The following is a 461,373-nucleotide window of genomic DNA, read 5'->3' as shown; positions in this document are numbered from 1 at the left end:
CCGCCGGGGTTCGGCTCTGTGGTGCGGTATGGCGCACAGCTCGCAGGCTCGCTCTGCTGCGAGCATCAGAGAACTTCCCTGGCTTCTACGGTGTGGCCGCCATCCCTGGCGGCGCTGGCTCCGGCGTCATCCTTCAGCAAACATCAACGTCAACATCAAAGCAGAAGCCGTTCCTTCGTCACGGCGCTGAAGGGCTTTACCTCGCCCCCGCCCCAACCCTGCTGCACTGGCTGCGCCCGGCTCGCAGTCGCCGGCTCCTTGCTCGTTCCCGTGCTCGCCATCTCCGCCCCGTGCGGCCCCCGCCGGGCTGACGAATCCCCAGAAAACGAGACAGGCATAGAGTTTTATGATCTACTGATTTTCGCCAAAAAACTCAATGAGATCACCTCTATGCCTGCCCGTAAAGTATGCCAGACTTTTTTCCGTCACGCTTTAGCCTCAACGCACCAATATCGGCAAAATGCCATTATCGATTCCACCGTTGCCCTGATGAACGGCGCGACACTTTCCCTTACCAGCATTGGACGTCACCTGCCGGGGACCGCTCGCGTCAAGGATAAAATAAAACGCATTGACCGTCTTCTCGGCAACACATCGCTTCATCGTGATATCCCTCTGATATTTAATAATATTGTTTCTATGATGACGAAACCTATGTCGTGGTGCGTCATCGCCGTTGACTGGAGCGGCTATCCCTGTAAGGAATATCATGTTCTCCGTGCCAGCCTTATCTGTGATGGGCGCGCCATCCCCTTAATGAGTCAGGTTGTCCCGTTAAAAAAACAAAATAATGTACTGATACAAAATACCTTTCTTGACGCCCTTGCGGAAGCTGTCGCGCCGAATACCCGAGTCACCGTCATTACCGATGCAGGTTTTCAAAGCGCGTGGTTCCGGCATATCAAATTTCTGGGATGGAGTTTTATTGGTCGAATCAGAGGGACGGTTAAATTTAGCCTTCATCATGACAAAGAGAACTGGATGACCGTAAAAGACTGCGAGGGAACAGCGCAGGCAAAATATCTGGGAGCGGGCACACTGGCACGCGCTAAATATGCGCAATGCGATGGACATTTTTTCCTTCACAAGAAAGCGTCAAAAGGGCGAAAAAGCAAACGAGCCAGAGGGAAACCGGGCTATCCGACCGTGGAAAAAGAGCAACGTGCGTCAGCCAAAGAGCCGTGGCTGATATTTACCAGCACAGATGAATTTAAGCCCCGTGAAATCATGAAGCTCTACAGCAGGAGAATGCAGATTGAACAAAACTTTCGAGATGAAAAAAGCGAGCGATTTGGCTTTGGACTACGAGCCAGTGGAAGCAAAAGCGGGGAGCGACTGTGGGTGCTAAGCCTGCTGGCAACACTGGCATCGATAGTCCTCTGGTTATTGGGCTATCACTTTGAGAATAAAGGACTTCACCTCCACTATCAGGCAAACAGCGTCAAAAAGCGTAGAGTGATATCGTTTCTGACGTTGGCAGAAAATGTGTTGCGACATTCAGAGCGAATATTAAGGCGTGTAAAACTGGAGAGTATCTTAGTTCAACTCGCCAGCACCTACCGAAGTATGGTGCTGGTTTATTAATGGTAATTTTGTGGGGATCCCTCAGCCCGCCGGGGGCCTCCCCGCTAAGGCGTTGACTTGCGGGCTTCGCCAGCCCGCACCCGGCAGACGCTTCGCCGTCCCACAGGCAAGCTGCGGAACGTCTCGCGCCGCGCTAACCCCGGTTCAACAACAAAACGGGTAATGGCAGCGGCTGACGCCGCTGCTATGATGTGGCAGTTGCAGGCGGAAGCCATGGCGGGGCGGTAGCGTGCCGGGTTGAAAAAGTGCGTATCGGGGCTTCGGCGTTCGGTTATCGAAACGCTTCAGGAAAAACTGGCTTTAACCGGCTGACTGTACAGGGAAAAGTGGTGTTCGCTGGCTGAGTCTGCACCGGAAAACGTTGTTGTTGAGAATAACTTCTTCAGTCCGGATAGTATACCTAAAGGGTTGCAGGATTACGGGCAATCAGTGACGTCTTGGACACAGTACGCCGTTGATAACAATCTGACACCGGAACAGACTCAAGAAGGATTGAATCGTATTGCTATTGGTGAAGGGCCATCATTGGGTACTGAATATAAGGTTAAACCTAATGGAAAGGCTGAGGTTTCAGGTGGCGTGGGACTTGCTCTGAAAGGTGGTGCTGAGATTAATAATGATTACTTCTCTGTTTCTACAGGATATACGAAGGAGTTCGGTGTTAAGGCTGGGGCGTCGGTGGGTATTGATTTTGGTCCATACGCACCCGGAATGTTTGGTGACTTAAGCCGTGATTATTCAACTAGTCTCGGTTTTGGTCCTGGTTCCGTTGGATTGTCTGCTGGGAAAGATGGTATTGGCTTTTCTTTCTCTATTGGACCAAGTATTGGTTTTACAGGATCTTCAACTGGATCTCATAATGAAAAAATAGATATGAACGGTGATTCTACTAAGGAAATATACCACCATGATTTCAAATGATATTATTCTTAATTTGTCATCGTTTATGATGTTGTTCTTTTTATCATCATGGGGAGTATGTTTTTTTATTTTTGTGTATAGAAACCTTGGTGGTCCTAAGGTAGGTAAGGATTCTTTACTTTATTTTAACTTTATGTTTTTCAAACATAACACTTTGTCAAACTGCGCATTAATTTTTCTTGTCCTTGGTTATATCGCAGCAGCAATAGCTGAATATCGAAGGGATCTTAGTAGTTTACTATTAATGTCTAACTTGGCTGGAGGGGGAGCATTCTTTCTCTTTGCACTATATGGGAAATGTTTTTACCAAGGATTAATTGATGATGAAAAATCGTTTTTTTTTATTAAGATTTTTTTAACAAAATTAGATCTATCCTTCGGGGCGATTTTTCTTTGGCTATCAAGGTTCGCATATATAACATGGCTGATTGTATTCATTAGTAATTAAACTTCGTGACTTAGAAAATCCCGGCCCTTAAAAAGGCCGGGATTTTTGTTGCCTGTCATTCAGCCACAATACGTATCAGCAGTTGACCGTGTTCAACGGTGACGACGACCGGTGTATCGGTCCCAAATCCTGCGGCTTCGAGCCAGTTGCCAGTAAGGTGCAGGCTGGGGCTGCGGTTGTAATAGCGCGTCATATCGTTGCGGTCTGCGTGGCGGCGGCTGACGTAGCCGACCTTCAGGTGTCGTAATGCTTGGGGTGTGGCGGGTTCTGACTTATGATGCTGCCTAGCCATAGTAACTACCTCTTTAGTTGCCAGTGGTTAGCGGGTTGTTGGTGTTGGTAGCACCTTCAGCCCGCGTCTGTTAACTCTCTTCTTTAGCTGTTCCCTGAGTCACACGAGCCATAGCCCCGGCGACCTGGTTCTTGATAATCATGGCGTCGAGCAGTTCCCGTATAACGTCCTGTTCATGCTGAGGCATACGCGAAATCGTCTCGAACTGGTAACGTAACTGCTCACCGGGTCCTCGCTCCTGCTCATCGAAAACTAACATATCAGCACTGGCACCCAGTGCAATTGCCAGTCGGCGAATAACATCCAGCGTGGGCTGTGAATTACCGCCTTCGTAGCGGCGTATCTGTAATACCGCGACGCCAGCCATCTCAGCCAGCGCTTGTTGAGTGAGTCCGCGTGCCTTGCGCAACATGGTAAGACGTTCAGGGAACTGCATATTAAGAAACCAGATTGTTGAACTTGGCATCACTATACGTCCCCCTTCTGAATGGCTTGTTTTTAAATATCATATCAGATATCTTTAAGATATCAATATGGCATCTTGACAGGTTTTTACAGGAGCAGCGGAATGGGACGAATGACACCGGCAGAACTGGCGCGACTCAAGCGTGAGGTCTCGTTGCTGACCGTGGCGCAAAGTCAGGGGTATGTGCTGAAAAAGCAGGGTGACGACAGCCATGTGTGCCTGTGTCCGTTCCATCGGGAGAAAACCCCGTCCTGCGTCATTACGCCGTCAAAGAACCTGTATCACTGCTTTGGCTGCGGGGCATCGGGGTCGGTGCTGGACTGGCTGCAACAGACTGAGCGGCTGACCTACCCGCAGACTCTGGTGCGGCTGCGTGAGCTGGGCGGTTCTGCGTCTTCTTTAGCCGCCGTCCCTGTACCGGCATCTCCACCAGTGGTGCGGACGCCGCTGTCTGACCTGGATGATGACGGTCAGGCGTTGCTGCATCAGGTTATCGACTTCTATCACCACAATCTGCTGACCAGCCCGGAGGCACAGCAATGGCTGGTCAGTCGCGGGCTGAACCATCCTGAGCTGGTTAGTCATTTTAAGCTGGGGTTCGCCGGTCATCACGGTATCGGCGGCAGCGCGGGAGTGTTGCCATCCAGTGCGAGCGGTGAGGGAAAACGGCTGCGTGAGCGGCTGGCCGGGCTGGGGGTGTTGCGGTCGACGACGCGGCAAGACCACTTCCGGGGCTGCGTGGTGATGCCGGTCGTGGGCTGGTCCGAATCGGCGAACGTGGCGCAGCGCGGACGGGTGTTGCAGTTGTACGGACGCCGAACCACAGCGGACTACGCGGTGAAGAAAGGGGCGGCGAAGCACCTGTATCTGCCGTCACCGCTGGCCGGGGTGTGGAACGAGGAAGCGCTGAAGGCGTCGTCAGAGGTCATCCTGTGTGAAGCGTTAATCGATGCCATGACGTTCTGGTGTGCCGGGTTCCGCAACGTGACCACGGCTTACGGGGCGAACGGTTTTACCGCTGAGCATCTGGCCGCGTTGCAGTACCACGGGGTAAAGCGGGTGTTAATCGCCTATGACCGGGATGAGGCAGGCGACCGGGGTGCGGAAAGCGTGGCGGCAGACCTGCTGGAAGCGGGTATCGAAGCGTGGCGGGTGCAGTTCCCGCAAGGGCTGGATGCGAATGCGTTCGCGCTGAAGAGTGGCAATCCTGAAGCGGCGTTAGGGCTGGCGCTGGAGCAGGCACAATGGATGGGTAAAGGCACGGTTCCCGGTGTGGTGTTCTCCCATGAAACGCCGGTATCTGGCGTGAGTGAAACCCCTCCTTTTTTAGCTGCCCAACCGAATGAACCAGCAACACCACCGGTTCAGGCACTTATCCCGTGCGAACAGACGGATGCGGGCGAACTGCTGTTACGAGCCGGTCCACGGGTGTGGCGGGTGCGGGGCTGGCAGAAGAACAGCGTGGCCGAGGTGATGAAAGTCAACGTACAAGTGCGGGATGACGCAACCGGTGCGTTCCATGTGGACAGTCTGGACATGTACAGTTCACGTCATCGTCAGGGCTATATCAGCGCGGCGGCGGCGGAGTTGGGCTGTGAGGCCTTGGTCATCAAGCGCGAATGCGGTCGGGTCTTGCTGATGCTGGAGCAAAAGCAGGATGAAGCGCGACAATCTACGGCGCAGTCGGACGCTACAGCGGCGGTGACGGTCAGCGCGGAAGACGAAGCGGCAGCGCTGGCGTTACTCAAATCCCCCGACCTGGCCGAGCGTATCATCAATGACCTGGCGGCCTGTGGCGTGGTGGGGGAAAGCACCAACCTGCTGACCGGGTATCTGGCGGCGACGTCGCGCAAGCTGGATAAACCGCTGGCCGTGCTTATCCAGTCCTCATCGGCGGCGGGGAAATCCTCGCTGATGGATGCGGTGCTGGGGCTGATGCCGGAAGAAGAGCGCATCCAGTACAGCGCGATGACCGGGCAGAGCCTGTACTACCTTGGCGAGACCTCGCTGCAACACAAGATACTGGCTATCGCGGAAGAGGAAGGGGTACGGCAGGCGGCGTATGCGCTGAAGCTGTTGCAGTCGGACGGGGAGCTGAAAATCGCCAGTACCGGCAAGAACGAGCAGAGCGGGGAACTGGTCACACGGGAATACAAGGTGCAGGGACCGGTAATGCTGATGCTGACCACCACGGCCATCGATGTGGACGAAGAGCTGCTGAACCGTTGTCTTGTTCTCACTGTGAATGAGAGCCGTGAACAGACACAGGCGATACACGCGATGCAGCGTCACGGGCAGACACTGGAAGGGCTTCTGGCCGTGAGTGAGAAAGGGTATCTGACTAAGCTACACCAGAACGCGCAGCGGCTGCTGCGGCCACTGAAGGTGGTGAACCCGTATGCTGATCGGCTGACGTTCCTGAGTGATAAAACCCGTACCCGGCGCGACCATATGAAGTACCTCACCTTAATCCAGTCCATCGCGCTGCTGCACCAGTGCCAGCGGGCAGTGAAACGGGTTGAACACCGGGGCGCGGTTATCGAGTATATCGAGGTAGAGCAGAGCGATATCGCGCTGGCGAACCGGCTGGCGCATGAGGTGCTGGGGCGGACGTTGGACGAGATGCCGCCGCAGACGCGGAAGCTGTTGTTGCTGATACAGACGATGGTGAGCGAGATAGCGCAGCGTCAGGGCTGTCAGCTGGGTGAGGTGCGGTTCACGCGGAGAGATATCCGGGGTTACACCAACTGGAGTGACAGCCAGCTCAAGAATCACTGTTTACGGTTGGCTGAAATGGAGTACCTGCTGCTGCACGGCGGCAGCCGGGGTCATCTGTTGCAGTATGAGCTGCTGTGGGATGGTGGCAGCGGTGATGAAAGTCACCTGTGCGGTCTGCTTTATGTGGCTGAACACGATGGCGGTGAGTGCAAGTCTGGTCAGGGTGAAGACAAGTCTGGTTCAAGTCTGCCTCAAGTTCGGGTCAAGTCTGGTATGGAAAAAGCGGCATCAGGTCAGACAGTGCAAGGGCTGGACGCCGAAGTGGTCGGGGTTACTGAAAACGCAGTAATAAAGGGAAAAAAGAAAGCGGGTAAAACCTCGCTGCCCGTGAATGCGGAAACGGAGGCGCAGCATGGCCAACCGTAAACCGCGAGCGGGTGCGCTGCTGACTGTGGATGAGGTGTACAGAAAGCCCATCGGTCCGGCCAGCGACCCGAAGAGCCTGTACGCGCTGCTGCTGCGGTTCGTGGTGTGGCGTCGGGAGCGCAACGGGTCGGAAGCGACGCTGAAGGTGCAGACACATCACCAGTACCGGTTTATCCAGTGGGCAGCGGAGCGGGGAGTCCACTACGGCGCAGAGGTGACGCGGCCTATCCTTGAGCGTTACCAGCGGTATCTGTACCAGTACCGCAAAAGCAACGGGGAGCCACTCAGCACCCGAACCCAGCGCACGGCGTTACAGCCGTTGCAGGTGTGGTTCAGTTGGCTGACGAAACAGCATCTGATACTGGCGAACACGGCGGCAGACCTGGAGCTGCCGAAGCTGGAGAAGCGACTGCCGCGCACGATACTGAGCGTGGAAGACGTGGAGCAGGTGCTGGCGTTGCCCGACCTGACGACGCTTCAGGGCGTCCGTGACCGGGCGCTGATGGAGCTGCTGTGGTCAACGGGGCTGCGCAGAGGTGAGGTGGCAAAGCTGGATGTCTACAGCGTGGACGGGAGCCGTAAAACGGTAACGGTGAGACAGGGCAAGGGACGGAAAGACCGGGTTATCCCGATAGGAAGCCGGGCGCTGCGCTGGCTACGTTATTACCAGCAACAGGTGAGGCCACAACTGCTGGTCAGTCAGGACATCACGGCGCTGTTCGTGGCGCTGGATGGTGTCGCGGGACTGACGGCGAACGGCATCACCCATCTGGTCGGCCACTACATCCGGGCGTCGGGACTTGCTCAATGGGGAAGCTGCCACCTGTTCCGGCATGCGATGGCGACGCAGATGCTGGAGAACGGCGCAGACCTGCGGTGGATACAGGCGATGCTGGGTCATGCGAGCGTGGAGAGCACGCAAATCTATACGCAGGTCTCCATCAAGGCGTTATCCGCAGTCCATGCGAGTACGCACCCGGCGGAGCGAGAGGCTGAGGAAGAAACCGGGCTGCTGGCTGACTTGACGGCGGACACAGCGGAGCCGGACGAGATGCCGGTGCCGCCAGACATGGCCACGTTGCCGGACAGCGACAAAAGTTAGCTCGTTCTCTTCAGGGCCGCAGGGTGCGGCGTCGGGCAAACGCTGCGCCGTCCGTGGCGCAGCGCTTGCCTTGTTCAGGTAAGGCGCTCCGGCAGTAAATGTCGCCCGGCCAGCGTTAACCCACGCCGTTCTCTGCAAGAAACGTTGCTGGCCTGTCGTCATTCAACATAATGTGGCATTCTGCGAAAGATGCTGGACGGGTAATCCCCCGTCCTGTGCCATTACGCCGTCAAAGAACCTGTATCACTGCTTCGGCTGCGGCGCATCGGGGTCGGTGCTGGACTGGCTGCAACAGACCGAGAAACTGACCTACCCGCAGACTCTGCTGCGGCTGCGTGAGCTGGCCGGGGAATCTTCTTCTTTCGCCGCCCTGCCGGTGCCAGCTTCACCACCGGTGGTCCGTACTCCGATGTCCGACCTGGATGATGACGGTCAGGCACTGCTGCATCAGGTTATCGACTTCTATCACCACAATCTGCTGGGATATCTGACCCGGTTACACCAGAACATGCAGCGGTTGCTGCGGCCACTGAACGTGGTGAGTCCGTATGCCGACCGGCTAACGTTTCTGAGTGATAAAACCCTTACTTGGCGTGACCATATGAAGTACCGCGAATGCGTATTTTGCGAATGATTTCACAGTTATTTCGTTACGATTTTAGTAGTGAGGCTACGGTTCGAAGAGATAACAATAGATAAATGTTATCGTTGAGGCAGGTGACAATTCCTTCCCAAATGCTAGAGTAGTCTTCAGCTTTACCTTTTAACTAGCGTTTTATTCCATTAAATAAGCATTTTTCCAGTAGATTAGACGGTCAAGGAAAGGGAGTGCGGTAGCATGCGGGTTGTGATTCTGGGAAGTGGCGTAGTTGGCGTGAGTACCGCCTGGTATCTTGCGCAGGCAGGGCATGATGTCACCGTTATCGACAGGCAACCGGAACCCGCGTTGGAAACCAGCGCCGGGAATGCCGGGCAGATCTCCCCCGGCTATGCCGCACCGTGGGCTGCGCCGGGAATACCGCTGAAAGCAATAAAATGGATGTTTCAGCGCCATGCGCCGTTGGCGATCCGGCCTGACTTCACGGCCACACAGTTGTGCTGGATGTGGCAAATGTTGCTCAACTGTGATGCTCGCCACTATAAAACCAACAAAGCGCGGATGGTGCGGCTGGCGGAATACAGCCGTGACTGTCTGCAACGGCTGCGACAGGACACGGGTATTCAGTACGAAGGTCGGCAGGGCGGAACGCTGCAACTGTTCCGTACCGAACAGCAATATGATAATGCGACACGGGATATTACCGTGCTGAAAGAGGCTGGCGTTCCGTATCAACTACTGTCCCGTCATGAACTGGCCTCCGTTGAACCCGCGCTGGCGAATGTGGCGGAGCAACTGACGGGGGGGCTGCGCTTGCCGCATGATGAAACCGGCGATTGTCAGTTATTCACTCGCCAACTGGCGACGATGGCTGCCGATGCCGGTGTCACCTTCAAACTGGGACGTCACGTACGCCAACTGCGGGTGGAAGAGCAACACGTGACGGGCGTACAGTGCGACGATGAAATGATCGTGGCGGACGCCTATGTGATGGCCTGCGGCTCCTATTCCACGGGGTTGTTACGGCAGTGGTTCGATATTCCGGTGTATCCGTTGAAAGGTTATTCACTGACGATTCCGCTGGCGGATGATGCCTCAGCACCGGTTTCTACCGTGCTGGATGAAACCTATAAAGTGGCAATCACTCGGTTTGATCGCCGCATCCGGGTTGGAGGAATGGCAGAGGTTGTCGGCTTTAATACCGATCTACACCCTAAACGGCGTGAGACGCTGGAGAGGGTAGTGCGCGACCTGTATCCCCATTGCGGCCCGATTGAACAAGCGACATTCTGGACGGGGCTGCGTCCGATGACGCCAGACGGCACGCCGCTGGTAGGGCGTTCACCGCTGAGAAATCTGTACCTGAACACCGGGCATGGTACGTTAGGCTGGACGATGGCCTGCGGTTCAGGGAAATTGCTGGCGGATATTCTGTCGGACAAATCACCGGAGATTGAAGCCGATGATTTGTCTGTGTCTCGCTATACTCGTTAGCCTTTCTGTATTGCGAATTAACCATGGGGCAGCGGTGTAATGCTGCCCTTGTGGTGACGAGTGAGCAGACGGGCGCGTATTGCCAGCAGAGCGGCACAGAGCATGACCAGCGCCAGTGATATTTTTGACGGCAGAGGGAGCGCCATCGCGATCAGCCCCAGTGCCGCTCCTCCCGCCATTTGTACAAACCCTACCATCGCCGACGCAATTCCCGCTTCATTGGAATAAGGCTCCAGCGCGTAGCTGGTGGAGGGGCCGATCAAAAATGCCAGACCGCCACAGGCCAGCGCGACGGGCAGCATGTAGGTCGGCCAGGTGTTTTGCATCGTATCGGGTAAAAGAACGACGCCACCAAGCAGTGAGAGGAAACCCGCGCCCATCAGCAGGCTGCCAACGGACAGACAACGCGGGCGACCGACTTTGCGGATAATCCGATTCGCAAAGAAGCTAACCAGCATGATCCAAAAACCGTTTGCGCCGAAGGCAAGCGAAAATTCAAGCGGCGTGAGCCGCGCCTGGTTCATTAATACCACGGGGGAGAAGGTGACGTAGGTTAGCGCCATCCCCATTGCGCCTGCGTTTACGGACGCGAATCCCAGAAAATGGCGATTGGATAATAGACGTGCGTATTGACGCAGCGGTAAACCGTGCACGGGCAAGGTTGAATCGGGGCGTGTTTCGGGTAAAAAGCGGAGAACGAGTGCCAATACCAGAATGCTGTAGACAGCGAGGAACCAGAAAGGGGAGCGCCAGCCGAAGGCCTCGGCCAACAGTCCACCGAAGAGCGGAGCCAGCGCAGGCACAATATTCAGCGTGCCGTTAAGAAAGCCATAGGTTCTGGCGGCATCGTCACCGTTCAGCTTGTCACGTACGCTGCTGAAAATGGCAACGGCAGTACAGCAGACGGCCATACCCTGAAAAAGGCGTGAAAGAACGAATAGCGTGGCGTTGGTCGCCAGCGCCGCCATGATGGCACCGATGATATAGATTATCACACCAGTCAGCGCCATAGGGCGGCGGCCATATTTATCGACCAGCGGCCCGGCCAGAAGCTGGCCTAATCCCATGATTAGAATAAAAAGTGCGACGGTGGATTGAATCAGCGATTCAGGACTGTTCAGCGCCACGGCAATAGCAGGAATCAGCGGTAAATAGATGTCGATACCCAGAGGGCCGAGTAGAACCAGAGTGAGTAAGATGAGGATAAATCGTTGCATAACAAAAACAGAAATCTACGTTTTATGGGGTCGACAGGGTAATGTGCACACTGGCAAAAAGAAAGTGTTATCTTTGTGACAATGTCACGATGAAAGGAGCCCGCTGTGGAGGAGGATATCAGCCAGCTAACCATTGGCGACTAGCTGGCTGGCTAAGGTGTGGTTAATGTCCTACGGTTTGTTTACGGAAAAGTTCACGGAAGACAGGGTAGATATCATCCTGATCGCGAATATGCTGCATAGCGAAATTATCGAACGTATCGCGCAGCGTTTCATATTCACGCCAGAGCGTCTGGTGTGAACGTCGTGTGATCTCGATATAGCTGTAATAACGCACCATTGGCAGAAGCTGATTCGCCAGGATCTGGTGGCACAGCGGTGAATCGTCAGCCCAGTTATCGCCATCCGACGCCTGTGCCGCATAGATATTCCACTGTGACGGATCGTAGCGCTCACGTACGACTTCTTCCATTAGCTTTAACGCACTGGAGACAATGGTGCCGCCGGTTTCCTGAGAGTAGAAGAATTCTTGTTCATCGACCTCTTTTGCCTGCGTGTGATGGCGAATATAGACAACGTCCACGTTTTTGTAATTTCTGCTGAGGAACAGATACAGCAGAATATAAAAGCGCTTCGCCATGTCTTTTGTCGCCTGATCCATGGAGCCGGATACGTCCATCAAACAAAACATCACGGCCTGGCTCGATGGTTCGGCCCGGCGCTCGTAGTTCTTGTAGCGAAGGTCAAACGTATCGATAAACGGCACGCGTGCAATTTTCTGGCGCAGTTCGGTAATTTCCTGCCGCAGCCGTTCCTCTTCCAGCAATTGTGCGGGCTCGGTATGCGCCAGCTGTTCCAGCGTTTCTTCCAGTTCATGCAGCGTGCGGCGTTTACCTGCCGTCATCGCCATGCGGCGTGCCAGCGAGTTTTGCAACGACCGCACCACGCTGATATTGGCCGGAACGCCGTTCGCGGTGTAGCCAGCGCGGTGCGTTTTGTACTCGGTCATCTGCCGATGCTGGGTCTTCTTCAGGTTCGGCAGCGCCAGATCTTCAAACAGCAGGTCCAGATATTCGTCTTTGGAGATCTGAAAGACAAATTCATCCTCGCCTTCACCATCTTTACTGGCGTCCCCCTGACCGGAACCACCGCCACCACCTCCTTGTGGCCGCTCGATTTTGTCGTTCTGTACGAAGTGATCGTTACCCGGGTGGACGCGATGGCGGCGTCCTCCACGGCCCTGATGGAACATCGGTTCGTTGATGTCTGCATTGGGGATCGACACCGACTCCCCGCTTTCGATGTCGGTCACCGAACGCTTATTAATGGCCTCGGAAATCGACTGTTTTATTTGCGACTTATAGCGACGTAAAAAGCGTTGGCGGTTCACCGTGCTTTTGTTTTTGCCGTTTAGCCGTCGATCAATAAAATAGGCCATGTTTCCCCCAAACGCGGTTGCCAGCATCGTGCGTCATTATGATGATTTCCTCACCCGCAGATACCATTCGCACAGCAAACGCACCTGCTTCCGGGTGTAGCCTTTCTCCATCATACGATCGACGAAGTCATCATGTTTTTTCTGTTCATCCGTTGAAGTCTTGGTATTAAACGAAATCACAGGCAACAGCTCTTCCGTGTTGGAGAACATCTTCTTCTCGATAACCGTTCGCAGTTTCTCGTAACTGGTCCAGTTTGGATTCCGGCCGCTATTATTGGCGCGGGCGCGCAGTACGAAGTTGACGATCTCGTTACGGAAGTCTTTAGGGTTGCTGATGCCCGCAGGCTTCTCGATTTTTTCCAGCTCGGCGTTGAGCGATTCACGGTCAAACAGTTGGCCGGTATCCGGGTCACGGTACTCCTGATCCTGAATCCAGAAATCCGCATAGGTAACATAACGGTCGAAAATGTTCTGGCCGTATTCGGAATAGGATTCGAGATAGGCGGTCTGGATCTCTTTGCCGATAAACTCCGCGTATTTCGGCGTCAGATAGCCTTTCAGGTGCTCCAGATACTTCTCTGCCTGCTCCTGCGGGAATTGTTCGCGCTCGATCTGTTGTTCCAGTACGTAGAACAGGTGTACCGGGTTAGCCGCGACTTCGCTGTGATCGAAGTTAAAGACGCGTGAGAGAATTTTGAACGCGAAGCGGGTCGACAGACCGTTCATCCCTTCATCTACGCCCGCGTAATCGCGGTACTCCTGATAGGATTTCGCCTTCGGATCGGTATCTTTCAGGCTTTCTCCGTCGTAAACCCGCATCTTGGAGTAGATGCTGGAGTTTTCGGGGTCTTTCAGGCGCGACAGAATGGAGAAGCGAGCCAGCGTTTCCAGCGTGCCGGGCGCGCAAGGCGCATGCGTCAGCTCGCTGTGATCCAGCAGTTTGTCGTAGATTTTGACCTCTTCGGATACGCGCAGGCAGTACGGCACCTTCACGATATACACGCGGTCAAGAAACGCTTCATTGTTCTTGTTGTTACGGAATTGCACCCACTCGGATTCATTGGAGTGCGCCAGAATAATCCCGTTGAACGGCAGGGCGGCAATGCCTTCCGTCCCGTTGTAGTTGCCTTCCTGTGTTGCGGTCAGCAGCGGGTGGAGCACCTTGATCGGCGCTTTGAACATCTCGACGAACTCCATAATGCCCTGGTGCGCGCGGCACAGTGCGCCGGAATAGCCGTAGGCATCGGGATCGTTCTGGGCAAAATGCTCCAGCTTGCGGATGTCGACTTTACCGACCAGCGCTGAGATGTCCTGATTGTTCTCATCACCGGGCTCGGTTTTCGCAATCCCGATTTGCGCCAGAATTGATGGCCACACTTTGACGACTTTGAATTTGGTAATGTCGCCGCCAAATTCCTGGAGGCGTTTGGCTGCCCACGGCGACATGATGGTGCCGAGGTAGCGCCGTGGAATGGCGTACTCTTTTTCGAGTATTGCGGCATCTTCCTGCGGGTTGAACAGGCAGAGCGGGTGGTCATTCACTGGGCTACGTTCGCCATTGGCGCTGAGGATGTAAATCGGTACGCGCTGCATCAGCGCTTTCAGGCGTTCGGCCAGAGAGGATTTCCCGCCGCCGACCGGCCCTAACAGATACAGAATCTGTTTCTTCTCTTCCAATCCCTGCGCGGCATGTTTCAGGTAAGAGACAATCTGTTCGATGGCCTCTTCCATACCGTAAAATTCCTCAAAAGCCGGGTAGCGAGCAATCACCCGGTTCGAGAATAGGCGCGACATTCGTGATTCTTGGGCGGTATCCACCATTACAGGCTCACCGATAGCCGTTAACAATCGTTCAGCCGCGTTCGCATAAGCATTGCGATCCTGCTGACAGATAGTAAGGAATTCCTGCAGAGTGAACTCTTCATCCTTGGCAGCGTCGTAGCGCTGGCGGTAGTGATCAAATATGTTCATAGCGATGCCCGTCCTTCGTCGATTAGCACAGATTAAGAGAGCGCGTGGAATATATGCCTATTAATGTATTGCCCCCCGAAAGAAGAAATCTTCTGAGTCCAGCAACCCTTATGCCAACTTGCTGCATCAGGGCGTCGTGATTTTATTCATACCTGCTGGTCAGGAAGACGTCACCTTCTGTATTAAAGCGTAGTTTGCATCCGTAAAATTTCCTCTAGTCCACAGACGTATTTTTAAGATATTTCAAGGACTCACTTTCAGGAAAATCCGTGTAACCTTATAGAGAATAGGCGCTCAGCCTTAAGGGCACTGCCTATTACCGACGTTAGCGCACGTAAAACCTATCGAATAGTTAGGTTATTCGTTAATGTTATTTTTATATAACCTGAACGCTAACGTGTGTAATTGGCCTATCATTTTTCATGATATTTATCTGTAATAGGAAATAGAAAACTGTGAAAAAACCTCAACTATGTATGCTGGCCGCACTGGTTTCTGGTGCCGTGCTCCTGCCTTCAGCCTATGCCGCAGATGTCTCCCTGGGCCTTGGCGCTGCGGGTTCAACGTCCGTGTACCGTGGTGTTGATAATGACGTTTATCCGCTTCCTGTACTGAATTATGAAAGTGAAAATTTTTATTTCCGCGGGCTGGGTGGTGGATACTACCTGTGGAATGACGGCGCAAATCGTCTCTCTTTAACGGCTTACTACCTGCCTTTAGGGTTTAAACCGGGAGATAGCGACGATCTGCGTATGAAGCAGTTAGATAAACGCCGCGGCACGCTGATGGCGGGTGCGGCCTACCGTCATATCGCCGATTGGGGCGAAATTCGTACTGTGCTGGCAGGGGATACGCTGGATTACAGCAACGGTTTTGCATGGGATACCGCCTATCTTTACCGCTTCTCAATGGGCGATCTGAGCATCACTCCGGGTATCGGCGCCACCTGGTTTAGTGAAAACATGAACCAGTATTACTACGGCGTTAGCGCACAGGAGTCCGCGCGTTCCGGCTTTAACCAGTATAGTCCTGGCGATGGCTGGGCCCCGTATCTTGAACTGAGCGCCGGTTATCAGATTAACGAAAGCTGGAGCGCCTGGGCCGTAGGGCGTTACACACGTTTGTCTGACGAAATGAAGGACAGCCCGATTGTCGATAGTAGCCACAGCATCTTAATGAGCGCAGGCGTCAGCTACCGCTTCTGATGCTCTTCGTGAGCATGGTGCATTTGCCGTACAATAATGGGGTGATATCACCCCATTTATAGCGGTGGTTATTTCTTGATGCGGATAACCGTCGCCAGACGCGCCGGAGCCTTGGCGGAGGCGACAAACGGTTGATTAATCCGCGCGGTTTCCACACACACGAACGTTTTATATCCCTCATCTGGCATATCGCTAATCGTACGAGAGAGCTCAGCACCGGGGTTCCACGACACGACATCACTGTGGTGTGAATGGTGTACTTCGATAGCCCGTTTCAGTGCCTCATCATGTACCACGCTGGTGTCTTGCGGCTGGGTATAAATACGGTCTGTACGGTCGGTAAAGACCAGATCGCCTTGCTGCGTAGCCAGCTTGCCTTGATCCACCTTATCAATAAATGATTCACCCAGACCGGCAATGCGAATATCGCTGATGTCGCCGATGTTGAAATAGGTGTGCAGCGCGCTGGTGATGCTGTAATCGCCATGCGCTTCCAGCTCAATACCGCACTCTTTGCCCAGCTTGAAGCGGGCGATGAGCGTGAACGCATGCGGCCAGCTCTTACGCGTTTCTTCATTGTCCTGCAGCGTGAATGTGAGCTGCACACCGTGCTCATCTTCGCTGTGAGCGGTAAATTCCCACGGCAGCAGACGGGCAAAACCGTGGTTAGGATCGGCGAAAGGGCCAAACCAAGGGAAACAGATCGGTACACCGCCGCGAATCGCAACGTGATGAGTAAAAGGCGTATTGTCGCTCAGCCAGAGCACCGGCTCTTCATTAGTTGGCTGCCAACTGAGTAAGTGTGCCCCTTGTAATGCCACTGCCGCGCGCACTTCAGGATGGTTAACGACGACGATGGGGAGTTGGTCCAGCTGACGCTCGCTGAGGGTGGCGCTAATTTGCTTAGTGACGGGGAGTGAGAAAATTGTGTTATGCATGATAGTGCCTTTTTTTGATTGTTTTTCGTGGTAAAAAGAAATCTGCAATTAACAATAAAAAAGGGCGACATCACGTCGCCCTTTTTTCACAGAATCATCGCTGACGCTTATTTAGAGATGTGAGCGATCAGATCCAGAACTTTGTTTGAGTAACCTGTTTCGTTGTCGTACCAGGAAACCAGTTTCACAAAGTTATCGCTCAGTGCGATACCGGCTTTAGCATCGAATACAGAAGTCAGTTTTTCACCGTTGAAATCGGTAGAAACCACTTCGTCTTCGGTGTAACCCAGAACGCCTTTCAGCTCGCCTTCAGAAGCGGCTTTGATGGCTGCACAGATTTCTTTGTAAGACGCTGGTTTTTCCAGACGTGCAGTCAGGTCAACAACAGAAACGTTAGGGGTAGGGACGCGGAACGCCATACCAGTCAGTTTGCCGTTCAGCTCAGGAATCACTTTACCTACTGCTTTAGCAGCACCGGTAGAAGATGGGATGATGTTCTGTGCTGCGCCGCGGCCGCCGCGCCAGTCTTTGTGAGACGGGCCATCAACCGTTTTCTGCGTTGCAGTGGTTGCGTGAACAGTGGTCATCAGTGCTTCAACAATACCGAAGTTGTCGTTGATGACTTTTGCCAGTGGTGCTAGGCAGTTGGTGGTGCAAGATGCGTTAGAAACGATTTCCTGACCCGCGTAAGTTTTGTGGTTTACGCCCATAACGAACATCGGGGTGTCATCTTTAGATGGACCCGTCAGAACGACTTTCTTTGCACCAGCAGCGATGTGCTTACGTGCCGTTTCGTCAGTCAGGAACAGGCCAGTTGCTTCAGCAACGACATCAACGTTAACTTCGTTCCACTTCAGGTTTGCAGGATCGCGCTCGGCGGTAACACGAATGGTTTTGCCGTTAACAACCAGGTGGCCATCTTTAACTTCAACGGTGCCGTTGAAACGACCATGAGTTGAGTCGTACTTCAGCATGTACGCCATGTAATCAGCGTCCAACAGGTCGTTGATTGCAACGATCTCGATGTCAGAACGTTCTTGTGCAGCGCGGAAAACAATACGGCCGATACGGCCAAAACCGTTGATACCTACTTTGATAGTCATATATTCCACCAGCTATTGGTTTGTGAATAAAAGGTTGGTTGTAAAATTACAAAAACCTTGCTGAGCGTCAAGCGGAATCGTGTCAATAGTTGCTGTAAGTCAAACCTATGACCAATCTTTGTGCAAAAACCGCTCGAGTCTGTAACTAAGTAACATCTAAGGCTGATATGAGGGCGGAATGCATCATATAAAGCCTGCGTTATCTCAATATGTGATATGTGTCACAATTAAATGTTCATGCTGATAACATTCCTAATATTAAGCCAGAACGGTCTGTTGGGTTGTTAATTTTTTGTTATAATCAATGATTAATTGAATTGATAACACCCGCTGTGAGACTCCCATGACTAACGACTCTGCTTCGCGTACCCCATCCGATAATACTGAACTGACAGAGATGCAGCGCTATGTCACCCAGCAACGCGGTACGGAGCCTGCGTTTTCAGGCAAACTGCTGCATAACAAGCGCACCGGCGTTTATCACTGCCTGTGCTGTCAGGCCCCGCTGTTTTACTCTGACCGCAAATATGACTCCGGTTGTGGCTGGCCAAGCTTTGATCAGCCTGTTTCCTCAGAAGCGATTCGCTATCTGGAAGATGATTCACACAATATGCGCCGTATTGAGATCCGCTGTGGGCAGTGTGATGCGCATCTGGGCCACGTTTTCCCTGATGGCCCGAAAACCACGGGCGAACGCTACTGCGTGAATTCTGCTTCGCTGAGCTTTATCGACGACGTTGATGGCGAACGCGTTGACGGGTAATCTGTGTGTGATGAAAATAGGGCAGATGGCAGGCTGGCACTGTATAGCTTTAAACGATTCAGCTACTAAGTGCTCCTCTGTGCTCCTCTCAATATAGGTGTCCCTGTCAATAACAGAACTCAGTAAGCATAACGCTGACTTTTCTCGGAGCAGAAACCGGATATGGAACTCAATGATCTGATCGACGCCATGACGCCAGAAATTTACCAACGGCTGGTCACGGCGGTAGAGCTGGGCAAATGGCCAGACGGTGTCGCGTTGACAGCCGAACAGAAAGAAAACAGCCTGCAAATGGTGATGATGTGGCAGGCTCGCCATAACGAACAGGCTGAGCACATGACGATTGGCACCAATGGCGAAATTGTGATGAAGAGTAAGCAGGAACTGAAGCGCGAATTTAACATCGCTGATGCCATTGTTACGCTGAAACCCAACGCCTAACGCGTAAGCTGGCAGCCTCATCGGCTGCCGCTGTTTTGTGCTGTCGCTCATTAACGTGCTGAAGGTAGCGTGGCAAGAAATTGTGTCATATCCATAAGTATTGCCCCACGGCGTGCCATTTCCTGTAATGCAAATTCACCGTCGGTGGGGGAAAGGTTAAGGGCACGACAGCCATCCACCAAGACTTCCGTGTGATACCCCAGAGCAATGGCATCCCATACGCTGAATTTGACGCAATAATCGGTTGCCAGGCCCATAATCGTTAAATGGGTTATGTGGTTGGCGTGTAACCACTCATCCAACCCGGTTTTAAGCCGATGTCCGTTATCGAAAAAAGTGCTATAGCTATCAATCTCGGGCTGAGTCCCTTTTTGCACGACCCACTGAATGGCCGACTGATTAAGTGCTGGATGAAAATCAGCCCCTGCTGTTCCTTGCACGCAGTGAACTGGCCACCAGATCTGTGGCCATCCGTTTAGTTCGCCGATCTCTCCGACGCGGGTATTCGCATGAGTGACAAAGCAGCCGTGATTTTCCGGGTGCCAATCCTGACTGGCGATCACGGTAACACCAGCGGCCACGCAGGCTTCAATCGCACGGTTGGCAACCGCAATGACGTGGTCGCCTTCGTTAACGGCCAATGCGCCATCGGGACAAAAATCGTTTTGCAAATCAATTAATAGCAACGCTTTTTTCATTATCTGCTCCGTAATTGACTCAATCTTTATCGCTCAATTCCCCATGCAGGTTTTGCTGCATCAAATGGCGAATTTCATCGGCGCTTAACGCTTGTTGGCTCAATAAGTAATGCAGTTTAGTCAATGCAGCTTCAACGGTCATGTCAAAGCCACTGATCACGCCGGCATGCGCCAGCGCATTACCTGTCGCATAGCCGCCCATATTCACACGTCCAGAAATGCACTGCGTCAGATTGACGACCACAATACCGCGTGTGGTGGCTTCACGTAATTCGTGCAGTAGGCCGGGGCTTTGTGGTGCGTTGCCCACGCCGTAAGATCGCAGAATAAGCGCTTTCACCGGCTGGCGGAGGAAATTACTAATAACATCGGCAGAAATGCCGGGATAAATCGTAATCACCCCGATAGGCTGTGGCGTAATGTGGTGCACTTTTAGCGGCGGACAGTTGTTGCATTCCACGGTGGGCGCCAGCCGACGAATATGAATACCGGCTTCCAGCAGTGGCGGATAATTGGGGGAGGCAAAAGCATCAAAACCATCTGCATGGGCTTTGGTGGTGCGATTGCCGCGTAGCAGCTGTTATTGAAGAAGAGGGCGACTTCATTAATCGGATGATTAGCCGCAACGTATAGCGCATTCAGCAGGTTGGTCTGGCCGTCCGAGCGCAATTCCGCCAACGGAATTTGTGACCCTGTCACGATAAGCGGCTTGGCAAGATTTTCCAGCATAAACGAGAGTGCGGAAGCGGTGAACGCCATCGTGTCAGTACCATGCAGAATCACGAAACCGTCGTAATCATCGTAGTGATCTTGAATATCGTCCGCGATGGATTGCCAATCCGCTGGCGTCATGTCGGACGAATCGATCAGCGGATCATATTCATGAATCGTGAACGAGGGCATCTCTTCGCGGTGGAATTCAGGCATGTTTGCCAACTGCTGCTGTAAATGACCAGATACCGGTACATAACCATTAGCAGAGCGCTGCATGCCGATGGTGCCGCCCGTATAGGCGACATAAATGGATTTCTTTCGCATGGTGGTGTGAGTAAGGAGTAAACCGAGAATTATAGAGGGAAAAACAGCCCGATAATACTATCATAAGCAATGACTATTACCGGGCTTTTCGGGTGCATATTGGGCGGTCTCGGTAAATATTACCGGACTTCTCCGCAGTTGAGGCAAAATGCGTACCGGTTCTGCGGGTCGTTTAGGTTATTCATGATAGACTGCTGTGACCGCACGGCCTCCGCCAGCTGTGCGACCGGTGCTGGCAACATAGACTGAACGGCAACGGGCAGCAGGGCGTAAACGGAAGCGTTCACCTGATTCAGCATCGTGTCGAGCAGGCCAGGCTGTTCCGCATACCAGTTCAATTGATATTGTCCCAGTTTGGCCAGCTCCGCGGCTTTCTTCACGGCATCATCAAAATCACCGATCTGATCGACCAGACCATTTTCTTTCGCGTCGCTACCGACCCAGACGTGACCTTGCGCGATCTGATCGATTTGCTCCGGCGTTTTCTTACGTGCCTGTGCCACGATATCGATGAAGTTTTTATAGCCGCGTTCAATACTCAACTGCATCATCTGCGAGAATTCAGGCGGCAGCGACTTCGTAATCGACAAATCGGCCAGCGGGGAAGTGGCAACGCCATCCGTGTGGACGCCAAGGCTTTCCAGCGAGTTTTCGAATGTGGTAATCACGCCAAAAATGCCGATGGAACCTGTCAGCGTACTGGCGCTGGAGATGATCGCGTTTGCTGGCGTTGAGATCCAGTAGCCGCCCGATGCCGCCATACCGCCCATGGAGACCACGATCGGTTTGCCCGCCAGACGGAGCGCCATCAGTTCCGAACGGATCAATTCCGACGCGGTGACGCTACCGCCGGGGCTATTGACGCGCAGTACCAGCGCTTTGACTTTAGGGTCGAGGCGTGCGGCACGAATTTGTGCTGCCGTGGTATCGCCACCGACCATTCCCGGTGTTTCCGGCCCATCAATAATTGCGCCATTGGCAAACACAACCGCAATCTGGTTGTTATTTTGCACCGGTGGTTTGATGGTGTAGTCGTAGATGCTGATAAAATTAAAATTGTTCTTCTGGCTATTCCAACCGAATGCTTTAACCAGCGATTGTTCGGTCACGGAACGTGATGCCACTTCATCAACCAGCTTGTTATCTAGCGCATAGCGTGCGGTGTCGCCTTGAACGGCCTGCAAGCCCGCAATGATGCCTGCTGCGCCAGGGAAAAGCTGTTGAGGTGTAATCTGGCGGTTAGCGGAAACGGTATTTAAATACTGCTGCCACAGCGCGTTGATCCAGCGTCCATCGGCATCGCGCGCAGCAGGAGACATATCGTCACGCAAATACGGTTCAACGGCTGACTTATAGGTTCCCACACGGAAGATATTGGTGGTCACTTTCAGCTTGTCGAGCATGGATTTGAAGTAGAGGTTGTTGGTCGCAAAACCGTGCAGATCGACACTGCCTTGTGGCGTCAACGACACCGTATTGGCAAAACTGGCCAAATAATATTGAGACTGATTGTAGCTGTCGCCGACGGCATAAATGGGTTTACCACTATCACGGAATTCGCGCAGCGCCTTGCCGATATATTGTAGAGATGGCTGATCGGCACCGGTAAAGTCGCTGAGATCCAGCACCATTCCCGTGATGTTGTCGTCGCTCTTTGCCTGACGAATACTGTCAACGATATCGAACAGTGAGTTTTCCTGACGACGATTGTTCGATGCACCGAAGAATTCGCGTCCTAATTGACGCAATTTGTTATTGACGGTGGGTTGATCAACGACCACGCCCGTCAGATCGACCAGCAGCGCACCCTTTGTGGCTACTTCCGGTGTTGTTTTTACCTGTGAGTAGATTCCAACGCCAACCAGAATCAAGGCGATAAGAAAAATATTGAGAATAAATTCTCTGATAAAATTAAGCAGACGCCATGTCCACTTAAAAAATCCGCTAAAAATTCGCCACAATGTGCGCATGATATCTCCATGAACGGGTAAACAACGTGTGCTCTACGTCCTTCAACTTGCCCTCTGGCAAGTGATGAAGCACAAGGAGTGATAGTATCCTAATGAGCGGACAGTAAAAAGTCAGCATTAAATCGCCGCGGAAGCGCGCCCTGTCGGGGTTATCTTGTAACAAAACTTCTACTTGTGCTAACGTGGCGCGCAACGTTGCCGTGCAGCCGTTTCTTCCGTAGAAATGGGGTGTACAGTAGAAATTATATTGCCAGACAGGAGATGTGCGATGGATGCTCTTGAATTGCTATTGAATCGTCGTTCGGCCTCGCGCCTGACCGCGCCGGCACCCACGGGTGACGCATTGAATAACATTATCCACGCGGGTATGCGTGCGCCGGATCATGGTGCCATGCAGCCGTGGCGCTTTTTTATGATCGAAAATGACGGCCTGGATCGTTTTAGTACGCTGCTGACCCGTGCGGCGCAGCAGGAAGGCTTGGACGACGCCGGTATCGATAAAGCGCGGCAGGCACCTTATCGCGCTCCGCTGATTATCACCGTTGTCGCGCATTGCGAAGAGAACCCGAAAGTTCCGCTGTGGGAGCAAATTGTCTCCGCCGGTTGTGCGGTTCAGGCCATGCAGATGGCGGCACTGGCGCAGGGCTTTAACGGTATTTGGCGCAGCGGCACCTGGACGCACAATGCGCTGGTGCGCGAAGCATTCAACTGTCGGGAACAGGATGAAATTGTTGGTTTCCTCTATCTGGGGACGCCGCAGCTCAAAGCCTCAACGACGGTCACGCCGCTTGATACCGACACGTTTGTTCACTACTTCTGATCGTCATCTTTTGAAGAATACCGACTTCCCACCCGTTTTACCGTGTGCTTTCCCGCGAATGACGCGGGAAATGCCAGCCTGTGTGCGATAGGGTGAATAATGCGACTTTTTATTGCCGAAAAGCCCAGCCTGGCGCGGGCGATTGCAGACGTGTTACCCAAACCGCATCGACGCGGCGATGGTTTTATTGCCTGCGGTCAGAATGATGTCGTGACGTGGTGCGTGGGGCACCTGCTGGAGCAGGCGCAGCCAGATGTTTATGATGCGCGCTACGCACGGTGGTCGCTTGCCGATTTACCTATCATCCCACAGAAATGGTTGCTGCAACCGCGTCCTTCGGTCAGCAAGCAGTTGAACATCATTAAAAAGCTCCTGAATGATGCCAGCGAAGTGATTCATGCGGGAGACCCCGATCGTGAAGGGCAACTGCTGGTGGATGAAGTGCTGGAATACCTGGCTTTGCCGGAAGAAAAGCGTCAGCAAGTACGTCGCTGTTTGATCAACGATCTCAACCCACAGGCGGTAGAGCGTGCCGTTTCTCGCTTGCGAGAAAACAGGGAGTTTATTCCCCTATGTGTTTCTGCTCTCGCGCGTTCCCGGGCAGATTGGCTCTACGGCATTAATATGACCCGCGCCTATACGATATTAGGACGCAATGCCGGCTATGACGGCGTGCTGTCGGTTGGCCGCGTGCAAACGCCGGTGCTGGGGCTGGTGGTGCGGCGAGATGAAGAGATAGAAAACTTCGTTTCCAAAGATTATTTTGAAGTGAAAGCGCATATCGTGACGCCTGCCGATGAGCGTTTTGTTGCGCTTTGGCAGCCCAGTGAATCCTGTGAACCGTATCAGGATGAAGAAGGGCGTTTATTGCACCGTTCTCTGGCGGAACATGTCGTCAAACGTATCGAAGGCCAGCCCGCGTTTGTCACCAGCTATAATGATAAACGGGAATCGGAAACTGCACCGCTGCCTTATTCGCTCTCGACGCTACAGATTGAGGCCGCAAAGCGTTTTGGGCTCAGTGCGCAACAGGTGTTGGACGTGTGCCAGAAGCTCTATGAAACCCATAAGCTGATTACGTACCCGCGTTCTGACTGTCGCTATCTGCCAGAAGAGCATTTTGCCGGGCGTCATGCCGTCTTAAACGCGATATCCGTACACCACCCCGACCTGTTGCCACCGCCAGTTATGGATGTGGATCGGCGTAACCGCTGCTGGGACGATGGTAAGGTCGATGCTCACCACGCGATTATTCCTACTGCCCGCACTGCAAGCGCCTCGCTGACGGAGAATGAGCGCAAGGTATATGGCTTAGTCGCACGGCAGTACATCATGCAGTTCTGCCCGGATGCCGTATTTCGCAAATGCGTCATTGAACTGGATATCGAGGGGGGTAAATTTATTGCCAAAGCGCGGTTTCTGGCCGAAGCGGGGTGGCGCACGCTGCTGGGCGGTAAAGAACGTGACGAAGAAAACGAAGGCATGCCGTTACCCGTGGTGGCCAAAGGTGATGAGTTACTGTGTGAACGCGGTGAAGTGGTTGAGCGCCAAACTCAGCCGCCGCGGCCGTTTACCGATGCCACGTTGTTATCGGCGATGACAGGCATCGCGCGTTTTGTGCAGGATAAAGAACTGAAGAAAATCCTGCGGGCAACCGATGGGTTAGGCACCGAGGCGACGCGTGCGGGTATTATCGAATTACTGTTTAAACGGACGTTTCTGTTTAAGAAAGCGCGCTATATTCACGCAAGCGAAGCGGGGCGGGCGTTGATTCACTCACTGCCTGACAGCGCGGCACACCCCGATATGACCGCACATTGGGAAGCCACGTTGACGCAAATCAGCGAGAAGAAATGTCGCTATCAAGATTTTATGCAGCCGTTGACTCATTCCTTGCAGGCGTTGATTCAGCAAGCTAAACAAAACGGTGCGGTGAGAGCATTTAAAGGGCTTTCCGCGCCGCAGTCGGGTGCCGCAAAACGGCGCAAGCCTCAGACTAGAAAAGCGAAGGAGCAGGAGCAATGAAATCGTTAGTGTCTTTGTGTTTCGCCAGTGTGATGCTGGTGCTGCCCACGCTGGCGCAGGCGAATCGCGGCGGGACGGATATTGTCGTTCCCGTACCACCGGAAGTGTGGGGTGCCGGGACGACGGTGCGTGAGCAAAGTAACAACTGCCTGCGCTGCTGTGTGTATGAAAATCGGAACTATTCCGAAGGCGCGGTGCTGAAGGTCGAAGGTGTGATTCTGCAATGCGTGCGGGACAAGCAAACGTTGGGAACGAATAACCTGATATGGCAGTTGATTAAGCAATAACGGCGCGTTAAGGAAGCATGACGTTTACTGCTTCCGCTGCTTTTCATCCCCGCGTGCTTCGATGCACTGCGGGGATAGCATTTTTACCGCGTATTATTTTTACCAGGTACTATTTTTACCAAGTACTATTTTTTACTACGCACTGTCTTTACAACGCATTCTCTCTACAGCGCGATCTATTCCTACAGCGCAAATTGTGCCCAAATTGGCGCATGGTCGGACGGCTTCTCCATTCCACGGATCTCGTAGTCAATGCCGGTAGCAACGCAGCGTTCGGCCAGAAACGTGCTGGCGAGAATCAGGTCGATACGCAGGCCACGGTTGTCATCAAACCCGGCTGAGCGGTAATCAAACCACGAAAAACGATCGTTGCTCTCGGGGTTGGCGGCACGGAAGGTGTCAATCAATCCCCAGCCTTGCAAACGCGCCATCCATTCACGCTCTTCCGGCAGGAAAGAGCATTTCCCGGTGCGTAGCCAGCGCTTGCGATTCTCCTCGCCAATACCGATATCCAGATCGGTGGGGCTGATATTGACATCACCCATTACGATCAGCGGTTGCGTGGCGCTGTGGTGCTGATCCAGATAGGTTTGCAGATCCTGATAGAAACGTGTCTTAGCGGGGAATTTCACCGGATGGTCGCGGCTTTCTCCCTGCGGAAAATACCCGTTAACGATTGTGAAGGTGCCGTGCTCGGTGGCGAAATCCGCCATGATGATCCGGCGCTGCGCATCGTCTTCATCCGTTGGGAAACCGCGACGTACCGCAATCGGCTGCGATTTACACAGCAGGGCGACGCCGTAGTGCCCTTTTTGCCCATGATAATAAACGTGGTAGCCGTACTGGCTGACATCCTCTAACGGAAACATGTCATCGTGGACTTTGGTTTCCTGCAACCCGATCACATCCGGCTGGTGTTGTTCGATAATGGCGGCCAACTGATGAGGGCGCGCCCGCAGGCCATTGATATTAAAAGATACAACTTTCATGTTCGCTGCCATTCGCTGAAAAATGTGACCAGATGGTAGCAGAAAATGAGGTATGGCGTCATGGTGAGGAGGGGCTTTCGGTACGCGCGAATGAAGATATTGCCGTGATGTTAGAAGCGGTTAACGCAGATGAGCATCCGTGAAAATAAGATTCACTTATATTCAGTTGAATCTAAGGCTTGTCGACCGTTATACTCCGCACCTCGCAGGAGAGAGGGCGTATACCCTAGGGTATATATAACGCTCCGCCGAAGGCGCAAACTCCCATAATCGCTCAGGCTACCCTAACTGCGAATTCCATTGAAGCCAACTGGAGAGAGGTTGCGATGCAACCCACCGAAGGGGCAAGCAGCACGGCTGCGTAAACTCTCAGGTAAAGCGGACAGAGGGAGTGGCACATTTCACAGGATAACTTGTGTGCTGACTTACATCTATCTGATCGCGATTACGGCAGAGGGGATGTCCGGGGCGCTAGCCGCTGGACGTCGTAATATGGACATTTTTGGCGTAGGCATGATTGCCTTTATCACCGCACTTGGTGGTGGCACCGTTCGCGATATTCTCCTCGGTAATTATCCCATCGGCTGGACGCAGCATCCCGGCTATATCTACCTCACTATTGGTGCGGGTCTTTTCACGATTATTGTTGCGCGCTTTATGCACCATTTGCACCGCCTCTTTCTGGTACTGGATGCGATGGGACTCATTGCCTTCACCATCATTGGTTGCAATGTGGCACTGAAGCTGAATTATTCGATGACGGTGGTGGTCATGGCGGGTATCGTGACCGGCATTTTTGGTGGAATATTGCGTGATATCTTCTGCAACCGTACACCAATGGTATTGAAGAAAGAGTTGTACGCCAGCGTCTCGCTTTTAGTCGCGCTTTTATATCTGGGGCTCAAGTCACTTAACGTCAACCACGATATTAACCTGCTGACGTCATTCACTATTGGTTTGGCCGTGCGTCTGGCGGCAATTCGCTGGTCATGGCAACTTCCCGTTTTCTCTTATGTTCCAGGGCGCTGGAAAGGAAAAGCGTAAGGTAGATTTTTGCCCCATCGCCTATGTCGTGCTGATTATCGGTATGGGAGGTGGGGAAGGATAACTCGTCGCTTCGCTCCTCGCCCTGCGGGTCAACGCTGGGCGTTGCTCAAAACCGTGCCGGTTTTGTCGAACCTTGGTCGAAGGTTCTCACCTTCCCCTAATGGGAATCTGATGTTTTGGCGTTGGGATGTTATTCAGAGGAACTACTTTGAAATGGTGGTGGGGGAAGGATGACTCGTCGCTTCGCTCCTCGCCCTGCGGGTCAACGCTGGCGCGTTGCTCAAAACCGTTCCGGTTTTGTCGAACCTTGGTCGAAGGTTCTCACCTTCCCCTAATGGGAATCTGATGCTTTGGTGCTGGGGTGTAATTCAGAGGAGCTGCTTTGAAATGGTGGTGGGGGAAGGATTCGAACCTTCGAAGTCTGTGACGGCAGATTTACAGTCTGCTCCCTTTGGCCGCTCGGGAACCCCACCACTGGCCTTGCTACAAGAGGCTTTCGCTTCAAGTGGGGCGCATCATAGCAAATGACGCGCCTCTGTAAAGCGGTATATATCAAAAATAAATGCGGTTGCCGTTTTTTTATTCCGTTCGGCGCATCCTTATACAAAAAGATGTCCGATCAACCAATTACAGGATAATGGTGCGGTTACCGTAGACAAAAACACGCTGTGCCAGCACGCGATATAATGCACGGCTAAGGACATTTTTCTCAACGTCACGGCCCGCGCGCATCATGTCATCTGCCGAGTAAGTATGGTCGACGTGAATAACGTCCTGCATGATGATGGGACCTTCATCCAGGTTATCGTTGACGTAGTGTGCCGTCGCGCCAATGATTTTCACACCACGTTCGTAAGCCTGATGGTACGGGCGAGCACCGATAAAGGCAGGTAAGAACGAGTGGTGAATATTGATCACCTGATTCGGGTAGTGCTGAACAAATGCCGGCGTCAGCACTCGCATATATTTCGCCAGCACGACGTAATCAGGTTTGTATTGATCGATCTGCGCGATCATCTTTTGATCGTGCTCTTCGCGAGTCAATCCTTCATGGCTGACCAGATGGAAAGGAATATCAAACCGCTCGACCAACGTCTGTAGGGTATCGTGGTTGCCGATGACGGCAGCAATTTCGACATCCAGACCGCCATAGGCGCTTTTCATCAACAGATCGCCCAGGCAGTGGGCTTCTTTTGTCACCAGAACGACGATGCGACGACGGCCAGCTGTGGTTAATTCGCGAGACGACCCTTCGGGAAGTGCGCTATCCAGATCGGCTAACAGCGTGGTGTCATTGAAAATCCCTTCCAACTCGGTCCGCATGAAAAAGCGGCCAGTGCGATGATCGACAAACTCATTGTTTTGTACGATGTTCAGTTCGTGCTTGTAACAAATATTCGTAATTTTCGCGATGAGCCCTTTTGCGTCGGGGCAAATGGTTCGTAATACTTTTCTTTGTATATTTTGGGATTGCATGAGCGTGTGGATCCTGTCCAAAAACTAAAATAACGATCTGATGGTACCGCAGCGGTAACGCCGCGCGGGCGACTGCCTGTGTTCTATTGTCCGCAGCACTTTTTGTATTTTTTGCCGGAATCGCACGGGCAAGGTTCATTTCTGCCTGTCTGCACATGAACGCCGTCTATATAGTACCAGCGATTATGCTGGCGAAGGAAGCGTGAGCGTTCTCGCATTACTTCTGTTCGCTGGCTGTCCGTTTCCGATATATAACGTGCGGCGAATTCCACATAACCCTCATCGGGCGTTTTCCCGGGAGACGTTGCCAGTATAGTAAGGCCGAGCCACTGGGAATTCTGGCAGCTTTCAGCGAGAGACGCGCGCCATTTCTCGGGCTGGAGATCGGGATGCCAGGTGGCGATAAGGTAATCGACATCGTGTTTGACGTAGGCGGTATAGCGCGATCGCATTAATATTACTGGCTCAGCCGCTGTTGCGGCATGCGTGAGATAGGGTTGGCAGCATGCGTTATATTGCAATCCACTGCAACAGGGGCAAGGTTCTGACACAACGTCTCCTGAAGAAAATTTAAGATAAAAACTGATAGATAATAAACAGATCCCTATGCAGGATGCCGATATGTTACCTAAGAAACTCTACGTGTAGCAATGTGCGCTAAAATGAAGTCGGGTGGTTCGATGATGCAGCGGAAAAAGATAGGCGTCGCTTTGGGGTCCGGGGCTGCGAAGGGATGGGCGCATATTGGAGTATTTAATGCGTTAACAGAAATGGGGATCGCGGTTGACGTTGTAGCTGGGTGCTCTATCGGTGCGCTGGTAGGGGCGGCGTATGCCACCAACAATTTAACGTCAATGGATCGCTGGGTGAGGGCGTTTGGCTACTGGGACGTGATTCGACTGATGGATCTCTCTTGGCAGCGCGGTAGTTTATTGCGTGGCGATCGTGTATTCAATAGCGTGAAGCATTTGCTCCAGACAACGCGGATTGAAGACTGTGATATCAAATATGGCGTGGTGACGACAAACCTGAGTACAGGTCGTGAGCTCTGGCTGACAGAAGGCGATTTACATCAGGCTATGCGTGCGTCTTGCAGCATGCCTGGCCTGCTATCCCCCGTTCGATTTAACGATTACTGGCTGGTGGATGGTGCAGTGGTTAATCCTGTTCCCGTTTCTCTGGCACGGGCAATGGGGGCTGACATTGTGATTGCGGTTGATCTTCAGCACGATGCCAGCCTGAACCACCAGGATTTGCTATCTATCAAACCGACGGCGTCAGACATTGATGCGGAAAATGTTCCGCAAGATTGGCGTAGCAGAATTCGCGAACGTTTATTGCGAGGACGGCGTCAGCCAACAGAAAGTTCACCAAGGGCGATGGAGATCATGAGCACATCGATCCAAATTCTGGAAAATCGGTTGAAGATGACGCGGATGGCGGGTGATCCGCCCGACGTGCTGCTGCAACCGTATTGCCCTCAGATCGCAACACTAGATTTTCATCGGGCGCAGGAGGCGATTGAGGCCGGTTATAAGGCGGTAGAAAAGATGCGTGATGATTTGTTGCCGCTAGCGAAAGAGCCGTAACGAAGAACGTAGGGTATGAAGAGCGCATGCTGTTGAGCGCGTGTGCAGTTAAGAACGCATGTAGCCAAAACACATGTCGTTAGAAATGCGTAAGTATGCTGTCTATCCGGCATGTCGGCGCTAAAGCAGGTGTGATTATTCGGTGTTTGAAGTAAGGGGTACTGATGGAACAACCACTGGCGGGTAAGCATATTTTAGTCATTGATGACGAGGCCGTTTTTCGATCTGTGCTCGCTGGTTATCTGACTTCTCTTGGGGCTGCCGTTCAGGAGGCAATTAATGGATTAGATGCGCTAAGTATTCTTGAAAACTACCAACCCGATTTAATGATTTGCGATCTGAAAATGCCGACGATGGGAGGCATTGAGTTCCTTGAACGCCTGCGTTTGAAGGGCAACGATACGCCAATACTGATCATTTCTGCAACCAGCCAGATGGCGGATATTGCCACAGTCTTGCGTCTTGGCGTTCAGGATGTGCTGCTGAAACCGATTCGAGATTATGTTCGCTTTCGTGAAGCGGTGATGTCCTGTCTGTATCCAGATATGTTTACTTCACAGTTGAATGAGATGGATCAACTGATGCAGGACATGGATTCCCTCAATCAATCTCCAGAGTCTGTAACCAAGCTGCTTGCCCAGCTACAGCCTCCCGTTCAGCAAACGCTTGCTCGTTGCCGTGTTAATTACCGTCAGTTGACAGCGGCGGAACAACCGGGGCTGGTGTTGGATATTGCCGCGCTTTCGGATACCGAGTTAGCGTTCTATTGCCTGGATGTTACTCAGGGGGTCAATAACAACGGGACACTGGCAGCGTTACTACTTCGCACGTTGTTCAATGGGTTGCTTCAGGAGCATTTGGCTGATCAACAACATCGTTTGCCGTATTTGCCGACACTATTAAAGCAGGTAAACCAACTGTTGCGCCAGGCAAGTCTGGACGGCCGTTTTCCTTTGCTGGTGGGGTATTACCATCGACAGCTAAAGCAGTTGATACTGATTTCTGCCGGATTAAACGCGACGCTGAATGTTAACGAACAACAAATCGCACTGAATAGCGGCGTCCCTTTAGGCACACTTGAAGGTGCTTATCTCAACCAACTGAATTATCAGTGTGAGGCATGGCAATGTCAGATATGGGGTGGTGGCGGTCGTTTACGGCTCATGTTGACGACAGAGTAGTCTGATAACGCAAGACGGTACGGGTTTCTGGCCGTACCCATCTTTCGGTATTATTTCTTATTCCCAACTATGTAGGGAGTTATCTTATTTTTATTGAACAGTAATGTTGGGGCAAGCGTGATCTTGTTAAAATCGTTATACTATTTCGGTTATGTTGATTAGATAAATAAAGTTCATTATTTGAACGGTATATAAGAGGCTGTTTATGTCTATTGTGAATAAAAAAGTAAAAAAAGCGGTCATACCGGTTGCTGGATTAGGTACGCGTATGCTTCCTGCCACCAAAGCCATTCCTAAAGAAATGTTGCCGTTGGTAGATAAACCGCTGATCCAATATGTTGTTAATGAGTGTATCGCGGCAGGGATTAATGAAATTATTCTGGTTACACACTCTTCTAAGAATTCTATCGAGAACCATTTCGATACCAGTTTTGAGTTGGAAGCCATTCTGGAAAAACGTGTTAAACGTCAGTTGCTGGAAGAAGTCCAATCTATCTGTCCTAAACACGTCACCATTATGCAAGTGCGTCAGGGATTAGCTAAAGGGCTGGGCCATGCGGTATTGTGCGCGCACCCGTTAGTGGGAGATGAGCCTGTTGCGGTTATTCTGCCGGATGTGATTATTGATGAATATGCGTCCGATCTGAAGAAAGATAACCTGAGTGAAATGTTGCAACGTTTTTCTACTACCGGCCACAGCCAGATTATGGTTGAGCCCGTTGAAAATGTAAGCAGCTATGGCGTGGTTGATTGCAAAGGCGTGGAATTAAAAGCAGGGGATAGCGCACCGATGGTGGGCGTGGTTGAAAAACCGAAAGCTTCCGAAGCGCCATCTAATTTAGCTGTCGTTGGTCGTTATGTACTCTCTGCGGATATTTGGTCTCTGCTGGAGAAAACGCCACCGGGTGCAGGCAATGAAATTCAGTTAACCGATGCCATCGCAATGTTGATGGAAAAAGAAACGGTAGAGGCGTATCACCTGAAAGGTGTGAGTCATGACTGCGGTAATAAATTAGGCTATATGCAAGCATTCGTGGAATATGGTTTGCGCCATGACAGTTTAGGTCAGGAATTTGCGCAATGGTTGCAGGAAACGATTGAAGCAGAAGAAAAATAACAGAGTGTAATGATTGCTCTCTGTGTTACAAACAAAAAACAGAGAGCCTCTAAAAGCGGTTTTTGCATAACGCGTTACCAAAGAAAAACCCCCAATAAGTATCGGGGGTTTTTTAGTATTCAATACTGATAAATAATTACAGCAGGAAATCGTCTAAAGATTTACCTTGTTCTTCGATTGCTTTTTTGATTACTGCCGGTGTACGACCCTGGCCAGTCCAGGTTTTAACTTCGCCGTTTTCGTCAGTATATTGATATTTTGCTGGGCGGGCTGCGCGTTTGCTTTTACCTGCAACTTTAACTGAACCCAAAGATTGCAATAATTCGTTAGGGTCAATACCGTCTGCAATCAGCATATCACGATATTGCTGCAATTTACGCGCACGTTCTTCAACTTCAGCCTGAACCTGACTATCTTCTTCGCGGCGTTCATTAACCACGACTTCCAGTTTTTCCAGCATTTCTTCCAAAGTATCCAGGGTACATTCTCTTGCCTGGGCACGCAGAGTACGGATGTTGTTAAGAATCTTTAGTGCTTCGCTCATTGTGATAATCTCAAATTAATATTATTGGTGGCGTGTAGTGTGATAATAGAGTGCTATTTTCCTTTCTGCAATAGTCAAATTTGTAAGTTTGTTAAAAAATATCATTTTTAAAACAGATCTCACATCGTATGTTACATAAATATAAATACTTTCCTGTTATCAAAAAATACATTTGGCATACCGTTTTCTCCCTAAAACGGCAAAAAATGGCTTATTGATACCACCACGTTGTTATAAGGAATGTTTATATCTTTTATCGTAACAGGCTGCCGCTGGCGGGCATATGGACAAAATGTGGTCGAGGAATAGCCCATTGCCTAGCATGAAGGCGAGTTGTTACAATAAGTTTTTACTACACGAAGATCATATACACTAAATAATTCAAGTTTCAGGACAAACGTCAACGTTTGAACAATGCATAGCGTTGATCCGTTAGGGCAAGGCTTATTTATAAGCCTTGTAACGTGGCAAGAGAGGGACAAATTCGTCGGGAACGAATTTGATCAGCCAACGGCTGGCCTTCGGTGAGAGACAGGATGTCTCTCCCTCATCCCGATGCACTTACATAGGTAAGTGATTCGGGTGGCTGACAAATCGGCCAGAGGCAGGTTTGAACGCTGCTTGCAGCGGCCCCAGTGGGCCGAGTAACGTAGCCAACGTACATGCAACCTGAAGTATAACGAGTATATGGCCTCCTTTTGGAGTAGCTAAGTGGCCCAGCTTTATTTTTATTATTCTGCAATGAATGCAGGTAAATCTACTGCATTATTGCAGTCGTCATATAACTACCAGGAGCGCGGGATGCGTACGCTGGTGTTCACCGCAGAAATAGATAATCGGCATGGTGTGGGGATTGTAAGTTCACGGATTGGGCTTTCTTCTCCGGCATTATTGTTTAATCCGCAGACATCCTTATTTGGATTGCTGGAGAAAGAGCATCGTTCTCAGCCCGTAGATTGTGTATTAATTGATGAATGTCAATTTTTAACCCGCGAGCAGGTGAGTGAGCTTTCCGATGTCGTGGACCAATTAGATATCCCTGTATTGTGCTACGGGTTGCGTACTGATTTTCGTGGTGATTTGTTTTCTGGGAGTCACTATTTATTAGCGTGGGCGGATAAGCTGATTGAGTTAAAAACGGTCTGCCATTGCGGCCGTAAAGCCAACTGTGTATTGCGATTAGATGCACAAGGTAATGCCGTCCACGAAGGGGAACAGGTCGTTATTGGCGGCAACGAGAGCTATGTTTCCGTGTGTCGTAAACATTATAAGATTGCGCTGGGATTAACCCGTAAGGAAAGCGAGTAAGGCAGTTAAATATCCGGCTGACGAGCAATCAATAAATAGCGTGTTAATGCGTGCGTGAGTAATAAAAATGCCCAACCCTAAACGGGTTGGGCAGAGCAGAGAGACACACCGCCTTAGCCTAAAGGCGGTACAGACAGCACGTTAATGTGCGGCTTTCTTACCGGTTTTAGCGGCTTTTGCCACAGGTTCAACCGCTTCTGTTTTTGCCTCTTCAGAGAACTTACGGCCATAGTAAGTATCCAGCAGAATCTGTTTCAGTTCGGAAATCAGTGGGTAGCGTGGGTTCGCCCCAGTACACTGATCGTCGAATGCATCTTCTGACAGGTTATCTACCTTCGCCAAGAAGTCGGCTTCCTGTACGCCTGCTTCACGAATCGAGGTTGGGATCCCCAGCTCGGTCTTCATGTCTTCCAGCCAGTTCAACAATTTCTCGATTTTCTGCGCGGTACGATCGCTTGGCGCGGTTAAACGCAGATGGTCGGCTATTTCCGCGTAGCGACGGCGTGCCTGTGGACGGTCATACTGGCTGAACGTCGTCTGCTTGGTCGGGTTGTCGTTCGCGTTATAGCGAATGACGTTTGAGATCAGCAGGGCGTTAGCCAGGCCGTGCGGGATATGAAATTCCGAACCCAGCTTATGTGCCATAGAGTGACAGACGCCGAGGAAGGCATTGGCAAACGCGATACCTGCAATCGTCGCGGCGTTATGTACGCGCTCACGGGCCACCGGGTTTTTCGCGCCATCGCGGTAGCTGTCTGGCAGGTTCTCTTTCAGTAGTTTCAGCGCTTGTAACGCCTGTCCGTCTGAATATTCGTTTGCCAGCACGGAAACATAGGCTTCCAGCGAGTGTGTTACCGCATCGAGCCCACCAAACGCACAGAGTGATTTCGGCATATTCATCACCAGATTGGCGTCAACAATCGCCATATCTGGCGTCAGTGCATAGTCCGCTAATGGGTATTTCTGCCCGGTGGCATCGTCGGTGACGACGGCAAACGGCGTCACTTCAGAACCGGTACCGGAGGTGGTGGTAATCGCCACCATTTTGGCTTTGACGCCCATCTTCGGGAACTTGTAGATACGTTTGCGGATGTCCATGAAACGCAGCGCCAGTTCTTCGAAGTGTGTCGTAGGGTGTTCATACATCACCCACATGATTTTCGCCGCATCCATTGGCGAACCGCCGCCCAGCGCAATGATCACATCCGGTTTGAAGGAGTGCATTTGCTCGGCGCCTTTACGCACGATGCTCAGCGTGGGGTCAGCTTCAACTTCAAAGAAGACTTCGGTTTCCAACCCGTGCTGTTTCAAGACGGACGTCACCTGATCGACATAACCATTGTTGAACAGGAAGCGGTCAGTTACGATAAAGGCGCGTTTTGCACCATCGGAGGCCACTTCTTCAAGCGCGATTGGCAGTGAGCCGCGACGGAAATAAATGGATTTAGGAAGTTTATGCCACAACATATTCTCTGCTCGCTTGGCTACCGTTTTCTTGTTGATCAAATGCTTCGGACCGACGTTTTCGGAGATGGAGTTTCCGCCCCAGGAGCCACAGCCCAGCGTCAGAGACGGAGCGAGTTTGAAGTTGTAGAGATCGCCGATACCACCCTGAGAAGCCGGTGTGTTAATCAGAATGCGCGCGGTTTTCATCATATTGCCGAAATGATTCACGCGCTCAGGCTGATTGTCCTGATCGGTATACAGGCAGGATGTGTGACCGATGCCACCCATTGCGACCAGTTTTTCCGCTTTAATAACGGCGTCGTTGAAGTCTTTCGCACGGTACATCGCCAGCGTCGGAGACAGTTTTTCATGAGCAAATGGTTCGGACTCATCGACCGCGGTGACTTCACCGATCAGCACTTTGGTGTTGGCTGGAACGGTGATTCCTGCCATTTCTGCGATCTTCGGTGCAGGTTGACCTACGATGTCGGCATTCAGTGAACCGTTCTTCAGCAAAATGCCCTGTACGGCATGAAGCTCTTTGCCTTTTAGCATGTAGCCGCCGTGGGTAGCAAAACGCTCACGCACGGCATCATAGACGCTGTCTACGACGATGACTGACTGTTCTGACGCACAAATGACGCCGTTATCGAAGGTTTTCGACATCAGAATAGACGCTACGGCACGTTTGATATCCGCAGTTTCGTCAACGACGACAGGCGTGTTACCCGCACCGACGCCGATTGCCGGTTTACCGGAGCTGTAGGCGGCCTTCACCATACCTGGGCCACCGGTAGCCAGAATCAGGTTGATATCCGGATGGTGCATAAGTTGGTTAGACAGCTCAACAGAAGGTTGATCGATCCAACCGATAATATCTTTCGGTGCACCTGCTGCAATCGCCGCTTGCAGAACAATGTCTGCGGCTTTATTGGTCGCATTTTTTGCACGTGGATGCGGAGAGAAGATAATCCCGTTACGGGTTTTCAGACTGATCAGCGCTTTAAAAATCGCAGTAGAAGTGGGGTTGGTGGTGGGAACAATACCGCAAATCAGGCCAATAGGCTCTGCAATGGTAATCGTACCAAAAGTGTCATCAGTAGAGAGGACGCCGCAGGTTTTTTCATCCTGATAGGCGTTATAAATGTATTCAGAGGCGAAGTGGTTTTTGATGACTTTATCTTCCACGATCCCCATACCGGATTCGGCAACCGCCATTTTTGCCAGCGGAATACGCGCATCCGATGCAGCGAGTGCAGCAGCGCGGAAGATCTTGTCCACTTGTTCCTGAGTATAAGTGGCAAATTCCTGCTGTGCCTTTCTCACTCTTTCGACCAGTGCGTTAAGTTCAGCAACGTTGGTTACGGCCATAATGCTCTCCTGATAAATGTTAAACTCTTTCAGTCAATTGTTCGCCGAATAGAACAGTATAGATAAACGAGCGGGGGACGTTTCCGTTACCTGGCTATTCTTTTCTGCCTATTTCGCATTAATTGACTCAAAGAGCTTGTCAGTCACCGTTGTGGCGCGATTTCTGCTTTTTAAAATACTGTAACCGCCGATATCGTAAATTTTTGAAATATTGTTTTGAAAACACATCAAAATTAAGAGGATTTACGTGCTTGTTACGGTATGGAATGAGCATACCTATTTGTGGGTGCCTTTTTTGTGATCAATATCTATTTTTATTGATGCTGACACCATTCAGCAGGCTGTAGATGATAACGAATATCATTAACCAAATAAAATCAACGGTTTCTCTACCTAAAATGGATCGGTAAAGGATGGCGCGCGGACGTTGAAGTGAAGCTTTGGCGGGAGGAATTCCGGTAGTGACTGCCCCTATTATGGGAATGGGCTGTTCGTATGAAATGTGTTCGTATAAACAGTGCTTATATCTTAATCGGGTTAGTTATTTTGCTCGTCTTCTATCGCAGGGAGGTTTCACGCGCTTGTCGCGCAAAGCGAGTAACAAAGTTGTTAAAATAATAACATTTTGGTCAGATAATGACGCGGACAGGTAAGCATGCATCATCATTTTTGTGCTGTGAAAATGATGAAACCCACTACGATGTTTTTTTGTTCAAAATCTATAAATTGCTGAATATTTAAAAAATAGTTGCAATTAAAAGGAAAAAACATTGTTTATCATGGGGTTAATTACAAGATCGCGCTGTTGAGATAAAATGCTTGCCGGGCTGTAGTAAAGAAAATTAAGCAACATCAATGTAAAAATATTGGCGAATGTGTCCGCTTTTGATAGCTTCGAGTTTCGGCCTGTTATTCGTTATTCACCCATAAATTAATTTTATGATTTATTTGGATAATGGGCGATCTTTTCTGCTCTATGTGACGGCAATTTTTATGCATAGAGTCCGGTATGGCGTGTATCAAGACAGGGGTGTTTATAAAGTGAAAATTCGCAACACAAAACGATGCTTTGTTACCAGTATGATTGCCGCCGCAGTGATGGCGTCATGCGTGAATGTTCAGGCTGCTAATGTACCTGCTGGTGTTGAGCTGGCGAAAGAACAGGTTCTGGTGAGAAACAATGGCGCTGAGGTGTCATCACTGGATCCACATAAAATAGAAGGTGTACCGGAATCCAACGTTGCGCGCGATTTATATGAAGGGCTGGTGATTTCCGATCCTGACGGACACCCGATTCCCGGCGTGGCGGAGCGGTGGGAAAGCAGCGATTTTAAAGTCTGGACATTCCATTTACGCAAAGATGCTAAGTGGTCAAATGGCGAACCGGTTACCGCGCAAGATTTCGTCTATAGCTGGCAGCGTCTGGCCGATCCGAAAACCGTTTCTCCTTACGCCAGCTATCTGCAATATGGTCATCTGCTGAATATCGATGACATTATCGCCAGCAAAAAATCTCCCGATACGCTGGGCGTAAAAGCACTCGACGACCATACGCTGGAAATCACATTAAGCGAACCGATCCCATATTTTTATAAATTACTGAATCACTCGTCCATGTCCCCGGTCAATAAAACGGTAGTAGAGAAATTTGGTGATAAATGGACTCAGCCGGAAAATTGGGTGGGGAATGGCGCCTATCGGCTTAAATCCTGGGTCGTGAATGAGCGGCTTGTGCTGGAGCGTAATACCCAGTATTGGGATAACGCCAAGACCGTGATTAATCAGGTCACCTATCTGCCGATTGCTTCTGAAGTGACGGATGTTAACCGTTACCGCGCGGGGGAAATTGATGTTACTAATAATAAATTACCCATTGAGCTATTTCAGAAGCTGAAAAAAGAAATCCCACAAGAAGTTAAAGTTAATCCCTTCCTCTGTACGTATTATTACGAAATCAACAACCAGAAACCGCCGTTTAACGATGTCCGGGTGCGAACGGCGCTGCGCATGGGGCTTGATCAAGACATATTGACCAATAAAGTGAAAAACCAGGGTGATATTCCTGCCTATGGCTATATTCCTCCGTTTACGGATGGCCTGAAAGCGCATACGCCAGAGTGGTTTACCTGGTCACAGGCGAAACGTAACGAAGAAGCGAAAAAGCTGCTGGCGGAAGCGGGCTATACCGCAGAAAAACCGCTGACGTTTAATTTGCTCTATAACTCGTCAGATCTGCATAAAAAGCTGGCAATTGCGGCGGCCTCGGTCTGGAAACAGAATCTGGGCGTTGACGCGAAATTGGAAAACCAGGAGTGGAAAACCTATCTCAGCACGCGTCATCAGGGCAATTATGACGTTGCGCGTGCCGGATGGTGTGCGGACTATAACGAACCGACATCGTTCCTGAATAGTATGCTGTCAGACAGCAGCAATAACACGACGCATTATAAGAGTGCGGTGTTTGACAAGCTGATGGCGCAAGCTGTTCAGGCGAAAACGGACGATGAACGCGCACAGATTTATCAGCAGGCTGAATCACAGTTGGATAAAGATGCGGCGATCGTTCCAGTCTATTACTACGCGAATACCCGGCTGGTAAAACCTTATGTCGGCGGCATTACCGGCAAAGACCCGTTGGATAATCTGCGGGTGAAGGATCTCTACATCATTAAGCATTAATCTGCCGCGATGGCATTTACGGTTTGATGCAAATGCAGTGAGCGAGCAGCGATTAATTTGGTATTTACTCTCTGCTTACCCATTCATTTAGTGTGGGAATGGGTGGCTGGAACCGATTAATCGTTTCTCACAGGGTGCTAATTCAGGAATTGTGCTGGGATAATTAGCACAACAACATTACAGGAGAAAATAATGACACACATCACAACTAAAAAAAGAGTAGTTGCCGCTATTATCGCGGCGTTGAGTAGCACGATGGCTGTTTCTGCCTTTGCCGCGACCGTTCCCTCCGGCGTTCAGTTAGCAGAAAAACAGGAATTGGTTCGTAACAACGGCGCGGAAGTGTCCTCCCTCGATCCGCATAAAATTGAAGGCGTACCGGAATCCAACGTGTCGCGCGATCTGCTGGAAGGTCTGGTCATTTCCGACGTTAACGGTAAAACCATTCCCGGCGTAGCGGAAAGCTGGGATAACAAAGATTTTAAAGTCTGGACGTTCCATCTGCGTAAAGATGCTAAATGGTCAGATGGTTCGCCGGTTACCGCACACGATTTCGTCTATAGTTGGCAGCGTCTGGCCGACCCGAAAACAGCATCGCCTTATGCTAGCTATCTGCAATACGGTCATCTGCTGAATATCGATGACATCATCGCCGGTAAAAAATCCCCCGATACGCTGGGCGTGAAAGCGTTGGACGATCATACCTTTGAGGTCACGCTTTCTGAAGCGGTGCCTTACTTCTATAAACTGCCTGTTTACCCAGCCATGTCTCCTGTCAATAAAACGGCAATCGAGAAATTTGGTGATAAATGGACGCAGCCGCAAAACTGGATCGGCAATGGCGCTTATAAGCTGAAAGACTGGGTAGTGAATGAAAAAATTGTGCTGGAGCGCAACCCGCAATATTGGGATAACGCCCATACGGTGATCAATAAAGTGACCTATCTGCCGATTTCGTCGGAAGTGACGGACGTTAACCGCTATCGTAGCGGTGAAATTGATATGACCTATAACCAACTGCCGATTGAATTATTCCAAAAGCTGAAGAAAGAAATTCCTGATGAAGTGAAAGTCAATCCGTACCTGTGTACTTACTATTACGAGATCAATAATCAGAAACCACCGTTTAACGATGTTCGAGTGCGTGATGCGCTGCGCATGGGGCTGAATCAGGATATTCTGACTAACAAGGTGAAGAACCAGGGCGATATTCCGGCCTATGGTTTTGTTCCGCCATATATTGATGGCTTCAACGCGCAGACCCCAGAGTGGTTTACCTGGTCACAGGAAAAACGTAATGAAGAAGCGAAGAAACTGCTGGCGGAAGCCGGTTATACGGCACAGAAACCGTTGACGCTAAATCTGCTATACAACACCTCCGATCTCCATAAGAAAATTGCTATCGCCGCGGCCTCTATCTGGAAACAGAATATCGGCGTGGATGTTAAGCTGGAAAATCAGGAGTGGAAAACCTTCCTCAATTCCCGTCATCAGGGGACTTATGACCTTGCGCGTGGCGGGTGGTGTGCGGACTATAACGAACCTTCAACCTTCCTGAACAGCATGCTGTCAGACAGCAGCAGTAACACAGCACATTATAAGAGCAAGGAATTTGATGCGCTGGTGGCGAAATCCTTGCAGGTGAAAACCGATGAGGAACGTGCAGAGGTTTATCAGCAGGCCGAAGCATTGCTGAATAAAGACGCGGTAATTGCCCCGGTTTATTACTATGCGAATACCCGATTGGTGAAACCTTATGTTGGTGGATTAACCGGTAAAGATCCGCAGGATAATGTTTACGTGAAAGATCTTTATATCATCAAGCACTAATAATAATGGCTGGCGCATGCGACTGTGCTGCCAGCCTTTTATAGGTACGAGCAATGTTAAAATTTATTCTTCGCCGCTGTTTGGAGGCGATTCCGACACTATTCATCCTGATCACCATTTCGTTTTTCATGATGCGACTGGCACCCGGCAGCCCTTTTACCGGTGAGCGTAATTTGCCGCCGGAAGTGATGGCGAATATCGAGGCCAAATATCATCTGAACGACCCCATGATGACGCAGTACGGTAATTATCTACTGCAACTGGTGCAGGGTGATTTCGGTCCTTCTTTTAAATACAAAGACTATTCCGTGAACGATTTGGTGGCGACTTCTTTCCCCGTTTCTGCAAAGTTGGGGGCCGCAGCATTCATTCTGGCGATTGTTTTTGGTGTAAGTGCAGGCGTGATCGCTGCACTGAATCAGAACACGAAATGGGATTATACCGTGATGGGCTTTGCCATGACGGGGGTGGTGATTCCCAGCTTTGTCGTCGCACCGCTACTGGTGCTGATTTTCGCCATTACGCTGCGTTGGCTACCCGGCGGGGGCTGGAACGGTGGGGCACCCAAATACATGATTTTACCGATGGTGGCGCTGTCTTTGTCTTATATCGCCAGTATCGCGCGTATCACCCGAGGGTCGATGATCGAGGTTTTACACTCTAACTTCATTCGCACCGCGCGTGCCAAAGGGCTGCCGATGCGTCGCATCGTCCTGCGCCATGCACTGAAGCCTGCGCTGCTGCCCGTGCTCTCCTATATGGGGCCGGCGTTTGTGGGCATTATTACCGGTTCAATGGTCATTGAAACCATTTTTGGCTTACCCGGTATTGGACAACTGTTCGTAAACGGCGCGCTGAACCGCGACTATTCACTGGTACTGAGCCTGACGATTCTGGTCGGTGGCTTAACCATTCTCTTTAATGCGATCATTGACGTGCTCTACGCTGTTATCGATCCGAAAATTCGCTATTAATTGGGGGCGCTATGTTTTGGAATCGAAAAAACGTTGAAGCGTTAGAGAACTTCACCGAGCAGACAGAAATTGAAGGGCGCAGCCTGTGGCAGGATGCGCGCCTGCGCTTTATCCATAACCGTGCAGCGCTGGCCAGCCTGTTTGTGCTGGCGGTGATTACCGTGTTTGTCATTTTTGCTCCGATGCTGTCTGCATTTGATTATGCCGATACGGACTGGGGCATGATGTCAGCCGCGCCGGATATGACCTCTGGACACTATTTCGGTACGGATTCTTCAGGCCGCGATCTGCTGGTTCGCGTGGCTATCGGCGGTCGCGTGTCGCTGATGGTCGGCGTGGCGGCAGCGCTGGTTGCCGTGATCGTCGGGACGCTGTATGGCGCGATGTCCGGCTATCTGGGCGGGAAAGTGGATTCCGTGATGATGCGTCTGCTGGAGATCCTCAACTCATTCCCATTCATGTTCTTCGTGATTCTGCTGGTAACGTTCTTTGGGCAGAACATGCTGTTGATCTTTGTGGCTATCGGCATGGTGTCCTGGCTCGATATGGCGCGTATCGTGCGTGGCCAGACGCTGAGCCTGAAGCGTAAAGAGTTTATTGAAGCGGCAATGGTGTCCGGTGTTTCCACACGCGGTATCGTGTTACGTCACGTGGTGCCGAACGTACTGGGTGTGGTGGTGGTCTATGCCTCTCTGCTGGTGCCAAGCATGATTCTGTTCGAATCTTTCCTGAGCTTCCTGGGGCTGGGAACGCAGGAACCGTTAAGCAGCTGGGGTGCCTTGCTGAATGATGGTGCGAACTCAATGGAAGTGTCGCCGTGGTTGCTGTTCTATCCGGCGGCGTTTCTGGTCGTTACGCTGTTTTGTTTTAACTTTATCGGCGATGGCCTGCGTGATGCCCTCGACCCGAAAGATCGCTGAGGAGCATCAACATGAGCAAGATTGAGTTAACGGGCGCGCACGACGCGCTGCTACATGTTCAGGATCTCCGGGTAACGTTCAAAACGCAGGACGGAGACGTGACGGCGGTTAATGATTTGAACTTCACGCTCAACGCCGGTGAAACGCTGGGGATTGTTGGGGAATCTGGCTCCGGTAAATCACAAACCGCGTTTGCGTTGATGGGGCTGCTGGCGCGTAATGGTCGTATTGGCGGCTCGGCACGTTTTCGTGGCAAAGAGATTCTCAATTTGCCGGAAAGCCAGCTGAATAAGCTGCGTGCTGAAGAAATCAGTATGATTTTCCAGGATCCGATGACCTCGCTGAACCCGTACATGCGCGTCGGCGAACAGCTGATGGAAGTGCTGATGTTGCACAAACGCCTGAGCAAAAGCGAAGCGTTTGAAGAGTCGGTCAAAATGCTGGATGCGGTCAAAATGCCGGAAGCGCGTAAGCGTATGAAGATGTATCCGCATGAGTTTTCCGGCGGGATGCGTCAGCGCGTGATGATCGCGATGGCGCTGCTGTGTCGACCAAAACTGCTGATTGCCGATGAACCGACCACGGCATTGGATGTAACGGTTCAGGCGCAAATTATGACGCTGCTGAACGAGCTGAAGCGCGAGTTTAATACCGCCATCATCATGATTACCCATGATCTGGGCGTGGTCGCCGGTATTTGTGACAAAGTGCTGGTGATGTATGCCGGACGCACGATGGAATACGGCGTTGCACGCGATGTCTTTTATCATCCAAGCCACCCGTATTCCGTCGGCTTGCTCAATGCCGTGCCGCGTCTGGATGCGGAAGATGAGGTGCTGGCGACTATTCCGGGTAATCCGCCTAACTTATTACGTTTGCCGAAAGGGTGTCCGTTCCAACCACGCTGCCCGTATTCAATGGATGTCTGCCACAGCGCACCTGCGCTCGAGTCTTTTGGTGATGGCCGCTTGCGCGCCTGCTTTAGAGCGATTGAGGAGGTGGTATGAACAACGCGGACGAGAAAAAGGTGTTGTTAGAAGTGGACGACCTGAAAGTCCACTTTGAGGTCAGAGATGATAAGCAGTGGTTCTGGCAACCGCCGAAAAAACTGAAAGCGGTCGATGGCGTGACGTTGCGTTTATATGAAGGTGAAACGCTGGGCGTGGTGGGGGAATCCGGCTGCGGTAAGTCCACACTGGCGCGTGCCATTATCGGACTGGTAAAAGCGACCGACGGACGCGTCACCTGGCTGGGCAAAGACCTGCTGGGCATGAGCGACGAGCAATGGCGTGCAGCACGTAGCGATATTCAGATGATATTCCAGGACCCGCTGGCGTCGCTGAATCCGCGCATGACTATTGGTGAGATTATTGCCGAGCCGTTAAAGGTTTATCATCCCGAATTGGATCGGCAGGCGGTAAAAGATCGCGTGAAAGCGATGATGTTAAAGGTTGGGCTACTGCCGAACCTGATCAACCGCTATCCGCATGAATTCTCTGGCGGCCAGTGTCAGCGTATTGGGATCGCGCGCGCGCTGATTCTGGAACCGAAGCTGATTATCTGTGATGAACCGGTTTCCGCGCTGGATGTGTCGATTCAGGCGCAGGTGGTGAATCTGTTGCGTCAACTACAGCGTGAAATGCGCCTGTCGCTGATTTTTATCGCGCATGACTTATCGGTAGTGAAGCACATTTCCGATCGCGTATTGGTGATGTATCTGGGTCATGCGGTAGAGCTGGGAACGTACGATCAGGTCTATCAAAATCCGCAGCATCCCTATACCCGCGCGCTGATGTCTGCGGTGCCGATTCCCGATCCCGATCAGGAACGAAACAAGAAGATACAACTGCTGGAAGGAGATTTGCCTTCACCGATCAATCCGCCATCGGGCTGCGTGTTCTGCACCCGTTGTCCGGTTGTCGGCCCTGAGTGCTCGAAAACCCGTCCATTGCTGGAAGGCAGCTTTACGCATGCGGTGTCGTGTCTGAAAGTCGATCCTCAGGCGCTGTTGCCGGTGGAAGAAGTCGAAGCTCAGTAAGCGGTTTTATCGGCTAGCGATGTAAAAAAGGCGTCTCCTACGGGAGTAATGCCAGTCAGTTAAGCAACTGACTGGCATTTTTTCTCAGCTTTTCGATATTTATAAGGTCTCTCTTTCACCACTCTCGGAAAGGCTCTTTCCCTTCTTATCGGCAGCTTCACCATCTGCCCCATACTTTCCAGATCTCGCAGTAGCTCAGGGATACGACCCGGCGATGCGCCCTGAAGCGTCATCAACATTCTCATGACCAGCCCGCAGGATTCTGAGAAGCTCAGCTGATTTGGCCAGTAACCTTTCAGTTGACTGGCCATTTTAATCATCTGATAACGCACCAGATTATACGCCAGCAGCACACCCCATAACTCCTGCTCCACAAGTTCCGGTTTTTTGCTTCTCAGTGTCAGTCTGCTCAGTTGCATTGTCTGTTTGATTTCACGGTAACCCAACTCGATTTCCCAACGGTGACTGTAAAGCTCAACCATTTCACCTCCCGGATAACGCATGCCATCGGTCATCGAGGTCAGTAACTGATAGGTTTTGCCTTTACGGCTATAGGTCAGTAATCGGGCTGTCACTTCTGTACTCAGTCCCGGCCATTTTTTGCGGGATTGTGGCGTCGTTTTCAACTGTACCAGATGATCGCCTTTTCCCAGTTTCCGGACCTCCTCGTAACGGGTACCTTTCTTAAGCGGTATCATCCAGTGTCGGTGTTCTCCCGCACGCTTCCAGGCATTCAGTAACCCTAATGAGTAATACCCTTTATCGAGCAGCGTCAGCGTATTATCTGCGGTCTGGTCTATCAGTTGCTCAGCCAGGGTATATTCGCTGTCTTTCATCGTACCGAAGGCTGCGGCGGTTATCAGATGGCTGGTCAGCTCCATCTGACAGACCATTTTGACCTGCGGGTAGGGGCCAGGTTGGCCGCAGTAAGTCTGGCGCGGGAAGGCGGCATCATTTTCAGGTGTTTCCTGTGTGCGCCAGACGACGCCATCCATCGCCAGTAACGTCAATCCACACCAGTGAGGATGTGCCACAGCGTTGTGCCACAAGTGAGCAGTGTGCGTGAACACCCGTCGAACGGCATCACTTCCGAGTCGCTGGCGGGCCTGGATAACCGCGCTGGGAGCAACAAAGGGACGGTTACCGGGCAGCATAATATCCAGCCGATTGACAATCTGATGAAGCGGCTCCTTACGTTCAAGCGCCATGCCGACAATGCACCAGACCATCATTTCGAGAGGAAGACGGCGTTTACGCAGGGTGACCACGCCGGACTCAGCAAGGCAACGAGCAATAAGTTCTGGGTCAAGAAAGTCGCCAAGAGAAGTCAAAGGGTTACGGGTCGAGTCGTAACGTGAAACGAGGTCGATGGCCTGAGAAATACGCATAAAAAATCCGGAAATGAAGAACATTTCCGGATTCTTACACAGCTATTGGATCGTTCAACTGATCCTTAACTGATCAGCATTACTCCTGCGGGAGATGCCTTACGTTGCTGACAATGTACGTTGAGCGTTGATAATGGATAGATCGTAAAGACGCTGTGAATACATCCTTGTACGCTCGAGCCGCGTAGATATGAATCTCATCCCTGAGATTCACCCTTGCAGGGCCGTCGCAAGCGACGTTCAAAGGCGTTCCTGACGCCTTTGTCCCTGTGTCGCGGACGCTTTACTCTTCTATTCCATTATCACCGTTTTCGTTTCGCAAATAGAATTACCCACGTTTTCAGTCACTTTGCATTGAGGCGAAACGAATTATTCTTTCCACAGAATGTGGCAAAGTTTGTGGTCTTTTTCCCGGCAAATCAGCACGCGGGCAAAAATATCCGTGATCTCTTCGCCTTCCTCTTCGGCCAGCCCAATGACGACTTCAGCAAAGAAGTCAGGGTTCAGATCGAAATCAACGTGCTCGGCCCAGTCTTCCGCGGGGTCGAATAACTCTGCACCGCCGCGCTCTTCGAATTGCAGGTTGAACAGTAAAATATCTGCCGGATCGAGGTTATCCGCCGCAAGCTCCAGAAAGATGTCGTAAGCCTGTTCCAATGCTTCGTCTTCGGTCAGGCGATTATTCAAATCCATAACGTAATTCCTGTTAATTCCCAATGACCCTATTAGAACACGGGAAAACGGGTATGCCCTAAATAATTTGAGTGATGGGGGAATAGCTATAGCAGGGGGCTGAAAAAGTAGAACAGCCGCTCGACGATGCGTTGCCAGTAAGGGCGGTTTTGCCACTGTGTCGCGTTTAACAGGCGTGAGCGGGCGATATAGTCTTCCTGTACGCAGGCTAAATCGCTGCCGAACCCGGCATCGTCAATCACCAGCGTGATTTCAAAATTCAGCCACAGGCTGCGCATATCAAGATTTACCGTACCGACCAGGCTAAGCTGTCCGTCGACCAGTACGCTTTTGGTGTGCAGCAGTCCGTCCTTGAATTGATAAATCTTTACGCCAGCGGCCAGCAGTTCTGTGAAGAAGGCGCGGCTGGCCCAGCCGACCAGTACGGAGTCATTCTTGTGCGGTACAATGATACTCACATCGACCCCGCGCTGGGCGGCGGTGCAGATGGCGTGCAGCAGGTCATCGCTGGGCACGAAGTAGGGGGTTGTCATGATCAACTGCTTACGTGCTGAATAGACGGATGTGAGCAGCGCCTGATGAATCATCTCCTCTGGGTAACCGGGGCCGGAAGCAATCACCTGAATGGTGTGGCCGCTTTCCTGTTCGAACGGCATGACGTTAACATCCGGCGGCGGCGGAAGCAGGCGCTTGCCCGTCTCCATTTCCCAGTCGCAGCAGTAAATAATCCCCAGCGTGGTCGCTACCGGCCCTTCAATGCGCGCCATCAGGTCAATCCACTGCCCGACGCCGGCATCTTGTTTGAAAAGACGGGGATCGACCATATTCATGCTGCCGGTATAGGCAATGCGGTTATCGATCAGGATAATTTTACGGTGTTGCCGTAAGTCCATACGGCGCAGGAAGGCACGAAACAGATTTACTTTCAGGGCTTCGACCAGTTCTATGCCAGCGGTGCGCATTAGCTCGGGGTGATGCTGGCGGAAAAATTGTACACTGCCAGCAGAGTCCAGCAGGATGCGGCAATGCACCCCACGGCGTGCCGCCTCGATAAGCGAAGAGGTGACTTGCTCGACCAGACCGCCAGGTTGCCAGATATAAAACACCATCTCGATGTTGCTACGGGCAAGTTCGATATCACGTAAGAGCGCTTTAATGGTGTCATCAAATGTGGTAATCAGTTGCAACTGATTACCTTTGACGCCGCCAACGCCCTGTCGACGTTCGCAAAGCTGAAATAACGCGCTGGCAACTTCGCTGTTTTCCGTCGCGAAAATACGGCGATACTCTTTTAATTCGCGCAGCCATTTTGCCGTTGATGGCCACATTTTGCTGGCGCGTTCAGCCCGGCGTTTGCCAAGATGGAGCTCGCCAAACGAAAGATAAGCGACAATACCGACAAGTGGCAGAATATAAATCACCAGTAACCAAGCCATTGCAGAAGGCACCGCCCGACGTTTCATCAGAATACGCAATGTCACACCTGCAATCAGCAACCAGTAGCTAAAAACCAGTAACCAACTTATTACGGTATAAAATGTCGACATAAAAGCAGCATAGTTCCCTTCTGCAAAGAATTAACAAAGTGTACGCATAGATTTATAAAAGGGGAAATGCCTTTCCTCTGAATAAAATAGCGTAGCTGGCTAAGAAGAGAAGAGCGGAGAGGGCAATTCACCGATTGTCGTCACGTATTAGGGGGGTATAATGCCCCGCGCGAGTGTATTAATAAGAGCCGCATCATGAAACGCAGTCGAAATGAAGTGGGGCGCTGGCGGATGTTGCGTCAGGTCCAGCGTAGAAGAAGTCGCTGGTTGGAAGCTCAATCACGTACGTATCGCCATATTCGCTCTGCCCGTTATTTGCAGCAAAAGCACAAACGGCGGGCACTGCTCTATGCGGTAACCTACGACTGGTAAGCCAGTGAGGAAAATAGCGACCCGAGGTATGGTCGCTATTTTTTATCACATTCCGGATCGCGTCCTGCTCCGGTTCATCCCATAACCGGAATGCGCTGCGCTATTTCTCTCTGATCGATCATCGGGTTACTGTCATCCTCCGTCGAGGGCAGGATAAACAGCGACACTGACGTATTTAAGCGTTCCGTTTGTTCCAGCAGCGAGGAGAAGGTGCGAGCGGAGGCTTCAACCTGTCCCGCATTTTCTCTGACCGTGTCATTCAGCGTACTGAGACGGGTGGTCACTTCATGAATGCTTTCGGTTTGCTGGTGCGATATTTCCGATATCTCGCTCAGAAATGTGCCGGTGCCTTTCGCCGTCTGAATGATGTTTTGCAGGCTATCATTCAGTTTGTTCACCAGCCGCGTTCCTGCGCTTACGCTGTTATCTGAATCACGAATCAGCACATTAATATTTTGTGCTGAATGACTGCTTTGCGACGCCAGCGTACCGACTTCCCGTGCGACAACGGCAAAGCCGCGTCCCATCGTCCCGGCTCGTGCGGCTTCTATTGCGGCATTCAGGGACAAAATATGTGTCTGAAATGCCACGTTTTCAATCATTCCAATGGCTTCTGTCATTTCGCGCGTTCTGCCTGCAATGTCTGACATCGCGGCTTTGACGTCATTCATCATGGTTTCGCCCTGTGCCGCGATCTTGCTGGTGTCTTCCGCATGCAGGTTGGCCTGCTGAGTATGCAGCGCATTTTGCTCGAGATGCTGGCTAAGCTGAATAATGTGCTCGGTAGTGGCTTTGAGTTCATGGGATTGGCGGTTAGCCTGCTCGGAAAGCTGGAGGTTATCCGCTGCAACCCGATCAACCTGCATCACCATGTGGTCAACGCCCTGGCGAACCTGATTGACTAACGTCACCAGACCTTCCTGCATTTGAATGACGCTGGTATTAAGCTGCCTAATTTCGCGTGTACCGCGTATCTCGGTATCTACCGAATGAGAAAGGTCGCCTGCGGCGATCAGCTTTAAATGGGCAATGATGTGCGTCAGTGGGCGAATAATCACTCGGCTCACACCGATCCAAACTGCGAGGGCGATCGCCAGTAAGAGCCCAAGAACCGTGATGAAAATCGTTTTAGCCTGATCGAGGGCGGATAAAAATTGTTGCCCGTGCTGCTTTTGCCGTGCATCAGTGTCTTGCAGGTAGTGTGAATATTTCTGGGTGAAATCGCTTTGATAGGCCTGAACAGGAACGGCAAAGAAAATGTCGATCTGGTTGGTGGTTTTTATTCCCTGAGCGAGTTCGACAAGCCCGGAATAGAGCTGGCTGTAACTCTTCTTCAAATCGACGAAAGCCGCAGTGTCGGCTTCCATCGTGGTGACCGTCCCCAGTTGTTGGTAGTGCTCCTGCGCCTGTTTGAGAGACACTTCTGCCTCATCCATCAGGCTGTGCCAACTGCCCTCAGACCCCGTTTCTTTGTCTACCAGTAGATAAATACCCGCGCGATTGAGTTTATCGCTGGCGTTCATCACTTCCATCCGCGCTTTATCCATTAACGCTTGTTGCTGGCGTAGGCTCTCGTTAGCCGAAATATCCTGTCGCACTTGCGTCATCGTTTGAGAAATGACGCCGACGGAAGCCAATTGCAGTAAAGAAAATAACCCAATGATCACTAACAATCCGGAGAGAATACTGAGGCGATGACGGCGGCGGATAGTGGCAATTCCGTTTCGCAAAATCGCTGGCATTAACATGATTGTTGACCCCCGCTATATGAATAGCGGTCAAACTATCACTGTTAAATGACTAAAATATTTCAGCTTTTAGCGGTGAGGTGATAGGCCATGATTTTCTGGTACAACCATGACCTATATCAATAGACTCGTCATACTTCAAGTTGCATGTACGTTGGCTGCGCTACTCGGCCCACTTACGTGCACTTCTCCCCGTAGGGGGCGCTGCAAGCAGCGTTCAAACCTGCCTCTGGCAGATTTGTCAGTCACCCGAATCACTTACTTCAGTAAGCTCATCGGGATGAAATGAGAGACATCCTGAAACTCGAATTATTTAGAGTATGACCCTTAAAACACTTTTTTGAATGGCTTCACGCTGACGTGTTTGTAGACATCTGCCGCGATGTAGGGGTCGGCGTCAGCCCATGCTGTTGCTTCATCCAGTGACGCGAATTCGGCGATAATGACGGAGCCGCTAAAACCAGCCTGACCGGGATCGTCGCTGTCGATAGCAGGTAAAGGACCCGCGGTAATCAGTCGACCCTGATCGCGCAATGCCTGTAGGCGGGCAAGGTGATCGGGTCTTGCCGACAGGCGTTTTGCTAATGAATCAACATTATCTTCAGCATAAATGACATAGAGCATAGTGGCCTCACAGGTAGGAAGGTACCCTTTTTCGTTTGGGATGCCGGGTTAGCGCCCTGTCGCCAAACGCTATCGGGTAAGAGACTCGTGTTTCTACCATCATACGTGATGTTGTTAGAAGACAATAGGTTGAAGACAATAGTTCGAGGACAATAGGTTGATTTGCCAGAGTAATCCCCCCACGATTTCTGTTTTTTTGCCAATTCCACGGGTTGTTATTGAATATGATTGCTATTTGCATTTAAACTTGGGCGGCATAAGAGGATAAAGACAGACTATGCCGCAAAAAAAGTTTTTTTTGACCCGCCGTTACTCATGGCCATTCATACTTTCAGTTGGTTTTCACGGTTCACTGATTGCAGGTTTGCTGTACGCATCGTTTAATAATTCAATCGAATTACCGCAGGAATCCAAACCCATCAGCGTCGTGATGGTGAACCCTGCGGCCTATGAAGCGGCCCCTGTTGCCAAATCTGCCCCCGAGCCGGAGCCGGTGAAACAACCAGAACCGGAGTCAGAACCCATTCCTGAACCGGAGCCATTGCCGCAGCCGGTTCCTATGCCATTGCCGGAACCCAAGCCGAAACCTAAACCGGAGCCCAAGCCCGTGAAGAAGGTTGAGCAGCCGAAACCAGTTAAACGTGAGCCGACCGTTGAAAAACAGCCGCCTTCGCCGTTTACCAGCGAAGAACCGACGCGTAATGTGAATAATGCGCCGGTGAAGCAGGCACCTGCGCCCGCTGCAAGCGCGCAGTCAAGTGGGCCACGTCCGTTGAGCCGTGCGCAACCTCAGTATCCTGCTCGCGCGTTTTCCCTGCGCGTTGAGGGGCGGGTAAAAATGCAGTTTGATGTGGACGAGTCTGGGCGTGTTGACAACGTTCGCGTGCTTTCTGCCGAACCGCGTAATATGTTCGAGCGCGACATCAAACAGGCGATGCGTAAGTGGCGTTATGAAGCCAGTAAGCCCGGTAAAGATTTGGTTGTGACCATCGTCTTTAAAATTGACGGTGGGGCGGCAGTCGAATAATTCATGTCAGAATAAAGAAACGGGGCATCATCTTTGGCAGATGACGCCCCGTTTTCGTATCGATCGCTATTCAAAGGGCTTACACCGATGAACGCTAAACGTTACTCACTTGGCGTGAAGTGGCTTTTGCCGGTAGGGAGTTCACGTGGATGACCTTCTTCATCGACCGCGACGTAGGTGAATAACGCTTCGGTAGCCCGATAGCGTTGGCCAATCGGTTCAGACGACACTTTCTTTACCCAAACTTCAACGTTAACGTTAATAGAACTCCGGCCAGTGCGTAAACAACGCGCATAGCAGCAAACCACATCGCCGACGGCGACAGGTTTTAAGAATGACATCCCATCAACCCGTACGGTAACAACACGCCCTTCGGCAATTTCTTTCGCCAAAATTGCGCCACCGATGTCCATTTGCGACATCAGCCAGCCACCAAAAATATCCCCGTTCGCATTGGTATCGGCTGGCATTGCCAGCGTGCGGAGAACCAGTTCGCCCTGTGGTAACACGTTTTGTGTGCTCATTGTGTATGCCTCGATTTAGCGATTACGGTTGCTCGCTTTTTTCTTCTTCTGATTTTTCCTGGTCGTCAGGCAAGTGACGGTAGATATAAACACCACAAAGCAGCGTAAACAGCAGCGTCACACCCGTCAGACCAAAGACTTTAAAATTGACCCACACACTTTGCGGTAGCCAGAAAGCAATATAGATGTTAACTAGCCCGCATACCAGAAAGAATACCGCCCAGGCTATATTCAATTTTCCCCAGACGGATTGCGGCAAAGTTAGCTCTTTACCCAGCATTTTCTGAATCAGGGTTTGCTTCATGACAAACTGGCTAACCAGCAGAGCGGCGGCAAACAACGCATAGATAATGGTAACTTTCCACTTGATAAACAGATCGTTATGAAACACCAGCGTTAGCGAACCGAAAACGACGACCATCACAAAGGTGACCAGCGTCATTTTCTCTATTTTACGATACATCACCCAGGTGACCGCGAGTGACAGCGCCGTTGCTGCAATTAATGCGCCCGATGCGATGTAGATGTCATAGAGTTTATAAGCTGCAAAAAACACGACCAACGGTATAAAATCAAGAAGTTGCTTCATTATGTCAATCCATCACTCAACAGTGTCGTAATGATAACCCACAAGAGTTATCCGGTAGCTCATGCCATTATCCTTCATTGTGGAACACCATTCCCGAGATATTGTAATAATTTGCAGAAAATTACGATTGGGCAAGTCGTGAACGAGGGAACGGGCGAAGCCTATGCCGCCAGAACGGCGGCATAGGTGAAGAGCAGCAATTACGCGCGCAGCAGCATATAAAGGCGGAACAGATAAATCAGCAGAATCGCGGAGATCAGGTTGCTTAACCCGTTCAAAACCACACCGAGCACGGTTGGTGAGGAAATGGGTAACTTTGACACCACCAGCAAAATAGCGATTTTAGCCAATAACCACATCACGATGGCAGGCGCGGTTGCGCGTAAGTTGCCATAGGCTAGTTTGGTACTTGCTTTAATCGCGCTGAAAATCCCGCTTTTTTCAGTGACGACTATCACGGGCGACAAACTCAGGGCGATAGCCAGCAGCACGCCAGGAATGACCAGCAGCATCATACCAAGCTGGATAAGCAGCGTGCACAGCAGGATCAGGAAAAGCAGGCGCAGTAAAAAAGGGGTGGAGGCGCCGATTGCACGTAGTGCGCTGGTGCGATGTCCGTCGGACACCAGTTGGATTAACATCAGAATCCCGCCCGTCAGCAGTACATTGCCGACTAACGCCGCAAAGGTGCCTGCCGCTGACATTTTTAGCAACACGGCTTGTTGTTCCGGCGTCATCTGCTGAATCAAGTCCATCAAACCGGATTCGACAGACGATGACAGATCGCTGCCGGAGGTGCTCAGAATCCGTAACTCGTCTACAGAAGGTGATAGCGCATGATTCAGTATGACAGTAATGAATGCCGTCAACAGTGACATCATTAAGATGCTGATGAACTGGTTGCGGGTAAAATTCATTGTGTCACGGTACAACGTGTTAGCCGTGATAGGCATGCAGGCTCCTTGAAAAAGATAAATCAACGGATAGAACTTAACTCACGATTGTAACCTGTTAATCCGTACTGTGGCACCCTGTCAACGATGTAATGCTGCTTTTCCCTTCAGTTATGAGAGACGGGGATGAAAATGTTACCAAAGGTGGCAGGCCATATTTTTCCCGAGCCCGGTTGCAGGCATCGTTGATCTGTCCATTTTCGCCGGATTGCATAAATTCTCGACAGGGTGAAGGGCGATTAACATAAATAGAACAACTAACGGTATCCCCGACGGTGCCTTCCAATGCCTGGCAGCGAGGCGTCTTGCTGTTCGTACCCGTCATACAGCGTAAAAAAGGGGAAACGGGTTCGGTGAATTGTGAAGGTACTGCACCACCGCCGTCATCGGCTTCAGCCCAATAGAAAGATACTCTGAAATAAGCGCAGCACGCGCCACAGTGCATACAGGTATTATCGCTCATTGGATGACTAACTGCCCCCATCCAGCGTGAATCACGTTAATGGAAATAAAAATCTACCGTTGAATGTGTTCGCGCGGTAATGCAATTTGCGGGCAGAGCACGTTATGTATTCTTTGTCATTTATTGATTTGGATCAATTCCATGATTTTTAATCAGTTAGCGATAAATGATATGGTTCAACTTGCGTGTAAAATCTTTAAAAGATGTGATCTGGCTTAAAACAAGAATACCTAGTTAGGGTTATATTTCGCTCGAAATTTAAACCCTATAAATGGAGTGGGTAATGAAAAAAGCATCTTTCTTATTATTGGCAGCGGCGCTTATGCCTACATTGGCACAGGCTCATCAAGCGGGTGATTTTATTGTTCGCGCGGGTACAGCAACCGTGCATCCACGTGAAAGCTCGGACAATGTGTTGGGTTTGGGAGAGTTTCAGGTAAATAGCAATACTCAGTTGGGTCTGACTTTTAGCTACCTGGTGACGGACAATATCGGTGTTGAATTGCTGGCGGCTACCCCGTTCAGCCACAAAGTCGGTTTGCAGAGCACGGGAACGATTGCAGAAGTGAAACACCTGCCGCCTTCACTGGTCGCACAATACTATTTTGGTGATGCGCAAGATAAATTACGTCCTTACCTGGGCGTTGGTCTGAATTACACGATGTTCTTCGATGAGAAATTTAATGATACAGGGAAGGGCGCAGGGCTGAGCGATCTGAGCCTGAAAAATTCCTGGGGCCTTGCTGCGCAGGCGGGGTTGGATTACAACCTGGACAAGAATTGGTTAGTCAACATGTCCGTATGGTGGATGGATATTGATACCGATGTGAAATTTAAAGCCGGTAATAATCAACAAAGTATCCATACTAAACTTGATCCATGGGCCTTTATGTTTGGCGTAGGTTATCGCTTCTGATTGTTAATTTAAGTTGATGTGAAGAATAAAAAATTTCTGGGAGAAATTTTTAACGAATGGCCTGTAAGGATGGCACGCCATAACAAAACGGCGACGTGAATAGCGTCGCCGTTTTTACAGACACAAAATAACTAACCAATAAGGATAACGCTATTTTTATTACAGCAATTATCTATAGGGGGAACCATTAGAAACTGTATTGTACACCAACGCGGTAGCGAGTTTGACGCTCATCGGTGGTTTTGTCTGGACCAACGACATTGCCAACGGCAACGTAAGGTTTCCAGTTTTTATCCAGTTTATAAGACAGGCTAACATCATGCTCAATCTTATAGTCCTTGTTATTCGTTAAAATGACTTTGTCATTATTGACTTTCTGATAGTCTAACTCGTAAGCAATCTGGAAATCTTTCAGGAATTTATAGCTAACAGCGGTCGTCAGGTTATAACCGTTTTCAGAGGTGTTTTTAGTTGTGCCGATGCTGTCACTATTACGTTTGTAGTACGGGCGATAGCGGAGTGATAATGCGAGATCGTCAGTAACGTTATAGGCACCACGCAAGTATGGACGATAGTTGTTATACGTTGAACTAGAGTCTAAAGAAAAACCGGGTTCCAGGGAGAAGGATTTGTCAAATTTATACAGATAACTGGCAACAACCTCAGTGCCATTGCTTACTGTCTCGTTATAGGGTTTGTTCGGCGTAGTATCTTTATCAGACTGTTTCCATTTGGCTTCTACAGAGAGGCCAAAACCGTTGTCAAAACGGTGAGACATTAGCAGACGATCTTTATGATCGTTCTTTGCTGTATCCTGCATTTCATGGCGATAGTCAATCGTCACCGCCATGGAGCTTAAGCTGATTAAGGAAGTTACCACCATCGTCAATATTTTAGCTTTCATTTTATTATCCCAAGTCAAAAAGAATTATTATCTAAAAACGCGCTGCCACTTTTGTCCAGCGGTTTTATTTTATTTATTATTTCTTACAGTAATGTGAACAAGATCGTTAAAAAGGAAAAATTTTGAATGTTCTTATTTATGTGATTTTCTTCGTATTTTATTGGCGGGATTTATGCGTTATTAAAAATAGCGATGACTGGAATATTTACCCGGTAGAAATTAAATAATTATTTCAATTTGAAAACATTTTTTACAATTATAATGATTTGGACATTCAATAATAATTGAAAATAATTTACTGCAATCAAATATGAAATAATTTGAAACATTATTTGGCGCGCAATAGTTATTGCATTAAGCATGAATTGCGCGCCAGAAAAGTGCTATGAACGCGTAGCGGCTTTCATTTCACTCACAAAGGTGTGTAACTCTGACAGCATGACGTCGGGCTGGTTCAGATTTTTTTCGATAATCCGTACGATCGCCGAGCCGGAAATGGCACCCGCAGCGCCTGATGCTAACGTTTCTCGCACCTGAGCCGGATCGGAAATGCCAAATCCTTGTAGCGGAGGAGCGGCATGATACTCGTTCAGTTTGGCTACCAGATGATTCAGCGGCAGTTGGGCGCGTTTTTCTGTCCCGGTTACGCCCGCACGTGACACCAGATAGGTGTAGCCACGGCCATAGGACGCGAGCTCGCGCAGTAACTCATCGTCAGCATTGGGCGGACAGATAAAAATAGGGGCGATGCCATGCCGCAGCGCAGCCGTACGGAAAGGGGTCGACTCCTCCACCGGAACATCCGCGACTAACACCGAGTCAACGCCAACCTGTGCGCAGCGCTGATAGAATTCATCAATGCCGTTGCTGAAGACCAAATTGGCATACATCAGCAGGCCAATCGGGATTTCCGGATATTTCTGGCGAATCGTCGCCAGCATTTCGAAGCACTGGCCGGGCGTGACGCCGGCGGCAAAGGCGCGCAGGTTGGCATCCTGAATGGTTGGACCATCCGCCAGCGGGTCAGAGAAGGGCACACCCAGCTCCAACGCGTCGGCACCCGCGGCAATTAGCGTGTCGATAATTTTCAGGGATTGCTCGGGAGACGGATCGCCCAGCGTCACAAACGGAACGAATGCGCCTTCCTTTTTCTCCGACAGGCGAGTAAACAGTTGTTGATAACGCTCCATTACATTTCTCCCCGATCTTTCAAAATATCGTGCACGGTAAAGATATCTTTATCACCACGGCCGGACAGGTTGACCACCAGTAGTTGCTCTTTTTCCGGTTCCGCTTTAATCATTTTCAAGGCGTGTGCCAGCGCGTGGGAGGATTCCAGTGCGGGAATAATACCTTCACCACGGCAGAGTGCTTTGAAGGCATCCAGCGCTTCGTCATCGGTAATCGAGACATAGTCAGCGCGGCCGATGCTGTTCAGGTAGGCGTGCTGTGGTCCTACGGACGGGAAATCCAGCCCAGCGGAAATCGAGTAGGACTCTTCAATTTGCCCGTCAGACGTTTGCATCATCGGAGACTTCATGCCGAAATAGATACCGAGGCGACCATGTTTTAACGGCGCACCGTGCTGCCCGGATTCAATGCCCAGGCCGCCAGGCTCAATGCCGATCAGGCGGACGTCAGTATCATCGATGAAATCAGCAAACATCCCGATCGCGTTAGAGCCACCGCCGACGCAGGCGAGTACCGCATCCGGCAAGCGACCTTCTTTTTCCAGAATCTGCGCTTTGGTTTCCTCACCAATCATGCGTTGAAACTCGCGCACGATAGTCGGGTAAGGGTGTGGGCCTGCTGCCGTTCCCAGCAGATAGTGTGCGTTTTCATAACTCCCAGACCAGTCGCGCAGCGCTTCGTTACAGGCATCTTTCAACGTGGAGGAACCGCTGTGAACCGGAATGACTTCTGCCCCCATCAGACGCATACGGAAGACATTCGGCGACTGGCGTTCAACGTCTTTCGCGCCCATATAAACGCGGCATTTCAGGCCGAGTAGAGCGCAAGCCAGTGCGGTCGCGACACCGTGCTGGCCCGCACCGGTTTCGGCGATAATTTCGCTTTTACCCATGCGCTTAGCCAATAGCGCCTGTCCGAGTACCTGATTGGTTTTGTGCGCGCCGCCGTGCAGCAGGTCTTCACGTTTCAGGTACAGTTTGGTTTTTGTCCCCGCGGTCAGGTTTTGACACAGGGTTAATGCCGTCGGGCGACCCGCGTAGTTTTTCAGCAGATCGGTAAATTCGGCCTGAAAGTCAGGATCTTTTTGTGCGCTGACGAAAGCCTCTTCCAGCTGGCGTAACGCTGGGATGAGGATCTGCGGAACAAATTGTCCGCCGAATTCACCGAAGTAAGGGTTGAGTAATGTCATAATTTTCCCGTCTGTTTTAGTGTTGCGGCTGACGTAGCGTCGCAAAAACCGCAGCAATTTTCTGTGAGTCTTTTTTTCCCGGCTCGCTTTCGACCCCGGAATTGAAATCCAGCCCTGCGCAACCCTGCTGTGCTGCCAGCGCGCAGTTATCACTATTCAGGCCGCCGGCCAACAGCACGTTATCCAGTGACTGGTTTGCCAGCAGCGACCAGTTGAAGGTTTTCCCGCTGCCGCCCTGACCGTTGTCGAACACGTAGCGATCGACGTGGGTGAGATTACGCGCTGGCAGCGTATCTGCGATGCTCAGTGCTTTCCAAATCTGGCAAGCCGCAGGTAATTGCTGACGTAGCTGGTCGATCGTCTGTTGATCCTCATCACCGTGCAGTTGAACGGCCGCTAACCCTAACTGCGTCGTGATAGCAACAATGTGTTCGACGGGCGCATTGCGGAAAACACCGACATAGCGCAGTGGGGCGCCAGTCATCACGTCAGTGGCTTGTTTGGCGTCAACATAGCGTGGAGAACTAGCGACGAAGATTAATCCGCCGTAGAGCGCACCCGCTTGATAGGCTGCTTGTGCGTCTGCGGCGCGCGTCAGGCCGCAGACTTTGTTCTCACCTAGAATAACGCGGCGTACCGCGCCGTTCAGATCCGGCTCGGACATCAGTGAGCTGCCGATCAGGAAGCCCTGAGCAAACTCGCTGAGTTCACGAATTTGCGCCTGGCAGTTGATACCGGATTCACTGATCACGGTGACGCCTGCGGGCAGGCGCGGTGCGAGCGTTCGGGTGCGATTGAGATCAATGGAGAGGTCGCGCAGGTCGCGGTTGTTGATCCCGACGACGCGCGCTTCAAGCTGAATGGCGCGCTGTAATTCTTCTTCATTACTGACTTCCGTCAACACGCCTAGCTTCAGGCTGTGCGCCACGTCGGCCAGTTGCTGATATTGCTCGTTGTCCAGCACAGACAGCATCAGCAAAATGGCATCGGCCTGATAGTAGCGGGCCAGGTAAATCTGGTAAGGCGAAATAATAAAGTCTTTGCACAACACCGGTTGATGTACTGCCGCACTCACCTGCGGCAGAAAGGCAAAGTCGCCCTGAAAATATTTCTCGTCGGTCAAAACAGAAATAGCAGACGCGTAGTCTTTATAGACCTGAGCAATGGCTACCGGGTCGAAATCGTCGCGAATCAATCCTTTTGATGGTGACGCTTTTTTGCATTCCAGAATAAACGCGGGCTTATCCTGTTTCAGCGCCTGATAAAAGTCGCGCTGGCTGGGAACAATTTCATGCTGAAAAGAGGCCAGTGGCTGTGCTTTCTCTCTCTCCGCAACCCAAAGCGCCTTATCGCGCACAATTTTATGTAATACGGTTTCCTGCATGATTCCCTTATCCTCTCGCGGACAGTGCGATAACGCGCTGATAAGCCTGTCCGCTATGAATGACTTCAAGCGCCTGTTGTGCATTCTGGCGCAAATCTTCCTGTCCGAACAATCTCAGGAGCAGCGCAACATTGGCGGCAACCGCCGCGGCGTGCGCGCGTTCACCTTTACCTTGTAGCAGTGACGCGAGAATGTCACGGTTTTCTTCTGGCGTACCGCCTTGTAAAGCGGACAGCGGATACGCATCCAGACCAAAATCGCGGTGCGTCAGTTCGTAGGTTTTAATCTCGCCATTGTGTAATTCGGCAACCTGTGTCGGCGCATGAATAGCGACTTCATCCATCCCGCCGCCATGCACAACGGCGGCACGCTGGTAGCCCAGCACCTTCAATGTTTCGGCGATAGGCCGAACCAATTCAGGGCTATACACGCCAATCAGCGCCAGCGGCGGACGAGCGGGGTTAACCAGTGGCCCCAGCACGTTGAAGACGGTGCGGGTTTTGAGCTGCTGGCGCACTGGCATAGCATGGCGGAAACCCAGATGATATTGCGGAGCAAACAGGAAACACACGCCCAAATCGTCCAGCGCCTGACGTGAATCCTGCGCGCTCATGTCCAGCTTAATACCGAAAGCAGAAAGCAAATCGGAGGAACCGGAACGGCTGGAGACGCTGCGGTTGCCGTGCTTGGCGATTTTCAGGCCGCAACTGGCGGCGACGAAAGCGCTGGCAGTTGAAATGTTAATGCTGTTCGTGCCGTCACCGCCAGTACCGACGATATCGGCAAATAAATAGTCAGGGCGGGGGAATGGTTGCGCATCGGCCAGCAATGCCGTGGCGGCACCGGCGATCTCATCGGGGTGCTCGCCGCGCACTTTCATGCTAATCAGCGCGGCTGCCAGTTGGCTGGCTTCCAGTTCACCGCGGATAATGGCACCAAACAGCGCCTGGCTTTCCTGACGGTTGATGCTTTCTGCACGGTATAATTTTTCCAGTATGTGTTGCATGGTAGCGACATCCTGATCAGAAAACGGTTGTGTAGAAGACAGTTGCATCATCGTATCCCTCGTTAAGCCAGCGCCCAGTCCAACGTTTGTTCCAGCAGTCGTGCGCCGTGTGTGGTCAGGATCGACTCGGGGTGGAATTGGAAACCGCAGACGCGATCGGCGTCGTTACGCACGGCCATCACCATCGTGTTGAAGTGGGCGTTGACGGTCAGCGTAGAAGGAATACGGCTGCCGACCAGCGAGTGGTAACGAGCGACCGGTAACGGATGTGGCAAACCGCTAAACATACCGCTGGCATCATGGTCGATGGCCGATGCTTTACCGTGCAGGATTTCACCTGCCTGACCAACATGGCCACCATAGGCTTCCACAATGGCCTGATGACCAAGGCAAATACCAATAATCGGCAACTGACCGCGCAGACGTTGCAGCAGTTCCGGCATACAGCCGGCTTCAGCCGGTGTACCGGGGCCGGGGGAAAGCATCAGAATCGGTTTTTCCATTTGCTGTAACCGTGCGATGATCACATCGGCAGGCAGATGGTTACGGTAAATCACGACCTGATGACCGCTGGCACGCAGTTGATCCACCAGGTTGTAGGTGAATGAGTCGATATTATCGAGCAGCAGAATGTCGGCCATCAGAAGATCTCCTTTGCATGGTGCGCACTGGCAATAGCTCGCAGTACGGCCCGGGCTTTATTACGCGTTTCGTCGGCTTCAGCCTGAGGATTGGAATCCAACACCACGCCGGCACCTGCCTGAACGGTGGCAATACCGTCTTCGACATACGCAGAGCGAATAACGATGCAGGTATCCAGATCGCCGTGTGCGGTGAAGTAGCCGACTGCGCCGCCGTAGCTGCCGCGCCGGGTTTTCTCACTTTCGGCAATCAACTGCATTGCCCGAACTTTCGGTGCGCCGCTCAGCGTGCCCATATTCATACAGGCGCGGTAGGCGTGCAGCACATCTAAATCTTCACGCAATGTGCCCACTACGCGGGAGACCAGATGCATCACAAAGGAATAGCGGTCAACTTTGGTCAGGTCTGCAACGTAACGGCTGCCCGGCTGACAGATTCGTGCCAGATCGTTACGGGCTAAATCTACCAGCATCAAATGCTCAGCCAGCTCTTTATGGTCGGTACGCATTTCCAACTCAATGCGGCTATCGAGATCGCGATCCAGCGAGCCATCGGCACGGCGACCGCGCGGGCGGGTACCGGCAATCGGGTAGATTTCGATTTGGCGGCTGTCGGCATCGTATTTCAGCGAGCTTTCCGGCGAGGCGCCAAACAATGTGAAATCCTGATCCTGCATGTAAAACATGTAAGGGCTGGGATTGCTATCTTTCAGCGTTTGGTAGGCCGCCAGCGGTGACGGGCACGGCAGAGAGAAGCGGCGTGACGGCACAACCTGAAAAATTTCACCGATGCGGATGGCTTCCTGCATTTGGCTAACGACCTCGCCGAAGGCCTCATCGCTCTGATTACAGCTCAGCGCCATATTCTCAATGGACTGGCGCGGCAGCGCGGGCGCGGGCTGAGTAAGCTGAAATTGCAGTTGTTCCAGACGTTGTTGCAGACGCTGCTTTTCGCTGTGGTTCGGCGTAAACAGGCTGGCTTGCAGCGCGGTCACGCGTTTTTGGTGATCGAGTACCAGCAGCGTTTCTGCCAGATAGAAACAAAAGTCCGGACAGCGCTGTTGCTGGCTCAGCGCGGGTAATGCTTCAAATCCGGCAACCAGATCGTAGGCGAACAGGCCACCGAGGAACATGGCTTCACGTTCGTCTGCCGGGCAGGCAACCAGCGTCAGAATCTGACGTAAGGCATCAAAGACCGACAGCGAACGCAGACGAGCGTCTTCATCCTGCATGACGTCTGCTTGTGGGAAGGTGAGTTCACGACCGTTTGGACGCGGCTGATTAATAATCTCTGCCGGCAGTGCGGCATCCAGAAGCGGCAGGAGGCTGGCACCGTTTGCCGTTAACGCCTGAATGGAAACGAGCGGGCCCAGTGCCGTGATACGCAGCGCGCTATCAACGATTAACAGGCTTTTCAGGTTTTCCTTGCTGTCGATTTCAGCCGACTCTAACAGCAACGTGGCAGGTCTGGCACCGCAGAGCTGATGGAAAATGGCGCTAGGGTCGTTACGGTAAACGGCCTCGGTACGCAGCAGTTCCAGTGTAGGTTGTGTTGTTTGCATTCTTGCTACCCGTTTTAATGTTGTGCCCATCAAATAAAAAGCCCGCTGAGTTAAGCGGGCCTGGGAATATCTGCATGTGTGATAACAGCGATGCGTGATTAGTCCACCCGCGAGAGGGAAGAGCGCCACCAACCATGCTTCATCATTTTCTGCGTTACCATTATCATCATCTCGCGGTTTGGGTTCGGATTACTGCACTGAGCTTGTGTACTAGTTAACTGGTTCAGTGGTGAAATGTCAACACCTTCAATAGGATTATTTTATTACTCAGTAAACGGTGGACATTACCATTTGCTTGCTATTAATGGCATCATGCGGCTTTCGTATGATTTTTGTTAATGGATAGGCTTGTGCCAGAAGATTCCCAACTGATAGCGTCATTCCCACTTTACGATCTGCATAGCCACACCACGGCGTCTGATGGCGTTTTAACGCCAACAGCGCTTGTTCAGCGGGCGGTAGACATGCGGGTGAGCGTGCTGGCTATAACCGATCACGACACGACCAGCGGGCTTGAAGAGGCACAGCATGCGATTGCCCTGCAGGGATTACCGCTGAGGCTGATTCCCGGCGTGGAGATTTCCACCCTGTGGGAAAATCATGAGATTCATATCGTCGGACTCGGGATGGATATTGCGCACCCGGCGTTAACGGGATTGCTGCAACAGCAGGCAGAATGTCGGCAGAGTCGGGCGGAGCAAATTGCGGTTCGACTGGAAAAAGCCCGTATTCCCGATGCGCTGGTTGGCGCACAGCGTCTGGCAACGGGGGGACAGATTACGCGGGCGCACTTTGCGCGTTATCTCATTGAGTTGGGTATCGCGGCCAATATGAATCAGGTGTTCAAAAAATATCTGGCGAAAGGCAAAACCGGTTACGTGCCGCCGCAGTGGTGCGGCATCCCGCAAGCGATCGAGGCTATTCATCAATCGGGTGGCGTGTCGGTATTGGCGCATCCGGGGCGCTACGATCTGACAGTCAAATGGCTAAAGCGCCTGTTAGCCATGTTTGCAGAAAGCGGCGGGATCGCGATGGAGGTGGCGCAATGCCAACAGGCACCGGATGAACGGACGCAGTTGGGTCGCTATGCGCGTGACTTCAACCTGATGGCATCGCAAGGATCGGATTTCCATCTGCCGTGTGCCTGGATCGAACTGGGTCGCAAGCTGTGGCTGCCTGCCGATGTCGAACCCGTTTGGCATCATCCCGTGTTGGTCAACTAGGGCAGGACGCTGATTCGGTGCTGGCTTATTCTCTGAACAGCCGCGCGCATTAGTCTGTCATATATCTGGAAATGATATTACTGTTGGACATTCGTTCAACTGCGTTGTTATGCATGTTAATGCCCTGAGGCTGACTGATAAACATCCATCCACCTTGTCTGTTATCAAAATGCATGATATTAGCCGCAACCGGCATTAATAAAGCGTTATTGTGCTGAAAGTATTCACTTTCAGTAAAGGCATCGACTTTGCTACCAGCGATTTCGTCAATAAGGTCGGTTTGTACCTGACTGGTGGGATGTTGATTATGAAAAATCCGATAATAATTGTCGTGAGTAGGATGTTCTCTCACTTCTAACGCACATCCATTCATACCGGGCGTAAAGGCAAAAATCGCATTGTCGTCACGTGGCACATGATGTGGAATTTTTGGAATATCTGTATACCCAGGGGTGACATTACCGCTTTTGAACGGAATCCAGTGTGCATAAATGACATTTTCCGCCTCTGCTGCCGTGGAAACGTTGACGGGTTTGAGATGAAATTTGCTATTTTCATTTTCGGATGGAATAAGGGCGAAATACCCTTTTTTAAGAACATCATTGAGCATAGTGGTGGTGCTTGTTCGATCATTACTCTTCATTACGCCTGATATATCTAAGATATTTTGTGCCAAAAATCTCTCTGGATTTGACTTGAAGTCCTTCATCGCCTGAAGCGCAACCTTTGATAAATCAGAGGTGCGCACAATATTGGCAATATCTGACGATGCGCTTGTTTGTGCAGGGTGGGAAGCGCGGATAAACATGGTATGTCCTTTTAAAACAAGTTAATGGTTATGCATTACCCAATATCTATGAGTAGCAAAACCGGGCGGGTGAGTTCCGCTTGCATAAAATAAAATTTTTTTACCGTAAACACGTTCTACAATAATCAGTTAGAAGATGGGACATTCGGACTTTTCCACAGGCGTGAGCGTATTACACCATCCGCTATGGTTGAGGTTCGAGAGTAACGTCACGATGTTGTATGGTGTGCGAACAGTGCGCAACGCCGCGAAATGTCAGATGTATGAGGTAGGGTCATGAGTCAGTTTTTCTATATTCACCCGCAGAATCCGCAGCCGCGATTGATCAATCAATCGGTGGAATTTCTGCATAAAGGCGGGGTGATTGTTTATCCAACCGATTCCGGTTATGCGTTGGGCTGCATGTTGGGCGAAAAAAATGCGCTGGAACGTATCTGTCGGATTCGCGATCTCGGTAGCGATCATAACTTCACGCTGATGTGCCGCGATCTGTCCGAACTTTCGACTTACGCCCATGTTGATAACACAGCGTTCCGGTTGATTAAGAATAATACGCCGGGCAATTACACCTTTATTCTGAAAGCGACAAAAGAGGTTCCTCGCCGCTTAATGAATGAAAAACGTAAAACCATCGGTCTGCGCGTACCGTCCAATCCTATCGCGCTGGAATTACTGGCCGTGTTGAATGAACCCTTGATGTCGACAACGCTGATGCTGCCGGGAAATGATTTCGCCGAGTCCGATCCCGAAGAAATTCAGGAAAGATTGGGGAAACAGGTGGATTTGATTATTCACGGTGGTTCGCTGGGCCAACAGCCGACGACGGTTATCGACCTGACCGAGTCCGCGCCGCGCATCGCCCGTGAAGGCACGGGTGATGTCACGCCGTTCCTGTAAGTGCTGCGACAGGCTGTAACAATGGGAATACAAATGGCGCGAAGATCGGTATAATCGCGCCAGCATTGAACACTACGCACGATTTTTATGTACACCCGATTTTTACGTACATTCGATTTTTACGTAACGTGCTGAATTTTATCGGCGGTTATGACTCCCCCCGACGCCTGGGAAGGCGACACTAGAGGTTGCTCAATGAGCGAAAAGTTACAAAAAGTGCTGGCGCGCGCCGGACATGGCTCACGCCGCGAAATTGAAGGTATCATTCAGGCTGGACGCGTCAGCGTTGACGGTAAGGTTGCTACACTGGGTGATCGCGTCGAAGTGACGAAGGCCACCAAAATCCGTATTGATGGCCATGTGGTTACCGTTAAGGAAACCGAAGACACCGTGTGCCGCGTCTTGATGTACTACAAACCGGAAGGTGAACTGTGTACCCGTAACGATCCTGATGGCCGTCCGACGGTATTTGACCGTCTGCCGAGAATTCAAGGCTCTCGTTGGGTGGCGGTAGGGCGTCTCGACGTGAACACGTCCGGCCTGCTGTTGTTCACGACCGACGGTGAGTTAGCCAATCGCCTGATGCACCCCAGCCGCGAGGTTGAGCGTGAATACGCTGTGCGGGTCTTCGGTGAAGTTGATGACGAAAAGATCAAGCAACTGAGTAAAGGCGTACAGTTGGAAGACGGCCCGGCGTCGTTCCGTACTATCCGCTATCAGGGCGGTGAAGGTCTGAACCAGTGGTATAACGTCACGCTGACGGAAGGACGCAATCGTGAAGTTCGCCGTCTATGGGAAGCGGTTGGCGTGCAGGTTAGCCGCCTGATTCGCGTGCGCTACGGCGATATTACGCTGCCGAAAGGTCTGCCGCGTGGTGGTTGGGCAGAGATGCCGCTGGAGCAGTTGAATTATCTGCGTGAGTTGGTGCAGCTTCCGGCAGAAACGGTATCGAAACTACCGGTTGAGCGTGAGCGCCGTCGGGTGAAAGCGAACCAGATCCGTCGTGCGGTAAAACGCCACAGTCAGATTAGCACCGCTCCGGCGCGCCGTACGTCTTCGAAGCCAAAGCGCAACGGCTAATCGTGTTATCCCTATGCTTCACGGGCAGCTTTCGCTGCCCGTTTTCATTTCGCTAAATTTTGTTTCTCACCGATGGCGGTTTTACCAGTCAATCCCTTGCTGTGCCTGAATCCCGCTATCAAACGCATGTTTTACCGGGCGCATTTCCGTCACGGTATCGGCCATTTCCAGCAAGTCACGATGACAGCCGCGGCCAGTAATAATGACCGTCTGTCCGGCAGGACGCTGTTTTAATGCGGTTACAACGTCACTTAAATCCAGATAATCATAGCTAAGCATATACGTCAGTTCGTCCAACACGACGAGATCGAGTTGTGAATCGGCCAGCATCCGTTTGCCATGCTGCCAGACATGCTGTGCGGCTTCCGTATCTGTCTGGCGGTTCTGCGTCTCCCAGGTGAAGCCGGTCGCCATGACCTGAAATTCCACGCCGTGCTGTTGCAACAGGTTCTTCTCACCGTTCGGCCATTCGCCTTTGATAAACTGGATCACGCCCGCGCGTAATCCGTGACCGATTGCCCGCGTGACGGTGCCAAAAGCCGCCGTGGTCTTGCCTTTCCCATTGCCGGTAAAAACGATCAGGATGCCGCGCGTTTCATTCGCGGCGGCAATACGGGCGTCGACCTTTTCTTTCAGGCGCTGCTGGCGTTGCTGGTGGCGTTCATCGCTCATCGTGCGTGTTCTTCTCTATTATTCGATTATTCGGCTGGACCGGCTTTTCTGCCCGGCTGTGCGTCAAAACTCATCCCCGTCTTGCGGCGGCTGTCATCGCCCATCAGATAGAGATACAGCGGCATAATATCTGCCGGCGTTTTCAGTCTCATCGGATCTTCGCTGGGGAACGCCGATGCACGCATTTCCGTACGCGTTCCGCCGGGATTAATACAGTTCACGCGCAGATTTTTTGAACGATATTCTTCTGCCAGCACCTGCATCAGGCCTTCTGTCGCGAACTTGGATACGGAATAGGCTCCCCAGCCGGCGCGACCTTCGCGGCCTACGCTGGAACTGGTGAAAACCAGAGACGCGCAAGATGATTTCAATAACAGAGGCAGCAGCGCCTGTGTCAGCATAAAGGTGGCGTTGACGTTGACCTGCATAACCTGATGCCAGATCTCTGGCTTTTGCTCTGTGACAGGAGCGATCTCCCCGAGCAGCCCGGCGTTGTGGAGAACACCGTCCAGGTGCGGCACCACCTGCGCCAGTTCGTCTGCCAGTTGAAAGCACTGTGCGGAAGATAAGGCCAGCATATCGCAGACAACCACGTGTGCTGACGTACCGTGTTCCTGCTCAATCTGCTGTTTAACCACCTGAAGTTTGCTTTCTGTCCGGCCTAATAAGATGACATGTGCGCCGTAACGGGCATAGGTCAGGGCGGCTTCCCGGCCTATGCCGTCGCCAGCGCCAGTCACCAGAATGATGCGGTTTTGCAGTAAATCGGTTTTAGGCTGGTAATGCACAATGAATTCCTCTTGCCGTGATGCTAAACAGTCACGCTTCAAATAATAGACCTGCCATCGTGTATCGGCACGGCGAGATATGTCGGGTCGTACCGCTCGGAACGCCAGACGACGGCGCATTCGGCAGGATGAATGGGGGTGTTATGCCTCAAATGTTGTCCGTTTTCAATGAGACTGCCTCTATTTCTCCCTGTGCTGTTGTAAAAAGCAGCAATAGGCATAAAAACGCAGGAATAACATCGCCATATTGCGTGCCATCAGTTAGGTTATAGGAAGGAAATGGCGCACGACGTCAACGCCATGGTTGGTGAGTAAACCAACATTAATTAATACGCAGTCAATGAGGACGGTGTTTGTGGAATTACTTTCTCTATACGGTTTATTCCTGGCTAAGGTACTCACTATCGTGGTGGCTATTGGTGCGTTAGTCGTTCTGGCATTCGGGATGACGCAACGTAAGCGCCAGCATAAAGGTGAGTTGCAGGTCATGAACCTGGGCGAGCAATATCAGGAAATTCAGCGCGAAATGCAGACGGCCTGTATGAGCGACACCGAACGGAAGCTGTTATCGAAACAAGAAAAGAAGAAAGATAAAGAAACGGCGAAGCAAGATAAACAGCGTGCCAAACGTGGTGAAGAGAAAAGTGTAAAACCGTGCCTGTACGTGCTTGATTTCAACGGCAGTATGGATGCAGGTGAAGTGAGCTCGCTGCGTGAAGAGATTTCCGCCGTGCTGGCTGTTGCGAAGCCGCAGGATGAGGTGCTGTTGCGCCTGGAAAGCCCCGGTGGTGTGGTGCACGGCTATGGGCTGGCTGCCTCGCAATTACAACGTTTACGTCAGGGCGGTGTGCGCTTGACCGTCGCCGTGGATAAAGTGGCTGCCAGCGGTGGCTATATGATGGCCTGTGTGGCTGACCGCATCGTCGCGGCTCCGTTTGCGATTGTGGGGTCTATTGGCGTCGTGGCGCAGATTCCCAATTTCCACCGTTTGCTGAAAAACAAAGACATTGATGTTGAGTTGCACACCGCCGGTGAATTCAAGCGTACGTTGACGCTGTTTGGTGAAAATACGGAACAAGGCCGTGAGAAGTTCCGCGAAGATCTGAATGTCACGCATACGCTGTTTAAGGATTTTGTGCAGCAGATGCGCCCTTCGTTGGATATTGATGCGGTGGCGACGGGAGAGCATTGGTTTGGCACGCAGGCGAAAGATCTGGGGTTGATTGACGCGATCGGCACCAGTGACGACCTGCTGATTGCTGAAATGGCTAGCCATGAAGTGCTAAGCGTTCGCTACACGCGTCGTAAACGCCTGCTGGATCGTCTGACAGGCAGCGCAGGCGATACCGCGGAACGATTGATGCTGCGTTGGTGGCAACGGGGTTCAAAGCCTCTGCTGTAATCGCTCAGCGTAGTGGTTTGCACAAATTAAATGCCCGCGAATGTGGACTGACCCCATAAAGTTGGACAGTTCATGTTAAGCGGCTATCAGGGCCCGGGTTCGGTATTCTACCGGACTCAGGCCTTTTAATTTCAGGCTGATCCGCTCGTTGTTATAGTAATGGATATAGTCCTCTATCGCCTTCCTCAGTTCATTCAGATCGCTGAACCTGTTCAGGTAAAAACACTCCGATTTCAGTGTGCCGAAGAAGTTCTCCATCACCGCGTTATCCAGGCAGTTTCCCTTGCGTGACATGCTTTGCGTCATACCCTGTGCCTTTAACTTTGCCTGATAGCCTGCCATTCGGTATTGCCAGCCCTGATCCGTGTGCAGCAGCGGTGTATCCTCCGGTCCGAGCGCTGAGAACGCATCGTGCAGCATCGTATTAACCATCTCCATCACCGGCCTTTCCGACAGGCTGTAGGAGATAATCTCCCGGTTAAACAGATCGAGAACCGGCGACAGGTACAGCTTTTTACCCTGCACCGAGAACTCTGTAACATCCGTGACCCATTTTTCGTTGGCTTTCGATGCACTGAAGTTCCGGCTCAGGATATTGGGCGCAGCCTTGCCCATTTCCCCTTTCCAGGCACGATATTTCTTCACCCTTATCAGAGAGCGGAGTGACAGCTCCGCCATCAGTCTCTGCACAGTTTTATGGTTTACCAACAACCCCTGTTTTCTCAGTGAGAGTGTGATCCTGCGGTAGCCATAACGCCCTTTGTGATAGTGGTAAATCTCTCTGATTTTATCTTTCAGCCCGGCATGCCTGTCCACTCGCTTCAGCGCATTCATATTGTGATACCACGTACTACGGGACATACCCGCTGCACGCAGAAGATCACCGAGCGCATACTCCAGCCTTAGCTCACTGATTATTCCGGCTTTCTGCCGCTTTTCTCGCTTTGAACTAAGGCCTTCAGCTTTTTTAGATAGGCATTCTCTGCGCGCAGGTAACGAAGTTCAGCCCGCAGTTCTTCGGGAGATAACTTTTCCAGTGCAGCATCGGTAAGTGGAGGTGTTTTTTTGGGTTTTGTCATGTCCTTGCTCCGGCCTGGTTTTATGCTCAGAAGTCCTTTCTCACCTGCGTCTTTGTATACATTCACCCAGTGCCGGACAACGGTTTCAGTTGAGATATTAAACCGTGCGGCAGCTTCACGCATCGAAAGTTCTTCATTGAGAACAGTCTGGACAACAGTCATCCGGAACGCCGGAGAATGGCGGTCATTTTTCCAGGTAATGCCATCAATACCATGGAGTTGCCAGGCTCTTACCCAGCGTCGCACTGATGTTCTCTCAACACCAAAGCGTTCAGCTGTACGATGTGTTCCATCTTTTCCGGCGAGGTAGTGATTAACTACAGCTAATCTGGTTTCGAGGGAATATTTTGGCTTTGCCATAAAAAACTGCACCTTACTCAGTTGGGTGTCCAACTTTTGGGGTGCAGTCCAATGTGCGGGCATTTGCATTTAAGCCATCACGTTATTTAATCGATCAGGTCATATTTTTCGGACAAAACATGCGCAAGATGCTTGAACATGTTAAATACCGCGGTGCTTTTTAAGGTTGGCATTCCATTCTCATCGAGAAAAAACTCACCGCGAAAAACCAGCACGTCGTTTTTTTGTTCTACGCTATCTGCGACCATGCCATGCAAATAATCATCGTGATGTTTAATGATGTCATTGGCTTCAACTAATAAGCTCTGGCGGTCAATAGGACGCTTTTCTTCGTTAATCCGATGTTCAGGTGACATGATTCTTACTCCTGTACTCACCCTTGAAAAAAGGGCGTATCGCATTATATCAGCAATACTGTTTCGAAAATCAACGCAGCGATTTCACTCCTCAATCGGGTCATTTCAAAAGCTGCATAAAAAGAAAGGGTACTGCGATACGGTTTCAGCGTAAAGCGTAGATTATGGTGCAAATGGGCTACATTTTAGGGGCTTACCTGCCGATATTCAGTGTGGCAGGATGCGGATAAAACCGGATTGCCACGCTAATTAGGTTGCGTGACAGCATTTATCAGGTAGAGTGTGGGATTTTGCGCAGTCAGTAGAATCCGCTCTGGATGCCCCGAAAAATATCTGATTTTCAGAAGAATTCAGCAGGTAATAGTACATATGGGTAAAGCTCTCGTTATCGTCGAGTCCCCGGCAAAAGCCAAAACGATCAATAAGTATTTAGGCAATGACTACGTGGTGAAATCCAGCGTCGGTCATGTACGCGATTTGCCGACGAGTGGCTCAGTCAGTAAAAAGAGCGCGGACTCAACGAAAGATAAAACGACAAAGAAAGTCAAAAAGGATGAGAAATCCGCGCTGGTTAATCGTATGGGCGTCGACCCTTATCATGGCTGGAAAGCCAACTACGAAATACTGCCGGGCAAGGAGAAGGTCGTCTCCGAATTAAAAACGCTGGCGGAAAATGCCGACCACATCTATCTCGCAACCGACCTTGACCGCGAAGGGGAAGCCATTGCCTGGCACCTGCGGGAAATCATTGGTGGTGAAGATGAGCGTTTCAGCCGCGTGGTGTTTAATGAAATCACGAAAAATGCCATTAAGCAGGCATTTGAAAAACCAGACACGCTGAATATTGATCGCGTTAATGCGCAGCAGGCGCGTCGGTTTATGGATCGCGTGGTGGGTTACATGGTATCCCCGCTGCTGTGGAAAAAAATCGCCCGCGGCTTGTCCGCTGGACGCGTGCAGTCGGTTGCGGTGCGCCTGATTGTCGATCGCGAACGCGAAATCAAAGCGTTCGTGCCGGAAGAATATTGGGAATTGCACGCCGATTTACTGGCCGGCAGCGATATTCAACTGCAAATGCAGGTGACGCACCATAATGGCAAACCGTTTAAACCGGTTAATAAAGCGCAAACACAGGCAGCGGTTAGCCTGCTTGAAAACGCCCGCTATAAGGTTGCCGATCGTGAAGATAAGCCGACCAGCAGTAAGCCGGGCGCGCCGTTCATTACGTCAACGCTGCAACAGGCTGCCAGTACACGCCTTGGCTTTGGCGTGAAAAAAACCATGATGATGGCGCAGCGTCTGTATGAGGCGGGCTACATTACTTACATGCGTACCGATTCAACGAACCTCAGTCAGGATGCCTTGACGATGGTGCGTGGCTATATTGGCGAAGAATTCGGTAAACGTTATCTGCCTGAATCAGCGAACCTTTACAGCAGCAAAGAAAACTCTCAGGAAGCACACGAAGCGATTCGTCCTTCCGATGTTGGCGTGCTGGCCGATAGCCTGAAAGATATGGAAGCCGATGCGCAGAAGCTGTATCAGCTGATTTGGCGGCAGTTCGTCGCTTGTCAAATGACGCCTGCGCAATACGATTCTACCACGCTAATTGTAGAGGCCGCAGATTATCAACTGCGTGCGAAAGGCCGTACGCTGCGTTTCGATGGCTGGACAAAAGTCATGCCTGCGCTGCGTAAAAATGATGAAGACCGCACGTTGCCAACTGTGGCGGTGGGCGAGGCGCTGTCGCTGCAGAAGCTGCTGCCAGGGCAACACTTTACTAAGCCACCGGCGCGTTACAGCGATGCCTCATTGGTTAAAGAGCTGGAAAAGCGCGGCATTGGCCGCCCGTCTACCTACGCGTCTATTATTTCAACCATTCAGGATCGTGGCTATGTTCGGGTGGAGAACCGTCGTTTTTATGCCGAGAAGATGGGCGAAATCGTTACCGATCGACTGGAAGAAAACTTCCGCGAACTGATGAATTACGACTTCACTGCGCGGATGGAAAGTCGTCTCGATCAGGTCGCCAATAATCAGGCGGAATGGAAAGCCGTGCTGGATGAGTTTTTCAACGAATTCAGCCAACAGTTGGAAAAGGCCGAGCAGGATCCTGAAGAAGGCGGCATGCGCCCTAATGCGATGGTGTTGACCAGTATCGATTGTCCAACCTGTTCGCGCCAAATGGGGATTCGCACCGCCAGTACCGGAGTGTTCCTGGGCTGTTCCGGCTATGCGCTGTCGCCTAAAGAGCGGTGTAAAACCACCATCAACCTGATACCAGAAAACGAAGTGCTGAATGTGTTGGAAGGCGATGATGCTGAAACCAACGCGCTGCGCGCCCGTCGACGCTGTGAAAAATGCGGTACGGCGATGGACAGCTACCTGATTGATAATCAGCGCAAGCTGCATGTTTGTGGTAATAACCCAGCCTGTGACGGATATGAGATCGAAACCGGCGAGTTCCGCATCAAAGGCTATGATGGCCCGATTGTTGAGTGCGAGAAGTGTGGGTCCGAAATGCATCTCAAAATGGGACGTTTCGGTAAATACATGGCGTGTACCAACGAGAGCTGTGGAAACACGCGTAAGATCCTGCGCAATGGTGAGGTGGCACCACCGAAGGAAGATCCGGTGCCGTTGCCTGAGCTGCATTGTGAGAAGTCTGACGCTTATTTCGTCCTGCGTGACGGGGCGGCAGGTGTTTTCCTTGCCGCTAATACGTTCCCTAAATCTCGTGAGACGCGAGCACCACTGGTAGAAGAACTGGTGCGCTTTAAAGATCGCTTGCCGGAAAAATTGCGCTATTTGGCGGAAGCTCCGGTGGTTGATAAAGACGGCAATAAGACGCAGGTACGTTTCAGCCGTAAGACTAAGCAGCAATATGTCTCGTCAGAAAAAGACGGCAAGGCAACAGGCTGGTCAGCGTTTTACATTGATGGCAAATGGGTTGAAGGGAAGAAATAACTTTTTCTGTCACCCAGCGTGTAACCGAGTTGTGCGTGATAAATTGCGACATCAAGCCAGCCGTAAGGCTGGCTTTTTCGATTGCAGAAAATCTCCAGATAAAACAAATGTATAAAGATTGTCCTGCGGTAGCATGGGGATTGTTGATCCGTGATAGAGAATGATGCGGTTTACCTCGGTGATCATCGCACGCACTGCGCTCTTTATCGTTTCGCTATGTAAAAATGGTTATATAAAAATAATTTTTATGATTAAATGACATTAATTGATGGAAATCTGCGCCAGATGGTTAAGGCGTAGTCAAGGTCAATAAAACGGAACGTCGTCAGAACGTCGTGAGATGCCACGCGCACACTTCAATTGGGAATGGGATAAATTATGAAACTACAACAGCTTCGTTATATTGTTGAAGTTGTTAATCACAACCTGAATGTGTCTTCTACCGCAGAAGGGTTGTACACCTCCCAGCCGGGGATCAGTAAACAGGTCCGCATGCTGGAGGATGAGTTGGGCATTCAGATTTTTGCCCGTAGTGGAAAACACCTGACACAGGTGACGCCAGCCGGACAGGAAGTCATCCGCATTGCACGTGAAGTGTTATCGAAAGTCGATGCCATCAAAGCGGTTGCCGGAGAGCATACCTATCCCGATAAAGGGTCGCTGTATGTGGCGACCACACACACGCAGGCGCGCTATGCGCTGCCAGGCGTCATCAAAGGTTTTATCGATCGCTATCCTCGCGTATCGCTGCATATGCATCAGGGCTCGCCGACGCAGATTGCTGAGGCCGTTGCGAAAGGGTCTGCTGATTTTGCTATTGCGACCGAAGCGCTCCACCTGTACGACGATCTGATCATGCTGCCGTGCTACCACTGGAATCGCGCGGTGGTGGTAAAACCCGATCACCCGCTGGCCTCCAAAACCGACATCTCCATTGAAGAATTGGCCGCTTATCCCATCGTTACCTATACCTTTGGTTTTACGGGGCGTTCCGAGCTGGATACCGCGTTTAACCGTGCGGGGCTGACGCCGCGTATCGTCTTTACCGCCACGGATGCCGATGTGATTAAAACCTACGTGCGTTTAGGGCTGGGGGTGGGGGTGATTGCTAATATGGCGGTCGATCCGCAAACGGAAACCGATCTGGTGACCATCAACGCGAACAGTATTTTCAGCTACAGTACAACGAAAATCGGCTTCCGACGCAGCACGTTCCTGCGTAGCTACATGTACGATTTCATCCAGCGTTTTGCGCCGCATTTAACGCGTGATGTCGTCGATACTGCCGTTGCGCTGCGTTCAAATGATGAAATAGAAGCGATGTTCAAGGACGTCACGCTACCAGTGAAGTAAACGTCATTCAGGACGTGTCACCAACGTAGAAAAGCCAGACAGTGTCTGGCTTTTTATCATTCAAACGCTTTGCTCCTCATGCCCCATACATCGGCGTGAGGGGTTCAGACTGGCTATCAGGCGGATGCTGCTGTCGTGGTGGCGTCCGCAGGTGCATCGGTGGCGACATCCTGCGTCATACGCGTCAGTTTCGGTGCGGTCAGCAGCATCAGAACGGCTATGACGCCTGTCACGATGCCAATCTGCATGAAGACATTGCTGTAAACCTCAAGGGATACGTGCGGGTCTACAACGTTCTCAGGCACGGCCATCATGTTAGCGACATAGCCTGCGATAATCGCTGCACTCGCTGATGTCAGGAACCAGGCACCCATGATGAAGCCCATCAGGCGCTGTGGCACCAGTTGAGCGACCATCGCCAGACCCAGACCGGAAATCATTAACTCCCCGATACTTTGCAGGCCATAGCAGAGGATCAGCCAGTTGACGGACACGATACCCTGTTCGTTTGCCATGCTGGCGCCCCACGGCAGCACCAGGAACGCACCGGAACACAGCACCATACCCATCGCAAACTTGTGCGCCATCGGCAGTTGGTCGCCCATTTTGTTATAGACCGCAGCCAGAATCGGACTGGCAACCATAATCCAGAATGGGTTGAGCGCCTGATACTGCTCCGGCTCAAAGGCAAAACCTAGAATGGCGTGCTCAACGTTGCGAATCGCAAAGAAGTTCAGCGAAGTCGGCATCTGGTTGTACAACACAAAGAAGACCACGGCTTCCAGCATCAGCAGCAGCGCGACGATCATTTTCCGACGTTCTGCACCGCTTACCGCCAGCATCTCTTTAATAAAGATGGCAACAACGGCGACTGAAATAATGGTCAGAATCCAACGAGCAACGCCCTGATTGTGCAGCAGCCAGGTGGAAAGTGCGACCAGCACCACGATACCCGCGAGAGTAATGACAAGTTTCTTCAAATTGATCGGTTCGAAATCTGGCTGAGAACCTTGTGTACTGACCCACTTACGGCAGAACATGAAGTTGACCAGTGTCAGGATCATCCCGACCACGCTCAGGGAGAAGGCGACGCTCCAGCCATAGTGTGCGGCCAGTACCGGTGTCGCCAGCATAGAGAAGAAGGAACCGATGTTCACCGACATGTAGTACATGGTGAAGGCACCATCCAGACGTGGATCGTCCTTCGCATAGCAGGTAGACAACAGGGCCGACGGGTTGGCTTTAAACAATCCGTTACCGACGGCAATGGTTGCCATACCGATATAAACCCACGCCACGCTGTGGCCTGAATAGGCAATCATGGTGTAACCGATCGCCAGCACGATAGCACCTAGCACGATCACACGTTTGGTACCGAGGACTTTATCACCCAGCCAGCCGCCAATGGCGACAAAACCGTATACTAGCGCGCTGAACGAGGAGAAGAGGGTGATAGAGTCGGTTTCGGACATGCCCAGCATTTTGACCAAATAAACGGCCATGATGCCCTGTAGGCCGTAGTAACCAAAACGCTCCCACAGCTCAATGCTAAAGATGAGATAAAACGCTTTTGGTTGTTTGAACGCGTTCATGCTGACACTTTCGGTGGATTTGCTGTTGTTGTTTGCTGTTGACACAAAGACCTCTGATTTTACATATCTCGTTTTTTTTAACGAGAAAATAACAAGAGTGAGGCAGTGAAACTGCGACCTCTTTTCATTGTTATGGGGAGGAAAAACGGCGTTATATTGACGTTATTTTACGGACAGGCAAGCTCTTTTACATGTTTTGTTACAAGTGGATTTGATGTCTGGATAAAACTATAAATCAAATGTTATGCAGAGTTTAATTTCATATCTTTCTTTTCCATCAAATTATTATCTCGGTTTGTCGTATTTGTTTTTTCATAAAGGGATATAATCTGCCTTTTGGTTAAAATTAAGGCAATATCATTAACTATGAATGAATATGCGGTTTAATCTTTTGCATATCATTAAATATGCAGTGAGTATAAAAACCCATCAAATGTACACAACAAGATGAATATCGAAATAATCACACCAAGTGACATTCAATCACTAAATTTTCTATTAAAAATAACTTATTAGCCTTAAATAGTGGTTATGTGTGTTTTTATACAGCTTTTTTGATCGGGGATGTATCAGAAAAGGTTGTGAGGATCTGGAGCGTGAGGAATAGGGAGCGCGTAACGCATTCTGTTAGAAAGAAAGCCAGAGATAAGGCAGAGCGTGGAATTATTGGGTTGGCAGTCTGGTGAGTCGGGTTCCACCAGACCCTAATCGATTAGGCGTCGATCTTCTCGCCAAATTCGCACAAATCTTCAATCAGGCAGGAACCACAGCGTGGTTTGCGTGCGATACAGGTGTAACGGCCATGCAGGATTAACCAGTGATGACAGTCGACTTTAAATTCTGCCGGAACGACTTTCAGCAGCTTTTCCTCTACCTGTTCAACATTTTTACCCGGCGCAAAGCCTGTACGGTTGCTGACGCGGAAAATGTGGGTATCAACGGCAATCGTCGGCCAGCCAAACGCGGTGTTCAGGACGACGTTTGCCGTTTTTCGTCCTACGCCGGGTAAGGCTTCCAGCGCCGCACGATCTTCAGGAACCTGTCCTTGATGCTTTTCCAACAGCAAACGGCAGGTCTTGATAACGTTTTCTGCTTTGCTGTTAAACAGACCGATGGTCTTGATGTACTCTTTCACGCCATCTACGCCGAGTTCGAGCAGGGCTTCCGGCGTATTCGCGACGGGATAGAGTTTTGCCGTTGCCTTGTTGACGCTGACATCGGTTGCCTGTGCGGAAAGCAAGACGGCGATGAGTAGCTCAAACGGTGTGCTGAAATTTAACTCCGTTGTGGGATGAGGATTGTTGGCTCGCAACCGCGTTAAGATCTCAATCCGTTTGGCCTTGTTCACAGCGATTCCCCTACGGTGCCAGTTGTCGGTGCCGTTTTCCCTTCGGTAACAGCGGCACGGGCTCGGCGTTGTTTCATTTTCTCATCGATCAAATATTTCGCGGCCAGCAACAGCCCCAGACCAATAAACGCGCCCGGTGGCAACATGGCCAACAGGAACGGGGAATCAAGGTGTACAACCTCGATGCGGAGAACTTTGGCCCAACTGCCCAGCAGCAAATCCGCGCCGTCGAACAGCGTGCCGTTGCCCAGAATTTCACGTAAAGAACCGAGCACCACCAGCGCGCTGGTAGCTCCCAGCCCCATTGCCAGGCCGTCAATCGCAGAAGGGAACACCGCATTCTTGGAAGCGAAGGCTTCAGCACGGCCGATGACGATACAGTTCGTCACGATCAGCGGAATGAAGATGCCCAGAGACTGATATAAACCGTAGGCGTAAGCGTTGATCAACATTTGCACGGTGCTGACCACTGAGGCAATGATCATAACGTAAATGGGAATTCGGATTTCCGCTGGTACCCAGCGACGCAGCGCGGAGACGGCCATGTTGGTACAGGTGAGAACCAGCGTGGTTGCCAGCCCTAATCCCAGCGCGTTAGTCGCGGTTGATGACACAGCCAGCAGGGGGCAAAGACCCAGCAATTGGACCAGTGCCGAGTTGTTCTTCCATAACCCTTCAACGAAAAGTGCTTTGGTTTGACTCATTGGGTCTCTCCACAGGCGGACAGCGTGTTGATTTGTGACGGCAGCGTTTGCAGGTAAAGGGCGCTGCGTTTTACGCTATTAATGACGGCGCGTGGCGTAATGGTGGCTCCGGTGAATTGATCAAACATTCCGCCTTCTTTCTTCACTGCCCAGCGAGCATCCTGTTCACTCTGTACTGTTTGTCCGCTGAAGCGGGTGATCCAGTCAGAAATGCGTACTTCGATTTTGTCACCCAGCCCCGGCGTTTCATGGTGCTCGGTGACGCGGACACCAAGTACCTTGCCATGAAAGTCGGCACCGATCAGCAACCTAATGGCACCAGAATAGCCATCCGGCGCGGTACTTTCCAGTGCGGCGGCGACGGGCTCCCCGTTCTGACGAGCGATAAACACGCGATGCGGCGCTGACGATCCTAATGCTGGGTTAGTGACAACGTAACACTCCTTCTGAATGTCACTATTGTATAACTCGGCGGGCACCACCTGATCCAACAGCATTTTTTGTTGCAGCATCGCCTGATGCGAGATTGTGGGTTCCGTCAGCATGTTCACCACGGCAGTGACGGCGGTAGTGAACGCGGCAAACAGGGCCAGTGTTGTCGCGTGGCGACGCATTGTGGTTATCATGGTCGTCTCCTCAGCGATGGTGGCCGTAAGCGCGCGGCTTGGTGTAATAGTCGATCAGCGGCACGGTGATGTTTGCGAGCAGAACGGCAAACGCGACGCCATCTGGGTAGCCACCGTAGGTACGAATCAGCCAGACCAGTAATCCAATCAGCGCGCCGAAAATCAGACGACCCCGATTTGTGGTTGACGCGGTAACAGGATCGGTCGCAATGAAAAATGCGCCGAGCATGGTGGCCCCAGACAGCAGGTGTAGCATCGGTGGCGCGAATTTCTCCGGCGCGATGATCCAGCTTAGCGAGGCGCAGAACATCAGCGACAGCAGGAAACTGACCGGAATATGCCAGCGAATGGTGCCACGCATCAACAAAAACAGTCCACCGATGAGAAAACCGATATTCACCCACTGCCAACCAATACCGGACAGCGATTGGGCAAACATCGGCTGTTGCAGAATGTCTTGTGGCGTTTGGCCGGCGCGCAGGCTAGTTTTAAACGTATCCAGCGGGGTGGCTTGGCTGATGCCATCAACGTTGTGCATCAATTGCTGCATGGTGTGTCCATCAGGCGTGTGTCCGGTAAAGATGATGACGAGCGCATCATGGAAACCGACGGAAATGGTTTGCAGCGGCACAGGTGGTAGCCAGCTCGTCATCTGAACCGGGAAAGAGATCAGCAGTACCACATAGCCAATCATCGCGGGATTAAAGGGGTTTTGTCCCAGCCCGCCATACAGCTGTTTGGCGATAATAATGGCGAAGACGGTTGCCATGACTACCATCCACCAGGGGGCAAGCGGCGGCAGGCTGATGCCGAGCAGCACGGCAGTCAATAGTGCGGAATTATCAGCCAGCGTCGTACGCACGGCGAATTTTCTGAGTGACAGTGTCACACCTTCCGCGATGAGCGCAGTGGCCGACGCCAATCCGACCTGAATTAGGTTGCCGTAGCCAAAGAAATAGACCTGCACCAGTATGCCCGGGAGGCAGGCCAGAATAACCAACAGCATGATACGCTGTGTGCGTTGCTGGTTATGTGTAAACGGGGAACTCGCAATTCTAAAAGCCATTTATTCCTCTTGATATGACGATGCCTGCGCGGCTTTACGGGCTTTAACGCGAGCGATAGCGGCGGCCACGGCTGCCTTGCGTGGATCTTCTGGCTCTTGCGTTTCAACGACTGTGACAGGCTCGTCAGCGACGTCAGGAGCAACGGATGAAGCGGGTGTTTCAGCATTTGTCGTGGTCTGCTGTGCAGCCTTGCGGGCTTTAACGCGAGCGATGGCCGCAGCCACGGCAGCCTTGCGTGGATCGTCCGGCTCTTGTACTTCCGCGACGGCGAGGGGTTCTGTCACCACATCAGTGGGGGCTGATAAAACCGGATCTTCAGTGTTTGTTGCGGACTGCTGGGCAGCCTTACGCGCTTTAACGCGTGCCAGAGCGGCGGCCACGGCGGCTTTGCGCGGATCGTCAGGTTCGGTAGCAGGAACATCGACTGCTGGCGTTTCCTGCTGGGTCTGTTTTTCACGTGCCTGTTCTTCACGTGCTAAAGCTTTGCGGGCAGCGCGCGCGGCGATGGCGGCACTGTTATCCGGCTCTGCATCAGGGATGACCTCGATGGGTGAACCGATCTCAGTTGCTGCGGTTTGCTTGCGGCGTACGCGTTCCAGAGCTGCCTGAACGGCATCTTTATCGCTGGCGGAGGCGCCAGCCGCTGCTTGCTTATGGCGCAGTTCGCGCGCGGCTTTTTCCCGTTCCAGACGCGCCTGTTTAGCATCAAAGCGCACTTTAGCCTGCGCGGCACGCTGTGCGTCTTCGTCGATTGCCCGAATCTCGGCCTTTTCCTGACGGTAGTACTGTACCAGCGGAATATTGCTGGGGCAGACGTAAGCACAGGCACCGCATTCGATGCAGTCAAACAAATGGTGATTGCGAGCTTTCTCGTGTTCCTGCCCACGGCTGAACCAGTAAAGCTGCTGTGGCAAGAGCCCTGCCGGACAAGCGTCGGCACATTGGCTACAGCGAATGCAGGATTGCTCTTCGGCAACCGGTTCCATTTCCGCATGCGACGGCGCGAGCAGGCAGTTGCTGATTTTGACGATCGGCACATCCAGTGACGGCAGGGTAAAGCCCATCAGCGGACCGCCCATCACCACCATCGGTTGCTTATTGACGTGGAAGCCACCCTGTTTGAGCAGGTGGCGTACTGGCGTCCCCAGCCGCGCCCACACGTTACCAGGCTGACGCAAGGCTTCACCGGTTAGCGTCACCACGCGCTCAGTGAGCGGTTCGCCGTCGATCACGGCACGTTTGATGGCGAAGGCCGTCCCGACGTTCTGCATTAACACGCCAATCGCGGCGGAGTGTTTCCCGAACGGGACCTCTTTGCCGGTCAGAATTTTGGTGAGCTGCTTGGCACCGCCTGATGGATACTTGGTTGGGATAACGCGCAGCTGCATATCGCTGCGTTTACCCAAGGCCAACCGCAGGGCGGCAATCGCTTCCGGTTTGTTGTCTTCGATCCCAATCAGAATACGTTTCGGCTGCAACAGAAATGACAGAATCTCGACGCCCTGAATAATCTCCTCGGCGCACTCCTGCATGAGTCGATCGTCGGCGGTGATATAGGGTTCACACTCTGCGCCGTTGATGATCAGAGTTTCAATTCCGCGCATTCCGCCTTGTAACTTGGCCGCGGTAGGGAACCCTGCGCCGCCCAGTCCCGCGATGCCTGCCTGATGCAGGTGGGCAAGTAAGGTATCGGTGCTCTGTGCACGATAATCCGTCAAGGTCTGGCGCTCGCACCAGCGATCGTCGCCATCCGGCACGATGATGATGCTGAGTTCTGACAAGCCAGAAGGATGCGCCGTGGTGTGTTGGCGGATCGCATTCACCGTGCCTGACGTTGGTGCGTGAACGGGCAACGTGCGGCCTCTTCCTCGCGTCAGCGGCTGGCCGCGCAGAACTTTATCGCCGACGCTGACGCAGATCTCGCCTTCTGGCCCAAGATGTTGCTTGAGAGGAATAATGAATTGTTCTGGCAGCGGAATATGACGCAGCGGCGTCCGGCTGGACTGCGTCTTCATTTCAGGCGGATGAATGCCTCCGTCGAAATCCCAGATCCTGTCTTTTCTAAAAGCGGAAAACAGCTTAAGCATGGCGTTCTACTTGAATAACGCGTACTGGAATCGTATCGAGATCCCATTTCCAGTTAGCGGGAGTCGGAGCGATAGGACGTAATTCGATACAGTCCGTCGGGCAAGGGGAGACGCAGAGATCGCAGCCAGTGCATAAATCGCTCACGACGGTGTGTACCGCTTTGGTACTGCCGATGATGGCATCAACCGGGCAGGCCTGAATGCACTTGGTGCAGCCGATACAGTTGCTTTCGTCGATCCAGGCAACGTGGCGTGCAGGTGCTTGAACGTCGGCATCGCCCTCCAGCGGCTGTGGATCGACGTTGAGCTTTTCAGCCAGCTTCAACATCATTGCTTCGCCGCCGGGGCCGCATTTATTAATATTTTCTCCATTCAGCGCGACGGCTTCGGCGTAAGGTCGACAGCCAGGGTAGCCGCACTGGCCGCACTGGCTTTGTGGCAGCATGGCTTCCACTTCTTCCACGATCGGATCGTTTTCGACTTCAAACCGACGGGAGGCGTAGCCGAGCACCAGACCGAATGCCAGCGCGAGTGCGCTTAATGCCGCAATGGCAATCCAGATTGCGGTCATCAGAATTTCACCAGTCCGGTAAAGCCCATAAACGCCAGCGACATGAGGCCGGCGGTGATCAGCGCGATAGACGAACCCCGGAACGGCGCAGGAATATCCGACACGGCGAGGCGCTCGCGAATGGCGGCGAAGAGCACCATCACCAGCGAGAAGCCCGCCGCGCCGCCGAAACCATAAATCGTCGATTGCAGGAAGCCGTGCGACAGATTGATATTAAGCAGAACAACGCCAAGTACAGCGCAGTTGGTGGTAATCAGCGGCAGGAAAATCCCCAGCAGACGATACAGCTCAGGGCTGACTTTACGCACGAACATCTCGGAGAACTGCACCACCACGGCGAGCACCAGAATAAAGGCCATGGTGCGCAAATAGAGAATATCGAGCGGAACGAGAATAAACTCGTTGACTAGCCAGGAGAACATGGAGCCAACGGTCATCACGAACGTGGTCGCCATGCCCATGCCAATCGCCGTCTCCAGCTTTTTGGACACGCCCATAAAGGGGCACAGCCCAAGAAACTTCACTAAGACGAAATTATTTACCAGAAGGATGCTAACAAAGAGCAATGCGTATTCGGTCATTACGGTGCCTACAAAACAAAACCGGACTATTATCAGGCATTGTCGGGTTTTCGACAACATACCCAAAGTAGGGTTATCGACGTCCCCTGCAAGGGGCGAAAGAGTAACGTCTCTTAAATAGAGAAACGCCGGGCTGTCAGACCGTCACGCAAGGCGCGTTCTGAGCAATAGCCCGGAAGGAAATTATTGCATAATTATTCTTTTTATCGCTGATAACACTTTATGGTTACAGGACGTGATGCCAGACGGATTTTGGCACGCAGCCGATATCAAATAAACGCCCGCCGGATGCCAGTTCAGCCCGCCGATGATCCGCAGCACGATACATGTTGATGATTTCCTGACTATCTGTCAGAGAATAATTGAGATGATCAAAGAGTTTTTCCAGACTTTCTATTGAGCTGACTTTTCTGAATTTGAACAAATAGTCATGAACGGTCATGGTGATTGGTCTAATAGTTATGTGGTTGAGATGACTAAGTATATGCAAGCGAGGAAGCCTGTCTAGAGGGCGATGTAATAAAGTACGCTTATTTTTCAACAACAAACAAATGAAAATGAAAAATAACGGATTGACAGAAAATACGACGGCATTTAAGGCAACGCCGGACGACAGAACGATGGTGAATCAGAGAGTGGAATGATGGGTGACGATAACGGGGCAGATTGTGTGGGAATCTGCCCCTGATATTTGCGTCTAGCGGCTACACAGTTTGTAGTACACCTCGTTCCAACGCAGAGCATCTTTGAATTCGTGGAGTCGGGTTTCGTTGTTGATCACCAGCAGTTCAATGTTCTGCATTTCGGCGTAGAGTCGCATGTGTTCGAGATCCAGCGCCTGACTAAAGACGGTATGGTGTGCACCGCCAGCCAAAATCCAGGCCTCCGCCGCCACGTCCAGCGATGGCTGCGCTTTCCAGATGGCGCGAGCAACCGGCAATGTCGGCAGTGGGTGCGGCTGTTCGATCGTATCGACCAGATTTACCAGCATTCTGAAACGGTCGCCCATGTCGATCACGCTGGCGTTGAGTGATGGGCCTGCTGGCGTGGAGAAAATCAGGCGGGCAGGGTCAGCTTTTCCGCCAATGCCAAGGTATTGGGCATCCAGAATCGGCTTCTGTTCCTTCGCAATGGTGGGGCAGACTTCCAGCATGTGGGAGCCGACGACCAGATCGTTACCGTTCTGGAAGTTATAGGTGTAGTCCTCCATGAAGGACGTACCGCCTGACAAACCACTTGCCATCACTTTCATAATGCGCAGCAGCGCGGCGGTTTTCCAGTCACCTTCGCCACCGAACCCATAGCCCTGTTGCATCAGACGCTGTACCGCCAGCCCCGGTAGCTGCTTCAAACCGTACAGGTTTTCAAAATCGGTGGTGAACGCGTGATAGCCGCCTTGTTCCAGAAAACGCGTCATCCCGAGTTCGATTTGTGCCGCATCCAGCAGATTCTGGCGATTAGCGCCGTTGAGCTTCACCGCATCGGTTAACTGGTAGCTGGCTTCGTATTCGTCGACCAACGCATCGATCTCGCCTTTTGATACCGCATCAACCACGGCGGTTAAATCACCCAGTCCCCAGGCGCTGACTGAATAACCGAACTGGATCTGCGCACCGACTTTATCGCCTTCGGTGACGGCCACCTCACGCATGTTGTCGCCAAAGCGTGCGACCTTCAGCTGTTTGCTTTCCTGAATGGCAGCAGCAACCCGCATCCATTTCCCGATACGGACATGGGCGTTTTTATCCTGCCAGTGGCCGACGATAACCTGATGCGCCTGCCGCATCCGGGCGCCGATGAAGCCAAATTCGCGTCCGCCGTGTGCGGTCTGGTTCAGGTTCATAAAATCCATGTCCATGGTGTCCCACGGCACTTCGGCATTGAACTGGGTGTGGAATTGCAGCAGGGGTTTACTGAGTACGCTCAGGCCGCCAATCCACATTTTGGCTGGGGAGAACGTATGTAGCCAGGTCAGCAGGCCAATACAGTTATCTTGATAGTTGGCATCGCGACACAGCGCCAGAATTTCGTCTGGTGTTTTCACTAGCGGCTTCAGCACCAGCTTAACCGGCAGATTAGCCTGTTGATTTAACCCAGCGACGACCTTTTCCGCGTTCTCTTTTACCTGACGTAACGTTTCCGGTCCGTAGAGGTGCTGGCTACCGATGACGAACCAGACTTCAAGCTGCTTAAAATGATCCATGATGACTCCTGTAACGTGATCCCAGAGGGATAAAAATTAGTTTTTTGCCGTAGATGTTGGGCTATAGGCGGGTTCTGCGAGTTGGCACCACTGCTGATAACGCGCATAAAGCTGCTGATAACGGGCGACGCGCTGGCTGTCCGGCATTAAGGTGCGTTCTATGCCGCTGGCCATATGCTGCTGTGCCGTTGGGATATCGCCGTGAACGCCGGCGGCAACGGCGGCAAAGATCGCCGCGCCGAGCGCACAGCACTGATCGGAGGCGACGATCTGCAAAGGGCGATTCATCACATCGGTACAGACCTGCATGATGACGGGAGATTTTCGTGCGATGCCGCCTAGTGCCAGCACGTTCTTGACGGGGACACCCTGATCTTCAAAGCATTCCATAATCGCGCGTGCGCCAAAGGCCGTCGCGGCAATAAAGCCGCCGAACAGCGTGGGGGCGTCGGTCCCCAGATTGAGATCGGTAATCACGCCTTTTAGGCGCTGATTGGCGAACGGCGTTCTACGGCCGTTAAACCAGTCCAGCACGACAGGCAGGTGATCCAGCGTGGGATTTTCCGCCCAACAGCGGGTAAGCCGCTCCAGCAGCTTGGCTTCCATCGCCTGTAAGGACGTTTTAAGTTCGGGATGACCTTGTTCGGCATAGTCTTTTGCCGCTTCCTGTAACGACCAGCCCAGCAGTCGCCCAAACCAGGCGTACATATCGCCGAAGGCGGACTGTCCGGCTTCGAGACCGATATAGCCAGGGATGACGCTGCCGTCGACCTGTCCGCAAATACCGGCGATGGTGCGATCGGCAATGCGCGCGTCGTCGGCGATCAGAATGTCGCAGGTGGAGGTGCCAATCACTTTAACCAGCGTATAAGGCTGTGCGCCTGCGCCGACGGTGCCGACATGGCAGTCAAATGCGCCACCCGCCAGAATAACGGTCTCAGGAATACCGAGCCGCTGCGCCCATTCGGCGGTGATGGTGCCGACCGGCTGTTCGGCGGTCCAGGTATCGGTAAACAGCGGGTACTGTAATCTCTCGGTCAGGCAGGGATCGAGCGCGTGCAGGAAGTCTTTCGGCGGCAGCCCGCCCCAGCTTGGGTGCCAGAGTGATTTATGCCCGGCGCTGCATCGACCACGGCGGATATCGGCAGGTGCCTGCGTACCGGAAAGCAGGGCGGGCACCCAGTCGCACAGTTCTATCCAGGAAACGGCCGCCTGACGCACCGCGGCATCGTCGCGCGAGACATGCAGGATTTTGGCCCAGAACCATTCGGACGAGTAAACGCCGCCGATATAACGGGTGTAATCTGGGAACTGGCCGCTTCGGCACAGTGTATTGATGGCTTCCGCTTCTTCTATTGCCGTGTGGTCTTTCCACAGCACGAACATGGCATTGGGATTGTTGGCAAACTCGGGGCGCAGCGCGAGGATCTGACCGTGCTCATCAATCGGTGCGGGGGTGGATCCGGTCGAATCCACGCCGATGCCGATGATGTGTTGTCGCTGTTCGCTCGTCAGGCGGGCAACCACCACCTTAATCGCTTGTTCCAGCGATTCGAGATAGTCCAGCGGATGGTGTCGGAATTGGTTGTTGGCCGGCTGACAATATTTACCCTCGCGCCAGCGGGGGTAGTAGACCACTTCTGTTTCCAGCTCTTGCCCGCTTTGGCAGTCAACGGCTAAGGCGCGTACCGAATCACTACCGAAGTCGAGGCCAATCGTAATAGCGCCCGCGCTCATGCTTTGCTCCTCATTAATCCCAGATCGTTGGTGTTTACGATAGGCAGGGACAGGAAGAGGCGGTTAGGAGCGGTTAGCTGGAAGTATGTATTTTTCTGTCGCCCGCAGCCATTTTGTGAAGCCCGTCAAAGGTTAATGATTGGTTAAAATCGCTAAATGTATGTACAAACCTGTCATTGTTCCGGGATGTGATAAAGCTCTATATTCGGACCGAAAATAACGACTAAAACATAAAGCGTCTGAATGCTACTGAGTAAAGGATTGCGCTAAGTCTGTGTTTTTCCTTTATCCAGACCGGAAAACCCTTACCCACAACGTGAACGCGTATCGGCGTTGCTGGCGAATGAAAAGATAATTACACCGGAGAACATCATGCATAAATTCACTAAGGCGCTGGCAGCAATCGGGTTGGCTGCGGTTATGTCACAATCAGCTATGGCAGAGAACGTAAAGCTGGGATTTCTGGTGAAACAGCCGGAAGAGCCCTGGTTCCAGACCGAATGGAAATTCGCTGATAAAGCAGGAAAAGATCTCGGTTTTGATGTGATAAAAATTGCGGTTCCCGATGGGGAAAAGACCCTGAACGCGATTGACAGCCTGGCGGCCAGTGGAGCAAAAGGTTTCGTTATCTGTACGCCCGATCCGAAGCTGGGGCCTGCCATTATGGCGAAAGCACGCAGCTACGATCTGAAAGTGATTGCGGTTGACGATCAGTTCGTGAATGCCAAAGGCCAGCCGATGGATACGGTGCCGCTGGTGATGATGGCGGCCACCAAGATTGGTGAGCGTCAGGGGCAGGAACTGTATAAAGAAATGAACAAACGCGGCTGGAAAGTGGATGAAACGGCCGTGATGGCGATTACCGCGAACGAACTGGACACCGCACGGCGGCGTACCTCTGGTTCTATGGATGCGCTAAAGGCCGCTGGCTTCCCGGAAAAACAGATCTATCAGGTGCCGACCAAATCTAACGATATCCCCGGCGCGTTTGATGCCGCTAACTCCATGCTGGTTCAGCACCCTGGTGTGAAAAACTGGCTGATTATCGGTATGAACGACAATACTGTGCTGGGCGGCGTGCGTGCGACGGAAGGTCAGGGCTTTAAAGCCGAAAACGTGATTGGTATCGGTATCAACGGCGTGGATGCGGTCAGCGAGCTGTCCAAAGGTCAGGCGACTGGCTTCTTTGGTTCACTGCTGCCGAGCCCGGATATTCACGGTTACAAGAGTATCCAGATGCTGAACGACTGGGTCACCAAAGGTGTAGAGCCGGAGAAATTCACCGAAGTGACCGACGTGGTGCTGATCACGCGTGACAACTTTAAGGTCGAACTGGAGAAAAAAGGCCTGATGTAATCACGCCTGATTTCGTCAAGACGCGGATAACGCCGATCGGCATGACGCTGGTCGACGTTATCCTGATCGAAGTTATCCGCGCTCTACCTGCATCGTTATGAGGAAACAGACATGACAGCACAGTCACCCTATTTGTCGTTTCATGGGATTGGCAAAGAATTTCCCGGTGTTAAGGCGCTTTCGGATATCAGTTTTGCCTGCCATGCCGGCCAGATCCATGCATTGATGGGGGAAAATGGGGCGGGAAAATCAACGCTGTTAAAGATCCTGAGCGGTAACTATTCACCGTCAGCGGGTGAAATCCATATTCAGGGCAAACCTGTGCAGTTTGCTAACACGATGGACGCCCTGAATGCGGGTGTTGCCATCATTTATCAGGAACTGCACCTAGTGCCGGAAATGACGGTCGCCGAGAACATCTATCTGGGGCAACTGCCGCATAAATACGGCATGGTGAATTACTCGCTGCTGCGCTATGAAGCCAAGCTCCAGCTACAGCATCTGGGATTGGATATCGATCCCGATACCCCGCTGAAATACCTGTCTATCGGGCAATGGCAGATGGTGGAAATCGCCAAGGCGCTGGCCCGTAACGCCAAAATTATTGCTTTTGATGAACCGACCAGTTCACTGTCTGCCCGTGAGATCGAGCAGCTTTTTCGCGTGATTACGGAATTGCGCAGCGAAGGCCGGGTCATTTTGTACGTTTCGCACCGAATGGAAGAAATTTTTGCGCTGAGCGATGCCATTACCGTGTTTAAAGATGGTCGCTATGTGCGCACGTTTGACGATATGCAGCAGGTGAACCATGAGTCGCTGGTACAGGCGATGGTAGGGCGTAACCTGGGGGATATCTATGGCTATGCGCCGCGTCCGCACGGCGAAGCGCGTTTGACGCTGAAAGACGTAAAAGCGCCGGGCGTGAAATCCACCGTGTCCCTGAACGTGAAGCAGGGGGAAATTGTCGGGCTATTTGGTCTGGTGGGGGCGGGTCGCAGCGAGCTGATGAAAGGGCTGTTTGGCGCGACCAAAATCACCGGCGGTCAGGTGCTGCTGGATGGTAAGCCGCTGGTGGTGAATTCCCCCATCGATGCGATTCGTCAGGGCGTGATGCTCTGCCCGGAAGATCGTAAGGCGGACGGCATCATTCCTGTCCACTCGGTGCGTGACAACATCAATATCAGCGCGAGGCGTAAGAGCCTGAAAGCCGGTTTTATTATTAATAATCAGTGGGAAGCGGATAACGCTTCGAAACGGATTGCGGCGTTGAACATCAAAACGCCGTCCGATGAACAGCTGATTATGAATCTTTCCGGCGGAAACCAGCAGAAAGCCATTCTTGGCCGCTGGCTGTCCGAAGAGATGAAGGTCATTTTGCTCGATGAACCCACGCGCGGCATTGACGTCGGCGCGAAGCACGAAATTTATCATGTCATCTATGAACTGGCGAATCAGGGGATCGCGGTGCTGTTTGCCTCCAGCGATTTACCAGAAGTGCTTGGGCTAGCCGACCGGATTATCGTCATGCGCGAAGGGGCGATTTCCGGCGAACTGCTGCATGCCGATGCCACGGAGCAGAAGGTGCTCAGTCTGGCGATGTTACGAACCCCCGATATCGAATCTGCGGTTGCCTGACCGCGAAGGAGCAAAATAATGTCAACGGTTACGTCTGCAACCTCAGAGAAGAACGGCAGTTCGGGGCTATCCCGCATTTGGGATAACTACGGCATGCTGGTGGTGTTTGCCGTGCTGTTTCTTGGCTGTGCGATTTTCGTCCCGAACTTCGCGACGTTTATCAATATGAAAGGGCTGGGGCTGGCAATCTCCATGTCCGGTATGGTGGCCTGCGGGATGCTGTTCTGTCTGGCTTCTGGTGATTTCGACCTGTCGGTGGCTTCCATCATTGCCTGCGCCGGGGTGGCCACCGCAGTGGTGATCAATATCAGTGAAAGCCTGTGGATCGGTGTAAGTGCCGGGCTGTTGCTGGGCGTGGTGTTCGGCTTGCTCAACGGTTTTGTCATTGCCCGTTTGAAGATCAACGCATTGATCACCACGCTGGCGACGATGCAGATTGCGCGCGGGCTGGCGTACATCATTTCCGACGGTAAAGCGGTAGGGATTGAAGATGAGCGTTTCTTCGCGCTGGGCTATGCCAACTGGCTGGGTTTGCCTGCACCAATCTGGATCACGATAGGTTGCATGATCGTGTTTGGCTTGCTGCTGAACAAAACCACCTTTGGTCGCAATACGCTGGCGATTGGGGGTAATGAAGAGGCGGCACGTCTGGCCGGGGTACCGGTTGTGCGTACCAAGATCATCATTTTCGCCTTGTCCGGCCTGGTATCTGCCGCTGCGGGGATCATTTTGGCTTCGCGTATGACCAGCGGCCAGCCAATGACCTCCATTGGGTATGAGCTGATCGTGATTTCTGCCTGTGTGCTGGGCGGCGTGTCGCTGAAAGGCGGGATCGGTAAAATTTCTTACGTGGTGGCTGGCGTGCTGATTTTGGGGACGGTGGAGAACGCGATGAACCTGCTGAATATCTCGCCGTTTGCCCAGTATGTGGTGCGCGGTCTTATTCTGCTGGCGGCGGTTATCTTTGACCGCTACAAACAACTGGCGAAGAAAACGGTATAAATGCCCGTGCGGCAGGTGAGTTAGCCTGCCGCTTTCTCTCCTATTTCTCTCATAATTAGCGTGTACCGGAGGCTCGATGTATCACCGTATGGCGCATGAATCTCAGCCTAATCCGCTGCTACCGGGGTATTCGTTCAACGCTTATCTCGTGGCAGGTTTGACGCCGATTCTGGCAGATGGGCCGCTTGACTTCTTTATCGATCGCCCCGATGGTATGAAAGGCTACATCATTAACCTCACCATGAAAGGACAGGGGCAGGTCTGTGAGGGTGACGAGACCTTTTTCTGTAATCCCGGCGATTTGCTATTGTTCCCACCAAAATCGAAGCACTTTTATGGTCGCTCACCGAGCAGCGACTGCTGGTATCACCGCTGGGTCTATTTTCGCCCACGCGCCTACTGGGCAGACTGGCTGGAATGGCATACCAAAAGCAGCGGTATTGGCCGCATGAGTCTGCCGAATAATCAACTGCTGCTGGAGTTCGACAGGCTATTTGCCAATATTGAGCAGACGCAGCGTTCCGGGCGGCGTTTTTCCGAAGAGTTGGGCATGAATTTGCTGGAACGTTTGTTGCTCCGAGCGATGGAGGAAGATCCGCAAAGCCCGCAGAAGATCATGGATCCACGTGTGATAGAAGCCTGCCAGTTTATTACCAGCAATCTGGCTGGAGAGCTGCGTATTGATGAAGTGGCGCGGCACGTTTGCCTGTCGCCGTCGCGGCTGGCGCATCTGTTCCGCGAGCAGGTGGGAATTAATATTCTACGCTGGCGTGAAGATCAGCGCGTCATCCGCGCCAAACTGCTATTGCAGACGACGCAGGAATCTATTGCCAACATTGGTCGCGTGGTGGGGTATGACGACCAGCTCTATTTTTCACGCGTGTTCCGTAAGCGAGTCGGCGTCAGTCCTAGTGATTTCCGCCGACGCAGCAGTGAAATCAACTATCCGACAGCCAAAACACTGCCTGTGGCGTGGGGAGGGCGGATGCCGAGTGCTGTAAGCGGTTAATATTCTGAAATGTGCCAGATTCCCTTGGCGATGACCCTTCTCTGCAATCCGGCGGATGACGGGTATATACTGAGTGAGAAATCACAAAGTCAAACTACGTTAAGGGGAATCGACATGAGTGAGACTGTTCGTGTTGGGCTGCTGGGCTACGGTTATGCCAGTAAGACATTCCATGCGCCGTTGATTGCCGGTACGGCAGGCATGGAACTGGTGGCTGTGTCTAGCAGCAGTGCTGAAAAAGTGCATGCGGATTGGGCAAATCTGCGAGTAGAGAAAGCCCCTCAGGCGTTGTTTAACGATCCCGATATTGACCTCATTGTTATTCCTACCCCTAATGACACCCACTTCCCACTGGCGAAACAGGCGCTGGAGGCGGGCAAGCATGTCGTCGTCGACAAACCTTTTACGGTGACGTTGTCACAAGCGCACGAGCTGGGTGTTGTTGCCGAACGTGCCGGAAAAATGCTTTCTGTTTTCCATAACCGCCGCTGGGACAGCGATTTTCTGACACTGAAACAGCTACTGTCAGCGGGAACACTCGGGAATGTGGTGTACATGGAATCACATTTCGATCGTTTCCGTCCTGAAGTGCGTCAGCGTTGGCGTGAGGACGGCAGCGAAGGCAGCGGGATTTGGTACGATCTGGGGCCACATTTGTTGGATCAAGCGCTGGAGTTGTTTGGTTTGCCCGTCGCGATTCAGGTGGATATGGCGCAGTTGAGGCCGGGGAGTAAGGCAACGGATTATTTCCATGCGACGCTGATTTACCCGCAACGTCGAGTTGTCTTGCATGCCAGTATGCTGGTGGCAGCCGCTTCTGCACGCTACACCGTACACGGCACGCGCGGCAGTTTTGTCAAATATGGACTCGACCCACAGGAAGATCGTCTGAAAGCGGGTGAGCGTCCGCCATTGGCCGATTGGGGGCAGGATAAGCGCGATGGCGTGCTGACGCTGTCTCGTGATGGCATCATGGCGGAGCAAACGATCGCCACAATTCCGGGTAACTATCCGGCGTATTATGCTGCCGTGCGCGATGCGCTGCTCGGTAAGGGAGAAAACCCCGTCAGCGTACATCAGGCCATTCAGGTGATGGAACTCATCGAACTGGGGCTGCTTTCTCATGAGCAGAAAAAAGCCGTTACGCTGAAAAATAGCTAGATTTATTGCGTTTTATTCCAGATAGTTAACGATTTGTTTAAACAAGCGGTCTTAGGATCGCTGTAAATTACTATTCTTGGGCGATCTTCGGGTCGCCCGTCTTGTTAGAGTGTGAAGTAGATCGATAACAGGCTAGGGGAAAGGTGTCAGGCATGGGGTGGTTACAACGGTTACGCATTGATAAGTTCTTATTGGTTTTGATTCTGGTCGTGGCGACGGCATCGATTCTTCCTGCTCAAGGCATCGCGAAGGTTTTTTTTGAAAATCTGACAACGGCAGCGATTGCTCTATTGTTTTTTATGCACGGTGCGAAGCTGTCGCGTGAAGCGATTACCGCCGGTATGGGGCATTGGCGTTTGCATCTGGTGGTATTTGCCAGCACGTTTATTCTGTTCCCGCTGCTGGGCATCGGCATGAGTCTGCTGTCACCAGTGGTGCTGACGCCGACTTTGTATCTTGGCTTTCTCTATCTGTGTGCGCTTCCTGCGACGGTGCAATCGGCGATTGCTTATACCTCGATGGCTGGCGGCAATGTGGCGGCAGCGATCTGTAGTGCATCCGCATCCAGTATTCTGGGCGTCTTTCTTTCGCCGATTCTGGTCGGTTTGCTGATGCAAACGCAGGGGGGGGAGACCGATACGCTACATGCCATTGGTTCCATTATCATGCAGTTGATGGTGCCTTTCGTGATTGGTCATCTGTCGCGTCCGTTGATTGCTGGCTGGGTCGATCGCCACCGCAAGCTGATTAATATCACTGACCGGTCATCCATTCTTTTGGTCGTGTATGTCGCTTTCAGTGAGGCGGTTGTGCAGGGAATTTGGGGACAAATCAACGTCTGGTCATTGCTCGCGGTTGTTGGCTGTTCGATGGTGCTGCTAGCGATTGTGTTGGTGGTCAATACGCTAGCTGCCCGCAAGTTGGGCTTTAACACTGCGGATGAAATTACCATCGTGTTCTGTGGTTCGAAGAAAAGCCTGGCGAATGGGATCCCGATGGCTAACGTGCTGTTTCCTGCTGCGGCTGTCGGGGCGATGGTGCTACCGTTAATGATTTTCCATCAAATCCAACTGATGGTGTGCGCCGCATTGGCTCAGCGTTATGCTAAACGGCTACAGAAGGAGCAGGATACGCCTCGTCAGTAAGAGATTAGTCGTCTCTCACATGCCGAACGCCCCCGGTCTGATACAGGACGGGGGCGTTGTTATTTGTCGCTATGACTTGTAACCATCATTTGTAACTGTCCGGAAATACAAAAAATAATTCATTACCGTTATAGTTTTACTTATTTATTATTTTTTCGATCTATTACGTTATAACAACGCTGGCTCATCAAGATTCATTATCGATAGAGCTGGATGCAGTTGATGATAATTATCATTTGAGATCGAGACAATATGTTAAAAAAAACGGCAGTAACTTTAGCAATCCTAGGGACGCTAGCGTCCACATCCGTACAGGCAACTCAACATATGGATTGTGTGAAAACCGATAAAAAAGAGATTGCCTCGTTGTTTGACCGTTGGAATGCATCGCTACAGACAGGGGATGCGAAAAAGGTCGCGAAAAACTATACGCCAGACGCGGTACTGCTGCCGACGCTGTCCGATAAACCGCGTACGACTGACGCAGAGCGTATCGATTATTTTGAACATTTTCTGGCGAAAAAGCCGGTTGGTAAGATTGACACCAGTACGATCCGCATCGGCTGTAATAAGGCCATTGATACTGGAACTTACACCTTCACATTCGGCGATGGTAGCGTAGCCAAAGCGCGTTATACCTATACTTACGCTTGGGATGGTAAACAGTGGTTGATCACCACGCACCATTCTTCGGCGAATCCGAGTAGCTGATTGATGTAACTTATTCGCAATCGTTTTATGTCAAACGGCTAACAAAAGTTAGCCGTTTTTTCGTGTGGCATTGAGTGGATTATGGCCGATCGCGCTATCAGGTCGCGCTACGTTTACGCAGAACCTTTTCTCGTAGTTGCTGCTTTTCCTGCTCGCTGATAAACGCAATGTTGAGGCCGTTTTCCTGCGCTTTGCGTGTTTCTACCGCTGTCAGGCCAGCAAGCGGTGCCGCGACCTCATATTCGTGGCGGATCTCTATACCCTGAACCGCCGGGTCATCCGTATTGATGGTGGCGGGGATTTCATAACGCAGGAAGTGGATGAGCGGGTGCTTATCCAGAGATTCCACGGTACTGGTCTGAATGTTGGATGTCAGGCAGGATTCGATCCCGATTCCCTGTTCTGCCATGTGCGTCATCAGACGCGGATCGATAATGGCGGTCACGCCGTGTCCGATACGCTCTGCGCCCAGATGATTAATCGCCTGCCAGATACTTTCCGGCCCGGCCGCTTCACCTGCGTGAACCGTGATGTGCCAGCCAGCATCGCGAGCCTGTCGGAAATGGGAGGTGAATAACGCACCGGGGTGCCCCAACTCATCGCCAGCCAGATCGAGAGCGACGATGCGGTCACGCTGGGACAGCAGGGCGTCCAACTCTTGTTGACATGCCTCGGTGCCGAATGTCCGGCTCATGATGCCAATCAGGCGAATGTCGGTATCGAAATCACGGGAGCCCGCGGTAATGCCGTCGATCACCGCTTCAACCACGCCAGCGACCGGAAGCTTATGGTTCATCGCCATATAGTAGGGAGAGAAACGCAGTTCGGCGTAATCTAACCCGGCTTTCACGGCATCTTCAACGTTCTCATAAGCGACGCGGCGACAGGCATCCAGTGAACCGAGCACAGCCACGCCCCAGTCGAGTTTTTGTAAAAAGCTCACCAGGTCAGGTTCATTTTTGGTGACCTGAACGTGAGGGCGAAGCGCGTCAAGATCGCGGGCAGGTAACGCTACGTTGTACTGGTGTCCAAGCTCCAGAATACTCTGGGCGCGGATATTGCCATCCAAATGGCGGTGGATATCCGTCAATGGCAGGTGTAAATCAATCATAATGTTATTGTCTGATTACTGTTTTTCGTACGACAAAGTATAAAAAGAAATCGTGGTAAATAGCCAATTGTTACCGCTGAAACCTTAACGTTCTGAACAATCATTGAGCAAAAATAAACTGTTATTGCTTTTCCTGACCTGTATCACGTGCGTTCAAGTTAGGGATTGCCCGGATATAAATGAGTTCGCTGAGCAGTTCCACTAAGGTTTGGCTGACGATGACGGCGGGAAGGAGCGGCAGCGCGCCCGGTATAGCCAGCGCCAGCGGTAAGATAACCAGAGAATTGCGCGTGCTGGCACTAAAGGCTACGGCGCGTCCGCCAGTAGAGTCCAATCGGAACGCGCGACCAGTGAACCAGCCGAGTAGCGGTGCCAGTAGCGCGAAGAGCAGGTAAAACGGCATCGCAAGCAACACGCTCGCCCAACTGGCACGCAATTGTGGAATCACCGCCGCAACCACGATAAACAGCACCAGCGCGGTAGCCGGGACGGGAAGATAGCCCAATGCATCCGACAATGCTGCCATCGTGCGCTGACGTGCCGCCAGCCATTGCAGAAGCGCTGCCAGCGCTAAAGGCACGGCAATCAGCCAGATAAACGCGTCGATAAAGGGAGCAAAGACGATAAGCCCGGCGGCGTCGTGGCCGAGAAACAGCGTCAGGTAGACGGGCAAGGCCAGCATTTGCAGCAACAGTAAAATAGGCGTTGCGGCCAGCAGGCGTGCGGCATCAGCTCGCCCCAGATGCGCGAAGGTCACCACATAGTCAATACACGGCGCGAGTAACACCAGTATGATGCCCAGCTTGACGAACGGTTCAGCAGGGAGAAAGGGTAACAGCGCCGCGACCAGCAAGGGAATCACGATGAAGTTGGCAACGAGCAATGCGCCGATGAATCTGAACTGCGTGATGCTTTTTCCGATCGTAGTCAACGGGACTTGTAGAAACGTGACAAACAGCATCAGCGCCAGCGCTGGATTAATCACGACATCCCATTGCTCCGTTTCCGGCAGCACTCCAGCCATTGCCACCGCCGCTATCACGGTAACAAAGTAGATCGCAGCCTGATGGGATTCCAGAAAGGGTTTTAACGCGGACATGGAGTTATCTCGAAATCAAACTGAAGAAGCGGGCAGAAAAAACGGTGGCTGAACAGCGGCCACCGTGTGTTTTAGCACGTCATATTATCGAGTGTCGGCTTATTGCGCAGGTGGTGGTGTGACAGGTTCTTCCTGCGCGCCAGGCAGCGATTCTTCACCTTCTTCCGTTGGGACGGAGAAATAAGGGGCGATGAAATCGGCCAGCGAGATTTTGTTGCCGTTGAAGTCAATTTGACCATCGGCATAGTGCAGCGAACTGGTAATGGCGTTGTCTTTCGTGACGCTCAACTGGTTCTCCTGACCCATCTCGGCCATCATAGTAACCTGCTGTTTCGCCATGTCCTCCAACTGCTTTTGCTCTTCCGCATTGGCCGTTTTGGGGGCGCTCAGTACCATCAATTCCGTCAGCATATCCAGCGGTAGATTGAGTTTGGCGTCGAGTTTTTTGACCGACTGACGAATGATTTTTTCTTCATCCGAGAGCGTTGGGTCATTCGCTTTATCCGTGCTCTGCAAGGGATCGGTTAAATCCAGCGCCAGCGTGAACGAGCCTTCACCCTTGCTGTTTTTCCAACTGATTGGGGAGATTTTAATGCTTGGATTACCTTTCAACAGCTGTGGCAGGTATTGCAGCGCAGACATGGCCACTTCGTGTTGATAAGCATCGGGATCGACTGCGGTCGGATCCTGCAACAGCTTCTGCACTCTTTCCTGGTAGGCGGTGAGGAACTGCCTGGTACCCGCGCCATCAAGTTGTGAAATGGACATGTTCACATTACCAGAGCCTAGATTACGATCGCCGATGACTAAGGACCCTAGCGTTACGGCCATTTTTCCCGCCAGATTCTTGTCATCTTCCGTTGCGTTGCTGTGCAGAGCGAAGTCGTTCAGGGAAACGGTATCACCACCTTCTACGGTGAATGTCATCGTTTTAACGGTCAGGTTGCCATCGCCGAGATCAAGATCGAACTTGCCTTTTTGATTGGTTCCCTTAATGGAAAAATCGGCGATATCGACGTTCTCTGTCTGGCCCCAGGCATTTTTCCTTTCCATCTTCACGCTGCTGATGGTGGTGTCCAGCTTGCTGCTGCGCAGATCGTGCCCGATATCCACCAAGGCTTCCGCACCGCTGAAGGAGAATTTCTGTTCTGGCGTCTGGTAGTCAATCGGTGCCAGCGTAACAAGCGATTGTGTATCACCGTTGTAAGCGACGCGAGTTTCGGCCGTAAAGAACGGTTTGTCTTTAGTCAGTTCAAACCAGGCTTTGATGGCTGGCGTGTTGGCTAACTCGGTATGGACAGAACCCATTGCCGGTAACAGGTTGAATTTCTTGAGTTGTGCTAGCGGGAAGGGCCCGTGAGACACTGTTTCATTGAAGACCAGTTCTTCTCCGGGAGCCAGGAACTGCGCGCCTTTTGCTGTGCCGTCTGTCTGTAAAACATAGGACAGCGTGCTGCTGAATACGCCACCCTGATAGTCGCGATAGACGACTTTCAATCCTGCGTTAGGGTAGGACTGCTTGAGTTTAGTATTCAGCGTATCGGTAAAACCATCAATCTGCTGAGCCAACTGCTTGCCGGTGTACCAGGATGCGCCGGTCCAGACGGCACCCAGAGCAACAATAACGCCTACGGCGACTAACAACTTCTTCATTTTTATTCATCCTTTAGTAAAAAAATGCGCGTTTTCAACGCGAAACGCAGGTAACTATCAAGCAATTAACCACCACGCAATTAATCACCACGTCATTCACTATCACCGCAATGTGTAACGCGATGTGCGGGTAGTGGCAGTGTGGGGAACTCGTTATCGGTTAAATACGCGAGCGAGACGCCCCTGTCCCTCAACCGTTATCGGTGACTCACTGGCGGAAATAAAGCAGGATTCTCCCGGACGTAGCGAGAGCCGCTGCTTATTTTTTTGCAGGACGGCGTGGCCGTCAACACAAAAGACAATGGCGGCACTGTCCTGACTGAGCGTTTGCGGACTCTGGGTCAGTTCGTGCAGCGAAAAAGCAAAATCATCAACAGGGATCGGGAAGCTGAGTTCATTACCCTGTCGACGTGGCATCGTCAACAACTGGTTTGCGGGTTTGGCTTCAAACACGACATTATCCAGTAGCTCTGGAATATCAATGTATTTCGGCGTAAGCCCGGCTCGCAGCACGTTATCCGAGTTTGCCATGACTTCTAATGCCACGCCTTTCAGATAAGCATGTGGCGTTTGCGCAAACAGGAACATGGCTTCGCCAGGCTGAAGCGTAATGACGTTCAGCAGCAGCGGGGAGAACAATCCGCTATCATCGGAATAGTATTGTGTAATCGCGCGGAGGGTCACCCAAGGCTCGTCATTTTGACTGTTTAACGCGGCCTTTAGTACACCGAGCGCACGTGATTTTTGCTCACCTTCCATACTCAACAGATTGGTGAACAGCATGGCGAGGTTCTTCGCGTCGGGCTGTTGTAAAAACGCCGCGATTGACGGATGTGCGCTGGCAACCGGTTCCAGCAGGCGCACAATTTCAGATAATTCTCGGAACCCGTTCATGGCCTGAAAAGGGGTTAATGCATAGACCAGTTCCGGTTTGTGATTGGCATCTTTGTAGTTTCTTTCGGCTGCATCTAGCGCGATACCAGCGGCATTCTCTTTCGCAAAGCCTTGTTCTGCCGATGTTTTACTAGGGTGAACCTGAATGGAAAGCGGCTGTTCCGCGCACAATACCTTAAATAAAAAGGGCAGTTCGCCAAAACGTTGCGCAATCGTTGCGCCAAGATGCGTCGTTGCGTCTTCGGAAATAATGTCCCGCAGGTTACGGGTGTTGCCTTTTTCATCAATAATCGCCGAACTGCTTTTAGGATGGGCACCCATCCACAGTTCTGCCATAGGTAAATCGTTAGGATTATCAATGCCGTATAGCTCAGTTAAGGCGTGTTTACTGCCCCAGGCATAGTGCTGGACGCAGTTGAGCATTTTTTGCATGTCGGCTTCCTGCTATTACATTAATTGTTAATTTCTGTGATGTTAGCTGTTAATTACTTGAGTGATTATGAATACACTGCATCTTCTTCGCTTCATGGTAATGTTTTATGTAGCGCGATGCCAGACAGTGTTAGTAGACCAATAAGCGTGTTATCAGGCCAGTGGGTGTTATCAGAATAGGCCCAGCGATGTGATTCAATGTCTTCTACTAGTTAATTGTGTATTTTTAAGGAGGAAAGGTAATGAGCACGACGCGTAGTGAAAAAGACTCAATGGGACCGATTGATGTTCCTGCCGAACGTTTATGGGGCGCACAAACGCAGCGGTCACTGGAACACTTCCGTATTTCTGAAGAGAAAATGCCGCGTGCGCTGATTTATGCATTGGCGCAAACCAAGCGCGCGGCGGCCCGCGTCAACATGGATCTCTCGCTTCTGCCTGCCGATCGGGGAAATGCGATTATTCAGGCGGCGGACGAAGTGTTAGCGGGCAAGCATGCTGGGGAATTCCCGTTAGCGATCTGGCAAACCGGATCGGGCACGCAAAGCAATATGAATATGAACGAGGTGTTGGCTAACCGCGCCAGTGAACTACTGGGGGGAGAGCGTGGCAACAATCGGCTCGTTCATCCCAATGATGATGTAAACAAAAGTCAGAGTTCCAACGACGTCTTCCCTACGGCGATGCATGTCGCGGCCGTGGTCGCGATCAACGAACATCTGATTCCTGAACTGAAGGCATTACACGCCACGCTGGCATCGAAGGCCGAGCAGTTTAAGGACATCGTCAAGATCGGTCGTACGCATTTACAGGATGCGACGCCGCTGACGCTGGGACAGGAAATCTCCGGCTGGGCCGCGATGTTGCAGCATAACCTGAAGCATATCGAAAACAGCGTCCCGCACATTTGCGAACTGGCGCTGGGCGGCACCGCGGTCGGTACGGGACTCAACACGCATCCTGAATATGCGGTGCGTGTGGCGGCGGAATTGGCGAAACTCACCGGTCAGCTGTTTGTGACTTCACCGAATAAATTCGAAGCGCTGGCGACCTGTGATGCACTGGTTCATGGGCACGGTGCTTTGAAAGGGCTGGCCGCATCGTTAATGAAGATTGCCAACGATGTACGCTGGTTGGCCTCTGGCCCGCGCTGTGGTATCGGCGAACTGAGTATTCCTGAAAACGAACCGGGCAGCTCTATCATGCCGGGCAAGGTCAATCCAACCCAGTGTGAAGCGCTAACCATGCTGTGCTGTCAGGTGATGGGCAATGATGTCGCCGTGAATATCGGCGGGGCGTCCGGTAATTTTGAGCTGAACGTGTACCGCCCGATGGTGATTCATAACTTCCTGCAATCAATTCGCCTGCTGGCTGATGGCATGAAGAGCTTTGATGAGCACTGTGCGGTGGGGATCGAACCGAATCGCGATCGTATCAATCAGCTACTGAATGAGTCGCTGATGCTGGTGACGGCGCTGAATACGCACATTGGTTATGACAAAGCGGCAGAAATTGCCAAAAAAGCGCACAAAGAAGGACTGACGCTGAAGGCCGCCGCGCTCAAGCTGAACTACCTGACCGAAGCGCAGTTTAATGAGTGGGTTCGGCCAGAAGATATGGTCGGTAGCCTGAAAAAGTAATGGCGCGGTAGTTTAGTTAGCGCGTTATCCCGCAGCCTGCTGGTGTTGATCGGCAGGCTGTTTCTTTTTCATTCTGGAACATCGGTATACAGGTGCAAACGCGGGATGAGCAGGCGAAGTTCGGCCGCTTTCGGTTTGTGCTTATGCTTGATGTTGTTGGCGTCATAAGAATTCAGTTCGCCGATGATTGGCACATCGCCGCCTGACTCCAGTTGGCACAGCACGAGCAGGGGGGATGGGCAGGGATGCTGAACCTGTTTCTGCTGTTCGGGATACCACACGCGTGCGATGGGCTGCACTTTGACCGGACGTTTGATTTTCAAGACCGCGTCTTCCGGCAGCGACAAGACCGCGTCAATTTCCTCTTCTATATGCTCAATCCACTGCGCTTTGGTATACGGCGCCGTGTGTTTTGCAGCATTCCGACTTTTGGTCAGTTGTTCCAGCAGTTCCCCACGCGTCATATTTTTGATGACGTGTTTATTCGCCCAGCCAAAGCGGACTGACGCCGGGTTGGTGATCAGCGTTAACGACCGGTAAGCGCTAAGCGTGATCAATCCTTTCAAGTGCGTGTGGACGAATTCAAAGCGCTGTTCCGGCTCCAGCCCGGACTCGACGGTAATAATGTGTTCCAGCTCTTTTTTCAGCGAATTAATTTCCGCGATGAGTGACTGAGCCTGCTGATATTGTGCGGCATTTACTACGCCAAAACAGAGTGCGCCTGGTAAACGAATCGCACTTTTACTGCTGAGCGTTTCTGGATAGTGGTGAATGAACAGACGCTGAAAATGCGCCAACCCTTTATCGCGAGCCTCCTGCCCGACGTACTGTGTTACGGCTATATGCTCGATAGGATCATGCTCCGCGCCTTTTTCCACCTGAGGGAGAGAATAGACGCGGCCTGCCAGCAGCCGATACTCGGCAAACTGTTGTTGCATCAGGGCAAGTTTCTTCTCTAACGTCTGAAAACTGTGGTTCATACGATCGATTAGCGTGTAGCGATTCATAACCCATATCAATTTAGTTACAACATACTTATATTTATACTCATAAACACACACTTCAGCAATGGTGAATATCATCATTTTTAGCAAGGCTGGTGGGGGAAAGATAAGGAAGTGAACAGGAACAGCACGGAGTTTACCTGAATTCAGGTAAACTCCGGTAAGAAAGGAGTTTAAAGCCGTTTTTTAAGTATCAGACTCACTCCCAGCGCGAGCAGTAAGAGTGCGCTCAAAAAGACGGTAATACCCATCCAACCAAACGCGTGCCAGAAGAATCCCCCGAGCGTACCAGTCAGGCTTGAACCCAGATAATAAGAAAAGAGATACATGGATGATGCCTGACCTTTTGCGCGCCGTGCCCGTTGGCCAATCCAACTGCTGGCTACCGAGTGTGCCGCGAAGAAGCCGGCGGTAAAGAGCATCATCCCACCAAAGATAGCAAATACTGGCGTCAGTGCCGTTATTCCCAGACCTGTCAGCATCAGGAGGATAGAAATGCTGAGTACGGGGCCGCGTCCGTAGCGCGCTGTTAATGCTCCGGCTTTTGGCGAGCTGTAGCTTCCGGTGAGGTAAACCACGGAAAGTAAACCAACCACCGCCTGGCTCAGTAAATACGGCGGGGCTAACAGCCGATACCCAATATAGTTAAACAAGGTAACGAACGCCCCCATCAGTAAAAATCCCTGAAGGAACAGCAGCGGTAACCCCGCATCGCGCCAGTGTAATTTGCTATTCAGCAGCAGCGTTTTCGGCCGTAGCGAACCGGGGCGGAAATGGCTTGATTCGGGCAAAATACGCCAGAAGGTTATCGCCGCAATGAGTGCCAGTACGCCGATTGTGCCGATGGCTACCCGCCACGGGAAATAGTCCGTCAAGACGCCGCTCACCAGACGTCCGCTCATGCCGCCAATCGAGTTACCGCTAATATACAATCCCATCGAGAACGCCAGCACGCTGGGATGAATTTCTTCACTCAGGTAACTCATGGCGACCGCCGCGACGCCGCTTAGCGACAGGCCAATCATTGCCCGCATGATCAATACGCCGTTCCAACTGGTCATAAATGCGCAAATCACGGTACAGAGCGCAGCCAGCATTAAGGACACGACCATGACATTCTTACGCCCAATTGTGTCGGAGAGCGGGCCGGTGAACAGTAGCCCGAATGCCAGCATCACGGTTGATACGGAAAGTGACAAACTACTGGTGGCTGGCGAAATACCGAAATCCTGAGACAGCACCGGCAGCAGCGGCTGAACACAATACAACAGAGCAAACGTCGCTAATCCGGCAGAAAACAGAGCCAGCGTGACGCGCATGAATTGTGGCGTGCCACGGGCAATATAGGGGGTTTTTCCCGACACTTTCAGGGCAATATCATCTGCATCGTCGACCGCAGAAAGGGGCCAATCGTTCGGTGCAGAAGATGGCAGGTTACTCACAATAATTCCTTACCAGAAAAGGCAAATCAGGCGTAAAACAACTGTAGGAGGATCATAGAAGAGTGATATTATTTTGTATAATATATTAATAATAATGATTGATATGTTTAAAATATGAATATTGAGCTCCGTCACCTTCGCTATTTTATTGCGGTCGCCGAAGAGCTGCATTTTGGCCGAGCCGCAGAAAGATTACGCATTTCACAGCCGCCGCTGAGCCAACAAATTCAAATTCTGGAAGAGCAGGTGGGGGCGAAATTGCTGGCGCGCAACAACCGTAATGTCCAGCTTACTCCGGCAGGCGAGATGTTCCTGAAAGAAGCCTGGTCGATTATCAGCCAGGTTGATCAGGCGGCGGAACGAGCCTCTCGTATTCAACGTGGCGAAATTGGGGAATTAACGATCGGCTTTACGTCGTCTGCGCCGTTTATCAAAAAGATCTCCAGTAGCCTACTGCGTTTTCGTCAAACGTACCCGGAAGTGCATATTCAGATGATGGAGCTCAACACCAAACAGCAAATTGAACCGCTGCTAAACGGTAAGCTCGATATCGGCATTATGCGCAATAATCCGCTGCCTGACGCACTGGATCATCAGTTGCTATTACGTGAACCGCTGATTGCCGTCGTGCAGGAATCCCATCCCTTAGCGCAGCAGGACGCAGGGCGGGCAATCAACATCACACAGTTGGCGAATGAACCATTCGTTTTCTTCTCCCGCGCGGTGGGAACCGCACTGTATGACGATACGCTGACACTGCTGAAACGCTATGGCATCAGCCCCTACATTACGCAAGAAGTGGGTGAGGCGATGACCATCGTCGGGCTGGTGTCGGCAGGATTGGGTGTGTCCATTTTACCGGCGTCGTTTTTGCGTATTCGGGTCGATGGTGTGAAATATTTGCTGCTGGAAGAAGAAGACGCCACAACGGAAGTCTGGCTTGTGACGGCGCGGCATCATCCGCAGAGTGCGGCGGCTAAGGTGCTAATGTCGCTGATGCTGGGCGGATAATCGTTAAAATATGCGTGCTAAATCACATAACGAATCAAATATTTGACGAGTTTAGTGAAAAGCCCCACCATACCCGCAGTTTTTTTATTTTGCAGCGTGAAAAATAGTCATGCCGCAATAATAAAGATAAATTTTTCAACAGCAGTGCCAGATATAATACGAATGCGTAGGAGCCAGGTTTGTGATAGCCGACGGTCAACCAGGACACATCGATCAAATCAAACAAATGAATGCCGGCGCGGTGTATCGGCTGATCGATAAGTACGGCCCGATATCACGTATCGAACTGTCCAAACGCGCTCAGCTCGCGCCCGCCAGTATTACCAAAATCGTCCGCGAACTGCTGGAAGCCCATCTGGTACAAGAAACTGAATACCAGGATGTGGGCAGCAGAGGGCGTCCTGCTATCGGCCTAATTCTGGATACCGAAGCCTGGCATTATCTTTCCGCCCGAATTAGCCACAATAGTATTTCATTGGCGCTGCGCGATCTCAGCAGCAAGCTGGTTGTGGAAGAAGATATCTTACTTCCCGCAGAGGCTCCACAGCCACTGCTTGAACGTATTCTGAATGAAATCGACCAGTTTTTTATTCGTCACCAGAAACGGCTGGAGCGATTAACTGCAATCGCGATTACCGCGCCGGGCATGATTGACGCCAGTAAAGGCGTTATTCACCGGATGCCGTTCTATGACGTTAAGGAAATGGCGATTGGCCCAGCGCTGGAAAAACGTACCGGGCTACCGGTGTATTTGCACCACGATATCTGTGCCTGGACAATGGCCGAAGCGCTATACGGCGCGGCACGCGATTGCCAAAATGTGATTCAGGTAGTGATCGACCATAACGTCGGCGCGGGCGTGATTACCGGCGGACGTATCCTGCACGCAGGAAGCCGGAATCTGGTTGAGATTGGGCACACGCAGGTCGATCCTTATGGCAAGCGCTGCTATTGCGGCAATCACGGTTGTCTGGAAACGGTCGCCAGCACGGAAAATATGCTGGAGCTAGCACAGCAGCGCATGAATACGTCCATGAGTTCGCTTCTGCACGGTTCACCACTTAACGCCGAGAACCTATGTGACGCCGCGCTTAAGGGCGATCAGTTAGCCAAAGATATCATTAACGATGTCGGGAATAACGTAGGCCGCATTGTCGCCATCATGGTGAATCTCTTCAACCCCGATAAAATTCTGGTGGGATCCCCCCTGAATAAAGCGGCCAGCATTTTGCACCCTGCCATTTTAGGCTGCATTCAACAGCAGTCATTCCCACCCTATAGCCACAACATCCAGGTGGAAGCGACCCAGTTCTACAATCAGGGTACGATGCCCGGCGCTGCACTGGTAAAAGAGGCGCTCTATAACGGATCGCTGCTGGTTAAACTGCTACAGGGGTAACCATAAAGGCGTAGACCAACAAAACATTGCGCTAACGCAAACCGCCCGAATGAGGCATAGCCTAGACTTTCACGCTTGGAAAGCATTTTAGCTGTGCTTGTTTTTTGGTATTCAGGTGGTCTGGAGTTATCCCATGTTGAAACGTATTTTTGTCACTGGTACTGATACCGCCGTTGGCAAAACGGTGGTATCCAAAGCGCTACTGCAAAAACTGGCGCTGGCAGGCAAATCGGTTGCGGGCTATAAACCGATAGCGAAAGGGTGCGAAGAGACGGAAGCGGGCCTGCGAAATAAAGATGCACTGCTGCTACAGGCGGCCTCCACGCTGGAATTGCCCTATAACATGGTTAACCCCATCGCACTGCGAGAGGATGAAATCAGCGCCAGTGAAGGAACGATTGATTACTGCACGATGACGCAAGGTCTGCGCCACATGGGCGAAGCGGCCGATATCGTGGTGGTTGAGGGCACGGGCGGATGGCGGACCGTCATGAACGATCTACGTCCGTACTCCGAGTGGGTAGTTCAGGAACAATTGCCTGTTGTACTGGTTGTCGGCATCAAACTGGGTTGTATCAGCCATGCGCTGTTGACGGCGCAGGCGATCATTAACGATGGTTTACCGCTGGTCGGCTGGGTCGCTAACCGAATTAACCCTGGACTGGCGAATTACGCGGAAATCATTCATGTTCTGCGGAAAAAGATTCCAGCGCCGCAACTGGGTGAACTGCCTTACTTACCGCGTGCCGAACAGCGTGATCTCTCGCCTTACATCGATCTTTCTGTCGTCAGCGACTAATTTCTATCGTCTTCTATTCCCGCTGCTCTGCGGGAATAAATATTCTCCTCCACGTCACCTGTTATACTCACTGGCAGTTTTTCTTCTTATCCTGAAAATATAATGAAAACAGAGAATAACCAGAAACAAATGCCTGTCCTACATCGCCATTGGATTTTAATTGCCTGTATGCTTGCCATGTTTACGGCGGCGATTGAGGTGACGATCGTCGCCACGGCGCTGCCCACCATCATCGCAGATTTAGGCGGTTTTTCCCTGTTAGGGTGGGTCTTTGCGGGTTATTTGCTGACGCAGTCGATCAGTATTCCGATTTATGGCCGCCTGGCCGATCTCTATGGCCGCAAAAAAGTTTTCTTCTTCGGCATGATCGTATTCCTGCTAGGGTCGGTTCTGTGCGGGTTTTCGACGCAGATGGGCTGGCTGATTGTCTTCCGTACCTTGCAAGGGCTGGGAGCCGGCGCGATAACCCCAATTGCGTTCACCATTGTTGCCGATGTCTACAGCTCGACAGAACGCCCGAAAATACAGGGTTATCTGTCCAGCGTGTGGGGTGTTTCCGCGATTATCGGCCCGCTGCTGGGTGCGTTTATCGTCCAACACTTCAACTGGGCGCTGGTTTTCTGGGTCAATGTGCCGATTGGGCTATTTTCCATATTCTTGCTGGCTCGTTACCTGCCGACGATCAATGCCGTGCGCCAACATCAGTTGGACTGGATGGGCGCGTTCTATCTGGTGGTGTCCGTCGCCAGCCTGCTGATGGCGCTACTACAGGCTGAAGTGTTTGGTTACTGGGTAATCCCACTGCTTGCGATCTCTGCTGTGGGCTGCATTCTGCTGGTCCGGCAGGAAAAGCGCACGGCAGAACCGTTGTTCCCGCTGGCGCTCTGGCGCAATCGGGTCATTATTGCCGGTAATCTCGGAGGATTAGTCGTCGGGGCCGCCATGATGGGCGTGAGCGCCTTTTTGCCGACGTTTATTCAGGGCGTGATGGGCAAAACGCCGCTGGAAGCGGGCAGTATATTGGCGATGATGTCGATTGGCTGGCCGCTGGCCAGTACGCTGAGCGGACGCTTAATGCTGTGGACATCTTACCGCTTTACGGCAATGCTCGGCGGCGTTGTGCTGATTATCGGCAGCCTGACGCTGTTAACCGTTCAGCCAGACAGCAATCTCATGTGGGCGCGGCTTGCGGCATTTTTGATCGGTTCGGGAATGGGGCTAAGTAGTACAACGTTTCTGGTGTCGATACAAAACTCGGTGGACTACTCCATCCGCGGCATTGCAACGGCCTCCGCCATGTTTACCCGCATGCTCGGTTCCGCGTTGGGCACGGCAATCCTTGGCGCCACGTTGAACATCAATCTGCACTGGCGATTACCAGACGTGAGCGATCCACTCCAAACGCTCATGGACCCGGCCAAGCGCATCCTGCTGAGCGTAAACCAGCTCGATACGCTGGCATCGCAAGTCGCTTCGTCAATCCACTGCGTATTTATCGTTTCCGCACTGATTGCTGCCATCACGCTGCTTTCCGCCAGAATGATCCCAGCAAGCCAACGGCCAGGTCAGGCCGAAACCAGACAGAAATAATGGCAAAAGAAAAGGCGCGAAAGCGCCTTTTGAACATCTATGTTGAACATCCAGAGGAAGGGTTACGGTGTTGTTGTCGGCTGGCCTTCTGCTGGCGCAGGCGCACTTTCAGTATTGACGTCGCCCTCGGCATGACGGGTGTAAACAATCTTGTGCGAATCATTCTCGCAGTGACCAACCACCTGACCACCGGCCTGATTCACCTGATCGTTCGGGACAATATCCAGCGTAAAACCGGATTCTGGCACGCCATTGGCGATGATTTTCTGGGCAATATCCGCTTTCACGCTTTCGCAAGATGCCTGTGCAGCTAACGGAGCAACCAGGAATAACGCGGCACCAAAAATGACGGTTTTTTTCATCTTTTGATCCTTTTCTCTGAAAAAGTCTCTTTGAGTATATCAAACGATGAAGATAACGCGAAAAAGCAGCGGAATCAGGCCATCAATGATGTCCTGAAGAAGGTTAAACGCAGGGACCAGTGGCGCAGCCATACATCATAAATAATGGGAAAAGGATAAATGCCGGAACCATGAGGGGAGCAAGTAGCACTTCTTTGCCGGAATTATCACTGCTGTTGATAACCACAGGAATGGGCTGAGGCAGTCGACCTGTGTTTGCCGAACTGACCAGTGAGCCTTTTTTCTCACTAAACGTGCCGTTCGCACTAAACGTGACTTCACCTTTGCCATTTTCTGTAGGAATGTTCGCCGAGAAGAGTTCGCGTAAATCGACTTCCTGCTCCTTGGTCAACCGGCGAGTGTCAATGATGTTTTTATAAACCGCATAGACCTGACCATTGCGGAGAGAGAAATCAACCCTCACGCCGATGATGATGTCTTTGTAATCACGATAAAATGCGTAATAGTCCTGATACTCTTTTTGCGCTCTTGCGTCAGGGAATTGATAAACGTAGGTATCGGACTCCGCGACAAGCGTTCCGTTGCTATTGGTAACATTCGTGATGTTGTCCGTTTCCGGGTATGTTCGTGCGCACGAGCTGACCAATAGGCACATGATAAGCACGCCCCACAGTTTTATGTGAAAAGGGCGTGAAAATAATCGAGCTAAATCCATATTCATCCTGATGCACTCCATTCTCTGGATAAAAAGCCTATGTTGCCACGATATAAAGTGATGATGGGTGAAATGTAACGGCGATGTTTCTCTCAATGCAGGCTAATTTGCTGCAAAACGAAGAGAAAAGGGGAAACCCACGCCTGAAGGCGTGGGGGAGAAATCAGGGGGCAACTGGGCGGCCAGTACGACGATCGAGACAGCGTTCGGTCGTGTTTTCCCAGTAAGCATTGACGTTGTAGCTGGCGTTGCATTTTTCACGCCCATCAATGGCTTTTTCCGTTTTATCGAATTCTTTCTCTACGCGGTTATTCACTTTATTACGCAGTGAGCGGGTTGAGTCCCATTGCTCTTTGCTTTGACGCGCCGCTTCTTTCGACAAGGTGCTGTCTCCGGAGTCGACAATGATATGGCGCGTATCTGCTAGTGCGGCAGGCTGCCAGGCAGCGGAAACGATAACCAGAGAAAGCGGGATGAAAGCCCGAATCAAAGAAGAAAAAGAGTAGTGGTTCATGTTTCACCTTGACAGAACGAATGATAAAAACAACGCCGATGCCGCAGAACGGTAACATGCGCACGGCAAGCGGTAGACAACAAAAGGCGACCGCCGTTCCCTGTAACCTTCGCGCGTCGTGCAAAACGAAAGGTTGCCTATAACAGAAGTATACATCCTTCGCCTCAACGGCACTATAACCGCAACCGCAACCGCATCACGTGACAAGGATGATCGCGGCAATAGAAAAGGGCATGAAACTGACGTTTATGCCCCGACTCTTTTCGCCGTGGTGGCTATCAGCCTTCGCGGTGTACGCTTAAACCGGCAAAAGACTGGCTGACCGGCATCATTTCCAGCGTGTTGATATTGACGTGTGCTGGCAGCGTGGCAACCCAGAAAACGGCTTCGGATACATCTTCGGCCGTCAGCGGCGTTGTGTTGTCATAGGTTTTGCTGACTTTCTCGTCGTTGCCTTTGAAGCGCACGGCCGAGAACTCGGTTCCACCGACCAGACCCGGTTCAATATTCGTTACGCGAATTCGAGTGCCAGACAGGTCGGCACGCAGACCCAGACTGAACTGCTGCACGAATGCCTTGCTGGCACCGTAGACGTTACCGCCTGCGTATGGCCAGTTGCCCGCGGTAGAGCCGATGTTGATGACATGCCCGATATTACGTTCCACCATGGCAGGCAGCAGCGCGCGCGTCATAAACACCAGACCTTTATTGTTGGTATCGATCATATTTTCCCAATCATCTACCGACGCTTTATGTGCAGGTTCCAGACCCAGTGCGAGCCCGGCGTTATTCACCAGCACATCAATGGTCCGCCATTCGGCTGGTAGTGTGGCAACCGCCTTTTCAATCGCCTGACGATCGCGCACGTCCAGTTTTAACGTATACAGCGCATCACCCAATTCTGCCTTCAGCGCGTCCAGGCGTTCCTGACGGCGCCCCGTTGCGATCACTTTATGGCCTGCGCTAATAAATTTACGCGTAATTGACTCACCAAACCCAGCCGTTGCACCGGTAACAAAAATAATCATGCTCTTATTTCTCCCTGACCGTTTTCATATTCTACTTGTGCCTGATATCACTATAAATAATGAAAGGCGTCGGATCATTTAGCCGCGCAATTCCCCGTGGGTCAAGCATTACTCCGGTTTCGACGATGCCGAATATCGAACGTCTACGTATTAAGGCTCTCGATTTAGGCCAATTTGCCTCAGACAAATTGTTAATCATCAGGTGTGGACATCCTATTGCTGTCTTCATGCGCAATAGCTATCTTAACCATCATGCTGTTTCATCACTGAAAAGGACTCCCCATGCCACATATTGATGTCAAACATTTCCCCAAACACCTGTCTGAAGAAGAGAAGAACGTTGTCGCTGACGATCTCGCTGCGGTTCTGAAGACGCATTTCGGCTCTTCTGATGACTCGCTTTCTGTTGCCTTTCATGAAATTCAGCCCGATCGCTGGAAGGACGAGGTTTACGACCCGCTCATTAAACCGCATTTGGATACGTTGGCGAAAAAGCCGGGATATTCGTATTAGAAAACCAATAAAAAAGCCGATAACCTTTAACAGGTTATCGGCTTTTCACAATGCGGTAAAGCAGGGGAGCTACGCGTTCAGCAAAGTCTGAGCCGTACTTTCAACCAGCGTCAGCAGGACTTTGACATCGTCCAGGCTAACGGTCGGGTTCAGTAACGTCAGTTTCAGGCAGGTAACGCCATTAAATTCCGTTACCCCTACGTTGGCGCGGCCTGATTCCAACAGGGCATCGCCAATACGCTGGTTAAGTAATGCGATAGTCGCATCATCCGCTGTCGCCAGTTTCTGCGGACGGAAACGGAACAGTACGCTTGCCAACTGTGGCTGCATCACCAACTCCAGTGAGGCGTGTTCAGCCACATACTCTGCAACCTGCTGAGCCAGCATGACGCCATGATCGATGATCGCGGCGTACTGTTGTTGGCCTAATGCTTCCAGACCCATCCACAGTTTCAGCGCATCAAAACGACGCGTCGTCTGCAATGACTTAGACACCAGATTCGGAACGCCCTGTGCTTCATCGAACTCAGAGTTCAGGTAAGCTGCCTGATAGCGCATCAGTTCATAGTGGCGGGCTTCTTTCAGCAAGAATGCACCACAGCTGATGGTCTGGAAGAATTGCTTGTGGAAATCCAACGTAATGGAATCCACCAGTTCAATGCCGTCCAGATAATCGCGATACTTCTCGGACAGCAGCAGTGCACCGCCCCAGGCTGCATCAACGTGTACCCAAATCTGATGCTCGGCAGCCAGTGTTGCAATCGCCCGTAGAGGATCGATAGCACCCGCATCAGTGGTACCTGCCGTCGCCACAATTGCCAGAATCTGCTCGCCGTTAGCCTGGGCCTGCGCCACTTTCTCGGCTAAATCGTTCAGATCCATCCGCGCGAAGCGATCAGTTTTCACCAGCGTAACGCATTGATAACCCAGCCCCAGTAAAGCCATGTTCTTTTGCACCGAGAAATGGGCGTTTTCAGAACAAAACACTTTAATTTTCTTTAGGTTACCCACCAATCCATCTTGCTGGATTGAATGTCCCTGACGGGCAAAGAAGGCATCACGCGCCAGCATCAACCCCATCAGGTTACTCTGGGTGCCGCCGCTGGTGAACACGCCTGCGTCACCAGACTGATAACCAACCTGAGTACGCAGCCATTCAATCAACTTCATCTCGATGATGGTCGCTGACGGACTTTGATCCCAGGAATCCATGCTCTGGTTCGTGGCGTTGATCAAGACTTCCGCCGCCTGGCTGACCACCAAACTCGGGCAGTGCAGGTGAGCAACGCACTGCGGGTGATGCACCGACAGGCTGTCTTTCAAAAAGTATTCAATCGCACGCTCGATAGCGGCCTGGTTACCCAGGCCCTGAGGATTAAAATCCAGCGCGATGCGTTCACGCAGTTCAGCAACGGTTTTCCCCTGATACATCTCAGGCTGTTGCAGCCACTGCATAACGGCTTGGCTACTCTGCGCAATCGCTTCCTGATAGGCTTCGATACTCTGCGCAGAAGAGGCCAGAATCGGGTTAATTTTTTTTTCCAGTGCGTTTGTTTCCACTGCTTCTGTTTCCACTAATTGGGACATCGTGGTCATTCGCTCCACTCAGACTGGCTTCACGCCAGCAGACAGCAGGGCGTTTTCAAATTTATCCAGGAAAATTTCCAATTCAGCATCGCTGATCAGCAGAGAAGGCAGCAGACGCAGAACGCAACCGTTACGGCCACCGCGCTCTAGAATCAGGCCTGATTCAAAGCATTTTTTCTGCAACAGCGCAGACAACTCGCCATCAGCTGGATAGCAACCCATGTGATCCTGCGCTTCGCCAGGTTTAACAATCTCAATCCCGATCATTAATCCCAGACCACGAATATGACCGATCACCGGATAGCGTTTTTGCAGCTCAGCCAGTTTCGCTTTCAGCCATTCACCTTGCTCAGAGACTTTGTTTGCCACCTGATTATCTTTCAGATGCTTCAGCGTCGTCAGGCCTGTTGCCATCGCCAGTTGGTTACCGCGGAAAGTCCCCGTGTGGTGACCCGGTGCCCAGGCATCGAACTGCTTTTTGATACCTAATACGGCTAATGGCAGACCGCCACCAACGGCTTTGGACATCACGATGATATCTGGCTCAATGCCAGCGTGTTCAAAGGCGAAGAATTTACCAGTACGTGCAAAGCCCGCCTGAACTTCGTCGATAATCAGCAGAATGCCGTGTTCCTGTGTCACTTTACGGATGCGCTGCAACCACTCGGCAGGAGCCGGGTTAACGCCGCCTTCACCCTGAACGGCTTCCAGAATGACTGCCGCTGGTTTGCGTACGCCACTCTCAACGTCGTTGATCAGGTTTTCGAAGTAGTAGGTTAGTGCTTTAACGCCAGCTTCACCGCCGATGCCCAGCGGGCAACGGTACTGATGCGGATAAGGCATAAACTGAACTTCAGGCATCATGCCGTCGACGGCTTCTTTCGGAGACAGGTTACCGGTTACGGACAGCGCGCCATGCGTCATGCCGTGGTAGCCGCCGGAGAAGCTGATCACACCAGAACGACCGGTGTATTTTTTTGCCAGTTTCAGCGCGGCTTCAACCGCATCGGCACCAGAAGGGCCCGTAAACTGGAGGCAATACTCTTTGCCCTGACCAGGCAATAAGGAAAGCAGGTATTCGGAGAACTGATCTTTCAACGGCGTTGTCAGATCCAGTGTATGTAACGGCAAGCCGCTAGTAATGACACGTTGGATGCTTTGCAGCACGTCAGGATGGTTATGTCCAAGCGCGAGCGTACCCGCACCCGCCAGACAATCAAGATATTGATTGTTTTCAACATCGGTGATCCACACACCTTCAGCTTTCGCAATTGCCAGAGGCAATTTGCGTGGATAACTCCTCACGTTCGATTCAAATTCAGCTTGTCTTGCCAAATAGGTTTCATTGTTTCCGGTTAATGAATTCGCACCTAAACTGTCAATACGGACTTTATCCGTCATCATATCTCTCCTACAACCGTGTGCTCACAGGCAACCACAGTTGAATAAATGAATTAAACACGTAACTGCTATAAGAAAAACGCGGCCAATATAGGGTTTTTCAGTCACCGACTCAATGATTTATTTCGTTTCGAAACTTTTATTTTTTCTAATAAAAATCAATATGTTGATTGAGTTTTTGCGGATTATGGTGCCATGACTATCTTACATGCTTATTAAATAAGCAAAAAAAATCCTCCTACAGCAGAATTCCTGAACCGAAAAAGTGGCAACAACAGGGGGAAACAGCACTTTTAGCTAGGGTGAACACAGACAAATCACAACCGAGTGAGGTGACCGCCTGAACGACCACCGTCTAATGGGATAGCAGTTACACCCCATTATTGACAGGAGCAGTTAAACATGTCACTACATAGTAACTTCAGAAAGTCTGATATTTTCCCCGTTCAAGCAAGAAGTAAACATCCTGTCATTACTGGCTTTAGGCAGGGCACTTTCCAATTTTTCCTGATGGCTAATACTTACTGGTATTTGCACGCACATCTTTGATGTTTTTCGGGTTATTAATAGCATCAATATTCATGTCGCTCGCCATATAACGCCCAAGCTCTCGATAGCCCCAAAAAAGATAAGAACTTGAGTTTAGTGTCAGATCTGCGGTGTTAATTTGTGGGAAATACATGTTCTGGTCTTCCCCTTTAATATCTTAGATAGATCGTGTTATATAAGCAGACACTGAACTCTTTATTATGGAGAAAGGAAAACTCTACTTTACGCTGGTATTGAAAAAAGGAAAGAGAGCACAGCCTCTTCTTTTTAGTCAAAATCAGCACGCATATCTCTTACTGAAAAATTACCGATACTCGCTGAGCACTAAATAAAGTTTAGTATAGAATATTTCATATTACTGTAGTCGGCCGCTATTATTTTCAGACATGAAATTGTTATCAGGGAAGGGGAAGAGGCTCTGCTGACCGTTAGCTCGGATTCCAGCGGCTCTTGAGGTAATTAACCGCATCCTGAGTTTGTGGCTGATTGAGATAGTTCTCTCTGAACAGAATCGTGCCATTAATTTGTGGCACAGACTCATTTAAATCGAGCTGCTTTTTCAGTTCCGGCACGCCGCCATTTATCGTCCAGTCTGGTTCATTCTTTGAAGGTTCACCCAGTTTATACAGGGCAACACCAATATAAAGGCGCGTGTTCGTGGGTTTCACTACATCTGCCCACCATTTTGCCAATACATCGTAGCGAGCCGCGTCGCGCGCGAACGGCCAGTATAGCTGCGGGGCGATATAATCCAGCAGCCCTTGCCGCACCCACAGGCGGGTATCGGCATAAGCTTCATCGTAGGCAGCTGCACCTCGTGTGTCGGAACCTGCAGCATCGTGTGACCGATTGCGCCATACGCCTGCAGGGCTGACGCCGAATTCAACCTCCGGTTTCAACTGCTTGATGGTGTGGGAAACCTGCTCAATCAACTGCTGCGTATTGTACCGCCGCCAGTCTGCTTTTGAAGCAAACCCTTGCCCATATATTTTAAAGGTCGCGCTATCGTTCAGCGCAGAACCGGGTGATTCGGCATAGAAATAGTCATCGAACTGCACGCCGTCAATCGAGTAGCGCGCAACAACTTCGGCAACAATACTGGTGATCCAATTTCGTGCTTCTGGAATGCCAGGGTCGAGTACGAAGCGATCGCCCGCCGTACGGATCCAATCACGATGCAACACAAACACGCTAGCCGGATTCTGGGACAGGGTGCGATTTAACTCTGTCACGGTTGCAGACTTCGTATTGACGGAAACGCGGTAGGGATTAAACCAGGCATGAACTTTCATACCTCGTTTGTGTGCTTCATCCAACATGAACTGTAGCGGATCGTAGCCTGGATCTTCACCAATATGGCCAGTCAGCATATCTGACCAAGGCAATATTTTAGAGGGCCAGAGCGCGGTACCATCAGGCTTAACCTGGAAGAAAACGGTATTGATACCGAGATTTTTCAATTTGTCCAGCTTACTTTTCAGCGCGTCCTGCTGCTGAGCAATGCGGATCGCAGGACTGCTGACATTGACAGAGGCCACCGGTGGCCAGTCAAGACGGGAAACGGTAGCCAGCCAGACGCCACGCATCGGCTCTTGGTTCTGCAGAGATTTCCCCGGAAGCTCCTGTTGAACAGGAGGAAGTGGGGTGACAAGCGAGCTCGGTGGTTTAGATACGCAACTGACAAGTAGAAGCGCAGCAGCAATCAGTACGACTGGCTTTTTCACGTTGGTTAGCTCTTATTTCTGCGGCTATTTGCCCATGGGTCAACTGCGTCATCATCTGATTTTATGGAAAAGGAATCATCCAGAGAATCAAGATACAGCGCTTCAACTTCAGCACGTGCCCAAGGCGTCCGACGCAAAAACTTTAAACTGGACTTGACGCTGGGCTCATTCTTGAAGCAATTGATGTTGACCAGCTTGCCCAGTTGAACCCAACCAAAACGTGCAACCAGCGCATTGACTTGCATTTCCAGCGTGACACCATGCAAAGGATCTTTAGAAATATGAGCAGCCATGTAACGTCCGGTAATTTCAGATTGTGTATTGAGTTGGGCCTGTAGCAGGAGAAGGTTACAAGAAAGCAGGGCGAGCGGCAATGTTATGTCCGCAAAACAGCCTAAGCCAGTCGGCTTCTGGCACTTTCCGATTATGCCTTGATCAATGCGTATGCAAACCATCTCCAATCACTGCACGTAGTCTCGCTAAAGAGTGGAGGTGGAGTTACCGGGGAATGTACAAGAGATCGGTGTAAAACTTGATTTACGAAGTTTTGACGACCCCATGAGCGTTGGTACTTTAGCTCATAATTAAATTTAACATAATATACATTATGCGAACTTATAGAAGCGCAGGCCGGAACTGGCCGTTCTACTGAGCAAATCCCCGCATCCGCAAAACGCTTTTTTCCAGCATCAACCATCGTCCCTACGGCCAACAATCTGATAATTTGCGCCGTCCGGCGTTCCGATAAAAAACCTCCCGCTAAAACACATCGGATGATTTTCCATGGCGGTGTGTGCGATGCCACAACGGTGGTTTTTCCCTCATCTATAGCCCGAACCATAGCTGCAATTCGCTCAGCCTGGCGAGCACGGTATTTTTCAAGGCGACTCATATTTTTTAGAGACATAAACGACCTTCCCTCTACAGCACATGCGATAAAATCCCCTGACACTGCGCACAACGTAAAATAAAATCATTTAAATTCAATATATTAAAATTAAACCAGATGAGTTTCAGTACAAAAACACACCGAATTCAACGATGTGCTACAGCGGGAAAACCCGCTAACCGCCCTCCTCGCTGAGCGCTGCGGTGAGCGGTCAGCGGATTTTTCTGACCTGCAAAACAACGACAATGTCCGTTTTTGAACTGTCTGACCCCTCACTGGTGAATAGCGGTAACAGACTAAATGCCGTTTTTGAATCAGTGTTTTTTTGTTCAGCCAAACCGCCCAATAAAATAATTTCACCATCGGCCAATGAAATGTCAGTCGATATTTCCCGTTTTATCAATGTTGGCGATGCGTTGACGCCGTTGTCAGTCGCGGTAAAATTACTCATCTCCTGAGAAATTTTTAGGTCAATTATGTTTTTTCTGACCATCGGACTGACAGAAAAAATTATCCCCGAATCACGATACACTACCGACTGGACAGCGGATTGCCCCTGAAACGAGACATTCCCCAGCGTCGGCGTAGATGAACCAACAGAAAATCGCGCATCGGCACCAGAACGGGCGCGTAGCGTTGGGGATGAGACAACATTAAACCGGTTGTCAGTTTTAAACAACTCAACGAGAGCGCTCATAGAGCCAGTCGAGATTTTCAGAAAATTATCATACCCCCGCGAATTTCCCCCTATCTGGAAATTCAATTTGGTATTTAGCAGGTTTGCGGCTAGTTGTAGGCCCGAACCGTCACGAGCGCTATTTTGAACCTCATAAACATAGCCTGAAACCAGCACCTCATCAGCCTGAGTATCCAACTGCGGAAGGACGTCAGAAATTCGCCTGATATCGGCGCGTGATCCATAAAAAACTAACGAATCAGGGTTGGCTCCCTCACCTTGTGAAAACCTAGCGGCATCATCGACCAGAGTTTTCAACTGCACGGACAGATATTCTGGCGAGCGATATGATGTTTGATACAACCCTCCTACCCTGAGCCACGGCGGGAATTATTACGCTACGAACGACCTCGAATGATTTTCCGCTGCCTGGCACACCGATGTATGCTGAAATTGCCATATTTATCAGCCTATTAACGGAATTCGACGGATGATAAATCGCGTAATGATTGCAGAAACCATCAACGCTATTCCGGTTGGAACCTGAAATAAATTTAGAAAAAACCACGCCGCATCAGGTAATTGACCAAATAACTCAATCAGCGGCAGCGGGGATACATTTATCAGTGACAGGAGGACTGGGACAAATTCCTGAACGACAAAAAATAGAGAAAACATGATTCCAAATTTAAATACCACTGACCGTAATAAAAACCCCAGTCCCGCATATAGTGCAGCTAACATTATTAAACCCTCTACTATATTAGACAGACATCACATTAGGCAGACATCACGCGCCTGAATGACGCAAACCCCCAACAAATCAGGCAAAAAACTCGTATTACCTCCCGATTTTTTTCAATCAATCCACAGTGAGAATCGACGGCGAAATTTGTATCCCAGATGGTGAATTCTGCCGTTGGGCATTGGGCTGAACGCGAACCAATCGAAAAATTTTCCCATTCAGAAAATGCGCCAACGATAGGCGCTAAAATTGTTTTTCCGTCTGGAGGTGACTCCAATTCAGGGGGAACAGCGGGCGACTCCGGATTGGGTTCAGGATTCGGCTCGGGTTGAGGCTGGTTTTCCGGTTGCAAATCCTGCCACGGCGAGGTCCATTCCGCCTGCGTTGGGCTGGGACGACCGACTGCGGCCGCTGCGTCTAAAACATTTTGCGCTGAAATCAGCGGATTCGCGCTGCTGATCGGGACCCCCTGATAATCCGGTTGGCTGGCTGCATCCAACAACAATGCGTTCAATGTATCGGCCAACTGCTGGGCGTTCAGCGCAGTTTTTTGCAACTGCTCCTGCTGTTCGGGCGTGATATCTGGTGCTGTCGGAGCTATCTCGGGAGAATAATTTTTGTTTTGCTGAACGCTGATAACCTCTGAAATATAGTCAGTTTTTAACGTGCCGGACGACTGCGGGTAGGAGAAACTATATCTGACCGTGTAGTCGGTGAGACCGCCAGAAACGCGGGTTGATAGAACGGAAAAATTAGAGCCGTAGGTGCATTTTGCGCCACTCGGGCAGTACAAAATTCCATTGTCGGCGCGATATTTATAGACCGCAGATACCAACGCCTCATGCTCGTCGCCAGAAAAATACGGCGACGTGCCGCCCTTGCCCGCTCCGCTAAAAAATTTTCGCCCATTGTCGATAGCGGCAAGCGTGGGTGCTGACGAAATCCCCGCATTGGGGTCGCTGCCAAAAATTTCGTCGCCAATTTTTAACAGCGAATCACCAATTAACGCCCAAGACGCGATGCCGCCAACTAGTTTCAGACGGGTAGCAGAACTCGCGGAAATTTTAGAAACCGATTTATTTATAGCAATTCTCGTCACATTGCTCATTGCGATGCGATCTGCCGCATAAACCGCCGAATTCGCCGCTCCCCGTGAAACGGCAGCCCGTAACGCGAATCTAACGTGTGGCACATTATGCGAACCAATGAGGATTCACGCAGGAACTGGCCGTTCCGTTGAGCAAACCATTCTCCCCGTATTCACAAACCCCTAACTAACGAAAGAAAAACCAGGCTGTATTAATTTCACGTAAAACTCTCTCAGCGCCTCTTTTCCTACCATAGAAGGCGTTTCTGCCGGCATACGGTACGCTTTGAAATCAGGTGCAAAACATGACACGAATGCCTCTATATCATGCTCATTGTAGGCATTAAACTGTGCAGCTACGACCAACTCCGGTGACATGGTTTCTCTCACTATGTGAAGTGTGCTGAAAAGCTCGCTCTCCAACATATCTATCTGTTCTGCATGCCGAAGTAGCGCTTGCCCTGTTGACGTCGCTCGGCAGGGATTGCCCCTTACGATCAGCACCTGGCCAAGCTGATCTTCTAACTGCTTGTACACCAGAGCGTATTCTCTGCCGTATCAGGGCCTTGAGGTAACGCGATATCAATCGATTGTGTTGCGATCGCCCTTGCCTTCTCTGCGTCATAGCCACGGGAATCCTGTAGATCCTGAGCATACTCAAGAATAAAACACTGGCGATACGCAACAAATGCACCAGCAGACATCTCTTTTAAGTTAACCATTTTCTCTCACTACAACATGACGGCTCGGATGTGCACGATTCCGTAACACGCAACACTACCGCGCAGAAACATTATGATGGGGTTTCAGATACCGTTCTGACCGAACGTTCGCGGGCGGAAGACGAACAGACGAAAGCCAGAACCACCATCACCAGAACTGGCAGCATGGCGATGCGTAACCCTGCAACCTCACCAAGAAAGCCCAGCGCAGGCGGACCGACGAGAAAAGCGAAGTAACCCAGCGTTGCGGCAATAGTGACGCGAACGGCGCTGTTTTCTCCGCTGCCTGCAGCGGAAATGGTGAGCGGGAACCCCAGCGATGCACCAATCCCCCAGAAGAGAACCGCAGCGGCGGCTAGCAGTGGTGCCTCAGAGAAAATGACCAGCCCCAGCCCCAGTGCTGCAGAAGCTGCGCTGAAACGGAGCATATTGACCTTACCGAAGCGATCAACAAAATACCCGCCAGCAAAGCGACCCAGGGTCATACCCGCAGTGAATCCGACATAAACTAGCGTCCCCGTCGTGTGGCCAAAGTTGTGACCATCGATCATCAGCAATGGTAGCCAATCGTTGGCTGCCCCCTCCGCCAACGCCATCGCAAGAATAACCACGCCGAGAATCAACAGACGACTGTCTTTAAGTTCGTTGATGACCTGAGTTTTGTAGCTCCCCTTTTCCTCTTGCTCCGCACTGGCCAGATCGCTCAACCATGGCATTTGGCGCATCAGAACAATGGCAATAAGTATCGACAGTGTCACGACGACGATAAAATGTAGCGTGGTATTCAGGCCGAAAGCCGTCATCACCATTCCTGTCAGTGCCCCGACTAGCGTTCCCAGGCTGAAAAAACCGTGCAGCATTGTCATCAGGCTTTTATTCAGGTGCTGCTCGAATGCCGCCCCTTCAATATTGATGGCGATATCAACCAGGCCAACACCTGCACCAAAAATCAATAACCCCATAAAGGCACCAGGTGTACTCTGAATCAAAAGTGAAACAGCAAGCGCGAGTAATCCAAGCAGAAGCAGCAGGAACCCACCGGCCATGGTTTTACGAATACCGAGAACGTTAATGACCTTTCCCGCACCCAATACGCCGAGTATGGATCCACACGAAAAACCGAATAGGATCATGCCCATCGTTTCTGTTGAGGCGTTTAGAACGTCACGCATCACAGGAGTTCGGGTCACCCAGGTTGCCCACGTAAAACCGGGGATGAACATCAGCCCAAACAGTGCAAATTTATTGATAGCGGGTTTTGTGGTCATAGATTGCGTTGTCTTTATTAAAATAATCTCGTACATATGTACGAAATACTATCGCACGAATAGGTACCGCTTTGCACCTGTTTAATTGCTTCTTTGTTTAATCGGGAAGAAACCTGAAGAGATCGCTCCAGGCGGGATCAGGATGTGAGTTTTATCACCGTATTGAGGATGTATTCTCGGCTAACCGCTTCACTATTGAGATAGTTATGGATCGTATACCCTTCAATTATGGCATCCAGTGAACATGCAGTAGCAATACTGAAATGGAGATGAAGCGATTTTCTACTGCGCGTCATCCATTCTTGCAATATTAACCGATATTCTTCTTTTCGCGATGCCAGAGCGTAAAGTTCAAAGCTTAATGTCAGGTGGCGCGGCGTCGCACAGATGTCGCCACAGATCAGGTCAACCACAGCTTCGCGAGCGCTGTCGATATCCTTTGCCTGCTTGAGGCGGACACTGAATGCATGTGAGATATCATCAACCATATAGACGAACGCGCTGTTCAACAATAATTCAATACTGCTGTAACGATAGGTCAGCGTCCCCGGCGACAATCCGGCCTGCTGCGCGATTTTTCGGTAGGTTGTTCCCCTCACGCCGTGAGCCAATATGACCTCCAGCGTGGCCTCAAGAATTCTGCTTTGTGTATCTTTGCCATCATAGGTTGCATCGTGTGATGGTGATGTCATCCCGTTTCCCCTTAGCTGATAATCTTGACTATCTAACCGTTATAACAAAAAAAACCGCCAGTGGGTGCGATTCCACTGGCGGCTTATGGTAAACGAAAAGCGGCTTAGCCTCTCAATTTACTGTGGTATTCACCTTTCAAGGTATTGATTTCTGCTAACACTGCTTTGGCTTCACTCACTTTTCCGGCATCAGCCAGAGCCTGTGCGCTGTCAACTTTTTGCAAAATCTTATCCAGACCTTCCACATAGGCTTTTCTGTCTGGGCCATCGGCAGGTTGTTTGGCGAAATCAGGCGGTACCTGCGTTTTAGCGTGCTCGACGTGCTCACGGAATGTGCTCAGCGCAGTTTTCAGCGCGGCGGCATCATCCGCTTTCGTCGCAGCGGTATAGCTTTTCTGCATACCGCGCATGTCTTCCGACGTGGTAGCGTTTGCCAAAACAGGTGTCAGCAAACTACCTGCCAACAGCACAGAAAAACAGATCTTGGTCATTTTATTCATCTTGAACTCTCGCTTGTGTTCCACAGCACGACATACTCAGAGAATCTGGCCTCCACAAGCCGGCCAGCCCAATATTGCTCTTGTTATATTGCGTCCTACGCCATGACCAGATTACATCGTAATGGCTATTCTGATTTTATGGTTATTACTATAAAGATGTTAAATTATTTTTAATCGTTTCGCTTTTTTTAATTGTATAAATGTAAAAAGGCTTGCCAGTACGACTCCGGTAAGCCTTTCTCTCAGCCCAATTTTTATCGCTAAAACAATTTTATCGCTGAAACAACGAACAACCTTCGTTCAGCCGCTCGCTCTTAATTCAACCGATAGTCCAGCGTGATGTCGGCTTTGAGCACTTTTGACACCGGGCAGCCTGCCTTCGCTTTTTGGATGATGCTATCGAACGTGGCGTCATCAATACCGGGCAGTTTCACCTTACTGTGCAACGCGATTTTGGTGATCGCGAACCCGCCGTCGACTTTATCCAGCGACACATCCGCCGTGGTATCAATCGATTCAGGCTTATGGCCTTCTTCACCTAACATCAGCGACAGCGCCATAGAGAAACAGGCCGCATGTGCCGCGCCAATCAACTCTTCCGGATTCGTGCCGGGCTTGCCTTCAAAACGGGTATTGAAGCCGTAAGGTTGCTGCTGTAACGCGCCGCTTTCCGTTGAGACGGTACCGTTCCCCTGTTTGATATTACCTTCCCAATGCGCTTGCCCTTTCTTGTGAATGGTCATGTTATCTCCTCTTCATCGTTATGGATTAGCCATTGGCCGCTATCCTGGATACGGCGAAATAACGTTATCGTCATACTCTTTAAACCGTAGAACACATTGGGAAGAAACCCAAATCGATTATTTCATTCGAATAATAATTTCACCGCAGAGAAATAAACCTGCTGATATATTCACTGCTTCATTATTTTAAGATAAAACTGATTTACCTATTTATACAAAATACAGATTATCGGCACGCCAGAGTGATTTTTTCAAAAAATGGATTTCCGCTCTGGCGCTTTTATTTTATTACTCACCTATGTTATTAATCTTGAATCATATTGGATGTGAAACATGAATAAAATAACTTCATTAGCCTTGTCTGCATTATGCATTATCCCCCTGATTAATACCGCTCATGCCCAGTGGGAACTGGGCGATATCTGTTACGGCTATGCCACCGCAACAGGCTCTGGTTATCAGGGCGGTGCCCTTTTACTGGACCCCATCCCGCAGAATATGGAGATTACGGCGTTAAACCGGAACCAGCTAGATTATCGTGGTGTGAAGGCGTCGCTCGCAGGAGCCTACCTGAAAGTGAATGGGCCCAAAGGCAGCACGGTGGTTTATGTTACCGATCTCTATCCTGAAGGTGGAAATTGCGCATTGGATTTATCGTTTAACGCCTTTGAGAAAATAGGCGATCTGCGGGACGGGAAAATTAATATTGACTGGACGCTGATTGAAGCGCCGGTAAATGGCAACGTTATTTATCGTATAAAGGAAGGTTCAAACCCTTATTGGGCTGCGGTGCAATTCAGAAATGTAAAATATCCAGTTATTGAGATGAAATATATGCGCAATAACCAGTGGATTGCCGCACAGAAAACCGATTACAACCACTTTATTGTTGAGCACGTTGGAATGAACGATATTCCGATTGAATTTACCGACGTAAAAGGCAACGTCCTCAGTGATACGCTGCCGCCGATGTCACAAAGCACCTCATCCGCTTACCTGATCACGGGCAACGTTCAACTGTAATTCTCACGGCCTTGAGGGAGGCTGGCATCCCGCCGCGTCCCTCATTTCAGTAAAACCGCCGTTCAGCAAAAATCACGGTGGAAAACGTATGTATTATTTTTGTCAGCGTTTTCATCACATTATCTGGTTCTTATCTGCCGCATGTGCGTACACGTTGTGTTTCCCACTTTTTCTATTGCTCAAATATTTGTTAGTTTTATCACTTCTTTAAGCGTTTGATTCGCCATCATTCGCACTACAGTATACCCTGTCGCAGATTACACTCTATTTTCTGCTTTAGGCATCATTACAAAAGGTCTCTTTTGCGTGGCAAAATTATTTTTACGTAGTGGAAGTTTGGATGATTTTCTGGCGCTGGGCGAGAACGGGCAGCCAGTTTACGCATCAGCACTTCAATTGCGGGAAACGTTACGTCTCAGAAAACAGCAGCAGATTGCCGATTGTCTGGCGATTCCCCAACCCAATGAACATGGCGATCGCATTGACTGGTATTCGCCAGTTGACGGTAAAGTCACCTCCTGGATTGCCGCGAGCGAAGAAGAACGAGAAAAAGCGCTGGCATTACTGGAAACCTATCAGGCCGCCGTAGCCGACATCAGCCAACGCGCGCAAAATGCAGAAAAGGCCGGTCAAAAACTTTTCGGGGTCCTGCTGGCAAAAGCGATACAGTTCCCAGGAGCGAACCACGTCTATCTGGTTAATGGCAAGCCGGTCTTAACCTTCTGGGGCTTCGTCAATCTCGATAAAAAATCCCGCCTTGATGCGCTGGACTGCCTGCGGCCTGTCATCAAAGACGTGGAGCCACTTTTTGTTGCACCCACCTCCGCAGCAAGTGCACCAACGCTGCCGCTGGTCGACCCCGTTCCCGAGCCGGAACCACAACTTGTCAGCCCACCGGAACCCGTCGAGCCAACGCCTGCGCCTGTCGCTGCGGCCGCTCCTGCTCGCCCGCCGTTCTTCCGTTTGTGGTGGCTGTTACCTGCCGCTGCGCTGTTAGCGATTCTGTCATTGCAGATACGCGGTTGTGTGTCTGGACAAGACGACAAGCCCGCATCCGATTTGGCTGCGACGGTCAAACCGGAAAAACGCGCCCTGCCGTCTTCTACGCCGGCTGAACCAGCGCCGCAGCAAGAAAGCGCACCCGTTCCGCCTGTCGTAGAAAAAGAAGCGGCAAAAGCGGTGGAACCAGCGCCTCCTGTTGCTGCTGCACCTGTAGCAGAAACGGTGAAACCAGAAGCCCCTGCGGCCACTGAACCGAAAGAGCCTGTAGCGCCGCCGGTTGAACCGGTTGTGGAGCAAGCGCCAGCAATTCCTGCGGGCAAAGATGATTTAGTGATGCCAGCCGACGCGGTGAAAATTGGTTCGATCAAGTTCCTGAACGGCAACTGGCGCGTCATTATTGATGGCAAAGCCCCCATTACTGGCAGACCGCCTAGCCTGCGTTACCAGATTCAAAATGGAAAAGGTACAGCGCGTATCACTCATGGTGACGGTGTCACGTGTCGCGCCAACATTGAGGCAGGATTAATGAGCTCCGGCAATCTGATCATCAACAGTCGTTCTGGCGCCCGTTGTTCCGATAATTCTCGTTTCCAAATGCCAGAGCTGGTCTGTAAACAAGGCGCTTCCGGCGCTGCGGCGGAATGTATCGGTCGCTATGACGAAAGCACCGTTTTCCCGATGACGATAAAGCGCGAGAGTAAATAATCATGCTGGCGACGATTACCGATTATAAACAACGCATTACGTTGATTCAGGACAGCGGGATTCAGTTTCTGGATTTTGCTTTAAAGCCGCAGATTTCGACTGAACAACCTAACAGTTATGTACGTAAAAGTGCCAATGGCCCTTTGCTGCACCTGCTTTACGATGCGCACACGGACAAATTTCTGCTGCCTTCTGCCACCGGGATGCCGCCGGAAGTGGTGAAGCCAGAGCTGAGCATTCCGCTTGAGCAATCGCTGAAGCTGCTGGAGAAAATCTGGCTGCCGCTGCCCTTCTTCCGCTTTAATCCGCCGCGCACCTTTATGGGCGGGCCGGATAACTGGGCGCGGATGCAGATTCTGGCGTTGGATACGCCCGATCAGGACGGCAACACGCACCGTATTTGTCTGGCATTCGATACCAAGACTTATCCGGAAGGCCACGAATACGAGTCGCTGGCGCCTAATGCCAATGACATCAAGACCGGCGGGAGTTTCGCGCTGGCTTATCACAGCGATGAGCTTGGTGAATTCCTTGATGAAACCTGGGTCGACGGCTGGTTGCGTGAAGTCTTTACTCAGCGGGTTAAAGCGTTGGAAAACCGTGATAGTCACGATGTAAAAGTGGCGCTCAGGGGATTTGAGTACCAGGCACATTACCTGAATGTGTTGGATATGCTGGGTAATCAGCTAGAAATACCGGAAATCCGCATCAATACCAGCACGTTGCAGGAACCGGCGGTCAACGTTGACCTGATTTTGGATGTCGGTAACTCACATACCTGCGGCATTCTGGTTGAGGATCATGCAGACGAAAGCAACGGCCTGAAACAGACCTATGAGCTGCAATTACGCGATCTGAGTGAGCCACACTATCTGTACAACGAACTGTTCGAGAGCCGCGTTGAATTTTCACAGGCGAAGTTCGGCAAAGAAAACTTCTCCGTAGAAAGCGGCCGTGATGATGCTTTCATCTGGCCGTCGATCACCCGTGTTGGGCGTGAAGCCAGCCACATGGCGCTGCTGCGTCAGGGAACGGAAGGATCGAGCGGTATTTCCAGCCCGCGCCGCTACCTGTGGGATGAAGAAAGCTATGCGCCAGGCTGGCGTTTCAGCCAGACGGACGCACATTCGCAGACCGAACCGTTAGCGACAGCCATGCCGTTGACCATCATGCTGAATGATGAAGGGCAGCCGCTCTACAATCAGCCGCTGGAAGAGCGCCTACCGGTGTTTTCGCCGCACTATAGCCGCAGTTCGATCATGACATTCATGCTCTCCGAACTGCTGGCACAGGCGCTTATGCAGATGAATAGCGCCGCACAGCGGTTGAAGATGATCCACAGCACCGCACCGCGCCAACTGCGCAATATCATTCTGACGTTGCCTTCCGCGATGCCGAAACCCGAGCGGGAAATTTTCCGCCGCCGGATGCATGAAGCGATCGCGCTGGTCTGGAAAGCAATGGACTGGCACCCGATGGATGAGGATTTCACCACGCCAGCCGACAAGCAGCAGAGCCGGGTTCCGGTGCCTGACGTGCAAATCGAATGGGATGAAGCCACCTGCGGACAAATGGTTTACCTGTATAACGAAGCTCAGGTGAATTTTGGCGGCCGAGCGGAAGATTTCTTCGCCAGTATGGCGCGCCCAGATAAGGAACTCGACGAGGGGGAACCCGCAGGCAAAACGTTGCGCATTGCCTCAATCGACATCGGCGGCGGCACCACCGACCTCGCGATTACCCAATATCTGCTCGATGACGGCGTCGGCAACAACGTTAAAATCATTCCTCGCCTGCTGTTCCGCGAAGGCTTTAAGGTCGCCGGCGACGATATTCTGCTGGACGTCATTCAGCTCTATATCCTCCCTGCGCTACAGGCCGCGCTGAAAACCGCGGGAATGGCCAGCCCAGATGCGCTGATGGCGAAACTGTTCGGCAATGAAGGCCGGATGGACGCACAGCTTACGCTACGCCAGCAGGTAACGTTGCAGGTCTTCATTCCGATTGGCCGCGCGATTCTGGAAGCCTATGAGCGCTTTGATCCGCTGGATACCAGCGCTGAAATTGAATCCACTTTCGGTGAATTGTTGGAACAGGCGCCGACAGAAAAAGTGCTCGAATACATCAATACGGAAGTGCAGCGTGAACTGCCGGTTAGCGATAGTGTGTTCGATATCTTGCAGGTGCCGCTCATCCTCAAACTGAGCAAGCTGCACGGCGAATTCCTGTCTAACAAAATGAACATCACGCAGAACCTGCGCCTGATGTCTGAAGTGGTGTCGCTGTATTCGTGCGATGTATTACTGCTGACTGGCCGCCCTTCGCGCTTCCCAGGGATTCAGGCGCTGTTCCGCCACCTGCAACCGCTGCCGATTAACCGGATGCTGTCTCTCGATGGGTATCACACTAATGACTGGTATCCGTTTAACAAACGTGGGCGCATTGATAACCCGAAATCCACTGCGGCCGTCGGCGCAATGCTGTGCCTGCTGGCGCTCGATCTGCGCCTGCCAGGCTTTTACTTTAAGGTCGGTGATTTCCAGCCGTATTCCACCGTGCGTTACCTCGGCATGATGGACAGCAACAATGCGCTGACGTTGGATAACGTGTATTACAGCGATATCGATCTGGATGCGCCGGATTTCGTGCTTGATCCGCAACATAGATTCCAGGTACGCGGTTCACTCTGCCTCGGTTTCCGCCAGTTGGACAACGAGCGCTGGCCCGCCTCTTCACTCTACATGCTCTCGATTGTCGATCAGGATTTAGCCCGTAAGGTCGTCGGCGACAGTAAATTGCGCGTCCGGCTAGCCGTGACGAAGAGTGACGATCAAGACAGCCCCGAGCGCTTTGAGATTGCCGATGCGGTGCTGGAAGACGGCACTCGCGTTCCACCACAGCATTTACGACTCAAATTGAACACATTATCCGCTAACGGCTCAGGTGCGACCCATTATTGGATCGATAGTGGGAGTGTATTTAAAAAATGAAACGATTAACGCCCAAACAGCTTTCTGCCCGGCTCCACGGGCAGCTACAGGCCGTCGCGCAAGGTGTTGAACAGGCCATCGACTGGGTTGAGACCACACGCCAGAATGCTCCGCGTCTGGATATCGAAGCCGATCGTCTGATCGTCAAACTGCGCCGTAATCACAATAAAGCGCAGCATCTGTCCGATGTGGCGCAGAAAGAGATTGCCATCGGCTTTTTTGGCCTGTCTCAGGCGGGAAAATCCTATCTGATCGCGTCGCTGGCCGGGGGGGAAGACGGCAAGCTGGAAACCTCGTTTGAAGGGCTACAGCTGGATTTTATCGATCATATTAATCCGTCTGACCGGGCAACCGCGCTTGTCACGCGCTTTAGTCGACAGTCAGGCGTAAAGAACAAAGCCTTTCCCGTTCAGTTGCAACTCCTTAGCGAACTGGATATCGGCAAGATCATGGCCAACGCGTTTTTAAACGATCTCAATCATGAGACAACGTTTGAAGAGCTGGATGAGCGCCATATTGCCGAACACATTAAAACGCTGCTGATGCACCGTCAGCCAGAACCCGTTGAAGGGATGAGCCGCGATGAAGTGGTCGAACTGTGGGACTATCTCGCACGGCACGATGTTAAACGGCAAAAACAACTGGAAGCGCACTTCTGGCCCGTGGCGATTGAGTTAGCGCCTTATCTCACCGTTGACGATCGTGCCCAGCTCTTCTCTGTGCTGTGGGGCGAATTGAGTTCGTTGACCGCCGCGTATCGTCATTTCAGCCACACGCTGCAACACCTGTCTGGCACACGTAAGCTGTTAGTGCCGCTACGGACACTGGTGGATGATGAGTTAAATCCGGCTGACGGCCTGATCGACGGTTCGGCGCTGGAACGGTTGCACAGTACCGACGACCCCAGCGTGCTGGTGCGACCGATTCAAAACGGCCGCGCTGGGAAAACGACGGAGCTTTCGCTGGCAGAGTTAACGATGCTGACAGCCGAGCTGCTTATTCCGTTACATTCACCGCCAAAAGAAGCGCTGTTTGAGCAGGTTGATGTGCTGGATTTCCCCGGCTTCGGTGAGATCCGCGAAACGCGGGACGAGCCACCAGCAAGACGCCAAAGCACAGCGCATCCACTGGCGCACACGCTATTGCGGGCAAAACGCGCCTATCTGCTGGAGCGCTATACCGACAATCAGGAAATGAACGTCCTGATGGTATGCAGCGCCGCGGGCAATCGTGGTGACGTTAAAGTGGTCGGCAAGGCGCTGGATCACTGGGTTAAACAGACTCAGGGCGAAAATGCACAGGTACGCAGCCACCGTAAACCGGGGTTGATTTGGGCGGTGACCCGTCACGATCGCCGTATTACGCACGGACAAAACTACGATGCCGCGGTACAGCGTTATGTGGGTAATCCGGGCGATGCCTGGGGTACTATGCTGGCGATGGACAAACGCGGCGTCGCGCGGATGGCAACGTGGCTGGGCGCGGAAGTCCACCGGGATGTCAAACTGGGGCGCATCAGCGAACAGCTTAACGAACTGCAACGTGAACTCAGCGATAACCTGCTGGGCAACTGGTATCTGCCCGTTGATGTTGACGACCCAGCGGAAAAACAGCGCATCGCAGAAACCTTGCTCAAGTCGCTCCAGACCCGTACCGGCGTACATGGCGAACTGCTGGAGCGGCTGCTGCCTTCGCGTGATGAACTGCGTCGACTCTATTTGCAACAGCAAGGGGCGAACTATGGCGGTTTCCACGCTGATGCCGAAGATCTCTCTGCCCCGCTAGCCAATAGCGATCCGTTTGGCGTCGGGATCGAAATCGATCTGTTTGCCGATGAACCGATCGCGCTCGACCAGCCTGCAATGCCGGTTTTGACCGTCGATCATGGTTATGAGGCCGACTACGCGCACGGCGTTTATCGCTTCTGGATTAACCACTTACGCAGTCTGCCAGAAAATGCCCCGCTTCTCGATCTGCTGAATGTGCCGAAAGCGACGATCGAAATGCTGGTCGAGGAATTGATTACCGGCAGCATCCGTTTGCGGATCGAAGAAGCGCTGGTCGATATGCTGGTTGATGGTGAGCAGTTGGGCATCAACCGCGAGAATAAAGCCGACCGTCAGGTTTCACGCGTGCTGACGATTCTCGGTGACTTTGTCGCCTGGCTCGGCTTCCAGCAGCTTGATGAATCCCTGCGTCCTGCCAGCCGCATCAATCGCGGTCATAAAATTTTCGCCAAACCCGAAAAACAGGCGGTCAGCTTCGGCGCTTCTCAGCGCTTAACCAAACTGTCGCTGACGCCTACCAACAATACGGCGTTCTATATCTATGACTGGCTGGTTGGCTTGAATGAGATGATTATCCAAAATGCGGGCTACTCCGCTGCTCGAGAAGTCAGTGCGCAGCAGCGCGAACAGTTGGGCACGATTTTGGCGTTGATTAAACCCGCAGAGAAGTAATTTTTACCCTAGCGCTGTCAATAGAGGAAACGTGGCGTGACGTTGTCACTAATTTTGCGCCATGCTTTCCCTCTAAATATGTTTCCCCTCTTAGCCACCCCCTAAAATCTTATTTGACGAACGGTAGATTCAATCTATACCTAAGTTGATATCTTTCAATCAATAAGCACGACTATCCCTTTGGTTGTTCGCCATTTTCCCGGCGTGAAAATTGGCAACCTTGACAGGAGCGATCATGATGATAGAGAAAACCGGTGAGAAAGATGACATCTCGGTAGAGAATGGTGAATGTGAGCCTATTGTTTTGAAAATAAAGGCATTCTATCGAGAGCTGACAAATGAAGGGTTAACGACACTGGGTGATATCTATCATCAGGATATTCACTTTATCGATCCCGTATCCAGCCATCATGGGTTGCATGATTTGCATCGCTACTTTTCCCGTTCACTCGAAAATCTGCGTTACTGTCAGTTTGAATTCTCCGATATCCATACCTTCCGCGGTGGTGCAACACTGTTCTGGACGATGCACTATGCCCATCCTTCGCTAAAAAATAACGAACCGCTGACGCTGGCAGGCTGTAGCCACCTGCTCTTCGCCGACGACAAAGTTATCTATCACCGTGATTATTACGATATGGGTGAAATGCTTTATCAGCACATCCCCGTGCTGAACTCGCTAATCGGCTACCTGAAAACAAGAATGCAGTCATGAAGCACGTGTTGATTACCGGAGCCAGTTCGGGAATAGGTCAGCAGTTGGCCTTGGATTATGCCAGAGACGGTTGGGATGTCCTTGCTTGCGGGCGCGATGGACAACGGCTTCATGCCCTGACTGCTGCTTTCCCGACCATTCGCACAGCGGCATTTGATATGACGAACCTGGAGGATACGCAGCAGGCACTGGACGGCATCACGGCCGATCTGGTGATTCTCAGCGCGGGAACCTGTGAATATCTGGATAACGGCGTCGTTGAGGTGGACAAAGTCAGGCGGGTGCTGACCACCAACGTGATGGGACCGGTGAATTGCCTGTCGGTGCTATTACCACAGCTTGTCAGCGGTAGTCATCTGGCGTTGATCGGCTCAACCGCCAGCCTTGTTCCTCTGCCACGTGCGGAAGCCTACGGAGCCTCAAAGGCGGCGCTGGCCTATTTCGCCCGCAGCCTGTCGCTCGATTTGCAGACGCGCAATATCACTGTGTCGCTGATCCTACCCGGCTTTGTCGATACCCCGCTGACCGCGCGTAACGACTTCCCGATGCCGATGCTGATTTCTGTAGCGCAAGCCTCGGAGGCGATTCGTCGTGGTCTGGAAAAGAAAAAACGTGAGATCGCCTTTCCTCTGCGCTTTGCGCTACTGCTCAAAGCGGTTTCTGTGCTCCCACAATCGTGGCAACGGCTGCTCGCCAGCCGGTTAGTAAGGTGAAGGTATGAAGATTGCCATTATTGGTAGCGGTATTTCAGGCTTAACCTGCGCACTCAAGTTATCCGATCGTTTTCAGGTGTCAGTGTTTGAAGCGAACGATTATCTGGGTGGGCACACGGCAACGGTCGATGTGGTTCAGGATGGCGTGACCTACGCTATCGATACGGGATTTATTGTCTATAACGAGCGAACCTACCCCCATTTTATTGCCCTACTGGATGAATTAGGGCTAACCGGTCAGCCGACAGAAATGAGCTTTTCAGTCAGTAATCCGGTTTCTGGTCTGGAATATAACGGTCATACTATAAACACGCTGTTCGCCCAACGCCGCAATCTGTTTCGCCCTGCGTTCTATCGTTTCGTTGCGGAGATTGTGCGCTTTAACCGTGTCTGCAAGCGGTATATTGCCAACGGCGATTATCAGGGGCTGACGCTAAGCCACTTATTGCAGCAGGAAAAATTTTCGCCGTTCTTTGCCCAGCACTATCTTTTGCCGATGGGCGCGGCTATCTGGTCGTCGTCGCTTGAGGATATGCGGCATTTTCCCCTGTCGCTTTTCCTGACCTTCTTCAACCATCACGGGTTACTGGATTTGGTCAATCGCCCTCAGTGGATGGTGGTGCCCGGTGGTTCAAGGGAGTATGTGACGCGACTTGCAGAACGCATCCGCGATCGGGCGACCATCCATCTCCAGACGCCCGTCAGCCAGATCATACGCGATGCGGCGGGTGTTACGGTGTGTACCGTCGATCAGACGTACCGATTCGATCAGGTGATTTTTGCCTGCCATTCCGATCAGGCGCTGGCGCTGCTGGCGACGAGTACGCCCGATGAGCAGCGAATCCTCGGCGGTATGCCCTATCAGCCGAACCACGTGATTCTGCATACCGACACCCGACTTCTGCCCCATAACCGGCGGGCATGGGCGAGCTGGAATTACCGTCTGCCGGTCGATCAGGCGTTTAGCCGCGCGCGGGCTTCAGTGACCTATAACATGAATATTCTGCAAGGCATCCGTTCCCCGACGACCTTCTGCGTCTCGCTGAATCCTCAGCAAGATATCGATCCGAGAAAAATCGTGCACCACGCGATTTATCACCATCCTGTTTTTACTCAACAGACGACAGAGCACCAGCAAGAGCGTAGCCGTATTAATGGGCATAATCGTAGCTGGTTTTGTGGTGCCTATTGGTACAACGGTTTTCATGAGGATGGCGTCAAAAGTGCATTGGATGTCATCAGCCAGATCGACCAGAGGGTGTCAGATGAATAGCGCGCTGTATGTTGGCAAGGTTCGCCATCGACGTTTCAACCCCGTCACGCATCGTTTTGACTATACCGTATTCATGACACTCATCGACCTGGATGAAATTCCCGCCTTGCCGCACGCGGGGATTGCGCTGGAACGCTTTGCCCCGGCGTCATTCTGTCGTGGAGATTATCTCGGTGGTGGCGATATCAAAACCAAGGCACAGGAACGGATAGCAGAACTGACAGGCGAGCGCCTCACGGGAAAAGTGCTGCTGCTGTGCCAGCTACGCTATCTGGGCTGCTATTTCAACCCAGTCAATTTTTATTATTTGTACGATGAGAATAACGAACTACGCTGGTTATTGGCAGAGGTGCGTAATACCCCCTGGAACGAACGCCATACTTATTCCGTCGTCCCCGATGGTTCGACGCCCGTCGCCAAAGCATTTCATGTGTCGCCTTTTAACCCGATGGATATGGTGTACCACTGGCGGCTCACGCCGCCCGTCGATCGTCTGAGGATCCACATCGAGAATCACAGACAAGGGCGCGAGTTTGATGCCACGCTGGTACTGCATCGTCAGCCGCTCACCCGTGCTGCTCTGCGTACCCAGCTTTGGTCCCTGCCGTTAATGACGATGAAGACCGCCTGCACCATATATTGGCAGGCGTTGAAACTGTGGATTAAACGTTCGCCCGTTTATCCTCATCCGCAGTCTGGAAAGAAGGACAACCCATGAGTTCAACGGAAACACAGTTGGTGCGTCACCCGAGCGATAGCGCTCGCTATACTCGGGCCAGAAAAGTGGTATTGCTTCTACTTAGTCGAATAGAAGGTGGCGGTTTACGCCTTCGCGAGCCAGAAGGCAATGAAACATTATTCGGGGATCAACATGCAGCATTGCAAGGTGACATCACAATACATCGCCACCGTGTTTATCGCCGTGTACTGCTCGGTGGAAGCATCGCCGCGGGAGAGAGTTATATTGATGGCGACTGGAGCTCAACAAATCTCACCCTCGTTCTCCAGCTTCTGGCACAGAATCAGACGTTAATTGATAGACTTGACGCGCGTTTTAGCTGGCTGACGGGGCCCTTTCATCGCGTCATCCACTGGTGTCGTCGTAATCGTCCACAGCAGGCTCGAAAAAACATCGCCGCGCATTACGACCTGGGTAACCATTTTTACCGCAGCTTTCTCGATCGCGACATGCTCTATTCCAGCGCCTGGTATCAACACCCCGATATGACGCTGGAAGACGCTCAGCGAGCCAAATTGCGCCGCCTCTGCGAACAGTTGGCGCTATGTGAAACGGATCGCTTGCTGGAAATCGGTACAGGCTGGGGAGGCTTAGCGGAACTGGCCGCCCGTGAATATGGTTGCCACGTCACCACCACTACGCTGTCGCAACAGCAATATGACTACGCGGTGGAGCGCATTCAGCTCGCGGGTCTAAGCCATAAAGTGACGGTGCTGCTACAGGATTACCGCACATTGACCGGCCAGTATGACAAGCTGGTTTCGGTCGAAATGATTGAAGCCGTGGGCAAAGCCTATTTGCCGACCTTCTTCAAGCGCTGCCAGCAATTGCTGCGTCCACAGGGCCGCATGGTGCTTCAGGCGATCACAATTGCCGACCAACGTTATCACCACTACAGCCGTAACGTCGATTTTATCCAACGCTATATTTTCCCCGGCGGTTTTCTGCCTTCGATTACCGCAATGACGACCACCATGACGCGGCATACCGACTTTATCACCCGTGACCTGTTTGATATCGGTATGGATTACGCCCGCACCCTCAGCGAATGGCGGCAACGTTTTTATCAACAGTGGCATAGTTTGAGTGCGCAAGGTTTTGACGACGCTTTCCAACGCCTGTGGGTATTTTACCTTTGCTACTGTGAAGCAGGCTTTCGTGCACGCACCATCAGCACGGTACAGCTCACCGCGGAAAGGCCATGAGCAGCGGATAGAAGAAGCGTGCGATGCCATATCTTTCGCGATACGGCATCGCACATGAACAGCGGCGGTTAGCGGATTGCGCGTTTTAGTATACGGTTAGCGCTGCTCAGGAAATCATCGGCAACCTTATTCACCTCTCCATTGCCGTAATCCAGTTTTTGCAAACTGCTCGTCCACAGTTGAACCAGCTCCTGATTCTCCATAAACGGCGAAACGGGTACCTTAGAGGCCGGTTGCTCTGCTGCCGCCCGATAAGCATTCGCTAACAGATTACCAGCGTTAATCACCCCGATGTCTTCCAGCAGTTTTTGCGCTTTCGGATTAGCGGGCATGCCGTTTTGCAATCCTAATGCCTTTACGCCCTCAGGGTTGCTCAGCATGAAACTCATCAACATCGCCGCTTCTTTAGGATGCTTACTGTTCTTGCTGATCGCAAACAGAGAAGACGGTTTGGTGGTCAGCCCCGAATCTTTGGCATCTGGCATCGTGATAAATGGCCCCGTTTCCAGCACCGTCTCTTTCGGCATATTGCTGGAATAGGTGTAAATAGCCGAATCCCACAGGTACATCCCGGCTAATTCACCGTTAATCCACGGACGAATCTCATAAACGTTAGTGCGCCCGAACGACGAGAAATAGCGCTGATCGGGTATCACATGGGAATCAACCAGCTTTTTATAAAAACCGAAGAGTTCCCGTACCTGATCGCGGCTATAGGCAATGCTCTGCTTTTTCTCATCAATGAAGTCGATGCCATATTTCTGTGCCATGTAGCTACGACCAAGAGTCAGAATATCCAACACATCACTTGACCCCTGGGCCACGCCAAGCGGGTAATAATTATCGCCCAGTTTTTGTTTAAATACCGGACCGGCGGCAAACAGCTCATCCCAGGTTTTTGGATAGGCGACGCCCGCCTTGTCCCAGGTGGTTTTGTTGTAAATCATGCTGCGAGATGTCATCGAAATCGGCAGACCTTGTAGCTTCCCTTTAACGTCAGAGGTTTGCAGGTAGTTAGGCGGGAAATCACCCAACGCCAGAATCTCTTTTTGCTTATTCAAATCATAAAAGCCGTCGCCATTGCGAGAAAACTGCGGCAGCCAGTTCCAATCAATACGAATAACATCGGGTTCCTGCCCGCCAGCCATCTGGGTTGACAGGCGGGAAAGGTAGCCGTCCCAACCAGCATATTCCGCTTTGACGGTAATGGTCGGGTTGGCTTTTTGAAACGCGTTAATCGCAGCCAGAGTTGCCTCATGGCGCTGATTTCCCCCCCACCACGAGATGCGGATCTCGGCAGCATCAGCAGAATGAGACAATGTAGCGCCCACGGGAAGCGCAGCACAGAGTAGGAGCAGGTGAGATAATTTGTTCCGTGTTTTCGCCATAATAAAACCCTTATAATAGTATTCGGAGGTTTCCACCTGTTTGTCGATATGCAGACAGACAGGTACTACGGATGCGGAAGCGTTTACTGCCTGAAATATCCGGGCAGAGACTTTGATTAATTCCCTCTTTTCAGGTTAACGGCCAGTTCGCTTATTTTTACTGGCAGTTCGGTGCGTAATGATCGGTTGGCTGCAATGCCGGTTAAAATAGACATCGCCCCATCACGATAATCCGCTGCACGATGTAATGGATCCGGTTCCGGTGTACCAAACAGATCGTTTAACATGACCTGATCGCCGCCGCCGTGTCCGCCGGCTTTAAATTCAACCGGCACGACATAGGGTTCATCAAACATCGGATAGATCTTTATTTCACATTCATTCAGCGCACCTTCATCCTCTTTTTGTCCGCCCCCGTTTACGTAAGATTTTTCCACCAGTTTCATTTCCAACCGGCCCTTGCTGCCATTAAATACCACGTTCAGCCCTTCCCTGGGCAAATACGCGTTGAGTGAGTACGTCATGATGGCTTTGTTTTTATAACGCACCACCACGCCCAGCACGTCTTCAATATTAATACCGTCATCGAACACGCTTTTATCACGGTAATAACCGTCTTCATGTTCGGCATCTAAATATAATGCCGTGAGCTGTTCGCTTTGGTTCATATGTAGCGCAAACGGATCGTTTTCTGCTGCGGCGCTATTATGTGAACGCGAATAAAATTCTGTGACCCCACGTGCTTCAGCATTCGATTTACCGTAAAAACGCAGATCACCTTGCGCATAAACCGTTTCCGGTTCACTATTCAGCCAGAAATTCACCAGATCAAAATGGTGCGTAGATTTATGCACCAACAGCCCGCCGCTATTGCGCTTGTCACGGTGCCAACGGCGGAAATAATCTGCCCCGTGCTCAGTATTTAACAGCCACTCAAAATGAACCGAATACACTTCACCAATTAATCCAGCGGCGATCAGTTCACGGACCTTACTGTGATGCGGTGCATAGCGATAATTAAAGGTCACGCGTAATTTACGACCGGTGCGGTTAATCGCATCAATAATCGCCTGACATTTCTCTTCATCGATGGTCATCGGTTTTTCACTGATGACATCACAGCCTAATTCCATCGCCCGGATAATATAATGATGATGCGTCCGATCTATAGACGTCACAATAACCACATCGGGTTTGGTTTCCGCGATCATCTGCTCGAACTGTTCGGCACGATATGTCGGCACATTATCATGTCCATATTTATGGACAATCTGGTTGGCATAATTCATTCGTGTCTGGTTGGTATCGCAAAACGCAACAAACTGCCCCTGATCCTGATAATCCCTGGCAATCGATTCCAGATAAAGGCCCGCCCGGCCCCCCGTTCCCACCACAGCATATTTCTTTTTCATTCTGCGTATTTCCTCCAAATAACGTCGGGCACATAGCCACACTCTTACGCCTTTGCCATAAAAAATAGAGCATACCAACATTGTTCACCTTCATATGATTGCCGTGTGATGCGTTTATCTGGCAGTAGGATAAAGATTGGCATGCTCCATCTCTCATAAATACAAATTGAGCATTTACTCTATTACTATTTGATTTTATTGGTAATGTTAGATGTGATTTATCCCACACTCCTCACGTTAAATATGCATCAACTCGCTTAAGTGCTCATGAGCCAACGGGATTATCCCCAGAATGGCACGGCGACACATTCAAAGTCCGTTCTCTCGCCTGGCAACGGCACGGGGTTACGATCGTGATGGCTTTCTCTTTTTTCGCCTCACTGCGTGACATACTTCGCATTTTATTTTCAATCCGCCTGAGGATGCCGGATAATCGGCACGTAACTAATGAGAGAATCAAGAAAGCGACAGGCGAGTAAGGAATCACTATGCAGACTTTTTTTCAGGACACCCTGGCCACCCCGCTTGGGGAGTTATTGATTATTGCTGATGAAAATAATCATTTGCGTGCCGTCGAGTGGCGCGAGTATGAAGACGATTTATTTCGCTCGCTCAATCGCAGTTATCGAAATGATCCCTTTTCGTTACAGTCGCGTCATAATCCCGGCGGCCTGACAGACAGCCTACAGCGCTATTTTGAGGGTGAATTAACGATTATTGATACACTGCCTGTGGCGTCCGTCGGGACCGAATTTCAACAGCAGGTCTGGCGGGAATTACGTCGTATTCCCTGCGGAGAAATTACCACCTACGGCGAACTCGCGACACTATTGGGACGCACTGGCGCAGCGCGTGCAGTCGGTATGGCAAACGGTTCAAACCCTGTCAGCATCGTGGTTCCGTGCCATCGTGTCATCGGTACTGGCGGCGCACTGACTGGCTATGCGGGCGGCATTCACCGTAAACAGTGGCTGTTAGCTCACGAAGGGTATTTACCTCGACAGCTATTTACCGCTATTGAATAGTTTGTCGTTATAATTTTTGCGCCTCCAATTCGCGACAATGTTCGTCCGAATCGCTTATCGCCGTAAGCGATTCGGATTAATCAATGTGTTAACCGTTCGGTAACGTAATGGAAAAAATATTATCTCCGAACGGGTCTTATATATCGGAATATTTTCCAGCAAAATCGAAAAATTATAGTTAGTTCACTATTTATTGGTCTATTCCAGTGATTGCCGGTCTTATCACGGCCGATAAAAGCTGTTAAAATTGACCAATATCAATTATTGCCTGAGCAAAGCCTATGATCCCGGAAAAGCGAATTATCCGACGCATCCAGTCTGGCGGTTGTGCAATCCACTGTCAGGATTGCAGTATCAGTCAGCTATGCATCCCTTTCACTCTGAATGAACACGAGCTCGACCAGCTCGACAACATCATCGAAAGGAAGAAGCCTATCCAGAAGGGACAAGCGCTGTTTAAAGCAGGCGATGAGCTGAGATCGCTGTATGCTATCCGTTCCGGTACGATAAAAAGCTATACCATCACGGAGCAAGGCGACGAGCAGATCACTGGTTTTCATCTGGCAGGTGATTTGGTTGGCTTTGATGCGATCGGTACGGCCCAACACCCAAGCTTCGCTCAGGCGCTGGAAACATCGATGGTCTGCGAAATTCCTTTCGAAACGCTGGACGATCTCTCAGGGAAAATGCCTAACCTGCGTCAGCAGATGATGCGCCTAATGAGCGGCGAAATCCGTGGCGATCAGGACATGATTCTGCTGCTGTCGAAGAAGAATGCTGAAGAGCGTCTGGCGGCATTTGTCTACAACCTCTCCCGTCGTTTCGCTCAGCGTGGTTTCTCGCCGCGTGAGTTCCGTTTAACCATGACGCGTGGTGATATCGGCAATTATCTGGGGCTGACTGTTGAAACCATCAGCCGTCTGCTAGGACGTTTCCAGAAAAGCGGAACGCTGGCAGTAAAAGGAAAATACATCACGATCGAGAATCTTGATGCGCTTTCCGAATTAGCGGGTTCCTCACGTAAATAATTACTACCGCCTAACTCGCTGACGTTGCCACTTTTTCTAGTGTGGCAGCGTCAATGCTCCCTCTCTTACCACATCATCCATGATATTTCTTATTTTGTTATTCTGCTGCTTATCTCTGTTGTCCAAAACGATTCCATTGCGGTACTCTTGATTTATCGGCTGTGGAGTAACAGCTGTTTGGAGGAGCTATGGCAAAGTATCAGAACTTACTGGTAGCTATTGACCCAAATCAGGATGACCAACCAGCGCTGCGTCGGGCGGTTTACCTGGTTCAGCGACTTGGCGGCCGCATCAAGGCATTTCTGCCGATTTATGATTTCTCTTATGAAATGACAACCTTGCTTTCCCCTGATGAACGGGTGGAAATGCGTCAGGGTGTTATCCAGCAGCGGACGGAGTGGATTGCCGAGCAGTGCAAATACTACCTTGAAGCAGGCGTTCCAATCGAAATCAAAGTGGTCTGGCACAATAAACCCTTTGAAGCCCTCATTCGGGAAGTGATTTCCGGCCAGCACGACCTGTTGTTGAAAATGGCACATCAGCACGATCGACTGGAAGCCGTTATCTTTACGCCAACCGACTGGCAGTTACTGCGAAAATGCCCTTGCCCCGTGTGGATGGTCAAAGATCAGCCTTGGCCAACCGAAGGCCGAGCGCTGGTTGCCGTCAATCTGGCCAGCGAAGACCCTTATCACGATCCACTTAATATCAAACTGGTATCAGAAACGCTGGAGCTAGCTCAGCAGGTTGACCAGACCGAAGTTCATCTGGTCGGTGCCTACCCCGTTACCCCCATTAATATCGCCATTGAGCTGCCTGATTTCGATCCCAGCGTCTACAACGATGCAATTCGAGGACAGCACCTTATCGCCATGAAATCGCTACGGCAGAAGTTCGGCCTTGATGAGCGTGTGACGCACGTAGAAAAAGGCTTGCCGGAAGAAGTGATTCCCGATCTGGCGGAGCATTTACAGGCGGGTGTTGTGGTGTTGGGTTCACTGGGCAGAACCGGCCTTTCCGCTGCGTTTATCGGCAACACCGTCGAGCACGTCATCGATCATTTGAAGTGTGACTTGCTTGCAATTAAACCCGATGACTTTGTGTCACCGATTACGTTGGAAGACGGCAATAACGGCTGATTGCCACTCTACTAGAGCCAAATAATGCCAGCGCTCTCAGCAGTGGCATTATTTTTGCGGCGTACAAACGATAAGACGCAAAAAAGGGGCGTCATTCGCCCCTTTCATTTTCTACCTTCGGTCACGCTTACAGCGCTTTCAGAATCGCCTCAACGCTGTCTTTGGCATCGCCAAACAGCATCTGCGTGTTCTCTTTAAAGAACAGCGGATTCTGCACGCCAGCGTAACCGGTATTCATAGAACGCTTGAACACGATAACATTCTGCGCTTTCCACACTTCCAGAACAGGCATACCTGCGATTGGGCTATGTGGATCTTCCTGCGCAGCCGGGTTAACGGTGTCATTCGCGCCAATGACCAGCACGGTGTCGGTATCGGTGAAATCATCGTTGATTTCATCCATTTCCAACACGATGTCGTAAGGCACTTTGGCTTCTGCCAACAGCACGTTCATGTGACCAGGCAAACGCCCTGCAACCGGGTGGATACCAAAGCGAACGTTGATACCACGAGCACGCAGTTTTGCAGTGATGTCATGCACAGGGTACTGCGCCTGCGCGACAGCCATGCCGTATCCCGGCGTGATGATGACCGAGGTTGAGTTCTTGAGCAAATCAGCGACGTCTTCTGCTGAAGCCTCACGATATTCACCGACTTCTTCACTCTCACCAGAAGAAACGCCGTCCGTACCAAAACCGCCGGCAATAACGCTGATAAAGGAGCGGTTCATCGCTTTACACATGATGTAAGACAGAATCGCACCCGAAGAACCCACCAGAGCACCGGTCACGATCAACAGGTCATTGCTCAACATGAAGCCCGCGGCGGCGGCCGCCCAACCGGAGTAAGAGTTCAGCATAGAGACCACGACTGGCATGTCCGCGCCGCCAATCGACGCAACCAGATGCCAGCCGAATACCAGTGCAATCGCCGTCATCAGAATCAACGCCAGTACCTGCAGCGCGACGCTGCCCGTATTGACGAAAACCAGCAGCAGGAGGAAGGACACAACCAACGCCGCCAGATTCATTTTGTGGCGATGAGGCAGCATCAACGGCTTGGAAGAGATTTTTCCGCGCAGTTTTCCAAAAGCGACAACTGAACCCGTGAAGGTCACAGCACCGATGAAGATACCCAGGAAGACTTCCGTCAAATGGATATTGACCATCACCGGATCGGTGATTTCACCGTGATCGAGGAAGCTGTTAAAACCAACCAGTACCGCGGCCAGGCCCACAAAACTGTGGAGGATAGCGACCAGTTCTGGCATTTCGGTCATTTCAACCTTACGCGCCAGATAAATACCGATTGACCCACCGATCGCCATCGCAACGATGATCCAGCCAACGTTACCAGAATCAGGCCCCAGAATCGTCGCGATCAGCGCAAGCGCCATCCCGCTGATACCGAAGATATTCCCTTGCTGCGACGTTTCGTGCTTGGACAACCCTGCCAAACTGAAAATAAAGAGAATTGCGGCAACAATGTATGCAGCAGTTACTAATCCACCAGACATGTGTTACCCCTTAGTTTTTACGGAACATTTTCAGCATGCGCTGAGTCACGGTGAAACCACCGAAAATATTGATGCTGGCGATCAATACGGCAATGAATGAGAAGAACGACACCCATCCGCCGTGGCCGATCTGCAACAATGCTCCGACAACGATAATGCCTGATATCGCGTTAGTGACTGACATCAGTGGCGTGTGCAAGGCGTGGCTGACATTCCAGACAACGTAATAACCCACGACGCAGGACAACGCAAAAACGGTAAAGTGAGACAGGAATTCCTTCGGTGCGGCATCGGCCAACCAGCCAAACAGCAGAATGGCAATCGCGAGGAACGCATATTTCTTCCATGGCGATGTCGGCTTGGCTTCTTCTTTCACCACCGCGGCAGGTTTGGCCTGCTGTGGCTGCGCTGAAACCTGAATTGGCGGTGCCGGCCAGGTGATTTCACCTTCTTTAATGACGGTCACGCCGCGAATCACGGTATCGTCAAAATCGACAGTGATCTCACCGTTTTTCTCTTTGCAGAGTAATTTCAGCAGGTTAACCAGATTTGTGCCGTAAAGCTGTGAAGATTGTGTCGGCAGACGGCTGGGTAAATCGGTATAACCGATAATTTTGACGCCGTTTTCCGTCACGGTGACGCGATCGGCCACGGTCAGCTCACAGTTTCCGCCCGTTTGCGCCGCTAAATCGACAATCACGCTGCCGGGCTTCATGCTCAGCACCATTTCTTTAGTGATCAGGCGTGGTGCCGGTTTTCCGGGAATCAGTGCAGTAGTGACGATAATGTCGACTTCTTTCGCCTGTGCTGCGAACAGTTCCATTTCGGCTTTGATAAAAGCTTCAGACATGACCTTGGCATAGCCGTCACCGCTGCCTGCTTCTTCTTCAAAGTCGAGTTCAAGGAACTCGGCGCCCATGCTCTTAACCTGCTCTTTTACTTCAGGGCGGGTATCAAAAGCACGAACGATAGCACCTAAGCTACCCGCGGCGCCGATCGCGGCCAAACCAGCCACGCCAGCACCGATAATCATGACTTTAGCAGGCGGAACTTTACCCGCAGCGGTAATTTGCCCGGTAAAGAAGCGACCAAACTCGTGGGCGGCTTCTACGATGGCGCGATAGCCAGCAATGTTGGCCATTGAACTGAGTGCATCGAGTGACTGCGCGCGCGAAATACGCGGCACGGAATCCATCGCCATCACCGTCACCTGACGGGCCGCCAGTTTTTCCAGCAGTGCGGGGTTTTGCGCTGGCCAGATAAAGCTGACAACCGTACTGCCCGCTCGGGTCAGTTCGATTTCATCATCCTGCGGCGCATTCACCTTCAGGACGATATCGGATTGCCAGACTTCCGAACTGTCAACAATCGACGCGCCAGCGTCTTCATATGCCGCATCATCAAAACTTGCCAGTTTTCCCGCTTCACGTTCTATCGAGACCGTAAAACCCAGTTTCAGCAGTTGTTCAACCGTTTTCGGCGTCGCTGCTACACGGGCTTCATTGGCCAACCGCTCTCTTGGTACACCAATACGCATACTGATACCCTTTTCGCTTATTTTTAACGAAGGTTCTTATTCTCACCCTACTCTGTTATACGAATTCGCCGAGACCTGCTGCACCCTGTATCCCCGCATTCACGCGGTAGGAAGAGGGTCTTATCATCTTCTTGCCACACGCTTTTTTGGGGCGTCTCACTTCAGGCGAACTCATTTATAACGTACTGAAAATGTGATCGATGATCCATAAATAAAATGAATTTCACAGAAAAGCCGAGTTATTACAGGTTATGGAAGGCTTTCTTGGTCGAAAATCATGCTCTTCTCTGCCTTTTGTAGCATTATTACAGAAGTATTTTTCAGTGCTGTTTCACAAAAACGGTGTGTTACAGGGTTGTTAATGTGATAAATCACATAAATATCCCTTATGATGGCAAAACAATCATTAACCGTTATTATTAGCACTTTTCTTGTTCAGAGCCGAAGCATTACGGCTTTTTCGTCCTGCTGAAAATGCTAAAGCACAAGAATTTATTCCGTGCGATAATCAGCCCTATTCCGTTACAGGTTGATTGCTATACCTAAATAATTCGAGTTGCAGGAAGGCGAAAGGATTTTTTATGAAGCTGAAGACTACTGTTATTGCGTCCACGTTGTTGTTATCACTCTCGGCATTTGCAGCGCAGGCTGCACAGGAACTGACGCCTGAGCAGGCAAAATCCCTGCAACCTTTTGAACGAATTACGTTTAAGGGGCGTTTTAATGCGATCAATGAAGCAGTCGCGGCAGCCTCAACACGCGCAGACAAGTTGGGTGCAGAGTCGTTTTATGTTCAGTCAATGACGGATACTAACTCCGGCGACTACTGGAATGTGACTGTCGATCTGTACCATAAAGATGCCCCTAAAGCGGAACAGAACGTGCAATATCGCACCATCTACGGCGTGAAAGAACTGCCGAAAGATGCCGCCTATCTGATAGAGCCCTATGACACCGTAACGGTAAGTGGGTTATTCAGCACTCAGCCCGATTTGATCGATGCCATAGCGAAAGCGGCAAAAGAGAAAAATGCGGACTCGTTTTACATCGTCCGCCAGATCGACGTGAACTCAAATAGTGCGAATCAAAGGGCTACCGCATTTATCTATAAAGCCGATGCGCCAAAACGTCAGCTTCAACGCCCTGATGCAATCCCTGCTGATTCTGATGCGGGTCGCGCCGCTCTGGCTGCCGGTGGAGCAGAAGCCGCCAAAGTAGAAATTCCAGGGGTTGCTTACTCGGATAGCCCCAGCCGCAGCGTGGGCAACTTCTTTGAAACACAGTCGTCAAAAGGTGGACGTTACACGGTAACGCTATCTGATGGCACGCAGATTCAAGAACTGAATAATGCCACTGCGGCCCAGATGGTGCCTTTCGACTCCATCCAGTTCCGCGGCAGCTACACCAATATTACACAGATATCTGAAGCCGTTGCTAAACGTGCGGGCGAGAAAGGTGCCAAGTACTACCACATCACCAGACAGTGGGAAGGTAAAGGCAGCAATATGACAATCAGCGCCGATATCTATAAATAACGTGTATTAAAGAACCCGCTGTTATGGGATAAGTCCATTATGCGGGTTCTTCATTATCGGGTAATGAACTCACCTTTTCCTAGTGTATCCACACTATTGCCGTTCGCATCAGTCATCTGAAGGTCGGCGCCTTTCTCTTTCAGTGTTTTCAATAGCTCCTCTCGCTGGAACAGCGATGCGAACATGGCAGCGGTTTGTCCAGCATTGTTGCGCTGATCCGGGTTGCATTCCGCGGCAATAAGTTGGCGCGCAATTTTTATCTCACCTTTAAAAATAGCTCCCATCAGCGCAGTATTACCGCGTTTGTCACGCAGACAAGGATCTGCCCCCGCCTTTAATAAAGCGTCCACTGCCGTATCATGCCCGTGGTAAGCCGCAAGGATCATCGCCGTGTAACCTTTTTCATCAGCCGCATTCAGATTGTAGTGTGATGCAATGAAAGTCTGGAGTATATCGAGATCGCCATTCCTGGCTGAATCCCATAAATACTGATTAAGCGAGGATTTTACCGCATTTTCCCCCTGCTTGATCTCCTCGCTTTGAGCCATAGGTGTGCTAGCGGCTAACAGCCCGAGAATCAATAATAGTGCTTTCACTGTATTTTCCTCCTTGAGATAAACGGTTACCTGCGTCATCCCTATGACGCAGGCAGGTTAGCGCACCTAATTAGACAGTCTTTCGGCCAGCTTTTTCACCGTTGGGAGATCCGCTTTTGCTATCGCAGTCAGACGCGTACCGTACTCCGTATCAGCCTTATAAAAGTAAGACAACATAATGTCGCGGCTTTCCTTATCAGCCGTCGCTAGTGCAGTGCCTAGGCTATTCACTAGATCGGAGCGCTCCTTTTCGCTGTAGGAACGATACAGCTCACCTGTTTGCTTAAAATTCTGCTCACGTTGAATTTTGCTCTGCGTTGTGCTGCCCTGCAGCGGCAGATGGCTGTAACGGGCAGACACTAATTCCTCACGTGGGTACAACCGGCTAGGCTGGTAATTCACGCCTTTGTCCTGTGTTTTTCCGCTGTTAATACTGCCATCCTGATTACCGTTATTTACATCATTGCGCGGCGCATTAATCGGCAGGCTTAGTCCGTTGACTCCGATGCGATACATTTGCGTATCCGCATAGGCAAACAGCCGTCCCTGAAGCAATTTGTCTTCCGATGGCTCTATGCCAGGTACCAGATTGGAAGGTGCCATCGCCACCTGTTCTGTTTCCTGGAAAATATTTTCAGGATTGCGGTTTAGCACCATTTGTCCAATTTTTCGTTCAAGGACATCAGGCCAAATTTTTGTCGCGTCCAGCGGATCGAAATCAAAATTATTCAGATCTTCCGGTTTCAACACCTGGATATAGAGATCCCATTTAGGGTAGTCGCCACGCTTAATTGCAGATACCAAATCGTTAGACATGTGGCTGTAGTCTTTCCCTTGCACCTGCTCAACCTGCTGCGGATCGAGATTTTTGATTCCTTGCAGGGTTTTCCAGCGGAATTTTACATAGTGAGTCTCACCCTTACTATTCACTAATTTATAAGCATGTACGCCATTACCATCCATATTACGATATGTAGCGGGTGTGCCCTCATTGGAATAAAGCAGCGTCAGCGTACGAATGGATTCAGGAACATGGGAAAAGAAATCAAAGCGGCGGGAGTCGTCATCCAGATTCGTGCGCGGATCGGGTTTAAAAGCGTGCACCATATCTGGAAATTTAATGGCATCCCGAATAAAGAATGTGGGGAAGTTATTGCCAACTAAATCCCAATTCCCCTGTGAAGTGTAGAATTTAGTCGCAAATCCGCGTGGATCGCGCAGTGTTTCTGGTGAATGGTTACCATGAACCACGCTAGAAAAACGAACAAAAACAGGCGTCGTGCTTCCCGTTTTAAACACCTCCGCGATGGTTAAATCAGAGATATCCGCTGTAGCAGTGAATTCACCATAGGCCCCCGTACCACGAGCGTGTACAACGCGTTCAGGAATACGCTCACGGCTAAATCGTTGCAATTTTTGCAACAGTTGCACGTCCTGTAAGAGTACCGGACCGTTATTACCGGCGGTTTGTGAATTTTGATTATCGCCGACCGGCGCACCATTATCGCGCGTTAAGGTCGCCGCCTGACTCGAAGAAGCAAAAAGTCCCAACAGCACTATTGCCGCACTTTTTTTATAGGAGAAGAGATTACTCACAAAGTGGTGATTCATAACGCCGTCCTCATTGTTATCGTGAAATCCATTCCCTGCTGCGTTAACGATGGTGTATCTCTTCACCTCAGCACACAAGGGCATTCCGAGCCGTGCCGGAATACACCGGATACTCTACCGACAAAGACAAGAATACGTGAGCACCCAATGCCTATTGCATCAATAGCCACAGTCTAATTCCACGTAGAAAAAAGGATAAGGGGAAGCGGATTCAGGAGAAACGACAGAATGGCGAGGACAAAATGAAGTTACAGAATTTGATGTATGTCACATTTTTGGGTTTTACTCCAAACAACGACAGACAGTCATCTGGCGTTATTGATCTGTGCGCTGCTGCTTTTGGCATCAGCGCACAGATCTGCAGGCACGATTAATTAATGACTGGTATCCAGCTCTGGGAAACTTTTCACCAGATCGTCAATTGCTTTGATCTGTTGCAGGAACGGTTCCAGTTTATCCAGCGGCAGCGCAGATGGGCCATCGCATTTTGCATGTGCAGGATCTGGGTGAGCTTCAATGAATAGCCCCGCCAGACCAACAGCCATACCGGCGCGCGCCAACTCCGTCACTTGTCCACGACGACCGCTGGACGCCGCACCAAACGGGTCGCGGCACTGTAGCGCATGCGTCACGTCAAAAATCACCGGCGAACCGTTAGAAACCTGCTTCATGACGTTGAAGCCGAGCATATCAACAACCAGATTGTCGTAACCGAAGTTGCTGCCGCGATCGCACAGAATGACCTGATCGTTGCCGCCTTCGATGAACTTATCGACGATGTTGCCCATTTGCCCTGGGCTGACGAACTGCGGTTTTTTCACGTTGATCACCGCACCGGTTTTCGCCATCGCTTCCACCAGATCGGTTTGGCGCGCCAGAAACGCAGGAAGCTGGATGACATCAACCACATCGGCAACAGGCTGCGCCTGATGTGCTTCATGCACGTCGGTGATAATTTTTACGCCAAAGGTCTGTTTCAGTTCCTGGAAGATTTTCATCCCTTCTTCCAGACCGGGACCACGGTAAGAGTGAATCGAGGAGCGGTTAGCCTTATCGAATGACGCTTTGAACACGTAAGGAATACCCAGCTTCTGCGTGACCGTGACGTAATGCTCACAAATGCGCATCGCCAGATCGCGTGATTCAAGAACATTCATACCGCCAAACAGCACAAAAGGCAGATTATTGGCGACGGGGATATCCCCTATCTTGACCACTTTATTCGTCATACTTTTACCTTCATGTCGGGAAATAAATTAACGCTGCATTACTGCAAAACGGGTTCTTAATGTAAGACTGTTTTTTTAATGCAAGACAATCTGTTTCTGCTCTATCGAGTGAATCTGTACTTTTATCATTTCACTCACTGGATCTTCCGGACACTGTTCAACAAAATAGTTGAGATCGGAAAGCGCAATATGGTCACAATCCAGTTGCGCATAAATCAGGCCGCGATCGCGAATTTCATACGGATCGTCCGGGTCAAATTGCAGCACCGCTTCGCTGGCTCTTAACGCCAACTCCATCTGTTTTTCTTCCATCAGTGCAACTTTCAACGTGTCGAGCATTTTACGCACGATCAGGACGTTCTCCGCTTCATCCAGATCTTCATCCAGCAGGCGGGTTGATGGGCCGATATTACCTTTCAGCCACACTTCCAACACATGCTCGCTCAGCGTATCGCCGTTTAGCGGGTTGATCAGCCACATCTCTTCGTCGAGCCAGTCGGCACGAAGAATCAGTTGGGTTGGGAAAATGACCGGCATCAGCGGCAGGCCGAGTTCATTGGCGATATGCAGGAAGATGACGCCAAGTGACACGGGTAGGCCCTGACGCGATTCAAGCACCTGATCGAGCCACAGTGCATCAGACAGGCGATAAACCCCGCCCGCACCGCCGAATCCCCAGGTGTGATAAAACAGCTCAATCAGCTTTTCAAGCTGAAGATCTTGCTCAAGATCGTCAGGGATAGCGGCCCGAGCGCGCTCAACCAATTGTTGCAGATTTTGCCGCACATCCTGAGCGGGAAAGTCGCGGCGAATAGCCTGTGAAACCAACACGACACCATCACTTAGCAGCGACTGGTTGAATTCAAAATCAGCAATAGCACTCATAATTATTCCATCAGCAACGGTGAATGAGTCAGTGCCAGTAGCACGACCACACCAAAGCACATTAAAGCAGATACAAACGCCAGCCAGCGAACATTCTGGCTACGGGGGCGTTTCCCCAAGGCGATAGCGCCAAGGAGGATATAAATAATAACGCCAAACAGTTTTTCCGTCAGCCAGCTTTGCTCAGGCGTAAATGGATAAGTGTGGCTAATAATGATTAAACCAATACCGCTGATTAATAACAAGGTATCGTTAATATGCGGCAGAATTTTCACCCAGCGCTGTTGCAGCAAAGGCGATTGTCGGCACAGCCAGAAAAAACGAATAATAAACAGGGAAATACTGATGCTAACCGTTGCCAGATGCAGATATATCGTGGCTGGGTAAAGAGTTATCACGTCCATTGCTCCTAATGCGTTGGGGCATCCAACCAGCGTCCTAATGACACCCGGTCATTGCCACCGTAGTCCTGACAGGTTTCTATTTGTGTGAATCCGCGTGCCTGCAAAAGCTGACGCACTGCATCAGCCTGTTGCCAGCCATGTTCCAGCAACAGCCAGCCACCGACCTCTAAATAATGTGGGGCAGATTCAATGATGGTGCGTAAATCCGCCAACCCGTTGTCGGCGGCAATCAACGCGCTGGCCGGTTCAAAACGAACATCACCCTGCAACAGATGCACATCATTCGCATCGATATACGGTGGATTACTGGCGATGAGCGCAAAGCGCGTTTGATCAAGCGGTGAATACCAGCTTCCTGACAAGAAACGAGCGTTGTTGACCCCCAATTGCCGGGCATTTTTTGTCGCTAACGCGACAGCGTCTGGTTGAACATCAATGCCAGTCACCCGGCAATCACGCCGCTCAATGGCCAGTGCTAGCGCGATCGCTCCGGTTCCGGTGCCCAAATCCAGTACAGCACACGGCGTTTGAGGTAGGCGCAGCAGCGCTTGTTCAACCAGGCACTCGGTATCGGGGCGAGGAATCAGCGTGGCGGGCGACACGGCCAGCGGCATTGACCAGAACTCGCGCTCGCCGGTCAAATAGGCGATAGGTTCACCCTGTTCACGGCGCGCCAGCAATTCAGCTAACTGCTGCTGTTCAGCCGCGTTCAGCTCAGTTTCACCAAACGCCAGCAGGAACGTGCGGGGCTTGCCAGTCACAAAGCCCAGCAAAATTTCCGCATCTCGCTTCGGGCTTGCTCCCGCCGCAAGCTGAGCCGCGGCAGAGATTAACCAATCCTGGTACGTCATGATTCCTGCTCGGACAATGTCGCAAGCTGATCGGCCTGGTATTCCTGCACGACAGGCTGAATCAGCGTATCCAGTTTCCCTTCCATGACTTCATCCAGTCGGTAAAGCGTCAGGTTAATGCGGTGATCGGTCACCCTTCCCTGCGGGAAGTTGTAGGTGCGGATGCGGTCAGAGCGATCGCCACTGCCGAGCAGGTTACGGCGAGTTGACGCTTCTTCCTGCTGACGTTTCTGCACTTCTGCCGCACGAATACGCGCCCCCAGCACAGACAGCGCTTTGGCTTTGTTTTTATGCTGTGAACGCTCGTCCTGACATTCCACGACAATACCCGTTGGGAGGTGGGTAATACGAATGGCGGAATCGGTGGTGTTAACGTGTTGACCGCCCGCGCCAGAAGAGCGGAAGGTATCGATACGCAAATCCGCAGGGTTGATGTCCGGCAGTTCCGCTTCCGGCACTTCCGCCATCACGGCGACCGTACAGGCCGATGTGTGAATGCGCCCTTGAGATTCTGTGGCAGGAACACGCTGCACGCGATGGCCGCCGGATTCAAATTTGAGCTGACCGTACACGCCATCGCCGGAGATTTTAGCGATAATTTCTTTATAACCGCCATGTTCTCCATCGCTGGCGCTCATCACCTCAACGCGCCAGCGGCGTGATTCGGCATAGCGGCTGTACATACGGAACAGATCGCCAGCAAAAATCGCGGCTTCGTCGCCGCCCGTCCCGGCACGCACTTCCAGAAAACAGCCGCGCTCATCGTCGGGATCTTTCGGCAACAACAGCACCTGAAGCTGCTGCTCCAGTGCTTCAATTGTCGCTTTGCTTTCTTTCAGCTCTTCCTGCGCCATATCGCGCATTTCAGGATCGTCCAGCATCATTTCTGCGGTTTGCTGATCCTCTTGTGCCTGCTGCCATTGTTGGAAACAGCGGGTAATATCAGTGAGCTGCGCATATTCTCGCGACAGTGCGCGAAAGCGATCCATATCAGCGATGACGCTGGGCTCACCGAGTAACGCCTGGACTTCTTCATGGCGTTCTTGTAACGCTTCCAGTTTAGCAACAATAGAAGGCTTCATGCGGGCGGTTAAATCCTGTAGTAGAGATAAATAGTAGAGATGAATGCTAGTCCAGCCCAAGGCTGTCACGTAAAATTTGTAACCGGTGTTGGTCGCCGTCACGAGCGGCTTGCTGAAGGGATTTGGTCGGCGCGTGAATCAGACGATTGGTTAAGCGATGCGTCAGTTCCTGAATCACCGCGTCAACATCATTACCTTGTTGGATGGCAGCCAGCGCCTTGGCCGTCATTTCCGCACGCAGTTCATCAGCCTGAGCGCGATAATCACGAATGGTCTCTGCCGCTGACTGCGCACGCAGCCACGCCATGAAGTCGGAGCTTTCCTGCTGCACGATAGATTCAGCCTGCACCGCCGCCGCTTTGCGCTGCGCGAGGTTATGCTGGATGATCGCATGCAGATCGTCCACGCTGTAAAGATAAACGTTAGGCAATTTGCAGACTTCCGGCTCAATATCACGCGGTACCGCAATATCCACCATCAGCATTGGCTGATTCCGTCTCGCTTTCAGCGTCCGTTCCATCATCCCTTTTCCGATAATCGGCAGCGTACTGGCCGTTGAACTGATCACGATGTCGGCCTGAGCAAGCTGTTCATCCAACTCGGCCAGCGTGATAACGTCTGCTCCCACTTCCGTTGCCAGCGCCTGGGCACGTTCACGGGTGCGATTCGCGATCACCATTTTCTGTACTTTATGCTCACGAAGATAACGCGCGACCAGTTCAATGGTTTCTCCCGCACCGACCAGCAGTACGGTAACGTCCGCGAGTGATTCAAAGATCTGCCGCGCCAGTGTACAGGCGGCAAAGGCCACCGATACCGCACTGGCACCGATATCCGTTTCCGTACGAACGCGTTTAGCCACAGTAAAAGACTTCTGGAACAGCCGCTCCAGTTCGCTGGACAAGGAATGACCACGCTGTGATTCGGCAAACGCCTTCTTCACCTGCCCCAAAATCTGCGGTTCGCCTAACACCAGAGAATCCAGACCGCTGGCCACGCGCATCAAGTGGCTAACCGCGGCGTTATCCTGATGCCAGTACAGACTGCCGTTGACCTCTTCCGGGCGCAATTGATGATATTCACACAGCCAGCGAATCAGCTGTTCACGCTGGTTTTCCTGTTCGTCAACGCTAAGATAGAGTTCCGTACGATTGCAGGTAGACAGCACAACGCCGCCCTGCACCAGCGGTTGCTGTAGCAGACTGTCGAGGGCCACGCCGAGTTTATCTGGTGAGAACACAACGCGTTCACGCAGAGAAACCGGTGCGGTTTTGTGATTAATACCAAGCGCAAGCAGGGTCATTAGGCTGTTTCTGAGTAATACCGGTCTTAGTATGGATTTCGTTTGAGTCGCATTCTACTTGATGCAGAGGTGCAAGAAAAGCGACAGCGCGCGATACACCTCGTCTGAGGTAGTCACTTTTTGACAAAAAACAATAAACGCCATTAATGAATAACAACCATTGACGCTGAACGGTAAGCCCGTTAGCGTGACGTATTTCACGAACTTCGTTCATTTACAGGATACGACCGACATGCCAACCAAAACCGTCCGATGCCTGCGTTTACTGCCTTTAGCCAGCGTGTTGCTAGCCGCCTGTAGCGTTCATCAACCCACTCAAACGGGTAAAAGCCCCACCTCGCCAGAGTGGCAACAGCATCAGCAAAAAGTCCAGCAACTCAGCCAATATCAGACTCGCGGCGCTTTTGCCTATATCTCCGATAGCAAAAGAGTATCAGCCAATTTTTTCTGGCAGGACACTCCGCCACAGCGTTATCGACTGCTGCTGACCAACCCACTCGGCAGTACAGAGTTAGAATTGCGCGCCCAGCCTGACGGCGTACAAATCACTGATAATCAGGGCAAGCGCTACGTGGGGAAAAATGCCGAATACATGATTCAGCAACTCACCGGTATGGCGATCCCGCTGAACAATCTGCGCCAGTGGATTATCGGTATTCCGGGCGATGCGACCGAATTCACACTGGATGAGCGCTATCTGCTGAAAACCGTCACCTATCGCCAGGGCAATCAAAACTGGAATGTCAGCTATCAGAGTTACAACACCGAGCTGACGCCTCCGCTCCCAACCAGTCTGGAACTGGTTCAGGGGGAACAGCGTATCAAACTGAAAATGAATAACTGGATGGTTAAATAAGCGATGCAACCGACGGTTATCGAGACATGGCCTGCCCCCGCCAAACTGAATCTGTTTCTCTATATTACCGGTCAGAGAAAAGACGGGTATCACCTGCTGCAAACGCTATTCCAGTTTCTGGATTATGGTGACACCCTGACGATTAGGCCGCGTGATGACGACCAGATTAACCTGCTGACACCTGTAGACAGTGTAGAGAACGAGCAAAACCTGATCGTCCGCGCCGCACGCTTATTACAGCAGTACTGCGAGCGCCATAATCTTCACCCTGCCCGATTCGGCGCAGACATCAGTATCGACAAATGCCTGCCGATGGGCGGCGGACTGGGCGGTGGTTCGTCCAATGCGGCTACCGTTTTGGTTGCCCTTAATCATTTGTGGCAAAGCGGGTTGAGCGTTGATACGTTGGCTGAACTGGGGTTGCAATTAGGCGCGGACGTTCCCGTCTTTGTTCGCGGACATGCCGCCTTTGCCGAAGGTATTGGTGAACAGTTAACCCCCGCGAATCCACCAGAGAAATGGTACCTGGTGGCACACCCTGGCGTGAGTATCGCCACGCCGTTGATTTTCGGCGATCCAGAGTTGACGCGTAATTCGCCAGTTCGTGATTTAGAAACTTTATTAAACCAGACCTTCGTCAATGATTGTGAAGCTATCGCAAGAAAACGTTTTCGTGAGGTTGAACAGCTACTTTCATGGCTGCTAGAATATGCCCCGGCGCGCCTGACTGGAACGGGGGCTTGTGTGTTTGCAGAGTTTGACACCGAGTTCGCAGCCCGTCAGGTGCTTGACCAGGCCCCGGAATGGCTGAACGGTTTCGTCGCGCGAGGCGTTAACGTCTCTCCGCTGCACCGTACGCTTTCCGGGCAACGTTAGGTTTTGCCACACACCGGCTGCCATGCGGCCAGTCTGTAGCAAACTTAATTCATACACCCGTATGCATATTGTACCTGTTGTTCTCCCTGCCTGGCAGGTGCAATATTTCTCTGGACGCAAGCCTGAGGTTCTTCTCGTGCCTGATATGAAGCTTTTTGCTGGTAACGCCATCCCGGAACTAGCACAACGTATTGCCAACCGTTTGTACACTAGCCTTGGCGACGCCGCTGTCGGTCGTTTTAGCGATGGCGAAGTCAGCGTGCAAATCAATGAAAATGTACGCGGTGGTGATATTTTCATCATCCAGTCCACCTGTGCACCTACCAATGACAACCTGATGGAACTGGTTGTGATGGTCGATGCTCTGCGTCGCGCTTCCGCGGGACGTATTACCGCTGTTATCCCCTACTTCGGCTATGCCCGTCAGGATCGTCGTGTGCGTTCCGCACGTGTGCCAATCACCGCGAAAGTCGTTGCTGACTTCCTGTCCAGCGTCGGTGTTGACCGTGTTCTGACTGTTGATCTGCACGCTGAGCAGATTCAGGGTTTCTTCGATGTTCCGGTAGATAACGTATTCGGTAGCCCGATCCTGCTGGAAGATATGCTGCAACAGAATCTGGAAAACCCGATTGTGGTTTCTCCTGATATCGGTGGCGTTGTGCGTGCGCGCGCAATCGCTAAATTGCTGAACGATACCGACATGGCGATCATTGACAAGCGCCGTCCGCGTGCCAACGTTTCTCAGGTGATGCATATCATCGGTGACGTCGCTGGCCGCGACTGTGTACTGGTTGACGATATGATCGACACCGGCGGTACGCTGTGTAAAGCGGCGGAAGCGCTGAAAGAACGTGGTGCTAAACGCGTATTCGCTTATGCCACACACCCGATCTTCTCAGGCAATGCTTACGAGAACATCAAGAACTCTGTCATTGATGAAGTGATTGTCTGCGATACCATTCCACTGGCGGAAAACATTCGTTCACTGCCGAATGTTCGTACGTTAACGCTGTCCGGGATGTTGGCCGAAGCGATTCGTCGTATCAGCAACGAAGAATCTATTTCTGCGATGTTTGAACATTAATCGCTGCTGACCGGGTAACCGATCGCAAACGATAATGAGGGAGCCACCTGTAACAAGGTGGCTTTCTTATTTCTATACATGTCACTATAAAAAAACCACCATAGCGAGGCTACAGTGGCTCTCATGTTCAATTTTCGTTAATGCCTGTGGTGCCATTAACGGTTATCGGTGTTGCTGGCGGCGACAACGCTTATCAAAGTGTTTAACCCACCAATAACGGTCTGCGATTTCCTCACGCCCGCTAATACGTGCTCCCACTAACCAAAATATTGCGCCAGAAAAAATACCGACCAGATCAATATAAGTCATGAATTCAGGGACATTCAGTTTAGGGAATTGGCTGGCGATGGAAAAACCGATACCGCCAATCATCAGGATCATACCGAGCCCCATCAACATGTTACCCAATACTGTCACATTTTTACGTTTCATCTGCCACCTCCAGATTAATTCTGTGGATGAATCGGAGTGCAATTACCGTCTACTTTCTTATTATTGGTGTAATTATAGACAACAATGAACCTTGATGATTGCGGGAGGGATCACAGATAAAAGGAATGATTAATATTTTTTACGTTTAAGCAAATAAATAGACAAAAATTCGAATAATCACATCACTGAACAAATAACATTATATTTACAAATGACATTATATTTACAAATGACATGGTATTTACATTCCAGCACCGAGATTTTGCTATCCACCACACGGTGTGTAAACTAGCGCTTTCGTTTATCACGCAACCCTGCGTCAGTTTAAGCACGTAATCTGGAATATACCGTGAGCAGCATTAAATTAATTGTCGGCCTGGCGAACCCCGGCGCTGAATATGCCGCCACCCGCCATAATGCGGGCGCCTGGTTTGTCGATCGTCTGGCGGAGTCTTACCGTCAGCCACTGAAAGAAGAAAGTAAATTTTTTGGTTACACCTCCCGCCTGAATCTGGCTGGGCAAGATGTACGCCTGCTGGTCCCTACTACGTTCATGAATCTGAGTGGCAAAGCCGTCACGGCAATGGCGACCTTCTATCGCATTCAACCTGATGAAATTCTGGTTGCACACGATGAACTGGATTTATTACCGGGGATTGCCAAACTTAAACTGGGTGGTGGGCACGGCGGCCACAACGGGCTGAAAGACATCATCAGCAAATTGGGTAACAACCCAAACTTCCACCGTTTACGCATTGGTATCGGCCATCCGGGTGATAAAAGCAAAGTGACCGGCTTTGTGCTGGGTAAACCACCGACAAGCGAGCAGACGCTGATCGACGATGCCATTGACGAAGCCGTGCGCTGCACAGAAATTCTGATGAAAGAAGACATGATCAAAGCGATGAACCGCTTGCATGCCTTCAAAGCGGCATAATCTGGTCAGAATGCGGATGGCAGATCGAGATAAATCGCCATTCCGTGTATAATCGGCCGTAATGTTTCCATTCTGACAGGCGATATACAGTAATCGTCTGATTAATAAGTTATTTAAGGTGATATAAACATGGGATTCAAATGCGGTATCGTTGGGCTGCCTAACGTCGGTAAATCCACACTGTTCAATGCGTTGACCAAAGCAGGCATCGAAGCGGCCAACTTCCCGTTTTGTACCATCGAGCCGAACACTGGCGTCGTGCCAATGCCCGATCCACGTCTGGACAAACTGGCTGAAATCGTTAAGCCGCAACGTATCCTCCCTACCACCATGGAATTTGTTGATATCGCCGGTCTGGTAAAGGGCGCATCCAAAGGTGAAGGTTTGGGTAATCAGTTCCTGACCAACATCCGTGAAACGGAAGCCATCGGACACGTTGTACGCTGCTTTGAAAACGACAACATCATCCACGTAAGCAACAAGGTTGACCCAGCCGATGACATCGACGTCATCAACACCGAACTGGCGTTGTCTGACCTCGATACCTGTGAACGTGCCATTCACCGCGTGCAGAAAAGAGCCAAAGGCGGCGATAAAGATGCGAAAGCTGAGCTAGCCGCGCTGGAGAAATGCTTACCACAGTTGGAGAACGCAGGCATGCTGCGCTCGCTGGATTTAAGCGATGAAGATAAAGCAGCCATCAAATATCTGAGCTTCCTGACGCTGAAGCCAACCATGTACATCGCCAACGTCAACGAAGACGGTTTTGAAAATAACCCGTACCTCGATAAAGTGCGTGAAATCGCGGCCGCTGAAGGTTCTGTCGTCGTGGCCGTCTGTGCCGCCGTTGAATCAGATATCGCGGAACTGGATGATGCTGACCGTGAAGAGTTTATGGCTGAGTTAGGTCTGGAAGAACCAGGTCTGAACCGTGTTATCCGCGCGGGCTATGAACTGTTGAACCTGCAAACCTATTTCACCGCGGGCGTGAAAGAAGTTCGCGCATGGACCATCCCTGTCGGTGCCACCGCGCCGCAGGCCGCAGGTAAAATCCACACCGATTTCGAGAAAGGCTTCATCCGCGCCCAGACTATCGCCTATGAAGATTTCATCACCTACAAAGGTGAGCAAGGCGCGAAAGAAGCGGGGAAAATGCGTTCAGAAGGCAAAGACTACATCGTTAAAGATGGCGATGTCATGAACTTCCTGTTCAACGTCTAATTTGATTTTGTTGTCTCATGGGATCTCACAGCATCGCATGAAGACTGAGATACTTCATAAAATCCACGCAGTTGCGTGGATTTTTCTTTTCATGACATCTCACGTAATCTCATGACAGCACAGTCAAAAATGAGTACAGGCATGAGTACAATCCGTTTCCATCTTCATTTTAGGTGAGTACAATAGCGGTATAAGAAATAGACAAGGACTCGCTATGCTCACGATACGCAATGCCGTACTGCAAGCCGAAAGAAAAACTCTATCGACTCAATGACTTCAACGGTCTCTACCTCGAAGTGAAACCCAACGGCAAATCCAGCATGTTTGCGCTGGCTGAGTATCCAGCGATAAAACTTGCCGAAGCGCGGGAGAAATGCGAGCAAGCAAGTTGCAGAGGGAGTCAACCCGGCACAGGCTCGTCAGTTAGATAAGATCCGCAAGGTCAACGATGCCTCCAACACCTTTGAGCTTATCGCCAAAGAGTGGTTACAAATGAAAGATTGGGCCGACATCACCAAAACGCGCCGCCTTGATATGCTGGAGCGCGTAGTTTTCCCCCGCCATCGGCAAACTTCCTATCAGGGAAATCACCCCGCACCATATTCTTAAAATTCTTCAGGAAACCGCTAAACGCGGTGCATCGACCGTTGCCGCTGAAGCACGACGCATTGAAATGGAAAACGAAATATTAAAAAAGGCTACCGCGCTCTTGATGTCGGACTCCCTGAACAGTTCTCGATAATCGGGAAACTCAGGGCGCGTTATTCTGTGGTCACTCTCTGCCACGTATTCGGGGTTCATCGCAGCAGCTACAAATACTGGAAAACCGTCCTGAGAAACCAGACGGCAGACGGGCTGTATTACGCAGTCAGGTACTTGAGCTACATGGCATCAGCCACGGTTCGGCCGGAGCAAGAAGCATCGCCACAATGGCAACTCAGAGAGGCTACCAGATGGGGCGATGGCTCGCTGGCAGGCTCATGAAAGAGCTGTGCCAGCAGCCGACTCACCGATATAGGCGTTGCGGTCATGAGCACGTTGCTATCCCGAATCATCTTGAGCGACAGTTCGCGGTAACAGAGCCAAACCAGGTGTGGTGCGGTGATGTGACCTATATCTGGACAGGTAAACTCTGGGCGTACCTCGCTGTTGTTCTCGACCTGTTCGCAAGTAAACCAGTGGGCTGGGCAATGTCGTTCTCACCGGACAGCAGACTCACCATGAAAGCGCTGGAAATGGCATGGGAAACGCGCGGCAAGCCGGTCGGAGTAATGTTCCACAGCGATCATGCTTTCCAGCTTCTTTTTATTTCTTGCGCGATTCAAGCCACTTCTGGCGATGCTTGAGCACCCAGTTTAGGCCTCGGCCAGCAAGCTCACTCATGGCGGATGCTGGCAAAAGTTGAGCAAGGATATTTAAGGCGAATGCAGGAACGCCAAAACGGTTTGCCAGCGTTCCAGCGACGAATTTTTCAACGTTGATTTTTTGACACAAACTACTCCCGTGTGGGGTTGAATAGGCCAACGGCGAAGTGGCAACGAAACTCACATCAGCTCACGACATGGCGCAAATAAATCCAGTTCGGGTTGGTACACCCTGCTTTGAACAGCAAACAGGCCCAATAAGGAATGGTAAAAGTTGTCATGGCTATAGTCTTTATTGTCCGCGTTGTTGCGCAGACAGGTGAGATTGAGGCCGACATCTTGTACAAATGCTGGTGAAAACCACATCACCATGGGCACCTGCGTTTGTTCCTTTGGCGCAATGAAGTAAGGCGTGCCGTGCAGATAAATTCCGCGTTCTCCCAGCGATTCACCGTGGTCGGAAAGATAGATCATAGCTACGTCACGTTGCTCTGAATAGCGTTGCAGTAAATCGATGGTTTTGCCCAGCATCCGATCGGTGTAGACCAGCGTGTTGTCGTAAGTGTTGGTCAGTTCGTCGTTGCTGCACTTCTGAATTTGGTTACTGTCACAGGTGGGGCTGAAGATTTTGTCTTCTGCCGGATAGCGTTCGAAGTAGGTTGGCCCATGGCTGCCCAACTGGTGTAAGACGATCAGTGCATCGCCATGCATGGCATCAATGCGAGCGCTGAGTTGGTGCAGTAGTATATCGTCATAACAGGTGCCATCCTTGTTGGCGCACTGATCGACAATCTTCAGGAGAGGCATGTCGTCGGTAGGTATACGCTCACATACGCCTTTACAACCGCCATTGTTATTGTTGCGCCAAAGTACACGTACGCCAGTCCGCTGTAAGATGTCGAGCAGGTTCTCTTCTGTCGCTGCACGCACCTCATCGTATTGCGTACGTGTCATACGTGAAAACATACAGGGTAGTGAAATAGCGGTTGCCGTGCCACAGGATGTTACATTTTTGAAACTGACGATGTTTTCACGCTGCGACAGAGATGGATTAGTTGCGTGCGGATAACCATTGAGCTGGAAGTTCTGTGCCCGTGCGGTTTCGCCGACCACGGCAATCACAAGTTTAGGCCGTTCCCCAGCAATCATCACAGGGCGAGTGGCATCTTCACCCACGGTTCGCAACAACTGTGATGTCGTACGTTTCAGATAGCGTTTCAGGTAGCCGTGGGTGTTGCGCACAAAGTTAAAGGGGAGTACCTGATCTCTGATTTGCAGGTTATTGCGCAGTAGCGAGGCGTAGTCCTTGTAGAACACCATGGTCACTGCAACAAGCACCACTACCGTCACCAGTACATTGCCCAGCCACCATATCGCATTTTGCAAGGGATGCACGGTCTGTTTGGTGGGCAGACAAACCATCACCGCAGCAGGTAACACACCAAGCACAAGAATGGTGAGCAGTAAGGGAATAGAAAAGTACGAGGTGAGTTCAGCCTGATTGGTCTCGAAGACGTTCTGCACCATGCTGCGATCGATCAGCACGTTATAGCTGAACATGAAGTAACTGCAACTAGCACTGATAACAACCAAGAGTGCCAGTAGCGGCTTACGCACATACGGTAATGCCAAAACTGGCGTAAGCAACAGGTTGATAAGACAGAAAAAGAAAACCGGCAGGCTGATGAAAAACAGCAAGCTGTGCAAGCTGTTGATCTCCACTTTGGACCATAGCATTTGCCACAGACCAGCGTTGCCAATGGTGGTGAAAAACAGTGCGGCTACCCAGGTCAGTTGTATCGGGTTGAACCGCAAGGATGACAGACGTTGAAACACGCGCAATCCCCAACGAGTTGAAAGTGCGCGTAGTATCAATAAGTATATGTCAAGATGTTGTTAAGATCCCAATAACCTATTTAAGACACTAATTATCTATGACTCGCCTGCTCATTATCGAAGACAACCCTGAGCTGGTTGCCAATCTGTACGAATTTTTCGAGCCACTCGGCTATGTGCTGGATGACGCTCGTGATGGTGCCACTGGCCTGCGTATGGCCACGCAGAATGATTACGACGCCATTTTGTTGGATCTGATGCTGCCGCGGCTGGACGGTATGACGCTGTGCCGAAAATTACGCCAGGAATTTCAGAATCCGGTACCGGTATTGATGCTGACCGCACGCGACCCGATAGATGACCGCGTGCAGGGCCTTGCGCTGGGTGCTGACGATTATCTGATCAAACCCTTTTCACTCCAGGAACTGGACGCACGCATCAAAGCATTGGTGCGCCGAGCCCTGGGGCAACAGGTACAGGGCACGCTAGTCTGGGAAGATCTGCAAGTAGACACTCGCGCCCCACAGGCTCAGCGACAGGGCCAGACGATCAACCTGACCCCTACCACGCATAAATTGCTGCTGTGCCTGATCCGCTCCGCTCCTGCTGTCGTCAAAAAACAGGAAATGGAATACTTGCTCTGGGGTGACGAACCGCCTGATAGTGGCGCTTTACGCACACATATTCATGACTTGCGCCAGCGGGTTGACAAAAACTTCACATCTGCGCTGATAGAAACGGTGCATGGCATCGGTTTACGCCTGCATAAGCCTGGGGAGGCTGCACCGGAATAATCACACAAAGGGCAGAATAATCATCATGAAATTCATTTACCAACAGATGACACTCAAAACACGCATTATGGTTTCCTTCGTGCTGCTGATGGTGGCCGTCATGGCGTTTGTGGTTATAGCGGATCAACTCGATTACGATGAACTAAGAGCGTATGTGATCTCTGAGACTCTGCGTAACGAGGTGCTGCCGCAGTTGGAAGTAGATATTGCAAAAGGCATCACACCCACCCTACCTGAAGGTAACTTACTCTATGATGCGCTGACCGTGCCCGATGCCCTGCGCCAGTACGCGCCGGGCTACCATCGTATGGAAAAACCCGATGGCTGGCACCTGCTGGTGTTTGAACGCAACGATCGGCGTTACTACCTGTTGCAGGATGGCAAGGATTACGCGTATCTGGAGTACATGATTGACGGCTTCGCACCGTTGGTCATCCTGCTGTGCATTCTGTGTGCGTTCTGGATCGGTCGACTGACTTCGGCGCGCGTTACCGTCCCCATCACACGTCTGGCCGAAGTCGTGCAGCGTAAGCAAAAGCCCTTCCCCTTTCAGGATGCACGTGACGAAATCGGCGTGCTAGCGCGCGCATTTGCGCAACACAGCGATGAGCTGGAGCGGTTTCTACAGCGCGAGCGATGCTTTGTGAGCGATGCCAGCCATGAATTGCGTACACCGCTGGCCATCATTGGCGGTGCGGCGGAAACCATCGTGCACCAATTGCCTGCCGACAGTCACCTGATGCCAAGTGCTGAACGTATTGTGCGCACTACGCAGGAAATGCAACGCCAGTTGACTTGCCTGTTGCTGCTCTCGCGCGATCCGCAAACCTTGCCTCTAGCCGATATGCCTCTGCGTCCATTGTTCGAGGAATGCATCACGCGCTGCCAACCCTGGCTGGCAAAAAAGCCAGTAACACTGGCGCTGGATGCGCCGCAAAATGCCCATGTGCACACTAATGCCGAACTGGCGCACAGTGTGGTCTGGAACCTGCTGCGTAATGCCTGCCAATACACGGATGAAGGTGAGGTACGCATTGCCCTGCATGGCACGACGTTGGTTATTTCTGATACCGGACCGGGCCTGCCGCCCAGTATCGATCCGCAACAATTTCAGCGTTTTTTGCCTAGTGCACGTCAAAGTGGTGAGGGGCTTGGTTTATCCATCGTACAACGCATTGTGGAGCATCTGGGCTGGAACATGATGGTCGAAAGCTCAGACAAAGGTTGCCGCTTTACGCTGGACATGCACTGTGCGGTGTAACCGGCAAACACTCTTTCTTTCCCTATCCCAGCCGTCTAAAACCGTGACCACGAATTATTTTTTCAGCGCCAGCAGCATTTTTCCCATTTCGACAACGAATTTATTCTGCTGTTCGATGATGTTATGTAGCCTGGCTTCATCCTGAATATTATCGACTGTATTGATCGCCTGCACTTCCAGCACGCGTCCTTTAACCAGAGCCGAACATAGCGAATGCATGACTTTGCTGTTCAGAATCGTTTGTAAACAGCGGAAAGGCGTCGCATCCTCAATGTTTCCCGCCCTCTGCTCGGGTTTAATACGCTGGCGCAGCATCTCTTTTTCCGTACTGGCGATCACCGCATCCAAATCGCCGGGCGTTGAAGCGATAGGAATATTGCCTTTGCTGTCTGGCGGCAGCATGAACAATGAAACCAGTGCCTTATTACCTGTTGTAGGATCGACATACTCGGCCTGTACCATGTGGTTTGGCACATCGAGCACCTTGTCCCGCTGAACCATGTTTAATAATCGGTCAGGTAATGCAGCCGTGAGATCCTGCGTGGTATAACCAGCAAACAAATCTGGATCCTTTGTCTCTGCGACACAGTACAGCGGCAACACCAATAACAAGCCAATAACACCTTTCTTTACCGCACTGACTTTCATTCTATTCCTCGACGATTCATTGTGTGCATTCCCTCTATTCTACCACTCGTTATTCTTCGCGCGATGACCTTGATAAGTCGTGACTTTTTACTACGTTTACATGCGATAATACATTTTACAACGACAGGAAAGAATAGCATTTTTATACAAAAACCTGTTGTCGGAGTGAAGGCAATATCTGGGCACACGCCATGATGGTGATCGAGTCACTATTACACTATTACAGCCAGACAGCTACACGTGAACAGCAGGAAATGCTGTTTTTGCCACGTTACGGGAACGGTTCCAGAATCAGTCTGACGTTATCTCAATCAGATTACCATCAGGATCGCTGACAATCGCTTCATAAAATCCGTCACCTGTCATTCGAGGATGGGCAACCAAAATGCCACGTTCTGCCGCTTTGTTGGCTAATGCCTCGAGATCCGCCTTGCTCCCGACAGAAATTGCGACATGCGCCCAGCCACAGCCTTCTTTATTGGTTAAAGCTTCCGCCAATACTGGCAGCGTCATCAACTCAATAGATGCCCCTTCACTTAGTTGAACGAAATGTGATTCAAAACCGGGGCGATTCCGGCTCACATATTTTTCTCCCACCTGAGCGGCAAAGAACTCTTGCCAAAATGCTGCCTGCGCGGCCAGATCGGCCGTCCATAACGCAACGTGCGCAACTTTCATTATGATTCCTTCTTTCACAACGTCAGGATTGGTTATATAAACCAGCGGCTATGACCGCGTTCCGTTCAGAATGGCTAAAATCTGTTGGTGAAGCTCTGGGTTACCGGTAGCGACTACCGTGCCGCCCGCTTCCGCTCGCTGTCCGCTAAGATCGGTGATGATGCCCCCTGCCTGTTCAATAATTGGGATGAGCGCGACAATGTCGTAGGGTTGCAATGAAAACTCCACGCAGATGTCAATCTGACCCGCGGCTAGCATCGCCATGGCGTAACATTCGCCGCCGTAGCGTGTCATGAGCGTATTTTCGGTTAGTTCTGCGAAGTGAATCGTTGGGTGCATATTCAGGGCTTCTGGTGCGGTAGTGTGAAGAATTGCCTGTTCGAGCGATACGCCTTTACGCGTGCTTAAACGCATTTCTCCATGTCGGTCGCTACGCCAGGCCTGCGAGCCATCGGCCCAGAAACGCTCCCCAGTAAACGGCTGATGCATCATCCCCATCACTGCACGTTCATGGTGCAGCAGACCGATAAGCGTTCCCCACACGGGTAGCCCGCATAAGAAAGGCCGGGTTCCATCAACCGGATCCAAAACCCAACGCAACGGCCCTTCCCCGCTCAGGCCAAATTCTTCACCCATGATCGCATGGTGGGGATAATGGTGAGTGATGTGCTCGCGGATGACCTGTTCCGCCTTGCGATCAGCTTCCGTGACCGGGTCAAAGCGAAAGCCCGCTTTTGGCTTCGTCTCAACTTGATTTGCGTTAATGGAACGAAACCGCGGTAACGTTTCCTTGCTGGCCAGCGTGGCAAGTTCATGAAAAAAGGCAATATCGGGAAGCAACTGATTCATAGTGTTTTACCTTCCTATCGTGTTGATATGACGTGACAGTACCAGTCGGCATTGAAGATACAAACGACAACGCTCACTATAGCTCGATCATGCATTATTTTGCGTAATTAGCCCTCTCGATTATGCATAAACCCGTCTGCAACCACAATTCACATTCTTCTTTACTGGGCAAAAATAGCCCCAGAAATACCTTCGTCAGGGGCGATAGCAGGAATCTTATTACCCGCTTATTCTAGCAGAACGGTTTCTCTCTCTTTCTGGCTGATGCGTTTTGGCTCCAGTCGTCACGGCCGACCTTAGATGAAACCATAGCGTTTAGTGACAACGGATACCAGAATGTTCCAGCTCCATTCACCCGCCTTGATGTGCGTTTTTTCAACTATCTAACGATATTCTCGGCCAGTAACACGGCTGGTTTAGTAAGGTGGGTTTTGAAGATGCTTGAATAGAAGATGGAATAGGAACGAAAGAGGGCAAACACGCACCGAAAACGATCGTTTACAGCACGCGATTGCCCATTTTATCCACTTGATGACACGTTAAACGTAAACATTCAGTTGGTTATTGGCTGTTGGGCGGTTAATCCCGTCCGCTATGGGGGGCTTAAAGACTGAACCACTGTTTTCGTACGTTGTCCGGGTTCGAGTAGACGCGTCTGGATGAGGGTAACCAGACAGTTGCGACGAGCGGGAGATACCCTGTACGTGATCAGGTTTGTCCGGCATGGTGTAATATGACACTGGAGAAACAAGGTTGAGACCAATCATATTTCTTCCCCCTATTCATCTTTATCTCATCTGCCAGTAAAACTTATCTTGCTTACTAATGAGTATAGAACAGTCAAGCAGGGGGAGTATGTAAGGTTTTGTCTGAAAAAACGTCGCTGGCGCTACCATACCAACATTCACCATAGCGCGCTTCATCGCTCACATTTTTCGGTCTTACTCAGCGCTGAGCCAGCAACCGAATCGAGGCCTCACGCTCACGGGGTGACGTCACGGGTGTATGGATGATGAATTCATCTACGCCAAAGCGCTGGTGGTAACTTTCCAGACGCTGATGAATATGCTCCGGCGTGCCGTAAAGCACATTCCGCGGCTCCTGCACAATGCGGAAATCCGTTGCGCCCGCCTGCCGCACGAAATTGTCGGCCTGCTCCTGACTGCCTACCGTCAGCGGCGGTTTGTTCTCAATATAAACTTTATAGTTATGCTGCGTGCTGGCCAGCGCCTCAGCCTCTTCATGACGCTCGGCGGCAATCACCGACAGCGACAACAACGTCTGAGCGCTGGCTGGCTTCAATTCCCGATAGCTCAGCAGGGACTCCGTCAGCAGCGTGTCACTGGCATTAATGAACCCGGCGAAGACAAAACTCCAGCCCAGCGAGGCGGCTAACCGCGCGCTCTCCTGGCTGGCACCCAGAAGAAAACGCTGTGGTACGTGTTCCGGTAGCGGCGTGGCATTCAGGCGTTCGTCCGTCTCATCATGGCTGTCGAGAAAATGGTTTAATTGCTGTAATTTCTCCGTGAAGGTCACTCGTGTCGCTTCTCCGATTTCCTGCTGTAGCGCCCGCGTTGCCAGAGGCAGCCCGCCCGGCGCTTTGCCAATTCCCAAATCCACACGCCCGCCCGACAGTGCACCGATTACATGGAAATTCTCTGCAACCTTATACGGGCTGTAGTGCTGTAACATCACGCCGCCGGAGCCGATACGCAATGTTGTCGTGTACGCTAACAGCCAGGTGATTAAAACCTCGGGAGATGACCCCGCCAACTCATCAGAATTATGATGCTCGGAAACCCAAAAGCGGTGATAGCCAAGCGCTTCTGCCACTTTCGCCAGTGACACGGTTTGCGCCAACGCCTGTTCTACGCTCATGCCTTCGGCAATGGGGCTTTGATCTAATAAACTGAGCTTATATCCCACGATATTTCCTTATTTTCAACGACGCTATTTTCAGCAATCATCCGTCAGCGTCATTTATTGAAAATGACTGTTTATTTAAAAAATTATTCGTTGCAAGAATTATTTATTTCAAATAAAGCGTTACTGTAAGAACAGCCAGAGCAAAAAACAGAATAAGAAGCATGTTGCATAACGGCGTGAAATATAAATATCAATACCGAATTTTGTTAGCAGGAATTTCAATAAAGAAAAAACATCATTAGTGGAAAATAAATCATTTGCCTTACAGGCAGACAATGGCACTGTAACCCCATAATCTTGAATATATCGGGATAAAAAGGCATGAAATATAACCAGACGGTATTTATCCGCCGAGCCGCTATCGGCTACCTTTAGGGTGTTTATGTTTTGTTAAGGAGGTGTATTGACATGGCTGAATCTATCCCCTGTTGTGATACGTCATTCGAGCAGCAGCTCATTAACTGGCGACGGCACTTGCATCAGTACCCGGAACTGTCCAATCAGGAACACCAAACCACTGCGCACATCACCCGCTGGCTACAAGAAAAATACATCCGTCTGTTGCCCCTTACATTGACCACTGGCGTCGTCGCCGAGATCGGTCACGGCAGTGGCCCGACGATTGCGCTGCGGGCCGATATTGATGCCCTGCCGATTGAAGAGTTGGTGGATGTGCCGTTTCGCTCTCAGCACGCGGGCGTCATGCATGCCTGTGGACATGATTTCCACACCGCGGTGATGCTGGGTGCCGCCTGTTTGCTGAAAAAGCGTGAATCTGTATTACCGGGTAAAATCCGCGTCTTTTTCCAACCGGCAGAAGAGGTTTCTACCGGCGCTAAACAGTTCATCCGCGCCGGTGCGCTCAACGATGTGGTCGCCGTTTTCGGCCTGCATAACGCGCCTGAGCTTCCCGCTGGCACCTTCGCCACCCGCAGCGGCCCGTTTTACGCCAACGTGGATCGCTTCGCTATTCACATTACCGGTAAAGGCGCGCACGCCGCCAAACCCGAACAGGGCATCGACAGCATCGTTACCGCCTGCAATATCGTCAATGCGCTACAAACGTTGCCCAGCCGCAGTTTCAGTTCGCTGGAATCACTGGTCATCAGCGTCACGCGCATTCAGGGCGGCAACACCTGGAACGTACTGCCGCAAACGGTAGAACTGGAAGGCACGGTACGCACCTACAATGCCGCGATTCGCGCGGAAATACCGGCGCGAATTGAGCAGTTGATCGGCGGTATTGCCGTTGCACTGGGCGCCAAAGCGGAGCTCAAGTGGTATCCCGGCCCGCCAGCGGTCGTCAATACCAGCGAATGGGCAGATTTCAGCAAACAGATTGCCCGAGACGCAGGCTATCAGGTGGAAAACGCCGAGCTGCAAATGAGCGGCGAGGACTTTGCGCTTTACCTTCAGGAAATACCGGGCACCTTCGTCAGCATTGGTTCAAACAGCGAATTTGGCCTGCACCATCCTCAGTTTAACCCGGATGAAAGTGCGATTGCGCCTGCCTCCCGCTATTTCGCACAGCTGGCGGAGGCCGCGTTGCATCGCCTGCGCACCACGAAAGTCACTCCACCGCAGGCGGTACTATCCTCATCGTAATACCTTGTTCTACAAATAGAATTTCCTGCAAACACAATCACCTCCGCACGATCAATTCGGCGGAGGCGTATTGATTACATTAATCCGATATTAGGAGAGACACGGGGATGAGGTTCCCGCAGGGACACCTCACCCCGTGGTTGCTCCGGGTATCTCGAGCGTCAAACGATCGAGATTGGGTGAAAAAGCGGAATGAATTAACCGCGAACAGCATGATAACGGCGGGAAAAATACACCAGACCCTCGGTGCTTTTGCCCTGTTTGAGCGCTAACACCCGGCAAATAAAAATATCGTGCGTCGCCGCGCTCACCACTTCTTCAACCTGACAGTCAAACGCAACCAGCGCATCCCGCAACACCGGCGATCCGGTGTGCAGCACATCCCACTCCGCCGCAGCAAACCGTTCTTCGGTAGACGAGCGGCTACCAAACAGCGTCGACAGCGCTTCATGATGGGAAGCCAACGTATTAATGCACAAATGCGTATTCGCCTGAAACGTGGGATACACCGACGAACCGCGATTCAAACACACCAGCAGCGTACCGGGCGAATCGCTGACGCTGGACACCGCGGAAGCCGTAAATCCAGCTTTACCCGCCGGGCCATCCGTCGTCACGACATTGACCGCCGCGCTCAGCCTTGCCATCGCATCACGAAACGCCTGCCGGTCAACGGTAGTAACCGCGGCAGAGAGAGCCGCGTCATTCGCGGTTACGTGTCGTTCAGCTATCAAATCAGACATTAAATATTTCCTTTAGATACGGCAAAGAGACATGATCATTAACATTATACTAACAAAATAAGCCACGTCATCATCTGAAATTTTTGAATTTTATTATCCATTTTTGTTGTTTTACATCACGCCTCGCCTCATCAATAGTGAAAACACGCTATTAACGCCTGATTAACCTTTCATTGAATACGTGAGTTTCTATTGATGGCTTGCTTATTGATAGCCGGTTTATTGATGGACTGTTTTCACTTTCATGGAGGTTCGTTCAATGAAAAATAAGCTCGCTCAATTAATAACAAACACATTCAATGAATAAAAAGGTTTCTGATAATGAGTGAAAAACAAATCTCTACCAAATCTACCAAACGACAATTAAGACTGGGTTTAATATTACAGGGCGCAGCGGGAAATATGTCCGCATGGCGACATAAAAACGTTGTACCAGATGCCAGTATTAATTTTGGTTTTGTTCTGGATGCGGTAAAAAAAGCCGAACAAGGGAAATTTGATTTTGTCTTCGTGGCTGACGGATTATATATCAATGAAAAATCTATCCCTCACTTTCTCAATCGCTTTGAACCGTTAACGCTGCTGTCCGCATTAGCCACCGTTACCACGCATATTGGTCTGGTCGGCACGCTTTCGACGTCGTATTCCGAACCGTTCACCACGGCGCGGCAATTCTCCAGCCTCGACCATCTCAGCAATGGCCGCGCGGGCTGGAACGTGGTGACCTCACCGTTGGAAGGCTCGGCGAAAAACTTCTCCCGCGCGCAACACCCAGAACACGCGCTGCGCTACCGTATTGCCGATGAATTCCTTCAGGTGGCAAAAGGCCTATGGGATTCCTGGGAAGACGATGCCTTTATTCGCGACCAAGCCAGCGGACAATTCTTCGATCCTGAAAAGCTGCACACGCTACACCATAAAGGTGAATTCTTCTCAGTGCAGGGCCCGCTGAATATAGGCCGATCCGCGCAGGGTCGTCCTATTGTGTTTCAGGCTGGCGCATCGGAAGACGGCCAAAAACTGGCCGCCAAGCACGCCGACGCCATTTTCACCCATCAACACACGCTGGAAGAATCACAGCGTTATTACCGCGAGGTAAAACAGAAGCTGGAAGAAAACGGTCGTCGGGCCGATCAGTTACATGTCTTTCAAGGCGTCAGCGTGATTGTTGGCAACGACGCGGAAGATGTGGAGCGTCAATATCAGGAAACCGCTCAACTGGTCACGATTAAGGATGCCCTCAATTATTTGGGGCGCTACTTTGAGCACTATGACTTCTCCCAACATCCGCTGGATGAGCCTTTCCCCGATATCGGCGATCTGGGGAAAAACAGCTTCCGCAGCACCACTGACGAAATCAAACGCAACGCGCAGGAAAAAGGCTTAACGCTGCGGCAGGTCGCGTTGGAAGCCGCATCACCACGCCCCGTCTTCAGCGGCACGCCCGAACAGGTGGCGGATGGCTTACAGCTCTGGTTTGAAAACGGTGCGGCCGATGGCTTCATCATTCAGGGAGGTACGCCGGAGACACTCAACCACTTTGTCGATCGCGTTGTTCCTCTGCTGCAACAGCGCGGCCTGTTCCGTCAGGATTACGCAGGCTACACGCTGCGGGAAAATCTGGCGCTGGATTATCCGGTGAATCAATTCACGCGCTAATTTGCGCCACAGGAGATTCATCGTGAAGCATTCCCCTTTTCTCTCTGTGATAGCTTTGGCGACCGTATTGAGCACCATGCTGGTAACCCACGTGCAGGCGCAAGACATCGGATTCGTCAGCCGCATTGACCTGAAGGCAAATCAGAATCCCATTCGCACCGGAAAAAACGCTGAAGCCATCGCGCAGATTCCCGCTAATTTCAAATTCATCACACCGGGGAAACTGACCATTGCCGTTTCAGCGCTCAGCTCGCCGCCACTGTCGCTGCTGGCTGATGACAACAAAACGATTGTTGGCAGCGATGCCGATATTGCGCGGCTGGTAGCCGACGGCCTCGGGCTGGAGCTGAAACTGGTTCCCGCCTCCTGGGAAGACTGGCCGTTGGGCATTACGGCGGGAAAATACGATGCCGCGATTTTTAATATCGCCGTGACCAAACTCCGCAAAGAGAAGTTTGATTTCGCCACGTATCGCATTGATACGCTGGGTTTCTACGTGAAATCGACCAGCAAGATTACGTCGATTAATAAGCCGGAAGACGTGGCGGGTTTGAAAGTCATTGTCGGCTCCGGCACCAATCAGGAAAACATTCTGCTGGGCTGGGATCGGCAAAACCGCACCAACGGCCTACCTCCTGTACAGCCGGTCTACGTCACCGATGATGCTGCCGCCAACCTGAGCATTCAGTCTGGGCGCGTCGATGCGTTTTTCGGCCCGCACTCTATCGGCGCTTATAAAGCGGCGCTGACGGGTAAAACACGCATGGTAGGCAAAGGCCCGACGGTCGCTTACGTCGCAGTCACCACACAGAAAGGTAACGGTCTGGCCCAGCCAATCAGCACTGCCATCAATGGCGCTATCAAGAACGGCAGCTATGCGCAGGTGCTGGATCGCTGGGGTGAAGAGGATGAAAAAATCACGCAATCCGTCGTGAATCCGCCGGGTATCGGCGATTAAGTAAAAACAGCACACCACAAAGTGACGGTGTCACTAAAACCATTATAAATAATCACCTGCAAGGGAAAAACTGATGCAAAAAGAGATTGCCCACACCATCGCACCGTCATCCCACTCACATCGCCTGCGTCCATCGCGTTTGACAACGTTACTGACGGGAGCGTTGCTGCTCGGTACGCTGTCCGTGATGACTGGCGCACAGGCGGCTATCGACCTGAAAGCCAATCAGCAGCCGATCCACGTACCGAAGAACGCGGAAGCTATCGCGCAAATTCCGGCTGATTTTAAATTTGTCACACCGGGCAAATTCACCGTGGCGATTGCCGCGCTGGGATCGTCACCGCCGCTGGCGTTTCTGGCCGACGATAACAAAACCGTGGTGGGCAGCGAACCGGATATCGCCCGACTGGTGGCCGACAGCCTCGGGCTGGAGCTGAACATCGTCCCCACCTCATGGGAAGACTGGCCGCTTGGCGTGACTTCCGGCAAGTATGACGCCGCCATCATCAACATTACCGTCACCAAAGAGCGTAAAGAAAAATTCGATTTCGCCACCTACCGCATAGACTCGCTGGGTTTCTATGTGAAATCCACCAGTAAGATTCAGTCCATCAACGAAGCGAAAGATATCGCCGGCTTGAAGATTATTGTTGGTTCCGGCACCAATCAGGAAGCCGTGCTGCTGGCCTGGGATAAGCAGAATCGCGCCAACGGCCTGCCCGCCTTTCAGCCGATTTATGTCACGGACGATGCCGCCGCCAACCTGAGTCTGCAATCCGGTCGTTCCGACGCCTATTTCGGCCCCAACGTGATCGGGGCGTACAAAGCCGAGCTGACCGGTAAGGTTAAGCATGTCGGTACGGTCAACGGTGGCTACCCCAACGTCGCACATATCGCGGTCACCACGCGCAAAGGCAGCGGACTGGTTCAGCCAATTAATACCGCGCTGAACGGCGTGATTAAAAGTGGCGAATACGACCAGGTGCTAAACCGCTGGGGCGAAAGCATCGAACGTATTGACCGTTCAGAAATCAATCCGCCGGGACTGGGCGATTAATCCCGCCCGATGACTATCGGTACGCCACGATCGACACACCGTGGTTACCGATAGCACGTACCCGAATGAATCAGGAGAATGAGATGAACGCATCCCAACTATTTGACGAGTAGCACAGAGGCTGAAAGGCGGGGTGTGGAGCCTCGCAGATTTCCGGCATCATCGTGCCTATAACGGGATACTCATCGTTCCCCTGACTGGAGACTCCACACATGAATAACTATACCCCTGTTGGCGTTGATATCGCAAAACACCTGATTCAGGTTCACTTCATCGACAAACATAGCGGCGAAGTGGTGGATAAACAGCTGAGACGTCAGGATGTTCTGACCTTCTTCAGCAACCGTGAGCCCTGCCTGATTGGTATGGAAGCCTGTGGTGGCTCTCAGCACTGGGCCCGGGAGTTGAAAAAACTCGGTCATCAGGTTCGCCTGCTTCAGGCGAAATTCGTCAAAGCGTTCCTTATGGGCAACAAGAACGACGTCATGGACTCCCGCGCCATATGGATGGCGGTCCAGCAACCGGGACGGGGGATAGCCGTAAAGAGCGAAGAGCAGCAGGCCGTTCTGGCACTGCATCGCATGCGCCGCCAGTGGGTGAAGTTCCGCACCGCGCAGACCAATGCCCTGCATGGCTTACTGCTCGAATTTGGTGAAACAGTACGCAAAGGACGTACCGCGCTGGACAAAGCTCTGCCCGTGGCGCTGGAGAGGCTGAAAAACCGCCTGCCGCTGTTCCTCATCGCCCAGATTGAAGAGCAGCACCGTCGGTTGAGTGAGCTGGATGCTCAGATTAACGGCATGGAGCAACAACTGATGGCGCTGGCGAAACAGAACGAGACCTGCCGACGGCTGATGGCTATACCCGGCGTAGGGCCACTGATAGCCACGGCGGCGGTGGCTACGATGGGCGAGGCTCATGCGTTCCGGTCGGGACGGGAGTTCGCGGCCTATGTCGGACTCGTCCCGAAACAGACCGGCACTGGCGGCAAGGTTCGCCTGCTGGGGATAAGCAAACGCGGTGACACCTACCTGCGTACGCTGTTTATCCACGGGGCACGGGCGGCATCGTTGCTAAGTAAGGAGCCTGGGCCGTGGATAACAGAGCTGAAGAAACGCAGACCGACCAGCGTGGCGGTGGTGGCGATGGCCAACAAACTGGCGCGCACGGTGTGGGCGGTGGCGGCGCACGAACGGGAGTACCGGAAAGATTACGTCAGCATCAGGCCGTATTAACAGTGGATGCTGAAAACCATTAACCCTTAACAAAAGGATGAATGCGGAAAGGTTGCGAGGGCAGCCAGCGTGATGACGACGACAGGTAAGACCGGGACTTGCTAAACCTGAATGGCGTGTCGGGCATAAAGCCCGCCAGGAGAATAAGGAGCAAGTCGGCGAATCTCATCGAGGCCCGCGGCACAGGCTGCAACAAGGCCGGATATAGAGCTGCGACCTATCCGTCAACGTCAACACAACGGAAGCCTTGCAAACGGGATGCGTTCATATAGCACGTCATGTCCAACGACATTTTCATTGTTACCCAGCCCGAAGATCCTATCGTGGCCCCGATTATCGACGGCCTGTTCGCGGAATATGAACAGCGCTATGGCGATTTTTTTGGCGAGCGGGAAAGCGATCCGCCGGGCATTTACCAGCAGCCGCACGGCATTTTTATTGCGCTGCTGCGTCAGGGTGTACCGATTGCGACTGGCGCGTTTAAACGCTACGACAATACCACTGCCGAAATTAAGCGGGTATGGACGGATAACGCACTGCGCCGTCAGGGGCTGGCAGGGAAAGTGATGCAGGAGCTGGAGCAACATGCCCGGCGGTTAGGTTATCAGCACTTTTTCCTGACCACCGGCTTCCGCCAGCCTGAAGCCGTGCGCCTCTACCTGAGCTACGGCTATACCCCGCAGTTCGACATCAACGTCGATCCCGTGACCTACAGCATTCCGCCTTACGATGGGCGACTGCCGTTTAAGAAAGCGCTGTTTAACGCGGCAACGCCTCGGGCTGCCCGATCAACAGAAGTCGATCTTATCGTTCGCCATTTGAAAGTGTGTTGACCCAGCACATCATGACTCACCCTGCGCGGTGATGAAGAACAAAAGGACATTTTTCAGGATCACCTTCAAAGGGTATCGATATGACACAATCTCTACACACGTCTTCTCAGCCGCCTCTGAGCCAGGCACAGGACGCGCCGTTACGCATCGTGCCGGCACGTTATCCCTTTCGTTTTGCTGGCGCGCTGTTTTCGCTGTTCATTTTTGCCGGCATTATTCAGTCGATCGCGCTGAATCCGCGCTGGGAATGGGCGGTCTTTGCCGAGTGGTTTTTTAATCCCGTGATCCTCACCGGGCTGGGGCAAACACTGCTGCTAACCGTCCTGGGCACATTATTCAGCATCATTTTCGGCACCGCACTGGCGCTGGCCCGCCTTTCGCCGTCTTATCTGCTGTCCACCCTGTCGTGGCTCTATATCTGGCTGTTCCGATCGCTGCCGCTGATTCTGGTGCTGATCATTCTCTACAATTTCTCGTACCTCTATGACGAGCTGGCGCTAGGGATTCCGTTTACCTCCATCGTCTTCCTGAACTATCCGACGATTGACTTACTGGATCAATTTTCCGTCGCCGTGCTTGGCCTGACGCTGGTGCAGTCCGCCTATACGGCAGAGATTATTCGCGGCGGTATTCTTGGCGTAGATGCCGGACAGTTTGAAGCCTCCGCCGCGCTCGGGCTGCCCGGTGGTCGCCGCACGGTACGCATCATTCTGCCGCAGGCGCTGCGTTCGATTCTGCCTACGGGTTTCAACGAGATCATCAGTCTGGCAAAAGGTACGTCGATCGTTTACGTGCTGGCGCTGCCGGAGCTGTTCTACACCGTTCAGGTCATCTACAACCGTACCCAGCAGGTCATTCCGCTGCTGATGGTCGCCACCATCTGGTATCTGCTGATCACCACGGTGCTATCCGTCATCCAATACTACGTGGAACGCTATGTATCCCGCGGTGCCGTGCGTGAAATGCCGCCAACGCCGCGCCAGAGGTTCGTCCGTTTCCTGACGCGCAAGCGCGCCCGTTAATTCATTCGATTCTGGAGATTTACCATGTCTGAAGCCATTGATTATTTCGCTCATGCGCGCACCACCGCGCAGCCACAGGCAGGAAACGCTCAGGGGCTGATCGAGATCCGCAACGTGGCAAAACATTTTGGTCAGCACAAAGCGCTGGACGATATCAATCTGACGCTGGCGCCCGGTTCCGTCACGGTGATCCTCGGCCCGTCCGGTTCGGGGAAATCCACGCTGCTGCGCACCATTAACCACCTTGAGCGGGTGGACGACGGCTTTATCCGCATCGACGGCGACTACATCGGCTACCGCCGCAAGGGGAATACGCTCTATGAGCTGAAAGAAAAAGACATTTTACGCCAGCGCATCAACGTCGGTTACGTGTTTCAGAACTTCAATCTGTTCCCCCACCTTTCCGTGTTGGAGAACATCATTGAAGCGCCGTTGGCGCATAAGCTGTATTCACGTCAGGAGGCAGAAGATATCGCCTTTACCTTGCTGGAAAGCGTCGGCCTGCGCCATAAAGCGCAATCTTATCCCCGCCATCTGTCTGGCGGCCAGCAACAGCGCGTCGCCATCGCCCGTGCACTGGCGCTCAAACCGAAAGTCATGCTGTTTGATGAACCGACATCCGCTCTCGACCCCGAACTGGTCGGTGAAGTGCTGGACGTGATCAAATCACTCGCCCGATCCGGCGTGACACTGGTCGTCGTCACACATGAAATCGGCTTTGCACGCGAAGTCGCTGACCGTGTGGTGTTTATGGTGGACGGAAAAATCGTCGAAAGCGGGGATTCCTTGCAGGTACTGAACCACCCCTGCCATCCACGAACGATCAACTTTTTGAATAAGGTGCTGTGAACCTCATGCCGCTATGACTGAGTGGGGCTATCGTATCGGGCATGTTAACAACGTTGTTTTCATGTATGTCCCAGCATGCCCGACGGCCACGCTCATCTCAGCGCAATTTTCTACATCAAGGAAAAGAAAACAGATACAACGTAATATTCAAATCGCGACCAGCCCCCGCACGCCGTCCTGTTCCATCGTTTCACCTCGTCCGCGCTGGATGATTTCCCCACGTGACATCACCAGATAGCTGTCAGCCAGTTCGGCGGCGAAGTCGTAAAACTGCTCGACCAGCAGAATCGCCATGTCGCCACGCTGCGCCAGTTGGCGAATCACCGCGCCAATCTCTTTGATCACCGACGGCTGTATGCCTTCTGTCGGCTCATCCAGGATCAACAACTGTGGTTTACAGGCCAGCGCACGCCCAATGGCTAATTGCTGCTGTTGCCCGCCGGACAAATCGCCGCCGCGCCGCTGTTTCATCTCATCCAGCACCGGAAAAAGCTGGTAGATCTCATCCGGCACCTGCCGCGCCTGTTTACCCGGAAAGCGCGACAGCCCCATCAGCAGGTTTTCTTCTACCGTCAGACGAGGAAAAATTTCCCGCCCTTGCGGCACATAGGCAATGCCAGCCTGCACACGCTGGTAAGGTTTGCGCGTATTGATCGCTTCGCCCTGCCAGCGAATCGTGCCGGATTTCGCCGGAATCAGCCCCATCAGGCATTTCAGCAGCGTGGTTTTCCCCACGCCGTTGCGCCCTAACAGGCAGGTAATTTCGCCGGCTTTGACCTCAAAGGACAGGCCGCGCAGGATGTGGCTGCCGCCGTAGTATTGATTCAGTTCAGCAATCTCTAACATGTTAGCGCCCCAGATAAACGTCAATCACCTGCTCATTCGCCTGCACCTCGCGCAGCGACCCTTCCGCCAGCACCTGCCCCTGATGCAGCACGGTGACACGATCGGCAATGCTCTCGACAAAGCCCATATCGTGCTCCACCACCATCAGCGAGTGTTTGCCTGCCAAACTACGGAACAGTTCGGCAGTATAGGCCGTTTCTGCGTCGGTCATCCCGGCGGCGGGTTCATCGAGCAGCAGCAGATGCGGCTCCTGTACCAGTAACATGCCGATCTCCAGAAACTGCTTTTGCCCGTGTGACAACAGCCCAGCGGGCCGTTGCCGTTCGTGGCCGAGCCGCAGCAGCGCCAACGTGTCGTCAATCCGGTCACGCTGCTCGCTGTTCAGTCTGGCACGCAGGCTTGCCCACACTGATTTGTCAGTTTTTAGTGCGATTTCGAGGTTTTCAAATACCGTCAGCGCTCCAAACACGGTCGGTTTTTGGAATTTCCGCCCAATTCCCGCGCGGGCTATTTCTACCGGAGATAGCATCGTCAGGTCGGTGTACTGATCGTAAAACGCTTTGCCGTTGTCGGGTCGCGTTTTACCGGTGATGACATCCATCAGCGTGGTTTTTCCTGCGCCGTTGGGGCCGATGATGCAACGCAGCTCTCCCACGCCAATCTGTAACGACAGATCGGTGAGCGCGCGGAAACCATCAAAGCTCACGTTAATCTTGTCGAGTTGCAGCACCGGATCGGTCTGATGCCGATGGCGATCCGACGGGTGCGGCTGTGCAAACATGGGTTGTGTAAACATCGGCTGAGCGGCAACCGTGTGCGCAGGCTCAGAGGCAGATGGCACAGATAAAGGCTCAGTCATGTTTTTTCCTCGTCAGCAAGCCAATCACGCCACGCGGCAAAAACAGCGTGACGAGAATAAACATCAGTCCCAAAAAGAACAGCCAGTATTCGGGGAAGGCCACGGTAAACCAGCTTTTCGCCCCGTTGACGATGCCCGCACCGAGTAGCGGCCCGATCAGCGTTCCACGCCCGCCCAGCGCCACCCAAATAGCCGCTTCGATGGAGTTGGTCGGCGACATTTCGCCAGGATTGATAATGCCGACCTGCGGCACATACAGTGCCCCGGCCAGACCGCACAGCACGGCGGAAAGTGTCCAGACAAACAGTTTGAAGCCTTTCGGATCGTAGCCGCAGAACATCAGACGGTTTTCCGCATCACGCACCGCCGTCAGCACGCGGCCAAATTTACTGCGCGCCAACGCAAAGCCCACCAGCAGGCTGACCATTAACAACAGCACGGTGGCGACAAACAGCCCGATGCGCGTCCCCGTCGCTGTAATAGGGAAACCGAGCAGCGTGGTAAAACCGGTAAACCCGTTATTGCCGCCAAAGCCAGTTTCGTTACGGAAAAACAGCAGCATGCCCGCGTAGGTCAGCGCCTGCGTCATGATCGAGAAATACACGCCTTTGATTTTGGAGCGGAACGCAAACCAGCCGAACACAAACGCCAGCACGCCCGGCACCAGCACAATCAGGCACAGCACCCAGGCGAAATACTGGGTTCCCGCCCAGAACCACGGCAGTTCCGTCCACGACAGAAATGACATAAACACGGGTATTCCCTCGCCAGCAGCCTGCCGCATCAGGTACATGCCCATCGCGTAGCCGCCCAACGCGAAAAACAGGCCGTGACCGAGCGACAGCAGCCCGGCATAGCCCCACACCAGATCCAGCGCGACGGCAACAATCGCGTAGCACAGAATTTTACCGATCAACGTCAGCGTATAGGTGGAGATCGCCAGCGGGTTCTCTGCGGGCAGCAGCGCGAGAAATGGCAGGATTAGCAAGGCCAGCAACATCGTTGAACCGAGGCCAAGCATGAGCCGTGGCGCGCGCTGCGTCAGAGTTATCGTCATGGGTTGCGTAATAGATTGCGTCATCAGTCAATCACCCGTCCTTTGAATGCAAACAGCCCCTGTGGCCGTTTCTGAATAAACAGCACGATCAGTACCAGAATGACGATTTTGCCCAGCACCGCACCAATCTGCGGTTCGAGCACTTTGTTGAGAATGCCAAGGCTGAAGGCAGCGACCACCGTCCCCGCCAGTTGCCCAACGCCCCCCAGCACCACAACAAGGAAGGAATCGATGATGTAGCCTTGTCCTAGCTCCGGCCCGACGTTGCCTAGCTGCGACAGCGCTACGCCGCCCAGCCCGGCGATGCCGGAGCCCAGCCCAAAAGCCAGCATATCGACGCGCCCGGTCGGCACGCCGCAGCAGTCCGCCATCGCTCGGTTTTGCGTCACCGCACGCACATTCATACCAAGACGGGTTTTGTTGAGGAGTAGCCAGGTGAGCAGCAGCACACCGAGGACGAATACAATCACCGCGATGCGGTTATACGGCAGCACCAGATTCGGCAACAGACGCAACCCACCGGACAGCCACGCGGGGTTCGCCACTTCCAGATTTTGCGTACCAAACAGCATCCGCACCAGTTGAATCAGCATCAGGCTAATTCCCCAGGTTGCCAGCAGCGTTTCCAGCGGTCGGCCATACAGATGACGGATCACCGTACGTTCCAGCGCCATACCGACGCCAGCCGTAATGAAGAAGGCGACAGGCAACGCCAGCAGCGGATAGTACGCCAGCCAGTCGGGGGCAAACTGCTGGCACAATGACTGCACCAGCCAGGTTGCGTATGCTCCCAACATCAGCATTTCGCCGTGCGCCATGTTGATGACGCCCAGCAGCCCATACGTGATCGCCAGCCCCAGTGCCGCCAGCAGCAAAATAGAGCCGAGCGACAGTCCGGTGAATGCCTGCCCCAGCAGATCGCCGACGATCAAACTTTGTTTAATCTGATCCAGACTCGCCTGCGCCGCCGCACGTACGCCGGTATCCGGCTCGTTTTGCGCCTGCGTCAATGGCTGTAAGCGTGCCTGCATTTGTGGATCGCCGGTCTGCCCTAAGCGCTTGACCGCATCCAGACGTATCAGCGGATTGGGATCGCTTAACTGCCGGGTCGCAATCGCGGTATTCAGCGCATCGTGCACCTGCGCATCTTTTTCTACCTCAAGTCGCTGCACCAACAGCGGCAATTGGTCCGTAGTGCTCTCGCTTTGCAACTGCCGTACGGCATTCAGACGCGTTGCGGCATCGTCGCTGACAAGCTGATGTGAGGCCAGCGCGGTGGCAATTAGCACACGCAGGCGGTTATTCATAAACAGCTTTTTGGTCGCGCCAACCGGCTCAACGTGTCCTTCCAGCGGCGTTAACGTCCCCTGCACATCCCTAAATGCCTGTTGATTCTGATCGAGCACCACGGATTCATCGCGCAGTGCCTGTAATAGCGGTAAACGGGCGGGATCCGGCGCAGCGGCCCACTGTTGCAACAGCTCGGCCTGCTGCGTGCGGTTGGCCGCGGCGAAATCGGCCGCCGGCCCGGCCTGTGCCAGCAGAGGAAGCATCAGACACAGCGACAGCACAAACGTAGATAATCGACAGCTCATCATCGCAATGTCCGCCATATAAGAGAGAGAATATCCCGTCCGGTATGTTGGACGGGGGAAAGACGACGCTTACTGTGCGGCTTTGATTGGATGATCGGGTTTCTTATCGTTACCGGCGATGTACGGGCTCCACGGTTGCGCGCGAACCGGTTTATCCGTTTGCCAGACCACGTTGAACTGACCGTTTTCCTCAATCTCGCCAATCATCACCGGCTTGTGCAGATGGTGGTTAGTGCTGTCCATCGTCAGCGTAAAGCCATCCGGTGCGGCAAAGGTCTGCCCGGCCATCGCGGCGCGGACTTTATCCACGTCCGTCGTGCCCGCTTTCTCTACCGCCTGCGCCCACATATGGATGCCCACATAGGTGGCTTCCATCGGATCGTTAGTCACCACCGTGCCCGCGTTCGGCAGGTTTTTCGCTTTGGCATAGGCTTTGTAGGCTTCCACGAAGTCGGCATTGGTGGGGTTATCTACCGATTCAAAGTAGTTCCACGCGGCTAAATGGCCGACCAGCGGCTTGGTGTCGATCCCGCGCAGTTCCTCTTCACCGACCGAGAACGCAACAACCGGCACATCGGTCGCTTTGATTCCCTGATTTGCCAGCTCTTTATAGAACGGCACGTTAGAGTCACCGTTGATGGTGGACACCACCGCCGTCTTGCCGCCCGTCGAGAACTTTTTGATATTGGCAACAATGGTCTGGTAATCGCTGTGACCAAACGGCGTATAAACTTCCTCAATATCTTTGTCCTGCACGCCTTTGGAATGCAGGAACGCGCGCAGAATCTTGTTAGTGGTGCGTGGATACACATAGTCCGTACCCAACAGGAAGAAGCGTTTCGCCGCCCCGCCGTCTTCGCTTATCAGGTATTCCACCGCCGGGATCGCCTGCTGATTCGGTGCCGCGCCGGTGTAGAACACGTTCGGCGACATCTCTTCGCCTTCATACTGCACCGGATAGAACAGCAGCCCGTTTAACTCTTCAAACACTGGCAAAACCGATTTACGCGACACCGATGTCCAGCACCCGAACACCACCGCTGCTTTGTCCTGCGTCAGCAGTTGACGCGCCTTTTCAGCAAACAGCGGCCAGTTCGAAGCCGGATCGACCACCACGGGCTCCAGTTTTTTACCCAACACGCCACCTTTGGCGTTGATTTCATCAATCGTCATCAGCGCCACATCCTTCAACGGCGTTTCCGAAATCGCCATCGTGCCGGACAGCGAATGCATAATGCCGACTTTGATGGTGTCCGCCGCCTGCACACTCCAGGTCAACCCCATACCAACCACCGTTGCGGAAAGCGCAAAAACTTTTAGCAATGAACGTCTTTTCATTTATTAGCCCTTAAGTCGTGTTGAGTGAGAATGGAATCGTGTGATGCATCAGGTGAAACACGTTCAGTAGAAACAGATTGAGGCCGCGCCTGCTGTAGCATGTGTAAGGTGATCTTCCGGACTTCGGCCTTACTGACCGCAATGTGGTCGGTCAGAATGCGCTGCGCCTCCTCGGTGTGCTGTTGCAATATCGCCAGCAAAATGCGGGCATGCTCTTTATAGGTCGCATCGATACGATCTTCGCGGGTGAAATCAAGGCGGCGAATAATGCGGATTTTCTCCGTCAGTTCGCCATGAACCCGCGCCATTTCGCTATTACCTGCCGCTGTCACCAGCCCGCGGTGAAAGCCCTCGTCGTAGCGGGAAACGATCTTGCCGTCATCCAGACGCGGTTCTTCAATCCAGAAGCGTTTCAGGTCCGTCAATAGCTCGGCACAGCGCCCCGGCGGCATTCCACACAGTCGTCGAATGGCTTCACGCTCCAGCACGATGCGGAAGTCATACAGTTCCTCGAAATAGGCGAAATCAAACGGACGAACCTGCCAGCCGCTGCGGAAATAGACTTCGACATAGCCTTCCCGCTCCAGCCAGAACAGTGCCTGGCGCACTGGCGTGCGGCTGACCGACATCCGCTCAGCAATTTCATTTTCACTAAAGCGGTCGCCCGGCATCAGGCGAAAGTCAAAAATGTCGTTTTTCAGTGCTTGATACACCCGCTCTGCCAGCGCTTCCGGGCGATCTTTACTGCTCTTTTGGGTACCTGCTCGCATCGTTTTCTTCGCCTCGCCGTTTGTTACCGTTCGTCCGTTTATTCAGGGCATGCCTATTTCGGCCAGCCTTTTTGTCCCCGTTCCTACTCCAACCACAGCAAGGCATCGCCGGGGCTGACCGGTCGTCCCGGCTGGCAACCGATGCGCTTCACCCGGCCAGACTGCGGCGCGCTAATCGTCAGTTCCATCTTCATGGCTTCGACGATAATCAGCGGCTGTCCGGCTTCGATGACATCCCCCACCTTCACCAGCACTTTCCAGATGTTGCCATTCATGTCTGCACTGACCTGAAACGCATCGTCATCGCTCTCTACGGGCTCAGCCGATATCGCCTCCTGTTGCGCGCTGTCATCCTCCTGCTGCCACAGCGCCACTTCCGTTTCAAACGCGGTAGCCTGACGCTGGCGGAACGCGGCAATATCGTCGGCCTGCTCCGTGAGGAAATGGGTGTGTTCAGCGAAATCAAATTCGGTTTCTTCGATGTGGATCGCAGCACGTCCTTCGCGGAAATCCTCACGCAGCGTGGTCAGTTCAGCTTCGCTGACCGGATAAAACCGCACCTGATCGAAGAAGCGCAGCAGCCACGGCTCGCCCGCAATGAACTGATCGTTTTTGAGGAATTTGTTCCAGATAGGCAGCGTTCGCCCCACCAGTTGATAGCCGCCCGGCGAATCCATGCCATAGATGCACATGTACATGCCGCCGATGCCGACCGTACCTTCGGCGGTGAAAGTACGCGCCGGGTTGTATTTGGAACTCAGAAGACGGTGGCGCGGATCGACCGGCACCGCACAGGGCGCGCCGAGATAAACGTCGCCCAGTCCCAAAATCAGGTAGCTGGCATCAAAAATGATGTCGCGAACGTTTTCACGGCTCGGTAATCCGTTAATACGCTGAATGAAATCGACGTTATTCGGCAACCAGGGCGCGCTGGCGCGGACGGTTTCACGGTAGCGCTCCACCGCACCGAGCGTGGCGCTGTCTTCAAACGCCATCGGTAAATGGACGATGCGCGACGGCACTTTCATCTGGCTGACGTCGCCCAGTTGATTTTCCAGATGCAGCAGCATGTCCAGCAGCGCACGCTGGCGGATAACCCGACTGTCATAGCGCACCTGTAGCGAACGCACGCCGGGCGATAGTTCTTCGATCCCTGCCGTTTCTGAGGCGCGGATCGCCGCCATTAACAGATGAACGCGCAGCCGTAGCGCCAGATCCAGCACGTTGTCGCCGTATTCAATCAGAACATAGTTATCCCCTGCCTGACGATACACAGCGGCTGGGGTGGTCGCGGTGGCCGCTACCGCAGCCAGCACCGTGGCGGAACCCAATTCCGTTGTTGCCAACGAGGGCACATCAAACGCGGGTGAATGCGCCGTACCCAGCGTGGACACGCAGGCAGACTGCGCCTGTTCCAGCGCCAGCGCCTCATCCGCGCTAATGGGATGGAAACGGATACGATCGCCGGGCTTCACCTGACCGACTTTCCACAGTTCCGCTTTAGCAATCGTGACCGGACAGACAAATCCGCCCAGACTCGGGCCGTCCCGCGTGAGGATCACAGGGAAATCACCGGTAAAATTCACCGCGCCGATCGCGTATTCACAGTCGTGAACGTTGGAAGGATGGAGCCCCGCCTCACCGCCGTTCACCCGCGTCCAGGTGGGTTTCGGCCCGACCAGACGTACGCCCAACCGGTTCGAGTTGTAGTGCACCTGCCATTCCGCCGCGAAAAATTCGTCGATTGCCGCATGGGTAAAGAAATCCGGCGCGCCGTGCGGGCCATAGAGCACGCCAATGCGCCACTCATCGCCATACTGCGGAATCAGCGAGGCGTCCACCGCTTGCGGTGCGCTCACCGGCGCGGGCGTGGTGCAAGCGGGCAAGTCGGGCTGAGAAATCGCCAGCATATCCGCCATGCGCAGCGTTCGTCCGGCATGACCGCCAAATTCCCCCAGCGCGAAAGTCGAACGGCTGCCGAGATACTGCGGCACATCAATGCCGTTGCGTACCGCCAGATAGGTGCGACAGCCAGACTGCGCGCGCCCCAGCGTCAACGTTTGCCCCGCCGTTACCGTAACGGGTTGCCAGTATGGCACTGTTTCCCCATCCAGCGTCGCCGGACAGTCTGCTCCCGTCAGCGCAATCACCGCCTCGCAATGGAAGCGTAGCGTCGGGCCTTGCAGCGTAAATTCCAGCCCTGCCGCTGCCTCATCGTTGCCGACAATACGGTTCGCCAGGCGGAACGCGAAATCGTCCATCGGGCCTGACGGCGGCACGCCGATATCCCAATAACCAAGGCGTCCGGGATAGTCCTGCACGCTGCTCCAGGTGCCGGGTTGAATCACTTCAATCACCGAGGCTGATGGCGTAAAGCTGTCGAGCATCCGCGTCCACACGGTTCCGCGGCGGAACGCCTCGGTGGCGATAATCTGGCGCAGGTAATCGAGATTGGTGGCAATGCCGTGCAAGCGCGTGGCATTCAGCGCCTGCTGCATCTTTTCCAGCGCCAGTTCACGAGTCTCTGCGTGAACGATCAGCTTGGCGATCATCGGATCGTAATACGCCGACACCTCGGTGCCGGTGCTCACCCAGCCGTCAACCCGCACGCCAGCAGGAAACGCCACTTCGGTCAGCACGCCGGGGCTGGGTTGGAAATTTTTCAGTGGATCTTCCGCGTAAATGCGGACTTCAATCGCGGCACCACGCGGTGCCTGCGTCAATTGCGCCCAGTCCAGCGGTTCATCCGCCGCGACGCGCAGCATACATTCGACCAAATCCAGCCCGGTGACACACTCCGTTACCGGGTGTTCCACCTGCAAACGGGTATTCACTTCGAGGAAAAAGAACGCATCGCGCTCGGCGTCGTAGATATATTCCACCGTTCCCGCGCTGCGATAGCGAACCAGTTCACCCAGCTTCACCGCCGAGGCCAGCAGCGCCGCACGCGTGCCTTCCGGCAAATGCGGGGCGGGCGTTTCCTCCACGACTTTCTGGTTGCGCCGCTGCAATGAGCAATCACGTTCACCCAATGCCACCACGCGGCCTTTACCATCGCCAAAAATCTGTACTTCGACGTGACGTGCACGATCGATACAGCGTTCGAGAAAAACGCCCGCATCGCTGAAGAACTGTTCCCCCAAACGACGCACGCTCTCCCACGCCGCGCGTAAGGCCACCGCATCCGCACAGCGCGTCAGGCCAATGCCGCCGCCACCCGCGGTACTTTTCAGCATCACCGGATAGCCGATGTCTGCGGCGGCGACCAGTGCGTCCTCCAGCGAGTCCAGCAGCGGTGTTCCCGGCGTCATCGGCACACCCGCGGCAGCGGCCAATTCACGGGCGCGGTGTTTCAAGCCAAATTCACCAATTTGCTGGGCGGTTGGCCCAACAAACGCAACACCGGCCTTTTCACAGGCGGCAGCAAACGGCAGACTCTCTGACAGAAAACCATAGCCCGGCCAGACAGCCTCTGCTCCCGTTTGCTGTGCGGCGGCAAGCACCTTGTCGATACACAGATAACTGTCGTTGGCCTTTTCGCCGCCAATCGATACGGCGATGTCGGCGTCTTTCACGTGTTGTGCGTTTTTATCCGCGTCGGAATAAATCGCTACACTGGTGATACCCAGACGCTTCAGCGTGCGTATGGCACGGCAGGCAATTTCCCCTCGGTTAGCGATCAGTACGGTCTTAAACATGGGATGCCTCCTGACGGGCAAGCCAGTGACGCCAGCCGCCGAATTCAGTGATATCCACGGCATCGTTCAGCGCTGCCGGTTCGCAAATAAAGCCTTTTACCTGCTGTCCGTCGGCTAACGTCAGCGTACCAATGCCCAGCGGCGCCGGAATTTCCGCGACGAACTCGCCAAAACACGCCAGCGGAATGTCCCACAGCTCGACGATAATCGCCGCGCCGTCGTTGCTTTTCGCTAAACCGGGCTTGGCCGGTTGCGTATTCGCCAGCGCATAAAGACGATAGTTCTCCGCCGTGCGCGTCTCTTCCACCCACACGGCATCGCGGCGGGTCAGTTGATGGTTCAGCGGCATGCCCGTCAGGTGCGCCCCGACGACAGCGAGACGGACGTGTGATTTAGAAAACGGCAAGGTGGCCGATCCCGCTGGCAGCGTTTTTCCTGTTGCCCCCAGCGGAAGCGCCAGCTGTGCTTGCCAGCGCAGACCAAAGCTCGCTAGTGCACGGTCGTGCCAGGCAGGCGCAATCAGCGTGATCCCCGCCGGTAAGCCATCGGAACGGAAAGCTGCTGGCAGCGCCAGCGCCGAGAGATCGGCCAGATTAGTAAAGTTGGTGTAGGCACCCAACTGAGAGTTGTAGCGTACCGGTTCCTGCTTCATCGCCTCACGCGTGTGGATTGTCGGCGAGGTCGGCACGACCAATGCGTCGAACGATGCCAGCGTTTGCTGAATCTGACGCGCCAGTTCGGCACGCAGGTATTCAGCCCTGAACGCCTCTACTGCGCTGAAGCGTTCGCCGCTGGCCACAATACCGTGCACCACCGGATCCATGCTCTCTGGCTGCCGCAGCATGTCGCCCACCGCGACGGTACGTTCAGCCACCCAAGGGCCTTGATAAAGTTGATCGGCTAGCTGCGTGAAAATACTGAAATCGATCGGATGCAGCGTCGCGCCCGCCGCTTCCAGTTCGACCAACGCCTGCTGCCATGCAGCCTGTGCGACAGCGTCGGCAAAGAAAGTCGGATCGCTGGGAATAGCAAAACGCGGCTGCGCTGGCAACGCCGCAGGCGCACTGGCGGGATGGCTACGCGAGTAGGCATCCGTGGCATCGTACCCGCCAGCGAGTTCGGCGACGGTAAACGCATCCTCGACGGTTAGCGCAAACACAGAGATGGTGTCGTTCAGGCGACAGGCTGGCACTACGCCGCTTGCCGATAGCCACCCTTTCGTCGGCTTCAGGCCGACAACATTGTTAAACCCGGCAGGAACGCGCCCCGACCCGGCGGTATCGGTTCCCAGGGAAAACGCAACCAGCCCGCGCGCCAGTACCGAAGCCGACCCTGAGCTGGAACCGCCGCTGATGTACTCGGCGTTAAAGGTGTTCGGCACTTCACCGAACGGTGAGCGAGTGCCGACCAGACCGGTCGCAAACTGATCGAGGTTGGTTTTGCCAATGACAATTGCCCCTGCCGCTTTCAGTTTGGCAACGGCAGTCGCATCTTCGTCAGCCAGATAGGTAAACGCCGGACATGCCGCGCTCGTTGGCCAGCCTGCGACATCAATATTATCTTTGACGGCAAAAGGAACGCCAAACAGCGGTAGTGCATCTGGGTTTTCACGATACTGAGGCAAGAGCGCCGCGATTTGTGCCTGAAGCAATTCAGGCGTCGCCAGCGCGATCCACGCGGGATCGTCCGTCGACAAGCTGGCGAGCAGCGCGCCTAGCGTTTCACCAACGCGATCGGCCTGCTGTTGGTAATGCTGTTTCCATTCCTGAAGCGTGAGTCCTGTCATTCTCGGCATGATGTGAATCCCATCTGGTATACAAGATTGAATTCACTAAAGCGAAAACCATGCCAGATTTTATTTTATTGATTTATATAGAATTAAAATAAATCACCGCATCGCAATGCACAGAAAAGGAACAACCGTGCGCCATCGCGGAGCACGGTTGCAAAAAGCGTGGGTCATTGATATGGAGATGATGATTCTCTCAGGCGATCTTTTTCGCGGCCTGCTGCGCCAGAATCGACAGCTCCGTCGCCTTGAAGATATGCGCTTGCGACATCACAAGCTCGGTACGCTCACGGCAATCACGCAGAAAATCCGGGAAAAAGGCGCGTTCGACGCGGCCTGCGGGGGTAAAGCGCTGTTCACCCTTGCCATTCACCAGATAGACGACGTTGCTTTCACCGCGCGTCAGATCGACGTATTTCCTGATTTCGATGTAGCCTTCCGTCCCCAATATCGTCAGGCGGCCGTCGCCCCAGACGCTCAACCCATCCGGCGTAAACCAGTCACAGCGAAAATAGCCCGTTGCCCCATTGTCACCCAGCAGCATCGCGTCGCCAAAATCCTCAAATTCTGGCTGATGCGGATGATGATAATTCGCCGTCTGGCTGGTCACCACTTGCGCATCGGTGTTGCCGGTAAAATAGAGAAACTGTTCAATTTGGTGAATACCGATATCGCAGAGGATCCCGCCGTATTGACGCTTTTGATAAAACCAGTCAGGCCGCGCGCCGCGTTCACGGTGCGGGCCAACGCCGATCGTCTGAATCACGCGACCAATTTCCCCCCGTTGCACCAGTTCACCAGCAAACAACGCACTATCCACATTGATGCGTTCATTAAAGTACACAGCAAATTTTCGACCGGTTTCCGCGACCCGACGCTGGACAGCATCCAACTGCTCCAGCGTGGTCAACGGCGGTTTGGCAGTGAAGAAATCTTTGCCTGCATCCAGCGTGCGCAGCGCCAGTTCGGCGCGGTCACAGGGAATGACCGCGCAGGCAATAAGATCGATAGACGTATCGGCTATCAGTTGCTCCGCAGAATCAACAAAAGGCACGGCGGGGAACAGCGAGATGAATTTTTCCCGATGATGCAGATCGGACTCGAACACGCCGACCAGTTCCGCCCCTGCATCAACCAGTTGTCGGCACATGTCATAAATGTGGTTGTGCGCTAACCCAATCGCCGCAAATCGAATCTTTTTCATCTTCACCTCTGCCGATATCGCCATGACAAACCACAACAATAAGGCGGAAACCGAGCAGGCTAAAGACAAAAGCCGCGTAACGCGTTAGAATTTTTCCTGTTTTTTTAACATATCCACATTTTCTGCAACGCAACCAAAGATAACCATGAAAAGAAAACGTATTCTGATCCCCCTCATCCTTCTGATCCTGTTTGTGCTCTATCTGAATCGCGATGCGTTGAATCCCTTTGCGCCTGACTGTAAAAACCTTCCGGCGAATCAACCCAAGCCCGAAGCGTGTAAAAAGCCGGTGAAAGAAGTCGCTCCCGGTTTTGAAATCTAATGCGTTGAAAATCTCATGCTTTGAAATTTAAGCGAGCGCATCAACGCGGTTTAGGAATATTGAACTGTTCCAGCGCGGGATTAACCGTTTTGGCAAAATCTTCCCGCCGGTGTTTGAGCTTGCTTTTGGCATTGAAGAAATTCACCAGTTCCGCAATCCCCATGCCGATGCTGAGCGCCCCGCTCACTGCCCATCCTATCGGCCCTGCTGCCGCGCCAACGGCAGAAGCCGCCGCCGCACCAGCGGCTTCACCGGCGATAGCCCCCACCACTTTTCCGGCAATCGCTGCGCCCGCTTTGCCAGCCAATCCAATGGCCGTTCTACTCCCTGCGGCTTTGGTTAAATCCTCTGCGTGCAGCGACGATTTAGCAAAACTCATCACGCTGCGACCGGCCTCTTTCACCGCCTGCGCATCGCTTTTTACTCCCGATCCCGCATGGGGTGCAGCCGAAAGTGCGGTATCAAGCCCAACCGTTCGCGGGGCAGCCTGTGACGCCGTAGAGAAACGTTGGCTCATCGCCGCCTGCGCGAGCAATGGATCGGACCGTAAGATGGTGTTTACCTCACGTGGTACCGCCTGCTCAAAATGCTGAATCACATCCCCGTCTTTCTGTAGCGCGTCAATACGTTGATGTAATACCTTTTCCGTTTCTTCGGTATTCCGATATTCACGCCCCGCCATCACCTGTTCCAGCGTTTGTTGCAGTTTGACCAGCGTCGCCGACTTTTGCGCCCCGCTGTACTGCTGCGGCTGGGTAAAAACTGCCTCATTCAACTGGCTGATATCGGTTTTTTCCGCCAGCCCTAACGCCGCCGCATTGTGTAGCGTATCTACCGCTTCCTGGCGGTTTACCGGCGCTTGTTCACGAATCCAGCTTTTCATGTCCTTCATCATCAGTTTGCCATCATGCGGAACTCGCGCCAGTTTCTCCCCTTTGACATCCGCATGTTCCAGAATCCCGAATAACCCAGGGTGCGACCACAGCCGGGCAGCCGCTTTTAACTGAGGCGACAGCGTCGGGTTGTCGGTCATAATCGCGTTCAGGTCAGTCAGTGTACTGGTGCGATCGTTCTCTTTCGGCGGAGAATCCACGTAGGATTTTTTGGCATCGGCGGCGTTCAGCAGCGGTTCGTTAGCCAGCAACAGCGCGGAAGAGTGTACTAACCGCAGCGACTGCGCATCGGCCGTGGGATTTTTATCTCTATATTCCTTCACGGCGTGGCTGGCATCGCTGGCGCGTCGCTCCATATTTTTAATAAAGGATTTGGTATCCCGATTAGAGATATGTCCGTCGGCTCTGCCACCGTCTTTTGCCGTATCCATCGCCGTGTAGATAGCGGGATTTTCACGCAGATAAACGAGCGCTTTTTCCGCATTAACCCCACCTTCCTGTAGCATTTTCGCCGCTGCCAGCGGGCGATTCAGTTCCTTTGCGGCCTTTTCACGTTCATGTTCCGGCAGATCGCTCAACAGCGCCGACCATTTCTCCAACGCCTTGGCGTTACTGTGCTCCGAGCTGTCTATCGCTTGAAGATCGACGGGCGGTTTGGGTTCCGCAATGAGTGAACGGTCTGCAACGTTCGGCACCGCGGGCAAAGCACGCGTGGGTGCTATCGTCCTCTGTTCAGAAGAAACCTGCGCCATGTTCGGCGACACCTCGCCAAAATCGATTGAACGCGAACCCGGCCGCGCAGTGGGCAATGCGGCCGATTGTCCCCCTTGCCGACTCGCCTCGGTATTGTGCTGCGCGGGCAAAGGCGAGGCATTTCCCCAACGGCTTCCATTCTCAATACGATTGATCATTGATGTCTCCATTCTGCTGTCGTCAGGCTTAACAAACGAATGTCCCGCGTCATTGAATACAGAAAGGCCTGCACACTTGCCGCTCGCAGTATGACGGAGATAGCCAGGATATGAGTGGAATGAAAACGGGATGGGTTCCCTGAAAATAGTCAGGATAGTTAATCATTATTGACCATTTATTCATTTTTACGGAACTCGCTTTCCGCTGAATATTTTCCAATCGATGGCGGAAATAAGGCAGATAACAGGTTAACGGTTGTTCAATTACATATCACTATCATCATTAACGATCAAGAGCTACCCCCCTAAATCTGACAACAACGATCGTCGTTACTCCCCTTCCTTATCCTTACAATAATCAGACCAAGTAATTACAAAAAATTTCAATCGGTAACTAAATGTGTGATCCACATAAATGAAACAACGTTTCCTTTTCACCATAATGCCACACGACCTAATTATCAAGTCTACTGATAATTAGACCAACCAGTAAGCGATATAAATTACCGACATTCACACATCAGCCTAAGCCATTTCGCTGATTGAAATACTTGTAAGCAACACCGTATATAAGGAAGCGTAAATGAATTGATAGAAACCTGATTTACCAGGGTATTCGCCCTGTCTGACATTATTAATGGCGTCATCATCATTTATGGTGATTCTATTTTTACGCCCAAAAAATGGTATCCACTGTCTGGTTTTAAAGATAGAGACTGCACGCGCCAGTAATATTATTTATTCATTAAGAAAGAGAAAGACAGAATGAAAATATACACACGTAACCTACTCATCGTTTGTGCCGGATTCGCTCCTTTCCTTACCCAAGCGGAAACCGACGGCAAAACCACCTTTCAGTACGAACATAACTGGAAGACGGAAGACCGCCGCCACGCAGATTCCATCAAGCTCATCCATAAGAAAACCAACGGTTGGTCGTACGAAGTCAAATTCAGTACGTCAGCAGGCGGGAACAGCAACTACGACGTGGCCTATGATGACATGCAGGGCGGCTCTGGCGGCATGGTGATCGGTAAGGACTTCAAGCTAAGCAAGGCCGCGACCTTAACCCCCAGCTTTGAGTTCTCCATCGGTAATGCCAGCATGATGTATCAGCCGGGGCTGAAATATAACTATCGAATTAACAGCGACTGGTCCACTTATGGCCGTTACCGTTATGAATATAAGAAACCGACACGTAGTTCACGTTATTCGACCATTTCCACGTCAGATAAATATGGTCACGCTGGGGAATCTTATTTGTCAAAATCCGACACCGGACGCCACCGCTTGGATGCAGGGGTAACGTATTCTGGTTTTGATAATATTAATCTGACTTACGTCTTTAACTACTATATCGGCGATAACACCACAAAATCGTACAAATATAGCAAGGGCGAATTCACAGAAAGAGAATACGCAGTCTATGACAATGGTAAAACGGACTATGAGCATCAGTTCAAAGTTCAATATAAGTTAAACAAACAGCTAACTCCTTACATTGAGTATGATGATATTAGCCAATCCAGCACATCATCAAGCCGTCAAGGGAAAATCAAAGTTGGTTTCAACTACGTTTTCTAAGAAATACCGAATTTTATAAAGGAAACACACCGTATTTCGTGTCGCGTTGATGAAAAAATAAATTCATGAATGAATTTTGTCTATCAGCGCACAGTTTTCACAATTAACGACCAATATTAATGGTGCCCATAATGAAAAAACGCTACCTTGTGGCCGGTATTCTCTTTGCCCAAATTTATGCTATTTCCGCTTCTGCCTCTGACACCAAACTCAGCTATGAACATAGCTGGGGAACGATGAATCGCTATCACGGTGATGAAATTGGCATGCGGCATTTTATGGATAATGGCCTGTACGTTGGCGTTGAGCTGAACTTTTATAATAAGAATAAAGATCTGACCATCGATGATGTCGTCTCGAATTCTTATGCTTTTTATACCGGCTATGCCTACAGTTTGACACCTGAATTAACCCTGACGCCGAATCTGGAAGCGCGCTTCTACTCCGGCGGCACCAGCGGTGAAGGCACCGTAGGCGATATCGGCGCTAGCCAAAGTTCCGGCGCACGCTATACGCCAGGTTTGAAACTCACCTGGGCTGTCACTGACAAGACGGATCTTCATGCGCAATATCGCTATGACCTCAGAAAAATCACCCGCAGCAAACGCACCAGCACGGATGATGATACTCACCGTCACCGCTATGAAGCAGGCGTGGCCTACAAAGGTTTCGATAACTTCACGCTGGCGTACACCGCTTACTACTATCACGCCGATTACGTGCTGCAAAACAACAAAAAGCATGACTATCAGCAGGATTTTGATGTGTCTTACACCATCAACGACAACTGGACAGCACACATTGGCGTTGAAGATGTCGCCAGCGGGCGCGACGTGAAATCGCGTGAAGGAAAAGGGAAAGTAGGCTTCACCTATACGTTCTAACAACAGTTTATTTACTACACCATGTTTCTCGGGGATCCTGCTCATCAAACGGGATCCCTTTATTACAGCTATAAATAGTCGTTACAGGTAAATAAAAATGAAAAGATTTGCGCTGTCGCTCCTTGCAGGTCTGGTTGCTTTACAGGCCAGCGCCGCCACACCAGACCGCCTCACTATCGTCAATCAGTACGTTGACAACGTGCTGACCAAAGCCGGTGACCATTACCACGGTCAATCGCCCACGCCGCTGCTCGCCGATGGTATCGATCCGCGTACTGGCAAGCAGATGGAGTGGATCTTCCCTGACGGCCGCCACGCCGTGTTATCCAACTTCTCCGCGCAGCAAAACCTGATGCGCGTGCTGGTTGGGTTGAGTAACCTGAGCGGCAATCCCAGCTATAAGCAGCGTGCCGAAGCGATTGTGAAGTATCATTTCCAGCACTATCAGGATGAGAGTGGCCTGCTGATTTGGGGCGGCCACCGTTTCGTTGATTTAAAAACGCTGCAACCGGAAGGCCCTAGCGAAAAAGAGATGGTGCATGAGCTGAAAAATGCCTATCCCTACTACGATTTGATGTTCAGTGTCGATAAAGAGGCCACCGCGCGCTTTATTCGCGGCTTCTGGAATGCGCACGTTTATGACTGGAAGATCATGGAAACCAGTCGCCACGGTAAATACGGGCAAAAAATGGGCGCGCTCTGGCAAAGCCCGTTCGAGCAACAGCCGCCCTTCTTCGCCACCAAAGGCCTCAGTTTCCTGAATGCGGGTAACGACCTGATCTATTCCGCCTCATTACTGTACAAATACAATAAAGAAGACGGTGCGTTGGTTTGGGCGAAACGTCTGGCACAGCAGTACGTTTTACCGCGCGACAAAGCAACCGGGCTCGGCGTGTATCAGTTTACACAGGCGCTGAAGCGTGATGAAACCACCGACGATGCCGATACGCATTCCAAATACGGCGATCGCGCCCAGCGCCAGTTTGGCCCGGAATTCGGTCCCACCGCGCTGGAAGGCAATATGATGCTGAAAGGACGCACCAGTACGATCTATTCCGAAAATGCGCTCATGCAGCTCCAGTTGGGTAAAGATTTAGGGGCGGAAGGCAAGGAACTGCTGACGTGGACCACCGATGGCCTGAAAGCCTTTGCCAAATATGCCTATAACGAGTCGGATAACACGTTCCGCCCGATGCTCGCTAACGGCAAAGATCTCTCTAATTATGTTCTGCCACGTGACGGTTACTACGGCAAAAAAGGCACTGTGATCAAGCCTTATCCTGCGGATAATGCATTCCTGCTTTCCTATGCTCGCGCCTATACCGTGTTACCGGACGCCGAGCTGTGGCGTGTCGCACGCGGTATCGCTCGCGCACAGGGACTGGGTGAATTAGGTTCAGCGCCGGGTAAAGACGTCAAAGTGGATCTCGCTACGAAGAATAACGACCCTTACGCGCTGTTCGCGCTGCTGGATCTGTATCAGGCGAGCAAAGTGAAAGACTATCTGTCATTGGCGGAAAAAATGGGCGATAACATTATCAGCACACGTTATAAAAACGGCTTTTTCATGGCCGAGTCCAACAGACAATATGCCGATGTCGATACCATCGAGCCTTATGCCCTGTTAGCACTGGAAGCCGCGGTACGCAATCAACCACAGTCCGTTGCCCCGTTCCTGAATGGTGCCGGCTTCACCGAGGGTGGCTACCGTATGGAAGATGGCTCAACGCGCATATCGACTCGCGATAACGAGATCTTCCTGCTGAACGTTGGCGAAACCTTAAACCCCAACAACAAGAAATAAGCACTAATCCCCAACACGCCAATGGTGGCTCGCTGCCATTGGCAATCCTCTCTTGCTTATTCTGCTCACCCCTTCGCCGAACAAGCCCCCCATTATCGGGTGTGATACTTAATCATGTGATGCCTGCCTGATGCAATGCTGGCCACGATTAACGTGACCAGCATAAGTTGACTCACTAATTTCAAGCGTTAGTTAACCAGAGGCACCTCTGGGTGCACGCCAAGCCAGCCCGGAGTGGGTTCGCCTTTTGCTTCGCCAACATATAGGCTCATCTGTGCACGGAAGCGCTCAACTGCACCGCGATCGTACATGAAATCAGCAAACGCCTGTGGTCGGGTATTGCGGTATTCCCAGATAGGTTTGTAGCCTTCTGGCGGCGCAACGTCAGTACGCACCGACCACATGCGCGAGACCTGAGTCTGTGTTTGCGGATCCAGCAGCCAACTCAGGTACAGCTTGGCACTTTCCGGATGTTTAGCCTTTTTGAAAATAGCGGCGCGCTGAGCCCATGACACAAAAGGATCGGACTTTGGCAGAACAAAGCGGGTTACGGAATCCACAGCCGGAACGAGCGCACCGGAACTGGTAAACGTCGCGCTGTATTTTCCCGTCGCGATTTCAGCACCGGGCACGTTGGTGCCTCGCACGTAGACAGGATCTTGCTCCTGCAATTTTTTCACAAAATCCCAGCCGTATTTGTCCACGACCAGCTTGTACCAGAACAACACCGCATCGTCGTCGTTAGGATAGGCCAGAATCAAATTGCCTCTGAGATTCGGACGAAGGTAGTCATTGGCTTCGCGTGGCCAAGATTTTTCATCCAGAAGTTGGGTATTGACCAGATTGCTGAACGCGATGACATAAGCACCGATCCACGCACCGTCGGCATCACGAAACTCCGGGTAAATCTTGTCCCAGCCACGTGGTTTGTAATTCAGCAACACGCCTTCCTTTTTCCAGCGCGGAAAATTCTGTACCGTTTGCAACTGCACCACGTCAGGAATCAGGGTATCGGTCGCCAGTTGGTTATCGATACGGGCGTCATGATATTTGCTGTAATCGACAATCACGTTCAGCTTTATGCCAGGAAAACGCTTCTCAAATTCCTGCTTGAAACGGGCCTGCTGCGATTGCACATCACCACCAGCGTAAACGGTGACCGACCCGCCTTCTCCCAATGCACTCTTATAGATCTGATCCAACGAGCGCGTCTCAAGTTCTACGGCCGCCTGACTTTGCCCGACGCTGATCCCAGCCATCATAGCCAACATCAGCACTGTTTTCTTCAGGTACTTCCCAGTGTATTGCATTGTGATTTCCTTCACTTAATGAATAAAACCCGTACCGAAAAACGACAACTATCCGCCGTTAAAACGGCAACGGTGTGACCAGCGGATCGCGAATAAGCGACGCGCAGGATTGGATCGACGATAGGGGATCGTCAAAAATAAAATCAGAATAGAAGTGTATGAACCTTCATCGCTATATCTCTCGTTCGACGTTAATTCCCATATTTCCATTATGGATTTTAGCCCTGAGTTTACAGGATTCAATAAAAACACATACGAAGAAAAAGCGAACAATATAGTTAAAAATATTGAATGGATAAAAAAGGGCTATTGTATACCGCGTACAGATTCTATGGGGATAGGTGAAAAATGAGAGGAAGATAGAATGGTGTTACTTATCTTATGAAACAATTTAAATTTAAATAATGCCATTTAGTACTATACCAAGATAAAAATATTAGCATTACAAGAACCTGTAATTTAAATTGTGTAATTGACTATTTTTGATATGTCCACTCCAACAACGGAGACAGGCAAACCTTTCTTCATCAAACACGCTCAATTCGTCAATTGCTGCGTTTCCAAAGCTCAGCTATAACTAAATGAACAACGATGATTTTTTGACAGGAGCCAGCGGGAAGGCAGTAAACGAGATCTCACGTACAGACTTGTTATGTTAGGGGGCGCACTGATGGCTATATCAACGGATAATCAGGTAAAAAAAACACTTCGCCTGAGTGATGGACCGGACTGGACGTTTGAGTTGTTACAGGTTTACCTTGATGAAATTGATCGGGTCGCCAAGCTGTATCGTCTGGCAACTTATCCTCATCAGATCGAAGTCATCACCTCAGAACAAATGATGGATGCCTATTCCAGTATAGGAATGCCGATCAACTATGCCCACTGGTCATTCGGGAAGAAATTTATCGAGACCGAACAGCGTTACAAACATGGGCAGCAGGGGCTGGCGTACGAAATCGTCATCAATTCCGATCCCTGTATCGCGTATTTGATGGAGGAGAACACGCTGCCAATGCAGGCGCTGGTCATGGCGCATGCTTGCTACGGACACAACTCGTTCTTCAAAGGCAACTACCTGTTCCGCAGTTGGACCGACGCCAGCTCCATCGTCGATTACCTGCTGTTTGCCCGGCAATATATCGCGCAATGCGAAGAGCGTTATGGCGTGGATGAGGTGGAGCGACTGCTAGATTCCTGTCATGCGCTGATGAATTACGGCGTTGATCGCTACAAGCGTCCGCAGAAGATTTCGCTCGAAGAGGAAAAATCCCGCCAGAAAAGCCGTGAGGCCTACCTGCAAAGCCAGGTTAACGATCTCTGGAAGACATTACCGCGTCGCGAACAGGGTGCCGCACCAGAACAAGCCAGACGTTTTCCGCAAGAGCCACAGGAAAACCTGCTCTATTTTATGGAGAAAAATGCACCGCTGCTGGAGCCCTGGCAGCGTGAGGTTCTGCGTATCGTGCGGAAAGTCAGCCAGTATTTCTATCCGCAGAAACAGACTCAGGTCATGAATGAAGGCTGGGCGACGTTTTGGCACTACACCATTCTGAACCATCTCTACGATGAAGGCCGGGTCACTGAGCGCTTTATGCTGGAATTCCTGCACAGCCATACCAATGTGATTTATCAGCCGCCGTATACCAGTCCGTATTACAGCGGCATTAACCCGTATGCGCTGGGCTTCGCGATGTTTCAGGACATCAAACGTATTTGCCAGTCGCCGACGGAGGAAGACCGCTACTGGTTCCCCGATATCGCGGGTAAAGACTGGCTCGATACGCTGCATTTCGCGATGCAGAACTTCAAGGACGAAAGCTTCATCAGCCAGTTCCTGTCGCCTAAGTTGATGCGTGATTTCCGGCTATTTACCGTGCTGGACGACGATCGCAACAACTATCTGGAAATTGCCGCGATTCACGACGAAGAAGGTTATCGCCTGATCCGGCAGGAACTCTCCGCGCAGTACAACCTGAGCCATCTGGAGCCGAATATTCAGGTCTGGAATGTGGATCTACGCGGTAATCGAGCGCTGACGCTGCGCTACGTTCCGCATAATCGCGCCCCGCTGGATAAAAGCAGTCAGGAAGTATTGAAGCACGTCCATCGCCTGTGGGGGTTCGACGTCTATCTGGAACAGGCTAACGCAGATGGCAGCATTGAGCTACTTGAACGCTGCCCGCCGCGTAACGGAACGGCATCCGCGTAGCGAAAGGTGACACAGCCAAAGACAAAGGGGATTCAGGTTGTTGCCTGAATCCCCTTTTCACCTATTCACCATCCAGCGAAGCGGTATGAGCCTTAGCGGCGTACTTCTGCGATATCCCGCGGGATAGCGTTCTGCATACTGTGCCAGATCGCTCCGCTTTCTTTACCGTAATGTCTGACGACATCCATGACCTGATCGTACAGCTCTTCGCTGCGCAACGTTTCCAACCGACCGTAAAAATTCACCGCCAGCTTGCGGGCTTCCGGATTGGAAAAATAGTAGCGCCCTACGCGAATATATAACCCTTTGAGACCGTTCAAAATCAGGCCATAAATCGGATTGCCGGAGGCAAAAGCCAAACCACGGAACACGTTGTAGTCAAGTTGTGCAAAGGCTTCTGCGCTATCGTCTACGGCGTTTGCCTGAGTCAACACATCACGCACCTTTTCCGGGTTATGCCGTAACGCCGTCCGAATAAAGATGGCGGCGATATTGGTTCGCACGGCCAGCAGGTTGTCGATCAATTGCGGTACGCTATCGTGATCGAGCCGCGCCAGCGTTTCCAGAATATTGAGCCCAGAAGTTTCCCAAAAATTATTAATCTTTGTTGGCTTCCCGTGCTGTATCGTCAGCCAACCATCGCGAGCCAAGCGCTGAAGCACTTCGCGCAGGGTCGTACGAGTCACGCCGATCAGTTCAGACAGTTCTCTTTCCGCGGGCAAAATAGAGCCAGGAGGAAAGCGGTTATTCCATATACTTTCGATAATATATTCTTCCGCGAATCCAGCCGGACTTTGCGCCTTTATAACCATGTGTTTGATAATCCGTAGCGGTGATTGCCGAAAAAAGCCGAATCATAATACCAGACGAAAGAATCATGATATAGCGCCGCACTCAGGTGCCGAACCATTTCAATGAAAAATTGTGACTGCAAACCGTCACATCACGGCGTATAACGGTAGACTTCTGACCGTTTGTAAAGTTTTTACGGTATGATGTAAAACCTCAAATTATTCTAACAAGCAAGGATTTCTTTCCCATTATGAATGGCATATCCATGCGCCGTGCGCTATTGAAAAATTTTCTGGGACAATCTCCAGACTGGTACAAACTCACTATTGTCAGCTTCCTGCTCATTAATCCGTTACTGTTCTATTTTGTCAGCCCATTTTGGGCAGGCTGGCTATTAGTCGTGGAGTTTATTTTTACGCTCGGCATGGCGCTGAAATGTTACCCGCTACAGCCCGGCGGTCTGCTGGCGCTCCAGGCGATATTTATCGGAATGACCAGCCCGCAGCAGGTGTGGCATGAAGTCACTGGGAATATTGAAGTCCTGATGCTGCTGGTGTTTATGGTGGCAGGCATCTATTTCATGAAGCAACTGCTGCTCTTTGTCTTTACCAAACTGCTGCTGCGCATTCATTCCAAAACGCTGCTATCACTTGCTTTTTGTATCGCTGCCGCCTTCCTTTCCGCCTTCCTTGATGCATTGACCGTGATTGCTGTGGTTATCAGCGTCGCTATCGGGTTTTATGGAATTTACCACCGTTTCGCCTCTCAACAGGGCACCGACGAGGCCGATATCAGCGATGACAGTGCGTTAGGCAGCGAAGAGCACCATCGTACGCTGGAGCAGTTCCGGGCATTCCTGCGCAGCCTGCTCATGCATGCTGGCGTCGGTACGGCACTGGGCGGCGTGATGACAATGGTGGGAGAACCTCAGAACCTGATTATCGCGAAAAGCGCAGGCTGGGATTTCGTCAGCTTCTTCCTGCGTATGTCGCCGGTCACCGTCCCGGTGTTTATTTGCGGAATCCTGACCTGCGTGCTGGTTGAGCGTTTTAAACTCTTCGGCTACGGCGTCAGTCTGCCAGACAACGTGCGACGCGTGCTTGAGGATTACGACCGGGATATGACGGAAAAGCGTACGCCGCAGGATAAAGTACGTTTACTTATTCAAGCGGTGATTGGCGTCTGGCTGATTGTCGCGCTGGCGTTTCATCTGGCGGAGGTCGGGTTGATTGGCCTTTCCGTGATTATTATGGCCACGACGTTCTGCGGCGTGACCGAAGAACACGCCATCGGTAAAGCGTTTCAGGATGCCATGCCGTTTACCGCGCTGCTGACGGTCTTCTTTTCCATCGTTGCTGTGATTATCGATCAACACCTGTTTTCGCCTATCATTCATTATGTGCTGCAAGCCTCAGACAGTGCCCAGCTCACGCTGTTCTACCTGTTTAATGGATTGCTGTCGTCAATATCGGACAACGTCTTCGTTGGCTCGGTTTATATTACCGAAGCACGTAACGCGTTAACGAACGGGAGTATTTCCCCCCTACAGTTTGAACTGCTTGCCGTGGCGATCAATACCGGTACCAACCTGCCTTCCGTCGCCACGCCAAACGGGCAAGCCGCGTTTCTATTCTTACTGACGTCCGCTTTGGCACCACTCATCCGCCTGTCTTACGGGCGTATGGTGGTGATGGCACTGCCTTACACGATTGTGATGACGCTGGTCGGTTTGCTTTGCGTGGAATTCACGCTCGTGCCCTTTACCGATTTTTTGATGAATAACCACTGGATTTCTTTGCCAAACTTGACCCTATCAGGCAGTCACTCATAATCACGATCGTGTATAGTAATCACGGCAGCGACCATTTCCGTCTTGATGACGTTATCAATACGATGTTCGCCGCCGTAAAATGACAGAAAAGCATTAAATAAACATATCGTTACGTTTTGCACAGTGAAATGATGGCAGTGAAGCCAGAACGGTTTACACTGCTGCTTTAATCATGTTTAGCATGGAATATTTTTATGTTGCGATTTCTTAATCGTTGCTCACGCGGGCGTGGTGCGTGGCTGCTGCTGGCGTTTACTGCTTTAGCGTTGGAATTGACCGCGCTCTATTTTCAGCACGTTATGCTATTAAAACCGTGCGTGCTGTGTATCTATCAGCGCTGTGCGCTATGGGGCGTGTTCGCCGCGGGTATTGTTGGCACCATCGCGCCATCAACGGCATTGCGTTACCCGGCCATTGCGCTATGGATATACAGTTCCTACGAAGGGGTTCGACTGGCATGGAAACACACGGATATCTTGTTAAATCCGTCGCCGTTTACCACCTGTGATTTCTTTGTTAGCTTCCCGTCATGGTTACCGTTAGACAAATGGCTTCCCGCCATTTTCAATGCGACAGGTGATTGCTCAGTGCGTCAGTGGGAATTCCTCTCTCTGGAAATGCCACAATGGCTGCTTGGCATCTTTGTCGCTTATCTGGTGATTGCCGTGCTGGTATTGATCGCTCAGCCTTTCCGTCCCAAACGCCGCGATCTCTTCAGCCGCTAATATATACCCTAAATAATTCGAGTTTCAGGAAGGCGGCAAGCGAAGGAATCCCGATGAGCTTACTCAAGTAAGTGATTCGGGTGACTGAACGCAGCCAACGCACATGCAACTTGAAGTATGACGGGTATAGGCCGAAAAGCCCGACAATATGTCGGGCTTCTGGTAACGGTTTCTACGCCTCACAGACTTGCTCCAGCTCTCACTGCTGTGGTCTGTAGATATCGCGATAGTGGCCTAATCGTTCGTTGAAAAAAGGCCTTTTTTCCTGCGGAATTCTTCGTGATATTTCATCTGCGTCGATCTTTTTTTCCTGACTTTCCATGAAAGCAATCGTGGAGGCAGCAAAGTCGGTGTACTGCTCGCTGTACTCAAGAATGATTTTCTCAAAGTTAATCACATGCTCTCCCCCTCTGCTGGTTATACTGCTCTAAAATTATACAACACGTCACGATTTATGCTGGGGATGACAGCATGATTCGCACAAGGAAAGAGAAAAATGTGAAGTGGCAGGCAAAACGCAGATGAGCATTCCGATTCCAGCAGTGAAGCACGGCGTTTTCTACCTCAACGAGATGTAACCCGAACTTCGTTGCAAACCAAATGGGCCACACGTCGGCGCAAATGGTTTACAGCGTGTACGGCAAATGGATGTCGGACAACAACAGCAATCAGATGGATATACTTAATGCGAATTTTGGACAAGATGCCCCACCGATGCCCCAAGCATCGAGCCAATCATGAAAACATGTTTAATTTCAATAACTATCGCGCCCATTCAGGCTTATTTAAAATGTGATCCTGCCAATCCACCACCTCACTCTCACGTACAGCGATATGGCGCACGGAGATACGCTCGCGGTGCATTGCCGTCTTCGTGCCGCAGACCAGCGGATGCCACTGCGGTAAATCTTCGCGTTCATGAATCAGGCGATATGCACAGGTCGCCGGGAGCCAGTTAAACGTCAGCAGGTTTTCACGCGTCAGCTTGATACAGTCCGGTTCGTACTCGAAGCGTTTCTCATAGTTACGACACTGGCAGCTTTTAATATTCAACTGATTACAGGCGACGTTGGTAAAATAGATTTCCTCTGTATCCTCATCAATCAGTTTATGCAAACAGCACTGACCGCAACCATCGCACAGCGACTCCCATTCATCGTCAGACATCTCAGACAACGTTTTTTGCTGCCAAAAAGGGCGTTCAGTCATGTTTCTTCCAGTTAACTTAAGTTGATAAATCGATAGCGTTGTAAATAAGATACGTGATTCTAGCGGGCGCGGCGGGGAGGTTTTACTGCCCGTCATTCAACACGGGCAGCCGGGGCATTAGATAATACGTGTGCTCAACGTCCGGTCATTCACCGTAATCGTCAGCATATCGCCAGACAGGATCGGACCGACCCCTTTTGGCGTACCCGTCAAAATAATGTCGCCCGCGCGCAGCGTAAAGAAACGGCTCATGTAAGCAATCAGCGGCAGAATCGGCGTAATCATATCACGCGTGTTGCCCTGCTGGCGCACTTCATCATTCACTTTTACGCCCAATTCGGTTTGTTGCGGATCGCTAAACTCGGCAACCGGAATAAAACCGGAAATCGGGCAGGAACCGTCAAACGCTTTGGCTTTTTCCCACGGCTGGCCCGCTTTTTTGAATTCGGACTGCAAATCACGCAGTGTCAGATCCAGCGCGACACCGTAACCTGCAATCGCCCGGGCCACACGTTCTTCATTCGCCTGCTTTAACGGCGTACCGATCAGCACAGCCAACTCAACTTCATGATGAACCGAGCCCAGGTTTTTAGGAATGGCAACAGGCTGGCGTAAATCACACAGTGCGGTTTCAGGCTTGATGAATAACACGGGCTCAGCCGGAGTCGCACTGCCCATTTCTTTAATATGCTCGGAGTAATTGCTTCCGACGCAAACAACTTTATTTACGGGAAAATCAAGCAGCGCGCCCTGCCAGTCTCTGTGTTGATACATGGGTATTCTCCTGCCCTGTCTGTTGAATTATCGCTGTCTTCGTGGTGCAGAACCTGCCCAAAAGGAAAACAGCTATATAAGAACACGATGGTGCAAAACCATCGTTATATCATCGTAACGGGGGTTACCCCAACAGATTTCAGGAGAGCAAGGCGGGCGAGCACACAGTCAGGGGAAGGCGTCATAATTCATCCCAAAAGGAAACAATTAAATGATGACGGAGTAAAACGTGGAAGATGAATATTTATCGCGCGGAATATCATGTAAATGGTCGAGATATTCCACGCCAAATTATGTTTGCGGCTTTATCTGAAAGTACACGCTGGTATTATTTTTTTACACTTACATCGGCGTGTTTAATAAGCTCTCGACCGGCGGTGGAACTTGCAGATAAAAACCCTGTTCCTGTAGCGCAAGTTTCACTTTTTCTATATCGGCATTCGCCAGTTTTTTACGACCATCCAACGGTAAGACCATGGCTAACTGCGGCGTGCCAAAACTTTTCATTAATTCTTCCGGCACGCGTGAGAAATCGTCTTTTTTTTCAACATAAAGATAGGTCTGATCGCGTTTAGCACTTCGATAGATCACACAAAACATTTTTTTTACTCTATTTGATGGGAATGCCATCTTGCCTGTATATAATTGTGACTATAACATGCTTACAGCGCTCTGGAATATCATGCCTTAAATGTTACTCTAGGGATTAAAAGATGCTGAAACTGAGTCAGGATAGATGTCACAAACGCCAATAGAGTTAAAAGGCAGCAGCTTTACCTTATCGGTTGTTCATTTGCATGATTCCCAACCCGAGGTAATTTACCAGGCACTACAGGAAAAAATAGAGCAAGCGCCTGCTTTCCTGAAAAATGCCCCCGTTGTCATTAACGTGGCCGCATTAACTGCGGAAACTGACTGGATAAAATTACAGCAGGCCATTTCATCAACCGGCCTGCATGTCGTTGGCGTCAGCGGATGCACCGACGATGCATTAAAGAAAACCATTGCGCAGGCGGGGCTTCCCCTTCTGAGCGAAGGTAAAGCACAACGCCGGGTAGTCGAACCCGTCGCCGCCGTTCCTGCCGCGGTGAAAACGAAAGTCATCAACACCCCCGTACGCTCCGGCCAACAGATTTATGCCCGGAACTGTGACTTGATTGTCACAAGCAGCGTCAGCGCTGGGGCTGAGGTGATTGCCGATGGCAATATTCATATTTACGGCATGATGCGTGGCCGAGCCCTCGCAGGCGTTTCTGGCGATGTTCAGAGCCAGATATTCTGTACGCATCTGGCCGCAGAACTGGTCTCTATCGCTGGTCGTTACTGGCTGAGCGACCAGATTCCTGAACCGTATTTTGGGCAGCCAGCGCGGATCAACCTGAACCAGCTGGACAATGTTTTAACGATAAAACCTCTAGACTAGAATCTCCCAAGGAAACATTTATGGCACGCATCATTGTTGTTACATCGGGTAAAGGGGGCGTTGGCAAGACCACATCAAGCGCGGCCATTGCTACCGGTTTAGCCCAGAAAGGAAAAAAGACCGTTGTCATCGATTTTGACATCGGCCTGCGTAACCTCGACCTGATCATGGGATGTGAGCGTCGCGTGGTGTATGACTTCGTGAACGTTATTCAGGGTGATGCTACGCTTAATCAGGCGCTGATCAAGGATAAGAGAACGGACAATCTCTACATTCTGCCGGCATCACAAACCCGTGATAAAGATGCCTTAACGCATGAAGGCGTAGAGAAAGTGCTTAACGATCTGGGCGACATGGAATTCGATTTTATCGTATGTGATTCGCCTGCCGGGATTGAAACCGGTGCGTTGATGGCGCTCTATTTTGCCGATGAAGCGATTATCACCACCAACCCGGAAGTCTCTTCCGTGCGCGATTCTGACCGCATCCTGGGCATTCTGTCCTCGAAGTCACGCCGCGCTGAACGTTCTGAAGACCCGATCAAAGAGCATCTGCTGCTGACGCGCTACAACCCGGGTCGGGTGAGCCGTGGCGACATGCTGAGCATGGAAGACGTGCTTGAAATTCTGCGGATTCCACTGGTTGGCGTGATTCCAGAAGACCAATCCGTACTCCGCGCCTCTAACCAGGGCGAACCTGTCATTCTGGATACTGAAGCCGATGCTGGCAAAGCCTACGCGGACACCGTTGAACGTCTGCTTGGCGAAGAGCGTCCTTTCCGTTTTGTTGAAGAAGAGAAGAAGGGTTTCCTTAAACGACTTTTTGGGGGATAAATTATGGCTTTACTGGACTTCTTTCTGTCCCGCAAAAAAACGACAGCCAATATTGCCAAGGAACGGCTGCAAATTATTGTCGCGGAGCGACGCCGGGGAGATAGTGAACCCCATTATCTGCCGCAGTTAAAGCGGGATATTCTTGAGGTTATCTGTAAATATGTACAGATTGATCCTGAGATGGTGACAGTTCAACTTGAGCAAAAAGGAGATGATATTTCCGTGCTTGAGTTGAACGTGACATTACCGGAAGCGGAAGAAACGCCTAAATGATTTTTCTGCTGTGATATCCCCTGCTTTTACGCAGGGGATAACTATTTCCGTCATACTACTCCCGCCATACTTCAAATTACGACGTTTGCCACGACGGGCTGTATATTTAGCCAGTATTTTTGTTTCTTATTTTGTTTTTTCGCCGTATTTTCATCACCCTATTTGCTGCTTTTTCCATGATGGCATCATCACAGCAAATAAGGCGTATTGATAAAGCGTGTTTACCGATAATTAATAGCCTTGCACAATGTCACGCAGCGCATCGCCATATAACTGGCCGCGCCAGCCAGATAACATTTCCGGCGTCCCCGCATCTTGCCCACTTAATTTCCAGTGCCAATTGAGCAGGCGATTAATTTGACGGCGTGACGCCAATAACTCGGCTGATAATCCACTCTGTTCGCTCATGCTTTGTATCAGCGCTTTGATCTCTTTAAACGCTTTTTTATAGCCGGGATAGTCGATCAAATTAATGACGGGTGGCGGGCAATCCGCGTCAGCGATGCCGTCCGTCTGCGCAACACAGTCCAGCAGCGTTTTCCCGTGGTAGCGGATTTCCGGGCCGCTCAGCCCCAGCGAACTCAGTTCTCCCAGTGAAGTCGGCAGGCAACGTGCCACCTGCAAGAGGTTCTCTTCACGTACGACAAAATTCACCGCGCTGTCTCGCTCACGCGCTTTACGCAAACGCCACTCAGCCAGACGCTGAAGGCAAGCCAGATTTCGACCACGCAGCTGCCAGGCGTTGCCAAATTCGCGGTAAGCCAGTGCTGGTGCCAAAATATCCTGTTTACGCTGACACAGCAGGAGACATTCATCCAGCGCGGCATTCATCCACCCTGCAGCTTCCGTATCGGCCACCAGTTGAATGGCCATCGGCAGCAGATAGAACACATCGGCAGCAGCATAATCGCACTGTTTTTCGCTCAGTGGACGAGCAAGCCAGTCCGTTCTCGACTCGCTTTTATCCAGCGTCACGCCCATGCAGTCGGCCACCAGCGCAGCGAATCCATAAGAAAGCGGCTTACCTAAAAATGCGGCCAGAATCTGTGTATCGATGAAAGGCGTCGGCAGTGTTCCAAACGCATTGAGAAACACTTCCAGATCTTCGCTGCCCGCATGCAGGAATTTAGTGACCTGTTCGTCACGCAGTAACGCCTGAAAAGGTGCCCAGTCGGTAATCGTTAACGGGTCAATAAGTGAAAGCTGTTCGCCGTCATACAATTGAATCAACCCTAATTGCGGGTAATACGTGCGGGTTCTGACGAACTCCGTGTCCAATGCCACCTGCGGAAAGCGTCGCGCCTGGGAGCAAACCTGTTGTAACCCGATGTCGGAAGTGATCAACTGATAATTCAAAACGTCATTCTCTTGGTTGTTTTTACTTTACGGTTCTGGGTCAAATCCGTATCGCCATAAAAAAGAACGCCGGATAAACCGGCGTGAAAACATCATATCGTGTCCTGCCTCTCTCTGGCAGTCGTTTTCGTGGAAAATCGTCAGGCAGCAGCGTCTTTCTTCGCCTTCTTATCGTCACGCAACTCGCGGCGCAGGATTTTCCCCACGTTAGACTTCGGCAAATCGTCGCAGAATTCGACTTCTTTTGGCACTTTATAGCCAGTAAGATTTCGGCGACAGTGGGTAATGAGTTCCTCTTTCGTTAACGAGTTATCGTGCCGGACGACAAAGGCTTTGACGGCTTCGCCGGATACTTCATTCGCCACCCCAACCACCGCCGACTCGGACACTTTGGGATGACGGCTGATGACATCTTCAATTTCCGTCGGATAAACGTTAAAGCCGGACACCAGGATCATATCTTTCTTACGATCGATGACCCGCAGAAACCCTTCATCATCAGAAGTGACGATGTCACCTGTCGCCAGCCAACCGTCTTTTAACACTTCATCCGTCGCGGCAGGCTTCTGCCAGTACCCTAACATCACCTGCGGCCCTCGCACCCACAGCTCACCGGATTCTCCCGGTCCCGCGTCGTTGCCGTCATCGTCAATGATTCGGACATCCGTGGATGATACCGGTAGCCCAATACTGCCGCTGTAATGTTTGAGATCGTAGGGGTTTACGGACACCAGAGGTGAACTTTCCGTTAGTCCATATCCCTCAAGCAGATGTTTACCCGTTAGCTTTTCCCAACGTTCTGCCACCGCTCGCTGAACCGATGCGCCACCGCCCACCGACAAACGCAGCGTTGAGAAATCAAGCTCGTGGAACTCTTTGTTGTTGAGCAGCGCATTAAATAACGTATTGACGCCGGTGATAGCCGTGAACGGGTATTGCTTCATTTCTTTCACGACCGCTGGAATATCACGAGGATTAGTGATCAACAAGTTCTTCCCGCCCAATTCAAGGAACAGAAGGCCGTTCACCGTGAGCGCGAAAATATGATAGAGGGGCAACGCCGTCACCACCAGCTCATTGCCTTCTTGCAGAACGGCACCGTATGCACCTTTGCACTGTTCGAGATTCGCCAGCATATTGCGGTGCGTGAGCATGGCGCCTTTAGCGACGCCCGTGGTACCACCGGTGTATTGCAGAAATGCCAGATCGGTATTGATAATATCGGGGCGAATATACTGCTGACGCCGTCCTTCCTGCAAAACACGGCGAAACGATATCGCATCCGGCAAATGGTATTTGGGCACCAGCCGCTTAATGTATTTCACTACGAAGTTGACTAGCGTGCCTTTGGCCGTAGAGAGTTGGTCACCCATACGGGTCAGGATAACGTGCTTCACCGCCGTGTTATGGACGACTTTTTCCAGCGTATGCGCAAAGTTAGACACGATGACAATCGTGCTCGCCCCGCTGTCTTTTAGCTGATGCTCCAGCTCACGCGGAGTATACAGCGGGTTAACGTTAACCACCACCATCCCCGCGCGCAGCACCCCAAACAGCGCAACGGGATATTGCAACAGATTGGGCATCATCAGCGCTACCCGATCGCCTTTCTGCAATTTAAGCTGGTTTTGCAGATAGGCAGCAAACGCCCGGCTCCGCTCTTCCAGCTTACGAAATGTCATCACTTCACCCATGTTGACGAAGGCAGGTCGATCGGCATAACGCCTTACGCTATTTTCAAACATGTCAATTAACGACGAATAGCGATCCGGATCGATTTCCGCCGGCACGCCCGCCGGATAGCGTGATAACCAAATTTTTTCCAAGACGTCACTCCCGAGATATTTTTTTAGTGGCATCGTCGTCGCCCTCAGAGGCCTATTGTTATTAACATTATTTTAACTCAGCCTACCAGTTAGCTAACAAACAATGTCAAGGTTGCGAGAACGATCACTAATTTATTCTTTATTCAAAAAAAATCAGGCAACCTGCGTCGCCTGATCTCTTCACTCCGAACGAAATAATTTTATTCTGTAACGACATTCTCAATCCGCGCCGGACCAGGCCACCCACCGTCAAATCCCCATCCAGGGCCCCAACCATAGCCGTAACCCGCACGCCATCCCCACGGACCATAACCATAGCCGCCGGGTGGCATCATCAGGCGCTGCACCACATTCCAGCGTTTGTAGCCTTGTGCGTCGAGCACGACGTAGCGATAAGGTTTATCACCGATAGCGCCCTGTTCGGTGCCGACAATCGGCCCAACAACGGTCACCAGTTGGTCTTTAAAATCGACAGGTTCCAGAAAGCGGTTCACATAGGCAATAAAACGCCCTTCTGATGGCATATCTAACAGCGGTTTCGCACCGCTATCCAGCGGCATGCTGGCAATTTCCAAACGGGTTTTATTTGCCTCATTGCGGATACTGACCACTCGCCCACCAAAGCGTGATTCCTGGCCGACATAAATCTGTGGCGCATTCATCACACGAATCAGATCGTCCTGCGGTGTGGGCGAGGTGCCTTTAATCGCATCCGGTATCGTGACACAGCCGGAAAGCAGCAGTACCGCCGCCGCCACCAAACAGAGGCGTGCTTTTTTCTGATTCTGATGCAGATTTTTTATCCGCATACTTTTCATCTGTGCACTTTTCATGGGTACAAACATGGCACAACCCCTTCTTCAGATATCTGATAGTTAGACTGCTCAGCATCGAATAAGTTGCTGTTTAACGTTATGCTCCACGCGATATCAGCATGCCGTTTATTCGCGGCCGGGAAGTTTTTTCCAGGTCACTTCATTGCGCAGATAGCGCGGTTGCGCATTCTCGACGCTGACCGCTTTTCCTGCCTGCCAGAGCTGGCAGGCCAGCGGCAACATATCCTGCGCCTGTGGCAGCAGCACATCGCCCTTCGTTAATACCAACGAGGCATGGCTGATCAGTTCAGGATAGGTTTCCCATCCGGTTCCTACCGTGGCCCATTCGCCTGACAGCGCAGCCGTTAAGGCTTGCACCTGCTCAGGTTTCAATACGGCTTCCTCGGATTCGCCCAGCCAGATACCGTCAGCATCGCGCTGATAGCAGCCCCAGTACACTTCGCCCATTCTCGCATCAATGGCCGCCAGCACTTGCGTCGCCAGTGTCTGACGGAAAGCGCCCTGTGCCATTGTCGCCAGAGACGATACGCCGATCATCGGTAAATCCGCCCCCAACGCCAGCCCTTGCGCAATGCCAATACCAATCCGCACGCCGGTAAAACTTCCCGGTCCCTGACCAAAGGCCAGCGCATCAAGATCGTTAAGCGTCAGACCGCTGTCGGCCAGCACCTGCTGAACCATCGGCAGAATACGTTGTGTGTGCTCACGGGGACAAATTTCGAACAGAGAATGAATTTCGCCTTCATTCCAGAGTGCGACGGAACAGGCTTCCGTTGCGGTATCAAGCGCTAGAATTCGCGTAGACATGCCAACCTCAGGCAGGATAAATAAATCTTAACAACCCGCATCATAGCATAACCCCCTGCCGTGCCGCAGCCCCTCCCACCGTTGGTCAGAACAGACGGCAACCGCCAGCGAGGACTATATGTTATGGGACAGGAAATGTATTACGGGTCAGGAAATTAATCGCCTGCCGAATATCGCGGGTCCGCGGCGTTGGCGGCAGGCTATTAAGAAACACGGCGCCATACGGCCGCATCACCAGTCGATTATCGCAAATCACAATGACACCGCGATCCTCAACATCACGGATGAGGCGACCTACGCCTTGCTTCAGGGTAATCACCGCATCAGGAACCTGCACCTCGTCGAAAGGCTCGCCGCCGCGCAGCCGACAGTCTTCGATACGCGCCTTCAGCAGCGGATCGTCCGGCGAGGTAAACGGCAGTTTATCAATAATGACGCAGGAGAGCGTATCACCACGCACATCCACGCCTTCCCAGAAGCTGCTGGTTGCCACCAGTAAGGCATTACCTGCCGACACAAACTGCGACAGCAGTTGCGCCTTGCCGGTCTCCCCCTGGAGCAGCACCGGTAGCGTCAGCATGGCGCGAAACTCGGCGGCCAAATCACGCATCATCTGATGCGAGGTACACAGCATAAAACAGCGTCCCTGATTCGCTTCAATCAACGGCTGTAACATCGTCGCCAGCCTTTTCGCCGCACCGGGACGATTGGTTTCCGGCAAATGACGAGGCACGCAGAGCAGCGCCTGATTGGCATAATCAAACGGGCTGGGTAACAGGAGCGTGTTCGCGTTATCCAACCCCAGCCTATCGGTGAAGTGGAAGAGCTGATCGTTAACAGACAGGGTGGCGGAGGTAAATACCCAGGCAGCAGGCTTGTCCTTCATCAATTCACGAAAACGATCGGCGACGGACAATGGCGTCAGCGCTAAGACAAAATGGCGCGAATTACATTCGTACCAGTAACTATAGCCCGGCTGCTGTACCTCTTTCAGCCGCTTCAGGCGATTGCGATAAAGCGTGGTGCGTTCAAAGGCGGCATCCAGCAGCGCAGAGCGGCCAAGCGACAGTTTTGCGACGTCGTAACACAGCTCCAGTGCATCATCCAGCAACACCAGCGCACGCTGAAGCGACGGCTGTTCGAGCACATCGCGCAGGTTACCGCGAAACCCTGGGTCACCCAGCGCCAGCCGGAAATCCTGCGTGCTTTGCGTCAGGCGATCGGCACTTTTTTGCAACTGAGAGGCATCGCGCACTTCGGTGCGGTAAGCAATGATGATGTCTTTTGCCAAATCAAGCAGTTGGCGGCTCGAAAGCTGCTGACCAAAATATTGGCTGGCGATATCGGGAATTTGATGGGCTTCATCGAAAATCACCACGTCACTTTCCGGGATCAGCTCCGCAAAACCGCTCTCTTTCACCACCATATCCGCCAGATAAAGATGGTGGTTAACCACCACGATATCGGCATCCATCGCCTTACGTCGCGCTTTCACCACGAAGCACTCTTTATAGTGCGGACAGTCGCTGCCCAGGCAGTTATCGTTGGTGCTGGTCACTAACGGCCAGATCGCGCTGTCTTCCGCCACACCAGAACAGGTCGTGACATCGCCTTCCGTCGTTTCTGACGACCAGTCGCGCAGCCTGACCAGTTCGCTCAGCGTTTCGGCGGGTAAATCACCGCCGCCCAGCGATTGCTGTTCGAGCCGTTCCAGACACAGATAGTTCGAGCGACCTTTCAGCAGTGCGAGTTTGCCTTTGTACTTCAACGCCTGCGCAATCGTCGGTAAGTCGCGACTATAGAGCTGATCCTGTAGCGCTTTCGAGCCGGTCGAGATGATGACTTTTTTATCGGCACGCAAGGCGGGCGCAAGGTAGGCATAGGTTTTACCGGTTCCGGTTCCCGCTTCCACCACCAGTGCCGTTTTATCGTCGATGGCGCGCGTTACCGCCTGCGCCATCTGCCGCTGTGGTTCACGCGGTTTGAAGCCCGTGATCGCTTTCGCCAGCGCGCCGTCATTCGCAAAATCATCGATTACCCGATCGTTCGTCACGCCTGCTCTCTTTCTCATGGGAAAACGTTGTCTGTCACCACTAACCGTTTCTGGTCACGGCAAAAATATCGCGCTGATTATGCCAAGAGTCACCCGACGCTACCACCCTAAATCAGGAAAGCGTGTCGTCCTCCGCTGTGTTAGGCTTGGCGCGTCGATAATGATTGATAACCCTATTTTATTATCCCCACCATTTTTATTATTCCCACAATGGAGAAAATTCATCTCATGGCGATCACACGTATTAATCCTGAAGCCCGCTGGTCAGACGCGGTCATCCACAACAACACGCTGTATTACACCAGCGTGCCGGAGAATCTGGATGACGGTGCACAGGCGCAAACGGAGAACGCGCTGGGCGCGCTGGATGCAATCCTGCAACAGGCGGGAACGGATAAGAGCAAGCTGTTGGACGTGACGATTTTTCTTGCCGATGCGGATGATTTTGCCGCGATGAACGCCGCGTGGGATGCCTGGGTCGTGGCGGGCAGTGCGCCCGTCCGCTGCACCGTGCAGGCTAAATTGATGCACCCGAAATTTAAAGTCGAAATCAAAGCCATTGCGGCGATATAAGCCCGCCTCTACCAGAGGAAGCGCGATTACTGTTCTTCCTCGTCTTCACCATCGTCAAAATAGTGTTCTTCGTCGCCGTCATTAACGGTGTTATCGTCTTCGTCAAACATCACCGCGACGTTGTCACCCTGATGTTCCTGACGGATCTCCGCTGCAACCTGTGCTATCGCCTGGCCGCTGCTCATGCCCTCAGACATCAGTTCCTGAATACGCTCTACGGCATCTTGCTGTTGTTGGTGCGTCAGCGCGGGCATACCTGCAATCATGGTGGTTTCCTGGTTGATAAATTCGCGCGTATCATCGCATGTCCGCTTCTGCATACACCAGCATTTCTGCTTTGTGGTACGCTGGAGTCAGTGAAATCGATACGTTATCAACATAACCACACTGTAGACACAACAATAGTAGACACAACACAAAGAACATGACTGCCGCCAATACGACCCACGTAACTAACACCAGCGATTCGGCCACCGCGACGGGTTCAGCCGTTCATTATCACACGCTGCCTTACTACCCGACGGTGCTGCTCGATCGCTTTGCGCCTTTTGCCCAACAACCGTGGGCGATGTTGCTGCATTCTGGTTTTGCCGACCATCCGCACAATCGCTTCGATATCATGGTCGCTGACCCGCGAGTCACGCTGTCTACGCGGGGAAACAGGACAGAAATCATGCGTGACAGCGTAACAAAATCCGCAGAAGGCGATCCCTTTACCCTGCTGCAAGAGCAGCTTGATACGTTGGCGTTACCCACAGAAGCCCGTTCTGATTTTCCCTTCCAGGGTGGCGCTCTGGGGTTGTTCGGCTATGATTTGGGACGTCAGATTGAAACACTGCCTACTCAGGCTGAACGGGACATCGACCTGCCGGATATGGCAGTCGGTTTATACGATTGGGCGCTGGTCGCCGATCACCTGCGACAGACGTTAACGCTGATCGTACATCATTCCCTTCAGGCGCGGCTCGACTGGTTAGCCACGCCGCCCGTTAGCGCCTCGCAAGCCGATTTCAGGCTCACCAGCAGTTGGCTGCCGAATATGTCGCGCGAGGCGTACGGCGAAAAATTCCGCACAATACAGGACTACCTTCTGGCGGGAGACTGTTATCAGGTTAATCTGGCGCAGCGTTTTTCTGCGTCTTACCATGGCGATGAATGGCAGGCGTTTTTACAGTTGTCCGCAGGAAATAAAGCGCCCTTTTCGGCCTTTCTGCGTCTGCCAGAAAATACCGTCATCAGCGTATCACCGGAACGTTTCCTCTGGCTGGAAGATCAGCGTATTCAAACGCGTCCGATTAAAGGCACCCTGCCACGTCTCGCTGACCCAGAAGCGGATAAACAGCAGGCTGCCCGGTTGGCTGGCTCAGAGAAAGATCGTTCAGAAAACCTGATGATTGTCGATCTCCTTCGTAACGATATTGGCCGCGTCGCGGTGCCGGGCAGCGTCCGCGTACCAGAACTGTTCGTCGTCGAGCCTTTTCCTGCGGTGCACCATCTGGTCAGTACGATTGAAGCACGGCTACCGAGTGATTGCCCCGCCACCACGCTGCTACGCGCCTGCTTCCCCGGTGGATCAATTACCGGTGCCCCCAAAATCCGCGCCATGCAGATCATTGAAGAGCTGGAACCTCAGCGCCGTAATGCTTACTGCGGCAGCATCGGCTATATCAGCCTGTGCGGCACCATGGACACCAATATCACCATCAGGACGTTATTAACCGAACGCGGCAGAATTTACTGCTGGGCGGGCGGCGGCATCGTTGCCGACAGTCAGGAACAGGCGGAATATCAGGAAACGTTTGATAAAGTCGGCCGTATCCTTCCCCTGCTGGATGGGGCCCAGACAATTCAGGTATCGAATAAATGAGTGAGATCGCTTTGCCGCCAACGGCTTTTGCGCTGAACGACTTTATTACGCGCTTTCAATTACAGCTTCCGCCATCGTTGCGGCCAGTGCACCAACAGCGTCAAGCCGCGGTGCTGGTGCCGATTATTTGCCACCCTACGCCCACGCTGTTATTGACCCGACGCTCTGCCGACCTACGCAAGCACGCCGGACAAGTGGCGTTCCCCGGCGGAGCGGCAGACAGAGAGGATCGTTCGCTCATCGAAACGGCGCTGCGTGAAGCACAGGAAGAAGTGGCTATCCCGCCAGAAAACGTTCAGGTATTGGGTGTATTACCGCCGTTAGACAGCGTGAGCGGTTTTCAGGTCACGCCCGTTGTCGGACTCATCGCGGCACAGACCCGCTTCCATCCCAATGAAGACGAAGTCGCCGAGCTGTTTGAAATGCCGCTGGGCGAGGCTTTCGCGCTAACGCGCTATTATCCGCTGGATATCGAGCGCAAACAGCAGCGCCATCGGGTTTACCTCTCCTGGTATCAGCAACAGTTTGTCTGGGGGCTGACGGCTGCCATCATCCACCAGCTCGCCTTACAGATTTCCGACAGGCCCTAAACTTAAGGCCGCATTCAGCGGCTTTGGGTTCTCGACTTCTTTTCCTTCACTAAATATCCCTAATTTGAAAGTGGATTTTTTGTTCACAAAACACTCGTAGATATATTTTACAATGGCTTATCGCCTATTTGAGATAAGTTAAATTGTGCAATGCCATAAGTTTATTTCATGCGAAAAAGAAAGCCACACGACATATTCCACACTACAATAGCGCGATTTAACGAGTTTTATTCTAATCTTTGGGTAGATATCCACTAAAATTCAGGTCATGTCTCGCCAGAACCGAAAACACCAGATAATTAGCTGTATAAATAGCTGATTGTGGTGAAGGAAGCGGATGCAGACGATCGGAAAATAAAGGATGGAGACAACCCTGAGTCTTTGAGGAGTTTCGCGTGATAAGCGTTTTCGACATGTTTAAGATCGGTATTGGCCCCTCTAGCTCTCATACGGTTGGACCGATGAAAGCCGGTAAGCAATTTGTCGATGAATTGATCAATCAGAATTTACTGACCGCGACGACGCGCATTGCCGTCGATGTGTACGGTTCGCTGTCGCTAACGGGTAAAGGCCACCATACGGATATCGCCATCATTACGGGTCTGGCGGGCAACATGCCGGATACGGTTGATATTGATGCCATCCCTGGCTTTATCCGCGATGTTGAGCAACGCGAGCGCCTGCTGCTGGCTAATGGGCAGCATGACGTCGATTTCCCACGCGAAGGCGGCATGGTTTTCCGCAGTGAAAATCTGCCATTGCACGAAAACGGCATGACCATCACCGCCTTTGCCGGCAATAAAGAAATTTATAGCAAAACCTATTACTCCATCGGCGGTGGCTTTATCGTTGATGCAGAAAATTTTGGCAAAGACAGCGCCACGGATGTTGCCGTTCCTTACACATTTCATTCTGCCAAAGAGATGCTGGAGCACTGTAAACAAAGTGGCCTGTCGCTTTCCGGAATGGTGATGCGTAACGAGCTGGCGCTGCACAGTCGTCAGGACATTGACGCCTACTTTGCCGATATCTGGCAGACGATGCGTGCCTGTATCGATCGCGGCATGAACACCGAAGGCGTTTTGCCGGGCCCGCTGCGCGTACCACGTCGTGCCTCTGCGCTGCGTCGTATGCTGGTGTCTTCCGATAAGCTGTCCAACGACCCGATGAACGTGGTGGACTGGGTTAATATGTTCGCGCTGGCGGTGAATGAAGAAAACGCCGCAGGTGGCCGAGTAGTGACCGCGCCAACCAACGGCGCGTGCGGCATTGTCCCTGCCGTTCTCGCTTATTACGACCACTTTATCGAACCCGTTAGCCCGACCATTTATATCCGCTATTTCCTCGCGGCAGGCGCAGTTGGCATTCTGTATAAAATGAATGCGTCCATCTCCGGTGCCGAAGTAGGCTGTCAGGGTGAAGTGGGTGTGGCCTGTTCGATGGCTGCCGCTGGTTTGGCGGAACTGATGGGTGCCAGCCCGGAACAGGTTTGCGTTGCCGCTGAGATCGGGATGGAACACAATCTGGGCTTAACCTGCGATCCGGTTGCGGGTCAGGTGCAGGTTCCGTGCATCGAACGTAATGCCATAGCTTCCGTCAAGGCGATTAACGCCGCTCGCATGGCAACCCGCCGCACCAGTGAACCCCGCGTCTCGCTGGATAAGGTGATTGAAACCATGTACGAAACGGGTAAAGACATGAACGCCAAATATCGAGAGACCTCACGAGGCGGTCTGGCGATCAAAGTGCAGTGTGATTGATTCATTTTAATCAGATGCTGTAATTTACATTGTGTCATTGCCTGTTTTTGATATGTTCACTCCAACAACGGAAACAGGCAAATGAACAAAACACAAACCTGTGGCAATTTGATCCTACCCACGTAATGTGGACACAGCCCTAAGCGAGGTTCTGGTTTTCAAACTGTTCCGGGCTGAGACCGCCGCATGCACTGTGGCGACGCCAGCGATTGTCATCGCACTCGATATAATTAAACACCGCCGCTCGCATTATTTCACGGCTGCCAAAGGACTCTCCATGGATACATTCCACTTTCAGTGAGTGGAAAAAGCTTTCCGCACAGGCATTGTCGTAACAACATCCCTTCGCGCTCATACTCCCTCGCAGATTATGGCTTTTCAGCATGGCGTGATAATCTGCTGAACAGTACTGGCCGCCGCGTTCGGTGTGAACAATCACGTTTTGAGGCCGTTTTCGTCGCCACAGTGCCATGTGCAGGGCATGACAGGCCAGCTCAGCCGTCATTCTCGATGACATCGACCAGCCGACAACGGCACGCGACCACAGATCAATGACCACCGCCAGATACAGCCAGCCTTCATCTGTACGTAAGTCAGTGATATCTTCCTGCCCATTTTTGATTCGGGCCGCTGGCGATAACGTCTCGCTTCAGCAGATTTTCAGACACTGGCAGGCCGTGCTCCCGGTCGCTGACCGGACTGAACTTCCAGGCAGCTTTTGCCCGCAGCCCCTGACGGCACAGACTGGCAGCAATGGTTTTCACGTTATCAGTGAGATGTTATTGAAAATAGATAGCTGGTCTGCAATCCCTGAAGGTTATCAATTACCAGCTCATTATGATTTATCAGAGAAATAATAGCTAAAGCCGCTAAGATGTTATGGTAAGGCAAGGACGCCTTGTTAATAAGGAGCATAGAGTGAAAAATATCTTAAAATTTACATTTGCTATTCTTGCATCTTTTAGTTCTGCCTGTTCCATAATGCCAAATAATGATTTTTTTGTCCCCCTTCCTCAAGACGCTGATTCACCATGGGTACGTATCGTAGATAACACAGAACAGACAAGTCTCTACCAGACGTTAAACGGCAAACGCACTGGCGGTCTTATTCGTTCCAGTGAATGGGTTTTACAGAACACCCTGGATCGCGGAATGCCAAAAGTATCTGGAGAGAAATACGATATTGACTACTACGAAACCCCCTTAGTGCCAGGGGTTGAAACTGCGATAGTCAACGTCTCTGTTGAAAGCAAATACTCATGCCTGATCACCACCCGCTTTATTCCGGAAAAAGGCAAAAAATATCAATTCCAGTTGGAGACCGATACGCTGCATTATCAATGTCGTGCGATTGCCAGCGAAATCGTGCAGGACAGCAATGGCCAGTGGCAACGCATACCACTGCAAAACGTGCGCTACAGCGCAAAAGAAGGAAATGACTGGCATCCGATGCACAGTGGGTTCGGATCATAGAGATTGCAGCGAAAAAGCAGCGCGACATTATCCACTTTTGACCCCAGTCGTACGGTGGATAACGTCAGCGAAAGTGTATGATCGATAACAAATTACAGGTGACGAAAGCGGTTCTGAACGCCAAACGTCTCCGAGGTGACATAGCGCTCGATGCTGCGCAGGCGCTGTTCGCTGGACTGCAATGTCGCGTCCGCCTCATTCAGCAGTTGGCTGGGCGTTAGGGTCACCTTTTCATCCTCCCCCACCATTCCCGCCGGAGCCGGATCGAGCATAAAGGTCAGAATGATATAAGCCACGATGGTGAAAAAGAACAGGCCGAAAAACATCGACAGCACCACGATTATCCGCAGGAGCTTTACCGGCACGTCAAAATAACGCGCTAAACCAGCACAAACCCCTTTCAGCATGCCTTCTTCCGGTATGCGGTATAACGTTTTACCTGACCACGTATTTTTCATTACGATTTTCTCCAGTCCGGGTGTTCTGCATCCAGAATATCTTCCAGCGCTCTGATACGCTCACGCATGCGGTTAGACTCTTCCGTTAAGCGTGTCAGGCGTTGCATATCATTTTGTCCCAGTTGAGCACTGTTTTTACGCTGGCTGTAATGTAGCCAAAGCCATATCGGTGCCACAAACAACATGAAAATGGTCAGCGGAATGGCAAGAAACAACGCACTCATTGTGTCTCCTTAGTTATTATTCACACGCTGGTGGCTGCCGTTTTCTCACGACAGCCATCCGATGGCGTTTATGCTTTATTCGTCTTATTACTCTGCTGGCTTAACTTTAGCTTTAAGTGCTGCCAGTTGCGCGCTGATTTCATCATCCGCTTTCAGCTCGGCAAACTGCTGATCCAGCGATTTTTGTTTCCCCAGCCCGTGGCTTTCGGCTTCCGCTTCCATCGTGTCGATGCGGCGCTCGAACTGATCGAAACGAGCCATCGCTTCGTCCAGCTTACCGCTATCCAACTGGCGGCGCACATCACGCGATGATGCCGCAGCCTGATGACGCAGCGTCAGCGCCTGCTGGCGAGCACGCGTTTCGCTTAATTTATTTTCCAGCTCGCCGATTTCACGCTTCATACGCTCCAGCGTTTCATCGACGTTTTCGGCTTCATGCTGCAACACCGCGATCAGGTCGGTCAGCTTTTGCTTCTCAATCAGCGCGGCACGAGCCAGATCGTCTTTATCTTTACGCAGCGCCAGCTCCGCTTTTTCCTGCCACTGATTTTGCTGACCGTGGGCTTGTTCAATGCGGCGGGCAATCTGTTTCTTTTCTGCCAACGCCCGCGCCGAGGTTGAACGCACTTCAACCAGCGTATCCTCCATTTCCTGAATCATCAGCCGCACCAATTTCTGCGGATCTTCAGCTTTATCCAGCAATGAATTGATATTGGCGTTCACGATGTCGGCAAAACGAGAAAAAATACCCATAATTACATCCTCTTCATGATTTCCAGCGTCTGATTACGCCTGATTTATCACCGCGGCAGCCCAAGCCAGCCACGATCTCCCTATAGGTATATCAATAAGCATGCCAACTTTTAATTTCTTTTAACTAACTGAAAATAAAGAAATAGATAATTTTGACTATTTTTCTCTTTTCGTTAGATTAGTCAAATATACTAATAGTTAGTAAAAATAATACGGTGGAACATCATGCTTCAGGAAAAAGAGAATCTGCTGGGCGAAGCCAATAGCTTTCTGGAGGTACTCGAACAGGTGTCGCAACTAGCGCAACTGAATAAACCCGTGCTGGTAATCGGCGAGCGCGGTACGGGTAAAGAGCTGATTGCCAGCCGCCTGCACTACCTTTCCCCACGTTGGCAAGGGCCGTTCGTTTCTCTCAACTGTGCAGCACTCAACGAGAATCTGCTTGATTCCGAGCTATTTGGTCATGAAGCTGGTGCGTTTACCGGGGCGCAAAAACGCCATCTGGGACGCTTTGAGCGCGCCGACGGTGGAACGCTGTTCTTGGATGAATTGGCCACCGCACCGATGCTGGTGCAAGAAAAATTACTGCGAGTGATTGAATACGGCATGCTGGAGCGCGTCGGCGGCAGAGATCAGCTACAGGTTGATGTGCGACTGGTGTGCGCGACCAATGACGATCTTCCTGCGCTTGCCGCGAGCGGTAAATTCCGTGCTGACCTGCTCGACCGTCTGGCTTTTGATGTTGTGCAACTTCCGTCTCTGCGCGAACGCCAGCAGGACATCATGCTGCTGGCCGATCACTTCGCGATTCAGATGTGTCGTGAATTACATCTGCCGCTGTTTCCCGGTTTTACGCCCGCCGCGCGCGAGGCGCTGCTGAATTACGGTTGGCCGGGTAATATTCGTGAGTTGAAAAACGTGGTTGAACGCTCAGTCTATCGTCACGGCGACAGTGAACAGCCTCTTGATACCATCATTCTGAATCCCTTCCTCCGCACTCCCGCCGTTCAGGAAATTTCCCCACAGGCGACAGCCAGCCAGCCGGATTTACCACTGGAGATGAAACCGTGGCTGTTGGAACAAGAGAAAAGCTTGATCGAGCGGGCGTTAAGTCAGGCAAAGTTTAACCAGCGTAAAGCCGCTGAACTGCTGGGATTAACCTACCACCAACTCCGCGGGCTGTTAAAGAAACACGATATTGTGGTGAATGAATAAAGTCTGGAAAGAAAAGGCGGGCGAATTCACGCCCGCAGACGAAGTAATGCCGATCGCTTAAGGATCAAGATACTCGGAGCGACCACAGGGGTGAGGCCTCCCTGCGAGAACCTCATCACCGTGTTTCCCCTAATAACGGGCTTAAGTGACCCGTATTACGACTAATACGTTAACAGCACACGGTTACGGCTCCACGCCCCATATCAGCGTACCTTTATCGTGTACGGTGATCTTATCCCAGTTCGTGTAGCTCGTGACGTTAGCGCCGTATGAATAGTCATTCGTTTCATTCACGTTGCTCCAGTCACCGGCGTGGATACGCACCTGTACTTCACCGGTTTCCGCGCCCGGCTGGAGAGAACCGGCTCCGCTGCTGAAGGTCACCAGAACGTAGCGGTTAGCCTTATCGGTGCTGGCGGCCGGAGTTCCTGTGCTGGTCACGATGTTTTGCGGACCGACGTTCGCCCAGTCAACAAAGAGGTTCGCGCCAGGTTTGCCATCATCATGGAAATAGTAGCGTACTTGCAGATCGCTCAGTTTGATTGGCGTACTTCCGGTATTTTTGATGTTGACGGCCATACGAATCGCATCATCGGAAGGGTTGTTATCCACATTGCGGTATTGCAGTACGATGTCACCCGTAGTTCCGTTACCTGGGTTACTCGGTTCCGTTGGCGTTGTCGGCGTGCCGCCATTACTCAGATCGGCACCTGCACGAATCTGCTCTCTGACAAATTTCCCTGACGTTGACAGATACTGCTCCGTCCAGCCGCCTGATTTACTCGCTCCCGGCACCAACGCTGCGGAAGCCTCGGCTTTGTCTGTTAACGCCCAGTTCACCCAACTTACGCCGCGATTGTTCAGGAAATCGATCCAAGTCTGCGACTCTGGCAGGAATGGCCCACCGTTGCCAGACGCATCGCTGGTGCCCCACTCGCTGACAAAAATTGCAGCGCCGCGGCTTTGTGCATAGTCAATGCGATCGCGCAGGAACTGCCCGTGCGTACCGGCATAGAAATGCAGCGCATACATGGTATTCGGATCGGGCAATGGGTTGTCCGCCGCGTCATGGATATCCTGACTCCAGGTGCCTGTGCCAACAATAATGATGTTATCAGGATCATTACTACGGATGGAGTCAGTGACTTCCAAGGCATAAGGCCGAATCTGCCCGTTCCATGTCACACCACCGTTGGGTTCATTGGCGATTTCATAAATCACGTTCGGCGAGTTTCCATATAGCCCCGCCATTTCGGCAAAGAAGGTTTTTGCCTGTGCTTTATAAATATTCGGATCGTTGTCCGATAAGATGTGCCAGTCGATGATGATGTAAACTCCGAGGCTTTGCGCCGCCGCAACGGCCTCTTTTACCTTATTGGCAAGGGAAGGATTAGTAATATAGCCATCCGCCGCCGTATACATGGCGACACGGAAAACGTTAATTCCCCAATCGTCACGCAGCCATTTCATCGAATCTTTGTTGACATAATCACCAAACCACTGCAAACCGTGCGAACTCATTCCTCGCAGTTGCACTCTTTTTCCCTGCTTATCCACCAGCCGTCCACTTTCAATGGACAGTTGGCCATGCGTTTCCACCGGCGTGGCGGATAATGCTGAGAAACTGAGTGACATCCCCAGTACCGTTGTTACCACACCTAACGTCATTTTCCTGACGAATTGATTCCTTTTTCTCCACATATTCCTTATCTCCATTGTGAACACCCATGAGCTTGGGTATAGGCATCATAAGGGAGATTTCCGCTCCCGCAAACAATTTAGGATATATCCCAATGGTATTGATTTTATTAATTATTCGCAAAGAAATAGCGAGTATGCTAAGCATCAGTCAACGCCATTTTTCCAGGCAAAAAAAAGCCAGCACATAGGCTGGCTAAAATAATACTGGAAGCAATGTGAGCAATGTCGTGCTCTCCTTCAGTGCCTGCGAGAAGCCACTGCTGAAGTGCGAAAATGATGATAATAGTTATCAATATCACCTGTAAAGCACTTTGTTGAGAATTTTTCTCATTTCCATACTGACTATAGGGTTCCTGTCATCGCAATCCACAGAAAAAATGCCGTTCAGAATACGATTATGTCTGCCAATAACCTCTCCACTGACACATCTGATGCCTTAAGCGGTTGGAAAGTCGCCAGACACACGCAACAAGAGTGGGGAGGATGCCAAGAGTACGATACACTCTGTCTATAACCGTATTGACTGAAAAATCCCGTATGTTCGGAAAAACCTGTTTCGCACTGGCATTCACCTGGCTGGCATTGCCTGCACTGGCCGCACCGCCGTCCGTGCCAACGTCACCTGCTCCGCTGGAAAGCATTCACCAGAGCGGTTTTGTCTATTGCGTTAATGATGTCCTGAACACATTTAATCCGCAGATGGCACGCAGCGGCGTCACCATTGATACGCTGGCGGCGCAGCTTTATGACCGCCTGTTGGATGTTGACCCCTATACCTATCGTCTGATGCCAGAACTGGCACAGCGCTGGGAAGTGCTGGACAACGGTTCAACATACCGTTTTTACCTGCGCCGCGATGTACCGTTTCAGAATACCGCCTGGTTCAGCCCAACCCGTAATATGAACGCCGACGACGTGATATTCAGCTTCCAGCGCATGCTGGACAAAAAGCACCCGTATCATGATGTCAACGGCGGCGAATATCCCTATTTCGACAGCCTGCAATTCGCCGATTCGGTGCAAAGCATCCGTAAGCTGGGCGAATATAGCGTTGAAATCCGGCTTAACAGCCCGGATGCGTCTTTCCTCTGGCATCTGGCCACGCACTACGCCCCGATCCTGTCTGCGGAATACGCGCAACGTCTGGCAAAAGAGGACAAAAAGGAGCTGCTGGATCGCGAACCGGTCGGCACCGGCCCTTATCTGCTCGATGAATACCGCAACGGACAATATATCCGGCTGACGCGCAACGGCGATTATTGGCGCGGTTTGCCACGTATGCGGCAGGTGGTTGTCGATCTCGGTTCCGGCGGTACAGGGCGCTTATCCAAGCTATTGACGGGCGAATGTGATGTGCTCGCCTATCCAGCCGCCAGCCAGCTGACAATTTTACGTAATGACCCTCGCCTCCGTCTGTCACTGCGCCCCGGCATGAACGTTGCTTATCTGGCCTTCAACGTGCGTAAACCCCCGTTGGACGACCGCCGCGTGCGGGAAGCCATCGCGCTGGCGATCAATAACGACAGGCTGATGCAGTCAATCTATTACGGTACAGCGGAAACGGCGGCATCGATTCTGCCCCGCGCCTCATGGGCGTACGACAGTGAATCGCAGGTAACCGAATATAATCCGCAGAAAGCCCGACAAATCTTGCAGGATCTGGGGCTGACTAACCTCAGCCTGCGCCTGTGGGTGCCCAGCGCCTCACAGTCCTACAACCCCAGCCCGTTGAAAACCGCAGAGCTGATACAGGCCGATCTGGCACAAATTGGCGTCACCGTGACCATCGTGCCGGTGGAAGGCCGTTTCCAGGAAGCGAAGCTCATGGAACTCAGCCACGATTTAACGCTGGCAGGCTGGGCAACGGACAGTAACGATCCGGACAGTTTTTTCCGACCACTGCTAAGCTGCGCGGCGATTCGTTCCCAGAGCAACTACGCGCACTGGTGCGATCCTACGTTTGACGAAGTGCTGCAAAACGCGCTCTCGTCACAGCAGCTTTCTAAGCGGATTGACTATTATCAACAGGCACAGCGTATTCTGGCAGAGCAGCTACCTGTCCTGCCGCTGGCATCGTCATTGCGACTGCTGGCCTACCGCTATGACATGAAAGGGTTGGTATTAAGCCCCTTCGGCAATGCCTCATTCGCGGGCGTCTTCCGCGAGGATCAACAGGCGCAGCAGAAGCCCTCTGCACCGGAAACCGTGGAGGAAGCACAGCCGTGATTATTTTTACCTTGCGACGTCTGGTGTTACTGATAGTGACGCTGTCACTGCTGACGCTGGTGGGCTTTAGCCTCAGTTATTACACGCCCAACGCCCCGCTTAATGGCGCGGCGCTGTTCGATGCCTATCATTTTTATCTCACCAGCCTGCTTCAGGGGGATTTCGGTCGCTCCAGCATTAACGGACAGGCCATCAGTGAGCTGCTCAAAGAGGTTTTCCCCGCCACGATCGAGCTTTGTTTGCTGGCGTTTGCGCTCTCGCTACTGGTCGGGATTCCGCTGGGCATTACCGCTGGCGTGATGCAGAACCGCGGCGCGGACATCGTGATCAGCACGCTGGCGCTCATTGGTTTTTCCCTACCCGTGTTCTGGCTGGCGCTGCTGCTGACGCTGTTTTTCTCGCTGCACCTCGGCTGGCTACCGGTTTCAGGCCGTTTCGACCTGCTCTATCAGGTGAAAACTGTGACCGGATTTGCCTTGATTGACGCCTGGCTGTCAGATTCGCCCCATCGTGGTGAAATGATCGTCAGCGCCATCCGTCACCTGATTCTGCCGATTACCGTGCTGGCCGTTGGGCCGACGACCGAAGTGATCCGTCTGATGCGCGTCAGCACCACGGAAATTATCAGCAAAAACTACATTAAAGCGGCGGCAACTCGCGGATTGTCTCGCTTTACGATCATCCGTCGCCATCTGATTCACAACGCGCTGCCGCCGATTATTCCCAAACTGGGGTTGCAATTTTCCACGATGCTGACGCTGACGATGATTACCGAAGTGGTCTTTAACTGGCCGGGTATCGGTCGCTGGCTGGTGAACGCCATTCGCCAGCAGGACTTCGCTGCCATTTCTGCGGGCGTAATGGTGGTCGGCGCAATGGTCATCACAGTCAACATCCTGTCCGATATTTGGGGTGCCATGGCAAATCCGTTGAAACATAAGGAATGGTATGCCCTTCGATAACGTTTATAGCGAAAAACGGCTGCCTAGCCGACTGGGCGATACCTGGCGCGCATTCCATCAGGATATGCTGGCGATGATCGGGCTATACGGCTTTCTGATCCTGATTGGCCTGTGCCTGTTCGGAAAATTTCTTGCGCCTTATGAGGTTGACCAGCAATTTTTGGGCTACCAGTTGTTGCCCCCCTCTTGGTCGCACTACGGTGAAGTCTCATTCTTTCTCGGCACCGACGATTTGGGGCGCGATCAGCTAAGCCGTCTGCTGAGCGGTGCAGCGCCAACCGTCGGCGCATCGCTCATCGTCACCTACGCGGCCGCGCTGTGCGGCATCGTCCTGGGCGTCTTTGCGGGCGTGACCCGCGGGCTACGATCCGCGATGCTCAACCACATTCTGGATACGCTACTGTCGATTCCGTCGCTGCTGCTCGCGATTGTGGTCATCGCTTTTATCGGCCCTAAACTCGAACACGCCATGCTCGCCGTCTGGCTGGCGCTGCTGCCGCGTATGGTGCGCACCATCTACAGCGCCGTACACGCTGAAATGGACAAAGAGTACGTGATCGCTGCTCGTCTTGACGGTGCGTCCACGTTTTATCTGGTGTGGTATGTCGTGCTGCCCAACATCGCCGCGCTGCTGGTTTCCGAATTTACCCGCGCGCTGTCGATCGCCATTCTGGATATTGCCGCGCTGGGCTTTCTCGACTTGGGCGCACAGCTACCGACGACCGAATGGGGCGCTTTGCTTGGCAACTCGCTGGAGCTGGTTTATGCCGCGCCGTGGACCGTGATGCTGCCCGGCGCGGCTATCGCGCTGAGCGTGTTAATCGTCAACCTGCTGGGCGACGGCATCCGCCGCGCGCTCGTCGCGGAAACGGAATAAGAGGCGACGACTCCCTATGCCATTACTTGACATCCGTAACCTGACGATTGAATTCCTGACTGCCGACGGCGCGGTAAAAGCCGTCGATCGCGTCAGCATGACGCTGAGCGAAGGGGAAATTCGTGGACTGGTGGGCGAATCCGGTTCAGGTAAAAGCCTGATCGCCAAAGCCATCTGCGGGATCACCAAAGAGAACTGGCGCGTGACCGCCGATCGCTTCCGCTTTGATGATATCGACCTGCTGCAACTGTCGTCGCGCGAGCGGCGTAAACTGGTTGGCCATAACGTCTCCATGATTTTTCAGGAGCCGCAATCCTGTCTCGATCCGTCTGAAAGTATCGGTCGGCAACTGGTGCAGGCGATTCCCGGCTGGACGTATAAAGGCCGCTGGTGGCAGCGGTTTAACTGGCGCAAACGTCGCGCTATCGAACTGCTGCACCGCGTCGGGATTAAAGATCATAAAGATATTATGGGCAGCTATCCTTATGAGCTGAGCGACGGCGAGTGTCAGAAAGTGATGATTGCCATCGCGTTGGCGAACCAGCCACGCCTGCTGATTGCCGATGAACCCACTAACGCGATGGAATCCACCACGCAGGCACAGATTTTCCGCCTGCTGTCGCGCCTGAATCAAAATAATAACACCACGATTCTGCTCATCAGCCATGATCTGCAAACCATGAGCAAATGGGCCGACCGGATCAACGTGCTCTATTGCGGGCAAACGGTGGAGAGCGCCACCAGTGAGGATTTAATCACTGCGCCGCACCATCCCTACACGCAGGCGCTGATTCGCGCGATGCCCGATTTCGGTCGCTCGCTGCCACACAAAAGCCGGCTGAACACGCTGACCGGTGCGATTCCGTCGTTAGAGCACCTGCCGATTGGCTGCCGGCTCGGCCCACGCTGCCCGTATTCACAAAAGCAGTGTATGCAAACGCCGCCCTTGCTTTCCGTTAAGAACCACTTATATGCCTGCCACTTCCCGCTCAACATGGAGGAACCGTGATGGTTGAGATGCTGCTTGAAGCCCGCAACCTGACCAAGACGTTCCGCTATCGGTCCGGGCTGTTCCGCCGTCAGCATGTTGAGGCGGTGAAATCCGTCAGCTTTACGCTACGTGAACGACAAACGCTCGCCATCATCGGCGAGAACGGATCGGGGAAATCGACGCTGGCTAAAATGCTGTCGGGCATGATCGCTCCGACGTCCGGCGAGCTGGTGATTGACGATCATCCGCTGCATTACGGCGATTACCGCTATCGTAGCCAGCGTATCCGGATGATTTTTCAGGATGCGGGCAACGCACTCAATCCGCGCCAGCGTATCGGGCAACTGCTGGATGTCCCGCTGCGGCTGAATACTGACCTCAGCGCCGAAGCGCGCGAAAGAGCGATTAATCAGGCGCTGTATCAGGTCGGCCTGCGTCCCGACCACGCCTATTACTATCCGCATGCGCTCGCGCCGGGGCAAAAACAGCGTGTCGGCTTGGCACGCACGCTGATCCTGCAACCAAAAGTGATTGTTGCCGATGAGGCGCTGGCGTCACTGGATATGTCTATGCGGTCACAGATTATCAATCTGATGCTGGAGTTACAGGAAAAGCACGGTATCTCTTATATTTACGTGACGCAGCATCTGGGCATGATGAAGCACATCAGCGACCAGATTCTGGTGATGCAGGCTGGCGAAGTGGTCGAACGCGGCAGTACCGCCGATGTGTTGTCCGCCCCGCTCCATGACCTGACGAAACGTTTAATTGCCAGCCATTTCGGCGAAGCGCTCAGCGCCGACGCCTGGCGACGTGACGGCGCACAACGTTAATCTCCGCGCACCGCGGCAGCATCCCCGCGACAGCCACAGGGCTGTGGAAAAAGGCAGATACTGCTCGGAGTACCGCTACCGTCCCCAACATGGTAGAATCGCGCGGTTTATTCATCTCGGTCGCCACTTGCCACGTACGTTTACGGGCACAGAGGTGGCGATCGCAGCAACAATGATCACAAGGATTACTGCTATGGGTTTTCTTACCGGTAAGCGCATTCTGGTAACAGGTGTTGCCAGCAACCGTTCTATTGCCTACGGTATTGCACAAGCAATGCAGCGCGAAGGTGCCGAACTGGCCTTCACCTATCAGAACGACAAATTGAAAGCACGCGTTGAAGGCTTTGCCAACGAGCTGGGTTCCAGCATCGTTCTGCCGTGTGATGTCGCTGAAGATGCCAGCATCGAAGCACTGTTTACCGAACTGGCTAACGTATGGCCGAATTTTGATGGCTTCGTGCACTCTATCGCTTACGCACCGGGCGACCAACTGGACGGTGACTACGTTGATGCCGTGACCCGTGAAGGTTTTAGCATTTCTCACGATATCAGTTCTTACAGCTTCGTCGCGATGGCGAAAGCCTGCCGTAAGATGCTGAACCCGAACTCTGCGCTGGTTACCCTGTCCTACCTGGGTGCTGAGCGTGCTATCCCTAACTACAACGTGATGGGTCTGGCAAAAGCGTCTCTGGAAGCGAACGTACGTTACATGGCGAACGCCATGGGTGCTCAGGGCGTGCGCGTCAACGCCATCTCTGCGGGCCCGATTCGTACACTGGCTGCATCCGGCATCAAAGATTTCAAGAAAATGCTGTCGCATTGCGAAGCCGTTACGCCAATCCGCCGTGTCGTTACCATTGAAGACGTGGGCAACTCTGCTGCGTTCCTGTGTTCCGATCTGGCTGCCGGTATCTCCGGTGAAGTTCTGCACGTTGACGGCGGTTTCAGCATCGCTGCAATGAACGAGCTGGAACTGAAATAAGTCATCACAGTAAACCGTTTTTGTCCAAAATGCGCTCTTTTCTCAGAGCGCATTTTTATTCCCACCAAACAGGAGAAGTTGTTATCAGCAAGGCTACCTTTCATATATAAAAATACGAGTATTACTTTTAATTAAATTAATACTCATGGTAATAATATCATCACGAAAACATACTTATTCAGAATAAAACACCAAGAAAAGAAGAATAAATAGTTCAAGCGAAATATTTTCATTGTGATTAACATCTTTTTGTGTTGTTTTTTTGATTTCCCCATAAAAATCATGTGAAAAATACCTGTTAAATAACAAGCAAATAGATAACCATTACCAATTCAGTAAAAAATTAAATCCTGTTAAATCAAAAAAATGACAAATAACAGTTAGCGTTTAAATTAAAAATCGAACAAAAAAATATTCATCTATTATTTACCTGCGCACTCATCGCGCCGTATTTTATCTTGCTGAAAAAATTCACACGCTAATTATTTGATGTTGAGTCAAATAATATACGCACCATATATCTTTGAAACGAGGTCATTATGAGTAGCAACGATGTGTCTAATTTAAAGTCCAGCAACAGCATTATCAATATTATTGTCGTTATCGATACAGATAGTATTATTCGCGATTTTACAGGCAAAAACCCGAGTCAGGACGCCAATAAACCTACTGGTATTTCACACCAATATTCTTATATGGTGGTCTCCTCCGGTTCTGCCCTTCAGGGTCAAGCGTCCGCCGATCTCAATATAAAGGCCAATGTGGGTGATGTGATTCGCTGGACCGGAACATCAGAGTCCGATAACTTTGATTCCAGCGTGTTGGTTTATGGTTTACCAAAATTTGGCGGCACAGATGTTTTTACGGGTACAACGTTCAAAATGTACACGAAAACATCCATGTTACCAAAGCAAAATGGTCCTTTCCCAGTAACCTATACAGACCAGTCATATTGGTTTATTCAGGCCGATATTAACCAGAAAGGGACTGAAAATTATCAAATTCAGTTTGGATTGTATTATCGCCCTGATGGCGGTGCTCAGCAGTTGTTTGGGTACTTCTGCTGGGATCCAACCATTACCGTATCTAATTAAATAAAAGCTCACATTTAATTATTACACATAAAACCAAATAAATGGCTAGTAATGTATCTAGTCATTTATTTGTGTTTTTTAGTAACCATTAATGCTGAGTAACTAAATAATCCTTATCCAGCAATTCAAACGTATAATTCCGCTGAGAAGAAAAGATAATCTCTTGGGCTTTTGTCACAAAGATAGCTTCCATGTCCGGCTGATGATGTAGAAACTCAATACCCACATTCACGCCCATGCCATAGAGCAGCGTGGTGTAGATATCGCCGTCGAGAGAGTCGTTCGAGATAACGGTGACGCTGTGCAGTTCATTATCCAGCGGATAACCCGTTTTGGGATCGAGAATATGATGATAGATCTGGTCATCCACGGTAAAAAAACGCTCATAGACGCCGGATGTCACTACCGATTTGTTTTTCACCTTAATGATGCCCAGCAGGCTATCGCGATCCGCGAAAGGCTTCTGTAACCCGACGCTCCATAGCCCCGGCTCATCCGTCAGCGCGTTGCCAATCGCCAGAACATTCCCCCCCAAATTGATCAGCGCATCCTGAATCGCATGTTGATACAGGACATCCCGCACGATATCGGCAATATACCCTTTCGCAATCCCACCCAGGTCTATCTCCATTCCCGTGCTTTCCAGCAACACGGCGCAGTCCGACTCTCTGAGAATAATGCGTTCGGGATGCGTTAATGCCAGCGCCCGTTGTATCGATGCGCGCTCAGGCACCGTGCTGCCGCTAAAACCGATTTTCCATAGTTTAACGACGGGGCCAATCGCCACATTAAAAGCACTATTTTCCATCAGACTCACCGCTTTGGCGCGCTTAATCAGCTCAAAGACAACCGGGCTGACCGACACATACGCTTTTCCCGCCGCGTGATTGATACTCATCACTTCCGACTGCACTCGGTTAACGGTTAGCACGTCCTCAAGCTGCTTGATGCGCTGGAAAACCTTCCTGACAGCGGTTTCATCATGAACAAAGAGTTTGAGCAGAATGGGGCTGCCCATCAGATGAACAGAATAAACGTAAGCGTTATCGACAGAAGGCATACGGTGGCTCCCATGAACGAATGGCGATACAGAGAGGAAAGCAAGGACGCGCAGGAAAATGGCGGACGCCTTTTCAGACGTCCTCCAGTAGCATTACGGTTCTATCACTTACTCTTCTACCCGCATTGGTTGATTTTCAGCCGTTTTCACCACAGCTTTCGCGAACTTTGCCTTGCGCGCCTTTGTCGGGAATGCGCCAGAATGACGCGGTGCCCGCGCATAGGCCGCCGCCTGAATCCCCGCCTGAATCCCGAAGATAATGATATCCGCTACGGCGTTGCCGCCAATGCGGTTCGCCCCGTGGATCCCACCAACCACTTCCCCTGCAGCATAAGCCCCGGAGATCGTCTCTTTATGGCGATTCAGCACTTCCGCTTTTGCGTTAATGGTCACCCCGCCCATCGTATGATGCACGCCTGGTGCTACCTTAATCGCGTAGTAAGGCGCCTGATTCAGCGGGTCGCGCATCCCCGTCGTGCGGCCAAAGTCCTCATCCTGCTTATCAGCAATGAAGCCATTGTAGCGGTCGAGCGTGGCGTGCAGCGCCGCCGATGGCATATCCAGCCTGTCGGCCAGTTCCGCGACGCTGACCGCGCTAACGGTCAGTCCTTGCGCGACATACTCTTCGACCGCCCGATTGCGACTTCTCACCTGCTCGTCAAACAGGATGTACGCGTATTCTTCCGGCAGGTTGACGATGGCGGACGAGACGTTATCCCGCGTCTCCATTTCGTTAAAGAAACGCTCTCCACGCTGCGACACCAGAATAGCCCCGCCGCCGCGAATGGATTCGGAGATCAGATAAGACGTCGTCTGTTCAACCGTCGGATGGGTTTGAATTTCCCCCAAGTCCACCGTATCTGCGCCGATCTGTTCCAGCAGGCGAATACCGCCGCCCGTCGCCCCTTTGTGGTTGGTGGTGACGAAGCCTTTCAGGTCTGGGCGGTATGACTCCACCATCGCCTGATTGGCACTAAAACCGCCTGTCGCGACAATCACCGCTTTTGTCGCAATCAGGCTCGCTTCCTGCTCCTCATTGACGATTCTGACGGCAGTAACTTTGCCCTTTTCCTGCACAATCTCGGTCACCGACGTTTCCAGCAGCACCTCAATATTGTATTTATTGAGATTTTTAATCAGCCCGCTGACCAGATAGCCGCCCACCGCTGCGCCGTTGGCAGGCCGGTGCGTTCTATCCACGCTCATGCCGCCCGTCGTGGTGATATCGCTCAGTTCAATATTGTGCTGTGCCAGCCAGTTAATCGCGTCAGACGCATGATCGACGAAATACTTCACCAGCGCGGGATTGTTCTTCTGTTTGCCACTTTTCAGCGTTTCGTCATAGAACAGCGCCTGGCTGTCTTCGATACCTCTATTTTGCTGGAAGACGGTGCCCGCCGCATTCATACCGGCAGAGGCCTTGATGGTATTGCCACCAATGACCGGCATCTTTTCAATCACGATAACGCGCGCGCCCGCTTCGCTGGCCTGAATCGCCGCCGCCAGCCCCGCACCGCCGCTGCCAATCACTACCACGTCCGCTTCGCGGCGCGCGTCAGGGTTACCGCCATCGGCAATGATGGCGTCTTTGCTGGATTTCACCATCGCCTTGGTGACAGCCTTTTTAATCGCTTCACTCTGTGCCGTTGCGCCCGTTACGGCATCAACATGTGGGCTATTGGTATCCAGAATGCGTTCGCGGATAATCTCAAAACTGATTTTCAGTGAATCATCAATCTCACTATTCTCCAGGGCGATATCGGCGACCCGATTCTGCTCAAAATGAACATGAATTCTCAGCTCGCCACATTCATCCTGAACGCGTTCCTGATAAACCCCGGATTTAAATTTTTTTCCGGTTAAATTTACGTCCCGAATCATGGCTTCGACTAATGAAAAACGCCACAGCGGTTCGGGAATCATTAATGCTTCACGTTTATCACTGGCAATATAAAGTTCGAGCTTTTCCTGCTCGGCAATACGATCTGTCCAGTCTGGATAAGCAATACAGCCTCTGCCGACGGCAATCAGGTCATAACCCTTTTCCAGCGCCGCGTCGGCGTCTGCCTGATTCACAATATCCCCGACGCCAATAACCGGAATCGCGGCTAATGTTGCAGAACGACGGGAAACATATTTTTTAATCAGCGGCGTCGGGTCATTAATCTCGATAATGGATGAGCGCAGGATATTTCCCATAGAGAAGTGGACATAATCCAGCCCGCGTGCCGCTAATTTCTCCAGCAAATAGAGTGAATCATCAAAATGAATGCCCGGTTCTTCGATCTCTTCCGGTGAGAAACGATAACCGATAATAAATGCGGAATCGGCGTATTGAGCCGCGACCTCATGGGTGATATCCAACACCGCCAGCGGAAATGCCGCACGATTATCACGGCTGCCGCCCCATTTATCTGAGCGCTGATTAGAGTGTGGAGAATAGAACTGTTGGATCAGGTAGGTGTTCGCGCCGTGAATTTCTACCCCATCGAACCCCGCCTTAATAGCACGACGGACGGCATCGCCAAATTTGCCGATCATGGCGTCAACCTCATCGCCCGACAGCGCAACCGGAACCGTCGCTCCTGCGCGCGGCGCAGCAATAGCGCTCGGAGCAACCGGTGTCGCACCGCCAATAAAACGCGGTTCGACCATGCGGCCACCGTGATAAATTTGCAGAATCGCCGTCGAGCCTTTTTCTTTAATCGCCGTCGCAATTTTAGCCAACCCGGCAATTTTGTCGTCGTGGTCTATCCCTATCGCACCGGGAAACGCTAACCCTTTGTCATCAATAAAGCAGCATTCCACAATTACGGTGCCGATACTGCCAGCTCTGGCCTGATAATATTCCACCAGCTCTTTGGTCACGCTGCCATCATAAAACCCACTACAAGTGGTCATGGGAGCCATCAATACCCGGTTTTTCAGCGTTGCGCCGTTGGGGAGTGTAAACGCGGCAAATAAATCATGGTGACTATTCTTCATAGTGAATACTCCACTTAAAATAAAATCCTGTTCGAAAAGGCCATGTTTTTCTTTTAATCATTAATTCTTCTGGCTGATAACTTGCGAGCTTATTACTTACCAAGTATCTATTTTTTCTGATGTTATAAAATGTTTTATTACTATTTAAACTATTTTGTAGATCCGCTTTTATTAGGGGTATTTGCACAACTCTTTTTAATATTTAATATTCCACTCACTTTATTAACATCTCCTTATCCTGAAAATAACCAATCGGGTAGTATTTATATTCTGCATAACAAAAAAAACGCCTCGGTAATAACACCGAGGCGCAATAACGTCGGGATAGCGAGAATGCGTGGCAGGCTAGACGCCAGTAAATCGGTAGCACCGGTACAGGACGAAAGCCTTTACGACTAAGAACCTATCCCAGTAGGCGTTATTGGTGCAGTCAGTTTGGACACGGACAGCGCGCAGAAACCGGAGCGTACACGTAGTACGTGAGGATTTCGAGCACTGCCCAGGTTCAAAATGGCAAATGAAATAGCCCTAATGGGATAGGTTCTAAGCCTGTAACCACTGCTGTGCCACATCAAAGAAGTTCTGCGCCAGCGGCGTCGCTCTGTCTGCCTGTGCGACAACAACCGCCGCACGACGACGCATCGGTGGAAATTGCAGCGGCCGCAGCGCTAACGCAGGCGTCATTTCTGGAATCAGGCTGCCGCGGGGCACAATGCCGCATCCCAGCCCGACATAGGCACTTTGAATCAGTTGCAGAACGGAAGAACTTTCCACCTTGACCCACGGCGAGACGCCCATTTCACGGAAATGGCTATCCAGATAGCGACGGAAATAGCGGCTGGCCTCCGCCAGACAAAGCGGCACATCGGAAAGCGCAGCGAGGGGCAGCGGCGTGTCACCGACTAACTGCGGGAAATGGTGAGGATGGAACAACAGATCAATGCCCTGCTCCGTCAGCGGTGACACTTGAAAGTGCAGTTCCTGTAGCGTCGAAAATTCAAAAAAGCCGATACCGACATCTACCGAATGCGCATTCAGCGCCTCCAGCAGTTGATCCGCACTGAACAGCGAGATCTGAAAATCCAACTGCGGGTAAACCTCGTTTACCGCCGCCAGCAGGCTCGACAACGCGATACTGCTTTGCGGCACCGCACCGATGCGCAGGACGCCGCTGACGCCGCGTTTCAGCGACGCGACTTCCAGCTTCAGCCCCTGATAAACCGAGACGATCTCCCGCGCCCAGGCCAGTACACGCTCGCCTTCAGCCGTAAAGCCCTCAAAATTGTTACCCCGGTTAATTAAAGCCAGATCCAGCTCTCGCTCCAGATTTTTCAATCTCATAGAGAGCGTCGGTTGACTGACAAAACTGGCTTCAGCGGCCCGGCCAAAATGGCGCTCTTTCTCCAAATTGCACAGGTATTGCAGTTGCTTAATATCCATCGTCAGGCTCGATCGTCAGGCACAGTAGTGGGTAAGCCCCGAGTATATACTGATAAACCGCCTCTATCCCACCATAGCCGCATTTGATTAGACGGGATCGCCGGCCGCACCTAAACTTCCCTCAAGAGCAAATATTTAAAATTTTGTTCACATAAAAAAAACATTATCACCTGCGGAACGTATATGAAATTCAAACCATCCATCAAGCCATACCGCAACGCGGCTGGCGGCTGGGGCTCGTTGGAAGCCACCACGCGTTTTGTGCTCGACAGCAAGCAAGCGCTGAAAAATATCCGAAACTTGTTGCGGGTCAATAAATCGAAAGGTTTTGACTGCCCCGGCTGCGCCTGGGGTGATGACAACAGCAGCACGTTCAGTTTCTGTGAAAACGGCGCGAAAGCGGTCAGTTGGGAAGCGACGCGCAAAGCAGTCGATCTGGATTTCTTCGCCGCCCACAGCGTCACGACACTACGCCAGCAAAGCGACTATTTCCTTGAATATCAGGGGCGCTTGACCCACCCGATGCGCTATGACCGCGCCAGTGACCGCTATGTTCCCATCGACTGGGACGCGGCGTTTTCGCTGATCGCTCACCATATCAATAGCATGGAACACCCCAATCAGGCGGAGCTTTATACGTCTGGCCGCGCCAGTAATGAAGCCTCTTATTTGTATCAGCTTTTTGGCCGCATGCTGGGCACCAACAATTTCCCTGACTGCTCGAATATGTGTCATGAGGCAAGCGGTATTGGTCTGAAGCAAAGTATCGGCGTGGGCAAAGGCACCATCCGGCTGGACGATTTCGAGCACGCTGACGCCATCTTCGTTTTTGGTCAGAATCCTGGCACCAACCACCCGCGGATGCTGCACAGCCTGCGTCATGCTGCCGATCGCGGCGCGCACATCGTCTCCTTTAATACGCTCCGCGAACGCGGTCTGGAACGTTTTGCCAATCCGCAGAATCCGCTGGAGCTGCTCACACCGCTGTCCGGCACTATTAGCGAAACGTACCTGCAACCTAATCTGGGCGGCGATATGGCTGCCGTGCGCGGCATGGTAAAAGCGCTGCTGGAAACGCATCGCCAGCGCTTGTCCGACGGGGAAGCGGGGTTATTCGATCTGGCGTTCCTGTCCACGCACACCCAGCAGGTGGACGAGTATCTGGCCGTTGTTGACGCGACAAGCTGGCAGAAAATCGAACAACAGTCTGGCCTGCGCGAAGCACAACTGCGCTATGTCGCGGCGATTTATCAGCAGTCACCGCGGGTAATTTGCACCTGGGCGATGGGAATTACCCAGCATAAGCACTCCGTCGCCACCGTGCGGGAAATCGTGAATCTGCAACTGCTGTTCGGGCAGTTGGGGAAACCGGGTGCCGGGCTGTGCCCAGTGCGTGGACATAGTAACGTGCAGGGCAACCGCACCATGGGGATCGATGAGAAGCCGACTGCGGCATTTCTCGATCGTCTGGCGGCGCATTATGATTTCACACCGCCTTACGTCGCCGGCCACAACACCGTAGAAGCGCTGGAAGCCATGCTGCGTGATGAGATCAAAGTGCTTATCGCGCTGGGCGGTAACCTCGCGGCTGCCGCACCGGATTCGGCACGTACCGAAGAGGCACTCAGCCGCTGCGATCTGACCGTGCACATCAGTACCAAGCTCAACCGCAGCCACCTGATTACCGGCAAGATCGATGCGCTAATTCTGCCGACGCTCGGTCGTACCGATCTCGACATGCAAGCCAGCGGCCCGCAGTTTATTACCGTTGAAGACTCCTTCAGCATGGTGCATGCGTCACAAGGTGTCGGCCAGCCGCTTTCGCCGTTGCAGCGCTCGGAAACAGCCATTGTCGCCGGGATTGCCGATGCGGTTCTCGGTCATGAAACGCTCGACTGGCTGGCGCTGGCGGACGATTACTCACGCATCCGCGACCATATCGCCGCGACGATTCCCGGTTTTGCCGATTTCAATGCCAAGTGCGACCTGCCGGGCGGATTCTATCTCGGTAATGCTGCCGCCGAACTGCACTTCAATACCCTCAACGGGAAAGCGCAATTCAGCCATGCCACGCTGCCCGATACGCTGTTCCCACAGCTACAAGGCAGCGATGTGCCTTTTACGCTGCAAACCCTGCGTTCACACGACCAGTACAACACCACCATTTATGGACTGGACGATCGCTATCGCGGCGTGTATGGGCAACGAGAAGTGCTGTTCATGCACCCGGATGACATCAGCGCACTGGGGCTGGAAGATGGCGATCGAGTTGATATCGAAACGCTGTGGAATGATGGCATCAGCCGCGTCGTCAACGGATTCAAGCTGGTGAGCTACGCCATTCCACGCGGCAATCTGGCCGCCTATTACCCGGAAACCAATCCGCTGGTGCCGCTGTCCAGCTTCGGGGATGAAACGCACACGCCGACGTCTAAATCGGTGCCAGTTAGCGTTCGTCGTAGTATGCAAGCGGAGTCTCTGTTACGTATCGCCTAAGCATCTGTCCACTAGGCGCCGCATCAAAAGCTCCCTCTGTCGTGCCGTAAAATTGATAGCGTGCACGGCAGGGGGACGTGTTCAAGTCGGCCCTGACTTGACTCGAATTTATCCGCGCTTTGGCCGCCGCTCTGCGCCCACCTTCTCCCCGATTATTCTTGCCGCCAGCACCCGATTCGAGTAAAACTGTGAACCGCTAATTGAGCCATTCACAACCGTATTTCTGGACGCTATGTTTCAAGATAATCCGCTGCTTGCACAGCTAAAACAGCAACTTCACTCTCAGACACCGCGTGTTGAAGGTGTCGTCAAAGGCACTGATAAAGGATTTGGCTTTCTTGAAGCTGACGGACAAAAAAGCTATTTCATTCCCCCTCCGCACATGAAAAAAGTGATGCACGGTGACCGGATTACCGCCACCCTGCATACAGAAAAAGAGCGGGAAATTGTCGAGCCAGAAACGCTCATCGAACCTTTCCTGACCCGATTTGTTGGGCGCATTCATAAAAAAGACGATCGTTTATCCATTACGCCTGACCATCCGCTGCTGAAAGATGCCATCCCTTGCCGCGCCGCACGCGATGTGACGCACAATTTTCAGGAAGGCGATTGGGCAGTGGCAGAGATGCGCCGTCACCCGCTCAAGGGCGACCGTGGATTTCATGCAGAACTGACGCAGTACATCACCACGGGCGATGACCCGCTGGTGCCGTGGTGGGTGACATTGTCACGTCATAATCTGGAGCGTGCGGCGCCGGACGTTGAAGCAACGGAACGCCATGACGGCGAACTCGTCCGCGACGATCTGACCGCGCTGAGCTTTGTCACTATCGACAGCGCCAGCACCGAAGATATGGACGATGCGCTGTACGTACAGGACAACGGCGATGGTTCGCTGCAATTAACCGTTGCTATTGCCGATCCGACCGCCTATGTCGATGCAGGTAGCGAACTGGACAAAATTGCACGCCAGCGTGCCTTCACCAACTACCTGCCTGGCTTCAACATCCCGATGCTGCCGCGCCCGCTGTCCGATGATATCTGCTCCTTGCGCCCGAACGAGCGCCGCCCTGTCCTCGCCTGCCGCGTGACGATTGCCGCTGACGGTGCGTTAGGTGACGATATTCACTTCTTTGCCGCCTGGATTGAATCCAAAGCCAAGCTCGCGTATGACGATGTCTCTGACTGGCTGGAGGAGCAAGGTGAATGGCAGCCGCAAAACGATGCCATTGCTGAACAAATCCGTTTGCTGCACCGCCTCTGTCTGGCGCGTAGCGAATGGCGTACCACCCACGCGCTGGTGTTTAAAGATCGTCCCGATTACCGCTTCCTCCTGGGTGAAAAAGGCGACGTCCTGGATATCGTGGTTGAACACCGTCGCATTGCCAACCGTATCGTTGAAGAATCCATGATTGCCGCCAACGTCTGTGCGGCCATTGTGCTGCGCGATAAACTGGGCTTTGGCATCTATAACGTCCATAACGGCTTCGATCCGGCATCAATTGACCAGGCCGTTGCCGTACTGAACACTCACGGCATTCAGGCCGACGCGCAGGCGCTGTTGACGCTGGAAGGATTTTGTAAGCTGCGTCGCGAGTTGGATGCCCAGCCGACACAGTTCCTGGATAGCCGTATTCGCCGCTTCCAGTCTTTTGCGGAAGTCAGCACCACGCCGGGGCCGCACTTTGGTCTGGGGCTGGAAGCCTATGCCACCTGGACATCCCCGATCCGTAAATACGGCGATATGGTGAATCACCGCTTGCTGAAAGCCGTGATCACCGGACAGGCTGCGGAAAAACCGCAGGACGACGTTACGGTACAGTTGGCAGAACGCCGTCGCCTTAACCGTATGGCCGAGCGTGATGTCGGCGACTGGCTGTATGCTCGCTACCTCAGCGACAAAGCGGGTACCGATGTGCGCTTCAATGCAGAAATCATTGATGTCACACGCGGCGGTCTGCGTGTCCGCCTGCTGGATAACGGCGCGGTCGCCTTTATCCCGTCCTCCTTTATCCACGCCGTGCGCGATGAACTGGTATGCAGCCAGGAAATGGGCACGCTCGCCGTGAAAGGCGACGTCGTTTATCGCCAGGGGGATACGCTGGACGTCGTCATCGCGGAAGTACGTCTGGAAACCCGCAGCGTTGTGGCAAAGCCAGCCGCATAAGCGTCATACCGCCGATGCATCGCGGCGGGCAGCATCTCCGCGCGGGCGTTCATCGCGAACTGACCCGCGCATCATCATGCATTTATTCCGCAACATGATTTATCAATGACAGACTTTATTAACGAATTGTTTATCAATGGCTTGTTTATCAACGATTTGTTGATCAAAAAAATAGCAACGCCTGACCCGTTATGAAAGCAGTCAACGGCAGGCGTGCAACCCTACAAACAGGAGTGTTCCCGATGAAGAAAATGGCAATCGGTACATCCGCGATACAGGCTTCCAACATTGCGCTGGGCTGTATGCGAATGGCGAAGAAAAGCACGAATGAAGCGGCTGACATCCTCAATGCCTCCGTCGAGGCAGGCATCGATTTCTTCGATCACGCTGATATCTATGGCTCAGGTTTGTCGGAAGAGATTTTCGCCGCCGGTTTACAGAAGACCACCATCCGCCGGGAATCAATTTTTCTGCAATCCAAATGTGGCATTCGTCAGGGCTTTTTTGACTTCTCGAAGGCGCACATCATCGCGTCTGTCGAAGGTAGCCTGAAACGTTTAAAAACGGACTATCTTGATACGCTCCTGCTGCACCGTCCAGACACGCTGTTTGAACCCGATGAGGTTGCTGCCGCCTTTGATGAGCTGGAAAGCAGCGGAAAAGTGCGCCATTTCGGCGTCAGTAATCAGAACCCGTTGCAGATTGAGCTGCTGAAGAAATCCGTACGCCAGCCGCTTATCGCCAACCAATTGCAGTTCAGCATCATGCACACGGGCATGATTGATGCCGGGTTTAACGTGAATATGACGAATCCGGCATCGGTGAATCACGATGGCGCGATTCTGGAATACAGCCGTCTGAATACGATGACGATTCAGGCCTGGTCGCCCTTCCAGTACGGTTTTTTTGAGGGGGTTTTCCTCGATAACGAGAAATTCCCTAAGCTGAACGTGACGATTAATCACATCGCCGAGCAGCATCACGTGACCAATACCGCGATCGCCGCCGCGTGGATCTTGCGTCACCCTGCCGCGATGCAGGTGATCATCGGCACCATGAACCCGGAACGTATCCGTGACATCGCGGCAGCGTCTACCCTGTCGCTCAGCCGCGAAGAATGGTACGAGATTTACCGCGCCGCCGGAAATGTCTTACCGTAAACGCACTGGCCCTGCCATCCACTGAATTTCTCCAGGCAGGGCAACCTTATTTTACCACCGTATTTTCTAGCGAATTTGCATGTTACCCCTTGTTTAGGCTCCGATTTTCTTTACAAAAACTCACCTTCGCTCACATTTTCTCATCCATCCCCTTCTCTTCGCCATTAAACCCACTATTGTTAAATTGCATTAACACTCGCGCTAACCCCTTTCTGAATAACGAAGGAGCCGTTGTTATGAGTAACGTAAAGAGCATTGTGATCTGGCTGCTAGTCGGCCTGGCGGGCGCCTTTGCATTCGCCACACTGGCACTGAGCCGCGGTGAACACGTCAATGCCGTGTGGCTAGTTGTCGCGGCTGTATCGTGTTACAGCATTGCCTATCGATTTTACAGCCTGTTTATCGCCAAAAAAGTCTTTGAGCTCGACGATCGCCGCCTGACACCGGCGGAGCGTCATAACGACGGTCTGGATTACGTTCCCACCAATAAATGGGTACTGTTCGGCCACCACTTCGCTGCCATCGCCGGAGCCGGGCCGCTGGTCGGGCCAATCCTCGCCGCGCAGATGGGCTTCCTCCCCGGAACAATCTGGATTTTGGTCGGCGTTATGCTGGCAGGGGCCGTGCAGGATTTCCTGGTGCTATTTATCTCCACCCGCCGCGATGGTCGTTCTTTGGGCGAGATGGCGAAACAGGAACTCGGGGCGTTCGCGGGTATCATCACCATGCTCGGTGCGTTAGGCGTGATGATCATCATTCTCTCGGCGCTGGCGCTGGTCGTCGTTAAGGCGCTGGCGGAAAGTCCATGGGGCCTGTTCACCATCGCCGCCACTATCCCTATCGCGCTCTTTATGGGCGTTTACATGCGCTTTTTACGTCCGGGTAAAATCGCGGAAGTGTCTATCATCGGTTTTGTACTGATGATGCTGGCGATTGTGTATGGCGGTAACATCGCCGCACACCCTTACTGGGGGCCATTCTTCACGTTGAAAGGCACGTCGCTGACCTGGATTCTGGTGATTTACGGCTTTGTCGCCTCTGTGCTGCCCGTCTGGCTGCTGCTGGCACCGCGTGATTATCTCTCCACCTTCCTGAAGATCGGGGTCATTATCGGTCTGGCCTTCGGTATCGTGTTCGCGATGCCGGAAATGAAAATGCCGGCGGTTTCCCGCTTTATTGACGGCACCGGTCCGGTCTTCTCCGGTACGCTGTTCCCCTTCCTGTTTATTACCATCGCCTGTGGCGCGATTTCCGGCTTCCACGCTTTGGTTTCCAGCGGCACCACGCCGAAACTGGTTGAACGTGAAAGCCACATCCGCTTCATCGGCTATGGTGCAATGCTGATGGAATCTTTCGTCGCGATCATGGCGCTGATTTGTGCCTCGGTTATTGAACCGGGCATCTACTTCGCCATGAACTCACCTGCCGCGCTGATCGGAACCACGGTGGAGAGCGCCTCGCAAGCCATCAATAGCTGGGGATTTGTAATTACCCCGCAGGAATTGAGCGCGATTGCCAATGACGTGGGTGAAGCCTCCATTCTTTCCCGCGCCGGCGGGGCGCCAACCTTCGCGGTGGGCATGGCCTACATCATCACCGAGATCTTTAACAGCCGGGCGATGATGGCATTCTGGTATCACTTCGCGATTCTGTTTGAAGCCCTGTTCATTCTGACCGCGGTTGACGCCGGGACGCGCGCCTGTCGCTTCATGGTGCAGGATCTGGTCGGTATTGCGATTCCCAGACTGGCCAACAGCCACTCCTGGCTGGGGAACCTGGCCGGTACGACCGTCGCCGTTTCCGGATGGGGGTTCTTCGTGTATCAGGGTGTCATCGATCCACTGGGCGGGATCAATACGCTCTGGCCGCTGTTCGGTATCGGTAACCAGATGCTGGCCTCGATGGCGTTAATTCTCGGTACCGTGGTGCTGTTTAAGATGAAGAAACAGCGCTATGCGTGGGTGACTATTGTCCCTACCGTCTGGCTGTTTATTACGTCGATGACGGCGGGCTGGCAAAAAATCTTCCATGAAAAACCCAGCATCGGTTTTCTGGCACAGGCGAAACGCTTCGCGGCGGGTATTGAGCAAAACACGCTGATTGCACCGGCCAAATCGATTAAAGACATGGAAACCATCGTCTTTAGTAACCAAATCAATGCCGCGCTGTGCGGGTTCTTCATGCTGGTGGCGGTAACGATGCTGGTTTCCGCGTTCTTCGTCATTCGCCGGGCGCTGAACAGCGATGTGCCAACGGCAAAAGAGACGCCGATAGTATTACGAGACGGCGCTCAGCCTTAAATCGTCGTCACGTCTTCTTCACCCCCTCCTTCATGGATAATACTGTTCACTTAAGCGTGGATTTAGGGGGAAACACGGTGATGAGGTTCCCGCAGGGATGCCTCGCACCGTAGTAGCCCCCGGTATCTCGATTCTTAAACGATTGGCATTATCCTTCATGGAGGGATTTTTTATGGCGTGCCATTCAGCAACGAGGACAGCAGGCCAATCAATAACGATAGCGCCGCATTTGCGGCGCTATGTATTAAACAGAAAGTGAAAGGAACCGCAGCGGTTTATTGTCCGTAATACGCGTTCTTACCGTGCTTGCGTAAATAGTGTTTATCCAACAGCGTTTGCTGCATCTCACCCAACTGAGGCGTTAGCTGGCGCGAGAAAATCCCCATGTAGGCAAGTTCTTCCAGAACAACGGCGTTGTGTACTGCGTTGTCTGCATCTTTCCCCCACGCAAAGGGGCCGTGCGAATTAACCAATACGGCAGGAACATCTACCGGTGAAATGCCACGCTGGCAGAACGTTTCGACGATCACTTGCCCGGTTTCCCACTCGTAACGACCGTTGATTTCCTCATCCGTCATCAGACGCGTGCAGGGAATCGGGCCATAAAAGTAGTCTGCGTGCGTCGTTCCCCAGGCGGGGATATCTTTACCAGCCTGCGCCCAGATCGTGGCATGGCGAGAATGGGTATGCACAATACCGCCAATATCGGCAAACGCCAGATACAGTACACGGTGGGTATCGGTATCTGACGACGGCTTCTTCGTGCCCTCGACCACCTTGCCGCTTTCCAGCTCAACGACAACCATATCTTCCAGCGTCATGGCTGAATATTCCACGCCGGAAGGTTTGATCACCATCAGGCCATGCTGCCGATCCACCGCGCTGACATTTCCCCAGGTAAACGTCACCAGATTGTGCTGCGGCAAAGCTAAGTTGGCTTCCAACACCTGTTTTTTTAGCGTTTCTAACATGTCGGCCTCCCATCGGCGAGATGACACCATTTTCGCGGCCTGACGAGCGCGTCGCTATGGGCTAAATCGCTAAAGACCTAGCGGTGTTCTGCTATGGGAAACAGAAAGAGACACACCACAGAATTGCGCAAAAAACAGCCAAACTTATCAATTATTGCTATTGTTAACATAACGCAGGGGAATTAAGAGTTTTTACCTGTTGCAGTTTTTTCCGATGATTATACTTGTCATCACGCGGTAAAAGGCTCGGTTTCTTTATTTAATGCCGTAAAAACACATTTTTCGATATTTCCTCACAAGAAACGTGAGGCCAAGAGCAGAAGGGGAAAAAGATGAAATTAAACAAACGTTTTGCGACAGCCGCTCTGGCGATTACGCTTGCCGTTACGCTAGCAGGCTGCTCAAATATGTCTAAACGTGACCGTAACACCGCGATTGGTGCCGGTGCTGGTGCGGTAGGCGGCGCTATCTTAACAGATGGCGGTACATTAGGAACGCTGGGCGGTGCAGCCATCGGCGGGCTGATTGGCCGTCAGGTCGACTAACGAATTCATGAGCAGCGGGTTCACGGGAGTAAATCTGCTGCTCTTATCTATCTCTGGTATGCTTTAGCCACCAGCCAGCTTAACGTTCATGCCTTTCGCTTCCAGAAGCTGTTTTAGCAGTTCGCGTTTATCTCCCTGGATTTCGATCACGCCGTCTTTCACTGAACCGCCACAGCCGCATTTTTTCTTCAACTCAGCCGCCAGCTTATCCAGCTCTGCATCATCTAGGTCGAGACCATTGATCAGGCATACGCCCTTCCCTTTACGTCCGCTCGTCTGACGCTGGATACGCACGATGCCATCACCTTTTGGCCGAACGACCTTTTCTTCTTCCGGCTTAATACGCCCGGTTTCCGTGGAGTAAACCAGTTGGCTATTCTCGTCACGACGCATGCTCATGAAGCCGCCCCGTTTAACAGTGAAGTACGAATTTCATGCAGCGTCTGTGCGGGATCTGCCGATTGGGTGATCGGACGTCCAATTACCATGTAATCGACACCTGCCTGCTGTGCCTGAACCGGCGTCATGATGCGACGCTGGTCGCCAATGTCGCTGCCTGCCGGACGAATACCCGGTGTCACCAGCTTAAATGCTTGACCACATACCTGCTTCAACCGCTGTGCTTCATGCGCGGAACACACCACGCCATCCAGCCCGCTGTTATGGGTTAACACCGCTAGTCTTTCCGCCTGCTCCGCTGGACTGACGGTAACGCCCAGCCCGCGCAGATCGTCTTCGTCCATGCTGGTTAATACGGTCACGGCAATCAGCAGCGGGGCCTCTTTACCAAACGGCACCAGCGCCTCTTTTGCCGCCGCCATCATGCGCGAACCCCCGCTGGCGTGGACATTCACCATCCACACGCCAAGATCGGCCGCTGCCGCAACGGCGTGAGCGACGGTGTTCGGGATATCGTGGAATTTCAGATCGAGAAACACATCGAAGCCACGCTGTTGTAACGTCTGTACGAACTGTGGGCCGAATAAGGTAAACATCTCTTTACCTACCTTCAAACGGCAATCCTGCGGATCGATACGGTCAACAAACGACAGCGCCGCCTGCTGACTGGCATAGTCCAGCGCGACTACAATCGGGGATGATACCGTTTGATTCTTTTGCTGTAGATTCTCGTTTTTCATTCGTCACCCAGTCTCTTGCGAAGCCAAAATTCCCGCCGCATTCTACATGCCCCGTCCCTGAAATCCCAGCCGCCTGTAGACCAATGCCGTTAAAGAGGCTGGCTGTAACGGAAATCACACACAGTCATTAGTATGTTGTAACTAAAACACGTTAAAGAACATCCGTGAGATACCGAGTGAGACCTTACTGGCCGTCGAGCCCGCGGATCGGTTTCACGCTGGCCCAGGTACGGCAGGAAGGACATTGCCAATAGAGCGATTGTGACGTGAAGCCACATTTGCGACAACTGTAGCGGGGCTTGGTGCGAATCTGTTCGCCCACCATGTCGCGCAATCCCTGAAGATTTTCTTTTGTTCGTCCGTCTTCCGCTTCATGCAGGTGAAAATCCATCAGGCGATGGAACACACGCATCGTAGGGTGGCGTTGAAGCTGCCGATTAATATACGCCTGTGCAACCTCCGCTCCCTCTTCTCTTTCAAGAATGTCGGCCAACATCAATTCCGCCGTCGCACCGGTATTTTCCTCCACGCAGCGTCGGAGGAAAATAGACCATTCCAGAGGTTTATCTAAATGCTGATAGCACTCCTGTAGCATCGGCAACGTTTCACTAACCAGCTCTTTATCCTGATCGAGAACCTGTCGCAGCGATTCCACAGCACGTGAATAATCCTGCTGTGCCATGTAAATGCGCCCCATCATGATAGATGCGCGGGCGCACTGGTTGTCTGCCGCGGCGCCTTTTTTCAGGAGCGTTAACGCTTTATCCAGATCGTCACTGCCCATCGCCAACAGCGCTAGCTCGCAGTAAAAATGGGCGATATCGACACGGAGCTGATCTTTTCCCATTTTGACCAACTTCTCGGCAACCTCAATCGCCGTCTGCCAGTCGCTGGTCGCCTGGTAGATCTGTAATAGCTGTTGCAAGGCGCTACGCCGAAAATCTTCTTCATCCACGAGTTGGTTGAAGCTTTCTTCAGCACGGTCGAACAACCCGGCGGCCATGTAATCACGGCCCAACTGTTGCACCGCCAGCAGGCGTTGTTCAAAGGTTAAGGATGCGCTTTCGGTCAGCGACTGATGGATACGAATCGCACGATCGACTTCGCCGCGCGAGCGAAACAGGTTACCGAGCGTGAGGTGAGCTTCAAAGGTATTGCTGTCATCCTTGAGCATGTCGAGGAACAGCTCTACCGCCTTATCCTGCTGATTGGACAACAGGAAATTAACCCCTGTGACATACTCACGGGACAGGCGGTTGGACTCCTGCTCTTTGTCCTGCTGCGCACTTCTGCGCCCCATGTACCAACCGTACGCGGCGGCCACGGGCAGCAACAGAAACAGCAGTTCTAGCATAGAGAGAATTCCTTAGTGGGTGGCCGTCTGGACTGGCGCCACGTTCTCCTCGGTGGAGGTAGAAAGCTGTTGTTCCAGACGCTTGATTTTACGTTGTGCACGGCCAAGCGCAATGCGTTGACGCAGATAAAACAGACCACAGATAACCCAACCAAGGAGAAAGCCCAAGGCAAACAGCGTGGCAAGCAGTGTGGAGATGCGATAATCTCCCTGTGCCAGCAGGTAGTTAAATGTCACAACCTGATCGTTGTGCGCACCCAGTGTGACAGAAATGATGAATATCGCCAGCACGAGTAAAAAAATCAGCAAATATTTCACATTGTCCTTCCTGTGATATCCATTAACCGGATGAATTATGCCAAATTTTGGCGACAAACCCCACTAAATTTCCCTGTCCGGCTCGGACAGGGAAATCATGGAATCAGCTCGATTTTTTGTCGCCGCACTTATCACCACACATCTCTCTGTACTAAACTAAAAACAAGTCCCCGCTCCACGGCCGTCTGTGCCTGTTATTTATTCTGTGCTGAATAAAAATGGCAGTAACATGCCAGTAAGGGGAAAAATCATATCAACGCAGGACGAACAGCGATTATTGGTCAAGATCGCTACGCTCTATTATAGCGGAGGGATGAAACAAGCTGATTGCCGCCTCACTTCATTTGTCACAGTGTTTTGTGTCACGCGCCATCACGAGCGGTGTTAAAGAACGTGTGGTCGAAATCAGCGTAATTCAACCCTGTCCCGCGGATACCAGAAAAACCGACAACGTTCATGCGGGATAAATCTAATCTGGGGTAAGGCGTTTAGCTCCTAAGGCAATCGACTGGAACGCATCAACCTTGCTTACCTTGGTGCAGGGCGAGAACGTTTGAAACGGTCTTTTCATCACGCTCTGAGTCCCTTCGTTTTTGGTTCTACAACCATCAAGGCGCGAGTTACTGGAAATAACTCGCGATAAAAAGGCTACGAGGATTTATTTTCGGCGGCATCCTCCTCCGCCTGTTCTTTGATCTCTTCATACTGGAGCGATAGCGGGCCACACCATCGCTGTGCCAGCCAACTGGCGGCCACCACCAGCAGCCAGCTAATTAGCGTCGCTACCACCAGATCCTGCGGCCAGTGCATGCCAAGCACCAGACGGCTACCCATAACGCTGCTGGCCCAAAGCATCAGGATCGCCACGGTTTTATAATGCCGACGCGCCCACAGCAACCCAACGCCCAGCAGTGCCCAGGTCGCAGCAAACATGGTATGCCCGGACGGGAAAGCAAAACCGGTTTCAAACTGCCAGTGGCTACGCAACCACTGTGGAATCTGCGCCTGATCCTCTAACTGCATTTTCACCAGTTCGGAACGTTCTTTACGCGGCAGCGAATAAAAATAACTGTCATCCACCTGATGATTCTTCTCCAGCCAGACGACATAAGGCCGAGATTCCTGCACCCATTCTTTAATCACCGACTTGATGCCCTGACCAATCAGCACTGTAATCGCCATGATGACCAGCAGGCCGAGCGCAGGTTTCAGACGAAAACGCAAGCACCAGAGAAACCAGATGCTTAGCACGATGCTGGTCAGAATCCCCCACGGCGACGTCACCGTTTCTGTAATCCAGAAGAGTACGCGTAACCAGAGACCGTCATACTCAGGCTGCCACTGCCAACCGCTCATCCAGATAGTCATTGGCATAATCAATAATAGTGCGGCACCAATGGTGGTTCGTTTGGCAATTTCGTACATAATTTCTTCCCATAATTCAGTATGATACTTGCAACAAAATTTTCACAATTCTATCAGAAAATCCGGCGCGAACTGTCAGTATGGCGTAAAATAGCGCTCAGTTCTGTCAACGAATCTGAAACCAGATGGCTGTCTGGTCATGTTCTACTTCAATTTTTGTGACGTTCTTAGACAGGCTTTTTTGCTGGTCAAGCGCGATGGGTCGCAGTAGGATTCGCCTCAGCAGTTTTTTTAGATACAGCTTTTGGAGAAGAGTATGCAGCTAAAACGGGTGGCAGAAGCCAAATTACCCACCCCGTGGGGCGATTTTCTGATGGTGGGTTTTGAAGAGGTCGCCACGGGTCACGATCACCTCGCTCTGGTTTATGGTGATATTTCCGGTTCAGTTCCCGTACTTGCCCGCGTGCATTCCGAGTGTCTGACAGGGGATGCGTTATTTAGCTTGCGCTGTGACTGTGGTTTCCAGCTTGAATCTGCACTGGGCCACATCGCCGAAGAAGGACGCGGCGTGCTGTTATACCATCGTCAGGAAGGTCGTAATATCGGGCTGCTCAATAAAATCCGCGCCTATGCGTTGCAGGATCTGGGTGCCGACACGGTGGAAGCGAATCATCAGCTTGGGTTCGCCGCCGATGAGCGCGATTTCACGCTGTGCGCTGATATGTTCAAACTGCTGGGTGTTGATGAGGTTCGTCTGCTGACCAATAATCCGCAGAAAGTGAAAATACTCAACGAAGCAGGCATCAATATCGTCGAACGTGTGCCATTAATCGTCGGGCGCAATCCGAAGAATGAAAACTATCTGGCAACCAAGGCTGCCAAAATGGGACACATGTTGGATGTAAAATAGCGATCCCGTCTCGCGTCAGAATCGTTTCTGCCAATGACTACAGCCGGTTTTTACCGGCTGTAGTATTTAGATCAATGTTTGAGGATGTACATATCTTGCGTGTAATAATCGCCGCGCACATTGGGCGAAAAACCACCAATGTATGTTTTCACCATCTGAGGTTGAACGTAATAATAGATAGGCAATAATGGAATATTTTTATCTAAAATATCCGAAGCCTGTTGATAAATAGCCTCTTTATCCAGCTTATCCTTGACCGTCAGCGCTTTTTTCAACAACGCATCATATTCCGTATTACTGAATTTACCGTTGTTGTTGCTGTCGTTAGTTTCCAGCGTATTCAGGAACGTACTGGCCTCATTGTAATCCCCCGTCCAGGATTGTCTGACCACTTCAAAATTCCCTGTACGTACGGTATCCAGCATGGTTTTCCATTCCTGGTTTTGCAACGTCACTTCTGATCCAAGATTCTTCTTCCACATTGAACTCGCGGCGATCGCCACACGCAAATGCGATTCAGAGGTGTTGTAAAGCAGGTTGAATTTCAGCGGATGTTTTTCATCAAATCCAGCCTCTTTCAACAGTTTTTTCGCTTCCTCGTTGCGCTGCTGCTGTGTCCAACTTGTCCATTCAGGATCCTTACGCTGGAACCCCCCGATATTTTTAGGAATCAAACTGTAAGCTGGCGTCTGCCCCATACCCAACACATTATTTGCGATGATATCTTTATCTAAGCTGAGATCCAGAGCGCGACGAACACGGGGATCGTCAAAAGGTGCCGTTTTCGTATTGAAGCGATAGAAGTAGGTACCGATCTGCGGTGCCACCTTCACTTCCTGCGGGTATTCTTTTTTCAATGATGCAAACTGAATCGGTGATAAAAGCCCCGTAATGTCAATCTCGCCGGATTTATAGCGGTTTAACTCAGCTGCCTGCGAACTGATCGGCAGGTACGTCACTTTGTTAATCACGGTATGCGCGTTATCCCAATACTGGCTATTACGCTTGCCGACAATACGTTCGTTAACGACCCACTCGCTCAGCGTGTAGGGTCCGCTGCTGACAAAATTACCGACCTGTGCGATGTCATCGCCCCTGCGGTACACAGCGTGAGAAGCAGCAACGAGTGTGTGAAACGTTTTTTGATCAATTGATTCATATAACCTCCTGTTATATCCCCGTCATTCTTCAAGCGGAATTTACGCAGATCCGGGGCATGGACGGGCAATAATTTTTACTTATTCCCCATGTAGTTAGCGTCACTACCACCTAACCACAATTCACCTGAGGATTCGAGTATTTAATGTGGGAAAACGTGCGCTGGTGCGTTAGGGCTCCTATCTCCTTCCACCGAAAGCAGATTTCCTGCCCTCGGTGGTCGGATATAAAATTACAGCATATTGCGGATAACGTAGTGCAGGATACCGTCGTTCTGGTAGTAGGTCAGTTCGTTGCGGGTGTCGATGCGACAGCGGGTGCTGATTGTCTGCGTGTTACCGCTGGCATCAGTGATGTTGACCTCAACCGTCACCCCCGGCGTCAGTTGATTTAATCCCGAAATGGAAATCTGCTCGTCCCCAGTGAGCTTCAACGTCTTACGCGTCACGCCTTCGGGAAACTCCAGCGGCAGAATCCCCATCCCAATCAGGTTAGAACGGTGAATACGTTCGAACGATTCGGCAATCACCACGCGAACCCCCAGTAAACGCGGACCTTTCGCGGCCCAGTCGCGGCTGGAACCCGAACCGTACTCTTTCCCGGCAAACAGCGCCAGCGGGACATTTTCGCCCTTGTAACGCATCGCCGCGTCATAAATCGTCATCTCATTCTGCGACGGGATATGGCGGGTATAGCCGCCCTCTTTACCTGGCACCATTTCATTACGGATACGAATGTTGGCAAACGTCCCGCGCATCATCACTTCGTGGTTACCACGCCGTGAACCGTAAGAGTTAAATTCCGCGGTTTCGACGTCGCGCTCCAGCAAATATTTCCCTGCCGGGCTATCGCGCTTGATGTTGCCTGCTGGTGAGATATGGTCCGTTGTCACTGAATCGCCCAACATCGCCAGAATGCGCGCATTGTGGATATCCTGAACTGGCTCGGGCTCTTTCCCCATATCCAGGAAGAAAGGCGTCTGGCGAATATAGGTCGATTCTTCCGGCCATTGATAGGTGGGATTGTTGTCGACCTCGATATCTTGCCACTCTTGCGTACCCTCAAACACAGCGGCATACTGTTTGTGGAACATGCCCGCGCTGACGTTCAATACTGCATCCGCCACCGCGTTAGTCGACGGCCAGATATCTTTCAGATAGACGGCTTTCCCGTCACGATCTTCACCCAGCGGTTCTTGCGTCAGATCGACGTTCATATTCCCCGCCAGCGCATACGCGACCACCAGCGGTGGTGACGCCAGCCAGTTCGTCTTCACCAGCGGATGAATACGACCTTCAAAGTTGCGGTTGCCTGACAGCACTGCGCCGACAGTCAGATCGCCTTCTTTTATCGCCGCTTCAATCGCATCCGGCAGCGGGCCGGAGTTACCGATACAGGTGGTACAGCCGTAGCCCACCAGATTGAACCCCAGTTCGTCGAGGAACGGCGTCAACCCCGCTTTAGCATAGTAATCCGTTACAACTCGCGAGCCCGGAGCCAGCGAGGTCTTAACCCACGGCTTGGTTTTCAGACCGCGCTCTACGGCATTTTTTGCCAGTAGTCCGGCCGTCATCAGCACGCTCGGGTTAGAGGTATTGGTGCAGGAAGTAATCGCTGCAATCACGACGGCCCCCTGCTGTAAACGGTGCGTTTCGCCTTCCAACGTGAACTCTTCATAGTCAGAACGATTCTTCGCCGTGCTGACGTCCAGCTCCCGACTGGCTTTGAAAGCTTCCGGCACGCCCGCTAACGGCACACGATCCTGCGGGCGCTTCGGCCCTGCCAGACTGGTTTCCACCGCCGCCAAATCCAGCGCGAGCTGGCTGGTAAATACCGGTTCATCCCCGGGATTGCGCCACAGCCCTTGCTGCTTACTGTAAGCCTCCACCAGCGCAATCTGTTCTTCCGCACGGTTGGTCAAACGCATGTAATCCAGCGTGATTTGGTCGATAGGGAAGAAGCCACAGGTCGCACCATACTCCGGTGCCATGTTGGCGATGGTCGCGCGATCCGCCAACGGCAGCGAATCCAATCCATCACCGTAAAATTCCACAAACTTACCGACCACGCCGTGTTTACGCAGCATCTGCGTGACCGTCAGTACCAGATCGGTTGCCGTGATCCCTTCCCGCATCTTGCCGCTTAGCTTGACGCCGACCACATCAGGGATCAGCATCGAAACAGGCTGCCCCAGCATCGCTGCCTCTGCCTCTATCCCGCCGACGCCCCAGCCGAGCACGCCTAAACCGTTAATCATCGTGGTATGCGAATCGGTTCCTACCAGCGTATCAGGATAAGCAAACTGCTTGTCGCCCTGCTTTTCGTACCAGATGGCCTTGGCGAGATACTCCAGATTCACCTGATGGCAAATCCCGGTTCCCGGCGGCACGACGCTAAAGTAGCTAAAGGCATTTTGTCCCCAGCGCAAAAACTCATAACGCTCACGGTTACGCGCCATTTCGAGCTGCGTGTTATCCGTGAGCGCCTGACGATCGCCGAAGTGGTCCACCGTCACCGAGTGGTCGATAACCAGATCGACCGGCGACAGCGGGTTCACCTTATTCACATCGCCGCCCAGCCGTTTCACCGCCGCTCGCATTGCCGCCAGATCGACCACGGCAGGCACGCCGGTAAAATCCTGCATTAATACACGTGCGGGACGATAGGCAATTTCCCGGTCAACGTGGCCTGTCTTCAGCCAGTCCACGACCGCCTGAAAGTCGGCCTGCTCTACCGTATCGCCGTCCTGATGACGCAACAAATTCTCCAACAGCACTTTGAGCGACTTCGGTAACTTATCGATGTTCCCAAGCGTTTTCGCCGCCTTCGGCAGGCTGTAGTAATGGTAAATCTGCTTCTGTACCGTCAGTGTGTCCAGACAAGTGTCGCGAAGGTGTGATGGCATGCTTCCTCCCAAATTAACTTGCTATACCCGTCATACTTCAAGTTGCATGTGCGTTGGCTGCGTTCCAATACTCGGCCCATCGTGGGCCTCGCCCTGGCGGGCCAACGCTTTGCGTTGTTCAAACGTTGACGTTTGTCCTGAAACTCGAATTATTTAGGGCATACTCATTATTCTGCATCGGGCGATTAATCAATAACCAGCCTGAGCCTGCGGTCTTATTTAAAGATAACACAAACAAAAAATAACGTTTTTGCAACAATACGATATAAACGCAGCGATAGTCGTTAGCGATTGAAAAGAGGAAAGAGGAAAGAGGAAAGAGGAAATAAAAATCAATAAAGGAATGGCTGAGTGTGACAATGTCACATTCTGGCACCGGATAGCCGCTGCCCCTTTTTCCCCGGAATGACGTATGAAAATTTGACGTTGCCCGTCAAACTCACCTGAGTTTCGGACAAAAATCAGACATAAGGGGTATTTTGCAAGAAGCCTCACACTCTCCCGTTACATTTTGTTGTAAAAAAACGACATGTAGCTATTCAACAATCATCAGCGCATGTGTTGATGGAAAAATAATAATAGGAAGGGGTTTCCATGAAACTGTTTTATAAAGCTGAAAGCAGTTCTCTATTTACACACATCGTTTTGATCGAATCCAAACTGGAATTCAAGCTGGAGAAAGTCAACCTGCGCACGAAAAAGACAGAGCGTGGAACCGACTATACGTTCATCAACCCGAAAGGAATGGTGCCAGCGCTAGAACTGGATGATGGTTCTATCCTGACTGAAGGTGTCGCGATCGCCGAGTACATTGCCGACCTGGTTCCACATTGTAACCTTATCGCCCCTACCGGCAGCATGGCTCGCTACCATACCCTCGAATGGCTGAATTACATTTCTGCAGAGCTCCACAAAACGTTTACGCCGCTCTTCCGTCCTGGCACACCGGAAACCTATAAAGAGCTGCTGATGGAATATTTGCAGGTCAAATTCCGTTATATCAATCTGGTGTTAAGTGAACAAAACTATCTGGTCGCTAACCGTTTTAGTATCGCCGATGCGTATCTGTTTACCGTGATGCGCTGGGCACAGTCGCTAAAACTGGATATGTTCCGCTACCCTGCGCTGGCGGCTTACCTCGACCATATTGCCGAACGCCCTTCGGTCGTGACCGCGCTTAAGGTTGAAAGGTTGAAAGGTTGAAAGGTTGAAAGGTTGAAAAATAGCATGCAATAACGCCCCGACACACGGGGCGTTATACATTTTACGACAGGCGAATCGCCTGGAAATGATGACGCGGATTAGCAATCCCATCCTGAGCAGCGACCAGTTGCAGCTCATATTCATTCATCTCTTTCGTCACCAGCATGACTTCATAGACAGCCGCCGTGGTGTGCTCCAGCGCTTTATCCAACGCCACGCCCTTCAGCAAGTTAACCAGTAGCAAGCCACTGGTTAAATCGCCCACGCCGACAGGCTGACGTTCAAATTCCACCAACGGACGGCTGATATGCCAGGCATCCGTCGGCGTGACCAGCAGCATTTCGAAGCTGTCTTCACGCGCAGCCGCTCGGCTAAGGTGTTTGACCAGAACAATTTTTGGCCCTTTTTCACACAGCGCGCGCGCGGTTTCCACGGCCTCCGCCACGTTATGTACAGTGCGGCCACCGAGCAGTTCCAGTTCAGGCAGATTCGGCGCAATAATATCGGCCGCAAGCAGCGACTGCTGACAGTGAAACCCAGATACGCCGGGCGCGACGATGCAGCCTTTCTCTGGCGTCCCCATCACCGGATCGCAGAAATATAGCGCATCAGGATTGGCGGCTTTTACCTGACGGACAATCCCCAGGATATGTTCCCCTTGTTCCGCCGAACCGATATAACCACTCAGCACGGCATTACAGGTTTTCAGCTTGTCTATATTCGCAATCCCCTGCACCACTTCGGTCAGGTGACTCGCAGGCATTACACACCCCGTCCAGTGGCCGTATTGGGTATGGTTCGAGAATTGCACCGTATTCAACGGCCAAACGTTTGCGCCCATACGGCGCATTGGAAACTCTGCCGCGCTGTTACCAGCATGACCAAAAACGACATGGGATTGGATGGAAAGTATATTTTTCATTAGATACAACTCAAATCCTTGCCAGCGCCTGCGCGCCTCAACTTACAAGAAGAAAGGGAGCTAACGCTCCCTTATTGGTAATGCTTATGCTTTCCAGCAGATCAAGCAGTAGTGCTTTTTACCACGACGCAGCAAAGTGTAACGATCAAACAGACGATCGGAAGCATTAAAGGTGTATTCAGGATCGGCCTGTTTTTCGCCATTAATCGTTACCGCATTCGAGGAGATCATCGTACGGGCCTGACCGCGGGACGGTACCAACTCGGCACTCACCAACGCCTGTTGCAAATCAGCGCCGTTTTCCAGTTCGATAATCGGCATACCATCCTGAGCCAGTTGGGCAAAATCGTCCTGCGTCATATCCTGCAATGCGCCAGAGAACAGGCTTTGTGTAATACGACGAGCCGCTTCCAGACCCGCTTCGCCATGCACCATACGGGTCACTTCTTCCGCCAACACGTACTGCGCGCGCGGAGCCTTACCGCTATTTTTATCTTCTTCTTCCAGCGCATCGATGTCTTCAAGACTCATGAACGTGAAGAATTTCAGGAAGCGGTACACATCGGCATCCGCCGTGTTGATCCAGAACTGGTAGAATTTGTAAGGGCTGGTCTTGCTGGCATCAAGCCAGATCGCGCCGCCTTCCGTTTTACCGAATTTCGTCCCATCAGATTTGGTGATCAGCGGCACAGTCAAACCGTAAACCTGTTTTTGGTTCATACGGCGCGTCAAATCAATACCGGAGGTGATGTTGCCCCACTGGTCAGAACCACCGATTTGCAGTTCAACGTCATGCTGTTTGTTCAGCGAGGCAAAGTCATAGCCCTGCAGCAGGTTGTAAGAAAACTCGGTGAAAGAAATACCAACGTCATCACGGTTTAAGCGCTGTTTAACGGCTTCTTTGTTAATCATCTGATTAACGGAGAAATGTTTGCCGATATCACGCAGGAAATCCAGCACGTTCATACTGCCGAACCAATCGTAGTTATTGGCCGCAATGGCGCTGTTTTTGCCGCAGTCGAAATCCAGGAATGGAGACACCTGACGACGGATTTTCTCTACCCATTCCCCTACGGTGTCAGCCGTGTTCAGCTTGCGCTCTGTGGCTTTAAAGCTGGGGTCACCGATCAGCCCCGTGGCGCCGCCTACCAGTGCCACCGGTTTGTGCCCGGCCAACTGAAAGCGTTTCAGGCAGAGCAGCGGCACCAGATGCCCCAAATGCAAGCTGTCAGCGGTGGGATCGAAGCCGCAATACAGTGCAATTGGCCCTTGCGCCAGCCGCTCTGCTAACGCACCCTCATCCGTCACCTGGGCAATCAAGCCCCGCTCTTGCAATTGTTTAATCAGGTTACTACTCGCCATCGATAACTCCATTTTTATAAAAAACAGGCCGTTACGTTCCCTTTTTGGGATACGCACAACGCCGTGAGAAATGCGCAGCATACCTGCCTGCTGCCGCATGATGATTTCGCTGTCGCATTACCTTACGCAACACGCTATAAGCGCCCTATTGCTGCGCAATGTCTAGTCAACGCGAAACTTCATAGAATAAAGTGCTGATGATAGGAGCGCCAGCGTTTAACACGGATATTTCTCGATTAAGGCGCTAAACGATCAATCTGCCAGCCTTCTCCCTGTCGCTGATAGAAAAATCGATCGTGCAAGCGGTGCTCACCGCCCTGCCAAAACTCCACAGAATCGATCACGACGCGGAAGCCCCCCCAGAAGCTCGGTAAAGGCACCTCGCCATTCTGGAATTTTTGCTTCAATTCCAAAAATTTGCTTTCCAGCACGCCGCGCGCTGAAATCCGGCTGGACTGCTTAGATACCCACGCGCCAATCTGGCTGTCTTTCGGGCGGCTGTGGAAATATTTCAGCACGTCAAGCGTGGGGAGTTTCTCCACCCGCCCCAGCACCATCACCTGTCGCTCCAGGATATGCCAAGGGAACAACAGGCTAATGCGTGGATTGTTTTCCAGATGATGAGCTTTGCGGCTGCCCATATTGGTATAAAACACCATGCCTTTCTCATCATAGTGTTTCAGCAGAACGATACGCTGATAAGGCTGCCCATGCTCATCCACGGTCGCGACGGACATTGCGGTAGGATCGGCCAGCTTCGCGTCGCAGGCCTGCTTCAGCCAGCGTTCGAATAAATCCAGCGGGTTAGCGGGAAGATCGCTACGGCGAAGCCCGCCACGCGTGTATTCACGGCGGATGTCGGCGATATCGGCGGGTTGAAGAGGAGTACTATCAGAGCGGAAACGTTCCTGAGTCATAATGTCCTGCTGTCGCAATGTCGGGCCAGAAGCGGGCGAAAATCCCATTTTGCTCCCGTACCCGAAAAATCGCAATCAGCAGTCGCACCGCGAACGGGCGATACAGTTACAGCGGTGCCAACACGCAGTCGTCTACGATAACCCGTTCACCACGTTGGATAAATGCGCGATCGCCTTTGCTCCAGAATGTGTAGGTGTCATTGCTGTATCGAACGCCAGAAGCGGATACCACCTGAGGGAGAGTCAGACGTTCGCCGTCCAACAGGAAACTCACCTGCGAAGGCGCTTCGCCGCCCTGCTGTAGCGTCACCGTCAGCGGCATCGTGCCGCATTGATAATGCAGCGTTTCCACCGTTTGTTTATGGCCAAAATAGCTGCATCCGCTCAGCAGAATCAGCGCTGTCCCCGTCAGCAATCGTTTCATTCTTTTCTCCTGTCATTCTTGTCAATGGCGGCAACTGACGCTGCCGCTCTTTGAAGTTTAACAAGAGGATAAACCTGAACCTCTCGGCAAAATCTGATTAATCCGCGTTGGCCGGATAAATCGCGCCTAACACGGTTTCCTGACTTGCTCCCGTTACGGACGGCAGATTGCCCGGCAGTCCCGACAGCGTGCGTGATGCCAACCAGGCAAATGCCAACGCTTCCATATCATCACCGCTCACGCCACATTCATCCGTCGTGCTGACTTCAATGCCCGGCAGCAGCGCCGAGAGACGCGCCATGATGAGTGGATTACGCGCCCCACCGCCACAAACCAGTAAACGCTCGCATCCACCAACCAGCAGCACCTGTTCGGCGATGCTCATCGCGGTTAATTCAGCCAGCGTTGCCTGAACATCCTGCGGTGCCATCGGCGGCAGCCCAGCCAGCATTCTTTCCAACCAGCTCAGGTTGAAATACTCACGTCCGGTGCTTTTGGGCGCCCGTAACGCAAAATAAGGATCGGTCAACATCCGACGAAGCAATAGCGGGTTAGCCTGCCCGCTCATCGCCCACACAGCATCTTTATCGTACGGTTGTGCGCAGTGCCGCCATATCCAGGCATCCAGCAACATATTTCCAGGCCCCGTATCGTAACCGCGTACGGGCGCCCCCGGTACCAACAGCGACAGGTTGGCGATACCCCCAACATTGAGCACGATACGCCGTTCGACAGGATGTAACAGCAACGCATGATGGAACGATGGCACCAGCGGTGCGCCTTGCCCGCCATAAGCCACATCACGGCGGCGAAAATCCCCTACGGTCGTAATGCCCGTCAATGCGGCTATGCGATTATTATCGCCGATCTGCAACGTGCAGGGCGCGTCGCCTGTGGGCTCATGCCAGACCGTCTGCCCGTGGCAACCAATCGCCGTAATATCCTGAGCCCCCAATTCCGTCTCTTTAAGCAGCGCCAGTACAGCGTCGGCAAACAAGATACCCAGACGCGTATCCAACTTTCCCAGCGCCGACAGCGTTACCGCCTGCCCCTGGCACATCCCCAGGATGGCCATTTTGATGTCCTGCGGTATCGGGTGGCAGTAGCTGGCCTGCTGAGCAACCGTATGTTCGTCAATCGCGGCGAGCACAACATCCACACCATCCAGGCTGGTGCCGGACATTACGCCAATATATCTGCCTGATCTCATTATGTAGCCTTTGTCCTATGGGATAAAAAGAGAACACCGCTAATAACCGTTATGTCGAGAATAAAAGTAGCACGTTAACACGCTGAATTATTAAATTTTTTGCGTTTTTGCCACACGGACCAGGTTTTAACCAAATGAAGGTTTTTGATAATATTTGCTACAAAAAAAGCCACTTCTCGTGCTATTTACTCCTCTGTTTATACGCAATTTAAGCGCACTATTATATTCTGAAAAAAAGAGTAAAAAGAGTGGCATGCTACACTGAGCCAGACCATAATTTATTGGTATAACACTGCGTCGGCCGCGGCTGAGCCAGCCCGACATATTCGCTATTAAGGAGTTTGTATTATGATGAAGCGTTTACTTGTGGTTACCCTTGCCGGTATCACGCTGGTTGGTTGTGCTAATACCAGTACGCTTTCAGGTGATGTTTACAGTGCATCCGAAGCTAAACAGGTGCAGACCGTGACCTACGGTACGATTGTTTCTACGCGCCCGGTTCAGATTCAGGCGGGGGAAGATTCTAACGTGATCGGTGCGCTGGGCGGTGCCGTACTGGGTGGTTTCCTGGGCAACACGGTCGGCGGCGGTACTGGTCGTAGTCTGGCGACAGCAGCCGGTGCAGTAGCAGGCGGAGTAGCGGGTCAAAGCGCAACAAGTGCACTGAACCGTACACAGGGCGTAGAACTGGAAATTCGCCGTGATGACGGCAGTACCATTATGGTGGTACAGAAACAAGGCGATACGAAATTCAGCGCGGGTCAACGTGTTGCTATGGCCAGCAATGGCCGCAGTATCACCGTTTCTCCACGATAATGCTGTGTGACGATCGCCGCCAACTGCGGCGATCGTCACAACGAATAATCAACTCCCAGAATGAATGACCAATAACAGATATCGGCAATATTACCGGGATTTAATTCTCCCTCTGCGTAACCCAAATTTAGCTACGCTTGATTTTCATGTAATGCCAATATATTTTTCTCAAGGCGCGCAACCAACAGCGCTAATTCATCGACCTGCTCCGGCGTAATTCCAAATAATACTTCATTACGTGTATGGCTAATTACGCCATTGACTGCCTGTATGATCGGCTCTGCTGATTCGGTCAGCATAATACGCTTTGCCCGACGATCGTGCGCACAAACGTGGCGAGTGATTAATCCTTTCTCCTCAAGCTGATCCAGTGTTCTGACTAATGAGGGTTGCTCAATGCCTATCGCTTTGGCCAGTTGAATCTGCGATTGGCCAGGGGGTAAATGGTATATGTTATGCAGCGTAACCCAGTGCGTCTGGGTCAGTTCAAGTGGTTTTAACCGATGATCAACTAGCGCACGCCATACGCGCACCAGACGGGCTAAATCAGATCCTAATGGCAATTCCATCACCTCTCCTTATTGTTATCACGCTAAGTTATATCCCTGGATTGCAATCAACTCTGATTTATAAAATAAGAAACGTCTTTATTGTTGTAAAAATAGAACCATCGTGAAATGGATTCTATCAAATAAAAATCTTTTAAAAATGATCTCAGGCTTATTTTATTCAATCAAACGCTCCTGCGTTGCTTAAAAAAATTGCACGTAAATAGATCATCTAAGGCAAGCTGCCTTAAAACAACGATGGCTGACGAGACTCTGCTGGCGTATCGGTTTTCTCTGAACGCTGTGAGCGTTTCATTCTCTGTCGACACAAACGCAGCACATCCTGTTTCTGCGCATCACTCATTTGGCCCCAATTAAAGCGCTCATTACGGCTGCGAAAGCAACCGTGACAATACCCGCAGTCATCCGCCTGACAAATACCACGGCATGGATTAGGGACAACAAAGAGTTCAAGTTGCTCTGGCACAACACCTCCTGCTACAACTCTATTTATTGAAGCCCTGTTCTTTACCGCTGGCAAGCCCAAACGGACAGCCACAATGAAAATAATTAGATAACCGTTGTAATAACTGACGATTTTTTTTAAACATCAGGCATGTCTCAAAGTGACCCAACGCGCTATTTACAGTACGTTTTAACACAAACCCCACCATCGTGCCGCATTTTTAGCATAATCCTAACAGTTTGGACTCGACAGCGTCACGGCGCTATACTTCCCTTTTGTTGTACTTTTAATGAGGACACTATGCGTTTACTTCACACCATGCTGCGTGTTGGCGATTTACAACGTTCTATCGATTTTTATACTCAGGTTCTGGGCATGCGCGTACTGCGTACCAGTGAGAATACCGAATACAAATACACGCTGGCTTTCGTTGGTTATACCGAAGAGAGCGAAGGTGCGGTTATCGAACTGACCTACAACTGGGGCGTCGACAGCTATGATCTGGGCAATGCCTATGGTCATATCGCGTTGGGCGTTAACGATGTTGCCGCAACTTGTGAACGTATCCGCAAAGCAGGTGGCAATGTCACGCGTGAAGCTGGCCCGGTCAAAGGCGGCACAACCGTCATCGCGTTCATTGACGATCCTGACGGCTATAAAATCGAATTGATCGAAAACGCCCACGCGGGTAACGGCATTGGCCACTAATATCCTACATTCTACAGGTGCTGTATCAGCACCTGTTCTCTCCTCTTCTACTACCTCCGCCTTTGTAAGACAACGGACATGCTGCATCCCCAGCCAAAATTTGCCATAATACGCGCTGCGTTTTGCTAACAATTAAGAGACAAATGGCTGATAAAAGTGATCTGAACGCCCTGAGCGGTCGTTTTCGTGGGTTTTACCCGGTTGTGATTGACGTCGAAACCGCCGGATTTAATGCGAAAACTGATGCCTTGCTGGAAGTTGCGGCGGTAACATTAAAAATGGATCAAGACGGTTGGTTGCAGCCAGATGAAACACTACATTTTCATATTGAACCATTCGAAGGTGCGATCCTGGAACCCGCCGCGCTGGCGTTTAACGGCATTGACCCCACCAATCCGCTACGCGGTGCCGTGAGTGAATATGATGCGTTGCATGAAATTTTCAAAGTCGTGCGCAAAGGGATCAAGGAGCAAAACTGCAACCGTGCCATTATCGTTGCGCATAATGCCACATTCGATCACAGTTTCATGATGGCAGCAGCGGAACGCTGTAGCCTGAAACGCAACCCATTCCACCCTTTCGCTACCTTCGATACTGCGGCACTCAGCGGACTGGTGTTAGGCCAAACCGTCCTTGCTAAAGCCTGTATTACTGCGGGTATTGCATTTGACTCCAGCCAGGCACACTCCGCACTGTATGACACCAACCAAACGGCACTTCTATTCTGTGAGCTGGTTAACCGCTGGAAGCGTTTGGGCGGATGGCCGATTGCGCTGGAAGAAAATTCGCAGGAAGACGTGTCAGCCGAACATTAAGAAGAACGGAAAAATTGAGACAAGAAACGGGTGCCATAAGGCACCCGCTGGAAGAATTTACGCTCGCATCGTAACAACAGGTGACATCGTCATTACGTCAAAAGAACGCATTACTCTTGATCGGCCTGCTGCGCGTTGTATTTGTCGGCCGTTTCTTTGATCAGCGGTTGCAATTCACCACGCTGGAACATTTCAACCACGATATCACAACCACCAATCAGCTCGCCATCAACCCACAGTTGTGGGAACGTCGGCCAGTTCGCGTATTTCGGCAGCTCAGCGCGGATATCCGGGTTCTGTAAAATATCAACATACGCAAAACGCTCGCCACATGCAGACAACGCCTGAACCGTTTGTGCGGAAAAACCGCAACTTGGCAATTTCGGGGAGCCTTTCATGTACAGCAGAATCGGGTTTTCAGCAATTTGGCGCTGAATTTTTTCAATTGTCGGTGTCGTCATCTTCTTGCTTCCTTAAACCTATAGGATGGCTAACGTCCAAAACGCTAGCCATGAGCCGCCGTCAGAGATACTACGACAGCGACATTGACTCAGTGATATTGTACCGATGCCACCAGCCACAAAAAAACGCCATTTTTTGTAGGGGTATTTTCCCGGCAAGTTATTCGCCATTGATGAAATCGACGCCAGAAAGCGTTGATAAATCAATCGAAAAAACAACTATTAACGTTTTTTCACTATTCTGTATGAATAAAGCGGTCATGCCCACTTTTTTATGACGCCGTTTTCAGGAATACTGTGCGGATTGAGCGAGTTAAGGATTATGTTCGGTCACTTTTATTATGCGCTTATTTATTACTCTTTTTATATTATTTTTCAGCAATCTGTCCCTGAACGTCGTTCAGGCTGCGCCGCATACTCCGCATTCTGCGCCAAAGAAAAACACTGTTGAAGAAACCAATAAGAAAAGCCGTCAAACAAAAGGTAATGCGAAATCACCGACACCGATCAAAAGCAAAAAACCAGAACCCAGCGTAGCTAACACGAAAACCAAACCCCGCAGCGCGAACAAACCGACAGAAAAAAAGCCGTCACGGACGCAAAGCAGCACACCCGCGCTAGTGAAAAAAAATCTCAAAAAGCTAAAGCCTGAAGAAGAGAAACAGACAACCGCACAGGCCAGAGTCAAAAGCGGGCTGAAGAAAACGGCGATCAAGGGAAAAACGGAGAAAAATCCGGCCCCTACTGAAAAAGGCATGGCGCTGAGCGCGGCGCATAAAAAGCGTTATCAGCATGCCAAAACGACAGCAATGAATAAGTTGATGAGCCAGATAGGCAAGCCTTACCACTGGGGCGGCTCATCCCCCTTTACCGGATTCGACTGTAGCGGACTGGTCTATTACGCGTACAAAGATGTCGTTAAGATCCAGATTCCACGCACGGCTAACGAAATGTATCACCTGCGTGATGCCGCTCCGATTAAAAAGAGCGAACTAGAAAGTGGCGATCTGGTCTTCTTCCGCATCAATAATCGCGGCGCAGCCGATCACGTCGGGGTTTATCTGGGAGAAGGAAAATTTATCCAGTCGCCTCGTACCGGTTCAGATATTCGTATCAGCAAGCTGAATGAAGATTATTGGCAGGAGCACTACGTTGGCGCGCGTCGCGTGGTAACACCGCAGACCATTCGTTGAGAAACAGATTCAGACACGTTTTATGCAATATAAACGTGTCTGAATACCGAAAACCACACAGAGACATCGTTCGGTTAGTTCAGCACCGCAACAAAACTGAACACAATGATCATCGCCAATGCGCCAAGCGTTGTCAGCAAAGACATCTTCAGATCGGTATCCATAAATCACTCCTTATTAACGAACAAATTTTATCTGAAAGAGGAAACTGCCCTTTACAGCGAACCCATTCAGGCGGTTAAAACCACAAACAATAGGGTTATTACGATTCTTTCATAATTTTAGTGAAAAATCTCGGACCAATGCATCACTAATAGTATAAATTAGCCCTTTCCCTTTCATGATAAATCGGACACAATCCGCTGTTTATGAAAGCGCTGCGTATCGGTCGAAAAACGTCAACCCAGATCCCTTCGGTATAACATTCGGCATTCTCCTTCTGAAATCCTGTTTTTTAGCTTAGAAGAAGAACTTTAAACGTAGGCAAACGATTAACAATATACTTACGTCTGTAACAGGTAAGTTCAGGAGTCATTTTTAGATGGCAACGATTAAAGATGTGGCAAAACGTGCTGGTGTTTCCACCACAACCGTATCGCACGTGATCAATAAAACACGTTTCGTCGCCGAAGAGACTAAGGCAGCCGTCAGGGCGGCAATCAAAGAATTGCACTATTCGCCCAGCGCCGTCGCCCGCAGCCTCAAAGTTAATCACACTAAATCAATCGGTTTGCTGGCCACATCCAGCGAGGCTCCCTATTTCGCCGAGATCATCGAAGCCGTCGAAAATAGCTGCTATGCCAAAGGCTACACGCTGGTACTGTGTAATTCGCATAACGACATCGGTAAACAGCGCGCTTATCTCTCCATGCTGGCGCAAAAACGCGTCGACGGTCTCCTGGTGATGTGTGCCGAATATCCACCTGAGTTGTTGGCGATGCTGGAAGATTATCGCAGCATCCCGATGGTCGTGATGGACTGGGGACAGATGCACAGCGATTTTACCGATACGATTATCGATAACGCCTTTGAAGGCGGCTATATGGCAGGCCGCTACCTGATCGAACGCGGTCATCGGGATATCGGTGCCATCCCCGGTATTCAGGAACGCAACACCGGCAGCGGGCGCTACCTCGGCTTTTTAAAAGCGTTGAAGGAAGCAGATATCACCGTACGCGAAGAGTGGGTAGTTCAGGGCGATTTCGAGCCGGAATCCGGTTATAAAGCCATGCATCAGATTCTCGCGCAGAAACAGCGACCAACGGCCGTATTCTGTGGTGGCGATATCATGGCGATGGGTGCCATCTGCGCGGCAGACGAACTGGGTCTGCGCGTGCCGCAGGATATTTCGGTGATCGGTTATGACAACGTGCGCCACGCGCGTTTCTTTACGCCGGCGCTGACCACCATTCATCAGCCGAAAGAGCGTCTGGGGCAGTCCGCCTTCGCGATGTTGCTGGATCGCATTACCAGTAAGCGGGAAGATGCGCACGTCATTGAAGTCCATCCGACGTTAATTGAACGCCGCTCTGTGGCAGACGGCCCTTACCTCGATTATCGCCGCTAAGCGCGGCGACACGATACAGATAACTTTTTTATTCCAGCCAGTTCTCCTCTCTGCTTCAGCCAATTTTCTTGTATGCTGGCTGAAGTGGTTCTAAATTTAATACCGCGTTTCATTTTCTCTGGTGACAGCCGATACGTCGGCTGCGATAAGTGCTGCCCAGGTATGTTTTACGATACTTTTACACGTAAAAAGTTAAGGAGACATGATGGGGTTACCTTATACAGAAGAATGCGCGCCCTGGTTCCACATCGTGCAGAACATGTTGGATGTAGCAGATATCACCATCAACGGCCCCGTTCTTTTGACATCCGCGTAACCCATCCCGGCTTTTTTAAGCGTGTTCTGCGTGAAGGATCGCTGGGACTGGGAGAAAGCTACATGGACGGGTGGTGGGAATGTGAACGACTGGATATCTTTTCCCATCGTGTCCTGCTCGCGAGGTTGGAGGCGAAACTGCCCCGCCGTCTGCACGATCTCACACGGGTCGCCCTCTCCCGTATCATGAATCCGCAATCCCGTAGACGTGCTCCCTGTCCGTTCCCGCCGGATGTTCAGCTACTACCTTAACCTTTGTGCCGGAGCCTTCCGATCAAGAACCCTCCAGCTCTGGCAAGTGGTGTTCAGTCTGGATGGGGTCGACGGAGGATTACGCGTTCCACGCTGACAGAAAAGAAAAAACCGGACGAGGCTGTTCGTCCGGTTTACAAGAACAGATAACGCAGAAATTACTCTTCTTTGCTTAGGTCGCTTGCCTGCTTGCTGGCCAACACGCGCTCAACCGTATCCACTACGGCCTGTGTCTGCGGATCGATTTCAATATTGATGCGATGCCCCAGACGTTTCTGCCCCAGCGTAGTACGGTTCAACGTTTCGGGAATTAAATACACGCAGAAGCGCCCGCGAGTCACTTCCCCTACCGTCAGGCTGATACCATCAATCCCGACGAAACCTTTATGCAGCACATATTTCATCAGCGCTTCATCTGCCAGACGGAACCAAATCTGATGGTTATTCTCTGAAACCTGAATCTTCACCACTTCCGCCGTACACATGATGTGACCCGACATGACGTGTCCACCGATCTCGTCACCGAATTTTGCGGCACGCTCAATATTCACGACATCGCCTTCATGAATATCGCCCAGATTCGTTAATCGCAGCGTTTCCTTCATGAGATCAAAACTGACACGATCGCCGTCAATAGCGGTTACCGTCAGACAGCAACCGTTGTGCGCCACCGAAGCACCGGGCACAAGCCCTGGCAACAGGTCGGGCGGGAGTTGGACAACGTGGATGCGAAAGTTAGATTTTTCTTCAATCGACACCACCGACGCAGTGCCCTGAACAATACCGGTAAACATGCGGTTTGCCTCTTAAAAACAAAGAAATGACTTTGTGCAGTGTGCCCGATATTCCACGGAAAACCAAACCGGAATACGGTACGTCAGACGTTATCGAAACCGCTGCGTAACAAAAAGAATATATTCTCTTTCGAGCTGGTTTACTTTTATTAAATCGTTACAATAACGTTCTCGTTTTATTCTTGACGTTTTTCATATCCAGAGTATTCACCCCGCTAGCAAAATTAAGTCATTCAAGGAAGGTATCCGTGCAACAGTATCTGACAGAAGCGCGTAAATTATCAGCGCTTGCTGTTCCTGTCATTATTGCGCAAGTGTCCCAAACGTCGATGGGTGTCGTTGACACCGTCATGGCTGGCGCTTATAGCGCCACCGATATGGCCGCCGTTGCTGTAGGAACGTCAATCTGGCTACCTGCCATTCTTTTTGGTCACGGTCTGCTGTTGGCGCTGACGCCCGTTGTCGCACAGCTTAACGGTTCTGGCCGACGCGATCGCATCTCGCATCAGGTGCGACAAGCTTTTTTCCTGGCCGCTATTATTTCTGTCTTTACGATGCTGGTGCTGTATCAAGGGGAATATGCCATTAACCTGATGAGCGACGATTCGCCGGAACTGGCGGCGAAAGCCATTGGCTACCTGCATGCGCTGCTGTGGGGCGTACCTGGCTATCTGTTCTATCAGGTTTTGCGCTGCCAGTGCGAAGGGCTATCCAAAACCTACCCCGGCATGATGATTGGATTCATCGGGTTGCTAATCAATATCCCGATCAACTATGTCTTTATCCACGGTAAATTTGGCATGCCCGAACTGGGCGGTGTAGGCTGCGGCGTCGCTACCGCATCGGTTTACTGGATCATGATGCTGTTGATGATGGCCTACACCCGACGCGCCTCTTGGCTACGCGATATCCGGCGGCATCGTCCGGCATTCCGCCCAGACGTTGCCGTACTCAAGCGCCTCTTTGGTCTCGGTTTACCTATCGCGTTGGCGCTGCTTTTCGAGGTCACGCTGTTTGCCGTAGTGGCGCTGTTGGTGTTACCGCTGGGCGTCGTGGATGTGGCCGGTCACCAGATCGCGCTGAATTTCAGTTCGCTGATGTTCGTCCTTCCGCTGTCGGTTGGCGTCGCCACCACCATTCGCGTCGGACATCGGTTAGGGGAAGGTTCGGTCGATAACGCCCGCATTGCCGCGCATACTGGCATCATGGCCGGCGTGGCGCTAGCCAGCTGTACGGCCATTTTCACCACGCTGCTGCGTGAGCCTATTGCGCTGCTCTACAATCAGGATCCACTGGTGGTGGCAATGGCGTCTCAGCTCATGCTGTTGGCGGCCGTTTATCAAATCTCCGATGCCGTTCAGGCTATCGGCAGTGGCGTATTACGCGGCTATAAAGATACCCGGTCGATTTTCTATATTACGCTCACAGCGTATTGGGTGCTGGGTCTGCCAAGCGGCTACCTGCTGGCCTTGACGGATATCGTCGTACCGCGCATGGGGCCTGCGGGCTTCTGGTGTGGTTTCATCATTGGCCTGACGGCAGCAGCCGTGATGATGGTAACGCGGATTCGTTTTCTTCAACGCCAGCCTGCCGCACAGATTTTAGGGCGCGCCGCTCGTTAGATAACGTTTATCCTGTCTTCTACCCTAAATAATTCAAGTTGCGTGACAAAACGTTAGCGTTTTGAACAACGCAAAGCGTTGGCCCTTTAGGGCAAGGCCCATTTATGAGCCTTGTAACGCGGCAATCGAGCGAATCCCCAGGAGCTTACACAAGTAAGCTCCTGGGGTGAGTAAGGGCAGCCAACGCACAAGCAGCTTGAAGTATGACGGGTATCGTCGAAAAAAACGACACAATGGACACAAGCACAGCAATCGCACTGGCAATAGCACAAAATTGCATTTTTCCTCTTGCCAGCTTTCTCCTTGCTCGCTATTATCCGCCGCGCTGTCAGACAGGCAGCGCGGCATCTCAATGCGTTCATAGCTCAGTTGGTTAGAGCACCACCTTGACATGGTGGGGGTCGTTGGTTCGAGTCCAATTGAACGCACCACTCTACTTTCACAATAGCTCCAATTACCTCGTTAATCCGTTGAATTTCTGTTAAAACTACACCAATGCTTTCCCAGCGACACCGACTTCGTCCCATTGGTATCCACACTATCTATTCTGTCAGATCGAAGCGATCCGCGTTCATCACTTTCACCCAGGCGGCAACAAAGTCATTCACAAACTTCTCTTTATTGTCGTCCTGTGCGTAAACCTCGGCGTAGGAACGCAGAATGGAGTTGGAACCAAAGACCAGATCCAGACGCGTCGCCGTCCATTTGACTTCATCCGTTTTACGATCGCGGATTTCATACAGGTCTTTACGGTAGGGCTTCCACGTGTATTTCATATCGGTCAGGTTGACGAAGAAATCATTCGTCAGCGCTCCCTCACGATCGGTGAATACACCGTGCTTCGTGCCACCATAGTTAGTGCCTAGTACGCGCAATCCACCAACCAACACCGTCATCTCATTCGCCGTTAACCCCATCAATTGGGTGCGATCGAGCATCAACTCTTCTGGGCTCACGGCATAATCGTTCTTCAACCAGTTGCGGTAGCCATCGTGGATCGGTTCGAGAACATCGAAAGACTCCGCATCGGTCAGGGCATCGGTGGTGTCACCACGCCCCGGCGCAAACGGCACAGTGATATTCACACCTGCGGCTTTCGCTGCTTTCTCAATCCCCACATTACCGGCCAGCACAATGGTATCGGCCACGCTGGCCCCGGTTACGGCCGCAATGCTTTCCAGCACGACTAATACACGCGCCAGACGCTCCGGTTCGTTCCCTACCCAGTCTTTCTGCGGAGCAAGACGAATACGCGCACCGTTGGCACCGCCACGCATATCAGAGCCACGGAACGTGCGGGCGCTATCCCAGGCGGTTGTCACCAATTCGCGAATGGACAGGCTACTTTCCGCAATGCGAGCCTTGACCACATCGACATCATAGTCGGTACGCCCTGCCGGAACCGGATCCTGCCACAGTAAATCTTCCTGCGGCACATCTGGACCAACGTAACGCGCTTTCGGCCCCATATCGCGGTGCGTCAGTTTGAACCACGCACGGGCAAACACCTCGGAGAAATAAGCCTGATCCTGATAGAAACGCTCGGAAATCTTGCGATATTCTGGGTCAACTTTCAGCGCCATGTCGGCATCGGTCATCATCGGGTTGTAACGGATAGACGGGTCTTCAACATCCACCGGTTTGTCTTCTTCTTTAATGCTGACAGGTTCCCACTGCCATGCGCCCGCCGGGCTCTTTTTCAGTTCCCATTCGTGATTCAACAACATCTGGAAGAAGCCGTTATCCCACTTCGTCGGATGCGTTGTCCAGGCACCTTCCAGCCCACTAGTGACGGTGTAGCGCCCTTTGCCCGTTCCAGTCGGGTTACTCCAACCAAAGCCTTGTTCTGCCACATCCGTACCTTCCGGTGCCGCCCCCAGCAGGCTGGCATCGCCATTACCGTGGGTTTTACCTACCGTGTGCCCACCCGCTGTCAGGGCAACAGTTTCTTCATCATTCATCGCCATACGGGCGAACGTTACGCGCATATCCTGCGCGGTACGCAGCGGATCGGGATTGCCATCGACACCTTCCGGGTTAACGTAAATCAGCCCCATCTGTACAGCAGCAAGCGGGTTTTCCAGCGTGGTACGATCGTCGCTGGCGTAGCGCCCGGTGCTCTTCGCCAGCCACTCTTTTTCGGACCCCCAGTAGATGTCTTTTTCCGGGTGCCAGATATCTTCACGCCCAAAAGCGAAGCCGAATGTTTTCAGCCCCATGGATTCGTACGCGATATTACCCGCCAGAATAATCAGGTCCGCCCAACTGAGTTTATTGCCGTATTTTTTCTTGATTGGCCACAGTAAACGACGCGCTTTATCAAGGCTGACGTTATCCGGCCAGGAGTTGAGAGGGGCAAAACGCTGGCTGCCGGTTCCGCCGCCGCCGCGACCGTCGGCTGTACGGTAAGTGCCCGCAGAATGCCAGGCCATACGAATCATCAGGCCGCCGTAGTGACCCCAGTCCGCTGGCCACCACTCCTGGCTATCAGTCATCAGTGCATGCAGGTCTTTCTTGAGTGCATCGACATCAAGGGTTTTGAGGGCATCGCGGTAACTGAAATCGCTGCCTAACGGATTGCTCTTGGTATCATGCTGATGAAGAAGGTCGAGATTGAGGGCATTTGGCCACCAGTCCGTGTTTGAGGAGCCAGTAGAAGTATTTCCGCTGTGCATAACCGGACACTTGCCGGCTGGTTTCGTTTTATTCTCGTCCATCATTATCTCCCAGTATGTTGCATTGCCTTAATCGCTGCGTAAGAAGGCAGAGTCATCCTCCGATAGCTTTACGGAGCCTTCACCTATTCCCTCTTCTTGATGCAAGACAGTGCCAGAGTCTCCCTATAATTTATAATTGTATATGCTAACTTCTGCGATAGTTTAAGCTGATGAAAAGCGGCTTAATTGCACATTTTTCCTATCTGTATTAATAATCTCACCGATAACCTCATCGCTACGACGGCCATTCCGCCACGTGGACGCCAGATGACATAGAGGGCGGTAAGCCCGGTAATGGCATGAAACACCGATGTTTTTCGCTCTGTATCGGTGCTATCAGTATAGCAACGCGTAAATTTCACACCATGACCTACACATTCCAGAGCAACACGGTAGAGGGTTGTGTTGCCAAAAAGGGCGAATTAACATGGTTCGGATCCATGCGGTATACGGCACTGAAAAAAGTGAAGCCTGCTATCTGGCGGCTGGTGGTGAATGATTTTGATTAACAAAGGACATTTATGTTCGATTACACCGACTTTCCCGAACAACGGCAATCTAAAATAAGGCAACTCCTCAGTGAGGCAGGTAAAGTCGTCTGTGCCCAACTCTCGCGCGAATTAAACGTATCCGAACACACAATTCGGCGCGACCTAAAGGAACTAGCGCAATCCGGTGCCTGCAAACGTGTCTACGGTGGGGCAGTTATCATGCCGCCAGAGGCCACCGATTTTGCCCATCGAACGACTGTCGATTCTGTTCAGAAAAATCGCATCGCTCAGGCTGTTATCCCGCTGATAAAGCCTAACGGCTGCGTCTTCTTTGACACGGGCACCACCAATCTGGCAGTAGCGAAGCTGCTCCCGCAGGGCCTTAAGTTTACCGCCGTATGTAATTCACCCATTATCGCGACGGAGCTAATGCAGCATCAGGATGTAGAAGTTATTTTTCTTGGCGGACGAATCCAAAAAGAGGTTGGCGGCGCGGTTGGCATCGATACGCTCAGACAGCTAGAGAAGATGTATTTTGATCAATGCCTGCTGGGAGGCTGCGCCTTTGATGCCAATGAAGGTCTCACCGTTTTTGAATATGACGATGCCGAATTCAAAAAATGTCTGGTGACCCGCAGCAGCGAAGTGATCGTTGCTATGGCGGCCAATAAGATCTCCACTCTGGCGCGCTACCGCGTTGCTGGATGTGATGAGATCGCTACGCTAGTAACCGATGACGAAATCGCCCTTGCTAACCAAAACGTGCTAAGCGAAAAAAACCTGGATGTGATTATTGCCCGATAATACAATGGTAATCCCAGCGGCTGTCGATTCCTCCTAATGAAAGTGGCAACTTTATCGTTTTGAGTATCCCATCATCGTCATTACTACTGGCTATAAATTCCCTACGGCTTTGACTTCCTCAAATTCATTGCGCACCGCAATGCTATAAACCCAGCACCACAATATAGACATACGCCGTAAGGAACTACGTGGTCATGATTATCGTTGTAACAAAACAGAATAGTGCGATGAATATTTCACCACTGCCTGACGAATCACAGCAGTCCTAGTTGAGTATTTAACCTCATGGTGCAAATCCGGCTAAACATTCAACACTTGAAAGAGGATGATGAACAAAGCACTTGCCACCAACGTCTGAGCCCGCCATAATAGCGCTCATTCCAAACGCTGGAATGAAGAAAAGTATTTTTTATCAAAATGTTATATATTGTACGACCGTAGCTCAGTTGGTTAGAGCACCACCTTGACATGGTGGGGGTCGGTGGTTCGAGTCCACTCGGTCGTACCAATTCATATTCTATAGACGTATATTGATGTCTATAACACGCTGAAAAGAAGAAGAAATTCATCTTTTTCTATTCCAGTAAAATCCATCGAACTCCACTCAAATCCGATGACTTTAAGTACATGTTTAAGTCCATTTGAATGCGGGTGACTTCGATTCCAGATTGTTACTGTTAAGCAATACCACCGAGAACCAAAATCCAGCTCTGATGCTAATCAGGAGCGATGATAATGGTACTTTCTGCTATAGCTGTTCGCCAAGCAAAAGCAATTGGCAAAGCCTACACACTCCCAGATGATAATGGTCTTTCGCTTTCGGTCTCACCAAGCGGTGGGAAATCTTGGCATTTCCGCTATTACTGGCTAGGTAAACAAAAGCGCCTATCTCTTGGCACCTATCCCAAAGTGTCACTACAAGAAGCTAGAAACCTGCGGGATGAAACGAGAGCTTTGTTAGACGAAGGAATAAACCCTCAAACCGCTCGTAAACAAAAACGCTATGCTATCCAACTAGCTGTCGAAAATGATTTTGAATCCGTGTTCAAAAAATGGGCTGAATATAGGTCTTTAGAACTAAAAGAAGATAAAAAAGGCACCCTTTCCCAAATTCAGCGAACATTTAATAATGATATCTTGCCCCAAATTGGCAAAATGCCAATTTATGATATACGCCGTATAGATCTATTAAAAATCTTATCTAAGATTGAACAACGCAGAGCATTTACAACAGCAGAAAAAGCACGCAGTTGGCTTGGGCAATTATTTCGTTACGCTGTGGTGAAAATAGATGGTCTTGATGTTAATCCTGCCACCGATCTGAAGGAAGTTGCTCTACCAAAGCCGCCAGAGATTCACAATCCATTCTTACATATGTCAGAGTTACCCTCATTCTTATGTAAATTGCGTAAATACTCAGGCCATGAAAATACACAACTTGGTATTCGTTTATTATTTCTTACCGGAGTTCGCACGGGTGAATTACGTCTTGCCACACCAGAACAATTCGATTTAGATCGTGGACTTTGGCTTATTCCTCCCGAAGTGATCTGTCCCCGAAATTATTCCCACCTAATTACGCCGCCATTTCATAATGCACCGGCGTTTGATAACCCAGCGTTGAGTGCTTGCGACGGCGATTGTAAAATACCTCAATATAATCAAACGAGACTGTAATTTAAATTGTGTAATTGCCTGTTTTTGATATGTTCACTCCAACAACGGAGACAGGCAAATGATGGACGAAAAGAAACTCAAAGCCCTCGCGGCTGAACTGGCTAAAGGCCTTAAAACCGAAGCTGACCTCAACCAGTTTTCACGTATGCTGACCAAGCTTACCGTCGAAACCGCGCTCAATGCCGAACTCACTGACCATCTCGGTCATGAGAGACATGCCCCTAAATCAGGCTCTAATACCCGAAACGGCTACTCGACCAAAACCGTGTTATGCGACGACGGTGAGATTGAACTCAGCACGCCACGTGACCGCGAAAATACCTTCGAACCGCAACTGATGTTGCCTGCGTGGACGGTCTGAAAGGCTTCCCGGACGCGATAAACAGCGTCTCCCCGCAGACGCATATCCAGCTATGCCTCATCCACATGGTGCGCAACAGCCTGAAGTATGTCTCATGGAAGGACTACAAAGGGGTCACCAGTGGGCTGAAAGCGGTGTATCAAGCCCCGACAGAGGAAGCGGCACTGATGGCGCTGGATAAGTTTGGCGGAGTCTGGGATGAGAAATACCCGCAAATCAGCAAAAGCTGGCGTGCGCACTGGGAAAACCTCAATACCTTCTTCGGCTACCCACCGGATATCCGCAAGGCCATCTACACGACGAATGCCATAGAATAGCTGAATAGTGTGATACGGCAGGCGATAAAGAAACGCAAGGTGGTTTATCTGGCGATACAGTCGGCGTCGAAAAAGTGGAGTATGCCGATCCAGAACTGGCGGCTGGCAATGAGCCGTTTTATTATCGAGTTCGGTGACCGCCTGAACGATCACCTTTAATGGGATGGCAATTACACAATTACACAATTTCAATTACAGTCTCTATCTTCGCGAATTTAGCGCGTATTATTCCTTAACGCAAGGTAATGTTTATTACAGCGTTCACCATTCGTCACGATAATCAAATGCCACCTGATAATCGAACTTTTTCAGATCGATCTTATGCGCAATATGAGGCTGGATAATTAGAGCCCAATCAGGGGTGACATCAAAGAACCCATTATTCATGGTATCATCCAGCGGCAAATCAAACGCTTCAATGATCTTATCGTCATCACCAAAATCATTAGAATATTCTTTGCCAATAAAATCATCGGTTGTTTTATCAAACCAATTTACTCGCAGTTTTAATCCCATAAAATCCTCCGTTAAAGATATTTTTTTATATTACGTTTTGGGTCAGCCGGTTTCAATTGTTCACCTGTTTTTGGATCGAAAGCACCCAAATGTTGGCCATCCACTTGCACGATAACCTTCGAGTTCTCCATGCTGCGAGTCCCACTCGTAGATTTTACGACCTTTTTCTCCAATCCATCGAGCTCTCTTACCGCCACCACCTTGTTTAGGCGTTTTAGCCCGACCTTCCTTCAACTCCCCTAATCCTTTAATCTCACTCGTATCTGGGTTTGGATAATACTTATGTCCAGTTTCTCTCACACCTTTACGCTTTGTCTCTTGCTCATCCTTAAGCTTCTGATCTGCCTTTTTTTATCCTGTTCAGCGTTCTTTCTACTTTCAATCGCAATGATCAGGGACTTTTCAGCGTTACTGATTAGCTCTTTGCTTTTTAACAATTCACTGCGGAGATAACCGTAATACTCCAGAGCCTGCTCTTTATACACGTCACCTAAGACGAACATAGTTTCACTGGGATCATTCAGCATATCTTGTGAAAGATTGTTCACAGAATATTTTGTAATGACATCACGCCAACTGATTTCATCAGTGAGTAAAGTACCAGCTCCCTGTGCAAGAAGGGCATTGAGTTTCGTAACGGAATCGACCAGAACAGAGAAATTGAACTTTACCCGAATGCTTCTGGGCCATAAATCACAGCAGCAGACAGATAGCTATAACGACGATCGCGGTAAAGATTGGGTAACAATTCAGATTAAAGCAGGATAGCGCCCACCATAAATGTGGTGATTTTTTACTCTATTTTACTGAGGAATTTTACTGAGATTTTACTGAATGCTTTTTTCGATGTTAAAAATCAGCGAGAGCAAAGCGCCCCCGCCGATCAATGTGATAACAGTAAGATTACATATTATCGATAATGTCCTGTGCAAACTCACTACATTTCCGTAGCTTCGCGCCTTCCATCAGACGTTCGAAATCGTAAGTCACGGTCTTGTTCTTGATCGCGCCTTCAACGCCCTTAACAATCAGGTCAGCCGCTTCGAACCATTGCAGGTGACGCAGCATCATTTCAGCAGACAGAATCACAGAACCTGGGTTCACTTTATCCTGACCCGCATATTTCGGTGCCGTACCGTGCGTGGCTTCAAACAGTGCACATTCGTCACCAATGTTCGCGCCAGGGGCGATACCGATACCGCCAACCTGTGCCGCCAGGGCATCAGAAATGTAGTCACCGTTCAGGTTCATACAAGCAATCACATCGTATTCAGCAGGACGCAGCAGAATTTGTTGCAGGAACGCATCGGCGATTACGTCTTTTACTACGATCTCTTTACCGGTGTTCGGGTTCTTGATTTTCACCCACGGGCCGCCATCGATCAGCTCACCGCCGAATTCTTCACGCGCCAACTGGTATCCCCAGTCTTTGAACGCGCCTTCGGTGAATTTCATGATGTTGCCTTTGTGCACCAGCGTCACAGAATCACGGTCGTTGGTGATCGCGTATTCGATTGCGGCGCGAACCAGACGTTTGGTCCCTTCTTCGGAACACGGCTTCACGCCGATACCACACTGTTCAGGGAAACGGATTTTGTTAACGCCCATTTCTTCACGCAGGAATTTGATCACTTTGTCTGCTTCAGCAGAACCCGCTTTCCACTCGATACCAGCATAAATGTCTTCGGCGTTTTCACGGAAGATCACCATATCGGTCAGCTCAGGGTGTTTAACCGGGCTAGGTGTACCTTCGTAGTAGCGTACCGGACGCAGGCAAACATACAGATCCAGTTGTTGGCGCAGTGCAACGTTCAGAGAACGAATACCACCGCCGACTGGCGTTGTCAGCGGGCCCTTAATCGCTACACGGTATTCACGGATCAAATCCAGCGTTTCGTCTGGCAGCCAGACATCTTTACCGTAAACCTGCGTGGATTTTTCACCGGTATAGATTTCCATCCAGGAAATCGCGCGCTTGCCCTGATAGGCTTTCTTCACGGCGGCGTCAACGACGTTGATCATGGCAGGCGTTACATCGATACCAATGCCGTCACCTTCGATAAAAGGAATAACCGGATTGTTTGGAACAACCAGTTTGCCTTGAGCATCAACCGTGATTTTCTGACCTTCTGTCGGTACAACTACTTTGCTTTCCATTAACCTCTCCTTCGAGCGCAATTTTGTTAATGACTTGTAAGATGCGTGTCAATACTACTTGAATATTTAGCCCGCGCCAATCGCAAACCATTTCGAGTATAATGCTTTTGTTTTCCGCGACTATAAAGATGATGAATAAATTCCCTGTTAAAAATCACAAAGTTAAACGATTCAGCTCACAGCCGGCAAGAAAAAGGCAACCTGACAATGCGCCGCGCCGCATCGTTTTGTTCAATAAACCCTTCGATGTCCTGCCGCAATTCACTGATGAAGCCGGACGCCGCACGCTAAAAGACTACATTCCGGTTAGCGGTATTTATGCCGCCGGTCGTCTGGATCGCGACAGCGAAGGTCTGATGATTCTCACTAATGACGGCAAACTTCAAGCCCGACTGACCCAGCCAACGCAAAAAACGGCCAAAATCTACTATGTTCAGGTCGAAGGTATACCTGACGATACCGCACTGACGCGCTTTCGTACGGGTCTGGATCTGAATGATGGCAAAACGCTGCCTGCCGGTGCGGAGATCGTACCGGAACCCGACTGGCTGTGGCCACGTAATCCGCCAATACGTGAACGTAAAAGCATCCCTGACTGCTGGCTAAAAATAACGCTGTATGAAGGTCGTAATCGGCAAGTCCGTCGTATGACGGCGAATATCGGTTATCCTACGTTGCGTCTGATTCGGTACGGCATGGCCAATCAGACGGTAGAAAACCTGTTACCCGGAGAATGGAAGGAGATAGCGGATGTTTAAGCCCCATGTGACAGTGGCCTGTGTGGTACAGGCCGAAAACCATTTTCTGGTCGTCGAAGAGTTGATTAACGATAAATTATTGTGGAACCAGCCAGCAGGCCATCTGGAAGCGGACGAAACGCTGATTCAGGCGGCAAGCCGTGAGCTGTGGGAAGAAACCGGCATTCAGGCCACGCCGCAGAGTTTCTTACGCCTGCACCAATGGATCGCGCCCGACAGCACGCCATTTTTACGCTTTTGCTTCGCACTCGATCTGCCTGAGCGGGTCGCAACCCAGCCGCATGACAGTGATATCGAATGCTGCCGCTGGCTGACCGCCGAGGAAATTCTGCATTCTCGCCAGCTTCGTTCGCCGCTGGTGGCTGAAAGTATTCGCTGCTATCAGCAGCCAGAACGCTATCCGTTAACTGTACTGGGCGCGTTCAACTGGACTTTCTAAGCATCCTGCTGTTCCTGCCCTGTGCGAACGAGTCACCGTACGGCAGGAATAGCGATGCAGCCCTCGGTTCAACATGCTAAAATATGCCGCTTGTTTTTCGCATCAATGCGTCAGTAAATTTCAGTTCGTGAGACTTCCATGTCAGATAACAGCCAGAAAAAAGTGATTGTCGGTATGTCCGGCGGTGTCGATTCCTCCGTTTCCGCCTACCTGTTACAGCAACAGGGCTATCATGTTGAAGGCCTGTTCATGAAGAATTGGGAAGAGGACGACGACACGGAATATTGCTCGGCAGCCACCGACCTTGCCGATGCGCAAGCCGTTTGTGACAAGCTGGGTATCGAACTACATACCGTCAACTTTGCCGCGGAATATTGGGACAACGTTTTTGAACTCTTCCTTGAAGAATACAAAGCGGGCCGAACTCCCAACCCCGATATCCTGTGCAATAAAGAAATCAAATTCAAAGCCTTTCTGGAATTCGCCGCCGAGGATCTCGGCGCAGACTATATCGCGACAGGCCACTATGTCCGCCGTCACGACGTTGACGGCAAAAGCCGTTTGCTGCGCGGCATGGACGGCAACAAAGACCAGAGCTATTTTCTTTATACGCTGAGCCACGAGCAGATCGCACAAAGTCTGTTCCCCGTCGGCGAACTGGAAAAACCGCAGGTGCGCAAGATCGCCGAAGAGCTCGAGCTGGCAACCGCGAAGAAGAAAGACTCTACCGGTATCTGCTTTATCGGCGAGCGCAAATTTACTGATTTTCTGGCACGCTACCTGCCCGCACAGCCGGGTCCGATTCTGTCCGTCGATGACAACAAACCGATGGGACAACATCAAGGGCTGATGTACCACACGCTGGGGCAGCGTAAAGGGCTGGGCATTGGCGGCGTCAAAGATGGCGGTGAAGATCCCTGGTACGTGGTGGATAAAGATGTCGCCAACAATATTCTGTATGTCGCGCAGGGCCACGAACACCCTCGCCTGATGTCCTACGGCTTAATCGCACAACAGTTGCATTGGGTTGACCGTCAACCGCTCACCGCTGAATTACGCTGTACGGTGAAAACCCGTTACCGTCAGGCGGACATCCCCTGCACCGTCACGCCACTTGGCGACGATCGCATTACCGTACGTTTTGATGAGCCCGTTGCAGCCGTGACGCCGGGCCAATCCGCCGTTTTTTATCTGGACGACGTGTGCCTTGGCGGCGGCATCATTGAAGAACGCTTACAGGAGTAACCGTGGCTAAGAATTATTATGAGATTACGCTGGCGTTAGCAGGCATTTGCCAATCAGCGCATGCCGTCCAGCAGTTGGCCCATACGGGTCACTGTAATAACGATGTGCTGCATACCTCGCTGAACAGCGTGTTGAACCTTAATCCGGCGTCCACGCTGGCCGTTTACGGCAATGACGAGCAAAACCTGAAAGTTGGGGTGGAAACGCTGTTAGGCATTCTGAACACCAGCAGCAATAAAGGCGCGGGTGCGGAATTATCACGCTATGCTTTCAGCCTGATTGCGTTAGAGCGCAAGCTGAAAGCGAAGCCTGCCGCGCTTGACGAATTAGGTAAACGCATCGGGCAGTTAGAGCGCCAACTGGAGCATTTCGAGCTGCTTTCCGAAACGATTGTCAGCGCGCTGGCTGCAATTTACGTGGATGTTATCAGTACGCTGGGGCCACGTATTCAGGTTACCGGCTCACCGGAAGTGCTGAAAAACAGTCAGGTGCAGGCGAAAGTGCGCGCGGCCCTGCTGGCCGGTATCCGCTCTGCGGTACTCTGGCAGCAAATTGGTGGTGGACGCCTACAGCTGATGTTCTCACGCGGCCAGTTGGTTAAAGAAGCAAAACAGATATTGGCGCGTTGCCCATCCGTTTGATGGTATTCTTGCCGCTATCGCTGACGCTGGTGTGATTAACACCAGCGTCACAAAACCGGTTGCTGTTATTTAAAATCATTGTTTTTATTGAAATTAATTGTTTTTATTGAAATTGATCGTTATTGAAATTAATCGTTATTAAAACCAATCTCAGGAGTTGCTTGCGATGGAATTATCCTCACTGACCGCCGTTTCCCCTATTGATGGACGCTACGGCGATAAAGTCAGCACGTTGCGCACCATTTTCAGCGAATTCGGTTTGCTGAAATTCCGTGTGCAGGTTGAAGTACGTTGGCTGCAAAAACTGGCAGCCTGTGCAGAGATCCAGGAAGTTCCTGCATTTGACGCCGACGCAAACGCTTTCCTTGATAAAATTGTCGCCGAATTCAGTGAAGAAGATGCGGCTCGCATTAAAACCATCGAGCGTACCACCAACCACGACGTGAAAGCCGTTGAATACTTCCTGAAAGAAAAAGTTGCCGCGATTCCTGCGCTGCACGCCGTCAACGAATTCATCCACTTCGCCTGTACGTCAGAAGATATCAACAACCTGTCTCACGCGCTGATGCTGGACACCGCTCGCCGCGACGTCATTCTGCCGCACTGGCGTCAAATCATTGATGCGCTGAAAACGCTGGCGCAGGAATACCGCGATATCCCGCTGCTTTCTCGCACACACGGTCAGCCCGCTACGCCCTCCACCATCGGTAAAGAGTTCGCTAACGTGGCCTACCGCATGGAGCGCCAATATCGTCAACTGCAACAGGTTGAGATTCTGGGTAAGATTAATGGCGCCGTCGGTAACTATAACGCCCATCTGGCTGCCTACCCGGAAGTGGACTGGCACCAGTTCAGCGAAAGCTTTGTCACCTCACTGGGCATCAACTGGAACCCGTATACCACGCAGATCGAGCCGCACGATTACATCGCCGAACTGTTCGATTGCATCGCGCGTTTCAACACGATTTTGATCGACTTTGATCGTGATATCTGGGGCTACATCGCGCTGAATCACTTCAAACAGAAAACCATTGCAGGCGAAATCGGTTCCTCCACCATGCCGCACAAAGTGAACCCGATTGACTTCGAAAACTCAGAAGGCAACCTGGGTCTGGCGAACGCCGTTCTGGCGCATCTGGCCAGCAAACTGCCGGTTTCTCGCTGGCAGCGTGACCTCACCGACTCCACCGTGCTGCGTAATCTGGGCGTAGGTGTGGGCTATGCACTGATCGCCTATCAGGCCACGATGAAAGGCATTAGCAAACTGGAAGTGAACCGCGATCGTCTGGCAGATGAACTGGATCACAACTGGGAAGTCCTGGCAGAACCGATCCAAACGGTCATGCGCCGTTACGGGATTGAAAAACCGTACGAAAAGCTGAAAGAGCTGACGCGTGGTAAACGCGTTGATGCCGCGGGTATTCAGGAATTTATCGATGGTCTGGCATTACCAGAAGCGGAAAAAACGCGTCTGAAAGCCATGACGCCAGCCAACTACATCGGCCGCGCTATCACCATGGTCGATGACCTGAAATAACCGTTCTCGAACCCTATCACGACCTCTCTCTGGCGGGTGTCCTGCCCGCTAATTAGCTGCCGCACCATACTCTAAATAATTCGAGTTTCAGGTAGACGGCAAGCGAAGGAATCCCGATGAGCTTACTCAGGTAAGTGATTCGGGTGACTGAACGTAGCCAACACACATGCAACTCGAAGTATGACGAGTATGACCATTTCCAGCCCGTTTAAACCCGGTTTATGCTCCCTGTGGATAATTTAACAAATAAAATAAATCACTTTCTCTGCGTATAATGTTGATACGCGGGAGCGACATACGTGACAGATGAAAGATAGGATATATAAAAATATTTCGATAAATATACCCCCTATCTATTCGACAGAGGATATAACGATGCGGATTCTGGTCGTTGAAGATAATGTATTACTGCGCCATCACTTAACCGTTCAGATGAACGAAATGGGGCATCAGGTTGATGCCGCGTCTGACGCCAAAGAAGCGGATTATTTCCTGCATGAGAATATGCCGGACATCGCCATTGTCGACCTCGGGTTGCCCGATGAAGATGGCATGAGCATGATCCGTCGTTGGCGCGCGCATCAGGTCAAACTCCCGATTCTGGTGCTGACGGCGCGTGAAGGCTGGCAGGACAAAGTGGCGGTACTGGAAGCTGGTGCAGACGATTACGTGACCAAACCGTTCCATATGGAAGAGGTCGTCGCGCGGTTGCAGGCGCTGATGCGGCGCAATAGCGGGCTGGCATCTCAAATCATCAGCCTGCCGCCCTTTGAGATCGATTTGTCACGCCGCGAGCTGGTGATCCATGGAGCGCCTATCAAGCTCACTGCGTTCGAATACACCATTATCGAGACGTTGATTCGTAACAAAGGAAAGGTTGTCAGCAAAGAATCGCTGATGCTACAGCTATATCCCGATGCAGAACTGCGGGAAAGTCATACTATCGACGTGCTGATGGGGCGACTGCGTAAGAAAATTCAGCAAGCAGAGGCACCGGATGTGATCACGACCGTGCGTGGGCAAGGATATCGTTTTGATATTGATACGCCTTCAGGCTCCGTATGAGCGATAAGACGCCGCCCTTCTCTCTCCGCATTCGTTTTTTACTGGCGACAGCGGCCATCGTACTGGCGTTGTCGCTAGCCTATGGCGTTGTCGCCATTATCGGTTACAGCGCCAACTTTGATAAAACCTCATTCCGCCTCCTGCGCGGCGAGAGTAACCTCTACTACAGCCTCGCCCAGTGGCGCGATAACCAACTGAATATCATCACGCCGCCCGATGTTGATATCAACTTTCCCACGCTGGTGTTGATATACGATGAGCATGGCAACATGCTCTGGCGCGAAAAGCACGTTCCAGAGTTGGAAGCGCTGATCAATCCGGAATGGCTGAACAAGACTGCCTATCATGAATTGGATACCGACACCAATACCAGCAGCGCAGTATTAACGGGCAATACCTTGTTACTGGGCAGTTTGCGGGCATTGAATGGCGCGCATAGTAATGCCTTAACGCACTCCATCGCCGTGAACGTTTATCCGCAGACCGAGCATCTCCCGTCCATCACGATTGTTGTCGTCGATCGCATTCCGCAGGAGCTTCAGCAACAAGACGTCGTATGGGAATGGTTCAGCTATGTTCTGATCGCCAACCTTCTTCTGGTGCTTCCCCTGCTGTGGCTAGGCGCGCACTGGAGTCTGCGCCCTATTCAGCATTTGGTAAAACAGATCGCCGAGCTGGAAAAAGGCACGCGTGAACAACTGGATGAAAATCCGCCGCGCGAATTGTTCAGTCTGGTGAAAAACTTGAATATCCTGCTGAACAACGAACGTCAGCGCTACCATAAGTACCGCACGACGCTCACCGATCTCACCCACAGTTTGAAAACGCCGTTGGCCGTCTTACAAACCACGTTGCGCGCGCTACGTACCGGTAAAGAGATCACTATCGATCAGGCTGAGCCCATTATGCTGGCGCAGATCAGTCGCATCTCGCAGCAGATTGGCTATTATCTGCATCGCGCCAGCGTGCGCTCCGAACATAATTTACTGATACGCGAAGTACACTCGGTTCCGGCGCTGCTGGATGGCCTGTGTTCCGCGCTAAATAAGGTGTATCAACGCAAAGGCGTGGTGTTGACGCTCGATATTCCCCCCGAACTGACCTTCGTCGGTGAGAAGAATGACTTCATGGAAGTGCTGGGCAATATTCTTGATAATGCCTGTAAGTACTGTCTGGAGTTTGTCGAGATTAGCGTGCAATACTCCGATCACAAGCTGCATCTGATTGTCGATGACGACGGCCCCGGTATTCATGAGAGTAAGCGCGAAATGATTTTCCTGCGTGGACAACGTGCTGACCGCATGCGCCCCGGACAAGGTATCGGCCTCGCCGTGGCCGTCGAAATTATCGAACAGTACCAAGGTGAGATCCTGATCAGCGACAGCGCACTGGGCGGTGCCCGAGTCGAAGCTATTTTCTCCCGCCAGAACCTGAGCCAGAATGAGGGGTAAGGCAGTACAGCGCGCGATGCTTCCGCTATACTTATTGCCACAATGCGGATTGTTTTAAAATACTGATTATTTCAAGAAAAATCATGTCTTCAAGAACAGTCATTTCCTCAAAAACGAGTTTCTGGAAAACGGTATGGACTATCAGCTCAATCTCGACTGGCAGGATTTTTTAGCGAACTACTGGCAAAAGCGCCCGCTCCTGATTAAAGGCGGCTTCACGCATTTTATCGATCCGATTTCACCTGATGAACTCGCCGGTCTGGCGTTGGAAAACGAGGTCGATAGCCGTCTGGTCAGCCATCAGAACGGACGCTGGCAAGTCAGCCACGGCCCTTTCGAGAGCTATGATCATCTGGGGGAAAGTAACTGGTCGCTGCTGGTACAGGCCGTCGATCACTGGCATGAGCCCTCTTCTGCCTTGATGCAGCCATTTCGACAACTGCCGGATTGGCGTACTGATGATTTGATGATTTCATTTTCCGTTCCCGGTGGTGGCGTAGGGCCGCATCTGGATCAGTATGATGTGTTCATCATTCAGGGGACGGGACGTCGCCGCTGGCGCATCGGTGAAAAAATACCGATGAAGCAGCATTGCCCACACCCAGACCTGCTACAGGTCGACCCGTTTGATGCCATTATTGATGAAGAGCTGGAACCGGGCGATATCGTCTATATTCCACCGGGTTTCCCACATGAAGGCTATTCGCTGGAGAACTCGCTGAACTACTCGGTGGGTTTCCGTGCGCCAAATGCGCGCGAGCTGGTTAGCGGTTTTGCAGATTATGTGCTTTCCCGTGAACTCGGCAGCCATCGCTACAGCGATCCCGAAATTCCCTCCCGTGAACATATCGCCAGCGTGCTGCCGCAAGAACTGGATGCGCTGCAAAAAATGATGCTGGATTTGGTGCAACAGCCGGAGCATTTTCAGAACTGGTTTGGTGAGTTTATTTCCCAGTCCCGCCATGAGCTCGATCTCTCACCGCCGGAGCCACCTTATCAGGCTGGCGAAGTGTATGACTATCTGCAACAAGGTGAGCCACTGCGCCGTTTAGGCGGCCTGCGGGTCATCTGCGTTGGGGATAGCTGCTTCGTTAACGGAGAGAAGGTGAACAGCACGCACAAGGCAGCGCTGTTTGCATTGGCTGAGCATCCTACCATTGATGCGGAGCAACTGGGCGATGCACTGGAAGATCCGTCCTTCCTCGCGCAGCTCACCGTGCTGATCAACAGCGGCTACTGGTACTTCGCGGATTAAGACCAAGCCTGAATAACGGCTTGCACCATAATAAGGCGGTATATTCCCGCCTTATTCGTCTCTATAGAATAGAAGCGTTACGGCTTCGCACGCAGTGCCGTCAGTTCCGCAATACGCATAATCACAGAGACCGCCTTTTCCATGCCTTCCAACGTGACAAATTCATGTTTGCCATGATAGTTGTAGCCGCCGGTAAACAGATTCGGGCACGGTAGCCCCTGAAATGACAGGTGTGCGCCGTCAGTGCCGCCGCGAATCGGTTTCATATTCGGCTCAATATCGCAATCCCGCATCGCCTGCTGCGCCAGCGCAATAATGTGCGGGTGCTGCTCAACCTGCTCACGCATGTTGTAATAGGTATCGGTAATCGTAACTTCAATGTAGCAATCCGGATGCAGCCCTGCACCAACCGTTTCCGCAATATCCAGCATCGTTTGTTTCCGCTGTTCAAAGCCGTTGCGGTCAAAATCGCGAACGATGTACTGCAAGTCTGCACGTTCTACAGAACCTTTCATCGTGTGAAGGTGGTAGAACCCCTGATAGCCGTCCGTTTGTTCCGGCGATTGGCTCTCCGGCACATGCTGGTGATAGCGAGTGGCGAGCGTCAGCGCGTTCACCATCACGCCTTTGGCGCTACCGGGGTGCACATTGTTGCCCACAATTTTCACCTGAACCGACGCGGCGTTAAAATTCTCATACTCCAGTTCGCCGACACCACCGCCATCCACGGTATAGGCCCACTGTGCGTTAAACGCGTTAACATCAAAAAATTGTGCGCCCTTGCCAATTTCTTCATCGGGCGTAAAGGCAACGCGAATGTCACCGTGCGGGAGTTGGCTTTTTTTCAGGCGCACCAGCGCGGTCATGATTTCCGCAATGCCCGCCTTATCATCTGCCCCCAGCAGCGTTTTGCCATCGGTGGTAATCAGCGTCTGCCCCAGTAGCTGGTGCAGCACCGGGAACATCACAGGTGACAACACTTCATCCCCCACGCCCAAAGCAATATCGCCGCCGCGGTAGTTTTCCAGAATCTGCGGGTTAACATTTTTGCCGCTAAAATCCGGCGACGTATCCATATGTGAAATAAAACCGATAGCCGGAACGGGCCAGGCAACGTTAGCTGGAAGCGTCGCCATCAGGCAGCCCTGTTTGCTGAGCACAACCTGTTCAAACCCCAGTTCGAGCAATTCCTGCTGCAATGCACGCGCCAGTTTCAGCTGACCGTCGGTGCTCGGCACCTGTCGGACGCCGGATTTAGACTGTGTATCAAATGAAACGTAGTTCAAAAATCTGTCGAGTAATTTATCCATCTTATTTATGCCCCCAAAACCCTGAAAGGCATTATGGATAGGGCTACCCCGGTAGATATTGCGTCAGGTCAGTTTTTTTCCGATTTAACAAACCGTCATACCTGAATTCAGGCCAAAAGCGGCAGACGGGTCACGATGAATGTCCAAATCAGGTAACAATCAGGAAACATTGGCGCTAATTCAGTGACTGAATCACCGCCAATCGGCAGGAAGTGGGACCACACAAGTTGGCGTTAGGCAACGTTTCCCGTAAAATGCCGCCCTTAACTGCGCACGCTGTCTGAAAGGTGATAACCCTTGGTGCGATGCAACGGAGATGCCGTTGGTCGGCCAAATCAGGAAATAGAGCCCGACCTTAATGAAAGAAAACGCCCTAACTATGCCGGTCATTGATATGCCGGTCGTTGAATTGCTCAACGTCCATAAAGGCTTTGATGGCAAAGACATTATTTCACATTTTAATCTCACCATTAATAACGGTGAGTTTCTGACGATCCTGGGGCCATCCGGCTGCGGAAAAACCACCGTACTGCGCCTGATTGCCGGTCTGGAAACGGTCGATAGCGGTACTGTCATGCTGGAAAAGCAGGACATCACCCATCAGCCCGCCGAGCAGCGGCACGTTAATACCGTATTTCAAAGTTATGCCCTGTTTCCTCACCTCAGCGTGTTTGAGAACGTGGCGTTTGGTCTGCGCATGCAGAAAACGCCCGCCGCAGAGATTGCGCCACGCGTGATTGACGCGCTGAAAATGGTGCAGTTAGAGGAACTGGCGCAGCGCCGTCCGCATCAGTTGTCCGGCGGCCAGCAACAGCGCGTAGCCATCGCCCGCGCTGTCGTCAATCAGCCGAAAGTGCTGCTGCTGGATGAATCCCTGTCCGCGCTCGATTATAAGCTGCGTAAGCAGATGCAGAACGAACTGAAGGCGCTGCAACGTAAGCTGGGCATCACCTTTATTTTCGTCACGCACGATCAGGAAGAAGCGCTGACCATGTCCGACCGCATCGTGGTGATGCGCGATGGACGTATCGAGCAAGACGGCACGCCGCGTGAAATCTACGAAGAGCCGAAAAACCTGTTCGTTGCCAGCTTTATTGGCGAAATAAATATCTTTGATGCTGTCGTGCTAGAGCGGTTGGACGAACAGCGGGTGCGTGCGCAGGTCGAAGGCCATGAGTGCGTTATCACCGTCAGCTTCCCGGTTACCGTCGGCCAACACCTCAATGTGCTGCTGCGGCCGGAAGATTTACGCGTCGAAGAGCTGGGCGACGGTATGCAGGCGGAAGGGATGGTGGGCTACGTGCGCGAGCGCAACTATAAAGGCATGACGCTGGAATCCAACATCGAGTTGGAAAACGGCAAGATGGTCATGGTCAGCGAGTTCTTTAACGAAGACGATCCCGACTTCGATCATTCACTCAACCAGAAAGTCGACGTCACCTGGGTGGAAAGTTGGGAGGTCGTCCTGCACGATGAAGACGTCGCGTAAACGCTTTCAAAACATCATTATCACACTCATCGTTGCTTGGCTGGTGCTGTTTGTTTTCCTGCCCAACCTGATGATTATCGGCACCAGTTTTCTGACGCGCGATGACACGCATTTCGTCAGCCTGGTCTTTACGCTGGAAAACTATACGCGACTGGCCGATCCGCTTTATGCTTCCGTCCTGCTGCATTCGCTGAATATGGCCGTTATCGCCACGCTCTGCTGCCTGCTGCTGGGCTATCCGTTTGCCTTTATTCTGGCGCGCTTACCGAAAAAAATTCAGCCGCTGATGCTGTTTCTGCTGATTGTGCCCTTTTGGACCAACTCGCTGATTCGCATTTATGGGCTGAAAATCTTTCTCAGCACGCGCGGCCATCTGAATGAATTTCTGCTCTGGACTGGCCTGATTGATACGCCGCTGCGGATCATGTACACCTCCGAAGCGGTCATTCTCGGCCTGATTTACATCCTGCTGCCTTTTATGGTGCTGCCGCTCTATTCCAGCATTGAAAAGCTCGATAAATCCTACCTTGAAGCCGCTCGCGATCTGGGTGCCAATAAGTGGCAAACCTTTACTCGCGTGGTAATCCCGCTGACCATGCCGGGAATTATCGCTGGCTGCCTGCTGGTGCTGCTGCCCGCCATGGGACTGTTTTTCGTGGCCGACCTGATGGGCGGTGCCAAGAATCTGCTGATCGGTAACGTCATTAAAAGCCAGTTCCTCAATATCCGCGATTGGCCGTTTGGTGCCGCGACCAGTATCTGCCTGACGCTGGTCATGGGCGTGCTGCTGTTTATCTACTACCGCACAGCCCGCCTGCTGAATAAAAAAGGAGAGCTGGAATGACCGGGCGCTTAATTCGCGGTGGATTTATGTCCATCATTTACGCTTACCTGTATATCCCGATCGTCATTCTGATCGTGAATTCATTTAATCAGGCGCGTTTTGGCATCAACTGGCAGGGATTTACGCTGGACTGGTATCGGCTGCTGATAAACAACGATAGTCTGCTTCAGGCCGCGCAGCATTCGCTGACGATGGCCGTCTTTTCCGCCACCTTCGCCACGCTAATTGGCTCTCTGACGGCTGTTGCGCTATACCGCTACCGTTTTCGTGGCAAGCCTTTTGTCGGCGGCATGTTGTTCGTGGTGATGATGTCGCCGGATATCGTGATGGCCATCTCGCTGCTGGTGCTCTTCATGCTGTTGGGCATCTCGCTCGGGTTCTGGTCGTTGCTGTTTTCCCACATCACGTTCTGCCTGCCGTTTGTGGTGGTGACCGTCTATTCGCGCCTGAAAGGGTTTGACGTGCGGATGCTGGAAGCCGCGCGTGATTTGGGTGCCAGCGAGGTGATTATTTTGCGCAAAATCATTCTACCGCTGGCGATGCCAGCCGTGGCTGCGAGTTGGCTGCTGAGCTTTACGCTGTCGATGGATGACGTAGTAGTGTCCTCGTTTGTCACCGGGCCCGCGTATGAAATTCTGCCATTGAAGATTTACTCGATGGTGAAAGTTGGCGTATCCCCTGAAGTCAACGCACTGGCGACGATTTTACTCATTCTGTCGCTCGTGTTGGTGCTCAGTAGCCAGCTGATTTTACGCGACCGCACCGGAAAGTAAGGTGGCAGCTCGCGCGATGAATACCGTTATTTTCATATCTGCTGATATAACCTTTGGGACTCGTAAGGAGGTAAACATAATGAAAAAGTGGCCACACCTACTAGCAGCCTGCGCGCTGGCGTTTGGCATCAACACCGCCAATGCCAGCGACAGTAAAACGCTCTATTTCTATAACTGGACCGAATACGTACCGCCGGGTCTGTTGGAACAGTTCACTAAAGAAACGGGTATCAAGGTGATTTACTCCACCTATGAATCCAATGAGAGTATGTACGCCAAGCTGAAAACCTATAAGGATGGCGCTTACGATTTGGTCGTGCCTTCAACTTATGTCATCTCCAAGATGAGCAAAGAAGGCATGCTGCAAAAGATTGATACCAGCAAGCTCAGCAACTTCCATAATCTCGATCCGAACCTGCTGCACAAGTCCTTCGATCCGAACAATGACTACTCGATTCCCTATATCTGGGGCGCGACGGCAATTGGTATTAATCATGAAGTGATTGACCCCACCAGCGTCACCCGTTGGGCCGATTTATGGGATACCAAGTACAAAAACAGCCTGCTGCTGACGGACGATGCGCGTGAGGTATTCCAAATCGCCCTGCGTAAGTTGGGATATTCGGCGAATACCACCGATCCGAAAGAGATTGAGGCGGCCTATAAAGAGTTGCAAGCCCTGATGCCGAACGTCCTGACGTTCAACTCGGATAACCCCGGTAACCCGTTCATTGAGGGGGAAGTCAATCTGGGTATGGTGTGGAACGGTTCTGCCTACGTGGCGCGTCAGGCGGGAACACCGTTGGATGTCATCTGGCCGAAAGAAGGCGGCATCTTCTGGATGGACAGCCTGGCGATTCCAGCCAACGCCAAAAACGTTGACGGCGCGATGAAGCTGATCGATTTCCTGCTGCGCCCGGAAGTGGCGGCACAGGTTGCGGAAACTATCGGCTATCCGACGCCAAATCTGGCAGCGAAAAAATTACTCCCGCCAGAGGTTTCAGGGGACAAAACGCTGTACCCGGATGACGAAACTATCGCGAAAGGCGAATGGCAGAACGACGTCGGCAGCGCCAGCACGCTGTATGAAACGTATTTCCAGCAGCTAAAAGCGGGGCGTTAATCACACACGCTATCGCGATGCACATAAGACTACGTCACAGCGGCTTCCCTTATGGGGTCGGAAGTCGTTTTTTGTATCTAGAAAAAAGCGCCCTGTTGGATAACCCACAGGGCGCTTAACGATCTCAGACAATCAGAGCGATTTTAGCGTATCAGTCTTTCTGTTCCTGCGCTAAATCGTGAGCGATCTTCACCGTTTCATCCAGATAAGGATCGGGAGCCTGATAATCTTTCGGCAAATCTTCCAGCGATTTGAGCGGTTTCTTCCCTTCTCTCGCCAGTCGATCGTTAATCCGTTTCAGACGCATCGCTTCATCATCATCATTCTCTTTCTCGCGCTGTGCAAGATTGAGCGACACGATGTTGCGCTTATCCTTCAGCGCGTTGTAGCGGGCAATATCTTGCGCGACGTACTGGAACTCAGGATCTTTGGCGATACGCTCCTGATGATGCTCATTCAGTTTGCTAATCAGCGCCTTCAGATCGCCGCTCTTCGTGTAATTCGCCGCTTTGATGCTGTCCCACGGTAGCGCGTTATCTTCAAATTTCTCGCCAGTATCGACCGTCTCAGTGCCGGTAGGCATCATCACGTCAGGCGTCACGCCCTTCATCTGGGTACTACCGCCGTCAATACGATAGAATTTCTGAATCGTATATTGCACGGATCCCAGCGCTGGCCAGTCAGGACGCAGCATCTGATCGTAAATCCGATTCAGCGAGCGATATTGCTGCACAGTGCCTTTACCGAACGTCGGTTCACCCACGATCAAGGCACGGCCATAATCCTGCATAGCCGCCGCGAAAATCTCGGAGGCGGAAGCACTGAAACGGTCTACCAGCACCACTAGCGGACCTTTGTAATACACAATGCCATCAGTGTCGCTGTCTTCGCGCACCTTGCCATTGTTATCACGCACTTGAACCACTGGGCCGCTTGGAATAAACAGACCGGAGAGCCCTACCGCTTCCGTCAGCGCGCCGCCGCCGTTAGTCCGTAAGTCAATCACAATGCTGCTGACGTTCTGTTTTTCCAGCTTCTGGAGCTGAACTTTGACGTCATCCGTCAGGCCGACATAGAAGCCGGGGATATCCAGCACGCCGACTTTATCTTTGCCGACTGTCTTGACGGACATTTTAACCGCACGGTCTTCAAGACGAATACGCTCGCGCGTCAGCGTGACAATACGGGTTTTCGTCCCTTTGCCTGCGGGCAGAATTTCCAGACGCACCTTGCTGCCTTTCGGCCCTTTAATCAACGCGACCACATCATCCAGACGCCAGCCGATAACATCAACCATCGGTTTACCGCTTTGGCCTACACCAACGACACGGTCACCCACGGTAATGTTTTTGCTTTTCGCAGCCGGACCACCCGGCACCATGGAATTAATCATGGTGTAGTCGTCATCCATCTGCAGCACCGCACCAATCCCTTCGAGCGACAGGCTCATTTCGGTATTGAATTGCTCGGTGTTACGCGGTGACAGATAGCTGGTATGTGGGTCGATTTCACGCGCAAAGGCGTTCATGACGAGTTGGAAAACATCTTCGCTGTTGCTCTGCGCCAAACGGCGAATCGCAAACTGGTAACGCTTGGTCAGCGTCTCTTTGATGTCTTTATCATCTTTGCCGGTCAGCTTCAGGCTGAGCCAGTCATATTTTACCTTGGCATCCCACAGGCGGTTAAGTTCACCGACGTTCTGCGGCCAAGGCGCTTTGCTACGATCGAGCTCAACCGTGTCATTGCCCGTCAGATCGACCGGTTTATCCAGCAGTGACAGCGCATATTGAAAGCGCTCAAACCGGCGTTTCTGCGCCAGATTGTACAACGCGTACGGAACCTCCAGCTGACCGGATTTCAGCGCGTCACCCAACTGAGCTTTTTGCCCGGAAAATTGCGCCACATCAGAGGCCAACAGCACATTGTGACTGTAGTCCAGCATGTTGAGGTAGCGGTTAAAAATTTTCTCAGAGAACTGCGCATCCAGCATAAACTGGCGATAATGTGAACGCAGGAAACGTGAGGCCACCCTGTCGCTAACGGTAGCATGTTGAGGCTCCTGATGTAGCTGAGGGATCTGCTCAACACGCGTAATGTTTTCATTTGCAAAACTAGAGCCCGCCAGCAGTAAGCCTGCGATGGCGGTTATTCTGACTAAGTTGTTCATGCCCAGGTTGGCCTCCGTATCAGAACTGCAAATGTTCTGCGCGTACAATCATTGCCAGTCCAGAAGCCAATTGTACTCTGACTTCGCCTTTGGCAATTTCAAGCACGGTGGCATCCATGGCGTCTTTGCCGGCTCTGACTTTGATTTCCTGACCGATTTGCAGTTTGGAAACATCCGTAACCGCGACCCGCTGACGCTCATTGTTGGCAGGTTTTACCTGACGAGATTGAGCATTAGCAGATTGCTGAGAAGAGGACTGCGATTGGTCGGAAGAAGGCTGACGTGGTTTACGCGGTGCACGGTTTTGAGACGCATTGTTTTGCGCTGCATTGCTTGAAGCATCGCGACGTGGCGCACGCTTCTGAGCGGGACGAGGAGTACGTGCCGCATCTGCCGATTCTCCGGCTGCTTCACGTTTTTTCGCCTGCTGCTCAGCACGCTGAGCCTGAACTCGCGCTTTCGCTTCTTCCAACTGCGTGCGGGCATGATCGACATGCTGCTGTTCCAACTCGCCGCACGGATTACCATCCAGATCGACACGTTGGGCACCCAATTTTACACCGTACAGATAGCGCCAGCTTGAGGTATAAAGACGCAGCGCAGAGCGTAATTGCGTCTTACTGACGTTATCGGACTCTGGTACACGCTCAACAAGATCTTGAAAAATACCGATCTTTAACGGACGCGTTTCACCTTCAGTGGTGAAACAAAGCGGGAACCGCTCTGCCAAAAAGGCAATAACTTCTTTACTACTGTTCAACTTAGGTTGATTTTCCATGAAATTTCCTGATTACAACGGGTTTGCCAACCGGCGCAGGCATGAACAGGCGTCATTATAATGACGCCATCGGCAATTGCCACGTTAACCTTGCCTCAACGTGAGAGAATTGATGAATGTCATCACATCACTCGCTTCCAGTTGAGCACAAAGTACGCTAACTACGGCCTTCAGCCCTTCTTCATCATCTGCGTCGAAACGCTGATAAAGGGTACTGTCAATATCCAGAACGCCAATTACTTGCCCGTTCACGACAAGCGGTAGCACGATTTCCGCGTTACTCGCGGCATCGCAGGCGATATGACCGGGGAACGCATGGACATCATCCACGCGCTGAATGCGGTTTTCAGCTATCGCCGCACCGCATACACCTTTGCCAACAGGAATACGCACACAGGCAACTTTGCCCTGAAACGGTCCCAGGAAAAGCGTGTCGCTATCCAACAGGTAAAACCCTGCCCAGTTAACCCCATCCAAACGCTCAAACAGCAACGCACTACTGTTTGATAAGATCGTAATAAAACGATTTTCATCCGCGATAAGCGATGACATGTCGCGAACGAGATCCTGATAAAATTCTTGTTTATTCATAACGTATATCGTTGTCTTTTCAAAACCGTGCGAACAATTCCCGCACAGACTGCATTAGCACCGGCTACAGGATGCCATAAGATTAGCGCCTTCGCGCGAAGAATCCTTCGCTTTACTGTACCGCTGTCACGCATATCGTGCTATTTCCACCTGAAAAATAATATCGGGCAGAGATCAGAACCTTATTATGAATTTATCATTCGTTGAGCCTTCAGTTACACTAAATAGCTGTGAATACGTTATCTATCGTGAATATAACGGAACTCAACACCTTCTACCGGATCGCAGGGAAAATGAAAATACATAATATCGCCAGTCCTGCGCCGTTTCCCTCTCCCCGACCGCCGTTAACCGAGGGGGCGAAAAGTGCCGTACCCGCGATCGATCGTTATCATCGCTGCCCAGAATGTGATGCCTTTTTTGCTCTGCCGCCGTTGAAACGTAACCAGACAGCGAACTGCCCGCGCTGCGATGCCAGAGTCAGCTCAGGCAGAGACTGGCCGATTTCACGACTTGCTGCGATGGCCGTCGCCATGCTGGTATTGATGCCGTTTGCTTTCACGGAACCGTTAATCAGTATTCGTCTTCTGGGCGTCACCATCAATGCCAGCCTGTTTGAAGGCATTTGGCAGATCACCCGTCAGGGGAATCCGCTCACGGCAAGCATGGTCGCCTTCTGTACCGTGGGTGCGCCACTCACGCTGGTCTTTTCGCTGTTATACCTGTTCTTTGCCCCACGAATCGGTATGAATCTGCGGCCCATCCTGCTCATGCTGCAACGGTTAAAAGAGTGGATGATGCTGGATATCTATCTGGTCGGTATGGCCGTCGCCGCGATCAAAGTCCGTGAATTCGCGGATGTTCAGGCGGGTATCGGGCTGGTCGCCTTTCTGGCGCTGATGAGCTTAAGTCTGTTGACGCTAATTCACTTAAATACCGACCAGCTTTGGCAACGGTTTTACCCGCGCATGAGGCCATTGATTGCGCCGGATCGCTATCGAATCTGCCTTTCCTGCCATTTCACCAGTTCGCCAGACAATCGAGGGCGCTGCCCTCGTTGCCATATTCCGCTTCGCTTACGCCAGCGGCACAGCCTGCAAAAATCCTGGGCAGCACTGATTGCTTCCATCATTTTACTGTTCCCCGCTAACCAGTTGCCCATATCAATTATTTATGTCAACGGCGCCCGTACGGAAGACACGATCTTCTCCGGTATCCTTTCGCTCGCATCAGGCAATGTTCCTGTTGCGCTGGTGGTGTTTATTGCCAGTATTCTGGTGCCGTTTACTAAAGTACTGGTGTTGTTCGGGCTGCTGGTGAGCATCCATCTCCGGTCAGAAGGCAATATCATGATGCGCATGAAGATGCTGCGCGTTATCCGCTGGATTGGCCGCTGGTCTATGCTCGATTTATTTGTGATTGCCCTGACGATGTCGCTCGTCAACCGCGATCAACTCCTCGCTTTCACCATGGGGCCTGCTGCCTTTTACTTTGGTGCGGCGGTGATTCTCACTATCCTTGCCGTTGAATGGCTGGATAGCCGACTGATGTGGGATAACACTGATGTGGAATAACAATGCAAGATAATACGTCCGGGACACCAACCGAAGCGACGGTGAAAAACAAGCGTCGCCTGTCGCCATTCTGGCTGTTGCCGCTGATTGCGCTGATGATTGCCGGCTGGTTGATTTACACCAATCAGCAGGAGCGCGGCGCGACGGTCACCATTGATTTCGTCTCCGCTGACGGGATTGTCGCCGGGCGTACCCCCGTGCGCTATCAGGGGGTGGAAGTCGGCACAGTGCAAAACATCAAGCTGAGCGAAGACCTGCGCACCATACAGGTCGAAGCCAGTATCAAAAGTGATATGAAGGAGGCGTTGCGCAGCGGGACGCAGTTCTGGCTGGTCACACCGAAAGCCTCTCTCGCCGGGGTCTCAGGATTAGACGCGCTGGTGGGCGGTAACTACATCGGGATGATGCCCGGTTCCGGCGAACCGCAAGAGCACTTTTCCGCGCTGGACACGCAGCCCAAGTACCGCGTGAACACCGGAGAATTGCTGATTCATCTCCATGCGGATGACCTCGGTTCACTGAACACCGGTTCGCTGGTTTACTACCGTAAAATCCCGGTGGGAAAAGTCTACGACTATACGGTTTCTCAGGATCGCCGCGGTGTCATGATTGACGTGCTGGTGGAACGCCGTTTTACCCATCTGGTGAAGAAGAACAGCCGCTTCTGGAACGTGTCTGGCTTTAATGCGGACATCAGCGTCAGCGGTGCGAAAATTGAGATGGAGAATCTGGCGGCGCTGGTGAACGGGGCGATCGCGTTCGATTCACCGGAAGAGAGCGAGGACGCGGGTGCCGAACAATCCTACCGCCTCTATCCCGATCTGGCACAGAGCCAGCGTGGGGTGAAAATCGCGCTGGATTTACCGTCGGGCGACAGCCTATCCGAAGGCCGTACCCCGCTGATGTATCAGGGGCTGGAAGTTGGCACGCTGAATAAAATCACGTTGAACTCAGATGACGGCAAGGTCAGCGGAGAGCTGATCATCGATCCTTCCGTGGTTTCTCTGATGCGTGAAGGCACTCGTATCGAACTCAGCAAGCCCCAGTTTTCACTCAGCGACCTGAATGTTTCACGCCTGCTGAGCGGCCCAACGCTGACGCTCATCCCCGGTGAAGGCGAACCGCGCCAGCATTTTACCGTGCTGGATAGCGGGCAACAGCAGCTCACCCAGCCCGGCGCGCTGTCTATTCAGCTCACGGCGGCACAAAGCTACGGCATTGATAGCGGTCAGCCCGTGCTGCTGCACGGCGTGCAGATCGGTCAGGTGGTGAAGCGCACGCTGGATGAACAAGGCGTCAGCTTCATTTTGGTGATCGAGCCGCGATATCGCCAGCTACTGCACCGCGACAGCAAATTCATCGTTAACAGCCGCGTAAATGTGAAGATGGGGCTGGATGGGATTCAAGTGCTGGGTGCCAGCGCCCAAGAGTGGATCAGCGGCGGTATTCAGGTTTTACCGGGCAGTAAAGGCGACGTGCAGACCCGTTACCCGCTGTTCAGCGATCTCGAAAAAGCCGAAGAAGGCATTCGCGGTTCCACGCCCTCGCCTACCCTCACCTTAGTGACCGATAGCCTGCCGGATATTCAGGACGGTTCCATCGTGCTGTACCGTAAATTCCAGGTAGGCGAAATCATGCGGGTGCGGCCAAAGGCGGATACCTTTGAGGTTGACGTTTATATTCGTCCCGAACACCGTAAGCTGCTGACAGAAAACAGCGTGTTCTGGGCAGAAGGCGGTGCCCGTGTGCAGTTGAATACCTCGGGCCTGACCGTGCAGGCTTCCCCGCTGAATCGGGCGCTTAAGGGCGCTATCAGTTTTGATAATCTGGAAGGTGCGCCGGAAATTAAAGGCGGCAAACGCGTTCTGTACAACAACGAAACGGCAGCGCGCGCCGTGGGGAGCCGTATCATTCTGCGCACCTACGATGCCAGTAAACTCGCGCCGGGCATGCCGATCCGCTATCTGGGCATTGATATCGGTCAATTAGATTCGCTGAAGTTGTCCGAACAACGTAACGAAGTGCTGGTGCAGGCCGTGCTCTATCCTGAATATGTACGTAATTTCGCCCGTGCCGGAACGCGTTTTTCCGTCGTCACACCGGAAATTTCCGCCGCTGGCGTGAACCATCTAGAAACACTATTCCAGCCTTATATCAACGTCGAACCGGGTAACGGCAGCGTCACACGTAATTTTGAACTGCAACAGGCCACTATCTCCGATTCTCGCTATCAGGATGGCTTGAATATCAGCGTTGATGCACCGGAAGCTGGCGCGTTGCAGGTCGGTACGCCTGTGCTGTTCCGCGGCATAGAAGTCGGTACGGTAACTGGCCTGTCGCTGGGTACGCTCTCTGACCGTATCGCCGTGTCGCTACGCATCAGCAAACGCTATCAGCATCTGGTGCGTGACAATTCCGTCTTCTGGCTGGCTTCTGGCTACAATCTGGAGTTTGGCCTGACGGGCGGCGTCATCAAGAGCGGAACCTTCCAGCAATTCATCCGCGGCGGTATCGCGTTTGCCACGCCGCCCAGCACTCCACTCGCGCCTAAGGCGCAGGAAGGGAAACATTTCCTGCTGCGAAATGAGGAACCCAAAGAGTGGCGGCAATGGGGTACCGCGATTCCGAATTCCCCCAATAATTAACACTCATACCTGACAGGGCGGCGACGATCGCCCTGTCGTTTTCGCATGATGCATGAAAGAACCGTGCTACACTTCGCCGCTTCTTCCCCTCGTTTTACTGAATAACCTGTACGGAACCACGCCGTGGCAAAATTTACCCCAACCAGCCTGCCAACTGAATTTCTCGACACAATGCGGGACATCATGCCTTCATCGCTTTCGATGGAAGATTTTATTACCGCCTGCCAGCGCCCGCTGCGCCGGAGCATCCGTGTTAATACGTTAAAAATCAGCGTCGATGCCTTTCTTCAGCTCGTGCAGCCTTATGGTTGGCAGCTTGAGCCGATTCCCTGGTGTCAGGAAGGTTTCTGGCTGCTGAATGCGGAAGAGGAAAACACGCGGTTAGGCAACACGCTGGAGCACCTAAGCGGGCTGTTTTACATTCAGGAAGCCAGTTCTATGCTGCCCGTCAGCGCCCTGTTCCATTGCAACGATACGCTGAAAACAGTGTTGGACGTCGCGGCCGCACCGGGCTCCAAGACAACGCAGATCGCAGCACGGCTGAATAATGAAGGGGCCATCATCGCCAATGAGTATTCGGCCAGTCGGGTAAAAGTGCTGCATGCCAACATCAGCCGCTGCGGCGTCAGTAATACCGCGCTGACACACTTCGACGGTCGGGTTTTCGGCGCGGCGCTGCCGGAATATTTTGATGCAATACTGCTCGATGCCCCGTGTTCCGGTGAAGGCGTGGTGCGGAAGGATCCGGCGGCAATGAGCCACTGGTCTCAGGAGAGCATTACCGAGATAGCCGCCACGCAGCGCGACCTGATTCTGAGCGCGTTCCATGCTCTGAAGCCCGGCGGCGTGATGATTTACTCCACCTGTACGCTGAATCGGCAGGAAAATCAGCAGGTCTGTCATTGGCTACAGGCACAGTTTCCTGATGCGTGTGAATTTGAATCGTTACGCGATCTCTTCACCGATGCCGAGCGTGCCACAACGGAAGACGGTTTCCTGCACGTCTTCCCACAGATTTATGACAGCGAAGGCTTCTTTGTTGCCCGTTTGCGCAAGACGGCCAGCGTGCCGCCACTGCCGCGCCCAGGTTATAAAGTCGGTAAATTCCCGTTCTCTCCGGTTGCCCCCAAAGATTGCACGCCACTTATACAGGCGGCGCGTAAGCAGGGCATTCATTGGGATGAGACGTTACTGCAACTTTGGCAGCGTGATAGCGAGATCTGGCTTTTCCCTGCGGCGCTGGCCTCCGCCTTTGGCAATATCAAATTCTCACGGATTGGTATTAAGCTCGCCGAGCGCTTCCCTAAAGGTTTTCGCTGGCAACATGAAGCGATTGTCGCGCTGGCCGATCCACACCCAGACAATGCCTACGCACTGACCGATGACATCGCCTGCGAGTGGTTCCAGGGCAAAGACTGTTATCCAGAACCGCTCCCTGCTGCGGATGAGCTGATTTTAACCTACCAGAACACGCCAGTCGGTTTGGCCAAGCGCATCAATAGCCGGATAAAAAACAGCCTGCCGCGCGATTTAGTGCGGGATGGCGCATCCTCCGCCCAGCCACGTTCTAAAGAATAAATGCAGTTTCTGCATCAGGTGGTGATAAAACCACCTGATGAACCGTGCGTTCCCTCTTTCCTCACGAATTTTCATCTATCATCTCTAAAGAGAATCAGTAATGTCTGGAGAACGGCATGTTTGCGTTAGTGATATTTGTTTGTTATCTCGGGCATGGCTGTGACGATGTGGTCGTCGGCGCCTACAACACCGAAGCGCAGTGTCTGCAAGCGATGGACGAACAACGCCTGCGCCGCGCTGGCTGCTTCCCCATCGAAGAGTATATCGATGGCTTCTGGATCCCCGCTCAGGAGTACGCTGATTTTTAGTTTTCCCACCTGAGTCTTCTCATCGACACACGCCAAAACCGCGCATACCAAAGTGAAAGTGATTAGCGTGTGCGGCGTTGTATTCCGGCCCCAGCGAATTACCGAAAAAGCGACAGCTTTCCCTGAACGTGGTGCGCAAATAGCTGCCGCGATCGTCCGTTGCCGGCCACTGATTCAGGACGCTAATCTGTCGCCCATCAGAGAGACGAAACGCCGCGATATCCCACGCGTCCGCCGTCGCATGCTCACTCAAACGCCCTTCTGGTCGATGATAGACATTGCGGCAGGCGTAACTACCCATATGGTCGATACGCGCCAGCGATGTACCAAGCGATTGCGCCTGCGGTATCACGATCTGCGCCACAAACATGGTGCTACTCAACGCCAGCGGACAACTGGCAAGGAAACTGGAGCTCAGCGCGACCGTGCCAAAACCTTGCACCCGTACAGGCGACACGACCGGACATTGTCCATTGATATCATTAGCCTCAGCGAACCGTAGTCGTCCGTTTTCCTGAGCCCGCTTTAATACGGCCAGACAGGCATCAGGATCGTTGGCGACAGACTTCATTTTCAGTCGGGTAATAAACGTGGGCGGATCATCAACAGATAGCGGAGAAAAAGGATCGTAACCGGGGGGGAGCTGACGTTGAATCCAGGGGGCCAGTGCCACTAGCCCCCGAGTATCACAATAAATATCACCCATCCCCGCATCAGTTTCCTCTCCCCGTCGTTTTATTCTCCTGAGTAATATTATGCCATTGATGCAAATTCAGCCGGACTCATCCCTAAAGAGATGCCTGCATCAACGATTTTCTGCCACTCCTGATCGGACAGATAAATACCGTCAGCATGGCGCTGTACCTGAGAAATACGTTCTGGCTCACCGGCCATTAAAATAGGCTGTGCCGGATCGGGTGCCGTTGATGAGCGAACGTAGTCCAGCATCGCATCATATTCTTTTTGCAGCCACGCCATAGAAACCATACTGGCAGGATCGATAACTATCGTCGTCATGTTATTCACGATTGCCCCCTGACGCGTGTTCTCCGGCTGAATAGTTCCTCCGCCAGAAAGTAATCCCGCCAGCATTTCGGCCGCTAAAATCAACCCACCACCTTTATGTTTCGCGATGGGTTTCAGGGCACCGTGCTTTTCGCCTTCCCACATGACTTTCGGATCGTTTGTGGAAACGCCGTTGCAATCCAGCATGACCTCTTCATCAAACGTTTTGCCTGCCAGATATGCGACGCGCGTTTTCCCCAGCGCCACCACGCTAGTGGCAAAATCCAGAACAAAGGCCGCGTTATGTTCCGTTGGTGGGAATGCAATGCAGATAGGGTTCGTCCCGAAACGGGCTTCGCTGCCGCACCAGGGCGCCACAATCGGGTCGAGATCGTTAACGTTGACAAAAGGCCGGCATCCGCCGCCATTTCCCCATAGGTGCCAATGCGTCCCAAATGGCAGGTAGACGATAGCGTCATTAAACACACGCCCGTCGTTTTCACCCGTTCAATGGCCGCCTGCATCGCCTCTTTTCCCGTACGCTGACCAAAACCGCGATCGCCCGTAAATTGCAGCACCGCCCCGCTATCACGCAGTAAACGCGCAGGGGTATTCGGGTGCATAATCCCTTTCTCGATGAATTCCACATAGTGTGGCAGCATGCCTACGCCATGGCTGTCATGTCCCTTCAGGTTTGCTGCCACAAGGTGTTCGGTGACAATACGGGCTTCGTTCTCTTCACATCCTGCTTTTTGCAATACGCTTTGCATCGTCGCCATCAGACGATTGGCTGAAATCTGCATATCTCTTCCCTTCATCTACTGATTTATTGTTCACAGATTTCATCCTACTGCGGAACAGGAATGAATAAAATATAAACAAATCAAGCGATATACCAATCAGTGTGATTGCTTTAACCATCTGGTGAAGGATCTCCCCCAGCAGTACCATCCCCGACGTTGTAAGACGTACACAGAGACGGCTGACATAGATAGGGTTGCCTACTTATCGGGCATAGATAATATGGATTTTATTTAAATGAAAAAGACATCGCGTTTTCTTCTGGCACTTGCCGGATTGTTGGTTTCCATTACGGCTTATTCGGCTGTGCCTCCTTCGACTCACGCCGAGGAAGCACGAATACCGGCCATCAAACTGATCAATACACCCGATAATCACTCGGCCTTCGTAACAGGCAGCGTGCCTGCGCTGGAAAAAATCACCGCACAGAAATTTTGGCTCAGTAATTCTACTGAAGACTGGGAGATGAACGTCCACCCAGCCCCGCGCAAGCAATATGTCATCACGCTGAAGGGCACATTGAAATTTCGGGTCAGCGATGGTTCTACTTTCCTGCTTTCTCCCGGAACGGTTTTGATTGCCGCCGATACGCAGGGGGAAGGACATAGTTGGGAGATGGTTGAAGGCACCGAGTGGGTCAGAATTTATATTCCGATTGTGGACGATAGCGATTATTTCACTCCCGCCGCATCAGGCACCGCGACGCCCAAAACGCACTAATTTTCCGCAGGACCCTGTAAATAATTCGGTGTAATTGCCATCCGGTTAAAGGTGGTCGCTCAGGCGGTCTGGTTTCAAGGGAATTTCTATTTCTGCCATAAAAAAACTGCACCTTACTCAGTTGGGTGTCCAAGTTTTAGGATGCAGTCCAAATTTAGCGGGGTTTTATCTTGCAACGAACTTACTCGGATCGCATTACGCTTCTTCAGCGTCTTCCTCATCCACAATGCGTTCCACTCGCACCAGATCGATACGGTATTCGGAAACCTCAACGATATGGAAGCGCAGGTGGTACAATTCGATAATGTCGCCAACTTTCGGGAATTCATCGCTATGCGCCAGCAGCAGACCTGCCAGTGAAGCATAATCTTCCTTCGGGTCAACCAGATCGCTGCTATCCACGACCTGCTGCAAGGCATGCAGATCTGTTCCGCCTTTCACCAGCCAGCCTTCGCCGTCCGGGATGATATCCAGCGTTTCATCTTCATCCGGGAACTCACCCGCAATCGCTTCCAACACATCCAGCGGCGTCACCAACCCTTGCACTACACCAAACTCATTGGTGATGATAACCAGACTACCTTTCGCACGACGCAGAACGGGCAACAGGTTAATCACATCCAGCGTTTCAGGCACAACGATGGGCGGATTCGCCGCAGCGAAGCTTTCTACATCCGTCTGCGTTTCCAGCGCCACCAGCAGATCCTTAGCCCGGACGACGCCGATAAGTTCATCCAGAGAACCGCGACATATCGGGAACAGACTGTGAGGCGTGTCCAGCAATTGCATACGAATCTGATCGACGGAACTTTCACTATCCACCCAGGAAATTTCAGTACGTGGCGTCATCACGCTACGCAGTGAACGCGACGCTAATGTCAGCACGCCGCTGATCATATTGCGCTCTTCCTCAGCAAACTCTTCTTTCGTGAGCTTCTTCTGGGGTTCATCCACATCCAGATCATCCGTGTTTTTTCGTGAACCCATCAGACGCAGAATGGCCTCTGCGGTACGCTCACGCAAAGGACGGTGCGACTGGTGCTTCATGAAGTTATGACGGGCAATCTGGTTAAACAGCTCGATCAGAATAGAGAAACCAATCGCGGCGTACAGGTAGCCTTTCGGAATGTGGAAGCCAAGACCTTCCGCCATCAGGCTTAGACCAATCATCAGCAAGAAGCTGAGACACAGGACGACCACCGTCGGATGCTCGTTGACGAATCGGGTCAGTGGTTTAGAAGCAAGCAGCATGACACCCATCGCAATGATCACCGCCGTCATCATCACGCCCAGGTGATCGACCATTCCCACTGCGGTAATCACGGCATCCAGCGAGAACACAGCATCCAGCACAACGATCTGCGCCACCACAGCCCAGAAACTGGCGTGGGCGCGATTGCCATTGCCGTCGTGCGTTTTGTTCTCTAGCCGTTCATGCAACTCCATCGTGGCCTTGAACAAAAGGAACATACCGCCAAACAGCAAAATCAGGTCGCGACCCGAGAAGCTGAAATCGCCAAGGCTAAACAGTGGACGCGTCAGTGTGACCATCCAGGAAATCAAAGACAACAAGCCCAGACGCATTAACAACGCCAGGCTTAAACCGATAATGCGGGCTTTATCTCGCTGCCTGGGGGGTAATTTATCCGCCAAAATGGCGATAAACACCAAATTGTCGATACCCAGAACAATTTCAAGTACCACCAGCGTCAATAAGCCTGCCCAGATTGAAGGATCTAGCAAAAATTCCATGTCAGACTCCAGAAAATGAACGAGCAGATGACATCAATGCATGAGCCGCATTGAATGGTAATAAAAAGAGTTGATGTGAATCAGAGAGATTCTGAATGTGGTCTGAATGACCCGTTGAGTACAGAAAACCGCCAGCATTAGCGGGGAAACAGAGAACGTTTTGTCGGTGACAGTCCATGGGAAGGGCTGATGCCCGGTGCTCCTAAGCAATTCAAGGGACGTTTACTTTAACAGGTTGTTACCAATTTTCACAAAGAATTTCGTCGTTCGGCTTCGCATTGATAACACGCTCAAATTTTCCGCTTCCGCGCCCTTTTAGCAGCCCGCTTAACTGGTCAGCATTAGAGCGTCATCACACTATTTATTTTTTCGATAACTAAAATAAATCTGTCAGTCACAATTTATCGCCTGACAACCTGGAGGAACACAGTGAATGTCATGAATCCACGGTAAATTTTTTCTTGCAGCCATACTAATACCGCGACGGTTATAACCCGGTTTCCTGACACATTGACTCTTTTTGATCGTGAACGTGAGGAGGTAGCAAGTGAGTATTGCAATCATGTTATGCACTCACGGCGCCACTGCGGGACCGCTGTTAAAGACAGCAGAAATGGTCCTTGGCGAGCAAAGCAATATCGCCTGGATCGATTTCGTTCCTGGAGAAAACGCCGAAACATTGATAGAAAAATATCAGGAAAAACTCACGCAGTTAGACACATCGCAAGGCGTGCTGTTTCTTGTTGATACTTGGGGCGGTAGCCCATTCAACGCGGCCAGTCGTCTCGTCACCAACAAAGAAAACCATGACGTTATCGCCGGCGTCAATATTCCGATGCTGGCGGAAACCTTTATGGCTCGGGATGATAATCCGTCCTTTTCCGATTTGATTTCTATCGCTCTGGAAGCCGGCAGGGATGGCGTCAAGGCGCTGAAGCATCAGGATACGCCCAAAGCCGCGCCCCCTTCTCCTCCACCGCCGCCAAAAGCCAAGGCCATTCCCACACCAGCTGGTTCCGGTGAACACATGAAGATCGGATTGGCGCGTATTGATGACCGTCTGATTCATGGACAGGTCGCCACCCGTTGGACGAAAGAAACCAATGTTTCGCGCATTATTGTCGTCAGCGATGAAGTCGCCGCCGATAACGTGCGTAAAACGTTGCTGACTCAGGTTGCGCCGCCGGGCGTTACCGCTCACGTGGTGGATGTCGCAAAAGCCGTCCGTGTTTACGACAACCCCAAATATGCCGCTGACCGGGTGATGTTGTTATTCACCAATCCGACGGATGTATTAACGCTGATCGAGAATGGCGTAAAAATCACCTCGGTTAATATTGGCGGGATGGCATTTAAACAGGGAAAAACGCAGGTCAATAATGCCGTTTCTATCGACGAAAAGGATATCGCTGCATTCCGGGAGTTAGATAAACACGGCATTGAATTGGAGGTTCGGAAAGTCTCAACCGATACTCGACTTAAAATGATGGATTTAATTAACAAAATGCCGCGCTGATACCTATCGCAATGCAAATGTAATTAACGCGAACGTCACCATCAATAATCGCTTTATAGACCTGACGATTTTCAAGATAGGTATTTATGTCGATATTGAAAAGCGTTATGCCGACATAGAAAGCTTTACGTTGACATCGAAGGTTTTACGTTGACATTGAAAAACAACGGGGATGGCGATTAATTTTTTACTCAGACACGTTTATAGGAGAAGTACGATGGAGATTACCACACTTCAAATTGTGCTGATATTTCTCGTCGCGTGTGTTTCGGGGATGGGTTCAATTCTTGATGAATTCCAGTTCCACCGTCCACTCGTCGCCTGTACGCTGATTGGCGCAGTATTAGGTGATTTAAAAACCGGGATCATTATTGGCGGTACGCTGGAAATGATCGCGTTAGGCTGGATGAACATCGGTGCGGCGGTCGCACCGGATGCGGCCCTGGCCTCGATTATTTCAACCATTCTGGTTATTGCCGGCGGTCAGGGGATCGGCGCCGGGATTGCGCTGGCGATTCCACTCGCTGCGGCCGGGCAAGTCTTAACCATCATCGTTCGTACCATCACGGTCGCGTTCCAGCATGCGGCAGATAGCGCAGCAGAGCGAGGTAACCTGACGGCCATCAGTTGGATTCACGTCTCCGCCCTGCTGCTACAGGCCATGCGTATCGCGATCCCTGCGGTCATTGTCGCCATTTCCGTCGGCACCGATGGCGTTCACACCATGCTGAACGCCATCCCGGAAGTGGTCACCAACGGTCTGAATATCGCCGGTGGCATGATTGTCGTCGTCGGTTACGCGATGGTCATCAATATGATGCGTGCAGGCTACCTGATGCCATTCTTCTATCTTGGCTTCGTGACCGCCGCGTTCACCGAGTTCAATCTGGTGGCGCTGGGCGTAATCGGTATTGTGATGGCGGTGCTGTATATCCAGCTCAGCCCGAAATATAACAAGGTTCAAGGCCAGCCGGTTTCATCAGGCAATAACGACCTTGATAACGAACTGGATTAACAGGAGTGAGCAAAATGGTCGAAAACACGAATGTCAAAAAACTCACTGACAGCGACATCCGCGCGGTGTTTATCCGTTCCAACCTGTTTCAAGGTTCCTGGAACTTTGAACGTATGCAGGCACTCGGCTTCTGTTTTTCCATGGTGCCGGTGATTCGCCGTCTTTATCCTGAAAATTCGGAAGAGCGCAAACAGGCGATCAAGCGCCATCTGGAGTTCTTCAACACACAGCCGTTTGTTGCTGCCCCGGTACTTGGCGTCACGATGGCAATGGAAGAACAGCGCGCTAACGGCGCTCCCATTGACGATGCAGCGATAAACGGCCTGAAAGTCGGGTTAATGGGGCCACTGGCTGGCGTCGGCGACCCGATATTCTGGGGCACCGCCCGTCCGGTCTTCGCCGCACTCGGTGCAGGGATTGCCATGAGCGGCAGCCTGTTAGGGCCCGTCCTCTTCTTCGTTCTGTTTAACCTGGTTCGTCTGCTGGTACGCTACTACGGCGTCGCCTACGGCTACCGTAAAGGGATCGATATCGTCAGCGATATGGGCGGCGGTTTCCTGCAAAAAATGACCGAGGCAGCCTCTATTCTCGGCCTGTTCGTCATGGGGGCATTGGTCAATAAATGGACCCACGTCAACATTCCGATGGTGGTGTCGACAGTGACGAATCAGAACGGAGAGACAACGGTAACCACTGTGCAATCCATCCTTGACCAGCTTATGCCGGGACTCGTTCCCCTATTACTGACGTTCGGCTGTATGTGGCTGTTACGGCGCAAGGTAAACGCACTGTGGCTGATTATAGGCTTCTTCGTCATTGGTATCTTAGGGTACTGGATCGGCCTGCTCGGCGTGTAATAGTCAATGGCCGGGCGTCAATATGCCCGGCCATTTTTTATGACAGCCCCCTTGTCTGTGACCCTAGGGACCGTCGCAAGCGATGTTGAAAAACGTTTCCTGCGTTTTTTATTATCAGGTTTTTAACAAATATGGATACTTAACAGGCAAGGATAATACAGATGACAATGACGAATATCACGCTGGTCGTGTTGATTGCGTTAGCATTGGTTTATGCCATTTATGATGAGTTCATCATGGACAAACTCAAAGGGAAAACCCAGCTCCTCATCCCTTTGAAGCGGGCGAATCGGCTCGATACGCTCATTTTTATCGGCTTAGTGGGGATTCTTATTTATCAGAATGTGATGAATAATGGCGCTATTCTTACCACCTATCTTTTGATTTCTTTGGCCTTCATGGCGTGTTATCTGGCCTATATTCGTCGTCCTAAACTGGTTTTTAAATCAACCGGCTTCTTTTATGCGAATATATTCATTCCTTATACCAGAATTAAAAATATGAATTTATCTGAGGATGGCATATTAGTCATCGAACTTGAGAAACGGCGTTTATTGATACAGGTTACTCAGCTTGATGATTTAGAAAAAATATATAAGTTTATGATTGAGCATCAATGAGGTAAACTTATCAGGCGAATTATTTTAAATAACCGCGGATATACACCTCATTTTCTGGTGGTATTTTAACCCCAATAACCTTGACGTTATTTTATACGATTAGTCGACTTTGGCAAACAAATGAAAATAATTATCAATTGCATTATTAACACGTAAAACTTTTAGTGTTGTTTACAGCATAAATAATATGGTAAGGTTGCGCCGTCATTGGGGAGTAGCCGATTTTTGATTAATTAATATTCACAATAATTCATCAGAAATGCTCGTATCAACATACTCGTTTATCTCCTATTATCGGAGCATAGGCGTGGTGCGGGCGGCCAAGCGTGATTGGCAGGCGAGACCATAGACACGTAAGGTCATCATTCGGGTTGGGGATGATCTGCGTGTATATGGTTAATCGTCCAGCCGAGGCTATTTACAATGAATATGTCAGCAACACTTATCCTAGCATTTGGTATGTCAATGGATGCCTTCGCCGCGTCAATCGGTAAAGGTGCCGTCCTGCATAATCCTCGTTTCCGCGATGCCATCCGTACCGGGCTCATTTTTGGCGTTATCGAGGCTATCACCCCCCTCATCGGTTGGGCTCTTGGTTTTTTTGCCAGCCAATATATTCTTGAATGGGATCATTGGGTTGCGTTTACGCTGCTAGTTATTCTCGGTGGTCGGATGGTCATTGAAGGGCTCAAAGGCTCCGACGACTGCCGTTGTGAGAAAGTCAAAAATCATAGTCTGGCGTTATTGATCTGCACCGCTGTCGCCACCAGCCTGGATGCCATGGCAATCGGCGTCGGTCTGGCTTTCCTTCAGGTGAATATTTTTCATACCGCGATGGTGATTGGTTTTGCCACCATGCTCATGGTGACAATCGGTATGATGATTGGCCGCTACATCGGCCCGATTCTCGGTAAAAAAGCGGAAGTGATTGGCGGGTTGGTTCTGATTGGTATCGGCTGCAATATCCTGTACGAACACCTCGGCTACACTGCCTGATATACCCGTCATACTTCACGTTGCTTGTGCGTTGGCTGCTCTTACTCACCCCAGTCACTTACTTGTGTAAGCTCCTGGGGATTCGCGCGGTTGCCGCCTTCCCGCAACGCGAATTATTTAGGGTATAAAACACATTTCACATCAACGGGCAGCCCGATTATGCTACCGCACCGCTATCAATACGCTGATGTAAGCGGATAATAAAATCCGTTTCACAACTAAACGCGGTAGCCGCTCGCAATCGCTCGCTAACGTCTGGCGTTGCCCGCCAGGCAAAAGGCGTCATTTGCAATAGCGCCGCAGCCTCGTTCCCGGATAGCTGCATCGGGTACGCGAGCGTTTGCTGATCCATAAGCTGAAAGCCGACGAGCGCTTCATCTTTGCTCGGGTGCAATAACACCTCATCGTAAACTTCCGCTTTCAGTTGATAAAGATGTCGAGGCCCTGGAGACACCGTCACCACCCAACCGCCAACCTTAATAGTGCGCTGTAGCTCCGCGTCATTACACGGCGCGTAGATTTTTACCACAGCATCAAGGGATTCGTCGCGAAAGGGCAGTCTCTGGCTGGATGCAACGCAAAACTCAACATTTTCATACCGTTTTGCCGCACGCTGAATCGCCGCTTTGGACACATCCAGTCCGTAGATCGTCATCGCTCTGTGCGAGGTAAGACGCTGGGCCAGCTCCGCGGTGTAATACCCCTCGCCACAGCCGATATCCAACAGCGCAGCAGCGTCATCAGCCACAATAGTATCAACGCGTTGCGCCACGGCGTCGCGTAGCGGTTGATAGTGACCGGCTTCTAGAAAGCTGCGCCGTGCCTGCATCATTTCGGCGCTATCGCCTGGTTGTTTTGAACGCTTGAACTGTACTGGCAACAGGTTGACGTACCCTTCTTTCGCACAGTCAAAGCTATGTTTACCACACGTCCATTGCCGCGGGTGTCGCTCCAGAGGTAACTGGCATAGCGGACACTGATAACTCATCGGCACATTTTCCTCATTAAAAACATCTTCATTGCGTCACAGGTAGAGATAAAACGCAGGCAACAAAAAACCCGCACCATGGCGGGTTTTGCAACAGAGCTGTAAAATTACAGCGCAGTGACGTTTACTGCGGAAGGACCTTTCTGGCCATCCTGAATTTCGAATTCTACGTTCTGGCCTTCAGCCAGAGTTTTGAAGCCGTTGCCTTGAATTGCAGAGAAGTGTACGAACACATCTTTACTGCCGTCAGCAGGAGTGATGAAACCAAAGCCTTTAGACTCGTTGAACCACTTAACCTGACCTTTAATCTTTGCCATTTCAAATATTTCCTTTAATTGTTTAAACCGCCCAAAAGGCGTTATACAGACAAACCAAAGTCGTTACTGCTTGAGGCACTAAGATAAGGATCGGCAGAGAAGCAGCATGCAACGCTAAAGGTTGTACTTAAGTCTTCTTTACTGAAAATGCCATTCATATACAGAACTGTACCTCGTTTTACCCAGAAGCGTTATTACACACTATGTAATCAATGGCAAGGCATTTTTTATCAGTCGTGAACATGCCGCACAAATTCACGCCCTCCTGATTCATTAATACACGATAGTGTTCGTTGATGCCTATATTCACAGGCGGCGTCTGACATCACACAATAAGCACACGGCAGATTCTATTATGCAAAAAAAATACGCGACAGCCGTCGCATTTCTGACTCAGGTGCACCAGCAATCATAACAAAAAGCTATAATTGGCGTGCGACGATGAAGGGATATTGAACATTAACGACAGGCGCGCCCAACAGTGAGCGCGCTTATATCTTATATCAATGTTTAAAATCGATTGTCATTTTTATGCTATCTATAACTTTTGCATTAATACATCACATAATAGAAATTATTTATAGCCTAACCTTTCGCTAGGCCAGAAATTAACTTGTTTTAACTAGCAACACTAATAGTGCCATCAGGAAAATCAATAACACTAAACTTGCCAGCTTCCAGCGTCGTTCTGATTTTGTGCTCATATCACTTGCGATCCTTTCGTATAAAATAGAGACATCTCTCACATTCTTTATGGTTTATCGGCAGCCATTGATATTTTCTTAAGGGTGTATCGGACGTCTCTCTTTTTTTGGCGTAAATTTCGCCATGCGCATATACCCTAAATAATTCGAGTTGCAGGCAAGCAGCAATCGCACGACAAATTCATCGGGAACGAATTTGACCAGCCAACGGCTGGCATTCGGTGAGAGACAGGATGTCTCTCATTTCATCCCCAGGAGCTTAAACCGGTAAGTGACTGGGGTGAGTAAGAGAAGCCAACACACATGCAGCTTGAAGTATGGCGGGTATAACTATGTATAGTCGCGCGACGGTTCACCACTGTTACCGTTAGACTTTCGTTGTAACCTTAAGTAGGATTCATTAAATTAAAGCAACATTTCTGTTACTAAAGGTGCATGATGCGTTCCTTACCTGCGCAAGCACGTGCCACGAGCCTGCGAACAGTGATTTCTTGTGTCATGAGACACCCTCCACTATTGACTCCCCACCCTTCTTTGCTCCTTGACTTAAATGATATTGATAATTATTCTCAAATAAAACTTTCACGGCTTGTAAGGATATCCGCATGATTGGTTTTAACGCCCGTTTACCTGCCCTATTCCGCCGCATCGCGCTGCCGTGCGCCTTACTGCTTTTAGCTAATACCTCCGCTCAGGCGGCTGAAAAGCTTAAAGTCATCACCACCTTTACCATCATTCAGGATATCGCACAGAATATTGCTGGCGATGCCGCAACGGTCGATTCCATCACCAAGCCCGGTGCAGAAATTCATGATTATCAACCGACACCGCGCGATATTGTTAAAACACAGTCTGCGCAGTTGGTACTGTGGAATGGAATGAATCTTGAGCGCTGGTTTACACGCTTTTTCGAAAACGTAAAAAATGTGCCCGCCGTCGTGGTAACAGAAGGCATCACACCACTTCCTATCCGCGAAGGTGCCTATAATGGCAACCCAAACCCACATGCCTGGATGTCTCCCTCCAATGCATTAATCTATATTGAAAATATCCGCAAAGGCCTGGTGCAAGCCGATCCTGCCAATGCAGAGACGTATAATCGTAACGCCAAAGCCTATGCGGAAAAAATTAAGGCTCTCGACGCACCGCTGCGTGAGCGTCTCTCCCGTATCCCAGCACAGCAGCGCTGGTTCGTCACCAGTGAAGGCGCATTCAGCTATCTGGCGAAGGATTATCAGTTCAATGAAGTCTATCTCTGGCCAATCAATGCCGACGAGCAAGGGTCGCCGCAGCAGGTACGTCGGGTTATCGATACCGTGCGTGAGAAGGCTATCCCTGTGGTCTTCAGCGAAAGCACCGTTTCCGATAAACCGGCAAAACAGGTGAGTAAAGAAACGGGGGCGAAATACGGCGGCGTGCTGTATGTTGATTCGCTGTCTACAGAAAAAGGCCCTGTGCCAACCTATATCGACCTGTTAAAAGTGACGGTGGAAACCATCGCGAAAGGATTTAATCAATGAGTAGCGATCGAGCAGTACAGTCATTAGACGTCAATGATGTTTCGGTTACTTACAGCAACGGGCATCAGGCTATTCGCCACGCCTCGTTTTCCCTGACCGGCGGTACGATTTGCGCCCTGGTTGGCGTCAACGGCAGTGGGAAATCAACGTTGTTCAAAAGCATCATGGGGTTGGTCAAACCAACCTCAGGGCAGGTACTGCTCAACCAGCAACCGATCTATCAGGCGCTGAAACAGAATCTGGTTGCTTATGTTCCACAAACGGAGGATGTGGACTGGAATTTTCCCGTTCTGGTTTCCGACGTCGTCATGATGGGGCGCTACGGGAGGATGAACTTCCTGCGCATACCGAGCAAGCAAGATCGCACCATTGTGGCGGAATCGCTGGAACGCGTCGGGCTATCGACGCTGCAACAGCGCCAGATCGGCGAGCTCTCCGGCGGTCAGAAAAAACGCGTGTTTCTGGCGCGGGCGCTGGCTCAGCAAGGCAGCGTGTTGCTGCTGGATGAGCCTTTCACTGGCGTCGACGTTAAAACAGAGAATGCCATTATCGATCTGCTGCGCACCTTGCGTGATGAAGGCCATTTGATACTGGTCGCGACCCATAACCTCGGTAGCGTTCCAGAGTTTTGTGACAACGTTATTTTGGTCAATCGCACCGTTTTAGCCGCAGGCCCCACACACAGCACCTTTACCCAAAGCAATTTGGAGAAAACGTTCGGCGGCGTTCTGCGACACATCAATCTCGGGGGATCTCATCTGCATGATGACGATGACGTCCGCTCAGTAACGGTGTTGACAGACGATGAGCGTCCAGCCGTATTCTATGGTTCGACCAAGAGCGACCCTCCGGCTTCACGCACCATACCGGAGGAGAAAAAGCCCTGATGATCGATATCCTGTTGCAGCCATTCAGCTATAACTACATGGTCAAAGCGATCTGGGTCAGCGCCATTGTCGGCGGCGTATGTGCTTTTCTTTCGGCATACCTGATGCTGAAAGGCTGGTCGCTGATGGGCGATGCGCTCTCCCATTCCGTCGTACCGGGTGTCGCCGGTGCCTATGCATTAGGCCTGCCCTACGCAGCGGGTGCATTTTTTACCGGAATGCTCGCCGCACTGGCGATGACCCTGATCCGTCACATAACCCGATTGCGCGAAGATGCGATTATCGGTTTTATTTTCTCAACGTTTTTCGCTGTCGGCCTGCTGATTATTTCTCTCAACCCGACATCGGTTAACGTGCAGTCCATCATTTTCGGCAATATTTTGGGCATTGCCGACGAAGATATCCTGCAAGTTGAAATCATCATCGGCGTGACGTTCGTGATTCTTTGCCTGCTGTGGAAAGATCTGCTGGCCGTATTTTTTGATGAGAACCACGCCCGTTCGATTGGCCTTTCTCCGCTGAAGCTAAAAATTCTGTTCTTTACGCTGCTGAGTGCTTGTACTGTCGCGGCGTTGCAAACGGTCGGGGCGATTTTGGTGATCGCGATGGTGATTACACCGGGTGCCACCGCGTATTTACTCACCGATCGGTTTGGGCGTCTGGTGGTGATTTCCATTGCACTTGGGGCAATCACCAGCGCCGTGGGCGCGTATCTGAGCTTTTTCCTCGATGGCGCAACCGGTGGCGTGATTGTTACGCTGCAAACCCTTGTCTTCTTGCTGGCGTTTGTTTTTGCGCCAAAACATGGGTTGCTGGCCTCGCGCCGCCTGCGGTTACGCGATCAATCAGGAGATGCGTTATGACGCTGATAAGCTGGTTACTCGATCCCCTGTCCTATCCGTTCATGCAGCGTGCGCTACTCGCCGCCGTCGTCACGGGTACGGTTTGCGCGGTGCTGTCGTGCTATCTGGTGTTGAAAGGCTGGTCGCTAATGGGTGATGCCATTTCCCACGCCGTGCTGCCTGGTATTGTTGTCGCTTTTTTATTGGGGATTCCGCTGGTTATCGGGGCTTTTGTTTCCGGTATTTTTTGTGCGATAGCAACGGGATACGTGAAAGAACACAGCCGGGTCAAAGAAGACACGGTAATGGGGATCATCTTTTCCGGTATGTTTGCGCTGGGGCTCGTCATGTTTGCGCGCATCGATACCGACCAGCACCTGAACCATATCCTGTTTGGTAATGTGCTAGGCATCACTCAGCAAGAGCTGACGCAAATCTTACTGATTGCCGGAGTGACGTTAGCCATCATGTTGTTAAAACGGCGAGATTTCATGCTGTACTGCTTCGATCCCAATCATGCCCGCGTCATTGGCCTGCCCGTTAAGCTGCTGCACTACGGGTTATTAAGCCTGCTGGCAATGACTATCGTTGCATCATTGCAGGCCGTCGGCGTTATTCTGGTGATTGCGATGCTGATTGCGCCAGGCATTATTGCCTTCATGGTCTGTAAGCGCTTCGAGCGTATGGTGCTTGTCGCTACGCTGGTTTCCGTCATTTCCTGCATTGCTGGCACCTTGATCAGTTTCTATATCGACGGCGCGACGGGCCCTTGTATCGTCATCGTTCAGGCTCTGTTCTTTACGCTGGCGCTAACGTACCACCAGCTTAAACTGCGTCGTCAGGCGGCATCTCAGGTTGCCACCGACGCGCTGTAATCCCCTCCGCTTTTCTGCTGCTTAACAATGACGTAACCGGAAGACCGCTGCCGGTTACGTCACTCATCACGATTCCTGCCTTCATCCGGCGGATTGGGCGTTATCCTAACCCCGCTATTTTTAATTCCGACTATACTTGTTTCTCGCTATCTGCGCCTATTGTTATCAGTGTGCTATAGATTCCATTTTTATTGCACTCAATGGGTTACCGTAAGCGAATCACCCCAGTGAATAGCAGGGTATCGGGCAACATCAACGGGAGGATGACCTTATGTGGCAAGCTATCAGCCGACTTTTGGAAGAGCATCACGGTACCGCGGATATTCAGGAACACCGCGAATTGTCCGGCGGTGAAATACACCCTGCCTGGTACGTCCGCTACGGCGAGCATGACGTCTTCGTAAAATGCGATAGTCGCGAAATGCTAGCCAAATTCACCGCTGAAGCCGACCAGCTTTACCTGCTGAGCCGCAGCAATACCGTGCGAGTGCCAGCCGTATACGGTGTCGGTAGTTCACGCGATCACAGCTTCCTGCTTCTGCAATACCTGCCCGTCAAACCGTTGGATGCCCACAGCGCCTGGTGTCTGGGTGAACAACTAGCTCGCCTGCACCAGTGGAGCGATCAGCCGCAATTTGGTCTGGATTTCGATAACGACCTCTCGACAACGCCTCAGCCAAATAGCTGGCAACGGCGCTGGGCGACCTTTTTTGCCGAACAGCGTATTGGATGGCAGTTACAGTTGGCTGCGGAAAAAGGGATGCACTTTGGTCACATTGAAACGCTGATCGCTCGCGTTGAGGAACGTCTGGCGGGGCATCAACCCCAACCGTCACTCTTGCACGGTGACCTGTGGCCAGATAACTGTGCGAATAGTTTGGATGGCGCTTATTTATTCGATCCAGCTTGCTATTGGGGGGACAGAGAATGCGACTTAGCGATGCTACCGCGCTACCCAGCCCTGCCCGCACAGATTTATGATGGTTACCAGAGCGTGTGGCCATTGGATAAAGGCTTTATCGATCGTCAACCCATTTACCAGATTTATTATCTGCTTAACCGCGCCAATCTTTTCGGCGGTAAACACATCGTTGAAACACAGCAACTCATCGAGCGACAACTCTTGAGTTAATACAGGCAGTTTGATCTACGGATAGGAAGGATGTTTCAGCGTCTGGCGCAGACTTTGCGCCAGACGGTTACTCAGACTGGCAAACCTAATAAACGCAATACCAGATAGCCAACGCCAACAATAATCACTGGCAGGATATAAAGCGGAAAAAATTGCACAAAAATCGTGTGCCCAGGCACCACCACACGCGATTCAAGCGTTTCACGCGTGTTCCCACCATCCCCTTTCATCTTTTCCAGAATCAACTGATCTTCAATGCCTTCCTTTATTGCCTTCGCCTGACGAGACATCCGGGCCCCCGAAACCTGCAATGCCAGGCCAATAAAAATCAGAATGTAGATCAGCCAAAACATCAGCGTCGCCCCACTGAAAAAGCGCGTAAAATCCGGTACCGGCGAGTTGTACCAAAAAATATTCAGGAAAGGTGTATTAAAACGCACCATGTCGACCATCAGATGCAGAAAATCCAGGAGAACGGCGTCAATGCCCTGTTTTTTCTGGGTATACGCGTAGAGATAGTTAGCCAGCGAGACGAACGTTGAAAGCAGCGCGGGAATAAAAAGGATCCATCCGGCAATGCGTTTAACGACGGCAATACGGCCAGCCTGTTGATACGTCATGAGAACCCCTTCTTAGCGACGCAACATCGGTAATATATCGTTTTAGTACGACGGGTAGCCTACTGTAAGTTTGCGCGCAGTCAACTCTTTATCTCCCACACCGCCTGATCGGCAACCTTCTTTAGGGTATAGTTTACCATTAAACGTTCTTTTTCTTTGCTGATGGAGCCCGTGGTATGTCCTTTGATTCTTCTCTACGCGCAGCGATTTTCGATATGGATGGGCTGCTGATTGATTCAGAACCGCTGTGGGATAAAGCAGAACTGGAAGTGATCGCCTCACTGGGCGTCGATATTTCGTTACGGCAGTCAATGAAAGATACGCTGGGCCTGCGCATCGATATGGTTGTCGAACTTTGGTATCAGCATTCCCCCTGGACAACACCTGGTCGGGATGTGGTTGTCCGCCGTATTATCGATCGCGCCATCGAACTCGTTGCCGAACAGCGCCCGCTCTTGCCCGGCGTCGAACATGCGCTGCAACTGTGCCGTGAACAGAATCTCAAAATTGGTTTGGCTTCCGCGTCGCCGCTCCACATGCAGCAGCAGGTGCTGCAAATGTTTAATCTGGAGCACTACTTTGATGTCTTAATGTCCGCTGAGACGCTGCCGTATAGCAAGCCTCATCCGGAAGTGTATTTGAATGCCGCAGATGCGCTTGGCGTTTCCCCCACACAATGCGTTACGCTGGAAGATTCAGTGAACGGGATGATCGCCACCAAGGCAGCACGCATGCGTTCAATCGTTATTCCGCAGGCAGAGTTCCGCGCTGACGCCCGTTGGGTACTGGCCGATCATAAGCTGGACTCGCTGAACCAACTGACTGCAAAGCATTTAACGCAGGAATAAAGAAGCAGGAAAATAGAAAAGCGGACGTTGCAAGAGAATTCGAAAGCGTGGCCAGTCAACAACTGGCCACGCTTTGAGGTATTACAGGAAGTCAGCGCGCTTAGGCGAAAACGCATCGATCAGGACGCTGCCATCTTCCAGCGAGACGACACCATGCATCTCGTTTTTCACCGCCAGATAAGCGTCGCCGGTTTTCAGGATACGTTTCTCACCTTCGATCTCCACTTCAAAGCTGCCTGCAGCAACATAAGCAATCTGATCGTGAATTTCATGGAAGTGTGGCGTACCAATCGCACCTTTATCAAAGTGCACGTAGACCATCATCAGCTCATCGCTCCAGGTCATGATCTTACGTTTAATCCCACCGCCAAGTTCTTCCCATGGCGTTTCATCATCAATAAAGTATCTTCTCATCATCATCTCTCCTCTAACGCTTGTATTGCCCATACCTTCTATTGTGTCAACAAACCGTGCACGACAACGAGTGTATGACTATGGATTGCGACATTTTAGCCACATCAGTACCAGAAGAAACATAAAATAAGCAAAACCATGACGGCCCTCAAGAAATAAATAAAACATTATTTCATTTTTATTGAATTCACATCCCATCCAAACTATCATCCCGCATAACATGAAAGAACCGGGCATGCAGAGGAACAGGTGACGTTGTCACTGCCACGCGACATCATCTGTTTCGCCCGGCGCTTTCGCCAGAAACCATTTCTGTTGTCAGGGGCATGATGGGCAACCGCAGGAAACCTGTCACAGAGTGATAAAAAATGAAATGGTTATAAAAACGAGCAGGCGGTGATTTCACCGAGCTGGTCGATTCATTCCGGTGTTGGCACCAGACGCTACACCTTTATCTGGGGCATGGTTGGCGAGAATCAGGTTTTCGGTGACATGGATCACGTCAAGGTTAGCGAGTTACGTTAATCGCTTTCAACCGGAATTACCGATGTTCCCTACAGTAACAGCTAACGACTAATTATTGTCGCTTATAGAGAGATTAGAGATATGATTTTAAATTCTTTTGATTTGCAAGGTAAAGTTGCTCTTATCACTGGTTGTGATACGGGTCTGGGTCAGGGTATGGCTATCGGTCTGGCGCAAGCTGGTTGTGATATCGTCGGCGTCAACATCGTTGAACCGAAAGACACCATCGAAAAAGTCACTGCACTGGGACGCCGTTTCCTCAGCCTGACTGCTGACATGAGCAATGTCGCTGGTCACGCAGAACTGGTAGAAAAAGCTGTTGCTGAATTTGGCCACGTTGACATTCTGGTCAACAACGCCGGTATCATCCGTCGTGAAGATGCGATCGATTTCAGCGAGAAAAACTGGGACGACGTAATGAACCTGAACATTAAGAGCGTTTTCTTTATGTCTCAGACCGTTGCTCGCCAGTTCATCAAGCAAGGTAAAGGCGGTAAGATCATCAATATCGCTTCTATGCTGTCCTTCCAGGGGGGTATCCGCGTACCTTCTTATACCGCATCCAAAAGCGCCGTTATGGGCGTAACGCGTCTGATGGCGAACGAGTGGGCAAAACACGGTATCAACGTCAACGCAATTGCACCGGGATATATGGCGACCAACAATACCCAGCAACTGCGCGCCGATGAAGAACGCAGTAAAGAAATCCTGGATCGTATCCCGGCAGGCCGTTGGGGTTTACCGCAGGACCTGATGGGCCCAGCCGTATTCCTGGCTTCCAGCGCATCTGACTACATCAACGGTTACACGATTGCTGTTGATGGTGGCTGGTTGGCTCGCTAAGCGGCATTTAGCCAACTTGCGATAAAAAGCACAATTTCGGTTGTGCTTTTTATTTATTTTTCAATCCGTTATTTCTTTTTTATGGTTCTTTCTCCTGCCAAAATCCTTTCTTAAAAAAAATCAAAACAACGTTCCGACTTTGATCACACTTTCGATATTGCGTGCATGACGACAAGGTTAATAGCGCAATATAATCAATCAAAACAGTGTTTCTATTTATAAGGAACTGTTCACACGGTTCCATAAGAAGGTACTCCATGAGTATTTTTGAAAACTTATACACCAGCAGGAAATCGCAGCTCGACGAATGGGTTGCAGCACTCGATAGCCACATTGCCTGCGTTCAGGATAAAGGCCGCAGCCAAACTAAGCCGACGTTATTATTGGCTGATGGTTTTGATGTGGAAAATTATGCCCCTGCGATGTGGCAATTCCCTGATGGACATAGCGCACCTATTTCTAATTTTGCTAGCCAGCAAAATTGGTTAAGAACGCTGTGTGCCATGAGCGTAGTTACCGGTAATGATAGCTATCAGCAGCACGCTATCGCACAAAGCGAATATTTCCTGCATCACTTCGTTGATGATAACAGCGGCCTGTTCTACTGGGGCGGTCACCGTTTTATTAATCTGGATACGCTGGCAGGAGAAGGGCCAGAATCCAAAGCTCAGGTGCATGAATTAAAGCACCATCTGCCCTATTACGCACTTTTACACCGTGTTAATGCAGAAAAGACACTGAATTTCTTTCAGGGTTTCTGGAACGCGCATGTTGAAGACTGGGATTCACTGGATCTGGGTCGCCATGGCGACTACGCCAAGAAACGCGATCCCAATGTTTTCCTGCATGCTCGCCATGACGTCGTCGATCCGGTACGGTGGCCTCTTCTGCCGTTAACGAAGGGCCTGACTTTTGTTAATGCTGGCACAGATCTGATTTATGCCGCGTTCAAATATGCCGAATACACGGGCGATAGCCATGCTGCGGCCTGGGGTAAACACCTTTATCGCCAATACGTGTTGGCACGCAACCCAGAAACCGGTATGCCGGTGTATCAGTTCAGTTCACCACAGCAGCGCCAGCCCGTGCCGGAAGACGATAACCAGACGCAGTCCTGGTTTGGCGATCGCGCGCAACGTCAGTTTGGTGCAGAGTTTGGTGAAATCGCACGTGAAGCCAATGTGTTATTCCGAGATATGCGTCCGCTGCTGATTGATAATCCTCTGGCCATACTGGATATCCTGCGTACACAGCCCGATGCCGAAATGCTGGACTGGGTGATTTCAGGGTTAAAGAATTACTATCAGTACGCCTATGATGTCACCAGTAATACGCTGCGTCCTATGTGGAATAACGGCCAGGACATGACAGGTTACCGTTTTAAACGCGATGGTTATTACGGCAAGGCGGGAACAGAATTAAAACCGTTTGCATTAGAAGGTGATTATTTATTACCACTGGTTCGTGCTTATCGTCTGAGCGGCGATGAGGAATTGCATACACTGGTTAACACCATGCTGACGCGACTGAACAAAGAAGACATTCAATCCATCGCCAGCCCGGTACTCTTGTTGACCGTCATCGAACTGGCCGACCACAAACAATCCGAATCCTGGGCACATTACGCCGCGCAACTGGCTGGCGTTCTGTTTGAACAACATTTCCATCGTGGTCTGTTTGTTCGCTCCTCACAGCATCGTTATGTTCGTCTGGATGATACCTATCCGCTGGCTTTACTGACTTTCGTTGCCGCTTGTCGCAACAAATTAAACGATATCCCGCCGTACCTGACACAGGGTGGATATGTTCACGGTGATTTTCACGTTAACGGGGAAAATAGAATTGTTTATGACGTGGAATTAATTTATCCAGAGTTATTAACATCTTAATTTTATATTTTTTTAATGGTTCACAATTAATCAATAGGTAAGCATTATGAATGAAAACAGAATGCTGGGGTTAGCCTATATCTCCCCCTATATTATAGGGCTGATAGTTTTTACCGCTTTCCCCTTTGTTTCGTCATTTATCCTCAGTTTTACTGAGTATGATTTGATAAATTCACCTGAATTTACGGGGCTAGAAAACTATCACCGTATGTTCCTGGAAGATGATCTCTTTTGGAAATCAATGGGCGTTACCTTTGCCTATGTATTTCTGACCATTCCATTGAAATTAATCTTCGCACTGTTAATTGCGTTTGTACTTAATTTCAAATTACGTGGTATCGGTTTCTTCCGTACTGCTTACTATGTGCCTTCTATTCTGGGCAGCAGCGTAGCAATCGCCGTATTGTGGCGTGCACTGTTCGCCATCGATGGTTTGTTAAACAGCTTTCTCGGCGTATTTGGTTTTGACGCCATCAACTGGCTGGGCGAACCGTCTCTGGCACTGATGTCGGTAACCCTGCTGCGCGTATGGCAGTTTGGTTCAGCGATGGTTATCTTCCTGGCTGCATTGCAGAACGTTCCGCAATCACAGTATGAAGCGGCAATGATCGACGGTGCATCCAAATGGCAAATGTTCCTGAAAGTAACGGTACCGCTGATTACACCGGTTATTTTCTTTAACTTTATCATGCAGACCACTCAGGCATTCCAGGAGTTTACGGCACCTTACGTCATCACTGGCGGCGGTCCAACGCACTACACCTACCTGTTCTCGCTCTATATCTACGATACGGCGTTCAAGTATTTCGATATGGGCTACGGTGCTGCCTTGGCATGGGTTCTGTTCCTGGTTGTTGCGGTATTTGCGTCTATTTCCTTTAAGTCGTCGAAATACTGGGTGTTCTACTCCGCTGATAAAGGAGGAAAAAATGGCTGACATGCATTCAAACCTGACTACAGCACAAGAAGTTGCTGCTGCAGAAGTACGCCGCACGCTGCGTAAAGAAAAACTCAGTGCCGCTATCCGTTACGTGATACTGCTGTTTGTTGGTTTACTGATGCTTTATCCATTAGCGTGGATGTTCTCGGCGTCGTTCAAACCGAACCATGAGATCTTCACGACGTTGGGTCTGTGGCCTGCTCACGCCACCTGGGACGGTTTCGTTAACGGTTGGAAAACCGGTACGGAATACAATTTCGGTCACTACATGATTAACACTTTCCAGTATGTGATTCCGAAAGTGGTTCTGACCGTCATCTCCTCGGTGATTGTGGCTTATGGTTTCGCTCGCTTTGACATTCCGTGGAAGAATTTCTGGTTTGCCACGCTGATTGCCACCATGCTGCTGCCAAGCACCGTGTTGCTGATTCCGCAGTACCTCATGTTCCGTGAAATGGGCATGCTGAACAGCTATCTGCCACTGTACTTGCCGGTCGCGTTTGCAACACAAGGGTTCTTTGTGTTCATGCTGATCCAGTTCCTGCGTGGTGTACCACGTGATATGGAAGAAGCCGCCCAGATCGATGGCTGTAACTCTTTCCAGGTTCTGTGGTATGTGGTCGTGCCGATTTTGAAACCAGCCATCATCTCTGTTGCGCTGTTCCAGTTCATGTGGTCAATGAACGACTTCATCGGTCCGCTGATTTATGTTTATAGCGTGGATAAATATCCGATTGCGCTGGCGCTGAAAATGTCTATCGACGTTACAGAAGGCGCTCCGTGGAATGAAATTCTGGCCATGTCCAGCATCTCCATTCTGCCATCCATTATTGTTTTCTTCCTGGCACAGCGCTACTTCGTACAAGGCGTAACCAGCAGCGGAATTAAAGGTTAATAGAGGATTTATCATGGCTGAAGTTATTTTCAATAAACTGGAAAAAGTATACTCCAACGGTTTCAAAGCCGTTCACGGCATCGACCTGACGATTAAAGACGGCGAATTCATGGTTATCGTCGGCCCGTCTGGCTGTGCGAAATCCACTACGCTGCGCATGCTGGCAGGCCTGGAAACCATTAGCGGCGGTGAAGTTCGCATCGGTGAACGCGTTGTTAACAATCTGGCGCCAAAAGAGCGTGGGATTGCGATGGTGTTCCAGAACTATGCCCTCTACCCTCACATGACGGTAAAAGAGAACCTGGCGTTTGGTCTGAAGCTGAGCAAAATTCCTAAAGAGCAAATCGAAGCGCAGGTAGCAGAAGCGGCCAAAATTCTGGAGCTGGAAGAACTGATGGATCGTCTGCCGCGCCAGCTGTCTGGTGGTCAGGCACAGCGTGTGGCCGTAGGCCGCGCCATCGTTAAAAAACCAGATGTGTTCCTGTTTGACGAACCGTTGTCAAACCTGGATGCCAAACTGCGTGCTTCCATGCGTATCCGTATTTCCGACCTGCATAAGCAGTTGAAGAAAAGCGGTAAAGCGGCGACAAGCGTATATGTTACCCACGATCAGACTGAAGCAATGACCATGGGCGACCGTATCTGCGTGATGAAACTCGGTCACATCATGCAGGTTGATACGCCGGATAACCTGTACCACTACCCTGTCAACATGTTCGTTGCTGGCTTCATTGGTTCACCAGAAATGAACATCAAGCCATGCAAACTGGTCGAGAAAGACGGTCAGGTTGGCGTTGTTGTGGGTAATAACGCGCTGGTGTTAAGTGCTGAAAAACAAGATAAAGTCCGCAGCTATATCGGACAAGACGTATTCTTCGGCGTTCGCCCAGACTATGTTTCCGTGTCAGATACGCCATTTGAAGGCAGCCACTCACAGGGTGAGCTGGTTCGCGTAGAAAACATGGGTCACGAATTCTTTATGTACATTAAAGTCGATGGCTTTGAATTAACCAGCCGCATTCCTTATGACGAAGGTCGGCTGATTATCGAGAAGGGACTGCATCGTCCGGTATATTTCCAGTTCGACATGGAAAAATGCCATATTTTTGATGCAAAAACAGAAAAAAATATCTCTCTTTAACAGGAGTAGTAACCGATGAAAAAAGCGATCCTACACACGTTAATAGCTTCATCTCTGGCGTTAGTGGCAATGCCGTCTTTGGCCGCTGATAATGTGGAATTGAGAATGTCATGGTGGGGCGGCAACAGCCGTCACCAACAGACGCTCAAGGCTATTGAAGAGTTCCATAAGCAGCATCCGAACATCACCGTGAAAGCGGAATACACTGGCTGGGATGGTCACCTGTCTCGTCTGACAACACAGATCGCCGGTAATACCGAGCCAGACGTGATGCAGACCAACTGGAACTGGCTGCCAATTTTCTCTAAAAACGGCGATGGTTTTTACGATCTGAACAAAGTGAAAGATTCTCTGGATCTGACCCAGTTCGAAACCAAAGAGCTGCAAAACACCACGGTCAACGGCAAACTGAACGGTATTCCAATTTCCGTTACTGCTCGCGTGTTCTATTTCAACACCGAAAGCTGGAAAAAAGCCGGTCTGGAATATCCGAAAACGTGGGACGAGCTGCTGAACGCCGGTAAAGTGTTCAAAGAAAAACTGGGCGACCAATACTACCCTATCGTATTGGAACATCAGGATTCTCTGGCGCTGCTGAACTCTTATATGGTTCAGAAGTACAACATTCCAGCGATTGATGTAAAAGCTCAAAAATTCGCCTACAGCGATGCGCAATGGGCTGAATTCTTTGGCATGTACAAAAAACTGATCGACAGCCATGTCATGCCTGATGCGAAGTACTATGCCTCTTTCGGCAAGAGCAACATGTATGAAATGAAGCCATGGATCACAGGCGAATGGTCTGGTACTTACATGTGGAACTCCACCATTACCAAATACTCTGACAACCTGCAACCACCAGCAAAACTGGAATTGGGTAGCTACCCAATGCTGCCAGGTGCGAAAGATGCCGGCTTGTTCTTCAAACCTGCACAGATGCTGTCTATCGGTAAATCGACTAAGTATCCTAAAGAGTCTGCTCAGTTGATCAACTTCCTGCTGAACAGCAAAGAAGGTGCTCAGGCTCTGGGTCTGGAACGTGGTGTTCCATTGAGTAAAGCGGCTGTTGCTCAGCTGACTGCTGATGGTGTCATCAAAGACGATGCTCCAGCAGTTGCCGGGTTGAAACTGGCGCTGTCTCTGCCACATGACGTTGCCGTTTCTCCATATTTCGACGATCCGCAAATCGTTTCTCTGTTTGGTGATACCATCCAGTCTATCGATTACGGCCAGAAATCTGTGGAAGACGCAGCGAAATACTTCCAGCGTCAATCTGAGCGTATTCTGAAACGCGCAATGAAATAATGTAATACCCGATTTACCCTGTAATTCATCCCTGCCGTACTGACGGCAGGGATTTTTCATTTAAATTAAAACAACCGCTATATTCAATTCGATCTCCCTCACAATTTGAAACCCCATTTTACTTTTTGTTACTCAAGACGATCTCGATCACAGAACGCAGCTTAATAATAAATAAAATAGAACTTGTCCCAAAAAGCATAATGCGCGTTTTTATTAAGCAATATCCTAACCAATAGGGAATATAACAATGAAATTTAAATTACTCGCTCTGGCTGTTACGTCATTAATTAGTGTAAATGCAATGGCTGTGACAATTGATTATCGTCATGAAATGCAAGACACTGCCAAAAACGACCATAAAGACCGTATTTCAATGTCTCACCGTTTTGCTAATGGATTCGGACTTTCAGTCGAAGCAAAATGGAAAAATGGCGAACCAAACAATAATACGGTTGGAAACCGCATAACCCCAAATAAACCGTACCATGAGACGGTTAGTAATGGCACTGAAGTGGTTGCCAGCTATGTTTACAACTTCAATAAAACCTTTTCTCTGGAACCAGGTTTCTCTTTAGATTCAAGCTCTACCTCTAACAACTACCGCCCTTATTTACGCGGTAAAGTCAATATCACTGACGATCTGTCTACTTCATTACGCTATCGCCCATATTACAAACGCAACAGTGGCAGCATTGGTGGCAGAAACACTTCAGAAAACGGATATAACTTAACCGCCGTTGTTAGCTATAAATTCCTGAAAGACTTCCAGGTTGATTACGAACTGGATTATAAGAAAGTAAATAGAGCTTTCGCCTATCAATACGACAATGAAACATACAATTTCGACCATGATGTGAAATTGTCCTATAAACTGGATAAAAACTGGAAACCTTATATGGCAGTCGGTAACGTTGCAGAATCTGGCGGCACCACTGACCACCGTCAAACTCGTTACCGTGTTGGTGTGCAATACAGCTTCTAATAACGGCCTTATTATTTAAATAAGCGTTATGAGTTAGCAAAAGGGATGTTAGTGTTAATGGATTCACCTGTTTTATTTTTATCATTAACATCTCTTTATTATGTCCGTCGTAGGTTTAGCAAGTTAGTTACGTTTCATTGTTACATGTAGTGTCGTTAGCTGCGGTTTAGCTACATGCGTTTTAGCTGTTGGAATGGCTGTGTCTGATTTACCCTCTTCGTGTATGAATGTTATTTCTTTATTAAAATTTGCGGTTCAGGGTGGTCATTTTTTCTCCGATGTGATGGCTACCCTATTTTTTTACCATCGCCCAACGATTTCCCCCCTCCTTCCCTTTGTCAGGTGATCTATCATGATTGTTCGTTCTCTGCTTGTCGGGGCCATTATGATGTCTGTAAATGGATTCAGTTACGCCCAACCTGTTTTTCCTATCTGGCCACACGGCGAAGCGCCGGGTGCCTCTTCTTCAACGGCACAGCCGCAACTGGTCGAACGAAGCAAAGATCCCTCTCTTCCCGATCGGGCAGCAACCGGTATTCGCAGCCCCGAAATTACCGTTTATCCAGCAGAGAAGCCTAATGGCATGGCATTGCTCATTACGCCCGGCGGATCTTACCAGCGCGTGGTGTTGGATAAGGAAGGCAGCGATCTGGCCCCTTTCTTTAATCAGCAGGGATACACGCTTTTTGTGATGACCTACCGTATGCCCGGTGAAGGCCATAAAGAAGGCGCTGATGCTCCATTGGCCGATGCACAGCGTGCTATAAGAACCCTGAGAGCCAACGCTGAGAAATGGCACATTAACCCACAGCGCATCGGTATTATGGGGTTTTCCGCAGGTGGTCATGTTGCTGCCAGCCTCGGAACCCGATTTGCGCAGTCCGTTTACCCCGCGACCGATGCCATTGATAGCGTAAGTGCACGTCCTGATTTCATGGTGCTGATGTACCCCGTGATTTCGATGCAGGCGGATATTGCGCATGCAGGCTCGCGCAAACAGTTAATCGGCGAACAGCCGACGGAAGCGCAGGTGCTACGTTACTCTCCAGAGAAACAGGTTACCGCACAAACGCCCCCTACATTTCTGGTGCATGCGGTTGATGACCCTTCGGTATCGGTTGATAACAGTCTGGTAATGTTCAGCGCACTGCGGGCAAAACAAATTCCGGTTGAAATGCATCTCTTTGAGAAAGGTAAACACGGTTTCGGCCTGCGCGGTACCAAAGGGCTGCCTGCCGCTGCCTGGCCTCAACTGCTGGACAACTGGCTACGTGTTTTACCGGTAAACAACGAACAGCCGAAAGCCGCGCCATAAAAGGCGTCACACACCCTAGCCGAAATAAATCGTTACGCCGTCACCGCTTCCGCAGGCAGGAATAATCTCTTATACTGTATAAAATAACAGTTTTATTTGAGACGTTTCATGACTGCGGAAGGACACCTGCTGTTTTCTGTTGCCTGCGCGATTCTGGCTAAAAAAGTTGAGCTATCGCCAGCGCTGGCTACCGGAGACTGGTGGCACATTATTCCCGGAGCACTCCTTACCGCGCTACTGCCCGATATCGATCACCCCAAATCCGTCCTCGGGCAGCGCCTGAAGTGGCTTTCTTCGCCTATTGCCCGCCTCTTTGGTCATCGTGGATTTACCCACAGCCTCCTTGCCATCGCCGCCGGTATTTTCTTTATCCAGACGCGCCTACCGCCAGATTGGCCGATCCCGACGGATGCCTACCATGCCATGATCGTCGGTTATCTGAGCCACATCCTTGCCGATATGCTGACCCCCTCCGGCGTTCCCCTGCTTTGGCCCTGCCGCTGGCGTTTCCGTTTACCGCTCTTAAACAGCCAAAAAGGCAATCAACTGGAACGCTTCCTGTGTATTGCCTGTATCGGTTTTTCACTGTATCAGCCGCAGAAGAATTTGAATTGCTGCACCTACGAGCAGTCATTTCGTTTTTTGCAGTCGACGCAAACGTACCTCTTGCAATACGTGAAATAACGGCGTTACTTACCGTCAGACATATCTCTATAACATGATGGCAAAAGACCTGTTATCCTGTGCGCGTTTGTTATTTTTTATCGCAAAAAATCACACTGCCTCCACCGACTTACGCTGCTGCGCTGGGTTGCGGGCAATGTGGCGCGATTCACTGATAGGGAGCAAAGCCGGATGAATTTTCCGCTACTCATAAATATTCTGCTATTTGTCGTATTACTACTCGGGCTTGGTTACGCCAGCCGTAACGCCTCCTGGAGTCTGGCAAAGAAAGTGTTGCTGGGTTTGGTTGTCGGGGTGTTATTTGGCCTGGCGCTGCATCTGATTTATGGCGGCGACAACCCGATCATTAAGCAATCCATCTCATGGTTTAATATCGTCGGTAATGGCTATGTGCAGCTGTTACAGATGATCGTCATGCCGCTGGTCTTTATCTCCATCCTGAATTCCGTTGCCAAGCTGCATAATGCGTCGTCATTAGGGAAAATCAGTCTATTAACCCTTTCCACCCTATTGCTCACCACGCTGATTTCTGCGCTGGTCGGCGTCTTTGTGACTAACCTGTTTGGCCTGACGGCTACCGGGCTGGTGCAAGGGGCGCAGGAAACCGCGCGATTAACGGCGATTGAAAACAACTATGCGGGTAAAGTTGCAGACCTTAACGTGCCTCAGCTTATCCTGTCATTCATTCCTAAAAACCCGTTTGCTGAGCTGACCGGCGCAAACCCGACATCCATCATCAGCATCGTCGTCTTCGCGGCGTTTCTGGGCGTTGCGGCTCTGCAACTGCTGAAAGATGACGCGGTGAAAGGCGAACGTGTGTTAACCGCCATTGACACGCTGCAATCCTGGGTGATGAAACTCGTTCGTCTGGTGATGAAATTGACCCCTTACGGCGTCATGGCGTTAATGACCAAAATGGTCGCCAGTTCTAACCTGCAAGACATCCTCAAGCTGGGCAGCTTTGTTGTCGCCTCCTATCTGGGGCTGGCGATTATGTTCGGGGTCCATGCACTAATTCTGTCTTTCACTGGCATCAATCCAGCACATTTTTACCGCAAAGTCTGGCCAGTGCTGACGTTCGCGTTTACCAGCCGTTCCAGCGCGGCGACAATCCCACTCAGCATTGAGGCACAAACGCGCCGTATTGGCGTGCCGCAATCTATCGCCAGCTTTGCCGCGTCTTTCGGTACAACCATCGGTCAGAACGGCTGTGCGGGGCTTTACCCAGCCATGTTGGCCGTCATGGTCGCCCCAACGGTCGGCATTAACCCGTTGGATCCCGTCTGGATCGCGACGCTGGTCGGTATCGTCACCATCAGTTCTGCCGGCGTAGCCGGTGTGGGCGGCGGCGCAACCTTTGCCGCGTTAATCGTCCTGCCTGCAATGGGGCTGCCGGTGACCCTCGTTGCGCTGCTGATTTCCATTGAGCCGCTTATCGATATGGGCCGTACGGCGCTTAACGTCAGCGGTTCGATGACGGCCGGTACCGTCACCAGCCAGTTGATGAAGCAGACGGATAAAACGGTTTTCAACGCGCAGGATGACGCTGAGCTGACACATCACTAAGCCACGTTTGCCATGCAAAAAAACGCCGACGGCTGATGCTGTCGGCGTTTTTTTATGACGGGCCGTTGCTACACAACGTTGAAAAACGTTCCCTACGTTTTTTTATGACGATATCGTGCTGTCAGGTGACTTAACGCTGCGGGTTAGTGTCGTAAGCCTGGCAGCTCTGGAAGCCTTTATTGAGAACATGGCCCGTGTCGTTGTAGCTCACAAAATAGTTCTGCGCGGTGCCATCGCGGTTTTTCAGCAGATAATCACTACAGGTTCCTTTGGCATTCACCAGACGTTTTTCGGTACCGCCACTCCCGGCAATTTGGTGAACCTGCTGCTTCGTCATTCCCACTTTCACATCTTTCACCACGGGCTCATTGACATAACTTTCTGCCTTGTTATAAGCCGAACATCCCGCCAGCAGGACGGCACCTGCTGCCGCAATACATACCAGTAATCTGTTATTCTTCATATCATCACCTCATTATTATAGTTCACTCTAAGGCTAGTCGGCGGCGACCACTTTTTCAAATCATAGCGCGCTTATGTAACCTATTGGTCGATAGCCAAAACCGGTCATCTATAGGGAAAATGATTACCTGACAGCTTGTTCTTTTTCTTCACACCAATTCGTTTTACACTCAGGCAATCGTAATAATTCTTTTGCAGTATCAATAAGTTCAGGAGGGGATGACATGTCATTACAAAACGACATTATCACTGCGTTGGGAGTGAAAAGCAGCATCGATCCAGCACAGGAAGTCCGTGTTAGCGTTGATTTTTTAAAGAATTATCTGAACGCTCATCCGTTTGTTACGTCGTTAGTTTTGGGCATCAGCGGCGGTCAGGATTCCACGCTGACCGGCAAACTGTGTCAGACGGCTATCACGGAATTACGCAATGATACGGGAAACTCTCGCTATCAGTTCATCGCCGTTCGACTGCCTTACGGCGTACAGGCGGATGAAGCCGACTGTCAAGACGCCATCGCCTTTATCCAACCGGACCGCGTATTAACCGTCAACATCAAACCCGCCATTGAGGCCAGTGAGGCCACCTTGCGCGCCATTGGCGTAGAGCTGTCCGATTTTGTCAAAGGCAACGAAAAAGCCAGAGAGCGCATGAAAGCGCAGTACAGTATTGCGGGGATGAACGCCGGGTTGGTCGTCGGTACCGATCATGCGGCAGAGGCGGTAACGGGCTTCTTCACCAAATACGGTGATGGCGGTACCGATATCAATCCGATTTTCCGACTGAACAAGCGTCAGGGCAAAGCGCTACTGCGTGAACTGGGCTGCCCTTCTCATCTTTATACCAAAGCGCCCACCGCCGATCTGGAAGAAGACCGTCCGTCCCTCCCCGATGAGGTCGCGCTGGGTGTGACCTATGAAAAGATAGACGACTATCTGGAAGGCAAACAGGTCAATGCGAATGATGCAGCCATTATTGAAAACTGGTATCGCAAAACCGAGCACAAGCGCCGCCCACCGATTACCGTTTTTGATGACTTCTGGCGGTAAACCAGCACGGTGAGCACCACCGGACGCAAATAACGGCGTCCGGTTTGCTCTTGACTTCTTCTGCACAGGCAATTGGAAGAATGACAGGAATAAATATGACGCCACAGCGCGCCACATTCACGGGCTTGCTGGCTATCATGCTATGGAGCACCTCCGTCGGGCTGATCCGCAGCCTGACAGAAGCGCTTGGCCCCATCGGCGGCGCGGCGATGATTTATTCCACCAGCACGCTATGTCTACTGGCTTTTTATGGCCTTCCCCGCATTACAACGCTGCCCCGCGTCTATTTGTTCGCAGGCGGTGCAATGTTTGTCTGCTACGAGATATTTTTATCACTCTCCATCGGGTTAGCGGATAGCCGCATGCAGGCGATAGAAATAGGGATGATTAACTATTTGTGGCCCAGTTTAACCATATTCTTTTCGCTTTTTATCAATCAGCAAAAAAGCCGTTTTCTGCTCTGGCCCGGCCTCGCACTCTCGCTGAGCGGCATTGTGTGGATAATGAAAGGGGACAGTAACTGGACGCCAACGCTGCTGTGGAACAATATTCTTGTTAATCCGCTAGCCTACAGCCTGGCGTTTTCTGCTGCCCTGACCTGGGCGCTTTACTGCAATATCACCAAGCGTTACGGACAGGGAAAAAGCGGTGTATCGCTGTTCTTTTTCATCACGTCCCTTGTGCTATGGATAAAGTATGCCTTAAGCGATGAAGGTGCCATTGCGTTCACTTTACCAAATTCGCTGGAACTGCTCTTTATGGGTGCCTCAACCTCGCTGGCCTATTCTGCCTGGAATGTCGGCATTCAGCATGGCAATCTGACGCTGCTGGCAACCGCCTCCTACTTTACCCCCGTGCTTTCCACCTTGCTGGCCGCACTCTGGCTCAACATCACGCCCGCTATGTCATTCTGGCAAGGCGTCGCTATGATCACCACAGGTTCACTACTCTGCTGGTATGCGACGCGTTCTTCTACTGGCTGAACCGCTGCATCACCCTGATATGCGATCGCGCTTCCAGGTCAATAAAACCCTAATCTGCGCACGGTCACATTCCTCTCGCTAAGCTGTTATAGTCACCCTCACATTTGGTTACCTAAAAACAGTCACACATGTTAAGACGCTTCTTCTCTTACTATTCCCCTTACAAAGGGTTATTCGTTCTCGATTTCGGCTGCGCCATCATCGCTGGCCTGCTTGAATTAGGGTTTCCGATGGCGATTAAAGCGTTCATCGACAAACTGTTACCGGCTCAGGACTGGTCGCTAATCCTGCTAGCGTCGGTGGCGCTACTGGCGATCTATTTGCTGAATACCGCGCTGATGGCCATCGTCAACTATTGGGGACACGCGCTGGGCGTGGGGATTGAAACCGATATGCGGCGGCAGGCCTTTGAACACCTGCAAAATTTGCCGTTCCGTTACTACGACAATATGAAGACCGGGCATATCATCACCCACGTCACCAAAGATCTGGAAGAGGTCGGGGAAATCGCCCACCACGGCCCGGAAGACCTCTTTCTCGCGATCATGACGTTTATCGGTGCGTTCATCCTTATGGCGACCGTTCACCTGAATCTGGCGCTGTTGACGATCATTATCGTGCCTTTTATGACGTATCTCGTCAGCCGTTATGGTGCCCGCATGACGGAGACCTGGCGTCAGCTCTTCGGCCAGGTTGGTAACTTCAACGCCCGCATTGAAGAGAGCGTTGGGGGGATCCGCGTCGTTAAAGCGTTTGCTAATGAGGCGCATGAGAAGAAGCTGTTCTCCCACGATAACGAAAACTACCGTCGAACCAAATTACAGGCCTATCGCATCATGACCGCCAGCATGACGCTCAGCTACCTTAGCACGCGTCTGATACAGCTTATTGTGATGCTGGCAGGTATTTGGTATGTCATTCAGGGCGAACTCAGCTACGGCGGTTTTATCGGCTTCCTGCTGCTAATTGAAGTGTTCTTCCGCCCGATAGCCAAGATTACTTCGGTGCTGGAAAGTTACCCTAAAGGCATTGCAGGCTTCAAACGCTTTACCCAATTGCTCGATACCGTTCCTGAGATTACCGATGCTCCCGACGCGCACGATGCCGGGCCGTTGAAAGGTGATATCCGGTTCAATCAGGTGAGCTTTGGCTATTCCGCCGAACGCCCAATTCTTCGTAATATCGATCTATCGATTCGCGCCGGGGAAACCGTGGCATTTGTCGGTCCGTCCGGCGCAGGCAAAACCACGCTTTGTTCTCTGCTTCCCCGCTTCTACGATTTAACCAGCGGAGCCATCACCATTGACGGCATGGATATCCGTCAGATGACACAGGCGTCGCTGCGTAGCCAAATTGGCATCGTACAGCAGGATGTCTTCCTGTTCGGCGGCACCATTCGTGAAAATATCGCCTACGGCAAACTAGATGCCAGCGATGACGACATCATGCAAGCTGCACGTCGCGCACGGTTAGATGAACTGCTCGAGAATCTGCCCGATGGGCTGGATACCGTGGTGGGTGAGCGCGGTGTTAAGCTGTCGGGCGGGCAAAAACAGCGTTTATCTATTGCGCGCATCTTCCTGAAAAACCCGCCGATTCTGATTCTCGACGAAGCCACATCCGCGTTGGATACGGCAACGGAGCAGGCAATACAACAGTCGCTCAGCGAGCTTTCCACGGGGCGTACCACGCTGGTCATCGCCCACCGGTTGGCAACCATACAGAATGCAGGGCGCATTGTGGTGGTAGATAACGGCACCATCATTGAGCAAGGTAGTCATCAGGTGCTACTGGAACAAAGCGGCATCTATGCCCGCTTACATCAGGCGCAGTTCGGTCAGGCCTGATTACCTCCTCGCCTCAGACTGCTGACAAACCTATTTATCGAACGAGAACGGGAGTAGCGGAATAGAAAAGTAAAGCGCTTGCGCCAGGGACAAAGGCGTCAGGAACGCCTTTGAACGTCGCTTGCGACGGCCCTGCAAGGCTGAGGAATCCCCAGAAAACAAGACAGGCATAGAGTTTTATGATCTACTGATTTTCGCCAAAAAATTCAATGAGATCACCCTATGCCTGTCCGTAAAGTATGCCAGACTTTTTTCCGTCACGCTTTAGCTTCAACACATCAATATCGACAACATGCGCTTATTGATTCCACCGCTGCGTTGATAAGCGGTGCCACGCTTTCACTCACCTGCATCGGGCGTTATTTACCCGGCCCTGCTCGCGTGAAAGATAAAATAAAACGGGTTGACCGCCTTTTGGGAAACACTGCGCTTCATAACGATATCCCGAAAATATTCAATCAGATTACGTCCATGATGACCAAAAACATGCCGTGGTGTGTTATTGCCGTCGACTGGAGTGGCTATCCCTCTCAGGCTTTTCATGTCCTGCGTGCCAGCCTTGTCTGTGATGGCCGCGCTATCCCCTTGATGAGTCAGGTGGTTCCGTCAGAAAAGCAAAACAATATTTTGATACAGAAAGCCTTTCTTGACGCGCTTGCCTGTGCTATTGCCCCGCAAATGAAAGTCACCCTCATCACCGACGCGGGCTTCCACAATGAATGGTTTCGGCATATCAAAGCACTGGGATGGGACTTTATTGGTCGCATCCGGGGAAACGTAAAATTTTGCCTTCATCATGGCCCGGAACGCTGGCTGAACGTGAAAGACTGTACTGGCACGGCGCGCGCGGAATATCTGGGAGCCGGAACGCTGGCGCGTTCAAAAAAGGCGCAATGCAACGGACATTTTTATCTTTATAAAAAAGCGCCGAAAGGCCGAAAAAGCCAACGTCGCAAAGGGAAACCGAGCCATCCCACAACAGAAAAAGAACAGCGTGCGTCAGCTAAAGAGCCGTGGCTGCTATTTACCAGTACTGATGAATTCAAGCCCCATGAAATTATGAAACTCTACAGCAGGAGAATGCAGATTGAACAAAACTTTCGCGATGAAAAGAGTGAGAGATTTGGCTTTGGCTTACGCGCCTGTGGAAGCAAAACGGGTGAGCGGCTTTGGGTGCTGAGTTTGCTGGCAACACTGGCATCAATTGTTCTCTGGTTATTAGGATATCATTTTGAAAATAAAGGTCTTCATCTTCATTATCAGGCGAACAGCCTTAAAAGTCGAAGAGTGATATCGTTTTTGACACTGGCGGAAAATGTACTGCGGCATTCACCGCGAATAATCAGGCGAGTGAAGCTGGAGAGTATTTTAGCCCAACTCACCAGCACCTACCGAAATATGGTGCTGGTTTATTAGCGATGATTTTGTGGGGATCCCTCAGCCTGCAAGGGTGAATCTCAGGGATGAGATTCATATCCGCGCAATCCGAGCGCACAGGGATGTGTTTATAGCGTCGTTACGATCTATCCGTTACTACCGCCACACTGTTTTGCCAACATCCTCAAACTGTGTTATTCACTGCCTTTTCCCACATAGATGTGATTTCAGCGGTTTTCCTTATTAAAAATTGCATTTAAAATACATTAATTATGATTTCATCAGGACATGACGTACATGGCGAGAAAACCCCTGGGAAAATACCGACAGCGGGAGATCCGTACCGTCGAATTAATGATCGAATTGTATGAAAAGCACCACCCTGAAACCGGCGATAACGTGCAATATAAAGACTTAGTCAACTACGCCATCAAGCGCCTGGAGCGCTGCCATTTCGGTGAAGATAAACCCGCCTGCAAGCATTGCCCTATCCACTGCTATCAACCCGCCAGACGCGAAGCGATAAAAGCGATTATGCGCTGGTCAGGGCCACGGATGCTGTTACGTCACCCCATTCTGGCAATACGCCACTTGATTGACGATCATCGACCGGTGCCGGATTATCCGAAAAAAGAAGCAGCGTCAAAAGCGTCAAACGAGCGGGCAACCCGTTTAGCCGTGCAGCAAACTGCCCCGACGGATATCGACCCGGCGTTGAAATAGGTAAGGTGAAGCGAATCGAATAGGAAAAGGCCGCTTGCGCGGCCTTTTGGGGTGACACGGTTACTCTTTGGGAGAGGCGTTCTCTACCCTGCTTTTTAGCTTTTGCCCCGGACGGAACGTGACCACACGGCGCGCCGTAATCGGAATATCTTCGCCAGTTTTTGGGTTACGTCCCGGACGTTGGTTCTTGTCTCGCAAATCAAAATTGCCAAAACCTGACAACTTGACCTGCTCGCCATTTTCCAAAGCGCGACGAACTTCTTCAAAAAACAGCTCGACTAGCTCTTTGGCATCCCGTTTGCTCAGCCCGAGCTTCTCAAACAGGTATTCTGACATTTCAGCTTTAGTAAGCGCCATAGGTTCAATCCCTCAAGGATGCTTGGAATCGCTGTTTTAATGCTGCTACGCATTCTGCAACGGTAGCGGCAATTTCCTCTTCTGCCAGTGTACGCGTGGTATCTTGCAGGGTCAGGCTGATAGCCAGACTCTTATAACCTTCCGCTACGCCCTTACCTCGGTACACGTCGAATAAGTTTACGCCAACTAACTGATTTGCGCCAACTTTCTTACACTCGGCCAAAATATCTCCTGCGGGGACATTTTCAGCGACCACAACAGCAATATCACGGCGGTTCGCCGGGAAGCGGGAAACCTCATTAGCCTCAGGCAATACGCGGTCTGCAACCTTGTCCCACAACAGTTCGAACACCACGGTGCGCCCGTTGAGATCCAACTTGCGCTCCAGTTCCGGATGAATAACGCCAATAAATCCAATACGTTCGTCGCCCAGATAAATAGCAGCACTTTGTCCCGGATGCAATGCCGGATTATTTTCGGCCTTGAATTCGATTTCAGACAGTTTACCCGTCAATGCCAGTACCGCTTCCAAATCGCCTTTTAAATCATAGAAGTCAACAGCCTGACGCGCCAGATCCCAATGCTCTTCATAACGAGTGCCGGTAATGACTCCTGCCAGCATCAGGTTCTGACGAATACCCAGGTCAGCACTGCTGTCCGGTACAAAACGCAGGCCGCTTTCAAACAGACGCAAGCGACTTTGCTGACGGTTTTGGTTATACACCGCCGCGCTCAGCAAGCCACTCCACAGAGATAAACGCATCACCGACATCTCAGCAGAAATGGGGCTCGGCAGACTCAACGACGCTTCATCAGGGTGGATTAATCCTTGAATTTTAGGGTCAACAAAACTGTAAGTAATTGCTTCCTGATAACCGTGATCGACTAATAAGGTCTTCACACGCTTCAATGACAATGACGCTTCGCAATGCGCAGTCATGACCAACGGAGCCTGAGTCGGAATATTCGGAATGTTGTTGTAGCCGTAAATACGCGCGACTTCTTCAACCAAATCCTCTTCAATTTCCATGTCGAAACGCCAGCTTGGTGCCGTTGCCTGCCAACCTGCGTCGGTTTTCACGACGTTACAGCCCAGACGTTGCAGGATATCACTAACCTGCTCATCGGCAATCACATGTCCAATCAGACGATCCAGCTTCTCACGGCGCAGCGTAATCGTTGCACGCGTCGGCAGGTCTGCCGTGCTGGTCACATCAACGACGGGGCCCGCTTCACCGCCACAAATATCGATCAGCAGGCGAGTGGCCCGCTCAATGGCTTTATGCTGCAACGCCGGATCGACGCCACGCTCGTAGCGATGAGAAGCATCGGTGTGCAAACCATGACGACGTGCGCGTCCGGTAATCGACAGTGGATTAAAATAGGCACATTCCAGCAGAACGTTTTGCGTCGCCTCATTGACGCCAGAATGCTCGCCGCCAAAGATACCGCCCATCGCCAGCGCATTCTGCTGATCAGCAATCACCAGCGTATCTGCATTCAGTTTGGCTTCGTTGCCATCCAGCAGCGTAAGCGCTTCGCCCTCTTTCGCCATCCGCACGATGATGCCGCCATTCAGGCGGTCGAGATCGAATGCGTGCATCGGCTGCCCAAGTTCCAGCAGAACGTAATTCGTCACGTCAACAACTGGGTCAATAGAGCGAATACCACAGCGGCGCAGTTTTTCACGCATCCACAGCGGTGTTGCTGCCTTAACATTGATGTCTTTCACCACACGGCCTAAGTAACGCGGGCATGCCTGCGGCGCATCAACCTGAATCGGGAACGTATCCTGAATCGTTGCGGCAACGGGCTCAATAGCGGGTTCATTCAACGCCAACTGGTTCAACACGGCTACATCACGCGCCACCCCGATAATACCGAGGCAATCAGCACGGTTTGGCGTCACGCTGATCTCAATCGCGTTGTCATCCAGCTTCAGATAGTCACGAATATCCGTGCCAATCGGTGCATCTGCTGGCAGTTCGATGATGCCATCGTGATCGTCAGAAATACCCAATTCGGAAAATGAGCACAGCATGCCTTCAGACGGCTCGCCACGCAGCTTGGCGGCTTTGATTTTGAAATCGCCCGGCAACACGGCTCCTACCGTCGCCACCGCTACTTTCAGCCCCTGACGACAGTTCGGCGCGCCGCACACGATGTCCAGCAGGCGATCGCCGCCTACATTGACTTTCGTTACACGCAGTTTGTCTGCATTCGGGTGTTGCCCGCATTCAACCACTTCACCGACAACCACACCGTGGAATGCGCCAGCAACCGGCTCAACGCCATCCACTTCCAGCCCTGCCATCGTGATTTGATCGGATAGCGTTTCACTGTCAACCGCTGGGTTTACCCACTCGCGTAACCAGAGTTCACTGAATTTCATGATGTATACCCGCCTTACTTAAACTGTTTGAGGAAACGCAGATCGTTTTCGAAGAATGCACGCAGATCGGTCACGCCATAGCGCAGCATCGTCAGACGCTCCATACCCATACCGAACGCGAAGCCGGAATACACTTCCGGATCGATACCGACATTACGCAGGACATTCGGGTGCACCATGCCGCAACCCAGAACTTCCAGCCATTTGCCGTTTTTACCCATCACATCCACTTCAGCGGACGGCTCGGTAAACGGGAAATAAGACGGACGGAAGCGGACCTGCAAATCTTCCTCAAAGAAATTACGCAGGAAATCATGCAGCGTACCTTTCAGGTTGGTGAAGCTGATGTCTTTATCGACGATCAACCCTTCCATCTGATGGAACATTGGCGTGTGGGTCTGATCGTAATCGTTACGATAAACGCGACCCGGCGCAATGATACGAATCGGCGGCTGCTGCTTTTCCATCGTGCGAATCTGGACGCCAGACGTCTGCGTACGCAGCAGGCGTGTCGCATCGAACCAGAACGTGTCGTGGTCAGCACGCGCAGGGTGATGCCCTGGGATATTCAGCGCATCAAAGTTGTGATAGTCATCTTCGATTTCCGGCCCGGTTACGACTGAGAAACCCAGTTCGCCAAAAAAGGTTTCGATGCGATCGATGGTGCGCGTCACTGGATGCAAGCCACCATTTTCAATCGTGCGGCCCGGCAGCGAGACATCGATGGTTTCTTGCGCCAGACGCGCATTCAACTCGGCGGATTCCAGCGTTTGCTTACGGGCGTTCAGCGCGTCCTGAACGTCTTGCTTCGCCTGGTTGATGACAGCACCGGCAGCAGGGCGTTCTTCAGCCGGCAACTCGCGCAGCGAGGTCATCTGAAGGGTTAAGTGACCTTTTTTACCCAGATATTCGACACGCACATTTTCCAGTGCGGTAACATCCTGGGCCTCTTCTATAGCTGTTCTGGCTTTAGCAACCAGCTCTGCGAGATGTGGCATTGTGTTCCTCTTTTTCTGCCTAAGTGGCCAACGGTCATGATTGAAGAATATCGTTTTACTAAAGCGATAAATATTACTAAAAACAATAGCAAAAGCCGATTATCGTAAACAAAAAAGCCTCCCTTAGGGAGGCTCAAGCGCTACTTTTCGTTTCTTTTCTTACGCGCAAAGCCCCCTGAATTCAGGCGCTAAAGTAAAAAAAGAAACGGAAAATAGCAGCATTCATACTTGCGTTACCTTGTTTTAAAAGTCAATGTTTTGAGAATCACAGTCTTGAGAATCACAAGAAGCCTTGTGAATAAAAATGGTTGAAAACAATAAAAAATCTATGATATCTGACGAAAAGAGGGAGCTAAAGCTCCCTCTCTCAACTGACTTACGCCAGTGCTGCTTTCGCTTTTTCGACCAGAGCGCTGAACGCTAATTTGTCGAATACTGCGATATCAGCCAGAATCTTACGGTCAATTTCAACAGAGGCTTTTTTCAGGCCGTTGATGAATTTGCTGTAAGACAAGCCATTTTGACGGGCTGCTGCATTGATACGTGCAATCCACAGCTGGCGGAATTGACGTTTACGTTGACGACGGTCGCGGTAAGCGTACTGACCAGCTTTGATTACTGCCTGGAAGGCAACACGATAAACACGCGAACGGGCACCGTAGTAACCTTTCGCTTGTTTCAGTATTTTCTTGTGACGTGCACGGGCAACTACACCACGTTTTACGCGAGCCATATGCTCTCTCCTAAAGTCTTATTCTGAATTAAAAAAAGGTTACTTATGCGTACGGCAGACATGCGACAACCAGGCCCAGATCTCCTTTGGAGACCATGCCTTTCGGACGCAGATGACGTTTACGTTTAGTCGACTTTTTGGTCAGAATATGACGCAGGTTGGCATGCTTACGCTTGAAACCGCCACCGGCAGTTTTTTTGAAGCGTTTAGCGGCGCCGCGTACTGTTTTAATCTTTGGCATTTTTATTTCCACTTCGCATTGTTAATAAAACGAATCAGATAAGGCGAACAAAACCGCACAGTTTTTTTGCTTAACGCAAGATAAAAGCAGCGCGGTTCTGTTACTTGAGTGCCTTACTGTTTCTTCTTCGGTGCTAGCACCATGATCATCTGACGGCCTTCGATCTTCGTTGGGAAGGATTCGACGACAGCCAGTTCACTCAGATCGTCACGAACGCGGTTAAGCACTTCGATACCAATCTGTTGGTGCGCCATTTCACGACCGCGGAAACGCAGTGTGATTTTGGCTTTGTCACCATCTTCCAGAAAGCGAACCAGGTTGCGTAGTTTGACCTGATAGTCGCCATCATCAGTACCAGGTCGGAATTTGATTTCCTTGACCTGAATAACTTTTTGCTTCTTCTTCTGTTCCTTTGTGGCCTTACTCTTCTCATAGAGGAACTTGCCGTAATCCATGATTCGGCAAACCGGCGGCTCGGCGTTCGGACTGATTTCAACTAAATCAACACCTGCTTCCTCGGCTTTTTCTAATGCTTCATTCAGACTGACAATGCCAAGCTGTTCGCCTTCGACGCCTGTCAGGCGTACCTCATGTGCGCGAATTTCTCTGTTGATGCGATTAGGACGCGCCGGTTGAACTCGTTTTCCGCCTTTAATACCTTATTCCTCCAATTGATGAAGACTACGGCTGCGAATCTCTTGCTGCAGCTTACTGATGACTTCACTGACATCCAGACTCCCCAGGTCTTTACCGCGACGAGTACGGACAGCAACTTTTCCTGCCTCAACTTCTTTGTCGCCACAAACCAGCATATAGGGAACCCGCCGTAAAGTGTGCTCGCGGATTTTAAAGCCTATCTTCTCATTTCTCAAGTCTGCTTTTACGCGAATGCCCGCTTCTTGCAGTTTTTGGGTCAATTCGTTGACATAATCAGACTGGGTATCGGTGATATTCATAATCACCACTTGAACCGGAGCTAACCAGGTTGGGAAGAAGCCGGCGAATTCTTCGGTCAAAATACCGATGAAACGCTCCATTGATCCCAAAATAGCCCGGTGAATCATAACCGGCACCTGACGTTCGTTGCTTTCGCCAACGTAAGACGCATTCAGGCGACCCGGTAATGAAAAGTCGAGTTGCACCGTACCACACTGCCACGCACGATCCAAACAATCATGCAGGGTAAATTCAATTTTTGGACCGTAGAACGCCCCTTCACCCGGCTGATAGTCAAATTCGATGTTATTTTCAGTCAACGCGGCGGCCAGGTCGGCTTCAGCGCGATCCCACATCTCATCGCTACCGATACGTTTTTCAGGACGCGTAGACAGCTTCACCACGATTTTTTCAAAACCGAAGGTGCTGTACATGTCATACACCATCTTGATGCAGCTATTCACTTCATCGCGAACCTGTTCTTCCGTACAGAAGATGTGCGCATCGTCCTGAGTAAAGCCACGCACGCGCATTAAGCCATGCAGAGAGCCTGATGGTTCATTACGGTGACAGCTACCAAACTCAGCCATACGCAGCGGCAGATCGCGGTATGATTTCAACCCCTGATTGAAAATCTGTACGTGACCCGGGCAATTCATCGGCTTGATGCAGTATTCACGGTTTTCTGATGAGGTCGTGAACATCGCTTCTTTGTAGTTTTCCCAGTGACCGGTTTTTTCCCACATCACGCGATCCATCATGAATGGACCTTTGACTTCTTGATACTGGTACGACTTCAGCTTCATGCGCACAAATGCTTCCAGCTCGCGGAAGATCGTCCAACCGTCATTGTGCCAGAACACCATACCCGGCGCTTCTTCCTGCATGTGATACAGGTCCAGCTGTTTGCCGATTTTGCGATGGTCACGCTTCGCCGCTTCTTCCAGACGTTGCAGGTAAGAAGCCAACTGCTTTTTGTCCGCCCATGCCGTGCCGTAGATACGTTGCAGCATTTTGTTTTTGCTGTCGCCGCGCCAGTAAGCCCCCGACGTTTTCTGCAATTTGAAATGGTGGCAGAACCGCATATTCGGTACGTGCGGGCCACGGCACATATCGATGTATTCTTCATGGTGGTACAGACCCGGACGATCATCACGACTGATGTTCTCATCCAGAATCGCCATTTTGTAGGTCTCACCGCGCGCAGCGAAGGCATCGCGCGCTTCCTGCCAACTGACTTTTTTCTTAATGACGTCATAGTCAGTGTCAGCAAGCTCGTGCATACGCTTTTCGAGCAGCTCAATATCTTCCTGAGTCAGGGTACGGTCGATATCTACGTCATAGTAAAAACCGTTGTCGATAACCGGACCAATCGCCATTTTGGTATCTGGCCACAGTTGCTTGATCGCATGGCCCAATAAGTGCGCACAGGAGTGGCGAATAATTTCCAGACCCGCTTCATCTTTGGCAGTGATGATAGCTAACTGCGCATCGGTATCGATTTTATCGCTGGCATCAACCAGCTCGCCGTTGACGCGTCCGGCGATACAGGCTTTTGCCAGGCCGGGACCAATATCAAGTGCAACATCCAGGGGAGAAACGGCGTGGTCGTAATGACGCTGACTTCCATCAGGAAGGGTGATAACTGGCATTATAATTCCCTTATTTACAGTGGTGAACCACACGAAAGCTCACATGCAAAAAATCGTCTATCAATTGAAAATCAAAAGTGTTAACCATGCTATTCCTCTGTACTCTGTGAAATATATACACATGGTGCACACGACTAAAGGCGTGCACTAGCGTGACATGGATAACGTCGGGGACAATAATACACCTTATAAGTGCTGTATACTCCAAATAATTCGAGTTTCAGGAAGGCGGCAAGAGAAGGAATCCCGATGAGCTTACTCAGGTAAGTGATTCGGGTGAGTGAACGCGGCCAACGCACATGAAACTTGAAGTATTACGAGTATATTAAAGCCGGATGGGTAGCCTGCAAATCGTTACCGCATGATAAACAGGCCACGGACGTGTTTACTGTGTTTGCGCCGACTTCAGCGCCCCGTTATTTTTACGGGAAAGTCGGAATCCCAGCCAAATAACGGCAATCCAGAACGGAATTAAAATGACCGAAATGCGAATGCCCGGCGACAGCAGCATAATCACCAAAATCCCCGCCAAAAACGCCAGACACAGGTAGTTGCCCCACGGATACCAGAAGGCTTTGAATGCAGGAACAATCCCCTTCTCCATCATCGCCTGACGGAAACGCAGATGTGCAAAGCAGATCATGATCCAGTTAATCACCAGCGTCGACACCACCAGCGCCATCAACAGCTCAAAAGCTTTGCCTGGCATCAGGTAGTTGATCGCGACACCGAACGATGTCGCTAAGGCTGACAACGCGATAGAGCGAACGGGGACACCACGCGCATTGACCTTCGCGAGAGACTTCGGCGCATTTCCCTGCTTTGCCAAACCGTACAGCATCCGGCTATTACAGTACACGCCGCTGTTGTAAACCGATAATGCCGCCGTGAGTACCACAATGTTCAGTACGTTTGCCACCATATTGCTATTCAGCGCATGGAAGATAAGAACAAACGGACTACCGCCACCAACGACATTTCCCCACGGATAAAGCGATAACAAAATAGACAGCGCGCCGATATAGAAAATCAGGATACGATAGACCACCTGATTGGTCGCCTGAGGAATAGAACGTTTCGGATCGGCAGCTTCTGCCGCAGTGATACCGACTAATTCCAGACCACCGAATGAGAACATAATCACCGCCATGGCCATGATCAATCCACTTGCGCCATTCGGCATGAATCCGCCATGGATCCATAAATTACGCACCGTTGCCGTTTCGCCGCCATTACCACTCAGCAGCAGCCAACTGCCGAAGACAATCATCCCGACGATGGCCAGCACTTTGATAATGGCGAACCAGAATTCAGTTTCCCCAAACATCCGCACATTCACCAGATTGATCAGGTTGATAAGTACGAAGAATATTGCGGCGGACAGCCAGGTTGGCGTCTCAGGCCACCAGTATTGGATATAAATCCCCACGGCCGTCAGTTCAGCCATTCCTACCAGAATAAACATCGCCCAGTAGTTCCAGCCCGCCAGAAAGCCTGCAAAATCACCCCAGTATTTATAGGCAAAATGGCTGAACGAACCCGCTACCGGTTCTTCCACCACCATCTCGCCCAGTTGTCGCATAATCAGAAACGCAATCATTCCGGCAATCGCGTAACCCAATAAAACGGACGGTCCAGCCATTTGGATAGTCTGTGATATCCCTAAAAACAAGCCGGTACCAATCGCGCCACCCAGCGCTATCAGTTGAATATGCCGATTCTTTAACCCTCGTTTTAAAACCAGTTCCTGTTGATTGTTTGCTGTGTTGTTTTGCGCATTTGCCATGTTGTTTTTGTGCTTCCTGTAAAGCCTTCTTCATTTTTATAACCATGCTCGTTCACGAAGGATGACGCGAGCGGGCAAAGGATAGAGATTTAAACGCGATACCATGACGGTGCCATTAACGTTCAGGAATGACACTTTTAAACGTTAACTCCACATCATCACTCTCGAGATCGGCGGTAAGCGTTTCAGGTGTACTTTTCTCTGCATTCTGGGGCAGTAATTTTTTCAATAACGCTAACTGCTGGCGTTGCTGCTCTACAATCTCTTGCAGCAATTTCACTTGCTCATTCGCTCTGACGCTCGCCCGATTAACAAAAAACCAGATCAGCGCGGCCAGCAGCACAACCAGCAAGACAAAAACAACTTCTAATATGTTCACAACGACTCCACTTATAACCACTGATGACAGGTACCTGTGGGCTATCTTAACACCGTGACGTAGCCAAATTCGATACCCAACCCTATCCGTTCCATATCGTATTGATACGCATCGCTATGGTATTGGTAAAAAAACGTGGGGAACGTTTTTCAACGTCGCTTGCGACGGCCCGCTGGCTGGCGGCCGGGGGATGACACGCCATAAAAAAGCCTGTCGGTAAGGACAGGCTCAGGTATCAATAGCGAATATCAGAACGGGTAATCGTGGTAGCCCATTTGCTCAGAGATATTTCTGGCGGCAGTATGCAGTGTAGCCACATATTCGTGTTTGTTTTCTTCCGAAAAACGAATCGTCGGAAAAGAAATACTGAGGCCGGCAATCACAACGCCAAAGCGATCGAATACTGGCACAGCGATACAACGCAACCCTTCTTCCTGCTCTTCGTTATCTTCTCCGTAGCCTTGTCCGCGAACAACGTCTAATTGGTTGAGAAGATCTTCAGCAGTACATAGCGTGTGTGGCGTACTGCGAGTGAATTCAACTGTCGACAGAATCTCTTCTACTTCGCCACGATCGCGCCATGCCAACAGCACTTTACCGATTGCGGTACTGTGCAGCGGATTACGGCGACCAATACGAGAATACATCCGCAAGTTATACATCGAATCAATCTTGTGGATATAAACGATGCCGTCTTCATCCAACGCGCCAAGGTGGATCGTTTCCCGCGTTAGCGTAGACAACTCCCGCATCTGTATATCCGCACTGCGGATTAAATCGACGTTCTGCAATGCTTTTGCCCCAAGTTCAAACAACTTGAGCGTTAGCGAATATTTCTCTGATTCACCTTCCTGCGCGACATAGCCCAGGGATTTCATCGTCTGCAAGAAGCGGTAAACGGTACTCTTGGACATCATGACTCGCTGAGAAAGCTCGGTAATACCAATTTCTCTTTCTTCACCTAATGCCTGCAAAATACCAAAAACCTTTAAAACGGACGACACGGAATCGGGTTGTTTATCTAAATCTGCAATAGCCATTTTTGTGGTTACCCTACTCAGTTTTTTTTGTTTTAAAAAAAATAGAACAATGGTTTTAGTATAAAGGGAACGCTTTGATTATGGCAATGGAACAACAACGATAATCAAGTTAAGTTTGAGAAATAACCGCGTCAGAGAATTAATAAAATAATATGTAAGCAAATATTTTAAAATAATCCGCGTCATAAAATGTGACGCGGATTTATTAGTATTATTAGTTCCAGACTGAATCAGGAACCTTCGCCAGATACAGCGCAGGTTTGCCATCTACGTCAGAAGTAAACAGGACTTGTTTATTATCCGGTGTGAAAGAAGGATGCGGGTGAGTCACTTGACGATCACCTTCCAACACTTCCCAGGATGTATTGTGCTGTGCAATACGATGTTCTTTGCCCGTTTTCAGGTTGAAAACATACAGGAACGGATCGTTCTCGATTTTATAGCCGCCATCGTCCTGCACGTCGACCGGCGCATCGGAACCATCACCGACCAACAGCGTGCCATCATAGTTACTCATCAGGTGAGAACACGGCGGCATGACGCGCAGTTGACGATCTTCCAGCGTAACCGGATCGATGCTGCGGATATAGCGATTGCTGTCGTCTTTCAGGTAAGAGACGTAAATCATCGCTGAACCATCTGGTACCCAGAATTCGTGGGTGCAGCTTTCGCCTTCAGCATGCTCTTTCACTTTACGCATGTTGGTCCCATCTTCGTTGATGAACCACATACGGGCATCAACCAGGTCATGTGGGCCTTCGTGGCAGAAAGCCACGGTGTTGTCATCACCCGGACGGTAGATTGGGTGACCCAACCACTGGTTTTCCTGAAGGATAGTCTGCGCTTCGCCCGTAACCAAATCGACACGAATCAGGCGACAACAAGGGTTAGTGAAGTAGAATTCCTGGAATTTTTTCCAATCGGTCAGTGGTTTCCAGTCTTCTTTTTTGATCTCAATACCGACCATTTTGGTGCAATCGGAGTTGGCGACCCAGGTGCCGTAGCCAACCCAGTCGTCAGGCACCTGATAAATCGTTTTCTCTTCCAGCGTCTCCAGATCGACACGCATCAGATTACGGGTATTTTTAACGTAATACAGCGCATCGTCATTCGGGGACAGGAAACCGCCAAAGGTGTTGTCGCCTTTGCCTTCCGTCAGCTGCGTAGCGCTCTGCTCTTTTAAATCCAACAGATAGTAATTCCACGGGCCATCAAACGCCGCGCCAAACAGCAGCTTGCTGCCGTCATTGAAGAAGCACTTCTGGTAGAAATAGTTGCGGTGGCAGATAACATCGGGCGGGGTTAAACGCACAACTTCGGTGCCAGTTGCTGAATCCTGATAGGTATGAAACGTTAGGGGGATCTTGTTACCTTTGGCCATCCGTAAATCCTTAGAACTTATCATGAAGAATCTGACGCCACACGCGCATACTCTTCGATAACCTGACATTCCGACCGCCCGACAAGCGAGTTACCCCGACAGCGGTTGTTCAAAAATCAGGCCACCAATCTCACGCGAGACGCCTGTTATATCGGCATTATAGAAACAATGTTTCATTTTTCCGTGATCGTGATTTTATTTTATAAAACATTCTTCATGTTTTCACCACCTGTTTCAGATCTAATGAAAACACATGAACAGAGAAAGCGCGGGTTTGCCGGATCAATAAACGCAGAAATAACAAAGGCCCGAACGGGCCTTTGGGAAGAAAATATCGTGAATTACTTTAGATAATCGCCGGAACGCAGCGCTTCAATACGCTTATCCAACGGCGGGTGAGACATAAACAGTTCGCTGAAGGATTTCGATTTTCCGTTAATGCAGAAAGCCATCATGCTGCTCTCTTCCTGCGGTTCATAGCTGGTCTTCAGGCGTTGCAGTGCAGCGATCATTTTCTCACGCCCCACCAGCTTGGCTGAACCCGCATCCGCATGGAATTCACGGTAGCGTGAGAACCACATGGTGATGATGCTGGCAAGAATACCAAACACCAGTTCCAGCACGGTCGCAACAGCAAAATAAACCAGCGGGTTGCCGTTACTGCTTTCCCCTTCATCACGATTGCCGGACAGGAAACCGGAAACGACCTGAGCGATCAGACGAGAGATAAAGATAACGAAGGTGTTAACCACGCCCTGCACCAACGTCATGGTCACCATGTCGCCATTCGCAATGTGGCTAATTTCATGCGCAATAACCGCTTCCGCTTCGTCACGGCTCATGTTTTGCAGCAAACCGGTACTGACCGCCACCAGCGATGCATCACGACGAGCGCCCGTCGCAAAGGCATTGATGTCCGGCGCATGGTAGATAGCCACCTGCGGCATCGCGATCCCTGCCTGCTGTGACTGTGTACGAACGGTTTCCATCAGCCAACGTTCGGTTTCGTTACGTGGTTGTTCAATGACTTCACCGCCAACGGACCGTAACGCCATCCATTTAGACATCAGCAGTGAAACAAACGCACCGCCAAAGCCAAACAGCCCAGCCATAATCATTAAGCCCTGGACACTGCTGGACTGAATTCCCGTCAGGCTGAGTACCAGCCCGAAAACCAACATCACCGCCAGGTTGGTGATCAGGAAAAGCGCAATACGCATCATAAAGGTCTGATTTCCTCTCGCAGAAAGATAAAGTTTGCAACACATACATCGTATGGGTTGCCGTGGCATTTTCAAGCATTCTTAACTTTTCAGTTACTAAATCCACATAACTTTACACTTTTCAAAAGGAAAGCGGCGTCCTGCTTGATGCTAATCCTGATGCGTCAGCGTGACAGCGTTGACCGAAAATCGATAAACGCGTCGACGTGATCGACCTGTATCGCGCCCACCCCAGCCTGAATTAATGCTCCCCATACGGCGTCAGGGTCCGCTAAGGCGCGCGTGTCGCTATAGTCGAGAGAATGCGAGCAATCCAGCGTGTTCACCCAAATCCGCACCCCAAGCCGTTGAAACTCGGCATACGCTTCGGTCACCGCATCAATATGATCAAAATTGGCTTCAACAATCGCGATGCCAACATCATCAACCTGCCGTAGAATATCAACAGTTTTCCCCCGTTTGAGGTGAATCATCGGCATATAGGGTATCTGGGTACCCCGCGACGGCGATGTAATGGGAAAATGGGCAGAAGCAAGATCAACCGGGCTTTTCATGATCACCCCCGCACTCAGGCCTTTATCGCGAATATCGCGGGCGATCACACCAAATTCGTGCTCATGTTTAACATCCACATTGATGACAACTCTCCCTCGCGCCTCTTCGAGAATTTCATACAACAGCGGCACCTTTTCGTCACTCAATGGCCATGCCGAGCCGCCGTCACTCCCGCGCAAACGAGCCTGACGGACTTCCGCAAGCGTCATCTGGCTAATGCGACCTCGCATATCGCTCGTACGATCGAGCGTGTCATCATGAATCACGACAACGTGGCTATCTGCCGTCAATTGCGCATCAATCTCCACGATATCAATGCCCAGACGAATCGCCTCGCGCAGCGCCGCCAGCGAATTTTCCGGCGCCGATGCCCAAACGCCGCGATGCGCCACTGCCAAAACCGTCGCGTTTTGCGCCGCGATCACGTCCTGAGTCATACCTTTGTTTTGCTTTGTCATCAATCAAAAGCTCCAAATAAACGGGGAATATCACGAATGACGGGAAACCGACTGCGCGAAATGCTGCAACAGGAGATCGCCCCGCGAAACCACATTGTCCAGCGCCTGCTGTGGCGTTTCCTGCTCCGCCCAGACTTTTTCCAGCTCTTCATCCATGATGGTACGAATTTGTGGCATATTGCCCAAGCGGAACCCACGCGTATAAGACAGCGGCGGTTTATTGGTGAGCTGTTTCATAGCAACATCGCTGCCGGGGTATCTGGCATAAAAACCCTGCTCACGCGTGAGTTCGTAAGCAGGTTGTGTCACCGGCAGATAGCCCGTCATCTGGTGCCATTCAGCGGCATTCTCCGGCAGCGTCAGGAAATGCAGGAATTCAGCAATGCCTTGATAATGCGAGGTCGCTTTCCCTTTCATGACCCAGAGGCTTGCCCCGCCAATAAACGTATTCTGCGGCGCGCCGTTGGCCTCTTCGCTGTAAGGCAACATGCCAACACCGTAGTGGAATTTGGCATAGTTCTGAATCTTGCGTAGCCCGCCTGATGAGGTGGTCAATATGCCGCAGTCACCATTATAAAAGCGGGCGGTGCCTTCATCATTGCGGCCGAAGTAGCTGAATTCGTTCTTTTTCATCATCTCCGCAAGCTGGGCAATGTGTGCGACCTGCAACGGACCGTTCACCAACAGATGCGCATCAATGCCGTCGAAGCCATTGTTTTTCGTCGCGATCGGCAGTCCGTTCCACACGCTAAACGCTTCCAGTAATATCCAACCCTGCTGTCCTGCGTTCGTATAGCCGCACGCCATCCCACTCTGGCGCAGTCGCGCCGCATCGTACGCCAACTCATTCCAGGTCCGTGGCGGCTTATCAGGATCGAGCCCCGCCTTAATAAACGCATCTTTGTTGTAGTAGAGAACGGGGGTTGAGCTGTTAAACGGTTGGGAAATCAGATGCCCGGTCTGGCTGTCGCTGTAAAACAGCGCCACCGCGGGCAGAAAGGCTTTTTCGTCATTCTCGATACCGACCTGTTTGAACAGCTCGAACACCGGGATAATCGCCCCGCTGTGTATCATATTCGGCGTACCGACATCATAAACCTGCAAAATATCCGGTGCGTTACCGGTGCGATACGCAGCAATCCCCGCAGCCAGCGTCTGTTCATAGCTGCCTTTATAGATGGATTCAACATGATATATCGTCTGAGATTCATTAAATCGGTTAACCAACCGAATCAATTCCGTGTTCAGATTACTGTCCATGCCATGCCAAAACGTCAGTTCGACTGCGGCTCTGGCAGACAGCGGGACGAACAAGACCATATTTAACAACAGCAGAAAAACAGACGTGAACCTAAACCGAATCATCATGATGTTCTCTCCGGTACAATTTTTAGGAAAATATCGCGGCGTTGAGGAAAGCCTCGTTTGGGAAAACAAGTTTTAGGGAAACGCAGTGCTGGTAACGACGCTAGGGTTCGCCTGTGACACGTAGATGACTAGGTAAGTGATGAACTGTATCGCGATATTTCAGCGAGAAGAGAAGTTCAGTGGTAGAACCACCTCATAGCGGTGCGAAAAGTATGGAAGCCAGCGGAGGCTGGCTTTTGAGAAAAAGAGGGAGAGTGTTCAGAATTCTGTGTCACGTTAAAAATGCTACAGCGTCATCACATTATTTAGCCGTCCCTCAAAATAAATGGCTAACTGCGACAATGTCAAATTCCAGCTCTGGATGGGCATTGTCCATTTTTCCTGTGCGTTTATTAGCCCCAGATAAAGCAGTTTCAGCAGGCTGTTCTCATTTGGGAAAGCGCCTTTAGTCTTGGTCAGTTTCCTGAACTGACGATGCACCGATTCAATCGCGTTCGTGGTGTAAATGACCTTACGGATATTGGCCGGATAGCGGAAGTACGCTGACAGATTTTCCCATTTTCGCCGCCATGACTGGAGCACCACCGGATAGTGCTGACCCCATTTCGTCTCCAGCTCATCCAGCGCCGTTTCCGCGGCTTCTTTTGACACCGCACGATAAACCGGCTTCAGGTCAGCCATGAAGGCTTTATGGTGCTTTGAGGCCACGTATTTAATCGAGTTACGTATCTGGTGAATGACGCACAACTGCACCTCTGTCTGTGGATAAATGCTGTTTATCGCCTCGGGGAACCCAGTCAGCCCGTCTACGCAGGCAATCAGAATGTCTTCAACACCGCGATTTTGCAGGTCACTTAATACGGATAACCAGAAGTTAGCGCCTTCACTTTCCGACAGATACAGGCCCAGAACTTCTTTTTTGCCTTCCAGATTCAACGCCAGAACGGTATAAACAGCCTTGCTCTGGTAACGACCATCCTCACGGATTTTATAGTGAATGGCATCCAGCCAGACGAAGGGATAAACCTTCTCCAGCGGGCGCTGTTGCCACTGTTTTAGTTCAGGGATGACTTTATCGTTTACTGCACTGATGGTGGCGGTGGAAACACTGAATGCATATAAATCCTCAATCTCCCGGCTGATATCCTGATAACTCATTCCCAGAGCAAACAGGCGAATGAGCTTGCGTTCGATCTCGTCAGACAATGTAGTTTGATGCTTTTTGACTAACTGAGGCTCAAAAGAGCCATTACGATCGCGCGGGGTAGTCAGTTCAACGTTGCCAGTAGGCGCTTTGATGGTCTTTTTACCAGAGCCGTTTTTACGGTTGGCTTCAACATCCTGAGCCAGATGAGAGTCGAGTTCAGCAGCCAGAGCTGCTTCAGTTAACTGTTTGATTAAAATCGTTAAGATGCCATCCTTGCCCGTTAATGCCTAGCCGGACTGGAGTGCCTTAAGTGCTTTGTCGAAATCGAAGGGTTGGGACATGTGTCATTCCTTTTTGATTGTATATTACTGGAATGACACAGAATTTCTAACACTCCCAAAAGAGGTATAGCACAACCGTTTTACACGTCTATGGGCTTATTCAATTTCAGTAGCTGAGTAAATTCCTCCGTTGGTATCGGATGCCCAAACAGGTATCCCTGTGCTTCCTCACACCCTTTGCCCCGCAGTCGTTCGCTCTGTTCTAATGTTTCTACCCCTTCTGCAATCACGCCCAACCCAAAACTTTTCCCGAGATACAGGATCGCCCGGACAATCGCCGCATCCGGCGGCGATTCACACATCGTTCTGACAAAGGTCTGATCGATCTTCAAGCGAGTAACCGGGTAGTTTTTAAGCATACTGAGCGAGGCATAGCCGGTTCCATAGTCGTCAAAAGCAATACCGATTCCCGCTTCGCGCAGCGCCTTTAACGTTTGCAGCATATTTTCATCATAACGCAGGATGATATTTTCCGTGATTTCCAGTTCTAGCGAACCTGGCTGCAATCCTGTACGCGCAAGAATATCCATAATCTTTTGCGCCAGCATACCGGTACGAAACTGTGCGCTGAACAGATTAATGCTGATGCGAAAATAGCGATTACTCGCCCGACACCATTCCGCCGCCTGCTGACATGCTGTTTCGACGATCCAATCACCGACTCGCTCAGCCCACGGGCCATTTTCCAGTGCGGTAAGAAAAGCGGCGGGGCCAAGCAATCCTCTTTCCGGGTGACGCCAGCGCAGCAGCGCCTCTGCGCCAACAATCTCATTTGTCGCCAGTTTTACCTGTGGCTGATAGAACATCTCAAATTCATGCTGCTCGTAAGCCCGCACAAACTCTAGTTGGAAGGCATGTTTGGCCTGAAAGACTTCAAGCAGTTCGCGGGTAAAAAAGCGGTAACAGTTTCGACCTTCGGATTTCGCCTGATACAGCGCTAAATCCGCGCTAGTCAAAAGATCCTGTACGGTCAACCCGTATTCTGGGTACAGCACTGCTCCAATACTGGCACTAATATTGATTTGATGATCGTCAATAATCATCGCCTGAGAAATTTCATGAATAATTTGCTCAGCAATTTTTCCTGCGACTTTTTTATCATTTAGGCCGGGAAACAACAGCGCAAATTCATCCCCACCCATTCTCGCCACAACATCACCAGAGCGAACCGTAGCTTTTATTTTTTTGGCGACGTGCACCAGGATATTATCACCGCTGGAATGCCCTAGGCTGTCATTCACATCTTTAAACCCGTCCAGATCGACCATCATGATACAGACCGCGGGTTCATTCTTTAACGCCGTTTCCAGATTGGATGTCAGTAGCGTCCGGTTGGCCAAGCCAGTTAACGGATCCAGATGCGCCAGCAAAAACAGGCGTTCTTCATTGCGTCGTCGCTCTGTAATGTCGCGCAATATTGCGCCGTAACTCACATTATCATTGTCTTCCCACATCGAAACCGACAATTCAACCGGAACCAAATTACCGCTTTTGGCTTGTACATTCAGTTCCAGTGTCACGCCTTTCATCAGCGAATCACGATCGGCAACCAGGTGATTAAGCTGTACGACAAAGGCATCGGGTACGATAGTATTAATACTGCGACCAATAATTTCCTCGTCAGTATATTCCAGCATATGTTTCGCGGCGGCATTCCAGAAGGTGATCATCCCCTTCTCATTTACACACAGGATCGTATCCGGCGAGGTATTAGCAATATTCTCAAAACGAATCTGACTGGCTTTACGCGCCAGTTCCAAACGACGCATCTCCAGCTTGTCCATGACCAATGACGCCAGATCCTGCAGATTGTGCTCATCACGTTTGGTGAATGTGGCTCTAGGCTTCAAATCGATAATGCATAACGTACCGATGGCATGCCCGGACGGCGTACTTAAGGAAATGCCGGCATAGAAACGAATGTAAGGAACGCCCACAACCAGCGGGTTATTTTTAAAACGCGCATCTTTTAGGGCATCGTGCACCACCATGATCTTTTTCTTCAGGATCGTATGTGCACAAAAAGAGATATCGCGCGGTGTTTCGCAAAAAGGAACGCCTACGCTGGCGGCAAACAGTTGGCGCTCAGACTCGACCAACGACACCAAAACGATAGGCACACTGAAAATGTTAGCGGCCAGACTAATCAGGTTACTCAAATTCGGGTCAAATAATACGTTCTTAATTCCATACTCACGAAGAGCAGCAAGACGTTTGTCTTCATCTTTTTTGCTTACCGGGGCACGGCTCATGGGTTCCCCCCTCCCATCGTATTAATGTTCAAATTAGACAAAAATTTAGCTATAAATCCAAAATATTGCAGCAATGAGCACGATAAGAACAACAGGCCAGTGTGATCAAACCAACGCCCCTTCTCTTGCCTAGAACCATGACGCGTAGTGGCTAAGTGTTGAGTATGGCAAAAGATCCAGACTCTATCATCCCTTCGAATCATTAATAATAACAAGTGGAAGCATCAATTAAGATAATAGATGAAAAGCGAAATAGAAAGATACCGATGCACTCACAACGTTAAACGATGGGAACAAAAAAGAAAGGGCGCGGTTGGTATATTCAAATCTTAACGACTGGATAACGACAAAGTATTATCAAATTATTAACAGAATATAACCAACCAGGCAATCATCAAGCAGGGAAATAGGTTATTGAATGTTCAGGCGTGTCGTTTTTGGCTCGGATCACAACATCCCAAATTCCGGTATAAGGCACCGTTAAATACACTTCGTCTTCGGCATGGCGGCAAATAGAATCCTGCGTAACACTATTCTCTTCAGTCAATGCTTCCTGCTCACCATTGCTCATTTGCACTTCAAATGTATTTGCACACCGAACAATTACCGTATCACCACCAAACAGACTTAAACACGTGCGAATTACAGACATACATCCTCCGCGACACGCAATCATGCGCATGCTTAATGAAACGAATTTATTGGTTATATTTCCCATAACGGGATTTCCATAAGAGCAAAATACATATGGTCGGATTGTGATTTAGATCAAGTGACACACACGTTTAAAGCAAATCAGGGCGTGGAATAAGATGATACTATGACTGCCTGATACTTATTAGGATTTTTGATAGTCGAGCAATCGCACCTGCGTATGTCGACGTTATCTCATCGACCCAAACGGGTTTGCCGCCCTAGATAACAACTTAAATCGTTTTCAAAGTTGTACTTATGAGCAATTTTTACACACGCCGATGAAAGATAACTTTGGTTCTTTTAAACAAGATTAATACCCGCTTGATACGTGACAACCTAAGTTGTACATTAAACGGATGAAAACGACACTTGCAGAACGATTAAAGACCGCCAGAATCGCACAGGGGCTTAGCCAAAAAGCGCTTGGCGACATGATTGGCGTATCTCAGGCCGCCATACAGAAGATCGAGGTGGGGAAAGCGTCGCAGACAACCAAAATTGTTGAGCTTTCCAATGCACTACATGTTCGCCCTGAATGGTTGGCAAACGGCGAAGACCCAATGCGTAGCGACGGGGTAACTCGACCTGTCCAGGAATCGAGCATTCCTCCAAAATCAGAATGGGGCACCGTATCAGCTTGGGACAGCACGACAGAACTATCAGAGGACGAGGTGGAAGTGCCCTTTTTAAAGGATATTGAGTTTGCCTGCGGCGACGGACGCGTTCAAAGTGAGGATTACAACGGCTTTAAACTCCGTTTTTCTAAAGCTACGCTGCGTAAGGTTGGCGCAAATACGGATGGTTCGGGCGTGCTTTGTTTCCCGGCAGCAGGCGACAGTATGGAACCCATCATTCCTGATGGAACCACCGTCGCGGTTGATACCAACAACAAACGCATCATTGATGGAAAGCTCTACGCTATCGCTCAGGAAGGCGGTGGTAACGACAAGCTCAAGCGAATCAAGCAGCTCTACCGCAAACCTGGCGGCCTTCTCGTCATCCATAGCTTCAATCGTGAGGCTGACGAAGAAGCTTACGAATCAGAAGTCGAGATCATTGGCCGCGTGTTCTGGTATTCGGTACTGCTCTAGTTCCTATACTGGCAGTATCTCGTGCTATAGCCGTCTCTGTTTTCCTTTCACCAAGGCCGGTGGGCCGATGCGGACACCGGCTTTATGTTGGCGTTACCAATCGCCGCGTTACGAATAAACGTTGCGCCACTAAAAAACGTTTACCCTCACCCAGATAACCTTACCCACACGTAACAGTTTTATACAATCACCATGCTATTGTTTCATCAACCCTTGTTGATGTTGTGTTATTCATCCTGTCTATGTGTTCCTTTCCTGCCCTATGGCGGGATTTTTTTGCCCTTCATCTGGCCTCTTCTGCACGCAGCCCCGCAGGTTGTCATTTCTTTTTACAACCAAAAAAAACTCAAATTAAAACTAAAGATGTTGACACAAAAACAACTATAGTTTTAAATAACACATAGCAGCAGGGCAATCTCTGCAAAAACAACAACCCAGTATTCACGTCAGTAACAACACACAGGAATAACAATAAGGTGATTTATGACTGAACCACAATTTCGCAGTAAGGGTCCTGAACTTCTGGTCGAACTTTCTCAACACGTGGCCGATACAGTCAAAAACGTCACAGAGTTGGATCTGCAAACCGCCGAGCTGGTTGGTAATGCTGTAGCCAAACATATGATGACCGTATGGGGCGGACAAAACGTTTATTTCCCAATGGGAATATCCTGGCGCGCTTCTCAACGCGATCTTCAAATCTATGCAGAATTTGACGGACGCAATTACAGCGCCTTGGCTAAAAAATATAATGTCTCGCTGCAATGGATTTATAAAATTGTTAGAACAATGCGAAAAGAGGAATTACAGGCAAAGCAACACTCTCAGGCATAATTCAAAACTCATAAATTAACAACCAGATGGTAATTAAAGGAACATAATAAAAATAGATAATTGACTAACAGCGATAACCTCTGATTTTAATAACATACTACTTAATTCATTCGAATTGTGGCAAATGCAGCAAGGTATTCCTCTACGCTGACGTCATCCAACGTGCACAGTTTGAGGTATGAAAAAACAATTCAAAGATAACACCGTCTAGCAATTAATAGAATGGGTACATTTTTGTACCCATCCTCAGACTGCTGACAAAGTCCTGGCCTGTATTACCCCCCCTATCAGGCTGAGGGATCCCCACAAAATCATCGCTAATAAACCAGCACCATATTTCGGTAGGTGCTGGTGAGTTGGGCTAAAATACTCTCCAGCTTCACTCGCCTGATTATTCGCGGTGAATGCCGCAGTACATTTTCCGCCAGTGTCAAAAACGATATCACTCTTCGACTTTTAAGGCTGTTCGCCTGATAATGAAGATGAAGACCTTTATTTTCAAAATGATATCCTAATAACCAGAGAACAATTGATGCCAGTGTTGCCAGCAAACTCAGCACCCAAAGCCGCTCACCCGTTTTGCTTCCACAGGCGCGTAAGCCAAAGCCAAATCTCTCACTCTTTTCATCGCGAAAGTTTTGTTCAATCTGCATTCTCCTGCTGTAGAGTTTCATAATTTCATGGGGCTTGAATTCATCAGTACTGGTAAATAGCAGCCACGGCTCTTTAGCTGACGCACGCTGTTCTTTTTCTGTTGTGGGATGGCTCGGTTTCCCTTTGCGACGTTGGCTTTTTCGGCCTTTCGGCGCTTTTTTATAAAGATAAAAATGTCCGTTGCATTGCGCCTTTTTTGAACGCGCCAGCGTTCCGGCTCCCAGATATTCCGCGCGCGCCGTGCCAGTACAGTCTTTCACGTTCAGCCAGCGTTCCGGGCCATGATGAAGGCAAAATTTTACGTTTCCCCGGATGCGACCAATAAAGCCCCATCCCAGTGCTTTGATATGCCGAAACCATTCATTGTGGAAGCCCGCGTCGGTGATGAGGGTGACTTTCATTTGCGGGGCAATAGCACAGGCAAGCGCGTCAAGAAAGGCTTTCTGTATCAAAATATTGTTTTGCTTTTCTGACGGAACCACCTGACTCATCAAGGGGATAGCGCGGCCATCACAGACAAGGCTGGCACGCAGGACATGAAAAGCCTGAGAGGGATAGCCACTCCAGTCGACGGCAATAACACACCACGGCATGTTTTTGGTCATCATGGACGTAATCTGATTGAATATTTTCGGGATATCGTTATGAAGCGCAGTGTTTCCCAAAAGGCGGTCAACCCGTTTTATTTTATCTTTCACGCGAGCAGGGCCGGGTAAATAACGCCCGATGCAGGTGAGTGAAAGCGTGGCACCGCTTATCAACGCAGCGGTGGAATCAATAAGCGCATGTTGTCGATATTGATGTGTTGAAGCTAAAGCGTGACGGAAAAAAGTCTGGCATACTTTACGGACAGGCATAGGGTGATCTCATTGAATTTTTTGGCGAAAATCAGTAGATCATAAAACTCTATGCCTGTCTTGTTTTCTGGGGATTCCTCAGCCTATCAGGGTAGAGTTAGCGCATGAAATTATTCGGCATCAACCGCCTCGCCAAACGCCACATCGCGATGACCATAACGGCGGACGCGAATGTTAGCCTGCTCAGCATGACCTGTAAATTTCTCCAGAACACAAAGACGCGAACAGTAAGCGCCAACCATTGCTGAAGCCTCATCCGTCAAAATACGCTGGTAAGTACAGGTTTTCAGGAATTTACCCACCCATAGCCCCCCAGTATAACGTGCAGCACGGGAAGTCGGCAGCGTATGGTTCGTGCCAATGACTTTATCGCCATAAGCGACATTGGTTCGAGGCCCTAAAAAAAGTGCGCCGTAATTCTGTAAATTGTTAAGGAAATAGTCTGGATCCTTAGTCATGACCTGGACATGCTCAGACGCAACACGATTGGCTTCCACCACCATTTCTTCATCACTTTCACAAATAATTATTTCACCGTAGTTTTCCCAGGCTTTGCGTGCGATTTCTGCCGTATCCAGCTTGCCGAGCAAACGTTCAATTTGCTTAAGTGTCTCTTCTCCGAGTTTACGCGAGGTTGTGATCAGCACAGCCGGAGAAGTCGGCCCATGCTCTGCCTGACCCAGTAGATCGGTAGCAACAAGCTCACCATCAACGGTATCATCGGCAATAACCAACGTTTCTGTTGGGCCTGCAATCAGGTCAATGCCAATTTTTCCGAAAAGTTGACGCTTGGCTTCAGCAACATAGGCATTGCCGGGTCCAACAATCATGTCAACTTCAGGGAACTCACCAACACCCAGCGCCATTGCCGCAATCGCCTGTACACCGCCAATGCAATAAATTTCATCGGCGCCCGCCAACGCAATCGCCGCAATAACAGGGGCGCTCGGTTTACCCGCATAAGGTGGTGATACGGCAATGACACGCTTCGCACCTGCCACTTTAGCGGTAACGACACTCATGTGCGCAGAGGCCAGGAGGGGATATTTTCCGCTCGGGATATAGCAGCCAACGGTTTCTACGGGAACATTTTTATGGCCCAAAATGACGCCAGGCAACGTTTCAACTTCGATATCCTTCATGGAATCGCGTTGGTGTTGTGCGAAGTTACGCACTTGTTGTTGCGCAAATTTAATATCATCAATTTGCTGGGAAGTTAATTCTGCCAGACAAGCATCAATCTCTTCCTGACTAAGGCGAAAACTTTTTGGCGCCAATTTATCAAATTTCAGAGAATACTCTCGGAGAGCTTCTTCACCACGTGCGGTTATATCCGCAATCATATTTTCGACAGTACGGCGAACCTGGGTGATATCAGCTTCACCAGCATGTTGAGTTGTAGAAGACTTCAGATAATATGACATTAAAATTCCTTCTCTCTTACAGACAGGTTTGTTTGTGTCTTCAACAGAATCGTCAATGTCTTGGTTCTGAGAAATCTGCATCAGACTATTCATAGTCGGAGTATCATTCGTCTCGCTTCGTCAGACAATTTCGCAGCCGAACAACAAGTGACGCACTGTGACGCACGTCTGAAATCATCAGGTCTTATTCATTAAGAAAACGAACGTCTGCTGGTAACAGACTGTCATTAACCATAACTAACAATCCATATCAGATTTAACGTAATAATCACTCCCATACAGTGCTAAAAAAAACAATATGACAACCCGATAATTCAATCGTAAAAATATTGACTTAACATTCCTTCTTAACCTGAGTAAACCTCTTCATTTCCTTTGTTTTTCTATCGCTCATCAACATTGGGCCAAATATGGTTAACAATGCCATCAACGCTGCGGGAAATAACATCAACCAGGAAAGACTGAAATACCCTACAACCGCAGTAATAGTAATAGGACCAACTAACATACCTGTATAACCAATACAATTAACAATCCCGATGTTACGACCTGCATTTTCCGTATCCTTACGCCCTGCGCTAGATAACATCAGAGGCGTAATACATGCTAATCCCAATCCAGTTAATGCAAGCCCGATAATACCAATGAATGCAGAATTACCGATAGAAACCAGTAACAGACCAATAACTGATGTGACCCCACTCCAGAATACCATTTGTGGTGCGCCTAGTTTTTCCGCCAGACGATCACCCACGAGTCGACCAAAACACTCCGCGCCAATAAACACAGAGACAGCAACCCCCGCTAGTGAAACGCTAGCGTCCAGTTCACGACGCACAAACTCCTGCCCCCAATCCCATACGGCCCCTTCACTCACCATTCCAGCCAGAAGCACAACACCAAATCCCACCATCAATATGACAACTTTTTTAGGCTGCATCTGTTGGTGCGTACGCGTTGCCGAAGCCACCATAAAATTTTGGCTATCAGTATCCGGCGGCACATCATCTTTATCTAACATCCAGTGAGTAATGAATAACCCGACAACAAATAAACCAAGCCCCATGACCGTAAAAGTAAACGCAGGATCTTCAGGATTAAATCCGATAAGCCAGCTACAAATCATTCCTGCAATAAAACCACCGAATGAAAAGAAAGCATGAAAGGCAGACATAATTGAGCGTTGATAAAAACGTTCAACCTGTACACCATGAGTATTTAATGCGGTATCAATCGTGCCACGAAAAAAACCATATAACGAAGCAAAAATTAGCGCAAAATAGAAACCATCAACATAGCCTAATGGAATTATGGATAAGGGATAGAGGATCGTCGTTGCACCTACAACTTTCTTAGCCCCCCATTTATCAATAAATTTACCAATAATAAAACACCCAATAGCGCCACCTGCACCTAACCCAAGCGTAATCATACCAAATGCAATATCGCCTTGCGCATCTACTAATCCCACTTTCGTCCGGAAACTGCTAACCCCGGTCGACCATACATATAACATAGCTCCCATTAGCATGAAGCCAATAAATGTTGCTATTCTCGCTTTTTTAATTCGATCCGTTACCCATTTATCATCTCGTGTTTTTTTATTAGAAAAAGACATCCATCCACTCCCCTTGTTATCAGCGATTTATGCTAATTGGTGTTTAAAAAAACTAAATAAGATAATTTGAGTATTAACCGCTAATAGCGGCATCGACAAGTTCGCAGTCTACTAACAAGCGACGCACAGTGACGCGAAAATAACTTCGCCGCACCAACACAGTGCGGCGAACGAAAAGAATAGCTATTCTTCTTTAGCAACAATATCGAGCCAAGATGAGTGTTCAGACAAGGAAATGACCACGCCAGAACGTTGAGCCACTACAACCACAACTTTTTATATAGTCCGACAAGCTCATCGACATCTGGCACACGAGGATTATTGCCGGGAGAACCTGAAGCCAATGCTTGTTTGGCCATCGTTTCTATCGATTTCTCAAAGAATTGACGTTTAACGCCAAACTCTTCAAGAGTAGGAACAGACAGTTCGTTATTCAGCAGTCGTAGAAAAGTGAGCAATTTCTCATTTGCCACCGAATCAGCATCGTTCACTTCGGCAATACCAATAGCACGGGCACAGTCGGCGTAACGCTCCACCGCATATGACAACGAATATTCTGTGACAGTAGGTAACAGCATTGCATTGGATAACCCATGCGGAACATGAAAGAAAGCACCAATGGGTCGGCTCATTCCATGCACTAAAGCAACAGAGGCGTTTGAAAAGGCAATACCAGCCAACGTTGCGCCAATCATCATTGCCTCACGGGCTTCGACATCCTGACCGTTAGCATAAACCCGCCGCAGATTAGGTCCAATCAGCTTCATAGCAGCGATAGCCTGACTATCGCTGTAAGGATTGGCTTTACGACTCACGTAAGCTTCCATCGCGTGCGTTAAAGCGTCAATCCCAGTATCCGCAGTGGTTCGCGCTGGTAAGCTCAACGTCAGGGTATAATCCACCAGTGCAGCGATAGGCATGAAACCAATACCTGAACAGAGCAATTTCTCATCATTGGTTTCATCAGTGATAATGGTGAACCGAGTGACTTCAGAGCCCGTGCCCGCCGTTGTCGGGATCGCGATGATCGGCAGTCCAGCTTCATTCACCTGCCTTGGGAAACGATAATCGCGGATCTGACCACCGTATTTGCCAAGAATGGCAATCGCTTTAGCACTATCTATGGGGCTACCGCCGCCCAACGCGACAATAGCATCAAAATCCCCCTGACGGACAATTTGCACGCCAGCTTCTATCGATTTCGCCGTAGGTTCTGGCACCGTATCATCGAACACCTGACTGGTGATGTTATGGTTTAAGAGTAAGCTGACAAGCCGCTCCACCAGCCCCAACTTTACCATGACCTTATCGGTAACAATCAATGGTCGCTGGCAGCCCAACATTTTCAAAACGTCAGGGAGTTTTTCACTGGAATGTGCACCAACTTCCATAATCCGAGGAAGAATTGCCTGTACTGACATAGTTAACCTCTTAGGTCGTCCGGTTAGGATGGGGGAGATGACCTCCCCCGGAAAAGTCTCAATCAGCTATTGCTAGGGAAGGAAAACTGGGCCGCTTCATGGCTCTTTCTCGCAGGCCAGCGCTGAGTGATCGTTTTACGACGTGTATAAAAACGAACGCCATCCGGACCATAGGCATGCAAATCACCAAACAGTGAGCGCTTCCACCCGCCAAAGCTGTGATAAGCAACAGGGACAGGAAGCGGAATATTCACGCCGACCATACCAACTTCAACCTCGGTACAGAAAAGGCGCGCCGCTTCACCATCCCGAGTGAAAATAGCAGTGCCGTTACCATACTCGTGGTCATTAATAAGTTGCACAGCATCTTCAAGACTGTTAACTCTGACAATACACAGCACAGGGCCAAAGATTTCATCCTGATAAATACGCATATCGGTTTTAACGTGGTCAAACAGGCAACCGCCAACGAAAAAACCGTTTTCGCCATCGGATACAGATAAATCGCGCCCGTCAACAACCAGTCTGGCACCAGCCGCCACACCAGAGTCTACATATCCTTTCACTTTTTCAAGGTGCGCACGTGTCACCAGAGGCCCCATGTCTAATCCGCTTTGCGTACCTGGACCGATTTTTAATGCATTAATTTTAGGTGAAATTTTATCTACCAATGCATCAGCAATCTCATCACCCACACAAACAGCTACGGAGATCGCCATACAACGCTCACCACAGGAGCCGTATGCTGCCCCCATCAATGCATTGACGGTATTATCCAAATCACAATCAGGCATTAACACTGCGTGATTTTTCGCACCACCGAGTGCCTGCACGCGTTTGCCACGGCGCGTTCCCTCACTATAAATATACTCAGCGATAGGAGTGGAGCCCACAAAGCTGATCCCTTTCACATCAGGGGAGAAAAGCAGTGCGTCAACCGCTTCTTTGTCTCCGTTGACGACATTGATAACGCCTTCAGGCAACCCCGCCTGATGCAATAATTGAGCAATGAGCAGCGTTGAGCTGGGGTCGCGTTCTGAGGGTTTGAGAACGAATGTGTTACCGCAAACAATCGCTAATGGGTACATCCACAGCGGCACCATCGCCGGGAAGTTAAACGGAGTAATGCCGGCAACGACACCGACAGGCTCAAAATCGCTCCAGCTATCAATATTGGGGCCAGCATTACGATTAAATTCGCCCTTCAGCAATTCCGGCGCGCCACAGGCAAACTCTACGTTTTCAATACCGCGTTTTAACTCACCTGCGGCATCTTCCAGCGTTTTACCGTGTTCCTCACTGATAAGACGAACAATTTCCGATTCATTCTCTTCCAACAACTGTTTGAATCGAAACATGACCTGAGCACGCTTGGACGGCGGTGTATTCCGCCATTGTGGAAAAGCGTGCTTCGCAGCGGTAATAGCCTCTTGCACTGTTTCCATACTCGCCAGTTCGACCTGACGGATAACGTCCCCTGTTGATGGATTGTACACATCAGTACAGCGTCCATTCTGAGAGAGAACTTTACCATTGATAAAATGATTGACCGTATTCATACCGTTATTCTCTTTTTGACCTGTAGGTGAGGAGGAATAGTGTCCGGATATCATGTAACAACCGGTTAACGTCGAATGAGTATCGTTCTGTCATAACGCCAGAAACAACTTCGCAAATCATTCACAACTGACGCAGAGTGACGCACGTTTTTTTCCTGATCCCCCATTCTTCCTGTAACGATAAGGTTTACAACGGGAAGTGCGTCATGGTGCGTCATCTTTCGGCTATGTTGCGAAATTGAGACAATCAACAATTGCGCAAATACTCAAATTCAATTGCTGGCAAAGTATTTATAAACGGTAGATTAAAATAGTCAGATAAATAACCAGATAGCAGAAACGGCACAATAAATGCAAAGCGATGTAGAGGTGAGGCAATAATGTCGAATCAATTACCAGAAGTCATCATCATTGGAAGTGGAGTAGGCGGAGGAATGACAGCACGTCGTCTCGCTGAAAATGGTATCAATGTGCTCATTATTGAACGTGGAGATTGGGTTGCAAAGGAGAAGGATAACTGGAACGTCGCCTCTGTGTTTTTCGACAAAAAATACACAGCCCATGACAGTTGGCTAGATGCGTCAGGCGATACCTTTCGACCCAGCATTTATTACAACGTAGGAGGTTGCACAAAATTCTACGGCGGTTCCATGATCCGTTTTCGGGAACGGGATTTTGAAGAATTAGTGCATGAAGGCGGAGTGTCTCCCGCATGGCCTATCAGCTACTCCGATATTGAACCATATTATACGGAAGCGGAAAGAATCTTTAATGTCCACGGCAATGATGAAAATGATGTTACCGCACCGTGGCGTAGCGCACCGTATCCGCAACCCGCATTGGTAACAGAACCGATTATCGCCAGAATGGCATCTAAAATGGAGCAGTTTGGGGCCCGTTCATCAGCACTGCCGTTAGCCATCAACTATGGCTCAGAAGGCAATTGTATTCGCTGTAAAACTTGTGACGGCTTTCCCTGCAAGATTGACGCGAAATATGATGCAGAAACCGCGCTCGTTGCGCCTGCCTTGAAAACCGGACATGTCAGTTTGATGACGAATACGCTGGCCAAACGGTTGCTACTGTCAGAAGACGGGAAAACGGTCACAGGCGTTGAAATAGAACAGGACGGGCAGACTCGAGTGCTTAGCGCGAAACTGATTATTGTGTCCTGCGGTGCCATTAATAGTACCGCGTTGCTGCTGCGCTCAGCGTGTCCGGTAGCCCCCAACGGGGTAGCCAATAGTTCTGACGTCGTGGGCCGCAACTATATGGCGCATAACCAGACCGCGCTGATGGGGTTATCTTTAGAGGAGAATAATACTGTCTTTCAGAAGACGCTGGCGATGAATGAGTATTACTTCAACGCACCTGACTACCCCTACCCTCTGGGACATGTACAGATGTTAGGCAAGCTTCAGGGCGGAATGCTATCAGCAAATGTTCCTTTTCTGCCGAAGATCGTTGGGAGCACGATGGCCAAACACAGCGTCGACTGGATTGCATTTTCGGAAGATCTTCCTGATCCAAACAGCCGTATTCAGTTAAAAGATGGCCAGATCCAAATGTCGATCACCCGTAATAACCTGCACGCACACCGTAAACTGGTAAAAAAATTCGCCTCGTTACTGCGTGCAAGCGGCTACCCAATTGTACTGACGAAACCGTTATTGAAACATTCTACCTCGCACCAATGTGGCACGATTAAATTCGGCCATGATCCCCAAAACAGTGCATTGGATATTTATTGTCGCAGCCATGACCATCATAACCTGTTTGTCATCGATGCGTCGTTTATGCCTTCTTCAGCAGCGGTTAATCCGGCATTAACCATTGCCGCTCAGGCTATCCGTTCAGCGGAGCATATTCTTGAGCATGAATTCGGAATACAGCCGGTAGTTAAACGCACAAAGACCAGGGAAACAGAAACGGTTGCTTTTTAGTGACTTTATACTCATTGAGTTTTAAGCGATTGCGAAAGGCTTTGCAGTGCAGGGCATCTCAATCTTAGGTGATAACAGGAGCAAGTAATGACTGATAAAAAACAGAAAATGACCGGCGGCCAGATTGTTGTCGAATATCTGATCCGTGAGAAAGTGCCTTATGTTTTCGGTATCCCTGGCCATGGTAATACCGCCCTGCTGGATGCGTTCGTTGACCGTAAGGATGAAATAACGGTCGTCCCCGCCATGCACGAACAAGGTGCCTCTCATATGGCGGATGGTTACTACCGTGCTACCGGTCAGATTGCCGCCGTTTGTTCGTCTATCGGCCCTGGTGCAACCAATACACTCACAGGTGTGGCGACGGCGTTTGCTGATTCTATCCCACAGCTTCTCATCACGGGTGGAGTGCATACTTATATGCACGGCAAAGGTGTCTTACAAGAACTTGACCGTCCGCATGGTGATAACTTCCCCCGTATGGCAGAGCCTGTTGTAAAACGCTGGTGGCAGCCAAATTCGATTGCCCAAATTCCAGATGTCATGACCAAAGCATTCAACGTCATGCTAGAAGGTCGCCGCGGTCCTGCACTTATTAACTTGCCACAAGATTTACAGGCAGACGCCGCGGAAGTTACGTTGCCACCACCGCAAAGTTTCCGCGCACATGGCCGCTTGCATGGTGACCCAACTGACATTGCCGCAGCAGCGAAATTACTCCTTTCCGCCAAACGGCCGGTTATCATTGCAGGCGGTGGTGTCATTGCCGCGAATGCCAGTGACGATCTTGTGGCGATTGCCGAGCATGTGGGGGCTGCAGTAACCAATACCTTCATGGGTAAAGGGTCAATTCCTGAGGATCACGAACTGTATGCCTGGCCGTGCGGCGATCTGGGTTCAATCCCCGGTAACGCGATGACGCGTGAAGCTGATGTTATTCTTGCTGTAGGTTGTCGTTTTAGTGACCGAATCACATCGTCGTACATCCCTGGATTAACCTTTGACATCCCCAAAACCAAACTGATCCAGATAGATATTGATGGTTTTGAAATCGGGAAAAACTACCCGACAGAAGTGGGCATCGTTGGCGATGCCGGCCCTATTTTGGCTGCACTTCTGCAAGATCTCAAAGGTACCTCCGAACCCGCTGATTACCACAATTCAGACATGTTCAAGCGCCTGCAGAGCCTCAAAGCCGAATGGGAAACACACTTAAAACCATTGCGTACCTGTAACCATTCCCCCATGGCCGTTTCACAAGTGTTAGTGGAAGCGCGTAAAGTTCTTCCGCGCAATACCATCGTGGTGACTGACTCCTCTAATCCGCAAAACCAGGTATTCAATGAGTTTCCCGTGTATGGTCCTAAACAGCACATCACCCCAGGTGGCTTCTCTGGTATTGGGTTCGCCGTTCCAGCAGCCATCGGTGCCAAGCTAGGTGTCCCTGCCGATCAACCCGTCGTCGCGATTTGTGGTGATGGTGCCTTCCTGCAAACTGGTCAGGAGCTGGCAACTGCCGTGATGATGGGTGTCCCTGCTATTTTCTTAATCATCAACAACGGTGGTTGGGGGGCTATTCGTAATCTGCAGCTAAACATGTTTGGTGAAGATCGTGAGCTAATTACTGGATTCTGTACACCAGATGGCAAGCCATACTCCGCTCAAATCGCTAATTTCGCGAAATCACTTGGTGCAGAAGCTGAAACGGTTTCTGACCCTCAGGAAATCGGTGCTGCAGTACAACGTGCTCTGGACTCTGGCAAACCGTACCTGATTGAAGCCATTTGCTCTATCGAACGTCCGTATAGCAATATGCATCCAACCAGTTGGTGGGATATCACCGTACCAGCTTACCTCGGTGAGAATCGCGACGAATATGTGAAACAACGCGGTTTCTAAATAGTATCGCAACTAGCCCCTTTTCTCTATCGGTTCAGATAAAAGGGGCAACTGAGGGGACTAACAGTGGATTGATGCGGCAACGTTTACTGGCCAGAGTTCAACGACCTTTCTCCCCCATAACCACAGTGACCGACGGCCACCTTTATCTATCTAAGGATAAATCTATGTCGACTCCCAACCAAATACGCCAGCTTGAATTTTCAGATGAGTTTATTGAAGCTTATCTTGTCGAGAATGTGAAAGATTTCATTGTTGAAGATGGAATTGTCGTTAACCTTGATAATGACACAGCCAAAATTGGAGGGCCTATCCCCACCATCGTTCCAGCCTGGAAATCGACTATTCTCCATAATGGCATTGTATCCGATGCAAAAAGAATCGCCGTGTTTAATGTACGCAGCGAAACCAATTTGGGTGGTTTAACTTTCGGCAAATGGGACTGGTTCGGCAACCGTTTTGCAAAATTTCCACGTACCACCCCACTTTACATTTCTCAATACGACTATGTTACCGAAATAAAATTAGATCCTTTTGTTTTCGCTAATCAGCGAAAACAAAGCGACGATATCAGAAAATACCAATTACGACTCAATTTATGGTGGTCGCCTACGAATACCGATTGCTACATGCATAATGAGCACCCGTTCATCGAAATTCATACTCAGATATATGGAACCGGCCGAATTCAAAAGTTCCGTGAACGTGATGACGCAACGCTCTATGGGCAAATTACAATGGCACCGGGTTATACGCACGATCCTTTCGCGTATATTGCTGAAGATGGGTTACCACGTTATCCCTGGCATCGTTATTGGTCGGATTCAGATGCAATCTGGCTCGCTATCGAATTCCACCCCCTTTAATACTCTCCTTATGCCTGACTCGATGAATATCTCAAGCCAGGCCATAATACCTAATGGAAAAATCGAAATGAAATCACGTCTGAAATTGGGCATGGTAGGTGGTGGAATCGGCGCCTATATTGGTCAGGTGCATCGTGTCGCAGCTCGTATTGACGATGAATTCGAGTGGGTGGCTGGCGCATTATCTTCTGATTCTGAGCGCGCCAGAAAAAGCGCCCAGCAATTAGGATTCTCACCAAATCGTTGTTATACCGACTTCAATGAAATGGCACGTCTGGAATCCGAACGTGATGATGGTATTGATGCCGTCGTGATTGTCACCCCGAATCATCTCCATGCGCCGATAGCAAAAGCATTTCTCCGTGCCGGAATTCATATTATTTGCGACAAACCGTTGGCCATCTCTCTGGAAGAAGCTCTGGAGTTACAAAAGCTGGCACACGCCTCAGGGAAGTTGTTCGCCCTGACACACACCTACTCTGGATACCCTATGGTACGTCATGCTCGTGATTTAGTGCTATCTGGCGAGTTAGGAGACATACGTTATATTCATGTCGAATACGTGCAGGATTGGTTGGCAACCCCTGTTGAGCGTGAGGGCGATCGCAAAGCTGAATGGCGTACCAACCCTGCTCTGGCAGGCCCTGGAGGATGCCTGGGCGATATAGGAACTCATGCTTATCATCTTGCCGCTTTTGTCAGCGGAATGCTGCCGACAGAGATAACGGCAGATTTAGTGACAATGGTTCCAGGCCGAACCATTGACGACCACGTACAAGCAATGCTGCGCTATGACAGTGGCGCACGTGGAACGTTAGTCGCGAGTCAGATTGCAACTGGTGAAGGTAATGCGCTCCGCTTGCGCGTGTACGGTACAAAAGCGGCTATTAGCTTCGATCAGGAAACGCCTGACTTCCTCTGGTTCACACCTCTGAATAGTCATACGCTGCGGTTAACAAAAGGACGAGCTCAGAGTCAGGCGGCGGTTCATGCAACACGTTTTCCGGCAGGTCACCCCGAAGGTTACTTCGAGGCATTCGCTCAGTTGTATAAAGATGCCGCGCTGCAAATCAACGCGCTAAAAAACGGAACCACGATTCCAGAGTCCAGCCGGATGCTAACTACCGTAGATGACGGCGTGGCAGGGATGAAGTTTATTGATGCGGTATTACGTAGTGCCGCAGAGGATGGGAAACGCGTTTTCATTTAGTGAATAGATGCTCGACTTCTGCTGCTAACCTCAACGGATTCAGACTCACCTCGCAATACGATATACCTCTTATTTATCTGTGTAGTTCTCCTCGTTGTTTGAGGAAAACTACACGGCAAATCATTCGATCACGGAGCACTGCCCGCCGCTCTCAACGGCATAAGTCCCCTGATAATATCGGATGCTTTCTCACCAATCATGGTACAAGCCGCATTGGTATTACCCGAAACGATATTCGGCATAATAGATGCATCGGCGACTCGTAATCCTTCAATTCCTTTAACGCGAAGCTCAGGATCAACGACACACTTATCGTCCGTTCCCATCCGGCATGTCCCTACAGGATGGAGCGCCGCTCGCGCATTCTGTCGTAAGTATTCACCTAACATTTTCTTATCGGAAAAATGTTGCCCTGGATAATGTTGTCGTTCGACATATTGGCTGAAGGCCGGCTGCTGCATGATATCCTGCCCGATCATATAACCTTCGGTCAGACGATCCAAATCGTATTGCTCCGTCATATAATTTGGCACTATACGTGGAAAATCAGCGGGATTATTTGTTTTTAACGTGATAAAGCCTCGTGATTTAGGCCGGACATGCTCAAAGTTTAACGTGCACCCCGTTCCACCAGGAACACTATCTGTTCCCTCTTCAATCCCCGCCCCCACAATAAAGAAATATTGCAAATCAGGATGCTGTTCTAATTGCGTGCCACGTGCGAACAAGCCACCTTCAATCAAATTAGATGCGATCGGCCCGCCACGGCTTACCAAATACTGTAAACCAGCCCAGATTTTCCAATGCATTTTTTTGTATTTATCGTAGCTATCCACATTTTTCAACTGGTAGACCTGCGACATTTCCAAATGGTCCTGAAAGTTACGACCAACACCAGGTAAATCGGCATGAACCGTTATACCAAGATCTCTCAATGCATCGGCATCGCCAATCCCTGAAAGCATCAATAACTTAGGCGAGCCGATAGTTCCAGAAGAAAGAATAATGTCGGTATCAGCCCCAGCATAATATTTGATGCCTTTCACCACATACTCTACCCCTCTTGCTCGACCATTCTTAATCACAATGTTAGTTGTGAAAGCATCGGTAATCACTCGCAGATTCTTTCGTTTCATCGCGGGGCGCAGATAGGCACTCACAGAACTTGAACGGTAGCCATTTTTCGTCGCTATCTGGTACAGACCGCAACCATCAGGTTTACCATTGTTAAAATCAGAAGTGTAGCTGAACCCATATTGCTGGCACGCCTGTAACCATTTCCGAGTTAAAGGGTGAACGCTACCGGGGAAAGAAACGCCCAGCGGTCCATCAATACCATGGGAGTCATTACAGAAATCGCTGTTCGACTCAGAACGGATATAATATGGTAATACATCTTGATAACCCCAACCGGTTGCACCTGAACGTTCCCAACGATCATAGTCTTCCGGATTGCCACGCACGTATACCATGCCATTAACGGAACTCCCTCCGCCGAGTACACGCGCCTGAATCATCGTGTCACCCGGTGCGCGTTCAAATGCTGGAGATTCCCACGGGTAACGCTTAAGCAGATTCCCTTGTGCGGTCTTGTAATATGTTCCAGGAAAACGAATCCATGGACTCGAATCCCTTGGCCCCTCTTCCAATAAAATAACGGTCGCCGAGGGATCTTCGGATAATTTAGCAGCAATAACACACCCTGTAGTACCCCCTCCGACGACGACATAGGTAGCATGAACCGGCCTATTCTCTGTCATTACAGAAACTCCCGAAGCTTAATAATTAATAAGTAGTGGGTTAGCGAACAGAAATAATAAGGACGCCAAATAGCGTCCTTACTGGCAGATCAAAGATTTTCTAAGTCTTTGACAATACGGTCAGTAACTTCTTTTGCTGTCATGGTTGGAGTATTCGCAAATTTCGTGATGGCATCGACAAAAACGCCTCTAACATCACGATCCTGAGCAATATCCTGTACGAAAGAGGGTAAATTTCCTCCATCCGCCTGATTCGCGGCACGATCTTGAAGATTTTTCAGCGCGCAGCTATCGAGACGGTCGGTTTTCGCGTCAATAGTGACGGGTATTGATCCCTTGCGGATACTGAACTCTTGCTGAACTTCAGGGTCAAGTAACTGTTCAGAAAAGATTTTTTGTGATGCCAGAATACCTGGATCATCCTTTTTAAAGATAACGGCCTCATCGACCATATAAACAAATTCACGGCCGTTCCCCGGCGGAGTCGCACACAGGAAATCTACACCCGGTTGTAATTTTCTGGCAGTAAACTCACCTTTAGCGAAATCACCGATAAATTGGAAGGCTGCTTTACCATCCATTACCATTTGTGTTGCGACATTCCAGTCCCGACCGGCACGGTTACGATCGGAGAAATTAATTATCTTACGAAACTGCTCAAACACTTTCAGCATTTCAGGACTCTGAATCGCTTTCGCATCATGTTCTTCAATTGCCGATTTCCATAATGCTTTCCCCCCAACGCCAACGATCACTGAGGAGAAAAGTTGCGTCTCTTGCCAGTCCTCACCGCCTAGTGCAACGGGAATAATGCCATCCTTCTGCATTTTTTCTGCCAGAACATTAAATTCATCCCAAGTTTCAGGTACTTTTTCGCCATATTTAGCTAACACTTTCTTATTAGCAAACATCACATTTTCACGGTGTTCACCAATCGGTATGGCGTAGAATGAATTTTTATACTTCACCGTTCTTAGCAATTCTGGTGAAATGCGTTTTTCCCAATTCCCTGCCTTTGCGATATCATCAAGATTGACAAGTGCTCCTTGATCGACATAACTAAACATCACTGTTGGTGTCGTGAGTGTCACATCCGGAGGGTTGCCAGAAGAAATACGTGACTGAATGACCTGCATCTGGTTAGTGCCATTATTACCGCCAACAGCCACTTCTTTCCATTTCAAACCTTTTTTAGCATCAGCATCTTTTATTGCCGAAAGCGCAAATCCTTCTCCCGCAGACGACCAGGCATGCAACACTTCAATCGGTTTCAATTCTGCCGCTGATGCTAGCGTTGAATATAATACCGTACCCAGTGAGGATAGAATAAGAGTACGTACTGCCAGACATATTTTTGACTTTGCACTAGATGATTTAATATTCATATCTTTCCTCATAATAAAAGTAAAAATTCGCGGATAAATATGCTTGCCATTAATTATTACACAGGTAAAAACACCGGCCAGAAAATAAATCCTGGCAGATACTAACTGCTGTCAAAGAATACTCAGCAGAAAAAATTATTTGCTAGGAATTAGTTTTTCAGTGGCACCATCAAAAATAAGCGCCTTTGATAAATCAACTTTTATTTTCATTACATCCCCCACTTCACCAACGCCAGGAGAAAAACGAACCATTAATGATTCACCACTAGCATTTACGATCACAAAATTATCAGCTCCGGTCGGCTCCACAACCTCAACAACACAATCTATACTATTCATTTCACATTGATCGTAATCAGTTGAAATAGAAAACCACTCAGGGCGAACACCAAGCACAACATGCTTTCCTGAGTAGCTCTCATAAATTTCGGTGGTGTCACCTAAATAAATGTTCAATTTACCTTTAGCAAGGTGCGTTGCTGTAAAGGTGGTTTTTCCATCTTTATTGTTCAAAATCCCATGGATACAATTCATAGCCGGAGAACCTATAAATCTCGCCACAAATAAATTTGCTGGATTCTCATAGATATCCTGTGGCGTTCCTATCTGATTAACCTCCCCCCCCTGCATGACAACGATCTTGGTCGCCAACGTCATTGCTTCTATCTGATCATGCGTAACATAAACCGTCGTTGTTTTTTCACGCTGATGCAATTTTTTAATCTCTGCACGCATATCAGTACGTAATTTCGCATCCAGATTAGATAGAGGTTCATCAAAAAGAAATATTTTGGGCTGACGAACCATTGCCCGCCCCATCGCCACACGCTGTCGCTGACCACCGGAAAGTTGAGATGGTTTCCTTTCCAGAAGATTATCGAGTTGCAAAATCGCCGCGACTCTCTTAACCGCTTCCTCTCGTTCACGACGAGGAACACCACGAACCTGCATACCGAAAGTCAGGTTTTTACGCACAGTCATTGTCGGGTAAAGTGCATATGACTGAAACACCATTGCAATATCACGATGCGCAGCTTCGATGTCATTGACGACGACACCATCAATAATGATTTCGCCACTACTTACCGGAGCCAAACCAGCAATCGCGCTTAACAGGGTTGATTTTCCACAGCCTGACGGCCCTAACAGAACAAGAAACTCACCATCATCCGCATCAATACTGACACCTTTGAGCGTTTTGATCGGACCATAATGCTTTTCTACATTGCGAATATGTAATGACGCCATGATTCTTACCCCTTAACCGCGCCAGCCATAAGGCCACGCACAAAGTATTTTCCTGCTAATACATAAACAACCAGAGTGGGTAAAGCAGCCAATATTGCACCCGCCATATGGATGTTATAAGGCCGAGCACCGGTACTCGTGTTAACCATGTTATTCAACGCAACCATAATCGGAGAGTTGCTACCACTGGTGAATGAAACACCAAACAAAAAATCATTCCAAATCCCTGTAAATTGCCAGATCACGGTCACCACAATCATAGGAATGGAGAGAGGCAGCATGATCAGTCTGAATATCATCCAAAAACCAGCACCATCAACCTGCGCAGCTTTAACTAAATCTTGAGGAACCGTGACAAAATAATTCCGGAAAAACATGGTTGTTATCGGTAGTCCATACACGGTGTGTAATATAATCAAACCGATAATACTGTTGGATAAACCGAACACAGCCAATGTTTTCGCAATAGGAATCAACATAACCTGAAAGGGAGCAAAGCTTCCAAACAGTATCAATCCATAAATAATGTTCGAACCCTTAAATTTAAATTTCGATAACGCATAACCATTGATAGCCCCGATAATTGTAGAAATTATAACCGCTGGAATAACCATTAATAGCGTATTCCAATAATAAACTTTTAACCCTGTACACTCCGTACCAAAGCAGGCCGAATTCCAAGCATCTCGCCATGGTTGCCACGTTGGTTCCAATGGAAGTGACAATATTGACGAGTGGCTTACCTCATTCATATTTTTGAACGATGCTAATAACATCACAATAAATGGCATTAAAAAATACGCAGCAAACCCTATTAATATCAGATAAACGAAAATTCGACTTGATAGCTTTTTTATACGTCGTGAACGTACATTCGGTGTCGGATTAAGCGTCGTAGAATTAGTGGCTATCATTGTGTTCACGTTTAAACTCCGAATACAGGTAAGGAACGACGATTGCAACAACAACCAGTAAAATCATAACCGCACTGGCTGACCCTTGAGCCATCTGACCACGGACAAATGTAAGGTTAAACATAAATGTCGTAGGCAAATCACTTGAGTATCCTGGCCCGCCATTGGTCAATGCAACAACCAGATCAAAAGAACGAACACCTTGATAAACCAGAATAACAATAACCGTGAACATTGAAGTCCTTAACATCGGAATAATAATTCTAGTATATATCCGAAAGGCGCTCGCACCTTCAAGCTGAGCGGCTTTAATAATTTCCCCATCTATTCCACGCAACCCGGCAAGAAATATCGCCATCACAAATCCTGCAGTTTGCCATACTGCCGCAACAACCAAGGTATAAACCGACATCTCTGGATCCACAAGCCAGTCAAAACGCGCATTCTCAAACCCTAATGAATGTAGCATATATTGAATACCTGTGCCGGGGTTCAATATCCACTTCCAGGCAATCCCTGTGACAATCAGAGAAATTGCCATAGGATAAAGATAGATCATTCGCAATGTGCCTTCTGCGCGTATTTTCTGGTCAAGAAAAATTGCGATAATTAATCCAAGTAACAGCGATATCAAAGAAAACGCAACGGAGAAGAGGATTAAATTAATGACAGCAACATTCCACCTATCCATTTCCCATAACTTTTCATATTGGGAAAGACCAACAAAGTCATACTGAGGAAAATAACGAGAATTGGTAAATGAAATGACAACACTCCAGGCGATGAAACCATAAACAGAGATAGCCATAAGAATAAACGTTGGCGAGATCGTCAACATAGAAACATTTAACTTAAATCGGCTTGATTTGTTTTTTTTGGTGTTTATAACAGGAGCGTTATTCTGTTCATCAACGGAAGTTGATGTCACTCCTGCCTTGGTAACTTTACCCATAAATATTCCCCCTTACATATTATTATTTCAACAGAGAAAATAACTTCCTGGCGTTAATTTTCAATCATCAAATGTCAATTCAGACTCGTTGCTGAGATAAGCAGAAGCTGGAAATGAATTATTATGTTCAATCGATGCATTTTCCCCATCTAAAGCTGTTACTATTTCAACCAGAGACGGTCCGGGGAAATTAACTGCTTTAGTCAGTATCTTGTTTAATTGTGATGCATGCTCAACCCTCCATGCATCAAGGCCAAAACTCCTCGCGATGTCAGTATAATCAGGCGCATAAGGTTTCCCATCAGGCATAGTCAGTTGTTCATTGAAAGTCTCCTCTCCTATATTCGTATTTTTATTTTTTTCTGAATGACTATGACTAAAAACAAGAAATACGACAGGAATAGTATGCATGACACAAACAGCCAACTCTTGCATTGATTGCATAAAATCAGATTCGGAGATCAAACAAATGACCTGTCGCGCAGGCATAGCAAGTTTAGCACCAATAGCAGCAGGTATTGCCCACCCTTTGGGAGCAAATTTTCTCGATGTAATATGGGTTCGAGGTAAATAAACGGGAAAGAGTTGATAAACGGCTTTCTGAATATATCCTGGCCCCACAATAACAATCGCATCTTGTTCTGTAATACGTCTTAATTCGGCTAAGGAACGCTGTACAGTAAAAGGCGACGTATCGATCTGATAGCATTCGGCCAGATGATTCACCCACGCCTTCCGCATTGTTAGCACTTCTTTGCGATACGCTTTTCTTTCAAGGCTTATCACATCACAATATAAAGTAGACACTACCCTATTCATTGCGGATAACGCGCTTTTCGCATCCGCAACGATGCCAATATCAACCTGACGATCTCTACCTATTTCTTGTCGATCAATGTCGATTTGAATCAGTTGTACCTGAGCTAAGGGTTTAGGCGTAAAGTGCAGAGAGTTTTCCAGACGACTTCCTATCGAGAGCACCACATCTGCCGTTGACAAGAAATGATTACCGCAAGTACTACCATTACGTCCGATAGGGCCGCCACATAAGACATGATCCTCAGGAAATGCGCCTTTTCCATTCATCGTATTCACAACCGGAATACTCAATTTTTCAGCAAATGTCACCAATGCATCTGTTGCATTGGAAACATTCATGCCACCTCCCACGATGATCAGAGGACGTCTGGCTTTCTGCAACAACAGAACGGCCTGTTCGATCGCTTCATTTTTCGGACTACTAGGGTTTTTTGCCCGGTTAATCTGAATGGTTTCGCTTTTGCTGGTTATTTCACTGATCTGAACCGTATGAGGAATGTCAATAATCACGGGCCCAGGCCGTCCCTGCAACATGAGGGTCATCGCATGTTTCATGGTTTCCCAAATTTCATCGGGGTTAGAAACACTTAACTGAGCTTTACTCACGCCGTGATGCGTGACGGTAGCATACCAACCAGAATGAGCATTACCGCTCTGTTGTAGTGGCGGTGATAAATATCCCCCACTGAAAATCAGGATTGCTGATGAGTCGGTATATGCTGTGGCGATACTACCCAGCGCTTTTGATACCCCTGATGTTGTTGGCAAAAAAACCGCCATAGGTCTACCACAAGCACGAAAATAGCCATCTGCGACCAGAACTGCGCTTTGTTCTTGCATCACCTGAATAAAGGGAACATCAGCGCCAGAGAGTGACTTCACCAACTCATGTAATTGTTGGTCCATGATGCCAGCCACGTAATGCACGCCATGATTTTTCAGCATTTTTGCAACAACTTGACTGCAATTTAGTTTCATCACGTTCCCCTTGCACCATACCCAGATAAGGATATTGTCATCACAACGTTAGTGACTAGTTATAGAAGTTAATATTCGTGATAGATACAGAACCCTCAATTTCGCAGTGAGAACAAAAACGACGCATAATGACGCAGCCATACCAGCAAAACCAAATAACACATTGTAAAATAAAGATTTTCCCTCTTTAATTTTTTATGTCATTTTTTCTAATTTTTGATGAATATTTGAATATGAGAAAAAAATAAAATATAAAATATTATTTTTCAATAAGTTACATTACATGTGATTCAGTGAAGTTAACAAACATTGCTATTTATTATCAATTATGTGATGTCGCGAAGAGACATATCTCTGATGACATGTAAACTATCTGTTAAATACCACACAGCATTTTAACGCGGTAACGATCATTTGAATGCACCATAGCGATGCAAGTGTCCCCCAAAAGCACTCTTTTTATGCAAAAACGTAACGATATAACCATCACAGCGCTAAAGCATATGACTAAGGGCGGCGAAATACGGCGTTATGGAACCTTGGCACCCTTATTGCTTTGCTTGTTATACAAAAGTCCCGCTTCGGTGATCTCTGGCCTTAGTGCAGTCCGATACCGTTGTGAAAGATAAGTCCCACAGGAGGCTATTGAATGTCATTAGTTGTCGATATTAATCCAACCAGTCGCTTCCAGTTCAGAAATGAACTTCAGGATAACCTGCAAAAAAATTTGATTGTGCTGGTCGAATCCTGCCGGTCAGTTGCCGACTTATGTCGTAAAGTGGACGTCAACCGTCAGCAGTTCAATAAATACCTGGCTGGACAGCATATTCCTTCTCAGAAAGTACTACAAAAGATCGGCAGATACTTCATGATGGAAGTCGACGATCTATTCCGTTCACCGTCAGATTTCAAGAAGTTTTACGAAGGGTTTGAAAACGAGATGCCGATGAGTTTACGTTCATCGTCACAGTTTACCGATTTTCTGCAATTAGCTAAAAGCACCCCTGATTATCTGGAAGACTATCTTGGCGTTTATTACCGCTATCATAACTCTTCTATCTATAAGGGAAGAATTCTGCGTTCTGTCACCTGTCTCTACAGATCAGACTCGATGGTGCAATACGTCACGATTGAACGTTTTCCACTGCTCGATGGTAGTGGAAAAATTGGTTATTCATTCAACTATCATGGCTTCTGCTTTTTATTGGGCGACCGTATTTTCATGGTGGATTTTGAAGGAAAACAACGCAATGAGATCACCTTTTCAATTTTAACTCCGCAACACAGAAGACCAATTCGTTTTCTTTATGGTACGGTGAGCGGTGTCGCATCCTCTTCTTTCAGACAACCGTTTTCAACCAGAATGGCATTGGGATTCTCTGATAAAGGCATGATTAAAAAACAGCATTTGCGTAATGCCACCGTACTATTACCCAGCGATCAGTCGCTGCCACTTGAAGTTCGAGAATATATGACGGGCGACAATTCCACGACGGTTTGGGGAGGAGAAGGTTAAGCTCCCTTCCTATGAGCAAGGAGAAGAGTTCGCCTGTATTTGCACTCTTCTCCTAATCCTATATATACCCGTCATACTTCAAGTTGTATGTGCGTTGGCCGCGCTAGTCGGCACACTTACGTGTACCTCGCCCCCGTTGGGGCCGCTGCAAGCAGCGTTCAAACCTGCCTCTGGCAGATTTGTCAGTCACCCGAATCGCTTACCAGTGTAAGTTCATCGGGATTAAATGAGAGACATCCAGTCTCTCACCGAAGGCCAGCCATTGGCTGGTCAAATTCGTTCCCGACGAATTTGTCCCTCGCTTGCCGCCTTCCTGAAACTCGAATTATTTAGGGTATAGATGCCTATGATGCTATCAACGCGGCTAGCTGAGCTTTTAATTGTTTAGCAACGTGATAACTGTTTTGCTGCTGCTGTTTTCGACAAAACGTCTCACTGCTCCACCAATGATCATAGCCTGTCGCTTTAACAGCATCGGTCCACGCCACAAGATCCAACACACCTTGTCCCGTTGACACATCTCTCAGCACGACTTCATCGGGGATACCGCCGTCATACGCTAATGAATCGCAGACATGTACGCCATAAATCCACTGTTTATCCAGTTTAGCCAACGTTTCTGGTGTATCGCCGGACGTATAGCAATGCCAATAGTCAATGACCATTTTCACATTATCACGAGATGTTTGCTCTAGCAGCCGTACCTGCTTAGCCAATGTATTAAGAGGGGTCCAGGAAAGTGCTTCAAAATAGATAAGTAGTCCAAATTGTTGAGCCAGATCGGCTAATGCACGTAAGTTCTTCGCTGTTAGTGCAATTTGTTCATCAAGTGATGATGACAACAGCCCCGTGTATTCAGATGTTGACCTATTATTTTTATACCTGATGACGGCATTGACATCTAATGGTCCCGTGACAATTTGAACACCTTTAGCATCTATAACATGGGCAAGCTGGAATAGCTCTTCAGCATCTTTAAACAGTTTTTTCGCATCATCCCCCTGACGCTCAATATCCAACAAGGCACCAATTCCCTGAACAACAAAGCCATCGAGAGCCTGCTTCAACTCAAACTGAGAGTGCCCAGCATCCAGATAATCCCATACTTTGCTACTGATAATTTCAATGGAGCGATATCCGGCGTTTCGAGCAATATCCAACTCCATCATTAGGGTAGAGTATTTAGATACCGTAGTATTAAGCGTCAGGATATTTCTCTCGTTATTCATATAGACTCCTCTTATCACCTTGTCAGTAATGTGTCTGCCGCATTATTATTCTCTGCTATATACCTAAAGGTATAGAAGAAGGAAACTTCGCACCGCTACAAAAACATTCGCACGATGACGCACATTACCGAAGCGGATACTCGGAAGAAAATTTTTTCATTGCATTAACCCTATCTAACATAATGAAAAACATATGTTTTTGTCGAAGGGGCACCGATAAATAAGATTGAGGTAAAATGACATCCTATAAGATAATCTCACCGCTGAAAATATATAAAAAAGGAAGGGAGTTCAGAAATATTATCTCATTCAGGTATGTTGCCGAATAAAAAAACCATAGATAAACCTTACACATAACGTACTTATCATGAAAAACAGAACATTAGTAAAGGTCAGGTGACTGAAACTCAATCAAAATCGGCAAAAAATATTCTTATATCTTCGATATTATTAGTCATGTATATTTCGCTCACTAAATAACTCTAGCAGAGGAAAAGTGTTAATTTTTTTAATAACATAGAGCAGAATAATACTCAGTCATACTCATCGTAATGTGATAAGATAAGGACGAATTTTTTCCTGACGAACTTGACCAGCCGTTGGCTGGTCTCGTGTAAGAGGCATCGTGCCTCCTATTTTACCCCAATGAGTTTACTCAGGTAATTTATTCGGGTAACTGAACATAGATAAAGCACATGCAACCCAATGTATAACGAGTATATATAATTTATTTTCAAACCATAAAAAATTTTTATGCAATGGAAAATGTAAACACTGATAACAAGTCAAAAATGGCTAACATGACGTTTCAAAAAAACAATTCTTTTTTCGCAGGTTGTAAATTCAGATCTTCTTGCCATGATTTAAGAGTGAGTTTAGTTAATATAGCAATACCCTCGTAAAAAGGGAAATCGCTACATGCAAATAGCTTTTCAAGGTATCTTGAACCCCATGGTAATAAATGCTCATTTAATAATTCATTTAATTTATTAGGGTTATTTTCAGCAACCCAGGAAACCAGCATCAGCATTAATCCAAAATGGTCTTCTGGTTCTGAACATAATAATAAATTCTCGATATTATTTTCATGCATCCAGTTTCGAAGCTCTATTGTTGACCACCCAAACAAAACATTTTCCTGATCAAGATAAACAGACCCCCATGGTGGAGCAGCCAGTAGTTCAGGGCCTACAAAAAGCCTTTTATAAGCCTGTTCAATTGATTCATTCTCGAAATTTTTCTGATTGAAAAATACATTAATTTCTTTTTTTTCATTAACCGTGCCATAAGGCCACTCTTCAAGCCAAATATTTTCGGTAAAATACTCTATAATTTCGCTATTATGGGATGGATTATAAAAATAGGTGAATCCAAGAATACGAGAAGTCATAGAGATAGCTTCATATAATAACTTCATTATTATGCCCTTATATAAAAACGCGGGATTTCGTTAGTCATTACCAACATCCATCCCGCACAAAACTTTAAAAAATAAATTTATACCCCAACAACAAATAACCCCACTGTCATATGCAACCCATAAAAAACACCTCTACCAATTAATTCACCAAAAAATACAGCGAAAAAACAAAAAACCATGACTGAAACAGAAGGATTTCGTTCTTTTTGAATAAATGCTAACCAGATACCAATACCTGAAATTAAAAGTATTATTTTAAGGCTCATTAGAAGCTTATAATTTGGAACCAAATCCAAAGCCTTCTGAGCCGAAGTCTCAATACTACTTAAATCTATAGTCTGGTTAAAGATAATCATTGCGCTAAAGATCACAGCTACAATACAGGATAATGGCAAAAACCTTATCGAGATCAAATTAACCCCTGCAATCCGCAATAATAAAGAGGCTAAAACTGGCCCACTTATGCATGCAGTAAGAATGAAACTAAGAGTAGTATAGGCATTGTTCCACGTTGGCACTGTTTCAATTTGATACACACGAGTGATAGCAATGATGAATAGAAGAGAAAGTAACATGGTTGTTACTAACATTATTCTAACAAATAATGTTGAAAATTTATTGCTCAATGCGATGAGCCAGTATGTTCCTCCAAATGCAAAAAATAGAGATCCGGCAGCTATTTCATTACTTAATGGAGAATGCCCAATACGTAGCAAAGAATTAAACGCACGAAGAGGCGATCCCATATGCATCATCGATAATAAAAAACCAACCCCCATTAATAACCAAAGTCCTAACATACTGTGATGTACCTTAAGATTTAGATTTTCAGGGATGATATTTTTCAGAATAGCTAAACCTAGAATAATAAATGCCCCCGAAACGGTTTGGCCGATAACCGTAAAAAGTATTAATGGCCATTCATGAAGACCCATACCCATGTTATACCTCCTCGGGATTTGCCACACAACCGCTTCTATCTCCGACAGGGCGACTGTTAGCATTAAGTTTGAGTACAATACTTGGATTAGTGAACTTTGCAGAAGGTAATGGCGCAATTTCCGCTAACGTGCCATATTTTTTTCTTAATTCATCTATTGGCCCCATATCGAGAGCCCTTAGAGGACAAGATTCAACACAAATAGGTTTCTGACCCTTTGCCACTCGTTCATAGCAACCATCACATTTAGTCATATGACCTTTAGCGGAATCAAACTGAGGTGCGCCATACGGGCAGGCCATATGACAATAACGGCATCCTATGCAAATATCTTCATTGACGACTACAAATCCATCATCTCTCTTATGCATTGCACCACTTGGACAGACTTTGGCACAAGCAGGATCTGCACAGTGATTACAGGAAATTGATAAGTAGTATGCAAACACATTATGTTTATATAAACCGTCCTCTTCTACCCAACTACCACCTGAGTATTCATATATACGTCGGAAATTTACATCTGCAGACAAATTTTTAAAATCTTTGCACGCTAACTGGCAAGTTTTACAGCCAGTACACCGCTCTGAATCAATATAAAAACCATATTGTTGAGTCATTTTCAACCTCAAACCTTAGAAACTTCAACAAGATTAGTGTGCTGAGGATTGCACTTAGCTAAAGGAGAAGCACGGTGGCTTGTTAATGTATTAATGCACGCGCCGTGATCAACTCGGTCACCATTCATATTGGCATTGTGCCAGGCACCTTCACCAAGGGCAGTAACACCTGGCATAATTCTTGTTGTAACCTTGGCTTTTACTCTAATCTCCCCTCTATTGTTGAAGACCCTAACCATATCACCATGTGCGATATTTCTTTTTTGGGCATCCAATGGATTTATCCATATTTCTTGAGGGCACGCTGCATTGAGAACATCGATATTTCCGTAGCTTGAATGCGCACGTCCCTTGTGGTGAAAGCCTGTCATTTGCAAAGGATAGTTATGCCGTTCAGGCGAATCCCAACCATCAAATGTTGAAGCATAGACAGGTAAAGGACTTATTGTTTCATCCTTTTCTAAACTCCATTTTTGTGAAATTTCTTCTAGCCGAGAAGAGTAAATTTCTATTTTACCTGAAGGCGTTCGAAGAGGATGATTTACAGGATCCTTTCTAAAATCCTCATACGCGATTTTATGCCCATTCGGGTCAGCTCGTTTATAAATCCCCATCTCTCTGAAATCATTGAAATCAGGCAATGTTGGGTCTTTAATTTTCATTTTATTGTAAAGGTGCTCAAGCCATTCTTCTTGTGTGCGACCTTCAGTGAATTTTTTATGGACGTCTTCACCCAATCTTTTGGCTATTTCACTTATAGTCCAATAGATAGGCTTTCTTTCAAACTTGGGTGCGGTTACTGCTTGTACATAGATTAAATACCCCATATTACCTGCATGGTTATTGGGCATAAAATCTTCTTGTTCAACTGTCATTAGGTCAGGCAATAAAATGTCAGCATATTTAGCACTTGACGTCATGAATATCTCTGAAACTACAATCATTTCACATTTATTCTCATCAACAAGAATTTCATGTGTTCTATTAATATCGGAGTGCTGGTTAATCATTGTATTGCCTGCTCGATTCCATAGGAATTTTATTGGAACATCGAGTTTGTCTTTACCTCTCACGCCATCACTTAGTGATGTCATATCCATACCGTGATCGATGGCATCTGCCCACTTATAACATGGGATACTGGCTTTAACTGGGTTTTCAAATACAGGAATTCTCTCTACTGGGATTTGATAATATCCCTCTCGAGAACCACTGTTCCCTCCACGGATACCAACATTCCCGGTAAGAATTGCTAACATAGCAATAGCCCGCACAGTTAATTCACCATTAGCATGTCTTTGCGGCCCCCATCCCTGACAAATGAATGCTGGTTTAGCTCTGCCGATCTCTCTGGCAAGTTTTATTATTTTATCTTCTGGGATTCCTGATATTTTCTCTGCCCACTTTGGCGTTTTAGCTAAACCGTCATCTCCATGGCCCAAAATATATGCTTTATAGTGAGAATTTTGCTTTGCATCGCTGGGGAGGGTTGTTTCATCATATCCGATGCAGTAAGTATCTAAGAAATTTTTATCGATTAAATTTTCGGTAATTAAAACCCATGCAATACCTGCCGCAAGTGCAGCATCAGTACCCGGCCTGATTGCAATCCATTCATCTTCTCTACCTGCCGCAGTATCAGTATAACGAGGGTCAATAACAATCATTTTTGCTTTAGAACGCAAACGGGCTTGTTCCAGATAATACGTTCCCGCCCCACCACTCATTCGTGTTTCAGCAGGGTTATTTCCAAACATTACAACCAGTTCAGTATTCTCAATATCAGAAAGGCTATTTCCCTGGTTACTACCATAGGTGTATTCCATAGCCAAATTTATTTGACCATTACTGTAGCTTCCATGTTGATTGAGGAACCCTCCATAGCAATTCATTAATCGAGCAAATAATGATTCAAATGGTTCGGAGAATGTGATGTTACCGCCAATAACGCCTGAAGCGAAATTTAGGTAAACAGCTTCATTACCATATTTCTGCACAATGTTCTTCAGAGATCCTGCAACGGTGTCCAAAGCTTCTTCCCAGGTAATTCTTTCGAATTTACCTTCACCTCTTTTCCCAACTCTTTTCATCGGGTATTTTAATCTATCCGGATGATTAATTCTTCGGCGTATTGTCCTTCCTCTTAGACACGCTCTGATTTGATGCTCGCCACTCCCGTATATATCCAAACCCGTATTATCGGTTTCAACCCAATAAACTTCATCATTTTTAACATGAAGTTTCAAAGGACACCGGGAACCACAGTTGACTGAGCATGCTCCCCATACCGTCTTATCATTTATTTTTTGTGGCTTCGCTGAGTCAGCTTTACAAGAAAAAGGCAAACTCAAATTGCTTGCCAGAAACGTCATACCCGTTAAGGTCGCCGTTTTTAGCAATGCCCTTCGTGATATAGTATTATTTATAAACGGTGAAGTCATAATTCCCCCGGAGTTTAGTTTGTTATTTTTTGGTTACAAATTAACTTTATTTTAATTATTATATAATAATAAAACACAATGCATTATACCCCTCAAAAACCGCCCTTTAAAAGGTATGGGTATTAGAAAAGTCAAAATTTGCGGAATATATCACAGTCCCTTCCCCCTCACTTAACGGGCATCTCCTTTATTGCGAATGGTTTTTAATTACATCCCGCCCCCAAATTAATAACTAAACTTTACATTCCTAAATGGGTATTAATTTTCTCGACATGGAGAATGCTTAACCTTTTAATATCAATAATTTCTTATATAAATCAATTAAATGAAAAAACTGTTAAAATAAATCAGAAAATTTTAATTATTATGAGTTTATTCTTTGAATGTTGAAATTTTAACAAAAACTCAATGCTGACATTATCAGTATCTGGATGTTAAGTTTTAAAGATGTGATAAATATAACAGTATTTCTAATAAAACTCCCTCCTGCTTATGTAATAAAGATGCACGCTAGCTGTGGATATACATCGGAACCTTCTCTCTCATTCTTCATTGACCATTGTTTTGTCGTAAGAGCAAGAGAATGCTTCCCTGTGCATTGGGATAATCAAAATCGGCAGAAATACATGATGAAATCATTGGTACGTTTATCTAAATAGCTGTACGAACAGACACCAACCCGGTACAAGTACCAGGTCGGTGTCCATATAGTTATTTAGCGCGAGCATTATGTATTGTTGTGCCGTTCACCATATTGAATACGCGAAAAATTTCCATCATGCGTTTATTATTACTGGCCACGAGTCTCCAGATAAAGCACCGTGGCGGCGACGCGGGAGCGCACATTTAGCTTGCGCAGCATGTTGCGGATATGCACTTTTACCGTCTCTTCTGAGATATACAGCACACCTGCGATTTGCTTGTTGGATAACCCAGAGGCCACTTCTTGCAGCACGTCCAGTTCACGTTCCGTCAATACGGTAAAGGGCGACGGCGTATCCTTGATAGCAATACGATGGTGTAAGACCTCGCGCACCTGTTCACTGAAAGCATCATCGTGACGAATGGCGTCCAGTAAGTGTTCCGGCGCACTGTCTTTTAGCAAGTAGCCATCAGCCCCCGCGTCCATCAGCGCATAAATATCGCTGGGCGCATCGGAGACCGTCAGCACAATCACGCGGGCACAGATCCCATCGCGCCGCAGCGCGTGAAGCGTATCCAACCCGCTCAATCCTTTCATGTTAAGATCGAGCAAGATGATATCGGGAGCATCTCGATTCGCGAGGCTCAGTGCCTCCATGCCGTTGCTGGCTTCCCCTATCACGTCAAAGATGGCATCGGTTGCCAATAACTGACGGATTCCCCGGCGCATAAGAGGATGATCGTCGACGATCAACACACGATAAGATGGTTTTTCTGACATGCCCAGCCCCAATGTAATATGAATTTTATTATTGTTTTATTTGTGAATTATTCTGGATAGAAATCGTTCGTGTTATCACGTTCACGCGCTGCCGTTGGCGTCGAGAAACAGACGCTAACCTGCGTTCCCCCGTCAGGGTGGAGCCCGATAGACAGCGTTCCTCCTAACCGTTCGGCGCGTTCCTGCATAATATTTAAACCGTAATGTCCTGCGGGCTCCTCCTGATCGATAATACCGCAGCCGTCATCACGAATATCCACACAATGACGGCCATCAGGCTGCGTACGGCAGTGGACGGTAATCGCTGTCGCCTGCGCGTGTTTAATGGCGTTCAACACCGCTTCACGGATGATTTGCAGCAAGTGAACCTGCTGTGAGGCATCCAGCGCCTGTGTAGGGATCCGGCAGTCAATCGTGATGGTCGCCGGGGTCTGCGCACGCAGTGGCTCGATCATTTCCTGCATCGCCGCTGGCAAATCGGCCTGTTGCAGCGTCAGCCGGAACGTGCTCAGCAGTTCCCGCAGTTGGCGATACGCATCGCTGAGCGCCTGTTCAAAATCGGTAATGATCTGCCGGGCCTGCGCATTTTCTTCCGCTACCGTGCGCTTTAATAACGTCATCTGGATATTCAGATAAGAAAGCACCTGAGCCAGTGAGTCATGCAGTTCACGCGCAATGGTGGCGCGTTCTTCCATCAGTAACAGCTGCTGGTAGTGCTTCTGCGCCTGATTAAAATAAAGACCGCGCCCCAGCATGTTGGCAACGCTTTCCATCAGCTGCGCCGACGGTTGCTGTGTGGATGCCTGCCAACGCAACTACCCGAACTCGACCTCTTGCAAACAGATGGGCAAGGCCTGCCACACAGCCTGCTCGTCCGGCTGGCCTTCACATAACCGCCAGTTCTCTCCCACCTGCATTTCTAGGCAGCCGACCGTTTCATAGCGGCGCACAATTTGCAAAATCTGCTGAAAACAATGCCTGTCAATCGTGCTGACGTTCATCGCCTGAGAACAGTGGTACAGCACCTTCAGCATGCGGTTCGCTTCCTGCAAGCGCAGCGTTTTCTGCCGCACCTTGTCTTCCAGAGAACGATAAAGCTTTTGCAGTTCGTCCGTCATGCTGCTGAAGGTTTGCGCCAGTAATCCCAATTCGTTAGGCAAATTGACATCCAGCCGCGAATGGGTAAAACGCCCTTTCTCGATGGACGAACAAGCCGCCATCAGCTTATTCAACGGCACGACCACTTGACGACGAATGCGACGCAGCGTAAAGAAGATCAGTATATAGATCGTGATCGAACCCATTATTGATGTCGCAACAACTATCATCATCTTGCGCTCGGAATATAGAGGCGGCGATGCGGTTCTAACGCGGCACGATCGCCCTGTAGGTCATATCCCATGCGATAGCTTTGCATACGCATCGATCCGGCAACGTTGATCGCTTCCGCATCGCGTAAACCGCTGGCCAGCGTCAGTAGCGCAATACCCGTCGTCAGGAATGAAAGTAGCGCGATATAAAAAAACGCACGCGCCAGACTGGTAGAAACAAGACGTTTAACCATCACAACGAATAATCCTCTTTGGCATCATACAGACTCTACTACCCTCAATAATTCGAGTTAGCCCTCTGTGCACTATCACGATCCCCACACGCTCCCGCAAGCCGATAAGGCACGAATCCCACATAAGCTTGATCCGGCACCACCATTTACCTCTATCTCATACAGCATGGGAGTAATAGTGTAACCCCTACAAAAACAGCGTGTTTTTTATTGGATATTTCACCGCGTGCCAGAACGACAAACTGCCATGACTAACCTCTCCCGCCGTTCCCTACTGACTGGTGGCCTAAAGCGTACCGACAACATGCTGCGTCCGCCGTGGAGTGGCGTGGAGTGGCGTGGAAAGCCATTTTCTGAATCAGTGCACACGTTGCAACGCCTGCGTTGAGGCCTGCGGTGCAGGGATTATCCAGCGCGGTTCGGGCGGTTTTCCCACCGTCGACTTTCAGCGCGGCGAATGCACATTCTGCTACGACTGCGCGCGAGCCTGTCCACAGTCGCTGTTCGCGGAGCGCCACACCGTACCGTGGGAATACCACCTGACGATTCAGGGCACCTGCCTCTCGCTACATCAGGTGGAGTGCCGTAGCTGTCAGGATGCGTGTGAAACCGGGGCGATACGGTTTCTTCCCACCTTCGGACGCGTTGCTGCTCCGTCAATCGACAACGACGCCTGCACCACCTGCGGAGCCTGCATTTCCGGGTGTCCTGTCGGCGCCCTGTCGATGAAAAAAATCACCGCGGGATATCACACCGCGCCAACGCGTCTGCCGACGCCACAGGAAAACCGATGAGCACAGTCTGGCATGTTTGCAGTGTCGTGGTTCACGTCAATACAGCACAGATGGCGGCCGTAGGCGAAGCGATAGCGGTTCGCCCCAATGTCGAGGTGGCCGCCAGCGATAGCGATACCGGAAAAATGGCCGTGGTGCTGGAATCAGATTCAGAAGACACGCTGTTAAAACAAATAGCGTCAATACGCGAGCTTACAGGCGTACTGGCGGTTTCGCTGGTTTATCACCAGCTTGATGAACCGTCTTTCGATGAACAATTTTGCGATGAACAATCTTTTGCTTTCGATGAACAACCTCTTGATCAACAAGCTCAGGGTGAGGAAATACCATGAAACTCAGTCGACGACACTTTATGAAGGCGAACGCTGTCGCAGCGGCGGCCGCAGTCGCAGGCATCACCATACCGACTGCGGTGCGCGCCGTGACCGAACAGTCAGAGGCTATCCACTGGGATAAAGCGCCTGCCGCTTCTGTGGCGTAGGGTGCGGTGTGCTGGTCGGGACGCAAAACGGCCGCATCGTTGCCAGTCAGGGCGATCCCGACGCGCCGGTTAACCGTGGATTAAACTGCATCAAAGGCTATTTCCTGCCAAAAATCATGTACGGGCAGGATCGCCTGACCCAACCTTTGCTGCGCATGCGTGACGGCAAATTCGATAAAGAAGGCGAATTTACTCCGATCTCCTGGGATAAAGCGTTCGACATCATGGCGGAGATGCACCCGATTCTCTGGTCACGCATCACCGACCGCCGCCTGTCGAACAGCGATGTGACCGTCGCCGTGCTGTCTACCTATCAGCACCGCAGCTTTGAGCTGGCGGATAACGGTATGGTGTTTACGCCGCAAACCGATCTGGCCATTCTCAACTACATCGCCAACTACATTATTCAAAACAATGCGGTGAACGAGGCCTTCTTTACCCGCCACGTGAACCTGCGCCGAGGCGCGACCGATATCGGCTATGGGTTGCGCCCAACGCACCCACTGGAAAAGGCGGCGAAAAATCCCGGTTCCGATGCGTCTGAACCCATGAGTTTTGAAGAGTACAAAGCTTTTGTCGCCGACTATACGTTGGAAAAAACGGTCGCGATCAGCGGCGTTCCCGCCGACCAGTTAGAAGCACTGGCAAAACTCTATGCCGATCCGAATAAGAAAGTGATCTCCTACTGGACGATGGGCTTTAACCAGCACACCCGCGGTGTCTGGGCGAACAATCTGATTTATAACATCTGCCTGCGGATATGGTAGTCACCAACGAGAAACACCGCACGACAGCGGAAAAACTGTGGCAACTCCCGACAGGCATGATTCCTGACAAGATCGGTCTGCACGCCGTCGCACAAGATCGGGCGCTGAAAGACGGCACGCTGAATGCCTACTGGGTGATGTGTAATAACAACATGCAGGCCGGCCCGAACATCAATCAGGAACGCATGCCAGGCTGGCGCGATCCGCGCAATTTCATCGTGGTATCCGATCCCTACCCGACCGTCAGCGCGCTGGCTGCCGATCTGATTTTACCGACGGCAATGTGGGTGGAAAAAGAAGGCGCTTACGGCAACGCCGAACGCCGGACACAGTTCTGGCGTCAGCAGGTGAAAGCACCGGGCGAATCCAAGTCGGATCTGTGGCAGGTCGTGAGCTTTGCCAAGCGCTTCGCCATAGAAGAAGTCTGGCCGGAAGCGCTTCTGGCACAAAAACCAGCCTATCGTGGTAAGACACTCTACGACGTGTTGTTTGCTAACGATGTCACCACGCGTTTCCCACTCAGCGAATTAGCAGAAAATCAGTTGAACGATGAATCTCGCGAATTCGGTTTTTACCTGCAAAAAGGCCTGTTTGAAGAATACGCTGCGCAGATGACCAACGTCCTTGGCCGCGCGGCTTGTTATAGTCTCTGGAGAAAGGATACCCCGCCCAGAGGATCACCATCATAGGGTCTTCTGCCAGCGCATCGTGACGTTCTGACTGCTCGCGGGTTGCCTTCCACGAGTTGAATTGGTCGGGGTGTTGAGCGGTGAAGACGGAATTTCTTGCTTCTATCGGAGCGGGGGGGGGGGGGACGCCGGAGCATCAGCGGAATAGGCTGGCATCATAAGAAAAAAACTGGCTACCATGCCCCACAGATAGGAGATTGACGTGCTTATCCTGACCATGCGTTTGTGTCCAATTTAAGCCGCCTGCTGGCGGTCATTTTAGTTATCTATTTGACAGAAACCACAACAACTGTCGTGACATTACTCGCCCTATGAATAACAAAAAGATGCATTAAAAATATTGTTTTTGATCAAAGGTAAAGAAAAGTAATGAATCGTATCGAAAGTTATATGAGGCGTATCTCAATAAACAGGACGTCATCATCGTGCCGCTCTATCTATGAAAGCGGTGATGATGAATAAAAATAGTGACGGAAGCCTGTAAGAGGTATAGGTATAGGTATAGGTATATAGCGATTCGTTAATAAACGTGGTGAGAGCCATTGGTGTGTCAGCCACGCGATTTTGGCCGTCAGCAAAGAAAGCGGGCATGCGACGACGCGGCCCGCAGCACGAAGACGCTATTTAAAAAGCTTCTGAACAAATTCGCTGTAGGCCGGTCGCCAGACATCCATTTCATGACCGAGATTCGGATAATGGCGGTAGTCAAACCGGATATTCTTCTTCTCCAGCGTCGTTTTCAGACCGGCAATATCTTTACCCGTGATGTTGTCCGTTTCGCCAATCACCACCGTAAAGTTTTTCAGTTGCTGATTAATCTGCTCAGGCCGCTCAAGCTGCGCGGCAACGGCCGTGTTTGGCACCGTTTCAGTGGTAACGCCGCTGAACGTTGCCAGCCAGCCGAAGTGATCCAGGTGGCTCATGCCGGATACCAGTGCCTGATAGCCGCCTTGAGACAGCCCGGCCAGCGCCCTGCCGTTTGCATCCTGACGGACGTTAAAGCGTTTGCCGATCTCGGGGATGATGTCATGAATAAGTTCCCTGTCCGCCGCCAGCGCATTGCGCGGATAGAACACCTTACGGCGCTCCTGCGGTGGATAGTCTTCAGGGATGATGCCGGGAACGTCCGTTTCCGTATCCGGAATAACAACCAGCATTGGCTCAATCTTTTTCTCTGCCAGCAGGTTATCCATCATCTGCGGTATCCGCCCCTGTACTACGGCCGATGCCCCCGTGTCGCCAAAGCCATGATAGAAATAGAGTACCGGCAATGGTTTTGACGATTCGCTATAGCCCGGTGGCGTCCAGACATACACCTGACGCTCTGATTTCAACGCGTTGGAGTGATAGGTCAGCGTTCTCAGCTCGCCATGTGGCACCTGACGCACATCCAGAATGCTCCCCGGCACCAGAATCAGGCTGGTATTCACTTGACGCTGTGGCTTGGTAAACGCCGTGCCCGTATCGATGGTGCGAAAACCGTCCACGCTAAAGAAATATTCATACAGGTTCGGTGCCAACGCAGGCGTCTTGAACGACCACACGCCAGAGTCATCTTTCGTCATCGCATGGGACACGATGCTCTCAGGCGTCGAACCGGTAAAAACACTGACCTGTTTCGCCGTTGGCGCAAACAGGCGGAAGGTAATGCTGCTGTCCGCATTCACCGCCGTAACATACTGGCTCACAGGGACCGTGGCCGCCGGCATAACAGGAAAATCGGCAGGCAGCGCAGAAGCGTTGCCAGAAACACCCGCCAATACACCCAGAGTCAATAATGATAACGCTATTTTCTTCATGTTCATTCGCATAATCCCATCCCGAATATCACGTAATCGAGTCTGTTTTTGCTAAATGTAGCGGCACCGCCGAAGCGGTGCCGATGTGGTGGCTGGTATTACCACCAGACTTCCGCTTGAACACCCACGGAGAATTGATCGCTCTTACTGTCGTTAAAGGTGGCTTTACTGATGCCGTTATCTTCAATTTTCAGATACGTGCCATAAAAACGAATCTCTGGACGAGAATTCAAGATACTCGTGTCAACTTTAAGCGCATGGTACAGCGTGGTTTTATAACCCGATTCATGGTAATTCACGCCGTTCGTTTTATTGGTTTGGTTGAAGTACGCCAATTCCACGCCCGTTTGGTTAAACTTATCCCAAATATAGGCCGGACGAAGTACAGCACGAATACTGTCAAAGTCGGTATTTGCACCCGTGTCATAGCTATAAATGTCATTACCTTTTGAATAGACTAATGCATTCGCCATAATAACATCATCACGCAAATACATTTCTCCTTGCGAGATCACACGGAATGCATTTCCTGAATGATTGCCGTAATAATCACCATTTCGGCTATACGTTGGGTTAGCATCAGAGATATTAGCAAAACCGCTGGCAATAGCATTACTCGCACCTTGAACGGTAAATTCATTAAATCCACCGTTATATAATCCTTGACGTAAAATGACACCCGCGGTCCAGGCATCTTTCAATTTATAAGACAAACCATCACTTTCGTCATTTTTCTGCGTATTATCTTTATTGGCCTGTGCATATTTACCGATCAGCGACAAGGTTGCATCATCCCAGAGTGGAATGCCTTTATAACGAATATCAATCGCGTTGGTATTAACCTGATGTTTATTCTGCGGCGAGCTGCTGTTACGCGGGTTATATAATGCATGACGGGCGTTAACGTCTTCACGGTTCAAAGAGACATCCAGTTTACCCACGCCCAACTGCCAGTTCTCAATACCTACACCGCCCGCCGCTTCTGAACGATGGCTTTTCCAGTCCAGCATCTGAATTTCATAGACTGGCAGGGTATTTTTACCTACCCAAAAATCAGCCTCTGGGGCGAATGGTAAAAATCCTTTCGTATTGACGTACATCTGGGAGAATTGCAGTTTATTTTCATTATCGGCGTCTTCGCCAAACCAGGCACTGTTGTACTGCATCCCCACGTTACCATCCAATTGGATGACGGCGTCGACACGTTTATTCCCTTCGGCATAAACTTTTTGGCTCAGTATGAGATCGAACCAACCACTGTGCTCATTGCCAAAACGCCCTAATGAACCAATCGCATACGATTTTGGTGCGCCATGATCGGCCGTTGCCCATCCAGAACGGAAATACCCCGTATAGCTAAAGCCAATATCATCCTTAACGAACTTACTCACTTCTGCTAACGTTAATGGCTTCTGTTGTGCACTTGTCGCGCCATCAGTCGTATTTGTGGCGGGTTGGGCAACAGGCGCAAGAACCACCTGATTAACCGATGACGTGCCAGAAGAAGCAACAACCAGCGGTTTATCTTTTGCCACAGAGTTTGCTGCAAGACGTGCTTTATTTTCTGCGTTCGTCTTATATTCACGAAACTCTTTTTTCGTTGACTGCAATTCAGCTTTATTTGCCGCCAGTTCTTTCTCCAGAAGTTTCAGTCTTTCTTCTACGGTCAATTTTGCGGCCATAGCACCATTAGACAAAAACACTGACGACATCAGTAATACCATCATCTTTACAGGGAATTTTTTACGCATGATTATTATCCGAGTAGGGTACATGTTAACATTGAAACAGCGGTTTTAAGTTGAAAAAACTCCCTCGCGACGCTAGCCGCAAGTCCGCCTATTTATAAAAATTTTGTAAAATCCACATGACCGTTTATATAATTTAATGGCTAGTTCATTCCCTCCCGTTTCATCTTATTCCCCTGCCATCTTTCCCATGGATAGTAAAAAATAGAGTTCGCATTCATTCCAGATTGTATTTCTCTGAGAATGAATGCGTAAATGACTCATCGATGCGATGATTTATTTCAATGTTTCACCATTAGAGGAAATGACCTCTTTATACCAGTAGAAACTTTTCTTACGCCGACGTTCTAATGTGCCGTTCCCTTCATCATCACGATCGACATAAATGAAGCCGTAGCGCTTAGACATTTCGGCCTTTGACGCACTCACCAGATCGATAGGCCCCCAGCAGGTATAACCCATCACCTCAACGCCATCTTCCAGCGCCTCACCCACTTGATAGAGGTGATCGTTCAGGTATTTGATGCGATAGTCATCGTTAATGCTGCCATCGCTTTCCAGTTTGTCTTTGGCACCCAAACCGTTTTCCACAATGAACAGCGGTTTTTGGTAGCGGTCATACAGATAGTTCAGCAGATAGCGCAGCCCTTCCGGGTCGATCTGCCAGCCCCACTCGGAGCTTTCCAGATGCGGATTCGGCACCATGTTCAAAATATTGCCGCGGGCTTTCTGGTTCACTTCTTCATCCGTGGTCACACAGCCCGTCATGTAATAGCTGAAAGAAATGAAATCGATGGTTTCTTTCAGCGACTGACGATCGTCTTCCGTTACCGTCAGCGTAATACCGTGCTGCGCAAAGAAACGCTTCATGTACGCCGGGTAATATCCTCGGGCTTGGACATCGCCAAAGAACAGCCAATCGCGATTCTGCTGCATCGTTTCCATGACATCCGCAGGCTTGCAGGTTAATGGATAGAACATGGAACCCAGCATCATATTGCCGATTTTGGCATCAGGAATGATGTCATGACACGCTTTCACGGCTTTAGCACTCGCCACGAGCTGGTGATGGATCGCCTGATAAATATCCTGCTTACTGCTCTCGGTCGGTAAACCAATTCCTGTAAAAGGTGCATGTAACGCACAGTTGATTTCGTTGAACGTCAGCCAATATTTCACTTTGTCTTTATAGCGCTGGAATACCGTGCGAGCGTAGCGCTCAAAGAACGTAATCGTTTCACGACTTCCCCAGCCGCCGTAATCCTTCACCAGACCATACGGCATTTCATAGTGGGACAGCGTTACCAAAGGCTGAATACCGTACTTTGCCATTTCATCAAACAGGCGATCGTAAAAGGCCAGCCCTGCTTCATTCGGCTGGGTTTCATCACCCTGCGGGAAAATACGCGTCCAGGCAATTGAGGTTCTCAGGCATTTGAAGCCCATTTCAGCAAAGAGCGCGATGTCTTCGGGATAACGGTGATAAAAATCGATCGCGATATCTTTAATTCCGCTGTCGCCCGGCGTGCGCGTGACGATCTCGCCAAAAATACCCTGCGGCTGTAAATCGGACGTCGATAACCCTTTTCCGTCCGTTAAATACGCGCCTTCAACCTGATTGGCTGCGATCGCGCCGCCCCACAAGAATGCTTTCGGAAACTGATGGCTCATCTTTTCTCCTCCCAATTGGGTCATAAATTTCAATGTCAGCGGATTAACGTCAGCAAAGCGCCCTGTTCCTGCACGGTGTTTCCGGCGGTAGGCAGAACATCAACGTAATCTTCGCTATTGGTGATAATGACGGGCGTTGTCGTGTCATAACCGGCCTTCTCAATCGCCTGATAATCAAACTCCACCAGAAGATCGCCCTGCTTCACGACATCGCCAGTCTTAATGTGTGCAGTGAAATACTGACCATCCAATTTCACCGTATCGATACCGACGTGAATGAGCACCTCGGCGCCCTCTTCCGATTCGAGCCCAATGGCATGGTTGGTCTTGAACAGCGAGGCGACCGTGCCATTCACAGGTGAAACCACGCGCCCGGCCTGCGGTTTAATCGCAATGCCTTTTCCCATCAACCCACTGGCGAACGTTTCATCACCAACCTGTTCAAGCGGCAGCGCCGTGCCCTCGATTGGACTGCTTATCTCTTGTTTACGCGTCGCATCACTCTGGCGTGGTGTCGCTTGCGGTGCAGCCACAGGAGCATTAGCATCTGTCGTTTTTTCTTGCGCCGGAATCCCAAACGCCCAGGTTGCTATCGCCGCGAAGCTAAAGGCAATCACCGTACCAATAATGGCGGCCCAGACCGTGTTATCGACGCCTGTCGGTGGGATAACCTGGGTAAAGGTAAAGATGCTCGGGAAGCCGAAGGAATAAATCGTAGTGTTGAAATACCCCAGCACACCGGCGCCGATTGCACCGCCCAAACAGCCAAAGATGAAAGGACGCTTCAGCGGCAGCGTGACGCCATACACCGCAGGTTCTGTAATACCAAAGATGGCTGCCGAGAATGCCGAACCAGAAATCCCTTTCAGCTTCATATCACGCGTACGCAGCAGCACGCCCAGCACCGCTCCCGCTTGCCCTAATACCGCAGGAGTCAGCAGCGGCAGCAGTGTGTCATGGCCCAACACGCTGAGGTTGTTGATCATCAGCGGCGTCAAGCCCCAGTGCAGACCAAAGATCACGAACACCTGCCACAGCGCGCCCATCAGTGCACCCGCAATCGTGGAGTTCAACCCGTAGATCAGCTGATAGCCGCCAGCCAGCATATGTCCAAGCCAGGTTGCCGCTGGCCCAATCAGCAGGAACGTGACGGGGACAGTGATACAGAGGCACAGCAGCGGCGTGAAGAAATTGCGAATATTGATATGCAATATGGCGTTTAGAGGCCTTTCCAAACGCGAAGAGAGCCAGGCTGAGAAAATAATCGGAATAACAGAAGAAGCATAATTAATAAAGGTGATCGGAATGCCCAGGAAATACAGTTGCTGATAATTCGCATTTTGCATCGCGCCAAATTCGGCAATCATGGAAGGATGAACCAGCGTGGCGCCAATCACCATGGTAACGAATGGATTTCCACCAAACTTTTTCCCTGCGGTATACCCTAACACCACCGGGAAGAAAAAGAATAATGCATCGCTTGCCGCAAAAAGAACTTTATACGTTCCGCTGGCTTCAACCATCCATCCGCACACTAAACTCAGTGCTAAAAACCCCTTTAAAATACCGGAAGCAACCATGACACCAATTAACGGTGTAAATATTCCAGAAATAATATCGATGAAGCGGGAAAGAAGATTTCCTTTCTTCTCATCTTCATCCCCAACATTTGCGGAATCAGTCTGGTCGCTCAATCCGGAAATATCCAGTAAGCTGCGATAGACATCGCTGACGTGATTACCTACGACGACCTGAAATTGTCCGCCGCTTTCAACCACCATGATCACGCCTGAGTTATCTTTCAGCGCTGCGGCATCCGCTTTTTTGTTATCTTTTAGTTTAAAACGTAATCGGGTTGCACAGTGTATTACACTAATGATGTTGCCGCGTCCGCCGACGCCATCGAGTATCTCGCTTGCTAATGCTTTGTATTCCATCGTCTATCCTTAATGCTATATCCGTCATACTTCAAGCTACATGTGCGTTGGCTGCGTTCGCTCACCCGAATCACTTACCCGAGTAAGCTCATCGGGATTCACTTTCTTGCCGCCTTCCTGTAACTCGAATTATTTAGGATAAAAAAATACTTAAATATCAATAATTTAATATTGCAAGTTCTGTTTGAGACAAAAAAAAACCTAAATCGCTTTTCCCAATAAGCATTGAGAAAACGATTTAGGTTTTGCCTGCCCGCCGAGACTAGCCTGACAGTAACAATCCTGTTTATGCGCCCGCACAACTACTGTGCCGACAATAAAACTTACTTCATCTGATAATTTGCTTTCCACATACTTTATGCTTTCACTTTCACCGTATGCAAGTACATTTACCTTGCCATACGGCTATTTTGTGACGAAAAGCAAATTAGCAGAAATTATTCCCCATCACCGGGTTCTATTTTATCCTGACCTTCTGTCCGCACACGTTCAATATGAATCGTTAAAAACATCAACTCTTCTTTCGTTAACGTGTAGTGGTACTTTTGAATAATGTGCGCCTGTATTTTTTCCGCACAGCGATAAGACAATTGATATCGTTCTCTCACGACATCATGTAATGACTCATCATCACTAAATACCGTATTTTTTCCTATTAACCGCTGCGCAAAGAACTTCAAATGCGTCACAAAGCGGTGATAGCTTAATGCTTGTTCGTTATAATCCAGATTCAGCTGATATTTTACAATATTCAGTATTTCCTGCATGATTTTGGTAATTTGCAGGACTTCCGGCATTTCGCTGTCGAGCTGCGCGTTTACCAAATGCAAAGCAATAAACCCGGCTTCATCTTCCGGTAAGCGCACGGCCAAACGCTGCTCAATAATATCCAGCGCTTCCAGGCCGACAGCGAACTCTTTTGGATACAGGCGCTTTATTTCCCATAACAGCACATTGCGGATATCCACCCCTTGTTTATGGCGTTCTATCGCAAAATGGCAGTGATCTGTTAAAGAGATATAGACGCTGTTTTGCAATTTCCCCGGCAAACGGTCTTTTGCCAGCAAAATGATCTTATCTGCTGTCGTAATGACCTCCATCGGAATCTCTGACAGCAACTCCTGTAGGCGTGATGTCAGTTCCCCGGATTTCATCACAAACACGCGTTCAATCAGCGTTTCGTCCAGCAGATCGCCAGAGTGCTTTTTGAAGCCCAGCCCGCGTCCCATCACAACCGACTCATTATTGTTTTCGTCGATTACGGTAACGACATTATTGTTGAGTATTTTGGCAATCTTCATTTTTCAAACCCTGGAAACAAAAAAACCAGACACCCGTAGCAAGAACGAGCATCTGGTTTTGCCTGCTTACGCAGTAACAATCCGCAATGGCAGGTAAACTACCATCTGCCTTCATCTTCTCAAGAAGCATGACACAAAAACGTGATACGGATCGACAGAAAAGCGTGCTGCTTACACGTATTTTCTTTATTTATTGCCAGCCGTTACAAGAATCTCTCACTTGCCTCGGTTCGCTGTAATCGCGCATTCCTGCCGCGAATGGCTTAGGCAGTTGCGCAACAAAGTTGGGGAAAAACACCAAATCGCTCAGTTCTTTGCGTAAACGCGACAAAATATTCAATTTCATTCCTTTTACCACCTTGTTTCTCGTCGCTTAATAACTATAATACGGAACGTCGTTTCAATTGAATGGTTTCAGCTAAACAACGTGCCACTATCAATAACATTATTATCAACGGCATCGCCAACGCGAACTCCGCTAATCTCATGCGACGAGCGGCTGCGCACCTCATCATCCATTCACGACGACCATCTATACTTACCTTTTCTATACTGTTTCCTCATTGATTCTTTCCAGCGGCTTGTCTCACATCGCCACTGGTTCACTCGTTTTTTTATCCATCACAACTTGTAGAAACTATCGTATGAAAAAGACAAAAATTGTTTGTACCATCGGGCCGAAAACAGAGTCAGAAGAAGTGCTAAGCAACCTGCTGTCTGCTGGCATGAATGTTATGCGCCTGAATTTCTCGCACGGGGATTACGCAGAACACGGTCAACGCATCAAGAACCTGCGTGCCGTTATGGAAAAAACCGGCAAGAAAGCCGCTATCCTGCTTGACACCAAAGGCCCGGAAATCCGCACCATGAAGCTGGAAAACGGCGCTGACGTAACGCTGACTGCGGGTCAGACGTTCACGTTCACCACCGATCAGAGCGTGGTAGGTAACAAAGATCGCGTCGCGGTCACGTACGCGGGTTTCACTGAAGATCTGAGCGTCGGCAACACCGTTCTGGTTGATGACGGTCTGATCGGTATGCAAGTTACGGCAATCAACGGCAACGATATTGTTTGTAAAGTGCTGAACAACGGCGATCTGGGCGAGAATAAAGGTGTTAACCTGCCTGGCGTTTCCATCCAGTTGCCTGCGCTGGCCGAAAAAGACAAACGCGACCTGATTTTCGGTTGCGAACAAGGTGTCGATTTCGTTGCTGCCTCCTTTATCCGTAAACGTTCCGACGTTGAAGAGATTCGTGCTCACCTGAAAGCACACGGTGGCGAGCACATCCAGATCATCTCCAAGATCGAAAACCAGGAAGGTCTGAACAATTTCGACGAAATCCTGGAAGCATCTGACGGCATCATGGTTGCTCGTGGCGATCTGGGCGTTGAAATCCCGGTTGAAGAAGTCATTTTCGCGCAGAAAATGATGATCGAGAAATGTAATCTGGCACGCAAAGTGGTTATCACCGCGACGCAAATGCTGGATTCCATGATTAAAAACCCACGCCCTACCCGCGCTGAAGCTGGCGACGTTGCGAACGCCATCATCGACGGCACCGATGCCGTTATGCTGTCTGGTGAAAGTGCTAAGGGTAAATACCCGCTGGAATCCGTTACCATCATGGCGACCATCTGTCAGCGTACAGATTCTGTGATGAAAAGCCGTCTGGATACCATCAAGACGCCTGGCGTACTGCGTATCACCGAAGCCGTCTGCCGCGGTGCGGTAGAAACTGCAGAGAAACTGGATGCACCGCTGATTGTCGTTGCAACCAGCGGCGGTAAGTCTGCCAAATCTATCCGCAAATACTTCCCAAATGCCCGCATTCTGGCGCTGACAACGAACGAAGTCACCGCGCGTCAGCTGCTGCTGAGCAAAGGCATTGATACGCTGCTGGTGAAAGAAATCGCTTCTACCGATGATTTCTACCGCATCGGTAAAGAAGCGGCGCTGAACAGCGGTTATGCGCAGGCTGGCGACGTTGTGGTGATGGTCTCTGGCGCACTGGTTTCCAGCGGCACAACCAACACCTCTTCCGTACACCGTCTCTGATCCCAACAATCAGATCGGAAAAAAGCGCCTTAATGGCGCTTTTTTTATATTTTGAAACGACTTCCTACAGCGCGATAACCTAATTAATGCGTTTGCGTAACACGCCATTTAATAGCCTAAAGCCTCGGAGTTATCCGATAAAAATAGCACTGTTTTCCTTACTTTTTTAATGAATAGGTAAAACTCGCTGTTTCTTTGAGCGAACGATCAAAATTAAGCATGTTCTCATCAAAAATTTATTCTCATTAGAAAAAAGTTTGTGTAATACTTGTAACGCTACATGGAGATTAACTCAATCTAGAGGGTATTAATAATGAATCGTACTAAACTGGTACTGGGCGCGGTAATCCTGGGTTCTACTCTGCTTGCTGGTTGTTCAAGCAACGCTAAAATTGATCAGCTGTCTTCTGACGTTCAGACTCTGAACGCTAAAGTTGACCAACTGAGCAACGACGTGAACGCAATCCGCTCTGACGTACAAGCTGCTAAAGACGACGCAGCTCGTGCTAACCAGCGTCTGGACAACCAAGTTCGTACTTACAAAAAGTAATCGAACTGGTTAAGTAGTGAAAATGGCGCACAATGTGCGCCATTTTTTTGTCTGCGTTTTACCTTTTCAGCTTTCCCTTTCAATCCTTTTTTCGCCTGATCAGGCATCGTCATCCCTTAGCACTATCCCTGGAGCCAGCACAGATGCGCCTGAACGCATCTGGCCGATTTATTTCATGATTAACGCGAGGTAGTACTGATAGCCGTGATCGGTGCAGCCTGATGCGTCTCAGGCGCTTCTGGCACTGATTCTACCGGTGGCTGGTAGGTATTGATATCTTGTCCTACGCTCACCACGATCGGCATGCCTGAACGGCGCACAATCGCATCAGCAACCGCTTTACTGTCCGTCTCCGCATCTTTAACAAACTTCTGCGTCTTCGCCGTCAGTGGAATCGGCATGGTTTGTGGATCGTCTTTATCGGTCTTCGACAGAGGCTGATGCACTTCAACGTAACGTTTGCCGTCCGGTTCAACGGAGGTTTTAATTGCATCGTTAAGAATCTGAACTCGCGTACCAACCGGCACGTTGTCGAACAACGCCTTAATGTCATCCGGACGCAGACGGATACAGCCGGAGCTTACGCGCATACCGATGCCGAAGTCCGCGTTCGTACCGTGCAGCAGATAAACGCCGCCGTGCGCGGACAGACGCAGCGCATGCAATCCCATTGGGTTATCTGGGCCAGCCGGAACGACAGCTGGCAGCTTAATGCCCTGCTCTTCAAGATAATGCTTGCGGATGTTTGCCGTTGGCGTCCAGGTCGGGTTCTCGCGTTTCTCGCTCACGCTGGTCGTCATCAGTGGCGTATTGCGCCCCAGTTGACCGATACCGATCGGGTAAACGATGACGGTATTCTTCCCTTTCGGGTAGTAGTAGAGACGCAGCTCCGCCAGATTGACCACAATACCTTCACGCGGGGTATCCGGCAGCAGCATTTGCGTGGGGATCGTGAGCGTGGAACCCGCTTTCGGCAGGTAAGGATCCACACCAGGGTTCGCTTCCATCATGCCCAATAAACCAATCTTGAAATCCGCCGCGATAGCTTCCAGCGGACGACCATCATTGGGGACCGTATAAGCGATATTCTCGCCGATGAGGCGGCTATTTGGTGGCGGTAGCGGGTATTCCGTCGCTTTAGCGGCGGTGCTGGTCAGGTATGCCGCGAAAGCCATACCAAGTAAAGTTAACGCGCGTTTCATATTAGATTCCCTACAATCAATAACATCTGGCTATGTACCCAGAATGCAGTATCCGGCTATACCTCTTGATCTGGTGTCAATGCGACTATTACTGCCACTCTCCACCGAACGTGGGTATATATTAGCATTGTTGTAACAAAAGAATATTTTATTTAAAAATCAAAGCATTGATATTCAATTCTTTACAAAGCAGAGTCAGCATAAAATTTAACGGGAAATAAATATACGGGACGAATTCTGAAATATCAGCGAGTTAATAAATATGCCGGAAAACAATAACGTGCCGTTGGTAAAAAACCGTAAATGGAAAAAACAAAAAAGCGCTGGACGTTTTTTCCGTCACAGCGCTTTTTTACACTCTAGGAAAGCAGAAAACAGGGAAGAAAATTAAAGCAGTGCGGCGGCGTGCGCACGAATTGCGCGTAACATCGCCTCAAGCCCCTGAGAGCGGGATGGCGTCAGATGTTGGTTCAGCGCCAGCGATTCAAAGAAAGGCCGTACATCCAGCTCAACGATTTCCTGCGCTGTCAACCCCTGATACAGGCTGAAAACCACCGCAATCAGCCCCTTCACAATAGCGGCATCGCTGTCGCCGTGCAGAACGATAACGCCCTGCTCGTCAGGCTGCGCCACAATCCAAACCTGGCTCTGGCACCCCGAAATCAGGTTATCTGGATTACGCCATTCATCGGGCAACGGATCAAGACGCTCCCCTAGCTCGATGATATAAAGATATTTTTCTTCCCAGTCATTACAGCGCGCAAAGTTGCGCGCCAGTTTCTGCGGTTCTGGCAGACTCGCCATGGTTTCCTCCCCGAACAGATTCGCGCGCGGCGCTTAACTGCCCAGCAATCGATGGATACGTTGCAATCCGGCAACCAGCCGGTCAATTTCTTCGCGCGTAGTATAAACTGCCAGCGAGGCGCGGCACATACTGGGAACACCGTAATGTTCCATCAGCGGCATCGCGCAATGGTGGCCGGTGCGAATCGCAATACCATACCGATCGAGGAAACTTCCAACATCATAGGCGTGGTGCTGCCCAAGATTAAACGCAATGACGCCGTGACGCTCAGCAGGGCCGTACAACGTCAGATCGGGCACCTGCGTTAGTGCCTCCAGCGCATACTTCATCAGCGAGGATTCATAACGTTGAATCTCTTCCCGCCCCAACGCCGTCACATAGTCCAACGCAGCGCCTAAGCCCATGATACCGCCAGTATTGGGCGAACCAGCCTCAAAGCGCCATGGAGAATCCGCATAGGTGGTGCCAGTACGCAGGCTAACCTGACGAATCATCGCCCCACCGCCTTCCCACGGCGGCATGGCCTGAAGCAGGTCACGTTTGCCATACAACACACCAATACCGGAAGGGCCGTAGATTTTATGTCCTGAAAAGACAAAGAAATCGCAATCCAGATCCTGCACATCAACAGGCTGATGCATAATCGACTGTGCGCCATCAACCAACACAACTGCGCCAGCCGCTTTTGCTTGCGCGATCATGGCTTTAACCGGATTCAGCGCACCGAGTACGTTAGATATGTGCGTCACCGCCAGCAGGCGAGTACGTTCATCCAGCAATGCGGGAAGCTGCGCAACATCCAGCGAGCCATCTTCGGCCAGCGGCAATACGCGAACTTCAACGCCACGCGCTTCCGCCAGCATCTGCCAGGGAACAATATTCGCATGGTGTTCCATCTCGGTGATGATCAGGTTGTCGCCCGGCTGGATGAAGGTACGGCCATAGCTGTTGGCCACCAGATTGATGGCCTCCGTCGTCCCGCGAACAAAGACAATCTCGTCTACCGAGGCGGCATTGATAAAGGACGCCACCTTTTCGCGCACGGCTTCCATCGCGCTGGTCGCCTGCGCGCTCAACGTATGAATGCCGCGGTGAACCGCAGCGTATTCATGGCGATAGAATTCGGCTTCGCGATCGATAACCGAATGCGGCTTTTGCGCACTCGCCGCGCTATCCAGATAGGCTAACGGCTGGCCGTTAACCTCACTTGCCAGCACCGGGAAATCAGCGCGAACCCGTTCGATAGGATAACTCATCATACCGCCTTGCCGGCATTCGCCAGCGCGTTTGGCAAACGCTGCGCGATACGTTGCAGAACCACATCTCGCAGAGATTCGTTTTCAATTGCTTCTGTAACCTCCGCCGCAAAGGCGAAGATGATCATCTGCTGCGCATCCTGTTGGGTAATCCCGCGAGAACGCAGATAGAACAGTTGCTCTTCGTCCATGCGGCCGATGGTCGCACCGTGGCTGCACTTCACATCATCCGCATAGATTTCGAGCTGCGGCTTAGTGTCTACCTCAGCCAGTCGACCTAACAACAGGTTGTTGTTGGTCATCTGTCCGTCGGTTTTCAGCGCATGCGGCGCAACCTTAATCATGCCGTTAAACACCGCTCTGGCGCGATCGTTGACGATGACTTTATGCAGTTGGCGGCTTTCGCCATAGCCCTGATTGTGCTCAAGATACGTTCGCGTATCGCACACTTCGCTGCCAACCGGCAGAATCAGGCTGTTCATGGACAGATTGGTGCCTTCGCCGTTCAACTGAGCGCTGGTGTTGTGACGCGTCAGCCCTGCCCCCAGCAGGAAGCTGTGGCTGCGAACCCGTGCATCACGCGCCAGCACCAAATCATTATGCGCAAAGTGGTAGCTCGCTGCCGCTTCAAACGCCAGCTTATAGTGGCTCACCTGGCTATTTTCCGCCGCATTCACCGTCAGGCGTGCGCCGGTAAAGTGAGCATGCTCATCCAGACTGACGTAGTGCTCGATAATTTCCGCACTCGCGCCGCGTTCAACGTTCAGATGATGACGGTGGTGAACTGTATTCAATGCCGCCGCCTGACTGCTGCTGATGTGCAACAGGTAAAGTGGTTTATCCGCCTGCTGCCCAGCAGCCAGACGAATCAGCGTGCTTTCGCTAGCCAGACTTTCGGTCAAATGCAGGAACACCTCAGACTGGATGGCCGCAGGCAACACGCCCTGCGCACGCGACGCCTGCACATCAACCTGATAAGGGCCCCATGCGCTGTCGCTGAGTTCAGCATTGAATACACCATCGACAAACACCAGACGCCAGCTATCCACCGCTAAGGCCAGTGCCTCCACCGCTGCGCGATCGATAGACTGGGCCTGCGGTGCAACAAATTCGTTGCTCAGTAAACTATCCAGCGGGGTGTATTTCCAGTGCTCGTGCTTACGGTGCGGTAAGCCAAGACGCACTACGTCCTGCCAATGCTGGTTCGCTTCTTCAGAACGGCGTGACGCATCGCGTTCAAACAAGCCATGCCATTGCTGCAATGCCTTCTCTTGTTTCTGTGCGATGCCAGTTTTACCCGCCGCGTTCTCGCTCGTCACATTATTGCCCGTCGGTAAGCCAGCCATAGCCTTGCTCCTCCAACTGTTTCACCAGCGAGAAATCGCCGGATTTCACAATGCGCCCTTGATACAGAACGTGGACGTGATCCGGTTTGATGTAATCAAGAATACGTTGGTAGTGCGTGACGATGATGAACGAACGTTTGCCGTCGCGCAGTGAGTTCACGCCGTTAGAGACGATTTTCAGTGCATCGATGTCCAGCCCGGAGTCGGTCTCATCCAGAATGCACAGATCCGGCTCCAGCGCCGCCATTTGCAGAATGTCGTTACGCTTCTTTTCACCGCCGGAGAAACCCACGTTGACCGAACGGGTCAGCAGATCTTCCGGCATATTCAACAGCTTGATCTTTTCTTCGATAAAATCGGCGAAATCAAAGCGATCCAGCGGTTCCTGCTCACGGTATTTACGCACCGCGTTAACGGAAGTTTGCAGGAAGAACTGGTTGCTGACGCCTGGGATTTCTACCGGATACTGAAACGCCATGAAGACGCCTTCACCCGCACGATCTTCTGGGGACAACTCCAGCAGATCTTTCCCTTTGAAGCTCACCGAACCGTCGGTCACTTCGTATTCTTCACGTCCAGCCAGCGTCGCGGAGAGCGTACTTTTACCTGAGCCATTCGGGCCCATAATCGCGTGAACTTCACCTGGCTTAATGGTGAGATTAAGCCCTTTGATGATCTCTTTGCCTTCTACGCTGACTTTTAAATTTTCGATGCTTAACATGCTTATTCCTTCCAACGCCCAATGCGACGAGCGCTTAATGAATTCCGGGACCGATGATTCTCATTATTCGTCTGTGAAAATCCCGGTAACCGCCGAATTAACCCACGCTATGTTCCAGGCTAATCGCCAGTAACTTTTGTGCTTCTACCGCAAATTCCAGCGGCAATTCAGAGAAGACGTCCTTACAGAATCCGTTCACGATCATCGAGATGGCATCATCTTCGCTGATTCCACGTTGCAGACAGTAGAACAGCTGGTCTTCACCAATTTTCGAGGTCGTCGCTTCGTGCTCCAACTGCGCGGTATTGTTGCGCACTTCCACGTACGGGAACGTGTGCGCACCGCACTCGCTACCGATCAGCATGGAGTCACACTGGGTGAAATTACGGGCATTAGCCGCACTCGGCATGATCTTCACCAGACCACGGTACGTGTTCTCACTGCGTCCGGCTGAAATCCCTTTAGAGATGATGGTCGAGCGGGTGTTTTTACCGATGTGGATCATCTTGGTGCCGGTATCGGCCTGCTGACGGCCATTGGTCAAGGCGACAGAGAAGAATTCACCCACGGAGTAGTCACCGCGCAGAATGACGCTTGGGTATTTCCAGGTGATCGCAGAGCCGGTTTCCGACTGTGTCCATGACATTTTTGAATGCTCGCCCGCACACAGTGCGCGCTTGGTCACGAAGTTCAGAATCCCGCCTTCTGCGTCATCTTTACCGGAGAACCAATTCTGCACCGTGGAGTATTTCACTTCGGCATTCTTGTTGATGATGACTTCCACCACGGCGGCGTGCAGCTGGTAGGTGTCACGAACGGGCGCGGAGCAACCTTCGATGTAGCTGACGTAGCTGTCGTCATCGGCAATCAGGATCGTACGTTCGAACTGACCAGTTTTCGCCGCGTTGATGCGAAAATACGTCGACAGCTCCATCGGGCAACGCACGCCTTTCGGGATGTACACAAACGTGCCGTCAGAAGCGACCGCCGAGTTCAGCGCCGCAAAGAAGTTATCGTTGGCGGGTACGACCGTACCGAGGTACTGGCGCACCAGATCGGGATGTTCCTGAATCGCCTCGCTGAATGAACAGAAGATAATGCCTTTTTCAGCCAGCTCATGCCGATACGTGGTCGCAACGGATACGGAGTCGAAAATCGCATCGACGGCGACTTTCTGGCCTTCACGGACAGGAACGCCCAACTGATTAAACGCATTCTCTACTTCGCTGGTCAGGTAATTATTCACGTCCGTAATCCCGGATTGCTGCTTGGCACCGGGCTCAGAGCCGCAGCTGTCGTCGCAGTTACCGCAGGAAGGCGCGGAATAATAGCTATAGTCCTGATAGTCGAGCTTCTCGTAATGGGCTTTCAGCCAATGCGGTTCTTCCATCTCCAGCCACGCCTTGTAGGCGTTGAGACGGAATTCCAGCATCCACTCAGGTTCATTACGCTTCGCCGAGATCGCCCGTACGACATCTTCATTGATGCCATGCGCCAGCTCATCAGTTTCCAATTGCGTAAAGAAACCTTCTTTATAGCGTCCATCACCCATCCAGATCTGGACATCATCAGGTACATCTACCGTGCTACGTGCCATAATTTTTCATCACTTAAATGCCAAAGCTTTCGCCACATCCACAAGCATGTTGCGCTCTGGGATTATTAAACTTGAATATCTGATTCAGCCCTTCACGGACGAAATCGAGTTCTGTGCCGTCAATGAAAGGCATTGCTTTCAGTGGGACATACAGTTTTGCACCATCACGTTCGAAGACCAGATCGTCGGTTTCGAACTCCTGAACCAGATCCAGCACATAGCCAAATCCCGCACAGCCGGATTGTTTAACGCTGAGCCGCAGTCCTTGCACGGCCTCATCCTGCTTCATCAGATTCTTAATCTGCTTCACGGCGCTTTCTGTCAGCGTCAATCCTTGCCAGACATTTTCATCCAGTGAAAACGTCCCTATATTTTCCGCTTGCATATGGAATACCTCATTACGTGTGGTACCAGTTTTAGGCTGGTTTCCCCTAATGTTAGTGATAATGAAACTAGCTTCAACCTCTTGTTTCGCAGGGCTATTCGTAACATTTCAGTTTTTAGCAAGCCAATAGCATCATTTTACACATCTCGAACGCAGCAAACAATATGACAAAAGATCAATTAACACATTGATTTTAAAATAATTATCATCATCACCCCGACATATTACGGCCAGGTAATAATTATCATCTCGTTATCATTATTATAACATTTATCGGTGATACCTATTTATAAAACAGGGGAGGTATATGAAGATTTATGTGATTCCCGATCGTATTTTTTGGCGTTAAAGCACATTTTTCCCATTGATCGCCGCCTTTTTTATCAATATGATAATGATTATCATTTCATATTCAGGATCGTTCACTATGTTTTCCGTGACTGCCTGGCTGCACCACCAGATTGACGAATATAAATTCCAGATTCGCGATGCCACCGTTGATTTTTACATGGCGGAAGCGCGCCTGAATCGCCCCGGAAGCAATATTGACCATTTACGTCGCTATCATAACGTCTGCATGGACATGGTTGAACTCTGTCTGAGAAATGGCGATGACGACAGCTATCTGCATGCGCTGGTCAAGCTACACAATCGGTTGATTAAAGAGATCAATAATGAAGGGCGTTGCCACCTCTTTCGGGTGCAAAGCTACTACTTTGCCCGTAACACGCTGAAGTCGATTTGCCATCAGCTAAGCATGCAAGGTTCATGGGATAAAGCCACCGCGTTTCAGACCGACTTCGTTAAGCGCGTGCCTTTTCTTCCCTGAATAACCGAACCAGACCGGCTGGCAGTCTGGTTCGGTGTTTGCTCTGTGTTTACGGTGTAATAACCGATGTTGTCAGACGAGAAATGCAGCACAGGCGATTCTGATTATCAAAAATCTCAATCTGCCACACTTGGCTACGGCGGCCAACGTGCAGCGCGCGGCACACGCCACGCACTTCACCTTCGCGCACGGCTCGCAGATGATTGGCATTGATTTCAAGGCCCACCACCTGCTGATCGCCCTCAGAGCACAAATAGCCCGCGACGGAACCCAGTGATTCCGCCAGCACAACAGACGCACCGCCGTGGAGTAAGCCAAACGGCTGGCGCGTGCGTTCATCCACCGGCATCACGGCTTCCAGAACATCATCCGCGATATGGGTATAGCGAATACCGACATGGCCCACCATGCACGTCTGACTCTGTTGATTAAGTTGCTCAAGCGTAACCTGTCGTTTCCATAGCATCAGATAATCTCCAGCAGGGCTTGTAGCGGATGGCGTAATGCGCTGCCTTCCATACGTTTCACCTGACTGCGGCATGAATAGCCGGTGGTCAGGCAGCGTTTCTGGGGTAACTTCTGCAACACCTGTTGCCAGGATAGTGCATAAATGCCCTGCGAGTTGGCGAGGTTTTTGGTTTCATGACCGTAGGTTCCCGCCATACCGCAACATCCGACGCTGACATTTTCCAGTTTGGCACCAAAGCGCAAGAAGATATCAGCCCACTGTTTCGTACTGATCGGCAGCGCCGTGGTTTCCGTACAGTGTCCCAGCAGATACCAGGATTCGCCAGTGGCAGGCTGCGACGAGCTGTCGGCCAGTGCCGTCACCAGCCATTCATGCACCAGTTGCACCTGGAAATCACCGCGTTTCTCACCCAGGATTTCACGGTATTCATCGCGATAGCACAGTACCAACGCCGGATCGACGCCTACCATCGGCATCCCCAGTTTAGCCACGCGATTCAGGAAATCAGCCGTCTTTAACGCAGTTTTAGCAAAACGCTGCAAGAAGCCCTTAATGTGTTGCGCCTTCCCGTTCGGTGAGAACGGTAACAGCACCGGTTTCAGCTTCAGTTTTTCGATCAGATGGATGAAATCAGCCACCACCTGCGCATCGTAATAGCTGGTAAACGGATCCTGCACAATTAACACGTACTGCTGACGCGCCGCTTCCGGCAACTGTTCCAACTGTTCCAGCGTGGTGTTGACGCCACTATGTCCGGCAAACTGCTGGCGCAGCGACGGCGATGACAGCAAAGGTAAATCAACCATGCCGATCTGGCTGCGGCTCAGATTATTCAGCAGCGGCATTTTCAGGAAGAAGTTAAACGTCTTCGGACTGCGCGCCATCAGCGGTGCATAGCTTTCAACGCCGGCGACCAAATAGTCACGAACCGGACGCAGATAGCGCGTGTGATAAAGCTGTAGGAAGCGGGAGCGGAAACCGGGCACGTCAATTTTGATAGGGCACTGCGTTGAACAGGCTTTACACGCCAGACAGCCCGACATCGCCTCTTTGACTTCGTGGGAGAAATCGTAATCCCCCTGCTTCGCCTGCCAGGTATTGCGGGTTTTCTGGATAAACGCCCGCAGGCTCAGTTTCTGCTGCGGCAATGCCTTCTCCAACGCCACCGGATCGACGCCCTGCTCTGCCAGCAGGCGTAACCATTCACGCACCAGCGTCGCACGGCCTTTCGGCGAATGAATACGGTTGCCGCTGATTTTCATCGACGGGCACATTGGGCTACGGGCATCAAAGTTAAAGCACAGCCCGTTACCGTTACATTCCATCGCGCCACGGAACGCCGTACGCACCGTCAGCGGGATCGTACGGTCGAACGTGCCGCGCTTGACCGCATCGACTTTCATCATCGGCGCATCCACGTCCAGCGGCGCACAAATCTTCCCAGGATTAAGCCGGTTATCTGGATCGAACGCCGCTTTGATGCGGCGCAGTTCGGCATACAGCTCCGGCCCAAAAAATTCAGGGCTGTACTCGGCGCGGAAGCCTTTGCCGTGTTCCCCCCACAGCAGGCCGCCATATTTAGCCGTCAGCGCGACAATCTGATCGGAAAGCTGCTTCATCAGCATTTCCTGCTGTGGGTCGCACATATCCAGCGCCGGACGGACGTGCAGCACCCCGGCGTCCACGTGACCGAACATACCGTACGTCAGGTTATGGCTGTCCAGCAGCGCGCGGAATTCTTCGATGTAATCGGCCAGATGCTGTGGCGGCACGCAGGTATCTTCCGCAAACGGAATCGGCTTCGCCAGCCCTTTGCTGTTGCCCAGCAGACCGACGGCTTTTTTCCGCATGGCATAAATACGTTCGATGCCGGCCAGATCGTTACAGGTTTGATAGCCAATCACCCCGCCTTCTCCGCTCGCCAGCAGCGTATCCAGCCCCTGACAGAGCGCGTCAACCTGCCCGTTAATCAAGGTTTCATCATCGCCCGCGAACTCAACGATATTCAGGCCCAGCATTTCCTGATTAGGCACATCGGTAATCAGTTCGCTAACGGAATGCCAGACGATATCTTCACGGGCCAGGTTTAATACCTTCGAGTCCACGGTTTCAACCGACAGCGCCTTCGCTTCCACCATGAACGGCGCATTGCGCAACGCTGAGTTAAAGGAGTCATATTTGATATTCACCAGACGGCGAATCTTTGGCAACGGCGTGATGTCGAGCTTCGCTTCGGTGATAAACGCCAGCGTGCCTTCAGCACCGGTCAGAATTCGCGTCAGGTCAAAGGTCTGGAGATCGTCGCTAAACACATGGCGCAGGTCGTAACCCGTCAGAAAACGATTCAGCTTGGGAAATTTGTCGATGATCAACGCGCGCTGTTCGCGACAGCGGTGCAGCACCGTATGGTAAATGCGACCGATAGAGGAATCTTCTAACGCCAGCTTCTCTGCCAGCGCTACCGGCATCGCCTGCGTATCCAGCATCTCGCCGCCCAGCAGAACCGCACGCAGCCCCAGCACATGATCTGAGGTCTTGCCATATACCAATGAACCTTGCCCCGATGCATCGGTATTGATCATGCCACCCAGCGTCGCCCGGTTACTGGTCGACAGCTCTGGCGCAAAGAAATAGCCATAAGGCTTCAGGTACTGGTTAAGCTGATCTTTAATGACGCCAGCCTCGACGCGCACCCACCCCTGTTCAGGGTTAATTTCCAGAATGCGGTTCATATAACGCGACATATCGACCACGATGCCGCGATTCAGCGCCTGCCCGTTCGTTCCCGTCCCACCGCCGCGCGGGGTGAACGTCAGCCCTGAAAAACGTTCCTCACCGGCCAGCCGCGATAGCATCGCCACATCGGCGGTTGAACGGGGGAAAACCACCGCATCCGGCAAAAGTTGATAGATGCTGTTATCCGTTGCCATCGTCAGACGATCGGCATAATTGGTCGCCGTATCGCCCGTGAATCCATTTTTCTTCAATGCTTCCAGAAAATTAAGCACCGGCTGAACCAGCCCGGGAGATTGCGTGATCTGTGGGATCATTATTTTTTGACCCTGTCCGTACATGATGTGTTTGCCAATATGTCGTGATATGCCTGTGAAGCGCGGTATATAGCCTAATCTTGATCGCTTAAGGATAGAGATACCGGGGCTACCACGGTGTGAGGCATCCCTGCGGGAACCTCATCACCGTGCTTCCCCTAAAGCCATGCTTAAGTGACTAGCATTTGTATATAGCCGCCCTTTCATCGGGGACATCACGTTTTATCACATTTCGCAATCGTGTGCGCTCCCGGATCGGCAAAAACATACAGCGTGTTGGCGAACTGCCGTTTCACCAACAAAATGTTCAGCAGGCTGTCAAAACCCCCGGAAATATCTCATGATGATCGGTGATGACATGACTTAGCGCAGGCCAGCTCGCCTTCAGCCTTCCCTTTTGCTATTAAGGAACGATTCATTGAGCAAATATTCTCAGCCGCCACGATTTGACCTGGCCAGAATCCTGTTCAGTCTGGCGTTTATTACCATCATGATAATTGCCTGTTTTTGGGTGGTGCAGCCTTTTATTCTGGGATTCGCCTGGGCGTGTATGGTGGTGATTGCCACCTGGCCAGTGCTGATTAAGTTTCAGGCGCTATTGTGGGGGAGACGTTCTCTGGCCGTGATCGTCATGACGCTGCTGCTTATTCTACTATTTATCGTCCCGATTGCCGTTCTTGTCAGCAGCGTAGTGGATAACAGCTCAGCGTTAATGAGTTGGGGAGCCCGGCAGGAAAACTTTTCGCCACCGACACTGGAGTGGCTGACGTCTATTCCTTTCGTCGGTGAAAAATTATTCAACAGTTGGCAGACGTTGTTGCAAAGCGGCGGTAGCGGTCTGTTCGCCAAGGTGCAACCCTATTTTGGTAAAACAGCGACCTGGCTGGTGGCACAAGCGGCCAATATCGGGCGCTTTTTGATGCATTGCTCCCTGATGCTGATCTTCAGTGCCCTGCTGTATTACAAAGGGGAAGCCGTGGCGAAAGCCGTGCGACATTTCGCTATCCGGCTGGGGCAAGAGCGCGGCGATGCTGCTGTAATTCTGGCAGCACAGTCGATTCGTGCTGTCGCGCTAGGCGTGGTGGTTACCGCTATCGTGCAGTCGGTGCTGGGCGGAATTGGGCTGGGGTTGTCCGGTATTCCCCATACCACACTACTGACTGTGCTGATGTTTCTATCCTGTCTGGCGCAGTTGGGGCCACTTCCGGTACTGATTCCTGCCATTATCTGGCTATATTGGACGGGTGATGCCACCTGGGGCACAGTTTTGCTGGTCTGGAGCTGCGTCGTTGGCACTATCGATAACGTGATCCGTCCAGTATTGATCAGGATGGGAGCCGATCTTCCCATGCTGCTGATTCTTTCCGGCGTCATTGGCGGATTGCTGGCCTTTGGCATGATTGGGCTGTTCATTGGCCCGGTCGTCCTCGCCGTTTCCTATCGTCTGCTGTTTGCCTGGATGCGTGAAATCCCCGAACCGCAAAGCATCCTCTCCGTTAATACGTCCAGCAAATCAAAGCAAGAATAACGACGGTAAACACCATCTCGTCTCCCCGTGGGCGGTGCGCCGCCCGCGCCTTGCCCATTCTCACCATCATTTCTCTGTGGCGGTATATTCCCATACCTTTTCAATAGGTAAAAATAACTAATGATTAACCTTCTATTCTTAGGGATTCCTCCTAAAAATTTTGATATCATTTCTCTAATGCATCAATATTATTGACAATATAAAAACTCTGAGAGCCCAATCCTTAAAAGATCATTAACTATTAGGATGATTCTTAATGACTGAATAGAGCACAATCAATAGGATAAATACAGGAGCCAGTAGTAACCTACCTGTTTGTCAATGAGGTTTCCTCCTCGTCAGAGTTAGTAACGAATTGCTGTGTGTAGTCTTTGCCCATCCCCTGAGATGGGCCTTTTTTTTCCTTTCATTTCTCTTCCATTCAATTACGCTTCCTCCCTTTTTTGTTACTCTCCTGTCTGCCTACTCTCAGTTCAGTTTTTCAGGAGTTTTTCATGACGCCTCTCGCCGCGAAGAGATTACTACTCTGTGGCTTATTCAGCTTTCTGACCGCCTGCGACAATCCAACACCGACAGCACAGCGCCCCTTGTTAACCATTGAAGGTAAAACGATGGGGACGTTTTACAGCGTAAAAATTAGCGGCGACGTCACCGAAGACAAAACGCAACTGCAACGAGAAATCGATGCTCTGCTGGAGCAGGCTAATAACGACATTTCCACCTACCGTGACGATTCCGCGCTGTCGCGTTTTAATCAGTATCGGGGAACGGATCCACAGCCTATCAGCAACGGCATGGCGGATATCATCCTGGCCGCACTGCGTATCGGTAAAGCCACGCATGGCGCGATGGATATCACCGTTGGCCCATTGGTTAACCTCTGGGGATTCGGCCCGCAGAAGCAGCCGACGCGCATCCCTAGCCAGCAGCAGATCGACTTAGCGCGGCAAAACGTTGGGTTGCGTCACCTGAAACTGATCGGCGACGAAAAAGGAGAATGGATTCAGAAGGATCTCCCGGATTTATATGTCGATCTCTCCACGCTGGGTGAAGGGTACGGTGCGGACGTTCTTGCGCAGTTAATGACGCGTAAAGGGATCACCAATTATCTGGTTTCCGTCGGTGGCGCGATTTCCAGCCGTGGCGTGAACGCCGAAGGGACGCCGTGGCGTGTAGCAATTCAGAAGCCAACCGACCAGGAAAACGCGGCACAGGCAGCGGTGAATTTGCAGGGTTATGCCATTAGCACCTCCGGCAGCTACCGAAATTATTTTGAGCAGGACAACAAGCGCTATTCTCACGTTATCGATCCCGAGACGGGCAGACCGATTACTCATCAATTGGTTTCTGCAACCGTGATTGCTCCGACCGCACTGGAAGCCGATGGCTGGGATACCGGTTTGATGGTATTGGGCACGGAGAAAGCGTTAAAGCTGGCGGAACAGCAAGGGCTGGCGGTTTATCTGATTACCAAAACGGATAAGGGCTTTAGCGCGGTAATGACGCCGCAGTTTAAATCCTTCCTGATTGCGGCACCGTGATTTTCAGCACAGCTTGCGATCAGCAGCGGTCGAGCGGTGGTAATGGATAGATCGTAAAGACGCTGTGAATACGTCCCTGGAAATTGAGGGTTACCCCACAAATCCGGGAAATAAATTTCTGTAACCACAGTGAAAATTTCGTGCGCACTAACTTCAGTCAATTTTTGCAACTGTCGCAGCACGCGCCCGACATGGGGCGGTTCAATCGCCACCGCCCCATGACCCCAGGCTTTTCGCGAAATCGTGTCGCTACGCGATACCTTCGGCGTTCGTGACCGCAACTCGGGCCGCCATTGACGCGCTCCCTGCGCGGCACTGGCTTTCGCGGCGTCCTTGCCGCTCACCCGGCAGTCACTCCCACCTCAGCACGATTATTACGCGACTAAAAACTTTAAAAACAATACATTGATATCTAAAAATTCATCGCAGCACTAGTTGTGCTCAGCCAGATTCAGCCAGGTTTGCACCACGGTGTCTGGGTTAAGTGACAGGCTATCGATGCCCTGTTCCATCAGCCAGAGCGCGAAATCCTCGTGATCTGACGGACCCTGACCGCAAATACCAACGTATTTACCCTGTTTCTTGCCGGCTTTAATCGCCATCGACAGCAGCGCCTTCACCGCATCATTACGTTCATCAAACAGCGACGATACCACGCCGGAATCACGATCCAGCCCCAGCGCCAGCTGTGTCATGTCGTTTGAGCCGATGGAGAAACCATCAAAGTGTTGCAGGAATTCATCGGCCAGCAGCGCGTTGGACGGAATTTCGCACATCATGATGATTTTCAGGCCGTCTTCGCCACGGCGCAGACCCTGACTCGCCAGTTCGGCAATCACCGCCTCCGCTTGCGCCACGGTACGAACAAACGGGATCATGATCTCGACGTTCTTCAGCCCCATCACGTTACGCACGCGCTTAACCGCTTCACACTCCAGCGCAAAGCAGGCTTTGAAGTCCGAAGAGACATAGCGACCCGCACCGCGGAAGCCCAGCATTGGGTTTTCTTCTTCCGGCTCATAGCGCTCGCCGCCAACCAGATTGGCGTACTCGTTGGATTTAAAATCGGACAGGCGGACGATGACGCGCTTCGGTGCGAATGCTGCGGCCAGCGTCGCGATCCCTTCCACCAGACGGCCGACATAGAATTCCACCGGATCGTCGTAGCCCTGCATCAGCGTTTTGATCTCGCGTTGCAGTTCTGGAGTCTGTTGATCGAATTCCAGCAGTGCACGTGGGTGCACGCCAATCATGCGGTTAATGATGAATTCCAGACGCGCCAGACCGACGCCATCGTTTGGCAGGCAGGCAAAATCAAACGCACGGTCAGGGTTACCCACATTCATCATGATTTTCAGCGGCAAAGCCGGCATTTCATCAATCTGTGAGCTCTTCACGGAGAAGTCCAACAGATCCTGATACACATAACCCGTGTCGCCTTCCGCACAAGAAACGGTCACTTTTTGCCCCTTGCGCAAACGCTCGGTCGCATCACCGCAGCCCACAACGGCAGGGATGCCCAGTTCACGCGCGATAATGGCGGCATGACAGGTGCGTCCACCACGATTGGTCACAATCGCCGCGGCCTTCTTCATGATCGGTTCCCAGTCTGGGTCGGTCATGTCGGTTACCAGCACATCGCCCGCGTTGATCAGGTGCATCTCGCTGATGTCCTGAATCACTTTGACTTCGCCCGCACCGATGCGGTGACCGATCGCACGGCCTTCCACCAGCACGGTACCGCTGGCAGGCAGATGATAGCGTTCCATGACCTGGCCGTTGGAACGAACCGTTTCCGGGCGTGCCTGCACGATATAGAGTTTACCGGTGTGGCCATCTTTCGCCCACTCGATGTCCATCGGGCGACCGTAGTGTTTCTCAATCAACAGCGCCTGACGCGCCAGTGCCTGCACTTCATCATCCGTCAGGCTGAAACGCGTCGTTTGCTCTGCTGGCACATCTTCAATCCGCACCTGCTTGCCATGTTCCTGGCTCGCGGCATACACCATACGGATTTTTTTCGATCCCATATTACGGCGCACAATCGCAGGCTTGTTGTTCTGTAAAGTCGGCTTGTGAACATAGAACTCATCCGGGTTCACCGCACCCTGCACCACCATTTCGCCCAAGCCGTAAGCCGAGGTGATGAACACCACCTGATCAAAACCAGATTCGGTATCGATGGTAAACATCACGCCCGCAGACGCCAGATCGGAGCGCACCATACGCTGTACGCCCGCCGACAGCGCCACGCCGCGGTGGTCATAGCCCTGATGCACACGATAAGAGATCGCGCGATCGTTAAACAGCGATGCAAACACGTGCTTCACCGCGACCATCACCGCATTGATGCCCTGCACGTTCAGGAAAGTTTCCTGCTGACCCGCAAAGGACGCATCCGGCATGTCTTCTGCCGTGGCAGAGGAACGCACAGCAAACGAGGCGTCTTTCTCACCATCGGCCAGTTGCTGATAGGCATCATGAATCGCCTGCTCCAGCTCTGGCTGGAATGGCGTATCAATAATCCACTGGCGAATTTGCGTACCGGCGCTAGCCAGTTGGTTCAGATCGTCAATGTCGGTGCGATCGAGCAGCTCATAAATGCGCTGGTTAATCCCACTTTGATTAAGAAAATCATTAAACGCCTGCGCCGTTGTCGCAAAGCCGTTGGGAACGGCTACGCCCAATCCTGAAAGGTTGGTGATCATTTCACCCAGAGAGGCATTTTTGCCTCCCACCCTTTCAACGTCGTGCATACCGAGCTGGTTATACCAAAGGACATTACGCAAATCAGGGCCGTTATTGGACATCGAAAATAATCCTTTCTGCATACAATTAGGGTATGAAAGAGTGTGGTTGAGAATCGCCTCAACGCAATCAGGTTAGCATAGCGTTTTGATGAACATAGATAGGTGAATCGATCAACCTATGAAAAAAAACTGATTTCACGGCAGATGACTGCTTAATGCGGTAAAAATCCAATATCGTAGAAGATTAGCATTCTTTATCATAAAGATAATGAAATGACGTTTTAATAAAAGTATTCGCAAAACACAATTTTTGACGAGGTTAACGTGTTCGAACTGTCGGAAATATCACAAGGGGGTTATGTGGAAAGAAGCGTATTTTATGTCTCGGACGGTACAGCCATTACGGCTGAAGTACTCGGTCATGCGGTGTTGTCCCAGTTCCCCGTGAACACCGTTAGCTATACCTTACCTTTCGTTGAAAGTGAAGCACGCGCTAAAGCCGTGTGTGAACAAATCAATACGTTGTATCACCAAACCGGTGTGCGTCCGCTGGTGTTTTACTCCATCGTCACGCCGACCGTGCGTAACATTATTACCCGCAGTGAAGGGTTTTGTCAGGACATCGTGCAGGCATTGGTTGCCCCTTTGCAGGAAGAACTGAACACGCCGCCTACGCCGGTTGCTAACCGTACTCATGGTTTGACCGCCAATAATCTGAGCAAATACGACGCCCGTATTGCGGCCATCGACTACACGCTGGCACACGATGATGGCATCTCGCTGCGTAATCTCGATCAGGCGCAGGTCATTCTGCTGGGCGTGTCACGCTGTGGCAAGACGCCGACCAGCCTGTATCTGGCGATGCAATTCGGCATTCGCGCCGCCAACTATCCTTTTATTGCCGACGATATGGACAACCTGCGCCTACCCGATGCGTTGAAGCCCTTCCAGCACAAGCTATTCGGGCTCACCATTGATGCCGAACGGTTGGCAGCCATTCGGGAAGAGCGTCGGGGCAATAGTCGCTATGCGTCGCTGCGTCAGTGCCGCATGGAGCTGAGCGAAGTTGAGGCGCTATTTCGCAAACACCAGATTAAATATCTCAATACGACCAATTATTCCGTTGAGGAAATTTCCGCCAAAATCATCGACATTCTCGGCATGAGTCGAAGAATGTACTAGTACACGATAGTTTTTTTGTCCTGATGCGGTTGTAATGTGCGCCATTTCGTTTATTGTGTGCACCATCACTTCCCGGCATTTCGCCGCTGCGAAGCAACCTTTTAGTCGGAAACATAGCCTGAAAACTCTGTCTGAAAACATTGTCGTGGTTCGAAAACATTGCTGTGATTCGAAAACAGTGTCGTGATTCGAAAACAGTGTCGTGGTCTGAAAGACCCATCATGTCCACGCTTTTTCAGTAAAGACAGGTTTTCGGCTTGACCGCATTCAGAGACAAAACATGCTACAAACAGATGAACTGCGGAGCGCGCGCATCGAGAGTCTGGTGACGCCCCAAACGTTACTCGCCAGACTCCCGATTACCCCTGCCGTTGCCGAAAATGTCACCTCGTCACGTAAGAAAATTGAAGCCATTCTAACCGGTCAAGATCCTCGCCTGCTCGTCGTGATTGGCCCCTGCTCGATCCATGACACCGACAGCGCGTTAGATTATGCACGCCGTCTGGCTGCGCTACGTACGCAGTATCAGGACAGACTGGAAATCGTCATGCGCACCTATTTTGAAAAACCGCGCACGGTCGTAGGCTGGAAAGGACTCATTTCCGATCCGGCACTGAATGGCACCTTTCAGGTAAACGAAGGGCTGGAGATTGCCCGCCGTCTGCTGCTGGATGTCAACCAGCTTGGGCTGCCAACCGCGACGGAATTCCTCGATATGGTCACCGGCCAATATATTGCCGACCTGATTAGCTGGGGTGCGATTGGTGCAAGAACCACCGAAAGCCAGATTCACCGGGAAATGGCCTCGGCGCTGTCCTGCCCCGTCGGCTTCAAGAACGGCACAGACGGCAACACGCGTATCGCCGTTGATGCCATTCGTGCCGCCCGTGCCCGGCATATGTTCCTTTCGCCGGATAAGCAGGGCTTCATGTCGGTCTACAAAACGCAGGGCAATCCGTTTGGTCATATTATTATGCGCGGCGGGAAAAAACCGAATTACCACGCGGAAGACATCGCTGCCGCCTGCGCTCATCTGCGTGAGTTCTCACTGCCCGAGCATCTGGTGATCGATTTCAGCCATGCCAACTGTCAGAAACAGCACCGTCGCCAGCTCGATGTAGCCGATGACATCTGCCAGCAAATTTGTGCGGGCTCACGTGCCATCGCGGGCATCATGGCGGAAAGTTTCTTAATTGAAGGCAACCAGCCTGCTATCAATCCTCTGGCATTGACGTATGGGCAATCCATTACCGATCCTTGTCTGAGCTGGCAGGACACCGAAACGCTGCTGGCTCGTCTGGCAGACGCCGTCGACAGCCGTTTCTAATCCGATACGCGCTGGCACACTCACCTTCTCCGGTCGTGTGCCAGCCGTTTTCCTCTTTTCCCGCCACCTCTCCCACACTCTCGCAGCACGTAAATTCCTCTTACGATTTCTCTTATTCCACTTATTAAGAAAACTTCACTTGAGGTTGCGTTTTTGTTACATGAAAATGATTCTCATTCATTGCTATAATCAATACGACAACGATTAAGGGAACGAACGAGATGCAGACGTCTATTTACCAACAATACCTTCAGGCTAAAGTTGAACATCCGCGTAAATATGCTCGCGATCTGGCTGCGCTACTCGGCATCAGCGAAGCGGAACTGACTCACGCACGTGTCGGACACGATGCGCAACGCCTCCAGGGTGATGCTAAAGTCTGGTTAAGCGCGCTGGAGCAGGTTGGTAATACCAAGTCGATCACGCGCAACGAGTACGCCGTGCATGAGCATACTGGCTATTATCAAAACCAGACGTTGGATGGACATGCTGGCCTTATCCTCAACCCGCGCGGATTGGATCTGCGTTTATTCCTCTCTCAATGGGCTTCAGCCTTTGCGCTGCGTGAAAACACCGCGCGCGGAGAGCGTCAAAGCATTCAATTCTTTGATCATCAGGGCGATGCGATTCTGAAGGTCTACACGACCGACACCACGGACATGGCCGCCTGGCAGCTATTTGTTGAGAAATTCACTAGCAGCGAAAATCCCACGCTGGTACGTCGTTCGGCCACCAATGGTGCGGCGGCTGAACAGGCCATTGCCCATAATTCTCAGTTTGAAGCAGACTGGCGTGCAATGAAGGACGTGCATGATTTCTTCATCCTGCTCAAGCGCTATAACCTGACGCGCCAGCAGGCATTTAACTCAGTCGCTGACGACTTGGCTTACCGGGTAGACAACGATGCGCTGTCACAGATTCTGTTTGCCGCGCGTGAAGATCAGAACGAAATCATGGTGTTTGTCGGCAACCGCGGCTGTGTGCAAATCTTCACCGGTACGCTCGAGCGCGTAGAGCGTATGGAGCAACATGCGGAATGGATTAACATCTTTAATAAAGACTTTACGCTGCATCTGATCGAAGGCGCGATCGCTGAAAGCTGGGTGACGCGCAAACCGACGGTTGACGGTATCGTGACCAGCCTCGAACTCTATGCCGCAGACGGCTCTCAAATTGCACAGCTCTTCGGGCAACGTACCGAAGGTACGCCGGAACAACAACAGTGGCGCAACCAAATCGATGCCCTGAAACCGCATAAGGATCTCGCTGCATGAAAAACTGGTTATTCCCCCTGCTTTTGACACTCCCGCTGGGGGTGTCTGCTGCCGAACGTATCGTTTCTATCGGCGGCGACGTCACGGAAATCATCTATGCGCTGGGCGCAGAGAAAGACCTTGTTGCACGTGATAGTACCAGTCTGCACCCGGAAGCCGTGAAGAAACTGCCTGATGTCGGTTACATGCGTCAGCTCAACACCGAAGGCATTCTGGCGATGAAACCTTCTCTGGTCGTTGCCAGCGATCTGTCTCAACCGTCGCTTATCCTGCAACAGGTTGCGGACAGCGGCACTAAAGTGGTGCATGTGCCTGCCCAACCTTCACTGGATGTCGTGCCGCAGAAAATCGATGTCATCGCACAAGCGCTGGGCAAAGACACCGAAGGGAAAAAGCTGACGGAAACCTATCAGCAGCAGTTGGCGGCAGTCAAAACGTCACCGCTACCGGTTAACGTGCTGTTTGTTCTCAGCCACGGCGGCATGACCGCGATGGCCGCTGGCAAAAACACTCCAGCGGATACCATTATCCGCCATGCTGGGTTGAAGAATGCCATGCAGAACGTTGAACGCTACCAGCCGTTGTCACAAGAAGGCGTGGTTGCCAGCGCACCGGATCTGATTCTTATCTCCAGCCAGGGGCTGAAAACGCTGGGCGGCGAAGCGCAGGTCTGGAAATTACCTGGGCTAGAGCTGACGCCGGCAGGTAAGAACAAGCGTCTGCTGGTCGTCGACGATATGGCAATGCTGGGCTTTACGCTCGATACGCCGGCGCTGATGGCAACGCTGCGTCAGACCGCCGAAGCGATCAAATGACGTCACGGTTTCATCCGCGCACCTGGTTGATCGCGCTGCTGTTCCTGATGGTGGCACTGATGGTGGGGGCCGCCAACATGGGCGCACTGACCCTATCGCTCAAGATGTTATGGCAAACACCGCTTGACGATCCGCTCTGGCATATCTGGCTGAATATCCGCGTTCCCCGCGTGCTGCTGGCGATCCTCGTCGGCGGCGCGTTGGCCTGTTCCGGCGCGATCATGCAAGGGTTATTTCGCAACCCGCTGGCCGATCCCGGTCTGCTTGGGATCAGCAGCGGTGCTGCACTCTGCGTGGCGCTGACTATCGTGCTGCCGCTCGGCCTTCCGCCACTTCTGGCACTTTACGGTCCGATGTTCGCCGCCTTTGCCGGTAGTCTGACGGTGACCGCGATCATTTTCATCCTCAGCCGCACCGAACAGGGTGGATTAACCCGATTATTACTGGCTGGCATCGCGCTCAATGCACTGTGTATCGCGCTGATCGGCGTCTTGACCTATATCAGTACCGACCAACAACTACGCCAATTTTCGCTCTGGGGCATGGGTAGCCTCGGGCAGGCGCAGTGGCCGATGTTGCTGGTTGCCAGCACGCTGACCATCCCTGCCATGATTGCGACATTGTACTACGCATGCCGTCTGAATTTATTGCAGCTAGGGGACGAAGAAGCGCATTACCTTGGCGTTAACGTGAAGCGCACCAAGCACATTCTGCTGCTGCTCAGCTCGCTGCTGGTCGGTGTAGCGGTGGCGGTCAGCGGCGTGATCGGATTTGTCGGGCTCATCATTCCGCACCTGATACGTTTGCATCTGGGTGCCGATCATCGCTGGCTCATTCCCGGTTCCATCCTCGGCGGTGCCTGCCTGCTGCTGTTTGCCGATACGCTGGCACGCACGCTGCTTGCGCCGGCAGAAATGCCCGTTGGGCTGTTAAGCAGCCTGATTGGCGGGCCATATTTCTTATGGCTGATCGTTCAGCACAAAGGACGTAGCAATGACTGACTCAGCGCTCGACCAGACGTTAGTCGCACGTCATCTACGCTTTCAGACCAACGGCCGTACTCTGACGGATGATGTTTCGCTGAAGCTACACTGTGGGGAAATCGTCGCGATTATCGGCCCTAACGGCGCGGGGAAGTCGACCCTGCTCCGTCTATTGACCGGTTATTTGACGCCCGATGACGGCGAATGTCTGTTAGCCGGACAGCCGTTTTCACACTGGCAGCCCGGCGCGCTGGCAAAAACGCGCGCGGTGATGCGTCAACATAGTGGCATGGCGTTCGCGTTTAGCGTACGGGATGTCGTCGCGATGGGGCGTTCCCCGCATGGTCGCTACCCGAAAAATGATGATGTTATTCAGCAGGTCATGGCGCAAACAGGCTGTCTGGAACTGGCGGCGCGCGACTATCGCCACCTTTCCGGCGGAGAGCAGCAGCGTGTACAGCTCGCTCGCGTGCTGGCGCAGCTGTGGCATCCAGAACCGACACCAGGCTGGCTGTTTCTCGATGAACCGACTTCAGCGCTGGATTTGTATCATCAGCAACATCTCTTGCGGTTGCTCAAGCAGCTCACGCGTGAACAACCGCTCTCCGTGTGCTGTGTTCTGCACGATCTGAATCTGGCCGCACTGTATGCCGATCGCATCCTGCTGTTGCACGAAGGGAAGCTGGTCGCACAGGGTTCGCCCGAGCAGGTGCTACAGGCTGAGACGTTGACCCGCTGGTATCGCGCCGACCTCAGCGTCGGTTCACACCCAGACTACACCATTCCGCAGGTTTATCTGCGGCAATAACCATCATTCCTGCTCCGGCTTAGCTGGAGCAGGAAATCTCCAGATGCTTACCCCACTCTGGCGGTAACGCTGCCAGATCGTTCTTATCCGGCTGTTCGTCAAACGGTCGACACAGTGCCTGATGCAGACGAGTCAGCACGCTGATATCATCACTTTCCGCCCGTTCAATCGCCATTTGCGCCAAATAATTGCGCAGAATGTACTTCGGGTTCGTCGCATTCATCAGTTGGCGACGTTCCTCATCGTTCTGTTCTTCCTGCATTAGTCTCTGGCGATAGCTCGCAAACCAGCTATCGAACGCAGCCCTGTCGATGAACTCATCACGGAGCGGCGCGCGTGATGCCTGTTTCTCACAGTCTGCCAGCAGACGAAATGTGCGGGTATAATCGCTGCCCTCTTGCTGCATCAGACGCAACAGCCCGACCAGCACATCATTATCCTCCGCGCTCGCGGTAAACAAGCCCAGCTTGGCGCGCATCAGCGTGCCATAGTGCTGCATCAGCGCTGGCTCATAGCGGGCAAGCGCACGCTCCAGCGTGTCGGTGTCCATCAGCCCCGACAGCGCCTGCGCCAGACGATGCAGATTCCACAGCCCTACGGCAGGCTGATTGTCAAACGCGTAGCGCCCGCGATGGTCGGAGTGATTACAGATGAAATCAGGCTGATAGGCATCTAAAAAGCCGTAAGGACCGTAGTCGATCGTCAGCCCCAGAATCGACATGTTATCCGTATTCATCACGCCGTGTGCAAACCCGACCGCCTGCCAATGCGTAATCAGCCGGGCGGTACGTTCTACCACATCGCCGAACCACAGCTCATAGCGACGCTCGTCGTGCTCCCACTGCGGCCAGTGGCGGGCAATGACATACTCCACCAGTTGGCGTACTTTTTCCGGCTCACGGCGATAGTAGAAGTGTTCAAAATGGCCAAACCGCACATGGCTTTCCGCCACGCGCAGCAGCATGGCACCCTTTTCTTCCTGTTCACGCTGCACCGGATGTGTGCTGGTGACAATCGTCAGTGCCCGCGTAGTGGGAATCCCCAGATGGTGCATCGCTTCCGAGGCCAGAAATTCGCGAATAACTGAACGCAGCACGGCACGACCGTCACCCATGCGTGAATACGGCGTCAGCCCTGCACCTTTCAGGTGCCAGTCCATGCTGCGGCCATCCGGCAGTTGTTGTTCTCCCAGCAGGATGCCACGCCCGTCGCCCAGTTGGCCGGCCCACATACCAAACTGATGGCCGCTATAAACCTGCGCCAACGGTGCCATTCCTGGCAGCAAGCGTTCACCGCTCCAGAGAGCATCTTGTTCCGGCGTAAACCAGTCGGCAGACAGGCCAAGTTCGGCGGCCAGCCCCTCGCTGTGATAAAGCAGGCGACCGCCATGTAGCGGCGTAGGTTGTAGCGCGGTATAGAACCCCGGCAGTTGGTGAAAATAGTGATTTTTGAATAACGGTGTCTGCTGCATCCTGTCTCCCTAGTACCACCCTGTTCAGGTGAAGAGAGCCATACGCTCACCACACATCGACTAACGGGTATGCAGAAAGTGTAGAGGGATGGCAATGAAATTAACACGGAGGAAACACAGGGGTATTATTTGCACCACGCCTATTCAGGAGGAACGCTCACACTCAAAGACCGTGAATCTCTTGAGTTAGCTGAGCAGCGTCGTACGCTGCTCAAGTCGCTCGAAATGCACGGCGGGCCACATTTGGCCCTGAACGGCATCAATATTTAGCTGCCTCATTTTATTCAGAATCGCCATACTATCGACCTCTTTGGCAACAATATCGATGCCTGAATAACTGTTTTTAATCGTCCGTAATAACGGCTCCATCATCAGCGTATTGGCCGGACGCGATAAAAGCTGCCCAATAAACTGACGATCCAGTTTCACTCCGCGCACTAACCCATCGTGCAAAGGTTTCAGCGTTGTCTTTGCAGAACCAAAATTATCCAGCCATAAAGGAACAGACCGGCTCAAATTCAGTAGCGCGGCGTTTTCTTTTCCCTGTGAAAGTTGTGGGAAAAACTCATTAATTTCCAACAGAACAAAATCGAGACGTTTGATTTCGTCGCGCAGCACGTCAGAATTGAGTAAAATTTCTGCTATTTCATGCCCCACCTTCAGCACCAGTTGAATGTGGTTATCGATAAACCATGCGGATTTTTCTTTGATAAAAAGCAGCTGTTCATGAATCAAATCCTGCTTCTGACGCGGATTCAATTGCATGAGGAGGATATCGGCAGGCATGCTCAACTTGCCCGAAAGGCCATTAAAATGGCTTATCATTTCGACAGCCAGTAGCGTTCCATCCAACCTGAATATCGGCCAAAAAACATAGTCACTGGTGTAGTCAACAGCAAGATGGATACGCATGATCCTGTACTGCATAGCAATTAGTAATAATCACATTACGTTATTATTATAGGTGAATCTACAACGCTTGTCCGCATAACGCACAAAAAATCACCTTTCTGCTATGTAACAGGACGTGTTTAGCAGCGAACGTCACGCGTTAACGCAAACTCTGCTCCAGCCAGTCGGCCAGTTCCTGCAATTCATTTTGCTGTTCGGGGAAAACGCTAATCAGCGTCTGACACGTAGCCGCCATATTTTCCGGGCGATATGCCGTTCCCTGTAATGCGCAAGCGAGTGCTTCTAACGGCGCGGGATTCAGGCTATCGGTATAAATCTGCGCACGGACAATCACGCCGCGTTCCACATCGAAATGCAATTCAATGCCGCCCCAGGTAAAGCGGTTATCGAGTAAATGCGAGAAATCTGGTGCCTGACCGAAATTCCATTCCCAGCTGCTTTGACGTGCAAACTGTTCGCTGAATCCCGGTAGATCTGGATGGGCAGAAGGCGAGATAATTTCCGGTTCACACTGTTCGCCGAAATAAGTAAAGAAGGCCTGCGTCACTGCCTGACTAATAATCTGGTGATCGACAGAGGGCAGCAATTCCACCAGATTAGCGACGCGGGAACGCACGGATGTAATCCCTTTCGCCTGTAGCTTCTTAACATCCGGGTTCAAATAGTCCGCTAAGCGACTGAGATCTGCATTCAGCAACAGCGTGCCATGATGAAAGCCGCGATCTTTGGTTTCGCGATAGGCAGAACCGGATACCTTGCGCACGCCGTCTGCGGTTTCCACCACCAGATCGTTACGACCCGACGCGCTGGCCTTTAACCCAAGCGCACTGAGTGCATCCAGAACGATCTGCGTTGAAACACTTTTGTCGTACTCCGGTTTGCCGGCCATAAAGGTAAAACAGGTATTCCCGAGATCGTGAAAGACCGCCCCACCGCCGCTGCTGCGCCGTGCCAGTTTGATGCCATCCTCTTCCATCCGCCGCGTATTGCACTCTTTCCACGGGTTCTGGGCGCGACCAATCACCACGGTTTCTGCATTGCGCCACAAAAATAACACCCGCTGCGTGGTGGGCATCTGGCGAAAGATGCATTCCTCAACGGCCAGATTAAACCAGGGATCGTAAGAGTCAGAGATGAGTAAACGCAGAGAGGACATGAGTGGATAGCTCCATGCTGTCAACAAAACAGAATAAGGAAGGAAAATTAGATGCGTCGAGCCTGCCAGTAAGCCCGTTTCCAGTACACGTTATCCAACGACGAGCGGATTACGCCCTGGCTGGTGGAGGCATGAATAAACTGATCGTCTTTATCATAAATGCCGACGTGCAACCCACTACTGCCGCTGCCCGTTTTGAAAAAGACCAAATCGCCCGGTAACAGATTATCGCGGTCAACGCGCTCGCCCAGTTCGGTTTGTTCTTCCGTGGTGCGCGGCAACTGCATGCCAAACTTATCGCGAAACGTCAGGTAGACGAAACCGGAACAATCGACGCCGTTACGATCCAGTCCGCCATAGCGGTAAGGCGTTCTGTACCATTGCCCCAGTTGATCGTTTAGCTGCACCATCACCATGATCGAATCGCTCAGGCGCGCATTCGGCGGCGGATTATTATGCCGACTACTGCTACAGCCGACCAAAATCAGGCTGGCGAGGATCAAAGCATGTCGTAAACGTATCATCGCAATTACCATAAAACCGCCGAAGCCATAGACCTCTAGCGTTTGAAAATGCTAGGTATTGGATTAATTTAGCGTTTAATCGGGGTAACTGGCAAGTAAAGGCGATTTTTCCTATTTTCTGACGACGTCATCCCCTCGCAACAGGAGTCAGGGGCCTGAATAATACTGGCCGTTTAAGCATGGATTGAGGGGACTATCCCGGTATCTCGATAGTTAAACGAGCGGCGCTAGGCGCTGCGCGTGATGATCCAATTTCTGCCATCAACCACGTGCCGCTGAAACGCGACACCAAACACAGGGGAAAGCACCTCAGGCAACATCACCTCCGCCGTCTCGCCCTGTGCCACCAGTACGCCTTCTGACAACAACCACACACGATCCGCATGGTGGGCGCTGTGGTTCAGATCGTGGGCGCAAACCATGACCGTGATGCCAAAATGGCAGAGTTCACTCAATAACGCATCCAGTGCCGCCTGCTGCGCCACATCGAGGCTGTTGGTCGGTTCATCCAGCAGCAGCAAACGCGCATGCGGGTTGATCGTCGGCCAAATCTGCAACAGCGCCGCCACCAGCCGAACGCGCTGCCACTCGCCGCCCGATAATTGCGTGAGCGGGCGCGCCAACTTGTCGGTTAACATCAGGCGTTCTGCCAGAAAATGCACCACCTTTTCGACCGCGTATTCCTGAGCCAGCGGCGGTTGATGCAGTTGCCAGTACTGGAATACCGGCATCAGCGCCAGAGGAGGCTGCTGCTGTGCCAGATAGGCGCGTCGTACGGCTAAATCCGCCGCCGTATACTGCGACAGCGGCGTACCAGCCAGATAGACCTCGCCTTCCCCCGCCAGCAGGCCAGCCGCTCTTGCCAGCAGGGTACTCTTCCCTGCCCCGTTCGGGCCAATGATATGCAGCAACTCACCGCGACGACACGCCGCCGTTGTCGGCAACAAACGCGGCGATATGCCAGCCTGCCGTAGCTGCAATACCGGGGAAGTTTGTTGCGTCAATTATTTTACCAACGCCGCTTCGATCGCTTTCACAATGGTGTCATGGTCAGGTGCCATATCCGGCGCAAAACGATCAATCACACGCCCTTCGCGATCCACCAGGAATTTTTCGAAATTCCACAGGATGTCTTCCGGATTCTTAGGCTTACGACCTTTATTGACCAAACGCGCAAAAAAATCACTTTTCCAGGTTCCGTTGGCTTCCGGCTGCTCACGAATCAACCGCTGATACAGTGGATGACGATTCTCGCCATTCACTTCAATCTTGCTGAACATCGGGAACTGAACGCCAAACGTCCCACGGCAGAATGCCTGAATCTCTTCTTCCGAGCCCGGTTCCTGCCCGGCAAATTCATTGGAAGGGAATCCCAACACAACCAGACCTTTGTCGCGATAGGTCTCATAGAGTTTTTCCAACGCGTCGTATTGCTTAGTCAGGCCGCATTGCGATGCGACATTAACAACTAAAGCCACCTGCCCTTTAAACGCCTCAAACGTTGTCGCTTTCCCGTCGATAGTGGTCAGCGGAATAGCATAGATTTCAGTGCTCATCGTTTTGCTCCCTTTAATGATCAATAAGAATGGATAAAACAGGACCTATCGCTACAGCCGATTACGTAATAACAACCAGATAAACCATGGCGATCCCAGCGTAGCGGTAACCACGCCTATCGGCAACTCGGCTGAACTCAGCGCCACGCGCGCGACCGTATCCGCCAGCAGCAGAACACCACCGCCAGCCAACGCACAGCCGCTCAATAAATAGCGCTGATCGGTCAACCCGCACAGCCGCAACATGTGTGGGCTCACCAAGCCAATAAACGCGATGATGCCGGCCAGCGCCACGCTCAGCCCGACCTGTACACCCATCACCAACACGAGAATCGTGCGCCAGCGATAGACCGGAATACCCAACTGACGCGCCTGAATCTCACCCAGCGTCAACCCGTTCAGCACGGCCCCCTGACGACTCAGCCACAGCAGCAGCGGCAAGAGCGCCAACATCAGCCAGCCGTGCCGCCAGTCAATACCGCTGAAGCCCCCCATCATCCAGTACATCAGTTGGCGTAAATCGAGACTGGTACTGAAATAGACGGTCCAGGTCATCACCGCGCTACAGATAATCCCGAGCGCAATGCCAATGAGTAATAAACGGGTGTTGGAAATATGACGGCGGGCAAAATGGAGCAACAGAAAGGTAATCAGCAGCGCGCCAGCAATGGCGCTCAGGCTTAAGGTCCAGACGGGCAGCAATCCCTGCCCCAGCAGTACCGCCAGCACTAAGGCCACGCCCGCGCCGTTCGCGACGCCCAGCAACCCCGGTTCCGCCAATGGGTTATCAAAAACCGCCTGCATCACGGTGCCTGACATCGCCAGACTAGCGCCCACCAGCATCACAGCCAATGTTCTCGGCAAACGCAATTGCCAGACAAAGAGTTGCTGAGCGTCATCCAGCCAGGCCGTCGGCCAAATCCAGCGCTCTCCGGCGCACAGACTGACGGTCAGCGCAAGCGCAAGAAACACCAACAGCAGTACCAGACTCCGACGATCGCGTCTGTACTGCTGTTGTTTTAGCTGGCTGTAGTGAGGCAACGGCGTCGCGTGCTTTAGCGGGATATCACCCGGCGATAATGGCTGCATTGTTCACCGTAACAAGGAATCCAGCGCAATAAAAGAGCGCAGTTAAGATAACGTCCTGTCACGTATGTTAAACGATTTCGCCTGCCTTACACGCTTTTTCATTGTTATCGCTATGCAGCCAAAAGGAATACGACAACTACTTCGTGCTACATACCGCAATATAGTTAAGCTGGTTGCGATTGCGACGGAAGGTATGGAACATGTTGAAGAACATATCGCGGTTTTCTTTCTTCAGCGCATTTTTTACGATACGTGCCGCGCCAGCCAGCCCTTCATCATAAATCAGCCCTTGTGGCGTCAGCAGCGTCATGGCACCGTTATCGTAGTTGACCTTGCTAAAACCACATTCCTGAAACAACGTCACCCAGCACTCACGCAGCATCGGCTGAGCATGTACGTTGATCGCTTTATGCATCTGTTCCACCGCCTGTAATGCGCCGGTATCCTTCTCGGAGAGCAGCATAATATCGTGGGTAATCAGGCGGCCACCCGGTTTCAGCACGCGATAATATTCGGCAATAATACGACTCTTGGCCTTGTCGGCATACATCGTCAACATGGCTTCATTAATCACTACGTCAAAGTGATTATCGGGAAAAGGCAGCTCCAGCGCATTCGCCTGCATAATCGTGACCTGCGATGCCAGGCCGTTTGCCGCGACATTTTCCTGTGCCTTCTCTAACGCCGCTTTATCCATATCCGCGCCGATAACCTGACAGCCAAAACGGCGTGCGATTTCCATCGCCGTCGTGCCCATATTACAGGCGACCTCCAGCACTACGCTATCCTGCCGGAACCCAGCCTGACTGAGCAGCCACTCGGTTGCTTTCCTGCCGCCGGGGCGCAGACGTTTTTTCCCCAACCGGGCTAAAAATTTATGTCCTGCTTCATGATCGCTCATACTGTCACTCCTTAATTCGGTGGGGTAATCGACTCATGCAGAACCAGCGCCTGTGCCGCTGGAAGGGTATTTTCTTTCATGGAAACGCTCCGCTATTCTCGATTCAGCGCGCCGTGATTTTGCTTGCCGAATTCATGCAAGTGATTATTATTTTCATTTACCAACTTGATGGTAATACCAGCCTCTGGGAGGACAAATGACATTTGTCAAAAAGGCGCTATCGCCCGATGAATACGGCGAGGTGCTGTTTCAGCATGACTGGATGCGCGATGAACCCAGCGATGTGGTGTGCGAACTATTGGCAAAAAGCGAACGTCTATTTTTCCGGCAGGATGACATCCTGTTTCGCGAAGGCGACAAAATGCAGCACTGTTTGCTGGTTGAAACGGGAAAGTTGCAGGCTTTTCGCCATACCTATGGCGGCGATGAGAAGATTTTCGGCCAGTTTGAACGCGGAGAATTTGTCGCCATCGCGGCGGTGTTTATGGATCACGGCCGCTTCCCGATGAATATCCGCGCGCTGAGCGACGGCCATACGCTGATGATTCCACGGCAGGATATTCACCAGTTCTGTTTGCAGCGCCCGGAGCTGGCGCTGCGTTTGCTCAACTATCTGGGTAAGAAGCTCTACTCGACCATCAACCAAATCGACTGGCTGACGTCCAGCTCCGCGCCACAGCGTCTGGCAGATTATCTGCTGCGGCAGCACCATATTCAGCAAACCCAGCAACTGACATTACCGGTAAGCCGAGGGCAACTGGCGACCTCATTAGGCATGCGCGGTGAAACATTGAGCCGATTGATGTCCGACTGGAAGCGACAAGGCCACATTACCTATCGGGGTCATCTGGTGGAATTGTGCAATCTGCATTATCTAAAAGAGCTGGCGGCAGAAGCCAGACGGACTTTCTAATCGATCTAACCCTTTGTCGACTCGGCATGACGAGCGAATAGAACAATTTTGGATATACATTTTGACAATTGTCATTCCCGCTTTACCGGATAATCAACTACGCTTAGCTTACATTGATGAGAGTAATTTACACCTGTTAATAATTCTCATTAACATAATTATCTCATTCATTTCGTGATGAGATACCGTGAGGGTAACGCTATGCTGGGCTTTTTCCGACGAACCTTATCTCTTCATGGAACACGGTCACATCATGGAACATCGCAGTCGGCGCATCCGCAGGCGGACGCGCCGACAGAACCCGCTGCACATACGCGCTGTAGCGAGAGTGAATATTGTTTCTTTAACCACACCGCCATGTTGCCGTTCGATCAGCTTGACGAGTGTTGCTGCGGCAACGATAGGCAAGAGAAAACGCCGCCCTCATACGATTCATGACGTTTTCACTTTTTGCTGACGTTTAAAACTTGATACTTTGACCACGCGTCAGCCAGGCCGCGACGAACTCAGGCACGACGGTACTGGCGGGGCCGTAAATTTTTTCATCAAACTGGCTTTCTACCTGGCTGGGTTCCAGATTCAGCTCCAGCGTGTAGGCACCGTGCGAATGGGCCTCATGGACAAAGCCAGCAGCGGGATACACATGTCCCGATGTGCCAATCGCAATAAAGTAATCTGCCTGCGACAGCGCATGGTAAATCTTGTCCATGTGCAGCGGCATTTCACCAAACCACACCACATGCGGGCGTAACGGTGCGGGAAATTGACAGCAGTGGCAGCGTTCGCCAACGGCGAGATCGTCCGTCCACTCAAAAATCTGCCCGCTTTGGCTACAGCGTATTTTCAGCAGTTCACCGTGCATATGAATGACGCGCTGGCTCCCAGCACGCTCATGCAGGTTATCGATGTTTTGCGTAATCAGCAGGAAGTTATCTTCCAGCATCGCTTCCAGATTCGCCAATGCCAGGTGCGCGGCATTCGGCACAATTTCCGGCTGCTGTAGCTGACGGCGACGGGCGTTATAAAACGCCTGCACCAGCTCAGGGTTACGCTGAAAGCCTTCAGGCGTGGCGACATCCTCGACGCGGTGTTCTTCCCACAGGCCATCGGTTGCGCGAAAGGTACGAATGCCGGACTCCGCTGAAATGCCAGCGCCCGTCAGTACCACCACGCGCGGTTTTTTCACTTCGCTTGCTGCCAGATAATCACGATGGAAAATACGCGCACGAAGACGCTGTTGCCGCAGTCGCTTTCCCTTATGAAACCGCCCTAATCGTTGACGCGTATACATACGTTCTCCAGCTAGTTATCCATTAAGTGTAGCAACGCCGCACCACGTACGCCGCCCGCATCACCGTGACGCGCTTTCTCTATACGTGGCAGTTTCGCAATCGGTAAAAGTCGTGGAGGAAGACGCGTTGGCAAAATTTGATAAATTTCATCAAAATTCGACAGACCGCCACCCAACACCAGCAAATGCGGATCGAACAGGGTCAACAGATTACCCAGACAGGCCGCCAATAAATCCATAAAGCGATCGACAAACTCCAGCGCTTTTTCCTCGCCGCCACGATAGTGTCGAATGATGGTCACGGCTGGCAGGGCTTCACCATACAGATGCTCGTACAGCCACTCAAAACCGCGCCCGGAAATATAATTCTCAATACAGCCAAATTGCCCGCAGCCACACTTCACGCGGGGAATGTCGACACCGATGATATCCAACGCATCGGACGGCAGGCGGATATGGCCAAACTCACCGGCAATACCGTTGTGCCCTTCAACCTGACGCCCGTTAATTACCAGACCGCCCCCCAACCCCGTGCCCAGAATCATCCCCAGCACGACAGGATACGAACGAAACTCCGCGTCCCAGGCTTCCGACAGCACAAAACAGTTGGCATCGTTGCTGAGACGAACATCCCGCTGCAAACGCTGTGACAGATCCGTACGTAACGGCTTCCCCATCGCCGCAGGCAGGTTAGCGGTAAATAGCACGCCGGTGTCTCCCGTCTCCATTCCCGGTATGCCGATACCGACCTTCCCCTGAACGCCGGCCTGTGCGTCGGCCTCATGCACCAGATCAACCAGTGTGGCAAGCAGTTCATCATAATGCGTGCGCGGTGTCGGCACCCGCTTTTGCCATACTTTGTTCAGCTCGGCGTCGAACACGCCCAGCTCAATTTTCGTTCCGCCCATGTCAAAACCGTAGTACATGACTGCTCCTTAGGGTGTGATCGCTTTCCCACACGATAGGGACTATCCCCGTCATCTCTCAAGCCGCATGTGCGTTGGCTTGGCTTACTGTCCGCTCAAGACGCGGGCAGGGTCAATCCGGCTGGCGCGCCGTGCCGGATACCAGCTGGCAATCAGGCTCAGCACCAGCGAGGTTCCTAATACGATAAAGACATCCATCAGGTGCAATTCTGACGGTAGGAAATCGATAAAATAGATGTCGCCAGACAACAGCTTATGGCCGATGAGGGCTTCAATGCCGTGAATAATTGGCGTCAATTGCAAGGTGGCGATCACGCCAATCACCGCGCCTATCACGCTGCCCAGCAGCCCGGCCAATAGCCCGTACCATACAAAGATAGCCCGAATCAGCCTGTCCGACGCCCCCAGCGTACGCAGGACGGCGATATCGCTGCTTTTATCTTTCACCGCCATCACCAGCGTTGAAACAATATTAAAACAGGCCACGCCAATCACCAGGATCATCGCCAGATACATGATGGTTCTGACCATCTGGATGTCTCGGTACATATAACCATAGGTGCCAATCCAGCTGCGAATAGTGACATAAGCCTTTGTGACCATACCCGCATCGCGCACCAGTTTATTGGCGGAGAAGACATCGTTAGCCTTGATGGCGATCCCCGTTACGCTCTGCCCCATATCCAGATACTGCTGAGCATCGGCAAGCGGAATCAACGCCAGCCCGTGATCGAGCTGACCACTCAGTTGTAAGATGCCGCTGATGTGCAGCCGGATACGTTTAGGCTGCATCAGCTTCATTTCCGGATCGCTGTTCGGGATCATCACCGTAACCCAGTCGCCTTCCGCCACATTCAGCGCCTTCGCCACGCCTTGCCCAATGATGACCTGCTGTTCACCCGCGCGGAACCGCTGCCAGGCATTATTAAGCACATAGTTGGGCAGTGCGCTGAGGCGTGTTTCCTGCTGTGGATCGACGCCTTTCACCTGAACTGCCTGAAGTTTGGCGCCGTTCTCCAGCAGACCGGTGAAATTGATATAAGGCGCTGCGGCTGCAACACCAGGCACCTGTTCGATTTTAGGCAAGATATCCTGCCAGCCGTCGAAAGGCTGATTGACCGGCGCGATCTCGCCATGTGGCACGACGGCGAGGATGCGGTTGTTCAGTTCGCGTTCAAAGCCATTCATCGCGCTCAGGCCGAGAATCAACACCGCGACGCCCAGGGCGATTCCCAGCGTCGAAATGACCGAAATCAGCGAAACCATGCCGCCACGCCGACGGCCACGGCTAAATCGCAGGCCAATCAGCAACGAGAGCGGAGGAAATGTCATTGCCGCGCTCCCATCAGGGTCAGCTCCTGCTGCAACTGACCGTCGCGCATTTCCAGTTGGCGGTTCAGTCGGCTAGCCAGTTGCAGGTCGTGCGTCACTACCAGAAAAGCGGTGCCCTGCCGGACATTAAGCTCTCCCAGCAGTTCGAAAATGGTATCCGCCGTGCGCTGATCGAGGTTACCGGTCGGTTCGTCCGCCAGCACCAGCGACGGGCTGTTAACCAGCGCTCTGGCAATGGCAACACGCTGCCGCTCGCCGCCGGACAGCTCCGACGAACGGTGGTGGCTGCGCGCCTCCAACCCGACAGCAGCCAGCATGTCGCGTGCTTTATTCTGCGCCTGCGACGTTGGTACTTTGCCAATCAGTAGCGGCATTGCCACGTTTTCCAGCGCGGTAAAATCGGGTAGCAGGTGATGAAACTGATAAATAAAGCCCAGTTCACGATTACGCAAATCGGCTTTTGCCGCTGACGAGAGCGTACCTAGCGGCTGACCTTTGAAGATGACTTCGCCTGACGTTGGCGTATCCAACCCCCCCAACATATGCAGTAGCGTACTTTTGCCCGAGCCCGAGCTCCCGACGATCGCCATCATCTCCCCGCTGCTCATCTCAAAAGAGACATCGCGCAACACGTCGGTAGACAGGTTGCCGTCCTGATAGCGCTTGGACAGATTATTACACTGCAATAACGGTAAATCACTCATAACGTAAAGCCTCAGCGGGTTGAACGGCGGCAGCGCGCCATGACGGGTAAAGTGTTGATAAGAGGGCAATCACCATCGCGGAAATGGCAATGGTCACCACCTGCGCAGGGTCAATATCCACCGGCAACGCGGCACCATCCAGCAATACGCCCAGAATTGGCATCAGCGTATTCAGTTGGCTGGCCAATAGCGTCCCCAGCAATGCCCCTAACAACGCGCCAATGACGCCAGCGCTGCCCCCCTGCACCATAAACACCGCCATAATCTGGCGTTGAGTCAGCCCCTGCGTTTGCAGAATGGCGACTTCACCCTGTTTTTCCATCACCAGTAAACCCAGCGAGGTAATAATGTTGAAAGCGGCCACCGCCACGATCAGGCTGAGCAACAGCCCCATCATATTTTTCTCCATACGCACGGCCTGAAACAGTTCTCCTTTACGTTCGCGCCAGTCTTTCCAGACCGTGCCTTCCGGCAGCGTTTGCGTGCTCAGCGTATCGACCGACAGCGGCTTTTCCAGCCACAGACGCCAGCCGGTAATGTGGTTCGCCGGGTAGCGCATCAAGCGAGAGGCATCCTGCTGGTTCACCAACAGTTGGTAGCTATCGACTTCACTGTTCGCGGCAAAGGTGCCGGCAACGGTGAAGATACGCTGACTGGGAATACGCCCCATCGGCGTCAGTTGGCTGGCGCTCGTCACCATCATGCGAATCTGATCGCCCGCGTTAACCCCCAACTGCTCGGCCAGTTTCTCGCCCAAAATGGCCTGATAGTGACCGGATTGCAGTTGCTGCTGTTTGACATTAACCAGATAACGCGACAGCGGCTCCTGCTCGTCAGGATCAATCCCTAGCATCACGCCCACGGCAACGCTGCGAGCGCTTTGCAACACCACATCGCCCGTCGTCAGCGGCGCAACGCGCGTCACACCATCAAGAGAATCTAACGAGGAAGCAGGAATCAGCGCCGGGCTCAGCGAACCTTGCGACGTAGTGATGACCGCCTGAGGCATCACGCCGAGAATATTGCCTTCCAGTTCGCGCTCGAAGCCATTCATCACGGAAAGCACGGTGACCAGCGCCATCACGCCCAGCGTGATACCAATGGCGGATAACCAGGAGACAAACCGGCCGAAGCGGTCTGATGCGCGCCCACGCATGTAGCGTAGGCCAATAAATAAAGCGACAGGTTGATACATGAAATCCGTCTGGATAAGGTTGCCAAAGCAAAGTGATCAAGGATAATAAAGGGTAGTACTGCTTTATGGAACCCTAACACCCTCACTCTACGGCTTTTTCTTATTCCTGGCCGGATGCAGGGGGGCGAGACCCGATAATCAGATGATGCCTGAAAATTACCGTTATTCGCTGCCATCCAAAACCGGTGAGCAGCGCCTGCTGGGCCAGTTAACCGGCGCTGCCTGCGCCGTTGAATGTGCAGAAATTATTGAACGCCACGCCGGGCTGGTGGTACTTATTGCCCCTGATATGCAAAATGCCCTGCGCTTACGCGATGAGATTCAGCAATTTACCTACCAGCATGTCACCACGTTGCCTGACTGGGAAACACTGCCCTACGATAGTTTTTCTCCGCATCAGGAAATTATTTCGACCCGCCTTTCCACCCTGTACCAACTGCCCAACATGACGCGCGGTGTTCTGATACTGCCGGTCAACACGCTGATGCAGCGCGTTTGTCCGCACAATTTCCTGCACGGCCATGCGCTGGTGTTGAAAAAAGGCCAGCGCCTCTCGCGCGACAAACTGCGTTCGCAGTTGGAGCAGGCGGGCTACCGCAGTGTCGATCAGGTCATGGAACACGGTGAATATGCCACGCGCGGCGCGCTGCTGGATCTGTTCCCAATGGGAAGCGAAGAGCCCTACCGTATCGATTTCTTTGACGACGAGATCGACAGCCTGCGTCTGTTCGATGTGGATACGCAGCGCACGCTGAATGAAGTGCCGCACATTAATCTGCTGCCCGCGCATGAGTTTCCGACGGATAAAGCCGCCATCGAGCTTTTTCGCAGCCAGTGGCGCGAACAGTTTGAGGTACGGCGCGACGCAGAGCACATTTACCAACAGGTCAGCAAAGGCGTCTGGCCGGCAGGGATCGAATACTGGCAGCCGTTATTCTTCAGTGAACCGCTACCGTCGCTGTTCAGCTACTTCCCGAACAACACGCTGATCGTTAACACCGGCAATATCGAACAGAGCGCCGAGCGCTTCTGGCAGGATATTCAGCAGCGTTTTGAAAGCCGCCGTGTCGATCCCATGCGCCCGCTGCTGCCGTCAGACTCACTCTGGTTACGGGTAGACGGTCTGTTCACGGAGCTGAAAGCGTGGCCGCGCGTGCAGTTGAGAACCGATACGCTGCCGGAAAAAGCCGCTAACGTGAATCTGGCCTATCTGCCGCTGCCGGCGCTGGCGATTCAGCACCAGCAGAAATCCCCGTTGGATGCGCTGCGCCGCTTTATCGAACAGTCCGACGGTCAGGTCATTTTCTCCGTTGAGAGTGAAGGTCGTCGTGAAACGCTACAAGAGTTGCTGGCGCGCATCAAACTGAACCCTACGCTCATCAGCACGCTCGAGCAGGCTCAGGAGCGTGGCATTTACCTGATCATCGGTGCCAGTGAACACGGTTTTATCGACACGCTTCGCCAGCGGGCCTTAATCTGCGAAAGCGATCTACTGGGCGAACGCGTCAGCCGTCGTCGTCAGGATAATCGCCGCACGATCAATACCGATACGCTGATCCGCAATCTGGCGGAGCTGCGACTGGGGCAGCCCGTTGTCCATCTCGAACACGGCGTTGGCCGCTATGCCGGGCTGACCACGCTGGAAGCAGGCGGCATCAAAGCCGAATACCTGATTTTGACCTATGCGGGCGAAGACAAACTGTACGTCCCCGTTTCCTCACTGCATTTGATCAGCCGCTACGCAGGCGGTGCCGATGAGAATGCGCCGCTGCATAAACTGGGTGGCGATGCGTGGTCGCGCGCGCGGCAAAAAGCAGCAGAAAGAGTGCGTGATGTCGCCGCCGAACTGTTGGATGTTTATGCGCAACGCGCGGCGAAAAGCGGTTTTGCCTTTAAGCATGATAAAACGCAATATCAGCTTTTCTGCGAAAGTTTCCCCTTCGAGACCACGCCCGATCAGGCGCAGGCTATCAACGCCGTGTTGAGCGATATGTGCCAGCCGCTGGCGATGGACCGTCTGGTATGTGGCGATGTCGGCTTTGGTAAAACCGAAGTGGCAATGCGCGCCGCGTTTCTGGCGGTTGAAAACCATAAGCAGGTTGCCGTTCTGGTACCGACAACGCTGTTGGCTCAGCAGCATTTTGACAACTTCCGCGATCGCTTTGCCAACTGGCCGGTAAAGATTGAAATGATCTCCCGCTTCCGTAGCGCCCGTGAGCAAACTCAGGTGCTGGAAGAAACGCAGGAAGGCAAAGTCGATATTCTGATCGGTACCCATAAGCTATTGCAGAGCGACGTGCGCTGGCGCGACTTAGGGCTGCTGATTGTGGACGAAGAACACCGCTTCGGCGTGCGTCACAAAGAGCGTATCAAAGCGATGCGGGCGAATGTCGATATCCTGACGCTCACCGCCACGCCGATTCCGCGCACGCTCAACATGGCGATGAGTGGAATGCGCGATCTGTCGATTATCGCCACGCCGCCAGCCCGTCGTTTGGCGGTGAAAACGTTCGTGCGTGAATATGACAATCTGGTGGTGCGCGAAGCCATCCTGCGTGAAATTCTGCGCGGCGGACAGGTGTATTACCTCTATAACGACGTCGAAAATATCGAGAAAGCCACCCAGCGACTGGCGGAACTGGTGCCGGAAGCGCGCATCGCTATCGGCCACGGTCAGATGCGCGAACGCGAACTGGAGCGAGTCATGAACGACTTCCACCATCAGCGTTTTAACGTGCTGGTGTGTACCACCATCATCGAAACCGGGATCGACATCCCGAGCGCCAACACCATCATCATCGAGCGCGCCGACCACTTCGGTCTGGCGCAGTTGCATCAGTTGCGCGGTCGCGTCGGACGTTCCCACCATCAGGCTTACGCCTATCTGCTGACGCCGAACCCCAAAGCGATGAGCACCGATGCGCAGAAACGTCTGGAAGCGATCGCCTCACTGGAAGACCTCGGTGCCGGTTTTGCGCTGGCCACGCACGATCTGGAAATCCGTGGCGCAGGCGAACTGCTCGGAGAAGACCAGAGCGGACAGATGACCAGCGTCGGTTTCTCACTGTATATGGAACTGTTGGAAAGCGCCGTCGATGCGCTGAAAGCAGGCCGGGAACCGTCGCTGGAAGATCTGATCAACAGCCAGACTGACGTCGAACTGCGTTTGCCTGCTCTGCTGCCCGACGATTTCATTCCCGACGTCAATACGCGGCTGTCGTTATATAAACGTATCGCCAGTGCGAAAACCACCGACGAGCTGGATGAATTGAAAGTCGAGCTGATCGATCGTTTCGGTCTCCTCCCGGATGCCAGCCGCTATCTGTTGCAGATTGCCGCCCTGCGCCAGCAGGCACAGGCGCTGGGTATTCGCCGCATTGAAGGCAATGAGAAAGGTGGATTTATCGAATTCAGCGAGCACAATCGTGTTGATCCGTCTCACCTCATCGGTCTGTTACAGCGCGATCCGGGCACCTACCGCCTTGATGGCCCAACCCGCCTGAAATTCATGAAGGATTTGAGCGATCGTCCAAAACGCATTGAATTCATCGGTTCGCTGCTGGGGAACATGGCCCAGCATACGCTGGCGGCGTAACTCACTTTCACCATACTAAACGGGAACCTGCGGGTTCCCATTAAACATCTGATTAGTGAATCCCCTTCTTTCATCTCATCCACCTTTACAAGCACTGCCGTAACGCAGTAAAGTCGCCCCCCTTTTTATCGCCCACCACTTCTGTCTGCTCACTCTGGGCCATTGTTGGTACGACGTTAAAAATCTCTCCCAAAAATTTCTCATGGCATGGGGTCTCACTATGTTTATCGGCTTTGACTACGGTACAGCCAACTGTTCCGTAGCAGTGATGGATTCAGGTACACCACGGCTCCTGTCGCTGGAAAAGGATTCGCCTTATCTTTCCTCTCTGCTGTGCGCGCCCGTACGTGAAGCCGTGAGCGAGTGGTTATGGCGGCACCATCAGGTCAACGCGGAGGGCGAGAACGCGCTGCTGCTCAAGCGCGCCATCAGCTACAACCGCGAAGAAGATATTCGCGTGCAAGCTGATAGCGTAAAGTTCGGGCGTGAGGCGTTACGCCACTATATGGATGACCCGGAAGAGACGTGGTTCGTTAAATCGCCGAAGTCCTTCCTCGGGGCTGTCGGCCTAAAAGCGCAGCAGATTGCGCTGTTTGAAGATCTGGTTTGCGCCATGATGCTGCATATCCGCACGCAGGCAGAAAGCCAGCTTGACCAGCCTATTCGTCAGGCCGTGATTGGTCGTCCGATTAACTTCCAGAGTATCGGCGGCGAAGAAGCCAACCAGCAGGCGCAAGGGATTTTAGATCGCGCGGCACACCGCGCCGGATTTGAAGACGTCGTCTTTCAGTTTGAACCCGTCGCCGCCGGGCTGGATTTCGAATCAACATTGACGAAAGAAACACGTGTGCTGGTCGTGGATATCGGCGGCGGAACCACCGACTGTTCCATGCTGCTGATGGGGCCAGAGTGGCATAAGCAGCACGAACGCGCGCGGAGTCTATTAGGGCACAGCGGCTGCCGCGTTGGCGGTAACGATCTGGATATTATGCTCGCATTCAAACAGCTCATGCCGCTGCTTGGCATGAATAGCGAGACGGAAAAAGGCATCGCCCTGCCGATCATGACCTGGTGGAATGCCGTCGCGATTAACGATATTCCGGCGCAAAAAGAGTTTCATAGCACCGCCAGCCGCATGTTAATCACTGAAATGATCCGCGATGCGCGCCAGCCTGAGTTGGTAAAAAGACTGCTGACCGTGTGGCAACA

At 51.1% G+C, this 461,373-nt stretch carries 389 protein-coding genes, 3 tRNA genes, 3 other RNA genes, 26 pseudogenes, 1 riboswitch and 2 other annotated features (1 of these 424 cut by a window edge); of the genes and pseudogenes, 195 read left to right on the top strand and 226 right to left on the bottom strand.

Going from position 1 to position 461,373, the window contains the following annotated elements:
• The first annotated feature begins 390 nt into the window (after window positions 1-390).
• The 4 genes from O1Q74_RS10375 to O1Q74_RS10360 all read left to right on the top strand — a co-directional run bounded on the left by O1Q74_RS10375 (window position 391) and on the right by O1Q74_RS10360 (window position 2,953).
• A complete protein-coding gene (locus O1Q74_RS10375) occupies window positions 391-1,584 on the top strand; it encodes an IS4 family transposase (protein WP_271875634.1) in 1,194 nt (397 codons plus the stop codon).
• 57 nt (window positions 1,585-1,641) lie between these two features.
• Window positions 1,642-1,812 (top strand): hypothetical protein, encoded by a 171-nt coding sequence (locus O1Q74_RS10370; protein ID WP_271878681.1) that lies wholly within the window; start codon window positions 1,642-1,644, stop codon window positions 1,810-1,812.
• A 201-nt stretch (window positions 1,813-2,013) separates the two neighbouring features.
• Window positions 2,014-2,505 carry a polymorphic toxin type 25 domain-containing protein gene (locus O1Q74_RS10365; protein WP_271878679.1) on the top strand — a complete coding sequence of 164 codons (492 nt, stop codon included), beginning with the start codon at window positions 2,014-2,016 and terminating at the stop codon, window positions 2,503-2,505.
• Window positions 2,492-2,953 (top strand): hypothetical protein, encoded by a 462-nt coding sequence (locus tag O1Q74_RS10360; protein ID WP_271878678.1) that lies wholly within the window; start codon window positions 2,492-2,494, stop codon window positions 2,951-2,953. Before O1Q74_RS10365 ends, O1Q74_RS10360 begins: the two co-directional genes overlap by 14 nt.
• Window positions 2,954-3,008: 55 nt before the next feature.
• Here O1Q74_RS10360 and O1Q74_RS10355 read toward each other — a convergent pair whose 3' ends face one another.
• On the bottom strand, window positions 3,009-3,245 hold the full coding sequence (locus O1Q74_RS10355; protein ID WP_271878676.1) for a SymE family type I addiction module toxin: 237 nt from the start codon (window positions 3,243-3,245) through the stop codon (window positions 3,009-3,011).
• A gap of 70 nt (window positions 3,246-3,315) precedes the next feature.
• A complete protein-coding gene (locus O1Q74_RS10350; RefSeq protein WP_271878674.1) occupies window positions 3,316-3,711 on the bottom strand; it encodes a helix-turn-helix domain-containing protein in 396 nt (131 codons plus the stop codon).
• Between the two features lie 102 nt (window positions 3,712-3,813).
• On the opposite strand from O1Q74_RS10350, the gene O1Q74_RS10345 reads away from it, so the two are divergent.
• The 4 genes and pseudogenes from O1Q74_RS10345 (at window position 3,814) to O1Q74_RS10330 (ending at window position 10,049) form a co-directional block, all read left to right on the top strand.
• A complete protein-coding gene (locus O1Q74_RS10345) occupies window positions 3,814-6,855 on the top strand; it encodes a CHC2 zinc finger domain-containing protein (RefSeq protein WP_271878672.1) in 3,042 nt (1,013 codons plus the stop codon).
• Complete coding sequence (gene xerC, locus O1Q74_RS10340; protein ID WP_271878671.1) at window positions 6,842-7,957, top strand: site-specific tyrosine recombinase XerC; 1,116 nt, start codon at window positions 6,842-6,844, stop codon at window positions 7,955-7,957. The genes O1Q74_RS10345 and xerC overlap by 14 nt, the downstream gene beginning before the upstream one ends.
• A 208-nt stretch (window positions 7,958-8,165) precedes the next feature.
• A pseudogene (locus tag O1Q74_RS20265) lies at window positions 8,166-8,567 on the top strand (CHC2 zinc finger domain-containing protein); the annotation flags it as partial.
• A 228-nt stretch (window positions 8,568-8,795) separates the two neighbouring features.
• Window positions 8,796-10,049 carry a D-amino acid dehydrogenase gene (locus O1Q74_RS10330; RefSeq protein WP_271878669.1) on the top strand — a complete coding sequence of 418 codons (1,254 nt, stop codon included), beginning with the start codon at window positions 8,796-8,798 and terminating at the stop codon, window positions 10,047-10,049.
• A gap of 17 nt (window positions 10,050-10,066) precedes the next feature.
• On the opposite strand, the gene O1Q74_RS10325 is transcribed toward O1Q74_RS10330, so the two are convergent.
• The 3 genes from O1Q74_RS10325 to yeaG all read right to left on the bottom strand — a co-directional run bounded on the left by O1Q74_RS10325 (window position 10,067) and on the right by yeaG (window position 14,675).
• Window positions 10,067-11,266, bottom strand: a complete 1,200-nt coding sequence (locus O1Q74_RS10325) for a multidrug effflux MFS transporter (RefSeq protein WP_271878667.1) — start codon at window positions 11,264-11,266, stop codon at window positions 10,067-10,069.
• A 163-nt stretch (window positions 11,267-11,429) separates the two neighbouring features.
• The gene (locus O1Q74_RS10320; protein WP_271878665.1) at window positions 11,430-12,704 is read right to left on the bottom strand and encodes a YeaH/YhbH family protein; all 1,275 of its coding nucleotides are present in this window, start codon (window positions 12,702-12,704) and stop codon (window positions 11,430-11,432) included.
• A gap of 36 nt (window positions 12,705-12,740) precedes the next feature.
• On the bottom strand, window positions 12,741-14,675 hold the full coding sequence (yeaG, locus tag O1Q74_RS10315; protein ID WP_271878663.1) for a protein kinase YeaG: 1,935 nt from the start codon (window positions 14,673-14,675) through the stop codon (window positions 12,741-12,743).
• Between the two features lie 455 nt (window positions 14,676-15,130).
• On the opposite strand from yeaG, the gene O1Q74_RS10310 reads away from it, so the two are divergent.
• The gene (locus O1Q74_RS10310) at window positions 15,131-15,880 is read left to right on the top strand and encodes a MipA/OmpV family protein (protein ID WP_271878661.1); all 750 of its coding nucleotides are present in this window, start codon (window positions 15,131-15,133) and stop codon (window positions 15,878-15,880) included.
• Between the two features lie 68 nt (window positions 15,881-15,948).
• Here O1Q74_RS10310 and O1Q74_RS10305 read toward each other — a convergent pair whose 3' ends face one another.
• Together O1Q74_RS10305 and gapA are read right to left on the bottom strand one after the other, a co-directional pair.
• Entirely contained in the window at window positions 15,949-16,818 is an 870-nt protein-coding gene (locus O1Q74_RS10305; RefSeq protein WP_271878660.1) for a D-hexose-6-phosphate mutarotase, read from the bottom strand.
• Window positions 16,819-16,925: 107 nt separating this feature from the next.
• Complete coding sequence (gapA, locus tag O1Q74_RS10300) at window positions 16,926-17,921, bottom strand: glyceraldehyde-3-phosphate dehydrogenase (RefSeq protein WP_167494469.1); 996 nt, start codon at window positions 17,919-17,921, stop codon at window positions 16,926-16,928.
• A gap of 343 nt (window positions 17,922-18,264) precedes the next feature.
• Here gapA and msrB point away from each other — a divergent pair, with 343 nt between their 5' ends.
• Window positions 18,265-18,684: a peptide-methionine (R)-S-oxide reductase MsrB gene (msrB, locus tag O1Q74_RS10295; RefSeq protein ID WP_271878658.1), complete on the top strand. Its 420-nt coding sequence runs from the start codon at window positions 18,265-18,267 to the stop codon at window positions 18,682-18,684.
• A 162-nt stretch (window positions 18,685-18,846) separates the two neighbouring features.
• Window positions 18,847-19,125 (top strand): YeaC family protein, encoded by a 279-nt coding sequence (locus tag O1Q74_RS10290; RefSeq protein ID WP_271878656.1) that lies wholly within the window; start codon window positions 18,847-18,849, stop codon window positions 19,123-19,125.
• Between the two features lie 50 nt (window positions 19,126-19,175).
• On the opposite strand, the gene pncA is transcribed toward O1Q74_RS10290, so the two are convergent.
• From pncA to sppA, 3 genes and pseudogenes are all read right to left on the bottom strand, one after another.
• Entirely contained in the window at window positions 19,176-19,823 is a 648-nt protein-coding gene (gene pncA / locus O1Q74_RS10285; RefSeq protein ID WP_271878654.1) for a bifunctional nicotinamidase/pyrazinamidase, read from the bottom strand.
• 19 nt (window positions 19,824-19,842) lie between these two features.
• Window positions 19,843-20,861: pseudogene (gene ansA / locus O1Q74_RS10280) on the bottom strand (asparaginase).
• 119 nt (window positions 20,862-20,980) lie between these two features.
• Entirely contained in the window at window positions 20,981-22,831 is a 1,851-nt protein-coding gene (gene sppA / locus O1Q74_RS10275; protein ID WP_271878652.1) for a signal peptide peptidase SppA, read from the bottom strand.
• Between the two features lie 268 nt (window positions 22,832-23,099).
• Between sppA and O1Q74_RS10270 the strand changes: the two genes are divergently transcribed.
• From O1Q74_RS10270 to O1Q74_RS10260, 3 genes are all read left to right on the top strand, one after another.
• Window positions 23,100-23,651, top strand: a complete 552-nt coding sequence (locus O1Q74_RS10270) for an NAD(P)H nitroreductase (protein ID WP_181845009.1) — start codon at window positions 23,100-23,102, stop codon at window positions 23,649-23,651.
• Between the two features lie 99 nt (window positions 23,652-23,750).
• The gene (locus O1Q74_RS10265) at window positions 23,751-25,676 is read left to right on the top strand and encodes a DNA topoisomerase III (protein WP_271878649.1); all 1,926 of its coding nucleotides are present in this window, start codon (window positions 23,751-23,753) and stop codon (window positions 25,674-25,676) included.
• Window positions 25,673-25,963 carry a YnjH family protein gene (locus O1Q74_RS10260; RefSeq protein ID WP_225088031.1) on the top strand — a complete coding sequence of 97 codons (291 nt, stop codon included), beginning with the start codon at window positions 25,673-25,675 and terminating at the stop codon, window positions 25,961-25,963. Before O1Q74_RS10265 ends, O1Q74_RS10260 begins: the two co-directional genes overlap by 4 nt.
• A gap of 182 nt (window positions 25,964-26,145) precedes the next feature.
• On the opposite strand, the gene xthA is transcribed toward O1Q74_RS10260, so the two are convergent.
• Window positions 26,146-26,952, bottom strand: coding sequence for an exodeoxyribonuclease III (gene xthA, locus O1Q74_RS10255; protein WP_271878647.1), 807 nt, complete (start codon window positions 26,950-26,952; stop codon window positions 26,146-26,148).
• A gap of 300 nt (window positions 26,953-27,252) precedes the next feature.
• Window positions 27,253-27,348: riboswitch (glycine riboswitch) on the top strand.
• 21 nt (window positions 27,349-27,369) lie between these two features.
• Between xthA and O1Q74_RS10250 the strand changes: the two genes are divergently transcribed.
• Entirely contained in the window at window positions 27,370-27,996 is a 627-nt protein-coding gene (locus tag O1Q74_RS10250; protein WP_271878646.1) for a trimeric intracellular cation channel family protein, read from the top strand.
• Window positions 27,997-28,040: 44 nt separating this feature from the next.
• On the opposite strand, the gene O1Q74_RS10245 is transcribed toward O1Q74_RS10250, so the two are convergent.
• The 5 genes from O1Q74_RS10245 to O1Q74_RS10225 all read right to left on the bottom strand — a co-directional run bounded on the left by O1Q74_RS10245 (window position 28,041) and on the right by O1Q74_RS10225 (window position 30,026).
• Window positions 28,041-28,170, bottom strand: a non-coding RNA gene (locus O1Q74_RS10245) — RtT sRNA.
• Window positions 28,171-28,213: 43 nt separating this feature from the next.
• Window positions 28,214-28,344, bottom strand: a non-coding RNA gene (locus O1Q74_RS10240) — RtT sRNA.
• Window positions 28,345-28,387: 43 nt separating this feature from the next.
• Window positions 28,388-28,472 (bottom strand) — tRNA-Tyr (locus O1Q74_RS10235).
• A 154-nt stretch (window positions 28,473-28,626) separates the two neighbouring features.
• Window positions 28,627-29,475 (bottom strand): formyltetrahydrofolate deformylase, encoded by an 849-nt coding sequence (gene purU, locus O1Q74_RS10230; protein ID WP_271878644.1) that lies wholly within the window; start codon window positions 29,473-29,475, stop codon window positions 28,627-28,629.
• Window positions 29,476-29,558: 83 nt separating this feature from the next.
• Window positions 29,559-30,026: a YchJ family protein gene (locus O1Q74_RS10225; protein ID WP_271878642.1), complete on the bottom strand. Its 468-nt coding sequence runs from the start codon at window positions 30,024-30,026 to the stop codon at window positions 29,559-29,561.
• Window positions 30,027-30,158: 132 nt separating this feature from the next.
• Between O1Q74_RS10225 and rssA the strand changes: the two genes are divergently transcribed.
• From rssA to galU, 3 genes are all read left to right on the top strand, one after another.
• Entirely contained in the window at window positions 30,159-31,064 is a 906-nt protein-coding gene (gene rssA, locus O1Q74_RS10220) for a patatin-like phospholipase RssA (RefSeq protein WP_271878869.1), read from the top strand.
• A 164-nt stretch (window positions 31,065-31,228) separates the two neighbouring features.
• Window positions 31,229-32,245: a two-component system response regulator RssB gene (gene rssB / locus O1Q74_RS10215; protein ID WP_271878640.1), complete on the top strand. Its 1,017-nt coding sequence runs from the start codon at window positions 31,229-31,231 to the stop codon at window positions 32,243-32,245.
• A 205-nt stretch (window positions 32,246-32,450) separates the two neighbouring features.
• Complete coding sequence (gene galU, locus O1Q74_RS10210; protein ID WP_271878638.1) at window positions 32,451-33,362, top strand: UTP--glucose-1-phosphate uridylyltransferase GalU; 912 nt, start codon at window positions 32,451-32,453, stop codon at window positions 33,360-33,362.
• 136 nt (window positions 33,363-33,498) lie between these two features.
• Here the strand turns inward: galU and hns are convergent, their stop codons facing one another.
• Window positions 33,499-33,906 (bottom strand): histone-like nucleoid-structuring protein H-NS, encoded by a 408-nt coding sequence (gene hns, locus O1Q74_RS10205; RefSeq protein ID WP_015840215.1) that lies wholly within the window; start codon window positions 33,904-33,906, stop codon window positions 33,499-33,501.
• Window positions 33,907-34,617: 711 nt separating this feature from the next.
• On the opposite strand from hns, the gene O1Q74_RS10200 reads away from it, so the two are divergent.
• A complete protein-coding gene (locus O1Q74_RS10200; protein ID WP_271878635.1) occupies window positions 34,618-35,214 on the top strand; it encodes a thymidine kinase in 597 nt (198 codons plus the stop codon).
• A gap of 141 nt (window positions 35,215-35,355) precedes the next feature.
• On the opposite strand, the gene adhE is transcribed toward O1Q74_RS10200, so the two are convergent.
• Window positions 35,356-38,031, bottom strand: a complete 2,676-nt coding sequence (gene adhE / locus O1Q74_RS10195; RefSeq protein ID WP_271878633.1) for a bifunctional acetaldehyde-CoA/alcohol dehydrogenase — start codon at window positions 38,029-38,031, stop codon at window positions 35,356-35,358.
• A 1,080-nt stretch (window positions 38,032-39,111) separates the two neighbouring features.
• Between adhE and oppA (O1Q74_RS10190) the strand changes: the two genes are divergently transcribed.
• The 6 genes from oppA (O1Q74_RS10190) to oppF all read left to right on the top strand — a co-directional run bounded on the left by oppA (O1Q74_RS10190) (window position 39,112) and on the right by oppF (window position 46,472).
• Window positions 39,112-40,710: an oligopeptide ABC transporter substrate-binding protein OppA gene (gene oppA, locus O1Q74_RS10190; RefSeq protein WP_271878868.1), complete on the top strand. Its 1,599-nt coding sequence runs from the start codon at window positions 39,112-39,114 to the stop codon at window positions 40,708-40,710.
• 192 nt (window positions 40,711-40,902) lie between these two features.
• Entirely contained in the window at window positions 40,903-42,540 is a 1,638-nt protein-coding gene (gene oppA, locus O1Q74_RS10185; protein WP_271878631.1) for an oligopeptide ABC transporter substrate-binding protein OppA, read from the top strand.
• Between the two features lie 53 nt (window positions 42,541-42,593).
• Window positions 42,594-43,514, top strand: coding sequence for an oligopeptide ABC transporter permease OppB (oppB, locus tag O1Q74_RS10180; RefSeq protein WP_271878629.1), 921 nt, complete (start codon window positions 42,594-42,596; stop codon window positions 43,512-43,514).
• An 11-nt stretch (window positions 43,515-43,525) separates the two neighbouring features.
• Window positions 43,526-44,434, top strand: coding sequence for an oligopeptide ABC transporter permease OppC (gene oppC, locus O1Q74_RS10175; RefSeq protein ID WP_015840221.1), 909 nt, complete (start codon window positions 43,526-43,528; stop codon window positions 44,432-44,434).
• Window positions 44,435-44,445: 11 nt separating this feature from the next.
• Complete coding sequence (locus tag O1Q74_RS10170; protein ID WP_271878627.1) at window positions 44,446-45,441, top strand: ABC transporter ATP-binding protein; 996 nt, start codon at window positions 44,446-44,448, stop codon at window positions 45,439-45,441.
• Entirely contained in the window at window positions 45,438-46,472 is a 1,035-nt protein-coding gene (gene oppF, locus O1Q74_RS10165; RefSeq protein WP_271878624.1) for a murein tripeptide/oligopeptide ABC transporter ATP binding protein OppF, read from the top strand. The genes O1Q74_RS10170 and oppF overlap by 4 nt, the downstream gene beginning before the upstream one ends.
• A 59-nt stretch (window positions 46,473-46,531) precedes the next feature.
• On the opposite strand, the gene O1Q74_RS10160 is transcribed toward oppF, so the two are convergent.
• The 3 genes from O1Q74_RS10160 to cls form a co-directional block, all read right to left on the bottom strand.
• Window positions 46,532-47,860: an IS4 family transposase gene (locus O1Q74_RS10160; RefSeq protein ID WP_271874802.1), complete on the bottom strand. Its 1,329-nt coding sequence runs from the start codon at window positions 47,858-47,860 to the stop codon at window positions 46,532-46,534.
• Window positions 47,861-48,229: 369 nt separating this feature from the next.
• Window positions 48,230-48,553, bottom strand: coding sequence for an HI1450 family dsDNA-mimic protein (locus O1Q74_RS10155; protein ID WP_225088044.1), 324 nt, complete (start codon window positions 48,551-48,553; stop codon window positions 48,230-48,232).
• Between the two features lie 86 nt (window positions 48,554-48,639).
• Window positions 48,640-50,100, bottom strand: a complete 1,461-nt coding sequence (cls, locus tag O1Q74_RS10150; RefSeq protein ID WP_271878621.1) for a cardiolipin synthase — start codon at window positions 50,098-50,100, stop codon at window positions 48,640-48,642.
• 195 nt (window positions 50,101-50,295) lie between these two features.
• On the opposite strand from cls, the gene O1Q74_RS10145 reads away from it, so the two are divergent.
• Window positions 50,296-50,472, top strand: a complete 177-nt coding sequence (locus O1Q74_RS10145) for a YciY family protein (RefSeq protein WP_015840226.1) — start codon at window positions 50,296-50,298, stop codon at window positions 50,470-50,472.
• A 74-nt stretch (window positions 50,473-50,546) separates the two neighbouring features.
• Here O1Q74_RS10145 and O1Q74_RS10140 read toward each other — a convergent pair whose 3' ends face one another.
• Both O1Q74_RS10140 and O1Q74_RS10135 read right to left on the bottom strand, forming a co-directional pair.
• A complete protein-coding gene (locus O1Q74_RS10140) occupies window positions 50,547-52,220 on the bottom strand; it encodes a Tar ligand binding domain-containing protein (protein ID WP_271878616.1) in 1,674 nt (557 codons plus the stop codon).
• 327 nt (window positions 52,221-52,547) lie between these two features.
• The gene (locus O1Q74_RS10135) at window positions 52,548-52,844 is read right to left on the bottom strand and encodes a YciI family protein (RefSeq protein ID WP_263059597.1); all 297 of its coding nucleotides are present in this window, start codon (window positions 52,842-52,844) and stop codon (window positions 52,548-52,550) included.
• A 277-nt stretch (window positions 52,845-53,121) separates the two neighbouring features.
• Here O1Q74_RS10135 and tonB point away from each other — a divergent pair, with 277 nt between their 5' ends.
• Window positions 53,122-53,871: a TonB system transport protein TonB gene (gene tonB, locus O1Q74_RS10130; RefSeq protein WP_271878612.1), complete on the top strand. Its 750-nt coding sequence runs from the start codon at window positions 53,122-53,124 to the stop codon at window positions 53,869-53,871.
• Between the two features lie 101 nt (window positions 53,872-53,972).
• On the opposite strand, the gene yciA is transcribed toward tonB, so the two are convergent.
• The 4 genes from yciA to O1Q74_RS10110 all read right to left on the bottom strand — a co-directional run bounded on the left by yciA (window position 53,973) and on the right by O1Q74_RS10110 (window position 56,400).
• Window positions 53,973-54,395 (bottom strand): acyl-CoA thioester hydrolase YciA, encoded by a 423-nt coding sequence (gene yciA / locus O1Q74_RS10125; RefSeq protein ID WP_271878610.1) that lies wholly within the window; start codon window positions 54,393-54,395, stop codon window positions 53,973-53,975.
• A 22-nt stretch (window positions 54,396-54,417) separates the two neighbouring features.
• On the bottom strand, window positions 54,418-54,984 hold the full coding sequence (locus O1Q74_RS10120) for a septation protein A (protein WP_271878607.1): 567 nt from the start codon (window positions 54,982-54,984) through the stop codon (window positions 54,418-54,420).
• Between the two features lie 200 nt (window positions 54,985-55,184).
• Entirely contained in the window at window positions 55,185-55,937 is a 753-nt protein-coding gene (locus O1Q74_RS10115; protein WP_271878604.1) for a YciC family protein, read from the bottom strand.
• 58 nt (window positions 55,938-55,995) lie between these two features.
• Entirely contained in the window at window positions 55,996-56,400 is a 405-nt protein-coding gene (locus tag O1Q74_RS10110) for a YkgJ family cysteine cluster protein (RefSeq protein WP_271878603.1), read from the bottom strand.
• A gap of 283 nt (window positions 56,401-56,683) precedes the next feature.
• Between O1Q74_RS10110 and ompW the strand changes: the two genes are divergently transcribed.
• Window positions 56,684-57,316 carry an outer membrane protein OmpW gene (ompW, locus tag O1Q74_RS10105; RefSeq protein WP_271878600.1) on the top strand — a complete coding sequence of 211 codons (633 nt, stop codon included), beginning with the start codon at window positions 56,684-56,686 and terminating at the stop codon, window positions 57,314-57,316.
• A gap of 187 nt (window positions 57,317-57,503) precedes the next feature.
• On the opposite strand, the gene O1Q74_RS10100 is transcribed toward ompW, so the two are convergent.
• From O1Q74_RS10100 to O1Q74_RS10070, 7 genes are all read right to left on the bottom strand, one after another.
• On the bottom strand, window positions 57,504-58,220 hold the full coding sequence (locus O1Q74_RS10100) for an oligogalacturonate-specific porin KdgM family protein (RefSeq protein ID WP_271878597.1): 717 nt from the start codon (window positions 58,218-58,220) through the stop codon (window positions 57,504-57,506).
• A gap of 383 nt (window positions 58,221-58,603) precedes the next feature.
• Complete coding sequence (gene trpA, locus O1Q74_RS10095) at window positions 58,604-59,410, bottom strand: tryptophan synthase subunit alpha (RefSeq protein WP_271878594.1); 807 nt, start codon at window positions 59,408-59,410, stop codon at window positions 58,604-58,606.
• Complete coding sequence (gene trpB, locus O1Q74_RS10090) at window positions 59,410-60,603, bottom strand: tryptophan synthase subunit beta (RefSeq protein WP_271878866.1); 1,194 nt, start codon at window positions 60,601-60,603, stop codon at window positions 59,410-59,412. Before trpB ends, trpA begins: the two co-directional genes overlap by 1 nt.
• Before the next feature lie 13 nt (window positions 60,604-60,616).
• Window positions 60,617-61,984, bottom strand: a complete 1,368-nt coding sequence (gene trpCF / locus O1Q74_RS10085; protein ID WP_271878591.1) for a bifunctional indole-3-glycerol-phosphate synthase TrpC/phosphoribosylanthranilate isomerase TrpF — start codon at window positions 61,982-61,984, stop codon at window positions 60,617-60,619.
• A gap of 7 nt (window positions 61,985-61,991) precedes the next feature.
• Window positions 61,992-62,990, bottom strand: coding sequence for an anthranilate phosphoribosyltransferase (trpD, locus tag O1Q74_RS10080; RefSeq protein ID WP_271878588.1), 999 nt, complete (start codon window positions 62,988-62,990; stop codon window positions 61,992-61,994).
• 62 nt (window positions 62,991-63,052) lie between these two features.
• On the bottom strand, window positions 63,053-63,631 hold the full coding sequence (locus O1Q74_RS10075; protein ID WP_256541878.1) for a glutamine amidotransferase-related protein: 579 nt from the start codon (window positions 63,629-63,631) through the stop codon (window positions 63,053-63,055).
• A complete protein-coding gene (locus tag O1Q74_RS10070) occupies window positions 63,631-65,193 on the bottom strand; it encodes an anthranilate synthase component 1 (protein ID WP_271878582.1) in 1,563 nt (520 codons plus the stop codon). Before O1Q74_RS10070 ends, O1Q74_RS10075 begins: the two co-directional genes overlap by 1 nt.
• A gap of 32 nt (window positions 65,194-65,225) precedes the next feature.
• Window positions 65,226-65,330 (bottom strand) — a sequence feature (Trp leader region).
• 213 nt (window positions 65,331-65,543) lie between these two features.
• Between O1Q74_RS10070 and rnm the strand changes: the two genes are divergently transcribed.
• Window positions 65,544-66,416, top strand: a complete 873-nt coding sequence (gene rnm, locus O1Q74_RS10065) for an RNase RNM (protein ID WP_271878579.1) — start codon at window positions 65,544-65,546, stop codon at window positions 66,414-66,416.
• 49 nt (window positions 66,417-66,465) lie between these two features.
• Here the strand turns inward: rnm and O1Q74_RS10060 are convergent, their stop codons facing one another.
• A complete protein-coding gene (locus tag O1Q74_RS10060) occupies window positions 66,466-67,224 on the bottom strand; it encodes a hypothetical protein (protein WP_271878576.1) in 759 nt (252 codons plus the stop codon).
• Window positions 67,225-67,500: 276 nt separating this feature from the next.
• On the opposite strand from O1Q74_RS10060, the gene O1Q74_RS10055 reads away from it, so the two are divergent.
• Both O1Q74_RS10055 and rluB read left to right on the top strand, forming a co-directional pair.
• Window positions 67,501-68,121, top strand: a complete 621-nt coding sequence (locus tag O1Q74_RS10055; protein WP_271878573.1) for an L-threonylcarbamoyladenylate synthase — start codon at window positions 67,501-67,503, stop codon at window positions 68,119-68,121.
• Between the two features lie 195 nt (window positions 68,122-68,316).
• Window positions 68,317-69,201, top strand: coding sequence for a 23S rRNA pseudouridine(2605) synthase RluB (rluB, locus tag O1Q74_RS10050; RefSeq protein ID WP_271878570.1), 885 nt, complete (start codon window positions 68,317-68,319; stop codon window positions 69,199-69,201).
• Window positions 69,202-69,282: 81 nt separating this feature from the next.
• On the opposite strand, the gene cobO is transcribed toward rluB, so the two are convergent.
• Window positions 69,283-69,873, bottom strand: coding sequence for a cob(I)yrinic acid a,c-diamide adenosyltransferase (gene cobO / locus O1Q74_RS10045; protein WP_271878568.1), 591 nt, complete (start codon window positions 69,871-69,873; stop codon window positions 69,283-69,285).
• Window positions 69,874-69,899: 26 nt separating this feature from the next.
• Window positions 69,900-70,661 (bottom strand): YciK family oxidoreductase, encoded by a 762-nt coding sequence (locus O1Q74_RS10040; protein WP_271878565.1) that lies wholly within the window; start codon window positions 70,659-70,661, stop codon window positions 69,900-69,902.
• Between the two features lie 355 nt (window positions 70,662-71,016).
• On the opposite strand from O1Q74_RS10040, the gene sohB reads away from it, so the two are divergent.
• Window positions 71,017-72,063, top strand: a complete 1,047-nt coding sequence (gene sohB, locus O1Q74_RS10035) for a protease SohB (protein WP_271878562.1) — start codon at window positions 71,017-71,019, stop codon at window positions 72,061-72,063.
• 75 nt (window positions 72,064-72,138) lie between these two features.
• Here the strand turns inward: sohB and O1Q74_RS10030 are convergent.
• Window positions 72,139-73,502, bottom strand: a protein-coding gene (locus O1Q74_RS10030) for an IS3 family transposase (protein WP_271873361.1) whose coding sequence is annotated in 2 segments (ribosomal slippage) — window positions 72,139-73,025 and window positions 73,025-73,502 — 1,365 coding nt in all. Because the reading frame shifts where the segments join, the coding sequence is not laid out codon by codon here.
• Window positions 73,503-73,588: 86 nt separating this feature from the next.
• Window positions 73,589-73,858 (bottom strand): YciN family protein, encoded by a 270-nt coding sequence (locus O1Q74_RS10025; protein ID WP_271878559.1) that lies wholly within the window; start codon window positions 73,856-73,858, stop codon window positions 73,589-73,591.
• A 369-nt stretch (window positions 73,859-74,227) separates the two neighbouring features.
• On the opposite strand from O1Q74_RS10025, the gene topA reads away from it, so the two are divergent.
• Window positions 74,228-76,825 carry a type I DNA topoisomerase gene (topA, locus tag O1Q74_RS10020; RefSeq protein ID WP_271878556.1) on the top strand — a complete coding sequence of 866 codons (2,598 nt, stop codon included), beginning with the start codon at window positions 74,228-74,230 and terminating at the stop codon, window positions 76,823-76,825.
• A gap of 378 nt (window positions 76,826-77,203) precedes the next feature.
• A complete protein-coding gene (gene cysB, locus O1Q74_RS10015) occupies window positions 77,204-78,178 on the top strand; it encodes an HTH-type transcriptional regulator CysB (RefSeq protein ID WP_271878554.1) in 975 nt (324 codons plus the stop codon).
• A 116-nt stretch (window positions 78,179-78,294) separates the two neighbouring features.
• Here cysB and dtpA read toward each other — a convergent pair whose 3' ends face one another.
• The 11 genes from dtpA to O1Q74_RS09960 all read right to left on the bottom strand — a co-directional run bounded on the left by dtpA (window position 78,295) and on the right by O1Q74_RS09960 (window position 90,694).
• Window positions 78,295-79,815: a dipeptide/tripeptide permease DtpA gene (gene dtpA / locus O1Q74_RS10010; protein ID WP_271878551.1), complete on the bottom strand. Its 1,521-nt coding sequence runs from the start codon at window positions 79,813-79,815 to the stop codon at window positions 78,295-78,297.
• 667 nt (window positions 79,816-80,482) lie between these two features.
• A complete protein-coding gene (nth, locus tag O1Q74_RS10005; RefSeq protein ID WP_180741027.1) occupies window positions 80,483-81,118 on the bottom strand; it encodes an endonuclease III in 636 nt (211 codons plus the stop codon).
• Entirely contained in the window at window positions 81,115-81,822 is a 708-nt protein-coding gene (locus tag O1Q74_RS10000) for an electron transport complex subunit E (protein WP_271878549.1), read from the bottom strand. Before O1Q74_RS10000 ends, nth begins: the two co-directional genes overlap by 4 nt.
• Complete coding sequence (gene rsxG / locus O1Q74_RS09995) at window positions 81,819-82,448, bottom strand: electron transport complex subunit RsxG (RefSeq protein WP_271878547.1); 630 nt, start codon at window positions 82,446-82,448, stop codon at window positions 81,819-81,821. Before rsxG ends, O1Q74_RS10000 begins: the two co-directional genes overlap by 4 nt.
• Window positions 82,449-82,458: 10 nt before the next feature.
• Window positions 82,459-83,514 carry an electron transport complex subunit RsxD gene (rsxD, locus tag O1Q74_RS09990; protein ID WP_271878544.1) on the bottom strand — a complete coding sequence of 352 codons (1,056 nt, stop codon included), beginning with the start codon at window positions 83,512-83,514 and terminating at the stop codon, window positions 82,459-82,461.
• The gene (gene rsxC, locus O1Q74_RS09985; RefSeq protein ID WP_271878541.1) at window positions 83,515-85,602 is read right to left on the bottom strand and encodes an electron transport complex subunit RsxC; all 2,088 of its coding nucleotides are present in this window, start codon (window positions 85,600-85,602) and stop codon (window positions 83,515-83,517) included.
• Entirely contained in the window at window positions 85,595-86,173 is a 579-nt protein-coding gene (gene rsxB / locus O1Q74_RS09980; protein ID WP_225088071.1) for an electron transport complex subunit RsxB, read from the bottom strand. Before rsxB ends, rsxC begins: the two co-directional genes overlap by 8 nt.
• Window positions 86,173-86,754 carry an electron transport complex subunit RsxA gene (gene rsxA / locus O1Q74_RS09975; protein ID WP_010296121.1) on the bottom strand — a complete coding sequence of 194 codons (582 nt, stop codon included), beginning with the start codon at window positions 86,752-86,754 and terminating at the stop codon, window positions 86,173-86,175. Before rsxA ends, rsxB begins: the two co-directional genes overlap by 1 nt.
• Before the next feature lie 226 nt (window positions 86,755-86,980).
• Window positions 86,981-87,196: a transcription modulator YdgT gene (ydgT, locus tag O1Q74_RS09970; protein WP_271878532.1), complete on the bottom strand. Its 216-nt coding sequence runs from the start codon at window positions 87,194-87,196 to the stop codon at window positions 86,981-86,983.
• Between the two features lie 255 nt (window positions 87,197-87,451).
• On the bottom strand, window positions 87,452-88,957 hold the full coding sequence (gene araA, locus O1Q74_RS09965) for an L-arabinose isomerase (protein ID WP_271878529.1): 1,506 nt from the start codon (window positions 88,955-88,957) through the stop codon (window positions 87,452-87,454).
• Window positions 88,958-88,993: 36 nt separating this feature from the next.
• Window positions 88,994-90,694: a ribulokinase gene (locus tag O1Q74_RS09960; protein WP_271878527.1), complete on the bottom strand. Its 1,701-nt coding sequence runs from the start codon at window positions 90,692-90,694 to the stop codon at window positions 88,994-88,996.
• A gap of 372 nt (window positions 90,695-91,066) precedes the next feature.
• On the opposite strand from O1Q74_RS09960, the gene O1Q74_RS09955 reads away from it, so the two are divergent.
• The 7 genes from O1Q74_RS09955 to O1Q74_RS09925 all read left to right on the top strand — a co-directional run bounded on the left by O1Q74_RS09955 (window position 91,067) and on the right by O1Q74_RS09925 (window position 98,713).
• Window positions 91,067-92,050: an arabinose ABC transporter substrate-binding protein gene (locus tag O1Q74_RS09955; protein ID WP_180741018.1), complete on the top strand. Its 984-nt coding sequence runs from the start codon at window positions 91,067-91,069 to the stop codon at window positions 92,048-92,050.
• A gap of 111 nt (window positions 92,051-92,161) precedes the next feature.
• The gene (gene araG / locus O1Q74_RS09950) at window positions 92,162-93,685 is read left to right on the top strand and encodes an L-arabinose ABC transporter ATP-binding protein AraG (protein WP_271878524.1); all 1,524 of its coding nucleotides are present in this window, start codon (window positions 92,162-92,164) and stop codon (window positions 93,683-93,685) included.
• 18 nt (window positions 93,686-93,703) lie between these two features.
• Window positions 93,704-94,687, top strand: a complete 984-nt coding sequence (gene araH / locus O1Q74_RS09945) for an L-arabinose ABC transporter permease AraH (RefSeq protein ID WP_271878521.1) — start codon at window positions 93,704-93,706, stop codon at window positions 94,685-94,687.
• Between the two features lie 76 nt (window positions 94,688-94,763).
• Window positions 94,764-95,696, top strand: a complete 933-nt coding sequence (gene araC / locus O1Q74_RS09940; RefSeq protein ID WP_271878518.1) for an arabinose operon transcriptional regulator AraC — start codon at window positions 94,764-94,766, stop codon at window positions 95,694-95,696.
• Between the two features lie 114 nt (window positions 95,697-95,810).
• The gene (locus tag O1Q74_RS09935) at window positions 95,811-96,857 is read left to right on the top strand and encodes an oxidoreductase (RefSeq protein ID WP_271878515.1); all 1,047 of its coding nucleotides are present in this window, start codon (window positions 95,811-95,813) and stop codon (window positions 96,855-96,857) included.
• A gap of 152 nt (window positions 96,858-97,009) precedes the next feature.
• Window positions 97,010-98,002: a bile acid:sodium symporter family protein gene (locus tag O1Q74_RS09930; RefSeq protein ID WP_271878512.1), complete on the top strand. Its 993-nt coding sequence runs from the start codon at window positions 97,010-97,012 to the stop codon at window positions 98,000-98,002.
• Between the two features lie 252 nt (window positions 98,003-98,254).
• Window positions 98,255-98,713, top strand: coding sequence for an SgcJ/EcaC family oxidoreductase (locus O1Q74_RS09925; protein ID WP_271878509.1), 459 nt, complete (start codon window positions 98,255-98,257; stop codon window positions 98,711-98,713).
• A 97-nt stretch (window positions 98,714-98,810) separates the two neighbouring features.
• Here the strand turns inward: O1Q74_RS09925 and add are convergent, their stop codons facing one another.
• From add to manA, 4 genes are all read right to left on the bottom strand, one after another.
• Window positions 98,811-99,824 (bottom strand): adenosine deaminase, encoded by a 1,014-nt coding sequence (add, locus tag O1Q74_RS09920; RefSeq protein ID WP_271878506.1) that lies wholly within the window; start codon window positions 99,822-99,824, stop codon window positions 98,811-98,813.
• Between the two features lie 121 nt (window positions 99,825-99,945).
• Window positions 99,946-100,923, bottom strand: coding sequence for an arsenic resistance protein (locus O1Q74_RS09915; protein WP_271878503.1), 978 nt, complete (start codon window positions 100,921-100,923; stop codon window positions 99,946-99,948).
• A 99-nt stretch (window positions 100,924-101,022) separates the two neighbouring features.
• The gene (locus O1Q74_RS09910; protein WP_271878500.1) at window positions 101,023-102,576 is read right to left on the bottom strand and encodes a YdgA family protein; all 1,554 of its coding nucleotides are present in this window, start codon (window positions 102,574-102,576) and stop codon (window positions 101,023-101,025) included.
• A 153-nt stretch (window positions 102,577-102,729) separates the two neighbouring features.
• The gene (gene manA, locus O1Q74_RS09905; RefSeq protein ID WP_271878498.1) at window positions 102,730-103,902 is read right to left on the bottom strand and encodes a mannose-6-phosphate isomerase; all 1,173 of its coding nucleotides are present in this window, start codon (window positions 103,900-103,902) and stop codon (window positions 102,730-102,732) included.
• Window positions 103,903-104,144: 242 nt separating this feature from the next.
• On the opposite strand from manA, the gene fumC reads away from it, so the two are divergent.
• Complete coding sequence (gene fumC / locus O1Q74_RS09900; RefSeq protein WP_271878495.1) at window positions 104,145-105,542, top strand: class II fumarate hydratase; 1,398 nt, start codon at window positions 104,145-104,147, stop codon at window positions 105,540-105,542.
• A gap of 68 nt (window positions 105,543-105,610) precedes the next feature.
• On the opposite strand, the gene tus is transcribed toward fumC, so the two are convergent.
• Complete coding sequence (gene tus / locus O1Q74_RS09895; protein ID WP_271878492.1) at window positions 105,611-106,549, bottom strand: DNA replication terminus site-binding protein; 939 nt, start codon at window positions 106,547-106,549, stop codon at window positions 105,611-105,613.
• Window positions 106,550-106,719: 170 nt separating this feature from the next.
• On the bottom strand, window positions 106,720-107,988 hold the full coding sequence (locus O1Q74_RS09890) for an MFS transporter (RefSeq protein ID WP_271878489.1): 1,269 nt from the start codon (window positions 107,986-107,988) through the stop codon (window positions 106,720-106,722).
• 114 nt (window positions 107,989-108,102) lie between these two features.
• On the opposite strand from O1Q74_RS09890, the gene O1Q74_RS09885 reads away from it, so the two are divergent.
• The 4 genes from O1Q74_RS09885 to O1Q74_RS09870 all read left to right on the top strand — a co-directional run bounded on the left by O1Q74_RS09885 (window position 108,103) and on the right by O1Q74_RS09870 (window position 112,787).
• Window positions 108,103-108,999: a LysR family transcriptional regulator gene (locus O1Q74_RS09885; protein ID WP_271878486.1), complete on the top strand. Its 897-nt coding sequence runs from the start codon at window positions 108,103-108,105 to the stop codon at window positions 108,997-108,999.
• A gap of 181 nt (window positions 109,000-109,180) precedes the next feature.
• Entirely contained in the window at window positions 109,181-110,398 is a 1,218-nt protein-coding gene (gene mlc / locus O1Q74_RS09880) for a sugar metabolism global transcriptional regulator Mlc (RefSeq protein WP_271878483.1), read from the top strand.
• 133 nt (window positions 110,399-110,531) lie between these two features.
• Window positions 110,532-111,197, top strand: a complete 666-nt coding sequence (gene bioD, locus O1Q74_RS09875) for a dethiobiotin synthase (RefSeq protein ID WP_271878480.1) — start codon at window positions 110,532-110,534, stop codon at window positions 111,195-111,197.
• Between the two features lie 102 nt (window positions 111,198-111,299).
• Window positions 111,300-112,787 carry an MDR family MFS transporter gene (locus tag O1Q74_RS09870; protein ID WP_271878477.1) on the top strand — a complete coding sequence of 496 codons (1,488 nt, stop codon included), beginning with the start codon at window positions 111,300-111,302 and terminating at the stop codon, window positions 112,785-112,787.
• Between the two features lie 62 nt (window positions 112,788-112,849).
• Here O1Q74_RS09870 and O1Q74_RS09865 read toward each other — a convergent pair whose 3' ends face one another.
• The 4 genes from O1Q74_RS09865 to ydfG all read right to left on the bottom strand — a co-directional run bounded on the left by O1Q74_RS09865 (window position 112,850) and on the right by ydfG (window position 115,406).
• On the bottom strand, window positions 112,850-113,149 hold the full coding sequence (locus O1Q74_RS09865) for a DUF1161 domain-containing protein (protein WP_271878474.1): 300 nt from the start codon (window positions 113,147-113,149) through the stop codon (window positions 112,850-112,852).
• A 103-nt stretch (window positions 113,150-113,252) separates the two neighbouring features.
• Window positions 113,253-113,870: a hypothetical protein gene (locus O1Q74_RS09860; protein ID WP_271878471.1), complete on the bottom strand. Its 618-nt coding sequence runs from the start codon at window positions 113,868-113,870 to the stop codon at window positions 113,253-113,255.
• A 157-nt stretch (window positions 113,871-114,027) separates the two neighbouring features.
• On the bottom strand, window positions 114,028-114,378 hold the full coding sequence (locus tag O1Q74_RS09855; RefSeq protein WP_225084686.1) for a DUF1283 family protein: 351 nt from the start codon (window positions 114,376-114,378) through the stop codon (window positions 114,028-114,030).
• A 278-nt stretch (window positions 114,379-114,656) separates the two neighbouring features.
• Window positions 114,657-115,406, bottom strand: a complete 750-nt coding sequence (gene ydfG, locus O1Q74_RS09850; RefSeq protein WP_271878467.1) for a bifunctional NADP-dependent 3-hydroxy acid dehydrogenase/3-hydroxypropionate dehydrogenase YdfG — start codon at window positions 115,404-115,406, stop codon at window positions 114,657-114,659.
• A 282-nt stretch (window positions 115,407-115,688) separates the two neighbouring features.
• On the opposite strand from ydfG, the gene pptA reads away from it, so the two are divergent.
• Entirely contained in the window at window positions 115,689-115,919 is a 231-nt protein-coding gene (gene pptA / locus O1Q74_RS09845; RefSeq protein ID WP_271878464.1) for a tautomerase PptA, read from the top strand.
• 69 nt (window positions 115,920-115,988) lie between these two features.
• Here pptA and O1Q74_RS09840 read toward each other — a convergent pair whose 3' ends face one another.
• From O1Q74_RS09840 to O1Q74_RS09770, 15 genes and pseudogenes are all read right to left on the bottom strand, one after another.
• Window positions 115,989-117,506 carry a pyridoxal phosphate-dependent decarboxylase family protein gene (locus O1Q74_RS09840; RefSeq protein WP_271878461.1) on the bottom strand — a complete coding sequence of 506 codons (1,518 nt, stop codon included), beginning with the start codon at window positions 117,504-117,506 and terminating at the stop codon, window positions 115,989-115,991.
• Between the two features lie 18 nt (window positions 117,507-117,524).
• On the bottom strand, window positions 117,525-118,910 hold the full coding sequence (locus O1Q74_RS09835) for a diaminobutyrate--2-oxoglutarate transaminase (protein WP_271878458.1): 1,386 nt from the start codon (window positions 118,908-118,910) through the stop codon (window positions 117,525-117,527).
• A 511-nt stretch (window positions 118,911-119,421) separates the two neighbouring features.
• Complete coding sequence (locus tag O1Q74_RS09830) at window positions 119,422-119,589, bottom strand: hypothetical protein (RefSeq protein WP_271878455.1); 168 nt, start codon at window positions 119,587-119,589, stop codon at window positions 119,422-119,424.
• 295 nt (window positions 119,590-119,884) lie between these two features.
• Window positions 119,885-121,180, bottom strand: a complete 1,296-nt coding sequence (locus O1Q74_RS09825) for a glycoside hydrolase family 10 protein (protein ID WP_271878452.1) — start codon at window positions 121,178-121,180, stop codon at window positions 119,885-119,887.
• Between the two features lie 5 nt (window positions 121,181-121,185).
• Complete coding sequence (locus O1Q74_RS09820; RefSeq protein ID WP_271878450.1) at window positions 121,186-121,473, bottom strand: VF530 family protein; 288 nt, start codon at window positions 121,471-121,473, stop codon at window positions 121,186-121,188.
• An 807-nt stretch (window positions 121,474-122,280) separates the two neighbouring features.
• Window positions 122,281-123,069: a type II secretion system protein GspD gene (locus O1Q74_RS09815; protein WP_271878447.1), complete on the bottom strand. Its 789-nt coding sequence runs from the start codon at window positions 123,067-123,069 to the stop codon at window positions 122,281-122,283.
• 16 nt (window positions 123,070-123,085) lie between these two features.
• Window positions 123,086-123,205, bottom strand: a pseudogene (locus O1Q74_RS09810) (zonular occludens toxin domain-containing protein); the annotation flags it as partial.
• Window positions 123,206-123,210: 5 nt separating this feature from the next.
• A complete protein-coding gene (locus O1Q74_RS09805) occupies window positions 123,211-123,489 on the bottom strand; it encodes a DUF2523 family protein (RefSeq protein ID WP_271878444.1) in 279 nt (92 codons plus the stop codon).
• A 35-nt stretch (window positions 123,490-123,524) separates the two neighbouring features.
• The gene (locus O1Q74_RS09800; protein ID WP_271878441.1) at window positions 123,525-124,598 is read right to left on the bottom strand and encodes a hypothetical protein; all 1,074 of its coding nucleotides are present in this window, start codon (window positions 124,596-124,598) and stop codon (window positions 123,525-123,527) included.
• A gap of 198 nt (window positions 124,599-124,796) precedes the next feature.
• Window positions 124,797-124,955 (bottom strand): annotated as a pseudogene (locus O1Q74_RS09795) (nuclear transport factor 2 family protein); the annotation flags it as partial.
• 143 nt (window positions 124,956-125,098) lie between these two features.
• Window positions 125,099-125,299, bottom strand: coding sequence for a hypothetical protein (locus tag O1Q74_RS09790; RefSeq protein ID WP_271878439.1), 201 nt, complete (start codon window positions 125,297-125,299; stop codon window positions 125,099-125,101).
• Window positions 125,300-125,370: 71 nt separating this feature from the next.
• The gene (locus O1Q74_RS09785) at window positions 125,371-126,567 is read right to left on the bottom strand and encodes an MFS transporter (protein ID WP_271878435.1); all 1,197 of its coding nucleotides are present in this window, start codon (window positions 126,565-126,567) and stop codon (window positions 125,371-125,373) included.
• A 137-nt stretch (window positions 126,568-126,704) separates the two neighbouring features.
• Window positions 126,705-127,259, bottom strand: a complete 555-nt coding sequence (locus O1Q74_RS09780) for a TetR/AcrR family transcriptional regulator (RefSeq protein ID WP_271878432.1) — start codon at window positions 127,257-127,259, stop codon at window positions 126,705-126,707.
• Between the two features lie 104 nt (window positions 127,260-127,363).
• Complete coding sequence (locus O1Q74_RS09775) at window positions 127,364-127,759, bottom strand: cytochrome b562 (RefSeq protein WP_271878429.1); 396 nt, start codon at window positions 127,757-127,759, stop codon at window positions 127,364-127,366.
• Between the two features lie 314 nt (window positions 127,760-128,073).
• The gene (locus O1Q74_RS09770; RefSeq protein ID WP_271878426.1) at window positions 128,074-128,502 is read right to left on the bottom strand and encodes an OsmC family protein; all 429 of its coding nucleotides are present in this window, start codon (window positions 128,500-128,502) and stop codon (window positions 128,074-128,076) included.
• A gap of 333 nt (window positions 128,503-128,835) precedes the next feature.
• On the opposite strand from O1Q74_RS09770, the gene O1Q74_RS09765 reads away from it, so the two are divergent.
• The 9 genes from O1Q74_RS09765 (at window position 128,836) to O1Q74_RS09725 (ending at window position 141,326) form a co-directional block, all read left to right on the top strand.
• Entirely contained in the window at window positions 128,836-129,525 is a 690-nt protein-coding gene (locus tag O1Q74_RS09765; RefSeq protein WP_271878423.1) for an expansin EXLX1 family cellulose-binding protein, read from the top strand.
• A 306-nt stretch (window positions 129,526-129,831) separates the two neighbouring features.
• Window positions 129,832-131,232: an SrfA family protein gene (locus tag O1Q74_RS09760; protein WP_271878420.1), complete on the top strand. Its 1,401-nt coding sequence runs from the start codon at window positions 129,832-129,834 to the stop codon at window positions 131,230-131,232.
• A gap of 2 nt (window positions 131,233-131,234) precedes the next feature.
• Complete coding sequence (locus tag O1Q74_RS09755; RefSeq protein ID WP_271878417.1) at window positions 131,235-134,222, top strand: virulence factor SrfB; 2,988 nt, start codon at window positions 131,235-131,237, stop codon at window positions 134,220-134,222.
• Window positions 134,219-136,681: a putative virulence factor gene (locus O1Q74_RS09750; protein ID WP_271878414.1), complete on the top strand. Its 2,463-nt coding sequence runs from the start codon at window positions 134,219-134,221 to the stop codon at window positions 136,679-136,681. Before O1Q74_RS09755 ends, O1Q74_RS09750 begins: the two co-directional genes overlap by 4 nt.
• Window positions 136,682-136,916: 235 nt before the next feature.
• The gene (locus tag O1Q74_RS09745) at window positions 136,917-137,396 is read left to right on the top strand and encodes a nuclear transport factor 2 family protein (RefSeq protein ID WP_271878411.1); all 480 of its coding nucleotides are present in this window, start codon (window positions 136,917-136,919) and stop codon (window positions 137,394-137,396) included.
• Window positions 137,393-138,109: an SDR family NAD(P)-dependent oxidoreductase gene (locus O1Q74_RS09740; protein WP_271878408.1), complete on the top strand. Its 717-nt coding sequence runs from the start codon at window positions 137,393-137,395 to the stop codon at window positions 138,107-138,109. The genes O1Q74_RS09745 and O1Q74_RS09740 overlap by 4 nt, the downstream gene beginning before the upstream one ends.
• 4 nt (window positions 138,110-138,113) lie before the next feature.
• Window positions 138,114-139,382 (top strand): NAD(P)/FAD-dependent oxidoreductase, encoded by a 1,269-nt coding sequence (locus O1Q74_RS09735; RefSeq protein ID WP_271878405.1) that lies wholly within the window; start codon window positions 138,114-138,116, stop codon window positions 139,380-139,382.
• The gene (locus O1Q74_RS09730; protein ID WP_271878402.1) at window positions 139,375-140,100 is read left to right on the top strand and encodes a DUF1365 domain-containing protein; all 726 of its coding nucleotides are present in this window, start codon (window positions 139,375-139,377) and stop codon (window positions 140,098-140,100) included. The genes O1Q74_RS09735 and O1Q74_RS09730 overlap by 8 nt, the downstream gene beginning before the upstream one ends.
• Window positions 140,097-141,326, top strand: a complete 1,230-nt coding sequence (locus O1Q74_RS09725; RefSeq protein ID WP_271878400.1) for an SAM-dependent methyltransferase — start codon at window positions 140,097-140,099, stop codon at window positions 141,324-141,326. Before O1Q74_RS09730 ends, O1Q74_RS09725 begins: the two co-directional genes overlap by 4 nt.
• Window positions 141,327-141,394: 68 nt before the next feature.
• On the opposite strand, the gene O1Q74_RS09720 is transcribed toward O1Q74_RS09725, so the two are convergent.
• Window positions 141,395-142,714: an ABC transporter substrate-binding protein gene (locus tag O1Q74_RS09720; RefSeq protein WP_271878397.1), complete on the bottom strand. Its 1,320-nt coding sequence runs from the start codon at window positions 142,712-142,714 to the stop codon at window positions 141,395-141,397.
• A 116-nt stretch (window positions 142,715-142,830) separates the two neighbouring features.
• Window positions 142,831-144,126, bottom strand: coding sequence for a Gfo/Idh/MocA family oxidoreductase (locus O1Q74_RS09715; RefSeq protein ID WP_271878394.1), 1,296 nt, complete (start codon window positions 144,124-144,126; stop codon window positions 142,831-142,833).
• A 488-nt stretch (window positions 144,127-144,614) separates the two neighbouring features.
• On the opposite strand from O1Q74_RS09715, the gene ogt reads away from it, so the two are divergent.
• The 3 genes from ogt (at window position 144,615) to uspE (ending at window position 147,318) form a co-directional block, all read left to right on the top strand.
• Window positions 144,615-145,151, top strand: a complete 537-nt coding sequence (gene ogt / locus O1Q74_RS09710) for a methylated-DNA--[protein]-cysteine S-methyltransferase (RefSeq protein ID WP_271878391.1) — start codon at window positions 144,615-144,617, stop codon at window positions 145,149-145,151.
• 281 nt (window positions 145,152-145,432) lie between these two features.
• Window positions 145,433-146,179, top strand: a complete 747-nt coding sequence (gene fnr, locus O1Q74_RS09705) for a fumarate/nitrate reduction transcriptional regulator Fnr (RefSeq protein WP_010274971.1) — start codon at window positions 145,433-145,435, stop codon at window positions 146,177-146,179.
• Between the two features lie 188 nt (window positions 146,180-146,367).
• Window positions 146,368-147,318 carry a universal stress protein UspE gene (uspE, locus tag O1Q74_RS09700; RefSeq protein ID WP_271878382.1) on the top strand — a complete coding sequence of 317 codons (951 nt, stop codon included), beginning with the start codon at window positions 146,368-146,370 and terminating at the stop codon, window positions 147,316-147,318.
• A 127-nt stretch (window positions 147,319-147,445) separates the two neighbouring features.
• Here uspE and pntB read toward each other — a convergent pair whose 3' ends face one another.
• Both pntB and pntA read right to left on the bottom strand, forming a co-directional pair.
• Window positions 147,446-148,834: a Re/Si-specific NAD(P)(+) transhydrogenase subunit beta gene (gene pntB / locus O1Q74_RS09695; protein WP_180789243.1), complete on the bottom strand. Its 1,389-nt coding sequence runs from the start codon at window positions 148,832-148,834 to the stop codon at window positions 147,446-147,448.
• Between the two features lie 10 nt (window positions 148,835-148,844).
• The gene (pntA, locus tag O1Q74_RS09690) at window positions 148,845-150,371 is read right to left on the bottom strand and encodes a Re/Si-specific NAD(P)(+) transhydrogenase subunit alpha (RefSeq protein WP_271878376.1); all 1,527 of its coding nucleotides are present in this window, start codon (window positions 150,369-150,371) and stop codon (window positions 148,845-148,847) included.
• 581 nt (window positions 150,372-150,952) lie between these two features.
• Between pntA and ydgH the strand changes: the two genes are divergently transcribed.
• Complete coding sequence (gene ydgH, locus O1Q74_RS09685; protein WP_271878373.1) at window positions 150,953-151,906, top strand: DUF1471 family protein YdgH; 954 nt, start codon at window positions 150,953-150,955, stop codon at window positions 151,904-151,906.
• A 53-nt stretch (window positions 151,907-151,959) separates the two neighbouring features.
• Here ydgH and O1Q74_RS09680 read toward each other — a convergent pair whose 3' ends face one another.
• The 8 genes from O1Q74_RS09680 to hemA form a co-directional block, all read right to left on the bottom strand.
• Window positions 151,960-152,502: an ankyrin repeat domain-containing protein gene (locus O1Q74_RS09680; RefSeq protein WP_271878370.1), complete on the bottom strand. Its 543-nt coding sequence runs from the start codon at window positions 152,500-152,502 to the stop codon at window positions 151,960-151,962.
• 66 nt (window positions 152,503-152,568) lie between these two features.
• The gene (locus O1Q74_RS09675; RefSeq protein ID WP_271878367.1) at window positions 152,569-154,113 is read right to left on the bottom strand and encodes a catalase; all 1,545 of its coding nucleotides are present in this window, start codon (window positions 154,111-154,113) and stop codon (window positions 152,569-152,571) included.
• 374 nt (window positions 154,114-154,487) lie between these two features.
• Window positions 154,488-155,342: a 3-deoxy-8-phosphooctulonate synthase gene (gene kdsA / locus O1Q74_RS09670; protein WP_271878364.1), complete on the bottom strand. Its 855-nt coding sequence runs from the start codon at window positions 155,340-155,342 to the stop codon at window positions 154,488-154,490.
• A 75-nt stretch (window positions 155,343-155,417) separates the two neighbouring features.
• Window positions 155,418-156,227 carry an invasion regulator SirB1 gene (gene sirB1 / locus O1Q74_RS09665; protein WP_271878361.1) on the bottom strand — a complete coding sequence of 270 codons (810 nt, stop codon included), beginning with the start codon at window positions 156,225-156,227 and terminating at the stop codon, window positions 155,418-155,420.
• Window positions 156,228-156,229: 2 nt separating this feature from the next.
• The gene (locus O1Q74_RS09660; protein WP_271878358.1) at window positions 156,230-156,631 is read right to left on the bottom strand and encodes a SirB2 family protein; all 402 of its coding nucleotides are present in this window, start codon (window positions 156,629-156,631) and stop codon (window positions 156,230-156,232) included.
• A gap of 5 nt (window positions 156,632-156,636) precedes the next feature.
• Complete coding sequence (prmC, locus tag O1Q74_RS09655; RefSeq protein ID WP_271878355.1) at window positions 156,637-157,482, bottom strand: peptide chain release factor N(5)-glutamine methyltransferase; 846 nt, start codon at window positions 157,480-157,482, stop codon at window positions 156,637-156,639.
• On the bottom strand, window positions 157,479-158,564 hold the full coding sequence (gene prfA / locus O1Q74_RS09650; RefSeq protein ID WP_271878352.1) for a peptide chain release factor 1: 1,086 nt from the start codon (window positions 158,562-158,564) through the stop codon (window positions 157,479-157,481). Before prfA ends, prmC begins: the two co-directional genes overlap by 4 nt.
• Before the next feature lie 46 nt (window positions 158,565-158,610).
• Window positions 158,611-159,867, bottom strand: a complete 1,257-nt coding sequence (gene hemA, locus O1Q74_RS09645; protein WP_271878349.1) for a glutamyl-tRNA reductase — start codon at window positions 159,865-159,867, stop codon at window positions 158,611-158,613.
• Window positions 159,868-160,099: 232 nt separating this feature from the next.
• On the opposite strand from hemA, the gene lolB reads away from it, so the two are divergent.
• The 3 genes from lolB to prs all read left to right on the top strand — a co-directional run bounded on the left by lolB (window position 160,100) and on the right by prs (window position 162,683).
• Window positions 160,100-160,723, top strand: a complete 624-nt coding sequence (lolB, locus tag O1Q74_RS09640; protein WP_271878346.1) for a lipoprotein insertase outer membrane protein LolB — start codon at window positions 160,100-160,102, stop codon at window positions 160,721-160,723.
• Between the two features lie 3 nt (window positions 160,724-160,726).
• Complete coding sequence (ispE, locus tag O1Q74_RS09635) at window positions 160,727-161,599, top strand: 4-(cytidine 5'-diphospho)-2-C-methyl-D-erythritol kinase (RefSeq protein WP_271878343.1); 873 nt, start codon at window positions 160,727-160,729, stop codon at window positions 161,597-161,599.
• Between the two features lie 136 nt (window positions 161,600-161,735).
• On the top strand, window positions 161,736-162,683 hold the full coding sequence (gene prs, locus O1Q74_RS09630) for a ribose-phosphate diphosphokinase (RefSeq protein WP_010274915.1): 948 nt from the start codon (window positions 161,736-161,738) through the stop codon (window positions 162,681-162,683).
• Between the two features lie 162 nt (window positions 162,684-162,845).
• On the opposite strand, the gene ychH is transcribed toward prs, so the two are convergent.
• Complete coding sequence (gene ychH, locus O1Q74_RS09625; RefSeq protein WP_271878334.1) at window positions 162,846-163,115, bottom strand: stress-induced protein YchH; 270 nt, start codon at window positions 163,113-163,115, stop codon at window positions 162,846-162,848.
• A gap of 349 nt (window positions 163,116-163,464) precedes the next feature.
• On the opposite strand from ychH, the gene pth reads away from it, so the two are divergent.
• The 6 genes and pseudogenes from pth to O1Q74_RS09605 all read left to right on the top strand — a co-directional run.
• Complete coding sequence (pth, locus tag O1Q74_RS09620) at window positions 163,465-164,052, top strand: aminoacyl-tRNA hydrolase (protein WP_271878331.1); 588 nt, start codon at window positions 163,465-163,467, stop codon at window positions 164,050-164,052.
• A gap of 129 nt (window positions 164,053-164,181) precedes the next feature.
• Window positions 164,182-165,273, top strand: a complete 1,092-nt coding sequence (gene ychF / locus O1Q74_RS09615; RefSeq protein ID WP_271878328.1) for a redox-regulated ATPase YchF — start codon at window positions 164,182-164,184, stop codon at window positions 165,271-165,273.
• Between the two features lie 230 nt (window positions 165,274-165,503).
• Window positions 165,504-165,704, top strand: coding sequence for an Arm DNA-binding domain-containing protein (locus O1Q74_RS20260; protein WP_334311401.1), 201 nt, complete (start codon window positions 165,504-165,506; stop codon window positions 165,702-165,704).
• On the top strand, window positions 165,628-165,882 hold the full coding sequence (locus O1Q74_RS09610; protein ID WP_271878325.1) for a hypothetical protein: 255 nt from the start codon (window positions 165,628-165,630) through the stop codon (window positions 165,880-165,882). Before O1Q74_RS20260 ends, O1Q74_RS09610 begins: the two co-directional genes overlap by 77 nt.
• Window positions 165,851-165,919, top strand: a pseudogene (locus tag O1Q74_RS20355) (hypothetical protein); the annotation flags it as partial. The gene O1Q74_RS09610 and the pseudogene O1Q74_RS20355, both read left to right, overlap by 32 nt.
• Before the next feature lie 15 nt (window positions 165,920-165,934).
• A pseudogene (locus tag O1Q74_RS09605) lies at window positions 165,935-166,559 on the top strand (IS3 family transposase); the annotation flags it as partial.
• A 258-nt stretch (window positions 166,560-166,817) separates the two neighbouring features.
• Here the strand turns inward: O1Q74_RS09605 and eptA are convergent.
• Window positions 166,818-168,473 (bottom strand): phosphoethanolamine transferase EptA, encoded by a 1,656-nt coding sequence (gene eptA, locus O1Q74_RS09600; protein WP_271878322.1) that lies wholly within the window; start codon window positions 168,471-168,473, stop codon window positions 166,818-166,820.
• Window positions 168,474-168,571: 98 nt separating this feature from the next.
• Here eptA and O1Q74_RS09595 point away from each other — a divergent pair, with 98 nt between their 5' ends.
• Both O1Q74_RS09595 and O1Q74_RS09590 read left to right on the top strand, forming a co-directional pair.
• Window positions 168,572-169,267: a response regulator transcription factor gene (locus tag O1Q74_RS09595; protein ID WP_271878319.1), complete on the top strand. Its 696-nt coding sequence runs from the start codon at window positions 168,572-168,574 to the stop codon at window positions 169,265-169,267.
• 25 nt (window positions 169,268-169,292) lie between these two features.
• Entirely contained in the window at window positions 169,293-170,528 is a 1,236-nt protein-coding gene (locus tag O1Q74_RS09590; RefSeq protein WP_271878316.1) for a sensor histidine kinase, read from the top strand.
• Window positions 170,529-170,582: 54 nt separating this feature from the next.
• Here O1Q74_RS09590 and O1Q74_RS09585 read toward each other — a convergent pair whose 3' ends face one another.
• The 4 genes from O1Q74_RS09585 to O1Q74_RS09570 all read right to left on the bottom strand — a co-directional run bounded on the left by O1Q74_RS09585 (window position 170,583) and on the right by O1Q74_RS09570 (window position 174,629).
• Window positions 170,583-171,176 (bottom strand): hypothetical protein, encoded by a 594-nt coding sequence (locus O1Q74_RS09585; protein ID WP_271878313.1) that lies wholly within the window; start codon window positions 171,174-171,176, stop codon window positions 170,583-170,585.
• A gap of 291 nt (window positions 171,177-171,467) precedes the next feature.
• The gene (locus O1Q74_RS09580; protein WP_271878310.1) at window positions 171,468-171,854 is read right to left on the bottom strand and encodes a VOC family protein; all 387 of its coding nucleotides are present in this window, start codon (window positions 171,852-171,854) and stop codon (window positions 171,468-171,470) included.
• A gap of 48 nt (window positions 171,855-171,902) precedes the next feature.
• Window positions 171,903-172,703 carry a histidinol-phosphatase gene (hisN, locus tag O1Q74_RS09575; RefSeq protein WP_271878307.1) on the bottom strand — a complete coding sequence of 267 codons (801 nt, stop codon included), beginning with the start codon at window positions 172,701-172,703 and terminating at the stop codon, window positions 171,903-171,905.
• A gap of 945 nt (window positions 172,704-173,648) precedes the next feature.
• Window positions 173,649-174,629 (bottom strand): LLM class flavin-dependent oxidoreductase, encoded by a 981-nt coding sequence (locus tag O1Q74_RS09570; protein ID WP_271878304.1) that lies wholly within the window; start codon window positions 174,627-174,629, stop codon window positions 173,649-173,651.
• 408 nt (window positions 174,630-175,037) lie between these two features.
• Between O1Q74_RS09570 and O1Q74_RS09565 the strand changes: the two genes are divergently transcribed.
• Complete coding sequence (locus O1Q74_RS09565) at window positions 175,038-176,234, top strand: M20 peptidase aminoacylase family protein (RefSeq protein WP_271878301.1); 1,197 nt, start codon at window positions 175,038-175,040, stop codon at window positions 176,232-176,234.
• A 197-nt stretch (window positions 176,235-176,431) separates the two neighbouring features.
• Here O1Q74_RS09565 and O1Q74_RS09560 read toward each other — a convergent pair whose 3' ends face one another.
• Entirely contained in the window at window positions 176,432-176,977 is a 546-nt protein-coding gene (locus O1Q74_RS09560; protein WP_271878298.1) for a flavin reductase, read from the bottom strand.
• A 321-nt stretch (window positions 176,978-177,298) separates the two neighbouring features.
• On the opposite strand from O1Q74_RS09560, the gene O1Q74_RS09555 reads away from it, so the two are divergent.
• From O1Q74_RS09555 to O1Q74_RS09525, 7 genes are all read left to right on the top strand, one after another.
• Window positions 177,299-178,636: an LLM class flavin-dependent oxidoreductase gene (locus O1Q74_RS09555; RefSeq protein WP_271878295.1), complete on the top strand. Its 1,338-nt coding sequence runs from the start codon at window positions 177,299-177,301 to the stop codon at window positions 178,634-178,636.
• Window positions 178,637-178,712: 76 nt separating this feature from the next.
• A complete protein-coding gene (locus O1Q74_RS09550) occupies window positions 178,713-179,594 on the top strand; it encodes an ABC transporter substrate-binding protein (RefSeq protein WP_442953140.1) in 882 nt (293 codons plus the stop codon).
• A 73-nt stretch (window positions 179,595-179,667) separates the two neighbouring features.
• Window positions 179,668-180,651 (top strand): ABC transporter substrate-binding protein, encoded by a 984-nt coding sequence (locus O1Q74_RS09545; RefSeq protein ID WP_271878289.1) that lies wholly within the window; start codon window positions 179,668-179,670, stop codon window positions 180,649-180,651.
• Window positions 180,652-180,863: 212 nt separating this feature from the next.
• Window positions 180,864-181,886, top strand: a complete 1,023-nt coding sequence (locus O1Q74_RS09540; protein ID WP_271878286.1) for an IS110 family transposase — start codon at window positions 180,864-180,866, stop codon at window positions 181,884-181,886.
• A gap of 278 nt (window positions 181,887-182,164) precedes the next feature.
• Window positions 182,165-182,719, top strand: coding sequence for a GNAT family N-acetyltransferase (locus O1Q74_RS09535; protein WP_271878283.1), 555 nt, complete (start codon window positions 182,165-182,167; stop codon window positions 182,717-182,719).
• Window positions 182,720-182,799: 80 nt separating this feature from the next.
• Entirely contained in the window at window positions 182,800-183,741 is a 942-nt protein-coding gene (locus tag O1Q74_RS09530; RefSeq protein ID WP_271878280.1) for an amino acid ABC transporter permease, read from the top strand.
• A gap of 24 nt (window positions 183,742-183,765) precedes the next feature.
• Window positions 183,766-184,590 (top strand): amino acid ABC transporter ATP-binding protein, encoded by an 825-nt coding sequence (locus tag O1Q74_RS09525; RefSeq protein ID WP_271878277.1) that lies wholly within the window; start codon window positions 183,766-183,768, stop codon window positions 184,588-184,590.
• A gap of 147 nt (window positions 184,591-184,737) precedes the next feature.
• Here the strand turns inward: O1Q74_RS09525 and urtE are convergent, their stop codons facing one another.
• The 9 genes from urtE to O1Q74_RS09480 form a co-directional block, all read right to left on the bottom strand.
• Entirely contained in the window at window positions 184,738-185,436 is a 699-nt protein-coding gene (gene urtE, locus O1Q74_RS09520; RefSeq protein ID WP_225084748.1) for an urea ABC transporter ATP-binding subunit UrtE, read from the bottom strand.
• Between the two features lies 1 nt (window position 185,437).
• The gene (gene urtD, locus O1Q74_RS09515; protein WP_271878864.1) at window positions 185,438-186,232 is read right to left on the bottom strand and encodes an urea ABC transporter ATP-binding protein UrtD; all 795 of its coding nucleotides are present in this window, start codon (window positions 186,230-186,232) and stop codon (window positions 185,438-185,440) included.
• A gap of 55 nt (window positions 186,233-186,287) precedes the next feature.
• On the bottom strand, window positions 186,288-187,364 hold the full coding sequence (gene urtC / locus O1Q74_RS09510; RefSeq protein ID WP_271878862.1) for an urea ABC transporter permease subunit UrtC: 1,077 nt from the start codon (window positions 187,362-187,364) through the stop codon (window positions 186,288-186,290).
• A gap of 11 nt (window positions 187,365-187,375) precedes the next feature.
• Window positions 187,376-188,965, bottom strand: coding sequence for an urea ABC transporter permease subunit UrtB (gene urtB, locus O1Q74_RS09505; RefSeq protein ID WP_271878273.1), 1,590 nt, complete (start codon window positions 188,963-188,965; stop codon window positions 187,376-187,378).
• Window positions 188,966-189,016: 51 nt separating this feature from the next.
• Complete coding sequence (gene urtA / locus O1Q74_RS09500; protein ID WP_271878270.1) at window positions 189,017-190,285, bottom strand: urea ABC transporter substrate-binding protein; 1,269 nt, start codon at window positions 190,283-190,285, stop codon at window positions 189,017-189,019.
• A complete protein-coding gene (locus O1Q74_RS09495) occupies window positions 190,282-191,055 on the bottom strand; it encodes a GntR family transcriptional regulator (RefSeq protein ID WP_271878267.1) in 774 nt (257 codons plus the stop codon). The genes urtA and O1Q74_RS09495 overlap by 4 nt, the downstream gene beginning before the upstream one ends.
• 83 nt (window positions 191,056-191,138) lie before the next feature.
• The gene (uca, locus tag O1Q74_RS09490; RefSeq protein ID WP_271878264.1) at window positions 191,139-194,753 is read right to left on the bottom strand and encodes an urea carboxylase; all 3,615 of its coding nucleotides are present in this window, start codon (window positions 194,751-194,753) and stop codon (window positions 191,139-191,141) included.
• Window positions 194,746-196,548 carry an allophanate hydrolase gene (gene atzF / locus O1Q74_RS09485; RefSeq protein ID WP_271878261.1) on the bottom strand — a complete coding sequence of 601 codons (1,803 nt, stop codon included), beginning with the start codon at window positions 196,546-196,548 and terminating at the stop codon, window positions 194,746-194,748. Before atzF ends, uca begins: the two co-directional genes overlap by 8 nt.
• Before the next feature lie 190 nt (window positions 196,549-196,738).
• Window positions 196,739-197,746, bottom strand: coding sequence for a Gfo/Idh/MocA family protein (locus tag O1Q74_RS09480; RefSeq protein WP_271878258.1), 1,008 nt, complete (start codon window positions 197,744-197,746; stop codon window positions 196,739-196,741).
• Between the two features lie 145 nt (window positions 197,747-197,891).
• Here O1Q74_RS09480 and O1Q74_RS09475 point away from each other — a divergent pair, with 145 nt between their 5' ends.
• The gene (locus O1Q74_RS09475; RefSeq protein ID WP_271878255.1) at window positions 197,892-198,068 is read left to right on the top strand and encodes a hypothetical protein; all 177 of its coding nucleotides are present in this window, start codon (window positions 197,892-197,894) and stop codon (window positions 198,066-198,068) included.
• Window positions 198,069-198,108: 40 nt separating this feature from the next.
• Here the strand turns inward: O1Q74_RS09475 and O1Q74_RS09470 are convergent, their stop codons facing one another.
• Entirely contained in the window at window positions 198,109-199,872 is a 1,764-nt protein-coding gene (locus tag O1Q74_RS09470) for a type III effector HrpK domain-containing protein (protein WP_271878253.1), read from the bottom strand.
• 765 nt (window positions 199,873-200,637) lie between these two features.
• Between O1Q74_RS09470 and O1Q74_RS09465 the strand changes: the two genes are divergently transcribed.
• The 3 genes from O1Q74_RS09465 (at window position 200,638) to O1Q74_RS09455 (ending at window position 204,144) form a co-directional block, all read left to right on the top strand.
• Window positions 200,638-201,456 (top strand): oligogalacturonate-specific porin KdgM family protein, encoded by an 819-nt coding sequence (locus tag O1Q74_RS09465; protein WP_181844915.1) that lies wholly within the window; start codon window positions 200,638-200,640, stop codon window positions 201,454-201,456.
• A 131-nt stretch (window positions 201,457-201,587) separates the two neighbouring features.
• Complete coding sequence (locus O1Q74_RS09460; protein ID WP_271878248.1) at window positions 201,588-202,340, top strand: oligogalacturonate-specific porin KdgM family protein; 753 nt, start codon at window positions 201,588-201,590, stop codon at window positions 202,338-202,340.
• A 97-nt stretch (window positions 202,341-202,437) separates the two neighbouring features.
• The gene (locus O1Q74_RS09455; protein WP_271878246.1) at window positions 202,438-204,144 is read left to right on the top strand and encodes a pectate lyase; all 1,707 of its coding nucleotides are present in this window, start codon (window positions 202,438-202,440) and stop codon (window positions 204,142-204,144) included.
• A 188-nt stretch (window positions 204,145-204,332) separates the two neighbouring features.
• Here O1Q74_RS09455 and O1Q74_RS09450 read toward each other — a convergent pair whose 3' ends face one another.
• Window positions 204,333-205,454 carry an ABC transporter substrate-binding protein gene (locus O1Q74_RS09450; protein WP_271878243.1) on the bottom strand — a complete coding sequence of 374 codons (1,122 nt, stop codon included), beginning with the start codon at window positions 205,452-205,454 and terminating at the stop codon, window positions 204,333-204,335.
• 670 nt (window positions 205,455-206,124) lie between these two features.
• Here O1Q74_RS09450 and O1Q74_RS09445 point away from each other — a divergent pair.
• Window positions 206,125-207,666 carry a SpoVR family protein gene (locus O1Q74_RS09445; RefSeq protein WP_271878240.1) on the top strand — a complete coding sequence of 514 codons (1,542 nt, stop codon included), beginning with the start codon at window positions 206,125-206,127 and terminating at the stop codon, window positions 207,664-207,666.
• A gap of 92 nt (window positions 207,667-207,758) precedes the next feature.
• On the opposite strand, the gene fadR is transcribed toward O1Q74_RS09445, so the two are convergent.
• On the bottom strand, window positions 207,759-208,478 hold the full coding sequence (fadR, locus tag O1Q74_RS09440; protein WP_271878237.1) for a fatty acid metabolism transcriptional regulator FadR: 720 nt from the start codon (window positions 208,476-208,478) through the stop codon (window positions 207,759-207,761).
• Between the two features lie 230 nt (window positions 208,479-208,708).
• Here fadR and nhaB point away from each other — a divergent pair, with 230 nt between their 5' ends.
• Together nhaB and dsbB are read left to right on the top strand one after the other, a co-directional pair.
• Window positions 208,709-210,289 carry a sodium/proton antiporter NhaB gene (gene nhaB, locus O1Q74_RS09435; RefSeq protein WP_271878234.1) on the top strand — a complete coding sequence of 527 codons (1,581 nt, stop codon included), beginning with the start codon at window positions 208,709-208,711 and terminating at the stop codon, window positions 210,287-210,289.
• Window positions 210,290-210,483: 194 nt separating this feature from the next.
• Window positions 210,484-211,014 (top strand): disulfide bond formation protein DsbB, encoded by a 531-nt coding sequence (gene dsbB / locus O1Q74_RS09430; protein ID WP_271878231.1) that lies wholly within the window; start codon window positions 210,484-210,486, stop codon window positions 211,012-211,014.
• Window positions 211,015-211,213: 199 nt separating this feature from the next.
• Here dsbB and O1Q74_RS09425 read toward each other — a convergent pair whose 3' ends face one another.
• Window positions 211,214-211,411: a DNA polymerase III subunit theta gene (locus O1Q74_RS09425; RefSeq protein WP_010275471.1), complete on the bottom strand. Its 198-nt coding sequence runs from the start codon at window positions 211,409-211,411 to the stop codon at window positions 211,214-211,216.
• 173 nt (window positions 211,412-211,584) lie between these two features.
• On the opposite strand from O1Q74_RS09425, the pseudogene O1Q74_RS09420 reads away from it, so the two are divergent.
• Window positions 211,585-211,755: pseudogene (locus O1Q74_RS09420) on the top strand (site-specific integrase); the annotation flags it as partial.
• A gap of 21 nt (window positions 211,756-211,776) precedes the next feature.
• Here O1Q74_RS09420 and O1Q74_RS09415 read toward each other — a convergent pair.
• The 3 genes from O1Q74_RS09415 to O1Q74_RS09405 form a co-directional block, all read right to left on the bottom strand.
• Window positions 211,777-212,223: a YcgN family cysteine cluster protein gene (locus O1Q74_RS09415; protein WP_010275477.1), complete on the bottom strand. Its 447-nt coding sequence runs from the start codon at window positions 212,221-212,223 to the stop codon at window positions 211,777-211,779.
• Between the two features lie 117 nt (window positions 212,224-212,340).
• Complete coding sequence (locus O1Q74_RS09410; protein ID WP_271878220.1) at window positions 212,341-212,997, bottom strand: fumarylacetoacetate hydrolase family protein; 657 nt, start codon at window positions 212,995-212,997, stop codon at window positions 212,341-212,343.
• Between the two features lie 342 nt (window positions 212,998-213,339).
• Window positions 213,340-213,597: a YcgL domain-containing protein gene (locus O1Q74_RS09405; RefSeq protein ID WP_225088149.1), complete on the bottom strand. Its 258-nt coding sequence runs from the start codon at window positions 213,595-213,597 to the stop codon at window positions 213,340-213,342.
• 136 nt (window positions 213,598-213,733) lie between these two features.
• Here O1Q74_RS09405 and minC point away from each other — a divergent pair, with 136 nt between their 5' ends.
• Genes minC through minE form a run of 3 tightly spaced genes read left to right on the top strand, consistent with a single transcriptional unit; the run spans window position 213,734 to window position 215,526 of the window.
• Window positions 213,734-214,420 carry a septum site-determining protein MinC gene (minC, locus tag O1Q74_RS09400; protein ID WP_010275486.1) on the top strand — a complete coding sequence of 229 codons (687 nt, stop codon included), beginning with the start codon at window positions 213,734-213,736 and terminating at the stop codon, window positions 214,418-214,420.
• A 20-nt stretch (window positions 214,421-214,440) separates the two neighbouring features.
• Window positions 214,441-215,253 (top strand): septum site-determining protein MinD, encoded by an 813-nt coding sequence (gene minD, locus O1Q74_RS09395; RefSeq protein WP_039511326.1) that lies wholly within the window; start codon window positions 214,441-214,443, stop codon window positions 215,251-215,253.
• A 3-nt stretch (window positions 215,254-215,256) separates the two neighbouring features.
• Entirely contained in the window at window positions 215,257-215,526 is a 270-nt protein-coding gene (minE, locus tag O1Q74_RS09390; protein ID WP_015840174.1) for a cell division topological specificity factor MinE, read from the top strand.
• Between the two features lie 231 nt (window positions 215,527-215,757).
• Here minE and rnd read toward each other — a convergent pair whose 3' ends face one another.
• The 5 genes from rnd to O1Q74_RS09365 form a co-directional block, all read right to left on the bottom strand.
• On the bottom strand, window positions 215,758-216,882 hold the full coding sequence (gene rnd / locus O1Q74_RS09385) for a ribonuclease D (protein ID WP_271878208.1): 1,125 nt from the start codon (window positions 216,880-216,882) through the stop codon (window positions 215,758-215,760).
• Window positions 216,883-217,022: 140 nt separating this feature from the next.
• A complete protein-coding gene (fadD, locus tag O1Q74_RS09380) occupies window positions 217,023-218,708 on the bottom strand; it encodes a long-chain-fatty-acid--CoA ligase FadD (protein ID WP_271878205.1) in 1,686 nt (561 codons plus the stop codon).
• A gap of 200 nt (window positions 218,709-218,908) precedes the next feature.
• A complete protein-coding gene (locus O1Q74_RS09375; protein ID WP_271878202.1) occupies window positions 218,909-219,553 on the bottom strand; it encodes a Slp family lipoprotein in 645 nt (214 codons plus the stop codon).
• 96 nt (window positions 219,554-219,649) lie between these two features.
• Window positions 219,650-220,351, bottom strand: a complete 702-nt coding sequence (gene tsaB / locus O1Q74_RS09370) for a tRNA (adenosine(37)-N6)-threonylcarbamoyltransferase complex dimerization subunit type 1 TsaB (protein ID WP_271878199.1) — start codon at window positions 220,349-220,351, stop codon at window positions 219,650-219,652.
• A gap of 121 nt (window positions 220,352-220,472) precedes the next feature.
• Window positions 220,473-222,422, bottom strand: a complete 1,950-nt coding sequence (locus tag O1Q74_RS09365) for an ATP-dependent DNA helicase (protein WP_271878196.1) — start codon at window positions 222,420-222,422, stop codon at window positions 220,473-220,475.
• Window positions 222,423-222,632: 210 nt separating this feature from the next.
• Between O1Q74_RS09365 and O1Q74_RS09360 the strand changes: the two genes are divergently transcribed.
• The gene (locus tag O1Q74_RS09360; protein ID WP_015840168.1) at window positions 222,633-222,977 is read left to right on the top strand and encodes a RidA family protein; all 345 of its coding nucleotides are present in this window, start codon (window positions 222,633-222,635) and stop codon (window positions 222,975-222,977) included.
• Window positions 222,978-223,003: 26 nt separating this feature from the next.
• Here the strand turns inward: O1Q74_RS09360 and O1Q74_RS09355 are convergent, their stop codons facing one another.
• On the bottom strand, window positions 223,004-223,243 hold the full coding sequence (locus O1Q74_RS09355; protein WP_271878860.1) for a YoaH family protein: 240 nt from the start codon (window positions 223,241-223,243) through the stop codon (window positions 223,004-223,006).
• Window positions 223,244-223,401: 158 nt separating this feature from the next.
• Here O1Q74_RS09355 and pabB point away from each other — a divergent pair, with 158 nt between their 5' ends.
• The 3 genes from pabB (at window position 223,402) to sdaA (ending at window position 227,194) form a co-directional block, all read left to right on the top strand.
• Window positions 223,402-224,844 carry an aminodeoxychorismate synthase component 1 gene (pabB, locus tag O1Q74_RS09350; protein WP_271878192.1) on the top strand — a complete coding sequence of 481 codons (1,443 nt, stop codon included), beginning with the start codon at window positions 223,402-223,404 and terminating at the stop codon, window positions 224,842-224,844.
• A complete protein-coding gene (locus tag O1Q74_RS09345) occupies window positions 224,841-225,434 on the top strand; it encodes a CoA pyrophosphatase (RefSeq protein WP_271878189.1) in 594 nt (197 codons plus the stop codon). The genes pabB and O1Q74_RS09345 overlap by 4 nt, the downstream gene beginning before the upstream one ends.
• Before the next feature lie 395 nt (window positions 225,435-225,829).
• Window positions 225,830-227,194: an L-serine ammonia-lyase gene (gene sdaA / locus O1Q74_RS09340; protein WP_271878186.1), complete on the top strand. Its 1,365-nt coding sequence runs from the start codon at window positions 225,830-225,832 to the stop codon at window positions 227,192-227,194.
• Window positions 227,195-227,333: 139 nt separating this feature from the next.
• On the opposite strand, the pseudogene O1Q74_RS09335 reads toward sdaA, so the two are convergent.
• Window positions 227,334-227,961 (bottom strand): annotated as a pseudogene (locus O1Q74_RS09335) (IS3 family transposase); the annotation flags it as partial.
• Between the two features lie 151 nt (window positions 227,962-228,112).
• Here O1Q74_RS09335 and O1Q74_RS09330 point away from each other — a divergent pair.
• Entirely contained in the window at window positions 228,113-228,667 is a 555-nt protein-coding gene (locus O1Q74_RS09330; protein WP_271878183.1) for a hypothetical protein, read from the top strand.
• A 92-nt stretch (window positions 228,668-228,759) separates the two neighbouring features.
• Here the strand turns inward: O1Q74_RS09330 and pspC are convergent, their stop codons facing one another.
• The 3 genes from pspC to pspA all read right to left on the bottom strand — a co-directional run bounded on the left by pspC (window position 228,760) and on the right by pspA (window position 230,102).
• Window positions 228,760-229,125 carry an envelope stress response membrane protein PspC gene (gene pspC, locus O1Q74_RS09325; RefSeq protein ID WP_271878180.1) on the bottom strand — a complete coding sequence of 122 codons (366 nt, stop codon included), beginning with the start codon at window positions 229,123-229,125 and terminating at the stop codon, window positions 228,760-228,762.
• A complete protein-coding gene (gene pspB, locus O1Q74_RS09320; RefSeq protein ID WP_010276759.1) occupies window positions 229,125-229,349 on the bottom strand; it encodes an envelope stress response membrane protein PspB in 225 nt (74 codons plus the stop codon). The genes pspC and pspB overlap by 1 nt, the downstream gene beginning before the upstream one ends.
• Window positions 229,350-229,436: 87 nt before the next feature.
• Window positions 229,437-230,102 carry a phage shock protein PspA gene (pspA, locus tag O1Q74_RS09315; protein ID WP_271878176.1) on the bottom strand — a complete coding sequence of 222 codons (666 nt, stop codon included), beginning with the start codon at window positions 230,100-230,102 and terminating at the stop codon, window positions 229,437-229,439.
• A gap of 225 nt (window positions 230,103-230,327) precedes the next feature.
• Between pspA and pspF the strand changes: the two genes are divergently transcribed.
• Window positions 230,328-231,317, top strand: a complete 990-nt coding sequence (gene pspF / locus O1Q74_RS09310; RefSeq protein WP_271878173.1) for a phage shock protein operon transcriptional activator — start codon at window positions 230,328-230,330, stop codon at window positions 231,315-231,317.
• A 183-nt stretch (window positions 231,318-231,500) separates the two neighbouring features.
• Here the strand turns inward: pspF and O1Q74_RS09305 are convergent, their stop codons facing one another.
• Window positions 231,501-233,018, bottom strand: a complete 1,518-nt coding sequence (locus O1Q74_RS09305; RefSeq protein ID WP_271878170.1) for a cellulase family glycosylhydrolase — start codon at window positions 233,016-233,018, stop codon at window positions 231,501-231,503.
• 537 nt (window positions 233,019-233,555) lie between these two features.
• On the opposite strand from O1Q74_RS09305, the gene sapA reads away from it, so the two are divergent.
• From sapA to O1Q74_RS09270, 7 genes are all read left to right on the top strand, one after another.
• A complete protein-coding gene (gene sapA / locus O1Q74_RS09300) occupies window positions 233,556-235,244 on the top strand; it encodes an ABC transporter substrate-binding protein SapA (protein WP_271878167.1) in 1,689 nt (562 codons plus the stop codon).
• Window positions 235,241-236,206, top strand: coding sequence for a putrescine export ABC transporter permease SapB (gene sapB, locus O1Q74_RS09295; RefSeq protein ID WP_014915699.1), 966 nt, complete (start codon window positions 235,241-235,243; stop codon window positions 236,204-236,206). The genes sapA and sapB overlap by 4 nt, the downstream gene beginning before the upstream one ends.
• Complete coding sequence (sapC, locus tag O1Q74_RS09290) at window positions 236,193-237,083, top strand: putrescine export ABC transporter permease SapC (protein ID WP_015840559.1); 891 nt, start codon at window positions 236,193-236,195, stop codon at window positions 237,081-237,083. Before sapB ends, sapC begins: the two co-directional genes overlap by 14 nt.
• 16 nt (window positions 237,084-237,099) lie before the next feature.
• On the top strand, window positions 237,100-238,092 hold the full coding sequence (sapD, locus tag O1Q74_RS09285; RefSeq protein WP_015840560.1) for a putrescine export ABC transporter ATP-binding protein SapD: 993 nt from the start codon (window positions 237,100-237,102) through the stop codon (window positions 238,090-238,092).
• Window positions 238,092-238,907, top strand: a complete 816-nt coding sequence (sapF, locus tag O1Q74_RS09280) for a putrescine export ABC transporter ATP-binding protein SapF (protein ID WP_271878156.1) — start codon at window positions 238,092-238,094, stop codon at window positions 238,905-238,907. Before sapD ends, sapF begins: the two co-directional genes overlap by 1 nt.
• A 193-nt stretch (window positions 238,908-239,100) precedes the next feature.
• Window positions 239,101-239,889 carry an enoyl-ACP reductase FabI gene (fabI, locus tag O1Q74_RS09275; RefSeq protein ID WP_271878153.1) on the top strand — a complete coding sequence of 263 codons (789 nt, stop codon included), beginning with the start codon at window positions 239,101-239,103 and terminating at the stop codon, window positions 239,887-239,889.
• A gap of 539 nt (window positions 239,890-240,428) precedes the next feature.
• Window positions 240,429-240,983, top strand: coding sequence for an inclusion body family protein (locus tag O1Q74_RS09270; protein ID WP_271878151.1), 555 nt, complete (start codon window positions 240,429-240,431; stop codon window positions 240,981-240,983).
• Window positions 240,984-241,071: 88 nt separating this feature from the next.
• Here O1Q74_RS09270 and O1Q74_RS09265 read toward each other — a convergent pair whose 3' ends face one another.
• From O1Q74_RS09265 to O1Q74_RS09255, 3 genes are all read right to left on the bottom strand, one after another.
• Window positions 241,072-242,043, bottom strand: a complete 972-nt coding sequence (locus tag O1Q74_RS09265; RefSeq protein WP_271878148.1) for an FAD:protein FMN transferase — start codon at window positions 242,041-242,043, stop codon at window positions 241,072-241,074.
• Window positions 242,044-242,151: 108 nt separating this feature from the next.
• Complete coding sequence (locus tag O1Q74_RS09260) at window positions 242,152-245,028, bottom strand: flavocytochrome c (RefSeq protein ID WP_271878146.1); 2,877 nt, start codon at window positions 245,026-245,028, stop codon at window positions 242,152-242,154.
• Between the two features lie 543 nt (window positions 245,029-245,571).
• Window positions 245,572-246,468, bottom strand: coding sequence for a LysR family transcriptional regulator (locus O1Q74_RS09255; protein ID WP_271878143.1), 897 nt, complete (start codon window positions 246,466-246,468; stop codon window positions 245,572-245,574).
• Window positions 246,469-246,651: 183 nt separating this feature from the next.
• On the opposite strand from O1Q74_RS09255, the gene O1Q74_RS09250 reads away from it, so the two are divergent.
• The 4 genes from O1Q74_RS09250 (at window position 246,652) to O1Q74_RS09235 (ending at window position 254,591) form a co-directional block, all read left to right on the top strand.
• On the top strand, window positions 246,652-248,964 hold the full coding sequence (locus O1Q74_RS09250) for an FdhF/YdeP family oxidoreductase (protein ID WP_271878141.1): 2,313 nt from the start codon (window positions 246,652-246,654) through the stop codon (window positions 248,962-248,964).
• Window positions 248,965-249,196: 232 nt separating this feature from the next.
• Window positions 249,197-251,131 carry an exoribonuclease II gene (locus O1Q74_RS09245; protein WP_271878138.1) on the top strand — a complete coding sequence of 645 codons (1,935 nt, stop codon included), beginning with the start codon at window positions 249,197-249,199 and terminating at the stop codon, window positions 251,129-251,131.
• A 242-nt stretch (window positions 251,132-251,373) separates the two neighbouring features.
• Window positions 251,374-252,291, top strand: coding sequence for an aldo/keto reductase (locus O1Q74_RS09240; protein WP_271878135.1), 918 nt, complete (start codon window positions 251,374-251,376; stop codon window positions 252,289-252,291).
• 236 nt (window positions 252,292-252,527) lie between these two features.
• A complete protein-coding gene (locus O1Q74_RS09235) occupies window positions 252,528-254,591 on the top strand; it encodes a carbon starvation CstA family protein (protein WP_271878131.1) in 2,064 nt (687 codons plus the stop codon).
• 275 nt (window positions 254,592-254,866) lie between these two features.
• On the opposite strand, the gene araD is transcribed toward O1Q74_RS09235, so the two are convergent.
• A complete protein-coding gene (gene araD / locus O1Q74_RS09230) occupies window positions 254,867-255,562 on the bottom strand; it encodes an L-ribulose-5-phosphate 4-epimerase (RefSeq protein ID WP_271878127.1) in 696 nt (231 codons plus the stop codon).
• 332 nt (window positions 255,563-255,894) lie between these two features.
• Between araD and osmB the strand changes: the two genes are divergently transcribed.
• Window positions 255,895-256,107 (top strand): osmotically-inducible lipoprotein OsmB, encoded by a 213-nt coding sequence (gene osmB / locus O1Q74_RS09225; protein WP_039359270.1) that lies wholly within the window; start codon window positions 255,895-255,897, stop codon window positions 256,105-256,107.
• Window positions 256,108-256,170: 63 nt separating this feature from the next.
• Here the strand turns inward: osmB and yciH are convergent, their stop codons facing one another.
• The 4 genes from yciH to O1Q74_RS09205 form a co-directional block, all read right to left on the bottom strand.
• Window positions 256,171-256,506 (bottom strand): stress response translation initiation inhibitor YciH, encoded by a 336-nt coding sequence (gene yciH, locus O1Q74_RS09220; protein ID WP_271878124.1) that lies wholly within the window; start codon window positions 256,504-256,506, stop codon window positions 256,171-256,173.
• Complete coding sequence (gene pyrF, locus O1Q74_RS09215; RefSeq protein WP_271878121.1) at window positions 256,503-257,246, bottom strand: orotidine-5'-phosphate decarboxylase; 744 nt, start codon at window positions 257,244-257,246, stop codon at window positions 256,503-256,505. Before pyrF ends, yciH begins: the two co-directional genes overlap by 4 nt.
• 184 nt (window positions 257,247-257,430) lie before the next feature.
• A complete protein-coding gene (gene lapB / locus O1Q74_RS09210) occupies window positions 257,431-258,600 on the bottom strand; it encodes a lipopolysaccharide assembly protein LapB (RefSeq protein WP_271878118.1) in 1,170 nt (389 codons plus the stop codon).
• 12 nt (window positions 258,601-258,612) lie between these two features.
• Complete coding sequence (locus tag O1Q74_RS09205; RefSeq protein ID WP_271878116.1) at window positions 258,613-258,918, bottom strand: LapA family protein; 306 nt, start codon at window positions 258,916-258,918, stop codon at window positions 258,613-258,615.
• A gap of 250 nt (window positions 258,919-259,168) precedes the next feature.
• Here O1Q74_RS09205 and O1Q74_RS09200 point away from each other — a divergent pair.
• Window positions 259,169-259,340: pseudogene (locus O1Q74_RS09200) on the top strand (sugar-binding transcriptional regulator); the annotation flags it as partial.
• 226 nt (window positions 259,341-259,566) lie between these two features.
• Here the strand turns inward: O1Q74_RS09200 and pgpB are convergent.
• Window positions 259,567-260,343, bottom strand: a complete 777-nt coding sequence (gene pgpB, locus O1Q74_RS09195) for a phosphatidylglycerophosphatase B (RefSeq protein WP_271878114.1) — start codon at window positions 260,341-260,343, stop codon at window positions 259,567-259,569.
• Between the two features lie 256 nt (window positions 260,344-260,599).
• Here pgpB and ribA point away from each other — a divergent pair, with 256 nt between their 5' ends.
• The gene (ribA, locus tag O1Q74_RS09190) at window positions 260,600-261,193 is read left to right on the top strand and encodes a GTP cyclohydrolase II (RefSeq protein WP_271878112.1); all 594 of its coding nucleotides are present in this window, start codon (window positions 260,600-260,602) and stop codon (window positions 261,191-261,193) included.
• 71 nt (window positions 261,194-261,264) lie between these two features.
• Here ribA and O1Q74_RS09185 read toward each other — a convergent pair.
• Both O1Q74_RS09185 and acnA read right to left on the bottom strand, forming a co-directional pair.
• A pseudogene (locus O1Q74_RS09185) lies at window positions 261,265-262,278 on the bottom strand (ABC transporter substrate-binding protein); the annotation flags it as partial.
• A 305-nt stretch (window positions 262,279-262,583) separates the two neighbouring features.
• Window positions 262,584-265,256, bottom strand: a complete 2,673-nt coding sequence (gene acnA / locus O1Q74_RS09180) for an aconitate hydratase AcnA (RefSeq protein ID WP_271878109.1) — start codon at window positions 265,254-265,256, stop codon at window positions 262,584-262,586.
• Window positions 265,257-265,850: 594 nt separating this feature from the next.
• Here acnA and gstA point away from each other — a divergent pair.
• On the top strand, window positions 265,851-266,459 hold the full coding sequence (gene gstA / locus O1Q74_RS09175) for a glutathione transferase GstA (RefSeq protein WP_039525649.1): 609 nt from the start codon (window positions 265,851-265,853) through the stop codon (window positions 266,457-266,459).
• 61 nt (window positions 266,460-266,520) lie between these two features.
• On the opposite strand, the gene pdxY is transcribed toward gstA, so the two are convergent.
• The 5 genes from pdxY to anmK all read right to left on the bottom strand — a co-directional run bounded on the left by pdxY (window position 266,521) and on the right by anmK (window position 271,294).
• Window positions 266,521-267,381, bottom strand: coding sequence for a pyridoxal kinase PdxY (gene pdxY, locus O1Q74_RS09170; protein WP_271878104.1), 861 nt, complete (start codon window positions 267,379-267,381; stop codon window positions 266,521-266,523).
• Window positions 267,382-267,465: 84 nt separating this feature from the next.
• On the bottom strand, window positions 267,466-268,743 hold the full coding sequence (tyrS, locus tag O1Q74_RS09165; RefSeq protein ID WP_271878101.1) for a tyrosine--tRNA ligase: 1,278 nt from the start codon (window positions 268,741-268,743) through the stop codon (window positions 267,466-267,468).
• A gap of 236 nt (window positions 268,744-268,979) precedes the next feature.
• On the bottom strand, window positions 268,980-269,660 hold the full coding sequence (gene pdxH, locus O1Q74_RS09160) for a pyridoxamine 5'-phosphate oxidase (RefSeq protein ID WP_271878858.1): 681 nt from the start codon (window positions 269,658-269,660) through the stop codon (window positions 268,980-268,982).
• Between the two features lie 106 nt (window positions 269,661-269,766).
• The gene (locus O1Q74_RS09155) at window positions 269,767-270,084 is read right to left on the bottom strand and encodes an MliC family protein (RefSeq protein ID WP_271878099.1); all 318 of its coding nucleotides are present in this window, start codon (window positions 270,082-270,084) and stop codon (window positions 269,767-269,769) included.
• A 97-nt stretch (window positions 270,085-270,181) separates the two neighbouring features.
• Window positions 270,182-271,294 (bottom strand): anhydro-N-acetylmuramic acid kinase, encoded by a 1,113-nt coding sequence (gene anmK, locus O1Q74_RS09150; protein ID WP_271878096.1) that lies wholly within the window; start codon window positions 271,292-271,294, stop codon window positions 270,182-270,184.
• A 348-nt stretch (window positions 271,295-271,642) separates the two neighbouring features.
• Here anmK and O1Q74_RS09145 point away from each other — a divergent pair, with 348 nt between their 5' ends.
• Complete coding sequence (locus O1Q74_RS09145; RefSeq protein WP_271878093.1) at window positions 271,643-272,110, top strand: glycine zipper 2TM domain-containing protein; 468 nt, start codon at window positions 271,643-271,645, stop codon at window positions 272,108-272,110.
• 131 nt (window positions 272,111-272,241) lie between these two features.
• Here O1Q74_RS09145 and slyA read toward each other — a convergent pair whose 3' ends face one another.
• Window positions 272,242-272,679, bottom strand: coding sequence for a transcriptional regulator SlyA (gene slyA, locus O1Q74_RS09140; RefSeq protein ID WP_015840595.1), 438 nt, complete (start codon window positions 272,677-272,679; stop codon window positions 272,242-272,244).
• A gap of 226 nt (window positions 272,680-272,905) precedes the next feature.
• Window positions 272,906-273,145 carry a DUF1289 domain-containing protein gene (locus tag O1Q74_RS09135; RefSeq protein WP_271878089.1) on the bottom strand — a complete coding sequence of 80 codons (240 nt, stop codon included), beginning with the start codon at window positions 273,143-273,145 and terminating at the stop codon, window positions 272,906-272,908.
• Window positions 273,146-273,424: 279 nt separating this feature from the next.
• Between O1Q74_RS09135 and gloA the strand changes: the two genes are divergently transcribed.
• Both gloA and rnt read left to right on the top strand, forming a co-directional pair.
• Window positions 273,425-273,832, top strand: coding sequence for a lactoylglutathione lyase (gene gloA, locus O1Q74_RS09130; protein WP_271878086.1), 408 nt, complete (start codon window positions 273,425-273,427; stop codon window positions 273,830-273,832).
• Window positions 273,833-273,975: 143 nt separating this feature from the next.
• A complete protein-coding gene (gene rnt, locus O1Q74_RS09125) occupies window positions 273,976-274,647 on the top strand; it encodes a ribonuclease T (protein ID WP_271878083.1) in 672 nt (223 codons plus the stop codon).
• Window positions 274,648-274,757: 110 nt separating this feature from the next.
• Here the strand turns inward: rnt and O1Q74_RS09120 are convergent, their stop codons facing one another.
• Window positions 274,758-275,108 carry a Grx4 family monothiol glutaredoxin gene (locus tag O1Q74_RS09120; protein WP_271878080.1) on the bottom strand — a complete coding sequence of 117 codons (351 nt, stop codon included), beginning with the start codon at window positions 275,106-275,108 and terminating at the stop codon, window positions 274,758-274,760.
• Window positions 275,109-275,449: 341 nt separating this feature from the next.
• Between O1Q74_RS09120 and O1Q74_RS09115 the strand changes: the two genes are divergently transcribed.
• The gene (locus O1Q74_RS09115; protein WP_271878077.1) at window positions 275,450-276,301 is read left to right on the top strand and encodes a C40 family peptidase; all 852 of its coding nucleotides are present in this window, start codon (window positions 275,450-275,452) and stop codon (window positions 276,299-276,301) included.
• Between the two features lie 74 nt (window positions 276,302-276,375).
• Here O1Q74_RS09115 and cydH read toward each other — a convergent pair whose 3' ends face one another.
• Complete coding sequence (gene cydH / locus O1Q74_RS09110; RefSeq protein WP_271878074.1) at window positions 276,376-276,465, bottom strand: cytochrome bd-I oxidase subunit CydH; 90 nt, start codon at window positions 276,463-276,465, stop codon at window positions 276,376-276,378.
• Between the two features lie 377 nt (window positions 276,466-276,842).
• Here cydH and purR point away from each other — a divergent pair, with 377 nt between their 5' ends.
• Both purR and O1Q74_RS09100 read left to right on the top strand, forming a co-directional pair.
• Window positions 276,843-277,868, top strand: coding sequence for an HTH-type transcriptional repressor PurR (gene purR, locus O1Q74_RS09105; RefSeq protein WP_225084921.1), 1,026 nt, complete (start codon window positions 276,843-276,845; stop codon window positions 277,866-277,868).
• 205 nt (window positions 277,869-278,073) lie between these two features.
• Window positions 278,074-278,396: pseudogene (locus tag O1Q74_RS09100) on the top strand (cyclopropane-fatty-acyl-phospholipid synthase); the annotation flags it as partial.
• 197 nt (window positions 278,397-278,593) lie between these two features.
• Here the strand turns inward: O1Q74_RS09100 and O1Q74_RS09095 are convergent.
• The gene (locus tag O1Q74_RS09095; RefSeq protein WP_271878070.1) at window positions 278,594-279,229 is read right to left on the bottom strand and encodes a riboflavin synthase subunit alpha; all 636 of its coding nucleotides are present in this window, start codon (window positions 279,227-279,229) and stop codon (window positions 278,594-278,596) included.
• Window positions 279,230-279,477: 248 nt separating this feature from the next.
• On the opposite strand from O1Q74_RS09095, the gene O1Q74_RS09090 reads away from it, so the two are divergent.
• Window positions 279,478-280,851 carry an MATE family efflux transporter gene (locus O1Q74_RS09090; RefSeq protein WP_271878067.1) on the top strand — a complete coding sequence of 458 codons (1,374 nt, stop codon included), beginning with the start codon at window positions 279,478-279,480 and terminating at the stop codon, window positions 280,849-280,851.
• A gap of 354 nt (window positions 280,852-281,205) precedes the next feature.
• A tRNA-Val gene (locus O1Q74_RS09085) sits at window positions 281,206-281,282 on the top strand.
• Window positions 281,283-281,393: 111 nt separating this feature from the next.
• Here O1Q74_RS09085 and katG read toward each other — a convergent pair.
• Complete coding sequence (gene katG, locus O1Q74_RS09080) at window positions 281,394-283,568, bottom strand: catalase/peroxidase HPI (RefSeq protein ID WP_271878064.1); 2,175 nt, start codon at window positions 283,566-283,568, stop codon at window positions 281,394-281,396.
• 521 nt (window positions 283,569-284,089) lie between these two features.
• Here katG and O1Q74_RS09075 point away from each other — a divergent pair.
• The 3 genes and pseudogenes from O1Q74_RS09075 to O1Q74_RS09065 all read left to right on the top strand — a co-directional run.
• Entirely contained in the window at window positions 284,090-284,863 is a 774-nt protein-coding gene (locus O1Q74_RS09075) for a DeoR/GlpR family DNA-binding transcription regulator (protein WP_271878061.1), read from the top strand.
• 431 nt (window positions 284,864-285,294) lie between these two features.
• Window positions 285,295-285,371 (top strand) — tRNA-Val (locus O1Q74_RS09070).
• 221 nt (window positions 285,372-285,592) lie between these two features.
• Window positions 285,593-286,129: pseudogene (locus O1Q74_RS09065) on the top strand (tyrosine-type recombinase/integrase); the annotation flags it as partial.
• A 310-nt stretch (window positions 286,130-286,439) separates the two neighbouring features.
• Here O1Q74_RS09065 and O1Q74_RS09060 read toward each other — a convergent pair.
• Window positions 286,440-286,529 (bottom strand): annotated as a pseudogene (locus O1Q74_RS09060) (IS3 family transposase); the annotation flags it as partial.
• Between the two features lie 72 nt (window positions 286,530-286,601).
• On the opposite strand from O1Q74_RS09060, the pseudogene O1Q74_RS09055 reads away from it, so the two are divergent.
• Window positions 286,602-287,377 (top strand): annotated as a pseudogene (locus O1Q74_RS09055) (transposase).
• 102 nt (window positions 287,378-287,479) lie between these two features.
• On the opposite strand, the gene O1Q74_RS09050 reads toward O1Q74_RS09055, so the two are convergent.
• Entirely contained in the window at window positions 287,480-287,734 is a 255-nt protein-coding gene (locus O1Q74_RS09050) for a colicin E3-like toxin immunity protein (protein WP_271878058.1), read from the bottom strand.
• Between the two features lie 11 nt (window positions 287,735-287,745).
• A pseudogene (locus O1Q74_RS09045) lies at window positions 287,746-288,147 on the bottom strand (colicin E3/pyocin S6 family cytotoxin); the annotation flags it as partial.
• A gap of 256 nt (window positions 288,148-288,403) precedes the next feature.
• Between O1Q74_RS09045 and O1Q74_RS09040 the strand changes: the two are divergent.
• Window positions 288,404-288,502: pseudogene (locus O1Q74_RS09040) on the top strand (hypothetical protein); the annotation flags it as partial.
• 135 nt (window positions 288,503-288,637) lie between these two features.
• On the opposite strand, the gene icd reads toward O1Q74_RS09040, so the two are convergent.
• A complete protein-coding gene (gene icd / locus O1Q74_RS09035; protein WP_271878056.1) occupies window positions 288,638-289,891 on the bottom strand; it encodes an NADP-dependent isocitrate dehydrogenase in 1,254 nt (417 codons plus the stop codon).
• 131 nt (window positions 289,892-290,022) lie between these two features.
• Here icd and rluE point away from each other — a divergent pair, with 131 nt between their 5' ends.
• From rluE to O1Q74_RS08995, 8 genes are all read left to right on the top strand, one after another.
• A complete protein-coding gene (gene rluE / locus O1Q74_RS09030) occupies window positions 290,023-290,649 on the top strand; it encodes a 23S rRNA pseudouridine(2457) synthase RluE (protein WP_271878856.1) in 627 nt (208 codons plus the stop codon).
• Complete coding sequence (locus O1Q74_RS09025; protein ID WP_271878053.1) at window positions 290,642-291,088, top strand: NUDIX hydrolase; 447 nt, start codon at window positions 290,642-290,644, stop codon at window positions 291,086-291,088. Before rluE ends, O1Q74_RS09025 begins: the two co-directional genes overlap by 8 nt.
• A gap of 138 nt (window positions 291,089-291,226) precedes the next feature.
• Entirely contained in the window at window positions 291,227-292,333 is a 1,107-nt protein-coding gene (gene mnmA, locus O1Q74_RS09020; RefSeq protein WP_010275749.1) for a tRNA 2-thiouridine(34) synthase MnmA, read from the top strand.
• A gap of 2 nt (window positions 292,334-292,335) precedes the next feature.
• Window positions 292,336-292,974: a high frequency lysogenization protein HflD gene (gene hflD, locus O1Q74_RS09015; RefSeq protein ID WP_271878049.1), complete on the top strand. Its 639-nt coding sequence runs from the start codon at window positions 292,336-292,338 to the stop codon at window positions 292,972-292,974.
• A gap of 166 nt (window positions 292,975-293,140) precedes the next feature.
• The gene (purB, locus tag O1Q74_RS09010; RefSeq protein WP_271878047.1) at window positions 293,141-294,511 is read left to right on the top strand and encodes an adenylosuccinate lyase; all 1,371 of its coding nucleotides are present in this window, start codon (window positions 293,141-293,143) and stop codon (window positions 294,509-294,511) included.
• A 375-nt stretch (window positions 294,512-294,886) separates the two neighbouring features.
• Entirely contained in the window at window positions 294,887-295,576 is a 690-nt protein-coding gene (phoP, locus tag O1Q74_RS09005) for a two-component system response regulator PhoP (protein ID WP_271878044.1), read from the top strand.
• The gene (gene phoQ / locus O1Q74_RS09000; RefSeq protein WP_271878041.1) at window positions 295,573-297,027 is read left to right on the top strand and encodes a two-component system sensor histidine kinase PhoQ; all 1,455 of its coding nucleotides are present in this window, start codon (window positions 295,573-295,575) and stop codon (window positions 297,025-297,027) included. Before phoP ends, phoQ begins: the two co-directional genes overlap by 4 nt.
• Window positions 297,028-297,160: 133 nt before the next feature.
• Window positions 297,161-298,282: a ribosomal protein uL16 3-hydroxylase gene (locus tag O1Q74_RS08995; protein ID WP_271878038.1), complete on the top strand. Its 1,122-nt coding sequence runs from the start codon at window positions 297,161-297,163 to the stop codon at window positions 298,280-298,282.
• 77 nt (window positions 298,283-298,359) lie between these two features.
• On the opposite strand, the gene pepT is transcribed toward O1Q74_RS08995, so the two are convergent.
• A complete protein-coding gene (gene pepT / locus O1Q74_RS08990; protein ID WP_271878035.1) occupies window positions 298,360-299,592 on the bottom strand; it encodes a peptidase T in 1,233 nt (410 codons plus the stop codon).
• A 379-nt stretch (window positions 299,593-299,971) separates the two neighbouring features.
• Here pepT and potA point away from each other — a divergent pair, with 379 nt between their 5' ends.
• The 4 genes from potA to potD all read left to right on the top strand — a co-directional run bounded on the left by potA (window position 299,972) and on the right by potD (window position 303,821).
• Window positions 299,972-301,081: a spermidine/putrescine ABC transporter ATP-binding protein PotA gene (gene potA, locus O1Q74_RS08985; RefSeq protein WP_442953133.1), complete on the top strand. Its 1,110-nt coding sequence runs from the start codon at window positions 299,972-299,974 to the stop codon at window positions 301,079-301,081.
• Window positions 301,065-301,925 (top strand): spermidine/putrescine ABC transporter permease PotB, encoded by an 861-nt coding sequence (gene potB, locus O1Q74_RS08980; RefSeq protein ID WP_271878029.1) that lies wholly within the window; start codon window positions 301,065-301,067, stop codon window positions 301,923-301,925. Before potA ends, potB begins: the two co-directional genes overlap by 17 nt.
• Complete coding sequence (gene potC, locus O1Q74_RS08975; protein ID WP_010309753.1) at window positions 301,922-302,698, top strand: spermidine/putrescine ABC transporter permease PotC; 777 nt, start codon at window positions 301,922-301,924, stop codon at window positions 302,696-302,698. Before potB ends, potC begins: the two co-directional genes overlap by 4 nt.
• A gap of 79 nt (window positions 302,699-302,777) precedes the next feature.
• A complete protein-coding gene (gene potD / locus O1Q74_RS08970; RefSeq protein WP_271878024.1) occupies window positions 302,778-303,821 on the top strand; it encodes a spermidine/putrescine ABC transporter substrate-binding protein PotD in 1,044 nt (347 codons plus the stop codon).
• A 151-nt stretch (window positions 303,822-303,972) separates the two neighbouring features.
• On the opposite strand, the gene prc is transcribed toward potD, so the two are convergent.
• The 3 genes from prc to O1Q74_RS08955 all read right to left on the bottom strand — a co-directional run bounded on the left by prc (window position 303,973) and on the right by O1Q74_RS08955 (window position 307,357).
• A complete protein-coding gene (prc, locus tag O1Q74_RS08965; RefSeq protein ID WP_271878022.1) occupies window positions 303,973-305,988 on the bottom strand; it encodes a carboxy terminal-processing peptidase in 2,016 nt (671 codons plus the stop codon).
• Between the two features lie 19 nt (window positions 305,989-306,007).
• Window positions 306,008-306,766: an RNA chaperone ProQ gene (gene proQ, locus O1Q74_RS08960; RefSeq protein ID WP_271878019.1), complete on the bottom strand. Its 759-nt coding sequence runs from the start codon at window positions 306,764-306,766 to the stop codon at window positions 306,008-306,010.
• Between the two features lie 84 nt (window positions 306,767-306,850).
• On the bottom strand, window positions 306,851-307,357 hold the full coding sequence (locus tag O1Q74_RS08955) for a GAF domain-containing protein (RefSeq protein WP_271878017.1): 507 nt from the start codon (window positions 307,355-307,357) through the stop codon (window positions 306,851-306,853).
• A gap of 293 nt (window positions 307,358-307,650) precedes the next feature.
• Here O1Q74_RS08955 and yebS point away from each other — a divergent pair, with 293 nt between their 5' ends.
• The 4 genes from yebS to O1Q74_RS08935 all read left to right on the top strand — a co-directional run bounded on the left by yebS (window position 307,651) and on the right by O1Q74_RS08935 (window position 313,462).
• On the top strand, window positions 307,651-308,931 hold the full coding sequence (gene yebS, locus O1Q74_RS08950; RefSeq protein ID WP_271878014.1) for a membrane integrity lipid transport subunit YebS: 1,281 nt from the start codon (window positions 307,651-307,653) through the stop codon (window positions 308,929-308,931).
• A gap of 2 nt (window positions 308,932-308,933) precedes the next feature.
• A complete protein-coding gene (locus O1Q74_RS08945) occupies window positions 308,934-311,576 on the top strand; it encodes a PqiB family protein (protein ID WP_271878011.1) in 2,643 nt (880 codons plus the stop codon).
• A 123-nt stretch (window positions 311,577-311,699) separates the two neighbouring features.
• Entirely contained in the window at window positions 311,700-313,154 is a 1,455-nt protein-coding gene (gene rsmF / locus O1Q74_RS08940) for a 16S rRNA (cytosine(1407)-C(5))-methyltransferase RsmF (RefSeq protein ID WP_271878008.1), read from the top strand.
• Window positions 313,155-313,270: 116 nt separating this feature from the next.
• Window positions 313,271-313,462 (top strand): YebW family protein, encoded by a 192-nt coding sequence (locus O1Q74_RS08935; RefSeq protein WP_015840090.1) that lies wholly within the window; start codon window positions 313,271-313,273, stop codon window positions 313,460-313,462.
• A 19-nt stretch (window positions 313,463-313,481) separates the two neighbouring features.
• On the opposite strand, the pseudogene O1Q74_RS08930 reads toward O1Q74_RS08935, so the two are convergent.
• Window positions 313,482-314,176: pseudogene (locus O1Q74_RS08930) on the bottom strand (extensin-like domain-containing protein).
• A 39-nt stretch (window positions 314,177-314,215) separates the two neighbouring features.
• Window positions 314,216-315,270: pseudogene (locus O1Q74_RS08925) on the bottom strand (malate/lactate/ureidoglycolate dehydrogenase).
• Between the two features lie 235 nt (window positions 315,271-315,505).
• Between O1Q74_RS08925 and O1Q74_RS08920 the strand changes: the two are divergent.
• A complete protein-coding gene (locus O1Q74_RS08920) occupies window positions 315,506-315,988 on the top strand; it encodes a hypothetical protein (RefSeq protein ID WP_271877997.1) in 483 nt (160 codons plus the stop codon).
• Between the two features lie 195 nt (window positions 315,989-316,183).
• Here the strand turns inward: O1Q74_RS08920 and O1Q74_RS08915 are convergent, their stop codons facing one another.
• Window positions 316,184-317,740: a TerC family protein gene (locus tag O1Q74_RS08915; protein ID WP_271877994.1), complete on the bottom strand. Its 1,557-nt coding sequence runs from the start codon at window positions 317,738-317,740 to the stop codon at window positions 316,184-316,186.
• A 547-nt stretch (window positions 317,741-318,287) separates the two neighbouring features.
• Between O1Q74_RS08915 and manX the strand changes: the two genes are divergently transcribed.
• From manX to mntP, 5 genes are all read left to right on the top strand, one after another.
• A complete protein-coding gene (manX, locus tag O1Q74_RS08910) occupies window positions 318,288-319,256 on the top strand; it encodes a PTS mannose transporter subunit IIAB (RefSeq protein ID WP_271877991.1) in 969 nt (322 codons plus the stop codon).
• Window positions 319,257-319,473: 217 nt separating this feature from the next.
• A complete protein-coding gene (locus O1Q74_RS08905; protein ID WP_271877986.1) occupies window positions 319,474-320,271 on the top strand; it encodes a PTS mannose/fructose/sorbose transporter subunit IIC in 798 nt (265 codons plus the stop codon).
• Window positions 320,272-320,285: 14 nt separating this feature from the next.
• Window positions 320,286-321,128: a PTS mannose transporter subunit IID gene (locus O1Q74_RS08900; protein ID WP_271877983.1), complete on the top strand. Its 843-nt coding sequence runs from the start codon at window positions 320,286-320,288 to the stop codon at window positions 321,126-321,128.
• 161 nt (window positions 321,129-321,289) lie between these two features.
• Window positions 321,290-321,748 carry a DUF986 family protein gene (locus O1Q74_RS08895; protein ID WP_271877980.1) on the top strand — a complete coding sequence of 153 codons (459 nt, stop codon included), beginning with the start codon at window positions 321,290-321,292 and terminating at the stop codon, window positions 321,746-321,748.
• A 423-nt stretch (window positions 321,749-322,171) separates the two neighbouring features.
• Window positions 322,172-322,744 carry a manganese efflux pump MntP gene (mntP, locus tag O1Q74_RS08890; RefSeq protein ID WP_271877977.1) on the top strand — a complete coding sequence of 191 codons (573 nt, stop codon included), beginning with the start codon at window positions 322,172-322,174 and terminating at the stop codon, window positions 322,742-322,744.
• 157 nt (window positions 322,745-322,901) lie between these two features.
• Here mntP and rlmA read toward each other — a convergent pair whose 3' ends face one another.
• From rlmA to O1Q74_RS08875, 3 genes are all read right to left on the bottom strand, one after another.
• Entirely contained in the window at window positions 322,902-323,732 is an 831-nt protein-coding gene (gene rlmA, locus O1Q74_RS08885) for a 23S rRNA (guanine(745)-N(1))-methyltransferase (RefSeq protein ID WP_271877974.1), read from the bottom strand.
• Between the two features lie 107 nt (window positions 323,733-323,839).
• Window positions 323,840-324,049, bottom strand: coding sequence for a transcription antiterminator/RNA stability regulator CspE (gene cspE / locus O1Q74_RS08880; RefSeq protein WP_005968829.1), 210 nt, complete (start codon window positions 324,047-324,049; stop codon window positions 323,840-323,842).
• 41 nt (window positions 324,050-324,090) lie between these two features.
• Window positions 324,091-324,207 (bottom strand): DUF2627 domain-containing protein, encoded by a 117-nt coding sequence (locus tag O1Q74_RS08875; protein ID WP_085996916.1) that lies wholly within the window; start codon window positions 324,205-324,207, stop codon window positions 324,091-324,093.
• 1,151 nt (window positions 324,208-325,358) lie between these two features.
• Here O1Q74_RS08875 and O1Q74_RS08870 point away from each other — a divergent pair.
• From O1Q74_RS08870 to O1Q74_RS08850, 5 genes are all read left to right on the top strand, one after another.
• The gene (locus tag O1Q74_RS08870; RefSeq protein ID WP_271877959.1) at window positions 325,359-326,273 is read left to right on the top strand and encodes a metal ABC transporter substrate-binding protein; all 915 of its coding nucleotides are present in this window, start codon (window positions 325,359-325,361) and stop codon (window positions 326,271-326,273) included.
• Window positions 326,270-327,160 carry a manganese/iron ABC transporter ATP-binding protein gene (locus O1Q74_RS08865; protein ID WP_271877952.1) on the top strand — a complete coding sequence of 297 codons (891 nt, stop codon included), beginning with the start codon at window positions 326,270-326,272 and terminating at the stop codon, window positions 327,158-327,160. Before O1Q74_RS08870 ends, O1Q74_RS08865 begins: the two co-directional genes overlap by 4 nt.
• Entirely contained in the window at window positions 327,160-328,023 is an 864-nt protein-coding gene (locus tag O1Q74_RS08860; RefSeq protein ID WP_225087983.1) for a metal ABC transporter permease, read from the top strand. The genes O1Q74_RS08865 and O1Q74_RS08860 overlap by 1 nt, the downstream gene beginning before the upstream one ends.
• Window positions 328,020-328,877, top strand: coding sequence for a metal ABC transporter permease (locus O1Q74_RS08855; RefSeq protein ID WP_271877948.1), 858 nt, complete (start codon window positions 328,020-328,022; stop codon window positions 328,875-328,877). The genes O1Q74_RS08860 and O1Q74_RS08855 overlap by 4 nt, the downstream gene beginning before the upstream one ends.
• Window positions 328,878-329,148: 271 nt before the next feature.
• A complete protein-coding gene (locus tag O1Q74_RS08850) occupies window positions 329,149-330,009 on the top strand; it encodes a fructosamine kinase family protein (protein ID WP_271877946.1) in 861 nt (286 codons plus the stop codon).
• Between the two features lie 71 nt (window positions 330,010-330,080).
• Here O1Q74_RS08850 and O1Q74_RS08845 read toward each other — a convergent pair whose 3' ends face one another.
• Window positions 330,081-330,629: a YniB family protein gene (locus O1Q74_RS08845; protein ID WP_271877944.1), complete on the bottom strand. Its 549-nt coding sequence runs from the start codon at window positions 330,627-330,629 to the stop codon at window positions 330,081-330,083.
• A 176-nt stretch (window positions 330,630-330,805) separates the two neighbouring features.
• Between O1Q74_RS08845 and hxpB the strand changes: the two genes are divergently transcribed.
• Window positions 330,806-331,477, top strand: a complete 672-nt coding sequence (hxpB, locus tag O1Q74_RS08840; protein ID WP_271877942.1) for a hexitol phosphatase HxpB — start codon at window positions 330,806-330,808, stop codon at window positions 331,475-331,477.
• A gap of 81 nt (window positions 331,478-331,558) precedes the next feature.
• Here the strand turns inward: hxpB and O1Q74_RS08835 are convergent, their stop codons facing one another.
• Window positions 331,559-331,891: a cupin domain-containing protein gene (locus O1Q74_RS08835; protein WP_271878854.1), complete on the bottom strand. Its 333-nt coding sequence runs from the start codon at window positions 331,889-331,891 to the stop codon at window positions 331,559-331,561.
• Between the two features lie 384 nt (window positions 331,892-332,275).
• Here O1Q74_RS08835 and O1Q74_RS08830 point away from each other — a divergent pair.
• The 11 genes and pseudogenes from O1Q74_RS08830 to O1Q74_RS08780 form a co-directional block, all read left to right on the top strand.
• Window positions 332,276-332,416: pseudogene (locus O1Q74_RS08830) on the top strand (5-dehydro-4-deoxy-D-glucuronate isomerase); the annotation flags it as partial.
• 81 nt (window positions 332,417-332,497) lie between these two features.
• A complete protein-coding gene (kduD, locus tag O1Q74_RS08825; protein ID WP_271877940.1) occupies window positions 332,498-333,259 on the top strand; it encodes a 2-dehydro-3-deoxy-D-gluconate 5-dehydrogenase KduD in 762 nt (253 codons plus the stop codon).
• A gap of 257 nt (window positions 333,260-333,516) precedes the next feature.
• Window positions 333,517-335,148 (top strand): pectate disaccharide-lyase PelW, encoded by a 1,632-nt coding sequence (gene pelW, locus O1Q74_RS08820; RefSeq protein WP_271877938.1) that lies wholly within the window; start codon window positions 333,517-333,519, stop codon window positions 335,146-335,148.
• Window positions 335,149-335,194: 46 nt separating this feature from the next.
• Window positions 335,195-336,085, top strand: a complete 891-nt coding sequence (locus O1Q74_RS08815) for a carbohydrate ABC transporter permease (protein WP_180741115.1) — start codon at window positions 335,195-335,197, stop codon at window positions 336,083-336,085.
• Window positions 336,078-336,983, top strand: coding sequence for a carbohydrate ABC transporter permease (locus O1Q74_RS08810; RefSeq protein WP_010299968.1), 906 nt, complete (start codon window positions 336,078-336,080; stop codon window positions 336,981-336,983). Before O1Q74_RS08815 ends, O1Q74_RS08810 begins: the two co-directional genes overlap by 8 nt.
• 13 nt (window positions 336,984-336,996) lie before the next feature.
• Window positions 336,997-338,124 carry an ABC transporter ATP-binding protein gene (locus O1Q74_RS08805; protein ID WP_015840145.1) on the top strand — a complete coding sequence of 376 codons (1,128 nt, stop codon included), beginning with the start codon at window positions 336,997-336,999 and terminating at the stop codon, window positions 338,122-338,124.
• 15 nt (window positions 338,125-338,139) lie between these two features.
• The gene (locus O1Q74_RS08800) at window positions 338,140-339,429 is read left to right on the top strand and encodes an ABC transporter substrate-binding protein (protein ID WP_225087974.1); all 1,290 of its coding nucleotides are present in this window, start codon (window positions 338,140-338,142) and stop codon (window positions 339,427-339,429) included.
• 247 nt (window positions 339,430-339,676) lie between these two features.
• A complete protein-coding gene (locus O1Q74_RS08795) occupies window positions 339,677-340,411 on the top strand; it encodes an oligogalacturonate-specific porin KdgM family protein (protein WP_271877935.1) in 735 nt (244 codons plus the stop codon).
• Between the two features lie 352 nt (window positions 340,412-340,763).
• Complete coding sequence (gene paeX / locus O1Q74_RS08790; protein WP_271877934.1) at window positions 340,764-341,726, top strand: pectin acetylesterase PaeX; 963 nt, start codon at window positions 340,764-340,766, stop codon at window positions 341,724-341,726.
• Between the two features lie 108 nt (window positions 341,727-341,834).
• Window positions 341,835-342,410, top strand: a complete 576-nt coding sequence (locus tag O1Q74_RS08785; RefSeq protein ID WP_271877933.1) for a metal-dependent hydrolase — start codon at window positions 341,835-341,837, stop codon at window positions 342,408-342,410.
• Between the two features lie 171 nt (window positions 342,411-342,581).
• Window positions 342,582-343,976, top strand: a complete 1,395-nt coding sequence (locus O1Q74_RS08780; protein ID WP_271877932.1) for an L-cystine transporter — start codon at window positions 342,582-342,584, stop codon at window positions 343,974-343,976.
• A 130-nt stretch (window positions 343,977-344,106) separates the two neighbouring features.
• On the opposite strand, the gene osmE is transcribed toward O1Q74_RS08780, so the two are convergent.
• The gene (osmE, locus tag O1Q74_RS08775; protein ID WP_271877931.1) at window positions 344,107-344,439 is read right to left on the bottom strand and encodes an osmotically-inducible lipoprotein OsmE; all 333 of its coding nucleotides are present in this window, start codon (window positions 344,437-344,439) and stop codon (window positions 344,107-344,109) included.
• A gap of 223 nt (window positions 344,440-344,662) precedes the next feature.
• On the opposite strand from osmE, the gene nadE reads away from it, so the two are divergent.
• The 5 genes from nadE (at window position 344,663) to O1Q74_RS08750 (ending at window position 350,417) form a co-directional block, all read left to right on the top strand.
• Window positions 344,663-345,487 (top strand): ammonia-dependent NAD(+) synthetase, encoded by an 825-nt coding sequence (gene nadE / locus O1Q74_RS08770; protein WP_271877930.1) that lies wholly within the window; start codon window positions 344,663-344,665, stop codon window positions 345,485-345,487.
• 95 nt (window positions 345,488-345,582) lie between these two features.
• Window positions 345,583-346,470: an aromatic amino acid DMT transporter YddG gene (yddG, locus tag O1Q74_RS08765; protein WP_271878852.1), complete on the top strand. Its 888-nt coding sequence runs from the start codon at window positions 345,583-345,585 to the stop codon at window positions 346,468-346,470.
• 128 nt (window positions 346,471-346,598) lie between these two features.
• Window positions 346,599-348,317, top strand: coding sequence for an ABC transporter ATP-binding protein (locus tag O1Q74_RS08760; RefSeq protein WP_271877929.1), 1,719 nt, complete (start codon window positions 346,599-346,601; stop codon window positions 348,315-348,317).
• Window positions 348,318-348,539: 222 nt separating this feature from the next.
• Window positions 348,540-349,733 (top strand): IS4 family transposase, encoded by a 1,194-nt coding sequence (locus O1Q74_RS08755; protein ID WP_271877928.1) that lies wholly within the window; start codon window positions 348,540-348,542, stop codon window positions 349,731-349,733.
• A gap of 258 nt (window positions 349,734-349,991) precedes the next feature.
• The gene (locus tag O1Q74_RS08750; protein WP_271877927.1) at window positions 349,992-350,417 is read left to right on the top strand and encodes a nitrous oxide-stimulated promoter family protein; all 426 of its coding nucleotides are present in this window, start codon (window positions 349,992-349,994) and stop codon (window positions 350,415-350,417) included.
• Between the two features lie 60 nt (window positions 350,418-350,477).
• Here O1Q74_RS08750 and ihfA read toward each other — a convergent pair whose 3' ends face one another.
• From ihfA to O1Q74_RS08660, 18 genes and pseudogenes are all read right to left on the bottom strand, one after another.
• Window positions 350,478-350,774, bottom strand: coding sequence for an integration host factor subunit alpha (ihfA, locus tag O1Q74_RS08745; protein ID WP_009112984.1), 297 nt, complete (start codon window positions 350,772-350,774; stop codon window positions 350,478-350,480).
• A gap of 4 nt (window positions 350,775-350,778) precedes the next feature.
• Window positions 350,779-353,166 (bottom strand): phenylalanine--tRNA ligase subunit beta, encoded by a 2,388-nt coding sequence (gene pheT, locus O1Q74_RS08740; RefSeq protein WP_271877926.1) that lies wholly within the window; start codon window positions 353,164-353,166, stop codon window positions 350,779-350,781.
• A 14-nt stretch (window positions 353,167-353,180) separates the two neighbouring features.
• Window positions 353,181-354,164, bottom strand: a complete 984-nt coding sequence (gene pheS / locus O1Q74_RS08735) for a phenylalanine--tRNA ligase subunit alpha (RefSeq protein WP_225087961.1) — start codon at window positions 354,162-354,164, stop codon at window positions 353,181-353,183.
• Window positions 354,165-354,271: 107 nt separating this feature from the next.
• Window positions 354,272-354,395 (bottom strand) — a sequence feature (Phe leader region).
• A complete protein-coding gene (gene pheM / locus O1Q74_RS08730) occupies window positions 354,346-354,390 on the bottom strand; it encodes a pheST operon leader peptide PheM (protein ID WP_106120997.1) in 45 nt (14 codons plus the stop codon). Its footprint overlaps the feature before it by 45 nt.
• Window positions 354,396-354,540: 145 nt before the next feature.
• Window positions 354,541-354,897, bottom strand: coding sequence for a 50S ribosomal protein L20 (rplT, locus tag O1Q74_RS08725; RefSeq protein ID WP_005968887.1), 357 nt, complete (start codon window positions 354,895-354,897; stop codon window positions 354,541-354,543).
• Window positions 354,898-354,940: 43 nt separating this feature from the next.
• Window positions 354,941-355,138 carry a 50S ribosomal protein L35 gene (gene rpmI / locus O1Q74_RS08720; protein WP_004263702.1) on the bottom strand — a complete coding sequence of 66 codons (198 nt, stop codon included), beginning with the start codon at window positions 355,136-355,138 and terminating at the stop codon, window positions 354,941-354,943.
• Between the two features lie 113 nt (window positions 355,139-355,251).
• Window positions 355,252-355,794: a translation initiation factor IF-3 gene (gene infC, locus O1Q74_RS08715; protein WP_072034236.1), complete on the bottom strand. Its 543-nt coding sequence runs from the start codon at window positions 355,792-355,794 to the stop codon at window positions 355,252-355,254.
• Between the two features lie 3 nt (window positions 355,795-355,797).
• Entirely contained in the window at window positions 355,798-357,726 is a 1,929-nt protein-coding gene (thrS, locus tag O1Q74_RS08710) for a threonine--tRNA ligase (RefSeq protein WP_271877925.1), read from the bottom strand.
• Window positions 357,727-358,111: 385 nt separating this feature from the next.
• Window positions 358,112-359,512 (bottom strand): amino acid permease, encoded by a 1,401-nt coding sequence (locus tag O1Q74_RS08705; RefSeq protein WP_271877924.1) that lies wholly within the window; start codon window positions 359,510-359,512, stop codon window positions 358,112-358,114.
• Window positions 359,513-359,627: 115 nt separating this feature from the next.
• Window positions 359,628-359,891: a YebO family protein gene (locus O1Q74_RS08700; RefSeq protein WP_271877923.1), complete on the bottom strand. Its 264-nt coding sequence runs from the start codon at window positions 359,889-359,891 to the stop codon at window positions 359,628-359,630.
• A gap of 248 nt (window positions 359,892-360,139) precedes the next feature.
• Complete coding sequence (kdgR, locus tag O1Q74_RS08695) at window positions 360,140-360,931, bottom strand: DNA-binding transcriptional regulator KdgR (RefSeq protein ID WP_271877922.1); 792 nt, start codon at window positions 360,929-360,931, stop codon at window positions 360,140-360,142.
• Window positions 360,932-361,145: 214 nt separating this feature from the next.
• Window positions 361,146-362,312 (bottom strand): oligogalacturonate lyase, encoded by a 1,167-nt coding sequence (gene ogl, locus O1Q74_RS08690; protein ID WP_225087956.1) that lies wholly within the window; start codon window positions 362,310-362,312, stop codon window positions 361,146-361,148.
• A gap of 341 nt (window positions 362,313-362,653) precedes the next feature.
• Window positions 362,654-363,535, bottom strand: coding sequence for a protease HtpX (htpX, locus tag O1Q74_RS08685; RefSeq protein ID WP_263059537.1), 882 nt, complete (start codon window positions 363,533-363,535; stop codon window positions 362,654-362,656).
• Between the two features lie 164 nt (window positions 363,536-363,699).
• A complete protein-coding gene (locus O1Q74_RS08680; protein WP_271877921.1) occupies window positions 363,700-364,548 on the bottom strand; it encodes a glycerophosphodiester phosphodiesterase family protein in 849 nt (282 codons plus the stop codon).
• A gap of 30 nt (window positions 364,549-364,578) precedes the next feature.
• Window positions 364,579-365,916, bottom strand: a complete 1,338-nt coding sequence (gene ugpB, locus O1Q74_RS08675) for a sn-glycerol-3-phosphate ABC transporter substrate-binding protein UgpB (RefSeq protein WP_442953132.1) — start codon at window positions 365,914-365,916, stop codon at window positions 364,579-364,581.
• 285 nt (window positions 365,917-366,201) lie between these two features.
• Window positions 366,202-367,404 (bottom strand): annotated as a pseudogene (locus O1Q74_RS08670) (IS256 family transposase).
• Between the two features lie 80 nt (window positions 367,405-367,484).
• Window positions 367,485-369,656, bottom strand: coding sequence for a sensor domain-containing phosphodiesterase (locus O1Q74_RS08665; RefSeq protein ID WP_271877920.1), 2,172 nt, complete (start codon window positions 369,654-369,656; stop codon window positions 367,485-367,487).
• A gap of 394 nt (window positions 369,657-370,050) precedes the next feature.
• Window positions 370,051-370,308 (bottom strand): hypothetical protein, encoded by a 258-nt coding sequence (locus O1Q74_RS08660; RefSeq protein ID WP_271877919.1) that lies wholly within the window; start codon window positions 370,306-370,308, stop codon window positions 370,051-370,053.
• A gap of 400 nt (window positions 370,309-370,708) precedes the next feature.
• Between O1Q74_RS08660 and O1Q74_RS08655 the strand changes: the two genes are divergently transcribed.
• Together O1Q74_RS08655 and O1Q74_RS08650 are read left to right on the top strand one after the other, a co-directional pair.
• On the top strand, window positions 370,709-371,443 hold the full coding sequence (locus O1Q74_RS08655) for an XRE family transcriptional regulator (protein ID WP_225087946.1): 735 nt from the start codon (window positions 370,709-370,711) through the stop codon (window positions 371,441-371,443).
• 483 nt (window positions 371,444-371,926) lie between these two features.
• The gene (locus O1Q74_RS08650; RefSeq protein ID WP_271877918.1) at window positions 371,927-372,277 is read left to right on the top strand and encodes a Mor transcription activator family protein; all 351 of its coding nucleotides are present in this window, start codon (window positions 371,927-371,929) and stop codon (window positions 372,275-372,277) included.
• Window positions 372,278-372,594: 317 nt separating this feature from the next.
• On the opposite strand, the gene O1Q74_RS08645 is transcribed toward O1Q74_RS08650, so the two are convergent.
• The 5 genes from O1Q74_RS08645 to O1Q74_RS08625 all read right to left on the bottom strand — a co-directional run bounded on the left by O1Q74_RS08645 (window position 372,595) and on the right by O1Q74_RS08625 (window position 379,810).
• Entirely contained in the window at window positions 372,595-373,788 is a 1,194-nt protein-coding gene (locus tag O1Q74_RS08645; protein ID WP_271877917.1) for an IS4 family transposase, read from the bottom strand.
• Between the two features lie 110 nt (window positions 373,789-373,898).
• Window positions 373,899-375,293: a histidinol dehydrogenase gene (gene hisD / locus O1Q74_RS08640; protein ID WP_271877916.1), complete on the bottom strand. Its 1,395-nt coding sequence runs from the start codon at window positions 375,291-375,293 to the stop codon at window positions 373,899-373,901.
• A gap of 253 nt (window positions 375,294-375,546) precedes the next feature.
• Window positions 375,547-376,830, bottom strand: coding sequence for an MFS transporter (locus tag O1Q74_RS08635; RefSeq protein ID WP_271877915.1), 1,284 nt, complete (start codon window positions 376,828-376,830; stop codon window positions 375,547-375,549).
• 260 nt (window positions 376,831-377,090) lie between these two features.
• Window positions 377,091-378,251, bottom strand: a complete 1,161-nt coding sequence (locus O1Q74_RS08630) for an iron-containing alcohol dehydrogenase (RefSeq protein ID WP_271877914.1) — start codon at window positions 378,249-378,251, stop codon at window positions 377,091-377,093.
• A gap of 62 nt (window positions 378,252-378,313) precedes the next feature.
• Window positions 378,314-379,810 carry a CoA-acylating methylmalonate-semialdehyde dehydrogenase gene (locus O1Q74_RS08625; RefSeq protein ID WP_271877913.1) on the bottom strand — a complete coding sequence of 499 codons (1,497 nt, stop codon included), beginning with the start codon at window positions 379,808-379,810 and terminating at the stop codon, window positions 378,314-378,316.
• A gap of 380 nt (window positions 379,811-380,190) precedes the next feature.
• Here O1Q74_RS08625 and O1Q74_RS08620 point away from each other — a divergent pair, with 380 nt between their 5' ends.
• From O1Q74_RS08620 to O1Q74_RS08605, 4 genes are all read left to right on the top strand, one after another.
• Entirely contained in the window at window positions 380,191-381,753 is a 1,563-nt protein-coding gene (locus tag O1Q74_RS08620; protein WP_271877912.1) for a GMC family oxidoreductase, read from the top strand.
• An 87-nt stretch (window positions 381,754-381,840) separates the two neighbouring features.
• Window positions 381,841-383,652 (top strand): thiamine pyrophosphate-binding protein, encoded by a 1,812-nt coding sequence (locus O1Q74_RS08615; RefSeq protein WP_271877911.1) that lies wholly within the window; start codon window positions 381,841-381,843, stop codon window positions 383,650-383,652.
• Window positions 383,653-383,819: 167 nt separating this feature from the next.
• Complete coding sequence (locus O1Q74_RS08610) at window positions 383,820-384,518, top strand: hypothetical protein (protein WP_271877910.1); 699 nt, start codon at window positions 383,820-383,822, stop codon at window positions 384,516-384,518.
• Window positions 384,519-384,585: 67 nt separating this feature from the next.
• Window positions 384,586-385,728, top strand: a complete 1,143-nt coding sequence (locus tag O1Q74_RS08605; protein WP_271877909.1) for a Gfo/Idh/MocA family protein — start codon at window positions 384,586-384,588, stop codon at window positions 385,726-385,728.
• Between the two features lie 128 nt (window positions 385,729-385,856).
• Here O1Q74_RS08605 and O1Q74_RS08600 read toward each other — a convergent pair whose 3' ends face one another.
• From O1Q74_RS08600 to O1Q74_RS08575, 6 genes are all read right to left on the bottom strand, one after another.
• Entirely contained in the window at window positions 385,857-387,488 is a 1,632-nt protein-coding gene (locus O1Q74_RS08600) for a GMC family oxidoreductase (RefSeq protein WP_271877908.1), read from the bottom strand.
• An 89-nt stretch (window positions 387,489-387,577) separates the two neighbouring features.
• Entirely contained in the window at window positions 387,578-388,873 is a 1,296-nt protein-coding gene (locus tag O1Q74_RS08595; RefSeq protein ID WP_271877907.1) for an ABC transporter substrate-binding protein, read from the bottom strand.
• A 135-nt stretch (window positions 388,874-389,008) separates the two neighbouring features.
• Window positions 389,009-390,121: an ABC transporter ATP-binding protein gene (locus tag O1Q74_RS08590; RefSeq protein ID WP_271877906.1), complete on the bottom strand. Its 1,113-nt coding sequence runs from the start codon at window positions 390,119-390,121 to the stop codon at window positions 389,009-389,011.
• 5 nt (window positions 390,122-390,126) lie between these two features.
• A complete protein-coding gene (locus O1Q74_RS08585; RefSeq protein WP_271878830.1) occupies window positions 390,127-391,035 on the bottom strand; it encodes a carbohydrate ABC transporter permease in 909 nt (302 codons plus the stop codon).
• On the bottom strand, window positions 391,022-391,987 hold the full coding sequence (locus O1Q74_RS08580) for a carbohydrate ABC transporter permease (RefSeq protein ID WP_271877905.1): 966 nt from the start codon (window positions 391,985-391,987) through the stop codon (window positions 391,022-391,024). Before O1Q74_RS08580 ends, O1Q74_RS08585 begins: the two co-directional genes overlap by 14 nt.
• A gap of 60 nt (window positions 391,988-392,047) precedes the next feature.
• On the bottom strand, window positions 392,048-393,784 hold the full coding sequence (locus O1Q74_RS08575; protein WP_271877904.1) for a thiamine pyrophosphate-binding protein: 1,737 nt from the start codon (window positions 393,782-393,784) through the stop codon (window positions 392,048-392,050).
• Between the two features lie 649 nt (window positions 393,785-394,433).
• Here O1Q74_RS08575 and O1Q74_RS08570 point away from each other — a divergent pair.
• Window positions 394,434-395,300: a helix-turn-helix transcriptional regulator gene (locus tag O1Q74_RS08570; protein ID WP_271877903.1), complete on the top strand. Its 867-nt coding sequence runs from the start codon at window positions 394,434-394,436 to the stop codon at window positions 395,298-395,300.
• Between the two features lie 344 nt (window positions 395,301-395,644).
• Here the strand turns inward: O1Q74_RS08570 and O1Q74_RS08565 are convergent, their stop codons facing one another.
• The 7 genes and pseudogenes from O1Q74_RS08565 to narQ form a co-directional block, all read right to left on the bottom strand.
• Window positions 395,645-396,529: a sugar phosphate isomerase/epimerase family protein gene (locus O1Q74_RS08565; RefSeq protein ID WP_271877902.1), complete on the bottom strand. Its 885-nt coding sequence runs from the start codon at window positions 396,527-396,529 to the stop codon at window positions 395,645-395,647.
• Between the two features lie 808 nt (window positions 396,530-397,337).
• A complete protein-coding gene (gene dmsD, locus O1Q74_RS08560; RefSeq protein ID WP_271877901.1) occupies window positions 397,338-397,946 on the bottom strand; it encodes a Tat proofreading chaperone DmsD in 609 nt (202 codons plus the stop codon).
• A gap of 80 nt (window positions 397,947-398,026) precedes the next feature.
• On the bottom strand, window positions 398,027-398,890 hold the full coding sequence (locus O1Q74_RS08555) for a DmsC/YnfH family molybdoenzyme membrane anchor subunit (RefSeq protein WP_271877900.1): 864 nt from the start codon (window positions 398,888-398,890) through the stop codon (window positions 398,027-398,029).
• A gap of 1 nt (window position 398,891) precedes the next feature.
• Window positions 398,892-399,509 carry a DMSO/selenate family reductase complex B subunit gene (locus O1Q74_RS08550; RefSeq protein WP_271877899.1) on the bottom strand — a complete coding sequence of 206 codons (618 nt, stop codon included), beginning with the start codon at window positions 399,507-399,509 and terminating at the stop codon, window positions 398,892-398,894.
• Between the two features lie 8 nt (window positions 399,510-399,517).
• Complete coding sequence (locus O1Q74_RS08545; protein ID WP_271877898.1) at window positions 399,518-401,950, bottom strand: DmsA/YnfE/YnfF family dimethyl sulfoxide reductase; 2,433 nt, start codon at window positions 401,948-401,950, stop codon at window positions 399,518-399,520.
• Between the two features lie 790 nt (window positions 401,951-402,740).
• Entirely contained in the window at window positions 402,741-403,373 is a 633-nt protein-coding gene (gene narP / locus O1Q74_RS08540) for a nitrate/nitrite response regulator protein NarP (protein ID WP_271877897.1), read from the bottom strand.
• Window positions 403,374-403,420: 47 nt separating this feature from the next.
• Window positions 403,421-404,940: pseudogene (narQ, locus tag O1Q74_RS08535) on the bottom strand (nitrate/nitrite two-component system sensor histidine kinase NarQ).
• A 244-nt stretch (window positions 404,941-405,184) separates the two neighbouring features.
• Between narQ and napF the strand changes: the two are divergent.
• The 3 genes and pseudogenes from napF to O1Q74_RS08520 form a co-directional block, all read left to right on the top strand.
• A pseudogene (napF, locus tag O1Q74_RS08530) lies at window positions 405,185-405,731 on the top strand (ferredoxin-type protein NapF).
• Entirely contained in the window at window positions 405,728-406,063 is a 336-nt protein-coding gene (gene napD / locus O1Q74_RS08525; RefSeq protein WP_271877896.1) for a chaperone NapD, read from the top strand. Before napF ends, napD begins: the two are co-directional and overlap by 4 nt.
• Window positions 406,060-407,584, top strand: a pseudogene (locus O1Q74_RS08520) (molybdopterin-dependent oxidoreductase); the annotation flags it as partial. The gene napD and the pseudogene O1Q74_RS08520, both read left to right, overlap by 4 nt.
• On the opposite strand, the pseudogene O1Q74_RS08515 reads toward O1Q74_RS08520, so the two are convergent.
• The 7 genes and pseudogenes from O1Q74_RS08515 to O1Q74_RS08485 form a co-directional block, all read right to left on the bottom strand.
• A pseudogene (locus O1Q74_RS08515) lies at window positions 407,565-407,801 on the bottom strand (ammonia-forming cytochrome c nitrite reductase subunit c552); the annotation flags it as partial. The pseudogenes O1Q74_RS08520 and O1Q74_RS08515 sit on opposite strands and share 20 nt — an antisense overlap.
• 487 nt (window positions 407,802-408,288) lie before the next feature.
• The gene (locus tag O1Q74_RS08510; RefSeq protein WP_334311400.1) at window positions 408,289-409,479 is read right to left on the bottom strand and encodes an alpha/beta hydrolase-fold protein; all 1,191 of its coding nucleotides are present in this window, start codon (window positions 409,477-409,479) and stop codon (window positions 408,289-408,291) included.
• An 86-nt stretch (window positions 409,480-409,565) separates the two neighbouring features.
• Entirely contained in the window at window positions 409,566-411,218 is a 1,653-nt protein-coding gene (locus O1Q74_RS08505) for a carbohydrate porin (RefSeq protein WP_271877895.1), read from the bottom strand.
• Between the two features lie 273 nt (window positions 411,219-411,491).
• Entirely contained in the window at window positions 411,492-412,886 is a 1,395-nt protein-coding gene (locus tag O1Q74_RS08500) for a glycoside hydrolase family 1 protein (RefSeq protein WP_271877894.1), read from the bottom strand.
• A 35-nt stretch (window positions 412,887-412,921) separates the two neighbouring features.
• Window positions 412,922-414,823, bottom strand: a complete 1,902-nt coding sequence (gene bglF, locus O1Q74_RS08495; protein ID WP_271877893.1) for a PTS beta-glucoside transporter subunit IIABC — start codon at window positions 414,821-414,823, stop codon at window positions 412,922-412,924.
• A gap of 437 nt (window positions 414,824-415,260) precedes the next feature.
• Window positions 415,261-416,124, bottom strand: coding sequence for a BglG family transcription antiterminator LicT (gene licT / locus O1Q74_RS08490; RefSeq protein ID WP_271877892.1), 864 nt, complete (start codon window positions 416,122-416,124; stop codon window positions 415,261-415,263).
• 190 nt (window positions 416,125-416,314) lie between these two features.
• Window positions 416,315-416,470: a hypothetical protein gene (locus O1Q74_RS08485; protein ID WP_271877891.1), complete on the bottom strand. Its 156-nt coding sequence runs from the start codon at window positions 416,468-416,470 to the stop codon at window positions 416,315-416,317.
• Between the two features lie 298 nt (window positions 416,471-416,768).
• Between O1Q74_RS08485 and pykF the strand changes: the two genes are divergently transcribed.
• Both pykF and O1Q74_RS08475 read left to right on the top strand, forming a co-directional pair.
• Window positions 416,769-418,181, top strand: a complete 1,413-nt coding sequence (pykF, locus tag O1Q74_RS08480) for a pyruvate kinase PykF (RefSeq protein ID WP_271877890.1) — start codon at window positions 416,769-416,771, stop codon at window positions 418,179-418,181.
• Between the two features lie 313 nt (window positions 418,182-418,494).
• Window positions 418,495-418,731 carry a major outer membrane lipoprotein gene (locus O1Q74_RS08475; RefSeq protein WP_005970385.1) on the top strand — a complete coding sequence of 79 codons (237 nt, stop codon included), beginning with the start codon at window positions 418,495-418,497 and terminating at the stop codon, window positions 418,729-418,731.
• A 179-nt stretch (window positions 418,732-418,910) separates the two neighbouring features.
• Here O1Q74_RS08475 and O1Q74_RS08470 read toward each other — a convergent pair whose 3' ends face one another.
• The 7 genes from O1Q74_RS08470 to sufA all read right to left on the bottom strand — a co-directional run bounded on the left by O1Q74_RS08470 (window position 418,911) and on the right by sufA (window position 426,043).
• Window positions 418,911-419,933: a L,D-transpeptidase family protein gene (locus O1Q74_RS08470; protein ID WP_271877889.1), complete on the bottom strand. Its 1,023-nt coding sequence runs from the start codon at window positions 419,931-419,933 to the stop codon at window positions 418,911-418,913.
• Window positions 419,934-420,320: 387 nt separating this feature from the next.
• Entirely contained in the window at window positions 420,321-420,737 is a 417-nt protein-coding gene (sufE, locus tag O1Q74_RS08465) for a cysteine desulfuration protein SufE (protein ID WP_015840657.1), read from the bottom strand.
• A gap of 33 nt (window positions 420,738-420,770) precedes the next feature.
• The gene (gene sufS, locus O1Q74_RS08460; RefSeq protein ID WP_271878826.1) at window positions 420,771-421,994 is read right to left on the bottom strand and encodes a cysteine desulfurase SufS; all 1,224 of its coding nucleotides are present in this window, start codon (window positions 421,992-421,994) and stop codon (window positions 420,771-420,773) included.
• Complete coding sequence (gene sufD, locus O1Q74_RS08455) at window positions 421,994-423,340, bottom strand: Fe-S cluster assembly protein SufD (RefSeq protein ID WP_271877888.1); 1,347 nt, start codon at window positions 423,338-423,340, stop codon at window positions 421,994-421,996. Before sufD ends, sufS begins: the two co-directional genes overlap by 1 nt.
• A complete protein-coding gene (sufC, locus tag O1Q74_RS08450; RefSeq protein WP_014700368.1) occupies window positions 423,315-424,061 on the bottom strand; it encodes a Fe-S cluster assembly ATPase SufC in 747 nt (248 codons plus the stop codon). The genes sufD and sufC overlap by 26 nt, the downstream gene beginning before the upstream one ends.
• Before the next feature lie 97 nt (window positions 424,062-424,158).
• Entirely contained in the window at window positions 424,159-425,658 is a 1,500-nt protein-coding gene (gene sufB / locus O1Q74_RS08445; protein WP_129706066.1) for a Fe-S cluster assembly protein SufB, read from the bottom strand.
• 13 nt (window positions 425,659-425,671) lie between these two features.
• Window positions 425,672-426,043 (bottom strand): Fe-S cluster assembly scaffold SufA, encoded by a 372-nt coding sequence (gene sufA / locus O1Q74_RS08440; RefSeq protein ID WP_271877887.1) that lies wholly within the window; start codon window positions 426,041-426,043, stop codon window positions 425,672-425,674.
• Window positions 426,044-426,470: 427 nt separating this feature from the next.
• Between sufA and O1Q74_RS08435 the strand changes: the two genes are divergently transcribed.
• Window positions 426,471-426,872, top strand: coding sequence for a hypothetical protein (locus tag O1Q74_RS08435; protein WP_271877886.1), 402 nt, complete (start codon window positions 426,471-426,473; stop codon window positions 426,870-426,872).
• A gap of 49 nt (window positions 426,873-426,921) precedes the next feature.
• On the opposite strand, the gene menI is transcribed toward O1Q74_RS08435, so the two are convergent.
• Window positions 426,922-427,338, bottom strand: a complete 417-nt coding sequence (menI, locus tag O1Q74_RS08430) for a 1,4-dihydroxy-2-naphthoyl-CoA hydrolase (protein ID WP_271877885.1) — start codon at window positions 427,336-427,338, stop codon at window positions 426,922-426,924.
• Window positions 427,338-430,391, bottom strand: coding sequence for a D-2-hydroxyglutarate dehydrogenase YdiJ (gene ydiJ, locus O1Q74_RS08425; RefSeq protein ID WP_271877884.1), 3,054 nt, complete (start codon window positions 430,389-430,391; stop codon window positions 427,338-427,340). Before ydiJ ends, menI begins: the two co-directional genes overlap by 1 nt.
• A 418-nt stretch (window positions 430,392-430,809) precedes the next feature.
• Between ydiJ and ydiK the strand changes: the two genes are divergently transcribed.
• The 3 genes from ydiK to apbE all read left to right on the top strand — a co-directional run bounded on the left by ydiK (window position 430,810) and on the right by apbE (window position 433,460).
• Window positions 430,810-431,919 carry an AI-2E family transporter YdiK gene (gene ydiK, locus O1Q74_RS08420; protein WP_271877883.1) on the top strand — a complete coding sequence of 370 codons (1,110 nt, stop codon included), beginning with the start codon at window positions 430,810-430,812 and terminating at the stop codon, window positions 431,917-431,919.
• A 289-nt stretch (window positions 431,920-432,208) separates the two neighbouring features.
• Window positions 432,209-432,322, top strand: an RNA gene (gene rprA, locus O1Q74_RS08415) — antisense sRNA RprA.
• A gap of 91 nt (window positions 432,323-432,413) precedes the next feature.
• On the top strand, window positions 432,414-433,460 hold the full coding sequence (gene apbE / locus O1Q74_RS08410) for an FAD:protein FMN transferase ApbE (RefSeq protein WP_271877882.1): 1,047 nt from the start codon (window positions 432,414-432,416) through the stop codon (window positions 433,458-433,460).
• A 431-nt stretch (window positions 433,461-433,891) separates the two neighbouring features.
• Here the strand turns inward: apbE and ppsA are convergent, their stop codons facing one another.
• Window positions 433,892-436,270 (bottom strand): phosphoenolpyruvate synthase, encoded by a 2,379-nt coding sequence (gene ppsA, locus O1Q74_RS08405; RefSeq protein WP_271877881.1) that lies wholly within the window; start codon window positions 436,268-436,270, stop codon window positions 433,892-433,894.
• 300 nt (window positions 436,271-436,570) lie between these two features.
• Between ppsA and ppsR the strand changes: the two genes are divergently transcribed.
• From ppsR to O1Q74_RS08375, 7 genes and pseudogenes are all read left to right on the top strand, one after another.
• On the top strand, window positions 436,571-437,392 hold the full coding sequence (gene ppsR / locus O1Q74_RS08400) for a posphoenolpyruvate synthetase regulatory kinase/phosphorylase PpsR (RefSeq protein WP_271877880.1): 822 nt from the start codon (window positions 436,571-436,573) through the stop codon (window positions 437,390-437,392).
• A 280-nt stretch (window positions 437,393-437,672) separates the two neighbouring features.
• Window positions 437,673-438,719 (top strand): 3-deoxy-7-phosphoheptulonate synthase, encoded by a 1,047-nt coding sequence (locus O1Q74_RS08395; RefSeq protein ID WP_271877879.1) that lies wholly within the window; start codon window positions 437,673-437,675, stop codon window positions 438,717-438,719.
• A 221-nt stretch (window positions 438,720-438,940) separates the two neighbouring features.
• A pseudogene (locus O1Q74_RS20350) lies at window positions 438,941-439,436 on the top strand (ChuX/HutX family heme-like substrate-binding protein); the annotation flags it as partial.
• Window positions 439,437-439,504: 68 nt separating this feature from the next.
• Window positions 439,505-439,993, top strand: a pseudogene (locus O1Q74_RS20345) (ChuX/HutX family heme-like substrate-binding protein); the annotation flags it as partial.
• Window positions 439,990-440,808: a heme/hemin ABC transporter substrate-binding protein gene (locus O1Q74_RS08385; protein ID WP_271877877.1), complete on the top strand. Its 819-nt coding sequence runs from the start codon at window positions 439,990-439,992 to the stop codon at window positions 440,806-440,808. The pseudogene O1Q74_RS20345 and the gene O1Q74_RS08385, both read left to right, overlap by 4 nt.
• Complete coding sequence (locus O1Q74_RS08380) at window positions 440,805-441,809, top strand: FecCD family ABC transporter permease (RefSeq protein WP_271877876.1); 1,005 nt, start codon at window positions 440,805-440,807, stop codon at window positions 441,807-441,809. The genes O1Q74_RS08385 and O1Q74_RS08380 overlap by 4 nt, the downstream gene beginning before the upstream one ends.
• Window positions 441,802-442,599: a heme ABC transporter ATP-binding protein gene (locus O1Q74_RS08375; protein ID WP_271877875.1), complete on the top strand. Its 798-nt coding sequence runs from the start codon at window positions 441,802-441,804 to the stop codon at window positions 442,597-442,599. Before O1Q74_RS08380 ends, O1Q74_RS08375 begins: the two co-directional genes overlap by 8 nt.
• Window positions 442,600-442,618: 19 nt before the next feature.
• On the opposite strand, the gene O1Q74_RS08370 is transcribed toward O1Q74_RS08375, so the two are convergent.
• From O1Q74_RS08370 to O1Q74_RS08335, 8 genes are all read right to left on the bottom strand, one after another.
• Window positions 442,619-444,070, bottom strand: coding sequence for a protein adenylyltransferase SelO (locus tag O1Q74_RS08370; protein ID WP_271877874.1), 1,452 nt, complete (start codon window positions 444,068-444,070; stop codon window positions 442,619-442,621).
• A 186-nt stretch (window positions 444,071-444,256) separates the two neighbouring features.
• Window positions 444,257-444,982, bottom strand: coding sequence for an EAL domain-containing protein (locus O1Q74_RS08365; protein ID WP_271877873.1), 726 nt, complete (start codon window positions 444,980-444,982; stop codon window positions 444,257-444,259).
• Window positions 444,983-445,121: 139 nt separating this feature from the next.
• Window positions 445,122-446,138, bottom strand: coding sequence for a lipoate--protein ligase A (locus O1Q74_RS08360; protein WP_271877872.1), 1,017 nt, complete (start codon window positions 446,136-446,138; stop codon window positions 445,122-445,124).
• Window positions 446,139-446,185: 47 nt separating this feature from the next.
• Window positions 446,186-446,662, bottom strand: a complete 477-nt coding sequence (locus tag O1Q74_RS08355) for an NlpC/P60 family protein (RefSeq protein WP_220467019.1) — start codon at window positions 446,660-446,662, stop codon at window positions 446,186-446,188.
• Window positions 446,663-446,889: 227 nt separating this feature from the next.
• Complete coding sequence (gene btuD / locus O1Q74_RS08350) at window positions 446,890-447,666, bottom strand: vitamin B12 ABC transporter ATP-binding protein BtuD (RefSeq protein WP_271877871.1); 777 nt, start codon at window positions 447,664-447,666, stop codon at window positions 446,890-446,892.
• Window positions 447,667-448,218 (bottom strand): glutathione peroxidase, encoded by a 552-nt coding sequence (locus O1Q74_RS08345; RefSeq protein WP_271877870.1) that lies wholly within the window; start codon window positions 448,216-448,218, stop codon window positions 447,667-447,669.
• Window positions 448,219-448,269: 51 nt separating this feature from the next.
• The gene (gene btuC, locus O1Q74_RS08340) at window positions 448,270-449,307 is read right to left on the bottom strand and encodes a vitamin B12 ABC transporter permease BtuC (protein ID WP_271877869.1); all 1,038 of its coding nucleotides are present in this window, start codon (window positions 449,305-449,307) and stop codon (window positions 448,270-448,272) included.
• A gap of 136 nt (window positions 449,308-449,443) precedes the next feature.
• The gene (locus O1Q74_RS08335; protein WP_271877868.1) at window positions 449,444-450,208 is read right to left on the bottom strand and encodes a class I SAM-dependent methyltransferase; all 765 of its coding nucleotides are present in this window, start codon (window positions 450,206-450,208) and stop codon (window positions 449,444-449,446) included.
• Window positions 450,209-450,243: 35 nt separating this feature from the next.
• Between O1Q74_RS08335 and O1Q74_RS08330 the strand changes: the two genes are divergently transcribed.
• Both O1Q74_RS08330 and O1Q74_RS08325 read left to right on the top strand, forming a co-directional pair.
• Window positions 450,244-450,408: a hypothetical protein gene (locus O1Q74_RS08330; protein ID WP_271877867.1), complete on the top strand. Its 165-nt coding sequence runs from the start codon at window positions 450,244-450,246 to the stop codon at window positions 450,406-450,408.
• Window positions 450,405-451,121 carry a Crp/Fnr family transcriptional regulator gene (locus O1Q74_RS08325; protein WP_271877866.1) on the top strand — a complete coding sequence of 239 codons (717 nt, stop codon included), beginning with the start codon at window positions 450,405-450,407 and terminating at the stop codon, window positions 451,119-451,121. The genes O1Q74_RS08330 and O1Q74_RS08325 overlap by 4 nt, the downstream gene beginning before the upstream one ends.
• Before the next feature lie 460 nt (window positions 451,122-451,581).
• Here O1Q74_RS08325 and cobB read toward each other — a convergent pair whose 3' ends face one another.
• The 5 genes from cobB to lolC form a co-directional block, all read right to left on the bottom strand.
• On the bottom strand, window positions 451,582-452,412 hold the full coding sequence (gene cobB, locus O1Q74_RS08320; protein ID WP_271877865.1) for a Sir2 family NAD+-dependent deacetylase: 831 nt from the start codon (window positions 452,410-452,412) through the stop codon (window positions 451,582-451,584).
• A gap of 11 nt (window positions 452,413-452,423) precedes the next feature.
• Complete coding sequence (gene nagK / locus O1Q74_RS08315; RefSeq protein WP_271877864.1) at window positions 452,424-453,338, bottom strand: N-acetylglucosamine kinase; 915 nt, start codon at window positions 453,336-453,338, stop codon at window positions 452,424-452,426.
• Window positions 453,339-453,422: 84 nt separating this feature from the next.
• A complete protein-coding gene (gene lolE / locus O1Q74_RS08310) occupies window positions 453,423-454,670 on the bottom strand; it encodes a lipoprotein-releasing ABC transporter permease subunit LolE (RefSeq protein ID WP_271877863.1) in 1,248 nt (415 codons plus the stop codon).
• Complete coding sequence (gene lolD, locus O1Q74_RS08305; protein WP_271877862.1) at window positions 454,667-455,374, bottom strand: lipoprotein-releasing ABC transporter ATP-binding protein LolD; 708 nt, start codon at window positions 455,372-455,374, stop codon at window positions 454,667-454,669. Before lolD ends, lolE begins: the two co-directional genes overlap by 4 nt.
• Window positions 455,367-456,569, bottom strand: coding sequence for a lipoprotein-releasing ABC transporter permease subunit LolC (gene lolC / locus O1Q74_RS08300; RefSeq protein WP_271877861.1), 1,203 nt, complete (start codon window positions 456,567-456,569; stop codon window positions 455,367-455,369). Before lolC ends, lolD begins: the two co-directional genes overlap by 8 nt.
• Window positions 456,570-456,711: 142 nt before the next feature.
• On the opposite strand from lolC, the gene mfd reads away from it, so the two are divergent.
• Together mfd and yegD are read left to right on the top strand one after the other, a co-directional pair.
• A complete protein-coding gene (mfd, locus tag O1Q74_RS08295) occupies window positions 456,712-460,164 on the top strand; it encodes a transcription-repair coupling factor (RefSeq protein WP_271877860.1) in 3,453 nt (1,150 codons plus the stop codon).
• 220 nt (window positions 460,165-460,384) lie between these two features.
• Window positions 460,385-461,373, top strand: partial view of a molecular chaperone gene (yegD, locus tag O1Q74_RS08290; RefSeq protein ID WP_271877859.1) — the 5' portion only. Its footprint extends 364 nt past the window's final position; the window shows 989 of its 1,353 coding nt (coding positions 1-989); it begins with the start codon at window positions 460,385-460,387; the stop codon falls past the right edge of the window.

Origin of the sequence: Pectobacterium sp. A5351 (genome assembly GCF_028335745.1) — a bacterium.
Lineage (GTDB): Bacteria > Pseudomonadota > Gammaproteobacteria > Enterobacterales > Enterobacteriaceae > Pectobacterium.
Note: the sequence above shows the minus strand (reverse complement) of the source record. Positions and strands in the feature narration are given on the sequence as shown.

Coding starts and splice junctions, on each gene's coding strand:
- O1Q74_RS09355 (WP_271878860.1), bottom strand. CDS start 223,243: ATGATTGCAGGTATGCCCGCGCTGACGCACCAACAACAGCAAGATGCC.
- O1Q74_RS09735 (WP_271878405.1), top strand. CDS start 138,114: ATGAAGATTGCCATTATTGGTAGCGGTATTTCAGGCTTAACCTGCGCA.
- yeaG (WP_271878663.1), bottom strand. CDS start 14,675: ATGAACATATTTGATCACTACCGCCAGCGCTACGACGCTGCCAAGGAT.
- O1Q74_RS09550 (WP_442953140.1), top strand. CDS start 178,713: ATGCTGGTAACCCACGTGCAGGCGCAAGACATCGGATTCGTCAGCCGC.
- pptA (WP_271878464.1), top strand. CDS start 115,689: ATGCCACATATTGATGTCAAACATTTCCCCAAACACCTGTCTGAAGAA.
- oppA (WP_271878868.1), top strand. CDS start 39,112: ATGATTGCCGCCGCAGTGATGGCGTCATGCGTGAATGTTCAGGCTGCT.
- O1Q74_RS08325 (WP_271877866.1), top strand. CDS start 450,405: ATGACATTTGTCAAAAAGGCGCTATCGCCCGATGAATACGGCGAGGTG.
- sapF (WP_271878156.1), top strand. CDS start 238,092: ATGGTTGAGATGCTGCTTGAAGCCCGCAACCTGACCAAGACGTTCCGC.
- ugpB (WP_442953132.1), bottom strand. CDS start 365,916: ATGATGATTCGGTTTAGGTTCACGTCTGTTTTTCTGCTGTTGTTAAAT.
- O1Q74_RS08800 (WP_225087974.1), top strand. CDS start 338,140: ATGAAAAAAGCGATCCTACACACGTTAATAGCTTCATCTCTGGCGTTA.
- dmsD (WP_271877901.1), bottom strand. CDS start 397,946: ATGAAGTTATTATATGAAGCTATCTCTATGACTTCTCGTATTCTTGGA.
- O1Q74_RS10350 (WP_271878674.1), bottom strand. CDS start 3,711: ATGCCAAGTTCAACAATCTGGTTTCTTAATATGCAGTTCCCTGAACGT.
- O1Q74_RS09025 (WP_271878053.1), top strand. CDS start 290,642: ATGTTTAAGCCCCATGTGACAGTGGCCTGTGTGGTACAGGCCGAAAAC.
- narP (WP_271877897.1), bottom strand. CDS start 403,373: ATGTCAGAAAAACCATCTTATCGTGTGTTGATCGTCGACGATCATCCT.
- O1Q74_RS09475 (WP_271878255.1), top strand. CDS start 197,892: ATGAAAAGAAAACGTATTCTGATCCCCCTCATCCTTCTGATCCTGTTT.
- pyrF (WP_271878121.1), bottom strand. CDS start 257,246: ATGAAAAACGAGAATCTACAGCAAAAGAATCAAACGGTATCATCCCCG.
- trpCF (WP_271878591.1), bottom strand. CDS start 61,984: ATGCAGGAAACCGTATTACATAAAATTGTGCGCGATAAGGCGCTTTGG.
- O1Q74_RS10075 (WP_256541878.1), bottom strand. CDS start 63,631: ATGGCCGACATTCTGCTGCTCGATAATATCGACTCATTCACCTACAAC.
- O1Q74_RS08920 (WP_271877997.1), top strand. CDS start 315,506: ATGAAAAAGACATCGCGTTTTCTTCTGGCACTTGCCGGATTGTTGGTT.
- O1Q74_RS08365 (WP_271877873.1), bottom strand. CDS start 444,982: ATGCGTATCCATCTTGCTGTTGACTACACCAGTGACTATGTTTTTTGG.
- O1Q74_RS08585 (WP_271878830.1), bottom strand. CDS start 391,035: ATGATAGCCACTAATTCTACGACGCTTAATCCGACACCGAATGTACGT.
- O1Q74_RS10100 (WP_271878597.1), bottom strand. CDS start 58,220: ATGAAAGCTAAAATATTGACGATGGTGGTAACTTCCTTAATCAGCTTA.
- O1Q74_RS08835 (WP_271878854.1), bottom strand. CDS start 331,891: ATGAGAAGATACTTTATTGATGATGAAACGCCATGGGAAGAACTTGGC.
- tonB (WP_271878612.1), top strand. CDS start 53,122: ATGCCGCAAAAAAAGTTTTTTTTGACCCGCCGTTACTCATGGCCATTC.
- lolD (WP_271877862.1), bottom strand. CDS start 455,374: ATGAGTGATTTACCGTTATTGCAGTGTAATAATCTGTCCAAGCGCTAT.
- O1Q74_RS08995 (WP_271878038.1), top strand. CDS start 297,161: ATGGACTATCAGCTCAATCTCGACTGGCAGGATTTTTTAGCGAACTAC.
- O1Q74_RS08500 (WP_271877894.1), bottom strand. CDS start 412,886: ATGAGCCATCAGTTTCCGAAAGCATTCTTGTGGGGCGGCGCGATCGCA.
- O1Q74_RS09855 (WP_225084686.1), bottom strand. CDS start 114,378: ATGAACCACTACTCTTTTTCTTCTTTGATTCGGGCTTTCATCCCGCTT.
- O1Q74_RS08785 (WP_271877933.1), top strand. CDS start 341,835: ATGACTGCGGAAGGACACCTGCTGTTTTCTGTTGCCTGCGCGATTCTG.
- rlmA (WP_271877974.1), bottom strand. CDS start 323,732: ATGAGTTATCAGTGTCCGCTATGCCAGTTACCTCTGGAGCGACACCCG.
- O1Q74_RS08335 (WP_271877868.1), bottom strand. CDS start 450,208: ATGAGCGATCATGAAGCAGGACATAAATTTTTAGCCCGGTTGGGGAAA.
- purR (WP_225084921.1), top strand. CDS start 276,843: ATGGCAACGATTAAAGATGTGGCAAAACGTGCTGGTGTTTCCACCACA.
- O1Q74_RS09540 (WP_271878286.1), top strand. CDS start 180,864: ATGAATAACTATACCCCTGTTGGCGTTGATATCGCAAAACACCTGATT.
- O1Q74_RS10345 (WP_271878672.1), top strand. CDS start 3,814: ATGGGACGAATGACACCGGCAGAACTGGCGCGACTCAAGCGTGAGGTC.
- O1Q74_RS09455 (WP_271878246.1), top strand. CDS start 202,438: ATGAAAAGATTTGCGCTGTCGCTCCTTGCAGGTCTGGTTGCTTTACAG.
- purB (WP_271878047.1), top strand. CDS start 293,141: ATGGAATTATCCTCACTGACCGCCGTTTCCCCTATTGATGGACGCTAC.
- O1Q74_RS09525 (WP_271878277.1), top strand. CDS start 183,766: ATGTCTGAAGCCATTGATTATTTCGCTCATGCGCGCACCACCGCGCAG.
- rsxC (WP_271878541.1), bottom strand. CDS start 85,602: ATGCTTAAGCTGTTTTCCGCTTTTAGAAAAGACAGGATCTGGGATTTC.
- O1Q74_RS08385 (WP_271877877.1), top strand. CDS start 439,990: ATGAAAAACTGGTTATTCCCCCTGCTTTTGACACTCCCGCTGGGGGTG.
- sapD (WP_015840560.1), top strand. CDS start 237,100: ATGCCATTACTTGACATCCGTAACCTGACGATTGAATTCCTGACTGCC.
- apbE (WP_271877882.1), top strand. CDS start 432,414: ATGACGCCTCTCGCCGCGAAGAGATTACTACTCTGTGGCTTATTCAGC.
- rssB (WP_271878640.1), top strand. CDS start 31,229: ATGGAACAACCACTGGCGGGTAAGCATATTTTAGTCATTGATGACGAG.
- ydfG (WP_271878467.1), bottom strand. CDS start 115,406: ATGATTATTTTTGTTACCGGTGCAACGGCTGGGTTTGGTGAGTCAATT.
- uspE (WP_271878382.1), top strand. CDS start 146,368: ATGGCAAAGTATCAGAACTTACTGGTAGCTATTGACCCAAATCAGGAT.
- mntP (WP_271877977.1), top strand. CDS start 322,172: ATGAATATGTCAGCAACACTTATCCTAGCATTTGGTATGTCAATGGAT.
- tsaB (WP_271878199.1), bottom strand. CDS start 220,351: ATGTCTACGCGAATTCTAGCGCTTGATACCGCAACGGAAGCCTGTTCC.
- O1Q74_RS08475 (WP_005970385.1), top strand. CDS start 418,495: ATGAATCGTACTAAACTGGTACTGGGCGCGGTAATCCTGGGTTCTACT.
- pgpB (WP_271878114.1), bottom strand. CDS start 260,343: ATGTACGAAATTGCCAAACGAACCACCATTGGTGCCGCACTATTATTG.
- O1Q74_RS09465 (WP_181844915.1), top strand. CDS start 200,638: ATGAAAATATACACACGTAACCTACTCATCGTTTGTGCCGGATTCGCT.
- O1Q74_RS08955 (WP_271878017.1), bottom strand. CDS start 307,357: ATGAATAAACAAGAATTTTATCAGGATCTCGTTCGCGACATGTCATCG.
- O1Q74_RS09770 (WP_271878426.1), bottom strand. CDS start 128,502: ATGACCATTCACAAGAAAGGGCAAGCGCATTGGGAAGGTAATATCAAA.
- lolC (WP_271877861.1), bottom strand. CDS start 456,569: ATGTATCAACCTGTCGCTTTATTTATTGGCCTACGCTACATGCGTGGG.
- cysB (WP_271878554.1), top strand. CDS start 77,204: ATGAAACTACAACAGCTTCGTTATATTGTTGAAGTTGTTAATCACAAC.
- pspF (WP_271878173.1), top strand. CDS start 230,328: ATGCTTCAGGAAAAAGAGAATCTGCTGGGCGAAGCCAATAGCTTTCTG.
- O1Q74_RS08505 (WP_271877895.1), bottom strand. CDS start 411,218: ATGCGTAAAAAATTCCCTGTAAAGATGATGGTATTACTGATGTCGTCA.
- minE (WP_015840174.1), top strand. CDS start 215,257: ATGGCTTTACTGGACTTCTTTCTGTCCCGCAAAAAAACGACAGCCAAT.
- O1Q74_RS09245 (WP_271878138.1), top strand. CDS start 249,197: ATGTTTCAAGATAATCCGCTGCTTGCACAGCTAAAACAGCAACTTCAC.
- O1Q74_RS09145 (WP_271878093.1), top strand. CDS start 271,643: ATGATGAAGCGTTTACTTGTGGTTACCCTTGCCGGTATCACGCTGGTT.
- araG (WP_271878524.1), top strand. CDS start 92,162: ATGACAGCACAGTCACCCTATTTGTCGTTTCATGGGATTGGCAAAGAA.
- O1Q74_RS09050 (WP_271878058.1), bottom strand. CDS start 287,734: ATGGGATTAAAACTGCGAGTAAATTGGTTTGATAAAACAACCGATGAT.
- O1Q74_RS09445 (WP_271878240.1), top strand. CDS start 206,125: ATGGCTATATCAACGGATAATCAGGTAAAAAAAACACTTCGCCTGAGT.
- O1Q74_RS08855 (WP_271877948.1), top strand. CDS start 328,020: ATGACGCTGATAAGCTGGTTACTCGATCCCCTGTCCTATCCGTTCATG.
- purU (WP_271878644.1), bottom strand. CDS start 29,475: ATGCAATCCCAAAATATACAAAGAAAAGTATTACGAACCATTTGCCCC.
- trpD (WP_271878588.1), bottom strand. CDS start 62,990: ATGCAACACATACTGGAAAAATTATACCGTGCAGAAAGCATCAACCGT.
- O1Q74_RS09765 (WP_271878423.1), top strand. CDS start 128,836: ATGAATAAAATAACTTCATTAGCCTTGTCTGCATTATGCATTATCCCC.
- O1Q74_RS09860 (WP_271878471.1), bottom strand. CDS start 113,870: ATGAATATGGATTTAGCTCGATTATTTTCACGCCCTTTTCACATAAAA.
- O1Q74_RS09930 (WP_271878512.1), top strand. CDS start 97,010: ATGGGGTGGTTACAACGGTTACGCATTGATAAGTTCTTATTGGTTTTG.
- pntA (WP_271878376.1), bottom strand. CDS start 150,371: ATGCGTATTGGTGTACCAAGAGAGCGGTTGGCCAATGAAGCCCGTGTA.
- rsxA (WP_010296121.1), bottom strand. CDS start 86,754: ATGACCGAATACGCATTGCTCTTTGTTAGCATCCTTCTGGTAAATAAT.
- O1Q74_RS08620 (WP_271877912.1), top strand. CDS start 380,191: ATGTCGAATCAATTACCAGAAGTCATCATCATTGGAAGTGGAGTAGGC.
- O1Q74_RS09460 (WP_271878248.1), top strand. CDS start 201,588: ATGAAAAAACGCTACCTTGTGGCCGGTATTCTCTTTGCCCAAATTTAT.
- fabI (WP_271878153.1), top strand. CDS start 239,101: ATGGGTTTTCTTACCGGTAAGCGCATTCTGGTAACAGGTGTTGCCAGC.
- bioD (WP_271878480.1), top strand. CDS start 110,532: ATGTTGAAACGTATTTTTGTCACTGGTACTGATACCGCCGTTGGCAAA.
- O1Q74_RS09115 (WP_271878077.1), top strand. CDS start 275,450: ATGCGCTTATTTATTACTCTTTTTATATTATTTTTCAGCAATCTGTCC.
- O1Q74_RS09720 (WP_271878397.1), bottom strand. CDS start 142,714: ATGGCGAAAACACGGAACAAATTATCTCACCTGCTCCTACTCTGTGCT.
- O1Q74_RS08845 (WP_271877944.1), bottom strand. CDS start 330,629: ATGACGTATCAACAGGCTGGCCGTATTGCCGTCGTTAAACGCATTGCC.
- potD (WP_271878024.1), top strand. CDS start 302,778: ATGAAAAAGTGGCCACACCTACTAGCAGCCTGCGCGCTGGCGTTTGGC.
- O1Q74_RS09585 (WP_271878313.1), bottom strand. CDS start 171,176: ATGAAAGTCAGTGCGGTAAAGAAAGGTGTTATTGGCTTGTTATTGGTG.
- potA (WP_442953133.1), top strand. CDS start 299,972: ATGCCGGTCATTGATATGCCGGTCGTTGAATTGCTCAACGTCCATAAA.
- O1Q74_RS08555 (WP_271877900.1), bottom strand. CDS start 398,890: ATGGGTATGGGTCTTCATGAATGGCCATTAATACTTTTTACGGTTATC.
- O1Q74_RS09270 (WP_271878151.1), top strand. CDS start 240,429: ATGAGTAGCAACGATGTGTCTAATTTAAAGTCCAGCAACAGCATTATC.
- O1Q74_RS10320 (WP_271878665.1), bottom strand. CDS start 12,704: ATGGCCTATTTTATTGATCGACGGCTAAACGGCAAAAACAAAAGCACG.
- sapC (WP_015840559.1), top strand. CDS start 236,193: ATGCCCTTCGATAACGTTTATAGCGAAAAACGGCTGCCTAGCCGACTG.
- pheT (WP_271877926.1), bottom strand. CDS start 353,166: ATGAAATTCAGTGAACTCTGGTTACGCGAGTGGGTAAACCCAGCGGTT.
- O1Q74_RS09590 (WP_271878316.1), top strand. CDS start 169,293: ATGAAATTCATTTACCAACAGATGACACTCAAAACACGCATTATGGTT.
- O1Q74_RS08435 (WP_271877886.1), top strand. CDS start 426,471: ATGTTTTCCGTGACTGCCTGGCTGCACCACCAGATTGACGAATATAAA.
- galU (WP_271878638.1), top strand. CDS start 32,451: ATGTCTATTGTGAATAAAAAAGTAAAAAAAGCGGTCATACCGGTTGCT.
- O1Q74_RS10000 (WP_271878549.1), bottom strand. CDS start 81,822: ATGAGTCAAACCAAAGCACTTTTCGTTGAAGGGTTATGGAAGAACAAC.
- rplT (WP_005968887.1), bottom strand. CDS start 354,897: ATGGCTCGCGTAAAACGTGGTGTAGTTGCCCGTGCACGTCACAAGAAA.
- ispE (WP_271878343.1), top strand. CDS start 160,727: ATGCAACCGACGGTTATCGAGACATGGCCTGCCCCCGCCAAACTGAAT.
- O1Q74_RS08650 (WP_271877918.1), top strand. CDS start 371,927: ATGACTGAACCACAATTTCGCAGTAAGGGTCCTGAACTTCTGGTCGAA.
- dsbB (WP_271878231.1), top strand. CDS start 210,484: ATGTTGCGATTTCTTAATCGTTGCTCACGCGGGCGTGGTGCGTGGCTG.
- O1Q74_RS08750 (WP_271877927.1), top strand. CDS start 349,992: ATGGCGAGAAAACCCCTGGGAAAATACCGACAGCGGGAGATCCGTACC.
- trpA (WP_271878594.1), bottom strand. CDS start 59,410: ATGGAGCGTTATCAACAACTGTTTACTCGCCTGTCGGAGAAAAAGGAA.
- pheS (WP_225087961.1), bottom strand. CDS start 354,164: ATGCCACATCTCGCAGAGCTGGTTGCTAAAGCCAGAACAGCTATAGAA.
- O1Q74_RS09840 (WP_271878461.1), bottom strand. CDS start 117,506: ATGTCCCAATTAGTGGAAACAGAAGCAGTGGAAACAAACGCACTGGAA.
- O1Q74_RS09595 (WP_271878319.1), top strand. CDS start 168,572: ATGACTCGCCTGCTCATTATCGAAGACAACCCTGAGCTGGTTGCCAAT.
- sppA (WP_271878652.1), bottom strand. CDS start 22,831: ATGCGCACATTGTGGCGAATTTTTAGCGGATTTTTTAAGTGGACATGG.
- potC (WP_010309753.1), top strand. CDS start 301,922: ATGACCGGGCGCTTAATTCGCGGTGGATTTATGTCCATCATTTACGCT.
- O1Q74_RS09415 (WP_010275477.1), bottom strand. CDS start 212,223: ATGACTGAACGCCCTTTTTGGCAGCAAAAAACGTTGTCTGAGATGTCT.
- osmB (WP_039359270.1), top strand. CDS start 255,895: ATGAAATTAAACAAACGTTTTGCGACAGCCGCTCTGGCGATTACGCTT.
- O1Q74_RS09740 (WP_271878408.1), top strand. CDS start 137,393: ATGAAGCACGTGTTGATTACCGGAGCCAGTTCGGGAATAGGTCAGCAG.
- icd (WP_271878056.1), bottom strand. CDS start 289,891: ATGGAAAGCAAAGTAGTTGTACCGACAGAAGGTCAGAAAATCACGGTT.
- O1Q74_RS09240 (WP_271878135.1), top strand. CDS start 251,374: ATGAAGAAAATGGCAATCGGTACATCCGCGATACAGGCTTCCAACATT.
- O1Q74_RS08570 (WP_271877903.1), top strand. CDS start 394,434: ATGTCATTAGTTGTCGATATTAATCCAACCAGTCGCTTCCAGTTCAGA.
- xthA (WP_271878647.1), bottom strand. CDS start 26,952: ATGAAAGTTGTATCTTTTAATATCAATGGCCTGCGGGCGCGCCCTCAT.
- O1Q74_RS08665 (WP_271877920.1), bottom strand. CDS start 369,656: ATGAGCCGTGCCCCGGTAAGCAAAAAAGATGAAGACAAACGTCTTGCT.
- O1Q74_RS09800 (WP_271878441.1), bottom strand. CDS start 124,598: ATGAGCAATGTGACGAGAATTGCTATAAATAAATCGGTTTCTAAAATT.
- O1Q74_RS09660 (WP_271878358.1), bottom strand. CDS start 156,631: ATGGACGTGATAACTCTTTACCCAGCCACGATATATCTGCATCTGGCA.
- O1Q74_RS08795 (WP_271877935.1), top strand. CDS start 339,677: ATGAAATTTAAATTACTCGCTCTGGCTGTTACGTCATTAATTAGTGTA.
- O1Q74_RS10290 (WP_271878656.1), top strand. CDS start 18,847: ATGGAACTCAATGATCTGATCGACGCCATGACGCCAGAAATTTACCAA.
- yciH (WP_271878124.1), bottom strand. CDS start 256,506: ATGAGCATGCGTCGTGACGAGAATAGCCAACTGGTTTACTCCACGGAA.
- htpX (WP_263059537.1), bottom strand. CDS start 363,535: ATGATGCGTATTGCGCTTTTCCTGATCACCAACCTGGCGGTGATGTTG.
- O1Q74_RS09565 (WP_271878301.1), top strand. CDS start 175,038: ATGGCTGAATCTATCCCCTGTTGTGATACGTCATTCGAGCAGCAGCTC.
- pncA (WP_271878654.1), bottom strand. CDS start 19,823: ATGAAAAAAGCGTTGCTATTAATTGATTTGCAAAACGATTTTTGTCCC.
- O1Q74_RS08875 (WP_085996916.1), bottom strand. CDS start 324,207: ATGAATGGCATTTTCAGTAAAGAAGACTTAAGTACAACCTTTAGCGTT.
- O1Q74_RS09155 (WP_271878099.1), bottom strand. CDS start 270,084: ATGAAACGATTGCTGACGGGGACAGCGCTGATTCTGCTGAGCGGATGC.
- ydiJ (WP_271877884.1), bottom strand. CDS start 430,391: ATGATCCCACAGATCACGCAATCTCCCGGGCTGGTTCAGCCGGTGCTT.
- O1Q74_RS08395 (WP_271877879.1), top strand. CDS start 437,673: ATGCTACAAACAGATGAACTGCGGAGCGCGCGCATCGAGAGTCTGGTG.
- O1Q74_RS08615 (WP_271877911.1), top strand. CDS start 381,841: ATGACTGATAAAAAACAGAAAATGACCGGCGGCCAGATTGTTGTCGAA.
- kdgR (WP_271877922.1), bottom strand. CDS start 360,931: ATGGCTATTGCAGATTTAGATAAACAACCCGATTCCGTGTCGTCCGTT.
- nagK (WP_271877864.1), bottom strand. CDS start 453,338: ATGTACTACGGTTTTGACATGGGCGGAACGAAAATTGAGCTGGGCGTG.
- xerC (WP_271878671.1), top strand. CDS start 6,842: ATGGCCAACCGTAAACCGCGAGCGGGTGCGCTGCTGACTGTGGATGAG.
- O1Q74_RS08630 (WP_271877914.1), bottom strand. CDS start 378,251: ATGTCAGTACAGGCAATTCTTCCTCGGATTATGGAAGTTGGTGCACAT.
- ydgT (WP_271878532.1), bottom strand. CDS start 87,196: ATGACCGTTCATGACTATTTGTTCAAATTCAGAAAAGTCAGCTCAATA.
- ribA (WP_271878112.1), top strand. CDS start 260,600: ATGCAGCTAAAACGGGTGGCAGAAGCCAAATTACCCACCCCGTGGGGC.
- hisN (WP_271878307.1), bottom strand. CDS start 172,703: ATGAATCAGTTGCTTCCCGATATTGCCTTTTTTCATGAACTTGCCACG.
- pabB (WP_271878192.1), top strand. CDS start 223,402: ATGACTGCCGCCAATACGACCCACGTAACTAACACCAGCGATTCGGCC.
- menI (WP_271877885.1), bottom strand. CDS start 427,338: ATGCTATGGAAACGACAGGTTACGCTTGAGCAACTTAATCAACAGAGT.
- urtB (WP_271878273.1), bottom strand. CDS start 188,965: ATGGCGGACATTGCGATGATGAGCTGTCGATTATCTACGTTTGTGCTG.
- O1Q74_RS09960 (WP_271878527.1), bottom strand. CDS start 90,694: ATGAGCGCGGGCGCTATTACGATTGGCCTCGACTTCGGTAGTGATTCG.
- O1Q74_RS08815 (WP_180741115.1), top strand. CDS start 335,195: ATGAATGAAAACAGAATGCTGGGGTTAGCCTATATCTCCCCCTATATT.
- O1Q74_RS08345 (WP_271877870.1), bottom strand. CDS start 448,218: ATGAGCACTGAAATCTATGCTATTCCGCTGACCACTATCGACGGGAAA.
- O1Q74_RS08375 (WP_271877875.1), top strand. CDS start 441,802: ATGACTGACTCAGCGCTCGACCAGACGTTAGTCGCACGTCATCTACGC.
- O1Q74_RS09555 (WP_271878295.1), top strand. CDS start 177,299: ATGAGTGAAAAACAAATCTCTACCAAATCTACCAAACGACAATTAAGA.
- fnr (WP_010274971.1), top strand. CDS start 145,433: ATGATCCCGGAAAAGCGAATTATCCGACGCATCCAGTCTGGCGGTTGT.
- rsxD (WP_271878544.1), bottom strand. CDS start 83,514: ATGGCTTTTAGAATTGCGAGTTCCCCGTTTACACATAACCAGCAACGC.
- O1Q74_RS08595 (WP_271877907.1), bottom strand. CDS start 388,873: ATGAATATTAAATCATCTAGTGCAAAGTCAAAAATATGTCTGGCAGTA.
- O1Q74_RS08755 (WP_271877928.1), top strand. CDS start 348,540: ATGCCTGTCCGTAAAGTATGCCAGACTTTTTTCCGTCACGCTTTAGCT.
- O1Q74_RS08600 (WP_271877908.1), bottom strand. CDS start 387,488: ATGACAGAGAATAGGCCGGTTCATGCTACCTATGTCGTCGTCGGAGGG.
- paeX (WP_271877934.1), top strand. CDS start 340,764: ATGATTGTTCGTTCTCTGCTTGTCGGGGCCATTATGATGTCTGTAAAT.
- O1Q74_RS10145 (WP_015840226.1), top strand. CDS start 50,296: ATGAAACGCAGTCGAAATGAAGTGGGGCGCTGGCGGATGTTGCGTCAG.
- manA (WP_271878498.1), bottom strand. CDS start 103,902: ATGCAAAAAATGCTCAACTGCGTCCAGCACTATGCCTGGGGCAGTAAA.
- O1Q74_RS09925 (WP_271878509.1), top strand. CDS start 98,255: ATGTTAAAAAAAACGGCAGTAACTTTAGCAATCCTAGGGACGCTAGCG.
- O1Q74_RS09120 (WP_271878080.1), bottom strand. CDS start 275,108: ATGACGACACCGACAATTGAAAAAATTCAGCGCCAAATTGCTGAAAAC.
- O1Q74_RS10375 (WP_271875634.1), top strand. CDS start 391: ATGCCTGCCCGTAAAGTATGCCAGACTTTTTTCCGTCACGCTTTAGCC.
- atzF (WP_271878261.1), bottom strand. CDS start 196,548: ATGCCGAGAATGACAGGACTCACGCTTCAGGAATGGAAACAGCATTAC.
- pspB (WP_010276759.1), bottom strand. CDS start 229,349: ATGAGTGCGTTGTTTCTTGCCATTCCGCTGACCATTTTCATGTTGTTT.
- yciA (WP_271878610.1), bottom strand. CDS start 54,395: ATGAGCACACAAAACGTGTTACCACAGGGCGAACTGGTTCTCCGCACG.
- napD (WP_271877896.1), top strand. CDS start 405,728: ATGAGCACAGTCTGGCATGTTTGCAGTGTCGTGGTTCACGTCAATACA.
- urtE (WP_225084748.1), bottom strand. CDS start 185,436: ATGTTAGAGATTGCTGAACTGAATCAATACTACGGCGGCAGCCACATC.
- gapA (WP_167494469.1), bottom strand. CDS start 17,921: ATGACTATCAAAGTAGGTATCAACGGTTTTGGCCGTATCGGCCGTATT.
- O1Q74_RS08900 (WP_271877983.1), top strand. CDS start 320,286: ATGGTCGAAAACACGAATGTCAAAAAACTCACTGACAGCGACATCCGC.
- pykF (WP_271877890.1), top strand. CDS start 416,769: ATGAAAAAGACAAAAATTGTTTGTACCATCGGGCCGAAAACAGAGTCA.
- anmK (WP_271878096.1), bottom strand. CDS start 271,294: ATGAGATCAGGCAGATATATTGGCGTAATGTCCGGCACCAGCCTGGAT.
- cydH (WP_271878074.1), bottom strand. CDS start 276,465: ATGGATACCGATCTGAAGATGTCTTTGCTGACAACGCTTGGCGCATTG.
- oppB (WP_271878629.1), top strand. CDS start 42,594: ATGTTAAAATTTATTCTTCGCCGCTGTTTGGAGGCGATTCCGACACTA.
- O1Q74_RS10360 (WP_271878678.1), top strand. CDS start 2,492: ATGATTTCAAATGATATTATTCTTAATTTGTCATCGTTTATGATGTTG.
- O1Q74_RS09095 (WP_271878070.1), bottom strand. CDS start 279,229: ATGTTTACCGGTATTGTTCAGGGCACTGCGTCGGTGGTGTCGATTGAA.
- O1Q74_RS08945 (WP_271878011.1), top strand. CDS start 308,934: ATGCAAGATAATACGTCCGGGACACCAACCGAAGCGACGGTGAAAAAC.
- ydgH (WP_271878373.1), top strand. CDS start 150,953: ATGAAGCTGAAGACTACTGTTATTGCGTCCACGTTGTTGTTATCACTC.
- O1Q74_RS09775 (WP_271878429.1), bottom strand. CDS start 127,759: ATGAATAAAATGACCAAGATCTGTTTTTCTGTGCTGTTGGCAGGTAGT.
- O1Q74_RS09375 (WP_271878202.1), bottom strand. CDS start 219,553: ATGTTTGTACCCATGAAAAGTGCACAGATGAAAAGTATGCGGATAAAA.
- O1Q74_RS09955 (WP_180741018.1), top strand. CDS start 91,067: ATGCATAAATTCACTAAGGCGCTGGCAGCAATCGGGTTGGCTGCGGTT.
- O1Q74_RS10115 (WP_271878604.1), bottom strand. CDS start 55,937: ATGCCTATCACGGCTAACACGTTGTACCGTGACACAATGAATTTTACC.
- ppsA (WP_271877881.1), bottom strand. CDS start 436,270: ATGTCCAATAACGGCCCTGATTTGCGTAATGTCCTTTGGTATAACCAG.
- O1Q74_RS08380 (WP_271877876.1), top strand. CDS start 440,805: ATGACGTCACGGTTTCATCCGCGCACCTGGTTGATCGCGCTGCTGTTC.
- O1Q74_RS08590 (WP_271877906.1), bottom strand. CDS start 390,121: ATGGCGTCATTACATATTCGCAATGTAGAAAAGCATTATGGTCCGATC.
- O1Q74_RS10330 (WP_271878669.1), top strand. CDS start 8,796: ATGCGGGTTGTGATTCTGGGAAGTGGCGTAGTTGGCGTGAGTACCGCC.
- ychH (WP_271878334.1), bottom strand. CDS start 163,115: ATGAAACGTAAAAATGTGACAGTATTGGGTAACATGTTGATGGGGCTC.
- rsxG (WP_271878547.1), bottom strand. CDS start 82,448: ATGATAACCACAATGCGTCGCCACGCGACAACACTGGCCCTGTTTGCC.
- O1Q74_RS09865 (WP_271878474.1), bottom strand. CDS start 113,149: ATGAAAAAAACCGTCATTTTTGGTGCCGCGTTATTCCTGGTTGCTCCG.
- O1Q74_RS10140 (WP_271878616.1), bottom strand. CDS start 52,220: ATGTTAATGCCAGCGATTTTGCGAAACGGAATTGCCACTATCCGCCGC.
- O1Q74_RS08680 (WP_271877921.1), bottom strand. CDS start 364,548: ATGACAAAGCAAAACAAAGGTATGACTCAGGACGTGATCGCGGCGCAA.
- O1Q74_RS10155 (WP_225088044.1), bottom strand. CDS start 48,553: ATGGATTTGAATAATCGCCTGACCGAAGACGAAGCATTGGAACAGGCT.
- tus (WP_271878492.1), bottom strand. CDS start 106,549: ATGAATCGCTACACGCTAATCGATCGTATGAACCACAGTTTTCAGACG.
- O1Q74_RS08550 (WP_271877899.1), bottom strand. CDS start 399,509: ATGACTCAACAATATGGTTTTTATATTGATTCAGAGCGGTGTACTGGC.
- pdxY (WP_271878104.1), bottom strand. CDS start 267,381: ATGAAAAATATACTTTCCATCCAATCCCATGTCGTTTTTGGTCATGCT.
- O1Q74_RS09560 (WP_271878298.1), bottom strand. CDS start 176,977: ATGTCTGATTTGATAGCTGAACGACACGTAACCGCGAATGACGCGGCT.
- O1Q74_RS09910 (WP_271878500.1), bottom strand. CDS start 102,576: ATGAAGAAGTTGTTAGTCGCCGTAGGCGTTATTGTTGCTCTGGGTGCC.
- prfA (WP_271878352.1), bottom strand. CDS start 158,564: ATGAAGCCTTCTATTGTTGCTAAACTGGAAGCGTTACAAGAACGCCAT.
- tyrS (WP_271878101.1), bottom strand. CDS start 268,743: ATGGCGAGTAGTAACCTGATTAAACAATTGCAAGAGCGGGGCTTGATT.
- O1Q74_RS10070 (WP_271878582.1), bottom strand. CDS start 65,193: ATGCAAACAACACAACCTACACTGGAACTGCTGCGTACCGAGGCCGTT.
- topA (WP_271878556.1), top strand. CDS start 74,228: ATGGGTAAAGCTCTCGTTATCGTCGAGTCCCCGGCAAAAGCCAAAACG.
- pspC (WP_271878180.1), bottom strand. CDS start 229,125: ATGAAAAATACGTGGTCAGGTAAAACGTTATACCGCATACCGGAAGAA.
- prc (WP_271878022.1), bottom strand. CDS start 305,988: ATGAACAACTTAGTCAGAATAACCGCCATCGCAGGCTTACTGCTGGCG.
- O1Q74_RS08780 (WP_271877932.1), top strand. CDS start 342,582: ATGAATTTTCCGCTACTCATAAATATTCTGCTATTTGTCGTATTACTA.
- O1Q74_RS09255 (WP_271878143.1), bottom strand. CDS start 246,468: ATGGATATTAAGCAACTGCAATACCTGTGCAATTTGGAGAAAGAGCGC.
- rluE (WP_271878856.1), top strand. CDS start 290,023: ATGAATAAATTCCCTGTTAAAAATCACAAAGTTAAACGATTCAGCTCA.
- ychF (WP_271878328.1), top strand. CDS start 164,182: ATGGGATTCAAATGCGGTATCGTTGGGCTGCCTAACGTCGGTAAATCC.
- pelW (WP_271877938.1), top strand. CDS start 333,517: ATGAGTATTTTTGAAAACTTATACACCAGCAGGAAATCGCAGCTCGAC.
- cspE (WP_005968829.1), bottom strand. CDS start 324,049: ATGGCAAAGATTAAAGGTCAGGTTAAGTGGTTCAACGAGTCTAAAGGC.
- fumC (WP_271878495.1), top strand. CDS start 104,145: ATGAGCACGACGCGTAGTGAAAAAGACTCAATGGGACCGATTGATGTT.
- O1Q74_RS09780 (WP_271878432.1), bottom strand. CDS start 127,259: ATGACATCACCATCACACGATGCAACCTATGATGGCAAAGATACACAA.
- O1Q74_RS08865 (WP_271877952.1), top strand. CDS start 326,270: ATGAGTAGCGATCGAGCAGTACAGTCATTAGACGTCAATGATGTTTCG.
- O1Q74_RS08655 (WP_225087946.1), top strand. CDS start 370,709: ATGAAAACGACACTTGCAGAACGATTAAAGACCGCCAGAATCGCACAG.
- sufE (WP_015840657.1), bottom strand. CDS start 420,737: ATGGCGAGTCTGCCAGAACCGCAGAAACTGGCGCGCAACTTTGCGCGC.
- O1Q74_RS09745 (WP_271878411.1), top strand. CDS start 136,917: ATGATGATAGAGAAAACCGGTGAGAAAGATGACATCTCGGTAGAGAAT.
- mfd (WP_271877860.1), top strand. CDS start 456,712: ATGATGCCTGAAAATTACCGTTATTCGCTGCCATCCAAAACCGGTGAG.
- phoQ (WP_271878041.1), top strand. CDS start 295,573: ATGAGCGATAAGACGCCGCCCTTCTCTCTCCGCATTCGTTTTTTACTG.
- O1Q74_RS09530 (WP_271878280.1), top strand. CDS start 182,800: ATGACACAATCTCTACACACGTCTTCTCAGCCGCCTCTGAGCCAGGCA.
- O1Q74_RS08360 (WP_271877872.1), bottom strand. CDS start 446,138: ATGTCCTCTCTGCGTTTACTCATCTCTGACTCTTACGATCCCTGGTTT.
- O1Q74_RS09345 (WP_271878189.1), top strand. CDS start 224,841: ATGAGTGAGATCGCTTTGCCGCCAACGGCTTTTGCGCTGAACGACTTT.
- minC (WP_010275486.1), top strand. CDS start 213,734: ATGTCACAAACGCCAATAGAGTTAAAAGGCAGCAGCTTTACCTTATCG.
- potB (WP_271878029.1), top strand. CDS start 301,065: ATGAAGACGTCGCGTAAACGCTTTCAAAACATCATTATCACACTCATC.
- proQ (WP_271878019.1), bottom strand. CDS start 306,766: ATGGAAAATCAACCTAAGTTGAACAGTAGTAAAGAAGTTATTGCCTTT.
- oppA (WP_271878631.1), top strand. CDS start 40,903: ATGACACACATCACAACTAAAAAAAGAGTAGTTGCCGCTATTATCGCG.
- ogl (WP_225087956.1), bottom strand. CDS start 362,312: ATGGCCAAAGGTAACAAGATCCCCCTAACGTTTCATACCTATCAGGAT.
- O1Q74_RS09715 (WP_271878394.1), bottom strand. CDS start 144,126: ATGAAAAAGAAATATGCTGTGGTGGGAACGGGGGGCCGGGCGGGCCTT.
- O1Q74_RS08635 (WP_271877915.1), bottom strand. CDS start 376,830: ATGTCTTTTTCTAATAAAAAAACACGAGATGATAAATGGGTAACGGAT.
- cls (WP_271878621.1), bottom strand. CDS start 50,100: ATGTCGACATTTTATACCGTAATAAGTTGGTTACTGGTTTTTAGCTAC.
- O1Q74_RS09820 (WP_271878450.1), bottom strand. CDS start 121,473: ATGGCTGCTCATATTTCTAAAGATCCTTTGCATGGTGTCACGCTGGAA.
- fadR (WP_271878237.1), bottom strand. CDS start 208,478: ATGGTTATAAAGGCGCAAAGTCCGGCTGGATTCGCGGAAGAATATATT.
- O1Q74_RS08810 (WP_010299968.1), top strand. CDS start 336,078: ATGGCTGACATGCATTCAAACCTGACTACAGCACAAGAAGTTGCTGCT.
- O1Q74_RS08915 (WP_271877994.1), bottom strand. CDS start 317,740: ATGGAATTTTTGCTAGATCCTTCAATCTGGGCAGGCTTATTGACGCTG.
- O1Q74_RS09935 (WP_271878515.1), top strand. CDS start 95,811: ATGAGTGAGACTGTTCGTGTTGGGCTGCTGGGCTACGGTTATGCCAGT.
- O1Q74_RS09750 (WP_271878414.1), top strand. CDS start 134,219: ATGAAACGATTAACGCCCAAACAGCTTTCTGCCCGGCTCCACGGGCAG.
- ompW (WP_271878600.1), top strand. CDS start 56,684: ATGAAAAAAGCATCTTTCTTATTATTGGCAGCGGCGCTTATGCCTACA.
- O1Q74_RS10120 (WP_271878607.1), bottom strand. CDS start 54,984: ATGAAGCAACTTCTTGATTTTATACCGTTGGTCGTGTTTTTTGCAGCT.
- O1Q74_RS09495 (WP_271878267.1), bottom strand. CDS start 191,055: ATGCGAGCAGGTACCCAAAAGAGCAGTAAAGATCGCCCGGAAGCGCTG.
- O1Q74_RS08870 (WP_271877959.1), top strand. CDS start 325,359: ATGATTGGTTTTAACGCCCGTTTACCTGCCCTATTCCGCCGCATCGCG.
- kduD (WP_271877940.1), top strand. CDS start 332,498: ATGATTTTAAATTCTTTTGATTTGCAAGGTAAAGTTGCTCTTATCACT.
- O1Q74_RS10260 (WP_225088031.1), top strand. CDS start 25,673: ATGAAATCGTTAGTGTCTTTGTGTTTCGCCAGTGTGATGCTGGTGCTG.
- sufD (WP_271877888.1), bottom strand. CDS start 423,340: ATGGCTGGCTTACCGACGGGCAATAATGTGACGAGCGAGAACGCGGCG.
- pepT (WP_271878035.1), bottom strand. CDS start 299,592: ATGGATAAATTACTCGACAGATTTTTGAACTACGTTTCATTTGATACA.
- O1Q74_RS09305 (WP_271878170.1), bottom strand. CDS start 233,018: ATGTGGAGAAAAAGGAATCAATTCGTCAGGAAAATGACGTTAGGTGTG.
- O1Q74_RS09410 (WP_271878220.1), bottom strand. CDS start 212,997: ATGTATCAACACAGAGACTGGCAGGGCGCGCTGCTTGATTTTCCCGTA.
- ihfA (WP_009112984.1), bottom strand. CDS start 350,774: ATGGCGCTTACTAAAGCTGAAATGTCAGAATACCTGTTTGAGAAGCTC.
- mnmA (WP_010275749.1), top strand. CDS start 291,227: ATGTCAGATAACAGCCAGAAAAAAGTGATTGTCGGTATGTCCGGCGGT.
- uca (WP_271878264.1), bottom strand. CDS start 194,753: ATGTTTAAGACCGTACTGATCGCTAACCGAGGGGAAATTGCCTGCCGT.
- O1Q74_RS10170 (WP_271878627.1), top strand. CDS start 44,446: ATGAGCAAGATTGAGTTAACGGGCGCGCACGACGCGCTGCTACATGTT.
- bglF (WP_271877893.1), bottom strand. CDS start 414,823: ATGGAATACAAAGCATTAGCAAGCGAGATACTCGATGGCGTCGGCGGA.
- O1Q74_RS08470 (WP_271877889.1), bottom strand. CDS start 419,933: ATGAAACGCGCGTTAACTTTACTTGGTATGGCTTTCGCGGCATACCTG.
- yddG (WP_271878852.1), top strand. CDS start 345,583: ATGACGCCACAGCGCGCCACATTCACGGGCTTGCTGGCTATCATGCTA.
- O1Q74_RS08905 (WP_271877986.1), top strand. CDS start 319,474: ATGGAGATTACCACACTTCAAATTGTGCTGATATTTCTCGTCGCGTGT.
- rnt (WP_271878083.1), top strand. CDS start 273,976: ATGGCTGATAAAAGTGATCTGAACGCCCTGAGCGGTCGTTTTCGTGGG.
- O1Q74_RS08895 (WP_271877980.1), top strand. CDS start 321,290: ATGACAATGACGAATATCACGCTGGTCGTGTTGATTGCGTTAGCATTG.
- thrS (WP_271877925.1), bottom strand. CDS start 357,726: ATGCCAGTTATCACCCTTCCTGATGGAAGTCAGCGTCATTACGACCAC.
- yebS (WP_271878014.1), top strand. CDS start 307,651: ATGAAAATACATAATATCGCCAGTCCTGCGCCGTTTCCCTCTCCCCGA.
- O1Q74_RS09265 (WP_271878148.1), bottom strand. CDS start 242,043: ATGCCTTCTGTCGATAACGCTTACGTTTATTCTGTTCATCTGATGGGC.
- O1Q74_RS08610 (WP_271877910.1), top strand. CDS start 383,820: ATGTCGACTCCCAACCAAATACGCCAGCTTGAATTTTCAGATGAGTTT.
- osmE (WP_271877931.1), bottom strand. CDS start 344,439: ATGAAGAATAACAGATTACTGGTATGTATTGCGGCAGCAGGTGCCGTC.
- gstA (WP_039525649.1), top strand. CDS start 265,851: ATGAAACTGTTTTATAAAGCTGAAAGCAGTTCTCTATTTACACACATC.
- O1Q74_RS09480 (WP_271878258.1), bottom strand. CDS start 197,746: ATGAAAAAGATTCGATTTGCGGCGATTGGGTTAGCGCACAACCACATT.
- urtA (WP_271878270.1), bottom strand. CDS start 190,285: ATGAAAAGACGTTCATTGCTAAAAGTTTTTGCGCTTTCCGCAACGGTG.
- O1Q74_RS10055 (WP_271878573.1), top strand. CDS start 67,501: ATGAGTCAGTTTTTCTATATTCACCCGCAGAATCCGCAGCCGCGATTG.
- O1Q74_RS09755 (WP_271878417.1), top strand. CDS start 131,235: ATGCTGGCGACGATTACCGATTATAAACAACGCATTACGTTGATTCAG.
- btuC (WP_271877869.1), bottom strand. CDS start 449,307: ATGCAGCCATTATCGCCGGGTGATATCCCGCTAAAGCACGCGACGCCG.
- araA (WP_271878529.1), bottom strand. CDS start 88,957: ATGGATCATTTTAAGCAGCTTGAAGTCTGGTTCGTCATCGGTAGCCAG.
- sapA (WP_271878167.1), top strand. CDS start 233,556: ATGTTCGGAAAAACCTGTTTCGCACTGGCATTCACCTGGCTGGCATTG.
- O1Q74_RS09830 (WP_271878455.1), bottom strand. CDS start 119,589: ATGTATTTCCCACAAATTAACACCGCAGATCTGACACTAAACTCAAGT.
- O1Q74_RS08935 (WP_015840090.1), top strand. CDS start 313,271: ATGTTTGCGTTAGTGATATTTGTTTGTTATCTCGGGCATGGCTGTGAC.
- minD (WP_039511326.1), top strand. CDS start 214,441: ATGGCACGCATCATTGTTGTTACATCGGGTAAAGGGGGCGTTGGCAAG.
- slyA (WP_015840595.1), bottom strand. CDS start 272,679: ATGGAATTGCCATTAGGATCTGATTTAGCCCGTCTGGTGCGCGTATGG.
- rsxB (WP_225088071.1), bottom strand. CDS start 86,173: ATGACCGCAATCTGGATTGCCATTGCGGCATTAAGCGCACTCGCGCTG.
- O1Q74_RS10265 (WP_271878649.1), top strand. CDS start 23,751: ATGCGACTTTTTATTGCCGAAAAGCCCAGCCTGGCGCGGGCGATTGCA.
- O1Q74_RS09075 (WP_271878061.1), top strand. CDS start 284,090: ATGTTCGATTACACCGACTTTCCCGAACAACGGCAATCTAAAATAAGG.
- nhaB (WP_271878234.1), top strand. CDS start 208,709: ATGAATGGCATATCCATGCGCCGTGCGCTATTGAAAAATTTTCTGGGA.
- O1Q74_RS09725 (WP_271878400.1), top strand. CDS start 140,097: ATGAGTTCAACGGAAACACAGTTGGTGCGTCACCCGAGCGATAGCGCT.
- O1Q74_RS08605 (WP_271877909.1), top strand. CDS start 384,586: ATGAAATCACGTCTGAAATTGGGCATGGTAGGTGGTGGAATCGGCGCC.
- O1Q74_RS09870 (WP_271878477.1), top strand. CDS start 111,300: ATGAAAACAGAGAATAACCAGAAACAAATGCCTGTCCTACATCGCCAT.
- O1Q74_RS08705 (WP_271877924.1), bottom strand. CDS start 359,512: ATGGCAAATGCGCAAAACAACACAGCAAACAATCAACAGGAACTGGTT.
- O1Q74_RS20260 (WP_334311401.1), top strand. CDS start 165,504: ATGCCGTACTGCAAGCCGAAAGAAAAACTCTATCGACTCAATGACTTC.
- phoP (WP_271878044.1), top strand. CDS start 294,887: ATGCGGATTCTGGTCGTTGAAGATAATGTATTACTGCGCCATCACTTA.
- lolE (WP_271877863.1), bottom strand. CDS start 454,670: ATGACATTTCCTCCGCTCTCGTTGCTGATTGGCCTGCGATTTAGCCGT.
- sufB (WP_129706066.1), bottom strand. CDS start 425,658: ATGGCACGTAGCACGGTAGATGTACCTGATGATGTCCAGATCTGGATG.
- lolB (WP_271878346.1), top strand. CDS start 160,100: ATGCCAACCAAAACCGTCCGATGCCTGCGTTTACTGCCTTTAGCCAGC.
- O1Q74_RS08580 (WP_271877905.1), bottom strand. CDS start 391,987: ATGGGTAAAGTTACCAAGGCAGGAGTGACATCAACTTCCGTTGATGAA.
- pntB (WP_180789243.1), bottom strand. CDS start 148,834: ATGTCTGGTGGATTAGTAACTGCTGCATACATTGTTGCCGCAATTCTC.
- O1Q74_RS09805 (WP_271878444.1), bottom strand. CDS start 123,489: ATGTTAGCTGCACTATATGCGGGACTGGGGTTTTTATTACGGTCAGTG.
- pspA (WP_271878176.1), bottom strand. CDS start 230,102: ATGGGTATTTTTTCTCGTTTTGCCGACATCGTGAACGCCAATATCAAT.
- O1Q74_RS09730 (WP_271878402.1), top strand. CDS start 139,375: ATGAATAGCGCGCTGTATGTTGGCAAGGTTCGCCATCGACGTTTCAAC.
- sirB1 (WP_271878361.1), bottom strand. CDS start 156,227: ATGAGTGCTATTGCTGATTTTGAATTCAACCAGTCGCTGCTAAGTGAT.
- cobO (WP_271878568.1), bottom strand. CDS start 69,873: ATGAGCGATGAACGCCACCAGCAACGCCAGCAGCGCCTGAAAGAAAAG.
- lapB (WP_271878118.1), bottom strand. CDS start 258,600: ATGCTAGAACTGCTGTTTCTGTTGCTGCCCGTGGCCGCCGCGTACGGT.
- O1Q74_RS09360 (WP_015840168.1), top strand. CDS start 222,633: ATGGCGATCACACGTATTAATCCTGAAGCCCGCTGGTCAGACGCGGTC.
- O1Q74_RS08850 (WP_271877946.1), top strand. CDS start 329,149: ATGTGGCAAGCTATCAGCCGACTTTTGGAAGAGCATCACGGTACCGCG.
- hemA (WP_271878349.1), bottom strand. CDS start 159,867: ATGACCCTGCTTGCGCTTGGTATTAATCACAAAACCGCACCGGTTTCT.
- araH (WP_271878521.1), top strand. CDS start 93,704: ATGTCAACGGTTACGTCTGCAACCTCAGAGAAGAACGGCAGTTCGGGG.
- pdxH (WP_271878858.1), bottom strand. CDS start 269,660: ATGACTCAGGAACGTTTCCGCTCTGATAGTACTCCTCTTCAACCCGCC.
- O1Q74_RS08330 (WP_271877867.1), top strand. CDS start 450,244: ATGCAGAACCAGCGCCTGTGCCGCTGGAAGGGTATTTTCTTTCATGGA.
- hxpB (WP_271877942.1), top strand. CDS start 330,806: ATGTCCTTTGATTCTTCTCTACGCGCAGCGATTTTCGATATGGATGGG.
- nadE (WP_271877930.1), top strand. CDS start 344,663: ATGTCATTACAAAACGACATTATCACTGCGTTGGGAGTGAAAAGCAGC.
- O1Q74_RS09235 (WP_271878131.1), top strand. CDS start 252,528: ATGAGTAACGTAAAGAGCATTGTGATCTGGCTGCTAGTCGGCCTGGCG.
- rpmI (WP_004263702.1), bottom strand. CDS start 355,138: ATGCCAAAGATTAAAACAGTACGCGGCGCCGCTAAACGCTTCAAAAAA.
- O1Q74_RS10025 (WP_271878559.1), bottom strand. CDS start 73,858: ATGTCACCTGAACATCGGATTAACGAAGAAAAGCGTCCTATTGACCGC.
- sufS (WP_271878826.1), bottom strand. CDS start 421,994: ATGAGTTATCCTATCGAACGGGTTCGCGCTGATTTCCCGGTGCTGGCA.
- O1Q74_RS09835 (WP_271878458.1), bottom strand. CDS start 118,910: ATGATGACGGATAAAGTCCGTATTGACAGTTTAGGTGCGAATTCATTA.
- O1Q74_RS09885 (WP_271878486.1), top strand. CDS start 108,103: ATGAATATTGAGCTCCGTCACCTTCGCTATTTTATTGCGGTCGCCGAA.
- kdsA (WP_271878364.1), bottom strand. CDS start 155,342: ATGACGAATAAAGTGGTCAAGATAGGGGATATCCCCGTCGCCAATAAT.
- araC (WP_271878518.1), top strand. CDS start 94,764: ATGTATCACCGTATGGCGCATGAATCTCAGCCTAATCCGCTGCTACCG.
- msrB (WP_271878658.1), top strand. CDS start 18,265: ATGACTAACGACTCTGCTTCGCGTACCCCATCCGATAATACTGAACTG.
- O1Q74_RS08660 (WP_271877919.1), bottom strand. CDS start 370,308: ATGTCTGTAATTCGCACGTGTTTAAGTCTGTTTGGTGGTGATACGGTA.
- oppC (WP_015840221.1), top strand. CDS start 43,526: ATGTTTTGGAATCGAAAAAACGTTGAAGCGTTAGAGAACTTCACCGAG.
- O1Q74_RS08805 (WP_015840145.1), top strand. CDS start 336,997: ATGGCTGAAGTTATTTTCAATAAACTGGAAAAAGTATACTCCAACGGT.
- licT (WP_271877892.1), bottom strand. CDS start 416,124: ATGAAGATTGCCAAAATACTCAACAATAATGTCGTTACCGTAATCGAC.
- O1Q74_RS10110 (WP_271878603.1), bottom strand. CDS start 56,400: ATGAGCGATAATACCTGTATGCACTGTGGCGCGTGCTGCGCTTATTTC.
- O1Q74_RS09470 (WP_271878253.1), bottom strand. CDS start 199,872: ATGATCAATCGTATTGAGAATGGAAGCCGTTGGGGAAATGCCTCGCCT.
- O1Q74_RS09545 (WP_271878289.1), top strand. CDS start 179,668: ATGCAAAAAGAGATTGCCCACACCATCGCACCGTCATCCCACTCACAT.
- prmC (WP_271878355.1), bottom strand. CDS start 157,482: ATGACGTACCAGGATTGGTTAATCTCTGCCGCGGCTCAGCTTGCGGCG.
- O1Q74_RS08545 (WP_271877898.1), bottom strand. CDS start 401,950: ATGACTTCACCGTTTATAAATAATACTATATCACGAAGGGCATTGCTA.
- sufC (WP_014700368.1), bottom strand. CDS start 424,061: ATGTTAAGCATCGAAAATTTAAAAGTCAGCGTAGAAGGCAAAGAGATC.
- add (WP_271878506.1), bottom strand. CDS start 99,824: ATGATTGATTTACACCTGCCATTGACGGATATCCACCGCCATTTGGAT.
- O1Q74_RS09450 (WP_271878243.1), bottom strand. CDS start 205,454: ATGCAATACACTGGGAAGTACCTGAAGAAAACAGTGCTGATGTTGGCT.
- sufA (WP_271877887.1), bottom strand. CDS start 426,043: ATGCAAGCGGAAAATATAGGGACGTTTTCACTGGATGAAAATGTCTGG.
- hns (WP_015840215.1), bottom strand. CDS start 33,906: ATGAGCGAAGCACTAAAGATTCTTAACAACATCCGTACTCTGCGTGCC.
- O1Q74_RS10270 (WP_181845009.1), top strand. CDS start 23,100: ATGGATGCTCTTGAATTGCTATTGAATCGTCGTTCGGCCTCGCGCCTG.
- adhE (WP_271878633.1), bottom strand. CDS start 38,031: ATGGCCGTAACCAACGTTGCTGAACTTAACGCACTGGTCGAAAGAGTG.
- O1Q74_RS09785 (WP_271878435.1), bottom strand. CDS start 126,567: ATGACCACAAAACCCGCTATCAATAAATTTGCACTGTTTGGGCTGATG.
- hisD (WP_271877916.1), bottom strand. CDS start 375,293: ATGCAGATTTCTCAGAACCAAGACATTGACGATTCTGTTGAAGACACA.
- O1Q74_RS10060 (WP_271878576.1), bottom strand. CDS start 67,224: ATGTTTATCCGCGCTTCCCACCCTGCACAAACAAGCGCATCGTCAGAT.
- O1Q74_RS08760 (WP_271877929.1), top strand. CDS start 346,599: ATGTTAAGACGCTTCTTCTCTTACTATTCCCCTTACAAAGGGTTATTC.
- O1Q74_RS10135 (WP_263059597.1), bottom strand. CDS start 52,844: ATGCTCTATGTCATTTATGCTGAAGATAATGTTGATTCATTAGCAAAA.
- O1Q74_RS10305 (WP_271878660.1), bottom strand. CDS start 16,818: ATGCATAACACAATTTTCTCACTCCCCGTCACTAAGCAAATTAGCGCC.
- O1Q74_RS10325 (WP_271878667.1), bottom strand. CDS start 11,266: ATGCAACGATTTATCCTCATCTTACTCACTCTGGTTCTACTCGGCCCT.
- O1Q74_RS08860 (WP_225087983.1), top strand. CDS start 327,160: ATGATCGATATCCTGTTGCAGCCATTCAGCTATAACTACATGGTCAAA.
- O1Q74_RS09675 (WP_271878367.1), bottom strand. CDS start 154,113: ATGAATCACCACTTTGTGAGTAATCTCTTCTCCTATAAAAAAAGTGCG.
- acnA (WP_271878109.1), bottom strand. CDS start 265,256: ATGCCATCACACCTTCGCGACACTTGTCTGGACACACTGACGGTACAG.
- O1Q74_RS08355 (WP_220467019.1), bottom strand. CDS start 446,662: ATGATACGTTTACGACATGCTTTGATCCTCGCCAGCCTGATTTTGGTC.
- cobB (WP_271877865.1), bottom strand. CDS start 452,412: ATGTATACGCGTCAACGATTAGGGCGGTTTCATAAGGGAAAGCGACTG.
- O1Q74_RS08645 (WP_271877917.1), bottom strand. CDS start 373,788: ATGCCTGTCCGTAAAGTATGCCAGACTTTTTTCCGTCACGCTTTAGCT.
- O1Q74_RS09790 (WP_271878439.1), bottom strand. CDS start 125,299: ATGGTTAACTTAAAAGAGATGTCTGCTGGTGCATTTGTTGCGTATCGC.
- ogt (WP_271878391.1), top strand. CDS start 144,615: ATGCAGACTTTTTTTCAGGACACCCTGGCCACCCCGCTTGGGGAGTTA.
- O1Q74_RS09260 (WP_271878146.1), bottom strand. CDS start 245,028: ATGAAGAATAGTCACCATGATTTATTTGCCGCGTTTACACTCCCCAAC.
- araD (WP_271878127.1), bottom strand. CDS start 255,562: ATGTTAGAAACGCTAAAAAAACAGGTGTTGGAAGCCAACTTAGCTTTG.
- O1Q74_RS08625 (WP_271877913.1), bottom strand. CDS start 379,810: ATGAATACGGTCAATCATTTTATCAATGGTAAAGTTCTCTCTCAGAAT.
- O1Q74_RS08510 (WP_334311400.1), bottom strand. CDS start 409,479: ATGCGAATGAACATGAAGAAAATAGCGTTATCATTATTGACTCTGGGT.
- oppF (WP_271878624.1), top strand. CDS start 45,438: ATGAACAACGCGGACGAGAAAAAGGTGTTGTTAGAAGTGGACGACCTG.
- O1Q74_RS09405 (WP_225088149.1), bottom strand. CDS start 213,597: ATGTTTTGTGTGATCTATCGAAGTGCTAAACGCGATCAGACCTATCTT.
- O1Q74_RS09250 (WP_271878141.1), top strand. CDS start 246,652: ATGAAATTCAAACCATCCATCAAGCCATACCGCAACGCGGCTGGCGGC.
- O1Q74_RS10355 (WP_271878676.1), bottom strand. CDS start 3,245: ATGGCTAGGCAGCATCATAAGTCAGAACCCGCCACACCCCAAGCATTA.
- urtD (WP_271878864.1), bottom strand. CDS start 186,232: ATGTTTACACAACCCATGTTTGCACAGCCGCACCCGTCGGATCGCCAT.
- O1Q74_RS08565 (WP_271877902.1), bottom strand. CDS start 396,529: ATGAATAACGAGAGAAATATCCTGACGCTTAATACTACGGTATCTAAA.
- O1Q74_RS08575 (WP_271877904.1), bottom strand. CDS start 393,784: ATGAAACTAAATTGCAGTCAAGTTGTTGCAAAAATGCTGAAAAATCAT.
- katG (WP_271878064.1), bottom strand. CDS start 283,568: ATGGACGAGAATAAAACGAAACCAGCCGGCAAGTGTCCGGTTATGCAC.
- rluB (WP_271878570.1), top strand. CDS start 68,317: ATGAGCGAAAAGTTACAAAAAGTGCTGGCGCGCGCCGGACATGGCTCA.
- O1Q74_RS10160 (WP_271874802.1), bottom strand. CDS start 47,860: ATGCGTATTTCTCAGGCCATCGACCTCGTTTCACGTTACGACTCGACC.
- O1Q74_RS08370 (WP_271877874.1), bottom strand. CDS start 444,070: ATGCAGCAGACACCGTTATTCAAAAATCACTATTTTCACCAACTGCCG.
- O1Q74_RS09365 (WP_271878196.1), bottom strand. CDS start 222,422: ATGAGAAAGAGAGCAGGCGTGACGAACGATCGGGTAATCGATGATTTT.
- O1Q74_RS09915 (WP_271878503.1), bottom strand. CDS start 100,923: ATGTCCGCGTTAAAACCCTTTCTGGAATCCCATCAGGCTGCGATCTAC.
- O1Q74_RS09580 (WP_271878310.1), bottom strand. CDS start 171,854: ATGAAAGTTGCGCACGTTGCGTTATGGACGGCCGATCTGGCCGCGCAG.
- rssA (WP_271878869.1), top strand. CDS start 30,159: ATGCAGCGGAAAAAGATAGGCGTCGCTTTGGGGTCCGGGGCTGCGAAG.
- O1Q74_RS09535 (WP_271878283.1), top strand. CDS start 182,165: ATGTCCAACGACATTTTCATTGTTACCCAGCCCGAAGATCCTATCGTG.
- gloA (WP_271878086.1), top strand. CDS start 273,425: ATGCGTTTACTTCACACCATGCTGCGTGTTGGCGATTTACAACGTTCT.
- O1Q74_RS08485 (WP_271877891.1), bottom strand. CDS start 416,470: ATGAAATTGAATATTTTGTCGCGTTTACGCAAAGAACTGAGCGATTTG.